This is a genomic window from Hyphomonas atlantica corrig., from assembly GCF_017795365.1.
Taxonomy (GTDB): domain Bacteria; phylum Pseudomonadota; class Alphaproteobacteria; order Caulobacterales; family Hyphomonadaceae; genus Hyphomonas; species Hyphomonas atlantica.
In genome coordinates this window covers 3079912-3541284 of record NZ_CP051254.1, presented here as the reverse complement: position 1 = coordinate 3541284, position 461373 = coordinate 3079912, and the positions used below count along the sequence as shown (strand labels likewise).

Here is a 461373-nt window from a genome sequence, read left to right as displayed (position 1 = left end):
TTGACAATAGGTGGATATTCCTGTTTAGCGAGCAAGGCAATGGTTGGGAAAATTATCCCATGAAACATCGTGACATCTGGCGAGGCATTGATGCCCTGGCCGCTCATCATGGATTGACCCCATCTGGTCTTGCGCGGCGGGCCGGGCTGGACCCGACGGCGTTCAATCCGTCGAAGCGAGAGGCGGCGGATGGCCGGCCGCGCTGGCCGTCTACGGAGAGTCTCGCGCGTGTGCTGGATTCAGTGGGCAGTCGGTTTGAGGATTTCGCGGCGCTGGTCGATGGGCGGCGCGGCGCGATTGCGCCCTTGATTGGCTTTGCGCAAGCCGGGCAGGACGGCTTTTTTGACGATGCAGGGTTTCCGGTTGGGGGCGGCTGGGAAGAGGTTCGCTTTCCGGGGCTTGAGACCGAGTCTGTATATGCGCTGGAGATCAGCGGAGATTCGATGGAGCCAGCCTATCGCGCGGGGGATCGGATCATCGTCTCGCCGGGCTCCGAGGCGAAAATTGGTGACCGGGTTGTGGCGAAAACGCTGGAAGGTGAAGTGATGGCCAAGATCCTTGCACGGCGGAATTCGCGCGCGGTGGAGCTTGCCTCTCTGAACCCGGCCTATCCCACGCGCAGTTTCAAGCCGTCCGAGATCGCCTGGATCGCCCGTATCCTCTGGGCCAGTCAGTAGGCGATCTGTCAGCTGTCTACCTTTTTCGCATTCCATAATTGCATGAAGGCAGGGGGTGGGGAGGGGGTGAACTCTGTTTCCGAAAGTGCGTCGAGCGCGCGCTGCCTGTCGGTCTCGGTGAACGTTCCAGTGGTCAGGCAAAATTCGACAGAGTTGCCGTTTGGGTCTCTGGTATAGATCGAATGGCACCAATTATGGTCGATTTCGAATACGTCCAGACCGGCTGCGAGCCATTTCTGTTTCCAGTCTTCCAGCTCCTGTTTCGAGTCAACGGAAAAGGAATAATGGTTCGTGCCCGGCGGCAGTTTGGCGGCGGCGTTGATGTCATAGACATAGTCTTCGCTGCCTTCGGTGTCATGAAGCTCCCAGAAGGCGATAAACCGGCTGTCATCGCCATCCATGCGGTAAAAGAAATGCTTGCCCCAGCCTCCGGTCATGATGGGAGCAACTTCAACCTTTACCAGCTCAAACCCCATGATGCCTTCATAGAATGCGTGCGTGGCTTTCATGTCTTTCGCGGCGAGGGCGAGATGATGATAGGCCATGTTCAGTTTCCTCCCTTGTCGACCATCGACATGACATCCGTGTTCGCATCTTTTGGTGCGGCTATCTCAACAATACGCTCATCCACATCATCATATTCCAGCTTCAGTGCGCGGCTCATGATCGCGTGCATCATATAGGTGCAGGTGATGTAGGTGAGTTCGAGAATTTCCTCGTCTGACAGCCCGGACTTCAGCGCATCGAACACGCCATCCGGAACGCGGCCGCGCTGCAGGACAAGTCCGTCCGTATAGGCGAGAACTGCGCGCTCCAGCGGGCTGAAGCAGGATGCCACCTGCCAATGAGGTATGGCGGCGATCTGGTCTTCGGTGAGGCCGACGTCGCGGCTGGCCTTGCAATGCTGGGAAAAGACAAACTGTGAGCCAACGGCAAAGCCTGCGCGGGTCTGTCCGAGTTCACGCAGTTTCGGATCCAGCTTCCGATTTTTTGACCGGTAAAACTGAAACCCTTCAGTTGTGTGCTTGAATGCATCCGGCACGATGTTGAAAACAGTCCACCAGTTCCCGGGCGTTCCGGTTTCGGTTCCGGGCTCCGCAATCGGGTCCCGGTCGCCGAACAGGATGTCAAAAATCCGGTTTGCGAACGGATTTTCCGCTTCGCGCCCCGCCTGTTTCAGTCGTGGCATCTGATATTCCTCCCGATGAGGAGTGTATCACCCGGAAACTAGAAGAACAGGCATGGCAGTGGGGCGTCACGTTGGGGAACGTAGTGGCTTGGGTGCGAATTTGGACAGGATTCCACCAACACCACATCACAGAGAGAGCGTGTAACGGGCGCGCATCGCTTTGTTCAACCCGCCCTACAGTATGCGGGTGGGAGGGACTGCCGCATTCTCTGCTTGCCGTCGGGTCATTTAGGCGTCACAAACGCTCCCCATGGATTGGGGTAAACTGAAATCTTTCCACGCGGCGGCAGAAGCTGGCAGCCTGACCTCGGCAGGGGAACGGCTGGGCATATCGCAGTCGGCTGTCTCGCGCCAGATTGCGGCGCTGGAAGAGGCGCTCGGCGTATCCCTGTTCCAGCGGCATGCGCGCGGTCTGGTGCTGACCGATAGCGGGCACACCCTGTTCCGTTCGACCATGGAAATGGCCACCGCCGCGCAATCGGCGAATACGCTGCTGAAGGACCAACAGGAAACCCCGCAGGGTGAACTGATCGTAGCCGCGCCAGTGGCTTTCGGGTCCACCTGGCTTGTGCCGCGCCTCGGCGGCTTCATGCGCAAGCATCCGGACATGAATCTGGATCTTCGTCTTGATGACAGCCGCGAATATGATTTGCTGAAGCTGGAGGCCGAATGCGCCATCCGCCTGTGGGCTGCGGACAAGGCAGACCTTATCCAGCGCAAGCTGGGCACAGTTGCGACGAACCTTTACGCCTCGCCGGAATACCTCAAAGCCTATGGCATGCCCCGCACGCCGCAAGATCTGGATAATCACCGCATCATCGCCTATGGCGACGAAACCTCCATGCTGGATGTGATGAGCTTTGCCTGCCGGGTCGGTCGCGATGACAGCCCGCCACGCCAGGCCGCGCTAAAAGTGAACAATGTGTTTGCCATGTTGCGCGCGGTGGATGCTGGTCTGGGGATTGCGGATGTGCCGGATTACATGGCCGGGACAATGCCGCGCCTTGTGAAAGTGCTGCCGGAAACGGTCGGCCCGATCTTCGATCTCTACTTCATCTATCCGAGTGATTTGCGCCGTTCCAAGCGGATTGCGGCGTTCCGGGATTTCATCACCGCAGAGACCGAAATCCTGCGTCGTCCTGCTATGCGTCAGAATTAGTCAGAAATGCGACATTCATGCATAATTGCATGAAAGCTTTGCTGTCTCGTAGGTTGAAAACAGGGCTGGAGTGTTTATTTAACACGCATGCCAAGGGTCCCGGGCATTAACCCAATCCTTCCTCCGATTGGGCGTTTCCTCCCCCCTACGGGACCCGATACTTTACAGCCCGGCGCGTTAACTCGCTGCCGGGCCTTTTTTTGCGCGCAGTCCGGGGTTGATCCGGTGGGCTCTTGCTGACCCATTCATTACACAAATGAAAGAGTGCCGCGCCTCAGCGGGACCGTCAAGCCCATGAAACGCGCCACTTGTTGTGCAGTGCAATATACAGGATGCGCCGGAGGCGCGGATTCCCTAGAGATTGGCGCGCAGCATCCAGGCGGTCTTCTCCGAGATGGCGGCGCGCTGCGTCATCAGATCGGCCGTTACGGCGTCGCCATTATCTTCCGCGATTTTCAAACCGGCTTTCGCTGCGCGGCTGACCGCTTCATGACCTTTAACCAGGTTTTCGACCATCGTGTCAGCATCCGGAATGCCATTGTCCGGCTTGATCGTAGCTGGTTCGACCATCTCGCTGGCAGAGGCTGGGGCAAAATGGCCGAGCGCGCGGATGCGTTCAGCGATTTCGTCTAGCGCCAGCCACAGCTCATTATATTGTGTCTCGAACATGGTGTGCAGGCTGTTGAAGCGTGGGCCGGTCACGTTCCAGTGGTAGCCGTGCGTTTTGGAGTACAATGCATATGTCTCCGCCAGCAGGACGCGCAGGGCGTCAGCGGATGTGTTTCGGGCGTCGTCGTTCAGACCGATGTCTACAGGCATGAGGGGCTCCTTTTTGCTCTCTTGTTCAGCACGTAAGAACGGGGAAAGTTCCATTCAAATCAATACGTGGAACACCCGATATAGAACCCCTCTATACCATTGGTTTATGACAGGTTCGCACAGAAGCGCTGGATGCGGGTCAGGGCTTCCTGCAGTGCCTCTGTGGAGGTCGCGTAGGATACGCGGAATGCCGGGGAAAGGCCGAAGGCTTCACCGAAGACGATGGCGACTTTTTCCTTTTCGAGCAGTTCGGAAGCAAAATCCTTGTCACTCTCAATGACTTTTCCGGAAGGGCTGGTCTTGCCGATCACGCCCGCGCAGGACGGGTAGACATAGAAAGCGCCTTCTGGCGTCGCGCAGGTGATGCCCTCGGCAGCATTGAGGCCAGCCACGACCATGTCGCGGCGCTGTTGGTAAACGGCGCGTCGTTCGGGCAGGAAGTCCTGCGGCCCGTTCAGCGCTTCGACCGCGGCCCACTGGCTGATGGAGCAGGGATTGGACGTGGTCTGGCTGATCACCTTGCGCATGGCTGTGATCAGTTTTTCCGGTCCGCCAGCATAGCCGATGCGCCAACCCGTCATGGCATAAGCCTTTGACACGCCATTCACGGTAAGCGTCCGCTCGAACAGTTTCGGTTCGACCTGCGCGATCGTGAAGTACTCAAAGTCGTCATAGACGAGGTGCTCATACATGTCGTCGGTCAGCGTCCAGACATGCGGGTGGCGCAGCAGCACATCGGCCAGGCCGCGCAGCTCTTCCTTCGTATAGGCGGCGCCAGTCGGGTTGGACGGTGAGTTCAGCAACAGCCATTTGGTGTTCGGCGTGATTGCAGCTTCCAGCGCTTCCGGCGTCAGCTTGTAATTGGCGTTCGGTCCGCAGGCGACCGGCACGGGCGTGCCGCCTGCCATCAGCGCCATGTCGGGATAGGAAACCCAATATGGCGCCGGGATGATGACTTCGTCGCCGGGATTTAGCGTCGCGACAAAGGCATTGTAGATGACCGGCTTGCCGCCCGGCGCGATGTGGATCTGGCCCGGCGTGTAGGTCAGGCCATTCTCGCGCTTGAACTTTGCGCAGATCGCTTCTTTCAGTTCCGGGATGCCGTCAGCGGGCGTGTACTTGGTCTTGCCATCGCGGATCGCCTGCATGGCGGCTTCCTTGATGTTGTCCGGCGTATCGAAATCCGGCTCGCCCGCCCCGAGGCCAATCACATGATGCCCGGCCCGTTTCAGTTCATTCGCTTTTGTGGTGACGGCGATAGTGGCGGACGGCTTTACGCGGTCCAGGGCTTCAGAAAGGCGAAGGGTTTCAGACATGAGTATTTCCTGTGCGTGTCACGCTCGGCTGGCGTTTGCGTCGGCTTAATCCTGCGGCTGGCGCGCGGCAAGAGCCGGGCAGGGGGAAAACCGCCGCAGCCGGGAAAATTCCTTTCCAATGCCTGAATCGAAAGCGGTAAATTCATATGCCGGTCTAGGGCTGGATTTTAGCCATGTGTGAGACACTCCTCGTTCCTGAAACAAGCATGAAAGCGTTCCCAGGACGGGAATTTGCGGGGAGACATGAGCGTATCACTGGACATGAGTTTGCTGAATGCGATGCTCGACAAGATCGCGGAAGTGGCAAACGATATCATTCTGGACGTCACCGATTGGGTCGATCATCTCTCTGACATGGAGAAAGTCTTCTTCATGGCGGTGTTCATTGCGCTGTTGTTCTTCCTGATTCTCGTGAAGGCGGCGAACCGGAAACATGCGCCCAAGCAGGGGCGTTCCTTCATGTCGTCCATCATTCTGGTGATGCTGTTCAGCTTCGGCGCCGGCTGGATGCTGGATTCCCGGTTTGCGTTTCATAGCATGTTGAACTTCGGCTAAGGCTCGCATCCGGCGGCAAGCCGGACTATCTGTTGAGTCATGAACCCGACTGATTCCGGCGCGACGTCCCTGCGGGGCATCGATGTCATCAAAGACAATCTGAAAAGGCTGCCGAGCAAGCCCGGCGTGTATCGCATGTTCGGCGAGCATGATGACGTGCTCTATGTCGGCAAAGCACGCGACCTGAAGGCACGTGTGTCGAACTATGCGCGGCTGGGCGGTCATACGCAGCGAATTGCGCGCATGATCTCCATGACCAAGCGGATGGAATTCGTCGTCACAGAGACCGAGACTGAGGCGCTGCTGCTCGAGGCCAGTCTGATCAAAAGCCTGAAGCCCCGCTTCAACGTTTTGCTGCGCGACGACAAATCCTTCCCCTACATTCTCATCCGTCGCGATCATGAAGCCCCGCAGATAAAGAAGTATCGTGGTTCGAAGATGGATCAGGGGGACTATTTCGGGCCGTTCGCGAGCGCGGGGTCCGTAATGCGCACGCTCGATACGCTGCAAAAGGCGTTCTTGCTGCGCACTTGTGAGGACAGCGTCTACAGCGTTCGGACCCGCCCCTGCATGCTGCACCAGATCAAGCGCTGCGCTGCGCCCTGCGTCGATTTGATTTCGACCGAGGATTATCAGGCGCTGGCCGATCAGGCGGCAGATTTCCTACGCGGGAAGGGGGCCGACCTTCAGAAGCGCCTTGCGGCAGACATGGAAGCAGCTGCGGAGGAAATGGAATTCGAACGCGCGGCGCGATTGCGAGACCGGATTCGCGCGCTGGCCCATGTACGCGCCAGCCAGGATGTGAATCCGGAAGATATTGAAGAGGCAGATGTATTCGCCATCGAGATGGATGGCGGCGTATCTTGCGTGCAGGTCTTCTTCATTCGCGCCGGGCAGAACTGGGGCGCGACGGCGCATTATCCGCGTCACGAACGGGAACAGACACCAGAGGAAGTGCTGTCAGCCTTTCTTGTGCAATTCTACGACAAGCGCCCACCGCCGAAACTGATTCTTGTCAACAAATTGCCGGATCAGGCCGAGTTGATTGGGGAAGCGCTTGAGCTGAAGGCCGGGCGCAAGGTTGAGGTGCGCCGACCGGAGCGCGGTGGCAAGAAAGACCTTGTGGCTCAGGCTTCGCGCAACGCGGGAGAAGCCCTGTCGCGCAAATTGGCCGAAACGGCCAGCCAGGCGCGCCTGCTGGCGGAAGTGGCGAAAGTGTTCGAGTTGGACGCCTCGCCAGACCGGATCGAGATTTACGACAACTCCCACATCCAGGGCTCAAACGCCGTAGGCGGAATGGTTGTCGCCGGACCGGAAGGCTTCATGAAGAACGCCTATCGCAAGTTCAATATCAAGGACACGGCCATCGAACCTGGCGATGACTATGGCATGATGCGCGAAGTGATGCGGCGTCGTTTCTCTCGCGCCCTGAAGGAACGCGAAGAGGGCAATGGTACAAACTGGCCGGACCTGGTTTTGATTGATGGCGGTTTGGGACAGCTGAACGCCGTGATCGAAGCGCTAGCCGAAATTGGTGTGACCCCGGAGGACGTGAACCTCGTTTCCATCGCCAAGGGTGTGGACCGAAATGCCGGTCGGGAGCAGTTTTTCCGGCCGGGCCGCGCGCCTTTCAAACTGCCGGAAACAGCGCCGGTACTTTATTATCTCCAGCGCCTGCGCGATGAGGCTCACCGCTGGGCCATCGGTGCGCACCGGGCAAAGCGGTCCGCCGCGATCAAATCCTCCCCATTGGACGAGATTGAGGGCGTCGGCCCTGCGCGCAAGAAAGCCCTGCTGCACCATTTCGGGTCGGCCAAGGGAGTCTCGCGGGCCAAAGTGGCCGATCTGATGGCCGTAGAAGGTGTCAGCGAGGCGCTGGCAGAACGCATCTGGGGCCACTTCAACAGCGGCTAGGATTTCGCGGGAGCAAAGCGCGACGTCAGGTTTTCGATGTAGCTTTCCAGCAAATGGACCAGTTCATCTTCCAGAACTTCAGGATTGAGGTCCAGCTCCGGCTCGGCAGCCGCGGCGCGCAAGAGCTGCACAACCGTGTGGGTCAGGATGAAGGCCGCTTCGCGCCCGTGTGGGAAGTCGAAGCTCAATTGTCCGCTGACAGAGTCCAGAAAGGCGAAGTGCTGACGGCTCATCACATCGCTGCCGCCTGAGCGGAAGAGGGCATCCGACAAAATCAACCGCGTCTGGTGTGACCCGGTCGGTCCCTTCATGAGGGCCCGAATGATCGCCCGGACGGCAGATGTTTCCGGGTTTTCGAGCACGAGTTCGGTGATCTTTTTGCGCACATTGTCGCTTTGGCGCTGACTGAGCGCAAAGAGGATGGCCTCGCGATCAGAAAAATACTGATACAGTGTGCCGATGCTGACGCCCGCACGCTCAGCGATGCGATTTGTGGTTAATTTCGTGAGACCGCTCTCTTCCAAAAGCTGAAACGTTGCTTCGAGAATTGCTTCAACAGTGGCCTGCGCACGCGCTTGCCTTGGCTTTCTTCTAGACTTTTCAGTCACTTATAGTCCTCAATCCGAAATCTGACCCATCGTTTGCGATGCGAGTGGAAAATATGAGGATTGCTTACATTATGTATCTGGAACTGCAAGTAATACGACAGGAACAGTCTGATGCACCCATCGCTCGCCCAGGTTCAGGAGCGGATTGCCTACCAGAGAACCGCTCTGCCGGTGATGTATGGTGACGTGGATTTTTCCGCAACTCCGGAACGCTATACAGAGCAGGTCGAAGACAGTTCCCTGCCAAAATCACTGCGCCACCTGCCGCCACCGCCCGCCGACATGAAGGAGCGCGTGAAGGCGTACACGATGTTGGGGGACATTACGGCGGATGCCTACGCGTCGCTGATGGGGGAGTACGGGTTTAAGCGCCTGGTCGACATGCTGACGGCGGCGTGTGACCACGGCATCGACGCTGTGCCGGATGCGCCGAAGGAACTGGTCGCACTGATCGAGGAAATGGAAACCCGGCCGGACTGGCTGGACATGGACCTTGTGCGGGAAGGGGCGCGACTGAACCGCCTGCCGATGGCGGTGACATCGCCCTGGATGATCCGGGGAGCGTTTCTGGCAACTTTCCTCAACAAGTATACCGCTTTGCCAATGGCGATGACCGGCACCTTGGGTCATTCCACGGCTTCCCGCCGTGTGAACGAAACCGCGACATTCTTCACTGTGACGACCTTGCCGGGCGCGCTGGAGCCGCGCGGTGAAGGGTTCAAGGCCGCCGCCATGGTGCGCCTGATGCATTCCATGGTCCGGTTCAATATTCTGCGCCGTATGAAAAGCTGGGATAAGTCCGTTTACGGCATTCCGGTGCCGCAAGTGGACCAGATGCCAGCCGGACTGATCGACGTGTTCCTTCTGGCTTATCAGATGCTGGATGAAGGACGGACCGAGTTTACCGCAGAAGAGCGCGCGCGGGTCGAGTTCAGCCGCTATCGTTGTTACCTGCTAGGCTTGCCGGAAGACCTGTTGATGGACACACCGCAAGGCATCGTCGACATAATGAATGCGCGGGGCGCATCAATCCGCGAAGGCTTTGACGACAAGACGTGTGGAACTTTGGTGCGCGCGACGCTGGAGGCGTATTTGCCACCGGATCAGAAATTGGGGCATCGCATCTTCAATGCCCTGGAAAAGCGGCTCGCCCGGCTTGTCCTGGTGAAGCATTTCCTGAATGGGGACAGTGATCGCGCCCGGGAGATTGGCGTGCCCGTTGGCGCAAGTGAATATGCTGTCGCGGCGGTACTGTTTCCCTATATTGCGGCCAAGATGGCGCTCTACCGGTTTGCGCTGTCCGTGCCCGGATTGCGCAAAATGGCCGATCGTCGCCTGACAGCGCGCATTCGCCGCCTGTTGAAACGCTACGGCCATGCCGAGTTCACATCGAATGCTGAAGCTTACCGTCCTGCAGTACCCGCGACTGCATGACGGTGGGAGGGGAGTTTGATGCCTCCCGCGGGTTTGCCTGGGGGCGGGGGGCATCAAACGTTTTCCACGAGAGACCACAACTCCAGACCTGAACCATCGCCCGCATCCGCGCGGCGAAGGGGCGTTTTCATGTTTATCGGCTGATTTGGTGGGTTGAACCTGCGCTGAGGAATCCCTAAAAGATACACTATAACATTTTGGGGTGTACTCAGGTGAAAATTCAGAAAACAGATACGACGGCGGTTGGTCTTTCAGGCCTGTGCCTGGTGCATTGTCTGGCCTTGCCAGTGCTTGGCTCGGTCATGCCATTGATGACAACGGTGGCGGAGGCCGAATGGGTGCACAAGGCGTTGGTCATGATTGCGCTGCCGATTGCGCTTCTGGCATTCACGCAGACCCGCCGCCCCACGACTCGTCTGGTCTTCGGCGCCTTGGCCACATTTGGCGGCGCGTTGCTGGTTGCAGGCGCCTTTGTAGAGTCCCTGCACGATTACGAAACGCATCTCACCGTCATAGGCGCGTGCTGCCTTGCTGGCGCGCACCTGTTTCGCTGGACCAGGCACCAGCAACACTAGGTTTCCTCTGCGGGCTTGTGGATCAGTCGCCCTCATCCATGGCGACGATGATCTGCGCATAACCTTCCGACAATCGTTTCATGTTGTCGACGGCAAGGCGCTCATTCGTGCCGTGGAAGCCGTTCAGATCTGTCGGGTTGAGAACGGAAGGTGCAAACCGGTAGACGCTATCGGTGATCGCGCTGGCATAGCGCGCATCCGTGGCGCCAAGAACAAGACCCGGCGCGACCGGCGCTCCGTTTCCGGCCGCTTCTGCCACACTGGCCAGAACGGCGTACGCCTTGTTGTCCGTTGGTGAGACGGGCGAGGCTTCACTGCCGCTGATCCCGCCATCAGAGACGGTGACTTCGATCCTCTTGATGTCGGATGTTACATCCTTCACGTGCTGGATGACATCTTCCACAGTGTTGTTCGGATGTACCCGGAAGTTTACCGTCGCCATGGCGCGTTGGGCCAGCACGTTTTCCTTGGCGGACCCAACAAGCATGGTCGGTGCGGTGGTCGTGCGGATCATGGCGTTGCCGGCAGGAATGCCCGCCATTGCAGATTCGACCGAACCTCCGAACAGCCAAAGATTGGCAAAGGCCATTTTCTGCGTGAATGGCAGGTCAGGTGCAGATACTCGGAACAGGTCTGAGACCGGAGGTTTCGAGAAGTCGGCAGGCATCTGGTTCTCGTCCAGTGCCACAATCGCACGGGCCAGGCGGACAGCTGCGGAATCGCGTGGAGGCGTTGAAGAATGCCCGCCTTCGGCAAGTGCAGTCAGGGTCAGCGTCAGGTACCCCTTCTCAGAGATGCCGATGAAGGCCATCGGCTTGCCAGTCAGGGGAGAGGGGTCGACAATTGCGAAGCCTTCATCCAGCGCCATGACCGGCGTGACGCCGCGAGATTTCAGCAGGGCGATGCCTGCTTCTGCGCCACTTCCCGAGATTTCTTCATCGTGTCCAAACATGAAATAGACGGTGCGCTTTGGCTGGAAACCATCGGCGGCCAGCGCGTCTGCGGCTTCCATCAAGGCGACTAGGCTGCCCTTGTCGTCAAGCGCGCCACGCCCGTAGACGTAACCGTCCACGATCTCCCCCGCAAACGGCGCGCCGGTCCAGTCGTCTTCCGTGCCAATGTTCACGGGCACAACATCCTGGTGCGCCATCAGCAATAGGGGGTCGAGCGAGCTGTCCGTGCCTTGCCAGGTGTAGAGCAGTGTCAGTGTACCGGGCACGAGTTCCTTGCTCATGGCGCTGTGCGCGGTGGGATAAGTTGTCTCCAGCCAGGTGTGCAGGTCCAGCCACGGGCCTTCCTGTCCGGGGCGTGGGTCACCCGCGGCGACTGTGATGGTGCGGAACTGGATTGCTTCGCTCAGATGCGTTGCCGCGCTGTCTGCCGACACCGTTGGCACTGTAGGAAGGTCAACACGTTCGCTCGACGCCGCGCCGCCATAGGTAAAGGTGCGGAACACGACGATTGCGACAAGAATCACGACCAGCGCGACAAGGCCCAACAGGATTTTCTTCAGCATCGGGTTTGCTTCCTCCAAACGTATCTTTCTTCCCGTGTCAGGCCCGACCGCCGCGACGTCAAGCTCTGTGCCAACAAAAAAATGACTTGGCCGTCACGTTTTTCGCGGGCAGGCTGAGCCCATGACTGACGCACGTGGCCCGCGCCTGTCCTTACCGAGAGTGCTTGCTTTCTCCTCGCTCAGCATACCGCTGGCAGGGGTGGGATTGCCCTTGGCCGTCTATCTCGCGCCGCTCTATGCGAACGAGGTGGGGCTGGGGCTGGAGCTGACAGGATTCCTGTTCATGGTGCTCCGCTTCTGGGACATCACGACCGATCCGATCATGGGCTTTGTGGTGGACCGCTATCGCAGCCCGTGGGGACGCGTGCGCCACTGGATCGTGCTCAGCGTTCCACTACTGGGGATCGCGACCTACTTCATCTATATGCCGGAACGGGGGGCAGGGCCGGCCTACTTCGTGGTGTGGATGATCCTGTTCTATGTCGGGTTCACCCTCTTGCAGACGGCGCGATCCGCCTGGGTTCCGGCCATTGCAACAGATTATGACGACCGTTCGCGCTTCTTCACCTGGGCGGAGGTGATCAGCATCGTCTCCATGCTGGCCCTGCTGGCCGTCCCTGCGATCCTGGCGGTGTCGGGTTTTGAGGTCGACCGGTTCGGTCAAGTGGCCGTGATGGGGTGGGCCTTGCTCATTTCGTTGCCGATTGTCGCCTTCCTGTCGTGCACATTCGTTCCCGACAATCCGATGCGGGGCGACCGGGGCGAAGCCATGAAGTTTGACCTCAAGGCCATGATCGCGGCCCTGAGAAACAAGTTTCTCGGTGTCGTCCTCTCCATGGAATTGCTGGTGGGAACGGCTGTGGCCATCACCGCATCAAACTATCTGTTCGTTGCGGAATACGTGTTCGGCCTGTCGGATTCCATGGCCAGCGTCATCCTCATGATCTTCTTCTCGACGGCGGTCGCGGCGCTTCCGCTATGGCTGAAATTCTCGGCGATGACGGAGAAGCACACAGCCTTCCTCTGCGCCGTCATCATGGGGATGGCCAGTTACATCATTTACTATATTGCCGGTCGTTCAGGGGGCGGTTTTGGCGCGTTGCTTGTCGGTGCGCTCGTCAATGGTGCGGCTTTCAGCGCCCCTGTCGTGATCGCGCGCTCCATGGCGGCGGATGTGGTGGAGTATCAGGCTGCGCGTTCCGGGGAGAACCGGGCCGGCATTTATTATTCCCTGCTGACCAGTGCCTACAAGATCGGCAGCAGCCTTGCGTTCGGCATCGGATATTTCGTTCTCGGCCGGGTCGCCGGGTTCAAGCCGGGAACAGTCAATTCACCAGACGCTTTGCACGGCCTGTTGCTGGTTTTCTGTGTCCTGCCATTCATCCTGTACGGACTCGCAGCACTGGTCGCATCGCGCTACACGCTGACCCGAGCCATGCAGCAGGACATCAGCAAAAGCCTCGACCCGCGCGGGCCTGAGATGCTGGACTAGAACCCGCCGCCTTCGGCCAGCCATTCGGCCTCTTCAGGTGTCGTCTCCCGGCCGAGCGCAGCATTGCGGTGCGGGAAGCGCCCGAATTTCTCAATCACTTTCAAATGCTGGATAGCGTAGTCGTATGTGTTCTCAGCAAAGCTGCGATAGTCAGGCCGGGCATCTTCGGCCAGTTTCTTGAATACAGCGACGCTTTGCTTCTGGTCCTCCAGAACCTCCGAATGCTCCAGTGGCAGATAGAAGAACACGCGTTCGGTCTCGCTGAGCTTTTCGTCCTCCTTCAGTGCCAGCCCGTCCTTGCACAGACGAAGCGCCAGCGAATCCTGATGAAACGCCCGCGCGTCATTCCGGAAAAGGTTGCGGCTGAACTGATCAAGCACGATGATGGCGGCAAGGCGTCCACGCGGGCCTTCGGCAGCCCAGTCATCTGCGAAGGGCAGGTGAGAGGCGTCCTCTAGCAGGTGCAGGAACTTATCCCGGATTTCGGCATCTGTTGCGTCAGATTTTCCAAACCAGAGCTTGTGCTTTTCTTCAAGTCCGTCGACGGAATTTGGCGTGTTTCCCAACCAATAGTCCAGTACGTCTGCGGGTGTCGGGATCTGCGTCATTCTGCTGGCCTCCGGGCAACGATCATATAGTTCACCTTCGTGTCGCCAGAGAGTTTCCAGCTGTCGCCTAGCGGATTGTACGACACGCCAATTGGCTCCTCTGTTATCAGTCCGGACGCGGTGAGGCCGGCATCGGCTTCTTCGGGCGTCACGAATTTCGACCAGTCATGCGTGCCGCGCGGCAACCAGCCAAGCACATATTCTGCACCAATCACTGCCGTGGCGAGCGCCTTAGCCGTGCGGTTCAACGTGGCAACAATCATCAGGCCGCCTGGCTTTACCAGCCCGCCGGTATCTTTCAGGAATTGGTGCGGGTCTGCGACATGCTCGACCACTTCCAGATTGAGAACAATGTCGAACTTCGGCTCGCCCGCTTGGATCAGCCCTTCGGCGGTGCCGGCTCGATAGTCGATTTGTAGCCCCTGTTCCTGTGCGTGGGTCAGGGCGGTCTTGATGTTCGCTTCAGAGGCGTCGACGCCGGTAACGGACGCGCCAAGCCGGGTCATCGGCTCGCACACCAGTCCGCCGCCGCAACCAATATCCAGCAGACGCAGGCCTTCCAGCGGGCGTTTTGCGTTGGGCGAGATGTTGAAATGCCGTTCCGCGGTCTCGCGGATGAAGCGGAGTCGAACGGGGTTGAACTTGTGGAGCGGTCGGAACTTGCCGCGCGGATTCCACCAGTCTGCCGCCATTGCTGAGAACTTGGCGACTTCGTCCGGATCAATGCTCGGCGTGGCGGGGGCGTCGTTCACCCTGTCTTTTGCTACTGTCATAGTTCAAGAAACCTGTTTGATCCGGCGGGGAACACCCCCTATGGAGAGCGAATATAGTGGGATATCCCAAGAAGACGACAGGTTATGGGGCGAAATGGCGCGCACGGTTCTGAAATTTGGTGGCACATCGGTCGCAGACCTCGACCGCATCGCGAATGTCGCAGACATTGTGGCAGATCGCGCGGCGAAGGGCGAGCACATGGCTGTCGTCGTTTCCGCCATGTCGGGCGAAACGAACAAGCTGGTCGGCTATGCCGAGGGCGCGGCGGGGGATAATCTGCCACGCGAGCAATTCGACGATGAATACGATGTCGTGGTTGCTTCAGGTGAACAGGTTACTGCGGGTCTTCTGGCTTTGGCCCTGCGCCGTCGAGGCCTGAAAGCGCGCAGCTGGCTTGGATGGCAATTGCGCCTGAAAACCAATAAGAGCCACGGCCGCGCGCGGATCATGGGCTTTGACGATTCCATGCTGCCGGATGCGGTGGATGCGGGGGAAATCGCCGTTATTGCCGGTTTCCAGGGGGTAACCGATGATGAACGTGTCGCCACGCTCGGCCGGGGCGGTTCCGATACCAGCGCCGTGGCTGTGGCTGCTGCGCTGAATGCGACCGTTTGCGACATCTATACGGATGTCGACGGTGTTTATACGACCGATCCGCGGATCGTGCCCAAGGCGCAACGGATCGAGAAAATCTCGTTTGAGGAGATGCTGGAACTCGCATCCCTCGGTGCCAAGGTTCTGCAGACGCGTTCTGTAGAAATGGCGATGAATCACAATGTGCCTGTCCGGGTGCTGTCCAGCTTTTTGAAGCCTGGTGAGCCCAATCCCGGAACCATTGTCTGCTCAGAGGAAGAAATCGTGGAAAAACAGGTTGTTAGCGGCGTTGCCTATTCACGGGATGAAGCCAAGGTCACGCTCTACGGAGTTCCGGACAAACCAGGTATCTCCGCCAAGATCTTCTCTGCCCTTGCACGGGCTGGCGTGAACGTGGACATGATCGTCCAGGCGCAGGCACGTGGACCTGAGCAGGCCAACATGGTGTTCACCTGTACCGATCGGGACAGCCCGATTGCGCGGGATACGCTGGAAGGCATGCACGAAGAAATCGGGTATGAGCGCCTCGAAGTCGTGCGCGATGTTTCCAAAATCTCCATCGTGGGCGTGGGAATGCGCAGCCATACCGGCGTTGCCGAGACCATGTTCAAGGCATTGTACGAAAAAGGCATCAACATCGATGTTATTTCCACGTCCGAGATCAAAATCTCTGTATTGATCGGGGATGCCTACACTGAGCTTGCCGTTCGGGCACTTCATACCGCATTCGGCCTTGACGCTGCCTGACAGAGGCTGCGACAAACAGGCTGACCATGCCTTATAATCTGCCCGCGACGCGACTGCTGATGAACCGGCTCCGCCAGGTCATGGCGGAGGAAGGCGAAACACGTTCGCGGCTCGACAAGGTTGTAAGGCTGATTGCCTCCACAATGGTTGCAGATGTCTGCTCCATCTATTTGCGGTTGCAGGATGGCGGCCTGCTGCTGATCGCTACTGAAGGTCTGAAAGCTGACGCGGTCGCCGCAACGCGCCTCACCGCGAATGAAGGGCTTGTCGGTCTTGTTGCGCGCCGCGCTGAGCCGATGGCCATTCAGGATGCGCCGCGTCATCCATCCTTTTCCTACCGGCCAGAGACCGGAGAAGACCCGTTCCACGCCTTTCTTGGCGTGCCGATCCTGCGTGGCGGCCGCGTCATTGGCGTGCTGACCGTCCAGAACCGCACCGAGCGGGCCTATGATGATGAAGAAGTCGACAATTTGCAGACCATTGCAATGGTGCTCGCAGAGATCGTCGATCGCATCAATCCGGACGCCCTGAACAATGGCGGCACGGATGAGAAGCGAGAGCGAAACACTGCGTCACTGGAAGGGCGTGTGTTCTGTGAAGGGCTCGGCTATGGCCGCGCCGTTTTGCATGATCCGGTCGTGCCCGCCGCAAAATTCTTCGCAGCGGATCAGGTGACGGAAAGTCATCGCCTGTCGGAAGGCATGGCTGAACTCAAGGCCTCGATTGATCGCATGATGTCGCTCGACGGCGCCGCACTTGGCGAAGACCCGCGCGATGTGATGGAGACGTATCGGCTGCTAGCGCATGACCCGTCATGGGCCGAGAAGCTGCAGGAAGGCGTGAAGTCCGGCCTCTCGGCAGAGGCTTCGGTAGATCGTGCCCGCCGCGAACACCGCGCCCGCCTGCAAAGTGCGCGTGACCCCTACCTGCGAGAGCGCCTTCACGATCTCGAAGACCTCGACAACCGGCTGCTGCGCATCCTTGGCGGGGAAGAGGGCAAGCCGCAAATCAGCGAAGAACGTAGCGTTCTCGTCGCCCGGCGTCTGGGGCCTGCCGAGTTGCTGGAATACTCCAACACGGGCCTGCGGGCGATTCTTATGGAAGAGGCGGCGGCGTCCTCTCATGCCGCAATCGTGGCGCGCGCGCTTGGTATCCCCACGCTCGGCGGCATCAAGGGGCTGACAACGCGGATTGATCAGGGGGACTGGGTGATCGTGGATGCCGAAGAAGGCACGTTGCACATTCGCCCGGATGACTCTCTGTACGATGCGTACAAGGGTCGGGTCTCCCTCCGCTCGGAACGTCAGGCGGCCTATGCTGCGTTGAAGGATCTGCCTGCGCGCACGAAGGACGGGACCGATGTGTCCCTGATGCTGAATGCAGGCCTGGAGCTGGATCTCGACATGATGAAACAGGCAGGCGCCGATGGGGTCGGCCTGTTCCGGACTGAGTTCCAGTTTCTTGTGTCTGAGTCCCTGCCGCGGGTGAACGACCAGATCGAGCTCTACAAGACGGTGCTCGACAAGGCTGAAGGCAAACCGGTCGTCTTCCGCACTGTGGATCTCGGCGGCGACAAGGTGCTGCCCGCGCTGAATCTGCAGCGGGAGGAAAACCCGGCCCTCGGATGGCGTTCCATCCGGTTCGCGCTGGACCATAAGGGCCTGTTCCGCCGTCAGTTGCGGGCACTCGTTCGCGCGGCAGGGGATCGCCCGCTGACCGTCATGTTCCCGATGGTGACCGTGGTTTCCGAATTCGAGGAAGCGCGGGATCTGTTGATGAAGGAAGTGGAATGGTCTGCGCAGCGCACGGGCCGCACCCCGGCAAAAGTAGAAGTTGGTGTGATGCTTGAGACGCCGGCGCTTGCCTATGGGCTGAAGGAACTGGCCGGAAAGGCATCGTTCCTGTCGGTCGGGACGAACGATTTGATGCAGTTCTTCTTTGCCGCAGATCGGATGACGCCGCATGTGTCGGAACGTTACGATCTGGTGTCACCCAGCGGCCTGCGTTTCCTGAAAGAGGTGTCGGATTCCTGCAAGACGCACGGCATCCGCATGTCGGCCTGTGGCGAGGCGACCGGAACGCCGCTGTCAGCGCTCTGCTTCGTCGCGCTCGGATTTACTGCATTGTCGATGTCGGCAGGATCTATTGGACCGGTCAAGCAAATGATAAGGTCCTTGGATCTGCAGGCGTTCCAGCCGGACTTTCTGGCTGCGCTGGATGCGCCCGAGCAGGATTTCCGTAACCAAGTGTTAGCCTTGGCAGCCGATCATGGGATCGAGCTTTCTGATGGTTAATACGCTCTGGCCCATATAATCACCACATTCATGGACCAGATATTGCGGTGCAGGGAGGGGACCCCCTCGCTGTATCGATAAGCTGGATGAATATGGCACACGACGATTTGACCCGCGAAGATCTTGTTGAAACCGGCCCGGAAACGGCTGCGCCGAGCGCTGATGGCGTGAGCGCGCATGAGCGGGCAATGGAGATCTTCAAGGCGCGCGAGTTTGAAGGTGAGGCCCTGCGCATGGGTCAGGTCCTGCGCCGCGTGCGTGAGACGCTGGGCCTTGAAATTGCGGACGTGTCTCGCGATACGTTGATGCGCAAGGACTATCTGATGTGGATCGAACGTATGGAAGTCGGTGAACTTCCAGGCGGCGGTTATCTGACCGCGATCCTCAACACCTATGCCAAGTATCTGAAGCTTCCCGAAAAAGAAGTCATTCGCGTTTACAGTCAGGAATGCGGTGCGGTGCAGGAAGTGCAGAATGATGCACCGGTTCCGAAGATTGGCGAGATTGGTCCGGAGAAGTCGAGATGGCCGCTCGCTGTCGCCGCGGCGGCACTTCTGGTCGTATTGGGGGCAGGCGCGATCGGCGTTTCGCAACTGGTTCGCCCAAATGTGGAGCTTGAGCCCCAGGCTGGCGTCGTCGCCGTGAATGGCGCGCGCGACAGCCTGTTTGCAGATGTTGAAACGTCCAAACGCCCGGCACCGAAGGATTTGCCCCTGGAGCTGGTCGCCGTGAAGCAGGGCTGGTTGGAAGTGCGCGGCGCGGATGGCACGATCTTCCGCAGCCGTGTGATGGCTGAGGGTGAGAGCTATTTCCCGCGCCTCAATGCAGGCTGGACGGTTTCCGCGCGTGATGGCAGCGCGTTTGAATGGCGCGTTGGCGATGTAACGGTCGGTCCCCTCGGACCAGAGGCAACCCCGGTCTTTTCCGCCAGTATTGATGAACAGATCAGCCGCGCAGCAGATGCGGCGGCCCCGGCGATGGCTGCCAATGGCGGCAACAAGGCGTCGCGCTAGGCTTGCCATGTGTCGCCGGACCGGCCATGTGATGCACGACAGTCACCGGACAGGACTTCGCGCCCATGTCTCATAATGCCCTTCGTCCCTGGCGCAGCATCGAGCGCCGCAAATCGCGTCAGATCCGCGTAGGCAATGTATTGGTTGGCGGAGACGCGCCAATCGCGGTTCAGACCATGACAAATACGCCGACCGAAGATGCGGCGGCAACGATTGCGCAGATCGAACGCGCCGCAGAGGCAGGCGCGGACATTGTGCGCGTTTCCTGCCCGACGGAGGAATCAACGGCGGCGATGCCGGAGATTTGCCGGGCAAGCCCGGTGCCGATCGTGGCGGACATTCACTTCCACTATAAGCGCGGTATTGAAGCGGCTGACGCCGGTGCGGCCTGCTTGCGGATCAATCCCGGCAATATCGGGTCTCCTGCGCGAGTGAAGGAAGTGGTTGCCGCGGCGCGGGCCAATGGCTGTTCCATTCGGATCGGCGTGAATGGCGGATCTCTGGAACGTCACCTGCTTGAAAAATATGGTGAGCCTTGCCCGGACGCGATGGTCGAGAGCGCTCTGGACCATGCTCGCATTCTCGATGATCTCGGCTTCCACGAATACAAGATTTCGGTGAAGGCCTCAGACATGTTCCTGACGGTCGCGGCGTATCACCAGCTGGCCGAGGCGACGGACGCACCGTTGCATCTCGGCATCACGGAGGCTGGCGGCCTGCGGACGGGAACAGTGAAATCTTCCATCGGTATGGGAACATTGTTGTGGTCCGGCATCGGTGATACGATCCGCGTCTCGCTCTCTGCTGATCCGGTGGAAGAGGTGAAGGTTGGCTTCGAAATGCTGAAGTCACTGGGCCTGCGTACCCGCGGCGTGAACATCATCGCCTGCCCAAGCTGCGCGCGTCAGGGGTTCGACGTGATCAAGACAGTTGAAACACTGGAGCAGCGCCTGGCCCATATTTCAGAGCCCATCTCGCTCTCCATTATCGGCTGTGTCGTGAACGGCCCCGGTGAAGCCGCCATGACCGATCTCGGCTTTACCGGCGGTGGCAAGGAAAGCGGAAAGATGTTCGTGTCCGGTCGACCGGATCATAATGTGTCGAATGCCGACATGGTCGAGCATATCGTCGAGCTGGTCGAGAAGAAGGCCGAACGCCTGAAAGCTCAGCGGGAGGCTGCTGAGACCGTCGCGGCGGAATAGGCGCCGTCTTCAGTCGTAGAAGCACTTTTCCGTCCCGTCGCCCTGATCATAGCAGCGTGGCTCGTTCGACGTTGGCGGGGTATAGGTCGGCTTCGGCACAGTGCCCTCATAGCCTGCATTGTAGCCGCGATCCTGATCAGAATAGGTCCCATTGAAGGTCTGGGTGGTGCCGCCCGTATAGGGATTGCGGCCTGAATTCAGATAGGTCCACTCTGCGACCAGGCTGCACTCATAGCTGGAAGATCCGAATGTGCGGCAAAGCTCAAACGCATCTGCGGTTCGCCGCATTTCGAAGTTCTTGCGCCACCACTGGTAAAACTGGTCGCCGCCTGCCTGACGTGCGGCGTCATAGCCAACCCATTTCGGGTCTGGCGCCGTTTGCGGAGGCGCGGCGGGTGCAGGTTCGGATGTGGTGCAGCCAAGCACCCCTTCAGCCCATTCAAGCATGCCGTCATCAGGGAATGGCGCACTCATCGGAACACGCGGCTCAGAACTGGTCTTGCCGTTTCTGAAGGCATAAACGGCGTCCTGATAATCCACCAATTGCTGAAAGCGCGTTCCGGACAGGTCATCCGGAAGACCGCAATTTCCTTTCGGATAGCTGCAACCATTCAAGACCCCGAGAAGGTTCACGTTCTCGTAGACCTGATAGGTCGCGCGCTTCCAGTATACGATCGCATAGGCCTTGGTCTTGTTGGAATCGCCCGGAATGGCATTGATCGAAGTAACCAGCGTGTTCACAAGCTCGCGGCCTTTCGGGCACGTCCCCTGCGCGTGCGCCGGAAGCGACAGCGCCAGAAATGCACCGATGCTGGCGAGCACGAATTTGATGAGTGATTTCATAAGCCTATCCCTGTCTCGTCAAATAATACGCCAGCCAGACATCACTTCACAAGACGATCGCGCAAAATGATCATAGCTCCAGCCGGGCCTGACTCGTTGACTTGTGTTCATCTTGCCAAGGTTACAGTCTGGCAATGTTGTTCGAGCGGGCTGGAAAGGGGACGCGCGCAATGATCAGGACGTTCACCGGAATTGTGGCGGGCTGTGCGGCTCTCTGTCTGTCGGCCTGCACTACGGCGGAGCTGGAGGCCGTCTCGCAGGGGCTCGCTCAGGCAAGCTATGACATGCAATATACGCCGTACGGTTCGACCGGCTATGGCGGCGCGAGTCCGTATGGTTCGGGGGCGACAAATTACGACACCACGCAATGGGTCGGCTACAATGAGTGCGTAAATACCGGCAGTTTCTATCAATGCGATACCAATGGCGACGGCTATGTCGACATGTTCGGCAACACCGATACGGGCGAGTTCACCTCCTCCTCCCTGAAGGTGAATGGCCGCGGCGAGGGCTTCACATGGAGCACGGAATGCGGCTGCTGGGAGCGCAATCGTGCTTATGATACGGCGCGCGCCGATGATCATGATCATCACCGCCGCAGGCATCGCAGGGATTGATTTGGTGCCGTCGCCAGTCTTAATCGGCGCATGAATCCTGATCTCTTGTTCCTGTTTACCGACCGTATCGGTGTGTTCGTCTTTGCGATTTCCGGCGGCATCGTCGCGGTACGCAAGGAGATGGATCTGTTCGGCGTGATCGTGATGGCTTTCCTGCCTGCGATTGGTGGCGGTACGTTGCGTGACCTCATCCTCTCACAGCCAGTGTTCTGGCTGGAGGACACACAAACGCTCGGTTTTGCGATCGCGGGAGGTCTTGCTGCGTTTTTCTTCCATCGCTGGCTGGAGAATTTCCGGCCCCTTCGTTGGGCAGATGCGATTGGCATGGCTTTGTTCGCCGTGACGGGCGCGGCAAAGGCGGCGGCGCTGGGGCATGGCTGGCCAGTCGTGCTGATCATGGGCACAATGACCGCCAGCGCCGGCGGCTTGCTGCGCGACGTTGTGGCAAACGAAAAGCCGCTGCTTTTGTTGAAGTCCGAAATTTACGCCACGGCGGCCTTGTTGGGATCTCTGGTCTATTTCCTGACCAGTCTTTGGCTCGGTGACGAATTCCTCGCTTTCATTCTGGGGCTCGTCTCTGCTTTCGTGCTTCGGGCGTTGGGCATCATATTCAAACTGTCCCTGCCGCGTTCGCCTTTCTAGCCGCCCCGGACGGGCTTGCAGGCTTCAGCCCGAACAGGGGCCGCAGGAAGCCGACGCGGCGGATGACGAGTTCATGCAGCAAGGCGCATCCGGCAAACGTTCCGCCAATGACCAGCACGGCCTCCAATCCAACCGGCAGGCCCTGGCGGGTGAGCCAGTAGCCGAGCATCACTGTCAGCGTCTGGTGCAGGATGTACCAGGGGAAAATCGCTTCCGTCATATAGGTCAGCGCGCGGCTTGGACGGTTTAGATAAATTTGGGCGAGCCCGAGCAGGACAGCAATAGCGATCCAGGCATAGGCAAGCCGGGCCATTCGCGCTGGCCAGATGATCCAGTCCCACTCACCAGAGGTGCTGAGGGTTTCCCACTGTGCCCAAATGGCCGACAGCCCGATCCCCAGGATCAATACAAGGGCGATGGCGGCGGGCAGGGCGCGGCGGATGGCCGACCAGAAGTGGGCGTCTTTTGCCAGTACGAAGCCCAGCATGAGCATGGTCAGGCTGTGGGCGTGATTGGCCCAGTCATTCGTCAGATCATGCGTGATCGGGAAATGCGGATCGAGCGTGATCCGATAGAGAACATGCGGCAGGACGGGCAGAACCAGCACCGCTGCGGGGCCCCATCTGCCAGTGAAGAGCGCCTGCGTCATGCGCGCGCTCGGCCCGTGCATCAAGCGTGAGATACGACCCGCAAAAGGTGCCAGCAAAAGCGTGTAAGCAAGCAGGTACACAATGTACCAGAGATGGTTCCAAGTGGGGGTGGTGACTGAAAAATCAGAATTGAAATCAAGGTATCGGGGCCAGAAAGCCCAGAAACTACCTGAAAACTCACCTGCTTCGACCAGTTGGAGCCAGCTTTGGGGCGCCACAATCAGCGTCATGCCAAACAGGATGGGCAGCCCCAAACGTACGCTGCGTTCCCGCGCGAGTTTGCCGCCACCGAGTTTGTCCGCCGCAAATCGTAGTGCCACACCGGAGATGAAGAAGAGAAGCGACAGCCGCCAGGGGTTCAGCAGCAGCATGGCCCATTCGGCCTCGGGACCGGCGTGGACGCTTTTCACGTGCCAGCCCCAAGTCACGTAGAACATGCCTGAGTGATAGAGAATGAGCAGGCCGAACGCGATGATACGTAGCCAGTCCAGATCGTATCGGCGGGGGAAGGCGGGGGCGTGTGGCATGGCGGTCTCCAGAGGGGCTGGCGTGACCCTCGCTTTCAAGAGACATCAAGTCAGCTGGAATGGGGCATCAGGTGGCCAGGGGTGACGAGTTGTGTCCGCCGGGGACAAATGGCGGCGTTCGGGGACGAAATTCTGATATTTGTGTTCCGGCTATGACGTGGGTTGTGGCAGGAAACCCCGATGGAGATCGTCTCAACACATCCGGAACTGGAGGCCGACCGGCGCGCAGATCGCAAAACGTGGTTGTACTTCGCGTGCTTCCTGTTTGCGTCTTTCGTCGTGGAATCCCTGTCAGATCAGCATGTGTTGCTGCGGACGGACGACCCGTATCCAAACCTGCCCTGGCTTAGTCAGGCCAGCTCGCACGGAGTGATCCTGGCGCTGACGCCATTTATCACTTTCATGCTCAGCCGGTTCCCGCTGACGACGGAGGCGTGGAAGGTCAATCTTCTGGTCCATGCGGCCGCGACGATTGCTTTTTCTGTCGTGCACATTCTCGCAATGGTCGCGATCCGCAAGCTTCTCAGCCCGATCATTTTCGGTATTCCGTATGAGTTTGGTCTCTCGGATGTGTCGGTCTGGCTCTATGAATTCCGCAAGGACGTTCTGACCTACACGCTGATTGCCGCCCTGTTCTGGCTGAACCGCATGGTGGAGCAACGTGCGCTCGACGAACGCGGGGCGAAGCGCGACGCCACAGACCTGCATCGACTGACCTTGAAATCCGGTGGGCGCAGCTATTTCGTGAACGCGCCAGACGTGATCTCGGCAAAGGCGGCCGGCAATTATGTTGAAGTTGTTACCGAAGGGCGGGAGTATCTGGCGCGCATGACGCTGACCGAGCTGTCACGTCTTCTGCAGGCGGCGGGCGACCGGCATGTCCGCGTTCATCGTTCTCACCTCGTCAATCTGGACCGTGTCAGCGAGATCGTACCCACAGGGGAAGGCGATGTGACGCTTCGGCTGGACACAGGCGCCGAAGTGCCAGGTTCGCGCCGCTATCGCGCGCAGTACGAAGACAAGTTGGCGGCGTAACCACTTTTCCGTGAGGGGCTAGGCGCTCAGCCAAATGTCGCTAGGTTTCAGGCTTGGTTTGTCGGAGTGGCTCATGCTTTCAGTTTTTCGCGCTTGCGTCTGGTTTCTCGTGCGCCTGCCACTGATCCTGCTAATTTTCGTGACGGCGCTTGTGATGAGCAGCTGCACGATGCTGGGCCTTAACTATGCGAGTCTCGAAACTGCAAACAAGCCCGTTCCGAAACCGGAAATCGATGTCGCCGCGATGCTTGGGGACGATGCCTATCGCGGCCAGATGATGGAGAGGTTCGAAGCAGTTCTCTATGGGCCCTGGCCAGAAGGCTTGCCGGTCAGCTGGGGCGAGTCTCGCCTGGTGGATGCGAGCCTGTTTGGCGGTAAGGGACGACTGGAAGAAATTCCGGTCACGATCGGACAAGGCGACGGGGCCAGCCTGTTTCATCTCGTTGTCGCCACCCCCGCTGCGCCGGGGCCACACCCAGTCATCATCAGTCAGACCTTTTCCAGCAATTGCGCGGCGTTTCCCGGCTATCCGGTGACCTCCACAGATGACGCGATTTGCGATGGCAGCGAGATGGAAGGGGCGTTTGGCTTCGTCGCGACACAGATATTCGGCACCTACATCGCCAAAGTGCCGCTGGAGCGGTTCATGGATGCAGGCATCGCGTATGCCAGCTTCTATGGATCGGATTTCGTTCCTGACCGCCGGGCAGAGGCGCGAGACGTGATGGCAAATCTTGGAGGCCCCGTCGCGCCGACCAGCACATTGATGGCGTGGGCCTATGCCTATTCGGCAGCGTCTCAAATTCTGGAGACCCGGGCAGATATCGATCCGGATGGCACAGTTTTGCTCGGCCATTCCCGTTTCGGCAAGGCGGCGTTGCTGGCGGGTGTGTGGGACAATCGCATTGATGGGGTCATCGCGCATCAGGCGGGGTTTGCCGGGGCGTCGCTGTCGCGCTCGCAAACCGGCGAGGGCCTGAAACGGATGGGAGAATCCTATCCGCATTGGCTCGCACCCCAGGCCCGGGACTGGTTTGATCGTGTGGATGAACTACCGGTCGACCAGCACCAATTGCTGGGATTGTTGGCGCCGACACCCGTGCTGCTCGGAAATGGACGGCGGGATGTCTGGTCAGATCCAAACTCTTCATTCCGCGCGGCGCAGGCAGCGTCATCCCTTTACGAGGCGGTGGGAATGACCGGCCTTCCGGATGGCGGCATGAAACAGGATTTCGATCCCGATGCCGGAATTGCATGGTGGCTCCGGCCGGGCGGGCACAGCGTCGTGTCTGAAGATATCGACACGTTCATAGCCTTCGTGCAGGCGCATTTTTCCGATGCGGGCATTAACCAAAGTGCTGTTCAGGCTGCAGAATAGGGCATAAGCTTCCTGCGGAACGAAAAAGCTGTGGGAGGCCAAAATGCCAATTAATGTCGAATTTCTTCACCCCGTCCTGGCGTTGATCGTCTGGACACTGGTCATGTGGCTCTGGATGTACGCCACGCGCATTCCGGCCATGCAGAAGGCGCAGATCAATCCCGACGATGCCCGCCATCCGGGAACCTATGGGGACAAATTGCCGGCAAATGTTCGCTCGGTCGCCGACAATTACAACCACCTGCATGAGCAACCGACCGTCTTCTATGCGCTGATGTTCTTCGCGGCGCTAACGGGGGGCGGCGATCATTTCGCGACCCTTCTGGCGTGGATCTATGTCGGCTTGCGGGTCCTGCATTCCTTCGTTCAGATCCTGTCTCCAAAAGTAACGCTGCGCTTCCTGGTCTTCGCGCTTGCATCGATTACGCTCATCGTGCTGGCCGGCAAGGAAGTGCTGCGCATAACCACCGGATAGGGGGCTGACAGCGGAGGGGGACTTATCAGGCGGCCAAAAGCACTCTAAATGGCGCGGATGGCTACTCTTTCCCTCTCCCGACTCCAGCAGGTTGTTGAACGTTTCGAGGAAGTCGAGGCGCGCATGGGCGCGACCACGGAAACCGACGAAATCATCGCCCTGTCGAAGGAGCATTCCGAACTGAAGCCCGTGGTCGACAAGGCGCGGGAAGTGATGGCTGCGCGCAAGGGGCTTGAAGAGGCCGAGGCGTTGATGTCGTCCGGCGACGCCGAGATGGCAGAACTTGCCGAAATGGAATTCGAGGACATCAAGGATCGCCTGCCGGACCTTGAGCAGGAGATGCAGGTTCTGCTTCTTCCGAAAGACGTCGATGACGCGGCCAACATCGTGCTGGAAGTTCGCGCCGGAACGGGCGGGGACGAGGCGGCGCTTTTCGCGGGCGATCTCTACCGGATGTATACGCGCTACGCACAGACCATGGGCTGGAAGGTCGAAGTGGTCGATGCCTCTGAAGGCGATGCGGGCGGTTACAAGGAAATCGTCGCGAACGTATCCGGCGACGGCGTGTTCGGTCATATGAAATGGGAGAGCGGCGTGCACCGGGTGCAGCGCGTGCCCGCAACGGAGACGCAGGGGCGTATTCACACGTCCGCCGCGACCGTGGCCGTTCTGCCTGCGCCGGAGAATGTCGAGATCGACGTCAAGCCAGAAGACATCCGTATCGATACAATGCGGTCTTCGGGCGCTGGCGGCCAGCACGTAAACACGACGGACTCAGCGGTTCGTATCACACACCTTGCCACGGGCATCGTTGTGACCAGTTCGGAAAAGTCCCAGCACGTGAACCGCGAGAAGGCGATGGAACAGCTGAAAATCCGTCTTTACGAGAAAGAACGGTCTGAACGCGACGCCGAACGCGCCGAGGCGCGGGCCAGCCAGATTGGTTCAGGTGACCGCAGCCAGAAGGTGCGCACCTATAACTATCCGGAGAACCGCGTCACGGATCACCGGATCGGGTTAACGCTTTACTCGCTCGACAAGATCATCACGGGCGACAAGCTGAATGATGTGGTCGAAGCGCTGATCACGGAAGATCGTGCGCGCAAACTGGCGGCGATGGAGGCCAGCTGATCTGCCTGACATGACATATGATCAATTGATGGCTGATGGCACTGCACGGTTGAAGGGCGCTGGTATCGTCAACGCCCGGCTTGAAAGCCGTTGGCTGTTGGCTCATGTCTCAGGATGTCAGCATTCAGAGCTTATAAGTCGTGGGTCCGATCAGGTTCCCGAACAGACCATTGCAGCATTTCTGGATCGACTTTCTCGCCGTGAGGGGCGCGAGCCGATGCAGCATATACTTGGCACGACCGAATTCTACGGACTCGAATTCCTCAGCGATGCGCGGGCACTGATCCCCCGCCCGGATAGCGAGATCGTGGTTGAGATGGCCCTGGAGCGTATCTCTAGGGAGCAGCCCGCTTTCATCGCAGACCTTGGCATGGGCAGCGGCTGCCTGCTCGCAGTCCTGCTGACCAATCGTCCTTTGGCGAGGGGGGAAGGGGTAGAGGCCAGCGATGCGGCGGCGACGTTGGCTGGCGAAAACCTCACACGCCTTGGACTGGCCGATCGCAGCCTCGTTCATCGTGGCTCGTGGACGGGCTGGCAGAATTGGGCTGAGGCGGATCTGATCATTTCGAATCCGCCCTATATCGCCAGCGCCGAAATCGAAGGCTTGATGCCGGAGGTTCGCGAATACGATCCGATGTCGGCGCTCGATGGCGGAAAGGACGGGCTCGATGCGTATCGGGAGATTATCGGACTCGCAGCTCAAGGCATGAAGCAAGGCGCATGGTTGGTGTTCGAAATCGGATTCGACCAGAAAGAAGCGGTCAGCGCCCTGCTGGATCAGGCCGGATTTGACGAAATCACCTGCCGCAAAGACCTCAGCGGAAATGATCGCGCTATCGCGGCAAAACGGCCATTTGTGTAATACTTACATTTCTTCTTGGCGGATTGGGAAAGTCACGCTAGAAGATTCTCGTGAGACGGCGACCACACGAAGTGTAACAGCATGTCCCTCTCACGAGACTCGCGCAAATCTAGGGCTGTGGCCGCTTATTTCAGATGGCCAATTGCGCTGGGAACTGCCTGCAAACTGAGCAGGCGCATGTAACGGGATGATCTTCATGAAACGCTCACGCGGGCGCAATCGTCGCTCAGGCGGCAATAACCAGAACAATCACAACAATCCGAATCGTCACTATGAAAGTGTTGGTCCGGACGTGAAGATCCGTGGCTCTGCCCAGCAGGTTCTGGACAAGTATCAACAGTATGCGCGCGACGCCCAGACAAGTGGCGACCGCATCCTGTCAGAAGCCTATTACCAGTTCGCAGAACACTATCAGCGCATTGTTGCGAAGCAGCAGGAAGCGAAAGAGCGCGCCCAGCAGCAGCGCCAGCAGAGCCGTGACAATCGCCGCGATGATCGCGACGACAATGACGACAACAATTCTGACAATGACGCCTCTCCAAAGCAGGAGGCCGAGGTCGAGTCCCGCAACAAGAGCCGGGATGAAGACAATCAGGATGAGTCCAGGAATGAAAAGGCGGCATCGGACGAATCGTCTGCAGAGGATACTTCTGAGGCATCGGACGACGACGCCAAGGCGAAGCCGCGCACACGCACACGCCGGAAGCCTTATGCCAAGAAGGACAAGGCCGATGATAGCGCGGATGGCGAAGCCGACGGCGTGCTGAAGACCGTCTCGCGCGGTCGGCGCAAATCGGCGCCGAAAGAAGACGATTCGGCGAAGTCGGAAGAGGCGTCGGCAGAGTCTGCTGAATAGTCCTGACTATCTGACCGTATTGAATTGCCCGGCCTGCGGATCGCACTGGCCGGGTTTTTCATGCGCGAATTCTGTATTCCGTGCGCTTGCAACGACCGTCACTGCATCCCACATCAGGAAAGAACCGGATACCGGCTGCCGCTGAGCGGGGCCATCATCCATCAACTTCCATGATCTGCCTTTCAAAGGGGATATAGATGAATATTGAGCAATACACAGAACGCGCCCGCGCAATCATACAAGGCGCACAGACGGCCGCCCTCGCGAGCGGACATCAGGTTTTGACGCCAGCGCACATCCTGAAAACAATGCTGGAGGATCGCGACCAATTGGCCGTGAACCTCATTCGTGCAGCTGGAGGCCGGCCGGAACTCGTCGCGCAGGGCATTGATACCGCGCTTGGAAAACTGCCCAAAGTGCAAGGCACAAATTCAGGCTTGCGTCTGGAACAGGCTGGAGCGCAATTGTTTCAGAGTGCTGAAGCCGAGGCAAAACAGGCCGGTGACAGCTTCGTAACGGTAGAGCGCCTGTTGTTGGCTGTTTCAAAACTGAAAAATGATCCGGCAGCGGAGGTGCTGTCTCAGGCTGGCGTAACGCCGTCCGCTCTGGAAGGCGCGGTGGCACAATTGCGCCAAGGGCGTACAGCTGACAGCGAGAACGCGGAAGAGGGGTATGAAGCCCTCAAGAAATACGCGCGGGACCTGACCAAGGACGCTCGTGAAGGTAAGCTGGATCCTGTCATTGGCCGGGACGAAGAAATCCGCCGCGCCATTCAGGTCCTGTCTCGTCGGTCCAAGAACAATCCGGTCCTGATCGGTGAGCCAGGCGTCGGCAAGACCGCGATTGCGGAAGGCCTGGCCCTGCGCATCGTGAATGGCGATGTGCCGGAAAGCCTCAAGGGCAAGCGCCTGCTCGCGCTCGACATGGGCGCGCTGATTGCGGGCGCAAAATTCCGGGGCGAGTTTGAGGAGCGCCTGAAAGCCGTGTTGAACGAAGTTCAGCAGGCGGAAGGGGGTGTCGTGTTGTTCATCGATGAGATGCATACACTGGTCGGTGCCGGCAAATCAGACGGCGCGATGGATGCGTCGAATTTGCTGAAACCCGCGCTCGCGCGCGGCGAGTTGCACTGTATCGGTGCGACCACGCTGGATGAGTACCGGAAGTATGTCGAAGGTGACGCCGCACTCGCGCGTCGCTTCATGGCGGTTTACGTCAATGAGCCAACGGTTGAAGACACGATCTCGATCCTCCGTGGCCTGAAAGGCCGTTATGAGGCCCATCATGGCGTGCGCGTGTCCGACGCCGCCATTGTCTCTGCTGCAGGGCTTTCCAATCGGTACATCACGGATCGCTTCCTGCCGGACAAGGCCATCGACCTGATGGACGAGGCAGCGTCCCGTCTGCGCATGCAGGTGGATTCAAAGCCGGAAGAGCTGGACGAGATCGACCGGCGTCTTTTGCAGCTGAAGATTGAGGCCGAAGCGCTCAAGAAGGAAAAGGATGCGGCATCTGTTGATCGCCTGAAAACACTGGAAGGTGAGATCGCAGACCTGCAGACAAAATCCGACGAGCTGACGACCACATGGTCTGCCGAGAAGAACAAGCTGAAAGGCGCAGCGTCTGCCAAGGAACAGCTCGATCGCGCCTATGCCGACATGGCTGAAGCTCAGCGCCAGGGTGATCTCGGCAGGGCGTCGGAGCTGAAATTCTCGACCATTCCGCAATTGGAAAAGCAGATTGCCGAAGTCGAAGGCAGCGAAGAAGACAAGGGCGATGGTGGCCTTGTGTCCGAAGTCGTCCGCCCGGAGCATATTGCTGCCGTCGTTTCCAAATGGACCGGCATCCCGGTCGACAAGATGATGGAAGGCGAGCGCGAAAAGCTGCTGAAGATGGAAGAGGAGCTGCGCAAGCGGGTCGTCGGCCAGGACGCGGCTCTGGAAGCAGTCTCCAATGCCGTTCGCCGGGCACGCGCCGGCTTGCAGGATCCGAACCGCCCAATCGGTTCTTTCCTGTTCGTCGGTCCGACCGGTGTGGGTAAAACAGAACTGACCAAGGCGCTGGCCGAGTTCATGTTCGATGATGACACGGCGATCCTGCGGCTCGATATGTCGGAATTCTCCGAGAAGCATTCGGTAGCTCGCCTGATCGGTGCGCCTCCCGGCTATGTCGGCTATGATGAAGGCGGTGTGCTGACGGAATCCGTCCGGCGCCGTCCGTATCAGGTCATTCTGTTCGATGAAGTCGAGAAAGCCCATCCGGACCTGTTCAACACGCTGTTGCAGGTTCTGGATGATGGTCGCCTGACGGATGGCCAGGGCCGCACGGTCGACTTCAAGAACACGATCATCATCATGACGTCGAACCTCGGCGCAGATGCGCTGGCGAGCGGCGAAGAAGGCGACGTGTCCGATGCGGCCAAGGAGGCTGTCATGGGCGCGATCCGGATGCATTTCCGTCCGGAATTCATCAACCGGATCGATGAGATTGTCTTCTTTAAGCGGCTGGGCCGCGGCGAGATCGACCACATTGTCGATATCCAGATGGAACGTCTCGAAGGCCTGTTGAAGGACCGCAAGATGACACTGCAGCTCAGCCTCGACGCCCGCAACTGGCTGGCCGCACGCGGCTATGACCCGGTCTATGGTGCACGGCCCCTGAAACGGGTGATTCAGAAGGAACTTCAGGACCCGTTGGCTCGTCTCCTGCTGGAGGGCCGCATCCATGATGGCGAGACCATCGAGATCGGCGTCGAAGGTGACCAATTGGCGATCAATGGCGTGCCCAACGACTTCGCCAAAGGCGCCGCAGCCCTGAACTAGATGGCGCTAAACAGAAAGAGCCCCGGTCAAGCTATTGACCGGGGCTCTTTTCGTCTGAATGACCGCCCGATGACTAGGGCGATGGCGGATTGGTTTCTGCGGTGGATGCCAGCAATTGTGCGCCTTGTGCGGAGCGGATGGCGTCGATCTCGGCCTTGCGAAGTTCGAACTCGGCCAGCATCTCTGGCGTTTCGGCCAGCTTGCGCCCGGTTGGCAGCTTCAGCGACATGGCATTCACCGGCTTGCCCTTGATGTAGACCTCATAATGCAGGTGCGGACCGGTGGAGGCACCTGTCGAGCCGACATAGCCAATCACATCGCCCTGCCGCACACGTTTGCCAGCGCGTACGCCGGGCCCATAGCGCGACATGTGCGCATAGGCGGTCTTGTAGTCATTGGCGTGCTTGATGCGAACATAGTGGCCATAGCCGCCATAGCGGCTGGCGCGTTCGATCGTGCCATTGCCGGCCGCATAGATGGGTGTGCCGGTCGGTGCCGCGAAATCTGTGCCTTTGTGCAGGCGGGTGTAGCCCGAGATCGGGTGACGGCGGTTGCCGAAAGAGGATGAAAGCCGCGCGCCATTGATGGGCGTCTTCATCAGGAATTTCGTCGCGCTCTCGCCCTTTTCGTCGAAATAGTCGCCGATGCCGTCATCGCTTGGCGTGAACCGGTAGAAGCCCCGCGTCAGGGCGCGACCATTCAGTTTGGCAAAGACAAGTTCGCCATTCTTCACGGGCGTGCCGCGCTCGTCCACCATGGTTTCATAGACCATTTCGAAAGAGTCGCCCGGATGGATCTCGCGTTGGAAGTCGACATCATAGGCAAACGCACTGGCGAAATCGACGACCTGCTGGTCGCCAGCGCCAAGTTTGCGGGCGGCGTCATAGATTGAAGTTTCGATCGGTGCAGCCACCCGGTGATAGGTCGGGCTCAACCGCGCCTTCAGCTCACTTGCGGTCCAGTCGCCGGTGGCTGTTCGCGTGATGAACAGGTTGCGCTCGGCGTCAGCCTTGATGTTCAGCGCGGTCAGCTTGCCATTGGTGAGAAAGGCGTCTGCCTTCACGCCGGGGCGCAGACGGCGCGGATCCAGGAATTCCTTTTCGTAGATCGTGTGCAGGGCTGCAGCTGCGTCAGACGGCTCCGCACCGAGGCGCGTGACCAGCTCGGTCAGTGTTTCCCTGCGCTTCAGCGTGTCGCTTGTCTGCGTTGGCGCGCCGAGGCCAGGCTCGAATTCGGTCGCCGACAGCAGTGTTGCGGCAAGTGGCGGCGGAACGGGCGAGGCGTGCGCCGCGCTGATGCCACCGGATTCACTGTCCGGGCCGATGGAAACGACTCCTAGAACTGCCGATACCGACCCCAGAAGGCCCAGCACGATCAGGCTTTTCACGCCGTGGGACACAGTGCGTGCTGTGTCGGCGTGTGTTGTCTCATTCTTGTTCACGTCATGCACCATGGCGCGATTTCCCTCACTCACTTAGTGCCACCCAACACCGTTCGTCTCTATGGACTGTGACTGCAAGAAGGACCTTTTATACCGCTTACACGTTAAGAAACGACATTTTTGCTCAATTTGGCCTTCTTGCCTCTCTACAAATCCTAGTAGCCAATCAAAGCAAGAAGCAAGCCGGAAGCCTCAGTGAATACGCCACATTACAAAGATTTAGAGGTCGATAGCTCGAAACCGGGCAAACAGCGCCTGAAATGGGGGCGTTGGTTGGCTCTGGCTGTTTTGACGCTGATCCTGCTATTCGCGGCTCTGGTCTGGCTGGGGCGGAAGTACATCGCCCAGCAGGCACTCACCCAATGGTGTCACGAGCAATCGCTGGAATGCCAAGCGACTTTTGAAAGTCTGGGGCCTCGTGGCGCGATGCTGACCGATGTGCGCATCCGTTCGGGTGGTGAGACGCCCTTTGCGGCGGATGAGGTGATTGCGGATCTCGAATGGAGCGGCTTTGTGCCGTCTCTTGGAGGCGTGTCCGTCGTCGCACCACAGCTTCGCGGAACGCTGGACGATCGCGGCCTGCGATTCTACGGGCTGGAAAGCGTCGGCGGGTCTGGCAGCGGTGGCGGCGGCGCGCTGCCGCCCGTGAAGGTCAGTGCGGGGCGGGTGTCGCTTGCCACCAGCGCGGGTGACATTGGTGCCTCTATTGATCTGGAAGGCGAGTTCCCGACATCCGGCACGCTCCAGATGCGGCTGGACCCGGTATCGCTGTCGGGGCCTGAGGGGACGCTTGTGTGGTCTGAAGGGCGGGTGGACGTCGTCGCGCAGGATGGGCAACTGGAAGGGGACATATTCCTTGATCTCCAGCAGGCTGAAATTCGCGGCGTGCAGGCCCGGGAAGTCCAGCTCGAAGCCATCCTGAACTCACCGATCAGCGGAGAAGGGCGGACCCAATTCGTCTGGGACGGCACCATTTCGAGCGCCAGCTGGACCGGCTATGAAGTGACCGATGCAGAGACGAACGGACAGGCTATTTTCGCGCAATTGCCGTCGGCAGATCTGAACTCGGTTCTCGACGCCCTGATCCAATTGTCGGCTGAGGGAATGGTCGGAAAAGTTTCGGGCAGCGCGTTCGCGGGGCGCGATGTCGCTGCCGAGCTGGATCTGAATGGTGAAGCCGGTCGCGTCTCTGGTCCGTTCCTCGCAGTGGCGAACGCATTTGAGCTACCCCAGGGCCGCGGAGATACCGCCACCGTTCGGGGGCAATTGCGGCGTACGGCAGATGCAGGCATCGGTATTGAGGCCGAGATCACGACCGCAGGCGTCGCGCTCAATTCCGGCACTTCCGGCCAGCTTACAGATTTGATCAGCTTGCCAGACATCTTCTCGGCTCACGAAGCCAGCCTGAAAGATGCACTGCGCCGGGCAATGGTCGGGTTTGATGCGTCGCTCGCGGTTGATGCGCAGCGCGATGGAAGCGGCTGGAGCATGTCCGCGACCGGACCGGCGCAGGTGACCTCAAGAACTGGACTCGCGCTCGACATCGAGCCTGCCGAGACCGCCTGGTTCACTCAGCGAGGCCTGTCGCGCTCCTTCGATGCCAAGCTCGCGATGCGCGGCGGCGGCTTTCCCAATGTTGAGACTACTCTGTCGCTCAGGACCACTGAGAATGGCCTCAACGAAATCCATGCGCGCAATGTAAAACTGGCTCCGTGGCGCGCTGGTGACCGTAGCTTGTCTGCGGACCTGTCCAGCTTTGACCTTTTGCGCTCGGGCGAAGAAGCGCTCACTCTCGAAGCGGAAGGCAGGATCGGGATCGCCGGAAATGTGTCTGGTTTCGATCTGGCCTCGACGCATGTGACGGGGCATCTCATCGTGTCGTCCAGCGACGACGGATGGCGAATTGCGACGACAGAACGTTCCTGCCTGCAGCTGGACAGCGAGGGTGTTCGTTTCGGATCTGTGCAGCTTGGCGCATTCCAGACTCCAATTTGCCCGGAGGGCAACGAGTTCATCAAACCCGGCGAGACCTTTGCCGGATCGACGACACTTGGCGACATTTCCGTTCCCATTGCCTTCTCGTCGAATACTGGCAGCGTCAGTTTCACCAATGCGGAAATCGACTGGACCGGCGGCAAGACGGCCAGCGTCTCAGCCATCGCGGATGCGTTGTCCCTGTCCCTGAACATAGGCGAGCAATCGCTGACGATAGATGGGCAGACATTGCGGCTGGGCCTTGCGACACACTCCAATGCGCCCCCCGCACTGTCTGCGCGACTAGGCGCGACAAGATTCGACGGATCGCTCATTCCTGCCGATGTCAGCTCCACGGATTTCCGCTTTGACGGCACAACAGGCGAGAGTGGGGTGAAAGGCGGCCTCAGCGCAGATGGCGTCATGATCCGGGATTATCGGGCAGATCCGCTCTATCAGCCATTGACGGCAGATCTGGATGCGACGCTGAATGGGCCTGATTTCTACATGACCGGTCCACTCAAACTCTCGTCCAATGGCATCACCGTGGCGGACACGCTTTTGCGGCTCGATATCGCCACGCTGACGGGCATGGCGGCGGTTAACAGCCGGGACCTGACCTTTGAGCCGGGCGGCCTTCAGCCTTGGCGTCTGTCAGACCGACTGCGCGGCGTCTTCACGGATGCTCGGGGTAATCTGGTTGCCTCGGCGCGGCTCGAGATCGAGGGCGGCAAGATCGGTGGAACGGCCGATGTGACTGTTTCGGAGTTTGGTTTCCAGACCACGCGGCTTGGGCGGGTGCAGGGCGTGAATGGACAGGTCACGTTCAGTGACGTCATCGCCCTCACCACTGAGCCGGGGCAGGTGATCTCGGTAGAGCGTCTGAATCCTGGTGTGCCGCTCGAGAGTGGCAAGATCACGTTCCAGTTGGTCAATGGAAATCAGTTCAATGTGGAATCTGCATCATTCCCGTTTGCGGGTGGCACATTGGCGCTGTCGCCGCTGAATTGGTCCCTCGCGGGAGAGCAGCAGACTGTTGAGGTAACGGCCAACGGCATTGAGTTGTCGAAACTGGTGGAGGTGCTGAAATTGCCAGACACGCGCGCCACGGGCACCGTCTCCGGCAGCTTCCCCATTAACGTCGAGGGCACGGACATCTTCGTGCGTGATGCTCGCCTGAAGGCCGATGAGGCAGGCGGTTACATCTCCTATCAGGGCACCGCCGCTGACTCCGCCGGAGCGGCCGATCCGAATGCGAAGATGGCGTTTGAAGCGCTACAGGATTTTGATTTCACCGTGCTGGAGCTAGGGCTCGATGGAAACGTGCGCGACCGGATGACGATTTCCCTGATCCTGGAGGGCCGGAGCCGCAAGGGCATTGCTTATGGCAATGGCAATCAGGTGCTCAATGGTCAGCCCTTCCTGTTTGATATCACGGTCAATTCCGCACTGGGTGAGCTACTACGCAATGCGCAATACTATACCAGCCAGAAAAGCCTGACTGACGAGGTCGTCAAACAGGTCACGGCGAAGCGGCTGGAGGAAGGCGAACGTGAATAGCGCACAACGGTCAACTTCATTGACGTTAAGGCGGCGTGTGGCATGGTCCGTTCGAACCTTGAGGAGCGAATCCTGATGAAATTTCCAAAAGCCTTGCTGATTGGTGCGGGCATAGCAGCTCTGGCGGCGTGTACGCCGACCGTGCGCATCGAACCGTCCGACAAGCCGATCAAGATCGATCTGAACGTCAATATCACCCAGGAAGTCCGCGTGATCCTCGACAAGGAAGTCGAAGATTTGATCGCGGATAACCCGGACCTGTTCTAGTCTTGCGAAATCCGGAGACGAAATCATGAAATCCCTTCGCACTTTCTTCGCTGCACTTGCCCTTGTTTTCGGCATGTCAGCGCTCGCGCCAGCAGCTTTTGCGGGTGATCCCGTGATTGATGCCGCAATTGAATCTGGTCAGGTTGGTGAGCGCATCGACGGTCGCCTGGGCGTGATCGGGTCGGCCGATCCGGCACTGATCCGCAAGGTTCAGGAGATCAACAACAAGCGCGCCGCAAAATACGCCGAAGTCGCTGCTGAGACCGGCACAACGGTCGCTGAAGTTGCCCGCATTACCGGCGAAAAGCAGATTTCCAAACTGAGCCGCGGCCAGTGGTACATGGACGCGAGCGGCAGCTGGAAGCAGAAATAGCTTGTTCGCAGCCCAGGCCGGGATAGATACCGGATCATGTCACGCAAGCTGATCTTCTGGGTTGTCGCCAGCTTCCTGTTCCTCGGGGCCATGCTCTGGGGCATCTCGCGATTGTGGGAAAGCAACGCAGATGGCCTGTCCGGGCATGGCTGGTTCGCCTATGTGCTGGGCGGCGTCCTGACGCTCGCACTCTCCATGGGGTTGTTCCTGCTGACATTTCACAGCGCACGCCACGGCTATGACGAGATTGACCGTCCCGAGGACCGAACTGATCAGAACATTGATTATCGCCAATAGTTCATACAGCTTTGATTGACAGGCAGGGCGGCTCACACAATTCTGCACGGAATTCAATTTCCAGAATGGGGCTGCCTACTTCATGATCGATCCTGCACGCTTGTCCGCGTACATTGCTTCGCGCATCTGCCACGACCTGGTTTCGCCTGTGTCCTCGGTTACGAATGCGCTCGATCTGCTGAATGATCCGGGCGATGTAGAGATGAAAGCGCAGGCCGAAGCCCTGTTGCACGACGGCGCGGAAAAGGCTGGGGCGCGGATCCAGTTCCTGCGTTACGCCTTCGGTTCGATTGGCCTGAATTCCGGGGCAGCGGATATTCACGAAGCCCGCAAGATCACCGAGAATTTCGTCGCCAGCCACCGGCCGAGCATCGAGTTCGACATTCAGACCGATCATCTCAGCTTCTCCCATGTGCGCCTGATGATGAATCTGGTGATGATGGGCATCGACTGCCTGCCGCGCGGTGGTGTGATCCAGGTACGCATCCGCAATGAGCCCGTGGGACTGACCATTGCGCTCACCTGCAAAGGAAAGCGGGCGCGCCTGCGTCCTGACATTGCCAATGGAATCAAGGAAGTGGAGCCGGAGGATGGCTGGCGTCCGGAGACGATCCAGCCCCTGTTCGCGAAGATCATCTGTGATGGTCTGGGCGGCGAGCTGACGGCCAGCGAGAATGATGAGACAGTCATCATCATGGCGGCAGGTATTCGCGCCGAAGGCTGATTGCGGGGCGCTGAAAATTTACACTTTGGAAAGGGTTTCTTAACCGGGGCCCTTGAGATTCGTATTAATACTGCTGCGCACAGGATCCATCATGAAAACCTGTTTGATCGTCGACGATTCCCGCGTTGTCCGAAAGGTTGCGGCCCGTATCGTGCGCGACCTGAAATTCGATGTCGTGGAAGCCGGAGACGGCGCGGAAGCCATGCGCCACTGCCGCGAGAAGATGCCGGATGCCATCCTCCTGGACTGGAACATGCCGGTGATGAACGGGCTGGATTTCCTGCGCGCGCTGCGCCGGGAGGAAGACGGCAAGCGTCCGCTCGTTGTGTTCTGCTCCATCGAAAACGACGCTGAGCATATCAATGAAGCGTTGAGTTCGGGCGCGGACGAGTTCATCATGAAGCCGTTCGACGCGGATATTCTTGAAAGCAAATTTGCAGAAGTCGGGCTCGTTTGAAGCATTTCTTAACAAACCTTACCTAATGCATAAGGTTTAGGGGCAGAATGTCCGATTCGGAGTGTCAGATGCAGGAAGAGGTATTCAACGAACTGGCTGAACTGGCGCTGAAAGGCTCCGGTCAGGCGATTCCGAAATCCAAATCCTATCTCATTGAGGCACGGCTGGCGGCGATCGCCCGGCGCGAGGGCTTCGGCACGATGGCTGACCTCGTCCATTGCCTGAAATCTCGCGCAAATGCCGTATTTGCTGCGGAAGTGGCCGCAGCGCTCGTATCCAAGGACACATGGTTCTTCCGGGATCGCGAGGCGCTGCAGCGGATCGTTGAAGACGTGCTGCCAAAGCGCCTGAAAGCGTCCAATACAGGCCGCCTGAAGGTCTGGTGTGCGGGTGGCGCGACAGGCCAGGAAGCCTATTCGCTGGCCATCTTGCTGGAAGACGAATTGCCCGCCAGCCTTCGCGGGGCGAAGATCGACATTCTCTCGACAGACATTTGCAAGGTGGCAACAGAGAAAGCCCGCACCGCCCGTTATGGGCACTATGAGGTGCAGAAGGGCCTTTCCATTCACCGCTTGGTCAAACACTTCACACGTCTGGAAACAGGGCAGTGGGAGGCGTCAGATGCGCTTCGCTCCCGCGTCAGTTTCCGCCAGCACAATCTGCTTGAGCGGGCTGATGGACTTGGCAATTTCGACGTTATCCTGTGTCGCAATGTCCTGTCTGGCATGGCCCGGCCAGCCCGCACACAAGTGATAGAAAGCGTTGCGAAACAGATGATGCCCGGCGGCATGATCTTGATGGGCAGCGGTGAAAACATGTTCGGCGTGACCGACAAGCTGGAGCCCGCGCGCGAATTCCGCGGTGGCTGGGTCGCGGCGGGTACTGCCAACGCTGAGGCGTCTGCGGCCTGACCCCCTCGCAATTTGGCGCGCCTCGCGCTATATGCCCCCATTCCAGAAACTGCTCCGGGCCTTTACCCCGGATGGAGTGAGACATGACTTATGAACTGCCGCCGGCCTGGGATGGCCGTGTGAACTCTCTTGGATTTGCCAAACCGCCTGCGGAAACGCGCGTTGTCGCCGCCATGTCTGGCGGTGTCGACAGTTCCGTTGTGGCCGCCATGCTGAAGGCGCAGGGCTATGATGTCATCGGCATCACGCTGCAGCTTTACGATCATGGCGCCGCCATCGAGAAGAAGGGCGCCTGTTGTGCGGGGCAGGATATCCACGATGCCCGCAACGTATCTGATCAGATCGGCATTCCGCACTATGTGCTGGATTACGAGTCGAAGTTCCGTGAGCAAGTCATGGAAGACTTTGCTGATACATATCTGGCGGGTTCGACCCCCATTCCCTGCATCCGGTGCAACCAGACGGTCAAATTCTCTGACCTGCTGAAGACGGCGCGGGATCTGGGCGCGGACTGCCTGGCGACCGGCCACTATATTCGGCGTACAGATGGCGAGGACGGGCCCGAATTGCACCGCGCTGCTGATGCCAGCCGCGACCAGTCTTACTTCCTGTTCGCCACCACGGCGGAACAGTTGGACTATCTGCGCTTCCCGCTGGGCGATCTGCCGAAAACGCAAGTGCGCGAACTGGCGGACCAGTTCAATCTGCCGGTTGCCTCCAAGCCTGATAGTCAGGACATTTGTTTCGTGCCGGAAGGCTCTTACGCGAATGTGGTTGAAAAGCTGCGCCCCGGTGCCGGGCGCGGCGGTGAGATCGTGCATCTCGATGGCCGCGTGCTCGGCGAGCATAATGGCGTGATCCACTACACGATCGGCCAGCGCCGCGGCCTTGGCGTTGCGACCGGTGATCCACTTTATGTGGTGAAGATTGATGCGCCGACGCGGCGTGTCATCGTGGGCCCCCGCGAAGCGCTGATGACATCGGGCCTGTTGCTTGAGGAACTGAACTGGATCGGGGATGGCACGCTTGAGACAGCCGCCAATTCAGGCTCACCTGTGCTGGTCCGTGTGCGGTCGACGCGCCCGCCTGTGCCGGCGCGCATTGGCTGGAGCGATGGCGTGCCGGCGATCTGGTTTGATGACCCGGAAGAGGGCGTCGCGCGCGGTCAGGCAGCAGTGCTCTATGACGCGGCAGGCAGCACGCGCATTCTTGGGGGCGGCTTCATCCTGAAGACCATCCCAGCAGACGACCGCGTCGTGGCGGCCTAGCGGACTGTGCGCGGTTTCACGACTGACAGGCCAATGCCGCCAAGGACAATCAGTGCGGCCATCACGAAGCGTAGTGTCAGATCCTCGCTCAGGAAGGCAATTCCACCAAGCGTGGCAAAGATCGGCACGCTGAGCTGCGCAACGGCGGCTGTGGACGATGCCAGACGGGGTAGCACTGCGTACCAAAGGGCATAGCCGAGACCTGATGTTACAATGCCTGACAGGCAGGCCAGGACGAAGCCCTCGAACGTTACATTTGGCGCCAGGGCGAACAGGACGAGCAGGCTGAACGGGGCGGCAAGCGCGAAATTGGCCGCGGTCTCCGCCGTGGCATTTTCTGCGCCGCGTCCCATCAGCGAGTAAATGCCCCAGCCGAGCGCTGCAATTCCCATCAGGCCAGCGCCTGTTAGAGAGATTTCTGCATCAGGAGTTGGCCACAGGAACCAGGCAAGGCCGGAAGCTGCGACCAGCGCACCGATCCACTTCAGTCGGGATACTGACTCCCGCGCGATCACAGCGCCGGCGAACATGGTAATCTGTACACCGCCGAACAGGATCAATGCGCCTACGCCGGTATCGAGAGACACGTAGGCGAATGAGAAACCGAGCATATAAGCGAGCAGCGCGCCAACACTGAGATTGCGCTTGCACGTGAACAGGGAGGTGCGATTGTCAGAACGTACCAGAACAATCAGGCAAAGGATTATCGCACCGCTGAAAAGACGAATAACCGCAAAGCTCGCCGGGTCTATCAATTCTCCTGCGAGCGCGAGACGGTTCAGCACGGAATTGGCCGCGAACGCGATCATGGCCAGAAGGGTGAGGCAGAACAGTTTCATGCCGTCAGCGTGGGGCGCGCGCCATCACTCCATCCAGTCCGGTGGGGCGACCTTGGTGTCGTCTCCGCCCATACTGGGCTGGGGGTGACGTTCAAGAAGTTTTGCGACAATGGCATCCGCAACGCGATCAGCCTCGCGCAGGGCCGGGTACGTCCAGGTTTCCAGGACGCCGCCGAAGAGCCGCGCGGCGCCATGATCGATAAGGCTCTGATGCAGTTTGTCAAATTTTTCGGACCGGCCCTCAAGGCGGGCAATGTGGATCGGCAGATTGTGCCAGGCCGCATCAGACAGCATGTTGGCGCTGTCCTCGGTCACAATGGCGCAATCGGAAAAGACCAGCCATGCGAGATACGGATTCTCGCCGTCTTCCGGCCCCGCCCAGAAGCGGGCGCCAATTTCATCTGCCATCGCACGAAACCTGGCGACGATCTGAACCGGTGTGCGGCGGGATGTGGTGATGCGAAGACGCCAGCCCTGTCCAGCGAGCGTGCGCAATTGGGAGTCGAGGCGTTCTGCAGCGGCGTCCGTGAAAGTGTGTGCCTTGGAGTTCCCGCCGAGAATCACAATGGCACTCTTCCCACGTTCATCTGCAAGGTCGGCAAAGGACTGGCCTGCCTGTTCAATGAGGTCTGGCGGAAAATAGGAGGGGGAACCTATTGTCTGAATGACATTCGGTCCGCTGACCTCATCATGCGCCGGTGTGACCAGAAGGTCGAAATTGTCTGACGAAATTTTCGGATCCAGGATCTGCACGGTCAGGGTTTTTCCGCCTGACAGTTCGCGCACGGCACGCGTAAGCGCAGCGGAGCGCCGTCCGGCGGCAACCCATACAGTCGGCCAGGGTGGTCCCAGCAGGTCACGTTGATCCTTGGGCAGAGCGACTACGGGATTTGGCCATTTGTCCGCCGGCAGCCAACGCCACGGGATGCGTGGAGTCAGCACCAATGGGTCGGCACGGTGAGCCTCGCCTGCGATATGGGCGATCTGAATCCACCGGCGCGTGTCGCCCAGTGCCTGCAGCACGGCGCGCACCTGCGCTGCATTGCCTGCGCGGCCGTCGGAGACCGCCCAGACGGATGGTCCGAGCGACCCCGCCTCTGCCATTTACCGGTACTCGACCTTGGCGACCTCATAGGCGCGCGCACCGGATGGTGCGGCCACCTCTGCCTCGTCGCCTTCCTCCTTGCCGATCAGCGCACGGGCAATCGGGGAGGTGATGGAAATCTTGCCATCTTTCACGCTGGCTTCATCTTCGCCAACGATCTTGTAGGTGCTTTCTTCTTCCGTATCGACATCAATCAGGGTGACGGTGGCGCCAAAGCGCACCTTGCCGCCGGTCAGCTTGCTGACATCGATGACATCTGCACGGGCCAGCTTGTCGTCGATCTCTGCGATACGGCCTTCGATGAAGCTCTGCTTCTCCTTGGCGGCATGGTATTCAGCGTTCTCCGACAGATCTCCATGCGCGCGGGCTTCCGCGATCGCCGCAATGATGTTCGGGCGCTCAACGGATTTCAGCGTCTTGAGCTCGGATTGAAGCGCAGCATGGCCTTCTGCGGTCATGGGAATGCGGTCCATCTGTGTCACCTCTATTGTTGGCGGCAAAATCGTTGTCTTAATTGGTAATGGCGTCAAGTGGGGCTGATCAGGCCGATTGCAAGGCGCGCACCGAGATTTCCCGGTCTTTCTTGCTTTCAATGGCCTGTACCGAGGCGATTGAGGAGGCAAGAGTTGTGAAATACGGGATTTTCCCGTTCACAGCTGTCCGGCGGATGGAGGCTGAATCCGCGAGGGATGCGGCGCCTTCGGTCGTGTTGAACACGAGCTGAACCTTGCCATTGATCATCGCGTCAACGATATGCGGCTGGCCTTCCAGAACCTTGTTGATTCGGGAAACCGGCAGGCCTTTGCCTTCCAGGAATGCGGCTGTGCCGCTTGTCGCAACAATCGAGAAGCCAAGGTCCACGAGTTTCTGGATCGTCGGAACAATCCCTTCCTTGTCCGCATCGCGGAGAGAGACAAACACAGTTCCTGAGTCCGGAAGGTGGACCCCGGCCCCAAGCTGGCTTTTCAGGAAGGCCATGCCAAAATCATCATCCCATCCCATGACTTCGCCGGTGGAGCGCATTTCCGGGCCCAGTTGTGGGTCAACACCGGGGAAGCGGGCGAACGGGAACACCGCCTCTTTCACGGCCACACGGCGCGGATTGGCGTTCGTCAGGTCAAATTCGGTAAGGCTGGATCCGGCCATGACTTTCGCGGCGATGGCTGCGATTGGGGCACCAACAGCCTTGGCGACGAATGGCACGGTCCGGCTGGCGCGCGGGTTGGCTTCCAGAACGTAGATCTCGTCATCCTTGACCGCAAATTGAATATTGATCAGGCCACGCACTTTCAGCGCCTTGGCCAATGCGATGGTCTGTTCTGCGAGGCGGGCTTGCAGCTCTTTGGACAGCGTATAGGGCGGCAGGGCGCAGGCGGAGTCGCCGGAATGTACGCCGGCTTCTTCAATATGCTCCATGATGCCAGCGACATGCACGTTCTCACCGTCGCACAGCGCGTCCACATCCACTTCGATTGCGTCAGACAGGTAGCGGTCAATGAAGAGCGACGCGTCACCGGAATCCTTGGCCACATCCAGCGCTTCAGACGCGAATTTGCGCAGGTCCTCGTCATTGCGGGCGATTTCCATCGCACGTCCGCCGAGTACGAAGGAAGGCCGCAGCATGACTGGGTAGCCGATCTCGTTTGCCTTCACCTCAGCCTCTTCAACTGAGCGCGCCGTCCGCGAGGGGGCCTGCTGTATGTTCAGCGTGTCGAGCAGGGCCGCGAATTGCTCGCGATCTTCCGCTAGATCAATAGAGGCCGGGCTGGTGCCGAGGATCGGCACGTTTTCATTGTCCAGCGTATTTGCGAGCTTCAGCGGTGTTTGCCCGCCAAACTGAACGATTACGCCGTTCAGCTTGCCGGCGGATTGTTCCTTGTGGATGATCTCCAGAACATGTTCATCCGTCAGCGGCTCGAAGTAGAGTCGGTCGGATGTGTCATAGTCCGTGGACACCGTTTCCGGGTTGCAGTTGACCATGATAGATTCGATGCCAACATCTTCCATCGCAAAGGCGGCGTGACAGCAGCAATAGTCAAACTCGATGCCCTGTCCGATCCGGTTGGGGCCGCCGCCGAGGATGATGGCCTTGTTGCGGTTCGAGGGCAGGGCCTCGCATTCGGCTTCGTCCGCGCCGAAAACAGGATGCTCATACGTCGAATAGAGGTAAGGGGTCTTCGCCGCGAATTCTGCCGCACACGTATCGATACGTTTATAGACAGGGCGCACGTTCAGGCCGTGGCGCTGTGCACGGATATCTGCCTCCGTTTTGCCGACGAGTTTGCCCAGACGTTTGTCCGAGAAGCCCGCCATTTTCAGCTGCAGCATACCGTCTGCATCAGCGGGCAAGCCATCCTTCAGAACGCCTGCTTCGATCTGCATCAATTCTTCAATCTGCCGTAGGAACCATTTGTCGATTGAGGTGACCTGATAGACCTCGTCGACGCTGAGCCCCTGGCGCAGGGCCTGGGCGACAACCCGCAACCGGTTCGGCGATGGAACGCCCAGCGCATTGCGCAGATCGGCTTCTGTTTCGAAAGTGATTTCATCCAGTCCGGACAGGCCGGTTTCCAGAGAGCAGAGCGCCTTCTGAAGGCTTTCCTGGAAGGAGCGACCGATTGCCATTGCTTCGCCCACGGACTTCATGGCTGTGGTCAGGACCGGATCAGCGCCCTTGTACTTTTCGAATGCAAAGCGCGGGATCTTGGTGACGACATAATCAATCGTCGGCTCGAATGAGGCGGGTGTGACGCCCGTGATGTCATTGTCCAACTCGTCCAGCGTGTAGCCCACGGCCAGCTTGGCTGCGATCTTCGCGATCGGGAAGCCGGTCGCCTTGGATGCCAGCGCCGAGGAGCGAGACACGCGCGGGTTCATCTCGATGACAACGAGACGGCCATCTTTAGGGTTCACGGCGAATTGCACGTTAGAGCCGCCCGTCTCAACGCCAATCTCGCGCAGCACGGCGAGGGAGGCATTCCGCATCACCTGATATTCGCGGTCGGTCAGCGTCAGGGCTGGCGCAACAGTGATCGAGTCGCCTGTGTGCACGCCCATCGGATCAATGTTTTCAATGGAGCAGATGATGATCGCATTGTCCGCCTTGTCGCGAACAACTTCCATTTCGTACTCTTTCCAGCCGAGCAGGCTCTCATCGACAAGGATTTGCGCCATGGGGGAGGCTGCAATGCCTGACCGGCAGATCTCTTCATACTCCTCGACATTGTAAGCAACGCCGCCGCCCGTTCCGCCCAGTGTAAAGGCCGGGCGAATGATGGCGGGCAGGCCTACCTCATCGAGCGCTTCCATCGCGCGCTTCAGGCCTTCGATCCGGTCGTATTTGCCATCTTCCTTCTTGGGAGAGGAGATGATCGCCGCGCGCGGATTCTCCAGACCGATCCGGTCCATCGCTTCGCGGAACAGCTTACGGTCTTCAGCCATCTCGATGGCCTCAGCCTTTGCGCCGATCAGCTCGACGCCATGCTTTTCAAGAATGCCAGCATAATGCAGGTCCAGCGCGCAGTTCAGCGCTGTCTGGCCGCCCATGGTTGGCAACAATGCGTCCGGCTTTTCGGCCTCGATGATCTTCTCGACGACTTCAGGAAGGATCGGTTCGATATAGGTAGCGTCGGCCAGTTCCGGATCGGTCATGATCGTTGCCGGGTTGGAGTTCACCAGAATGACCCGGTAGCCCTCATCCTTCAGCGCCTTGACTGCCTGAACGCCTGAATAATCGAACTCGCACGCCTGACCGATGATGATCGGACCCGCACCAATGACCAGAATAGAGCGAATGTCAGTGCGCTTCGGCATATTACATGTCTCCTACCGGCCAAACGGCTGCCTCATAGCTGGGAGTCGGGGGCGGGGGCAAGGCTAAACGGTCGCGTTTCCGGGATTCACTGTAATTGATGGCGACGAATCCCTGAATACCTGCGCCCAGAGTCCATAGAGGAAGGCCCGCATCCATTTGGATACGGGCCTCACCATCGCACCAACGTCCTTATCGGATTACCAGCGCGACCTGTCATAAGGGTAACGGTCATAGGCGTCAGCATAGCCATCGCCATCAGCGTCCTTTTCGTCGGCCTGGTCTTTCACACCCGGCATGTCGCAATCTTCGGATTCGGTACAGCCTTTGGCCGCGCCACCTGCACCCCCCAGAACCGCGCCAATCGCTGCGCCGCGCTTTGCGTCACCATCGCCGACATTGTTGCCGATCACTGCGCCGGCCGCAGCGCCTGCAGCGGCGCCATAAGCTGCGTTACGTTCAGTTGTGCCGGTCTGGGTGCAAGCGGCCAGAGCAATGGCGCTGATGCCTGCTGCGGCGAGTTTCAGATAAGCGGTCATGGGACATTCCTTTCCGTATTGTACGGCAGAGAAACGTCCCCTTGTGGCGCTGGTTCCGTGGAATATCAGACACTTACCGTATCGTAATCTCCGCGCGTTGCTGTGCGTGTGCCCCGTCTACTGCTCGAAGACGAAGGACACCGACACTGGAACCGCCGGGCTGATGGATGGTAAAGCCGCCACTTCGCGCAAGGCTTCAAGGCCCGCATCCAGTTCGAAATCAGCGGCGTGTACCAGAACCGGACTTGCGGATTCCACCAGCACCTTGTCAGCGCCGACCCGTGTTACGAACAGGTCTGCGAAATATGCATTCTCCACACCGTGCAGGCCCACGGTGATGTCAGCCTCGATCCGCTTCCGGTCGCCTCCTTCCATTTCACTAAAGGCATCAAGCGCTGTCTCGGACGTAATGGTCAACGTCGGATGGGTTTCGGTTTCGAACAGCATCGCGCGCATCCGCTCGTCCCGCAGCTCGATGGCTGTGTCCACGCTGTCCAGCGCGATTTCAATCGTCGCCGCCCCTTCGGGGGTCACACTGCCCGTCATCGTCTTGAATGTGTGAACCTCGGCCAGCTCATCGGCCTTTGTGGAAACAAATGTCAGCCGCGACTCCTCGCTTACCAGATGCCAATCGGCGCTGGCATCTATTGACGAGGCAGGGGCAGGGACAGGGGCTTCGGTGCTGGAGGGCGCACCACAAGCGGTGAGCGCAAGGGCGCAGGCCCCGGCCAGAATGCTAAGGCGAATGGTCATGATCGGTCTCCGGAAAAGTCGGGGCTTGAGGTCTGCGAGGGAAAGGGGGTCAGCTCCAGCGCTTGGCAAGCTTCTGGCTGGTCGCGTCCGCATCCTGTGTCGCCGCGCCCTGATAGCCAGTGATAGAGTCTGCCACGAACGGATTGTCCTGGCGCTCCTGACCGAAGGTCGAGAGGGGGCCGTGTCCCGGCACGAAGCGCATTTCATTGCCCAGCGGCCAGAGCTTGCCCGTGATGGAGTCGATCAGTTGCTGGTGGTTGCCGCGCGGAAAGTCTGTCCGCCCGATGGAGCCACGGAACAGCACATCGCCGACAAAGGCCAGCGCGCCCGCCTTGTTGTAGATCACGACGTGGCCTGGCGTATGACCAGGGCAATGTGCGACGCCAAACTTGTTGCCGGCCAGTTCCAGTTCGTCGCCGTCATGCAGGTAGCGATCCGGTTTCACATTGCGTCCATCGGTGATGCCGTATTTTGCGCCCTGGGCTTCCAGTTCATCCAGCAGCCATTGGTCATCCTCATGTGGCCCGATGATCTGGCAGCCCGTACGCTCCGAAACCTCGGTCGCTGCACCGGCATGGTCCAGATGGCCATGTGTCAGCCACACGCCCACGATCTTCACGCCAAACTGGTCCGCCGCGCCCATGAGCTTGTCGACCTCACCACCGGGATCAATGAACACGCCTTCCATGGTCTCTGTGGACCAGATCATGGACGTGTTCTGCTGCAGGGGCGTCACCGGGATGATGCGGATTTCGAGCTTCGGCTGAGTGGATTGGTCTGTCATGCGTCCAGAAATAGCGATCCCCACCGCATTCGTGAAGGTGTAACCGTGCTTTCCCTTGCGCCGGGCTTTGGTTTAAATGGGTTAACGAGCAATCGAGATGGAGACTGCCCATGCGCATGCCGCGCCACGCCTATGGCCACAAAACCCGCAGCAGCGGTTTTGGCGGATTGTTGCGCAGCAGGTTCAGCCTGATTCTGGTGGGTTTGTTCCTGGTGTTTCTCTATTGGCAAGCAAATCAGAGCGAAGTGCCCTTCACCGGGCGCAAACAGCTGAACACGGTCTCGATTGAGAAAGAAGTTCAACTCGGCCAGCAATCCTATCTCCAGATCCTCAATCAGGAGCAGGACAGGGGCAATGAAGTGTTCTGCGCGTCGGGCACGGTATGCGCTGGCGAGGCCGCTGAATACACGCAAGCCGTTCGCGACATCGGTGTGCGCCTCCAGGCTGCCGCTGTCGAGCTGGAGCAGGATTTGCTGCGCCAGGGGGCTTCTTTCACGCCCGTCGCAGATCAATTCGACTGGACTTATTATGTCGTGGACTCGGAAACGCCGAATGCCTTCTGCCTGCCCGGCGGATACGTGGCGATCTATACCGGCATCCTGGATGTAACCGGCAATTACGACGGTTCGGTCAGCACCGCGGACATTGAAGACCTCGACAAACTGGCGGTCGTGATGGGGCACGAGATCGGCCATGCGCTCGCCCATCATGGTGCCGAGCGTGTCAGCCAGCAGCGGGTCGTTCAATTCGGCCAGATCGCTGTAGGTGTCGGCCTGGGTGACATGGACGCCTCTCAGCAGCGCGCCATCATGCAGGCCTTCGGCGTTGCGGCGCAGGGTGGAATGCTGGCCTATTCGCGCCAGCATGAAACAGAAGCCGACAAGATCGGTCTCGATCTGCTGGTGCGCGCCTGTTACGACCCAGGTGAAGCGCCGGAACTGTGGGAGCGGATGGGGCAGATTGGCGGCGGGCAACGTCCGCCGGAATGGATGTCCACACACCCGGCTTCTGAAACGCGCGCAGAGAATTTCCGCCAATGGATGCCGGATGCGATCGCGGAATATGAGCGCCGCTGCGGGCCGCTCAGCTAGGCGTCTTCATCACCGCGTAGTCGGTCAATGATCGCATCGCGCCAGCTTTCCGGCATCAGGAACAAAGTCCACGCGCCTGCTTCATAATGGGCGCGACGCCAGATATCGAGCGGGTTGAACCCACCTCTGGGGCAGGCGCCATATGCTTTCGCCTGATTGCCGGGATGGCTGGCATAAACCGCCTTTGCGCGCAGGATGTGCATGCAGTTGGAGATGAAGACGATCTTGCCGCTTTCTGCGGTGCTGGTCGTGTTGGCGAGGTTTTCCAGGCCGGAAATCGTGTCGCGGCTTTCGACATCTGCGCTGACTTTTTCTGCACGGCCAGACCGCCGGGCGGCAAGCAATGCCATCTCCTGGCTGCCGAGTCGGCCTTCCTGTGGCCGGTGCCCACCGACAACGAGAAGCCGGTCAAGCTTCTCGGCCTTCAGAAGGGCGACGCCCTTGTCTATACGGGCAGACGCATCGGCCGCATTGTCAGTATAGAAAATGATGCCCCGTCCACCAGACAGCTTGCCGGTTTCATCTGAAAGGCGTGTCACGCCCCAGAACAATAGCGTCGCGACAAGGTCAGCTACGACCAGCCAGATCAACAAGGTTCGAATGCGGTGAATCACAAGGGCTATAATCACCAACTCGCTGTCCGCCGCTAGAGCGGATGTGCAACATCTGCTCCATATTTGCAGTGTTACTCAGTGAGTGAAGGCGCTGCCAGCGCAGCGAGATAATCCCGCACGGGTGTTGTCAGATCATCTGGCAGATCATCCAGCGCAAACCAGCCCCATCCGCCATGCTTTTCCGGCTCCATCACGCGTGGTTCACCGGAGACAATCCGCGCCGAATAAACCGGCGCGACCCAGTGCCGACCATTGCCCTTGTCGATGGTCTCCGCAATACAGGCGAGCCCGGTCAGTTCGATCTGAATGCCGAGTTCTTCCTCGATTTCCCGACGCGCCGTGTCTTCTGCCCGTTCGCCAAAATCGATCTTGCCGCCCGGCAGGCCCCAGGCTCCGGCTTCAGGCTCTTTCAGGCGCTGGATCAGGAGAAGGCGGCCTGAATCGTCGCGAATGGCCGCGCCGCAACCGGCGCCGGGCAGGGAATCAGAATCACTCATGTCAGGTATCTTATCAGGAGTATGCCTGCGCCCGCACCGCGAACCTGTTTTGGATATGTTTTGGAACAGGGTATCGTGTGGGCGGGAAACATCGAGAGGGGAAGGACCAATGGCAAAAGTGATCGGGCTCGGAGGGCTGTTCTTTCTTTGCAAGGACGTGGACGCAACCCGCGCATGGTACACGCGCGTTCTGGGCATCGAGATTGATGATTATGGCGGATCCAGCTTTTCGCAGGCTGATGCTGCCGCGCAATTCCCGCAAGGGGCCCGCACGATCTGGGCGCCCTTCAAGGCAGAGAGCGACTATTTCAAGCCATCCGATAGCGACTTCATGATGAATCTGATGGTGGACGATCTGGACGGCATGATCGAGCGGATCAGGGCAGAAGGCGTTTTGCTGGAGGGAGAGCCAATGGTCGAGAGCTATGGCAAGTTTGCTTGGGTGATGGATCCCGACGGCCGCAAGATCGAGCTGTGGCAGCCAATCGAGTCCGAGCCCGCAGTCTGAGGATCAGAACCAGCCGGCAACCTTGCCCCAGGGTACAAACAATAGCGTGATGGTCAGCGCAGCCGTCGTGGCGGCAAATCCGGCCAGCATCACCGCGCCATCGCGCGCGACAAGGCCGAGGCCGAACAGGGTAATCGCGACGCCCGGCGCCGCTACGGCGAACGGCACCAGTTCAAGCGGGATCATCAGGATCGCCAGAACAGAGACGGCAATTGCGGCCAGATACGTCGCCGTTTTACCGGTTGCCCAGGAAAGTCGTTCCGTAATCATCCGGTCCACACGTTTCAGCCACGGCTTCACGCGGTCTTCTGCCTGTTCAAGTTTCTCGGTTTCAATGGACTGGTTCTGGATGAAAGAGGGCATCCAGATATGACTGGCGCCGAACAGGATCTGCAGACTGAAAAGAAGAATCACGAAACCGACAATCGCCGGCAGGCCCGGAATCCCGCCAAGCGGGGGCAGGACGACGAGTAGGCCAAGCAGTGTGATGATGGGTCCGAAAGAGCGCTGCCCGAACATGTCGAGCAGGTCGCCAATGGAAACTTCGCCATCATCGCCTTCTTCAATGGCGGTTTCGAGAACGTTTTCGAGTGGGTCGCTTTGTGATGCCGTCATGTCCTTCCTCATGCTTGCAGGCTCAACGCGCAAGCACGGGATCGGTTCTCAAGACCCAAAAAAATGGCCGCCCGGCGAAACACCAGAGCGGCCCGAGGAGAGGACTGCTAGTCAGTCTGACGCATTAGCGTGCAGATTTCTTGCACGACTCGATGTCGTCAGCTTCCAATTCAGAATTTTCGTTACCGTAGGAAAGGATCACGCCAGCTTTCTTGGCGATTTTCTTGCAGTCGCGAACAGAGGCTTTCTTGCGGTCGAGGTCGCCTTTGCAGACAGTGCCTTCGCACAGCCATACGGTGCCGATGGCAACAACTTGGCCGTCTTTCACCGGCTCGGCGGTTTCGAAGGTGAACGTGGTGGCAAAAGCAGGTGCGCTGAGTGCGAGGAAAGCGGCTGCTGTCAGAGCTGAACGGATCATGGGAGAGACCTTTCGGTACGTGGACGTTGGAAACGGTGCCGGACCCTAAGTGTCCGTACCGTCCCCATAGCGATTGCTGACGAAAACGTCAATCATTCAGCCTTCCTTGGTTCAGCTAGTCGTCAATCTCCGCGACCAAGCGCGGGGCGAGGTCCGACTTGGACATGTAGGCGGCGGTCAGGCTGGGGTGGTCGATCTTGTTCACAGCCTCGGCGACAACGCGCGACACACAGCGATCATCGACGCGCGGTGCGCTCGACACCGGCAACTCATAGCGACACAGGGAAACAGCCTGATCCTCAACGGAATCAAGGACGGAGGCCGCGCCGAGGCGCGTGTGCAGTGCGCTGTTATCATACTGGATTTCAGCTGAAACGGACTGTGCCGGATCGGCCATTGCAGGCGCGGCCCAGGCAATGCCGGCCAGAAGCGCGGCGGTCGTAAGCAGGGAAAGACGGGAAGACGGCATGGGAGGAAACCTTCTTGCAGTTGCGGCCGGTGGTGACCGTGTATCCAAACTATAATCAATGAACAAAATGTCAATTGTTCATTGATTATTTTTTTGTGTCTTTCCTGCCGTGGCGGCACAAATTGCCGTGCTGCATCGGCGCGTTATTCTCTTTGGTGGAAACGAGATCGCCAAATGCGACCGCCGAGGAGAGGACACCGGACCCATGGATTTCAATATCCCGCAGGACATTGCCGACTATCTGAACGTGCTGGACCAGTTCATCGAAGACGAGATTCGTCCATTAGAGCAGCAAGACGACAATATCCGCTTCTTCGACCATCGCCGTGAGTGGGCGCGCACCGATTTCGAGAATGGCGGCCTGCCTCGCCCCGAATGGGAAGAGCTGCTCAGGGAAGCGAAGCGCCGCGCCGACAAGGCAGGGCATTTGCGCTATGCTCTGCCGAAAGAATTTGGCGGTCAGGACGGCTCCAATCTCGGCATGGCCATTATCCGTGAGCATTTTGCGAAACAGGGGCTCGGCCTGCACAATGATCTCCAGAACGAGCATTCCATCGTCGGCAACTTCCCGCAGATCCTGATGTTGCGGGATTTCGCCCGTCCGGATCAGAAGCATCTGGCAGAGGACGCGCTTAACGGGAAATTCCTTGCCTGTTTTGGATTGACCGAGCCGGACCACGGCTCTGACGCAACCCATATGGAGACGCGTGCCGTGCGTGAGAAGCGCGATGGCAAGGATGGCTGGCTGATCAATGGCGAGAAGATGTGGATCACCGGCATGCATGTCGCGACGCATATCATGCTGTTCTGCCGGACCAGCGGTGAGGATGGCGATGCAAAGGGCATCACCTGCCTGCTTGTTCCGGCGCGTGATCCAGGCGTGATCATCGAAGAATACATGTGGACGTTCAATATGCCGACGGACCATCCGCGCCTGACCATCAAGGATGTCTGGGTGCCCGAAGACGCGGTCTTTGGTCCACCGGAAGGCGGGCTGGCCCTGGCTCAGCACTTCGTCCACGAAAACCGCATTCGCCAGGCGGCCAGCTCCGTCGGCGCCGCGATGTATTGTATCAATGAGAGTGTGCAATACGCCCGCGAGCGCAAGCCATTCGGCAAGGCGCTGGCCACCAATCAGGCTATCCAGTTCCCGCTGGTAGAGCTTGCCACCGAGGCTGAAATGTTGCGCCTGCTGATCTTCAAGACAGCGTGGGAAATGGATCAGATGTCAAAGCCTGAAGTGGCGATCCACCTCTCCGACAAGGTGTCGATGTGCAACTACCGGGCAAACCGGCTCTGCTGCAACGCGGCTGACCGGGCGATGCAGGTGCATGGCGGCATGGGCTATTCCCGCCACAAGCCGTTCGAGCATATTTACCGCCATCACCGCCGCTATCGAATCACGGAGGGCTCGGAAGAGATCCAGATGCGGAAAGTGGGCGGCCACCTGTTCGGCTTCATGGGCCCCAACAAGCACGGCCAGGCCAAGGGCGAAAAGGACTCAAAAGGCAAAAGCACTGAGCCGACGGATTTTGCTGTGCGGTAGAGAGGCAACAAAACTCCCCTCCCGCGCGAATGGTTAATGATCGCGTAACTATCATTAGGCATTTCTCATCTGATCCAGTTTACATCAGGCGGGAAAGGGAGACTCGGATGTCTCTGCTCGAACGGGTAATTCGCGGCCATCGGTGTCGCTCGACGCACCACTATATCGCGATGGACGCGCTGTCCCTGATCGCTTCGGATGAGGCGGACAAGTGGAAGGATTTGTTCCTCGTCCATCACGAACATCTGCTGGAAGGGGCCAAGGCGCCGGATTCCAAGTTCAAGGATTTCAAGAACCACGTCCTGCACATTTCCGAAGGGGAGTGGGGCGGCGCGCCGGGCAAGGCGATGGAGTGGTATGCCACCGCCGTTGATCATTTGCGCCGCAAGCAGTGGAGCAAGGCTGCCTATGCGCTCGGCGTGCTCAGCCACTATTACGCCGACCCGATCCAGCCTTTCCATACGGGGCAGACGGAAGAAGAAGGCACAATGCACCGCGCGGTCGAGTGGAGCATTGCGAAGTCTCGCGACAAGATTGACGCGCGTATCGAGACGCTAGGCTATCCCGATGTGCCTGTGCCAGAGGGCGCAGGTTTCGTGGCGGACATGGTGCGCAACGGCGCGCGCCTGTCGCACCCGCACTATCAGACCTTCATTGATCATTATGATCTGGACGTCGGCGTGAAGGATCCGCCCGCCGGGCTCGATGAGACCATGTTCGATGCGATTGTGGAGCTGGTGGCTTATGCTACGGCTGGCTTCGGGGCGATCATTTCCCGCGCCATCGAGGAAGCGGCTGTCAGCGCACCGAAGACCAACTTGACGTTGCAGGGCTATATCGAGACTCTGGACATCCCGATCCGCTGGGTCACGGCGAAATTGTCCGATGCCGCTGACAAGCGCACAGTCACGCGCATGTACAAGGAATTCCAGAAGACCGGAAAAGTGATCCGCACGCTGCCGGACGACGACAAGGAAATCCGCAAGATGCACGCCAAACAGGTTTTGCGCGTGCCACTCAAACAGCTCGACAAACAGGAAATCGGTCCGATCGGGTCGAAGAATAAGGCCGTGGAAGAGCGCCTGCTGAATGAGCTGATGGCCCAGGAAGAGACAGCGACCGTCGATACGGTCGAAATCGCTTCAGAAGAGGTAGAGGTTGTTGAGGCGGTCACTGAGCCGGAAACCGCAGAAGACGCGCCGACTGAAGCCGTAGAAACACCTGCGACCCGGAAAGAGGCACCCCCCAAGGCAGAGGAAGTTCTGTTCGAGCCTGAGCCCGAAACCGAAGCCCAGCCAGAGCCAGTCACAGCGAAAGCCGAATCAGAGGGTCTTGGCGAGGAGTCCGGCGACATCGCCCGACGCAGTCGCATCACGCGGGAATCTCCTGTAGTGGAGGCACCAAGCATCGGCAAGAAGACAGCCAAGCGTCTCGGACGCGCGGGCATCACCACCGTTGGCGACCTGCTTGATTGCGACACGGAGGAAACCGTCTTCCAGGTCGACGTGGCCTATATCGATGTAGACACGCTGAATGACTGGAAAGACCAGACCATTCTGATGATGGAAGTGCCGGGCCTGCGTGTGCACGACGCCCAGATCCTTGTCGGCGCGGGAATCCGCAACCGCAAGGAACTGGCCGAAGCGCCGGCACGGACCCTGTTCATGCTGGCCAGCGAGTTCCTGCAAACTCCGCAGGGCGACCGCGTGATCCGTGACGACGATTACCTCGCCGAGGAAGAAGTGGAAGAATGGATCGAAATGGCGAAGACCGTCTAGGGGCGATTCCTGCTGGCTTCCACTGAGCGCCGCGTTGCCTAAAGCCGCTTAAACTCAGCCGTGAAGTGGCGCATCATCGGCGGTTCTTTCACGATCTTCAGGCCGCGAACTTCGTACTTGCGTTTGGCGAGTTCCTCGAACACTTCGACGATATAATCCGCATGCGATTGGGTGTAGACACGGCGCGGCATGGCGAGGCGGACAAGGTCCATGCGGGCAGGTTCCTCGCTGCCGTCCGGCTTGCGTCCGAACATGACGGTCCCGATCTCACAGCCGCGAATGCCGCCTTCTTCATAGAGTGCGCAGGCGAGCGCGTGGCCGGGATATTCGAGTGGCGGAATTTGCGGAAGCCATTCGCGGGCATCGACGAATACGGCGTGCCCGCCGGCGGGTTTCATGACCGGCACCCCCAGCGCATCCAGCCGTTCGGCGATATAGGCATTCGTCCGCACGCGGTAGCGTAGATAGTCCTCATCCACGATTTCGGTCAGGCCCTGTGCGATGGCGTCAAGGTCGCGCCCGGCGAGGCCGCCATAGGTGGGGAAGCCTTCGGTCTGGATCAGGCGTGTGCGCGCCTGTTCGGCCAGTATGTCATCATTCAGTGCCAGCCACCCGCCGATATTGGCGAAAGCGTCTTTCTTGGCGCTCATCGTCATACCGTCAGCGACAGCGAAAGTATCGCGCACAATGTCCTTGATGGAACGCTCTTGCTGGCCATCCTCGCGCAGCTTGATGAACCAGGCATTTTCCGCAAAACGACAGCCATCAATGAAGAACGGCTTACCATGTTGGTGAGCGATCTCTGCTGCGCCGCGAATATTCGCGAGGCTCACTGGCTGTCCGCCACCCGCATTGTTCGTGATCGTCATCATAACACAGGGTACGGCATCGCCTCGCTCGTTCATCAGGCGGGCGAGGGCCTCCAGATCCATATTGCCTTTGAAGGGGTGGTCGAGCGACGGAACCTTGCCCTCTGCGATGGGCAGGTCCAGCGCCTCCGCGCCTGCCGCTTCGATATTGCCGCGCGTCGTGTCGAAATGCGTGTTCGACGGGATCACATGGCCGGGCTTGGCAATCAGGGAAAACAGGAGATGTTCCGCCGCGCGGCCCTGGTGCGCCGGGATGATGTGTTTGAAGTCCATCAGATCACGCACAGCTGCTTCGAACCGATAGAAACTCGGCGCGCCAGCATAGCTTTCATCGCCCGTCATCACCGCGCCCCATTGCGCGGCGCTCATGGCGGAAGTGCCGCTATCGGTCAGCAGGTCGATCAGCACATCATCCGAATGCAGCTTGAAGAGATTGTAGCCCGCCGCGCGCAGCAGGCGTTCGCGTTCCTCGCGCGTGGTCATGCGGATCGGCTCAACCGATTTGATGCGGAAGGGTTCGATGATGGTCTTCATAGGGCACTCCTGGCTCTGACGTCCTGGGGGAGTGCCGGTCTCGGCGCACACACAGGACTTATCCTGCGCCGCGGTTGCCTCGTCTTCGTGACGCGACCGCGCTCAGCGCCTGTTGTGAGGCCTGTCGATTACCATCAATCGCCAGCGGCTGACAAGCGTGTCAGAGCCCGCGAGGGGAGAGGCCCGCCGCCGTATAGATCGCGTCAATGGCGGCCATGTTTGCAAGGGCATCTGCGCCGCCGGTCAACGCAGCTGCGCGTCCCGTCAACACGTCCATCACATGGTCCAGCTGGTGCTCATAGGTGATCTTGCCATCAATGGTCTCAATGGCTTCCTCGCCGCCACGACGAACGCGGATCTGGTGCCCTCGGTACGGGTGGACGGGGTTCAGAAAGACGAGGCTGCCATCCTTGCCGCCAATTTCCAGTGCGATGTTGCGATCAATTCCGTCTGCCATGCTGCATTCGATGCTCGCAGATGCGCCGCTGGCGAAGCCGAGATTGGCCTGCATGCTGAGATCGACGCCGGGGCGTTCGCAGACGGCTTCGGCTGACAGGATTTCCGGTTCGGCCCCGGCAAGTGTGCGGACCATATGCAGCGAGTAGCAGCCCAAATCCATCATTGCGCCGCCGCCGACAGACAGTGTGTGGCGCAGTTCCCCCTCGCGATAGGGAATGGTCACATTGAACATCGCGCGCATGGTCTTGATGTCGCCGAGCTCGCCGCTTGCCACAATCTCCATCACACGCTGGAAAGCGGGGTGGAACCGATAGTGAAAAGCCTCGATCAGGGGTTTGTCCGCCTTATGTGCGGCTTCGACCATACGCGCCGCTTCTGCGGAGTTCATCGCGAATGGTTTTTCACAGAGTACCGCCTTGCCAGCTTCTAGCGCTGCGATGGAGAGTTCAGCGTGGCGGTGAGGGGGCAGGGCGTTGTAGATCAGGTCCAGATCATCGCGGCGAACCAGTGCCTCATAATCGGTTTCGACATGCTCAATACCGTGTTCCTGCGCATAGGCGCGGGCCTTTTCGACATCTCGCGCAGCGACCGCGTGGATCATGCAATCATCGCGGGACGAGGCTGGGTCGATGATGGCCTTGGGGGCGATCTTGGCGGCGCCGAGGATGCCAATGCGGATCATGTCTGCTCCTTCGAGGTGGGATTTCGCCAAATCGTAAACGAATCGGCCCCAATTGTTTACCCGGACCTAACGCGTCTTAACGCTCTCGGCAGGGTTTGATGTACATACCGGCAGTTAAGGTAACGAAGCGGTAAGCACAAACAGCGTTAATAGGGGCTCTATAGGTGTTAACCTTGCCGGAGCGTAGCCGCACATGTTGAACGAGATCACTGCCCATATCGCCCGCCAAAATGAGTTGTCTGAAGAGACGGCGAAAAGTGCATTGGGTATCGTCTTGAACGCGGCTGAGCGCCAGGATTCACCCTTCGCCACGGCGATGTTCAAGACGGTTCCCGGTGCTCGCGCCCTGTCGGCCCGTACAGGCAGCGCCATCGGCGCGCCGACCGGCACAATCGCCCGTATGATCGAACAGACACCCGGCGGCAAGCGCGTGGTCGCGCAATCCATGATCACCGAGCTGCACAAGATTGGCCTGGACCACAAAGCCATCGGCCAGCTGCTGCCGTGCATTTCCACCTATATGGACGAGCATCATGGCCTGGTCGGGTTTGGCCATCTGGGCGACCTGATCGGCTCTGATCTGGACGCAGTGACGGCGGCGGCAAAAGCGGCCTGATCCAGCGATCATTCTGAAAGAAACCGTCCTTCGGGGCGGTTTTTTTGTGTTTGCCGAAAATTCCTGTGAACCAAATGGATTGTGGTGCGTACTGATAGGACCTCGCAGCACACCCCCCTGACTCACCCCCGTCAGCTGCTGCGTGGGATTACATTGAAGGCCAGATCGGTTTCCCCCTCTCTTCCCCCCAGCCGATCTGGCCCTTTTCTTTTGAAGGCAGCCTGTCTAAGTGCTGCGACCAGAACAGAAGAAGCGGGGTTTCGAGATATGCAGGACAGCACGAATGTGAGACGGGACGAGCAATTGGCCCTTGACCTGATGGCGGCCATTCGTGCCGATGCTGAAGCTGCCTGTGCCCCGAATACCGTCGAGATGGTATCCGTTACGTTTGATGTTTCCTCTGCTGCGACGGATGCGACGGACATACAATTTGAGCCGCGGATCGACCGTCGCACAAGAACTGTTCTGTTTACCGGTGGCACGGCCCGTCAGGGCGACCAACCCGTGATGAAGGCTACAGCCGTTTACCGGATCATATCGGAAAGCTAGACACGGCCCCATTGGCGGGTAAAATGATATATCAATATCAGATGCCAGTGTGATGGAGCCCTGCAATGCCTGCTGCCCTTATTACCGGAGCCAACCGAGGCATTGGCCTTGAGCTGGTTCGCAAGTTTCTCGCTGAAGGTCATGACGTCATTGCGACCGCTCGAAACCCAGATTCGGCAATTGAGCTGAACGCCACAGGCGCCCGTGTCTACCCGCTGGAAGTGACAGATGCTGACTCGGTGGCAGCCCTGAAGTCGACCCTAGGGGACGAGCCGATCGACTATCTGATCAACAATGCAGGCATCTGTACCTTCGATGGTTTCAAGGACATCGACTACGATGTGTTCGCTGAAATGCTGGCAGTCAATACAATTGCCCCGGTACGGATCATGGACGTCCTGCTCGACAATGTTGCAGCGAGTGAGGTGAAGATCGCGGCTGGCCTGTCAAGCATGGTGGCCTCAATCGAGAATACCACAAACGATTTTGCGTTTGTCTATCGCGTTTCAAAGGCGGGACTGAACATGGCCCTGCGGTCGGCCGCTCCGGCACTCGCGGAGAGGGGCGTTACAGTGTTGGCGCTGCATCCGGGATGGGCCCATACGGATATGGGCGGCGCTGACGCTCCGGTGCGCCCGGTCGATAGCGCAGAGGGGCTTTACAATGTGCTGACCTCGGCTGGTCCGTCTAAAGAGCTTCGGTTCATTGATTATGAAGGCCAGACTCACCCCTGGTGATCACCTATTCGCGTTGATGCGCAAACCCGCTGAATTCGTCCGGCATGTCTATCGCCGTATCAGCTCTCAGGCGGGGTAGGGCCTCAGGGTGTTCAGTCTGAAGCCATTCGATCATCTGTTCCCGGATCAGGCAGCGCAAATCCCATGCTTTGGGAGAGGTGCTGGCGGAGGCCAGACCGCGCACGGTGACCGACGTCCCAGACGCTTCGGTCACCTGCAAATTCACCACGTCACCATCCCAAAGCGGCGTAGATTTGCAGATCTCTTCGAGTTTCTCCCGCATCCGGCTAATCGGCGCATGATAGTCCACTGTCCAGTAGACCGGCCCAATGATCGATGCGCTCTTGCGGGTCCAGTTCTGGAAGGGTTTTTCGATGAAGTAGGATAGGGGCACAACAAGGCGCCGCCAGTCCCAGATCTTGATGACCACGTAAAACAGGCCGATTTCCTCGATCCAACCCCATTCCCCTTCGACAACGACGGCATCGTCCAAACGGATGGGTTGGGTAAAGGCGATCTGCAGCCCCGCAATCAGATTGCTCAGCACCGGCCGCGCGGCAAGGCCAATTGCAATGCCTGCGATTCCGGCAGATGCAAACAGGCTGACGCCGATCTGCTTTACGCCCGGAATGACGGTGAGGGCCGCCGCGATGGTTACAATACCGGCGATGACGATCCAGACGCGGCGCACCACATCCAGTCGGGTCGCGGATTTGCGCGCTTCCAGATTGTCTTCGGTATCCAGGTGAAGTCCGGCGAGGCGTCGTTTGATCAACGCATCCACGATGGTACCGACCAGCCAGCCGAGGGCCAGAATGAAAAGAACGCCGGAGGCTATTTCGGAAATGGCCTCTGCTCGCTCATCGGTCAGGAAATGATCGGGAACGTAGTCCGGCAGATAAGGCGCAAGGAAAACCAGCGCCGCACCGCACAGGGCGAACAGGATTGGCGGGCGAAATCGTTTTAGCCAGCGTGTTTTGGCTCGGGCATCAATCTTCGTTCGGATAGGCAATTCCCCTGTGTCGGTATGTACGGGGTACGTATCAGCGTCTCAAAGGTTTCACGCTGCCAGCAAGCCCGGCAGGACAGGTTGCGCGCAAACCTGTGATAATGCGGCCCTGCTGGGCAGATCGTGCCGAAGATGGATGCAGTTACTTGATCCGCTCAGCCCGGAAGGCGAGACCGCCATCCAGTTTTATCTTGTAGCTGCCGAGGGCGGCTTCATAGATCTGTGCTTCGGACTGGCCGCTATTGCGTATCGCCTTTGAATCCGTCTGGCGCCAGATCTGCCCGTTTTCGAGATAGACGATCAAGCTTCCACGCCCGCCGCGGATGGATTTCACGGGTTGGGTCACTTCCGTCAGATTGCCATCTTCACCAGACTTGCCCAGCACGATAGAGGGCAGGGACGGGATGGAGAAGCCGAAGGAATCCTTCTGGACTTGCTCGACTTCCTTGCGTGTCACCGTTGTGACTTCGCCCGCCTCTTCGGCTGCCTGGAGACGCCCTACGGCAGCGTCATAGCATGCCAGGCGCTCAGCATCTGTTTCGATCGCGGTGCAGGCATAGACATCTTCCGTGGAGATTTCCTCGGCCACGGCCGGAGCGCCCAGCGCAATAATCATTCCTGTGATGCTCCAAAAGCGGGTCATTTCTCTCACCTCATGTCGTTCAACCGGCACGAAGGCTTTGCAAATCCCTCGCGGTCTGGCAGCACTGTGGCAAATCGTGCGAAAGCCGAAAAGAGTTTGGAGACATAAAAACAATGAAGCTGAATGCGTTGATCGGCAGCGGCATGGCCGCTGTGTTCGCCCTGACCCTCGCTGCCTGCGGAGGCGGCGGCAATTCCGGGGGTGAGGGTGTGCCAACACTGCGGCGCGGAATTTCAGCCAAGGTGGATACGCTCGATCCGCACAAGTCTTCAGCCCAGTGGGAAAACATCGTCATCGGCGACATGTTCATCGGCCTTACAACCGATGGGCCGGACGCCCGCCCGGAGCCGGGCATGGCGACACATTGGGAAACCAGCGAGGACGGTCTCGTCTGGACCTTCCATCTTGGCGACTATAACTGGTCAGATGGCACACCGGTAACGGCAAACGACTTCGTCTTTGCGCTGCGCCGTATTCAGGCCCCGGAAGTCGCCTCGCAATATGCCTCGCTGCTTTATCTGATCAAGAACGCCGCCAAGGTGAACGCGACCGAATTGCCGCCAGAAGAACTGGGCGTGCGTGCGATTGACGACAAAACGCTCGAGATCACGCTGGAATATCCCGCGCCATACCTGCCGGGCCTGTTGTCCCACTACACGACTTTCCCTGTGCCGAGCCAGGCTATCGAAACCTATGGCGATGCGTGGATCCAGCCGGACAATATTGTGGTGAACGGCCCGTACAAGCTCGTCTACTGGCGCACGGGCGACCAGCTCGTCGCCGACAAGAACCCGACCGGGTTCGGGGCGGACGAAGCCTGTTTCGGCCGGGTCGTCTATTTCGAACTGGAAGACCTGACTGCGGTTGAAAACAAGATCCAGGCGGGCGAGCTGGACATCAACAATGCCTTCGATGGCGCCCGCGCCGAGGAGATCGAGGCGAAACTGCCGGGCTGGCCTCGCACGACGCCATCCCTGAACACGACCTATTGGAGTTTCAACACCCAGCAGGCCCCGTTTGACGACATGCGCGTGCGCAAGGCGCTGGCGATGGCTTTGGATCGCGAATTCATGGTCAAGAACGTGCTGACGCCTGGCTTTGAACCGGCCTATTCCTTTGTTCCGCCGGGCATGGACAATTATGCGGTGACCCGTCCTGAACTCGAATGGAAGGATCTCCCACGCGCCGAACGCCTTGCGGAAGCAAAACGCCTTCTGGAGGAAGCGGGCTTCGGGCCAGATAATCCGCTCAGCTTCGAATTCATTCATCGCTCGACGGACGACAATCCTAAGGTTGCCCCTGTCGCTCAGGCAAACTGGGCCGACATTGCGCCTTGGGTCGATCCGATCATCGTGAAGCAGGATACCAAGGTTCTATATGCCCGCCTGCGCCAATCGGATTTTGAAGTTTCCGACGCGGCGTGGGTGGCAGATTTCGACGACCCGATCAATTTCCTCTACCTGCTGGATTCGAACACCGGCCAGCAGAATTATGGCGATTATTCCAATCCGGAGTATGATGCCCTTCTGCAGCAATCCAATCGGGAGCTGGACCTGGACAAGCGGGCGGAAATCTTCGCGGAGGCCGAACAGCTGATGCTGGAAGATTATCCGATCACGCCGATGTGGTTCCAGGTGACGAAGAATCTGGTCGATCCGTCGCTGACGGGATGGATCGACAACGCGAAGGACCAGAACCGCTCCCGCTTCCTGTGCCGGGATGGGCTTGGCACAAGCGAGTAGGGGTAACAGGACGGGGGTCTTGGAATGGAACATGAGATGGAAGCGGCAGGCCTTGCCTCTGGCAGTGGCCTGACCACGGGGGACCATCACCCGGTAAATTCCGGACTGCCCTGCGCCAATTGCGGTGCGATTGTCGAAGACAGGTTCTGTACGACCTGTGGGCAATTGGCGTCTGATTTCCATCGCCCCGTCTGGGATCTGGTCATGAGCAGCCTGGCCGACACATTCGCCCTTGATGGGCGTCTGTGGCGGTCATTGCCGCTGCTGTTCTTTCGACCGGGGCGGATGACGCGCAATTATCTGGAAGGCAAACGGGCGCGCTATGTGCCGCCATTCCGCATGTTCCTGCTGGCGTCGGTCGTGTTCTTCCTCACCCTGTTCACGCTGGGCGACCAACTCGGCTGGTACCATACGTTCAAGATCAATGACATGCTGGAGGAGGGGCTCGATCTCGGTCTGGATGAGACCGGTGAGCCCACGCCCATTGTGTCTGAAGACCGGCTGGCAGAGATCCGCGAGCAACTCGACAACGCAGACCTGGATGAGGAGGAGCGTCTCGAACTGCAGCAGACGCTGAACGACGCGCAGCATGGCATCACCGTCCAGCGTATCTTGCAGGATGATGGCCGGATCAATCGCGACGCGCTCTATGATGAGGTCAATGCCCGTCTGGACGAGAATGCGACGGTTGAGCAGCGCCAACAGGCCTGGCGCGCCGCCGACCATGCCGCCACTGTTTACGAGAACCAGGACCGATATGGTGCGCGAATACGCGAATGGGCACCGCGATTCAGCCTGATGTTCATGCCGATTCTCGCGCTGATGCTGACGCTGCTCTATGCGTGGCATCGCAGCCGGTACATTTATGATCATGTCATCACGGCGCTGCATGTGCAGACGTTCATCTACATGACGGCGACGGTGTTTCTGGTCGTTGCGGCGTTCAGGCCTTCGATGACCGGCTGGCTGGTCCTGTTCGGTGTTCTGACGTTGATCGTATATCTCTACAAACAGTTGCGCGTGACCTACGGAACAGGCCGGATCATGGCCATGCTGCGGACGCTGATTCTGCTCTTTTCGAGTTTTATCGTCCTCATCATCCTGTTGGCCCTGTTGATTGCCGTATCGTTTGCGCTGACCTGATCCGGGCAATTATTCGAAAGTTTCATTCAACCTACGCGAATCCGGATTTCCGGAGCTGAATGACGCGAGAATAGCCCGAAAATGCCTAATTGTTGGGCGCGGCTGAACAGCAGTGATTGCGACAGTTCGGGCAATTTTTCGTCATTCCCCTAGGGAATTGGGATAATAATGCTCAAAATGACCCAATAAGGTGATGCGTTTCTGTCACACCATTGTCATTTCACCCAAAAGCACCGTTGCATCCGATTGACTATCTGCGGCGCACATTTCTTACTGCCACGTAAGACTTGGTCGAAGGGGGCCAGGTTTGCCCGTCGTGAGACGCGGGCATTTTTCAAAATAATCCCACTCGGAGGTTCAGGTGAGCGAACTTAACTTGAAGACACGCCTTCTGGCGTCGTCGGTGTTTGCGGGGGCTGCACTCGCGGCCGCTGCTGCGTTGCCGGCACATGCACAAGAAGACGAAGTCATCGCAGTAACGGAAGCAGGCGACGAAGAAGCCGCTGTCCAGCAAACCATCGTTGTCACGGGGTCCCTGATCCCGCAAAGCGGCAACCTGGTTGAAACCAGCCCGGTCACATCGCTCGGCTCCGCAGACTTCGACGTCCGCGGTGTTGTTCGTGCGGAAGACATGATCAACTCGCTGCCACAGGCATTCGGCGCTCAGGGCTCCAACCTGGCCAACGGCTCGACCGGTACGTCTTCGGTCAACCTGCGTGGTCTGGGTGCATCCCGTACGCTGACCCTTCTGAACGGCCGCCGCCTGCCATACGGCTCGCTGAACACGGCTGCTCCGGACATCAACTTCATCCCGGCCGCCATGGTCAAGAAAGTTGACGTCCTGACCGGTGGTGCGTCTGCGACCTACGGTTCTGACGCTGTTGCCGGTGTTGTGAACTTCGTGCTCGACACAGAGTTCGAAGGTCTGCGCATCGACTCCAACTATTCTTTCTACCAGCACGACAACTCCAACAGCTACATTCAGGACATCCTGTCTGACTTTGCTGCTGGTAACCCGAGCCAGTACACTGTGCCGAGTGGTTCCACCTCTGACGGTGAAACCTTCGACATCACGGCTGCTGTTGGTGGCAAGTTCGACAATGGCCGCGGCCACGCGTCTGCCTTTGTCAGCTTCCAGAACACGAAGGAAATCCTTCAGGCAAACCGCGACTATTCACAGTGTGCCTTGTCGACGACCAATGAAGGTCAGGACTTCACCTGTGCCGGTTCTTCAACGAACCAGTTCGCCAACATTCTGGACGTCGCTCAAGACTACACGATCCCAGGCGGTGTGAACCCCGACGCTCAGACGCAAACCGGCTGGGCGCGCGTGCTCGACGGTCAGGGCGAAATCGGACCTCGTAACTTTGTCTCCGATACGTTCAACTATAACCCGTACAACCACTATCAGCGTCCGAACGAGCGTTACTCCTTCGGCGCTTTCGCAAACTATGACATCAACGAGTACGTGAATGTGTATTCCGAACTGATGTTCATGGACAACCGCACCAAGTCTCAGATCGCACCTTCCGGTGTGTTCGGCTATGGTATCGGTGGCGGTGCTGGCGGCATTCGTTGTAACAACCCGTTCCTGTCCGCTCAGCAGGTTGACTATCTCTGCGGCGAAATCGCAGACGGTGCGATCGATCGTTACACGAATCTCGATGGTGAGTACACGGACGCTGCTGGCAACGTGCTGGCTGATCAGGACGACTTCGTTGCGCGTTTCGATGGTGATCCCGACCAAGCCGCGCTTGGCCCGGACGGCATCGCGGACATTCTGCTTCTGCGTCGTAACGTCGAAGGCGGTAATCGCTTCAATGACATCCGCCACACGACCTATCGTGGCGTGATCGGCATGAAGGGCACCATCGGCGATACGCCTTGGGGCTACGACATCAGCGCAATCTACGCGAACAACCACCGTTCCGAGATTTACCAGAACGATCTGTCAATCCGCAAAATCGGTCTGGCACTTGATGCCGCCTACGCCTTGGATGATGAAGGCAACCCGACCGACCAAATCGTTTGCCGGATCAATGCTGACGACGATCCGACCAACGATGATCCAAACTGTGCACCGTACGACATCTTCGGACCCAACGGCCCGTCCGACGCTGCGGTGAGCTACATCAGCCAGCCACTGTTCCGTGATGGTGACGTCACACAGACAGTTGTTACGGCCAAAATGTATGCTGACCTTGCTGATTATGGCATGACGTCTCCGATGGCCGAAGAAGGCGTGAAAATCGCTTTCGGTGCCGAGTATCGTCGTGACACGCTGGACTCCAACCCAGACAGCAACTTCCAGTCTGGCGACGGTGCTGGTCAAGGCGGCCCAACGAACCCGATTTCTGGTTCGCAGGAAGTGTATGACTACTTCGTCGAGGTCAACGCACCTCTGATCGAAGGCTATGAAGGTGTCGAATCTCTCGGCGTTGACCTGGCCTACCGTCGTTCGAACTATGATGCTGTGTCTTCGGACGCCTACAAGATTGGTCTGGAGTACGCTCCGGTCGAAGACATCCGCTTCCGCGGTTCGTTCCAGCGCGCTGTCCGTGCTGCGAACATCTTCGAACTGTTCTCCACCCAGTCGATCGGTCTGTTTGACCTGACCCAGGGCTCCAATGGCATCTACGATCCGTGTGCCGGTGCAGCTCCGACAGCAACGCTCGCTCAGTGTGCCAACACTGGCGTGACACCGGACCAGTACCGGAACATTGCTGACAACCCGGCTGGCCAGTTCAACACGCTGACCGGTGGTAACCCGGACCTCGATCCAGAGCAGTCCGACACCTACACCATCGGTTTTGTGGCAACACCATCCATGATCCCGGGCCTGACCGTATCGCTCGACTACTTCGACATCGTTGTTGAAGACCTCGTTGGTACGGTTCCGCAGGAACTGGCACTCGACACCTGCCTTGAGACAGGCGACGAGTACTTCTGTTCGCTGGTCAACCGTGGTTCCGGTGGTACGCTCTGGGCTAACCAGACTGGCTACATCGTTGCGACCAATATCAACACCGGTTCGCTGTCGACATCCGGCTTCGACTTGCTCGCAAGCTACGATCTCGACCTCGACACCCGTGGTGGTCTGACGTTCGACTATGTTGGTACACTGCTTGAGTCGCTTGAAACCAAGCCGCTGCCGAATTCGCCAGCTGCTGATATCTTCGACTGTGTTGGCTACTATGGCGGCAGCTGTGCCTCCGGTGGTGGTACCGAAGTCGCAAACGGTGCGTCTCCGGAATACCGTCACAAGGCTTCTGTCACCTGGGCTGATGCTGATGGCAAGTTCAGCGTCACCGGTACGTGGCGTTACTTCTCTGAAGTCGAAATCGAAGGTGGTGACGATGGCACCATCAACGGCGTTCTCGACGCTCAGAACTACCTCGACCTGACCGGTTCCTGGGCTGCTACGGACTACATGTCCTTCCGCCTTGGCGTGAACAACCTGACGGATGAAGAGCCACCGCTCTCCTCCGTGGTTGGTACGGCACCGGGTAACGGTAACACCTACCCACAAGTGTACGACGCATTCGGTCGTTACATCTTCATGGGTGCGACGTTCGACTTCTAAGTCTGACGGACATCAAAAAATAGGAACGGCGGCCTTTCGGGGCCGCCGTTTTTGTTTTGAACGGGTTTCGTATCAGCGCTTTGCGCTTCACATGAACCGGGCTCAGGGCATTTTGGGCGGGTTCCGTATCGCGCCCTTGACCGGCACTCACCTGAACCAGGCTCAAGGCTGTTTGATTTCTGGGAGAGGCAGGAGCTGTCGATCAGCTTCCGGAATGCCAGCGGGCGTAGATTGCCGTCGGCAGCAGGCGTTCGCCGCCTTGCTGGGGCAGGGCCATCTCGCCGGTCTCCATGATGCCGCCAAGCGGGGAGAGGCGGTCGGCCAGGGCCTGTGACAAGGCGAGATAGGACAGGCGGACGGCATAGGCCGTCAGGATCACGAACAGGGGCCGGTCACTCAGCAGTGTCTTCACCGTATCGAGCAGGGCGGGCAGGTTCTCCTCGAACCGCCAGGTCTCGTTCTTCGGGCCGCGGCCGAATTTTGGCGGGTCGAGAATGATCGCGTCATACTGATTGCCCCGGCGGATCTCGCGTGCGGTGAACTTCATCGCGTCATCGGCAATCCAGCGAATGGTGCGATCATTCAGGCCGCTCATCGCCTGATTGTCTTTGCCATAGCCGTTAGATTTCGGGCTGGCATCCAGATGCACCACCTCTGCCCCGGCGGCGGCGCAGGCGAGCGACATCATGCCGGTATAGCCGAACAGGTTCAGCGCCTTGATCGGGCGGCCAGCCGAGCGAATCTTTTCCTGCGCGAACCGCCAATGGACCGAATGCTCCTGGAACACGCCCATATGGCGAAAAGCGGTGCGGCGGGCTTCGAATGTCAGCCCGTTCCATTGCATCGGCCAGCTGTCACGGGCGTTTGGCGAAAGCACTTCCCAGTTTCCGGCGCCATCATCATCCTGAGACTTGGTGGAAAAGCGGGCATCGGCGCGCCAGCTGCTGACCGGGCGGGCCGGTTCCCAGAAGGCCTGCGGATCCGGGCGGATCACGGTCTGGCTGCCGAACCGTTCCAGCTTCTGGAGGTGGCCGCTGTCCAGCAGGGCGTAATCGTTCCAGTCATCGGCGATCAGGAGGCGAGTATCGGTCTTCATTTGAAATCTCTCTGGCGCCAGGCCTCATAGGTCATGATGGCCGTGGCCTGGGCGAGGTTGAGGCTGTCGGCGCCGCCGCGCATGGGGATCAGGCAGAGCTGGTCACAGGCGGCTTCGGCGTGCGCAGGCAGGCCGGATTGTTCATTGCCCATGATGATCACGGAGCCCCCGGTGAAATCGGTGCGGTCATGTCGGGCCGTGCCATTGACCGATGCCGCGCTCATGTTGAGGCCAAGGCCTTTGCGCCAGGCGTTGAACTGGTCAAAGCTGGCGCTTGCAAAGGGCATGTCGAAGATGGACCCCATCGAGGCGCGCACGGCTTCAAAACTGTAGGGGTCGCAGCAGGTTTCGACCAGGATGACGCCGGAAATAGCTGCGCAGTCTGCGGTCCGCAGGATCGTGCCCAGATTGCCGGGATCACGCACTTCATAGAGCGCAACGAACAGGCCGTCCTTGGTCTGGGGCAGGGCATCAAGGCCGAGATGGCGCTGATGGAAGGCGGCGACCACGCTTTGCGCATTGTCCTTGTGGGTGATGCGCGACATCAGCTTGTCTGCTGCCAGAACGACACGCGCACCTGAGGTTTCGGCCTGCTGGATCAGGTCAGCCAGATGGGGCCGTTCCGCCATGCTGGCGGCCACCACAACGCAGTCCGCTTTCCAGCCATTGGCGAGCCCCTGACCGATCAGCCGCGCGCCTTCGGCCAGAAACAGGCCGGTTTCGGTGCGGCCTTTCTTTCTTTCCAGGCTTTTCAAGGTTTTGACGAGCGGGTTTGAAGCGCTGCTTATCGTCTCTGAAGGGCGGGTCATGGCAGGGTTCTGGCGTTTCTGACTATGCGGGGCAAGCCTTGCTAGGACCTGCTGAATAGGGCATCCCTGATTATCAGGGGATTATCAATGGAGGAGGTCGTGGGGCCTCTATGAGACTGCTCGACTACCTTATTGGATGCGTGGCGCTGATCGGCCTGATTTTCACAGGCTGGTGGGCCGTCTATCAGTCTGGCAACACGCCTGTAAACCTCGAAGCGCGGCTGGAGGCCAACGCCAATGCGGCATTGGCCGAGGCAGGCTTTGACTGGGCAAAGGTCGAGATGAATGGCCAGCGCGCCCGGTTGACCGGCAAGGCCCCGTCCGTGGACGCGGTTCGCGCGGCAGCAGAAACGGTCATCACATCCAGCGGATCGGGCGGCGTCATCATGGGCGGCGTCACCCTGGTGGAGAGCGAAGTCGGCGCAGCAGCCGCAGTGTCTCCCTATGTCTGGCGCGCGATCAAGACAGATTCCGGTGCATTCATCCTGATGGGGCATGTGCCCTCGCGCAGCGTACGGTCAGACCTGCTGGCGATGGCCGAGGCGCGTGCCGGTGAAGCAGAGGTCGATGACCGGATGGTTGTGGCGAATGGTGCGCCGGCAGCGAACTGGCAGGGTATGGCCAAGCTGGCGCTGGAAAGCCTGTCAGAGCTGAATTCGGGCGAGGCGAGACTGCAGGATACGCGTTTGCGCCTGCGCGGCGTGTCGATGGACTCGGCGATACGAGCGCGCCTGTCTGCAGACGTGTCCAATGTGACTGCGCCCTTTCGCGGCGAGCCATTCCTGCGCGGCCCGGCGCTGTGGAGTGCGACGCATGGCGAGGGAGAGCTGATCCTCTCCGGCTCAGTGGCAAGTGAGGCCGAGCGGGACGAGATCCTGTCGATTGCCCGGCAATACTACGCGCAGACCGTGCGCGACGAGATGCAGGTGGCGGGTGAGGCCCATCCCCGCTGGCTGGACGGTGTGCGCGTGGGCCTTCCGCATTTCGCGGGCGGCTTTCAGACCGGCGTCATGGCGTTTGAGCCCGAAGAGACGGGGCTGAGTTTCGAGGGGGAGGCCACCGGCTCCACGCTCGCCTATCTCCAGCAGGACCTGGCCACAGTGGATAGCCCTTATCCTGTCACAGTTTTCACTGATACGGTTCAGGTGGCCGTTGAGGAGATTCGCGAGATCGACTTCGAGGCGGACCCGGTTGCGGCCTGTCAGGCGGCGTTTGACTCGGTGATGGAGACCAACAAGGTGTATTTCGAAACGGGCGCAGCTAGTATCACCCGAGAGAGTGGCAACACGCTCGACAAGGTGATGGCCGTGTCGGGTCGCTGCGCGCCGGATCTGGTCATCGAAGTGGGCGGACACACTGATTCCACGGGCGATCGGCAGGCAAACCTGATGCTGAGTGAGGCACGGGCGCAAGCTGTAAGAGATTATATGGTTTCAGCCGGATTTTCCCCTTCGAGGGTGGCTGTAATTGGGTATGGTCCTGATGCACCTGTGCGGGATAATGACACTGAGGAAGGTCGGGCGAAGAATCGCCGGATTGGGTTCAAGGTTCAAGAACGGAGCGAGTGATGGCGTGGCTGTTGGCACATATGTGGGTTGCGCTGGCAGGCGTGGCCGTTTTCGGGCTGCTGCTGGGCTGGTCCATCCGCGGCATGTTGCTGGTGAACAAGATGCGCAAGGCGGTGGTCGAGCGCGATGTGACGCTGACCGAACTTGATCAGGCCCGCGAAGAGATCGAAAGCCTATATGCGGCGCAGCGGGGCCAGCCGATTGGCAATTTCAATCCGCGCGAAGTGCAGGCTGAGCAGAACGTCAAACTGCAGCGCCTGACAGATGAATTGGCCCGCGCCAAGAGCGAACTGGAAACCCTGAAAGAAAAGGCTGACGAAGCCGAGCGCGTTGGCGTTGCCAAGGCGGGTGTGGCTGCGGCCACATCTGCGGCAGGGACGCTGGCGGCTGTTGGCGGCGCGTCCGATCCGAACCCGGCACTGGTCTGGCGCAACCGTCATCTGGAAAGCCGCGTGCGCCATCTGGAAGGCATGTTGGCAAAAGGTGCTCAGGGCGTTGCGGCGGTGGAGACGGCCGTACCGGCTGCCGCGCCTGTGGCGGCAAGCGACGTGTCTGACTCCGAACAGGCAAAAGCCGAGTGGCAACACAATTTCCTGAAGCAGCGCGTCGAGGCGCTGGAGGCGGAGCTGGCTCAGGTGAAGGCGCCGGTCGTCGAGGCACCTGCTGAAGCTGCACCGGCAGCACAGGACGAGGTCGATGAAGAGCTCGCCCGCCTGCGCTGGCGCAACCGGTATCTGGAAGGGCGTCTCGCTTATTTCGAGGGCGATCAGGACGCGCGCGATGAAGCCGTCGCGGCGGATGCGGAGACCGCCGAGGAGGCCGAGGATGAAGCAGAAGAGGTCATCGCGCCTCTGGCTGATCTGGCAGACAGCGACTCTGAACTCGAGACCGAGACGGCAGACGCCGAAGAGCCTGTCGAGGCCACCGAAAAGGTTGAGCCTGAGCCTGAGCCTGAGGTTGAGGCTGAACCCGAGGTTGAGGCTCAGCCAGTGGATGAGGTCGAGCCCGAGCCTGTATTCGTAGAAGCCGAAGCGGAGCTGTCTGAGCCGGAAGAAGACCCGGAAGACATCGAGGAGGTCGAGGCCGAAGCCGATTTCGACGCGGCTACCTTCGAGGTTGCGGACGATCCGGTGGCGGACGGAGAAGACGCAGACGCTGAGCAGGCCGAGCCTGAGATTGAGGCCCCAGAGATTGAAGCTGATGTTGATGCTGAGGCCGAGGATTCAGAGCAGGCCGAAGATGAGGCCGAGATCGTGGCTGATCCCTTCGGCTTCACGGCAGACGACGTGCTGCATGAGCCCGAGGAACTGGACGAGTCCGAGCCTCAGGCCCCGGAAGAAGTTGCCGCAGACCCTGACGCCGATGTGGATCTGCCCACCTTCGAGATAGAGGATCGCTTCCCGGAAGAGGTGGCCGTGCCGGTGACGGAAACGGAGGCTGCGGGCGACGCAGAAGACAGCGCTGACACAGAGGCAGAAGAGTCAGCGGTGGCAACGCCGGAGGAGGCCAGCCGGGCCATTCTCGCCGCGCTGGAACTGGACGATGATGATGGAGAGGACGCCGAGGTCGAAGCAGACGCGGCCGACGAGGACGACGCGGAGTTCGACGAGGCGGATGATGCCCCGAAGGGTGTGCGCCCAATCGCGCTGGACAAACCGGTTGAAAACTCGCCCGACGATCTGACAGAGATCGGCGGCATTGGGCCCAAGATCCAGGAATTGCTGAACGCGATGGGTGTCTGGCACTATGATCAGATCGCCGCCTGGACACCGGACAATGTGGTCTGGGTGGATCATGAGCTGAACTTCTCCGGCCGAATCGTGCGCGAAGGTTGGGTGCAACAGGCCGCTATCCTGGCTGGCGACACGGTGGACGAGGACGCGTAGGCAACGCGGTGTTCACGGCCAATTCAGGCAGAATCTTTCAATCTGGGAACCATTCGCGCAGGGGTGCGATTGCTTTTTGAGAGGGGACGGCTAACGTTTCCACTCAGGTGACAGGGAGATTTGAGATGGCTGAACTGGTCGAATTTGATAGCAAAGTGCTGGCCGGGGCGCCGAATGTCCGCCTGTCACGCCGCGCGCTGATTACCGGCATTGCCGCGGGCACTGTGTTCCCCTTCATTTCCAGCTGCACCACCAATCCGGCAACGGGGTCCAGCCAGTTGATCCTGTTTGGTGAGGATCAAGTGGCCAGCATGGCCGCAACCGCCTGGACCGACATGAAATCCCAGACACCGGTCGTGTCCAATACGCGCCTCAAGAACCAGGTTCTGAATGTGTGGGAACGTACCACTGCAGGCGCGGCCAAAGCGGGCCATATCGACCCGAACGCCAATTGGGACGTAGCCGTGTTTGATACCGACGACGTCAACGCGTTCGTCATGCCGGGCAATCGGGTCGGCATCTATCGCGGCATCACGGAACTGACCGAGAATGACGACCAGCTGTCTTCCGTTCTGGGCCATGAGACAGGCCATGTTGTGGGCCGCCACGCGGCTGAGCGCCTGTCGGTTTCGACCGCCGCGCAGGTCGGCCTGATGGCGGGCCAGATTGCCGTGGCCCAGTCAGAAGAGCTGCGCAAGTACGGCACAACAATCGGCGCGCTGGGCGGCGCGGCGATGCAGTTCGGCGTGATCCTGCCCTATAGCCGCCGGCACGAGTTGGAGGCTGACAAGCTGGGCGTCGATTACATGCACAATGCCGGATATGACACGCGCCAGTCGGTGCGCCTCTGGGAGCTGATGGCCGCCCAATCGGAAGGCCAGCGCCCGGTGGAATTCATGTCCACCCACCCGGACCCGCTGCGCCGCGCCGAGGAGTTGAAGCGCTATATCAATGCCAAGGGCTACGCCCTGATGTAGGCAATTGCGATTTTTATTTGAGCCCGGTTGCCCTGTGCAGCCGGGCTTTTTCGTGGATTGGCGTCTGAAGCGCTGCGGGCGCGCCATTGCTATTTGGTGCGCGTGGCACCATGTATGTTTCTCGACTTTTCGCCGGACGATCAGGCAACGAACACAAGGGCATCGCCCGGCTGTTCCTTTCAGAGACCTCCCAAACAAAATTCGTGTTCCGCGGACCCGCATGTTGCAGGACCGCAATCAATCAGGAGTGTTTCATGACAAATGGCACCGTAAAATTCTACAACGACCAAAAAGGCTTCGGCTTCATCCAGCCTGAAGACGGCACCAATGATGTGTTCGTGCACGCGACCGCGCTTGAGCGCGCCGGCATGCGCATCCTGTCCGAAGGCCAGAAAGTGTCCTTCACGACAGCTGTCGACAAACGCAGCGGCAAGACCGCTGTCGACACGATCGAAGCTGCTTAAGTCTTCACGACTTTGCAGACTTTGTCAGACAGGCCGTCTCCGAAAGGGGACGGCCTTTTTGGGTCTGGGGGGCAGGGAGCATGGCTGCCCGCATCCCCTTGACGTTTCAGGGCATATCCGCCATACGCCCCGCTTCCGTGGGAGGCCTCTAGCCGGGCCAGACCACGGGCCTCCAAAGTAACCGGGCGGATCGAAAGACCACCGCCCCATCTGAAACGTTCGAGAGGACAATATGGCTAAGAAACTGCTGGGGCACCTCAAGCTCCAGATTCCTGCCGGCCAAGCCAACCCGTCGCCGCCTGTCGGCCCGGCGCTCGGTCAGCGCGGAATCAACATCATGGAATTCTGTAAGGCGTTCAACGCCAAGACCCAGAACATGGAACAGGGCCTGCCCGTTCCGGTCGTGATCGATTACTATCAGGACAAATCCTTCACCTTCGTCGTGAAGTCTCCTCCGGCCACTGTGCTGCTGAAGAAGGCTGCCAAGCTGAAGCTCGGCAAGAAGCCTGCTTCCGGCGCCAACAAGCCGGGCTATGAGACGGTCGGCAAGGTCACCATGGCTCAGGTTCGCGAGATCGCGGAAATGAAAATGGAAGACCTGAACGCGAACGACCTCGACGCAGCCTCGAAAATCATTGCCGGTTCCGCCCGCGCAATGGGCATCGAAGTGACGGAGTAAGCGACATGGCGAAACCAGGTAAGCGTACCCGCGCAATTCTCGAATCCGTGGATGCCGACAAGGCCTACACGATCACCGAAGCCGTTGCTCTGGTGAAATCGAACGCAAAGGCGAAGTTCGACGAGACCGTCGAAATCGCCGTGAACCTCGGCGTTGACCCGAAATATGCTGACCAGATGGTCCGCGGCGTGGTCAATCTTCCGTCGGGCACCGGCAAGGACGTTCGCGTCGCCGTGTTCGCAAAGGACGCCAAGGCAGAAGAAGCCAAGGAAGCCGGAGCCGATTTCGTCGGCGCTGAGGACCTGATGGAGAAGATCCAGGGCGGCTTCATGGACTTTGACCGCGTCATCGCGTCTCCGGACATGATGGCGGTTGTTGGTCGTCTCGGTAAGGTACTCGGCCCGCGCGGCCTGATGCCGAACCCGAAAGTTGGTACGGTCACGCCGAACGTGGCTCAGGCCGTCAAGGACGCGAAGTCCGGCTCGGTTGAGTTCCGCGTCGAGAAGGCCGGTATCATCCATGCTGGCATTGGCAAGTCCAGCTTCTCCGAAGGTGACATCGAGACCAACGTCAAAGCCTTCCTCGAAGCGCTGTCCAAGGCCCGCCCATCCGGCGCGAAAGGCCAGTTCATCCGCAAGATCTCCCTGTCCTCCACAATGGGCGCAGGCGTGATGATCGACACGGCGGAAGTCAACCAGACGGCTTAAGTCCGATATCGGATTAGAGAGAGAACAAAATGAAGCCCGGCGCAGAAATGCGCCGGGCTTTTTCGTGTTTGCTTCTTAATCCTTCGACCCCGGCCAGTTCATCCTTCGACTTCGCTCAGGATGAGTCCGTACATGATCAGCGCTCATGCTGAGCGGGGCGGGTTGGCGGAGCGCAACCCACCAGTTTGCTTCCCGCCCAAACCAATTTGTCATCCCGGAAAATCCGAAGGGTTTATCCGGGATGACAGGATGAGAGTGATTTCTCCTGTTTGCCGTATCCCCGGCGCATGCCGGGGACTCCCGCCGCTACGCCACAAAGCCAACCGCAAGAGACTCCGGCGTGCGCCGGAGATGCGGTGCGGTTGAAACGGGAAGAGGCATTGTATTCATCAGCCCACGAATGACAGGCGGATAAAGGCGCCGCGGCCTGCGCCGGGGAGTCGGGTGCCCACGGCGACGTCGCTCCAGGCGTTGCGGTTGTAGCCAGACAGGTGATCGCGCGTGACCTGATTGAGCAGGTTTTCCACGCCTGCCGACAGGCGCACACCCTCATTCACCTGCCAGTCGCCATACAGGCTGAGCGTGACATAGCCCGGCGTTTCCGCTTCGAGGTTCGTGACCGATACCTTGTCCTGTTCGGCAACGGCGCGGGTTTCCAGCGTGGTGGACCAGTTGGCGCCTTCCCAGGTCAGGCCGGCGGTCAGGCTGGGCGGGGCGATGCGATAGAGATCATCGTCAATGTCCCGGCGCTCCCCGCGCACATAGGAGAAGACCGCATCGGCGCGCAGCGGGCCGGGCAGGTCGATGCCGGCGTCGAGGTCAAAGCCGATCAGGCGCGCCTCGACATTGGTGAAGCGCAGGAGGGCCGCGGAGCTGCCATGCATGCTGGCCATCATCTCTTCCATCGAGTCGACCACGCCCGGCGTATCATCAAAGGGCGTACCCTGAATGAAATCGTCGATCTGACGAATGTAGACGGTTGGGCGGATATAGGCCGTTTCGGTCACATAGTCGAAGCCGGTCTCCGCGATCAGGGCCACTTCCGGATCGAGGGACTGGTCGCCCAGATAGACATTGCCATCGGCAAGGCCCGCGCTGGAGCCGGACGGGAGCCACTGGAACCATTCAAGGTAAAATGGTGCGCGGGATTTCTGCGCCAGTGTCACGCGCCAGGTCAGGTCATCCGTAATCGGACGCCAGAGCCGGGCGGCGACGTCCAGCGTGGTCGCGTCCGTGCTGCGGTCAGAGGCATTGTAACTGGCGGCCAGCATCTTCTGGCCCATTGAGGCGTCCGCCCCGAAGGTCGCCGTGCCGCCTGTGCCGTCATAGTCATCGACGCGCAGGCCAAGCTCGGCATTGAAAGCGCCGAGCGCGCCCGTCCATTCCGCAAACGCGCCTGTGCGGTCGATCACGATGTCTGGCAGGGAGTAGACGAAATTGTCGAGATTGCCCGGATCGACCACATGGATATTGTGGTCTTCCTCGGCTGTGTCTGCGCCGATTTGCAGGCTGCCGCCGAAGGCCGGGAAGGTGGCGGCGATGTCTGCTTTCCGCGTGATGGCATAGGCGAAGGCTTCGCGCTGCATCATGGCCGGGCGCAGGTCGAACGTATTCATTCCGTGTGCGGCGTCGGTGTAGCTGGCAGACGCTTCGACCAGCACGTCTCCGAAGGCTTTCTCATAGCCGGCCTTCAGCACGTCTGTATCGACGAAGCGGATGTCCATGCCGAAGGGCGGGTTGCCAGAAAAGCCGGTATTGTGGCGACGCCAGTCGAGGCTGAATTCCCCCAGATCGGTGCGCAGGCCGGTGGCAAGGCCATAGATGCTGCGCTGGAATTCGGAGCCGCCAATCGTGCCGTCCTTGTATTCGGTATCGCCGCCTTCTTCGTAGGCCCCAAGCAGGTTTGCCCGCCAGGTATCAGTGGCGGCACCGATGATGCCGCCGGTGGAGACGCTGTCATTCACGCTGCGCCCACCAATCGTCAGATCATAGCCGAGGCTGGCATCCGACGAATTGGAATAGTCGGTCTTCTTGAAAATGGCATCGACGCCGCCGCCAATGCCGGGGCCTTCGGAGACCGGGCTGATGCCGCGGTCAATGTGCACGGCGGAGACAAGCGGGGTTGGCGCATAATGCAGGGCCGGGTCCATCAGGTTCGGGCCGCCGGAGGCGAAGCTGTGGCCATCAATGCGCAGGTTCAGTCGAGGGCCGAACAGGCCGCGATACTGCATCTGGCCGGACATTTCGCCATTGCCGATGCGGGCCGCGCCGGGCGTGCGGGCGGTGAGGCGCGTGATGTCTACGCCGTCCAGTGGGGCGGCTTCAGGCGAAAGCGCCGAGTCCGTGGCGGTCGTGGTGCGGTGGCCGGTGACGATGATCACGTCCTGAAGCGCCGGGTCTGGCGTCTCGGCAGCGGCGAGCAGGGGGCAGGTGGCCAGGGCGAGCAGGCCCGTGCCGGCAGAAAGAATGCGTTTCATGTGGAAGTCCTCTTCGCCTGCCGGGGTCCGGTCAGGCGGTGTCTGATCGAGTTGTCGGAAAAGTCAGATCAGGCAGAGAGGGGTGGCCCGCGCGCAGGCAGGCGGGTGTCGATCGGGCGCTGTGACAGCGGCACGACATAGAGGCTGGCGCCAAGCCGGGGCAGGCCGAACGCGGCCGGCGATGGCAGGGCGGGCGTCTGGGGCAGGTCGAACATGGCGGTCAGCGCGAAGGGGCAGGTGGCCGTATTGGGCAGGTCGCTGTCATGCGAGGGCGCATCCGGATCGTAATCTTGTGGCAGCTTTTCCAGCGTGCCAGCCTCCGGATCGAGCCGCATGAGCGCGCCGACCCCGTCGCCACAGATGCGGATGATGACGCCGCCATCCTCAGCCGTGTCGACCATATAGCCTGCCGGAACCGTTCCGCGCACGCCCATACCGGCCACGAGGACCAGGAGCGCAAGCATACGGAGATGTCGAAACAGGGCAGGCATGGGGCGGGGCTATAGCGCGCTCTTGCGGAGATGCGAACGCGACACTTGCACACGGGGGACTCCGCCAGATTATCGCGCGCAGCAGTTTCGCCGCCGCAGGCCGGGGCCAGGGCGTTGTGGGGGACTCACAAAGGCGGATGCGGATCAGCTCGTGTCGGGGTGGAGCACGCTGTCGGCCAGCAGATAGATGTCCGACAGGACCGGCCAGGCCGGATCGGATTTTGCTTTTTCTGCGTCGTCCGGCGCGGGCGGCAGGCCGAGCGGGCTTTGGCGCTCTGCGCGCCTGGCCTTTTGCCGGGCGATCCAGCGGGCAAGGCGCTGGGCTTCGCCGTCAAGATTGGTAAAGGCGCGGGCCAGCGCGTGGGCGCGGTGCCGGTACCGGGTTTCGAAATCTGGGCGGGTCACGCTGCGCGGCTCAGGCTCGGGCGGCGGAATGTAGGGGCGGGCGTTTTCGTCCATCACCGAGATGCGCGGGCAGTCTTCCGGTCTCAACAGCGGGCGCGGATCCTTCGGGCGGGTGGCATCGGCCAGTTCCGCTTCGATCAGTGCGAAGCGGGGCGTGTCGGGCTTGGTGGCTTTGCGGGTCGTCTCATCCGGGCGCGCGGCGGCGGGGCCAGCAGGCGTAGCGCTGGCCGGGGCGGGCAGCTCGATCCGCAGCGCCTTCAGATAGATCACCCGGCGCAACAGCATTTCGGCGGTCTGCAACAGGTCAAACCCCCGCTGTGCCATCGCCCGGACTTGCCCCACCAGCGCCATCAACGGCCCCAGCAAATCCCCCACCATCAGATAGGCAAACAATTCCAGTTCGCTCGGCTGCTCGGGCGTCGGCAGATCGGGATCGGTCTCGAATTCCATGCCTGCCAGTATCGCCCCGTCTCGGCGGAGGGGGACACGTTTCCCGAACTATTTCGCAAGCGCTTGATTTGATTGGGACCAGGGTGAGCGGGTTTGTGGGATAGGGGAGGCTTGTGCGCATAGATGATTCGTGGTGGAGAACTCACAGGCTTTGTAAGTCCCGATTTCGCAAACTCGTCATTCTTGCCGGACGCGAAATTTGCCGTTGCCACGGGCCGTCCTGCCGGGTCTGGTGCCCACCCTTGACATTTTATGACTCTGGGGGGTTGCAGGGTTCCACAAGAAGCGTTAACAAGCGCCCCTTGACGGGAGTTCTCTGATATGCATCGGGGGCCTCCCGTTTTCCTGTCCTAGACCATAGGCCCCACCATTTGGAGGGATAAAGACAGTCCACTGTCACCTATGCAGACGGGGTGAGGCGTATAAACGGTTCGGAAACAGGGGGTTAGCGCTCTTTGTTGAAAAGCCGGGCAGGCCAATCCCTGGGCAGGCGCTGGAAGGCTTCGGCCAGAAGGCGATTACCAGGGCGGCCGGATGGTCCGGGCGCCTCAAACTGGAGACCCGCTATGGATAAAGCTGGAAAAACAGTGGCTCTCGAAACCCTCAAGGGGGTTTTTGGCGAGTCCGGTGCTGTCGTCGTGACGCACTATACCGGTCTTACCGTTGCGGAAATGACCAAGCTGCGCGGCATGCTCCGCAAGGATGGCGCACAGCTTAAGGTGGTCAAGAACCGTCTCGCGAAAATCGCACTAGACGGTAAAGGCGGTGATGCCGCCCAGGCCCTGTTCCAGGGGCCTGTGGCGATTGCCTATTCTCCCGATCCGGTGGCGGCTGCGAAAGCGGCTGACGAGTTTGCCAAGGAAAATGACAAGCTCGTAATCATCGGCGCGTTGATGGGTGAGGAAGTTCTCGATGCCAATGGCGTCGAAAGCCTCGCGAAACTGCCATCTCTCGACCAGCTTCGTGGCAAGCTTGTTGGCCTCCTGCAGGCACCGGCGACGAAAGTTGCTGGCGTCGTTCAGGCACCGGCTGGACAGCTCGCTCGCGTGGTGTCGGCTTACGGCTCCAAGGATGCCGCATAAGACACCCGTTTTCGCACATTAAAGACTACAAACACCGAACCTAACAGGAATTAGAAAAATGGCAGATCTCGAAAAGATTGTCGAAGACCTCTCCGCCCTCACCGTTCTCGAAGCGGCTGAGCTGGCAAAACTGCTCGAAGACAAGTGGGGCGTTTCCGCCGCTGCTCCGGTTGCTGTCGCAGCCGTCGCAGGTGGTGACGCTGGCGGCGCTGCTGCCGCTGAGAAAGACGAGTTCGACGTTATCCTGACCGGCGCTGGCGACAAGAAGATCAACGTGATCAAGCTCGTCCGCGAAGTTCAGCCGTCCCTCGGCCTGAAAGAAGCAAAAGAGCTCGTCGAAGGCGCTCCGAAGCCGCTGAAAGAAGGCGCGACCAAGGAAGAAGCCGAAGAGCTGAAGAAGAAGTTCGAAGAAGCCGGCGCAACCATCGAGCTCAAGTAAGCTCCGGCGACTTCAAAACCGGGCGGCGTTCGCGCGAGGCGCTGCTCTTTCAAAGTCTTGCGCGGCGGTCTCATTCCGGGGCCGCCGCGAACTCGCGTTCTGGCGATAAAGTCTTCAGCCCGGTGGCTGTCGACACAAAAAATGGGATCCTGGGATGGCACTCTCCTTCACGGAAAAGAAACGTATCCGCAAATCCTTCGGGCGCATTCCCGAAGCCATCGAAATGCCAAACCTGATCGAGGTTCAGCGCGAAAGCTACGAACACTTCCTCCAGATGCACACGCCCGCTGAAAAGCGGACGGATGATGGCCTGGGCGGTGTGTTCAAGTCCGTGTTCCCGATCACTGACTTCTCCGAGCGGGCGACGCTCGAATATGTCTCTTACGAATTTGAAACGCCGAAATTCGACGTGGAAGAGTGCGTCCAGCGCGACCTGACCTATCAGGCGCCGCTGAAGGTTCGCCTCCAGCTCGTCGTGTTCGACGTTGACGAAGATACCGGCGCTCGCTCCGTCAAGGAAGTGAAAGAGCAGGAATGCTATCTCGGCGACATCCCGCTGATGACCGACAAGGGTACGTTCGTCGTGAACGGCACCGAGCGCGTGATCGTGTCCCAGATGCACCGTTCGCCGGGTGTGTTCTTCGACCACGACAAGGGCAAGACCCATGCGTCCGGCAAGCTGCTGTTCGCGGCCCGCATCATCCCGTATCGCGGGTCCTGGCTGGACTTCGAGTTCGACGCGAAAGACGTTCTGAACATCCGGATCGACCGCAAGCGCAAGCTGCCGGCGACCACGATGCTCTACGCGCTGGGCTATGACACCGAACAGATCCTCGACCTGTTCTATACCAATTCCATCTACCGCCTCGACAAGGCTGGCTGGATCACCGGATTCCGCGCCGATGCGTGGAAAGGGGTGAAGCCGGAATTCGACCTGGTTGACGCGAAGACCAACAAGGCTGTTGCTGAAGCCGGCAAGAAGATCACCGCCCTGAAGGCCAAGCGTATCGCTGAAGCCAACACGGACGAGATCCTGGTGCCATCTGATGCGCTGGTCGGCAAATTCCTGGCCCGTGACGTGGTGAACACCGAAACCGGTGAGATCTTCGGCGAAGCCGGCGACATGCTGGAAGAGGAAATGCTCGCCGAAATGCGCGAGTATGGCATCGACACGATCGAAGTGCTCGACATTGACGCCTCCGGCCGTGGCCCGTGGCTGCGCAACACGCTGAAGGCGGACAAGAACGAAACCCGTTTCGAGGCCTTGTCCGACATCTACCGCGTGATGCGTCCGGGCGAGCCGCCGACCCAGGAAGCGGCTGATGCCCTGTTCGGCCAGCTCTTCTTCGATCCGGAGCGTTATGACCTGTCCGCCGTTGGCCGCGTGAAAATGAACATGCGCCTGAATGTCGGCGTGCCGGGCTATGAAGCTGCGGCAGACGACATGCGCGTGCTGCGCCATGAAGACATCATCGGCGTCATGAAGGTTATCCTCGACCTGAAAGACGGCAAGGGCGAAGTCGACGATATCGACAACCTCGGCAACCGCCGCGTTCGCTCCGTCGGTGAGCTGATGGAGAACAATTACCGCATCGGTCTCGTGCGCATGGAGCGCGCGATCAAGGAGCGTATGGGCTCTGTCGATATTGATACGGTGATGCCGCATGACCTGATCAATGCGAAGCCGGTCGTGGCATCTGTCCGCGAATTCTTCGGTTCCTCGCAGCTGTCCCAGTTCATGGACCAGACCAACCCGCTGTCAGAGATCACGCACAAGCGTCGTCTCTCCGCGCTTGGGCCGGGCGGCCTGACGCGTGAGCGCGCTGGCTTCGAAGTCCGCGACGTGCACCCGACCCACTATGGCCGTATCTGTCCGATTGAAACGCCGGAAGGGCCGAACATCGGTCTGATCAACTCATTGGCCACGCATGCCCGCGTCAACAAGTACGGCTTCATCGAGAGCCCTTACCGGAAGGTCGTGAACGGCAAGCAGACCGATGAAGTGGTTTACCTGTCCGCCATGGAAGAGAGCATCTATTCCATCGCCCAGGCGAATGCGACGGTTGACGCTGATGGCCAGCTGGAAAACGAGTTCGTCAACGCCCGCGTGGCTGGCGAAGCGACCATGGTTTCCCGCGATGACATCCAGTACATGGACGTGTCGCCGAAACAGGTTGTCTCGGTTGCTGCCTCGCTGATCCCATACCTCGAAAACGATGACGCCAACCGCGCGCTCATGGGATCGAACATGCAACGTCAGGCTGTGCCGCTGGTCCAGTCCGAAGCGCCGTTCGTCGGCACCGGCATGGAAGCCGTTGTGGCCCGCGACAGCCGCGCCGCCATCACGGCCCGCCGCTCCGGTGTGGTCGAGCAGGTCGACGCGCTGCGCATCGTGGTTCGCGCCACCGAAGATCTCGAAGGCTCCAAGTCGGGCGTCGACATCTATCGCCTGGCCAAGTTCCGCCGTTCGAACCAGAACTCCTGCATCAACCAGCGCCCGATCGTGCGCGTGGGCGACGTTGTCTCCAAGAACGACATCATCGCTGACGGCCCGTCGACGGACCTGGGTGATCTGGCGCTTGGCCGGAACGTGCTCGTCGCGTTCATGCCTTGGAACGGCTACAACTTCGAGGACTCCATCCTGATCTCCGAGCGGATCGTGAAGGATGACGTCTTCACCTCGATCCACATCGAGGAATTCGAAGTCGCTGCCCGTGACACCAAGCTGGGCCCGGAAGAAATCACCCGCGACATCCCGAATGTTGGCGAGGAAGCGCTCCGCAACCTCGACGAAGCCGGCATCGTGGCCGTGGGCGCCGAAGTGAAGGCCGGTGACATTCTCGTCGGCAAGGTCACGCCGAAGGGCGAAAGCCCGATGACGCCGGAAGAGAAGCTTCTCCGCGCCATCTTCGGTGAGAAGGCGTCCGATGTTCGTGACACCTCTCTGCGTGTGCCTCCGGGCGACGCCGGTACGGTTGTGGATGTCCGCATCTTCAACCGCCACGGCATCGACAAGGACCAGCGTGCCCTTCAGATCGAGCGTGAGCAGATCGAGAAGCTGCAGGAGGACAAGGAAGACGAACAGGCCATCCTGGAGCGCAACACCTATAATCGTCTGCGCGACCTGCTGATCGGCAAGGAAGCTGCGGCCGGGCCGAAAGGCTTCACGCCGGGCAAGATCTCTGCCGCTTCCCTGGAAGACCTCACCGAGACCCAACTCTGGGATATCGCCCTGAAGTCCGAAAAGGCACAGGCCGAACTCGACGCGCTGCGTGAACAGTTCGATGGATCGATCCAGGAGCTGGAAGCCCGCTTCAACGACAAGGTTGAGAAGGTCCAGCGCGGCGATGACCTGCCACCGGGCGTGATGAAAGTCGTCAAAGTCTTCCTGGCCGTGAAGCGCAAGCTGCAGCCGGGCGACAAGATGGCTGGTCGCCACGGCAACAAGGGGGTTATCTCCAAGATCAATCCGCAGGAAGACATGCCGTTCCTCGAAGACGGTACGCCTGTCGATATCGTGCTGAACCCGCTGGGCGTTCCGTCCCGGATGAACGTTGGTCAGATCCTCGAGACCCACACAGGCTGGGCCTGCCGTGGTCTTGGCCGGATCATCCAGAACGCGCTCGAAGAGTTCCAGCAGGACAATGACGTGGAAGGCCTGCGCGCCGCCCTGAAGACCGCCTATGGCGAAGAGCAGGAGCTGCCGGGTGAAGATGGCGAGATCATCGAACTCGCCGGAAACCTGCGCAATGGTGTGCCGATGGCAACGCCGGTGTTCGATGGTGCCCGCGAAAGCGACATCAACGCGATGCTGGAACGTGCCGGGCTCGACTCCTCGGGTCAGGTCAACCTGTTCGATGGCCGGACCGGCGTGAAGTTCTCGCGTCCTGTCACCGTCGGCTACAAGTATCTCCTCAAGCTTCACCACCTGGTGGACGAGAAGATCCACGCCCGTTCGACCGGACCATACTCACTCGTTACGCAACAGCCGTTGGGTGGTAAGGCCCAGTTCGGTGGTCAGCGCTTCGGGGAGATGGAAGTCTGGGCGCTCGAAGCCTATGGCGCAGCCTACACGCTGCAGGAAATGCTGACCGTGAAGTCCGACGACACGGCCGGTCGCGCCAAGGTCTACGAGGCCATCGTCCGCGGCGACGATACGTTCGAAGCCGGTATTCCGGAAAGCTTCAACGTGCTCGTCAAGGAGATGCGGTCCCTCGGCCTGAACGTCGAGCTGATCGAGGAAGGAAGTGATGGCGATAGTGACGAGGAAGCCCCCGTCGCCGCCGAGTAGAGCTGATACCAAACCGGACTGCCCCGCTGGACTGGCGGGGCAGATCGGTCGAAACTGAGATTTCATAGGGCAGGGGCCCGCCAGCCCCATAACAACCGCCCACCCAAGGAGCAGACACCCATGCGCCAGGACGTCGCCAGCATTTTCAACCCGAATACCCCGTCGCCGACTTTTGAGGCGATCCGGATCTCGATTGCCAGCCCGGAAAAGATCCGGTCCTGGTCTTCGGGCGAGATCAAGAAACCTGAAACCATCAACTACCGGACCTTCAAGCCGGAGCGGGACGGTCTTTTCTGTGCCCGTATCTTCGGACCGACGAAGGACTATGAGTGCCTCTGCGGCAAGTACAAGCGCATCAAGTATCGCGGTATCACCTGTGAGAAGTGCGGCGTTGAAGTGACCCTGGCGCGCGTGCGCCGTGAGCGCATGGGCCACATCGACCTGGCTGCACCGGTTGCCCACATCTGGTTCCTGAAGTCGCTGCCGTCCCGGATTTCCGCGCTGCTGGACATGGCGCTGAAGGATGTGGAGCGCGTACTCTACTTCGAGAGCTACATCGTGGTCGAGCCGGGCCTGACCGAGCTTGAGCCGCTGCAGCTGCTCACCGAAGAAGAATACATGGACAAGCAGGACGAGCTTGGCGAGGACGCGTTCACCGCCATGATCGGTGCGGAAGCCATCCGCGAACTGCTTCAGGGCCTGGACCTGCCGGTTCTGGCCGAGACGCTGCGCGAGGAACTCGCCGAGTCGACGTCCGAACTGAAGACGAAGAAGCTGTCGAAGCGCCTGAAAGTGGTCGACGCCTTCCTGATGTCGCGCGCCAAGCCCGAATGGATGATCATGCAGGTCATCCCGGTGATCCCGCCGGATCTGCGCCCGCTGGTGCCGCTGGACGGTGGCCGCTTCGCGACCTCTGACCTCAACGACCTGTATCGCCGGGTGATCAACCGGAACAACCGCCTGAAGCGCCTGATGGAGCTTCGCGCACCGGACATCATCATCCGGAACGAAAAGCGGATGCTGCAGGAATCCGTCGACGCCCTGTTCGACAATGGCCGTCGCGGCCGCACCATCACGGGCACCAACAAGCGCCCGCTGAAGTCGCTGTCCGACATGCTGAAAGGCAAGCAGGGCCGCTTCCGTCAGAACCTGCTCGGTAAGCGCGTCGACTATTCCGGCCGTTCGGTCATCGTGGTTGGCCCGAGCCTGAAGCTGCACGAGTGTGGCCTGCCGAAGAAGATGGCGCTGGAACTGTTCAAGCCGTTCATCTATGCGCGCCTCGACGCCAAGGGCCTGGCCGGTACGGTCAAGGCGGCGAAGAAGCTGGTCGAGAAGGAAAAGCCGGAAGTCTGGGATATCCTGGACGAGGTGATCCGCGAGCACCCGGTTCTGCTGAACCGCGCGCCGACGCTGCACCGTCTGGGCATCCAGGCATTCGAGCCGAAGCTGATCGAAGGCAAGGCCATCCAGCTTCACCCGCTGGTCTGTGCCGCTTTCAACGCCGACTTTGACGGTGACCAGATGGCCGTGCACGTGCCGCTGAGCCTTGAGGCCCAGCTGGAAGCGCGCGTCCTGATGATGTCCACCAACAACATCCTGTCGCCAGCGAACGGCAAGCCGATCATCGTTCCGTCTCAGGACATTGTTCTGGGTCTCTACTACCTGTCCCTGGACCGCGATGGCGAGCCGGGCGAGGGCATGATGTTCACGGACGTCGCAGAGATCGAACAAGCCATCGACAACGGCCTCGTCAGCCTGCACTCCAAGGTGAAGGCGATGTATGAGGGCGTGGATGATGAGGGCAATCCGTGGCGCCGCGTGATCGACACCACGCCGGGTCGCTTCATGATCGCCAACATCCTGCCGCGCATGAAGGGCATCCAGCCTGACCTCGTCAACACGACGATGACCAAGAAGACGATCTCCAAGATCATCGACGAAGTCTATCGCCTGTGCGGACAGAAGGCGACGGTGATCTTCTGTGACAAGATGATGGAACTCGGCTTCCGCGAAGCTGCGAAAGCCGGTATCTCGTTCGGCAAGGATGACATGGTCATCCCGGCCGCCAAGCAGAAACTAGTCGACGCCACGAAGGAACAGGTTTCCGAGTACGAACGCCAGTATGCTGATGGTCTGATCACGCGTGGTGAGAAGTACAACAAGGTGGTCGACGCCTGGTCGACCTGTACCGACAAGGTTGCTGACGCCATGATGGACTCGGCCGCCGAGGCACAGGCTGCCAAGGGCGACCGCAAGGCCCAGGTCAACTCGATCTACATGATGGCCGACTCCGGTGCGCGGGGTTCGAAGAACCAGATGAAACAGCTGGCCGGTATGCGCGGCCTGATGGCCAAGCCGTCGGGTGAGATCATCGAGACGCCAATCATCTCGAACTTCAAGGAAGGTCTGACCGTTCTTGAATACTTCAACTCGACGCACGGTGCCCGTAAGGGTCTGGCTGATACGGCTCTGAAGACGGCGAACTCGGGTTACCTGACCCGCCGTCTCGTTGACGTGGCTCAGGACTGCATCATCAACGAAGATGATTGCGGCACGGAGAATGGCATCGACATCTCTGCTGTCCTGGAAGGCGCCGACGTTGTCGTCTCCCTGGCAGAGCGCATCCTGGGCCGTGTGACGGCTACGGACGTGAAGAATGTCGACGGCGAGCTGGTCGTTCCGGCCAACACCTATATCGACGAAGAACTGGCCGATACGATCGAGAAGGCCGGTGTCGATATGATCAAGGCACGTTCGCCGCTGACCTGCGAAACCAAGAACGGCATCTGTGTCCAGTGCTACGGTCGTGACCTGGCGCGCGGTACCGTCGTCAACCGCGGTGAAGCGGTTGGTGTCATCGCGGCCCAGTCCATCGGTGAGCCGGGTACACAGCTCACCATGCGGACGTTCCACATCGGTGGTGCGGCGCAGGTGGCGGACCAGTCCTCTGTCGAATCGAGCTTCGAAGGCACGATCCGCTTCAAGGATGCCGAGTTCGTGACCCGCAAGGACAAGACGCTGGTTGTTGTCGGCCGCCGGATGCAGGTGGAACTGGTGGACGGCGATGGCCGTACCCGTCAGTCCTTCCGCCCGGCCTATGGTACGCGCCTGATGGTGAAAGACGGTGAGAAGGTGACAGCCGGTACGCTGCTCGCCGATTGGGACCCATTCGCCCAGCCAATCGTTTCCGAAGTCAGTGGACAGATCAAGCTGGTCGACGTGATCGACGGCGTGTCCGTTCGCGAAGAGACAGACGAAGCGACGGGTATCTCCTCGCGCGTCATCATCGACTGGCGCTCTGCGACCAAGTCGGCTGACATCAAGCCGTCCGTCCAGATCGTTGGCGACAATGGCGAGCCGGTGAAACTGCCGAATGGCAGCGATGCGGTCTATCTCCTCTCCGTCGGGGCCATCCTGTCTGTCGGCGACGGCGACACGATTGCCGCCGGTGACACGATTGCCCGTGTCACGACCGGTGGTGCTAAAACCAAGGATATTACCGGTGGTCTGCCGCGTGTGGCTGAACTGTTCGAAGCGCGTCGTCCGAAGGACCACGCCATCATCGCGGAAGTCGACGGCAAGGTCGTCTACGGTCGCGACTACAAGAACAAGCGCCGCGTCTCCATCGTTCCGCTGGAGGAAGATCGGGAGCAGATCGATTACCTGGTGCCGAAAGGCAAGCACCTTGCCGTTCAGGATGGGGACTTCATCAAGCGTGGTGAATACCTCATGGACGGTAACCCGGCCCCGCAGGACATCCTGCTGACGCTGGGCGTCGAGGCGCTGGCCAACTACCTGATCGACGAAGTGCAGAAGGTCTATCGCCTGCAGGGCGTGCCGATCAACGACAAGCACATCGAAGTCATCGTGCGTCAGATGCTGCAGAAGGTGGAAATCACCGATCCGGGCTCTACGGGCCTGATCAAGGGCGAGCATGTCGACGTGATCGAGTTCGAACAGGCCAACGAAGCGGTACGCAAGTCCCGCAAGAAGGACCAGGAAGAGGCGAAAGCCATTCCGCTTCTGCTCGGTATCACGAAGGCGTCCCTGCAGACCCGCAGCTTCCTGTCGGCTGCCTCGTTCCAGGAAACGACCCGCGTCCTCACCGAGGCGGCGATCATGGGCAAGGTCGACACGCTGGAAGGTCTCAAGGAGAACATCATCGTCGGCAGCCTGATCCCGGCTGGTACCGGTGGTGGCATCCGCCAGTTCCGCCGCGTGGCTGCCGATCGCGACAACAAGCTCCGCGCCAAGCGGGCTGCTGCTGCGGCCAAGGAGCAGGAAGCGCTGGAAACCCCGGCCGCCCTGCCGGCACCAGAAGCCGAGACACCGGCCGAATAGGCCAGCTGTCCAGCTTGAACCCAATTGGAAAGCCTGCCAGTTTCGGCAGGCTTTCCTGCGTTTGGGGCAGGAAGTCCCGACCCATCGGAGTGCCTCATGCGAGACAGCCATTTTGACCGGAAAGACATGATCGGGGCCGCCTGCGCCGTGCTGGCCATTGGGGTGATTGCGTTCCTGACGCTGGATTCGTGGGCCCGCAGCGACTGCCGCGACCTGTTGCGGACCGGCGATTTCGCGTCTTCGGAAGGGGAGGTGACAGACCATGATCTGGCGGCTCTGGAGGCCCGTCTCCGGGCGGGTGAGGGGTCTGATGCAGAGACGGCCTGCGTGCAGCGGATCGGTTTGCCCTTTTGACCAGACCGTCACGGCACCGAAACAGCTGTAGCCAGACAGCAGCATGCCCTTGACGCCAGCGCCTGAGAGGCTTACACGCCACCAATCGTCAGAGAGGCGGAAGGCTTGAAAAGGCTGACTGCCGCACCGAAACAGGTGGTTTCGGTCAATCTGGCCCCCAAGTTTTCGTCCGTCCCGGAGGCCAATCGCGGCATTCGGGGCACAATCCGTTACCGGCCCATCGGGCCATTTGATATCAGAAGAGACAGAAGGCCCGAATGCCAACGATTCAACAGCTCATTCGCAAGCCGCGTCAGCCAAAGCCGACGCGTACCAAGACACCGGCCCTCAAGGCCTGCCCACAACGCCGCGGCGTGTGCACGCGCGTTTACACGACGACGCCTAAGAAGCCGAACTCCGCGCTTCGTAAAGTGGCCAAGGTTCGCCTGACGTCTGGTTTCGAATCGCTGTGCTACATTCCGGGTGAAGGCCACAACCTGCAGGAACACTCTGTGGTGCTGATCCGCGGCGGCCGTGTGAAAGACCTTCCGGGTGTGCGCTACCACATCGTGCGTGGTGCCCTCGATACCCAACCAGTCAAAGACCGTAAGCAACGTCGTTCGCACTACGGTGCGAAGAAGCCGAAATAAGGAAGCCGAAGCATGTCTCGTCGTCACTCCGCTGAGAAGCGCCAAGTTCTTCCGGATCCGAAGTTCAAGGACGTGGTTGTTTCCAAGTTCATGAACCAGATCATGCGCGACGGTAAAAAGTCCGTTGCCGAGCGTATCGTCTACGGTGCGTTTGACCTGGTCGAAGGCCGCGCAAAGAAGAACCCTGTCGAGGTTTTCCACGAAGCACTGGAAGCTGTTGCCCCGGCTGTTGAGGTTCGCTCCCGCCGTGTTGGTGGTGCGACCTACCAGGTTCCGGTTGAAGTCCGTACTGAGCGCCGTCAGGCCCTGGCCATTCGCTGGCTGGCCGCTGCTGCTGCAGGCCGCAACGAGAACACCATGCGTGAGCGCCTCGCTGGCGAACTGATGGATGCCTCCCAGGGCCGCGGCAACGCCGTGAAAAAGCGGGAAGACACCCACCGTATGGCAGACGCCAACAAGGCGTTTTCACACTACCGCTGGTAATCAGCACTGGAACTGAGGAGCGATTGCGGGTAACGCGCCCGAAAATCGCTCCGAACTTCCTCCCGGAAACCAGACACGAAGGTTTATCTCATGGCCCGCGAATACACGCTGGATCGCTATCGTAACTTCGGCATCATGGCTCACATTGATGCTGGTAAAACGACCACGACCGAACGCATCCTCTACTACACCGGTAAGTCTCACAAGATCGGTGAGGTCCACGATGGCGCCGCCACGATGGACTGGATGGAGCAGGAGCAGGAGCGTGGCATCACGATCACGTCCGCTGCGACCACGACGTTCTGGTTCCGCACCGAAGACGGCAAGACGCCGACTGGCATCTATGGCGACACGCCAGAGGAAGCCAAGTTCCGCTTCAACATCATTGATACGCCCGGACACGTTGACTTCACCATCGAAGTCGAGCGCTCCCTGGCTGTTCTGGACGGCGCGGTCTGCGTGCTGGACGCGAACGCCGGTGTTGAGCCGCAAACGGAAACCGTTTGGCGCCAGGCTGACCGCTACAAGGTTCCGCGCATCGTGTTCGTCAACAAGATGGACAAGATCGGCGCTGACTTCTTCAACTGCGTCGAGATGATCAAGGACCGCACCGGTGCGATCCCGGCTCCGATCCAGATGCCGATCGGCGCTGAGAACGAGCTGGAAGGCCATGTCGACCTGATCACCATGAAGGAATGGGTCTGGGCCGGTGAAGATCTCGGCGCAAGCTGGGAAATCCGCGACATCCGTCCTGAGCTGAAGGACAAGGCTGAAGAGATGCGCGCTGAGCTCATCGAAATCGCCGTCGAAATGGACGACGCCGCGATGGAAGCCTATCTGGAAGGCAACGAGCCGGACGAAGCCACGCTTCGCACGCTGATCCGGAAGGGCACGCTGAGCCTGTCCTTCGTGCCGGTTCTGTGTGGTTCCGCGTTCAAGAACAAAGGTGTCCAGCCGATGCTGAACGCCGTGATCGACTTCCTGCCAGGTCCGCTCGACGTGCCGCCTTACATGGGCTTTGCACCGGGCGACGAGGACGAAGTCCGCAACATCGAGCGTAAGGCTGACGACAGCCAGCCATTCTCCGGTCTTGCCTTCAAGATCATGAACGACCCTTACATGGGTACGCTGACCTTTACGCGGATCTATTCCGGCACGCTCTCCAAGGGCGACAGCTTCATGAACTCCACGAAGGGCAAGAAAGAGCGCGTCGGCCGTATGGTCATGATGCACTCCAACAAGCAGGACGAGATCACGGAAGCCTTCGCAGGTGACATCGTGGCCATCGCCGGCCTGAAGGAAACCACGACCGGTGACACGGTCTGTGACCCGAACAAGCCAGTCGTTCTGGAAACCATGACCTTCCCGGATCCGGTGATCGAGATCGCGGTTGAGCCGAAATCCAAGGCTGACCAGGAGAAGATGTCGGTTGGTCTGCAGCGCCTCGCCGCAGAAGACCCGTCCTTCCAGGTCGAGACGAACCACGAATCCGGACAGACGATCATGAAAGGCATGGGCGAGCTTCACCTCGACATCCTGATCGACCGCCTGAAGCGCGAATTCAAGGTTGAGGCCAATATCGGTCAGCCGCAGGTGGCTTACCGTGAGAAGATCGGCCGCGGTGCAGAGATCGACTACACGCACAAGAAGCAGTCCGGTGGTACCGGTCAGTTTGCTCGCGTCAAACTGGAGTTCGAACCGCTCGAATCCGGCTCTGGCTTCATCTTCGAAAGCAAGATCGTCGGTGGTGCGGTTCCGAAGGAATACATCCCGGGCGTCGAAAAAGGTCTGGAAAGCGCCAAGGAAAACGGCCTTCTGGCTGGCTATCCGGTTACGGACTTCAAGGCCACGCTGGTCGATGGTGCGTTCCACGATGTGGACTCCTCGGTTCTCGCCTTCGAAATCGCGTCGCGCGCTGCGTTCCGCGAACTGAAAGGCCAGGGCGATCCGCGCCTGATGGAACCGGTCATGGCAGTGGAAGTTGTCACGCCGGAAGACTATATGGGTGACGTGATTGGTGACCTGAACTCCCGTCGGGGTCAGATCCAGGGATCCGAGCCACGCGGCAACGCTGTCGCGATCAAGGCCTTCGTCCCGCTGGTCAACATGTTTGGTTACGTGTCTGACCTTCGCGGCATGTCGCAGGGTCGCGCCCAGTTCACGATGCTCTTCGATCACTATGATGAAGTGCCACGTGCCGAAGCCCAGAAGATCATTTCGGAAGTCGCTGGTTCTTAAGCAATTGTGGCCGGATATCCGGCCCTGAATTTAGACTAAAGGAGAGGCCCGATGGCCAAGGCAAAGTTTGAACGCAACAAGCCGCACGTCAACATCGGCACGATTGGCCACGTTGACCACGGCAAGACGACGCTGACAGCAGCGATCACGATGACGCTTGCAGAGCAGGGCGGTGGTGAGAAGCGGTCCTATGAGGACATCGACTCCGCGCCGGAAGAGAAAGCCCGCGGCATCACGATCAACACGGCGCACGTGGAATATGAGACGGAAAACCGTCACTACGCCCACGTGGACTGCCCGGGACACGCTGACTACGTCAAGAACATGATCACGGGTGCTGCCCAGATGGACGGCGCGATCCTGGTTGTGAACGCGGCTGATGGCCCGATGCCACAGACCCGCGAGCACATCCTGCTGGCGCGTCAGGTCGGCGTGCCGGCCCTGGTTGTCTTCCTGAACAAGGTTGACCAGGTTGACGATGAAGAGCTGCTCGAACTGGTCGAGATGGAAGTTCGCGAATTGCTGTCTTCCTACGACTTCCCGGGCGACGACATTCCGATCGTAGCCGGCTCTGCGCTGGCAGCTGTTGAAGGCCGCGACGACAATATCGGCAAAGAGAAAGTTCTCGAGCTGATGGCGGCTGTCGACGACTACATCCCGACGCCAGAGCGTCCGCTGGACAAGCCATTCCTGATGCCGGTCGAGGACGTGTTCTCGATCTCCGGCCGGGGTACGGTTGTGACCGGCCGCGTTGAGCAGGGCGTCATCAAGGTGGGTGAGGAAATCGAGATCGTCGGTATCCGCGACACCGTGAAAACGACCTGTACCGGCGTTGAAATGTTCCGCAAGCTGCTCGACCAGGGCCAGGCTGGCGACAACATTGGTGCGCTGCTGCGCGGTATCGACCGTGAAGGCGTTGAGCGTGGTCAGGTCCTGTGTAAGCCGGGCTCCATCACGCCGCACACCACGTTCGAGGCTGAAGCCTACATCCTGACGAAGGAAGAGGGTGGCCGTCACACGCCGTTCTTCTCCAACTATCGTCCGCAATTCTACTTCCGTACGACGGACGTGACGGGTGTTGTGACCCTGCCGGCCGACAAGGAAATGGTTCTGCCGGGCGACAACGTCAAAATGGACGTCGAGCTGATCCAGCCAATCGCCATGGACCAGGGCCTGCGCTTCGCGATCCGCGAAGGTGGCCGTACCGTCGGCGCCGGCGTGGTCTCCGCGATCAAAAAGTAAGACTTGCCCCCATCAGGCAAGACCGAGACAAGGCCGTCCCATCCGGGGCGGCCTTTTTTCTTGGGGGGCGGGAAATCTGCAACATTCTGCGACACTTCCAGAGATATCCGCCAAATTGCTGCAAGAGCTGCTCGCTAATACGAGTGCATGACCCAGCGCATCGACTTCCTCATTGCAGGCGTTCAGAAAGCCGGCACCACATCGCTCGATTCCTATCTTCGCCAGCATCCGGATATCTGCATGGCAAAGAAGAAGGAGCCGCATTTCTTCGACAAGCGTCCGCCGACCGGCATTACGAAACTCGATTACTGGCTGTATCATCGCCAGTTCGACTGGAAAGCCTGGCGCGACGGATGTGTTCTGGGCGAAGCGACACCGATCATCACCTGGTGGAATGGGGCTCTGGAACGGGTGTGGACCTATAACCCGCTGATCCAGGTGATTATCATTCTGCGTGACCCGGTCGAACGGGCCTGCAGCCATTACCGGATGGATTGCCGACTCGGGCGCGAGACGATGCCCTATCCGGAAGCGATCCGGCAGGAGCGGGAGCGGGCGCGCAGGGCATTGCCCCGGCAGGATCGTGAACGCTCCTATCTGGCGCGCAGTTATTATGCGCCACAGATCCGGGAATTGCGTCGGTTGTTTTCCGATGACCAGCTATTGTTTCTCCGCAGTGAGGATTTGGCAGATGCGCCGCAGTCCCAGCTGGATCAGGTGTGCCGCTTCCTGAACCTTACCCCGCATCGCTTTGAGGTCGCCGACCGGCTGAATGCCGCGCCGGACAATGACCGGATGAGCCAGGATGACCGCGACTATCTGCGCCGTGTGTTTGAACACGATGCCGCCGAGACGCGGGCGCTATTGGGATGGGACCAGGGTAGCTGGTGTGTGTGAGGGCAGGGTGTGTGAAGCCCCGCCCCCTTGATGCGGTCTTGAATGTCCCTTGAACGCAATGGATTGCATGCGTCCCCCCACCCAGACCTGCGATCAGGGTTCTGCTTAAACGCGACCGCCAATTTACCGCATGCCCCCTTGGGGGGGTATTCTGTAAAACAGGGCCGAAACATGGCGCTTGTCGCAGGCCGCAGCCTGGTTAATATGGAGACAAGATCCCCATGCCGCGCGCATTCGGAGTTTTATGTCCCACACGCATCGCTATTTCGAAATGCTCGGCGCAGCGTATGAGGTGCCGAGTGAAGCCGACCGGTTTGACGCTTTCCTGGATGCGGCGATGGCCTATTTCTTCGGAGACGAAGACGGCAGCGGCCAGCTGGCCGAGGATGTGCCGCGCCATTCCGGGGATGACGCCAAGCTGGAAACCCATCGCGAGCGGATCAGCGCGCTGATTGAAGAGGCCTCCCGCCGGGAGGTCGCGGGGGCCGACAGTTTCCATGCCGTGCTGGAAGTGTCCGCGCGGACAGGGTTGGTGACCGGCAACGATTCGGCGGCGCAGCTGACCGGGCAGACCTTTCCATGCCGACTGGATGATTTGCCCCTGGACAGTATGGCCATCGCGATGATCCGTCAGGCCAAACGGACCAACCAGCCCCAGACCCAGGATCGCATCGTCCTGACTGATGTCGAGTCTGACATGGAGGCGGATCGTTCCCGGGCCTGCCTCGCACTGATCCAGAGGCCGAAGGATTTGAACGACATCGTTCAGGTGTCGCTGTCCTATATCCATTGGTCGCCGGAACTGATGGCGAGATTGCGGGCCGCATTCGGGCTGACCGCGAGCGAGACGGAAATTCTCGAAGGGTATCTGGGTAATCTCAGTCAGAAGGAGATTGCCAGCAAAAGAGGGCGGGCGCTTGAAACCATCAAGGGCCAGTCAAAGAGTATTCTTCGGAAGACGGGCTGTGCGCGCATGTCCGACGTGGTGCAGCTATGCGCCAGCATTGCGTTTCTGATGCGGCAATTGCCGAGCGAAGCGCCGACCCAAAGCGCGGAAACCTGGGTGACGCCGACGCGCGGCATGTCCTTCCTGAACCTGCCGGATGGCCGACAACTGGCATGGTACAGGATCGGATCCGGCAGCCGCCCCGTCCTGTTCGTACATGGCTATATGCAGGGGCCGTTCTTCACGCCGGATTTCCTGCGCCGATTGCGGGAGGCAGATATTTGCCTGATTGCGCCGTCCCGGCCGTGTTTTGGCTATACGAGCCCAAGCCGGACGCGCGACAGCCATGATCAGACCGTGGTACGCGACGCGCTCGCCCTGCTTTATCATCTTGGCCACACCCGGATCAGCCTGTGCGCCCATCATGGCGGCGCGCCGCATGGGTTTCGCATCGCGAAAGCGCTGGGCGACCGGCTGGGCGGCATGTTGGTTGTGGGCGGGACGATCCCGTTCGACGAAGAGACCCATCTTCCCGGCATGAACCCGATGAGCCGCTTTGCGGCCGCCGCGTCGCGTCATGCGCCTTCGGTCATGAAGATGGCGCTGTCTGTCGGCCTGCCGGTCTATCGACGCCGCGGAACGACAGCGTTTCTGAAGAAGCAGTTTGCGCGCTCGCCCCGCGATCTGGAGTCTCTGGACGATCCGATCTTGCGAGAAGTGCTGTCTGAGGGCCTTTATCACGCCGTGGAGCAGGGGACAGAGGCCTGGACCCGCGACGGCTCGACTGTGATGGCCGACTGGCGCGCCGATCTGGATTCGGTCACGACTCCGCTGACCTGGCTGAAAGCCGGGGAAGACACGGTGATCTCGACGGAGCATGTGCAGGCCCTGCTGGGGCATCGGGAAAATGTGGACCTGAAGATCCTGCCGGGACATGCGCTGAACCTGATTCACACGGCGCCGGATGATGTGTGCGAGGCGCTGGCACAGATCGCATAGTCTTTCAGGCGCCATTCCGGGAGAATATCCGGCGTCGTGGGCCTGTGACTCTTTCTGCATAAAAGCGTCACGACTCAGTTGACGGGCGCTCGCCGATCCCATAAACCCCCGACTTCGCCGGGATGGCAGCGCTTTACATAGCGAACGCTCCCTCGAAACAGACAATTAATCCCACGTAACGCCCTGGGCCAAGGTTGGCCTCGTTGGGGCTAACGTGTTTTGTGCGGACGGACCGAGACGATGGAACGACAGAATATCCGGATCAGGCTAAAGGCCTTCGATCACCGCGCCCTCGACATGTCGGCGAAAGAGATTGTGAGCACGGCCAAGCGCACCGGCGCTGAGGTCAAAGGTCCGATCCCGCTCCCGACCCGTATCGAGCGCTTCACCGTTAACCGCTCTCCTCATATCGACAAAAAGTCGCGCGAGCAGTTTGAAATCCGCACCCACAAGCGGATCCTCGACATTGTAGACCCAACCCCGCAGACCGTGGACGCGCTGATGAAGCTCGACCTGTCGTCCGGCGTTGGCATCGAAATCAAACTTGAGGGAGGCCGCTAATGGCTCTGCCAGCACCCCGTTCCGGCGTGCTTGCCCGCAAGGTTGGCATGACACGCGTATTTGACGAGAATGGCCGCCACGTGCCGGTCACCGTCCTGTCGCTTGATGGCTGCCAGGTTGTAGGCGTGCGCACTGAAGAAGAGCGCGCCGTGAAGACCAAGAAGGGTGGCGACGTCACCCGCACGGACGGCTACAAGGCTGTTATTCTCGGCATTGGCGAAAAGAAGGCGAAGCGCACCACGAAGGCGCTGCGCGGCCAGTTCGCGAAAGCCGGTGTTGCGCCAAAGCGCAAGCTCAAGGAATTCCGCGTATCCGGCGACCTGCCGGAAGTCGGCTCCGAGGTCCTGGCTGACCATTTCGTTCCGGGTCAGAAAGTCGACATCGCCGGCATTACGATCGGTAAGGGCTTCGCGGGTGCGATGAAGCGCTGGAACTTCGGTGGTCTTCGCGCTTCCCACGGTGTGTCCATCTCTCACCGTTCACACGGTTCGACTGGTATGAACCAGGATCCGGGCCGCGTGTTCAAGAACAAGAAAATGGCCGGTCATTACGGCGTCGAGCGTGTCACCACGCAGAATCTTGAAGTGGTTCGCACCGACGTTGATCGCGGCCTGATCCTGGTCAGGGGCGCTGTCCCAGGCCATGACGGCAGCTATGTCGAAGTTCGCGACGCTGTGAAGAAAGCTCTTCCGGCAGACGCTCCGGCAGCTGGCTCCTTCAAGGCTCCGGGCGCAGTAGACGCTCCGGCGGCTGAAGCAACTGAAGAGGGTGCTGAATAATGGAACTCGCAGTCAAAACCCTCGCCGGCAAGGCGGCTGGAAACATCACGGTCGATGATGCCATCTTCGGCATCGAAGAGATCCGTGGTGACATCCTGCAGCGCACGGTCCGCTGGCAGCTGGCAAAGCGCCAGGCTGGCACGCACAAGACCCAGACCCGCGGTGAAGTCTCCGTCACGACGAAGAAGTACATCCGCCAGAAAGGTTCCGGCGGCGCACGTCACGGCTCCAAGAACGCGCCAATCTTTGTTGGTGGTTCTGTTGCGCACGGACCAAAAGTCCGCAGCCACGCTCACGACCTTCCGAAAAAGGTCCGCAAGATGGCGCTCGCACACGCCCTGTCTTCCAAGGCAAAGGATGATGCGATCATCGTTCTGGACGAAGCTGTCCTGTCCGCACCAAAGACGAAAGAGCTGGCTGGCCAGTTCGCCGGTCTCGGCATCGAGAACGCGCTGATCATCTCCGGTTCGACCGTGGACGCAAACTTCGCCAAGGCGGCTCGCAACATCCCGAACGTCGACGTGCTGCCTGTCGCCGGCCTGAATGTCTATGACATCCTGCGCCGCAAGAAGCTCGTCATCACCAAGGAAGCGGCCGAAGGCATCAAGGCCCGTTTCGACGGCGCGAAGGAGGCTAAGTAATCATGGCCGACATCAAAGAACATCACTACGACGTCATCCGTCGCCCGCTGATCACCGAGAAATCCACTCTGGTGGCTGAAGACAACAAGATTGTCTTCGAAGTGGCGATCGACGCTGACAAGAAAGCGATCAAAGAGGCTGTCGAAGCGCTCTTCAAGGTCGAAGTAACCAAGGTCAACACCCTGCTCCAGAAGGGCAAGACGAAGCGTTTCCGTGGCTATGAAGGTCGTCGCAACGACATGAAAAAAGCCATCGTGACGCTCGCCGAGGGCCAGTCCGTCGACATCACGACGGGCCTCTAGGGGAGAAGGACGAGAAACATGGCACTGAAGACTTTCAATCCGACTTCCCCAGGACGCCGCCAGCTGGTGCTGGTGGACAAGTCCGACCTTCACAAGGGCAAGCCCGTCAAGGCGCTGACCGAAGGTCTGACCAAGTCCGGTGGACGCAACAACAAGGGCCGCATCACGGCTCGCCGCATCGGTGGCGGCGCGAAGAAGCTGTACCGCAAGGTCGACTTCAAGCGTAACCGCTGGGACGTGCCGGCGACTGTCGAGCGCCTGGAATACGATCCGAACCGCACGGCTTTCATCGCGCTGATCAAGTACGAAGACGGCCAGCTCTCCTACATCATCGCGCCACAGCGCCTTGAGGTGGGTGACACGGTGATCACGTCCAAGACCGCTGACATCAAGCCGGGCAACACGCTTCCGCTGAAGAGCATCCCGATCGGTACGATCATTCACAACATCGAGCTGAAGCCCCAGAAGGGCGCGCAGATGGTCCGCTCCGCCGGCACCTACGCCCAGCTGGTTGGTCGTGACGGCGGTTACGCCCAGATCAAGCTGACCTCCGGCGAGCTTCGCATGGTGATGGACAGCTGCCTGGCAACTGTCGGTGCCGTGTCCAACCCGGACAACATGAACCAGGTTCTCTCCAAGGCTGGCCGCAAGCGTCACCTCGGCAAGCGCCCATCGGTTCGGGGTGTTGTCATGAACCCGGTCGATCACCCGCACGGTGGTGGTGAGGGCAAGTCGTCCGGTGGACGTCACCCGGTCACCCCATGGGGTAAGAAAACACGCGGTCCCAAGACCCGTAAAAACAAGGCTACGGATCGTCTGATCATCCGTCGCCGCAACGCGAAACGCTAAGAGGAGCCGCAAGACATGCCACGTTCTGTCTGGAAAGGCCCGTTCGTAGACGGCTATCTGCTCAAGAAAGCAGAAGAAGCGCGCGCCTCTGAAAAGCGCGTCGTGATCAAGACCTGGTCGCGCCGTTCGACGATCCTGCCTAACTTTGTCGGCCTGAACTTCCAGGTCCACAATGGCAACAAATTCATCCCGGTTTCCGTTTCCGAGGAAATGGTCGGTCACAAGTTCGGCGAGTTTGCGCCGACGCGGACCTACTACGGCCACGGTGCGGACAAGAAAGCGAAGAGGAAGTAGTCATGGCTAAAGCCAAGAATCCTCCGAAGCAGGCGTCCAACGAGTCCCGCGCTGTCCTGCGCATGTACCGTTCCAGCCCGCAGAAGCTGAACCTGCTGGCCCAGCAGATCCGCGGCCTTCCGGTCGAGCGCGCACTGGCCCAGCTGCAGTTCTCGCCGAAGCGTCCTGCCCAGGATGTCCGCAAGCTGCTGCAAAGCGCCATCGCGAATGCCGAGAACAATCACGGCCTCGACATCGACAGCCTCGTTGTTGCGGAAGCCCATGTCGGCAAGAACCTCGTGATGAAGCGCATTCGTGCCCGTGCACGCGGTCGCGCTGCTCGCATCCAGAAGCCATTTGCGCAGATGACCATCATCCTGCGTGACACCTCAGTTGAAGCGGAGGCCGCATAATGGGTCAGAAAGTAAATCCGATCGGCCTGCGTCTTGGCATCAACCGGACGTCTGACAGCCGCTGGTACGCAGACACGGCTGACTATGGCCGCCTGCTGCATGAGGACATCGCGATCCGCAAGGAAATCCGCAAGCGCCTCAAGCAAGCCGGTATCTCGAAGATCATCATCGAACGTCCGCACAAGAAATGCCTCATCACGATCCACACGGCACGTCCGGGTCTCGTGATCGGCAAGAAGGGCGGGGACATCGAAGCCCTGCGCAAAGTGCTGTCCAAGATGACCGAGGACGAAGTTCGCGTGAACCTGGTCGAAATCCGCAAGCCGGAAATCGACGCAACGCTGATCGCTGACGACATTGCTCGCCAGCTCGAGCGCCGCGCCTCGTTCCGCCGTACCATGAAGCGCGCCATCCAGTCCGCAATGCGTCTGGGCGCTGACGGTGTGAAGATCATGGTATCCGGCCGACTGGGCGGTGCCGAGATTGCACGTACCGAGAAATATGCAGAGGGCTCCGTTCCGCTGCACACGCTGCGCGCCGACATCGATTACGGCACCGCAGAAGCCGAAACCACCTACGGCATCATCGGGATCAAGGTCTGGGTCTACAAAGGCGAGATCATGGAGCACGACCCGATGGCTCAGGACAAGCGTCAGGAATCTTCCGGCCAGTCCCGTGCCCGTGCCAATGCAAACCAGCGCGGACCGGCCACCGGTGCGCAAGCCGCCGGAGCGTAAGAGATGCGTCAACCGAAGCGAACCAAATTCCGTAAGGCCTTCAAGGGCCAGATCCGGGGCAACTCCAAGGGCGGCACGTCCCTGGCGTTCGGCGAGTTCGGCCTGAAGGCTCTTGAGCCGGAGCGGGTCACCGCTCGCCAGATCGAGGCAACCCGCCGGGCTGTCACGCGTCACATGAAGCGTCAGGGCAAAGTGTGGATCCGTGTATTCCCGGACCTGCCAGTGTCTGCCAAGCCGATTGAAGTCCGGATGGGTAAGGGTAAAGGCTCCGTCGACCGTTGGGTCGCGCGCGTTGCCCCTGGCCGCATCCTGTTCGAAATCGACGGCGTGTCTGAGGAAATCGCTCGCGAGGCCCTGCGTCTCGGCGCTGCGAAGCTTCCGATCAAGACGAAAGTCGTCAAGCGGATCGAGGGTATCTGATCATGAAAGCCCAGGATGTAAGAACGAAAAGCGTCGACCAGCTCAAGGATGAGCTCGTCAAGCTGAAGAAAGAGCAGTTCAACCTGCGTTTCCAGACGGCCACCGGCCAGCTGGAAAAAACGGCCCGAGTGAAGGAAGTTCGCCGCGACATCGCGCGTGTGAAGACGATCCTTCGCGAGAAAGCCGAAGCAGGTCAGGCGTAGGAGAGCGATCATGCCAAAGCGTATTATGGAAGGCGTCGTGGTCTCCGCCAAACAGAACAAGACCGCAATCGTCCGCGTCGAACGGACCTTCACCCACCCGGTGATGAAAAAGATCGTTCGTCGCTCGAAGAAGTATCACGCCCACGATGAGGCAAACGCCGCTGTCGAGGGTCAAACCGTAACGATCCAGGAGTGTGTTCCACACTCCAAACTGAAACGCTGGGAACTTGTGACCGGCGGGGAAGGTGACGCATGATCCAGATGCAATCAAACCTTCGCGTCGCCGACAATTCCGGCGCGCGCCGCGTCCAGTGCATCAAGGTGCTGGGTGGTGCGGGACGCCGGTATGCGTCCGTCGGTGACGTGATCGTGGTGTCCGTGAAGGAAGCAATTCCGACCGGCCGCGTGAAGAAGGGTGACGTCCGCAAGGCTGTCGTCGTTCGCGTGGCAAAAGACATCAACCGCCCGGATGGCACGACCATCCGTTTCGACACAAACGCTGCCGTACTCATCAATAACAATGGTGAGCCGATCGGTACCCGCGTGTTTGGTCCGGTTCCGCGCGAACTTCGCGGCAAGAACCAGGTCAAGATCGCGAACATGGCCCCGGAGGTCTTGTAAGATGGCTGCTAAGATCAAAAAAGGCGACACGGTTGTCGTGATCGCTGGCCGCGACAAAGGTACCAAGGGCGAAGTCCTGAAGGTGCTGGTCGATGACAATCGCGTCGTCGTCCGCGGTGTGAACGTCGTCAAGAAGCACCAGAAGCCGAGCCAGATGGATCCCGGCGGTCTGAAGTCTTTCGAAGCACCGATCCACGTTTCCAACGTGGCCCACGCAGACCCGCGTGACGGCAAGCCGGTGCGTGTTGGTTTCAAAACGGATGAGCATGGTCGCAAGACACGCTTCGCCAAACGCTCAGGGGAGTCCATCGATGTCTGATGCATATGAACCCCGTCTCAAGAAGAAGTACCGCGAGGAAATCCGCGCGAAACTTCAGGAGCAGTTCAGGTATTCGAACCCGATGAAGGTTCCGAAGCTGGACAAGGTCGTGATCAACATGGGTGTCGGCGAAGCTGTTGCTGACTCCAAGAAGATCAAGTCGGCCCTGGCTGAGCTGGAGCTGATCGCGGGCCAGAAGCCTGTCGCCACCAAGGCACGCAAATCCATCGCCGGCTTCAAGCTGCGCGAAGGCATGCTGGTCGGTGCGAAAGTTACGCTGCGCCGTGAGCGCATGTACGAATTCCTTGATCGCCTCACCAATATTGCGCTGCCACGCGTGAAAGACTTCCGTGGACTGAACGGAAAAAGCTTTGACGGCATGGGCAACTACGCAATGGGCCTCAAAGAGCACATCGTTTTCCCGGAGATCAATTACGATCAGGTGGAAGATGTTCGCGGTATGGACATCATTGTCTGTACTACGGCTGAAACCAACGAAGAAGCCAAGGCACTCCTCGCCGAGTGTGGCTTCCCGTTCCGGAACTAGCGCCAGGAGATCTGCTGATATGGCAAAGAAGAGCGCAATCGAGAAGAACAAGAAGCGTCAGAAGCTTGTAGACAAGTACGCTGCGAAGCGTGCTGAGCTGAAGGCCGTCGCCATGAACGAGGATCTTCCGCTGGAAGAACGTTTCAAGGCTCGCCTCAAGCTGGCTGAACTTCCGCGCAACTCGGCACCAAACCGGGTTCGTAATCGCTGTGAAGTGACCGGGCGTCCGCGTGGTTACTATCGCAAACTTAAGATGTCGCGGATCGCGCTGCGTGAGCTTGGCTCAAACGGTCAGATCCCCGGTCTCGTGAAGTCCAGCTGGTAAGAGAGGAGGATATCAAAGATGAACATTTCTGATCCCCTCGGTGATATGCTGACCCGCATCCGCAACGCTCAGATGCGCGGCATGTCAAAGGTTGTCACCCCGTCTTCCAAGCTTCGCATCCGCGTGCTGGAAGTCCTCATCGACGAGGGCTTCATCCGCGGCTTTACCGAAGTCGAGAAAGACGGCCACAAGAATATTGAAATCGAGCTGAAGTACTATGAAGGCCAGCCGGTAATCTCGGAGATCAAACGTGTCTCCAAGCCGGGTCGCCGAGTGTACTCTTCTGTCTCCGACATTCCGCTGGTGCGCAATGGTCTGGGCATTTCGATCCTTTCGACTTCGAAAGGCGTGATGTCTGACAATGCGGCCCGCAGCGAGAATGTGGGCGGCGAAGTGCTCTGCCGCGTATTCTAGGAGAGCTATCATGTCACGTATTGGTAAACTCCCGATCGAAATCCCGAATGGCACGACCGTCACGGTCGAAGGCCAGACGATCAAGGCCAAAGGCTCCAAGGGTGAGATGTCTCTCGTCCTGTCCGAGCTGATCACGCCGAAGCTCGAAAACAACGAGCTGTCCGTCTCGCCGCGCGAAGACCTGGTTCAGGCTGCAAACGACCGCATTGAGGCTGAAAAGGCTCGTGGTCGCCGTCTGCCAACCTTCGCTGAAGCCCTGGACGCCCGCGCCCGTACGCAGTGGGGCACCGCACGTGCCCGCGCCGCGAACATCGTTGAAGGCGTGTCGAACGGTTATTCGAAGACTCTGGAACTGGTCGGGGTCGGTTATCGTGCCCAGATGCAGGGCACGGATCTTAAACTGTCGCTCGGTTTCTCGCACGACGTCATCTTCAAGGCGCCTGAAGGCATCAAGCTGGAAGCTCCGAAGCCGACCGAAGTGATCGTCTCCGGCGCTGACAAGCAGGCTGTCGGTCAGACGGCTGCGAAGATCCGCGAATTCCGTCCGCCTGAGCCGTACAAAGGCAAGGGTATCCGTTATCAGGGCGAATATGTCCGCCGTAAGGAAGGCAAGAAGAAGTAAGCCCATGAAAAGCTCACGCGATAAGATGCTGCGCCGCGCCCAGCGCGTTCGTACCAAGCTCCGGAAGGTCGCTGCAGGCCGTCCGCGCCTGTCGGTTGCGCGCAGCCACAAGAATATCTCCGCCCAGATCATCGATGACGAGAAGGGCATCACGCTCGCTTCCGCGTCGACGCTGGAGAAGGACGTGCTCGGTTCGGCCAAGACCGGTGGTGACACCGCAGCGGCTGCACTGGTCGGCAAGGCGCTCGCAGAGCGTGCGAAGCAGGCTGGTGTCGAGGACGTGATCTTCGATCGCGGCGGTTACATGTTCCACGGCCGGGTGAAAGCCCTGGCAGACGCCGCCCGTGAGGGCGGTCTCAAATTCTAAGGAGAGGCCCTATGGCTGAAGAAAGAGGAAGAGGCCGCCGGAATCGCGATCGCGACGAGGAGCAGTCTGACATCGTCGACAAGCTGGTTGGTATCAACCGCGTCGCGAAGACGGTTAAAGGCGGTAAGAATTTCGGCTTTGCAGCTCTGGTCGTCGTTGGTGACCAGAAGGGCCGCGCAGGTTTCGGCAAGGGCAAGGCCCGCGAAGTTCCTGAGGCGATCCGCAAGGCAACCGAAGAAGCCAAGCGCAACATGGTTCGCGTTCCGCTTCGTGAAGGCCGTACCCTGCATCACGACGGCAAAGGCCGTCACGGCGCAGGCAAGGTGGTGCTGCGTGCAGCCCCTCCCGGTACCGGCGTGATCGCAGGTGGTCCGATGCGTGCCGTCATGGAAGTGCTGGGTGTGCAGGACGTGGTCGGCAAGTCGATCGGTTCCTCCAACCCGTACAACATGGTACGTGCGACCTTTGACGCGCTTAAAGAGCAGAACAGCCCGCGGACCGTTGCGTCCAAGCGTGGCCTGAAGGTTCAGGATGTCGTCGGCCGCCGCAATGATGGCGCGTCCGAAGCCGGCATGGCTGACGCGACGAACTAGGGAAGGGCACGAGAATGGTCAAGAGCAAACTCACTGTCCGCCAGACTGGCAGCCCAATCGGCCGCAAGCCTGCGCAGCGTCAAACCCTGATGGGTCTCGGCCTCAACAAGGTCGGCCGCACCAAGGAACTCGAAGATACGCCAGCCGTGCGGGGCATGATCCGCAAGGTGGCTCACCTGGTTGAGGTGGTTGGCGAGTAATCGCCGCCATCTGCAGCCGCACGATATCGAAAGATTGACCGATGAAACTGAACGAACTGTCTCCCGCTGAGGGCTCAACAAAGAACCGCATGCGCGTTGGCCGCGGCGTCGGCTCTGGCAAGGGCAAGACGGCTGGTCGCGGTGTCAAAGGCCAGAAGTCCCGTTCCGGCGTTGCCGTCAACGGCTTCGAGGGCGGCCAGATGCCGATCTACATGCGTCTGCCAAAGCGCGGCTTCACCGCACGCAACTCCAAGACACATGCCTGGGTAAACCTCAGCCGTCTGGGCAAGGCGATCGACGCCGGCAAGCTGGACGCCAAGAATGTGACTGAAGAGTCGCTGGTGGCCGCTGGTCTGGTTCGCAATGTGCGCGATGGCGTGCGTCTGCTGGCCAAAGGTGACGCACCAAAGAATCTGAATATCACTGTGACAGGTGCTTCAAAGGCGGCTATCGAAGCTGTTGAGAAGGCTGGCGGCAAGGTGACCGTCACGGGCCCGGCAAAAGACGCTGCTGACGAATAATCGGCGGTTTTTACCGGTAACCCCTTCACAAATACTGTTTCGCCGCCGATTTAGGCGGCGAACGCTTTTTCAGGGAGGTCAAGCGGCCCATGGCGAACGCTGCTGAACAAATGGCTCGGAACATGAATTTCCGGAGCTTTGCCAAAGCCAAGGACCTGCAGAGCCGGATCCTGTTTACCCTCGGGATCCTGCTACTCTATCGTCTCGGAACTTTCATTCCGCTTCCGGGGCTCGACCCGTCCCAATACGCCCAATACTTCGAAAGCCAGTCAGGCGGCCTGCTCGGCAACATGAACATGTTTGCCGGTGGCGCGGTGGAGCGTATGGGCGTCTTCGCCCTGAACGTGATGCCTTACATCACGGCCTCGATCATCATCCAGATGCTGACGGCCACGTCTCCGACGCTTGAAAAGCTGAAGAAGGAAGGCGAATCGGGCCGCAAGCAGATCAACCAGTACACGCGTTACCTGACCCTTGGCTTCGCCCTGGTTCAGTCTTTTGCCATTGCTGGCGGCCTTGCCGGGTTCCGCATTGACGGCATCTCGTCCTGGTTCTTCATCCTGACCGGCGTCGTGACACTGACCGGCGGCACCATGCTGCTGATGTGGATGGGTGAGCAGATCACCGCGCGCGGCATTGGTAACGGCATCTCGCTGATCATTTTTGCCGGCATCATCGCGGAAATGCCGAAGGCGATCTTCAACCTGATCTCCCAGGCCCGCACAACGTCTGTGAACGTGGCCTTTGTCGTGGCGATTGCCGCCATGGTGATCGCGCTCGTCGTGTTCATCGTGTTCATGGAGCGCTCGCAGCGTCGTCTGCTGATCCAGTATCCGAAGCGCCAGCAGGCACATGGCGTGGCACAGGGCCAGAAGAGCTTCCTGCCGCTGAAGATCAACACGTCCGGTGTTATCCCGCCCATCTTCGCCTCTGCGATCCTGATGCTGCCACTGACGGCCGTCGGCTTCCTGGGTGGCAACCCGGCTGATGCCGAGGCAACGGGCGCCATGAGCGGCGTTCTGGGCTGGCTGGCGACGAATTTCGCGCCCGGCTCATGGACCTATATCGTGTCCTATGGCGCGATGGTGATCTTCTTTGCCTTCTTCTACACCTCCATCATGTTCAATCCTGAGGAGACGGCGGACAATCTGCGCAAGTATGGCGGATTCATCCCCGGTATCCGCCCAGGCTCGAACACGGCGGCCTATATCGACTATGTTTTGACCCGACTGACGACCATTGGTGCGCTGTACCTGATGTTCGTTTGTATCCTTCCTGAACTCCTGCGGCGATATTTCCCAGAGATACCTTTCTATATCGGCGGTACTTCTCTTCTGATCGTTGTGTCTGTTACGATGGATACAGTTACGCAAATTCAGTCGCATTTGATCGCGCACCAGTATGAGGGCATGATCAAGAAGTCGAAACTCGGGGGTCGTAAGAGATGAACCTAATTCTGTTCGGGCCGCCAGCGGCCGGGAAGGGCACGCAGGCGAAGCGACTGGTGGAGGAGCGCGGCTTCGTCCAGCTGTCTACCGGAGATATGCTTCGCGCAGCACGTGCCTCCGGATCGGAGCTCGGGGAAAAGGTTGCCAAGATCATGGATGAGGGTGGCCTGGTCTCCGATGAGATCGTGATCGCCCTGATTGATGAACAACTCGAAGTCCAGGCCGGTGCGCCTGGCTTCATCTTTGACGGTTTTCCGCGCACAGTCGGCCAGGCAGACGCCCTGGACCGCCTGCTGGAATCGCGTGGCAATGCTGTCAATCGCGTGGTCCGCATCCTTGTCGATGACGACAAGCTGCTGGCCCGTGTCACCAAGCGGTTCGAGGAACAGGGCCGAAAGGATGACAATCCCGAGACGTTCTCGAAACGGCTCGAAAAATACTATGAGGATACCGCGCCATTGGTGCCCATTTATGCCGAACGTGGCATCCTTGTAGAAGTCGACGGAATGGGTTCTATCGAGGCGGTTGCTGCCGCAATCGACGCGGCCCTGAAAGAGACGGCTTAAAGCTGGGATTCCGCGGTTGACGCGTTAATTTCCATCGCTATAAGCCTGTTTTCTTAGCTTTAGGCTTAATCGCCGGCGCGCAGGACGGACCATTTCCGGCTTGGCGCGCTCTTTATGTTTTGAACAGTCCGCTTGAGGAGAACCGGCCTTGGCCCGTATTGCAGGCGTAAATATTCCGACCAACAAGCGCGTTGAAATCGCGCTGCGGTACATTCATGGCATCGGTCCCGCCATGGCTCGCGAAATCATCGAGAAGGTCGGCGTCGATTCGACCCGCCGGGTGAGCGATCTGACGGACGCTGAAGTCATCAAGATCCGTGAAACCATCGATGCTGACTATCTGGTTGAGGGTGACCTTCGCCGCGATACGTCGATGAACATCAAGCGCCTCATGGACCTCGGTTCCTATCGTGGCCTGCGTCACCGTCGCAAACTGCCGGTTCGTGGCCAGCGTACCCACACCAACGCCCGCACCCGCAAGGGTCCGGCCAAGCCGATCGCCGGCAAGAAGAAATAGGGATAGTCTTCAATGGCTCGTGAAACGACCCGCGTCCGCAAGAGAGAGCGTAAGAACATCACCTCTGGTGTTGTTCACGTGAACTCCAGCTTCAACAACACCATGGTCACCATCACGGATGCCCAGGGCAACACGATCTCGTGGTCGTCCTCCGGCATGATGGGCTTCAAGGGTTCGCGTAAGTCGACCCCTTACGCAGCTCAGATGGCGGCTGAGGATGCTGCGAAGAAGGCTATGGAGCATGGCCTGCAGACTGTTGAAGTCAGCGTGCGTGGCCCAGGTTCTGGCCGTGAAAGCGCCCTGCGTGCGCTTCAGGCTGCTGGCCTGACCGTCACTGCGATCCAGGACACGACGCCAATCCCGCACAATGGATGCCGCCCGCCGAAGCGCCGCCGCGTCTAGTTCGTTTTTTCCCGGCGGCGCAATTGCGCGCCGCCTGTCTCACTTCTGAGGATCCGTCGCCCATGGCAGACATTGAAGCCACCAACGTCAACGACCGTAACTGGAAAGTGCTGATCCGTCCGAACCGTCCTGTCGTTCAGGCCGGATACGATGCGAAGCGCAAGGCGAAGCTCGTGATCGAGCCGCTTGAGCGTGGCTATGGCACGACCCTCGGCAACGCGCTGCGTCGCGTTCTGCTGTCGTCTCTCCAGGGTGCTGCGATCATTGGCGTTCAGATCGACAACGTCGTTCACGAATTCTCCGCGATCCAGGGTGTTCGCGAAGACGTCACGACCATCGTGCTGAACCTGAAGCAGGTCGCCATCTTCATGGAAAGCGACACGCCGAAGCGCATGGTGCTGAAGGCAAAAGGCCCGGGTGAAGTGAAGGCTGGCCAGATCGAAACGTCTGGCGATACGAAAATCCTGAACCCGGATCTCGTGATCTGTACGCTCGATGATGGCGCTGAAGTCCGCATGGAATTCACCGTTGCGACCGGCAAGGGCTATGTCCCGGCCGAGGCGCACCGTCCGGAAGACGCGCCCATTGGCTATATTCCGATCGACGCGATCTACAGCCCGGTCCGCCGCGTGGGTTATCAGGTTGAAGACACCCGTGAGGGAACGGTCCTCGACTATGACAAGCTGACCCTCGACATCGAAACCGATGGCGCGGTCACGCCGGAAGATGCAGTGGCCTATGCCGCGCGCATCCTGCAGGACCAGCTGCAACTGTTCATCAACTTCGAAGAGCCAACCGTTGATACGGGTACGCAGACCGAAGAAACCGATCTCGGCTTCAACCCGGTCCTGCTCAAGAAAGTCGATGAGCTTGAACTGTCTGTTCGCTCGGCAAACTGCCTGAAGAACGACAACATTGTTTACATTGGTGACCTTATCCAGAAGTCCGAAGCAGAGATGCTGCGCACGCCGAACTTCGGCCGCAAATCCCTGAACGAGATCAAGGAAGTCCTCGCCGGTCTTGGCCTGCACCTCGGCATGGAAGTGCCGGACTGGCCGCCGGAAGACATCGAAGGCCTCGCCAAGAAATACGACGACCACCTCTAGCCCACTGAGTAATCGGGGGCCTGACCACCTCCTTAAGGAACACGACAATGCGCCATCGCCTTGGATACCGTAAACTGAACAAGACGACATCGCACCGCAAGGCGATGTTCGCGAACATGGCTGCCAGCCTCATCGAGCATGAGCAGATCGTGACCACCCTTCCAAAGGCGAAGGAAATGGCTCCGCTCATGGACAAGCTGGTAACCCTCGCCAAGAAGGGTGACCTGACGGCTCGCCGCCAGGCCCTCGCGAAAGTCCGCAACGAGGACGCTGTCCGCAAGCTGTTCGACGTGATGGGCGAGCGCTACAAGGATCGCAATGGTGGCTACACCCGCGTTCTGAAAGCCGGCTTCCGCCACGGCGACAATGCACCGGTTGCTGTTCTGGAACTGGTCGACCGCGACGAGAGCGCCAAGGGCGCCGCTGACCGCGCACGTCACGAAGCAGAACTGGAAGCAATGGACGACTGAGTCCGGGTTTACCTGACAGAATTACAAAAAACCCCGGACGGAAACGTCCGGGGTTTTTTCTTTTCATTTTACAATGTGTTTGTCGGGCGGCACCAATCCTTCCGATTGGAGGATTTTCCAGGTTTCAGGTGCAAGACAGGTGAGTCCAGCGGTCGTAGTCTATTCCCGGAAGACGTGGGACAGGGAGTCTGACAGAGGTTTGACCAAGTACGACAGTACATTCCGGCTCTCTGTTTTCAAGCTGGCCTCGACAGGCATTCCAGGAAGCAAGTCCAGAGCCGGACCGGACTCTCCCGACAAGGTGATAACTGCCTCGAAAAAGCTGGCGCCGGTCACCGGGTCTGTTTTGGCATCAGCAGACAATTGGGCAATCTGACCGACGACTTTAGGCGTCTCCGACTGGTCGAATGCCGGAAATCGGAGGATGGCTTTCTGGCCCACGGACACGCGATCAATATCGGACGGCCTGACCTGGACTTTCGCAACCAGGCGGTCGCCTTCGGGAACGATGAACATGAGAGGATCAGAGGCCACTATCACACCCCCGACAGTATGGGCTCGCACGCCAATCACTCGTCCGCTGCGGGGCGCGCGGATGACCAGTCTTTTTTGCCTGTCCAGGTCGGCGTTAAATTGCTCTGACAGCACGTCGATATTCTTCTGCGTCTCCGTCAGATGTGACAGAATTTGTTCTTTTCTTTGCTGGGACAGTCCGATCAGTTCGTTGCGCGTCTCTCCGATCCGTACCTGTGTCGCGGCAATGTCAGAGCCAAGTGACTGAATCGCGCCCACTAGGCGTGCGCGTTCGCGTTTCAACGCGAGAACGCGAACCACGCTAGCATTTCCCTGACTGACCAAGGCCTCAAAACGGACGATCTCATCGTCAAGCAAGCTGTGCTGATCTTCCAGGGCCGCCGTTTGACGCTGCATGCCCTCAATTTGAGCCTGCAATTGCCGGATGCGCTGGTCCAGAATTTCGCTCTGGGTTTTCCATGAAGCCTGCCGTGTGCGGAAGAGGGATGTTTGCAAGTCCAGCGCAGACGACATTTGAGGTGTGTCGTGGAGCACAGAGAAGCCGTGACGGAGCGTCAGCGTGTTGCCTCCGTCTCGCTCTGCTACCAACCGGGCCTCTGTGGCCAGCAAATCAATCAGTTGCGATTCAGTGGCCCGGGTGGCTGCTTCTACAACCGTGCCGTCGAGGGAAATCAGGACCTGCCCCTGCGTGACACTGTCAGCTTCACTGACATGGATGGCTTTCACTATCCCGCCTTCCAGATGCTGCACGGCTTGCTGATTGCTTTCGACAGTGATCTGCCCCCGGCTCAGGACTGCGCCCTCAAACGGAGCAAAAATTGACCAGTAGGCGAGACCGCCGAACACAAGGCCCACGATTAGCCAACCGGTGCGGGCGGATCGCACGGCAGCTCGCCGGGCCAGAACGTCACGGTCTGGAGGAGACGGCAGGACATCAGCCATGGGACTCTCCCCGTGTGCCGATTGTACGTACTTTCAGGCCCGGCTGGCGCGAAGAAATCTCACGCAGGACTTCATCTTTCGGTCCGAACAGTTTTATCTCTCCGGCCTCCAAAAGAAGCAATTTGGTGCACTGTCGCAAAAGGGCTGGCTGATGGGCCACAATGATTGTGGTCGCCTGGCGTGCCTTCAGTCCGGCGATTGCTTCTTGCAAAGCGGCTTCGCCAGCCGTGTCCAGATTCGAATTGGGCTCATCCAGGATGACCAGAGCTGGAGCGTTGTAGAGGGCTCTTGCGAGTCCGATCCGCTGGCGCTGTCCTGCGGACAAATATGTGCCCCCTTCGCCGACATCGGTATCATAGCCATCCGGCAGGGACAGGATCAGTTCGTGGCATGCGGCGGCGTGCGCAGCGGACAGAATGGCATCGGCCGGGGCATGGGGATCAAATCGGCAGATATTGTCACGGACTGTGCCCGACAGCAGGTCGGTTTGCTGCGGCAGATATCCTGTTTGCTGTCCGCGACGGACCGGGTCGAGTGTCGCAATGTCGGCACCGTCCAGGCGGATCACGCCGTGCGATGCCGGCCAGATCCCTGTCAAAAGCTTGGCCAGTGTGGACTTGCCGGCTGCGCTGGGGCCGAGCACGCCCAGAACATCGCCTGGCGAAAGCGAAAAGGACAGGTTCCGGAGCACGGGAAGGGCCGCCCCGGGCGGGCCAGCATGCAGTGCGTCGATCGAAACGTGCCCTTTCAGGGGCGGCAGGGCCATTGACTGCATATCAGGTGCGGCGCGGCTCAGGGCCATTGAAAGTGCTTGCCAGGCGCTGCGGGCGGATATGATCGACTGCCATTGACCGACTATTTGCTCAATGGGGGCAATCGCGCGGCCCATCAGGATCGACGCAGCGATCATTTCTCCGGGCGTGGAAGAGCCATCGGAACTGGTTATTACAAACCAGGCACCGATGCCAAGGATTGCGGATTGCAGGAAAAGCCGGAAAGCCTTTGTGAGGGCAGCAAAGCCACTCAAGCGGTTGCGAGAGCTGAACAGGCTTGAATCGGATGCATCGAATACTTGCCTCCAGCGCGCCTTTACCTGTTCGCGCATGCCAAGTGCGTCTATGACCTCAACACTCCTGACCATTTCTCCTGCCCTTTGGCGCGCAAGCCGCTCCAGCGTGGCGTTCTCTTCCAATAATTTGGACGACAGGACCTGGTTCAGGACACTCAGCCCGAACAGGACCACAGCCCCGAACAACGCCCACAAGCCGAACAGCGGATGGAGCAGGAATAGGACGATCAGAAATATTGGGCTCCAGGGCGCATCAAACAATGCCGTCAGAGCCGGGCTGGCGATAAAGCGCCTGATCAGCCGCAAGTCCCGCAGCGGCCGGTCGGTAGCCTTGCCGGGATGGGAAACGCTCAGGTCGAGGGCAGCATCAGCCGAAAGGTTTCCCAACGAGGCCTCGAAGCGGGATGCTATGGCATTGAACAGGCTGGTCCGGATCCATTCGAGCGCGCCCCACGCCGTGTAGAGCACCAGCATCAACAGGGTAAGTGCGGCCAACGTCGGGACAGATTGTGAATTGAGCACGCGGTCATAGACCTGCAGCATGTACAGGGGGCCAGTCAGCATTAGGAGGTTTGTAAACCAACTGAACAGACCAATTTGCATGAATGTCGCCCGCGCCTGTGCCAGCGCGGCGAACAGCTTGCGCTCCGGCAAGGTATGTCGGGTGGCCTGGCCGGAAACGGCTGGTCCCTGATTGGTCATCATGTGTGTCCCTTTGACGCCATACTGGCATATCCGTTGGGCGTTTTGCCAGTATCGCAAATTTTGTGCCGCCCGCGCCGATTTGGCGGGCAGGCGTGCGCAAGGTTCACGTTTGTCGTGTCAGGCCCGGTGCGGTCTGGTCAAAACTCTCCTCTTGGGAGATGTTGTTTGACAGGCTGGGACAAAACCAGTGGCTATGTGCCGGGACAATCTATGGGTGTAGGAATATGGATGAGACGCTTCCCTCTTGGGTCGGCACCGACCTGATCGAGAACGGAGATTTTGAAGACAACCCTGTTACGGGGGCGTCGGGCTGGGGTCTGTTCGATGCGATCCCGGGCTGGATTGCGATCCAGGGGGATCTCGAGATCCAGAAGGGGGAGAATGCGGTTTCGGACCTGGGTGTTGCGGGCAATGGTCTTGTTGAACTGGCAGGCCGGGAGAACTCCGGTATCCAGCAGACAGTGACGGTGGCGGAGGGCCAGGAGGGGATCTACCTTCTGAGCCTGGACCATGCGCGGCGCCGGGATGACAACTGGATTGCGAGCTTTGACGTGCTTGTGGATAGTGTGGTCGTTGCGTCGGTTGATACGAGCGTGCAGGGCAGCGTGCAGCAGTTCGAGCTGGAAGTTGCGCTAACGGAAGGGGATCACACGATCGCCTTTGTGGAGACGAGCCGCAATGACGGGCGCGGTACGTTGATCGACAATGTCTCGCTGGTCGCCACGGGAGAGCCTTTGCCTGGGGTCGAGCCGGAGCCGCAGGGTCTGTCGCTGAGTCTGTCTGAAGGGGTGATTGCGGAAGATGGCTCGACGGTTGCGACGATCCTCCGGACGGGCGATGTGGGTCTGGATGCGCCTCTGGTGGTAAGTGTTGAAGTGTCAGGCGGGGACGAGGCGGCGCCGGCCGTGACGGAAGTGAGCTTCGCGGCGGGCGAGCTGAGCCGGGATGTCGTGATCAGCGGTCTTCTGGATGGTGTTGTGGACGGGTCCCAGGATGTAAACGTTGTGGTGCGCAGCGGCGTGCTGGAGGCGAGTGCGTCGCTGACGGTGACGGATGTGGATGTTGCGCCGGATCCGGAGCCGGGGGCGAACCTGATCGAGAACGGAGATTTTGAAGACAACCCTGTTACGGGGACGTCGGGCTGGGGTCTGTTCGATGCGATCCCGGGCTGGATTGCGATCCAGGGGGATCTCGAGATCCAGAAGGGGGAGAATGCGGTTTCGGACCTGGGTGTTGCGGGCAATGGTCTTGTTGAACTGGCAGGCCGGGAGAACTCCGGTATCCAGCAGACAGTGACGGTGGCGGAGGGCCAGGAGGGGATCTACCTTCTGAGCCTGGACCATGCGCGGCGCCGGGATGACAACTGGATTGCGAGCTTTGACGTGCTTGTGGATGGTGTGGTCGTTGCGTCGGTTGATACGAGCGTGCAGGGCAGCGTGCAGCAGTTCGAGCTGGAAGTTGCGCTAACGGAAGGGGATCACACGATTGCCTTTGTGGAGACGAGCCGCAATGACGGGCGCGGCACGTTGATCGACAATGTCTCGCTGGTCGCCACGGGAGAGCCTTTGCCACCGCCGCTCCCTGCGGACACATTGTCGTTTTCAGACGAAGCGGACGGCCGTCTGGTCGATCTGGGAAATGGCAGCTGGTCGATTCCGCTCAAATTTCTTCCGCTCGGTGACTCGATCACATACGGGATCGAGATTGGGCCAGCACAAGCGAATGATACGAGCCTGGGCGGATATCGGGATGACCTCTGGCAAAGTTTTGTCGCACAGGGCATCCTGATCGATTATGTCGGACGTCAGGCGACCGGCCCTGACAATCTGCTGGACCAGAATCACGAAGGCACGCCGGGCATCCGGGCAGACCAGATTGCGAACTATCTGGCGGCCCAGCTGCCCAGCTTCGTACCGGACGTCGTCTTGTTGATGGCAGGCACGAATGACTCCTATCAGCAAGTGTCCAATGCGGGCGAGACCACGCCGCAGGATATCGAACGTCTCATCAACATCATTCTTGCAGAGAACCCGGATGCCCAGATCTTCGTGTCCACTCTGTTGCCGCAGGATCCGGTGAATCCGCGAAATGCAGAGGCGTTGCCCGGACTGGCGGTGGCCAATCAGGGAATTATGGATCTTGTGGCGCGGTTGAATGCGGACGGCCTGACCAACATCCACTTGGTGGACATGAGCGACCTGTCCCTCGACCTGATCAGCGATGTCGGCCCGGACAACCGGAACGATGATGGTCTGCATCCGACCGATGAGGGTTATACGGAAATCGCGAGCCGTTGGTATGACGCGATCAATCAAGCCTTTGCAGACCTGGGGCTTGTCCTGGAAGGGGATGGCAACGCTATTGATTCCATCATCCAAAATGTCATTGGGTCAACCGGGAACGACTATCTTATCGGAGATGCACGGGACAATGACCTCAACGGCCTGGCCGGCAATGACATCCTCGATGGCGGGGCAGGGAATGATTCATTGACCGGCAGTTTTGGCCGGGACCTGTTCCGCGTATCCGAAGGGAATGATGTGATCACCGATTTTGATCCCTCGTCTGACTTTATCGATCTGAAAGGTACAGGTTTTACCTCTTTTTCGGAGATTTTGGCCGCCGCCGAACAGCAAGGCTCAGATGTTGTTTTGTTCGGTGACGTTGCAGAGATGGGTATGTTGACGCTGGAAGGCGTTCTGCTGTCGGATTTGTCAGAAGACCATTTTCTGTACGATTCCGGCGACACGGCAATCAGCGCAGTGACAATGGCGTCATCCTCAGGCAACACCATGACTGCCGTGTCCCATTCGGGCGAGGCGGAAGCGCATGGAGAGATTGTCGCTCTGTACAGTGATGCGGATTGGTTCGATTCCGACGGTGGCTCGCGCGAGTCCATGATGGATGACCGTGATTCAGGGGATTGGTCAGACAATGGAGTGGATGACTATTCCCAACCGCCGATCTGGGACGCCTGGACCTGACGAGCCCCTGCTTCGCTTGATGGAAGCTGGGTGGCCGTCAGTCACAAATCCAAGCTATATGGACGGTTCGTTCGTGTAGTGAATGGTGTAGTAGTGATGACAGAATGAAGGTGTGTCTTCGAAGCAGTCTTAGGCGCATCGGCGATAGTGCGCCGAACACGGTGCCCAAATCTCCCTGTATGTGGATCTTTCCGTGATCCATTCAGACCGCCGGACCGAAATGTCCGGGGTTTTTTCGTTTTCGGGCGCGGGCACCAAAGAAACTGTCATGCTGCGCAGGTAGGCGAGGGGCGGTTCGCACTCTCACCCGCGCCGGAGACACTTCATGAATCGTCTGCCCCGATCTGTTCGCCTGCCATCGGCGGTTTTTATTGCCTCTTCAGCCATCTTGCTGTCCGCCTGCAGCGCGCCTGCGCCAGCCGAGCGGGTTACCGTCGCGACGCCGCCGGCGAAGCAGGTCGCCAATGCCGGGGCCGAGCAGGATTCTGGTTTCACGATTGCCGTTTTGCCGGATACTCAGAATTATCTGGACTACACCCATCAGATGGCAGAGGGCTTTCCGTTCGACGCCAATGAGCTGTTCCTGGAGCAAATGCAGTACATTGCCCACAATCTGGAAAGCGAAGGCGGTGATATCGCCTTTGTTACCTCTTTGGGTGATGTCTGGCAGCATCAGACACTGGCGATGGACCCGGAGCATGCGGCGCGGGGCTTCAAGTCTGTTCCCAACCCGATCATGAACGCGCACCTCGCCCCCAGTGACAAGACCCTGACCGTGGAAATGCCGAAAGCCCATGAAGGCTTCAGCCTGATCGCGGGAAAGACACCCTTTTCTGTCGTTCCGGGCAACCATGATTACGACGCGATGTGGACCGATGCGAAGTTTCCGCCGAAGGCAACGAGCCCTGCAGAAGTCGACATGAATGATCTGGCGGGCTCGCTGGGAGTGCTTCATCCGGGCGGGTTGGAGAATTTCCGGTCCGTGTTCGGGGCCGAAACCGAATTCTTCAAAGACAAGCCCTGGTACGTTTCCAGCCATGATGGCGGGGCCGATAGCGCGCAGGTCTTCGAGGCGGGCGGGTATCGCTTCCTGCATATCGGCCTTCAGTTCGATCCCCCCAACGATACGCTGGCATGGGCTGCGTCCGTGATGGAGGCCTATCCCGGCTTGCCGACGATCATTTCTACGCATGACTATTTGAGACAGGATGGCGAGCGCGCACCGAACGCCATCGTGGACGGGCATGCGGTCGACCCAATCCACAATTCGCCTCAGATGGTCTGGGAAAAACTGATCAGCCAGAATGAGCAGATCTTCCTCGTTCTGTGCGGTCATCAGCACGGACAGGCGTGGCGTGTGGACGACAACGCCGCCGGTCGCAAGGTCTGGCAGGTGTTGGCGGACTATCAGGACCGGGGACAGACCGCGATTGAAGCGGGTGTGCAGTCCGCCTGGCCCGTTGGAATCGGTGATGGATGGATGCGTTTGATGCGCCTTGAGTTCGATGGCGAGACTCCACTGATGCGCGTGAAGACCTATTCCACCCACTACAGGAAGCTGAGCCGCGAAACCGAGCAATATGCAGACTGGTACAAGGCCCGCGAGCAGCCGCACCTTTCGGATGAGGCATTCCATGACGAAGATGATTTCGTCATCGAGCTTTCCGATTTTGTTGATCGGTTCGAACAAAGCGCCCGCGTGGTGGCGGACTAATCATCGCCTGAACTGCCCTGAAAGGCATTTGTTCGGTCAGCGGATGACTTTCACGGCCGCGAGGACGCCGTCGTGGCCGCGCAGACAGGTCTTGTGGAAGTGGTTCACACACTGAAACAAATTGTTTGCCTCAAAGGTTGACAACATGTCGCAGCGTGGTTTATACGCCCAATTCCTGTCAAGCTATTCATTCGTAAGCGGATGGTTTGGTGTATTTACCGGAAGAAACGAGATGAAGCTAAATTGTAGAAATACAAGCAGCTCCTCGCAGATGCGGGGAGTGCCATCAACGGCGCCCGCGCAGTGGCCGGTCGCCTCCTGATATCGACAATATCTGAACTTCGATGATTCCGAGCTGAAGAGATCAGCTTGCGGATCGTATGAAAGGAGGTGGATCATGGGCGCGCCCATGACCCGCGCTGGCGTATTGCTGTTTGGCAAGCCGTCGGCAGCGACGCCCTTGCTCGGCCATGTGGCCGGGCTCCACGCTGAACGGATCGCCCGTTTCTGGCCCGCGCCACACGGAGGGTTCCTGACCCTTCCCACGGCGCGTCGCCACGCGGCGGCTATCCTGCTGGAGCGCCGCTGGAACAGTTCCGCCGATGATGGCGTGGACATTGTTCACGCGGTGGAGCGCGCCCGCGACGCGGATTTGGCTCGCATCCTGATGGGTGGCGAGGCCCCCGGTGGTTTGATGAAAGCATTGGGGCGGATCGGAGAAACTCTTTGGGATGCAGCGGCCTATGCCAATCTCCTGAAGCTGTTTGCCGATCCGGAATCGGTGAAAGTCCTGCGGCATATGCCGCGGATTGAAGCGGCTCGTTTGGGCCTGATCGCAAAGATTCCGGCCGCGCTTCGTGTGCCGGGCATTCTGGCGAACTTGCCACATCGACCGGAGGCTGTGGAGGATCTGGCGGAAGCTTATGCTCTTGCCCTGCAGATCCATGGCAGCGGTGAAGCGGCCAGGATCGTGCAACGGTGGAGCCGGGCAACCAGCCCGCTGGCCTTGTTCGATATGGCAGCCGAAGCACTCCAGCCGGACGAGTTCGGTCTCGTGCTTGCGCCACCCGCTCTGCCGGACTGGTTCAAGCCCGTCCGGACACGCAAGGCCCTGAACGAGATCGCCCTGGAGTTTCGCAACTGTCTGCGAGACTTCTCAGCCGATCTCGCAATGGGGCGGATGGCAGTGTACGCAGTGCGAAAATCGTCCAGTCCGCCTGTGGTCATGGCCCTGCGCCAGGACGCAGCGGGCTGGCGATTGGCGGAAGCCTTGCTGCGGAACAATGATGATCTGAGTGACGCCCATTTGCGGAGCCTGGTCGATGTTGTGGTGGCATCCGGTATCCGGACAGGCGAGTCGGCCTGGAAGCTGGCGGATCGGCTGCACAATCATGTCTGTCCAGATTGTGGGCCAGCGCATGTACCGCCGCGCAACACATGGCGGGAACGTCTCGCGCTCGGCTCCCTCTGGGACTAGGCGTCTGGCAAGCGTCGCAGTCGCGCCTCCGGTCCGAAAGGGCCGGGGGCGTTTCCATTTGTGACGCGCGCGTCATCGGTGTAGTCTCCGGTAAAACACAAGGGAGAGACAGACATGGCCGACGGGCACGAAATGGGCGACCGCGCGAAATTCCGGGAAATGCTGGAAGGCACGAAGGAAGACTGGGACATCATTGTTGAGCACTCGAAAAGCTTCAACAAGGGCCTCGCCAAGCGCGTGCTTGATCATCTTCGCTTGCTGGATGGGGACTTTGGCGGATTCCCGGTCGACCGGCTTGAACATTCGCTACAAACGGCGACACGCGCGCACCGCGACGGGCGGGACGAGGAATATGTCGTCTGCGCGCTGCTGCATGATATCGGCGACACGCTGGGCAGCTATAATCACCCGGATGTGGCCGCTGCGATCCTGAAGCCGTTCGTGTCAGAGGCCAATCACTGGATGGTCGCCAATCATGGTGCGTTCCAGGGCTACTACTTCTTCCACCATATCGGCCTCGACCGGAATTTGCGGGAGCATTTCAAGGACAGCCCACACTACGAGCACTGCGCGCAATTCTGCCATCTCTATGATCAGGCTGCGTTCGATCCGGAGTATGAGAGCGAGCCGCTGGAATTTTTCGTTCCAATGGTGGAGCGCGTCTTCTCGCGACCGGTAAATTCCATGTATCTCAAGGCGATGCAGGAATAAGCCCGAAACTGGATCAGGTGTTCGGGCTGGTTCCCGAGCGCTAGTCCGACGCGGTTTCCTGCAAGCAGGGGCCCTCACTGGCGACGCTGGTCATGGCGGCGTGGGCTTCGCATGTATTGCCATAGGTCTTGCCGTCGCAGCCGCAGACCGGGCGGTATTCGCGTGTGCACATCGGGCGGACTTCGGAGCAGACGCCCGCAGGGTCCGCGATGTTACGGCAGGCGCCATCCTCCATTTTGCAGAACAGGCCGTCTTCGCACGCAATGGCGGCGATGCCGCCACAGGTCTCACCGACCCCGGCGGTTTGGGGCAGGGTTGGCGCGTCATCGGGCGCTTCTGGAGCGGGAGGCGGAGCTTCTGCCTCAACGGGCGGCAGGTCTTCCGGGGGCTTCTCGAACCAGGCACAGCCGGCGAGAAGGGTCACGGACAGGACAAGAGCGATGAGGCGCATGGGAGTCTCCTTTCACGAGAGAACCCTGCGCCCCGATCGCGTATTTGGCAAGTCGTGAGCCTTAGCCTTTCATGCCGGCTGCAACGGCTGCGAAGATGTTCTGGCCGTGCTCACCGCCAGACTGGAAGGCCGGCTTCGTGGTGGCCACATCAGTGATCTGGTCCCATTTCGCGGCGACGGCTTCAGCGGACAGGCCTTCGCCCTGGCCGACAAAGACGCCTTCGGTCTCAACGATGCGGGCCATGGAGAATGCGCCAGCGCCTGCGGACAGGATCATGCCGGATGGGGCATCGTCTTTCACCAGATTCATCACGCCCGGCGTGACATATTCAGGCTTCAGCTGGGCCAGCACTTCATCTGGCATCAGGCCTTGCGTCATGCGGGTTGCCGCAATCGGGCAGACTGCGTTGATCTTGATGTTGTTTTTCGCGCCTTCGATCTTCAGCGTGTTCATCATGCCGACCACGCCGAGCTTGGCGGCGCCGTAGTTCGCCTGGCCGAAATTGCCATAGAGACCGGTCGAGGAGGTGGTGACCACGATGCGGCCGAAATTCTGCTCCTTCATGATGTTCCAGGCTGCGTGAACCGGCATGAATGTGCCGCGCAGGTGAACGTCGAGCACGAGGTCGATGTCGCCCTGTGTCATCTTGGAGAAGGATTTGTCGCGCAGGATGCCGGCATTGGCGATGATGATGTCGATACGGCCCCATTTGGCCATCGTGTCATCGATCATCTTCTTTACGCCAGCTTCGTCGGAAACAGACGAGCCATTCGCGATGGCTTCGCCGCCGAGCGCTTCGATTTCCTTCACAACGGCTTCAGCCGCTTCGGAGTTGCCGCCTGTGCCGTCCAATGAGCCGCCAAGGTCATTCACGACCACTTTTGCGCCGCGGCGGGCGAGTTCCAGCGCATGACAACGGCCGAGACCGCCACCCGCACCAGTGACAATGGCGACGCGATCGTCGAAACGGATATCTGACATGGGAAGACTCCTCATTCCTTTGACTGTTTGCCCCAGTCTCTGACCAAACGCTGACGTAAACGTCAAGCATGCCCCTAGGGTCACCTCTTGCGCGCAATGACGCGGCATGATTGCGTTTCGTCAACACCAAGACGCATCCACGGAGGATACCCATGCTGGCTTATGTGACTTTAGGCTCGAACAACAAGGAACAGGCGCTGGAATTCTACGATGCCGTTCTCGGGGAACTGGGCGGGCAGCGCGTCTATGCCAATGACCGTCTGCAATTCTACGCAACGGGCCCCGGACAGCCGATGATCGGGATTGGTGGCCCCTATGATGGCGAGGCGGCGACCGTTGGAAATGGTGTCATGCCCGCGCTCTCATGCAAGGATCGCGACATGGTCGACCGGGCCTACAAGAAGGCGTTGGAATTGGGCGGCACATGCGAAGGCGAACCGGGCGAGCGCATGCCAACCTTCTACGGCGCCTATTTCCGGGACCCGGACGGCAACAAGCTCTGTGTCTGCAAGGTGGGGTAGGTCACCCTATCGCCGCCAGGAAGACTTCGAGCGCCTCTTTCGCAAAGAGGCGCATGTTCTCCGGGCGGTCGGTGAGGCCGGTTTCCAGCGTGGTGGAGATTTCAAACCGGTTCGGGCCGACCACCGCTACGCAGGTATGGCCCGCTGCGTCGCCATAGCCATTGCCAGTCGGACCGGAGGCGCCGGTTTCGCAAATGCCCCAATCGGCGGCGAGCTTTCCGCGGATCGTATTGGCAAGCAGGCGGGCATAGGGCTCCGTTGAGGAGCGCATGTCGCCAAGGTCTTCGCGGGTCAGGTCCAGCAAATGCTTGAAAGCCTTCGGCGTGTAGATGACGCCGCCACCGCGATAGTAGCGGGACGCGCCAGGAACGGCGAGCAGGGCGGCAGAGATCAGGCCGCCCGCCGAGGATTCCGAGACGGCGACGGTTTCGCCGCGCGTCATGAGCTTGTCGGCAATTTCGTGCGCGATGGGGATGAGCGTTTCCATGCGGGGCAGTTGAGCAGGCACAATCGGGCGGCGCAAGCCGGACGTTGGGAGAGGGCCGGGCTCTGGTCTCCCGCGCCTGTGCTTCGACTTCGCCCATCCTTCAACTTCGCTCAGGATGAGTCCGCACCCTGCTGCCAGATTGCAGCGCTCATCCTGAGCGAAGTCGAAGGATGGGCAGGCTCGGGGAGTTGCACCCGGTAGCGCACAAGAATGCTTCCCCTTCGGCCACGGCGCGGCTAAGCCTGAATGTGACACTTTGGGGAAAGGGAGCGGCGGATGCTTTCAATCGCGGGATATGAATGGGGTTGGGACAATGCGCGGGCACTGATCGGCATCGTCCTGATCTATGGCGTGTGCTGGGTCTTGTCGGAGAAGCGCAAGCTGTTCCCGTTCAAGCTGGTCGTCGGCGCAACGATCATGCAATTCGTATTCGCGCTCATCCTGTTCGGCATTCCCTTCGTGCGTGCGATCCTGTTCAAGGCCAATGACGTGGTTGATGGCCTGCAGAATGCGACGCGGGCCGGCACGAGTTTTGTGTTCGGCTATGTCGGGGACAATGTGGCCGCGCAGCAATTGATGGATGGCTCGCCGCCGCCGCTGTTCTTCTTCCAGATCCTGCCGATCGTGATCGTTGTCGCTGCGCTATCCGCCATTCTCTGGCACTGGCGTATCCTTCAATGGATCACGAATGGCTTTGCCTATATCTTCCAGCGTGCGATGGGGCTTGGCGGGGCAACGTCTCTTGCTGTGTCCGCCAACGTATTCATGGGCATGACCGAAGCGCCCGTGCTGATCCGGCCCTACATCAAGGGCATGACCCGGTCTGAATTGCTGATCATGATGACGGCGGGCTTCGCGACCATCGCTGGCAGTGTGCTGGTCGTTTATGGATCATTCCTCGAAGGCAAGATGGAAAATCCGCTGGCACAATTGCTGACCGCCTCCATCATGGCAGCCCCTGCGGCAGTGGCTGTTGCACTCTGTCTGGTCCCCGAGACGACGCCCGCGACCGAGCGTATGAAAGAGCCGGATTTCAGCTATTCTTCGACTATGGATGCCTTTTCGACCGGCGCGTCTGACGGCCTGAAGATCGTTCTGAACATCACGACCATGCTGATCGCGGCGCTGGCCCTGCTGTGGCTGGTCAATGCCGCACTCACTGGATTGGGGAATCTGTCTCAATTTTCGCCGAGCAATGCCGCTGACTTCATGGATCTCAACGGACTGCTTGAGCCGGTAGAATTTGTGATTGAAGGGGTCGCCTGGCTGATCCTGTGGATCGTAAAGATCTTGCTGCTGCCCTTCTACTACTTGCAGCAATGGGCAGGCGAAGATGGGCTCACAATCGAGAAAATCCTCGGCTGGCTCTTCGCGCCGTTGATGTACATGATCGGCGTGCCGATGGGAGAGGCGGCGCAGTCAGGTTCTCTCATGGGGGTCAAGACCGTGTTGACGGAATTTGTCGCCTTCCTTCAACTGGCCGAAGTTCCAAGCGACGCAATGGACCCGCGCACACGCATGATCACGGCGCACGCCATTTGCGGCTTTGCCAATTTCGGTTCGATGGGCATCCTGATCGGCGGCCTGAGCATTGTGGAGCCAGCGCGGCGGGACGATTTCCTGGCGCTGGCCTGGCGGACCCTGCTGGCGGGCACGCTGGCGACTTGTCTGTCCGGCGCAGTGGTCGGCGCATTGCCATATCAATTGTTCACGGGCAGCTGATCTTTTCCCTCGCCTGTCGCACGGTCAGGCCTAGACTTCAGGTCTGGGATTGGCACGAGTGCGAGACATGAGAATGAGACGAATTTGGGCAGGCGTGTTCGCCGCGAGTGGTGCTGCCTTGGCGGCTGCAATGCCGGTAGCCGCACAGGAACGACTGGAGCCGGTCAATGTCTGGGGTGACCGGGCGGAGACCGATCCCGGTAGCCTTGCCGTTCTGGACAATGCCGAGATAGCGGACACGCTCGCCGACCACCCAGCCGAAATCCTGAATAAGCTGCCCGGCGTGAACATCCAGATGAATTCCGGGCAGGAGCATCTGATTGCGATCCGCAGCCCCGTGCTGACCGGCGGGGCCGGGCAGGGTAGTTTCCTGATCATGGAGAATGGCGTGCCGGTGCGCTCGCCCGCCTTCGGAAACGTAAATTCGCTGTTCGAGCCGCATCATGAAGTGGCAAGCGCCATTGAGGTCGTGCGTGGGCCGGGCAGTGCGAAGTATGGCTCCAATGCCGTGCACGGACTGGTGAATGTCATCTTGCCGGACGTCGGCGCCGGCAGCGAGACCGTCGCAAGCTATGGCACGCTCGGCCGATGGCGCACTGATGTGACGCTGGACCAGGGCGAGCATTGGCTAGCGGCAGTCTCGATCCAGAAGGATACAGGCTGGCGCGACAATACCGGTATGGACCAGCAGAAACTGACTGTGGTGGGAGACTGGGCGCTGGGCGGTTGGGACACGACAGGGTGGCTGACCGCATCCAACCTCAATCAGGAGACGGCCGGCTTCATTCAGGGCGCCGACGCCTACAAGGATGAGGACATAGCCAAATCCAATCCGAACCCGGAGGCCTATCGCGATGCCTGGTCGGCGCGCGCCGGGGCGCGGCTTTCCCGCGAAATGGGCGGCGGCACGTTGACCCTGACGCCTTATGCGCACACGCAGGCGATGATCTTTGCGCAGCACTTCCTGCCGAATGGCGGCGTCGAGAAGAATGGCTCGACCGGCGGCGGCGTCATGGCCCGCTTTCAGCGGGAGGTCTCTGAGGCGGTGACCTGGCGGATCGGCGCGGATGTGGATGTGGCGAGTGGCTGGCTGAAGGAAATCCAGCCGGAGCCGTTCGGATTTTTCCCAGGCGACGCACGTTTTCCACAGGGCAAGCACTATGACTATACCGTCGACACGCTGACCGGCGCGCTGTGGGGTGAACTGGACTATGTGCTTACGGATGATATGCGCCTGCTGGCGGGGCTGCGAGCGGAAACCCACGAATACGATTATTCGACGGATGTCGCCCCCGGAATCAATGGCCGGTTCAATGTGCCAGCGGACCGGACGGATAATTTTGACCTGCTGACGCCGAAGCTGGGCTTGATCTGGTCTGTGGCCGACGCAACCGATCTTTATGCGAATTATGCGCGGGGCGAGCGTGCACCTCAGGCGTCTGATCTCTATCGCCTGCAAAGCCTGCAAGTAGCCGGTGAGGTCGAAGAAGAGACGCTGGACAGTTTCGAGATTGGCGCGCGGGGCAGTGCGCTTGATGGCCGGTTGGTCTATGATGTGGCTGCCTACTGGATGGAGAAGGAGAATTTCTTCTTCCGCGATAGCGACGGGTTGAATGTTCCCAATGGATCGACCGAGCATGCGGGAGTCGAAGCCTCGGCGGCTTTGGAACTGACCACCGCATTCAGTGTTTCCGGATCGGCAAGCTGGTCAGACCAGACCTATACGTTCGACCGGATCACCAGTTCGGGTACGGAAACCATCCGGGACGGAAACGAGATCGACACGGCCCCGGAATGGCTGGCAAATGTCTCGCTCGACTGGCAGGCGACGGAGGCGATCAAGCTGTCCCTGAATGTGGATCATGTCGGCGAGTATTTTGTCGACCCGGCCAACACCACAGTCTATCCCGGTCACACAGTGCTTGGCGCGCGCGGCGCATGGGTGTTTGCTGAGGCAGCCGAAGTGTTCCTGATCGTGCGCAATCTGACTGATGAGCGCTACGCTGACCGGGCCGACCTCGCCTTTGGCAATGACAGATACTTCCCCGGCGAGCCAATCAATGCGACGCTGGGCATGAGAAAGAAATTCTAGGGAGGAAACCAATGAAACTTTACCATACGCCAAACGCTCCGAACCCGGACCGGGTGACTTTTTTCTTGCGCGCCAAGGGCAAGCTCGATGCTGTGGAGCTGGAAGAAGTCTCCATCATGAAGCAGGAGCACAAGACGAAGGAATACCGTGACGTCTCGCCCTTCGCGCAGGTTCCGGCGCTGGTGCTGGACGATGGCACGAAGATCACCGAGAGCCGTGCGATCTGCACCTATTTCGAAAACCTCTTCCCTGAGCCCAATTTGATGGGATCAGACGCCAAGGAAAAGGCGCTGATCGAGATGTGGGATCGCCGTGTGGAGATGATGTTCTTCGTTCAGTTCGCCACATGGTTCCGGAACGCGCATGAGATGATGGCGCCGCTGGAAGTGCCGCAGAGCGCCGAGTCTGCCGCGAAGGGGGAAAAGGCCGCGCGCAAGATGGCCCAGCGAATCGAAAAGCATCTGGCTCAGCATGAATTTTTGGCGGCGGACCGCTTCTCGATTGCGGACATAACCCTGTTCATCACCTGCGGATTCTGCCGAGTGATGAAATGGGCGCCGCACAAGGAGCACGAGAATCTCGGCCGCTGGTACGACGCCATGAAAGCGCGGGGTTTTGCCGGTTAGGCGTTCTTGATCGTCAGGCCGCCATCGACCGGGATGTGTACCCCGGTCAGGAAGCTGGCGGCTGGCAGGACGAGCGACAGGGTCATGTTGGCAACTTCTTCCGGGATGCCATACCGGCGCAGCGGCACGCGGCGCTTGGCGTAGATTTCCTTGTGCTCGTCCTTGATGCCTTCGGTGATGCCGGTGTGGATCGGGCCGGGGCAGATGCAGTTCACCGTGATGCCTTCGCGGCCAAGATCTACGGCAAGGCCGCGGGTCAGGCCGATGACGCCATGCTTGGCGGCGACATAGGGCGAATTGCCCGGCGTCGCGCCAAGCCCTTCGGTGGATGCAATGTTCACGATGCGGCCGAAGCCAGCCTTGCGCATGTGTGGAAGTGCTGCGCGGATGGCGCGCTGGTGTGAGGTGAGCATGACATTGATGCTCGGGCCCCAACTATCCTCATAGCTCTCCTCGGCAATATCTGCCGGAAGGGCAAATCCGGCATTGTTGACCAGGATTTCCAGGCCGCCGAAATGCGCGGCAACTTCATCGACAACGCGTTTGATCGCGTCAGCGTCGCTCACATCCAGCGCCCAGCCATGAACATTGGAAAAGCCAGCGTCGCGGATTTCCTGAACCACGACGTCAACGTTCTCCTGCTTCAGGTCCGTGACGGCGACATTGGCCCCCTGCCGGGCAAAAAGGTGGGCGGTGGCGCGGCCCATGCCGCTGGCAGCGCCGGTGATCAGCGCGGTCTTGCCGTCGATAGAGCGGGACAAATCCTGATAGGGTAGGTTGCTCATGTCTTTTTCTTTCGCTTCTTGATCGTTCCGGAGAAATTCAGGACGGGGCGACCATTGGCCGTGATGATGCCCCGGACGAATGTCAGGGATCGGCCGCGACGCAGTACGTCTCCGCGCGCTTCCATGTATTCGCCTTCAAGGGCGCCATCGAGAAACTCGGATGTGAAAGCGACGGTCACGCCATATTCGCCCTCCATGCCGTCATGGGCGATAGCGAACAGGGAAAAGTCCGCGAACGACATCAGGCAGCCGCCATGCATGACGCCGCCCGCATTCATATGCTTGCGTTCGGCGCGAAACGCGGCGACGGGGCCTTGATTGTCAAACTTGAAATAGAATGGCCCTGCGGCGTCGTGTTCAAAGGGTTCGTCGGGCCAAGTCTGCCAGCCGGCAAATTCCCCGGATTCCACTGTATGTGCGGTCATTCCGCCTCCCTGCTGTTTTTGTGGGGCACGATACCGCACAGTCACCCTTCGACAAGCGTGCCGTTGGGGCATAGATTGGTCTGGCAAGAATATTCACCGGAGGAAATGGTATGGCATTCGATGCCGAAATCCGCGCGGCGCTGATCGAGCAGGTCCGCCGCTTTGTGACCGAGAAGTGCGTGCCGATCGAGGCCAAGGTCGGCGAGGAAGACGAAGTACCACAGGAAATCGTCGACGAGATGAAGAATCTCGGCCTGTTCGGCATCGCGGTGCCGGAAGAGTTTGGCGGTCTGGCCCTGGATATGGAGACCGAGGCACTGGTTGCGATGGAGCTGGGCGAGACATCCCCTGCTTTCCGTAGCGTGGCGGGCACGAATATCGGTATCGGCAGCCAGGCGCTCGTCTTGTTCGGAACGGATGAACAGAAGGAAAGATGGCTGCCGGGTATTGCCTCTGGCGACCTGATCGCCAGCTTCGCGTTGACCGAACCGGAGGCCGGATCGGATGCTGGCAGCCTGACGACCAAGGCCATCCGTGATGGCGACCATTATGTGCTGAATGGCACCAAGCGCTACATCACCAATGCGAACAAGGCAGACCTTTTTACGGTCATGGCGCGGACGGATCCGGATACGCCGGGCCCGAAGGGCGTTTCGGCCTTCATTGTGGAGCGCGATACACCGGGCGTAACGGTGGGCGTTCCTGAAAAGAAAATGGGCCAGCAGGGCGCGCATATCTGTGATGTGATCTTCGAGGATGCGCGTGTGCCTGCCGAGAACATGATCGCGGGCGAGGGCGAAGGCTTCAAAGTGGCGATGAGCGTGCTGGACAAGGGACGCCTGCATATCTCCGCCGTTGCAACCGGCGTCTCCAAGCGCCTGATCCGCGAAATGGTAAACTATGCATTGGAGCGGCAGCAGTTCGGAAAGCCGATCATGCAGCACCAGATGATCCAGGCCATGATTGCCGACAGCCAGGCCGAAACCTATGCGGCCGAATGCATGATCATGGATGCAGCGCGTCGGCGCGATGCCGGTGAGGATGTCACCCTGCTCGCCTCATCGACGAAATTGTTCGCCACCGAGGCGTGTGGCCGGGTTGCGGATCGCGCAGTGCAGGTATTCGGCGGCGCGGGTTATGTCTCCGACTATGGCATCGAGCGCTTCTATCGCGATGTGCGCATCTTCCGCCTGTATGAAGGCACCAGCCAGATCCAGCAGGTGATCATCGCGCGGGAACTGGCCCGCGCCGCGAAGGCAGGGAGATTGTAAGCCACCTATGCTTCCGCTCGATTCACCAAGATGGACGCAATTGTTCCACGTCTATGGGAGTGCGGAAGACATGCCGGAAAAACTACGAGCGCTCGAAATGCTCGACGTTATCGAGTGGACGCCGGACTCCCTTCTGGAATCAATCGCGGCGGCCATCTACCATCAGGGTGATCCGGGTACGGCCTCCTACGCAGCTGTACCGCACCTGATCCGGATCGCAGAGTGCAGAAGTCCGGCAGAGAAAGTGTGGCTGGTCTATCTTTGTGGTTGGATTGAAGGCGCGCGTGGTGAAGCGCGCCCGGAGATTCCGGTTGATCTCAAAGATGCTTACTTTGAAGCTCTGGGGAAAGCACGGAACATGGCGATGGAGTTGTTGAGCTCTCCCAGGGGGGACTGGGTAAAGGGTGAATACGCTGGCGATCTCACGTACATGTTCGGAGCAATTGCGGCATTCGATGGCGAACATGAACTTGCCCAGGATCTTTCAATGTTCGACATACTCAAAGACAGCTACGAAACAACTATGGCGGAGGAAGCCTGATGTTCGAACACGACCCTACAGACCCGCATGAGGTTGGGCTGAATGCCGAGCGGCTGGAGGCCATTCCGGAGTATTTCCAGAGCAACTATATCGACACGGGCAAGCTGCCCTGTGTGGCGACACTGGTTTCTCGTGGCGGCGAAGTGGCGCTGGAGGATTATTCCGGCACGACCCATATCGGCGAAGGTGAGCCAATCGGTCCGCATACGATCTTCCGAATCTATTCGATGACCAAGCCGGTCACATCCCTGGCGGCGATGATGCTGTTCGAGGAAGGCAAGCTGAGGCTGGATCATGAAGTTGCCCGTTACATTCCGGAATTTGCGGACGTGCAGGTGTTCGATAGCGGCAATCGTGAGGACTACACGACGCGCGCGCCAGACCGGGCCATGACCCTGCTGGACCTGTTCACGCACACATCCGGGATTACCTATGGCTTCCTGATGCAGGATGAGCCGGACGCGATTTATCGCAAGGAAAAGATCGGCGCGCCGACCGAGACCCTGCTGGAAATGAGCCAGCGGATTGCGAAGCTGCCGCTGGCCTTCTCCCCTGGAACGCAATGGGGCTATGGACATTCGATTGATGTGCTTGGTGCGGTGGTCGAGATTGTATCCGGGCAACCACTGGACGAGTTCTTCCGGGAGCGGATTTTTGGACCGCTCGGTATGGATGATACCGATTTCTGGGTACCTGAAAACAAGATTGACCGGCTGATGGTTTGCTACAGCAAGCATCCGATCAGCGGAGAGATCACCCTGGCCGATGCGGCGGGCAAGGAGTCGAAGCTCTACAGCAAGCGCCCGAAACTGCTGAATGCGGGCGGCGGACTTGCCTCTACCGTGCGGGACTATCACCGGTTTTGCCTGATGCTGATGCGGGGCGGCACGCTGGATGGCGCGCGCATCATCAGCCCCAAGACGTGGGAGTTCATGCGCCAGAACCATTTGCCCAATGGTCAGACCATCAAGGCGATGGGTGACAAGACGTTTTCCGAGGCTCGCATGGAAGGCAACGGGTTCGGGCTTGGCGGCTCTGTACTGGTTGATCCGGTGGCAAGCATGCAGCCCTCCAGCCACGGTAATTTCAGCTGGGGTGGTCTTGCCTCCACTTTCTTCTGGATTGACCCGGTTGAAGAGATGATCGCCATTCAGGCGACCCAGATGATGCCGTCAGGCACCTATCCGATCCGGCCTCAGCTGCAACAACTTGTCTATGCGGCGGTGGACTGGTGAGTGAGGAGCATTCCAACCCAGTCCGCGACGCGATTCTGGCCGTGACGGCGGCCTGTGGCGCGGGCAAGACGGTTGCGCCGGAGATTGCGGCGAAGGCCGTCAGCGAAAAGAACTTCCAGCGTGTGCTGAAGGATGTGCGGGCTGAAGCCGTACGCCTGCACAAGGCGGGCATCGTTCTGATCTATCGCAAGGGCAAACCGGTCGAAGATCCGGATACGTTCAAGGGCGTTTATCGGTTGGGATTGCCGGCAGCCTGACCGGTCAGTTGCCGTAGCGGCGCAGCTCCGTGCGGTAGCGGCGGCCATTGGCGGTCAGTACGTAGAGCCGGTCATACTCCGTAGCTTCGACAATCGGCGCGCCGGGCTTGCCGCCGAGCGCTTTCACAAGCTCCGGCGTCGTATTGGAATGGCCGACCACAAGGATGCTGCCGGGCGTCGCGCGCAGCATGTTCGCGAACGTGTCCAGATTGCTTGCGTCGTAAGGGAGAACCGTCAGGCCGTACGCATTTGCCGTGGGCGCGGCGGTTTCGCGGGTGCGATTGGTATCTGTGGAGTAGATAGCGGAAAGGTTTGCGTCAGCCAGTTCGGCAGCCAGAATCTCCGCGCGGGCCCGGCCGACAATTGTCAGGTGAGGGTCCTGCCCGCTGGCTTTCTCTGCGTGGCGGACGAGATAAATCGTCTGGGCGTCAGGCTCCGGGGTTGAAGCGCAGGCTGCCAGCGTCGCAAAGGCGATCATGGCCAGAGCGACGCGTCGCGACAGCATCAGGCTGCTTCCGGTTTGGCTACTGGACGTTCCAGAGAGAACGCATCTTCAGTTGGGCCGTTCTGTCGGAGCGATTGCAATCGGTCCCAGCCATCCTGCAACGTGAAGCGCTCACCCCGCTTTGCCCACCACAGGACAAAGCCCGCTCCAGCGCTCCGATCCAGTTGGCTCGACAAACGCCTCATGCCGGGGGGGTGCGTGCGGCCATTATAGGTGAATTCGCGCAGCGCCTCGACGGACTTCCAGCCCGCCATCGTGCAGACATCAGGGGCCGCGAGTTCAGCCGGGTATGGGAACGCGAGTTCCATGCCGTACCACTCACCATTCGGGCGGCGAATACCGTGGGTGTGCCAGTGCATACCTTCGAAGGAATCTGCATCCGAAAATATGCGCGGCAAAATCGCCATGAAGACCCGAACGAACTCGTTCTCCATCGTGAACGCGCCCAGGGGGCGCGCGCAATTGAAGTGTATCAAACGATACTCGTCGGCCATCGAATTGTCCCCATCCAATGTTGACGGGATTAAGACAAAGCCGTTTCACAATTCTTAAGCGAATTCAGAATCGTCCTTAAAACCTTGTGAATTACTTGCCTTTGAACTCGGCGGGGCGCTTCTGAAGGAATGCGCTGACGCCTTCCTTGAAATCATCCGTGCGCCCCGCAGTCCTCTGCGCAATGCGTTCATCATAGATCGCTTCGTCAAAGTCGGACTCGCAGGCTTTCCAGATCAGGTCACGCGCAAGAGACAGGGCAATTGTTGGCCCCGTGGCAAGCTTTTCAGCCATTTCCATCGCTGTGGACATGAGTGCGTCATCAGCGACAATTCGGTTCACCATGCCCCATTCCAGCGCTTTTTCGGCCGGAACCTTGTCGCCAAACAAGGCCATTTCCATGGCGCGGACGCGGCCAATGGTGCGCGCCAGCAGCCAGGTTGACCCGCCATCCGGTACCAGGCCGATGCGGCGGAATGCTTGCAGGAAATAGGCGCTTTCCGCACAAAGTACGATATCACCAGCGAGCGCCAGAGAGCAGCCAACACCTGCGGCAGGCCCATTCACAGCGGAAATAACCGGGTGCGGATGTTCGCGTATGGCTTGCATAAGTGGATTGTAGTGCGTAGTCAGCGCGCGACCGGCATCTGGCTTGGACCCTTCATGGCTGAGCTGTACGCCCAATTGGCCGGGGCCGAGATTCGCGCCTGAACAGAACCCACGGCCAGCGCCTGTCAGTATGGTGCAGCGCGCCTCATCCGCCGCGACTTCAAATGCGTGCAGCATTTCCTGTGCTGTGTCGACGCCGCACGCATTCAGCGTCGACGGGTCGTTGAAACTGATGATGGCGATGTCGCCTTTCAACTCGTAGGAAATCTTCGTGTAGGCCATGCATTTCGCTCCCGGTGGATGTTTTTTGTCATCCTATGGCCTAGCCCCGCTCGCGTGAACGCCTGACCCAGCGGAAATGTTTTTTATTTTGTTCAACGCTCAATGCGCGTTACACTTTACGGAGGAAACGCCTCGGAGGAAAACAAATGGCTCTCGATAGCGCTGCCGGTTCCGGCATGAGTTCAATTCTTAGCCGCCAGAAAGCCGCGCACATTCGCGATGGCATTCCGAGCGCTGCGAAGCGGATCGAGTGGATCGACAAATCCATCGACTTGCTCGTTACCCACGGCGATGCGCTGGCAGAAGCGATGCGCGAGGATTTCGGACACCGGTCTGTCGATCAATCGGCGCTGACGGATATTGCCGGGTCTATTGGTGCGCTCAAATTCTCGAAGAAGAATCTCGCCAAATGGATGAAGCCGGAAAAGCGCAAGGTGGAGTTCCCGCTCGGCCTGCTTGGCTCCAAAGCCTATATCCAGTACCAGCCCAAGGGTGTGATCGGGGTGATCAGTCCCTGGAATTTCCCGGTTAACCTGACCTTTGCGCCGCTAGCCGGCGTATTCGCGGCGGGTAACCGCGCAATGATCAAGCCGTCAGAGTTCATTGAAGCGACCTCTGAATTGATGAAGTCGCTCCTTGCGCAGTATTATGATGAGGAGGAAGTTGCGGTCGTAACCGGCGGGCCTGAAATTGGCGCGGAATTTTCCAAGCTCGCTTTCGACCACATGATCTTCACCGGCGCGACCTCTATAGCGCACCACGTCATGCGCGCAGCGGCGGACAATCTCGTGCCACTGACGTTGGAACTTGGCGGCAAGAGCCCAGTTGTACTTGGCCGGTCTGCGGATATGCAGAAGGCCGCCAGCCGTATCATGGCGGGCAAGACGCTGAATGCCGGTCAAATCTGTCTGGCACCGGACTATGCCTTTGTGCCTCAGGAAAAAACCAAGGAATTCGTGGGCGCAGCGACCAAGGCTGTCGAAACGATGTTTCCAACCGGTCTGAAAGATAATGACGATTATACGTCCGTTGTGAACCAACGTCATTATGACCGGATCATGTCCTATATCGAGGAAGCCCGCGACAAGGGCGCTGAGGTGATAGAAATCAATCCGACTGGGGAGAATTTCTCCCAGCAGCCGCATCACAAGATCCCGCCGCACATCATTGTTGACCCAAGCGATGATCTGAAAGTGATGCAGGATGAGATCTTCGGACCTATCCTGCCGATCAAGTCCTACGGCGAAACGAAAGATGCGGTGAACTACATCAACTCACATGACCGTCCGCTAGGCCTCTACTATTTTGGCGAGGATGCCAGCGAAAAAGACTTTGTGCTGAATAATACGACCTCTGGCGGCGTGACTGTGAATGACGTGATTTTCCATGTCGCGCAGGAAGACCTGCCTTTTGGTGGCGTCGGACCATCCGGTATGGGCAGCTATCATGGTCTCGATGGCTTCATGGAGTTCAGCCACAAGAAGGCCGTCTACACGCAGACCGGCAGTGAGATGCTGGCCATGATGCGCCCCCCCTATGGCGACAAGTTCCGGGGCCAGGTCAAAGGCCGTATCAAGCGTTAGACGTCTACGAAACGACAAAAGAAAAGCCCGTCAGGAAAGACTGACGGGCTTTTTTCCGTGCGGTATTCCGGCTCTACCGCTTCAGGAAGGCCGGGATATCGTCGCCAAAGCCTTTGACGCGATCGGGCGCAGGCTCCAGGATCAAATCATCATCCTTGCGCTTGCGATCTTTTTCGCGCTTTGGCTTTGAGGCGCGCTCACGCTTTGGTTTGTCCTCTGAGCGCTCTTCTTTCTTGCGCTCCGGTTTCGGTTCGGACTTGGCCTTTTCTTCAGTGGCTTCTGTCGGAGCAACCTCTTCAACGCGATCGGTGTTTTCATCGCGGCGGCGACTGCGCGAACGGTCGCCGCGAGGTTTGTCATCGCGTCCACCGCGACGATTGCGGCCCCGGCCACGACTTTCTTCCGGTGGCAGGTTTTCGATCTCTTCGAGCAGGCCTTCCGGCATGAACTCTTCGACGTCCTGCTGGATCATCTTCAGGACGAAGCCCCACGATTTTGTATCATCCGGGGAGACGAGCGTGTACGCCTCACCCTTGCGTCCAGCGCGGCCTGTGCGACCGATGCGGTGCACATAGTCTTCGTCTTTTGGCGGTGGAGCATAGTTGAAGACGTGGGAGACATCCGGAATGTCCAGTCCCCGCGCGGCTACGTCTGAACCGACCAGCAGTTTCAATTCGCCATCACGGAATTTCTGAAGCACTTCGCTACGTACCGCCTGCGGCAGGTCGCCATGAATGGCGGCGGCGTCGTGACCATGCTTGGAGAGCGATGCAGCCACGATGTCCACTTCGACCTTGCGGTTGCAGAAGACAATGCCGTTGTTCACGTCACAAGTCTCAATCACGCGGCGCAGCGCAGTTCGCTTCGCCTTCGCGCTATCATTAGGAAGTTTGACTACGTACTGTTTGATCGTCTCGGCTGTTTGTGCCGGACGGGACACTTCGATCTTTTTTGGGTCTTTCTGGAATTTCTTTGCAAGGCCGGCGATTTCTGGCGGCATCGTTGCGGAGAAAAGCAGGGTCTGGCGGCGTGGAGGGAGCAGAGCGCAGATTTTTTCGATGTCTGGAATGAAGCCCATGTCCAGCATGCGGTCGGCTTCATCAATGATCAGGTAATCGACGCCCATGAGAAGCAGCTTACCGCGCTCGAACTGGTCGATCAGGCGGCCCGGTGTCGCGATCAGAACGTCAACGCCGCGCTGGAGCAGGGCTTCCTGTTCCTTGAAGCTGACGCCACCAATCAGAAGTGCCATGCTGAGCTTGAGGTATTTGCCGTATTTTTCGAATTGCTCCGCCACCTGAGCGGCCAGTTCGCGGGTCGGGCAAAGGATCAGGCAGCGCGGCATACGTGCACGGGCGCGACCGCGGGCGAGGCGGTGGATCATCGGCAGCACGAAGGCTGCGGTCTTGCCGGTGCCGGTCTGCGCTACGCCGGTAACGTCGCCGCCGCCAATCACATGCGGGATGGCTTCAGCCTGAATTGGGGTAGGGTGCGTGTAGCCGGATTCGGTAACGGCTTTGAGAATGTTGGGGCCGAGGCCAAGGTCGGCAAATGTAACTTCAGTCAATGTGTTCGTTCCTAGAATGGTTTCTAATCTAACCCGGCGGCCTTGATGGCCGCATTTCCCGCGTCCAGCGCCTTAGTGCGCATTCGGCGGGCCGGGCGAATCCATTGCCCGGAGCGTCGTGTTGCGCTGCACATAAGCTAAATTGTGGATAAATGGAAGAGGGCGACGCCAGCGGGGCTTTGCGCGTGGAGAGCATCAATCCCGATAGCGTTTCACGTCGTCGATCAGATCCTGCAGCACGCGCTTCGAGCGCCCCCAGTCAAATGCCTGTCCGGGCACGGTGATGGTCGCCTTCAACAAGGTGCCTTCGCTCTGGCGTTCCAGCGTCACGATCATGTTGCCTTCCCAGGACAGGATGGAAGACGCCATTTTCGTATTCAGGATGCATCCGTCCCCTGCTTCGGAAATATCGACCAAGGGTTGGCTGCGGCTGGCGAGGGAGCAAAGGACGGCTGCGAGGGTCTCGCCAAACGTGTTCCGAAACCCCTGTGACATCTCCCGGTTCATCTTCAGGCCCATGCGCGCGTACATGGGCAGGGCAATGTCCTTGATCGCTCCCAGCGGAATTCCCCCGGCGCCTGCAGCAGCCATGACGGGCTCGGCATATTTGAAGAATTGCTCGGCGGTCATGCCCTGCGGCGTAGCCCCTGTGACCCGAACGATGCGAGCGCGTACGTCAGGGTGATTGACGATCTCTCCAACATTCATGGAGCTGCGCCAGTCTAGGCTTGGGTCAATTGTTTGCGGTGGAATGGATGGCGGTGTGGCGGGCGAAGCATTTGCAGCAGCTTCCGTTCCGCAATGGGCGCAGAAGCGGTGGCCATCCCCGAGCTTCTGTCCGCAATTCGTGCAATACATGGGCGGTCCCCTCGTCCATATGACGAAGGGACCATAGCCCGAATCAGGCGCCCGCGTCAGCGAGATTCTGGTTCACGAAATCCCAGTTGATGAGATTGTTGATGAAGCTGTCCATATAGTTCGGACGGCTGTTCTGGTAGTCGAGATAGTAGGCGTGCTCCCAGACATCCATGGTCAGGACTGGCGTTGCGCCCATATCGGTGACTGGCGTTTCGGCGTTTGGTGTCTTGGTGATGTGCAGTTTGCCATCCTTGTAAACGAGCCAGGCCCAGCCAGAGCCGAACTGGCCACCGCCTGCTGCCTTGAAGTCTTTCACGAACTGGTCGTAGCCGCCGAGATCGCGGTCAATCAGCTCTGCCACTTTGCCGTGCGGTTTGCCGCCGCCAGATGGCTTCATGCAGTGCCAATAAAAGGTGTGGTTCCAGACCTGGGCAGCGTTGTTGAACAGGCCTGCCTTGCCGCTATCAGCAGCGGCGGTCTTGATGATCGATTCCAGAGACTCGTTTTCGAGGTCTGTGCCTTCGATCAGGCCGTTGAGGTTGTTGACATAGGCAGCGTGGTGCTTGCCGTGGTGAAAGTTCAAGGTCTCCTCGGAGATGTGCGGCGCCAGGGCGTCGCGCTCATAAGGGAGATCAGGGAGGGAAAATGCCATTTTGGGCGTCCTTTCTTGCAGCAAAGTATCTGGCCTAATTACGCGTCTTCCCACATATGGGTTGCATGTCAAACCCGACCAACCCTCTTTCGGAAACTCAATGGGCCGCAATCGACAAGCGGATCCTTCGGGCAGACGAGGATCGCTGGATTTCAAGCCGTTATGCCGGGGCAAGTGAACGCCGCGCGCTGATCGCGCTTTATGCGCTGGCCTATGAGCTGGCGCGGGTGCGTCTGGTGGTCACCGAAGAGGGATTGGGACTGATCCGGTTCCAATGGTGGCGCGATGCCGTTTCAGAGATCGAAGCGGGCAAGGTGCGCGAGCACGATGTGGCAAAGGCGCTCAAGGAAGAGATCGACGCAGGGCGTCTGAAGCCGGGTGCGCTGCACAAGCTGATCGATGGCTATCAAGGCGCGTTCGAGGCCGAAGACCGCTCGCTTGAGCCCGAGGCGTGGCTCGCCCTGACGGCGGCAAATGTGCTAACGCCGATACATGACTGGGCCGAGGAGATTCGCGACGTGGCGCCCTATTTTTCTGCCGCGCGCCGTTCGGACTCGAAGGCGTTCGGTCCAATCCTTACGCCTGCACCGAAGCCCATCCGGCCCGCGATTGCGCACTTTCGCCTGCGTAAATTCTACATCGAAGGCAAGACACCGAACCCGCTTCAAAAGCGCCTTAGCGTTCTGCAGGCAATCCGCAGCGGGAAGGTTTAGCGCGCCTAAGTACCGCGCGTATCTCCGTAGAGATGGATGTGCAGGCGGTCGGTGAAATTGTAGCCGGCCTTGAGACAAGCCTCCGCCAACCAGCGTTCGCGCGACCGCAATTCTTGCGGCGTCCGGCCTTCCGGCATCAGCCAGACTCGCGCGGGTGGCATGCCGGAACTTGAAACCAATTCATGGACTTCTTCGAGGTCTGATGGGTCAGCGACGACAATCTTGAAATTCGCACGCGGGTCAGCGGCATAGAAGGCCAGCACGTCCGGTTTCAGGCGGATGGCGGCCGCGTTGCCGGAATGGGCAAGTTTGGGAGAAACGTTGAACTGATCAATCAGCTCTGCCGCGAGCCCGGCCGGTTTGATCGACCCATTTGTTTCAATCTCGATGTAGAAGTCTGGATCCGTCGCCTTCAACCGTTGGATCAGCACACCCAAGTCGCGCTGCTGCAGCAGAGGTTCGCCGCCAGTAAAGATGATGCGACGACAGGACTGCTCGATCAGGCGCGCAACAAGCGTTTCAACGGATACATCGACCGTTTCGGCGGCGCGATCAAACTTCCGCGGTGCACCGAGCGCGTCATCACGATGAACAAACTCCGTTCCCTGAAAATTCCAGGTATAGGCCGTATCGCACCAGGCACAGTGAAGGTTGCACTGGGAGAAGCGCACAAACACGCTCGGCTTGCCAGCCGAGACACCCTCGCCCTGCAGCGAAAGAAATATTTCGGGCACGCCGGGGTCGGTAACGGCCAGCCTCATGCGCAGTCCTCCGAGACAAGCGCCGCGCCGAGCGTGCTGGGCGAGACGTAGCCGCTGTCGTGCTGGAAAGGCAGCGGCGCGCCGGTCTTCAGGGCGGAGAGGACACTGCCAAAATCTGTCGCCGGGCGGAAGCCGAGGTCTTGTTCCGTGCGGGAGGCATCATACACCCGCCCGATTGTGTCCGGCAGTATCCAGCCACGCGCCGCATAGAGCGCGTCCGCCTCCGGGAAGTAGTGCCGGATGACGGCGGCGGCATCGCGCTTCAGTCCGGCGCAGTCGGATCGCTGGAAGGGCGTCGGCGCGGACGCGATATAGACGCCGAAACCGATCTCCGGGGCCTTCTCCAGCGCGGCAATATGGGCATCGGCGGCATCCTCCACCGTCAGGCGGCGATGAAGGAACTCGTTTGCCTTCAGATTATCGGCGGGCGGGTGGTCATGCGTGTCGTCATCTTCAGGGAAGAAGCGGGAGGTGCGCAGCACGATCACGCCCATGCCGGTCTCGCCTTGCATCTGGCGGCAAAGATTCTCGGCGGCCAGTTTGGTGACAGCATAGATGTTGCGCGGTTGCAGCGGGGCGTGGGCCTCGTCGAGCCAGATGGCGTGGTCCGACACCTCATCGCGGATGGCCTGCGAGATCATCAGCGACGTTGTGGACGTCATCACGAACCGGTCATGCCCCGCCGCGACGGCGGCTTCGAGCAGGTTCAGCGTGCCGGTGACATTGGTGTCTATGAAGGCCTGCGCGGGGAAGCGGGAAATGTCCGGCTTGTGCAGGGCGCCCGCATGGATGACGGATTCGATGCTGTGATCCGCGAAGACGCGGTCGACCGTGGTGCGGCTGGCGACGCTGCCGATCACCTGCGTGTGCGGGCCGGGGGCGACGTCGAGGCCCGTGACCTCATGGCCGAGCGCGGCAAGGCGCGGGGCAAGATGGCGGCCCAGCCAGCCGGTCGATCCGGTCAGCAGGACTCTCATGCTTTGCCTTCGGCGTTGCGGTAAGGCTCCGGATCAAATTCGAAGCCGTTGATCGCCGCCGCGTCTTTGAGGCAACCGAGGCAGATCATGCGGCAGGTGTCGGCGCTGATTTCGAGCCATTCCTCATCGGTCGCGTTCCAGCAGGAATCGCAGAATGCTTGGATGCCGCCTTCCTCGTCAAAATCCCAATTGAAACCTCGAGGCGTTTTTGTTCGGAGTGTTTCGAGAATGTGCGAACAGACAAAGGTCGCCTCATTGGGTCCATGTTTGTCGCACTCGATCATTGTCACGTGAGCGTTCCTGTCGCTTCAAGCAAGTCGGATTGTTTCGTGAGCCAGGCATCGAAATCGCTGAGCGCGCGGGCGGCCATGGCGCGTTTCTTGGCGCGGCCTTTGTCCTTGCCACGCAGGCGTTTGCCATCTGGCCCATGTTTCGGAAATTCGGTGATGTCAGGAAACAGGCCGAAATTCACGTTCATTGGCTGGAAAGTCGCCTTGCCTTCGAGGTGTCCGCCCGTGATGTGGCGGATCAGGGAGCCAAGCGCAGTCGTTTCCGGCGGCGGTGCCAAGGGGCGGCCAAGGCGCTCAGCCGCCGCAAACCGGCCTGCCAGCAATCCCATGCCAGCGCTTTCGACATAGCCTTCAACCCCGGTGACCTGACCAGCGAAGCGAAGCCGTGGGAGGGACTTCATGCGCAGTTGTTCATCCAGCAGCTTTGGTGAGTTCAGGAAGGTGTTGCGGTGAATGCCGCCAAGGCGCGCGAACTCTGCTTTTTCAAGTCCGGGGATCATGCGGAAGATTTCGGTTTGTGCGCCATATTTCAGCTTGGTCTGGAAGCCGACCATGTTCCAGAGCGTACCGTGGGCATTGTCCTGACGCAGTTGCACAATGGCGTGCGCCTTGATGTCTGGCTGGTGGGGATTGGTCAGGCCGACAGGTTTCATCGGGCCATAGCGTAGCGTTTCGCGCCCCCGCTCCGCCATGACTTCGATGGGCAGGCAGCCTTCAAAATATGGCGTGTTCTTTTCCCATTCCTTGAACTCGGTCTTTTCGCCAGAGATCAGTGCGTCGATGAAGGCGTTGTACTGGCCTTCATCCAACGGGCAGTTGATGTAAGCGGCCGTGTCGCCTCCCGGGCCGGGCTTGTCATAGCGGCTCTGGCGCCACGCCTTGGTCATGTCGATGGAGTCAAAATAGACAATCGGTGCAATCGCATCGAAAAAGGCGAGATCGTCTTCGCCTGTGTGCGCATGGATGGCCTCGGCCAGCTTCAGCGAGGTCAGCGGTCCTGTCGCGACAATGACGCTGTCCCAGTCTTCCGGCGGAATGCCATCAATCTCTTCGCGCACGATGGTGACGTTCGGATGCGCTTCCAGCTTGGCGGTGACCGCTTCGGCGAAGCCCTCCCGGTCAACGGCCAGTGCGCTGCCCGCAGGTACCTGATGGTCGTGCGCGGTGTGCATGATCAGCCCGTTCGCGCGGCGCATCTCTTCGTGCAACACGCCGACAGCGTTGGATTCATGATCATCCGAGCGGAAGGAGTTCGAACAGACGAGTTCGGCCAGCTTGTCGGTCTGGTGGGCATCGGTGCCTTTGACACCGCGCATTTCGTGCAGGATGACGGGAACGCCAGCATTTGCCGCCTGCCAGGCCGCTTCGGAACCGGCCATGCCGCCGCCAATGATATGAATAGGTTTGATGCTCATGCGCGGGATGTGCGGGGCAAGCGCGGCGGCGTCAAGATGGCGGTTGCCGTGATTCCCCGTGGCGAGGGCGCGGAGAGGCGTGTAAGGAGTCTGATATGACACGTGAACTCTCGATTCCCGCGCTCGTCTCTGAGGCTTGGTCACTGGCTGCCAAAGCTGCACGGCCCAGCCTGGTCATCATGCTGGCCTTGATCGTAGCGGGCGGGATCTACACGTTCGCCATCGGGCCGGGGTCTGCAATGGGCGATGCAGCGCCGGCGATCGCCGCGCTGGTCGTATTTTTCGTCGGCGTGGAGTTTTCGCTGGTCGTCTATCGCGCGATGCTGAAGACGCGGACGGGCGACAGGTTGCGACTGGCGCATGCCAATTTGTCGATTTATGTCGCCTTCCTGTTTGTCGGTGTCTTCATTGGTTTCTTCCTGTTGATCCTGCCCGGAATTCTGCTCAAGGCCTCGGGCCGGGTGGATGTAGATGCGGAGACGCCGCCGGAAGTGGTGCAGGCCGCGCTGGTGGACATGTTGCCGACGGCCTATGGCGCCGTGCTGATCCTCGCCTGTCTGGCGGGCGCGGCGGTGTTGTTCTTCATGGCGCTCAGGCTTTTGCTCGTCGGATCAGCCACGGTTGCGACCGGGCAGACCCTTGTGTTTCGCACCTGGCCCTGGACGAAAGGGCATGCGCTGAAACTCGCTGTCGCCGGAATTGCTACGCACATCGTGCCGTTCTCTGTTGCGCTGGCGGCGAACTGGGCATTGCGGGATGTGTGGGGGGACGGCGCTGTTGGCTCATTCCTGTCAGGTGCGGTCGGAATGGCTCTGCTGGTGCCATTCCTGTTGTCAGGTCATGGGCTGGCGGTGGCGGCGCTGTCCAAATTACACCCCGATATCAAAACCCACGAGTGATTGCGCCTGTCATATAAATCGCCCTATCGTGCGACCGGAATGGTCGTTCAGGGGGGTATGACACCTTATGCAAAGCCGGTTTTCGTTTGATGGGGCGCTTATGTTCGCGTTCCGTGCGCCGCATGTGCGGAGCTTTCCGTGGATCTTTTCGGCGGCGTTCGCAGGCGTGTTCACTGCGTTCTTGTTGCTCATCATGCTGCTCGCCAGCGGAGATGCGAGGGAAGTGATTTCCGCATTCGAGGCGCTGGATCAGGCTGGATTTGACGATGACGACCCGCGGGTCTTGATCTCTCTGGTTCTGGGCGCGTTCGAGCCGCTCATCGGCTGGGGCGTGTTCGCCATGCTGGGCAGTTGGGTCATCTGGGCAGTATTCGAATCGGCATCGCAGCGTCGCTATATTCGGGATGAGGGCTTTTCGCTCGGTTTTGGCGGCGATGAATTACGCATGATGGGCGTCGGTTTCTGCTGGGCCGTGTTGCAAGCCGTCTTTACCCTGTTGCCCCTTTTCATGATCTTTGGATCAATCATGGGCATCTTTGATCTGATCGATTCCGGTGCATCGGAAGACGAGATTGCGAGAAGCATCATAGGCCCGATCTTTGGTGCGCTGGGCGTCTGGTTCCTGCTCTTTCTTGTCTACATCTTTTTCGCGACCCGCCTGGCACCATGTTTTGCGCTGACCATCAAGGACCGTGAGTTCCGGTTCCTTGATGCGTGGAACGTGTCGCGTGGACGGTTTTGGCCGATCCTTGGAGCCTATGTGATTATCACGATCGTGGGCGGCATCGTGGTCAGCATCGCAGAGCAAATACTCGAGTTTGGCCTGATCGGCGTGCTGACGCCTGCGTTGGGTGATGCCGAGACGGGCGAGGATTTTCTGCGCGCTTTCATGAGCGGAGGCGTTCTGGTCGTGTTGGCGGTTTACTTCCTGATCCGCCTCTTCCTGTCTGGCCTATTGATGCACGTGGCAGGCGGGCCAGCAGCGCTGGCCGCGCGGCACGACCCACGCGGGGGTGTCGACGACGCATTGCAGGCAGACGTATTCAATTAGCGGGTGGGCGAGCTGATGAACCGATTGGAATTCTCGTTTGGAAATGCCGTGGGGCATTTTCAGAAAACCGGCGGGCCGAAAGGCTTTCTGTGGAAGTTCGCACTGACTTATGCCCTTTTCGCCATCATTGTTCAGGGGCTGAGCCTCTATCTGATGGCCCCAATCTATGCGGCGGCGTTCAATCCCATCGTGATGGAAGACCCAGACGTGATGGACCAGATCATGCTGGAAAACATGGGGCGGGTACTTCTTGGATACCTCGTCTCGTTCGTGTTCGGCATCCTGATGTGGGTTCTGTTCGAAGCGGCCAGCCAACGGCGGTATATGCGTGCCGAAGGGTTTGGCTTGAAGCTCGGTGGCGACGAGGGGCGGCTATTCGTGGTAGGCCTGTTCTGGCTGGGCCTGATAATCGTGCTCTACATCGTCATGTTCCTGCTGATGATTGTGCCGATTACGATTGGCGCGGTCCTGGGCAGTGACGGCGCGATCATAGCGGGGCTTCTGACTTTCGTTCTGTTCATCGCGTATTTTGTGGCGGCGATCTGGATCGTGGTGCGCTTCTCTCCTGCGGGCGCGATGACGATCCGCGATCGCAAGATCCGTTTCGGCAGCGCCTGGCGTGTCACAAAGGGTAAAGTCTGGACACTGATCGGCAGCTGGCTTGTTCTCGCGCTGATCATGATGGCAATCATCATGGCGCTGTATTTGGTTTTTGCGGTAATGGCGATGCTGGCGCTGATGCCTGCCTTCCAGAGCGGTTCGGATGATCCAGCGGTTGTGTTGGCGGCGTTCGCCTCACCGGCGTTTATCATTCCGGCGATCATCTTCGGTCTGGTCTACTTGGCATTCGCAGGCGGCATGATGCATGTCTTCGGCGGCCCCGCAGCACTGGCTGCGAAGACCGATCCGAATTGGGCAGATCCAAACGCGATGGATGACACGTTCGCCTAAAGGCGGCGTAAACTTACTTGGCAGGGCTCGGCGTACGCGGTTTCCGCTTGGCCGGGCTCTTTGCTTTCGCGGCTGGCTTGGCAGGCGTTTTGGTCGTCGCCTTCTTTGGCTTTGCGGCAGGTTTTGCTTTTGACTTTGCGGTGGGCGCTTCGGCGGCACGCAGGCGCTTGTTGCGGGCGGCGCGACGTTCATCCTGACGACGGAATGTCTCGGCCAAATGTTTGCCGGTCCAGCTGCGCTCGCAAGCGGCAATGTCTTCTGGCGTGCCCGAGGCGACGAGTTCACCACCGCCATCACCACCTTCCGGACCAAGGTCCAGCACCCAGTCGGCGGTCTTCACCACATCCAGATTGTGCTCAATGACGACAACCGTGTTGCCGGTGTCGACGAGCGAGTGCAGGACTTCCAGCAGCTTGCGTACGTCCTCGAAATGCAGGCCCGTCGTCGGTTCGTCGAGGATGTAGAGCGTCTTGCCCGTTGCCCGTTTGGACAATTCCTTGGCGAGTTTCACGCGCTGAGCCTCACCGCCTGATAGCGTGGTGGCCTGCTGGCCAACCTTCACATAGCCGAGCCCAACCTGGTTGAGCGTTTCGAGCTTTGTCGCAATGGCAGGCACGGCAGAGAAGAATTTGGCGGCGTCTTCGACTGTCATGTCAAGCACGTCGGCGATGGACTTGCCCTTGAACAAGACTTCCAGCGTCTCGCGATTATAGCGTTTGCCTTTGCAGGTTTCGCACGTGACATACACGTCCGGCAGGAAGTGCATCTCGATCTTGATGACGCCGTCGCCCTGGCACGCTTCGCAGCGACCGCCCTTTACGTTGAAGCTGAATCGTCCGGGTGCATAACCACGCGCCTTGGCTTCCGGCAGGCCCGCGAACCAATCACGGATCGGGCCGAAGGCGCCGGTATAGGTGGCCGGGTTCGAACGCGGTGTGCGGCCGATCGGGCTCTGGTCAATGTCGATGACCTTGTCGAGGTGTTGCAACCCGTCAAGGCTTTCATAGGGCTGGGGTGGGCTGGAGGCGCCATTCAGCTTGCGGGCCAGCGCCTTGTAGAGTGTTTCGATGATGAGCGTCGACTTGCCGCCGCCGGATACGCCGGTGATGCAGGTGAAGCTGCCAAGTGGGATAGTGGCGGTGACATTCTTCAGATTGTTCCCGGTTGCGCCTTTCAGCGTAACCTTGCGCTTTGCCTTTTCGACCGGGCGGCGCGTCGGGATCGGGATTTCCTTTGTGCCGTTCAGATAATCAGCCGTCAGACTCTTCTCGTCTGCCATGACTTCATCCGGCGTACCCTGAGCAATGATCTGCCCGCCATGCACACCCGCCGCTGGGCCCATGTCGATGACATGGTCGGCGGTGAGAATAGCGTCCTCATCATGCTCCACAACGATCACGGAGTTTCCAAGATCACGCAGGCGTTTCAGTGTTTCCAGCAAGCGATCATTGTCGCGCTGATGCAGGCCAATGCTCGGCTCATCCAGAACATAGAGCACGCCGGTCAGGCCGGAGCCAATCTGGCTGGCGAGGCGGATGCGCTGGCTTTCACCGCCGGACAGCGTGCCCGAAGCGCGGCTGAGCGTCAGGTATTCGAGGCCGACATCATTGAGGAAGTCGAGCCGGTCATTGATCTCTTTCAGGATGCGCCCGGCAATTTCATTCTGTTGCTTGGTCAGCGTCTTGTAGACAGATGCGAACCATTCATGTGCCTGTTTGATGGAAAAGACCGAGGTGTCGGAAATGTCGAGACCGTTGATCTTTACCGCCAGCGCTTCGGGCTTCAGGCGTTTGCCACCACAGGCCGGGCAGGGTGCAGCCGCCTGGAATTTGGCGATCTCGTCGCGCACCCATTGGCTGTCGGTTTCGCGATAGCGGCGTTCAAGGTTTGGAATGACGCCCTCGAACGTTTTCTTCACCTCATAGCGGCGCATGCCATCATCATAGACGAAGTTGACCTCTTCCTCGCCTGTTCCGAACAGGATCATCTGGTGGATGTCATCCGGTAGTTTGTTCCAGGGCTTCTTGAGGTCAAACCGGTAGTGCGCCGACAGGGCCTGCAGCGTCTGCGTCTGGTAGGGTGAAGTCGATTTTGCCCAGGGCGCGATCGCGCCATTCAGCAGGTCAAGATCCTTGTCCGGAACAACCAGGCCGACATCCACTTTCAGCTGTTCGCCAAGACCATCGCACGTCGGGCAGGCGCCAAAGGGATTGTTGAAAGAGAACAGGCGCGGTTCGATTTCCGGGATGGTGAATCCGGACACCGGGCAGGCAAAATTGGCGCTGTAGGTAATGCGCTTCGGTTCGGTCTCGCCCTCTTCCAGATCGGCATATTCACCGATGGCAATACCATTGGCGAGACCGATGGCAGTTTCAAAACTCTCTGCGAGGCGCTGCTCCATGCCTTCGCGCACGACGATACGGTCGACCACGACGTCGATGTCATGCTTGAATTTCTTGTCCAATTTGGGTGGGTTTTCAAGTTCGTGGAATTCGCCATCCACTTTTACCCGCTGATAGCCATTCTTCAGGAGTTCAGCGAATTCCTTGCGATACTCCCCTTTCCGGCCACGGACGATGGGCGCGAGCAAGTACAGTCGCGTGCCTTCCGGCAAGTCCATTGTGCGGTCGACCATCTGGCTGACGGTCTGGCTTTCGATGGGCAGGCCGGTCGCGGGCGAATACGGAACGCCGACGCGCGCCCAGAGCAGGCGCATATAGTCGTAAATCTCTGTCACCGTGCCGACGGTGGAGCGCGGGTTGCGGCTGGTTGTTTTCTGCTCGATGGAGATGGCCGGCGAAAGGCCTTCAATACTCTCGACGTCGGGCTTCTGCATCAATTCCAGGAACTGGCGCGCATAGGCCGACAGGCTCTCCACATAGCGGCGCTGGCCCTCGGCATAGATCGTGTCGAACGCCAGCGAGGATTTGCCCGAGCCGGACAGGCCGGTCATCACGACAAGCTCGCCGCGTGGGATGTCCACGTCGACACTTTTCAGATTGTGTTCCTTGGCGCCGCGCACGCGGATGAAGGGGGACTCGGCCATTTCAGGAGCTCTCTGGCTGGGACAGTGTCTGTTTCGAACGCGAAACAGGCTTAATAGTTGCTAGGTCCTATGTGTGCCTTGAGTCCAGCTTGACGACAAGAACAAAATGTGAACATGCAGCGGTCGCTGCATTTTCATGCCAAAGGCGGGGGAAATCTCACCGTCACGGGCGACAGGCCGCCTTGGGAAGAGTAAAAGCAGATTCGAATCGAAAGCGAAACAGATCGGAGCGGAGTTGGAACCATGGCAGGATCAGTGAACAAGGTCATTCTTGTCGGCAATGTCGGACAGGACCCGGAGGTCCGCCAGTTCCAGAATGGCGGCCAGGTCGCCAGTTTTTCGCTGGCCACATCTGAAACCTGGAAAGATCGCAATACGGGCGAGCGCAAGGAAAAGACCGAGTGGCACCGCATTTCTGTCTTTAGCGAAGGCCTTGTTCGCGTTGTGCAGAATTACATCAAGAAGGGCTCGAAGCTCTATATTGAAGGCCAGCTCGAGACCCGCAAATGGCAGGACAAGGATGGCCAGGACCGCTACACGACGGAAGTCGTGCTGCGCGGCTTCAACTCTACCCTGACCATGCTGGATGGCCGCAATGACAGCGGCGGCGGCCGGTCTGCCGGCAATGATTTCGGCGGCTATCAAGGCCAGAGCGGCGGCGCGCGCCAGATGAGCGGCCCGCAGGAGAGCTTCAGCCAGGATCTGGACGACGAGATCCCGTTCTAGAATGGCGAAGGCAGGCTGGCATCCTGCGTATTTGCTGCTGGCGGCTTTTGCCGTCGTGTTGAGCGCTTGCCAGTCTCCTGTCGTTTCGGCGACGGGCAATCTGGATCACATTCTCGAAAACCAGGCGCTGTCGCCCGATGTCGCGGCGCTGGTGATCTATCGGCTGGAAGACGAGAGGGTTTGGACCAGCAGCGGCGACCGGCCCGCTGAGCGGTTCGTCGCGGCATCGACATCCAAGATTCCGCACACGCTGATTGCGCTGGAGACCGGCGCTGTCAGTGGGCCTGATGAATTGTTTGAGTGGGATGGCGAAGTCCGGTTTGTGCCGGGCTGGAATGAGAGCCAGGATTTCGCGACAGCCTTTCGGCGTTCCACAGTGTGGATTTACCAGACGATCACGCCGCGTATAGGCAGCGCGACACTGGGCGACTGGCTCGCCAAATTTGATTTTGGCAATGCAAATACCGGCGACGCCGACGATATCCAAACCTATTGGCTGAAAGGCCCTCTGGAGATTTCGGCGCACGAACAGATCGGATTTCTGGCAAAGCTGGCCGCGCGAACCCTGCCACTATCCGCAGAAACTTATACTCAGGCCTTGCCGATCATGTTGGAGAAATCCGGTGAAGGCTGGACGCTGTATGGCAAGACCGGCTGGAAGAGTGTGAAGGGTGAGACGGATATTGGCTGGTATGTCGGTTGGCTGGAGCAGACAGCCGGTGAGGCGCCGGGAACTTATGCCTTTGCGCTGAACATGAATATGCGCGGCGACAATCCGCCCCTGCAGAAGCGCCGCGCAGCGGTGCATGAAGCGCTGATTGCGATCGGGGCGCTGGAAGCCCCTGCTGACCCCTAGGAATAGGGCGTTTTCGCCCGTAATTACTGCTATTTTGACCCTGTCGCATTTGTTTCAAGAGCGACGGGATGCTAGAGTCGTTGCTGTATCGGAACAGGTGATTCCCGCCGGTTTCACCCCAGCCAGGACGAATTCTCCATGAGCGACGAAACGACTCCTCCGGACGAGCCGGAAACGCCCGAAAATGGCGGTGAGGGCAGCGCGCCCCTGCCAGACGGCATCGAGCCGATTTCTATCGAATCCGAGCTGAAAAGCTCGTATCTCGACTATGCGATGAGCGTCATTGTCAGCCGTGCGCTGCCCGACGTGCGCGACGGCCTGAAGCCGGTTCACCGCCGTATTCTCTACGCGATGGATGTGGGTGGAAACACGCCGAGCAAGCCCTACAAGAAATCCGCCAACATCGTTGGTGCCGTGATGGGTAACTACCACCCGCACGGTGACTCCGCGATCTACGATGCGCTTGTACGTATGGCGCAGCCCTTCTCCATGGGCGTTACGTTGGTTGATGGTCAGGGCAATTTCGGCTCGATCGACAATGATCCGCCGGCTGCCATGCGTTACACTGAAAGCCGTATGACGAAGGAGGCGACTTACCTGCTCGCCGACATCGACAAGGACACGGTCGATTTCCAGGACAATTATGACGGGTCCCAGCAGGAACCGGTCGTTCTGCCCGCGCAGTTCCCGAACCTTCTGGTCAACGGCGCCGGCGGCATCGCGGTTGGTATGGCGACCAATATCCCGCCGCACAATCTGGGCGAAGTGATCGACGCCACGCTCGCCGTGATCGACGACCCGACGCTGGATGAAGATGCGTTGCTGGAGATCGTGCCGGGACCAGATTTCCCGACCGGTGGCCTGATCATGGGCATGTCCGGCAGCCGCAAGGCGCTGACCACCGGACGCGGCAGCGTCATCATGCGCGCCAAGACGGATATTGAGGAAGCGAAGAATGGCCGTCAGGCCATCATCGTGACCGAGATCCCGTATCAAGTGAACAAGGCGGCGATGATCACCAAGATCGCTGAACTCGTGCGCGAGAAGCGGATCGAGGGTATCGCCGATCTTCGCGACGAATCTGACCGGAACGGTATTCGCGTTGTCGTCGAGCTGAAAAAGGATGCCAGCGCGGAAGTCGTGCTGAACCAGCTCTACCGTTTCAGCCAGATGCAGACGAGCTTTGGCGTGAATATGCTGGCGCTGAATGGTGGCCGGCCAGAGCTGATGAATTTGCGCAAAGTGCTCGATTGCTTTGTCACGTTCCGTCAGGAAGTCGTCGTTCGTCGCACCAAGTTTGAACTGAACAAGGCGCGCGACCGTGCGCACGTTCTTGTCGGCCTTGCCATGGCTGTGGCGAATATCGACGAAGTGATCCGCATCATCCGCTACTCGCCTGATCCGAATTCTGCCCGGGAAGCCTTGCTTGAGAAAGCTTGGCCGATCATGGACATGGGGCCGTTGCTTGACCTGATCGCAGACCGCCGGACTCGCAAGGGTGACGGCGATACGATCTTTCTGTCCGACGAACAGGCCCGTGCGATCCTGGCGCTGCAACTCTCCCGCCTCACCGGCCTCGGTCGCGATGAGATTGGCAACGAAGCCAAGGGACTGTCCGAAAAGATCGAGGACTTCCTGGATATCCTGCGCTCGCGTCAACGCGTGATGGACATCATCAAGGGCGAGCTTTCCGAAGTGAAAGAGAAGTTCGCTGTACCGCGCCGCTCCGAATTTGCCTTCGGTGGCGTCGACATGGAAGACGAAGACCTGATCGAGGTCGAAGACATGGTCGTGACCGTGACGCATGGTGGCTACGTCAAGCGCACCCCGCTCTCGACCTACCGAACCCAGCATCGCGGCGGCAAGGGCCGTTCCGGCATGAACATGAAGGACGAGGATTTCGTCGTGAAAGTGTTCTCTGCCACGACACATACCGAGGTTCTGTTCTTCTCGTCGGCTGGCATGGTCTACAAGGAGAAGGTCTGGCGCCTGCCAATGGGCGGGCCGAACTCTCGCGGCAAGGCGCTGGTGAATATCTTCCCGCTGGCCGCTGATGAGCGCATAGAGAGCGTGATGCCGTTGCCGGAGGATGATGAGTCCCGTAACGAGCTCGACGTCATGTTTGCGACGCGTTCAGGCACCGTCCGCCGCAACAAGTTGCCGGACTTCGTGCGCGTAAACCGGAACGGAAAAATCGCCATGAAGCTCGATGAGGGCGATGGCATTGTGTCGGTGAAGATATGCTCCGAGAAGGATGATATCCTTCTGACCACAGCGCTCGGCCAGTGTATCCGCTTCGCGGTACCGGATGTGCGTGTGTTTGCGGGCCGTAACTCAACTGGTGTTCGCGGCATTCGCCTGGCGGATGGCGATGAGGTCATCTCGATGGGCATTCTGCGGCACATCGACGTTACGTCTGAAGAGGCGCGGGCTTATCTCAAGCACGCCGCCGCCATGCGCCGCGCGGCCACAGGTGAGGAAGAAGAAGTCTCTGACGATGATGACGAGGCCGTGGCAGAGGCCGCGCTGAGTGCCGAGCGTATTGCTGAACTGGGTGCCGCCGAAGAGTTCATCCTGACCATTGCCGATGATGGCATGGGCAAGCGTTCTTCCGCCTATGACTACCGCGTCACCGGACGCGGCGGTAAAGGCCTTGTCGCCCAGAATATCTGGGGCCGCGACAAGAAGCAGGGGCCGGTCAAGAAAGTGGCCCAATCCTTCACGGTGGATGATGGTGATCAGGTCATGCTCGTCACCGATGCCGGCCAGCTGATCCGTACGCCAGTGGACCAGATCCGCATTGCGGGCCGCTCCACAGGTGGTGTCTGGGTTCTGCGCACGGCTGAGGGTGAACGGGTGGTTTCTGTCGCACGGCTTGTGGAAGACGCTGAAACCGCTATGGATGGTCCCGAAGAAGCAGCGGGAGAATAAATCCCGCGCCAGAAACACGAGCCGCTCAAGCGGGAGGACAGCTAGTGCATCGCGTCGGACTATACCCAGGAACCTTCGATCCACCCACCAATGGCCATATCGACATTATCGGTCGGGCCCGGAAACTGGTGGACACGCTGATCATCGGGGTGGCGGTCAATGAGGCGAAGAAGCCGTTGTTCAGCCTGCAGGAACGCGTCGATATGGTGCGTTCCGAGTGCGAGAAGCTGAACGGGCCTGGACTGGCTGAAATCAAGGTTATGCCGATGCATGGCTTGCTCATGAAGTTCGCTGAGGCCTGTGAAGCGCACATCATTGTGCGGGGCCTGCGAGCGGTTCAGGATTTCGAATACGAATTCCAGATGACGGCGATGAACGAGCAACTGAATCCCGACATTGAAACCGTGTTTCTGATGGCCGATGTTAAGCATCAGGCGGTCGCCTCCCGGCTCGTGAAGGAAATCGCGGCCTTGGACGGAGACATCACGCCATTTGTAACGCCCGACGTAAAACGGGCACTTTTGGAGAAGTACCAAAAATGAAGTTTGCCGCTTTTGCGCTCGCCGCTTCCGCCCTCGCCCTGACAGCAACGGCAGAGACTACAGACAGCGCAGCGCCAGCGGACGACACTGCCGTCGCGGCCTATACGGTGGAGCAGGCGAAGGCAGAGCCTGAGAATTGGCGCGCCGTGGACCCGGAGCGCCTGTTCATCTTCAATACGAACAAGGGGCGCATCCTTATCGAGGCTTTTCCGGAAGTTGCGCCAAAGCATTACGAACAGTTCGCGGCAATCGTCCGGTCTGGTGACTATAACGGCACGAAGTTTCATCGCGTGATCGAGGGGTTCATGGCCCAGGGCGGTGACATCCGTGCGATCAATGGCGTGGGCTCTGGCCTGCCGAACATTGAGGCTGAGTTCACCTTCCGTCGAAACCCGGCCGAGATGCCGCTCGATTATCCAATCGGAAACCGGGACGATGCCGATGGCGGCTTTATCAACGGGTTTCCGGTCGCGACCCGGCCACTCTGGCTTGCGCAGGATCTTGGCAACGAGACCATTCAGAGCTGGATTCCGCATTGCCCCGGCGTTGTGTCGACCGCGCGCCTTGGAAATGATGAGAATTCCGGCAACTCCCAATTCTTCCTGATGCGCGGCTATGCGGAACATCTGGATAAGGAATACACGGCCTGGGGCCGCGTGATTGATGGTCAGGATGTGGTCATGTCGATCAAGAAAGGTCCGGACGGAACCGATGGCGTGGTTGCAAAAGACCCGGACACACTGGAATCCACCGCAGTGGCGGCGGATCTGCCAGAGTCCGAGCGACCACAGGCGTGGGTGATGCGCACCGACAGCGACCTGTTCGCCAGCCAGATTACCGAGCCGGGCCGTCCACATGTTTGTGACCTGCCGGCTGTTCCGACGGTTGTGGCCAATTAGGGCAACTACCGAGGCTGGGGCCGATGGACCTTTCACAATTCCAGTTTGACTTGCCGGAAGAGCGGATCGCCTTGCGTCCGGTTGAGCCGCAGGATTCTGCGCGCCTTCTGGTCGTGCACGGAGATGGCAGGCTGGAAGATGCCCATATCCGGGACCTTCCGCGGTTTTTGTCGCCCGGGGATGTCATGGTGTTCAATGATACGCGGGTTTTGCCTGCCGCGTTGAAGGGGGTTCGTCCGGCAAGGGACGAGACGGGGCAGGATGTTGCCTGCGACGTGAATTTGACTGAGCGCATTGACGCCCGCTCATGGCGCGCGCTTGCCCGGCCGGGGCGCCGCTTGAAAGAGGGCGACCGTATTGTTTTTGCTGAAGGATTTTCCGCAGAGATTACCGGCCGCCACGAAGGCGGCGAGATCGGGCTGCTCTTTTCGCTCAGCGGCGATGAGCTGACGGCTGCGCTGGATGCGCACGGGGCCATGCCTCTGCCTCCCTACATCGCGCGTCGTCGCCCTGCAGACGCTAAAGACCGGCAAACCTACCAGACGGAGTTTGCAGGGGATGATGCCGCTTCAGTTGCGGCGCCCACGGCCGGACTGCATTTTACCCCCCGGCTGCTCGAAGAGATCGATACGGCCGGGATCGCGCGAGAGACGGTGCGCTTGCATGTGGGGCTTGGTACGTTCAAGCCGTTAGAGGCGGCGCAGTTGGAAGCCAACCGGTTGCATGAGGAGTGGCGACGCCTGACGCCGGAAGTTGCTGAGCGTCTGAACGCGGCGCGCTCTGGTGGACGGCGCGTTGTGCCGGTCGGTACGACTGCCATGCGCACACTGGAAAGCTGTGCGAATGCAGACGGCATGCTGCGCGCCGCCACGGGGCCAACTGACATTTTCCTGAAGCCGGGCGATGCTGTGCGCGCGACCGATGCTCTTGTAACAAACTTCCATTTGCCTGGATCGAGCCTGTTCATGTTGGTCTGCGCGCTTATGGGAACTGATGTGATGCAGGCCGCTTACGCCCACGCTATCGAAACCGAATACAGGTTTTACTCCTACGGTGATGCGTGTTTGTTGCTGCCATAGAAAAGCCCCCATGCTTGAAGCATGGAGGCCTCACTACTCGAATAATCAAGAATTAGCGAATTCGAACGGTTGCACGCACACCTTTCGGCTCGAACCGTTTTCCATTCTCTTTGTAGCAGAACATGGTGTCGTGGCGGACGCGCTCGCCATCTTCCCACGTGTACTGGAATGATTCGTAGCAATCATATCCGTTATAATCCGCGTACCAGCGGTGGGTACGCCGTACTTCATGGCGGGTGTGCCAATGGCCGGATTCGTAGCCATTATAGACATAGGTTTCATGCCGGTGACGAGGATGCGGATCCGCCGTGCGGACGCCCACACCAAGGTCAACATCGGCATCTACACCCAAGCCGAGCTGGGCGTATGCGGGAGCAGTGGCAAGCGCCGTCGCGAGACCAAACGCCGCAGTAGCGGCGATACATTTGACCGAGTTCAACATGGATCAACTCCTTTCAGCTAGCCAGCAAAACGGCTCGCTGAAGGCGTGGTTCCTGTTGTCCTGAAATGGCCTTATTTCGGTAGTGCGGGCTGTCCGAGTTCATCCCGCGTGCGGATTGCTTTGGCTGCAGTGATGCGAGCGAGCAGGCGGCCTTTGTCGTCTTTCCAGTCAGCTTCGACGAGGCCGGTTGTTCGACCGCGGCTGACGAGGCGACCTTCAATGGTGATCAGGCCGTGACTGACTGGACGCAGGATACGGGTCTGCAATTCCATGGTCGTGAACCACTCGCCCTCTTCCAGAGCGCTGGCCATCGTGATCGAGACGATATGGTCTGAAAACCCGGCAACCCAACCGCCAAAGGCGCGGTTTTCGCTGATGTCGCGGTCGCCGGTGTTTGGCCACTCGTACCGCGTATAGCCATAGTCGAATTCCTTCAGCCAAAGGTCTGGCCGAATGCCGAGATTCTTGAGGCCGATGGGGGGCTGCCAGGATCCGTCCTGCAGATTGCTGAGAAAGGTGCGGGCTTGGGGTGAGAGGGTACGTTCGGTCATGCGAGCCGAGCTCCATTGGGGACTGTGTGGTCGGGTGAGAAGAGGACAATCCTGTCTTTCTCATCCGGGAAGCCGAGGGTGAGGACTTCGGACATGAATTTGCCAATCTGGCGAGGCGGGAAGTTCACCACACCAGCGACTTGCTTGCCGATCAGGTCCTCCGGCACGTAGTGGTCCGTGATCTGTGCAGATGATTTCCTGGTTCCGACGCCGGGGCCAAAATCGATCAGAAGGCGAATAGAGGGTTTGCGTGCGCCTTCGAGCGGGGCAGCTTCGACGATTGTGCCGATACGGATGTCCACCTGTCGGAAAGTGTCAAAGCTGGTCTCTTCGGCGGGGGCCGAGTCCGGGGAATCTGTCAAATGCATGGATCAGGTAACCGTTGTGCCGCCATCGACAACAATCATCTGCCCGGCCATGTAGGCGCCAGCCTTCGAAGCAAGGAATACGGCTGCGCCAGCAATGTCTTCCGGATCACCTATACGGCGCATGGGGGTGCCTTTTTCGATACGCTCGGCCAGTTTCGGATTTTCCCAGAGCGCGCGGGCAAAGTCTGTCTTGATCAGGCCGGGCGCGACGCAATTCACGCGGATATTGTGCGGGCCTAGCTCAATCGCGTAGTTGCGGGCAAGTTGGAAATCTGCGGCTTTCGAAATGTTGTATGCGCCAATCGTGTCGGACCCTTTGAGACCACCGATCGACGAAATAATGACGATGGCGCCGTCGTTCCGTTCCTTCATTTCCGGGGCGACGAGCTGGATCAGCCAATGATTGGAGATGATGTTGTTGGAGAGGATTTTCTCGAAGGACTCATCGTCGATCTCCTCGATCTTTCCATAATATGGATTCGAGGCTGCGTTGCAGACGAGAATGTCGATCTGGCCAAACGAGTCGCGCGTCTTTTCGACGAGCGTCTTGAGCTCATCCTTGGAGGAGATGTTTGCCGGCACTGCAATCGCGGTCCCATCGCCATGCTTCGCGTTCAGGGCATCGGCGACTTCCTGGCATGGGCCGGGCTTACGAGACGAGATGACGACGCGGGCGCCCTGTTCCGCCATTTGCTCTGCGATGGCCTTGCCGATGCCGCGAGAAGATCCGGTGATAACGGCCGTTTTGCCGGAAAGGTCGAACAGGCTCATGTTGGGGCTCCCTGAATTATGTTTTCCGGGAAATGGTTATCATAAGCGACCGTAGCGAACAGGGGTCACGCTAGGAAAAGCCGGATCAGGTGAGTTGCCATTCCATCATCAGGATTTCGGCCAGTCGCTCGGTGCGCTTGCGCACGACTTCTGACGTCCAGGCGTCCTGATCGACGAGGTCACGCGTCAGGGCGAAGTCCTGGCCGCCGCCACCATTGAAGTAGACATCCTTTTTTGCGCGGTAGTCCATCCGATCGGCTTTCTGGTTCACCTTGTTGGTGAGCAGCACGAAATTGCCCAGCGTGTCGCATTGTTCGCGTCGTTTTGCGGGGTCGGGCCAGACAATCATCCAATGGCTATCCTCGCTGATATTGCGGGGCAGCACATGCTCGACAGTCGCATCCGACTGGGGCGCAATGGTAAAACCACCATCCAGCGCCGCATTCAGGCGCAGCGCCATGGAGCGTCGTTGGCCGAACGTTGCAAACCGTCCCAGCATCCGGTCGAAGGCCCGACGGCTTTCATCCTTGGAGATGTTGAAGGGGCTGCCACGCCCATTCAGGGCGCGCTTGTTACCAATGTTCTCATTGACCTTGTTGAAGCGTTTCGTGCGCTGGTCGCGATCCGTCAATACGAGCATCACGATGTAGGACAGACGTTCGAGCTTGGTGAAAAATTCGGGGGCGTCTTCATGGTCAACGCCTTGCTCAACCAGGAATTTCAGTGCCGGCGCACGCCAACTGGTCTGATCAAGCGCGCGCATCTGGTTGAGCTTGTCACTGATCAGTTGCGCGTGGGGGCCCTCTTTCACGCGGGCCGTCGTGATGATCTTGTAGGCTTCGACATAGCGCGGCAGCAATTCGTCCAGAAAGCCGCGAGCAGTCACTTTGGGGATCACGTTCTTGAGGAAGCCGGTGATCAGTTCGCCCTTGGAGGATTTGTCGTAAATAGAGCGAATCTGGCGCAGCAAGTCATCGAAGGCGCTTCCACCCAGAACCGCCTCATGTTCGGCCCATTGTTCGGAATAGGTGGCGGCTTCCTTGGTGGTGAATTTTGACCGTTGGAACAATTCGGTCTTGATGATGTCATGTGCGCCAGGTTCTTTTCCCCGCGTATTCAACACACGGAACACTTTGAAACCCTGATCCTTGTCGTTGACGACCACGCGCACGAGCGCGCAGCGGTTGATTGTGATGTCTGCGAGGGCGCGCCGGTCTTCGTCGGAAAGCTCGCGGACGCGTTTCAGCAGGGTGCGGGCATTCTGTACCATGCGGCGCTGACTGTCGCTCTCACCGGACTCGCCATCCAGCGAAAGAGTTGCGCCGGGCGTTTGAATCATGTGCCGGAAAAACGGCCCGTCCATATGGTTGAGCTCCAGCCTCCAGCTTGCGGCTTCACCCAGCATCGGGCGGGCCTCATCCGCAATCAGAGCGTGAATTTCCTTGCTTTTCGCGGCGTCCGATTCGGTATCGCGCAGGACAGCGAGGAGAATGGTCAGGGTCGTCAGGCGCTGTTGCCCGTCGACAATTTCCAACAGGCCTTCTTCGGTGCCTCGATTCAGTACGACCGCGCCGATGAAGTGTGGCGTGCCGGTCTCCGCAGCATCGAGCAGGTCCGTCAGCAATTCGCCCGCTTCGCGTTCGCCCCAGGAATAACTTCGCTGATAGGGCGGCATGCACAGCCGCTCGCTAGGGGCAAAAATGTTCTTGAGTGAGCTCTCTTGAGCACGTACGCCGAGATCCATGTTGGCATCCTCTATACAAGACTTGTGAGTAGCCCTTGCCAACAATGACCACAACGTCACATGAACCGTTTGCAAGGCGTTTCGGGAAAAAGTGTGACAGGAGAGTAACGCAATGAGGTTGGTTCGGTTCACAGGAAAAGATGGCGATCGCTACGGAATTCTTCGGGGCGAAAGCATCCGGCCAATCCCTGCAGAGACGCTGGAAGACGCGCTGCAAACGACCGGGTCAGAAGCCCCTGCGATTGCGCTTGCGAATGTAGAGTTGCTTGCCCCTGTTGAGCGCCCGAGAAAAATTCTGGGGATTGGTGTGAACTACGCCGCTCATGCCGCCGAGAGCGTCAGTTTCGTGGATACGAAAGCGCCTCAGGTCCAGAAATGGTTCAACAAGCAGGCCACATCCGCCAATGCGCCCTTTGGCAAAGTGCATCTACCAAAGGTTTCGGAGCAGCTGGACTATGAAGTCGAGCTCGTCGTGGTTATTGGCAAGCACGGTCGACATGTGCTGCGCGAGCGGGCGATGGAGATTGTTGGCGGGTTTTGCGTCGGCTGCGATTACTCGGTCCGCGATTGGCAGAAGGCGAGCCAGACCATGATCATGGGCAAGGGTTTTGACACGCATGCGCCGTTCGGCCCGGCTATCGTGACACCTGACGAGATTGAGGATGTCTCGTCGCTCCAGCTTCGATCCTACATAAATGGGGAGCTGCGCCAGAGCGGGCATGTTCGGGACATGATTCACGACATTCCAGCTCAGATCGCGCATCTGACCGCCGCGTTCACGCTGGAGCCAGGTGATCTCATTTTCACCGGGACGCCTGCAGGTGTGGGGGCGGGACATACTCCGCCAAAATGGTTGAAGGCTGGCGACACGGTTCGGCTCGAGATCGACCAGATAGGCGTAATCGAAAACCAGATTATTGCTGAACCTGAGACGGCAAGAATCGGATAAGCCTCGCTGCGATGATTGTTCGGAGCTTGCTCGCTTTTGCCGCCCTTGTGAGCGCGGTAGCCTGTGGATCGGCGAATGACGCGCCGGTCGCGCCTCCGCCCGAACTTGCAATCCGTTCAACTGACTTCGCGCTTCTGCCTTGTTCCGAGCGCTTGCTGCCAGGCAAATGCGTGATCGTATTCGCGGGCGGAAAGCGTGTGATGTTCGGTGCGCCTGCAGGCGTGACTCTGGATCAGTCGAGCGCAGACCTTCGAAACCTCGATGCAGTGATGCTGCTGTCGCTGCGTGGTGAAGATGTCGAGGGGCTGGATGAGTTGAGGAATGCCGCTTGGCGCGCGGGGCGTGAAAGCTCGCTACCGGTGGCCGGGCCTTCGGGCACAGGTGAATTCGCGGGCATTCTGAACAGGGCTTATGAAGTATCAGATGCGCTGATCTTTGTGGAAGAGAGACCGGCTGGGGGCTTTGATGCGGCTCTGCTTGCCGTATTGCCCGGTGAAGGTGAGGCTGAAGCGACAGTTTTCGACACAGGCGATTTGCGCGTGCGGAAATTCGAAACGGGCACAGACCGCGCGACATATATTGTCGATTATGCAGGTCATAATCTGATCCTTTCGTCATGCGGCGGCACGCCATTGCAGGAATTATCGGGCGGAGAGTTTCGAGTGCTCGATTGCGAATCGGAGTGGCCAATGGGGGCGCCGGAATTCGTATTTCGTGACGGCTCGTCTGATTGACCTCAGCATTCGCTGTTATTCCACAGCTTCCCCCAATGTCGCCGATCAGCTGTCACGGAGGCGATTATGCGGATTTGTCAGACGTCGCCCATAGCGCGCTGACACTATTCACCTTGTCCGGGAACGCGACGCCTGCCATGCTTTGAACCACTGGGATTGTGGCATGAGTGTAAACAAGCTGTGACAAGAAGGTCGCGCTTGGCAAATTCTTTCAATTCCTCGCAATTCGTTAACCAATTGGGCCTAGCTGTTAACATTCATGGGTTGTATCGGGTGCTGACGTAATGACTTTTGTTCTGTTCCTTCTCTACGCGGCAATCGGCGGGGGCGTCGGTTACGGCGTGTTCACGCTGACGGATGTCGGCATGCCCCTGTCCATCGCGGCGGGCGGTATCGCGACAGCGTTGCTCGGACAAATCCATATCCTGATCAAGTCTGACCGCTCCATCAAGGAGATCGACGAGCGCATCGACCGTGTCGAGCGCACGGTCCGTGATTCTGTTGAGCGTGTTGATGTTGTTGAGGCGCGCACCGAGGCCGTTGAGGCGACGATCAAGCATGAGCTCACCGAACGCCGTGATGCGTTGGTTACCGAAATGAAGCAGCTTGAAAGCCTCATCGACCGCCTGTCCAAGAGTTTCGAAAACAAGCTGGCCGAGACCAGCGAGAACGCAATTGTGGCACCGGAAGAAGACGCCATTCTGCGCGATGTGCGCGACGCGCTGAAAGACGGTCGCGTCGATCTGCACTTGCAGCCGATTGTCTCGCTGCCACAGCGCCGCGTATCGTTTTATGAGGGGTTCACCCGTCTGCGCCGTCCGAATGGCTCGCTGGTCCTGCCGGCCGAGTTCCTGGATGCCGCACGCCGGGCGAAGCTGATGGGGATCATCGACAACTTCACCCTGTTTCGGTGTGTCCAGATCGTGCGTCGCCTTGCGGAGCGGGATCGCCGCGTCGGCGTATTCTGCAACATCTCTGCATCCTCTTTGGAAGATTCGACATTCTTCCCATTGTTCCTTGAATTCATGACGGAAAATCGTGATCTTTCAGGCGCGGTTATTTTCGAGATCACGGCTGACCGTTTCGAGACGCGCTCTCGCACGATGCGGGACAATATGGACAAGCTGACGGCGCTTGGCTTTCGCTTCTCGATTGATCACGCAGACAGCCTTGCGCTGGATCTGCCGCGTCTTCAGTCAGCCGGTATTCGCTTTGTGAAGATGAATGGCACGCTGCTGATGGACCAGTTGCGCGATCCTGCTGGCCCGCGTCCCGTGTCGTCGATCAATCGCCGTGTGGACGGCGAAGAAGTCAGCGCTGTGTTCTCTCGCTATGGCGTTACCGTCGTAGCCGAGAAGATCGAAGACGAGGCCAGCGTGATCGAAATTCTGGAATACGATATTCCTTACGGTCAGGGTCATGTGTTCGGCGCGCCGCGTCCGATCAAGTCTTCGCTGATGGAAGAAACGGCCCCGCCACAGGAATTGGTCCAGCGCTTGTCCAATTTCGGCTGATCCCGACCACCTTCAATTTGCCTCATTGATGCAGTCCGATGCCTCCAATTGGTGGAGGACGGTATGAGATTTGTCGCGTTTTGTATTCCGGTAGTCGCCCTTTGTCGCGCAGCGGCGGCCGAGCCTCAAATGGTTCAGCGCATCACGGTGGAATTGCCGGGGCCAGCTGAGTTCGAGGCGCCGGACGCGTTGCAAGCCATGACAGAAGGTGTCGTCTTTCTGGACCTCCGCATTTCGCCGGAACTGGAACCCAACCTGCTGAACTCAGATGGCAGTGCAGCCAACCTGGAAGGGTGCGAATTCGGTGGCGTGGAAGCCGATACGGTCATGATCGGAACGGGGTCCAATCACATGATCCTGGAAGTGCTGATGGGCGATCCTGAAACCCATGCCGCAAACTTGCTGTCCTGCAACTACGCGCCAGAGCTGATTTCTGAAGACGGTTTCGGCCACATGACGCGTGTCAAAGGCTGCTTTCTTGCGCATTCCATTTCCATTCCAACGGCCGTTCATTGGCGTCTCCATCCATTGCCTGCGTCAGCCTGCGGATTTGGCGATTGACCGCCTCACTGGCCGGGCATAGGTCCATATGTATGACAGATTTGAAATTTCCGGGCGGCTTGTCCGATATCGCGGACAAGTATGATGCCGTTCTGTGCGACGTCTGGGGGGTCATTCACAATGGCCGCGCCAAATTCGACGAGGCATGCGACGCGCTGGTGACCTATCGGTCCAAGGGCGGAAAGGTTTGCCTGATTACGAACGCACCTGTCCCGAAACAGCAGGTCATTGACTATTTCGAGCCACTGGGCGTTCCAGCGGATGCCTACGACGATTGCGTATCTTCAGGCGATGCGACCCGTGCGGAATTGAGCAAGCGCACAGACAAGGTGTTCTGGGCGATGGGGGCGAATGCCCGCTGGGAACGCGACCCATACCTGTATCAGGGACTGGACCTGAAATTCGGCGAGCCGGACGAATCGGACGTGCTGCTCTGTATCGGTTTGCGCGATTCACTGAATGACCACCCCAGCGATTATACGGACACGCTGAGACAGGGGATTGATCGCAACATTCCCATGATTTGCGCCAATCCGGACAAGCAAGTGAGAATCGGTGGACGCCTGCATTGGTGCGCCGGCGCGCTGGCGGAAATCTATGAGGATCTTGGCGGCAATGTCATCTATCCGGGCAAGCCTCACGCGGCGATATATGATCTGGCGGTTGAGCGGCTTGGCGATGCCGCGGCGAACAAATCCCGCGTGCTGTGTATAGGCGACAGCCCGACGACGGACATGCGCGGTGCGCGGCTTCAAGGCTTTCACGGCCTCTATGTTGGCACCGGCCTGAAGGAGCATGGCGACAATTTTGAAGCGGAGGTCGCAGACCTTCTGGCCGATTATGGCGAGCAGGCGACCTATGCGATGACTGGCCTCAGATGGTGACGTGTTGCGCTGCAGCGTGTAACCAAACTGCCGAAAAGCAATCAGGAGCCCAAACGGGATGAGTGAGTTCACCGGTTACAAGTACGAAGATCTCGATGTCGGCATGTCTCATGAGACGGTGCACGTGATCACCGAAAACGATATCCAGCGCTTTGCCGAAGTGTCTGGCGACTTCAATCCTCTGCACATGTCAGACGAGTTCGCCGCGAAAACGGTGTTCGGCAAGCGCATCGCGCATGGTGCTCTGACAGCGAGCTACATCTCCGGCATTCTGGGCAACAATCTGCCAGGTCCCGGCGCGATCTTTGTGGGGCTCTCCATGCGATTCAAACGCCCGGTTCACATTGGTGACGAGGTGACGGTGCGGGCAGAAGTGGCCGAGAAGAAAGATCGCGGCAATCGCGTGACGCTGAAGGTCTCCTGTATTGTCGATGGTAAGCGCGTGATCACAGGTGAAGCGGAAGTGGTTGCCCCGCGCCGGGGGGATTGATGGGCGTTTTCGCCGACTATCGAGGCCTGCCGGAACGGGCGCGTGGTGCATCGATTGCCCTTGGCAATTTCGATGGACTGCATGCTGGCCACAAGGCTGTGATGGCGGCGGCAAGAGAGGCAGGAGCCGGCAATTTCTCTGTGGCCACGTTCGAGCCGCCCCCGCACGCCTATTTTCGCCCGCAAGACCCACCTTTCCGCATTTTCCGCCCGGAGCGCCGCAATGCTGCGATCTTGGCTGAAGGCGCAGACTCTGTGTTTGAACTGCCTTTCAATGGCGAAATGGCGTCCAAGACCGATGAGGAGTTCGTGCGCGAAGTTCTGGTCGATGGCCTTGGCGTCAGCCATGTGTCTGTCGGCTTTGATTACCGCTTTGGCCGGGGACGTATGGGCCATGCGCAGCGCCTGGCCAGTCTTGGGCGCGCACTTGGTTTTGGCGTGACCATTGTCGACGAAGTCCAGAACGAAGATGAGAAAGCCTCTTCAACAGCGATCCGCCAGGCATTGCGTGCGGGTGAGCCTGAACTGGCGGCGCAGATTCTGGGGCAGGTATGGGTTGCTGATGGCCCGGTTATCAAGGGCGAGCAGAATGGCCGGAAGTTCGGCTACCCGACCGCCAATACGAGCCTGGGCGAGCTGATCCATCCCAAGTACGGCGTGTACGCGGTGCGGGTTCGCATCGATCGGGCGGGTGAATGGTTGCCAGGTGTCGCCAATTTTGGACGCACGCCAACCACGGGTCTGCGCGATCCGCTGCTGGAGGCGCACATCTTCGACTTTGATGGCGACATTTACGGTCGGTGGATGGAGGTTCAGATAATCTCTTACATGCGGCCAGAGCTGCATTTTGAGAGCCTGGATGCCATGGTGGTGCAGATGGGCAAGGACGTCATAGAGGCAAAGCAACGTCTGGCGGCAGCCTGATTCTACTTGGAGTGTTGCCCAGCCGCCGCCACAATCACTTTCTAGAAACTGAAGCACTGGTTTGAGGGACGACCATGTTGAAGTGTTTGATCGCCGCGGGGATTGGCCTTGCGGCTGTACCAATAGCGAGCGCGGATCCGGGGACGATGGATCCGCCTGTGCCAGAAGCCGGGACTATCGATCCGGCCTTGCTGGAGCCAATCCAGATCATCAAGACGGTGACGATGGACGATCTGCGTCTGATGCTGGATGAGGTCGGCGCGACCTTTATCGCGGCGGGGCGCACAGGCGATGGCGCACCTTTCGTGTTCGGCGAGTTCGAGGACGGTTTGACCTTCGGTGCTTATGCCGTCTGCGCGCTGCCGGATGGCAGCGATTGCCGCGGACTGGAGTTCATGGCGGTCTATGGCTCAACGGTGAGCGAGCAGGTGATTGCGGGAATAGACCGCGATTATCCCGCAATCTCCCTCTACAAATCCGACGCGCAGAAGGTGCGTGTGTCGCGCTATGTCATCCTCGATCACGGCATCGCCTGGGACAACATGATCGAGAACATGAACGTGTTCCGTACGCTTTGTGGCAAGGTGTCAGAACGCCTGGCCAATCTGGCGGAAACGCAAACCACCGCTGAATGGCAATAGTGACTCGTTAAGACGAGCCTGCTACGGAAATCGCATGGCACGGATAGACTGCATTCGAATTAGCCGCCCGGCTGCGCGCTGACCCGGAACGAACGGGGCCGCGAAGCCGGGAGCCCATGCTCTGAACGCATGAAAAAAAGCCGTGGCCATTGCCCGGCATTTCCGTAAAACACGCCAAAACTGCCATAGGCCCGACATGACCGATTCCCTGACCGACCGCGATTATCGCGACACGCTGTTTCTGCCTGCCACCGAGTTTCCGATGCGGGGCGGCCTGCCCAAGCGCGAGCCCGACTGGATCAAGCGCTGGGATGAGCTGAAGCTGTACGAAAAACTTCGCGCCGATGCGAAGGCGCGCGGGGCCAAACCGTGGATCCTGCATGATGGCCCGCCCTATGCGAATGGCCACATTCACCTCGGCACGGCTATGAACAAGATCGTCAAGGACATCATCGTGCGCTCGCACCAGATGACTGGTCTTGATGCCTCTTACCTGCCGGGATGGGACTGCCACGGCTTGCCGATCGAATGGAAGGTGGAAGAGGAGTTCCGCTCCAAGGGCAAGACCAAGGATGATGTCGCGCCTGGAGACTTCCGCGCCGCTTGCCGCGCCTATGCCGGCAAATGGGTGGACGTACAGAAGGCAGAGTTCCGCAATCTCGGCATTGAGGGTGAGTGGGACAATCCGTACCTGACGATGAAGTTCGAGAGCGAAGCCTCCATTGTGGGCGAGTTCCTGCGCATGGCGATGGGCGGCACGCTGGTGCGCGGCGCCAAGCCGATCATGTGGAGCCCGGTGGAACGCACGGCGCTGGCGGAAGCGGAAGTGGAATACCACGACCGCAAGGTGCCAGTGATCTGGGTGAAGTTTGGCATCCCGTCGCGTAATGATGGTGCAGAGCTTGTCATCTGGACCACGACACCGTGGACGATCCCAGCCAATCAGGCCGTGTCCTACAGCACCGACATTTCTTACGGGCTCTACGAAGTCGAGACCGTGATGAGCGAGGAAGAGCTTGGCTTTCCTCCGTACGCCGCGACGGGCGACAAGCTGATCCTTGCGGACAAGCTGGCAAAAGATGTCCTCGACGCCGCCAAGGTAACTGGCTTCAAACGTGTTGAAGACGTGGACCCGGCGACGCTCGGCTCGTTGACTCATCCACTGGCTGGTGTGGACGCGTTCTTCCAACATGAGGTGCCATTGCTCGCGGGCGATCATGTTACAGATGATGCTGGTACGGGCTTTGTGCATACGGCGCCGGCGCATGGTGAGGACGACTTCAATGTCTGGATCGCGTCCGGGCGCAAGGCGTCTGACATTCGCGACATCGTGAACCCGGATGGAGCCTATCAGCACCAGGAGCTTCCGGCCGCGCTGCAGGGGCTCGACATCATCCGCACGTCCGGCAAGAAGCGGGGCGAGCAGGGCAAGGCGAACCCAGAAGTCATCAAATTGCTGGCAGAGAGTGGAAACCTGCTCGCACGTGGCATGACGACGATCCGCGATGCGCATTCCTGGCGCTCCAAGGCGCCGGTCATCCGCCGGGCGACGCCGCAATGGTTCATCTCGATGGACAAGCCTGGCCCGAACGGCAAGACGCTGCGCGAGAATGCGCTGAAAGCCATTGAAGATACCGAATTCTTCCCCGCCGTTGGCCGCAATCGCCTGCAGGCAATGGTGGAAGGACGCCCGGACTGGCTGATCAGCCGCCAACGCAATTGGGGCGTTCCGATCACGATTTTCGTCAACAAGGATGGACAACCTCACACGGCCGCGCTGGCTGCCGAACAGGCTGAGCAACTGAACGAAGCCATCAAAGCGGCGATCGCACAGGGTGGCGTCGAAGCATGGTTCGATACGCCTGCGGAAGACTTCCTGTCGCCCCTCGGTCTGGATGCGGGCGACTGGGACAAGGTGACGGACGTTCTGGACGTCTGGTTCGACTCCGGCACGACGCATGCCTTTGCCCTGCGCGAGCGCGGTATCATCGACCCGGAGACCGGGCAGGCGGATCTCTATATGGAAGGCTCTGACCAGCATCGGGGCTGGTTCCAGTCATCCCTGCTTGAAAGCTGCGCAACACGCGGTATGGCCCCATACAAGCAGGTCCTCACGCATGGCTTCATCGTGGATGCTGACGGCAAGAAGATGTCGAAATCGATCGGCAACACGATCGAGCCGCAGGAAATCCAGAAACAGTACGGTATCGAAATCCTCCGTATCTGGACGGCCTCGGGCGACTATACTGAAGACCTGCGAATCTCTGACGAGATCATCAAGGGATCGGTCGAGACCTATCGCAAGCTGCGCAATACGGTGCGTTACCTGCTGGGCGCGCTGGATGGGTGGAGCGAGGCCGAAGCCCTGCCGCGCGACGAGATGCCGAGCCTTGAGCGCTGGGTGCTTCACCGCCTCGCCGAACTCGATGGCCAGATCCGTGCGGCTTATAACGTCTATGACTTCAAACGTGTCATGGCGCTGCTGATCAATTTCTGCGGCGTCGATCTGTCTGCGGTATATTTCGATATCCGCAAGGATAGCCTGTACTGCGACCCGCGCTTCGATACGCAATCAGCCTGGGACAAGGACACGGCTGTCTTTGGCAATCGCCGCCGCGCCGCACGCACAGTCATGGCGGCTGTGCTGGAACGCCTGCTGACATGGCTGGCTCCGGTCATGCCGTTCACGATGGAAGAGGCGTTTCTTGAAAGCCATCTGAAGGACCGGGCTGAATCTGTGCATCTGCTGCAATTCGCAGAAACGCCGGAAGGCTGGAAGGATGACGTGCTGGCCGCGCGCTGGGCAAAGATCTTCACCGTCCGCCGCGTCGTGACCGGTGCGCTGGAAGTGGAGCGCCGCGAGAAGCGGATTGGTGCGTCTCTGGAAGCTGCGCCGAAAGTGCATATCGCGGACCAGGCCCTGATTGATGCCTTCAAGGGTGAGAGCGCCGCCGACATCTTCATCACGTCCGGCGCAGAGCTGATCCACACGTCCAACGGAAATGGCGGCGGGTTCACGCTCGACGATACCGACGGCGTGGTCGTGTACCCGGAGAAGGCAGACGGCATCAAATGTCGCCGTAGCTGGAAGTATTTCGACCCATCCACGGCTGACCCGGCCTTCCCGGACATTACGCCGCGTGACGCGCTGACCGTAAAGGCCTGGGACAAGGTTCACGGATGAGTGCGGGGAATCGCTTGATTGGCAGGGCTGAAGCTGCAATCTGCTCGGCATGAAACTGAAACTTGCCAATCTCTGGGCCCCGGCGCTCATTCCAGTGTTCCTGCTGGCGGACCAATGGTCCAAATGGCTGATTCTGAAGGATCCTCGGTTCAACGCCCTGGCTTGCCTGGATAACCCCTATCAGTGTGGGCATGTCCCGCTGCCGGGGCCGATTGACCTGACGATGTTGTGGAACCGCGGCATGAGCTACGGCATGTTCCAGTCTGAAGGCATTGGCCGCTGGTTGCTTGCCCTGGTGATGCTGGTAATCGCGCTCGGCTTTCTGTACTGGCTGGTGCGCCACGCCAGCAACTGGCTGTTGAAGCTGTCGCTGGCGATGGTCGTCGGCGGGGCCTTTGGAAATCTCATCGACCGGGTTCGGTTCGGAGCCGTCGTGGACTTCATCAATGCCAGCGACCTATACTTTCCGTGGGTCTTCAATGTGGCTGACGCTGCAATTAGTGTTGGCGCGGTCTTGCTGTTTGTCGACCAGTTCTTACTGTCGGGCCGGAAACAGGCTAAGACACAGTCTGAGTAGTTTAATCGTGATGGCGAGGACGCCCTGATATGAAAAAACAGTTGTTCCTGATGGCGGCCGGTGCCGCATTGGTTGCGTCAACGGCCTGTACATCTTCTGGCGGTGGCCAGCGTACGCCGGACGAGTTCCGCGTTGTCACCATGTCTCCGCTGACCGTTCCGCCGAACTACAAGCTGCGTCCGCCTTCTGCAGGTGGTGCCCTGCCACCTGAACTGGATGGCTCACGCACGGAAACCACGGCGGCATTTGGCGCGACGATCGGCCGGAATGCCAGCGCGTCTGAAAAGGCTCTCGTGGCTGCAGCGGGCGCGAACGCGGTTGATCCGATCATTCGCACCCAGGTCGACTATGAAGAGACCAAGACGATCCGCAAATCGACCAGCATTGCGGACCGGATCTTGTTCTGGCGCAGCGATGACGAGGCGGCAGAAGAGATCGCGCTGGACAATGCGACCGGCGGGAACCCCGTCGTGATTGAGCGCTCCAGCGAAGGCCCACGCATCAAGCTGCCGGGAACCTGATAAAATCAGAACCATGCGTCTGAAGAAAACCTGAGAGGAAACAAGCCCATGAAACGGATACTCACCGGGGGGCTTGTCGCGCTCTCGGTTTTCGCCTCCAGCGCCGTTGCGGAAGAAAGCACCTGGTCACCCAGCGTGTTCAGCCTCGACAATGGGATGGAAGTCGTCGTTGTGCCGGACCACCGCGCACCGGTCGTGACGCATATGGTCTGGTACAAGGTTGGCGCCGTGGACGAGGCCGAAGGCAAGTCAGGCATCGCTCACCTCTTCGAACACGTCATGTTCAAGGAAACCGACGACCTTGCGCCGGGTGAGTTCGACGACATCGTCTCGCGCAATGGCGGCGTCAGCAACGCGTTCACCAGCTGGGACTACACGGCCTATTTCGAGCGCGTTGCGAAGCAGCACCTCGGCACGATGATGGCACTCGAAGCCGAGCGCATGACCGATCTGATCATCAATGACGATCCGAACGGTCCGTTCATTTCCGAGCGTGATGTGGTGAAGGAAGAGCGTCGCCAGCGGATCGACAACAATCCCGGCGTCATCCTGCAGGAAATGGTCCTGTCGGAACTCTGGAAGGGCCATCCATACGAGATCACGGTCATCGGCAAGATGGACGAAGTCGCGGCGCTGACCCCGGAAGACGGGATGAGCTTCTACAAGGAGTATTACAGCCCCGAGAATGCGATCCTGGTGGTGGCCGGTGATGTGACACCTGACGAAGTTCGGGCGCTGGCCGAAGAGCATTATGGCGCGATTGAGCCGACTGGAACGGCACACGGTGAACGCAAATGGGCACCGGTTCCGCCGCTGAGCGAGACGAAGGAACTGGTCTATTCCGATCCGAAAGTGCGCCAGCCGAGTTGGAGTCGCTATTATTCCGGCACGTCTGAAACGCGTGATCGAGACCTGTCCTATGCGTTGGATGTTGGCCTGGAAGTGCTGGGCGGCGGCATGACAAGCCGTCTCTACCAGTCGCTTGTGGAAGGTCAGCAGCTCGCGATCAACGCCAACACTTTCGCCTGGACCACGCTGCATGATGAAGGCCCTGTCGTGATCATGGCGAGCCCGGCACCGGGCGTGTCACTGGAGGATCTCGAAGCCGCTGTGATGGCAGAGGTTGAGAAGGTTCTGGCCGAAGGCTTCACGGACGCTGAAGTCGAGCGGGCTCGCAACAAGCTGGCGGCTCAGGCCATTTATGCCCGAGACAGCCAATCCAACATGGCGAATACATTTGGATCAACACTGGCGCTCGGCGGTTCAATTGATGACGTTCTGAACTATCCGGATGCCATGCGGGCCATTACCACGGAGCAGGCAATCGCCGCCGTCCGCGAAGTGTTTGGCGCGGATCGCCACTACATCGAAGCACACCTGCTGCCAGCAGAGGGAGAATTCTGAGATGAAACCTTTTGACCTCATCATCGGTGCTGCCCTCGGACTGGGGGTTGCAGCATGTGCGTCAGTCGAGCTGGCGCAAACGGACGCAGAAATTACGGCGGTTGCACCGCCTGTCGAGGCGAGTGCGGATGACGCAGGCCTGGATGTCGTCGTTCATGAAGGCGATTTTGCCGAGATCCAGCAATTCACGACGCCAGGCGGTGTGTCGGTCTGGTTGGTTTCTGAACCGTCCATTCCGATCCTGTCGGTTGCGATGGCCTGGGAGGGTGGCGAAGCGGCAGACCCGGACGGCCTCGAAGGGCTGGCGGATGCCGTGGCCTATCACATGAACGAAGGCGCGGATGATCTCGATTCGCTGGCGTTCCAGACGCGGATGGAAGAGCTCAATATGAGCTTCGGGTGCAGCGCGTCCAATGAGTGGACATCCTGTTCCGCATCCATGCTGACGGATAATGCCACGGATGCGATGGACCTGGTGGCGATGGCGTTTGAAGCGCCCCGGTTCGATGAAGGCCCATTTGCCAGGTTCGTGCGTGAGCAGGAAGTTTCGCTGAATACGCGCGAAACCAATGCGCGTTATCTCGCGGGCCGGGCAGAGGCTGCAGCGCTTTACCCGGAGCATCCGTATGCGCGAGAAATTTCCGCCGAAAGCGTTGCTGCGCTGACGCCTGAACTCGCAAAGGCGCATATGCGCAAGCTGATGGTGAAGGATCGGCTTATCGTGACGGCAGTTGGCGCTGTCACGCCGGAAGAGTTGGCACCGATGATTGATGCGGTCGCAGCGCCCCTGCCTGAAAGCAGCGACCTGCCGAAAACGCCGAAGATCGCGTTCACGGCTGAGGACAAATTCGACACGATTGTCATTGACCTGCCCCAGCCTCAGAGCCTTGTGCGTTTTCTGGCGCCGGGTCTGGAGCGGGAGCATCCGGACTTCTTTACGGCCTATGTGCTGAACTACACCTATGGTGGCGGTGGATTTGGCAGTCGCCTGATGGAATCGCTTCGTGTCCAGAAGGGGCTAACTTATGGCGTCTATACCGGCCTGTCGTATGATGAGAAGTATCAGAACTGGGGCGGTGGCGGTCAAACGCGGAACGAAAGCGTTGGGGAGTTTGTTGCGGCGCTGAAAGAAGAGACCGCCTTGATCGCAGAGCAAGGCGTTACCGCTGAAGAACTGGCAGATGCCAAGGCGTATCTCACCGGGTCTTATCCGCTGGCGTTTGATTCCAACGCCAAGATTGCGGGCCAGATGATGGGCGTGCGTCAGGATGATCTGGGTGTGGACTATTTCGACCGTCGCAATGCGTTGATCGAGGCAGTGACACTGGAAGACGTAAATCGCGTCGCCGCTGAATATCTGCAGCCAGATCGGCTCAGCTTCATTGTCGTGGGGCAGCCCGAAGGGCTGGAATAGCGATAGCCCGGCCTAGTCCGCAGTCTTTCGGGGTGCGGACAGGCCGGTCGTTGCCGCATCAAACACGCTCTCCCGATTGTATCGATAGAGCTCCGCCGGTCGGCCGCCGGTGCTGGTTTCCATTGCGCCGGTTCCGATAACAAAGCCGGTCTTGTCCAGAGCGCGCCGGAAATTCTGTGTATGCAGGGACAGACCCAGAATCCCCTCAACGGCGCGCTGAAGTGACGACAGTGTGAATTTGTCTGGCATCAATTCGAATACGACTGGACGGTATTTGATCTTGCCGCGCAAACGAGAAATTGCTGTGGCCAGAATACGCCGGTGATCCGAGGCCATTGGCTCGCCGAGGCGGACATCCGGTTCTGGCAGGCCAGCATCGCGCGCGCATTCGATGACAAGCCCGGCCTCATATAGCAATTCGTAACGATCCAGAACGCGCTCCTCAATCCACCGGATTCCATCCAGAGCGAAAGCAGCGCGGGCACGTTCCAACCGACGTTCATTCCCGGCGGCCCACGTCATCAAGCGGGGCGCAATGTGTGCATCGATCAGCGCTGGACGGCCACTGCGATGATCTTCCCACGGAAAATATCGATACCAGGAGTGCCACCGCGCCTCGAAGGAATCATCCGCGGGGCGGGGCTCTGGGGTCAGGGCGAGGTAGCCAACCGAAATGACGCGCGCATTCGGGGCTGAATCTGCCAGAGTGGCTTCGGGGGTTTCGCGATCCTTGTCCCCAAACGTGTAGAGTTGCTCGACATAGCCGAGTTCAAAGCCGGTTTGCTCACGCACCCAGCCCCGCAATGACAGGTCAAACGTGCGATGGCGGTCCGGGTCAAATGCACCAAAGGGCAGGGCGTCTTCGCCCGTCTCGCGCTGGGTGATCAATACGCGGGGGGCGTCGCCTTCGACAGCAACCATCACGGCGGACAGTCCAATGAGCAAAGGCGATGACAGCGGCATCAGGAGGGCTCCAGCAATTTGTTGATCTGTGCGTAGCGCTTCATGAACGCGGCTTGCGCATCTGGAACCGCTTTCGGAGAAAGTTTCAGCTTGGTTCCTTCAGGCGGCTTTCCAAACAAGCGGTTTGCTTCGTCTTCGGAGAAACCCGCCAGTTGAATCGCTTCTGCCCAGGCGCAGATGAGGTCGGCTTTCTTGATCAGGCGCTTCAGCTTCTGTGGAGTAACAGGCCGCAGACCAAAGCGGATGTGGATCGCTTCCTGCAGGCGGGCCTCGATGGTCTTGTAGCTTTCACCCAGTAGCGCCTTGAAGGGCGATATCATGTCGCCAATCACGTATTCAGGACTATCATGAAGTAGCGCCGTCAGGCGTTGCTGCGGTGTCAGGTCAGGTTGAAGGCGGCGGCAGATATCTTCAACCAGAACAGAATGTTCGGCCACTGAGAATGCGTTTTCACCGCGTGTTTGCCCGTTCCATCGGGCAACCCGGGCAAGGCCGTGGGCAATATCTTCGATTTCCACATCCATTGGGGATGGGTCGGCCAGGTCAAGCCGTCGACCCGACAACATGCGTTGCCAGACGCGGGGGGCCTTAACAGATTGCTTCACGCGAGAGGTCATCACCACCTTATTTAAAGCTTTGGAAACACAGGTAAAGAAACGAGGGCATTCCGGTTACGAACTCGTCCCTTTTTGGCCCCAATCGGCAAATGCGCTGTTAAGGCGTTTGGGGCAAAAGGGTCTCATGAACAAGGGCCGCGTTCAGAGATTCGCCGCCTTTCCTGCAAGTGAGGTGACCATGCTGGATTCTTTGACGACTGTTGTATCTTCCCAAACCATTGCGTTCGGGGTCCTGCTCATAGGGTGCAGCATTGTTGTCGTTGAAGCCGTTCGCGCCAGCAAGGAAATCCTCTGGGGCGACATGTTCATGGATGATCTGGACGATTAGTCCGGCCGGGCCTGATTCAGGCCGTTTTCTCCACAAATACGGTTCCGGCGGAATAACCGGCTCCGAAAGAGCAGATCAAACCGCGATCGCCGGGCTTGAAGTCGCCTGAATATTTGTGGAAGGCGATGATGGAACCGGCCGAAGACGTGTTGGCATAGGTGTCCAGCACGGTCGGGCTTTCCTCGTCGGTTGCTTCTCTCCCCAAGACCTTTGACGAGATGAGGCGGTTCATGTTTGCGTTCGCTTGATGCAACCACATGCGGCGCAAATCGGTTGGGGCGATGTTCAGTTCGCCCAGTTGTTCCCCAATCATCGTGGCAACCATTGGCACCACTTCCTTGAACACTTTGCGCCCTTCCTGAACAAACAGCTTGTCTGGCGCGTCAATGCCTTCCGGTGCGGCGCGGTTCAGGAAGCCGAAATTGTTCCGGATATTATTCGAAAACTGCGTCTTCAGCTTGGTGCCGAGAATTTTCCAATGGCCGACCGGCGCTATGCTGACATCTTCCACCAGGACAGCCGTTGCGACGTCGCCGAAGATGAAGTGGCTGTCGCGATCCGTAAAGTTCAGATGCCCCGAGCAGATTTCCGGGTTGACCATGAGGACGGATTTGGCGCTGCCAGAGCGCACGAAGTCTGCTGCGGTCTGGATGCCGAAGGTTGCGGAAGAGCAGGCGACGTTCATGTCGAATGCGAAACCGCCACATCCAAGCGCGTCCTGGATTTCCACGGCCATGGCAGGGTAGGCGCGCTGCATGTTTGAGGCGGCGCAGATCACGGCGTCCACGTCTTCGGGCTTGCGCCCGGCGCGCTCCAGCGCATCTTTGGCGGCCTTCACAGCGATTTCGGCCAGGACCGAAATCTGCTCGTTCGGACGCTCTGCAATACGGGGAGCCATGATGTCCGGATCCAGAACGCCGGTCTTGTCCATCACATAGCGGGATTTGATACCGGACGCCTTTTCGATGAATTCGACCGATGAGTGCGTCTTTGGCTCCAGCAGGCCGGCGGCGATATCTGCTTCCCGCTCGCGGTTCCAGTTGTCGGCCCAAACATTGTAGCTGTCGACCAATTCCTTGTTGGAAATGGAGTTGGGAGGCGTCCAGAGTCCTGTCGCCGAAATGACTGGTGTATTCATGCCTGCCCTCTTTGTCCGATCCGGATAACCCAGACCGTTATCGCATTTTTCTACAATGGTTTGTGTCTGCGGGAAGTTTGGTCAACTTCCGGTGATTTGCAAGTACCGAGGCTGTTTAGTCTTTTGGGGCGCGTAGCCCGGAATCGACCGTTTCCCGAACTGCTTCGCGGGGCAGACCCTGAGCTTCGTTTATGGCCTCGCGTTCTTCCGCCGCTTTCATTCTTTCGGCGTAGGATGCAGCATTTCGCTCCTGCCGCGCTTCAAGCAGCGCGATCTCTGTTTCTATGCACCGGTCTCGCGTGTCAGGATCAGGGGCTGTCCGGCAGCGGCTCCAGGCTTCGGCGCGGTTTGCCTTGTCCATTGAAGACGTTGCGCAGCCAGCGAGAAATGGCACCGCGACCAGAAGGGCAGCGGCAATCATTGAGGCTTTCATCAATCACATCTCCTGAACGGCCTTGTGTCGGGGACAGGATACATCATGGTCATTGACCATGCCAACTGCCTGAGCCCATGCATAAACGATCGTTGGGCCCACGAATTTGAACCCACGTTTCTTGAGATCCTTCGACATTGCAGCGGACCAGTCGGTGTGAGTGGGCGCATCGCGGAAATGTTTCCACTGGTTCACGATGGGCTGGCCGCCCACAATTTGCCAGCAATAGTCGGAAAAGCTGTCACCTGATTCTTCCATCGCAAGGAATGCCTGAGCATTGCCGATCACCGCGTCGACCTTTTTGGGGCTCCGGATGATGCCGGGGTTTTTCAGCGCTTTGGCTGCGCGGGCGGGCGTCCAGCGGGCGAGCTTTTCGGGGTCGAAGTTGTCGAACTCTTCGCGGATGCTGTCGCGCTTGCGCAATATGGTGATCCAGGCCAGTCCGGCCTGCATGCCGTCCAGTTGCAGTTTCTCCCAGAGCGCGCGTCCATCGCGCTCCGGCACGCCCCATTCGGTATCATGATAGGTCCGATAGAGCTCGTCTGACGGCGGGGCCCATGCGCAGGGATATGTGTCACTCACCGGCTGGCTCCGCGATGTGACTGTCCACCTCCGCGCGTTGCCATTCCGTGAGCTCGAACGTCACAGATGCGCCGTTGCAGGTGAACGTCAGTCCATCCTGCTCAGCCTTGGCAAGCCGGTCCGTGCGGATCAGAGCGAGTCCAACTGATCCGGCCACGCTGGTGAGACTGCCTATGGGGGTGCCTGCGACGATGTCTGCGCCCGCTTCCAGGGCCTCACCCGTCACCTTCACGGTGCGCTTGCGAATCTTGCCCTTGCGCTTCATGCGGCTGGCGACTTCCTGACCGACGAAACAGCCTTTCTTGTAGTCGATACCCGACATCATATCCATGTTGATGTCAGTCGGGAAAACTTCCGCTGCGCGATAGTCTGAGCCCCATTCCGGAACGCCGGCTGCGATCCGGGCGGCATGCCATTCCTGTTCGGGCATATCGATTCCAGAGACACCCGACGGCGTGATTGCGCGATGCGGCATTTGCGGCGACCTGACGTCCACCCAACTCCCTTCGGTCACGACATCATCGGTCAGCCGTTCAATCGTCACATCATTGCGCATTCTGAACATTTTCAGGCGCTTTTCGAGGTCATCCGCCGCGTCGACGTGAACATCCAGATAGATGTTTTCCAAGGCCAGCATGGCCAGGTAATCGGCGATCACCTTTCCTTGCGGCGTCAATAACGCGCCATAGCGTATCTCACCCGTCTGCCAATTGTCGACGGAGTGTGTGACAGTGCGGCCCAGCAGGTGAAGCATGTCAGGGCCGGTCAGGCGAATGATCGCGCGATGGGGGAGAATGCGTTTCATCTGCCTGTTGTAAGTATGGCAAGGTGGCTTCTCAAGTCCGACGTTCCATTCAAGGCTCGGGAAAACCACACTTGACTTAGGCCGCGCGGAGTCACACCCCATTTGCCATGACCTATGATCTGATCCTGAAAGGCGGCACCGTCGTTTCTCCCGGCGGCATGGCGCAAACCGACATCGGCGTGAAGGGCGAGCGTATTGCCCATATCGGCGACCTGACCGGCGTTGATGCCGGAGAAATCTATGACGCAACCGGCCTGCACATTCTGCCCGGTGTGATCGACAGCCAGGTTCACTTCAGGGAACCGGGACTGGAGCACAAGGCCGACCTCGAAACAGAAGCTCGCTCTGCCGCGCTGGGCGGCGTCGTGGCCGTGTTCGAGATGCCGAACACAAACCCGTCCACGATCACGCCCGATGCGTTGACTGACAAGCTGGCCCGCGCGAAGGGCCGGATGGATACCGATCATGCGTTCTATGCTGGCGCGACACATGACAACACAGATGTGTTGCCAGAGATGGAGCAGATGCTCGGTTGTTGCGGTGTGAAAGTCTTCATGGGCGCGTCGACCGGAGATTTGCTGATCCAGGACGATGAAGGCGTTGAAGCTGTGCTGCGCGCTATCAAGCGTCGCGCCGCATTCCACTCGGAAGACGAGTATCGACTCGAGGAACGCCGCAGCCTGGCCGTGCAGGGGGATTGGCAAAGTCATATTGTGGTTCGCGATGTTGAGGCCGCTGTCAGTTCTACGCGCCGCTTGTTGCGCCTTGCCCGCAAGACCGGAAAACGCATCCACGTGCTGCATATCTCCACCGTTGAGGAAATGGAGTTGCTGCGCGATGCGAAGGATCTGGCCAGTGTGGAAGTCCTTCCGAACCACCTCACGCTGGCTGCGCCCGACTGTTATGAGCGCCTCAAAGGCTTTGCCCAGCAAAATCCGCCCGTGCGCGAACAACGCCATCAGGACGCCCTCTGGCGGGCGCTGAATGCCGGGATCGTGGATGTACTCGCGACCGATCACGCGCCACATACGCGTGAGGAGAAGGAGCGCCCCTATCCCGCCTCACCATCCGGCATGCCGGGCGTGCAGACGCTCGTGCCGGTGATGCTGACCCATGTGAACAACGGAAAGCTCAGTCTTCAGCGTTTCGTCGAATTGACGAGCGCGGGGCCGCAGCGTGTCTTCGGGCTCGCAGACAAGGGCCGTATCGCGGAAGGCTATCATGCGGACTTCACGGTGGTAGACCTGAAGCGCAAGGAAACCATCACGCATGACTGGACGAAGTCCAAATGCGGATGGACACCCTATGATGGTTTCGAGGCGACAGGGTGGCCCGTTGCAACCATCATTCGCGGCGGGTTCGTCATGCGCGACGGTGAGATCGTGAAGAAAGGCGGCGGTCAACCGGTCCGCTTCAACGAGACACTGGAGCCGATCAGCTGAACCTGGTGTGGGTGGAGCGGGGCGCATGAAGAAAGAGCGCAAGGGCCTGAACCGGATTCTATTCTGGCTGTATGAGGGCACAGGCAGGTGGCCGTTCCTGTTCCGCTGGGCCATGCTGGCGTTTGATTTCATCACGATCGGCTATTTCCTGTGGGCCCCGTTTGATCAACGGGACCGCGCGCATTTTGCAATCGACTACGTGATTGGCGGCGTGATCCTCGCGGATCTGCTGGCGCGGTTTTACATTGCGCGGCACCGATGGAACTTTGTCATCCGGCCCATAAACATTGCGGATCTTGTCGTCGTGGTGACCATGTTTGCACCGCTGCTTGTGTCGAACTTCGCGTTTCTACGCGTGTTGCGTGCGGTGCGCGCCATCAGGGCCTTTACATTTATCAAGCGCGTGAAGGTTCTGACGCCCTTTTTCCAGCGGCATGAGCGGATCATCGACAAAGTGACCAATCTGGTCGTGTTTGTCTTCATCATGGCTGCCCTGGTTTACTCCACGCAGGTCGGGATCAATGATGGCATACACACCTATATCGATGCGCTCTATTTCACGGTGACCAGCCTGACGACGACCGGATATGGTGATGTCTTGATGGTAGGCCCCGGTGGGCGGTTGCTCTCCATCATCGTTATGGTGCTCGGCCTGACCCTATTCTTGCAATTGCTGCGAACCATTGTGGAGCCGCGCGACAAGGTGGAGCAGGAGTGCGAAGAGTGCGGTCTGCGCTTTCATGAACGTGACGCGGTGCATTGCAAGCATTGCGGAGAAGTGATCCATATTCCGACACCGGGGTTTGAATAACCGGAAAGATAAAAACATACGGGAAGAAACGCTCACATCATGCCAGATACGTCGGACATACCCTTCCGCGAAGTTCCTTACCTTCCTCAAAAGCTAAACGTAGACCGCAGACCGGATGGCACGATCTATCTGGATAATGGTCAGCCGCTGAAGGCCTGTCCGTCGCACATGCTGGCGCCACTGGTGCATTGGGCAGAACATCGCCCGGATACGGTCTGGCTGGCTGAACGCGACCCGGAGAATCCGGCTGCGGAAGGCTGGACCACGCTGACTTATGCTGCCGGGCTCGACTCGGTGCGCCGTCTTGCTCAGGGGTTTCTGGATGCCGGCGCCGGGCAAGATGCGCCGCTGATGATCCTGTCACGCAACTCTATCGCCAACGCGCTGGTGATGTATGCCGCGATGTGGGGCGGCAGCCCGGCTGTACCCGTGACCCCAGCTTATGCGCTGCTCAGCGAAGACCTGGGGCGCCTCAAATACATTGATGGCCTGACGCAGCCCAAATTCATCTATGTCGAGGATGGCGCAGACTATCAGCGCGCTTTGGACGGGCTGGATCTTCAGGGGCGGCTGGTCATCTATAGCGGACGTGCACCAGAGCGCTGTGATGCAGTCCGGCTGGAGCAGTTCATGCGCGCGCCAACCGAGGCTGTGCAAGCGGCGTATGACCGGCTGACTCCGGACACGGTCGCGAAGTACATGATGACGTCCGGCTCCACCGGAGAACCGAAAGCCGTCATTAACCTGCAAGGCATGGTGTCGTCCAATGCCCGCATGATCCGATCGGTCTGGGATGAAGAACGTCTGGACGAGATGACCGGCGGGCCTCAGGTGATGTGCAACTTCCTGCCGTGGAGCCATACTTACGGCGCGCATTCCATCCTGCACAATATGCTCGATTGGGGTGGGACGCTCTACATTGACCAGGGCGCGCCGACGCCCGCCCGCCTGCCAGAAATGTTACGAAATCTGAAAGAGGTTTCCACAACCCAGCATACGACTGTCCCCGCAGCGTGGGCGGCGCTGGCCACCGAGTTGGAGCGTGATGATCAGCTGGCGGAGGTGTTTTTCAGGCGTCTCGTCTGCATGGCCTATGGTGGCGCATCCATGGGGCAAGACATTTATGAGCGCATTCAGGCGGTTGCTGTGCGTATCACCGGCGAGCGCATTTCCCTGTCTGCCGGGTATGGTGCAACCGAGACGGCACCGACTGCGTCAAACGTGCATTGGCCGAATGACCGGATGGGCCTGATTGGTCTGCCTCTGCCGGGCAACACGTTCAAGATGGTGCCGAATGCGGAAAAGATGGAATTGCGCGTAAAAGGCGTGAATGTCACGCCGGGCTATTTCCGCAATGAGGAGAAGACAAAGGAGGCGTTTGACGAAGAAGGCTTCTACAAGCTTGGTGATGCGGTGAAGTTTGTAGACCCGGATGCGCCAGAGCGCGGGCTTGCGTTTGACGGCCGCACCGCCGAGGAGTTCAAGCTGGCAAACGGCACATGGGTGTCTGCGGGAACTGTGCGTGTACAGGCCGTTGCAGCGACAGGTGGCGCGCTGTCTGATGCAGTCGTTTGTGGCCTGAATCAGAATGACATCCGGCTTCTGGGTTTTGTGAATGAAGCATGGTGCAAGCGGCTTGTCGGCGATGACCTGCCGATAGAAGAGCTGATCCGGCACCCAGCAGTGCATGAAAAAATCAGCGCGGGACTGGCGGTGCACAACAAGGCACATCCAAATGTTTCGGCACGCGTAGCGCGGGTCCTGTTGCAGGCTACCGCTCCGCTGGCGGATAATGGAGAGATCACGGAGAAAGGATACATCAACCAGTCCCGTACGCAGGCCTTGCGGCAAGACCAGGTGGATATTCTCTATAAGGATACGGGCGACCTGCCTGACAATCTTCTGATCCTTTAACCAGCTCAAACCAGACAAAACAAAAAGGGATACCGGATGACTGAACAGCCAATACAAACCATGACGGGTGCGGAAGCGCTTGTTTCCACGCTGGCCGATCATGGGGTGACCGCCTGCTTTGCCAATCCGGGCACATCGGAGATGCACCTTGTTACTGCGTTGGATCATGAGCCACGTATTAAGTCGACGCTCTGCCTGTTTGAGGGTGTGGCAACAGGGGCGGCCGATGGTCATGCGCGTGTAACGGGCGCCCCGGCCATGACGCTGTTGCACCTCGGCGCTGGGTATCTGAATGGTGGTGCCAATATCCACAATGCACGCCGGGCCTGGACGCCGATGGTCAATGTGATCGGAGACCATGCCGTTCCACACCAGCGCTTTGACGCCCCGCTGGCGTCTGATGTGGTTGGAATGGCGGGGCCGAATTCCCGTTGGATCAAATCGGCTGATACGGTTGCGCAGGCGGGCGAACTTGCCGCGCAAGCCTGGGAAGCGAGCTTCGGACCAGAGCCCGGCCCTGTGTCACTGATCCTGCCTGCTGACACGGCTTGGCTGGAAGGTGGCAAGCCGGGCGCCACACGTGCACGGCCATCCTTGCGGGCACCAGATCCGGCGCGCATCGATGCCGCCGCCGCGGCGGTGAAATCCGCCAGCAAGCCCGTGATCATCATAAACGGCACAGCCTTGACCGAGGCAGGCCTGGCGCAGGCAGCGCGGGTAAAGGCGGCCGGAATCCGTGTGCTCACCGACACCTTCTTCCCGCGTCAGGCGCGTGGGGCCGGTCGCTTCGTGCCGGACCGGATGCAATACTTTGCCGAAGGCGCAATGGCGGATCTGGAAGGTTCGGATCTGATGTTGATTGCTGGCACGCAAGTGCCTGTGGCGTTTTTCGCGTATCCGGGCAAGCCGAGTGTTCTCGTCCCTGAAGGCTGCGCACCGATGATGATTGGCGGGCCGGATACCGATAGCGCCGCGATCCTGGCAGCCTTGGCGGACGCACTCGGTGCAAAAGAGGTGGCCCCTGCCGCAGAGCTTGATGTGCCGGGTGCGCCGACTGGTGCACTCAACGCGGCTGCCATCGGTGCGTCCATTGCGCGTCACATGCCGGAAGGGTGTTTCGTTTCGGACGATGGCGTTTCCAATGGACTGCCGAGCTTTCTGATGACGCAGCGTGCTCGCCCGCACGACTGGATGATGCTGACCGGTGGTGCCATCGGCCAAGGAATGCCGCTCGCGTTGGGCGCATCACTTGCCGTGCCTGACCGCAAGACCCTTTGCATCACCGGTGACGGCGCAGGCATGTATACTAATCAGGCGCTGTGGAGCATGGCACGGGAGGGCGCGAACGTGGTCAATGTCGTGTTCGTCAACCATTCCTACCGCATTCTGAACATCGAACTTGCGCGGACTGGCGCGGGCAATCCCGGCCCGGCGGCTCAGGAACTGCTTGGCCTTGGCCATCCGGAGATTGATTGGGTGAAACTGTCAGAAGCCCAAGGCGTACCGGCGGCGAATGCGACAACAGCTGAAGAGTTTGACGTGGCGCTTGAGCGCGCCTTTGCAGCTGATGGGCCGCGCCTGATCGCTGCGCATGTTCCAGCGCGCTAGACGTAAAAAGGGCGATACAACCGCCGGTCGTATCGCCCATTCTTCAAGTGCTCAGATGAGATTTAGTAGCGTGCCGAGAAACGAACGCCGTAGGTCTCCGGTGCGCCATAGAGCGACACTTCATCACCTGCAAACGGAATGATGCTGACGCGATAAAGCTCATCAGAGATGTTCTTGCCCCAGATCGTTGCCGTCCAGCGGCCATCGGCAGCTGCGATGCCAATACGGCCGTTGAGGAGGCCGTAGCCTGGTTCTTCATTGTGATTGTCCGGGCCCCAGAACATCTGGTCCTGATAGGAGTAGTTCAGGGCCGCAATGAAGTTCAGATTGTCTGTCAGACGGTGATCAATGTCCGCGCCAATCGTGTACTGGAAGTCAGGCGTTCTCTGAAGCTGGTTTCCGCTGTAGTCGATGCCGCGCAGAGGGTCGATATAGTCTTTGTACTCTGTGTCGAGGAAGGATCCGGCCGCGAAGAGCGTCAGCCATTCCGTCGGCAGGACACGTACTTCATACTCGACACCCTTGATCGCAGCGTCGGCGGCGTTGGCCACGACAAGCGTCAGATTGACATCGTCAAGCAATTCCACCTGGAGGTCGGTGAAGTCCGTGTAGAATGCAGCAAGGTTGGTGCGTAGGCGGTTGTTGAACCATTCGGCCTTCAGACCAATCTCGTATGTAGATGCCGATTCCGGATCATAGGGTGTGGCCGCTGCAACAGCGTTTGCCGTCGCACCCTGCCATCCGCCGCCTTTGTAGCCGCTGGCGTACGAAGCGTAGATGAGCGCGTCTTCGGTCGGGGTCCAGTTCACCGCCACTTTAGGTGTGAACTCAGACCATTCCTCACTTTGCACGACATCATATTCTTCCTGTAGCGGGGCTGGAGACAGGATGTCGCCCGGCAGGCCGTAGTCCAGAATCACCGCGCGCGTGTCGAGATCTTTCTTGTCGTGCGTAAAGCGGCCGCCAATAGCAAGCGTCACGTCAGGCGTGATATCGTACTCGACTTCACCAAAGGCTGCGTAGCTGGCCGTGTCGCTGTAGCCGAGATAGATGTTGTCGCCATCAAGGGAGTCCCGCGTGCCGCCTGGGCCGCCCGGCAGGAAGGATGTGGCTGTGTTCCGGGAAACGCGTTTCACGTTTTCATCGAGATAGTAGAGACCTGCCACCCAACGGAATGCGTTGTCCTGCGAAGATGCGAGGCGAAGTTCTTGCGTGACGCCTTGGTACAGTTCGTGCTGGGTCAGCGTACTATCCGTGATGGATGGCGGGGACGCCGCACCGGCTTGGGTCCAGCGGCCATCGCCTTGTCCATAGCGGTAGGCGGCCAGATAGACGAGCGACATTTCGCCGATGTCCCATTCGACACGGCCAGTCAGGCCAGCCGTATCGCGGTCAGCGTACTGATCATAGGGGGAAACGTTGACGCGTGGATCTTCCGGAATGTTCGGCGTGATGAAGCCAAAGCCGGGTGTTTTCGGATCGTCGACCGCGTGACGGGACGGGCCGCCGGCGCGATCCTGACTGTAATCTGCGACAACGGACACGAATACTGTATCCGACGCATCCCAATTCAGCGAAAGGCGTCCGGCTGTGGAGTCCTTGTCTTCAAGGTCTTGGCCAGTGACGATATTCTTCGCGTAGCCATCATGGGTTTCGCGGAACAGGGCGAGGCGCGCGGAGACCGTGTCAGTCACCGGACCTGTGACAAAGCCTTCGGCGAGGACACTGGAATAGTTGCCGATTGATACGGAACCACCCGCGTCAAACTCATCCTGCGGCGCGGCCGTGATAAGGTTGATGGCACCGCCGACAATGTTCTTGCCGAAAAGAGTGCCTTGCGGTCCGCGCAGAACTTCTACGCGGGACAGGTCGAAGATGGGAGGCGTGGCAGAGCCGCGACGACCGACATAAACTTCGTTGAGAAATGTGCCGATTGATGGGTCAGCCGTAGCGCCATTCAGGCGAACGGATCCAACGCCCCGGATGAACATCTCCGATTCCATGCTGTTCTGAGACTGGAACGTGAAGCTCGGAACTTGGAGTGCGATCTCGGAAAGGTCCGTAATCTGTTCATCGCGAAGCTGGTCTCCACCAATACCGGTCACGGCGATCGGAACATCCTGCAGGCTCTCTTCGCGTTTACGCGCGGTGATGACCAATTCGTCCAGCATGAGTTGGCCCGACTCGGATGCTGTGGTGGTGTCTTCCTGTGCCCAACTGGCGGCGGGCATGAACATGCCAATGGCTGCCGAAGCGACGGCTGAATAAAGCACGCCTTTGGTCAAACGCGTTTGCGCCATAACTTACTTCCTCCCGATTTCTATCTGTAAGTTTTATTAAGCAAGCTTCTCAATCGGGCTGTGTTTCTTGTCAAGCCTGCTGTTATTGCAATATGGGGGCGTGCCGCGACGGAAATGGATTGCATAACCATTCCTTGTTGGCGCATCGGCTAAAATCGGTGAGCGTGGGACCGGAGGAGCGACGCGAGGTGGCACGTCGCGAACACCAGCATCATCTCTATCTGCGAAGCAAAGTATATGCGATGAATTGTACCGTCAGAGCAGGGGCTCTGGCGTCGTCATGAATCGCGATATCGCTAACAGGAGGCCGGGTGTTATTGTCTGCCGCGTTCGAGGTCTTCCTCGATCTTGATCTCGACAGGCTCACCAATCAGGCGATGACGATAGACCTGTGTGTTCTCAAGGACACGCTGGACATAATTCCGGGTTTCCGAGAACGGGATGAACTCAACCCAGTCAATCGGATCGACTTGGCCCGTACGCGGATCACCATAATCCTTGATCCACTGGCGCGGACGGCTAGGTCCGGCATTGTAGGCCGCTGCGGTCATGATGTAGCTGCCATTGAACCGGGAGAGCAGCGTATCGAGATGCTGTCCGCCCAGCGTCATGTTGTAACCCGGATCATCCGTCAGCCAGGATGTACGATAGGGCAAGCCGCGCAAACGAGCCTCGTTGCGGGCGGTTGCCGGCATGAACTGCATCAAACCGCGCGCGCCAACATGGCTGATCGCATTGGGGTTCATCTCGCTTTCCTGTCGAGACAGGGCGAGCATTAGCGGGCGCTCCACTTGTGGCTCTCGCAGCAAGGGATAGGCAACGACCGGATAGGCGGCATCTGTCGAGACGATGCCTTTGGCAAGTCCGGCTTTTGCGCCACGAACGCCGACATCGGGCACCTGGTACTCCGTCGCAAGACGGGCTAGCAGCAGGTATTCCGCTTCCGTTTCCAGCAGATCGTCCAGATGGTATGCGAACTCGCGGAAGAGGCGCTCCTCTCCGCTTTCACCGAGCAGGCGAAGGGCTGCAACCATGGGGCGTGACTCGAACGCTTCGATCTCTTCAGCTGTCGGCTCGGTGGTTTTGGGGAAGGAGAGCTTCTTGTCCTCAAGACGTTCCGCAGCCAGCTGACCGTAATAAGTGAATTTATGTTCTGCCGCCGCTGTGTAGTCGGTTCGCGCAGCATCAGACTGACCAAGCGCATCCCGTGCCCGGCCTGCCCAATATTTGCCACGGGCGACGCTGATCGGGGTCGACACGCCATCGGCCATCGTTTCGAAATGCTGCAAGCTGCGATCGGCATCATTGTTGAGGCGCAGGGCAATCCAGCCGGAGACCCATTCGGCTTCAGCAAAGTCACCGCCGCTATACATGCCATGAGGTGAGGCGAGCTGATATGCGCGGGACCAGTTGCCGTCCTTCAGATCAGTGCGGATGGCGATGTTGCGCTCGTCCCAAAGCCGGGAGCGGCCAGCTTCGGGAACCTCATTCCCATCAATGCCTGTCAGCAGCGGGGTTGCTACGTCCTGATTGCGCAACTTCTGGCGACGCCACTTGGCACGCTCATAAAGAAGGCCGGGATTGTCCTGCAGGTGGGACGGCACGGCATCGACCAGCGCATCCACATTACGGGAGCGGGCCGCCAGACCGATGCGGGCATCAACCAGCTTTCGATAGTCGTTTGTCAGCAGGTATTTCAGGTTTGATGCGGCCGTGCGCTGATTGGTCCAGAGCAGGAATTCCACGCGCGCACGGTGGTCGTCCTGTGTAAGTTGTTTGCCGTACGTGGCCAGCACTTCGCGCTCCACCGCGCGCTCCAGGGAATTGTTGTGCCAGGCGTCGCGGACGGCTTCCAGCGCCTTGCCCGGCTCACCAATGGCGCGCCAACTGTCGGCAAGGGCGATTTTGCCTGCGCCCGTGATTGGGCCGGACTCGGTCAGCCAGTCGATGCGTTCCTTGTGGCTGTAGGAAGATTCGCTGATGATCTCCTCGGCCCGGCGCCGCATGGATGTGCGTTTCGGCCAGTCTTCGAGTTTGTCGAGCGCAAAGGATACTTCCGAAAAATTCATGCCAGGCACGCCGCGGCTCGCCCGGATCCACATGATGAGGTTCCGAACATCCGCGTCAGAGGCCTGTGTCTGCAAATGTGCTACCGCGGGCCAATCGTATCCATCGGCCGCGCGCAATGCCTTGTGCAGGATTTCGGCATTCCGGGTGTCCGTGACCGACGACACGTAAGGACGGTCAGGTTTCAGGCTGGGGGTCTCCGGCACCGCAGCCGCCGCAGCGGCCTGGGACAGGGCGGCAAGTGAGGCAATAATGGCAACAGGTCGCATCATGAAACGGCTCAGCAGAGTTTATTTCTTGGCCAAAGCGTGAGAAGGCATTGGCGATTTATATTCGATCAAACCAAACAACACCTGAATCGCGGCAAATTTACGATGTTCCATGGCTCAATCCCAGCACTCGTCACCCCCTTCAAGAATGGGGCCGTTGACCGGGACGCATTTGTTGCACTGGTAGAGCGCCAGATTCAGGGCGGTTCCAGTGCACTTGTGCCGGTCGGCACCACGGGCGAGACATCCACACTTTCAACGCAAGAGCATAAAGATGTCGTAACGCTTTGTGTTGAAATTACCAAAGGCCGCGTGCCCGTGATTGCCGGGGCCGGGGCCAACGCCACAGATGAGGCGATCGAACTGGTCGAACATGCCAAGACGGTCGGCGCTGACGCAGCGCTTGTCGTCTGCCCTTACTACAACAATCCCAATCAGGATGGCCTTGAGGCCCATTTCCGCGCCATCAACGATGCCGTGGCGATGCCGGTGCTGCTATACAACGTTCCCGGCCGCACAGTCGTTGATCTGGCGCCAGACACCGTCGCGCGCCTCGCCCAGCTGCCGAATATTGTCGGTATCAAGGATGCGACTGGCGACATGGAGCGTGTCAGCCAGCACATGGCAGCGATCCCTGAGGGCACACAATTCGTTCAATTGTCAGGCGATGATCCAAGCGCGCTCGGCTATCTCGCCATGGGCGGGATGGGCTGCATCTCCGTCACCGCGAACGTCATGCCGGAGGCCTGCGCCGCGATGCACAAGGCTTTCCACGCCGGAAACCTGGACGAAGCCCGCGCCATTGAGCGCAAGCTGATCGCGCTGCACAAGGCGATGTTCTGCTCGCCTTCGCCGGGTCCGGCCAAATATGCCTTGTCGAAACTGGGGCTTTGCACCGATGAGGTGCGCTTGCCGATCACGGCGCCATCTGCAGAAAAGCGGGCCGAAATTGATCAGGCCATGGCGCTTGCGGGTTTGAACGCCTAAATCAGGGCGATGGCAAAGAAGAGTCAGACAAAGGGCCGCTCGGATGGGCTGGTCGCGGAGAACCGCCGCTCTCGCCGCGATTATGCGGTTGAGGACACGCTGGAGGCTGGCATCATGCTGGTCGGCTCCGAAGTTAAATCCCTGCGTCAGGGCAAAGCGAATATCGCCGAAGCCTATGTCAGCCCGGAAGATGGTGGGCTCTACCTGATCAATGCGGATATCCCGATCTACAATGCTGCCAACCGGTTCAACCATGAGCCGAAGCGCAAGCGGAAGCTGCTCGTGTCAAAGCGCGAACTTGCGAAGCTGTCCCAATCCGTAGATCGGGCGGGGCGCACGATTGTGCCGCTGAAGCTCTATTTCAACGAGCGCGGCCTGGCCAAGCTCCTCATCGGCCTTGCGACCGGCCGCAAGAGCCATGACAAGCGCGAAGTTGAGGCCAAACGCGACTGGCAACGACAAAAGGCGCGGATTCTGAAAGAGGGCTGAGACCTACCTCTCAGGCAGTGCGAAGTTTTCTGCCGCGAAGCCTCAGCAGGCCTTGCCAGACAATCAGGGCGATCAAGGGCGCAAACGCCAGCAGGAACGGCCAGGCGGTCTGGTTGAAGCTTTCGGGAAACACTTGCGGTTGCCCCAGGAAAAGTGAGCCGGATGCGATGAACATCGAGAAACACATGCGCCAGAGGTGGCGGGAAATGCGCGCCGTGTAGGACAGCGCCTGTCGCAGGATCACATTCAATTCGCCGAATGCGGCGATACTGCCAGCCACAATGAACAGGATGAAGGCCTGGGGCGGCGAGCCATCCACGGTGCCGGTTGCGCTGTTCGCGCCCATATACATGAACACCACGCCCATCAGCGTTATGCCGAGCGCCGTCGCCAGTCCCACATAATGCCGCCAGTTGGTTCGGACAGGCCCACGCTGGCGAACTGTGATCAAAGCTGTGATGAGCAGGTACAAGGCGAGAATACCTGCCACGAAGTTCGGTCGTTGGCCCTCCTCAAGGAACGGCGCAACGCCCGCACCAATCAGATAGGTGACGAACATCGAAACGAAGAAGACTTTCCCCGCAAGGCGGTGCAAGGCTTGCCCTTTACGCGCTGCAATCGCTGCGACGCCGGATGCGAGTCCCACCGCGCCGCCGCCAATATGGGCATAAAGCAGAGCGTCCGTGGCAAGTTTGATCCATAGGGGCGCGTCCGGATCAACTTCGAGCTTTGCAGCATGCGCGACACCTGTGCCGAGAAAAACCAATGCGAAAACGCATGTGAGCAGCGGAACAGCATATCTAGGCATCGGGCATCCCCTTATCGAATAACAATATTATCGATAAACGGAAAACGCTTCGATGGCAACTCCCTTAGGCCGTATCGGTCACGCCCTTTGCCAATGCGAACACACCCTCGAACATCTCCGGAGTCAGGCGGCCGGTATTCGTGTTGTAGCGGCTGCAATGATAGGACGAGATCAGCGCCAGTGGCCGACCTGCGAACTCCACATCATAATGCGTGCCGTGGCCGAAGGGGTAATCCTTCAGCTTCAGCCCCAGCGTCCGCACCGTGGAATCATGGGAAATCTTGCCGAGGCAGATCATGGCCTTCAGCTTTGGCAGCGCCGCGATGCGCGCTGACAGGAAAGGCCGACACTGGTTGATCTCCGCGCCAACCGGCTTGTTCTGCGGAGGCACACAGCGCACAGCATTGGTGATCATGGCGCGTTTCAGTTCCAGCCCGTCATCCGGCCGCGCATCATAAGTGCCGGTCGAGTAGCCGAACTTGTCGATGGTCGCGTAGAGCAGGTCCCCGGCCCAGTCGCCGGTGAATGGTCGGCCCGTCCGGTTTGCCCCGGTCACGCCGGGTGCAAGGCCGATGATCAGCAATTCGGCATCCTCCGGCCCGAAGCTCGGCACGGCGCCGTTGAACCAATCCGGCTCTTTCGCCGCGACCTCTTCCCGATACGCCACAAGGCGAGGGCAAAGAGGACAATCGGCCGGGGCTTCTGGGGCAAATTTCGTCGTCATGCCCCTCTCCCTAATGGGAGAGGAGCGAGACGGCTAGTACCCATCCGCGCTGCCATCCTTGCGCATTTCGGTGGCGGCAATCCAGGCGCCGCTTTCGAAGTCGCGCATGATTGCCTGATAGCCGCCCGCATTCGCCTTGCAGCACTCGACCGTGTGACCGCGCGCTTCCAGTTCGGCGCGAGTTTCCGGCGGGATGCCGCTTTCCAGATGCACGACGCCCATGTCGCTCTCACATTTGTCGCCGTTCAGATCATCCGTTGGCTCGCAGCCGCCGACATGTTCCCAGCGCGCGGCGTCGCCGGCCTCCTGAAGGCCCATGTCGAAATCGACGAGGTTCAGGATGACCTGCACATGGCCCTGCGGCTGCATGCCGCCGCCCATCAGGCCAAAGCTAAGCCAAGGCTCGAACGGGCAGGCCTGTTCGATCGGTTCGGCGCGCACCTGACAGCCCGGCATGTCCTTCTTGAAAGCAAAGGCGGGGATGATCGTGTGGAAGGGGCGCTTGCCCGGCTCGAACACGTTCGGATGGGCCGGGTCGAGGCTGAACAACTGGCCCCGGTCCTGGAACATGAAGCCGAGGCCATCCGCAACGAGCCCTGTGCCCATGCCGCGATAGTTTGACTGGATGAGGGAGACCATCATGCCGTCCTTGTCGGTGACGGTGAGATAGGTGGTGTCGCCGTCGTTCAGCTTGGCATCTGCGTCTGCGAAGCCGGGGGCAGGAGGTGCCATCGCCTGACCGAGGTCAATCCTGTCTGCCCGTTCAGCATTGTAGCCGGGGCGAACAAAGATAGCGGGATCAATTCCGGACGTTTCTGGATCAGCATAGCCAGCCGCCCGGTCTGCAAAGGCGAGCCGTTTCGCTTCCACCTGCGCCATGATGCTGTCGGTCGAGCCGAAGCCCATGCCGCGCAGGTCAAACCGTTCCAGCATTTGTAACATCTGAAGCGCCGCGATGCCCTGCGTGTTCGGCGGCAATTCGCAGACCTTGTAGTCGCCGCGATAGGTCACACAGATCGGCTCGACCCATTCGCCGGAATGGGCGGCAAAATCCTCATAGGTCAGGAAGCCGCCGATCCGCTCGAAATAGTCGCCCATGATGTGGGCGGTTTCGCCGGAATAGAATTCGTTCCGGCCCTTGTAAGCGATCCGCTCCAGCGTGTCGGCCAGGTCAGGATTTCGGAACAGGCTACCTTCCTTCGGCGCGGGCGAGAAATAGGTCGCCTTCGCATTGTCGAACTCTTCCAGCATGCCGCTGTCAGCCGCTTCTTGCAGGCGCGTTGCGTTGCGGCCCCAATAATAGGCGATGACCTCAGGAATCGGCGCGCCGTTACGGGCGTACTGAATGGCCGGTTCGAGGTTCATGTTCATCGGCTGCTTGCCGAACTTGTCATGCAGCGCGTACCAGCCATCGACCGTGCCAGGCACCGTCACGGGCGCGGCGCCGAAGGGCGGAATCTCCTCGCCTTGCATGAATTCGTCGGCTTTCGCCTGCATGTCGTCCAATGTCGCGCCCAAGGGCGAGCGACCGGAGCCATTGTAGCCGTAGAGCTGCTGCGTTTCCGGGTCCCAGACGATGGCAAACAGATCGCCGCCGATGCCGTTGCCGGTCGGCTCGACCAGGCCGAGCATGGCATTTGCGGCAATGGCAGCGTCCACCGCTGAACCGCCTGCCTTTAGCACATCAAGCGCCGTCTGCGTGGCGAGGGGATGAGCTGTTGCGGCCGCGCCATTGGGGGCCACCACGGAAGAGCGTGTGCCAAGTGGGCGGCCCGCCGGCATCCGGTCACCCGGCCCTGGCTGGCTCACCTCATCCGGCTTGTGGACCTCTATCCGCACCACTTTCTTGTGTTTGACTGTCGCATCCGCGTCGATGCGTGTCTCATCCTGTGCTGGCTCTGTAGCGCACGCGCATAATCCGATAGCCAGAACTGTCGCCGCGACGACGCGTTTGATGGGCATCCGTCTCTCCTGTTTTGTCTTGAGGAGAGCTTAGCGCGCTTCGGGGCAGAAGCGAGTCCCAGTCGGTGTCGGGGAAGTCGTCGCGCGGTCGCCAGCCCTGGCCGAACGCGTCCAGGTAGGAATGGATCAATCCGTCAAGCATAGCTCACAACCTCCCACTCGATGTCGTCATGGTCGTGGAAATAGAAGCGACTGCCGGGGTCATAGGTCTGGTGGCTGTGGGTGCGATAACCGGCGTCGAGGATCTTCCGCTCGGTCGCGTCCAGATCATCCACCAGAATGCCGAAATGATTGACGGCGCCTGTCCGGTAATAGCTTTCCTGTTCCGGCTGGTCCTGTTGGGGCAGGGCATAGAGCGCGATGTAATCCTCGTCCGTGCCGACATGCACCGTGTAGCCATCATACTTCGCTGGCCCCTCCCAGCGCACTTTCCAGCCGAACAGTTTCGTCAGCATGGACGCGGTTTTCTTCGGGTCGCGAACCGTTACGTTCACGTGTTCAAACTTGGCAATGCTCATTGTTTTCGACTCCGTTTCGTCTTGATCAAATCTCTGATATGGCTGTCGTAATTCCTCAACTTAAGTTGAGGTCAAGCGCGAAATGGAAGGTTTTTTCATGGCGGTTCAGACGGGGCTGACAATCGGCGAAGTGGCTGCGCGGACCGGCCTGTCGGTCTCGGCGATCCGGTTTTATGAGGGACGCGGGCTCGTGCATCCCGAGCGTTCACCGGGTGGTCAGAGGGTTTTCCTGCGGTCGGATATCCGCCGCTTGTCGTTCATTCTGATTGCCCAGCAGATCGGGCTGACAATTGAGGAGATCGGCCAGCTTCTGTCGTCACTGCCTGACCGACGGACGCCAACGAAGCGGGATTGGACGCGGATCAGTACCGCCTTCCGGCATTTGCTGGACGAGCGCATAGCGCTGATGGAGCGCACACGGCGGAAGCTGGATGGGTGTATCGGGTGTGGGTGCCTGTCGCTGAAAAAGTGCCAGCTATACAATCCGGAGGACCGGGCGCGCGGGCTTGGCACCGGGCCGCGTTTCCTGCTGGACGATGTCAGCGTGGTATCGACCGAATCCTAGTCGTTGCGCGCTGGGGGCTGAGGGAAATAGTGGCTCGCCATGCGGGTCGCAATTTCCTGGCCTTTCACGGCGAAATCCGCTTCCGCTTCAACCGCGCGATTGTCACAGGACTGGTAGATGCGGCCAGCGCTGGTGAAGGCTTCGTTGAAAGCCTCGACAAGTGAGCTGCGTACCGCGCCGCGATTGGGCGCTTCATATTTCAACATGTCGGACATGTAGCGCCGCCAGTACTGGTCGCCCCGGCCATTGCACTCCACCCGAATGGCGTGCGCGGCGCCCAATGTGGCGGCCAAATCCTTGGCATCACGGAAGTAATCCGGCCCGCGCATTGGCAGATCGGACTGCGCCACGCTTGCGCCGCAGAAGGCGAGCGCGCTAAGCAGGAGGACATGAAAACCTGTTTGCTTCATGCGAAGACTTTTGCGCGCATTCGCGAAAGGCTCAAGGGCCTTGAACACAAGGTCGAGTTCATTGTGATGGACGAAGATGGCCTGTTTTCCCATGCCGGGGACGGCACCGTGGTGCATGACATCCGCCCGGACATCGTGTTCGGCAATACAGATGTCTGGTTCGGGGATCATGTCCGCGATTTCATGATCGCTGTTCTCAAGACTGGTGGGATTGACTGGTTCCAGTCGTCTGCGGCAGGGCTCGACAATGCTGCATTGATCTCCGTTGGGAAAATTTCGCGGCTCTATACCACGAACCACACCCAGTCTGAAGCGATGGCGGAGTGGGCGCTGTGGCAGGCATTCGACTTTCTGAAATGTGGCCCCCAACATCGCGCCCAACAGGCCGACGGAAACTGGAGCCGACTGGAGATGCGCGAGATGATGGGGTCGCGCTGGCTGATCGTCGGGTATGGCTCTATCGGCTCGGCGGTTGGCAAACGCGTGCAGTTGCTTGGCGGACATGTTACGGGCGCGCGTCGCTCTCCCGGCCCGGCCGAGGGCGCCGATCACATTGTTCCGATGGCGTTGGTTAAAAGTGAGCTGGCGCAGGCGGATGTGGTGTTGCTGAGCCTTCCGCTTACGGACGAGACCGAGGGGCTTGTGGACGAAGAATTTCTATCTATGATGAGACTCGACGCTCTTCTGATGAATTTGGGCCGCGGACAATTAGTTGACGAAGCCGCGCTTGTCGCTGCGCTCAATGCAGGCCGACCCGCATTCGCGGCGGTTGATGTCACAGCTGAGGAGCCGCTGCCGAAAGACAGCCCGCTCTGGAAGCATCCGAAGATCGCGATCACACCACACAACAGTGCCATGACGCAGGCGACTTACGTTCGGGCCGATGAGACCTTCCTGGATAATCTCAAGCGGTATCTGGCGGGTGAACCACTCAGGCATCTTGTGCCCTCTGAGACATTCGCGGACTCGTAGCGGGGAACCCTTGGCGCCGTACCGCGTTTTCCGGAGCAGATATCTGCCTCCGGAGGAATTTTCATGTCATCATACACTCTGCGCTCAATCGTCAGCGCCAGCGCCGCCGCATTGCTTATAGGGTGTGCCAGTGCTGAACATCACGAGCAAGCACCAGAGCCCATGAGCGTCACTGGAACGGCGGGGACGGCTCTGACAGCGACTCCGCTCGAGACGTTTGAAAGTGCGTGGGCGATGACTTTTCTGCCGGACGGGCGTTCGCTTGTCTCCGAAAAGGATGGCAATCTGTGGCTGTTGGGAGCAGACGGCAAAAAGCTCGGCGAAATCGCAAATGTGCCATCCGTTACGGCGCGAGGCCAGGGTGGCCTGGGAGATATAATCGTTCATCCGGACTTCACCGACAACAACACCGTTTTTCTGTCCTATGTCGAGCGCGATGCAGAGGATGACAATTTAAGCGGCGCAGCGGTTGAACGGGCAACGCTCAGTCTCAAGGCTGAAGGCGGCACTCTGGAAAACCGTGAAGTCATCTGGCGGCAGTCCCCCAAAGTGACTGGAAACGGGCACTATGGTCATCGATTGGCGATCGCACAGGATGGGCATTTGTTCATCGCGTCAGGCGAACGCCAGAAATTTACGCCCGCGCAGAACATGGCGATGAATCTGGGCAAGGTGGTGCGTATCAATCAAGATGGTGCAATTCCGGAAGACAACCCATTCTATGGAAACGGGGCAATGGCGGATCAGATATGGACGCTCGGCCACCGAAATCCGCTCGGAATTGCGTTTGATGGAGAGCAACGTCTCTGGGTCGTGGAGATGGGCCCAAAGGGCGGAGACGAGTTGAACCTGATCGTGCGATCCGAAAACTATGGCTACCCGGAAGTGTCAGAGGGTGATCACTATAGCGGCAAGCCGATTCCGACGCATGAGAGCAATCCCATCTTCGAAGACCCGGCCATCGCCTGGATTCCGGCCATCAGCCCGGCCGGGTTGGTCTTTTATGACGGAGATATGTTCGCAGACTGGAAGGGGAATGCCTTCATAGGTGGCCTGTCTTCACAAGCCTTGATCCGTGTGTCATTCGAAACCCAGCCGACGGACAATCTCGGCCAACCACCAAAAGACGGTCAGACGGAACCGGTGGCGAAGGAAGCGGAACGGTTTGAATGGGGCAAACGGATCCGGGAAGTGGAGCAAGGGCCGGATGGCGCGCTCTATGTGCTGGAAGACAAGGAGGGCGGGCGTCTCATTCGCTTGACCCCAGCAGAGTAGCGATCGAACAGAAAAGGCCGGACCATACAGGTCCGGCTTTTTACTTGGGAACTACGTGTTGATCAGGCTGTAGCCTTGGCCTTCAGGGACGATACGCGATCAATGGCCGCCTCGGCGTCGCGCATGATGTCGCCCACGATTTCTGCCACTGGCTTCACCTCTTTCACACCGCCTGCTGATTGACCCATCGCGAAACAGGACGTGTCCGGATTGAGTTTCTCTTCATCCGTGATGCCGCCGATGCCGCCGATCACACCCGTCTGGTGGGAATGGATTGCCTGATGCGGGAAGGGCTGGATGTCCTCCGGGCGGCCTTCCCAATCCTTGATGTAATCGTTCGTACGGCAACGCATTGGCTTGCCCGAATAACAACGCGTGCGAGTTGTGTCCGTGTCGCCAGCTCCGACCACGCTGTCCTTGTACATCTGAGCGGCATGCGCCTCGGTTGAGGCGATAAAGCGAGTGCCCATCCAGACGCCACAAGCGCCAAGCGACAAGGCCGCTGCGAGGCCGCGCCCGTCATAGATGCCGCCTGCCGCGATCACCGGAATGTTCACGGCTTCCACAGCTTGCGCGACGAGAGGCATCGTACCGACAAGGCCCGTATGGCCACCGCCTTCGCCGCCCTGCAGGATCACTGCGTCACATCCAGCCTGTTCGGCCTTGATGGCATGCTTCACGGCGCCGCCGACAACCATGACTTTTACATTGGCTTTCTTGAGCCGCTCCATGATTGGCATGGGCACGCCAAGTCCTGCGATGAAGCTGTCCGCACCATTATTGATGATGACATCGACGCTTTCTTCCAGGCTTTCGGGGCTCGCGGCCAGCAGGTCGACGCCGAACGGCCTGTCGGTCAGTTCGCGAACGCGCTTCATCTGGCCTTCGATAAAGTCTGGTGTGGTGCCCGCCATGCCCAGCACGCCATAGCCGCCCGCATTGCACATGGCAGCGCAAACCTCCGCATAGGACACGCCGCCCATGCCTGCGAGCATGATCGGATGTTCGATATTGAGCATTTTCGTGAGTGCAGTCTGCAAGGCCATGTTTATGTCTCCCGGATCAGTCTTTTCGGTTTTGAGGGACCGTAAATTGCCGTCCTTGCGTCAACGCAAGGCGGATTGCGCGAGATTGACCGGGCAGGGGGAAATCAATCGCTGAGCCTCATGGCTGATTCGGTCAGCTTCTTCGATTCTGCACAAGATTCGAAGAAATCCTGAGTTTCGCGCGCCTGATGATAGGAGAAGCGAACGCGCAGATCAGGCCTAAACAATGATGAAGAAGTGCCCGAAACCGCCCGAAATTGCCTCAGCAGGGCGCGAAGTCGCACTAATTCTAGAATAATCGTCCGAACGGGCTGCATTCGCGCCTCAGCTGAAACCATCTTTGCGTCATGGTCGGCAGATGGTAAACCTCTGCCCGGTCATCTTTGGCCTGAAGTAGGGGAAAAGGTATGAAACAACTCCTGATTATTGGTGCGTCTGCGCTTGTTCTGGCTGCCTGTGCAGCGGAAGAAACGACGGCTCCTGAAGAAACCACGACGGTTGAGTCCATCGAAGAAGCTGCGGATGACGCTGCTGAAGCGGTTGACGAAGCTGTCGATGATGCTGGCGAAGCGCTTGAAGAAGCAGGCGACAACGTCGACGCCGCGATGGATGATGCCAGCGAAGCTCTGGACGACGCTATGTCCGACGCGGAAGAAGCTGTTGAAGACGCCGCTGACGACGCGGAAGCAGCTGCCGACGAAGCAGAAGAAGCTACTACGGAAGAGCCAACCGAATAATCGGTTTGTCTTGAACACATAAGAAAAGGGCTGCCTGCGGGCAGCCCTTTTTTGTTTGTCGCGTTCAGGTGCGGATCAGAATTTAGCATACCCCCCATCGACGATCAGCGTGTCGCCGGAATGATACTTCGAGGCGTCTGACGCCAGATAGACGGCGATACCCCCAAAATCCTCCGGTTCTCCCCAACGTCGGATCGGCACGCGGGAGATGACTTTTGTGTTGAACACTTCGTTCGCTTGGCCACCTTCTGTCATATCTGTAGCAATCCAGCCTGGCAGAATGGAGTTTGCCCGGATCAGATAGCGACCATACTCAACCGCAATCGCGTTCATCATGGCAATCAGCCCGCCCTTGGTATGGCCGTAAGCCTGATTGCGGCCTGCGCCTTCAATACCAGCAAGCGAAGCTGTCCCCACCAGACTGCCGCCCGGGTCGCCGGCTTTGGCACGCTTGACCATCGACTTGGCCGCCTCCCGCAATGTAAGAAAGGCGCCTTCAGAATTGATGCGTTGATTGTAGCGCCATGTGTCGAGCGTCATGTCGCCAAAATTTGCCGCGCCGCGTCCGACACCGGCATTGGCGATACAGGTGTCGATGCGGCCAAACTCTTCTTCCGCTTCGGCCATGGCCTTTACGACCTGGTCTTCCTCACCGACATCGACTTGCCAGGCTTTTGCCTTGCCGGTGCCGAGAGCTTCCAGCTTCTTCACGGCTTCGGCGTTATCGTCTGCCTTGCGGCCCCAGATCACAATATCTGCATTCGATGCGGCCAGCGCTTCAGCCATGCCTAGGCCAATGCCCTTGTTCCCGCCGGTTATGACGCAGACCTTACCTGCGAGATTGAAAGGTGCATAAGTCATCTGGTGTCCTCCGCTATGATTTGTCTGATCAGCAGATCAAGCGGGTGACGTAGGGGCGGTCAAGTCTCAGTTTGGTTGAGTGATCGCGAGCCGGGCCGCATGGATGATGCGGCGGGTCTCTTCCCAAAGGTCCAGCTGGTTCAGACGACTTGGGCTCATCCATTCGGCATGTGCGGCATCGTCTCCGGCATTTGGTTCGCCCGAGATCCAGACGGCAGCGTAGTCGAACAGAAGGTAGTGTCGGGTGACGTCACCACTTTGGCGTGATCTGAAGATCGCATCGACCACATCGACCAGAGTAACGATCCGCGCCGTGATACCAGTTTCTTCTTTCAGTTCGCGCAAGGCGGCAACGTCAGCATGTTCTCCGCGCTCGATGCGGCCACCCGGCAGGGACCACTGGCCCTGAAGTGGTTTGGTTCCACGCTGGATCAGCAGAACATCGTCGCCTTTGAAACATACCGTACCCACTGCGGGTGCAACCCTGTTCATAGGAGTGTCGGTCATGCGCTGATGTGACAGAGTGCGCGAAGCTCGCCCAACTGAACTTCAAGGTCGGTCTCGTATCGTGCGAGAGGGTTTCCGGTCCGACGCTGGATGCGGCTGATCACCGGCATTCGCAGGAGGGGAATTACGGAGGGTTCCGTGCCGACCAGTTTTGCGGCGCCCAACACGTCTTTCTGTTTCAGCGCTGTCATGACCTTATCGAACACGACCGCGCGTTGAATAGACTTTAGCCGGGCAACATGCGCTGCTGTAACTTCTGCATGCGGATTAGGTTGGCGCAGGGCTTCATTGGCCGTATGGGCCAGCGCATCAAGCGATATGGCGTCAAGCCTGTGCGAAATGGATTGGCCATGCTTGCGATAGAAATACATGACATCCGGGATGCTCATCATGCGCGCGCCTGCTGACAGTAGGCGGACGATAAGGTCGTAGTCTTCCCCGATGCGCATGGATTCATTGTAGCGGATGTTGTTTGTTTCCAGCGATGCCCGCCGGATCAGCGGTTTTGCATAGCCGAGCTTGCTGCCACGCCCATACATCATGTTTGCCTTGATGTACTCACTCTCCATGATGCGAGCCGGGCGCTCACGCAAATCGCCTTCGAACATGGTCGTGATATTTGGCGGGCCATCAGATTGGAAAATGGCAAGATTGTCGATCAGGATGTCAGCGTTGGCCTCTTCGGCGGCAAACAGCATGCGCTCCAGACGATTGGGAACGATCAAGTCGTCACTGTCGACAATGGCGATCCAGTCGCCCTTGGCGTCTTCCAGTCCACGATTGCGCACAGGCGCGGGGCCGCCATAACGTGTTCCGCTGACGATGCGCAGGCGAGGGTCAGTGACAGCAATCTGTTCAGCGATCTTCACGCTGTTGTCGCTGGAGCCGTCATCCACAAGTATCAATTCGAGTGCGACCTTGGTTTGGTTCAGCACCGAATGGATTGCGCCAGCGAGGAAGGCCTCACTGTTGTAATTCGCCATGATGACTGAGATCACGGGCTTTGGCGGAATCTCGTACGGCATCGCGGATACCTGCTTTTCCAATTGGCTACGGGGCATTTTAACGCAAACTCTGTGCCAAAATCGACCAGATTCGACAAAGCCAGCGTTTTCGCGTCACGATGGGGAGACCCAGGGCATTTATGTCATATGTCTGAGCGAACAACGCACTAAGCCAGAAACCGCAATGTGAGTTTCATCAAGACTGAAGACGGGATTTCCAGAATGGCAAAGCAGACCTCGCGATCCCTCAGCCTCGCCCTGCAAGGTGGCGGCGCACATGGTGCCTACACCTGGGGTGTTCTGGACAGGCTGGTTGAGGAGGAGTCACTGGAGATTTCTGCGATTACGGCAACTTCGGCTGGGGCCATGAATGCGGTGGCGCTGGCGGCTGGTATGGCGGAAAACGGGGCTCAAGGCGCGAAGGATACGCTGGAAGCGTTGTGGCGCGGGATTTCCCGCTCGGGCCGCAGCTTGACGCCCTATGGTGCGCTCAGCCCCATCGCCTTCGCTTACGCCAGTGCGGTACAGAGCCTCGCCAGCCCGTACGATCTCAATCCGTTCAACATCAATCCATTGCGGGATGTCGTGAAGGACGTGATCGACTTTTCGAAAGTGGATGATTCCGGCATCCAACTGTTTCTGTCGGCGACCAATGTTGAGTCCGGTCACGTCACTGTTTTCGAGGATGGCGATATCTCGCTTGATACAGTGCTCGCTTCGGCCTGCTTGCCTCAGACCTTCCAGGCTGTGGAAATTGATGGCGAGGCCTATTGGGATGGCGGATTCATGGGCAACCCGAGCCTGTTTCCGCTTATCTATTCCGGAGCGCCGCGCGACGTGCTGCTGGTGATGCTGAACCCCATTCGTCGGGATGGCGTCCCGAAACGGGCTGGCGAAATTCAGGACCGTATGAATGAGATCAGCTTCAATGCGGCCCTGATCGGAGAGTTGCGTGCCATCGCCTTTGTCCAGCGCCTGCTGGATGACGGCATGCTTAAGGAGCCAATGCTCAAGAAGTACCGTCGTCTCAATATTCACGCGATCAAGGGTGGGCAGGATCTTCTGGAATTCAGTCTACGTACAAAATATGATACGAGTTGGAGCTTCCTTACAAAACTCAAGGAAATGGGCCGCACTGCGGCTGAAAGCTGGTTGGCAGAGTGTGGGCAAATGATCGGCACGAACCAGACACATCTGGATTTGCGCAAGGAATTCTTTGAAGGCTAGCTTTGCGTCAGGAACCAGATTCGCGCTGCGCCATAGTCGCGTGTTCCAATAACATCCCACCCTTGCGGCGCGATCATCTCGTCCGATCCGGTCTCGACGACCGCAACAGCCTTCTCGGTCAGCCAGTTGCCAGAAACGAGACACGCCAGAGCCGGTTCGACGAGGTCCTTGTGATAGGGCGGATCCAGAAAGGCCAGCGTAAACGGGCTGCCCACTCCGGCGGGCTTCTCGCCCAGATCGGTCGCGGACCGGCGATGCAGGCGCGTGTTCCCGTATAGTCCGAGCGTCTCGATATTGTCGCGGATCGCGCCGCGCGCACCGTGATCGGTCTCGACGAACAGGCAGAAGGCCGCGCCCCGGCTCATCGCCTCCAGCCCCAGCGCGCCAGAGCCCGCGAACAGGTCAATCACGCGCGCACCTTCCATCTCGGGCGCCCAGTCGGCATGGGCCAGCATGTTGAAGATGGACTCGCGCGCGCGATCCCCGGTCGGCCGCGTACCCTGTCCCTTTGGCGCAGCAATGGCGCGCCCCTTGTGCTGTCCGGCAATGATGCGCATTCGACAAGCCATCCCTTTACTTTGGGCCCGTGTAAGGCGATCCCATTCTCATGACAATTCCTTCTGATCCGATGACCCGCGCGCTGGGGCTGGCGCGGCAGGCTGCTGAGGCCGGTGAGGTGCCGGTCGGCGCTGTGGTCGTGGATCCGGAGACGGGCGCTATTGTGGGCGAGGGGGCCAATTGCCCGATTGCCGGGCATGATCCGACGGCGCATGCTGAAATCATTGCCTTGCGCGCAGCGGCGGCGGCCAGGGGAAATTACCGGCTGACCGGTCTGCACCTCTATGTGACACTGGAACCGTGCGCGATGTGCGCCGGGGCGATCAGCTTTGCCCGTATCGGCAGGCTGGTATTCGCGGCGTGTGATCCAAAGGGCGGCGCGGTGATTCATGGCGCGCGCTTCTTCGAACAGCCGACCTGTCATTGGCGGCCGGACGTGGAGCAGGACGAGACGATGGGTGAGTTGGCCAGCGCCCTGCTGAAAGACTTCTTCCGCGCTCGGCGGGGCTGAGGCTGGATAATTTAGAGAGTGTGAGCGAGGCATGACAGAACCGGGTCACGAGATACTCATCAAGGATGCGGTCGTCTTCCTGTTTGCCGCGGGTGTCGTCGTACCCGTGTTCCGGTATCTCAAGCTGCCCGCCGTGGTCGGCTTCATGCTGTCTGGCATTGCGCTCGGCCCGTATGCGTTGGGCCAGTTGGCGCATCAGTACCATTTCCTCGAATACTTTTCGATTTCAGAACCTGAAGCCGCTGCGCCGTTTGCTGAGCTTGGCGTGCTGTTCCTCTTGTTCCTGCTGGGCTTGGAATTTTCGTTCGAGAAACTCTGGGGACTAAGGCGCGCTGTGTTTGGCGCAGGCGGTTTGCAAGCCGGGGTCAGTGCGCTCGCCATAGGCCTGATCGCCTGGCAGGTGGGGCTGCCAGCAGAAGCGGCCATCATCTGCGGTCTTGCGCTCGCACTTTCGTCCACTGCCATCGTCATGCAGTTGCTGATCGAGCAGAAACAGGCGGCCCAGCCGGTCGGACGCGCCGCGCTGGCGGTTCTGCTGTTTCAGGACATTCTCGTCGCGCCAATCCTGATCTTCGTGGGCTTCGTGAACATCGAAGCGGGTACGAACCTTACTGCCGTCCTTCTGGAAGCATTGGTCAATGGCGTCATCGCAATTGTGGCGATCATGATCATCGGTCGTTTCGGATTGCGCCGCATGTTCAGTCTCGCCGCTGCTGCCGGGGGACGAGACTTCCTGATGGCGTTGACCTTGCTGACTGTGGTCGGGGCAGCGGCCATTACCGCGACGGCCGGTCTGTCGCTTGCGCTTGGGGCGTTCCTTGCGGGGCTGTTGCTGGGCGAGACAGAGTTCAAGCACCAGACCGAAGTGGACCTTGAGCCATTCAAGGGCATCCTGCTTGGCCTGTTCTTCATGACGGTCGGCATGGGTCTCGACTTGCCGTCGATCCTGTCCCAGCCTGGGGTGATCCTGGCTGGACTGGGCGCATTGCTGTTGCTGAAACTGTTTATCGGATTTGGTGCCCTGCGCCTTTTTGCTGGCAAGACGCCGATGTCGATCGAGGCGGCATTTCTTCTCGCGCCTGCGGGGGAATTTGCCTTTGTCGTGATTGCGGCAGCAACGGCTGTTGGCGCGTTGGCGCCCGAGCCCGGAGGGATGATGGCCGCGATTGCGGGCCTTTCCATGCTGTTGATCCCGACCCTAGGCAAGGTCGGTACGTTCATTGCGGATCGCCTGAGGGCGCAGGAACCTGCCCACACGCTGGAGGAAGACTTCTCTGACCTTGAGGGCCACGTCATCATTGCGGGCTTTGGCCGGGTAGGGCATGCGGTTGCCCGCATTCTGGCGGCGGAAGAGGCTGATGTGGTGGCGCTGGAACGCAGCGCGGTCAACGTCTCCCGCGCCCGAAACGCTGGCTGGCGTGCCTATCTGGGCGATGCGGCTCGCCAGGAAATCCTTCACAGCGCAGGCGCAGATGGCGCGCGCCTGTTCGTGGTGACGGTTGACGATGTTTCGGCGGCAGAGGGCATGGTCCGCGCATTCCACAAGTTGCGGCCGGAAGTACCGATCATTGCCCGCGCGCGGGACCACGAGCATGCCCAGCGCCTGATCGATGCCGGGGCCAAGGAAGTTATTCCGGATGCGGTCGAATCCGGCCTGCAAATGGCCGGGCGGACACTTCATGAGTTCGGCTATAATGATGAGACGATCCGCGACCGGTTGGCTGCGGAACGTGATGAGGAATATCACCGCATCGGAACCTGATGGTCCGCTACAGCCATCCCGCCGTTTCAGCGATCAGCCAAATTCCAAGCGCGAGGAATAACAGTGCCGCGAGCCGCCTGACCACGCTGAGGGGCACGCGCCGGATTACCACTTCGCCAAAGTAAACCGCTGGCACATTGGCCAGCATCATTCCGATTGTCGTGCCGAGCGTGACCAGCGCAACTTGCTCAAATTGGGCGCCTAGCGCGATTGTCGCCACCTGCGTCTTGTCACCCATCTCCACCAGGAAAAAGGTGATCAGTGTCGTGAGGAAGGCGCCGTTTCGCATGCGCGGGCGCTCATCTTCGTCCAGCTTGTCGGGGATCAGCGTCCAGGCCGCCATCAACAGGAAAGATGCGGCAATCAGATACCGAAACCAGTCTCCTTCAAGAAATGCGGCGGCTTGCGATCCGATCAGTGCTGCGAGAAAGTGATTTGCGATTGTGGCAGCGAATATCCCGGCAATAATAACGAGCGGCTTTCGAAATTGCACAGCCAGCAGGATGGCGAGCAATTGTGTCTTGTCGCCGATTTCCGCGAGCGCGACCACAAGTGTGGAGGTGAGAAGGGCTTCCATGAATGGCGGTCTCCAGGCCGGGCAATACTAACGCAATGACACCAGCGTCCCGTGCCCGGCCCGAGCAGGAAAGCGGCGTCATTGGTCTCGCCCGAACGGTTGCCCGCTCCCTTCGCGCCACGACCTGTTGGCCGAGTATGTTGACGCGGAGGCCCGATCATCAGACCGGCTGGCTACTCCCCAAGTGACGGGGCTCTCGTATCGCCTGCTCAGGTGGAAGGCAAGCGCGGCAGAATATCCTCCACCGTTTCCAGAATAAGCGACCGCAACCAGGACAAGGCAGCATCCTCAGAATTCTCTCGCCGCCAGTAGAGCTCGCTGTCCAGCGGCGGGAAAACGCCGGGCAATTCATGAGTCACCAATCCCGGTGCCGGGGCCATCAGTGCCGGCAGGGTGAGCGCCAGGTCGGTCTGACGCACAATCTCCATCGCGGGCATGTAATGGGGCAGTCGCATGACGGGTGTGATGCGTGCGCCATGCGTCCGCGCGACCTCCTCGACGTAGGAGCGGCCCTCCCGGCGACTGGACACGACAACATGGCGAAGCTCCAGATAGGCTTCAAAACTCATCTCTGTGCCAGCCTGCGGATGGTCTTCCGAGACAACGCACACATAGGGCGTCGTCATCAATTGCTCGCGTTCGAGGTCAGTGCCGCGAATGCCAGGCACATCAATCGCCAGGTCCAGGCGACCTGAGGCGAGTTCGGAAGAGATTGCCCCGCGATTGAGTTGTGTCCAGGCGATCCGAACCCCAGGCGCGTCGACTTGCAGGCGTTGGGCAAGGCGAGGCGCGATCATGAACGCGCCTGCATCGCGCGCCGAGATGTTGAACACACGCGTTGACCGGGAAGGCTCGAACGCCGATCGGGGCTCTAGCCCGGCGCGCAATCTGTCCAGTGCGTCGCGTACAGCGGGCATCAGCGCTTCGGCCATTGCGGTTGGCTTCACGCCGCGCCCTTCGCGCACAAACAGTGGATCCTCGAAATGTGTGCGCAGCCGCGCCAGGGCATTGCTGACGGCCGGTTGGGTGATGTGCAGGAATTCGCTCGCCCGTGTCAGGCTGCGTTCAGTGTAGACAGCCTCCAGTACGGGCAGCAGGTTCAGGTCCAGCGATCTGAGGTTCATGGCGCACTCCAATTCATCACCGGTGGTGATGTAAAGTCTTCATATAATAAATTTCCCGAATGATCGAGCACGCGTTATCGTCACCGCCAGAATAGAGGTGGTGAATGAACGCGGCGAGCACGCCCACACAATTGGAAAGCCTGTGCGCGGCGGCTCTAGAGCCAGCCGGCGGCGCGCATCAGCAGCACCACGCCCACAGCCGTCACAAGATATTTCATGCCGCGTTTGAAGTTCAAATCGCTCATCCGGTCCAGCACCTTGCCGCCCAAAGTCGTGCCCAGCATGGAGAGCGGCACCGCCGCAAGGATCAGCCAGGCTGGCGGCAGCACCTTGATGCCGGACGCCATGATGACGGGTACACTCCAGAAGATGATCTTTACAAAATGCGCCAGGACCTGCGTCACGGCCTTTGTCGCAACGATCTGATGGCGCGTCATCGCCGTGTTCACAAAGAACTGGTCCATCAGTGGCCCGGCAACCCCGGCGACGGTGTTCAGCGCCTGCACGACAAATCCGGCACCCTCGGCCTGGAACCGTTTCTGGATATCGAGATCGGCGACCGACTTTGGCAGCCACACGAGCAGGGTTACGAGACCCAGCATCAGGTAGACCATCTGCGTGTCTGGTCGCCAGCTCAGCGCGAAGAGCAATCCAATCGCCGCGACCGAGCCGAGCGCGTAGCGCCGGAAAATGGTCCAGTCGATATGCTCTCGCCAAAGATAGGCCCGGTAGCCATTCGATACCATCTGGACGGCGCCGTGTATGATCATTGCAGTGGCGACGGGAACCAGCGCGGCCAATACGCCCATGAAAATGATGCCGCCAGCCATGCCAAATATGCCGGACAGGAAACTCGTGGCCAGCACGGTGACGAGAATGATGGCGGCGGAGACCGGGCTCATGGCGCCGGCCTAGACCCGTTTGTCGGAAAACGCGAGCCCGGTCGCAGCGGCGCAACCACCGACACAAAACATTTCATAGAAACAATTTGCGGTGCTGCAGCCGCAAGGCGTACCATTCCCCTAATTACATAGTCTGAGAGGAGACACCGAAATGGCGGATACTGAAACGTCCATGGACGTCCAGAATGACCTGAATGACCTGCGCATGTCGGATGCGGCCGTGCCACTTTACGAGCATGTGAAGACCTTCATTCGTGACGTCGTGAACCCGATGAGCGAGGAATTCGAACGCCTTGGCGAGGGCAAGACGGACATCTGGTCCTACGCGCCCGGCCAGTTGGAAGCGCTGGAAAAGGCCAAGGATGAAGCCAAGAAGCAGGGCCTCTGGAATTTCTTCCTGCCGGATGCCGAAACCGGCGAAGGCCTGAAGAATCTCGACTATGCCTATATCGCGGCCGAGCTCGGCAAGAACCCACTGGCGTCAGAGACGATGAACTGCTCTGCGCCGGACACCGGCAATATGGAAGTTCTGGAGCGTGTTGGCACGCCGGAACAGAAAGAGCGCTGGCTGAAGCCGTTGCTGAACGGCGAAATCCGCTCTGCCTTCGCGATGACAGAGCCAGCCTTGCCATCATCTGATGCCAAGAACGTCTCCATGCGCGCCGAGCTTGATGGCGATGAATGGGTTCTCAACGGCGAGAAATTCTACATTTCCGGTGCTGGTGATCCGCGCTGCAAGATCATGATCTGTATGGTGAAGACCAGCCCGGACGCAGAGCCGAACAAGCAGCAAAGCCAGATCCTCGTGCCCTTGCCGCATCCGGGTGTCACGATCCTCGGCCCGATGCACGTCTTCGGCGACCCCGACGCGCCGCACGGACACATGCATATCCGCTTCGAGAATGTGCGTGTGCCGAAGGAAAACATGTTGCTCGGTGAAGGGCGCGGTTTCGAGATTTCCCAGCTGCGCCTGGGGCCAGGCCGCATTCACCACTGCATGCGTTCACTCGGCGCAGCCGAAAAGGCGCTGGATCTGATGGTTGTGCGCGGCATGACACGTCAGGCCTTTGGCCGTGACCTGATCAAGCTGGGCGGAAACATCGAGAAAGTTTCTCGCGCCCGCATCGAGATCGAATCCATGCGCATGATGGTCCTCAAGGCCGCCAAGGCGATGGACGTGCTGGGCAACAAGGAAGCCCGCGTCTGGATTTCCATGGTCAAGGCCATGGTGCCGGAACGCGTCTGTGCCATCATCGATGACGCCATCCAGATGCATGGCGCCGCCGGTGTATCCCAGTGGACGCCGCTGGCCCGCATGTACGCCAATCAGCGTACGCTGCGTCTCGCGGACGGCCCGGACGAAGTGCACCACATGGTCGTCGGCCGCGCCGAAACACGCAAATACACGGGCGAAGAAGAAGACCCGGCGATGGCCGCTGTCTGGCGGAAGTAAGCCAGACGCAATTTAAATTGATGGGCGCGGTTCCTTGCGGGGCCGCGCCTTTTTTGCAAGCGGGTGGATGACCGTCGCTATTCAGGCCAAATTCGGTTAGCATTGTCCTCTTGGTAGGGAGGACGCCATGATAAGACTGTCGAAAATAATGCTCATCGTGTTTGTCGGGCTACAGGGCCTGTTTTACGCGCTCAACAATATCGTGAATTTTGGGGCCGCGAAGGGATTCGTTCAGGGCGTCCTTCCGATGGAAGGGAATGAGGCCTATCCCAACGCGTTCGGGCCAGGAATTTCATCACCCGCTCTCATCACAATCATCCTGTGTTTCATAATTGTCGGAGAATTGCTCGTGGCCGCCTTCTCTCTAAAAGGCGCATTCGATATGGTCCGGGTGCGTAGTGGATCGGCTGAGCGATTCAACGATGCAAAAACATGGGCGATCATAGGCTGTGTCATGGCGCTGCTGGTCTGGTTTGGCCTGTTCATGGTGATTGGCGGGGCATACTTCCAAATGTGGCAGACCCCGCTGGGCGCCGCCGCGCAGGGGGGCGCATTCCAATATGCAATCTCCAGCGGCATCGTTCTCTTGTTTGTGAACGCGCCAGACTGACACCGCCTAAAACGGCACGTTCGGATCATCCTCGCCCGGATCGCCAATCTCCAGTCCGGCGAAGTCGAACACGCGTGGATCGTGTAGATGGCTTGGTCGCACGGTGGCGAGCGCATGTGCCATCACCTGCCGCACGCCCGGCTTCTTCTTCTCCCACTCGTCCAGCATCTGCTTCATCGCCACGCGCTGCAGCCCGTCTTGGCTGCCGCAGAGATTGCAGGGGATAATCGGGAACGCCATCGCCTCGGCAAACTTCGCCAGATCGTCTTCCGCCGCCGTAATCAGCGGGCGGAGCACAAACACGTCGCCTTCATCGTTCAACAGCTTCGGCGGCATCGCGGCGAGCCGGCCGCCATGCACGAAATTCATCATGAAGGTTTCCAGCGCATCGTCCCGGTGATGGCCGAGCACGATGGCGTCACAGCCTTCTTCCCGCGCGATACGATAGAGAATGCCCCGGCGCAGGCGGGAACACATGGCGCAGAAGGTCCGTCCTTCCGGCACCTTCTCGGTCACGATGGAATAGGTGTCCTGCGTCTCGATCCGGTAGCGCACGCCAACCGTGTCCAGCCAGTCAGGCAGGACATGTTTCGGAAAGCCCGGCTGGCCCTGGTCCAGATTGCACGCGACGAGGTCCACCGGTAGCGCGCCCTGCCATTGAAGATCCAGCAGCACGGCCAGAAGGCCATAGGAATCCTTGCCGCCGGACAGGCAGACCAGCCATTTCGGCCGTTTCGCCTCACCGGCATCCACCGCCCGCCGGTCGACCATCTTGTAATCGTCAATCGCTTTCAGCGCGCCGCGCACTAGCCGCTTGCGCAGCTTCTTGAAGCTGACACCGGACGGCGCATCTGCAAACAGCGGCGGTGCCGCGGTGAAGGTGGACGTATCATCTGCCATGCGCGCCCTATCTCACGGGCCGGGTTTCCCGCGCAAGCGTTTCGCGCGGTTCGCCGGTCAATCCGCAGCGCCGACCTGCTGCTGGTAACGCGCGGTCAATTCGACCATGGCGAGCGCCAGGGCGTGGCCCGCAAGGCCGACCGTCCACCAGATTGTCGGCGTCAGCATGGCATAGCGCTCTCCGCCAATGCTCAGGCTGATTCCCGCGAAGACGATCATGCCGAACAGATAGCTGGCCAGATGGATGAAGAAGCCGAGCCGCATCGCGGCGGTCGCCTTGGCGCTCTTTTCGCGGATCATGGCCTCTGCTTCGGTCTTCGCATCCACCGTCAGCGCCATGACATCGACGTTGAACGCCGCCGCCAACGCCTTCAGGGAGTCGCCAGAGGCCTTTTCGCCCGTCTCGATCCGCTGCACCGTGCGCACGCCAATCCCCGCGAGTTCGGCCAGATGTTCCTGTGACCAGTGGCGCTCTTCACGCCAGCGTTTGATTTTGGCGGCATCAGCATCGAATTGCATGTGTGTTCCCCTTCCATGGGCTGTTTGTAACCGCGTTCAGAATGGGGAGAAAGCCCTTGCCCGGCCACGTCATGACGCCGTCACGAGCCTGCCAGAGGCCCGCCAGCGACCCGTCACACAGGGGCGGCCAGCCAGACGTGCGTGCGGCGTACATCCATCCGCGTCCGGACCCGTGCGGGAAATATGCGGCTTAATCCTCGGCGGCGTCGGGGGCGCAGGTCGCGTCAGAGACATGCGACGAAACCGCGTGCCAGCCATCGGCGGTGCGCCGCAACGTGTTGGAAGATGTGTAACTGTGCTGGCACGGCGTGCCGTCTTCGGTCTCGCGCGTACTCAGGCCGCGTCCGTAGACCAATGCGGAGTCCGGCGTAAGGAAGATCACGTCATCCACCTCAAACCTGAAATCCTCCGGCGCGCTCCAGCTATGCTCGCGCATCCAGTCCACTTCATCTGCCTTCGTGCGCACGCCGCCGCCAATCAGTACGAAATCATCAGCTAGGAACGCGGCCAACGCATCTGCATCATTTGCCGCATAGATCCCTGGCCATGTGTCTGATTTCAGCGCGCGCAGTACCGCCTCTTCCTGCGCAAGATCAGGTGCCGGTGCGGCGGACGTGTCGGTACACGCTCCCAACAGGATCAGCAGGCCAACAAGCGGCAGTTTCGAACGTGCAAGCATGGTCTGGTTCCTCCGGGGTATGGCCTCCCTATCACCCTAGCAAACAGGGTGCACGGGCCAAGCAGAAAACCCGGCCTAGCGCGCCAGAAACGGAATACGGAAAAAGCGTTTCAGCTTCCACCAGAAGCGCAGGCGCGCATTGTTCGGCGCATCATTGTGGCCGCGCGGGATGAGGATGTCATTCATGCGCGGCTGGTAGCGGCGGATCAGGTCTTCCTCGATCCGCGCGCGATCGGATTCCTTCTTGATCACCAACACATGCCGCTCGGTCGCGCCGCGCTTCCACCAGGCTTCCCACCAGCGTTCATGGCCGATCAGCCGGTTCTTGAAGTTCGCGGCCTTGCCAATGTAGAGCGGGAACAGGAAAAAGACGAAGCGGCGCTGCACGAACACATAGACGCCGCCTTGATCCGGCAGGCCCTTGGGCGTCAGCGTGATCTTGAAGCGGTACGGCCTCCCGGATTCGCCCCACCACGTATGCCATCCGAACAATATCCACATGAGCCTGACCCTCCACAATTGCGCGAAGCTCTCCTGCAACGGTTAATCAGCCGTTAAATTGTGGCCGGATCAGGGGCCTGCGGAGGAGATTTGCTTACAGGATCGCCCAATTGGTTAAGACCGGGCCGACCACGGGCTCAGGCCCGCGTCAGGGCCCGTTTCACCGGGGCAAAGCTCTGGCGGTGGTGCGGGCAGGGGCCGTGTTCTGCCAGCGCCGCCGCATGGGCCGCCGTGCCATAGCCCTTGTGCCGGGCAAATCCATAGGCCGGGAAGGCGGCGTCCAGTTCCTTCATCAGCGCGTCGCGCACCGTCTTCGCCAGGATCGACGCGGCGGAGATTGCCGGCTCGGTCAAATCGCCCTTCACAATGGCCTCCGCGCTGCAGGGCAAATTCGCGGGCAGGGCGTTGCCATCCACCAATATGTGCCCCGGCACCAGGCCGAGCCCCGCCACGGCCCGCTCCATCGCCAGGAAGGTCGCCTGACGAATGTTCAGCCGGTCGATCTCTTCGGGTGTTGCATGCGCCACGCTCCACGCCGCCGCGCGCTCTCGGATGAGGGGGGCCAGCGCATCGCGCCTTGCCTCGGTCAGCTTCTTGGAATCGGTCAGGCCCTCAATGGGCTGCGCCGGGTCCAGGATCACCGCGCCGGCCGTCACCGGCCCGGCCCAGGGCCCCCGGCCCGCCTCATCCACACCGGCAATGATCAGCGTTGTATTCGTCATGGCGCCAGAGAAACGCGAGTCGCTCTTGCGCTCCAGCGCGCCTCGGGTCTCTATAGCAGCCATGACCCAGCCTTATCGCATCCAGATGCACGAAACCGGTGGCCCGGACGTGCTGCAAGTTGAAGACTTCATCCCCCGCAAGCCCGGCCCCGGTGAGGTCACCGTTCGCCAGAGCGCGGCGGGCCTGAACTTCATCGACACCTATCACCGCACCGGCCTGTACCCCGTGCGCTTTCCCTTCACGCCCGGACAGGAAGGCGCCGGCGCCGTGCAGGAAGTGGGCGAGGGCGTCACCCATCTGAAGCCCGGCGACAAGGTGGCCTATCTGGCCAGCGGCACCTATGCCAGCCACTTCACCGGCCCGGCGGAGCGCATGATCCCCCTGCCGGACAGCATCACCCCGCAGGATGCCGCCGCCGTTCTGCTGAAAGGGCTCACCGCCTGGGCGCTCTTGTTCGAGGTGCGCCCGCTTCAGGCCGGGGAGACGATCCTGGTCTGGGCCCCCGTGGGCGGCGTGGGCAGCCTGCTGGTGCCATGGGCGGCCAGCCTTGGCGCGCGCGTCATCGCCGTCACCTCAACGGAAGCGAAGGCCGAAAAGGCCAGGGCGCTGGGCGCGTCTGATGTGATCATCGGCTATGAGGACGTGGCCGACAAGGTGCGGGAGCTGACCGGCGGGCGCGGCGTGGACGTGTCCTATGACAGTGTCGGCCGCATCAGCGCGGAGGAAAGCCTGAACAGTCTGCGTACGGCAGGCTGGTTCGTCACCTATGGCAACGCCTCCGGCCCGGTTGAGCCGATCCCGCCCGGCCGTCTGGCGCAGGGCGGCTCCCTCGTCATGACGCGGCCAACCCTGTTCAGCTTCATTCAGGATGCGGAAAGCCTGACGCGCGGCGCCAGCCTCCTCTTCAGTGCCCTGAGCTCCGGAACCCTCAAAGCCGACATCGGCCAACGCTTCCCGCTCTCTGAAGCGGCGAAGGCGCACGAAGCGATAGAGAGCGGCACCACAACCGGGGCGACGGTGTTGGTGCCTTAGGTCAGGTGAAGATTCTTACGCTAAAGTTCGTGAGCTACGCCATGGTGCTATTATGGCGCTTCAAGCCTGCTGCCAGCATAGTTGCGGCATTTCGTTGCCATGCATCATTGACTAAATCTCTCCACTGAACAACTTCGATGGATCCGCGGTAATCGCCTTTTAGAGGTCGAATCCGTCCCTGTTGGTTTGCGGTGGTTTCCCAGCTTGAAAGTTGGGTGCGCAGATCGCCAACAATGTCCGCAACTACGTAGCAATAAAATATGCAATCATCGGCAATACGAATGCGATCCCGATCAAACGATTCAAGTTCGCTGTTTTTCAGTTGAGCCAAGTACTTCGTAATTTGCTGCTCGATTTGATCTTCCGGTTTGGGGTATTCTTTCCGGCCAGGATGTTTGAACTCTACTATCATCATTTTTCTGAGGGGCTCGGAAAGGTCAACTTCTTCAGATTGATCGTTAGCAACTCCCATTCCGAAAGCTAAGTCCCATAGGGCCAAGTCAGGTCGATCAGCAGACCCACCGTCAGAGATTAAAGCATCTAGGCGTTTGTCTGACGAGAACGCTCTCGTGAATGCAAACCTTTCATCAACGATCCACAGGTCATGAGCACGCGACCTCCTTTCATTCGGATCATCCCCTCGCACAAACATAGGGCAGATGAACGAATGCAGGGTCGACTCAAGCTGATGCCTGTCTTGGCGGTCTTTGCCTTCTGTGCTCGGAATTTTGCGTAGACGTTTTATAAGCTTATCAAGAAGTTCTAGGACCAGCTTTCTACGCACCACGTGCTGGGCTAGAGCAAGTTGCTCGGATCTTTGTATATCCGCAGCTGCCTTGATGACTGTGTCTTGAAAGTCGCTTGGGATGTTCTCCAAGTGCTCGATTGATTTGATCACTTGTTCAATGGCTTGCTGGCGTTCTTCCTCTCGCCTGATTTGATACTTAACCAAACCAGCAGCAAAATCTTCAGCACTCATTGCATGGAATGGGACTCGCTCAAGTTGGACTTCGGTTTCGTCGAAGCCATAAATTGGGTGTTCGCGGACGAATTTCTCGTAGCTCTTTCGTCTTTCCTCCGCATACTCGGCGATTGAGTCTTGCAATAGTTCACTTTTGACGATGTCTGCGCAATATCGACATATCTCTTTCAGTTTTTTCTCCGGAATATTGAACGCGGTCCTTCCTTCATTCACGCGTTCATCCAAGTACTCGCCGGAGATGCAGCCGTGAAAAACTAGATCGTCGTGTTCCCCATCTTGAATGCCGAAAAGTCCTAGTAGGTTATCGATTTTTCTGGTCTCCACGGTTCTTCCGTTGGCGAGTAGGTGGAGCTGGTGTCTCCCCTCTAGTCCAGCGCTGGCGGATGGGCGGCATTTAAAGCCTGTGATATTCAAAGTGCCATATTCTTCGCTTTTTGTAGATGGAGCTTCGAGTCTCTCGCCTACCACCAATTCACTGATGGAGGCTGGGTACTCGTGGGCTTCGCCGTTGAGCACGACGGTCACTTTCGGCGACTTTCCCATCAAGAAGTCAGCGATGAAGTGAGAACTAAAGTACCTGAGAAACGTATCGGTTTTCTTTGGAAATTGATCAGTGTAAGGTCCAGATTTGAGCCCGTGAAATACTATGCTGGTGCCGGTTGCTCCTTTTGCCTTGTCAGTCTCGAACTCGTCAGAAGGTACGATTTGGTCTGATTCTGACAGTCGAAACGAGAACGCGCGGTTCTTGAGGCTATCCTGTTCAGTATAGGCGCTTTCAACTTTTATTCTATCAAAAGCATCGAGCCAAAATAAGCGACCGACTCCCTTGCCACCCTTTTTCCTTTTAAAGGCTGTGTCTAGTTCGCAGAATGCTGCGAAGCGAACTTTGTCTAAGCCGATCCCGTCATCGCTAACCTCAATTCGGACATTCTTCGGCTTGGATAGACCATCAACACGAACGACTACTTCACCTTTAAAATACTCGTCCATCTCAACTTTGTCTTCGATGGCATACAAAGCGTTACTGACAGCCTCAAACAACGGCTGAAGTGCCTGAGCACTATTAGACGGCTTGGGTAGTTTTCGAACTCGATTTTTGACGTTTTGAGATAGTGACGGCATCCGCCTCAGCCCCTTTACTGTTTCAACCAAACGTGGTGAGCATAGGACGATTGCTTTCTATCCGACAAACAAAATAATCCTTATCCAACCCCTCTGACCCTTGGCGTATGCTGTTATGCATGTTCGAGCTGGAGGATCTTACCAAGCGTGCGCTGGCTTCGGCCTGGCCTTTTGTGGCCGGGCGGATGGCGGCGGTGCGCGAGGCGCTGAGCCCCGGCGAGGATGGAACTGTGCCGCGTGCGGTGTATTTTGCGAGCCTGCGTACGCTGCGCGCCTTGGAATCCCTGGTCCGCCGCATGCTCTATCTCATGTCGCTGGAACTGGCCGTTCAATGGGCCGCGCCAAAGCCACGCGCGGCGGGCCCGCTCGGCCCCGGCCAGGCCGGTGAAGCGTCTGGCATCCCGGCGGGCGACCCGTCACCGCGCAAGCTGGCACTGGCCGATCCGTTAAGCCTCTATATTCCGCCGCCGGACCCGCCGGTGAAGTACGGCCCGCGCCCCTACATCACCATCATCGGCATGCCCCGCGCGCCAGAGCCGGAAGGGCCGCCAGACTGGGTGGAGGCAGCGCCTCTGCTGGCGCGGCTCTCCCGTCTGGTCGAAACCTGCGCCGCGCGGGATAAGGAGGCCGGGCGCATGGCGCGCTGGCAGGCGCGGCGACTGGCCCTGATGAAGGCGGGGCAGCGCGGGCGCATTCATCCGCTGCGCACGGGGCGCCCACCGGGCTATGCCACGGCCCGGATGCGGCGGGATGATCTTCAGAAAAAGCTGAAGGATTTCTGGTGCTTCTGCCATTGGGCGGATGAAGCGGCCTATGCCTCCGCGCGTGCCGCCGATGGGGCATCGGCCCCGGCCTGACCGGGGCGTCTTTCCTGAAAATCACTGTGTCGTCGGGCCCGCCTGGGCCCTGCCTGCTCGGGTGCGTGAGGGTGGGCAGGCAGGGCTATGGGCGGCGGGGTGCAGTTGATGGGAACCGCCCATTTTCATCTCGAAGGTCATGGGAATTTGCAGGTGCCATGACGCCCGGGAGGGGGTGACGCGCATTCCGGGAGAGGGGAAAGGTGTTCGCGCCACAGGGGAAATATGCCCCATGACGGATGAAGGGTTTGTTCCGGAAACGTGTGGGATTGACCGGGCGTACGCAACATTGCGCTAACCATGATGCTTAGTGGCTAGTCGGCGGTATCCAGCTGCAGCAACAGGGCGGGGTCTATGTAGAAATCTCCGCCGCGATTGTCGGACTCGGGATTTCGCCACTTCACGGCCCAGTGCAAATGCGGCCCGGTCGTGCGCCCGGTATTGCCCGTCTTCGCCAGCAGGTCTCCGGTCTGGACGATGTCGCCCGCCGCCACATCGACAGATGACAGGTGCATGAAGACCGAGACCAGGCCATGCCCGTGATCCAGGAACACAGTGCCGCCTTCATAATAGAGATCCGGATCGGCCAGCACGACCACCCCCGGCGCCGGCGCGATCACCTCCGTGCCCACCGGCGTCGCCACGTCATATCCGCGATGCACTGAAGTGCTCTCGCACGGCTCCCCGGTCACCTTTGAGACGCCGACATATTTCCGCGTCGGCCCGAACGGCGAAGATGTTGGTGCATCAGAGGGCTTCACGAACCCCTCCAGCGCGCCGGGGCCGGGATTGAAGCTCGCAAACGCGTCCTGCTTCTTCACCCAGCTGCGCGAGGCATGTGCCTTCTGCTCGGCGGAGCGGGCGTCCACCTTGTCACAATCAAAGCCCGAGATTTCGCGATAGTCATCCTTGCGCGGGGCGATGGCCAAGTCTCCGAACGCGCCACTGTCATGAGACCAGCCAATGACGCTTGGGGCGGACGTGCTGATCCCGAATTGTGCCGAGCCCATGTCACTGACCGTCAGCTTCGTGCCCGCCACCGTGAACACACTGCCCGGCGCGCCGGTACAGATCACCAGCCCGCCTTGGGTCAGTACCCCATCGCACATCGGCGCAGGCGTGATCGCGGTATTGTCCTGACTGGCCGTGGGGGCAGGCGTCTCTGCCACCGCGCAGCCCATGATCAGTGTCGATAGCCCGGCCAGCAGCGCGCGCCGCATCAGCTGCCCGCCTTGACCATGCGCTGGCTTGCCGTCTCTGCATCCCAATAGGCTTCCTGAAGGTCGACGCTCCAATAGCGCAGGGCCTGCAAGGGAATTTTGCGGCCGGTTACCGCGCAGGTGACGTAGTCTCCAGGCGAGATCATTTCGATGTCGGCATCGAGATAGCGAAGGCGGGCTTCGCCGGCGGGGCGGCTGGATCGATCTAGCATGCGCGCGAGCATGCCTGAAATGGGCAGAAAAGAAAAGATGCGCCGCGCAGAAAGTTTCCCCTTTGTTCCGCGGAACAAATATGGTACATCCGAGTCAGAGATGGCAAAAGGGGGCCTTGCCAAATGCGGCCTCATGGTAGACCTAAGGAGACGACTCATGGCCAAAGCGGCGCTTCAACTCGTGGACAAGGATTCAGGCGTGGATAAGCAGAAGGCTCTCGAAACAGCGCTCGGCAATATTGAACGGTCCTTCGGCAAGGGCTCGGTCATGCGGCTCGGCGACAAGAAGGTGATGGATGTCGAAGCGGTTCCCACCGGATCGCTCGGCCTGGATATCGCACTCGGCATTGGCGGTTTGCCCAAGGGCCGCATCATTGAGATCTATGGTCCGGAAAGCTCGGGTAAAACGACGCTGTCGCTGCACAGCGTAGCCGAGGCGCAGAAGAATGGCGGCGTCTGCGCCTTTATTGATGCTGAACACGCGCTGGACCCGGTATATGCTGGAAAGCTTGGCGTGGATCTGGATGATCTTCTCGTGTCCCAGCCTGATACCGGCGAGCAAGCGCTGGAAATCGCGGATACGCTGGTGCGTTCCGGCGCGGTGGATTTGCTGGTCATCGACTCGGTCGCTGCCCTGACACCGCGCGCTGAACTTGAGGGCGAGATGGGTGATTCCCTGCCGGGGCTTCAGGCCCGCTTGATGAGCCAGGCGCTTCGCAAGCTGACTGGCTCCATTTCCAAGTCCAAATGCATGGTGATCTTCATCAACCAGATCCGGATGAAGATTGGCGTCATGTTCGGTAGCCCGGAAACCACGACGGGCGGTAATGCCTTGAAATTCTACTCGTCTGTTCGTCTGGATATCCGCCGTATCGGCGCGATCAAGGATCGTGATGAAGTGATCGGTAACCAGACCCGCGTGAAAGTCGTCAAGAACAAGGTGGCGCCGCCTTTCCGTCAGGTCGAATTCGACATTCTTTATGGCGAAGGCATTTCCAAGACGGGTGAGTTGATTGATCTTGGTGTGAAGGCTGAAGTGATTGAAAAGTCTGGTTCCTGGTACTCCTATAAGGGCGAACGCATGGGCCAGGGCCGCGAGAAGACACGGAATTTCCTCAAGGAAAACCCCGCTATCGCGGATGAGGTCGAGGACGCGATCCGGCGCAATGCGGGCCTGCTCGCAGACGAACTCCTCAATGCCGGCATGGAGTCTGAGCAGGATGACGATCTGCCGGACGCCGCCGAAGGGTGATCTGATATGCTCTGAAATCTGGCATTTCAGGGCATGATCTCTCACATTTCAGGTCAATGAACTGTCCCTTTGTGGCGCACCCCGCTTGGCGCGCCGCGAAGGGACCTTTATATCGCCGGTGTAATATTTGTGCCGATTCATTCGGCCCAACCCTCATCGCAAGGACACAGTGTTGCCCATGACCGGCGTAAACGAGATTCGCGAGACCTTTCTCTCCTTCTTCGAGAAGCGAGGTCATTTGCGTCAGGCGTCCGCGCCGCTCATCCCACAGAACGACCCGACGCTTCTGTTCGTGAATGCCGGCATGGTCCCGTTCAAGAACATATTCACCGGGGCCGAAACGCCTCCGGGGCCGCGGGCAACCACGTCCCAGAAATGCGTGCGCGCGGGCGGCAAGCACAATGATCTCGACAATGTCGGATATACTGCGCGTCACCACACATTCTTCGAGATGCTGGGTAATTTTTCCTTTGGCGATTATTTCAAGGAAGACGCGATCGCGTTCGGATGGGAGCTGTGCACCAAGGAGTTCGCGCTCGATCCGAAGAAGCTGCTCGTCACAGTCTATGCTGAAGATGACGAAGCCGCCGCGATCTGGAAAAAGGTTGCCGGATTTGATGACAGCAAGATCATCCGGATCGGCACATCCGATAATTTCTGGTCGATGGGCGATACTGGCCCGTGCGGCCCGTGCTCGGAAATATTCTACGATCATGGCGAAAGCGTTCCTGGTGGCCCTCCCGGTAGCCCGGACGAGGATGGTGACCGGTTCATCGAAATCTGGAACCTCGTCTTCATGCAGTTCGACCAGCAGGCCGACGGCACACGCAAGAACCTGCCCAAGCCATCGATCGATACGGGCATGGGGCTGGAGCGGATCTCTGCCGTGCTTCAAGGCTTGCACAACAATTACGACATTGACCTGTTCCGCAATCTGATCGCCGCCGAGGAAGACCTCTATGGCTCGAAGGCCGCTGGCGATCAGCTGGCATCCTTCCGCGTAATCGCAGACCATTTGCGTACGTCAGCGTTTTTGATCGCCGATGGCGTACTGCCGTCCAATGAAGGTCGTGGTTATGTCCTGCGCCGCATCATGCGCCGTGCCATGCGGCATGGTCATCTGCTCGGCGCGCGCGAGCCGTTGATGTACAAACTGGCGCCAGCACTGATATCCGAAATGGGCGCGGCCTATCCTGAGCTTGGCCGGGCCAAGGCGGCAATCGAGTCCGCTTTGGAGCAGGAAGAAGCCCGCTTCCAGCGTACGCTGGGCAACGGGCTGTCCTTGCTCGACAAGGAAACCGCGAACATGAAGGCGGGCGATGCGCTGCCGGGCGATGTGGCTTTCAAATTGTCGGACACGTACGGATTTCCACTTGATCTGACGCAAGACATTCTACGTGGGCGCGATATGGGTGTCGATGTCGCCGGGTTCGAGGCTGCACTGGAGCAACAGCGACAAGACAGCCGCGCAGCGGGTTTCTCCTCGGGAGATCAGGCCACGGAGGATATCTGGTTCCGTGTTCGCGATGATGCTGGTGCCACCAAATTCACCGGTTATGACAGCACAGATGGAAAGGGGAAGCTGGTTGCGATTGCGGCCGGCGGAGCGCGCGTGGATACATTGTCACCAGGCGCAGCCGAGATCGTGTTCGATACAACCCCATTTTATGCCGAGTCTGGCGGGCAGGCGGGAGATCATGGCGAAATCGTTTTTGCGAACGGAGCACGCTTCATTGTGCGTGATGTGCAAAAGCGTGCTGCTGATCTGCATGTGCATATTGGCGAACTCGTTTCCGGTGAGGTGAAGCTGGGTGAGTCTGCGGACCTTCGCGTAGATGCGGAGCGTCGACGCGCCATCATGGCCAATCATTCGGCCACTCACATCATGCATGCGGCCCTGCGCAAGGTGCTGGGTGAGCACGTCACGCAGAAAGGGTCCCTCGTTGAGGCAGATCGATTCCGGTTTGACTTCTCCCACAATGGCCCAGTGAGCCAGGCTGAGATCGAAGCCGTGGAAGACGAAGTCAACGCCCAAATCCGTGAGAACATGCCGACGGGGATTCAGGTGACGTCGCCGGACAAGGCCATCGAAGCAGGAGCCTTGGCCCTGTTTGGTGAGAAATATGGCGATGAAGTTCGTGTGCTGTCCATGGGCACGGGCGACGCGCGGCGCTACTCGGTTGAGCTGTGCGGCGGAACGCATGTGGAGCGGTCTGGCGATATTGGCCTTTTTGTCATTACGTCAGAGAGCGGTGTATCGGCAGGTGTGCGCCGGGTGGAGGCAGCAACAGGCGCAGAGGCAGTTGCCTTCCTGAAAGGACGTGCGCAGATCGCGGTCGATCTGTCTGAGAGCCTGAAAGTTCCGCTCAAGGATGTTCCGCGGCGCGTGGCGGCTCTGGGAGACGAGCGCAAGGCGCTGGAGAAAGAGCTTGCCGAAGCCAAGCGCAAGCTCGCCATGGGCGGCGGCGGGGCTGCTCCTGCCGGACCGGAAGAGATCAATGGCGTCAAGCTGATGGCACGTATTGCCGAAGGTGTCGGCGGGAAGGAATTGCGTACGCTGGTCGATGAGGCCAAGGCGCAGATCGGTTCCGGCATTGTCGTTTTCGTGGGCGTCGCGGACGGTAAGGCGGGCGTTGCCGTTGGCGTAACCAAAGACCTGACCGACACTTACTCTGCTGTCGACCTGGTGAAAGCGGCCAGCGAAGCTCTTGGCGGCAAGGGCGGTGGCGGCCGACCCGATATGGCTCAGGCGGGCGGCCCGGATGCGGACAAGGCAGACGAGGCGCTAGCGGCCGTGCGTGCCGCGCTCGCAGGCTAGGCGGCCAGGCCAGCAGCAATTGACTCAAGCGGCGGAGCCCCTATGTAGGGGCTCCGTGGTGATTTGGTCGGTCGGCTTGCAGCCACGTTAAACAACTTGCTAAAAGGCTGCGCGGATATTCCGAACACCCTCACGGCAAGAGTCCGGCTGGCCAGAACTTGGTAGCGGAGTATTGCGTATGCCCATTCGAATTCCTGACGGCTTGCCCGCGCGCGAAACGCTTGTGCGCGAAGGCGTGCAGGTGCTGGATGAATCCATTGCCACACGGCAGGATATCCGCCCCATGCAGATCGGCCTTCTGAATTTGATGCCCAACAAGATCGAGACCGAAGCGCAAATTGCCCGGCTTGTCGGCGCAACTCCGCTGCAGGTGGAGCTGACGCTCGTCCGGATCGGCAGCCATGTTGCCCGCAACACGTCGGAAGAACATCTTATCTCTTTTTACCATACCTGGGATGAGGTGAAGGATCGGAAGTTCGATGGCTTCATCATAACCGGAGCGCCAGTTGAGCGGTTGCCATTCGAAGACGTGTCGTACTGGGACGAGTTGAAACAGATCTTCGATTGGACAGAAACCCATGTGCATTCCAGCTTTTTCATTTGCTGGGGTGCCATGGCGGCAGTTCAGCATTTTCACGGCGTTCCAAAGCACGAGCTGAAAGAGAAGGCTTTTGGTGTTTATCGTCACCATAATCGCAAGCCGGAATCTCCTTTCCTCACGGGGTTCTCGGACGACTTTTCCGTTTCGGTGTCGCGCTGGACGGATGTGCGGCGGGAAGACATTCCCGAAGACAGTGGTCTGAGCATTCTTATGGAGAGCGATGAGACCGGACTGTGCCTGTTGCATGAAGCGCACGGAAACCGGCTCTATATCTTCAATCATATTGAATATGATTCTACATCGCTCGGCGCAGAGTATCAGCGAGATGTGGCGGCGGGGAAATCGATCAAGGTACCGGCCAATTACTTTCCGGATGATGACCCCACCCGGACCCCGAAAAACCGGTGGCGCTCGCACGCGTTTCTATTGTTCGGGAACTGGATAAACCAGATGTATCAGACGACATCCTATAATCTCGAAGATATAGGAACGGAGCGCGGCGGCGACAGTAAGGTCCGGCAGGCCAAGTAATCTTTGTATCGCCAAGGGGCTCTCAAAATCCGGCCAAGCCGGACAATAAAGAATGGTCGGAGTGAGAGGATTCGAACCTCCGGCCCCTGCCTCCCGAAGACAGTGCTCTACCAGGCTGAGCTACACTCCGCGCCGAAGAACGGGGCTTTTACGCCTGCCCAAAAATTTTTCAAGGGGGCAATCTGAGGTTCGAGGATTCAGGCTGCAACCGGCAATATCGGCTCGTCGGCGCCGGGGCTCCATTGGGCGTATTTCTTCATCACGCCCTTGAAGAGCGAGCTCTGCTTATGCCCCTCCAGCCATGCCTGCAGCGCGGGCAAATCCTGCGCGTTGAACCAGTCCATGTCGGTGTGAGCGAACTGGCGGATGAACGGAAAGATCGCGATGTCGGCCAGGCTCCGTTCGGCCCTGACAAGCTGGCCCCCCTGCGCTGTGATCCGCACGTCCAGATCCTGAAGGATTTCGAGACCACTGGCGCGCGCGGCGCCGGGCACGAGATCTTCGTCGGAATAGCGATTGGGGTATTTGTATCTGTCCAGCGCGCGCTTGAACGGACCATCATTGCGCGCGATCAATTCATGCGTCGTGTCGGGATCGGCGTCCAGCCAGCCTTCCGGATCGTTCTGCGCCAGCGCCCAGCGCATGACATCGAGGCTTTCATCCACAATGTCACCAGAGGAGGTCAGCAAGACCGGCACGGTTCCTTTCGGGCTTGCCTCCAGCATCTCGGCCGGCTTGTCCCGCAGGACGACTTCACGGACCTGCACCGGGACACCGGCTATGGAGAGGCCCATCCGGCCACGCATGGCATAGGGGCAACGTCGAAACGTGTAGAGCGTATGCGCCGCGCTCATGCGTCTTCGCTCCGGCGTGCCTCCGGGCCCATATGTTCCTGGCCGCGCTGGCGGGCAAGGTCGATCTGCTTCTGGCGCTCGGCAAAGCGGGCGCGTTGCTCATCGCTCATCTCGTCGATGCAGTGAGGGCAGGATACGCCAGGCACATAGCTGGCCTCCGCCTTGTCCGCATCCGTGATGGGACGCTTGCAGGCATGGCACATGTCGTACTCGCCGGGCGTCAGGTCGTGCTTTACTGACACGCGCTCATCGAAGACGAAGCATTCGCCGCGCCATTTGCTGTCTGTCTCGGGCACGGTTTCGAGGTATTTCAGTATGCCGCCTTTCAGGTGGAAGACATCCTCGATGCCCTCCGATTTCACAAAGCTGGTCGCTTTCTCGCAGCGGATGCCGCCCGTGCAGAACATGGCGACCTTGGGTGAGCGGCCTTCGGCTTCAAGCTTGGCGCGGAATTCGCGGAACCATTCCGGAAACTCCCGGAACGTCTTGGTCTCGGGGTCAATCGCGCCTTCGAAGGTGCCGATGGCGTATTCATAATCATTGCGCGTATCAATCAGCACAGTGTCCGGATCGCTGATTAGATCGTTCCACTCATTCGCCTCGACATAGGTCCCGACCAGCGCATTTGGATCCGTGCCGGGCACACCCATTGTGACGATTTCCTTCTTCAGGCGCACTTTCAGGCGCAGGAACGGCATCTCGTCGGCTTCGGAGAATTTCGCTTCAAGATCTGCCGCCCCCGGGATTGCGCGAAGGGCAGACAGCGCAGTCTCAATGCCATCAGCCGTACCGGCAATCGTGCCGTTCACGCCCTCGGCCGCCAACAGGACGGTGCCCTTGACGCCGGCACCACAAAGAAGCTGGGCGAGATCCGCCTTGCGGGCTTCAAAGTCCGGGAAGGAGAAGAATTTGTAAAAGGCTGCAATCGTGTAGGTCATGACGCGCCTTATGCCAGAATGCGGGGCAGATTTGAATATTGGCCGCGCAGGCTCGTGTCAGACCGGCTCAGACAGGATGCGCGGCAGTTTGAAGGTCACCGTTTCTCGGGCCGTCTCGATCTTGTCGAGTGAGACATCGAACCGCTCACCGCAGGCATTGATCACACCCTGCACAAGGTCTTCCGGCGCGCTGGCCCCGGCGGTCAGGCCGAGGGTTGACACGCCATCAAACCAGGCCCAGTCGATGTTCTCCGCGCTCGCCACCAGTTCCGCCCGTGCGGCACCGGCGCGCTTGGCAACTTCGACCAGTCTGACCGAATTGGAACTCGTCGTCGCGCCGATAACGAGCACCAGATCTGTGCCCGGCGCCAGAACTTTCACGGCATCCTGACGGTTTGTGGTGGCGTAGCAGATGTCTTCCTTGTGGGGGCTCGAAATGCCGGGGAAACGAGCCTGTAGTGCGGCGACAATGTCTGCGGTGTCATCGACCGACAGGGTCGTCTGGGTAACGAAGGCGACATTGTCTGGATCGGTGGGCTCAAACGCGGCGACGTCCTCGACGGTTTCGATCAACGTGATCGTGTCGCCGGGCAATTGTCCCATCGTACCGATGACTTCGGGGTGTCCTGCATGACCGATCAGCACAATCTCACGGCCTTCGCGATGATGGCGTTCGGCTTCGACATGCACCTTGGAAACAAGCGGACAGGTCGCGTCGACATAGATCATGTTCCGGCGTTCGGCTTCGGCGGGCACGGATTTCGGTACGCCATGCGCGGAAAAGATGACCGGGCGGTCTTCCGGGCATTCGTCCAGTTCCTCGACGAATATGGCCCCAAGCTCCTCAAGACGACTCACCACATGCGCATTGTGGACGATTTCGTGGCGCACATAGACTGGCGCGCCCCATTTGCCGAGGGCTTCTTCGACAATCTGAATGGCGCGATCAACGCCCGCGCAGAAGCCCCGCGGGGCGGCAAGGCGGATTGTAAGTGGCTGCCTGTCGGTCATTTCATCCTATCTCCTGCCTGTGGGCGTTGCGCCGAGACGTCTGGGCCTTTAACACATCTGCAGCAACAGATGGACAGGCCTTTGCATCAGGCCAAGAAGGACACGCCGACGCATGATTAAATATGCCCCACTTCTCGCCGCGGTCATCCTCTCTGGCTGTGGAGGCAGCAAGCTCGCAGAGACTTTTGATACGCGCCAGAATGCCGGGCCATGCCCGCCAGTTGGTGCGCTGTATGATTCGTCGCGTTATATCGAACTTGATGGTGGCGGTGAACTCTACACCAATATCGAATACACCGGAGAGGTGATAGATGTTCGCCTGTTCTGTCGGTATGTCGGAACAGACCCACTGAAGGCGGAACTCGAGATCGATTTTGCGTTTGGCAAAGGTCCAGCGGCTGACGCGTCCACGCACACCTTCCCGTATTATGTCGCGGTGATCCGGCGCAGTGGTAAGGTACTCGCCAAGGAATACTTCAATGTCGATGCGAATTTCGGCGGTAACAAGCTCGCAGGTGCCACGGAAGTGATCCAGACCATCGAGATCCCACGCGTAGACGAGTCGATCTCAGGCACGAACTTCGAAGTGATTGTCGGGTTCGAGCTGACCGAAGAGCAATTGGAATTCAACCGCGCGGGCAAACGTTTCCGCATGGATGCCGGGCAGTAACATCATGGCCAGTCTGATCAATGAATTGTCGGCGGCCGCCAGCGCCGCCTTTGAAGCTATGGGGCTGGAGGCGAGATGGGGGGCTGTGCGCCGGTCTGACAAGCCCGAATTTGCTGACTTCCAGTGCAATGGCGCGATGGGCGCTGCCAAGTCCGCGGGTCGTAACCCACGCGAGATCGCTGGCGAAATTGCTGCGGCGCTGAAAGAGCATTCGATGATCTTGTCGGCGGAAGTCGCCGGGCCGGGCTTCATCAATATCCGCGTTTCGGACGAGGCCATGTCTCAGCGCGCAGAATTCATTCGGACAGACGACATGGCAGGTGCGGAGCCTGCGCCGGACCCGAAAGTGACCGTGATCGACTTTGGTGGCCCGAATGTCGCCAAGCCGATGCATGTCGGCCATCTGCGCTCGGCCGTGATCGGCGACACGCTGGTGCGTCTCCTGCGCTTTCTTGGCGACAAGGTGACAGGCGACACTCATCTCGGCGACTGGGGGCTTCAAATGGGCCACTTGGTTACCGAGCTGTATGACGAGCAGCCGGACCTGATCTATTTCGACGAGAGCTTTGAAGGACCGTATCCAGAAGAGCCGCCAGTTACGATTGATGATCTGGCACGCCTGTACCCTGCTGCGAGCGCCAAAGCGAAAGCAGATGCCGCGCGCAATGAGCGCAGCCAGAAAGCGGTCGCAGAGCTACAGGCGGGTCGGCCCGGCTATCGCGCCTTGTTGCGCCATTTCATCAATGTTTCCGTCGAGGCGTTGAAGATCGATTACGAATTCCTGAACGTGCATTTCGACCTCTGGAAGGGCGAAAGCGATGTGGATCACCTGATCCCGGGACTGGTCGAGAAGTTCAAGACGGCGGGTCTCTCTGAAGAGGATGATGGTGCCGTCATTGTTCGTATTGAGCGTGACAGCGACAAGAAGGACATGCCGCCCATCATGTTGGTCAACAGCCGCGGCGGCACCGGGTATCACACCACGGACCTTGCGACGATCGAAGACCGAATGGAGAATATGGAGCCCACGCCGGAGCTGATGCTCTATGTGGTCGACCAGCGCCAAGCGCTGCACTTCGAACAGGTCTTTCGTGCGGCGGAGATGCTCGGCCTGATCGATGAAGGCCATATGGAGCATATCGGCTTCGGTACGGTGAATGGCGACGACGGCAAGCCCTTCAAGACCCGCGAAGGCGGCGTACTACGCCTGGCGGACCTGAACACGATGGCGTTTGAAGAGGCGCAGAGAAAGATTGTGGAAGCCGGCAAGCTGCCCGAAGATATGTCGGAACAGGAGCGTCATGAAGTGGCTGCCGCTGTGGCCCTAGCTGCGCTGCGTTTCTCGGATCTGCACAATACGCGTACCAGCAATTACGTCTTTGACCTCGACCGCTTTACCAGCTTCGAAGGCAAGACCGGGCCCTACCTGCTTTACGCGGCCGTGCGGATCAAATCCGTTCTGCGCAAAGCTGCGGAGGCCGGTTTCAAGCCGGGCGACATCAAGATTGGCCATGATGCAGAGCGCGCCCTCGTTTTACAGCTGGATGCCTTTGCAGCCGCGCTCCTTCAAGCGCGAGAGAAACGCATGCCGCATGTCCTGTGTGAGCATGTGTACAACCTCGCCCAGGGGTTCAGCGCCTTCTATGCCGCGCTGCCGATCGCCTCGGAAGAGGATGCCGATTTGCGCGCCAGCCGTCTTGCCTTGTCAGCAGCTGTCCTGAACCAGCTGGAGACCGGGCTGGACCTCCTCGGGATCCGTATTCCGGAGCGCATGTAGTCTCTACAGCGGTGTAGCTTGCCACTGAGCAGATCCTCCCTGATCTTTCGTTGAGAGATAAGTAGAGGAGTTATCAGATGGCCAAGAACGTGCCCGCGCCCGTGGACGCACCTGTGGAGCCTGCGCCGCAATGGGAGTTCGCGTCCCAATGGTCCAAGGCATGGAAAGTGCTAAAATGGTCCGGCGTCGCCCTGCTGACCATCGCATTCCTGACGGTGATCGGGCAGGGATTTCTGTTCTATCGCATCTTCGATGATGTGCACCCGGTGCTGGGATACAGCTTCATCCTGATTCTCGCCGCGCTGTTGTTCTTGCTGGTTGGCCGACCGCTGGCGTCATTTCTGTCGATGCCTGTCGCGGCGAAGCCACCGCACACGCCGTTCGATATAGAGAAACCAGACATCTCGCTCCTCTCCCAGCGCCTGAAATATGATCTGAAATATCTTGCCATGCTGAAGCGGAATCCGCTGCTGGCTGATGAAGTGTCCGCGATGGAAGAGGGTATCGCTATCGGTCGCGCCTTGCTCGCGCGATTTGCGATTGCGGGCGAGGAGTCTGCGGCCAATGTCGCTGCAGATCTCGAAGCTTTCCAGAAGGACCATATTGAGATCCATTTGAAGAAGCTGGATGCGAAGGTCGACAAGCTGATCCATGCGGAGGCTGTCGGCGTGGGCGTAGCCACAGCATTTTCGATGAATGGCACTGTGGACGCTTTCGTTGTGCTCTGGCGCAACGCCAATCTCATCGCACGTATCTCTCAGATCTATTTCGGGCGACCGCATCTTGGCGGCACGCTGCTGATTCTACGCGATGTGGCCGCAATCGTGATCGTCAGTCGCGCGCTGGAGGATGTGACCGACATGACAGGCGATGTCATTGGCGGATTGCTCGGCCGGATGGGTGGGCTGATCGCCGGGCCGGTCATGGATGGCGCGGTGAACGCAATGCTCACTCTGAAGATGGGCTACCTGGCCAAGCGGCGGTGCCGCGCCTTCGAGGGCTGGTCCGCACGGCAGGCCCGGTCGATCTCGGCAGAGGCGCTCGAGCGGGTGAAAAAGGAATCCGGTTCGGTCGCGACAGACCTGCTGAAGCGGTGTGGCGGTCTGACGTCTCGGGCTGCCTGGGCGGCGGAACAGACCATGTCCGGCTCGCGCAATGCCTGGTCGATGGTTCAGGGCTGGTTCGGCCGCAAGCCGTCGGAAGCATGATCCCCGCTTGGTTGCCCAAACATCTGGCAGGCGGCGTGGCAAGACAGGGGGGTGCTGACTCTCTGCTTGCTGGCCACCAGAATCCGCGCTAGTTCGACACTCATAGACGACCTCCTCCCGGGAGAGAGCGGGTAACCAGCCCCGCCGCCGAAGGCGCAACCGCCCCGGAAACGCTCAGGCAAAAGGACCGGGGGAGAGACAACACGCTGGAAAGAGGCGGGCCTTGTGGTGCCGTCTCGCCGAAGGAGCAAGCCCGTACATCGGGCGGAATCTCTCAGGCGCCCAAGACAGCGGGGGCGACGATGCGCAGCTTCGGGCTGCCCCGTCTCCTCATGAAAGGGCGTCATGGCCGAACCGACAACTGATAATCTGAAGCGCACTCCGCTTCATGACCTGCACGAAGAACTTGGTGCGAAGCTGGTACCGTTTGCGGGCTATGAAATGCCGGTTCAGTATCCGATGGGCGTCAAGGACGAGCATCTCTGGACCCGGTCCGAGGCAGGCTTGTTCGATGTGTCTCATATGGGACCGTGCTTTCTCTCCTTGGCAGATGGCATTGGTGGTGGAGACGAGGCGCACGCGAAAATCGCTGCGCTGATTGAAACGTTGGTGCCCTCCGATATCGCCGGACTGAAAGAAGGTCAGGCGCGTCTGACCGTGCTGCTCAATGATGAGGGCGGCATTCTCGACGACCTGATCATCACACGACCAATCGGCGAAGAGGCGCAGGGGTCACTTTACATCGTTGTCAATGGTGCGGTGAAGGAGGCGGACTGGGCCCTCTTTGAGCGGACATTCGAAGGCAAGGCCGTGTTGACACGCGCCGATGATCGCATCTTGTTTGCTCTGCAGGGACCAAAGGCCGCCGAGGTAATGCAGGACTTTTTCCCGGGCTGTGCAGAGCTCAAATTCATGCGTCACATGCCGTTCGAGCTGAATGGGACTCGCTGCATCGTATCGCGCTGTGGGTATACGGGTGAAGATGGTTTTGAGGTGCTGGTCTCTCCCGAGGCGGGCGTGCCGCTGATCAAGGAGATGTTGACGGATGAGCGCGTGAAGCCGATTGGTCTCGGCGCACGGGACTCCCTGCGCCTGGAAGCGGGATTGTGCCTTTATGGTCACGATATGGATACCACCCGCGATCCGGTGGAGGCGGACCTTGCCTGGGTCATCCAGAAGAAGCGTCGTGAGCAGGCCAATTTTCCGGGAGCGGAGCGTATTCTGAAGGCGCTTTCCGATGGGCCGGCTGAAAAGCGCGTTGGCATCAAGCCACTTGAAAGGGCCCCCGCGCGCGAAGGCACAGTGATCGAGATCGGCGGCGAACCTGTGGGTGTTGTGACATCCGGCGGTTTTGGCCCCAGTGTCGATGGGCCAGTAGCCATGGGCTATGTGCGCGCGGATCTGGCCGAACTTGGCACGAAGATTGACCTGATGGTGAGAGGCAAAGCGCGCGCTGCAGAAGTTTGCGAGCTGCCTTTTGTGAAACCGAATTACAAACGCTAAGAGGGAAACGGGCGATGACAACTTACTATACTGAAGATCATGAATGGATCACGGTTGAGGGCGATATCGCCACGGTCGGGATCACGAAATATGCGGCGGACCAGCTCGGCGATGTGGTCTTTGTCGAAGTACCGGAAGCAGGCGCCAGCTTTGGAAAGGGCGACGACATGGCTGTTGTTGAAAGCGTCAAGGCGGCGTCTGACGTTTACGCGCCTGTGGCTGGCGAAGTGACCGAGGGCAATGGCGCGCTGGCCGATGCTCCGGAAACCGTCAACGAAGATCCGGAAGGCGCAGGCTGGTTCTGCAAGATGAAACTGTCCGATTCCGGAGAGCTTGGCTCTTTGATGAATGTGGATGCGTACAAGGCTTTCTGCGACGGCCTGTAGGGGCCTCCTGACACTCTGATGGAGTAACTAGCATGAGATACCTCCCCCTGACACCGGAAGACCGCGCAGACATGCTGGGCACGGTCGGTGCCAATTCGGTCGATGACTTTTTCACCGATGTACCGGAATCGGCTCGCCTGAGCGGTACAATCTCCGGCCTGCCGGACCATCAGGGGGAGCTCGCCGTTGAGCGCCATATGACGAAATTGGCCGCGAAGAACCGCTCGGCGTCGTCGGGACCGTTCTTCGTCGGCGCTGGTGCCTACAAGCACCATGTTCCGGCCACGGTCGATATGGTGATCCAGCGCTCCGAGTTTCTGACAACCTACACGCCCTACCAGCCGGAAATTGCGCAGGGCACGCTACAGACCTTGTTCGAATTCCAGACCCAGGTCGCCGCGATGACCGCAATGGATGTGGCAAACGCCTCCATGTATGACGGCTCCACGGCCTGCGCCGAGGCGGCCATCATGGCGACCCGCGTGACGCGCCGGAAAAAGGTGATCCTGTCGGGCGGACTGCACCCGCACTATGCGGCCGCCACGAAAATGGTGTGCGAGGCGCAAGGGTTCGAGGTCGTCCAGTTGCCGGTCGCCGTGGATGATGAGAATGCGCTGGCCGATGCCGTCGACGATCAGACAGCCTGCGTGATCGGCCAGAGCCCAAACATTTTCGGAACGGTGACGGATTTATCGAAATCCGCAGACGCCGCTCATGACAAAGGCGCGCTGCTTGTGTCGGTCTTCACCGAAGCCGTTTCGCTGGGCCTTGTCACGCCTCCGGGTGAGATGGGCGCGGACATTGCCGTGGGTGAAGGCCAGTCCATCGGCAACGGCCTCAATTTCGGCGGGCCCTATGTTGGCCTGTTTGCCTGCACGCAGAAACTGGTTCGCCAGATGCCAGGCCGCCTGTGCGGTGAGACGGTGGACGCCAACGGGGATCGCGGGTTCGTGCTGACGCTGTCGACCCGCGAACAGCATATCCGCCGCGATAAGGCGACCTCGAACATCTGCACCAATTCCGGCCTCTGCGCGCTGGCCTTCACCGCGCATATGACGCTGCTGGGCGGCAAGGGGCTGGAGCAATTGGCCCTGCTGAACCATGAGGCGGCCTGCGATCTTGCCGATGCGCTGGAGGCTGTGCCTGGTGTCGCAATCGTGACGCCGCGCTTCTTCAACGAGTTTGCCTTCCGGACCCCGATGGATGCCGAAGCTGTTCTGGCCATGCTTGATGAGGCCGGTGTGGTCGGCGGCGTTCGCGCCAGTCGCCTCTTCCCAGATGGACATATGGGCGACGTCATCCTCTGCGCAGCCACAGAATGCACGACGGCGGAAGATATAGCCGCCTATGCTGCCGCTCTGAAGGAGATCATCTGATGACCATGAACACCCAAGGCCGCCCGACATCTCCCGTTTCAGCTGCCAGCCAGTCCGTGGACACCGTGTCCGGCTCGAAAGGCCTGCTGCAAGCCGAGGGCCTGATCTTCGAGATCGGCACACAAGACACGACGGGCGTTGACCTGCCCACGCCGAAGAACCGCACCGGTCGTCTTGGCGGCGTTGCGCGCAAGCAGCCGACCGGCCTTCCTGGCCTGTCTGAGCCGCAGACGGTGCGCCACTATATGCGCCTCAGCCAAAAGAATTATGCCATCGATCTTGGCCTGTTCCCGCTGGGCAGCTGCACAATGAAACACAATCCGCGCCTCAATGAGAAACTGGCGCGCCTGCCGGGCTTTGCGGATATCCATCCGCTGCAACCGCAGGCGACCGTGCAGGGCGCGCTGGAACTCATTGACGAATTGGCCACCTGGCTGAAGACTCTGACCGGTATGCCTGCGGTCGCGATGAGCCCCAAGGCCGGAGCGCATGGAGAGTTTTGCGGCATGATGGCGATCCGCCAGGCTCTGGTAGCGCGCGGCGAGGCCGACACGCGCAAGCGCGTCCTGGTGCCGGCCTCCGCCCACGGAACGAACCCGGCAACTGCGGTTCAGTGCGGTTTCATTGTGGACGAGATCAAGGCCAATGCCCGCGGCCGCGTCGACATGGAGTCTCTGAAGGCGAAGCTCGAAAAATCCGACGACATTGCCGGCATCATGCTGACCAATCCCAATACGTGCGGCCTGTTCGAAACCGACATCAAGGAGATTGCCGATCTCATCCATGCGGCGGGTGGATATTTCTATTGTGACGGTGCGAACTTCAACGCCATTGTCGGCCGGGTCCGCCCGGGCGATCTCGGCGTCGATGCAATGCATATCAATCTGCACAAGACGTTCTCGACCCCGCATGGCGGCGGCGGACCAGGCTCCGGCCCGACAGTCTTGTCAGACGCGCTGGCGCCTTACGCCCCGGTGCCCTTTGTCGTGAAGGACGAAGATGGCGTCTTCCGTCTGGTTGAGGATATGGAAGGTGATGCCAAAGAGAGCTTCGGCCGTATGGTCGCCTTTCACGGGCAGATGGGAATGTTCGTCCGGGCCCTGACCTATATGCTCAGCCACGGCGCAGATGGCCTGAAGCAGGCCGCCGAGGACGCGGTCCTCAACGCCAACTATATTCAGGCCCGCCTCAAATCCGTGATGACCCCAGCCTTTGAGGGTTATTGCATGCACGAGGCATTGTTCTCCGACGCCTTCACGGCAGATGGCATCGAAACCATCGACATTGCGAAATCTCTCATCGATGAAGGCTATCACCCGATGACGATGTACTTTCCCCTGGTCGTGCATGGGGCGATGTTGATCGAGCCGACAGAGTCGGAATCGAAGGCAGAGCTCGACAGGTTCTGTGACTCGCTGGAATCCATAGCCCGTCGCGCTGCGCAGGGGGATGAGACGCTGAAGGGCGCGCCTTACCTCGCCCCGATGCGTCGTCTCGACGAGACACAAGCGGCCCGTAACCCTGTTTTGAAATGGTCACAGCCCGACGCCAATTCCGTCGCGGCGGAATAAGCCTTACGGCGCGACCCGGCCGAGCGGCTTTGGCTGCTCGCGCCGGAAGATAGCGCTTCGAGTTTTGGCAAAGACGACAATCATCGGTCGTTCAATGAAGCGATAGGTCATCGCCGCGACGAAGAGCGTGGCAAACAGCGCCGTGGCGTAGAGAACGATATTGTCCAGCGGTCCGGCATGTCCTGTCTGAAAGAGCGGTCTGAGCGCCGGAACCTTGGATAATTCCGCGAAGCCAATGCGGATTGGCGCCAGAATGATCGGGTGACACAGGTAGAGCGAAAACGACCAGTCGCCGACACGCGCAAGGGCGCCATGCACTCTCATAAAGCCAGGTTCCATTGCGCGGATCCTGTCCGGCATGGCCTGTCCGCCCAGCCAGCCAATCCAGAAGACGATTGCGGCGGCGATCGCCCCGACAATGAGCGACACGATCAACGCATCAAGGCGTTGGCTGAACGGCGCAGCTTCAGTGAGATTGAAACCGAGAATTCCGAGCGTCGCAACGAGTGCGCCGATGCCGGCCGGAATGAGCCAGGCTTGCCGGCGGTTCAACTCCAGTGTGGCAAAGCCGTAAACGAGCAGCGTACACGGCAGGCCAAACCAAAATACCCGGCCCCACATCATCAATTGATCATCCTCTACGCCCTGAAGACCGAGACTGGCCATCAGCCAGAAAACAGCCACCAAGGTGAGCATACCGCTGCGCCAGGCTACGCCAGAGCTGACCAGCAAACCGACTACCGCTCCCATGATAAACTCCATCGTCATGGGGTAGAAGATCAATGAAACGATATCGGCCGAAAAAGGCTTGGTTAGTCCGAAGAATGTGCCTGCCGCGATTGCGCCGCCCCACCCCAACAGGACCCATAGCCAAAAGCGCCGCGGCAGCAGAATGATCAGTGTGAAGGCGAGATAGAAATAGATCTCGTGAACCAGCGTCCAGCCGACACCAAGCACCGGATGCGCATTCTGGGGAACCAGAAAGAAGGATTTTATCAGGAATGGAAGAAGCGGCTGTCCCTGGCTGACCCGGCTCCAACCTTCGCCCAGACCAAAATCATTATACAGGAAGAACATGCCAGTCATGATCGCGGCGAACAGCCACCAGAGCGGGTAAATCCGGGTAACGCGGGCGAAGAGGAAGTCCAGGCTGGAGCGTATACCGGACCTCATGCCTTGGGTTACATGCACCATGATGAAGCCGGAAATCACGAAGAAGAGGTCAACTCCGGCATATCCATTCGTGACAAAGCCATTCAGGAATGGCGTCTCCGAAAGGCCATTGTTGCCGATCGCCAGCATTTCCATTGCGCGAATGTGATAGACGACAACCAGCATGGCGGCCAAGCCGCGTAGGATCTGGATGGACTGAAGTTTCATGCCGTCCTCTAGCCAAGTTGCCGTTCATGACAGCAAGAATTCGCAAAATGTAGCAATCAGGTAACGCAGACACCAGACTTTGAACACATGCTGTCGATACCACTGGCGACACTCGATAATTTTACCATATTCAGCAGCATGGCAGACGACGAACCCTCATTGTCAAAACGAGCAGATGCTATGCCAAAGCCCTCAACAGGGCTTCGGAATGGCGTGAATGTGGCATTCCGCCAGATTCTCGCACTGACGGGTCTCATCATGATCGTCGTCGCTATTCCAATCGCGTTTGTGACGCCAATCATACCGGTCGGTTTGCCCATTGCCATTGTGGGCGTTGTATTGCTTGGGCGCAATGCTGTTTGGGGACGGCGCTGGATGGAGAGCGTGCTGGATCGGCATCCGCGTGTCGAACGGTTTGCGCCGAACTGGTTGATGCGTTTGGTTTTCGGTCGAGACAAGAAAGACCCGTTCAAGCCAGATCTGTAGCATTGCATTGCACTTTTATGCGTGCGCGGGGAACAAATAAGCGTTTGCGCATCAGCCAACCCTTGAAGCCGCAGCAAATCTCAGCAGTATGCGCGTCTTGTATTTGCGGAAACGGGGCAAGACGAAATGCGAAGATTCCACGGGCTGGCAGCAGCCTGCACAGCTGCGCTTTTGCTGGCAGCATGCGGCGGCGATGACTCTAAAAAGGCTGACTCGAGCGCGAAGGAAGGGTTTGACCGCAATCCGTATCCTTCGACCTATCAGCCCTATCCAAATGATCCGGTCCTGATCACCAATGCGACCATTCTGGATGGCGAGGGAAATCTGATCGAAGACGGCAGCCTTCTGCTGAAAGACGGCAAGATTTCCGCCATCGGCAGCGATATCAAGGCGCCTGACGGTGTTGAGACCATTGACGCAAGTGGGCGTTGGGTCACCCCCGGCATCATCGACAATCACAGCCATCTTGGTGTTTACCCGTCGCCAGGTGTCAGTGCGCATGGTGATGGCAATGAGATTTCTGCCCCCGTTACGGCAGAGGTTTGGTCAGAGCACGGCGTCTGGCCGCAGGATCCCGGCTTTACGCGCGCTATTGCCGGCGGCATCACCTCAATGCAGGTCCTGCCCGGTAGCGCCAATCTGTTTGGAGGGCGCGGCGTAATTCTCAAGAATGTGCCGAGCCGCACGGTGCAGGGCATGAAGTTTCCAGATGCGCCCTACACGCTGAAAATGGCCTGCGGTGAAAACCCGAAACGTGTTTATGGTTATGGCGCCGGTCGTTTCCCGGGCGGGGCTCCCTATTCGCGCATGGGCAATGTCGCCGGGTATCGCCAGGCCTGGATCAAGGCCGCTGAGTACAAGCGTAAATGGGACAAGTTCGCAGATGAAGGCGGAGAGCCGCCTGCGCGGGATCTTGAGCTGGATACGTTGGCGGGTGTGCTGAATGGCGACATCCTCGTGCACATGCACTGCTACCGCGCCGACGAAATGGCTCAGATCATGGATATGTCCAAGGAGTTTGGATACAAGGTTGCCTCGTTCCACCACGCTGTCGAAAGCTACAAGATTGCCGACAAGCTGGCAGACTATGGCGCGTGTTCGTCCATGTGGGCTGACTGGTGGGGCTTCAAGATGGAAGCCTATGACGGAGTTCGGGAAAACATCCCCCTCGTACACAAGGCGGGTGCATGTGCCATCGTCCACTCAGACAGCGATGTTGGCATTCAGCGCTTGAACCAGGAAGCGGCCAAGGCCTGGTCCGACGGCCAGAAAGCCGGGATCGACATTCCGAAGGAGGTCGCATGGACCTGGCTGTCGCTGAACCCGGCGAAATCCCTCGGCATCGAGGATCGAACCGGCAGCCTGAAGCCGGGCAAGATGGCGGATGTTGTCATTTGGTCTGGTGATCCGTTCAGCGTGTATACGAAGGCGGACCAGGTCTTCATCGACGGTGCGTTGATGTTTGACCGCGACCATCCTGAAACCAATCCTGTCATGGACTTTGAACTCGGCCAGCCTGGCGAAGGAGATCGAAAATGATCCGTACACTATTTGCAAGCGTCGCTGCGATCGGCCTGACCGCTGCACCCGCACTCGCCGAAACAATTGTCCTGCGCGGTGAGACTGTCTGGACCGGCACGGCGCAGGGGACAATTCAGAATGGCGTTGTCGTGATTGAGGACGATCGTATTGTCACGGTCGGCGGCGAGAATACCGAAGTGCCAGATGGTGCAACCGAAATCTCCGCGGCATGGGTTACGCCCGGCCTGATTGCGGCCTTCTCGCGAACAGGGCTTGTCGAGGTCAGCGCAGAAGATTCGACCAATGACACAATGGCCGCAAATTCCAAATTTTCGACATCGCTGAATGCGGCTGATGGCTTCAATCCCGATGCGACAGCAGTGGACATCACACGTATCGAGGGTTTTACCCGACTGGTCGTCGCGCCGAACACGGGCAACACCATTTTCGCGGGTCAGGGGTTCGTGGCTGACACAAGCGGTGATCTGGATGCGGACATTGATGCGCAAGCCTTCTCCTTCATCAAACTTGGCGAGTCCGGCGCAGGGCTGGCGGGCGGGTCGCGGCAGTCGGCCATGGCTATGCTTCGCGCCGCTCTGGACGATGCACGGACGTATCCGGCCAGATACCTGACCCACAACGAAGGCGCTGCGCTGAACCGGCTGGATGCCTTGTCCTTCTCTACCGCCGCCCGGGGTCAACAATTGATGGTCATTCAGGCCAGCCGGGCGAGTGACCTGAACGCGGTGATGGATTTGGCGGAAGAATATCCCAATCTGGACATCGTCATTGTGGGGGCAGATGAGGCTTGGCGCGTGGCAGACCGTTTGGCCATCATGGATATTCCGGTCATCATCAACGCATTTTCAAATCTTCCATCTTCATTCGAACAATTGGCTGCGACGTCAGAGAATGCTGCGCGGTTGGCGGATGCTGGCGTGACCTTTGCGATTGCAAATATCGGGGATGAAAGCCATCAGGCCCGGTTGGCGACGCAATTGGCAGGAAATGCCGTTGCCAATGGCCTTTCATTCAACGATGCGCTGGCCGCGCTCACAACGGCGCCGGCAGACATTTTCGGTCTTACCGGGTTCGGACGGCTTGCGCCGGGCGCCCATGCGGATGTTGTTGCATGGGATGGTGATCCGCTGGAAGTGGTCTCCTCGCCCACAGCCGTGATTATCGCTGGTGAAGCGCAATCTCTGGAGTCTCGTCAGACTCGTCTTCGCGACCGGTATCTCAGCCTGGACGAATCTGAACGCCCACGCGCTTATTCACGTCCATGAGGATAAGGCTGGCGCTCAGGCGCCAGCCTTTGCATTCAGGCTTTCGATCAGTCCGCTGGTCACGATGCCGGTCTCCGGAAGTCCGTGGTCGGCCTGGTAGGCGCGAATGGCCGCGGCCGTGCCGGGGCCAACAGCGCCATCCGGAGTGCCGGGCTGATAGCCCAGCGCGGTCAGGGCCAGTTGGATGGACATCACCTGTTCAGGATTCCCGAGCTCCCAGGCTTGTGGCTCGAACTGGCCATTGGCTGGGCCATTGGCGCGCGAAGCAGTCCACGCATCGGTTTGCGCTTGGGCCAACGCGGCAGCCTCCTTTGAAACCGATGCTTTCAGCTCCATGACTTTTGCGGGGGCGCCAGCATCACCATTCTTGGCTGCAACCATAAACCAGTAAAGCGCTTCGGTGAGGTTGGGGCTGATACCCAGACCCTGCTCATACAGAATGCCCAGATTGTACTGGCTGTCGACGATGCCGTACTCAGCGCCCTTGCGGAACCATTCGACGGCGCCAGCATAGGATTGCGGACCGCCTTCGCCTTGCGCCATGAAGACAGCAAGGTCGTGCATGGCCTTTACATTCCCGTTCTGAGCGGCCTTTTCCGTCCACTGACGTGCGAGGTTCAGATCCTTGGGCACACCCGTGCCGCGCTCATGCAGCTTGGACAGAGTGTATTGTGCAATGGGAAGGCCTTTGTCGGCCGCGCTCTGCATCAGGGGCGCAGCCTCGCGCAGATTGTTCTCAGCAAGGTATTGCTGGGCAAGATGATACTCAGCGACCGCATCGCCAGATGCGGCAAGGGTGGCAAGAGATTCTACTGCGGGGATCGGTGCGTAACTTACGGCGGTTTCGACCACCGGCGCTGTCTCTACCGGAGCAGGCAGTGCAGGGGTAGGCTGCGTTTCAAGCTCAGTGGCTTCGGGATCGGCCTGAGCGACAGCCGCCGGTGTGTCCTCTTCGAACAACATGGCGTCCGCATCCGTTGTCATGCTTGCGACCGTGATGTCTTCCGCGGCCTCTGCGGGCTGCTCAACAACGTCTGCTGAGGTTGTCGCGGTTGGCGCAACTGGCGCAGCGGCAACGCTCGGCGTGGACTGTTTTCCGCGCAGATACAGATATCCGCCGACGGCAGCCCCGGTAATCACGACGGCGGACGCTGCGGCATACAGAGGAAGCTTGCCATTGCTGAACATGCCGGAGCTGCTGTCACGGCTCGCTATCCGGATAGGTTGAGATGGGCGTCCTGACGACGCAGCGATTGCGGCTTGCCGCGCGGCGCTCATGAAGTCCAGCTTTTCCTCTTCTTGCGGAGCCTCTTCAACGAGTGGATCGAATTCTGCTTCGTCGCTCTCGGAATGGTCCGCCAGAATGGCATCAGCTTCAACTTCTTCTTCCGTCGGGGTGTCTTCTTCGAACGGAGATGATGACAAGTCGAACTCGTCATCTTCGAAGATGTCGGATTCTCTCGCTTCGGTATGGCTGTCATCATACTCGTCGAGATCGACCAGAGGGTCGATTCCGTCGCCCGTGAGCGAGTCCGGCCCGGCGGTCAGGCTTTCATGGAAGTCATCGTCTGCGTCGACCGGGCCCGGTTCGGCCTCCGGCTCAACGAGTTCGTCAACAAGCTCAAAATCTTCTGTGTAAGCACTTTTCGCTGGTGCGGATGCGAGATTGTCTTCGGCGACTGTGTCGCTTTCATTATCCGTCTCGACGTCGTCCGAAAAGAAGTCTTGCGGATCGTCAAACGCGGTCGAATCTTGCGGCAGGCCCGGCTCGAATTCCGCGTCATAGTCTTCTGATAACAGGCTATCTGAATCTTCCGTCTGGAACTCTTCAAGCAGGCTGTCCGCATCAATGAAGTTGTCTTCTGCGCCAAGAGCTTCAATCGGATCGCGGCTTGCTTGAGCCGGGTTGATCGTATCTTCCAGATTTTCCAGTCGCGTTGCGAGCGACGCCATCGCCTTCTGGATTGGCGACAAGGATGCGCTGGTCTGGGTCTGGATCTGGTCGAGCCTGTCGGACATGCCTGTCAGGGCGTCGGATAGATTGGCATCCGCGCGCTTGCGAGTTTCTTCAATTTCTGTCGCCAGGGTCTGGAGGGCCTTGTCCTGACGAGACTGAAGGCGACCAGCGACATTGGCGACTTGCTCGCCGATTTGCGAGATGGCTTCCGCTGTGCGTTGTTCGCTTGCATTGACGCGCTTGTCGATCTGCTCACCAAACTCTTCGATCCGGTCGCCGACAAGTCCACCAATGCGTTTGATTTCAGAAGATACAGACTGGATGTCGCTGCTCTGACGCTCTTTGTCCTCGGAGACAGTACGGCGCACACTGTCAATCTCTGAGCGGATGTCCTCGAACACGTCGTCGGCAGGTGCAGCAGCCGCCTTGCTGATCTCTTCTGCCAATTCCCGGCGCGTCGTGTCTACTGACTGGCGCACGGTTTCCATGATCTGCTCAAACCGGGATTCGAATTCAGCCCGCAACTTGTCGGCCATATCTGGCTCAACAGACCGGGACAGCGAGCCGATTTTCACGTCCAGATCGTTCAGCGTGGATTCCAGGCTTAGCAGCGCGGCGTCGGTGGTCGATTCCGCGCGATTGAGGCGATCCTGGGTTTTATCCAGCGCAGCGTTGACTGAATTCAGGGACTCGCTCATGCGCGCTTCAGCGGCGCTCAGGCGTTCCTCGGTCCTGTCGATGCCGGACAGTTTCAGGTTCACATGGGTTTCGAGATCGGACAGGCGGTCCGTGAACTCGCGCGACTGGGTCTCTGCTCGCTGCTCTGCTTCGCTCACCGCTGTATCGATGCGCGAGGCTGTCTCGGCGAGCGTTTTCTCGACTTTGACCTCCATGCCCTCGACGCGGTCGTTCAGCTCCGCAAAGCCGGTTTCCACGCGACCCTTGACTGCGAGGGCTTCATTCTGGGCAAGTTCGTTCTCTTCGAATACGTGGCTGGCCAGTTTACCGAGCGCCTGTTCCAGAGACTTCAGGGCTTCAAGGTTCTCCCGTGAGGAATCGTCATCCTCAAGCTTCTGAACCTTCGCCTGTAGCGCTGCGTAGGTTTCCTGCAGTTCCTCGATGAAACCATCGACACGTGAGGCGACCGTCGACGAACTCTGTTCTGCATCTTCCAGTCGGGCCACGAGGCCGAGAATGGTGTGATCCATCCCTGTGATGGCAAGGGTTGAGCGGGCTTCAGTCGCTTCGATGCGGCGCGTCAGCTTGTCGATCGTGTCATTGGCGGCGTTCGGGGCAGGGCGGCGATGTTCGAAGGGGGCGGCAACTTCGTTTGGCTTGGACGATTCGACCGACATGAGGAGACGGTTCAGGTATTCCCCGAGCGTTATCCCCTCTGCATGTGCAGCTTCTCGCGCGGCATCTCGCGCGCGTTGGTCAATTCCTTTGACGCTCCAGGGCCCCGTCTGGCTCATCACTGCTCTCCTAAGCACGCTCAGATTGCCCGCGGATACTGAGAATCCGGGCAAATTTATCCATCTTCACGAACTTTGATGGCAGGCGCCGGATTAAGGTGAGGTTAAAGGTAAAGAAAACCCGTAAATTTGGTAACCTTGAGCCAAGACGCGGGAGTGACGGGATACGAAAATAAAAGTTTACGTTGACGTTCGCGTAAGCCGTGATCTAGATTTGCGTCATGATGAACAACAAGCTCTCCAAAATTTCCGCTGCGGACTCCCGCACCTACACAATTTCCGAGCTTGCTCGCGAGTTCGGCGTAACGCCACGGGCGCTCCGGTTTTATGAGGACAAGGACATGCTCCATCCCGCGCGGGATGGGATGACGCGTGTCTATTCCAACCGGGACCGCGCGCGGCTGACTATCATTGTCAGGCTGAAACGTCTCGGCCTGCCACTCGCGGATATCCGTGAAATTCTCGATCTCTACGTTCTGGACGATGGGCAACGGGCCCAGATGCGGATGTCGCTCGACAAGTTCCGCAAGCAGGTCAAGGAACTGGAAATTCAGCGCGGCGATATCGATACCGCGCTGACCGAGCTGCGAAAGGGTATTGCCTGGCTGGAAACGCAGATCGCCAATACCGGGCCGTCTGACGAAAATAAGCGACAATTGGCGGCATATGACGAGATTGCCCGCCGACAGCTCGACGAAGTTTGATCTGAGCCAACCCAATTCTCGCCCCACCCAGCAGATGCCGCGGTGGGGTTAAATCATTTAGACAGGCGCTGCACGGGAGCAATCCAGTCGAGCGCCGGATTTACAGGAAGCACACAATGCCCCGCTACGACGCGCCAATTCGCGATATGCAATTCATCCTGCAGGAACTGCTGGAGATTCAGAACTATTCAAACCTTCCCGGCTTCGAGGAGGCTACGCCTGACCTTGTGAATGCGATCCTGGATGAGGGGGGCAAGTTCGCCAAGGAAGTCCTGTTCCCACTCAATACAATTGGCGACAAACAGGGCTGTGTTCGCAGTGACGATGCCAGTGTGAAAACGCCAGATGGCTTTCCAGAGGCCTATAAGCAGCTGGTTGAGAATGGCTGGCCGCTTCTGTCGGCGCAGCCTGAAATGGGCGGTCAGGGCCTGCCGCATGTCGTCAATATTGCGTGGACGGAAATGGTCTCGTCCGCGAATATGGCGTTCGGCATGTATCCGGGCCTGACGCACGGCGCATTCCAGGCGCTGATGGCGGGTGGATCTGAAGAGCTGAAAGCGAAGTACGGCCCGAAAATGGCCTCTGCCGAATGGGCCGGTACGATGAATTTGACCGAGCCGCATTGCGGAACGGACCTCGGCCTGATGAAGACCAAGGCCGTGCCGCAGGGCGACGGCACCTACAAGATTTCCGGCCAGAAGATCTGGATTTCCGGCGGCGAGCAGGATCTCACCGAGAATATCATTCACCTCGTGCTTGCGCGTATCGATGGCGCGCCGGAGGGCATCAAGGGTGTGTCGCTTTTTGTCGTTCCGAAATTCCTCGTCAACGAGGACGGTTCACTGGGTGAGCGCAATGCGTGTTCCTGTGGTGGCCTTGAAGAGAAGATGGGCATTCACGGCAATGCGACCTGCGTCATGAATTATGACGGCGCCACCGGCTGGCTGGTCGGCGAAGAACACAAGGGCATGCGCACCATGTTCGTCATGATGAATGAGGCCCGCCTTGGTGTTGGCCTGCAGGGACTCGCGCAGGCTTCCATCGCTTATCAGAACGCCGTCGACTTCGCGAAAGATCGCCTGCAAGGGCGTTCCTTGACCGGGCCGAAGGCGCCAGAGCAGCCAGCTGATCCGATCATCGTGCACCCGGATGTGCGCCGTATGCTTATGGATCAGAAGGCCTTCATCGAGGGTGCACGGGCGTTGACCTACTGGACCGCATTCCAGGGCGACCTGCAGCACAAATCGCCGGATGAAAAGGTTCGCGAAAAGGCTGGCGACTACATGGCTCTACTGACACCCGTTATCAAAGCCTACCTCACCCATATGGGGTTCGAGAAAGCCAATCAGGCGCTGCAGCTGCATGGTGGATCAGGCTTCACTCAGGAATGGGGCCTTGAGCAATATGTCCGCGATTGTCGCATTACACTGATCTATGAGGGCACCAATGGCGTGCAGGCGCTGGACCTGGTCGGTCGCAAGCTTGCCGCCAATGGCGGTCGTGCAGTGTTCAGCTTCTTTGCCGAAGTCGATGAATTTGTCACCGCGATTGAGGGTGACGCAGATCTTGCCCCATTCGCGGAGGGCCTTTCGACCCTGAAGGGACAGCTCCAGGAAGCGACAACCTGGCTGATGCAGAACGGCATGACCGATTTCAACAATGCCGGCGCGTCGAGCCATGATTACCTGCATCTCTTCGGCCTGACAGGGCTGGCACTGATGTGGGCAAAAATGGCGAAAGTCGCATCGGACAAGAAGGCTGAAGCCGATCCTTATTATGAGGAGAAGCTGGCAACTGGCCATTACTTCCTGGATCGTATGGTGCCGGATGGCGCAGCGCATCTCGCAAAGGTGAAGACCGGCGCGAAAACGATGATGGCTCTGCCGGCTGAGGCGTTCTAGGCGCGGATCGGAATTTTGATGGCGCGCGGGCCTGCTGAGTCAGGTTTGCGCGCCATCACACAAATAATTCATGGAAATCCCGCCGTTTTGACGTTGGGATAGGGCTGGGAATCCGGCGGTTCCGTCGCTACATGTTTACGTGAACGTAAGCGGCAACCGATCGCCGTGCGAAGTGGAGGAACACAAAAAATGCAAGCCAGCCCCCTAGATGTCCCAAAGGCTGCATGGCGCCAGGACGAAGAGATCGAGATTTTCTCCGATGCCGTCGGGCAATTCTTCGAGAAAGAATGTGTGCCGCACGTTCCGCAGTGGCGCAAGGATGGCATTGTTCCGCTGGAAATCTGGAAGAAGGCTGGTGAGATGGGCCTGTTGGGCGCGTCCATTCCTGAAGAGTATGGCGGCGCGGGCGGTGACTTCCGCCATGAGGCCATCATCATTGAACAACAGCAGTGGAAAGGCGTCGACGGGTTCGGCATCACGTTGCACAACGCCATCATCGCGCCTTACATCGTGTCTTACGGGACAGAGGAGCAGAAGCGTCGCTGGCTGCCCGGTATATGCTCGGGCGAATTGGTCACTGCAATTGCAATGACCGAGCCGGGCGCTGGCTCGGACCTGCAAGGCATGAAGACGACGGCAAAACGCGATGGAGACGAGTACGTAATCAACGGCTCCAAGACGTTCATCTCTAACGGTCAGACCGCGAATTTGATTCTTCTCTGCGTAAAGACAGATCCGACGCAGGGCGCCAAGGGGATCTCGATCATCGCTGTCGAGACCGACAAGGTTGAGGGCTTTCGTCGCGGACGCAATCTTGAAAAGGTCGGCCAGCACGCGGCGGATACGTCTGAACTTTTCTTCGATGATGTCCGTGTGCCCGCGTCCGCCCTGTTGGGTGAGGTCGAAGGCAAGGGCTTTATCCAGTTGATGCAGAAACTGCCTCAGGAGCGCCATATCATTGGCCTTCAGGGCGTTGGCATGATTGAGCGGGCCATTCACGAGACAGTGGAATATGTCAAAGGACGCAAGGCCTTCGGTCAGACCATTTTTGACTTCCAGAACACGCAGTTCAAACTGGCCGAGTGCAAAACCGAGGCAACGGTCGCCAAAGTGTTTGCAGATCACTGTACGGAGCGCCTTCTGAAAGAGGAGCTGGATGCATCCACGGCGTCCATGTCCAAATACTGGATCTCGGATTTGCAGTGCAAGATCATCGACGAGTGCCTGCAGCTTCATGGCGGCTTTGGTTACATGGATGAGTACCCAATCGCGCAGATGTATGCGGACGCACGCGTCCAGCGCATCTATGGTGGTGCCAATGAAGTCATGAAAATGCTGATCGCCCGAACATTGTAATGGATCGATCAGGCAAGGTGTAGACGGGAAGGGTGATGAAGAACGGATTGGCATGGCTGGGCATTACGGTCGCGGTGATTGCCGTGAACCTTGGCCTGTCCATGTTTCAACCGTACTCGGAATCCAGAATTCTAGGATTGCCCCTTCATCTGAGCCTTGCGGCGATGGCATTGGTGTTCGGCCTGGTCATGTTCGCGTCGCATCGCGTTTATGCGTCGTCGGTGAAGAAGCTCCGGGCTGCCGGGCTGACCGACGCTGAAATTGAGATGATCTCTCAAGAGAAAGATCCCGAGGCTAAACTGCGCGAAATACTTGGGCGCAAGAAGGGTGATCATGCCTGACAGCCATCTCATCCGTGACGTATTCCCGACGCCCAGCCCGTCATCAACTTCGCTTGGCTTCGAACTTCTGGCGCTTGACATGACGGCATTGACGACACGAGTGCGGTTTGAAGGGCGGCCCGAATTCTGTAACCCGGCCGGCGTCATTCAGGGTGGCTATCTCGTAGCCATGATGGATGATACAATCGGAATGCTCGCCGGGATGAAGGCGGGCAAGACCAAACTGCCTTCGACGGTCGATCTGCATACGCATTTTCTACGCCCTGTTCGCAAGGGCGTGATCGAAGTTTCGGCGCGCCTTCGCAATGTCGGCAGGGCCATGATATTCGCCGAAGCTGAACTCTACGATTCCCGCGGCAAGGAAGCAGCCCGCTCCACCGCGAGTCTAACCCTCAATCCGGTTTTGAAGCCGGCCACTTGAATATTCGTTTAAAAGGGAGCTACTCCAATGACTGAAGCCTATATCTACGATGCGGTGCGTACGCCCCGCGGCAAAGGCAAGAAAAGCGGATCGCTGCACGAGATCACCTCGCTCAGCCTCGCGACGCAAGTTCTTCAGGCCATCCGTGACCGGAACGAACTTGACACCTCCAAAGTTGATGATGTCGTGCTCGGGTGCGTCAGCCCGGTGGGGGAGCAGGGCGCGGACATCGCGCGCGTTGCCGTACTGAACGCTGAGTATGCCGAGACGACAGCCGGTGTGCAGGTTGACCGGTTCTGTGCCTCCGGTCTTGAAGCTTGCAACATGGCCGCTGCGAAGGTCATGACCGGCGAGGCTGACATGGCCATCGGCGGCGGGGTCGAAAGCATGAGCCGCGTGCCAATGGGCGCATCCGGCGGGGCATGGTCTTCTGACCCTCAAGTTGCCCTGAAGACCTACTTTGCCCCGCAGGGCATCGGCGCTGACACGATTGCCACAAAGTATGGTTTTTCGCGCGATGACGTGGACGCTTTCGCTGTTGAAAGCCAGAAGCGCGCAGCTAACGCCTGGAAAGAGGGGCGCTTTGCCAAGTCCATCGTTCCGGTGAAAGACCAGATGGGCGGCATCCAGCTCGATCACGACGAACATATGCGTCCGGACGCGGACATGCAGTCTCTGGCAGCGCTGAACCCGTCTTTTGCTGGCATGGGCGCCATGGGTTTTGATGAAGTCATCAAGCAGCGTTACCCGGAGCTGGAAGCTATCGATCACGTTCACCACGCCGGTAACTCATCCGGTATTGTGGATGGTGCATCGGCTGTGCTGTTTGGCTCAAAGGAAATGGGCGAAGCCCTCGGCCTCAAGCCGCGTGCCCGCGTTCGCGCGATGGCCTCTATCGGTTCCGAGCCTGGCATCATGCTGACCGGACCGACCTATGTGACCCAGAAGGTTCTGAAGAAGGCAGGTATGGAGGCCGGTGACATTGACCTCTACGAGCTGAACGAAGCTTTCGCATCGGTCGTCTTGCTGATGATGCAGAACCTGAACATCCCGCACGAAAAGATGAACGTGAATGGCGGCGCGATCGCAATGGGCCACCCGCTCGGCGCGACCGGCGGCATGATCCTTGGCACGATGGTGGACGAGCTGGAACGTTCCGGCAAGGAAACTGCTCTCGTCACGCTGTGCGTCGGCGCCGGCATGGGCACCGCCACGATCATCGAGCGCGTTTAATCAAGATACAGACGAACGGAATATACGATATGAAACTCGAAACATTCGGTTGGGACCTCGACAGCGACGGTATTGCGCACGCAACATTCGACGTGCCAGGCCGCAGCATGAATACGCTGACGGCAAAAGCAGTCGCCGACATCATCGCGATCTCCAAAGAGGTTGCCACAAACGATTCCATCAAGGGGCTCGTCTTGTCCTCGGGCAAGCCAAGCGGCTTCTGCGCCGGGGCAGACCTTGGCGAAATGAATGAAAATGCTGGCGGCGGCAAAAGTGCCTCGGACATGTCTGAAGCGGAGCTGAAGAAGGCGCAGTTCGAACGCGGCTTCTCCCTCAACAAGACGCTCCGCGAGCTGGAGACCTGTGGCAAGCCGGTGGCTGTCGCGCTGAATGGCCTCGCCCTTGGCGGCGGTCTCGAAGTGGCGCTTGCCTGTCATTACCGCGTTGCGGCCAATGACAATCCGAAACTCCAATTCGGTCTGCCGGAAGCCAAGATCGGTCTTCTGCCCGGCGCTGGCGGCACACAACGACTGCCGCGTCTCGTTGGCGTCCAGGCGGCATTGCCGCTGATCCTGCAGGGCGAAAGCTTCAATGCAGAAAAAGCGCTCGCCATGGGTGTGGTGCAGGAGCTTGCTCCGTCTGCTGAAACCGTCGACAAGGCAAAAGCCTGGGTCAAGGCAAACCCGAACGCCAAGGCGCCTTGGGACGAAAAAGGCTTCAAGGTACCAGGCGGTGTCGTCCACCGTCATCCGGGGGCTGGCCAGGTTGCGACCATGTCGAACGCAATGCTTATGTCCAAGACCTATGGCAACTATCCGGCACAGAAGAACATCCTGTCCTGCATCTATGAGGGTATCCAAGTGCCGATTGATGCAGGCCTTCGCATCGAAACGCGTTACTTCATCAACACGCAGCAGCGCCCGGAAGCGAAAGCCATGATCCGTTCGCTGTTCCTCTCGATGCAGGAACTGTCCAAGGGCGGCAACCGCCCGGCAGGTTATCCGAAGACAGAGTTCAAGAAGATCGCTGTCATCGGCGCCGGTCTGATGGGGGCAGGCATCGCCTATGTTCAGGCAAAAGCTGGCATCCCGACTGTTCTCGTGGACGTGTCCAAGGAGAATGCCGAAAAGGGTAAGGACTATTCCCGTCGCCTCGTCGAGAAAGCTGTGTCTCGCGGCAAATCGTCGAAGGAGAAGGGGGATGCCCTGCTCGACCTGATCACGACGACAGACAATTATGATGACGTCAAAGGGGCTGATCTGGTCATTGAGGCCGTGTTCGAGAATGTCGAACTGAAGGCCAAGATCACCAAGATGGCGGAAGACGTACTGGACGCGGATGCCGTGTTCGGCTCCAACACGTCTACGCTGCCGATCACCGGTCTTGCGGAAGCCTCACAGCGCCCGGAAAACTTCATCGGCATTCACTTCTTCTCGCCAGTCGAGCGGATGGGGCTCGTTGAGATCATCAGTGGTGAGAAGACGAGCGAAGCGACGCTTGCCAAGGCAGTTGACTATGTCCTTGCCATTCGCAAGACGCCGATCGCCGTCAATGACAGCCGCGGCTTCTACACATCCCGCTGCTTCGGCACGTATACGCGGGAAGGCATGGAAATGCTGGCCGAAGGCATCAAGCCGGCCATCATCGAGAATGTCGGCCGTCAGTCCGGCATGCCGATGGGACCGCTGGAAGTGTCTGACTCCGTTGGACTCGACACAGCGCTGAAGGTTACGCGTGCCACGGCTGAAGCGGCCGGTATTGATCTACAGTCCGATGACCGTACGCAATTCCTGGCTTGGCTGGTCGAGGATCAGGAGCGCGTCGGCCGCAAGGCGGGCAAAGGCTTCTACGACTATAATGAAAAGGGCAAGCCGGAACGCCTCTGGCCCGACCTGAACAGCCGTCTGGAAGTGAAGGTGGACGAATGCCCGCCGGACCTGAAGCAGCATCTGAAAAACCGTTTCCTCGTGCGCCAGGCCATCGAAGTGGCCCGCTGCTTTGAGGAAGGCGTCATCACAGATGCGCGGGATGCGGACATTGGCTCGATCCTTGCCTGGGGCTTCGCGCCATATACGGGTGGTTGCTGCTCCTATGTCGACCTCGTCTGGGGCATCAGGGAGTTCGTTGCCGAGGCTGACCGTCTGGCGGCCAAGTATGGCGAACGCTTCGAGCCACCAGCGCTGCTACGCGACATGGCCGAGAAGGGAGAAGGTTTCTACGATCGCTTCCCGCCAGCCGGAAAAGCAGAGAAAGCAGCTGCGTAAGAATTCCACAAGGAATTGAACCAAAAAATATTAGGGTCAATAGTGTTTATTACACTATTGACCCTTTTTTCTATTGATTGCCGCAACCAAAGCGGGAATGATTTGTCCCCGCGATCAATTTTGGTTGCGGGAATACAGGGGAAATATATGCTAAAATACGTTGCGGTCGCGGTGGCCGTTGTTTCGTTGGCTGCGTGTGAGACCACTTCGAGCCGTCCGTACACACCATCTACAGACAATATCATGGCTTTTCAGTCTGCTCTCACTGATGGGGGAGAGAAAGTGCAGCTTAGTGCATTCACGACTGCGGCTGGCGTGGAGAGTGATATGACGTGTCGTGCGCTAGGGGCCCTAGAAGTGGCGCCTGGCAAAACGCCCGTTTCATTCATCGAAGGGGCCATGCGTGACGAGCTTTTTGCGGCTGGTGTCTACGATCAGAAAGACGGATCCGTAATCAATGGTAAGGTTACGAACTTGGAGTTCAACTCATTCGGAACCGGTTCTTGGAAAATCGCTCTTCAGCTTTCTTCAGATGCATTTCCTCAGGGGTACGAAGTTTCAACTGATTACAGCTTCAAGACGAGTTATTCAGCATTGAAGGCATGCCAAAACGTAATCGACGCCTTTACGCCAGCAGTTCAGGATCTCATTGGTAAGGCCGTTGCGGATCCAAATTTCGGCTCACTGGTGGCTGAGTAACTCAGCTAAAGAGCTGTATCGCCAAACTATGAGGCCGGAGCATTACTGCTCCGGCCTTTTTTGTTCAGCTCTCTGATTGTCCTAGCGTTTGGCGCGGGACCACCAGCCGGTGCGTTTGGGTTCGGCCTTCTTGGCGGGTTCCGGTGCAGGCTCCGGCTCAGATGTGGCGGCAGGCTGCTCTGCCATGACAGGTTCAGCTTCCGGCTCCGGAGCAGGGGCCTCTACGGACGGTTCAACCACCTCAGCAACTGGCTCCGCCGCGTCTTCCCTGGCAGCAGGTTCCGCCTGTTCAGGTTCATCAGAGCTTGCTTCGGGCGCTGCGTCGTCAGTGCTTTCAGCAACGTCTTTCTTCCGGGACCGGGAGCGACGACGCTTGGGCTTGGCGGGCTTTTCGTCCTGGTCAGCAGGTGCTTCGCCTGAGGTTTCGTTTGCGGCTTCACTGGAGGAGTCACTCGGTGTGTCCGAGGTGGCTTCCGCTTGTTCGGCCTCCGCCGGTGCGGGCGTTGGCTCGGCCTCTACTTTCGCTTCGCTGGGCGGAACATCGTCCAGCATTTCCGCAGCACTCGCAGCGAGGCCGTCCAGATAGGCGCCGCCATCTGTTGGCGCTCCATCGGCTGTCTCGGTGCGGTTGTCGGAAGACCGGCGCCGCCGGCGACCTCCGCGACGGCCCCGGCGGCGGCGCTTGCGAGGCGCGCCATCCTCTGTGTCTCCGTCCCCTGACTCCGCCGAGGCGTCGGATGTCTCGTCATCCTCGTCGCTGGCGTCGTCCTCATCGGTATTTGATTCCGTATCGTGGGACTCGGCGGCATCCTGTTTGCGGCCACGACCACCACGGCGTCTGCGTCGCTTGCGACGGCTGCCACCGGATTCTTCTTCCTGATCGGAGGAGGCCTCGACCGTCTCTTCGTCGGCTTCGTCCTCATCCTCCTCCGTGACGACCTGTTTGGTCGGCTTGGCGAGGGAGCGAGGGGGCTTGCGTTTCTTGGGCTTGCCGTTCGGGTCGCGCTCCGCATCAATGACGAAATCGCCGGGCAGCATGTCTTCGGAGGAATGGATGGAGACGGCAAAGCCGGCCATCTGCTCCACCTCGATCAGGGCTTCCCGCTTGTTGTTGAGCAGGTAGAGCGCCACATCGGTTGGCGCCTTCACGGAGATTGCCTTGAGGCCGCCCATCGACGCGCGCGCTTCGATGGCCCGGATCAGCTGCAATGCCGCTGACGGAATGGAGCGGCGACGGCCTGTGCCGTTACACGCCTCACACGGATCGGAGGTTGCCTGCAGCACACCCTGACGACGCCGCTGACGGGAAATTTCCATCAGGCCGAATTGCGAGATCCGGCCATGCTGTACGCGGGCGCGGTCTACCTTCAGGTGTTCTTTCAGCTTTTTCTCGACGGCGCGATTGTTCTTGTTCTCGTCCATGTCGATGAAGTCGATCACGACGAGACCAGCCAGATCGCGCAGGCGCATCTGACGGCAGGCTTCCTCTGCGGCTTCCAGATTGGTGCGCAGGGCTGTCTGTTCGATGTTGCGTTCGCGTGTGGCCTTGCCGGAGTTCACGTCAATCGCCACCAGTGCTTCGGTCTGGTTGATGACGAGATATCCGCCGGATTTCAGCTGTACGGTCGGGGAGTAGATGGAATCAAGCTGCTGCTCGACGGCTTCGGCCACGAAGAGCGGATCTTCTTCCTTCCATTGCTGAACCTTCTTGGACTGGCTCGGCATGATCAGCTTGGCGAGATCTTTCGCTTCGCGATAGGCGTCTTCGCCTTGAACCAGAACCTCTTCGATCTCCTTGTCGAACATGTCCCGCATGGCTCGGTGGACCAGTCCGCCTTCGGCGTTGATCAGCATCGGGGCTTCAGAGGTCAGCGTCTTCTCAACAATGGTTTCCCAGAGTTTCGAGAGGTATTCGTAGTCACGCTTGATCTCGCCCTTGGTGCGCTTGGCGCCAGCCGTGCGGACGATCAGGCCCATGCCTTCCGGCACGTCCAGCTCGGATACGATGGATTTCAGGCGCTTGCGGTCTGCGCCATTCACGATCTTGCGGGAAATACCGCCGCCGCGCGGTGTGTTTGGCATCAGAACGGAATAGCGTCCGGCGAGGGACAGGTAAGTCGTGAGCGCCGCGCCCTTGTTGCCGCGCTCTTCCTTGACGACCTGAACCAGCATCACCTGACGACGGCGAATGACTTCCTGGATCTTGTAGCGCTTGGAAATGGACGCGCGGCTGGCCTTCTTGCGGCGCGGCGCAGCTTCGGCTTTCGCCTCGCCATTCTCGTCTTCAGAGTTATCCGAGTCGTCAGACTCGTCGTCGGCGTCGTTTTCCGATTCGTCGAAGTCTGAATCGTCGGCGTCTGTTGCGTCGCCATCGTCATCATCGTCGATTTGCGCCGCAGCTTCTTCCGCGGCCTCTTTCAGAAGGGCCTCGCGATCTTCCGCTGGCAATTGGTAATAGTCGGGGTGGATCTCGCTGAAGGCGAGAAAGCCGTGGCGATTGCCACCATATTCAACAAAAGCGGCCTGTAGAGACGGCTCTACACGCGTGACTTTTGCTAGATAGATATTTCCTCGAAGTTGTTCATTGCCGGTGGTTTCAAAGTCAAAGTCGTCCACCTGACCATTGTTGACGATCGCGACACGGGTCTCTTCCGTATGCGCGGCGTCGATTAGCATGAGTTTGCTCATGTAAAGGAACCTTGTGAGCCGGCGCAGCAGCTCTGGACGCGACATGGCGCCTTGAGCCAGCCGCAGGGCCGGACTGGAAATTTAAGGGGAGGATGCGGTCACACCGGCCCGACTGCCCCTTGGGCAGTACAGGAAAACCGGTTTTGACTACTGCACCCGCGTACATATTCTCTGCTTTCCGGAGCGCGGCGCCCGCTTGCCTTTTCGGTGAAGCCGGGATCGCTGTCGCGACGTTGGGAAACTTGCTTGGTAGGCCTGATTGGCTACTACCATCTGATACTGCCCAATTTTGACTCTCAAGAAAAGACCAAAAAGGACGCTGAGGCTGTGTAATACGTTTCCTATGGTCAATGCTGGGTTAATAAACGGTCTGATAGGAAGTGCCTTCAATCCGGACAATGTGGATTCCTGATGACGCTTTTACGCCTTGTTTTCCTTGTGATCGCCTTTGCGGGTGGGGGATTTGCCGCTTCGGCCGATATCAGCCGCGTGCAAGTCGTCGGCAATGGCGAGCCAACGCGAATCACCGTTTGGGCCGATAGTGAGCAGGAAGGACGTGCATTCCTCGCACAATCAGGTGAAGCGCGCAGCCTGATCGTTCCGATTCAGGGGGATGTAACACCTGCTGCCGGGGATGGTCGCGGCGGTGTCGCGACCTGGGCGCTTTCCGAAGGCACACTTAGTTTCGCCCTTGATCGCCCATTGATGGTTGCGCGCGTCCTGGCACTGCCTCCGGCCGGGAATGAGCCTTCACATCGAATCATTATCGACCTTCAGGCCGTTTCGGATGCCCGCTTCAGCAGCGTGGCCAAACGCGATATGCGCAAGCTCGCATCCTATCAGGACAACCGGCGCAAGAGCGAACTGGCCGCTGAACTCGCGGCATTGCGTCCCGATGCTCCATTGCCAGCATCCCGCCGCGTCTCCGAGAAGACCTATACGGTGGTCATTGATGCCGGGCATGGGGGCAAGGACCCCGGCGCGATGGCGATAACCGGTGGCAGGGAAAAGGACATCACGCTCCGCGCCGCCCTCACGCTCAAGAAAATTCTCGAGTCAGACCCGCGCTACACGGTGCGCCTGACCCGAGACACGGATGTCTATGTGGATCATGAAGTGCGGGTCAGCATGGCGCGCGACTGGGGCGCGAACCTGTTCATTTCGCTGCATGCGGATGCAGCGGGCAGCCGGACAGTGTCAGGCGCATCTGTCTACACGATCAGCGCCAGCGGCGAACGCCGGATCGACAAGGAAGCCAATCGCAACAATTGGCGAATTCCTCTGGAAGACGGCGCGCCCCAACGCGTGAGCAGCATCCTCGAAGACCTGGTCAAGCGCGAGACCAAGACGCGCTCTTCCGAATTCGCGGAGATGCTATTGCCGGAACTGGAGAAATCAGGACCAGTCCTGCGGAATACCCACCGCGAGGCTGGCTTTTACGTACTGCTCGCCCCTGATGTGCCAGCAGTTCTGTTGGAGATGGGCTTCCTGACGAACAGGGAAGATGCCAAGCGCCTTCAATCCGAACAGGGCATTCGCAAGGCCATGAGCGCTGTGAAACGCGGCATCGACCGTTTCTTTGACAAGCAGGACATTCTGATGGCCGGGCAAGAGGCCAACGGGTGAATCTCCTTGCGGCGTGGCGTTGTAGCTGAGAAGCTTGCAGGATGAATTTGTTTCGTTTCCTTGCGGCATCTACAGTTCTGGCGGTTTCGACGGCTTGCGCGAGCATGGGTGGCCATTCGCCTTTCGACTCGTCTTTGATCAAAGATGCCCGGCCCGACGAAGCAAAAGCCTATAGCGATTTCCTGATTGCTCGCTTTGCGGCGATGACGAACGATCCCCAGATGGCGGCGGAGCGTTATGCATCCGCGATTGATACTGCGCCGGAGAAATCCGGTATCGCGGACCGGGCCTTGTTCGCGTCACTTCTTTCCGGTGAATATCCGGAAGGCGTGCGTGTCGCCCAGCGGGCCAATCTGCTTGGCAGTGACGCAGCTCTGGTACGGCTTACTCTGGCGGTTGATGCCTTGCGACGAGGCAGGGATGCCGATGCGCAAACCATGCTGGAGCAGAGCCGGTTTGGCCCGTTCAATCGTATGATCGCGCGCGGTCTTTCTGCCTGGCGCGTGGTGGAATCGGAAGGAACCGGCGCGGCGGTTCGCTACCTGGAAGACGGTTTGAGCGGAGACCCGCGACTGGATAGCGCTGCGCTCTACATGATGGGCCTGATTGAATTGTCAGCCGGCAATGATGATCAGGCGCTTGCCGTGTTTGAGTCGCTTTGGGAAACAGGGTCGAGGCTGGCGGTCGGTGTCGAAGCGCATGCGCAACTCTTGGCCTATCGAGGACAGCGCGCCGAAGCGTTGGCGATGCTTTCTGAATTTGACCGGGAAATTGGCCACAACGCCGCTATTGCGCGTCTTCATGAAGCGATTGAGCGCGGAGACAAGATCAAGGTTCGCCGACTGAAGCCGGAAGAGGGCGCTGCGCTGGCGATCTACGTGCCTGCGGCGGCGCTGATGAGCCAGACTGATGATGACGTCTCGGCAGTCTATTTCGTTCTCGCGCTGGCACTGGACCCGGATCTCCATGTGGCCCGATCACTCTGGGCCCAGTCGCTCGCAAATGCAGAACGATGGGAAGAGGCCATTTCAGTCCTCGTGCGCATTCCGGAGAGTTCAGCCTTTTACGGTACGTCTCGCGGCCAGATCGCCTGGGCCCTGCACAATAGCGGGCGCGATCAATCCGCACTTGCTGTTGCTCAGGATGCCCTGGAGAATTCGTCGGATCGTGGCCTCAAGGTCCAGATCGCTGATCTCTATCGCACGCTCGGGCGACAGGAGGCGGCAGATCGTCTCCTCACTCGCACAATAAGCGACGATGCACGACAGGGGCGAGAAGACTGGCGACTGTTCTTTGCGCGCGGCGCGTCTCGTGAATCTCTGGGAAAGTGGCATCAGGCCGAACAGGATTTGCTGAAGGCACTTGCCCTGCAGCCCGACGATCCGTCTTTGCTCAACTATGTTGGCTATCTCTATGTGGATCGGGGCGAAAATCTTGATCAGGCCATGAACATGATCCAGCGCGCTGCCGAGCAGGCACCAAATTCCGGTCACATCATCGACAGTCTCGGCTGGGCTCACTATCGGCTGGGCAACTATGACCTGGCTGTCGAACATCTGGAGCGGGCCGTGGAGCTAGAGCCGGGTGATCCAGTGCTGAACGACCATCTCGGAGACGCCTATTGGCAAGCGGGCCGCAAGCTGGAAGCAAAGTTCCAGTGGCGGCGTACCTTGTCGCTTGATCCTGCCGCTGAGCAGCGGGACGTCATTGAAGCGAAACTGACTGCAGGTCCGCTTGAGCCGGTGGTGAAGCAGGCAGAATCCGACAAGGGCTCAATGCTTCTCCCCCTCCAACCACGATAGAATGCCTACAGATCGAATGCCAACAACGCTTGCCCCCGCCAAGGTCAATCTTTTCCTGCATGTCGGTGAGGTTCAGGCGAACGGGCGCCACCCTCTCGATTCGCTTGTCATGTTTGCCGGTCCTGAAGCCGCAGATCGGGTGAGCGTGGAGACCGCAGACAAATTGACCTTGAATGTTACGGGCCCTCGGTCCGCAGGGCTTGAGATCGATGAGCGCAATCTGGTGCTTCGCGCAGCGAATGCCCTGCTTGAAGCCAGCGGGAAAATGCGCGGTGCTGCCCTGACCTTGGACAAGCACTTGCCCGTGGCCGCCGGGATCGGTGGCGGATCGGCGGATGCCGGGGCAACGCTTCGATTGTTGCGGGACCTCTGGTCGCTTGATGCCGACCTTGTTCAACAGGTGGCTGTGCCGCTGGGGGGAGATGTTCCGGTGGCTTTGACTAGACGCACAGCTCTGATGCAGGGCGAAGGCGAGCGCGTTCTTGTTCAGGAAGAAATGCCGACCCTCCCGGCAGTTCTGGTGAACCCCGGCGTGGATTGCCCGACAGGTGCGGTGTTTAAAGCTTTTGACGCAGCAGGTGCAGGCGCTGGTTTCTCCGAGTTGGCCCGCATTCCCCGGTTCGAAACCGCGACCACGATGATCGACTGGCTTGAATCCCAGCGAAATGATCTGGAGCCCGTGGCAATCGACCTTGTTCCAGTAATTGGAAAAGTTCTGGCAGCCATGTCGGAACTTCCGCAGGCGCGCCTTGCGCGGATGAGCGGATCGGGCGCGACCTGTTTTGCCCTGTTCGACACGCGAGATGCCGCGGACGTTGCAGCGGAAGATATTGCTGCGACGTATCCCGACTGGTGGGTTCGGGCGACGGGACTGGGGGATGCCGCGTGACGGTCACCTACCTGTCTCTTGGCGCCGCATTGATCTCATTTGTCCTCTGCGGCGTGGCTCGGAAACTCCCTTTGCTCGACGCGCCGGATGGTGGCCGCAAACAGCAAAAAGCGCCCGTCCCACGCACCGGTGGCCTCGGCATTCTTGGCGCTCTAATTTTGGCCTTCGCGGCCTTTATGCTCACGTCAGATGTGGACCTGTTGAACGGAGCTTCACCGGCATCCCTTGGCGGTGCGATCGTGCTTGTGTTGGCCCCCTGGATAATCGGTTTTCTTGATGATTGGCTTGGGCTGTCTGCCAAGGTGAAACTGGTTCTTCTGATCGTTTGGGCCATCGCGGCGGCCCTGCCGTTTTTCCTGTCAGGCGAGCCGTGGGCATGGCTGATCGGGCTCGGCGTGGTGCTCTGGCTGATCGTGATTACGAATGCCGTGAATTTCATGGACGGTGCCAATGGACTGGCTTTGGGCCCGTCAGCAGTCATGACTGTTGGGCTGTTCCCACTCTATGCGATTTTGATGCTCTGTCTCGGCAATTGTGTTCCAGACCCGTTGGGCGAGTTCGCTATCGTCGCGCAATTTGCGTTCTTTGGCGCAGTGCTCGGATTCCTCGCCTGGAATTTGCGCGGGGTTCTCTATGCCGGCGACTGCGGATCACTCGGCACAGGGGGCCTGTTTGGTCTTATGGCCGTGTACCATCTCGACGTCAGCATGGACGGCGTACGCACGGCTCTTCTTGGAGTGACGTTGGCCTTGCCGTTCCTCATTGATGTTATTCTCACGCTGGCCTGGCGCAGTCTGAAGGGGCGCAATGTGCTTCAGGCGCATACCGATCATGCCTATCAGCGACTGATCGCACGGGGGTGGGGCCACATCAGCGTAGCGGCATTCTGGTGGGCCATGTCGCTGATTTGCGCTGTGATGGGCGTTGTGACGCTCTTCGGTGGAGCAGAGGCGTCGCCGGATGGTTTTCCGACGTTGCAATTTGTTGCGCTGGCTGCGCTCGCTGCCATCGGCTCGGCATTCTGGTGGCTGGAACGGTCCCGACCGGTTCAGTAGGCGCGGCTGACGCAGAAATCTGCAAGGTCTTCCAGCGCTGAACGGTATGGTGAACTTTCCAGAGACCTCAGCGCGCCTTTGGCGAGTGCGGCGTAGGCTTCAGCTTCTTGTATGGTAGCTTCTGCTGCTCCCGTGGCGCGGATCAGGTGAACTGCATGGGCCAGATCTGCGTCCTGCTGGGTTTCCGGATTCATGGCCCGGTCCCAGAACAGGCGGTCTTCATCAGAACCGCGACGCTTCGCGATGATCACGGGCAGGGTGATCTTGCACTCGCGGAAGTCGTCGCCGACGGACTTGCCAATAACGGATGTCGTTCCGCCATAATCCAGCGCGTCGTCGACGATCTGGAATGCGAGGCCCAGATTTTTGCCATATGTCGCCAGCGCATGCGCGTGTTCGTCACTGCCCGCAGACATTGCGCCGGTCTCAGCAGCCGCTTCGAACAGGGCGCCGGTCTTTGCTTCGATGATTGCGAGATAGTCTTCTGTCGGCAGGTCACGGGCTTGCATCGCTGCCAGCTGGCGTACTTCACCTTCGGCAATGATGGTCGAGGCCGTGGCGAGACGATTCAGGATTTCCAGGCTGTTGGTTTCAACAAGCAGGTTGAACGCGCGGGCAAACAGGAAGTCTCCCACGAGAATCGATGCCTTGTTGCCCCAGATGGCCTTTGCAGCAGGCTTGCCCCGGCGCAAATCGCTTTCATCCACCACGTCATCATGGAGAAGGGTGGCCGTGTGGATGAACTCCACCGCAGCGGCCAGCGCGTGCGTTGCCGTATTCGGTTTGCCGACAGCGTAGGCCGAAATGAGAGTGATGAGAGGGCGCAGGCGCTTTCCGCCTGCCGACACGATATAGCCGGACAGGTCGGGAATCACGGAGATCGGGCTGGCGGCGCGAGTCGCAAGTAGGTGCTCGACCTGGGCAAGATCGTCGGCGACCAATGATTGCATGCGATCCACAATGGAACCGATGGCCTCTTTGCCTCTTGGTTTTGGCGAAAGGGTCACGTTGTTCAAGGGCTCCCGTCATTTCTCTGTCGGAATGGGAAATAGTCTTACGAGACGTTCGCATCAAGCGCGCCGTGTCACCCGGACGCATCTATATCAGAAGTTGTGGCGCAACCAGACCCAGATCAGGTCGTTGGATAAGCTATCTATTTGCCAAACAGGAAAAAACCGGGAAAGGTCTGACTCATGAAGCCGTATGTAATGATCGTTGCGGCAGCGATGCTTGCCGCATGCACGTCAACCCAGTCCTATGGGCCCGCTTCGGGCACTGGGAAGATGGGGTATTCCAGCCAGCAGATCGAAACCGGTCGGTATCAGGTTTCCTATACTGATTCCGATGCCTCTCGAGCCCGTGATCGGGCTTTGCTGCGCGCGGCCGAGCTGACGCTTCAGGAAGGTGCTGACTGGTTCGAAATCGTCAACAGCTACACCGAGCAATCGGCAGATGGCCGACGGACCGGTTCCAGCGTGTCCATAGGAGGGTCTTCTGGTTCCTATGGCCGCAGCAGCGGTGTCGGCGTAGGCGTCGGGATTGGCTTCCCCCTTGGAGGCGGGAGCGGCCCAGCCGTCACCGAAGTCCTGGAAATCCTGACGGGCACGGGCGAAAAGCCCGATCGACCAAACGCCTATGATGCGCGGTCGGTGGACATAAATCTGCGCGGGACGGTGACTGAATGAAGGAAGTCTTTCGTACCAATGACCTCGTCAAGCTGAGCTTTATTGAACATCTGCTTCAGGAAGCTGGTATTCAGTATTTTATCGCGGACCAGCATATATCGGCAGTTGAAGGGAATATCGGTGCATTTCCCCGGCGCGTAATGGTCGCGGATGATCTGGCGGCCGCGGCGCAAACCGCCCTGGCAGAAGTCGAACCGGGCTAGTGCCGGGGGTCACAGAAGACACGCTATACCAGGGACGGGTAAAATTGTTCCAACCCGAGAAAGGGTTTCGGGCCAGCACGGATTCGCTCGTGCTCGCAGCGGCCCTCCCGGAAAAACTGAATGGGTCAGCTCTCGAAATCGGGTGCGGATGTGGCGGGGCGCTGCTCACGGCGGCCTACCGATTGTCGTCCATGCAGCTAACGGGTGTCGATATCGATGCCGGCATGACGGCGCTCGCCAGCCAGTCGGTGACCGCGAACGGGTTTCAGGATCGCGTGAACATCGAAACCGGAAATGCCGCAGAATGGGTGCGTGACAAGGAAAACCAGTTTGACGTGGTGTTTGCCAACCCCCCGTATTTCGAGCCGGGCCGAATTTCCGCGCCGGGTGCGGAGAAGGCGGCGGCCTACCTCGAATCCCTCAGCCTGGACGGCTGGATCAAGGCGATGGCGTTTGCTGCCAAGCCCAGGGCGCCGATCGTGATTATTCACCGGGCCGCAGAGCTGGCGAGAATCCTGTCGGTGCTGGACCGGCTGACGGGTGAAATCCGGGTTCTGCCGATCGCTTCGAAACGCGATGAAGAAGCCCGTCGAGTGCTCGTGCGCGGACGTAAGGGGCTGAAACGCGGGCAGGTTCATTTGCTGTCGCCATTGATCACACACACAGAGGATGGCCAGCCCAGTGCTCGCCTCGCCGCTATCCGTCAGGGCGATGCGATAGACTGGTAGTCCGGTTTCTCTGGGAATTGCCACATTTGCGGGTTAGGCTCCGAAATGAGGACGGGGCGCAGAAAGGGAGATGGTCATGTTTGGCCTGTTATTCTTTGGCTTCCTGATAGTCGGCCTGCTGGTGGCGATGCTGGGTCATGGCGGCTTTTATCGTCTGGTCACCGGGCGCGGCGGTGTCAGCAATGACCACGACGAATCCCGTGGGTCGTTCTGATCGCATTCCCATGCTTGCCTCGTTCCGCGCGCGGCTGTAACCCGGCACGATATTGATATCCGGACTTCTGCCATGACTGCACCAAAGGCACATGCCAAACCGAAATCCTTTCAGGATCTTATCCTGACGCTCCAGAATTACTGGGCCGAGAAAGGCTGCGCGATCCTGCAGCCCTACGACATGGAAGTCGGCGCAGGCACGTTGCACCCCGCTACGGTTCTCCGGGCGCTTGGGCCGAAAGAGTGGCGCGCCGCCTATGTCCAGCCTTCCCGCCGCCCAAAGGATGCGCGCTACGGCGAGAACCCGAACCGGCTTGGCCATTACTATCAGTTCCAGGTTATCCTGAAGCCGAACCCGGCCAACCTTCAGGACCTTTATCTGGAAAGCCTGTACGCCATCGGCATTGACCCGACCGTCCACGACATTCGCTTTGTCGAGGATGATTGGGAGAACCCGACGGTAGGGGCCTGGGGCCTCGGTTGGGAAGTCTGGTGCGACGGGATGGAAGTCAGCCAGTATACCTATTTCCAGCAGGTTGGCGGCCTCGACGTGTTTCCGGTGTCCGGCGAGCTGACCTATGGTCTCGAACGCCTCGCCATGTATGTGTTCGGCGTCGACAATGTTTATCATCTGCCATTCAACGATCCGGACAGCGAAGTGCCGCTGACGTATGGCGATGTCTTCCTCGAGAATGAGCGCCAGCAATCGGCCTTCAATTTCGAGCATTCGGATGTTGAAATGCTGAAGCGCTGGTTTGCAGATTGCGAGAACCAGTCAAATGCCCTGCGCGAAGCGGGTAAGCCGCTGCCGGCCTACGACTATGCCCTGAAGGCGAGTCACACCTTCAACCTGATTGATGCGCGCGGCGCGATCAGCCCGACGGAGCGTCAGGCCTATATCGCCCGTGTTCGCGACCTTGCCCGAGGCGCCGCAGCGCAATGGGCTGAGCAGGAAGGCGCCGGCGCCTAAGGGCGAAGACCCGCGCATTTGTCCATTGCGGCCCGTGGGAGTAGAGTTTCTCCCGTGGGAGGACGCGTCATGTTTCGCGGGATATTGATTTGCCTGATGTTTCTGGGCGTCGCGCTCGGCGCTGATGCCAAGACCAAACGCGCCTTGATCATCGGCGTTGGTGATTATGAGCAACTGCCCGACCTCCAGAAAACAACTGGCGACGCGACCGGATATTCCGAGGCTTTCGAGGGGCAGCTGGGCTTTGAGGTCACCCGCCTGATCGATCCGGGTACGATAGAGTTTCTGGAGGCGTTGGATGGTTTCCTTCAATCCATAGAGCCGGGGGATGAGGTTGCCTTTATCTTTTCCGGGCATGGCTGGTCAGACGGCGCTGACAATTTCCTTGCCCTGAGGGATGCCCCGCTGGAATCATCGGAGTTCGCCCTGCGTCGCCAGACGGTGTCTTTGTCGAATGATGTGCTGGCAGAGATCAAGGCGCGCAGGCCCGGCCTGTTGTTCGCCATCATTGATGCCTGCCGGGACAATCCCTTCGACACGGGTACGCGCAGCGTGACGCGGGGCCTGTCGCGGCTGGAGATCGTGCCGGGCACACTCGTTGTCTATGCGGCAGGCGCCCGGCAGAAGGCGCTGGACCGGCTGGGGCCGGAGGATGACTCGCCCTATTCGGTCTTCACGCGCAGCCTGTTGCCGCGCCTTGGCGACCCGGAGACTCCACTTCTGCGTAGTGTCGACGAGACGCGCAGCGAAGTTGCCGTGCTAGCGTCGACCATCAATCATGAGCAGCGACCGGCCATCTACTCGGACGTGTCACTGGATTATTGCTTCGCGGGTGAATGCCACACCGATGTCGCCCTTGATCAGGAAACGGTCGACTGGGTGGAGATTTCCAGCGTCGGCTACACGGCGGTTGATCCCTGTACCAAATATGCGCGGCACCTTGAGAAGTATCCTGACGGGAAATTTGCCGAGGTGGCGCGCCGAAATCTCGCCTATCCGCCCTGCGCCCGCACGCGATTGCAGTTGAAGTCGGTGTCCTGGTTCGGAGACCTGAGCGGCCACACGGATGAAGTCTACGGTGTGGACTACAGCCCGAGCGGTCGGTTCGTGGCGAGTGCCTCAGCAGATCACACCGCGCGTCTCTGGATCGTCGGCATGACGCCAAGCCTTTATGGCCAGTCGACCGAACTGAACGGCCATACCGCGCCGGTCCTGACTGTGCGGTTCAGCCCAAATGAAGAGCGCCTCATCACGGCGTCTGAAGACGGCACGGCACGCATCTGGAGCGCGCTGGGCGATGAAGCCCGGCTTGTTCTGGACGGGCATGACAATGTCGTCGCCTATGCGGAATACAGTCCGTTCGGGGACCGGGTGGTCACGGCCTCCTATGACAAGACCGTTCGGGTGTGGAATTCTCGATCAGGCGAGGAAATTTTGCGACTGTCAGGGCATTCGGCTGCGGTTCGCTCCGCCAGATACAATGCCGATGCCAGCCAGATCGTTACGGCGTCGAATGACGGCACGGTGCGCGTATGGGATGCGGAAACAGGTCAGCAGGTGCGCATGGTCGAATCCGGCGAATTGCCCGCGACCTATGCCACGTTCAGCGCGAATGGTGACCGTATTCTCGTAGCCTCTGCCGACAAGAGCGCGCGTGTCTGGGATGATGACGGCAATATGCTGGAACTGACGGGACACGAAGCGCCCCTGTGGAACGCAACCTTCAGCACCGATGGGGAATTCGTTGCGACCAGCGCGATGGATCTGTCCGGAAAGATCTGGGACGCGGAGACGGGAGCCTTTCTGGCGGGTGTGCAGGATCTCAGCATGTATGGCGCGAACTGGGTTGAGTTCTCGCCAGACGGAAAGCGGCTGCTCGTCTCCATGAAAGGGGGCGGCCTGCAATTGTGGGAGTTGACCTTCGGTGCGGACTGATCCGCCCATCTGCACGTCTGGCGCTTGACCCTGACGCCCGCGCTAGTATGCCGTGCAAGCTTGTAGTTACTGGCTGGACCCCTTCATGGCAGACCTGATTCTCGAACTCTTCTCAGAGGAAATTCCCGCACGGATGCAGGCCAAGGCCGAGCAGGACCTGGGTGCGGCGCTGGAAAAGGCGCTTGGCGAGGCCGGGCTGAGCTGGGCGTCGCTGGAAACAGCATCTGGGCCGCGCCGCCTGACAGTGTTTGTGGATGATTTGTCCGAACGCTCAGCCGATGTGAAGGAAGAACGCAAGGGCCCCAAGGTTGGCGCGCCTGACAAGGCAGTCGAAGGCTTCCTGCGCGGTGCGGGGCTCAGCGACATCAGCCAGGCTGAAGTGCGCTCAGACCCGAAAAAGGGCGACTTCTATGTGGCCGTGATCGAGACGCCGGGGCGCGACGCGACAGACATCATCGCCGAGGCCGTGCCCGCCATCATTCGCGGCTTCCACTGGCCCAAGAGCATGCGCTGGGGGACAGGTGAGCTGCGTTGGGTGCGCCCGCTGCAGCGGATTGTCTGCGTTCTGGATGGAAAGATTGTGCCGTTCGAGGTCGACGGCGTGGCCAGCGGCAACGAAACCGAAGGCCATCGCGTGCACGGCCGCGGACCTTACAAGGTACTTGATCGCCAGGACTATGAGGAATCCCTGTCCGGTGCTGGCCATGTGAAGTTGATGCGTGATGCCCGCCGCGAAGTGATCTTGTCCGGTATTGAGAAGGTTTGCGCTGACGCTGGCCTCGAGTGGATCGAAGATAACGGGCTTCTGGAAGAAGTGGTGGGTCTCGCCGAATGGCCTGTCGTCGTGCTGGGCGACATGGATCCAGCCTTCCTGAGCCTGCCGCCGGAAGTGATCCAGCTGTCCATGCGCACGCACCAGAAATATTTCGCCGTCAACGACAAGAAGACCGGTAAGCTCGCGCCGAATTTCATCGTGGTTGCGAATATCGAAGCGACAGATGGCGGCAAGAAGCTGGCCGAAGGCAATTCGCGTGTCCTGTCGGCGCGTCTCGATGATGGCCGCTTCTTCTGGGAAAAGGACAAGGCGACGCCGCTGGAAGAGATGGCGGCTAAGCTGTCCACGATTGCGTTCAAGGCGGAGCTTGGCTCGCTGGGCGACAAGGTGGAGCGCGTTGCGGCGCTGGCGCGGGAACTGGCCCCGAAAGTGGGCGCGGACCCGGACCTGGCCGAACGGGCCGCACGCCTTGCCAAGGCGGATCTTGTCTCGGAGATGGTGGGCGAATTCCCGGAACTGCAGGGCGTCATGGGCCGCTACTACGCGCTGGAGGCAGGCGAGCCCGAGGCGGTTGCCGACGCCATCCGCGACCATTACAAGCCGCAGGGTCCGAGCGATTCCGTTCCGACCGACCCTGTGGGCATCGCTGTCGCACTGGCCGACAAGCTGGATACGCTGGTTGGATTCTGGGCGATTGACGAGAAACCGACGGGCTCAAAAGACCCATTCGCGCTGCGCCGGGCGGCGCTGGGTGTTGTGCGGATTGTGTTGGAGAATGAAGTTCGACTGAAACTTCAGTCGAATCTGGAAGTGTCGAACGACCTCCTCTCCTTCTTCGCTGACCGCCTGAAACAAGTCCTCCGTGACCAAGGCCAAAGACACGACCTGATCGATGCCGTCTTCGCCCTTGGCGAAGACGACCTTGTGCTTATCACGCGCCGGGTCGAGGCGTTGGGGGCGTTTCTGGATACCGAGGACGGGGCGAACCTTCTCGCGGGCTATAAGCGTGCGGCGAATATCCTGAAGGCTGAGGAGAAGAAGGGCGACCTGCCGTCTGACCTCTCTGTCGATGACTCGTTGATCGCGAAGGGACCCGCCGAGGAGCAGGCGCTGGGCAAGGCGTTGGCGGATGTTGAGGCAGCAATCGAAGGGCCTCTGGCGGCGGAAGACTTCACCGGCGCAATGGCCGAGCTGGCCAAGCTCCGCGCGCCGGTCGACGCGTTTTTCGAGGCCGTCATGGTCAACGATGATGACGCCGCTGTCCGGGCGAATCGCCTGGCCCTGCTGACCAAAATTCGCGCAACGCTGCATCGCGTAGCTGATTTCTCCCGTATCGACGGTTGATCCAGATCAAGGCGTTTTCGGGTCAATGTCTCAGTTTGGAACGCGGCGCCTGAGCGCCAACGCGCCAATGTGTCACGAACAACGTTGTCACGCTGAGTGTACCCTTTCTGGTACTGGCCAATGGCGCTGCGATGCAGCATAGAAATTGCAAATCGCCCCCGAGTATCCTTGGGGGACTCGACTTATGTATCGGAAGGCAGAATTCATGGGTGAAGCAGCACTGAAACCAGCAGACGAAACCTGGGTGTATGCTTTTGGCGGCGGTAGCGCAGATGGCGACGCCTCAATGAAAAACCTGCTGGGTGGCAAAGGCGCCAACCTCGCAGAAATGGCCAAGCTTGGCCTGCCGGTACCGCCGGGCTTTACAATCACGACCGCCGTTTGCACGGCGTATTACGAACTCGACCGGAAGTATCCGGAAACGCTGGAAGCGCAGGTGGATGCCGCGCTGGAAGCCATCGAGAAAGAAACCGGCAAAGGCTTCGGTGATCCCGAAAACCCGCTGCTCGTGTCCGTTCGTTCCGGCGCGCGCGCCTCGATGCCGGGCATGATGGATACGGTGCTGAACCTGGGCCTGAACGAAAACGCTGCGGCGGGGCTGGCGAAGAAGGCTGGCGAGCGGTTCGCCTATGATTCCTATCGCCGCTTCATTCAGATGTATTCCAACGTCGTGCTGAACATCAGCCATGACGAGTTCGAGCATATCCTCGACGACTACAAGGATCGCGAGGGCTACGAGCTCGACACCGAGATGACGGCGGATGACTGGAAGAAGATCATCTCACTCTACAAGGACGCCGTTCAGTACAATCTCGGCCGCCCGTTCCCGGATGATCCGAAGGAACAGCTCTGGGGCGCGATCACGGCCGTGTTCGGTTCCTGGATGAATGACCGCGCGATCACATACCGAAAGCTCAATGACATTCCGGAGGAATGGGGCACGGCGGTGAACGTTCAGGCGATGGTGTTCGGCAATCTGGGCGAAACGTCCGCGACCGGCGTCGCCTTTACGCGTGACCCCTCAAATGGCGATCCGGTTTTCTACGGCGAGTACCTGATCAATGCGCAAGGCGAAGACGTTGTCGCCGGTATTCGCACGCCTGCACCAATCTCTCGCGAGCGCGCTGATACGCTGGGCTCAACCGACGCACCGCTCGAGGAGTCGATGCCGGAAGTCTACACCCAGCTGCGCGACGTCGCGAACACGCTGGAGCAACACTACAAGGACATGCAGGATCTGGAGTTCACCGTTGAAGACGGTCGTCTTTACATGCTGCAGACCCGGAACGGCAAACGCACTGCTGCCGCCGCGCTGAAGATCGCAGTCGACATGGCGCGTGAGGGCCTTGTGACGGAAGAAGAGGCCGTGCTGCGCCTTGAGCCGTCCCAGCTCGACCAGTTGCTGCACCCGACCATTTCCGAAGATGCCAAGCGCGACGTGATCGTGATGGGCCTTCCGGCCAGCCCCGGCGCAGCCGTTGGCAAGGTTGTGTTCGAATCCGAAGATGCCTGGGCCATGGCTGAAAAGGGCGAGGATGTGATCCTCGTTCGCGTCGAAACCAGCCCGGAAGACATCAAGGGCATGCACGCCTCCCGCGCCATCGTCACGGCGCGCGGCGGCATGACCAGCCACGCCGCAGTTGTTGCGCGTGGCATGGGCCGTCCATGTGTCTGTGGCGCTGGTGGCCTGCAGATCGACTACAAGGCCGGCGTGTTCCGCGTCATGGGCCGGGAGATCAAGAAGGGTGACGTAGTTACTGTCGACGGCGCGACCGGTCAGGTCATGATGGGCGCTGTTGAAATGGTTCAGCCGGACTTGTCTGGTGATTTTGGTCTACTGATGGGCTGGGCGGACAAGGCCCGGAAGCTGAAAGTGCGCGCCAATGCGGAAACGCCGCTCGACACGCGTACCGCTGTTGAGTTTGGCGCAGAAGGCGTTGGCCTCTGCCGTACCGAGCACATGTTCTTCGAAGAAGAGCGTATCCCGGAAGTGCGTGCCATGATCCTCGCCGATGGCGAGACCGGCCGCCGCGCGGCGCTCGACAAGCTCCTGCCAATGCAGCGCAGCGACTTCGAAGAGATTTTCCGCATTCTGGAAGATCGCCCGGCGACGATCCGTCTGCTGGATCCACCGCTACACGAGTTCCTGCCGCATACCGATGCGGATATGGAAGATGTGGCCAAGGCGTCCGGCGTGAATGTGGACGAGCTGCGCCGCCGCGCTGCAGAGCTGCACGAGAGCAATCCAATGCTTGGCCACCGTGGTTGCCGCCTCGGCATTACCTATCCTGAAATCTACGAGATGCAGGCTCGCGCCATCTTTGAGGCAGCTGTGAACGTGTCCAAGGAAACCGGCCGCAAGCCGATTCCTGAAGTCATGATTCCGCTGGTCGCAACGCATAAAGAGCTGGCGATCCTGAAGGCCGTGGTGGATGAAGTGGCCCAGTCGGTCTTTTCTGAAACCGGTGTGACGCTGGACTACCTGGTCGGCACGATGATCGAACTGCCACGCGCAGCCCTCCAGGCGGGTGAAATCGCCCAATCGGCAGCATTCTTCTCATTCGGCACGAATGATCTGACGCAAACCACGCTCGGTATTTCCCGCGATGATGCGGGGCGGTTCCTCAAGGCTTATGAGGACAAGGGCATCTACGAAAAGGACCCGTTCGTAACGCTGGACCAGGTTGGCGTGGGTGAATTGGTCAAACTGGCCGCCGAACGTGGCCGCAGTACCCGCCCTGGAATCAAGCTCGGCATCTGCGGTGAACATGGTGGCGACCCGGCTTCCATTAACTTTTGTCACGTTACGGGACTCGAATACGTATCCTGCTCTCCATACCGTGTGCCAATCGCGCGGCTCGCCGCGGCACATGCTGCGCTGAAGAACGCATAAGCGGGCAGGATTCGCTCGAATCGTTCAAAACTTGGGTGTTGCGGCGACGCAACACCCTTTTTTGTGCAGTGCGGTGAATTTCATAAAATTTGCAGAAATATTCCGCGTAATTACAGCGACTTGGCGGCTCTTTCCTCATGTGGCGGTTTAAATCGCCAGAAGGCGCTGTATCTATCCTGACAGAAAAGTCATTCACGTATCTGGCCAGCTTCTTGCTAGGTAGCGTGAGAGATGGATATCGAAGTCCAAATCAGGCCCTGATCGGGGTCATCAATTTAAGACAAACCAACAACACCCGGGTTGCATATGGCGGAAATTATATCGCCTGCCGGGGGATTGGGGAGCGGTGATGTTAAGGGTTCTTCAACCACGAAGGGCGACTCTGTCGCCAATGCGTGGGCTCCAAGAGCAGCTCAAGCGTTGGTGGATGGCCATGACGAACGAAGAGCAGAGAGATATTGTTGTGCGCGGGGCGACCATTGCGGTCTGTGCCGTCGCTGCGACTGTGACCCTGCCTGTAATCGGCGAACTCCAGTTGGAGAAGCGCGCCGAAGCTGATTTCCGTGCAGAGGCGATGCGCTTGGCCACCATTGAGGATGGCGGCGTGACTGTGCGCTCTGACCCCATGACGCCCAGCCTGCTGGATACGCCATGGATTCGCACGGTGGAGTACACGCTCAAGCGCGATACCGATTCTTCCATGAGCCGCTATGCGATGCGCGACCGTGATGGTGCAGCGCTTTCATCGCTGGTTTCGTTCCGTCCGGAACACATCAAACGCGCTGAAAAGATCAATGATGAGGCGAAATGCCTGTCGCAGGCCATCTATTATGAGGCCGGCACGGAATCGCTGGGCGGCAAGATGGCTGTTGCTGAGGTCATCGCGAACCGCGTTCGTGATCACCGCTATCCCGACAGCATCTGTGATGTGGTTTTCCAGGGTGCCACGCGCACAACGGGCTGCCAGTTCACTTTCACCTGTGACGGGGCCATGAATCGCGCGCCGCGTGGCCGCAATTGGGATACATCCCAGAAGGTTGCTGCCCACGTCCTGATGAACCTCAATGAGGAGCGCACGGGCGGTGCCACGCATTATCACGCAACCTATGTCGACCCGATCTGGAGCGCAGGCCTCATCAAGACTGACAAGATCGGCTTGCACATCTTCTATCGCTTCCCGCGCGGAGCGGAATGGGCCCAAGTCCGCCAGAACTACAATAACAAGCGCGCGCGTGTGATCACCGCCGCTGCTGACCGTGATGTGAACGCGGCCGCGACTTCCGTCATCAAGACACAGGACGAGGCCAAGGTTCAGAAAGTTGCAATGGATGCACCCGCGCCAACGCTTGCGCCTGCCTCCGTGACGACATCGACGCGCACGATCACCAATGGCGCGCCAAAGTTCAATGCGGTTCGCAAATCGTCGAACGTATCGTCTTACCAGACCGCACAGGTTACCCGCGCGGCCGCTGGGGCGGGCGCAACAGGCGGCCTGAACTGAAGATCTAGTCTCGCGGGGGTACGCTCTCGCGGACTCGCTTCATGATCGCGCCGGGCATCCAGCGCGACATGAATCTGGCCCGTTCTGCATCTTTTCCGACCATGTAATGCCGATCCTTGCCGTGAGCGGCCTCCCAGGCGCGTTCGGCGGCCATCGAAACCGGATACACGTTCATTCCGTTTTCCCGTAGCTGGTCGGACATCTTGTGGTTGGAGCCGTCACGATCTCCCATTTCAAGAATTGGGGTTTCGACGAACCACGGCATCAGGCTGGTGACACGAATATCAAGATCCCGGAACTCGGCATCGAGCGCCTCGGTCAGCCCGCGAACGGCAAACTTTGTTGCGGAATAGACGGCGAGTTGCGGCGACCCCACTATTCCCGCAGTTGAGGCGGTGTTCACAATGCGCGCGCCTGATGTTGCCTTGAGAAGCGGCAGGGATGCCTGGACGCCATTCACGACGCCTTTCACATTGATGTCGATGATCGCATCATTGTCTTCGCCGGTGATATTTTCAAACCAGCCATGACGGCCGATACCGGCATTGTTGAACAGGACATTCATCGCCCCTTCGGTTGCGTCGCCGAAATCTTTCACGGCGCCCGCCCAGTCGCCACGGCTGCGCACGTCAAGCTTGGCCTTGATGCAATTCTTCGCGCCGATTTCGGCTTCTACTTCATCCAGGCCATCCGTGTTCACGTCGTAGAGACCGCAGAACCAGCCGCGCTTCGAGAAGTAGCGTGCGGTCTCCGCCCCGATTCCGGATGCTGCGCCTGTGATGAATATGCTCTTTCGACCGCCCGCCTGACTCATGGGCAATTTCCTCCTGCTGTTAGGGACTGATCGCCCTTTTTAGCAGTGTCAGACGACATCCATGCCGACGTCAAGATTGGGAGCTGAATGGGTGAGTGCGCCCACAGAGATATAGTTCACGCCCGTCTCGGCAATTGACGCAACGGTATCCAGATTGACGCCGCCGGAAGCTTCCAGCGTCACGCGGCCTTCATTCATGGCGACCGCGCGGCGCAGCGTGTCTGGGCTCATATTGTCGAGCAGGACAGCATGCGGACCATGTCTCAGGGCTTCTTCAAACTGTTCCAGCGTGTCGACCTCGATCTCGATCATGCGGAGATGTCCAGCATAGGCTTTCGCACGTTCAAGTGCCAAGGCAACAGATCCGTCGCAGGCGGCAATGTGGTTGTCCTTGATCAGCACCGCATCATCCAGGCCGTAGCGGTGGGCTGTCCCTCCGCCGCAGCGAACGGCGCGCTTCTCCAGCGCGCGATGTCCCGGCGTTGTTTTCCTTGTGCAGACAATCGTGGCGGACGTGTGCGAGATTTTCTCTACATAGGAGCGCGTCATGGTCGCGACAGCGGACAGCCGCCCGATGAAGTTCAACATGGTGCGTTCCGCGGTCAAGATGGAACGGGCGCTGCCGTCCAGACGCGCAACCACGTCTCCAGGTTTCACAGCGGAGCCGTCGCCCATCTGGACGTCCAGTTTCACATTGGAATCAATGAGGGAAAGCGCATGGCTGGCGACGTCTATGCCTGCGATTACACCGTTCTGGCGAGCGGCAATGACAACGCTCAGCTGCGTGTCAGGTGCGATGGTTGCATCCGTAGTCAGATCACCGGCGCGGCCAAGGTCTTCAGACAAGGCCAGACGGACGATCGGATCAAGGATGATGGCGGACAGGGGCGGTGGGACGGGCGTCATGGGTGCGCAGTCTCCTCAAAGCTTCTGATCAGGAATTGACGTTCCGGAGCAGTCGTGTCCGGATAATCCGAACGATAATGGCCGCCCCGGCTTTCTTTGCGGTTGAGTGCAGACTGCACGATCAAGCGGGCAGTTGTCAGGGCGCGGGCGGACCCGTGCGTGGATTGAAGTCGCTGGACCAGTTCCAGAACACTTGTCATTCCGGTTTCTTCTCTGACGACGCCGCATTTTTCGGACATCGCAGTGCGTAGCTCTTGCAGTGCGGCTGTCGGCAGGGCCGCTGGAACATGGCCGGTCGAGGATTGCGGGTCTTTCAGTGTCGCGTCCCGCAAACGCGCTGCAATCCTGTGGGCGAACACCACCGCTTCGAGAAGCGAGTTCGATGCCAGCCTGTTTGCGCCGTGCACGCCAGTTGAAGTGCATTCGCCGCACACGGACAAGCCGTCGAGGCTGCTGCGTCCCCAGAAGTCCGGTACGATCCCGCCCATATGGTAGTGAGCCGCTGGAGCAACGGGGATCATGTCTGTGCGCGGGTCTATGCCGGCAGATCGGCATGCGCCGAATACGGTGGGGAAGTGGTCAGGGAAGTGGTCGCCTACGGCCTTCCGACAATCGAGAAACGCGCCGCGACCGGAAAGACGTTCCGTATGCACCGCGCGCGCAACTTCATCCCGTGGCGCAAGTTCTGCGAGCTCGTGATAGCGATCCATGAACGCAGCACCGTCGCGATTGTGCAGCGTGGCGCCTTCCCCGCGCAAGGCTTCTGTCGCGAGTGGAGCGGGATCACGCCCGATATCAATGGCCGTCGGATGGAACTGCACGAATTCAAGATCCGCCATCAGGGCGCCTGCTTCCCAAGCCATTGCAATCGCGTCGCCGCGGGCTTCGGGGGGATTGGTTGTGACCTGGAACAGTCCGCCGGAGCCACCGGTGCAGAGCACGGTCTCGCGGGCGGTGCGTGTGGAGAGGTTTCCAGAGGTGTCGCGAAGTATCGCGCCAGCAACCTGCAAATTCTTGTCCTGTAGCAGGCCCGTTGCACGCACCCCTTCGATGATGGTGATGTGCGGCGCGGCAGCAACCGCAGCCACCAGCGCGTCCATGATTGCCTTGCCAGCAAGATCACCGGCGACACGAGCGACACGCGGATGGGAATGTGCCGCTTCGAGGGAGAGGGCGAGCGCGCCGTCTGGCGTACGATCGAACGGCACGCCCAGTGCTACCAGATCCCGCACCCTCGCCGGGCCTTCCTCAGCAATCAGGCGGGCAATGATCGGGTCGACCAGTCCGGCCCCGGCCGCGACGGTGTCGGCGGCATGTTGTTCGGGACTGTCTTTCGGGTGGAGCGCTGCGGCAAGGCCACCTTGCGCCCAGGCGGATGAAGCCGCTTGCCCGAGGGGGGCCGGTGAGATGACGGTACAAGGCCGCGGCGCCAATTGTAATGCCAGGAACAGGCCAGCAAGGCCTGCGCCAATGATCAGAACATCGTCATCGCTTGGCCGATCGGCCGTCAGGGTTTGCGGAAACGTCACGGCCACGGATCAGGAGATGCCGTCGGTTGCCCGGCGAAACTCCGCCGGTGCCGTTACAGCTGAAACGAGCGCGCCGAACATTCGGTCTGCGGACTGGACGGTCAGTGTGAAATTGTCAGGGACGTAAACAAGGCCTTCCACTTTCGCTTCCAGCATTTCTTCGATCTGTGAGCGAATGGAGATCTGGTTGCCGAAGCGGCGCGCCTGACAGGACTGGCGTACGACCGAACGGCCCCACATGGAGCACACCTCAACGGCCGTTAGTTCACACGCATACTGGCCGTCCTCCGGATGGGGGGACAGGTACATCGTGCCAGACATCATGCACTCACCACCGCGATAGGGTTTCGTCTGGAAACTCCACGTCCCGATCACGTCGGTCGGGTCAGTTTCGCTCTTGCTGTCGGCATGGGCCGGCGCGCAGGCGAGGAAGCCTGCAAACACCATTGCCGCAAGACCAAGCTTGGCCTGGAACATCCTACCACTCCTCGCACCTGCCGGGCACATTACGCTGTGCCCAGGCATTTGCACACCCCGCAGGGCTGTTAGACCACCATTTCCAGTTCCATGGGTTTCAGCCCGGTTTCGAACGCCAGCGGCTTCTCCATTTTCGGCAGGGCCATCATGGCATCGAGCGCTTCCTTGGCGCGTACGCGAACATCTTCCGGAATGGTGACTTCATACTCGCCGGTCACGAGGCAGTCATAGATGTTTTCCAGCGTGATGCGTTTCATGTGCGGGCAGAGATTGCACGGACGGATGAAGTTCACATTCGGGTTTGCCGAGGCGACATTGTCGCTCATTGAGCATTCCGTCAGCAACACCACCTTGTTCGGGCTTTCCTCCGCCACATAGTTGGCAAGTGCAGACGTCGAGCCGGCAAAGTCAGCGGCTTCCAGCACGTCCGGTGGGCACTCCGGGTGGGCCAGGATGACGACGCCCGGATGTGCCTCGCGCAGCTGATCAACATCATCGGCGCTGAACAATTCGTGCACTTCACAGGCGCCAGGCCACGTCATGACGCGAATGCCGGTTTGCGCGGCCACATTCTTCGCCAGATACTGGTCCGGGACGAGGATCACTGTGTCGGAATTCCATTCCTTCGCGATGGCTTCCACAACCTGAGCCGCATTGGAGCTGGTGCAGGTGATGTGACACTCGGCCTTCACCTCGGCTGTGCAGTTCACATAGGTGACGATCGGATAATTCGGGAACTTCTCCTTGATCAGGCGCACGTCCGCGCCGGTGATCGACGCTGCAAGTGAGCATCCGGCGCGCGTGTCCGGGATCAGCACCGTTTTCTCAGGCGCCAGGATCTTGGAGGTCTCTGCCATGAAGTGCACGCCAGCCTGAACGATGATGTCGGCATCGACGTTGGCGGCTTCACGGGCGAGCTGAAGACTGTCGCCCCGGAAGTCACCGACCAGTTGGAAGATGTCAGGCGTCATGTAGTTATGCGCCAGGATGACGGCATTCTTCTCTTTTTTCAGGCGATTGATCGCCGCGACGAGCGGCGCAATCGCGGGCCATTCCATCGGCGTGATGAAATCCTGCACCAATGGGTACAGCGCGTCGGTCTCGGCCTTTACGGCGTCGTCATATGCCAGTCCGCGCGTTTCAGCAGCGGATGCGCCGCGCAGCGGGGTTGGGGTGGGGCAGCCAGGGCCAGAGTCGATAAGACGTGCCATTTGTCGTCCTCCTTGGTTTAGACCGACTTATGCTCGATCTGAGTATAATATGGGCCTGAAGCCTCGCGTTTCAAGGGAATTGACCTTCAAACGTCCGGAGACAGGAGCTCGTGCGACAGAAACTTGAAGCTTATGCGCAGTCTGAGCAAAAGGGGGTTTAGCGCTTTCGGCTCGTTCGGGCAAGTTCAAACTCGCGTGAACGCAACGTCAGCTTTCGTCGAACAGCTCCAACGCCGCCGCTGTCATGGCCTCAACGCCCGTTGCGATGGTGGGGTCATAGTCTGGCGCGAAAAACGGCGAATGCAGCGATGGCAGGGGCAGGGAACTGTCCTGTGAGGCCTGGTATTTGTCAGGCGAAACTGCGCCGACCCAGAACAGGAGACCAGGAATGTTCTCTTCCGTGCGGCCGAACTGGCTGAAATCTTCGCCGCCCATGACGGGTTGGACTTCTTTCACATTGTCGCTGCCAATCGCGTCGGCCACAGCTGTCATCGCCTTGTCGGCCAGGTCGGCATTGTTGAACAGCGATGGTGTGTAGTCCTGCTCGACCTTGATGATGGGTTCCGGTGCGCCGAACGCGTCGGCCTGCGCCTTGGCGATGCGCTCAATGCCATCGAGCAGCATTTGTCGCGTCGAGTCGTCATAGGAGCGCACGGTGAGCAACAGGGTCGCTTCATCGGAGATGATGTTGTGCTTCGCGCCGGCCTTGAAGGAGCCGACAGTGACAACGGCAGAATCCTGAGGGTTCGTGTTGCGTGAGACGAGACTTTGCAGTGCGACGACAATATGCGACGCGACGAGCACAGGATCCCGCGTGGTGTGCGGGTAGGCGCCATGTCCGCCGACACCTTTCACCGTTATGTCCACGCTGTCTACGTTCGCCATCGCATACCCCTTCGTGTAGACGACCGTGCCTGCTGGCGCAGACGCGGAAACGTGCAGGGCAAGGTTGTAATCCGGCTGAGGAAAGCGGCTGTAGAGGCCATCGGCCAGCATGGCCTGAGCGCCAAGACCGATCTCTTCAGCAGGTTGGGCAATCATGACCAGCGTGCCACTCCATTCGTCCTTGCGGGCGGCGAGGGCACGCGCCGTGCCGATCCAGCTGGTCATGTGGATGTCGTGACCGCAGGCGTGCATCACCGGGCTTTCAACGCCGGTCCAGGTCGTCGAGACGACTTCAGAGGCGAATGGGAAGCCGGTCTGGTCCGGTACAGGCAGGGCGTCCATGTCGGCGCGGATCATCACCGTAGGCCCGTCGCCATTGCGCAACACGCCAGCCACGCCATGACCGCCAACGCCGTCCTTCACTTCGCCGACGTCCTTCATCGCCTTGTCGATGACCCAGTCCTGGCCGATGCCGGTAGTCACCTCAAAGCCGAGATTCTCCAACTCCGATGCCATCAGGGCGGCAGATTTGGCTTCCTTGAAGGACAGCTCCGGATTGGCGTGGAGCTGTTTGTAGATTTCGATCAGTTCCGCGTCGGCCTTGGGCATTGCGGCATTCACTGCTGCGGCGGGTGTCGCCGGGGTGTCGCCATCTGTCGCGGGGCTGGCTTCTGATCCGGTATCCGAGGCGAGCGTTTGAGGCGTTTCGGTCGAGTCGTTTCCATTCCCGCAGGCAACCAGCGCGAGAGCGAATGAGGAGATGGCAGCAGTGCGAAGCATGAGTTTTGACCCCTGTGTTTATATTGGATTCAGCCTAACCGCCTTTTGCGCGCTGTGAAGGGGGCTAAAATCCCTGCATACAACGGCAATCGCCGGGTTGCGCCGCTGTGCTGCGCTGCATATAAGGGGCGGTCCAAAGGAGATAATCTGCTCATGGCCCGCGTTACTGTTGAAGACTGCGTCGATAAGGTTCCAAACCGCTTCGAGCTCGTCCTGCTTGCCGCACACCGTTCCCGCATGATCCGCGAAGGTTCGCCGATCACCGTGGACCGCGACAATGACAAGGATCCAGTCGTCTCCCTGCGCGAGATTGCCGATGAGTCGGTTGACCTGAAAGTGGTCAAGGAAGCGCTGATCTCCAACCTTCAGGACATTCGCCCAGGCGAAGAGAACGAGCGCGAAGCAGACCGTATGGCTCTGGAGTCCGCACCTGCTGCGACCGAAGAAGACGTCATGCGCGCCTATCAGGCTGAGCTGGAGTCCGGACGGGACGACCGGCTGTAGGAGGCCCAATGGACGGCAGCACCCTTTCCGCAAAGGATGAAGGGGCTGGCGACACGGCTGGCGCAGAAACAACGGCTGCAGAAAAACCTGAGCCGCGCGAAGTACTTACTCGCGCGCAGCTGATTTCAAAAGTCAGGGCCTATCATCCGCGGGTGAAGTCCGAGCTGCTGGGCGCCGCCTACGATTTCGCCAAGAAACATCATGGCGAGCAGATGCGCGATTCCGGAGACGCGTACTATTCCCACCCCGTCGAGGTCGCCAGCCTGCTGGCCGAGGTGAAGCTGGACGAGATCACGATCGTCGCCGGCCTGCTGCACGATGTGGTCGAGGATACCGAAATTGACATCGGTGATGTCGAAGTGCGGTTTGGCGCAGATGTCGCCGAACTCGTCGATGGCGTCACCAAGCTCGACAAGTTGGAATACAGCTCGAAGGAATTGGCGCAGGCCGAAAACTTCCAGAAATTCATCCTGGCGACAACCAGCGACATTCGTGTCCTGCTGGTGAAGCTGGCCGATCGCCTGCACAACATGCGCACTCTGCACTTCCGCAAGAAGGCATCGAGCCGGGAGCGGACCGCGCGCGAAACGATGGATATTTACGGCCCGCTGGCGCGCCGGGTTGGCCTGTACCAGATCGCTGCCGAGATGGAGGATCTGGCGTTCCAGGAACTCAATCCCGAAGCGCGTCGGGCCATTCTGTACCGACAGGAAGAGCTGGCGCTGGAAAATGCGGGTGACCTGGAACGTATCCGCGAAGCGCTGCAGGAGCTGATGGAAGAGTCCGGCATTGCCTGCCGGATCAAGGGCCGGAAGAAACAGCCCTATTCGCTGTGGCGGAAGCTGGAGAAGAAATCCATTTCTTTCAGGGATGTGGCCGATCTGTTCGCATTCCGTGTGATCGTCAGCTCGGTTGAGGATTGCTACCGTGTGCTGGGCAAGGTTCACGCGCTCTGGGCCTGCATTCCGGATCGGTTTCGGGACTATATCTCGGTGCCGAAACCAAACGGCTATGCGAGCCTTCACACCACCGTACGCGCGTCTGGCAATCGCCGAGTGGAGTTGCAGATCCGCACCGAAGAGATGGACCGCACGGCCGAGTTCGGCGTCGCAGCGCATTGGGGCTACAAGAATCACTCCTATGGGTTTGATGTCGATTCTGCGCGCGCGGCAGGACTAGACCCCGCAGCCAACCTGGAAGCGTTCGCCGAGCTCATTCAGGATGGCGGCGATCCGAGCGAGTTCATGGAACACGCCAAGCTGGAGATGTATCGTGAGCACGTGTTCGCGTTCACGCCGAAGGGCAAGCTGATTATCCTGCCGGCCGGCGCGATGCCGCTGGACTTCGCCTATGCGGTCCACTCGGCTGTCGGCGACACATGCGTCGGCGCGAAGATCAATGGTGAGATCAAGCCGCTGCGCCGTCCATTGAAGAATGGCGATGTTGTCGAGGTCATCCGGGGCAAGGCCCCACAGGCCATCCACGGCTGGGAGGCTCTGGCCATTACCGGACGCGCGCGCTCTGCCATGCGGAAGCTGGTGCGCGACAAGGAAACAACCGAATTCCGCCGTCTCGGCCAGGGCCTGATCAACATGGCGCTGCGCCGTGCCGGGATTGATCCGGTTGACGTAAAGATGAACCATACGGCACGCCTCGCCGGGTTTGAAAACCTTGAAGAAATGGCCGAAGCGCTCGGGCGCGGGCGCATCTCTTCAAACGATGTGATCGTGGCGGCGTTTCCGGGCTATCGCCCCGAACGCGAGGATGACCCGAGCAAGGTGCGCATGGACAGCGAGCACACGCCGCTGATGGTGTCTGGCAATGATTTGTCGCCGGGTGTCACCCTGCATCTGGGCAAATGCTGCTGCCCATTGCCAGGCGACCGGATAATGGGGGTTCATGAGCCGGGACAAGGCATTGTCGTACACGTCGCGAGTTGCCCGAAACTGGCTGAATATGACGACAAGCCAGACCTGTGGGTCGACCTGCGCTGGACGGAATTGGCGCGGACCGGAGCAATTGCGATTGGCCGGATTCGCATCAATGCCTCGAACGAACGCGGCGTGTTGGCGAAGCTGTGCGCAGCTGTGGCTCAGGCCGGTGGAAACATCACCAGCATCCACACTGTCGACCGTCATGAGGATTTTACCGAGATCCTGATGGAAATTGAGGTTGAAGACCTGAAGCGCCTGACGCAGATACTGGCCGCGCTCCGGTCGATCGCGGTGGTCGACCGGGCAGTTCGCGACCAGGAGGGCGAAGATGACGAATGATGATGTGCTGAACGTATTCCGCGAGGCCGGGGCTTTGCTGGAGGGGCATTTCATCCTGTCATCCGGTCGCCGCAGCCCGGTATTCCTTCAGAAGGCGCTGGTGTTTTCGCAGCCTGACCTGTCGGAAAAGCTGTGCAAGGCGCTGGCAGAAAAGCTGACGGCAGAGTTTGGCAAGATTGATGTGGTCGCTGGGCCAGCTGTCGGCGGCATCATTCCAGGCTATGAGCTGGCGCGCCAGTTGGGCGCTCGCTCAATCTTTGCGGAGCGGGTCGATGGCCAGCTTCAGTTCCGCCGGGGCTTCTCGATTGCGGAGGGTGAGCGCGTCCTGATCGCTGAAGACATCGTGACCACGGGTTTGTCGTTCCGCGAGACGGTCGAGGCGCTGGACAAGCTGCCCGGTGAGGTCGTCGGTGGCGCTTGCATCATTGACCGTTCGAATGGCCGCGCCGATGTCGGCTGCAAGCTGGTCTCGCTCGCGGCGGTGGATTTTCCTGACTATGACGCCAATGATTTGCCGCCAGACCTCGCGGCGATTGAGGCGGTCAAGCCTGGCTCGCGGGGCCTTGCCTGATGGCAGACCGGCTTCGCCTGGGTGTGAACATTGATCACGTCGCGACCATTCGCAACGCGCGCGGCGGGGATCATCCAGACCCCATGCGGGCGGCGGAAATCGCAGCGGCCGCCGGGGCCGACGGCATCACGATCCATCTGCGCGAGGATCGCCGACATATTCGCGATGGCGATCTGGAGGCCATCCGCGCCGCGTCCAGCCTGCCGATCAATTTGGAGATGGCGGCCACGGAAGAAATGACGGATATCGCTTGTCGTTTTCGTCCGCATGCCGCCTGTATCGTTCCGGAAAAGCGCGAAGAGCGCACCACCGAAGGCGGCCTGGATGTGGCGGGCCTGCACAACCAGATTGCGCCTGTAGTCCGTCGGCTGAATGAGTCCGGCGCGCGTGTATCACTCTTCATTGAGCCAGACCCCGTCCAGATTGCGGTGGCGGAAGTCCTGCAGGCGCCTGTGGTAGAGTTGCACACCGGGAAATATGCAGAACTCTGGATCGAAGGTGGGTTGGAAGCCGCAGCGCCGGAGCTGGAGCGTCTGAAAATTGCCGCCGCAGAAGCGCGCAAGCGCGGTGTCGAGCCACATGCCGGTCATGGCCTGACCTTCGAAAATGTCGGTCCGGTGGCTGCCATCCCGGAAATCGCAGAGCTCAATATCGGCCACTTCCTGATTGGTGAGGCTATCTTCATTGGTCTGGACGCGGCGATCAAGGAGATGCGGCGCCTGATGGACGAAGCCAGAGACAAGGCTGACGCATGATCATCGGTATCGGGAATGATCTTTGCAATATCGAGCGGATCGAGAAGACGCTCGAGCGCTATGGCGAACGGTTCGAGAACCGGGTCTTCACGGAAACAGAGATTGCGCTTGCACGGCGGCGTCGCCGTACGGCGGAGACCTATGCCAAGCGGTTCGCCGCGAAGGAAGCCTGCGCCAAGGCGCTGGGCACGGGCGTGCCGCGCCGCGGGGTGCACTGGAAACATTTGGGCGTGGTGAACCTGCCGACGGGAAAGCCGACGCTGGCGCTGACGGGCGGTGCGGCCGAGCGGCTCGCCACAATGGTTCCGGAAGGTCATGAAGCGGTTATCCATTTGACGATCACGGACGATCACCCCTGGGCTGAGGCCCAGGTGATCATCGAAGCGCTTCCGGTGCACAAGCCATGACCCCAACCCGTCCGAAACGCACGCGCCTGCGCAGCAAGGGAAAGGCCAATCAGCCGTCCCTGACAGACGCAGACCTGAAATCTGTCGAGGCGATCCTTGGCCACAAGTTCAAGACACCTGACACATTGATCCGGGCCCTGACGCATCCAAGCGCGGTATCCTCGGCAGACTCTGTGCGGCTTTCCAATCAGCGCCTGGAATTCCTGGGCGACCGTGTGTTGAATCTGGTTATCGCGGACCGGTTGATTGATCGCCGGCGCCTTGAGAGTGAAGGCGATCTTGCCCCACGTCTCAATGGATTTGTGAAGAAGGGCGCCTGCGCCGAGGCGATGCGCCATCTGGGGCTGTCGAAATATCTCATCATGTCGGATGGAGAGATTGCTTCCGGCGGGCGCGAGCGAGAGTCGACCCTTGGCGACGCATGCGAGGCGATCATCGGCGCGATCTATCTTGATGCCGGGCTGTCCACTGCGCGAAAATTCATCGAAAAAGGCTGGGCCCCACAGTTTCAGGCACCATTGGCAGAAGCCAAGGATCCCAAGACGCTGCTGCAGGAATGGGCGCAGGGGCAGGGCCTGCCACTGCCGGATTATGACGTGCTCAACCGCTCCGGCCCGGATCATGCGCCGACCTATGAAATCCAGGTGCGAGTCGATAACCGGGGCAGCGCTGTTGCCGTGGGCTCGTCAAAGCGCGATGCTGAGCGTAATGCTGCGGCCCTCCTTCTGAAAAGTCTGACCGAACCGAAATGACAGATATCCCCATCACCCGTGCCGGATTTGCCGCCATCATCGGCGCGCCGAATGCCGGCAAGTCCACTCTGACCAATCGCCTTGTCGGCACCAAGGTCGCCATCGTGACCCACAAGGTGCAGACAACGCGCTTTCCCGTGCGCGGCGTGGCGCAGCTGGACGGCACCCAGATCGTGCTGGTTGATACGCCTGGGATCTTCGCTGCGAAGCGGCGGCTTGACCGTGCCATGGTCAAGGCGGCCTGGAGCGGCGCAGAAGACGCGGATGCCATCGTGCACCTGATCGATGCGTCGGCTTGGGTTGCAGAGCGTGAAAACAGGGTGGACGGTGCGCAGAAGAAGTCTCTCGAAGACGACCGGCGCGTAATCGAGCAATTGAAACAAAGCGGTCGCAAGGCGTTTCTGGCGCTGAACAAGATTGACCTATTCCCGCACGACCAGATCCTGCCGATCATCGCGGAGCTGAACGAGACGGGCGTCTATGATGAGATCTTCATGATCTCGGCCGAAAATGGCGACGGTGTGGAGGCGCTGGAAAAAGCGGTCGCAGCGCGTATGCCCGAAGGCCCGGCGCTTTATCCGCCAGATCAAATCGCAGACTTGCCGATGCGCCTGCTGGCGGCGGAAGTGACGCGCGAGAAGTTGATGCTGCGACTGCATCAGGAGCTGCCGTATCAGCTGATGGTCGAGACCGAGAGCTGGGAAGAGCGCAAGGATGGGTCTGTCCGTGTGCAGCAGGTTGTGATCGTCGGGCGGGAAAACCACAAATCCATGGTGCTGGGTAAAGGCGGCGCGGCCATCAAGGATGTTGGCCGCAAGGCGCGCGAGGAATTGTCCGAGATGCTGGGGCGGAAGGTGCATCTGTTCCTGTTCGTCAAAGTCGATGAGCGCTGGCAAGAGCGCCGCGAGAGCTATCAGGGGTTGGGTCTGGAGTTTGATGTTTGAACTGGTCCGATGACGGCATAATCCTCGGCGGTCGCCGTTTCGGGGAAGGTGGCCTCATCCTCGATGTTCTGACCCGTACACGCGGTCGCCGATCAGGCCTTGTCTATGGCGGATCATCCCGCAAGCGCCGGGCGCAATACGAAGCCGGGAACTCTGTTTCGCTTAGCTGGACAGGCCGTTTGGAGGACTCGCTCGGGCGCTTTGACGTGGCAGAGGCGAGCCGCGAGCGCGCCGCCCGCGTGCTGGACGATCCGGCGGCACTTGCCGCCATCTCCGCGATTGCGGCCATATTGCGCGGCGGGCTAGATGAGGGCGACGCTGCGGGCTCTGCCCTGTTTGATGCGACGGAATTGCTGCTCGACCAGATCGAGGCGCGGGAAATCTGGCCCGCGCTTTATGTGCGTTGGGAGCTCGGCCTTCTGTCTGCCCTGGGCTTTGGGTTGGATCTGGACGAGTGCGCGCTGTCTGGCGCGAATGATGGCTTGACCCATGTGTCGCCGAAGACAGGGCGCGCCGTGCGCGGGTCGGAGGCCGAAGAATATGTCGACCGCCTGCTGCGCCTGCCTCTTTTCCTGACAACGCCCACTGCCCACGTCGCGCCAGACGACATTGCAGACGGGCTGATGCTGACAGGATATTTCATGGAAGAGCGGCTGTTCGGCGGGCTTAATCGCGGCATGCCGCCAGAGCGCACGCGACTCGTGGGGCGTATCCTGAAATCGCGCCAGTCCTAGACTGCCATGTTCAGAAGCCATTCATTTTCCAGTGTGCTAGGTAGCGCGTGAGGAATGGGGCGTTCCGTGCGAATGAAAAAGGCTGATGCCATGAAGAAAACACTGTTTGCCGCAACCGCCATTGCCACTTTGGGACTGGCGGGCTGTATCCATGTTGATGCAGATGAACATGGTCGCGATGCGATCTATGAGAATACCGAGACCGCGCTGCGAGTCTGTGGCGGCGAGGGCCGCGTAAAGGAAGTCAACGAAGACGGCTTCAAATGCCTTGACTGATTAAGTCATCGGCAGACTTTTCCACCGCCCATGTCGAGATGAAAATGATCGGCATGGGCGGTATTGTATTCAGGCCCCAGCGTCACCGAGAACAGGTCACACGCGCCTTCATGCAGGCGGCGCAGGAATTTCTGTTCGGCCCCGCCGCCATCCCAATGGGTTTTCACATTGATGTGGCGACCATCCTCCAGCCGAAACCCTGCAATGTCGATTGCATTGCCGAGCCCGTGCTGGGACATGCGCCCCGTGCCAGCAATGTTACGACAGGAAAAGCTGCCATAGGTTTCCACCCGCGCGATGGGTGAGCCGAGGATCTCCACCGCTGCGGGGCGGGCGACATGACGCTCCCACGTATACAGCGCAGCAGCCTGAGCGCACGTCATGCGCAAGGTGGCAGAGTACGGCGTGAGTGTCTGGTCCAGTGTCAGCGCATCATAGAGGCCGCAACTGCCGGCCATGTCCTGATCTTCCAGTGGCGTATACAGCACGCCCGCCTCGTCCAGCGCGGTGAAGCAGAGTTCCCGGTTCTTCTTGGCGCGTGTCAGCTTGTGCCATGTGCCCATGCCAGGTGGCTCGGTCAGGTCAATCGGGGCAAAGGGGTTGTGGCGCGGCGGGGCGAGCCAGAAGAATGTCAGAACGCACAGCACGGGTACGCCAATCAGGATGATCCATGCCTTGATTGCATTCATCTGCAGCTGTGCCCTTTTCCTTTCCTTAACCAAAGTCTCGTTTGTGTTAACGTGCTCCGGCCCGTGAGTCGCTGACTTTAATCAAGGGCCTGCACCAGAATGTGGCACGAACTGCAATGAGGCCAGAATGTCCGATTTGATTGACGGCACGCCGGAAGACCGGATCATCAACGAGCCGATGAGCGAGGCGCTTTCCAAGCGCTATCTCGCCTATGCGCTCTCGACGATTACTGCCCGGGCCTTGCCGGATGTGCGCGACGGCCTGAAGCCCGTCCAGCGCCGTATCCTGTATGGTATGCGTGTCCTGAAGCTCGATCCTGAAGGCGGCTATCGCAAGTGCGCCAAGATCGTCGGCGACGTGATGGGTAATTTCCACCCGCATGGCGACAGCTCGATCTATGACACGCTGGTGCGCCTCGCACAGGATTTCACCGTCCGCTATCCGCTGGTCGATGGACAGGGCAATTTCGGCAATATCGACGGTGATAGCGCCGCTGCCTATCGTTATACCGAAGCGCGGATGACGGTTGCCGCCGAGTTGCTGCTGGATGGCCTCAACGAGAACGCGGTCGATTTCCGCGCCAATTATGCCGAGAATGATGAAGAGCCGGTCGTTCTGCCTGCCGGTTTCCCGAACCTGCTGGCCAATGGTGCGAGCGGCATCGCGGTCGGCATGGCGACGTCGATTCCACCTCATAATGCGGCGGAATTGATTGATGCGGCACGGCTTCTGATCGAGAAGCCGAAAGCCACGACCGAAGAATTGATGGACTTCGTGAAGGGGCCTGATTTCCCGACGGGCGGCATCATCGTCGAGACCAAGGAAGCGATGATCCAGGCCTATGAGACCGGTCGGGGCAGCTTCCGCATGCGGGCGCGCTGGGAAGTCGAGGACACAGGCCGGGGCACCTATCAGATCGTCGTGACCGAGATCCCGTATCAGGTGCAGAAATCCCGCCTGCTTGAGAAGCTGGGCGAGTTGATCGAAGCCAAGAAACTGCCGCTTCTGGACGATGTGCGCGATGAGAGCGCTGAGGATGTGCGGCTTGTGCTGGTGCCGCGCTCCAAGACGGTTGAGCCGGAAGTGCTGATGGAAAGCCTTTACAAGGTCTGCGATCTTGAAACGCGCTTCAGCCTGAACATGAACGTCCTGCACAAGGGCGCGCCGCAGGTAATGGGCCTGAAGGACGTATTGCAAGCCTATCTGGACCACCGGCGCGAAGTCGTGGTGCGCCGTGCGGAATTCCGCCTCGACAAGATCGAGAAGCGCCTGCACCTGCTCGATGGTTACCTGATCGCCTATCTCAATATTGATGAGGTGATCCGGATCATTCGGTATGAGGACGAACCAAAAGAGGTTCTCATGTCGACCTTCAACCTGACCGACACGCAGGCTGAAGCGATCCTCAATCTCCGTTTGCGTGCGTTGCGCAAGCTGGAGGAAATGGAAATTCGCGGCGAGCATGATCGCTTGATGAAAGAGCGCGAAGAGCTGACCAAGCTGATCGGCTCCACGCGTCGCCAATGGAGTAAGGTGTCCAAGGAGCTGAAGGAAGCGCGCGATGCGTTCGATCCGGAGTCCGAGCTTGGCCGCCGCCGCGCGACGTTCGGGGAAGTCGCGGAAGTTGATCTCGCCGCCGCGCTTGAAGCCACCCTGCCGAAGGAGCCGCTGACGATTGTGCTGTCCCAGCAGGGCTGGATCCGCGGCATGAAGGGGCATGGCCTCGATCCGGAATCCGCCAAGTTCAAGGATGGCGATGCGCTCTATCTCGCTGAAGAGGTGATGAGCACGGACAAGATCATCCTGATGGCGTCGGATGGCCGCGCGTTCACCTTGCCGGCAGACAAGCTGCCTGGCGGGCGCGGGCATGGCGAGCCGATCCGCCTGTCAATCGATCTGGAAGACAGTGTCGACATCGTGGCCATGTTCCGGTTTGAGCCGGAGCGCAAACGCGTTGTCGCGTCGACCGAAGGCTATGGCTTCGTGGTCGAGGAAAAGGAACTGGAGTCCAATCGGAAAGCCGGCAAGCAGGCGGTAAATACGGGTAAGGGCGAATTGACGGTCTGCACGCCGGTTGAAGGCGACATGCTGGCCGTGGTCGGATCAAATCGCAAATTGCTGATCTTCCCGCTGGACGAGCTGCCGGAGATGGCACGCGGCAAGGGCAACAAGCTGCAATCCTATAGCGGCAAGCACACGCTGAAAGACCTGATGACCTTCGACAAGCGCGATGGCCTGATTGTCATGACCGGTGGTCGCCACCGTGCCTTCCCGGAATGGGAAGAATGGATCGGCAAACGCTCACAGGCCGGCAAGACGGTTCCGAAGGGCTTCCCACGCAGCGGAACGTTCAACGGCTAGTTATTTTTCCAACAGCGCCATTGTGTCGGTCATCAGGGGGCCGATCTCTGTGTGGAGGACGAGGTCAGCAAACGGATCCTGATCGGTCGGTTCGCGGTTGATGATCACCATCTTGGCGCCGTTGCGTTTGGCCTCCATGGGGATGGCGGACGCCGGATACACGACAAGCGACGATCCGAGCACGATCACGAGGTCGCAGAGCAGGGCCTCTTCGCTGGCCTGCAGCATCTTGTCTTCTGGCATGGCCTGGCCAAAGGAAATCGTCGCATTCTTGATCAGGCCGGTGCAGAAAATGCAGGTAAGATCTTCATCATTCTCCCATCGCGCCTTGAGTGTTTCAAATTCATATCGCTTGCCGCATTGAAGGCATTTGCCATAGCTCGCATTGCCGTGGATCTCGATCACCTTGTCATCCGGCACGCCGGAATCCTGATGAAGGTTGTCGACATTCTGTGTGACCACGGAAGAAACCTTGCCGCTCTTCACGAGGTCAGCAATTGCAAAATGGCCGACATTCGGTTTCGCGCCGGTCCAGCCTTCGGTGCGGTTGAACACGCGGTTCCAGGATTCTCGCCGCGCTTCACGAGACGAGACGAAGTCCTGAAAATAGATGGGGGACATCTTGCTCCACACCCCGCCAGGGCTGCGGAAATCCGGAATGCCGCTTTCGGTCGAGATGCCTGCGCCAGTGAAAATCATCACGCGGCGAGCGTCTGAAATCATTCGAGCGAGTCTGCCTGCATCCGTCATGAGTGTCGTCTACGTAATCCTGTCGTTTCCTGTCCTTCTAGCAGCTAACCACTTGAACAGATTTGTAAAGCGCTTGCCCGGCGTGAAGCAGTGTGCGGCCTAGACGATTGTGCCAAACGCCGCGCCGATCAGGCCGGTGACCAGCATGGCCGCAGTGCCCCAGAAGACAATCCGCACGACGGCCTTCAGCTTGTGCGCGCCGCCTGCCTTCGCTGACAATATGCCGAGAAGGACAAGCGCCAGCAGCGACACGATGGCGACGACCGGCGTGACGAGGCCGGATGGCGCGGCGACCCCGGCCAAGAGAGGCAGGATCGCGCCCGCCGAGAAGCTGACGGCAGAACTGACAGCGGCCTGGACGGGGCGTGCGGTGACGATCTCGTTGATGCCCAACTCGTCGCGGGCATGTGCCTCCAGCGCATCTTTCGCCATCAATTGGCGCGCGACATCATAGGCGGTGTCCTTGGCGACACCGCGATTCATATAGATATGCGCAAGTTCGACCAGTTCGGCTTCGGGATGATCCCGCAAGGCTACCTTTTCAATTTCCAGGTCGGCTTGCTCGGTATCGGCCTGGGACGAGACAGAAACATACTCCCCCGCTGCCATCGACATCGCCCCGGCGGCAAGGCCCGCAAGGCCTGCGGTCAGGATCGCGGACTGGCTCGCATCCGCTGAGGCGACCCCGATCATCAGGCTGGCCGTGGACAGAATCCCGTCATTCGCGCCGAGCACGGTCGCACGCAACCATCCGATCCGGTGGCTGTAATGATGCTCTCCAAGGGGAAATTGAGATGCCATATCGTATCTCCTGACCCGGCAAGCAGGCGACAGATAGCCGGTCGGGTCAAGCCCTCAGCATGTCGGATTTCGAGCTGGCGCTCAGGCGTACATGCCGTCTCGCAGATTGATGCCGTGCTCCACCCAGGCCTTCATGGCGCAGATCATCTGCGACCAGCCCATGCAATTGCCGTAGGAATTCTTGAGTCCGTCCTCAGTTGATGGCCAGCCTTCTTCAGCGATGGAGACAATTGTCCGGCCATCATCCGTCGGCTCAAACCGCATCGTCACCAGCGTGGCCGTGCTGCCATCCTCGCCGCCCCATTTGAGGAGGATGCGTTTGTTCGGTTCGACTTCGACTACATGAACCGGGAAGGCGCCGGGAAAGTCATGGAAGTCCCACGTCACAGTTGCGCCCGTTTCGAGTCGTCCTTCTGCGCCGCCGGTTGTGAAATAGCTGGATAGTTTTGCCGGATCGGCGACTGCCTCAAACACGTCTTCAACAGGGCGATTGATGCGCCCGCTCACCTCGAATTTGAGATTCATCACAGCCTCCCAGCGCTGCTTGTCACGCCAGAATTAATGTTATAAAAAACCAACATGTCAAGCGATGATAAAACCGACCTTGTTTTCAAGGCTCTGGCCGCGCCGATCCGGCGGGATATTCTGGACGTGCTGCGAGACACGCCTCAGACGACGGGTGAGATCTGCGCGCGTTTTGGCCATCTCAATCGGTGCACGGTGATGCAGCATCTCGGCGTGCTGGAAGAGGCTGAGCTGGTGCTGGTCCGCCGCGAAGGCCGCCAGCGCTGGAATTACCTCAACGCCTTGCCGATCAAGCATATCCATGACCGCTGGATCGGAGACTATGCAATGGGGGCAGTCAGTATGATCGACCGCCTCAAGACCGGTCTGGAAACGGAAACCGTTACATGAGGGGCGAACGCTCCCTTGCGCTCTGCGGCGGGCGCGGATACCCCTTTTAAATCTGGTTCTTATGGAGGGACGCCCGATGAGCCCCATTCTAATTGTTCTGGCCGCAATCGTTGCGATCGCCGGTTTTGTCATCCTGATCTACAACGGCCTCGTGATGAAGCGCCAGCGGGTCAATCAGGCCTTTGCGGATGTGGATGTCCAGCTGAAGCAACGCCAGAATTTGATCCCCAACCTCGTCGAAACCGTGAAGGGCTACGCTGCCCACGAGAAAGAGACACTGGATGCGGTGATCAAGGCGCGCAGCGCGGCGCAGAGCGCCAACACGCCCGGCGAGATGTCAGCTGCCGAAGGCATGCTCACCGCATCGCTTGGCAAGCTGTTCGCGCTCGCCGAGGCCTATCCGGACCTGAAAGCCAACACGAACTTCCAGCAGCTGCAGACCGAACTCTCGACCATCGAGGACAAGCTGGCCGCCGCGCGGCGTTTCTACAATTCCGCGGTTCAGGACTACAACACGTCCCGCGAGCAATTCCCCGGCTCGATTGTGGCTGGCATGTTCAATTTCGAAGGCCGCGACTTCTTCGATGTGGGCGTCGAAGGCCGCGAGGCGCTTTCGACGGTGCCGGAAGTCAAATTCTAGGATAGATTGGCCCTCTCGATACGGAGGTGGGACCATGAAACATGTATTGATCAGCGCGGCGCTTGTCCTTGGGGCTTGCGCCGCGTCTTCTTCCGGCTGGAGTGCGTCGACCTGGAACGGGTTGCCTGACCGGACTGTTGCTGGTGGCGGCTACAGCTTCTTTGCTTCACCCGCCGAGGGCCAGGGCTTCAAGCTGAAATTCTCCGTGAAGTCTGATGGAACATTCGGCGTGGTTGAGGCCCCGACCGAAGACGCCTTGCTGGAGGCAGCAAAGGCCGCGACGCCAGAAGGCTGCAGCTTCGTCTCTCTGGAGCGCACACCGGATGGCGGGGCTGTCGCAGACTATGATTGCGGCTGAGCCGCGAACCACGGTTCCAACAGGCTGATGGCCTCCTCAATCTGCGGCGTGGACAAGGCAAACGAGAACCGCATGAATCTGTGGCCCTCGACCGGGTCGAAATCGACGCCGGGCGCTGTTGCGATGCCGGTGTCCTCAAGCAGCTTCAGGCAGAAGGCGAGGCTGTCGTCTGTGTATCTGGAAATGTCCGCATAGATATAGAAAGCGCCATCGGGTGGAGCGATCCTCTCAAGCCCCATCCGAGGCAGCGCTTCAAGCATCAATTCGCGGTTCTTGCGATAAACCTCGACATGGCCATCCAGCTCTTCCGCGCTGTCCATTGCGACCAATCCGGCGTGTTGGGAGAGCGAAGGCGGCGTCAGGAAAAGATTGCCGACATAGGCGCTGGTCCGCGCTGCGCCATCTTCCGGGGATACAAGCCAACCAAGGCGCCAGGCAGGCATGGAGAAGTATTTCGAAAACGAATTCACGATGTACGCGTCAGGCGAAAACTCCAGCATCGAACATATGTCCGGCCCATAGCTGAGCCCGTGATAGATTTCGTCAGAGATCACACGGATGTTCTTTGCTTTTGCGACAGCGGCAAGCTCGGCGAGTTCGCTGGCCGGAATGATCGTGCCGGTCGGATTGGCGGGGCTGGCGATGATGACGCCAGCCGGTACCGGGTCAATTGCGTCCAGCGCCGCAGCGGTCAGCTGGAACCGGACATCCGCCCCGCAGGCGATCTCCACAGGCTCCAGGTTCAGGGCGCGCAAGGTGTTACGATAGGCAACATAGCCCGGCCGGGCCAGGGCGATCCGGTCTCCCGGATTGAACGATGTGGACAGGGCCAACACGAGCGCCGGGGAGGCGCCGCAAGTCAGCGTCACGCGGCCAGGCGTAAGGTCGATGCCATATTCATCCTTGTAGTGGCGGCAGATGCGTTCCTTGAGCGGACGGCTCTCCCAATAGCCCATCGGGTCGGTGTCGAGCACCTCATGCGCCTTCTCGATAGCGCCGCGCGGTGCTGGCGTAGAGGGCTGACCGAATTCCATATGCAGGATGCGGCGGCCCTCGGCCTTCAGGTCGTGTGCGCGGCGACTCACCGAAATGGCGCGAAATGGATCGATATCTTGTCCCATACTAGCGGGCGGTAACGGCTGGTAGCCAGGTTGCCAAGGCGGGAATTGCCGCAACCAGACCGATGAGGATCAATTGAAGCATGATGAATGGGATAGCACCCTGCCAGATTTGCATCGTCTTGATGCTGGGCGGCGCCGCACCACGCAAATAGAACAAGGCAAAGCCAAAGGGCGGCGTCAGGAAACTGGTCTGAAGGTTGAGCGCCATCAGGATGGCCAGCCAGACCGGGTCAAAGCCGAGAATGATCAGCGGCGGCGCGACCAACGGCACGACCACGAAAACGATTTCGATGAAGTCCAGGAAGAAGCCGAGCACGAACATGACCAGCATGGTCATGACCAGAGCGCCCCATTTGCCGCCGGGCATGGCGTGCAGCACATCGGCCACGATGTCGTCACCCCCATAACCGCGGAAGACGAGGCTGAACAGCGAGGCCCCGATCAGGATCAGGAATACCATGCTGGTGATGTGCGTCGCGCTTTTGAGCGCCGGCAACAATTGGCGAACCCGTCGCAACACGATGAGACCCGCGGCGACACCGGCGAAGAACACAATGGATGCGAGCATGGTGAGCAGGATGCCGATTTCATTGGCGAGGCCGATCTCTGCGACACCTGTGCGCAGGTCGAACATGTTGCGCAGCAGGATGATGATCACCACGCTGGCGAGGCCCGCGATCAACAGCCATGAGACGCGCTGTTCATGCTCGTCATCGGCAAGGCGCAGGCCAGCAAGCAGGATGGCGCCGGCAACGCCGATGGCGGCCGCTTCTGTCGGTGGGGCGACGCCCCCAAGGATTGCCCCCAGCACAGCGATGATAAGCAGCAAGGGCGCGCCGAGGCCGAACGCGACCTCCCTGGCCGTCAGGGGCGGGCTGTCATCGTCCTGAACCGGTGGGCAGCGATGTGGCTTGCGGATGGCCGTCAGGGCAATCCAGCCGAGATAGTGGCCGACCAGCAGAAGGCCGGGGATCAGCGCGCCGGCAAACAAATCACCCACGGATACGACGAAGGAGCCTGCGGCCCCTGTTGCCTGGCTTGCCTGGCTGGCGGCGTTCGAGATGGCGTCGGCGAGCAGGATCAGCACGATGGATGGCGGGATGATCTGGCCAAGCGTGCCGGAGGCGGCGATCGTGCCGGTTGCAAGGCGCGGATCATAGCCCTGCCGGATCATGGTCGGCAGGGCGATCAGCGTCATGGTGATGACCGTCGCGCCCACGATGCCTGTTGAGGCGGCCAGCAGGGCGCCGACCAGTACCACGGCATAGCCGAGCCCGCCGCGCACCTTGCCGAGCAGCCTGCTGGCAATGTGCAGCAAGTCTTCCGCCACGCGGGAGCGTTCAAGGATCACGCCCATGAGCACGAAGAGCGGAACGGCGATCAGCGTCTGGTTCTGCATGATCGAGCCGCCGAGGATGCGACTGGGCAGGTTTCGGAGAAAGGCTTCGTCGAACACGCCGATGCCGATGCCGACGAGGGCGAAAAGCAATGCGACACCACCGAGCGTGAGCGCAACCTGATAGCCCGCCAGCAGCGCCAGTACAGCGCAGACGAACATCGAGATGGCAAGGATGACTTCAAGCTCCATGGATGCCTCCATGCGGGGCTTCGTCGGGGGCATCCTCGAGCTTGCCGGTCAGGCGCAGAGCAGCTTTCAACGCTTCGGACAATCCCTGTGTGATCATCAGGATGGCGAAGGCCGGAAGCAGCGTCTTGAACAGGAAGAGCAGGGGTAGGCCATCGGACTCGCGTGAGCCTTCGAACAATGCCCAGCTGCGGGTGAGGCCCTGCTCGGTCATTGCCAGCAATCGGATGCAGATCGGGAAAAGGAAGAGGTAGATGCCAGCCAGTTCGACCCAGTTTCGCCCCCGCGTGCCGAAACGTGGGCGAAGAATATCAACGCGCACATGGGCGTCGTCTCTCAGGGCTGAGGCAGAGCCCAGCATGAACATGGCCGCAAAGGCATAGACCACGATCTCGTTCAGCCAGGTGAAAGAAAGGCCGAAAGCATAGCGCAGCAGCACCACCAGCAATTGCGAGCCGACCAGTATGATGGCGCTAGCGATCGCGCCGCCCAGCGCCCAGCCGGAGATCGCGTCTATGCGCGAAATCAACCATTTGGCCGCGCGCTCAATCGGCTCAGGCCAGATCAGCAGGAGTAGTGGCAATGCGAGCAAAGGCGACAGGGCAAGGCCCAGCCATTTCATGGCGCCTCCCACTGACAGGAAAATATCCGGTGACATGCTCTGCGTGCCCCCAGCCTATTTGTTCGAATTGCGGGCGGCGTAGTACGGCCCTTCGGACACATCGGCCCAGCCGCGCATCAGCTTCAGGCTGGCCTCGAAGCTCTCATAGATGCGCTTCTCGATTCCGTCGCGCCCGGAGTCCGCGCGCACATCCCATGCCGCCTCAGCCATGCGGCTGACAACTTCATCCGGGAAACTGCGCATCTGTACGCCGTGTTCACGGGTCAGCAGGTCCAGGTGCACCGCATTCTGATAGGTGAATTCGCCGAGGGAGGTGTGGTTCACGCTCTCGCAGGCCGCCTTGATGATGGCCTGCTCGCCGGGAGTGAGATCTTCCCAGACGCGGAGGTTCATGCCGACCGCGAGGCTGGCACCGGGCTCATGGAAGCCGGGGCCATAGTAGAAAGGCGCTTCCCGATAGAAGCCGAGATAGTAGTCATTCCACGGGCCGACCCATTCGGTGGCATCGATCGCGCCGGTCTGGAGGGATTGATAGATCTCCCCGCCGGGCAATGCGATGGACGATCCGCCCAGGGCGCGCAGCACATCGCCACCCTGGCCGGGAATGCGCATTTTCAGGCCGACAAGATCGTCCAGACTGTTGATCTCCTTGCGGAACCAGCCGCCCATCTGGTGACCGGTGTTCGCTGCCTGTATCGATTTGACGCCGAATTGCGCCGAGAGTTCGTCCCAGAGTTCCTGTCCGCCGCCAAAGTCGATCCACCCCATCAGCTCTTGCGCCGTCATGCCGAAGGGCACTGCGGTGAAGAAGGGATAGGCGCTGGACTTGGCGGTCCAGTAGTATTCCGCGCCATGATACATGTCCGCAGAGCCATTCGACACGGCGTCGAAGGATTCGAAAGGCGGCACCAATTCGCCGGCCGCGAAGACTTTCACCTCCATCAGCCCATCTGACATTTGCTGGATGCGCTCGGCCACGCGCTCGGCGGCTTCGCCAAGACCGGGCAGGCCCTTCGGCCAGGTGGTGACCATGTTGAAGCGGCGACGATTGCGCGCAATGGCCGGGGCAGCAAGGTCTGCAGCCTTTTCCGGATTGGCGAAAGCAGCGGCCGCCCCGGCAAGGCCGAGGGCACCCGCACCCAGCAGGTTGCGTCTATGGATCATCCAGTCCTCCCCCTGCCTTTTCCCGATCTCCCGTCCGGATCAAAGGCGGTATTGTGTCACTCGTCGTCGCCCAGCGGTCGCCAGACGTCGCCATCGAGCACTTCTAGCGGTTTGTAGCGACGTTTGTAGTCCATTTTCTGGCTACCTTTGACCCAATACCCCAAATAGACATGCGGCAGGCCGAGGTCCTGAGCATGAAGGATGTGATCAAGGATGAGGTAGTGCCCGAGACCCCGGGCGCTGAGGTGGGGATCGAAGAAGGTATAGACCATCGAGAAGCCGTCGCGGAGAATGTCCGTGATCGAGGCAGCGACCAGCGGCGAATCCTCGTCCGGTCCGTCGCGATACTCGAAGATCAGGCTCTGGACCGGGCTGCCGCCGACCATCGCGCTATAGTCGCGATAGGACATGTCTGACATGCCGGCGCCGTTATGGCGGGAGCGCAGATAGGATTTCAGCAGGCGATATTGCTCGCGGCTTGGCTGGGCCTTTACCGGGCGGCGGATGATCGAGTCATTCCGGTTCAGGGCGCGGCGATCATTTCGTGATAGTTCAAAATCCCGCGTGGCGACGCGCACACTGCGACAGGCATTGCAGCGTGGGCAGGCCGGGCGATAGGCGATGCTCTGGCTGCGCCGGAAGCCTGCCTGGCTCAGCGAATTGTGCACCAGATCCGCTTCCCCGATGGCCAGATTGGTAAACGCCTTGCGTTCCTGCTTGCCCGGCAGGTACGGGCACGGGCTGAGATTCGTCACGTAGAAACGCAGCGAGCGCTCAAGACCAGGCGGCAGGATCTGGGAGTCGGTGAATTTCATGCCGCAGACGATACACTCACAAATCGAACCGCCAAGGGGCGAATATCGTAAACACGGCCCAAAGCAGAATGACGAGCGGGCCGCCGAACTTCATGAAATCCCCGAATTTGTAGTGTCCCGGGCCCATGACCAGCATGTTGGTCTGGTAAGCAATCGGCGTCGCGAAACAGCAATTAGCGCCATAGATCACCGCCAGGAGGAAGGGCAGCGGATCTTCCACCTTCAGCTCTGCCGCCGCAGACAGGGCGATGGGCGAGAACAGGATGGCTGTCGCGGCATTGCTGAGCAGATTGGTCAACAAGGCAACGGCCAGGAAGATCGCAGAGAGAACCGCCAGCGTGCCATAAGGCGAAGCGATATTGACCACGGCATGGGCAATTTCGCCCGCTGCGCCCGTTTTCTCCAGCGCCATACCCATCGCGAGCGCTGCGCCGATCACAAGGAAGATGCGCAGATCCAGCGCCCGGCTGGCCTGACGCGTGTTCAGGCAGCCCGCGACCAGCATTCCGACACCCGCAAGAACCGACGCATGCAGGATGGAGAGAAGGCTCGTAGCGGCCGCAATGACCATGGCGATGGATATGACCCGCGCGGCGAGGGCCTTGGTCGTGAGTGGGATTTCGGTCTGGGACCATTCGAGCAGGATGAGGTCGCGGCTGGAACGCAATTCCCGGAACGCATCAACCGGTCCACACAGGAGCAGCGTGTCGCCAGACTCTAGGCGGATCTCGCCCAGCTTGGTGCGGATCATGCGGCTGCGACGCTGGATGCCGAGTGTCACGGCCCGCGTCAGGCGGCGGAAGCCGAGCATCTCAACCGTTCGGCCAACCATCCGGGAGCCGGGTGCGATCACCGCTTCAGTCAGGGCCAGCGTTCCGGGGCGGGGCGATTCTTCAAGGTCCGCTCCGGAGGCCTGCCAGACCTGCTGCAGGAAGTCTGGCTGGCGAGCGAGCACATTCTGAAGCGCCGCGCGGGTGGCGGCGATAATCACCAGATCGCCCACTTGCAGGCTGATATCTTCATAAGGCGGCAGGAAGGCGCGCTCGCCGCGCTGGATCATGCGCACCGTCATGTCAGGCAAGTCGGTGAACATGCCCGCAATGGGTTTCTTGCCGAGCAGGAAATGTCCTTGTGTGACTTCGATCTGCGCCACGAATTGCTTGCCGGAGGGCTGGACGATGTCGTCAGACAGGCCCCGGCGGTTGGGCAACATGAATTTGGAGAAGATCAGAATATAGAGCAGGCCCGCCGCGGCGAGGATCAGCCCCATTGGGGTCTGGTCAAAGAAGCCGAGTTGTTCGCCTGTGATCCGGTCATAGGATTCTGCAGCCAGCAAATTGGTCGAGGTGCCGATCAGGGTCGTCATGCCCGCAAAGATCGATGCGAAGCTGAGCGGCATCATCAGGCGCGATTGCGGCGCGTTCATGCGCATGGCGATGGCGGTCATCACAGGCAGGAACATGATGACAATGGGGGTATTGTTCACAAAGGCGCTGGTCACGAATACGGCGAGAAAGGCCAGTATCAGCGTCGTGACCGGCCGCTTGTCATATCCCGCAAGCAGGGCTTTGGTGGGGCCTTCCAGCGCGCCGGTCTGAAACAGGCCCTGGCCAACGACAAGCAGCGCCATGATCGTGATGAGAGCGGGGTTTCCGAAGCCCGACAACAGATCAGAGGCGCTGATCGCGTTGCCGTCCACATCGCTCGCCCCCGGAATGGCAAAGACGAGCAGGAGGGCCGCGATCACGCAAACGGAGACAAATTCCATCGACCAGCGGTCGAGCATGTAGAAGGTGATGGCTGCACACACGACGGCGAGGCTCGCCCACATCGGCCAGGTTTGGACCAGCTCAGATAGCATTGCGGCTCCGGGTCTTGAGTGTGCTTTGGCCCGGTCCGCAGGGACTAGCCGTCAAGATCAAGCAATATGCTTATCCGGCGATTGACTGACAAGTGCGGCTCACCCGGTTTAAGCGGTTGGGTATCCGCCAATCCTGTTACAGCGCGTACACGTTCGGGGGATATACCGGCATTTGAGAGCACCCGTCTCGCTGCGTTGGCGCGTTCGGAAGAGATATCCCAATTGCTCCGATTCGGAATCAGGCTCGGAAAGGCATCGGTGTGGCCCTCAATCGTGATCGCGCCTGGCATGCCCCCGAGGGCGACGCCAAGATCGCGTGTGAGCGCCTCACCTGAATCGGTCAGGTTGCCGCTTTCACTGTCAAAGAGAGGGCGCGCGTCGCCATCGACCAGGTCGATACGGATGCCGTTTGCCTCCTGGGTCAGGATCAGGCTTGTGCCAGCGGCGCTCAAGGCCGGGTTGGATTTCAGAGCATGGAACGCACGGGCGGATTCCGAAGGGCGCAGATCAACCAGCGTGCTCGATTGCGTTGCGGTGGTGTCTTCACCCGTGAAGAAGTCCGCGATCGCTGTGCGAGAGTCTGGTGACACACCACTGACGAGCCACATGACCAGGAAAAAGGCCACAAGCGCTGTCAGGAAGTCGGCATACGCCATCTTCCACGTGCCCATCTTGCGCCGAGGCGCGGCGGGCCTTCTGCCCGGAAAGCGTTGCGAGGTGGTGGTGGCAATCGCCATGCGCTTCAGTTCCCATCATTCTGTCAGGAATGGCGGTTCTACCAGAGCTTGGTTTATGCCGGTTGAGAACAAAGGGTGGGATTTGCGTCAAATTCAATCTAGTTGTCAGACGACAGTCACGGAGGATCAGTCATGGCGAAAACAGCGTTTCTTGGCCTTGGGGTCATGGGGTTTCACATGGCTGGCCATCTGGCGGCCAAGGGCCATCAGGTGACCGTCTGGAACCGGAGCGAGGCCAAGCGCGGTGACTGGGCGGCCCAGCACAAGGGCGAGGTGGCGAAGAGCCCGGCGGATGCCGCGTTCGGCGCGGAGTTCGTGTTCCTGTGCCTTGGGGATGATCCGGACGTGCGCGACGTGTTCGACCAGCTGGAGCCGAGCCTTGGCGCGGGCATGATTGTCGTGGACCACACCACCGCCTCTGCCGGATTGGCGCGGGAGCTGGACGAGCGCTGCCGGGTGAAGGGCGCGCGCTTCCTGGATGCACCAATCAGCGGCGGCGAGGCCGGGGCCATAAATGGCAAGCTGACCATCATGTGCGGCGGCGAGGAGAAGGCGTTCAAATCTGCCGAGCCCGTCATGGCGGCCTATGGCAAGAGCATGACGCTGATCGGTGAGAGCGGCGCGGGCCAACTCGCCAAGTCTGTGAACCAGATCTGTATTGCGGGCATTGTGCAGGGCCTCTCCGAAGGGCTGCACTTTGCCGAGCAGGCGGGGCTGGACGCGGAGAAAGTGATCGCGGCCATCAGCGGCGGCGCGGCGCAAAGCTGGCAGATGGACAATCGCTGGAAGACGATGGTCGAGGGGCAATTCGAGCATGGCTTCGCCGTGGACTGGATGCGCAAGGATTTGCGGATCGCGCTGGAGGCGGCGCGGGAGAATGGCGCGAGCCTGCCGCTGACGGCGACTGTGGACCAATACTACGCCGATGTTCAGGCGATGGGCGGGCAGCGCTGGGATACGTCCAGCCTGATCGCTCGGTTGACGCGGGACTGATCGGCCATGCGCCTGCTTGAAGTTCACCTGCCAGCCGATGATCGCTTCGATACCGTGATCCGCGCCGTGAAGGCCGCGGACCCGATCGACTATTATGTTCAGAATACAGAACGCAAGGACCGGAAGCTGATCTCCGTCTTCATCCGCGAGGGGACCGGGCAATCGCTGATCGACAATATCCAGACGGCGCTGGAGACGTGTGATGATTTCCGGATCACCGTCCTGCCGGTTGAGGCCACGGCCCCGAATATTGAAGAGGCCACTGACCAGAAGGCCCAGAAACAGATTCAGGCGACGCGGGAAGAGATCTATTCCGATGTCTCCACCGGGGCCCGGCTGGACCGGGATTTCGTCATCATGGTGGTGCTGTCCACCATTGTGGCGGCGATCGGCCTGAACTCCGATGGCATTGCGGCCGTGATTGGTGCGATGGTGATTGCGCCACTGTTGGGGCCGGTGCTTGGCTTTTCCATGGGCGCTGCGCTGGGAGATTTCAAACTGCTGAAGCGCGCCTCGGTGACGCTGGCGTCGGGCATCGGCATCGCGCTGCTTTGTGCGTGGCTCTTGTCCTTCGTGTTGCAGATTGATCTTCAGAGCCGGGAACTTATGTCCCGCGCAGAAGTGCGGCTGGACGGGCTGGCGCTGGCAATGGCGGCGGGCGGCGCGGCGGCGCTGTCCCTGACGCGTGGACAGGCCTCGGCGCTTGTCGGCGTCATGGTGGCCGCGGCCCTGTTGCCGCCGGGCGCAGCGCTGGGCCTGTTCGTTGGAACGGGGCACTGGACGCTGGCCATGCGGGCCGGATTGCTGTTGGCACTCAACGTCGTCGCGCTGGTTCTGGCAGCGTTGATCGTGTTCCGGCTGCGGAAGATCCGGCCACGTGCCTGGATCGACCAGAAGAATGCGCAGCGCGCGGTGTGGATCAATGCGGTCCTGTCCATCCTGTTGTTGACCATCGCCACCGCCCTGATCATCTGGCTGGACCTTGGCTCGGAAGTGTCTGTCGGCTAGGCTTTCCGGGACGGGGAGGCGCGCATGGCAAAGAATGAGAACAAGACGCAGCCGACCGACGTGTCGCCAGCCGATTTCATCGCCAGCGTTGAGCATGATCGCAGGCGCGAAGATGCCGAAGTGCTGCTGAAATGGTTTGAGGATGTCACAGGCTACGCGCCGAAAATGTGGGGGTCGAGCCTGATCGGTTATGGCCGCTATCACTACAAATATGACAGCGGGCGCGAGGGCGACATGCTGGTCACAGGCTTTTCCCCGCGCAAGGCCAATCTGGTGATGTATATCATGCCGGGCTATCGCGACATGGGCGAGAAGCTGGCGCGGCTTGGCAAGCACAAGCTGGGCAAGAGCTGTCTCTACATCAACAAGCTGGCCGACATAGATATGGATGTGCTGCGGGAGATCGTCGAGGACGGCGTGGCCTACATGAAGGCGAATTATCAGACGTGGGACGCATGACAGACCACAGTCTGACGGGAATGTGATCGGAACTGTCTGAGGGGGCGGCCCGTTCAGTCTGGGAACACCAGATTGGAGTATCCCCTGATGAACGACCCCCTCAAGACAATCAATCCAGCGACCGGCGAGTTGCTGAACACGTATCCGCGCATGAGCGATGCCGAAATGCAGACCGCCATCGAGCAGTGCCACGCCGCCTATCAGGACTGGCGTCAGCGCAGCCTGGAAGACCGTGCCAAGGTGATCAAGGCCATCGGTGAGGAGCTGCGCAAGCATGTCGATGACTATGCCGAGCTGATGACCAGGGAGATGGGCAAGCTCTATCGCGATGGCCAGGAAGAGGTGAAGCTCTGCGCCGGGATCTGTGACTACACCGCCGAGCAAGGGCCGAAAGAGCTGGCCAGCGAAGAACGGGAGATCATGACCGGCAAGAAGGGCATTGTGACCTATTCGCCGATCGGGATTGTCTACGGCATCCAGCCCTGGAACTTCCCGCTCTACCAAGCCATCCGCTATTCCATTTCGAATTTGATGGCAGGCAATGGCGTGCTGCTGAAGCATGCAGAAGCGTGCACCGGCAGTGGGCTGATGCTGCGTGATATTTATGAGGCGGCGGGCCTGCCGAAACATCTGTTCACGGTCTTGTTGATCTCGCATGACCAGTCCGAGAAAGTGATTGAGCATGATCTTGTGCGCGGCGTGACCCTGACGGGCAGCGATGGCGCGGGCAAGATCGTGGCGGAGCAGGCAGGCAAGGCGCTGAAGAAGACCGTGCTGGAGCTGGGCTCCAACGACGCCTATCTGGTGCTGGACGATGCCGATCTGGATCTGGCGGTGAAAAAGTCCGTCGAAGGTCGCCTGTTCAATAATGGCGAGACCTGTGTGAACGCGAAACGGTTCATTGTGACGGACAAGAATTATGACGCCTTCACCGAACGCTTCGTGGAGGCGATGTCGAACATCAAATCCGGCGACCCGTTCAGCGAGGACACGGACATTGGCCCAATGGCCCGCGCGGATTTGCGGGAGACGCTGCACGAGCAGGTCACCGAGAGCGTGAAGAATGGGGCGAAAATCCGCTGTGGTGGCGAAGTGCCGGATGGCGAGGGCGCATATTACCCTGCCACCGTGCTGACCGAGGTTGCACCCGGCCAGCCAGCCTATGACGATGAGTTGTTCGGCCCCGTGGCTTCTGTCATCCGTGCGAAGGATGATGAAGACGCCATGCGCATTGCCAATGACAGCCGTTACGGCCTCGGTGGTGGCATCTTTTCGGCCAATGAAGACCGGGCAATCGAGCTGGCCTGCAATCATTTCGACACCGGCATGGTGATGATCAATGGCTATGGCATTGCCACGCCCAACATGCCGTTTGGCGGGGTGAAGGATTCCGGTTATGGCCGCGAGCATGGCGGCTTTGGCATGAAGGAATTCGTCAACATCAAAGCAGTTTTCGTATACTGATCAATGTACTGGCCCGGCTCATCGTCGGGCCTTTTCCCACCGCTCGGGTTTACATCTGCCTCAGATCGCCTAGGTATGGCGTGAGTTCGACAGAGCACCCGTGCGCGCGCCGCGGCCTCTGAAATCCACCTACCAAATCCTGGAGAGAGACCATGACGCAAGTGAAAACGGGCGATACCGTACACATTCATTACACAGGCACGCTGAATGACGGCACCACGTTCGACAGTTCCGAGGGCCGCGAGCCGCTGAGCTTTCAGGTCGGTTCGGGCCAGATCATTCCGGGCCTCGATTCTGCCATTCCGGGCATGACTGTCGGCGACAAGAAGACCGTCAACGTTGCCTGTGACGAAGCCTATGGGCAGGTTAATCCAGAAATGACGCAGGCCGTGCCGCGCGCAGACATTCCGGCTGACATCCCGCTGGAAACCGGCACCCGCCTTCAGATGCAGACACAGAACGGACAGGTCATCCCGGTCACGGTTACCGCGGTTGACGACAGCACGGTGACGCTGGACGCGAACCATCCGCTGGCCGGTCAGGACCTGACCTTCAACATCGAACTGGTGAAGATCGACGCAGCGGCGTAGTTTTCCCCGCATCAGACTTACAAACGGCGGCGTTCCAAAGAGGGGCGCCGCCGTTTTTCGTTTCAGGCAGCACATTTGCCCGGACTGGCGAGGCCGTCCGGTGAAGTGTGACTGAGTTCATATGAAAATCCGTGTCAGGACGTGTCGTGCAGGATGAATGGGGCCGTCGCTGCAATCTGGGTCTGCGGAGCCCCGGCCCATGCGCCATGTACGGTTTCCAATTGTGCCATGTCATCGACAATGGTCTCAGGCAGGTCGCTCCAACGCGAAGGGCGCTGCCATGCCGGAACAGCAGGCGGCGTATACCGGTAGCGGCCGGGATTTGGCGCATCGGCCATCGCCTGAATGGTAAGATTGCCACAGCGGTCAATACGAATGAGAACAACGCGACGCGTTTGTTTCTGCCAGGCGGTAAGCCGGCGCAGATTGAGCCACAGGACTGGCCAGAACAGGGGCCAGACAAAGGCGTAGTATCGAAGGTGACGCGGCTCAATCATGGCTCTGACTATAGGCCGGGTTCGGACGGTGTGGGATGAGTTTATTTTTTGCGCAATGATTTCAAGGCGAATTACCCATAAAAGTGGGGATAGGGCGGGATATTCAGAATACGCCCATTTCAATTCCTGCGCCCAGGGCGGCGCCAAGCTCCCGGCATTTGGCAAGGTCTGCGTCAGGGATGGTTTTCTCCGCCAGGATCTCAGCTTCGGTTTGCGCATGCGTGCAGATGATCAGGGGCGGCTGCACCTGTTTCAGGCGCCAGCCCGTGGCGATGCGTGCGGCCTGTTTCGCGGCGTTCTCCCCGTCAGAGCCGGCACAGATCATCAGGCCATAGGGGCGGCCTTCGATCTTGCCCAGAACCGGATAGTAGCAGCGGTCAAAGAATTCCTTCATCGCGCCGGACAGGGCGGCGAGGTTTTCCGGCGCTGCGAAGAGATAGCCGTCTGCGTTCAACAGGTCTTCCGGCCCGGTATCTTCGGCGCGCTGCAGCGTGGTGTCCGTCTCTGCGCCCGCGGCATCGGCAGCGGCCTCTGCCATCTGGCGCGTGCCGCCAGTGCGGGAATGATAGATGATGAGCAGCTTGGTCATACCCCTACATTCCAAGCCTCGCCGCCTTCGGCAAGGTCGGATCAGCCGTCTCGCGCATCAAACCGCTGGCGATAGGCAAGCGGCGAGGTGCCCGAAACCTGACGGAAGACGGCGCGGAAAGTGTCGGTGGCGCCAAAACCACATTGATGGGCAATGTCTGCAGTATCCATCTGGGTAGATTCCAGCAAGCTCATGGCTCTGAACACTCTTTCACTGCGCAGCCATTTGAGCGGTGTGGTTCCAGTGCCGTCGCGAAAGCGCCGGAGGAATGTCCGATCGCTCATGCCGGCATGTTGGGCCAGTTCGGTCACGGTCAAAGGTTTGTCCAGATTCTCGCGGGCCCAATCCAGGACAGACGCAATCGATGTGCCCGGCCGTTCCTGTATCGGGGCTTCAACATATTGGGACTGGCCTCCATCCCGATGAGGGGGCGCAACCAGGCTGCGGGCAATTTTGTTCGCGATGGCCGAGCCGTGGTCACACCGAATGACGTGAAGGCTCGCATCAATTGCAGCGCTGCTGCCAGCGGATGTGATGATGTTGGCATCGTGGACGTAGAGCACGTCTTCCTGCGTCTCGATCAGGGGAAACCGGTCTCTCATCATCGGCAGGTAGCGCCAATGTGTTGTCGCGCGTCGCCCATCCAGCAAGCCGGAATGCGCGAACACGAACGCGCCGCTGCAATAGGAAACAAGTCGTGCCCCCCGCTCATGGGCCGAGATCAGGGCATTCTGGATCTCGGCCGGAGGGGGCTCTCCGACATTGCGCCACCCCGGAACGATAATGGTGTCCGCGTCCTGCAGGCTGTCCAGCCCGTAAGGCGAGGTAAGCGTGAATCCCCCCACAGCCCGGGATACGTTTTCTGAACAGACTACCCGGAAATCGTACCAGTCGGTGTCGAGTTCCGGCCGGGACCAGCCAAATATCTCTGCCGCAATGCCGAATTCGAGCGGCCACAGCCCCTCATATGCAAGCGCGACGATACAATGAGGGCCCGGTTGTGTCGTGTCTGGCAAGCGTGCCTCCGATTTGGCGGAAATCAACCATACATTGTCATTATTGCCAATTCGGTTCGGTCAGACAATCCCCTAGGTTTTGGTCTTCCAACAAAAAGGCACAGGAGTCCGGACCGATGAATTGGAGACAAATTTTGCTCAAGACAGGTGGGCTCTGCAGTGTCGCAGCGGCTCTGGCCACGCAAGCCGCGATCGCAGACCCCGCAGGCGTGTATGTGCGTTCACTGAGGGGAGAGGCGTCGCATGTGGAGAGGTGCTTCGATGCGGTCCAGAAGCCCGGAGCGGCTGGTCTGCAGGGCATAGAGGCGTGTACGGAGCTTGTGGAGGGCGATCCGCCGCGTGACCGATTGCGCATGGCGGGGCTGACCAATCGGGCAATACTCTACCGGCGCGCGGGTCAGCTCGACCTGGCACAGCAAGACTGCGTCCGCGCACTGGCTTATCATGATGCGGGGGCGGACACGGCGACGAGCTGCGCGGCAGTCTATCTTAGCTCCGGCAAGCCCGAATTGGCCTTGCGGGTGCTGTCGGAGTCTGAGGCACCGGCCTCGGAGAACCGCGCGCAGTATTTCCACAATCTGGCGCTCGCCCATCATGATCTCGGGCAATATGCGCTTGCCTATGAAGCGATGGAGCGTGCCCTCGACGCTGAGCCGGGTTTTGCTCCGACCGTTGAGCTGAAGGCGTTGTATCGCGTAGAGGCGGCAAACTGAAAAAAAAGGCCGGTGCGGGAGGGGGACCGCACCGGCCAGCTCAAGGCGGCGGGTTAGCCGGCCTTGTGCCATTCGAATTTCGCGAACGGCGCATCCACCGGCGTTTGTGCGAGGTGATTTGTGTAGTTCGAGATCGTCTTCTGGGCGACGCCGAGCACGACTTCGAGAATCTGTCGCTGGGTGTAGCCTGCATCGAGGAAGGCTTTCACAGCGGCGTCGTCTACATTGCCGCGATTGCGCACGACGCTGAGCGTGAAGGTGCGCAGCGCTTCCAGCTTGTCGCTTGGCAGGGGCGTTTCGTTGCGCAGGGCGTCCGTGATGTCCTGGCTAACCCCCATGCTGCCTGCGATCGCCGTGTGGGCGGGGACACAATAGTGGCAGCTATGCTCGACATTGATGGCCTGCCACACCACGGTCAGCTCGTCCTTGTCGAAGCTGGACGCCTGGAACAGATCGCCCAGTTCCTTGTAGGCTTTCAGCAGGCCCGGCGCTTCGGCCATGACGGCGTAGAGGTTCGGGACGATGCCCATGCTTTTCTTGGCGCCAGCGAGGATCTCGCGGCTTTCTGCGGGGGCGGTGTCTTCGGTGTGGAGGGTGAAATCGGTCATCTGGGGGGCTCCTTGCGTTGAGTGTTTGCGTGCCCGTTCGTCGGGGCCCACCTCATCTGGGAGGCCGCGCCGCGAAACCAAGATTTTTTTTGAGTGATCACTCAAATGTGAGCGGCGGGGCAAGACAAGCGCGCCTGAAGGCCCTATCTTGAGGGCATGACACGTATGCCTGCCTATGACCGGGATGCCGCGCTGGAGGCCGCCGTTCGCCTGTTCTGGTCGAAGGGCTATCACGCGACATCGCTGAAGGATCTCGAAGCCGCGCTGAACATGCGGCCGGGCAGCATCTATGCCGCTTTCAAGAGCAAGCAGGCGCTGTTCCTTGCGGCGATGGAGCGGTATTTCGAAAAGATGCAGGCCGGGTTTCGCGCGCACATGGCAGGGGCGGTCGCGCCCCTCGCGGGGCTGACCAGCTTCCTGCGGGCTTATGCCGAAGATGCGCCCGGCGCGCGGGTGCATGCTTGCCTGCTGCTCAAGACCCTGCTGGAAGCCACGGCGACCGATTCAGAGATTTCAGGCCCTGCGCGGGACTATCTGAACCGGATGAAGGCTGAGTTCGAGGCAGGATTCAGCGCGGCGAAGGAAGCCGGGGATTTGCCGCACACGGCGGATGCAGCCCGGCTGGCCCGCCGTTACCAGGCTGCGCTGACCGCCCTGCAGATTGAATTGCAACGGGGGCTGTCCGGCGCAGAGCTGTCCGCCTTTGTGGATGATTTGATCGAGCCGTTCGAGCAATTGGCGCGCGAGGCCGCCAGTTGACGGATCATTCGGCCGGAACGGGCGTGAGCGCCTCTTTCCAGTCATCCATTGCGTGGCGATTGTCATGGTCCCACGGGTGGAAGCCGGGCTTGAACCAGGACAGCCAGATCTTCCAGCCGCGTCCGAACAGGGCCGGTTTCTTCCAGAGGAATTCCTTCACGGCCCGGTCGGCCTCTTCGCGTGTATAGCCGTCAGCCTCCAGCAGCATGGCGGAGAAATTGGCGATATTGGCGGTGAAGTGTTTCGTGATCAGCAGCATGGACAGGCTGCGCCGGAAATAGCGCTTCAGCGAAGGCCACCCCTTGGTGACCTCAAGGAACACGTCATAGGCGACGGCCTTGTGCTCTGTCTCTTCCATGGCATGCCAGCGCCAGAGGCGTTCCAGCGCCGGGTCGGTCTGGCTGAAGATCGGTACACCGTCAATGTCGGCATCGAACATCAAATCGGCCATCATTGAGGTGAAATGCTCCAGACAGATCGTGGCCATCAGCATGCGCATCGGGCCACCGGCGCGGCCGAAACTTACCCGCTCCAGCACCTCCGCTTCGATGTCAGCGACGGGGTATTTCTCGCGGTCGATCTTGTTGTTCAGCAAGTGGTGTTCACGCGAATGGATGGCCTCCTGCGTGATGAAGTCCTGCACATCGTCGGCCAGCTTGCCCGAAACCTCTCCGCGATAGGCCTTTACCGCGTCCACGAACATGCGCTCGCCTTCCGGGAAGGTCAGCGACATGGCGTTGTAAACGGCGGTGGCGACGGGGTTTCCGTCCAGCCAGGGGCGGCCATCCTCCGCGGCGGTCATGTCAAAGCGCAGATTGCGCGGCTGGATCGTGATGTCTTCGGGGGTGCGTTTGCGCGTCATTGTGTTTACTGCTTTCTGGTACAGAACTGGCAATCGTCTTGTCGCAACAGGTAACACTACTGACAAAAATGTCAATAAAGAAAAAAGACACCTCACCCCGAATCCGTCGCACGCCGGAGGAATCGCGCGCCAATATCCTTGCGGCGGCGGAGACGCTACTCCTGGAACAGGGGCCGCAGACGCTGCGCCTGGCAGATGTGGCCAAAGCAGCGGGCGTGGCGAATGCCACCGTGCTGCATCATTTCGGCTCCATCGACGCCGTGCAGCAAGCTCTCATGGAGCGGATGATTGCAGACCTTGTGGACGCGATCATGGCTATCGAAATTCCCGTAGATGCCCCGGCAAAGGCGCGGGCCGAGGGCCTGAAGACCCTGTTCGATGCGCTGGAGTCACGCGGCGCAGCAAGGCTTGCCGCCTGGCTGGAACTGACGGACGAGACCAGCCGCCTGACCGTGGTGCGCGAGGCGGTTCGGGATGTCGCGCAGAAGAAGATCTCGCAGGGCGGCATCCCGTCAGAGCTTGCCGAAGACATGATCCTGATGAGCGTCACCCTCGCCCTCGGCACCGGCCTGTTCGGCCCCTCCCTCGGTACACTGATCGGCAAACCGCCAGAGCGCGCAAGGGAGCTGACGCTGCAGATGCTGATGGGGTATTTTGAGGGATTGGCGGAATAAGCCGTCAGATCGTTACAGCTTCGAGCTGGGCGGCCTGGGCGAACCGGACCGCCAACCCGGCAACGCGCTGACCCAGCAGGCGGGCGGTTTCCCGGTCTGCCGCTGGCGGCGCAACATCCCCGCCCTGATCCGCATTCGCCTGCGCCATTACGCCTAGAGACCCGCCTATCCGGTTGATGTCATTGATCGAGGCGGTGGAGGCGTTGTTGCCTGGCGCAAGGCCGAGGCTGACCCAGAGCATGCCGTGTTGGGCGGCCAGCGTGGCAAGCTGACTGAGCGTGGCGAACTTGTCGCCGGCTTGTGAGCTGGACACGGTAAAGCCGGCGGCGAGCTTGTCCTGCCAGCCTCGCTGGAACCAGATGCCGGACGTCTTGTCCATGAAGGTTTTAAAGGGGCCGGAAACTGCGCCCATATAGGTGGGCGAACCGAAGATGATGGCATCGGATGCTTCCAGGATTTCCCAGCACCGGTCGGTCATTTGTGTGACATCGATGAGGTGCGGGTCAGCGCCGTCCGTGGCGACGACGCCGGACTCAACGCTCCGGGCCAAGACGGATGTGTGGCCATAGCCGGAATGGTAGACGATGGAAACAAGTATAGGCATGGGGTTCTCCAGATTGACTGGAGGCCAAACTAAGCATTGGCGCATGCGGCAAAAGCGGCCATCGCGGAACAAGACTCTTCACCGGGAGCGAACAATCGCGTCAGGCTCGGGCCGATGTAAGCCCGGCGAATTCCTCGACGAGGAAATCGATCAGGAGTCGGTGCTTCAGGGATTGCTCACGATGGGCGGGATAAAGGGCGAACAGAGCGTGCGGCGCGCCGTCCCAATCTGGAAGTATCCGGACCAGATCGCCAGACGACAATGCATCGCGGACATAGAGGTCCGGCACCAGCGCAATGCCAAGGCCGGACCGGGCGGCCTCGCGCACAGCCAGCGAACTGTTGGCGCGAAACACGGACCTGACCGGGATGGCGGCCTGATCCGCGCCGTTGTGCACATGCCAGATGTCGGGGGATTGTGCCCCGGAATAGACGAGGCAGGCATGGTGGACGAGGTCTTTCGGTGTGGCGGGCGGTGTGTGGCGGGACAGATAGTCTGGCGCCGCGCAGAGGATGCGACGAATGTCGAGCAGCTTGCGGGCCCTGAGGCTGGAATCCGCCAACGCACCGCCGCGGATTGCCAGGTCGAATCCCCCATCGACGACATCAACGAACTGGTCATTCATGACCAGATCGATCCGGATGTCCGGATAGCGCGCCGCAAAGCGCGGCAGCATGTGCGCCACCGTGGCGAGCCCGAAGGACATGGGCGCCGCAATCCGGAGCCGTCCGCGCGGCGTGCCGGTGTCGGCGCGGACCTGTTCATCGGCCGCAGCGAGCCCGTCCAGCAGGTCCGACACCTGGTCGAAATAGGTCTGGCCGATCTCGGTTAGGTGCAGCGACCGGGTGGTGCGCACGATCAGCTGCGCGCCAAGCTCGGCTTCGAGATCCTTCACCATCTTGCTGACAGCTGCATTGGAATAGTTCAGGTCACGCGCGGCGGCGCTGAAACTGCCGCGCTCGACGACGCGCCGGAACACCGTGAGGCTGGAGAAACGGTCCATTGTCCACCCAAAGGAAATAGTCTTTCGATAATATCAGCAATTATCACCTGACACGAAAAGCTCCAACTTCCCGCCAAGCGAAGACACAGGAGCCCGACATGAGCTTTCGGACTATCAAACACATCCTGGCCTCCCTGTTAGTGGGATCGACCTTGAGCGGCGTCGCCTCGGCGCAGAACCATGTGGGCGAAAGCCCCTGGGGCGCGGACGATGAACTCGGTCGACTGAATTTGATCACGCCCGCCTCGCGCGCCGACATTATGTCCCGCGTGTCCGCCGAGCGGGTCTATGATCTTTCAGTCGATTATTTTGTCGGCATGCCGAGTTGGCAGGCTGCGGGGGACCCGCATTACCAGATCTGGATGACCCACACGCCACATGGCACGGAGATCGACGATCCGATGGGCGTGGGCCGGGAGATGAATGGGCATGTTGGTTACACCGGCTCGGCTATTTCCATGTACACACATACCGGTACGCATATCGACGCGTTCAATCATTTCGGCATTGGCGGGCAAATCTACAATGGCTTCCGCGCCGAGGAACATCTGGGCGACCGGGGATGGATGAAGACCGGCGCCGAGACGATCCCGCCAATCGTGGCGCGCGGCGTGCTGGTGGATGTCGCCGCCGCAAAAGGCCTCGACATGCTGCCGGATGGTTACCGTATCACGCGGGCCGACATCGAGGCTGCGCTTGACCGGCAGGGTACGGATCTTCGCAGCGGGGATGTCGTGCTGATCCGGACCGGTCGGATGCAGGTCTATGAAGAGGCCCAACGCTACATGGCCAACCCGCCGGGCCTCGGCCTGGAGGCTGCGAAATTCCTTGTCGAGGAGGGCGGCGCGATGATCCTCGGAGCGGACAATCTGAGCTTCGAGGCGTTTCCGTCCGAGATCGAAAATAATTACGTGCCGCTGCACACCTATCTGCTGGCGCAAATGGGCGTGCCGATCATGGAGCTGGTCTTCCTCGAAGACCTGGCACGGGACGGAGTGTTCGAATTCGCCTTTGTCGGTGGATCGCTCAAGCTGCGCGGCGCGGATGCCGCCCCCATGCGCCCGGTCGCCTTCCCGCTGAATTCAGACCACTGACAAGGCCGATCCTGCGTCCCGATTTGCCCCGAGAACCCTCACCATGCCAACGAAATCCGATATCCTGCTGACAGCGACTGCGCCCGTCATATGGGGCAGCACCTATATCATCACTACCGAATTCCTGCCGCCGGATATTCCGCTGACGATAGCGGCGCTGCGGGCCTTGCCGGCGGGGTTGCTGCTTCTCCTGCTGGTGCGGCAATTGCCCGAGCGGGACTGGATTGTGCGCATTCTTGTACTGGGCGCGCTGAACTTTGCGACCTTCTGGGCCCTGTTGTTCGTGTCAGCCTATCGCCTGCCGGGCGGTGTTGCGGCCACGGTCGGGGCGGTGCAGGCGCTGGCCGTCGTGTTCCTGTCCCGCCTGATGCTGGGCATCCCGATCCGAATCTTGGTCGTGTTTGCGGCGGTGCTTGGCATGGGCGGCGTCGCGCTGCTCCTGCTGACGCCGACGGCGGCGCTGGACCCGGTCGGCATCGCGGCAGGGATCGGCGCGGCTGTCGCCATGGCAGGCGGCACCGTGATGAGCCGTCGCTGGCGTCCACCCGTGCCGCTGCTAACCTTCACGGCCTGGCAGCTGACGGCGGGCGGCCTGTTGCTGGTGCCTGTGGCGCTGGTGTTCGAGCCGGATGTGCCGGTCTTCACCGCGCGCAACTGGAGCGGCATGGCCTATCTCAGCCTGATCGGCGCGGCGGTGACCTATGCGGTCTGGTTTCGCGGCGTGGACCGGATCGCGCCGTCGGCCATCTCGACGTTGGGCTTTCTCAGCCCTGTGTCCGCTGTGGTGCTGGGGTGGGTGTTTCTCGGTCAGGCGCTCAGCCCCGGCCAGGTTGCGGCCACCGGCATCATCCTCGCTTCGGTCCTGATCAGCCAGCGCGCCGCGACGCTGCCGGACCAGCCGAAGCGCCTGCGTCTGGCGGGGTGAAGAGATGAGCGCTGTGTCCCTCGCATCCTTCGACTTCGCTCAGGATGAGTCCGCGTAAGGCTACCCGCCCAACTTCTCCGCAGCCTCTTCAGCGAAGTACGTGATCACGCCGCTGGCGCCGGCGCGTTTGAAGCACATGAGCGACTCCATCATGACGCGGTCGCCGTCGATCCAGCCATTCTGGGCGGCGGCCTTGATCTGGGCGTATTCGCCGGAGACCTGGTAGGCGATGGTCGGCACACCGAAGGTGGAGCTGACGCGCTGCACAATGTCCAGATACGGAAGGCCGGGCTTGACCATCACCATGTCGGCGCCCTCGGCCAGGTCGAGCGCAACTTCGCGCAGGGCCTCGTCTGAATTGGCGGGGTCTTGCTGATAAGTCTTCTTGTCGCCCTTCAGCGCGGCGGCCGAGCCGATGGCGTCGCGATAGGGGCCGTAAAAGCCGCTGGCATATTTGGCGGCATAGGCGAGGATCATCTGGTTGGTGAAGCCTTCTTCCTCGAACGCGGTACGGATCGCGCCGATGCGCCCATCCATCATGTCTGACGGGGCGACAATATCCGCGCCCGCGCCAACATGGACCAGCGCCTGCTGAACCAGTTTTTCCGTGGTCGCATCATTCGGGATGGTGCCGTCTTCGTCCAGCAGGCCATCATGCCCGTGGCTGGTATAGGCGTCGAGCGCAACATCGGTGATCAGGCCCACTTCCGGCGCGGCGTCCTTCATGGCCTTGAGGGCGCGGGGGACAAGCCCGTCCGGGTCCAGCGCGCCGGAGCCCGTCTCGTCCTTGCCGTCTGAGCCGATATAGGGGAACAGCGCAATGGCCGGGATGCCAAGCTCTCGCGCGCGAATGGCGGCCCTGGCGGCGTCCTTCACGCTCAGCCGGTCAATGCCGGGCAGGGAGCCGACCGGCATGCGGTCTTCGCCATCATGCACGAACACGGCCCAGATCAGGTCTGCCGGGGTGAGGACGTTCTCGCCGGCGAGCGAGCGAATCCAGGGTGCCTGACGCAGGCGGCGCATGCGGGTGGCCGGGAAGGCCTGGGGAAAATGGGTCATGCGAGTCTCAATGATGGAAAAACGGCGCGTCTACAACCAGCCAAGTTTACGCACCATGAAACAGCGCTTCGTGATGTCCAGATCCTGCGCCTGAATGCGCTCCAGTTCCAGCATCCACTCGGCCATGTCGTTGCGCTTGATCTCGCGAAAGCCGTGGCGGGCATAGAAAGGGCCGTTCCACGGCAGGTCGCGGAAAGTGGAGAGCGTGATGCGGCGGATCTTGCGCTTCTTGGCCTCATCCACGACACGGCCCAGCAGCGCCGCGCCAAGCCCCTTGCGTCCGTGGTCCGGGTGGACGCTGATCTGGTCCAGATAGAGCGTGCCGCCCCGCGGGGAGACGAGCGCGAATCCCACCGGTTCGCCTTCGGCGGCGCGGACTGTGAACAGGTCGCCCGTGTCCGCGGCGTGGGTGAGCACTTCGGCGGGGACATGATCGCTCAGCGCCTCTTCAGACAGCAGGCCCGTGGGCGCAAACAGCGTGCTGGCGGCACAATCCACGTCGATCAGCGCGTCGACATCCGACGCGCGCGCGTCGTCGATTCCATATGCTGTGATGGCCTGTTGCATTGACTTTATGTGCCGCTCAATCAATTCCGTTTGAAACTTATTAAGCGAAAAAACGAGTCATTAACAATGAGTGCTTTGTTTTCCGACGAACAATTGATGATCCAGGACATGGCCCGGAAGTTCGGAGAGGCGCAATTGCTGCCCCATTCCGAGGCCTGGGACCGCGACAGCCATTTTCCTGTGGATGTGATCAAACAGGCCGCAGAACTTGGTTTTGCGGGCATCTATGTGTCGGAAGATGTGGGCGGCAGCGCGCTGACGCGCACCGATGCGGCGCTGATCTTCGAACAGCTTTCCTATGGGGATGTGTCCACGGCGGCGTTCATCTCGATCCACAATATGGCGAGCTGGATGATCGACACGTTCGGTTCCGATGCGCAGCGTCAGGCCTGGTTGCCGTGGCTGACCTCGATGGAGCTGATCGCGTCTTACTGCCTGACAGAGCCGGGCGCAGGCTCGGATGCCGCCAGCCTGAAGACGCGGGCGGTGCGCGAGGGCGACGACTATGTCATCACGGGCACGAAGCAATTCATCTCCGGCGCGGGCACGTCCGATGTCTATGTGCTGATGGCGCGCACCTCTGATGATGGCGCAAAGGGGGTCTCTACCTTCATCATCGAGAAGGACACGCCCGGCCTCAGCTTTGGCGCGAATGAGCGCAAGATGGGATGGAAGAACCAGCCGACCGCGCAAGTCATTCTGGATGGCGTGCGCGTGCCAGCCGCAAACCGGATTGGCGAGGAAGGCCACGGTTTCCGTTTTGCGATGGCCGGGCTGGATGGCGGCCGGCTGAATATCGCCGCCTGCGCCCTGGGCGGGGCGCAATTGGCCCTCGACAAGGCGGTCGCCTATGCCAAGGAGCGTGAGCAGTTCGGCAAGCCGATTGCGAGCTTTCAGAACACCGCGTTCAAGCTGGCCGATATGGAGACCGAGCTGCAGGCCGCGCGGGTAATGCTGTATGAGGCTGCCGGGCGGCTGGACCGAAAGGCGCCGGATGCGACGCGGTGGTGCGCGATGGCGAAACGCTTCGTGACAGACACGGCGTTCAAGGTGGCCAATGACGCGCTGCAGATTCATGGCGGCTATGGCTATCTGGCCGATTATGGCGTGGAGCGGATTGTGCGGGACCTGCGCGTGCACCAGATCCTGGAAGGTACGAACGAGATCATGCGCGTCATCATCTCGCGGTACATGCTGAAGGACTAGGCCTTTCGGGCAATTTTCCGAACATTACCGATATTTATAGCGTTTTCGCGTGTGCGGAGCCTGAATTCATGCCGTCCGTGTCTGGACAAGGCGCGGTGGCTGCGGTGTTCTTGAGTCTGGTAGAGTGCAGGAACAGGAGGGGCCGCAATGCGTATGGTCCGTAAGCTGTCGGTTGTGGCCGGATTTGCAGTGCTGGGCGCGTGCGCCAGTGCGCCGCCCAATCTGAATGACAATCAAATCGTCCGGGGTGAGCGCGTCGGAGAGGTCGAGTTGGGCATGAGCCTGATCGAGTTGTTTGCCGTGAAGGGCACGCCGCGCCACACGACCCCCATCGAAGGCACGCGAGCGACGACCTACACCTATGACGGCCTCGTCATCGCAGCGGATGAAAAGGTTTATTGGATCATCGCGCGTGACCCGCGCTATCGCACGGATACAGGTGTCGGGACCGGCGCGGAGCAGATCCTGGCGCGCGGGGCCTATGGCAAGCCGAAATGCGTTGTCACCAAGGGCGATGAAACGCTTTACGATTACAGCGACATCTATTTCGGCGTCGACAACAAGAGCGGCAAGGTGACAAAGGTCGGCATCATGCGCGATACGCAGACCTGTGATGGCTGAACTGGCGGGCTGACGCACCTCTGCGCCTGAATCCTCGAAAGCGATTGAACCCTGCCACGATCTGCGGCAGCCTGCAGGCCGAGTATTGGCGGATTGGAAGAGGTGTCGCGTGCGGGGATTGAAGGGAATTGGTTTGGCGCTGGTTGCGGCGCTGTTCGTGCCGTTTGCATGGGCGCAGACGGGCGATTGGTCGGAAGAGATCGCGGCGCTGGCCCACAAGGATGGGTTTGTTGATCTCTACCTCGATGCGGAAGGCGGGCGCGTTCTGGTCGCGCTGCCTAAGCCTGATGAAGACGGCGTATCCCTTCGCGCCATTCAGGCGACGGGGTTGACGGCCGGTCTCGGCTCCAATCCTATCGGGCTCGACCGGGGGCGCGCCAATGGCGGCGAGATCGTTGCGTTTCGCAAGGTGGGCGACAAGATCGTCGCGGAAATCGAGAACTGGGCCTATCGCGCGAGCGCGGACAATCCGCTGGAGCGCAAGGCGGTTCGGGATTCCTTTGCGCGGAGTTTTGTCTGGTCGGGCGAGATCCTCGGCACCGGGCCTGAGGGCGAATTGCTGGTGGACCTGTCGACCTATCTGACGCGCGACACGATGGATGTGCGCGCCACACTGAAACAACACCCCAAGGGCGGCGCGTTTCAGGTGTCAAAGGATCTGTCCATGCCGGATGTGTCGGCTGCGCTGGCCTTTCCTGACAATGTCGAGTTTGACGCCTTCCTGACGCTGACCAGTGATGAGCCAAAGGCAGAAGTCTGGGCGACGGCGGCGGATGCGCGGTCTGTGACCCTTGTGCAGCACACATCGCTCGTGCGGCTGCCGGATGATGGCTACACGCCGCGCATGTTCGATCCGCGCAGCGGCGCGATTGATGTCGGCTATTATGATTTCTCTGCGCCACTGACCGGGCAGGTCGGCCAGTCCTTTGCGCGCCGGTTTCGCCTGCAGAAACAGGACCCGACCGCAGAGTCCAGTCCGGCGAAAGAGCCGATCGTCTTCTATGTCGACTCAGGGGCGCCGCAGGAAATCCGCGACGCTCTGATTGAGGGGGCGTCCTGGTGGGCCGACGCGTTTGAAGCGGCGGGCTTCCCCGATTCCTTCCGTGTTGAAGTGCTTCCAGAGGGCGCGCATCCATTGGACGTGCGTTACAACGTGATCCAGTGGGTGCACCGCCAGACGCGTGGCTGGTCCTATGGGGGCGGCCTGACCGATCCGCGTACGGGCGAAATGCTGAAGGCAAATGTTATCCTCGGAAGTCAGCGCGTGCGCCAGGATCGCATGATCTTCGAAGGTCTTGCTGGCGCGGAAAAGACCGGCATGGGCGAGGCGAATGATCCCGTGCAAATTGCGCTGTCACGCATTCGGCAACTGTCGGCGCATGAAGTGGGCCATACGCTCGGCTTCGCGCATAATTTCGCGGCGTCGTCGAATGACCGCGCTTCGGTGATGGATTATCCCGCGCCATTCGTGCGCGTCGGGCAGGGCGGTGATCTCGATTTCTCCGCTGCCTATGATGTGGGTATCGGTGAGTGGGACAAGGTTACCACGATGTGGCTCTATCGACAGTATACGGAAGGTGTGGACGAGAGTGCGGCGGGGGACGCCCTGCTTGAGTCCGCACGCGCCAGCGGGCTGCGCTATATTGATGATCCGCAAGGGCGCGGCGTCGGTACGGCGCATCCCTATGCCAGCGTTTGGGACAATGGCGCAGACCCCGTCGCGTCGTTGTTGAATGTGATGCAGGTGCGCGATGTCGCACTGGAAAACTTCGGTTTGAACGTGTTGCAGTCCGGGGAGCCGACCTCACGCCTGCGCGCGGTGATCGTGCCGATCTACCTTTACCATCGGTATCAGGTGAATGCGGCCGCCAAGATGATTGGCGGGTATGAGTTCCATTATGCCGAAACCGGTGAGGCGGATGCCGCCGGTGCACCGGTCCCGGCCAGTCAGCAACGCGCAGCGCTGGACGCGCTGGTGGCGACGCTCGACCCAGCGGTGCTGGACCTGCCGAACGATACGCTCGACCTGTTGACGCCGCCGCTTGTGTCTTTCCGAGGTGCGGGTGCGGGGGCCGAGTATTTCCCGGGCGAGACAGGCGCGATGTTTGACCTGCTGACGGCAGCGGATACGTCCGCGTCGCAGACTCTGAGTGCGCTCTTTCATCCCCAGCGTGTCGCTCGCCTGATTGAAACGCAGCGACGAGATGCGGAGGCGCTTGGCTATGGCGAGGTTCTCGCCAAGGTCGAGGCGACGCTGTTCGTTGGTGCGGAGACACCAAGACAAGCGGGCATTCTCCACCGCGAGCAAATCCGCTATGTTTCTACCCTGATTGAACTGTCTGCATCATCAGCAGCGACGCCCGCGGCGGTAGCTCAGACAAATGCGTATCTGAGTTCGCTGAAAGACCGACTCTCGAAACGTCAGCGCCGGATGGCGGCCAGCGACACTGCTGTGCGCGCTGAGCTTGGCCGTCGTATCGCGGCGCATCTGGATCGGCCGTCACCTGCTGCGTTGCCGTCGTCGTCAGCGGTGGACATTCCACCGGGCAGCCCGATTGGGGCTGGCAGTGCGGAATCGTGCTGGCATTGCGATACGCTGCTTGGGCCTCTCCAATAACGCTTCCCTTGCGGAAGGCATTTCCCCCTTTGGTGCGCCGCTGTAAACTTCCCGTATAGAGGCCAAAAGGCCCGACGGGAGGAAAGCATGAATATCGAGGAACTGCCCGGCGTCGGCGCAGAGATTACCGGCGTCGATCTGCGTCGTCTCACCGAACATGAATTCGAGAATATCCGCACAGCCTATGCAGAGCATGGGGTGATCTTCTTCCGGGATCAGGAGTTGTCCGAGCGGGACCATATCCGGTTTGCCGAGCGCTGGGCTCCGATCAATGTGAATCGGTTCTTCGCAGCCCACCCCGAGCACCCGCAGATCGCGATGGTGGTGAAAGAGAAGGACCAGAAAGACAATATCGGTGGCGGATGGCACACGGATCATTCCTACGATGTCGAGCCGGCGATGGGTTCGATCCTCGTTGCGCGTGACCTGCCAGAGACCGGCGGGGACACGTTCTTTGCCAGCATGTACCGCGCCTATGATGCCCTGGACGATGATATGAAAACGCGTCTGAAAGGCATGAGGGCCGTTCATTCTGCGCATCATATCTTCGGGACCGGAAAGGAGACCTATTACACCACAACCGATGCGGGCGGGAACCGGATTGGCAATGCGGCGGCCGCAGATGTGCTGGAAGACGTGACGCATCCCATCGTGATTACGCACCCGCTCAGCGGCAAGAAGGCGCTCTACGTCAATCCAGCCTTCACGACCGGTATCGTCGGCATGACGCAAGAGGAATCGAAGGAACTACTCTCCACACTCTACGCGCATGCGATGCAGCAGGAATTTGCGCATCGGTTCAAATGGCAGCCCGGATCGGTTGCGTTCTGGGACAATCGCGCGACCTGGCACTGGGCCCTCAATGATTATCACGGCCAGCGGCGCGTCATGCATCGCATCACGCTGGAAGGCTGTGCTCTGCATTGACCCCGCGCTGACAGGAGCCTTCTCTCCAGGCTTGATCGGCGGCCCGACGCCTGTAGGGGTAGTGTCGCAGATACGAGACCAGCCAGGGCTGGCGGAGACGAAGGGATAAAGTATGTCGAATGAGGTATCGGTCAGCGTCCGTCGCGGCGTGGGCCGCATGACGCTGACGCGTCCAAAGGCGCTGCATGCGCTGAATGCGCCAATGTGCGAGACAATTCTGTCGGCGCTGGAGCGCTGGGCCGACGATCCGACTGTCTATCTTGTGATGATTGACCATGAAGCCGATACGCGGGGCTTCTGTGCAGGCGGCGATATTCGTATGCTGGCCGAAAGCGGCGCCGGCGATGCCAGCGAGGCGCGTGCCTTTTTCAACGTCGAGTATCGCATGAACGCCGCGCTGAAGACGTTCCCGAAGCCTGTGCTGGCCATCATGGATGGCGTGACCATGGGGGGAGGCGTCGGCCTGTCTGTGCATGGCTCGCACCGCGTGGCGACCGAGCGCACCCTGTTTGCCATGCCCGAAACCGGAATTGGCCTGTTTCCTGATGTCGGGGGTGGTTGGTTCCTGCCGCGCCTGTCCGGCGAACTCGGTACCTGGCTGGCGCTGACCGGTGCGCGCCTCAAGGGCAGTGACGTCGCTGCGGCGCGCGTTGCGACGCACTATTTGCCATCGGAACTGATTACGAACCTCAAGAAGCAGATCGATGCCGCCGATTTCTCTGTCGGCGCTGCCGAGATGCTGAACGAAATTTTACGTGGTCTGACCCATACTGTGCCGCCCGGCAGTTTCGAGGCGCACGGTGATGTCATCGATACATGTTTTGCCAAGGACACTGCCGAAGAGATTGTTGCAGCGCTTGAGGCCAATGGCGATGACTGGGCCGCCGAGCAGGTCGCCACGCTGCGCACGAAATCCCCGGAGACCGTGAAGGTTGCGCTACGCCAGGTACGTGAAGGCGGCAAGATGGCGACATTCGAAGACAATATGCGCATGGAATACCGTATCGGGTGGCGCAAGGTGCAAAGCCATGACTTCCTTGAGGGCGTGCGCGCCGTGATCATCGACAAGGACAATGACCCGAAATGGCGGCCTTCACGGCTCGAAGATGTCAGCGACGAAGACATCGCCAAGTATTTCGAGCCGCTTGGCCCAGATGAATTGACCTTCGGGGATTGAGCTTTACCGCCGGGTCAGAGTACTCACACTTCTGGGTAAATGGCTGATCAGGAGTGACCATGCGCGGGCAAGTATTGAAAGCAGACACGGCTGACGGGCTCGGCATCATCCTTGGTGATGATGGCCAGCGCTATCGCTTCTCGCAGGCGCAGGTCCGTGACGAAAGCCGATTGGCTCAAGGCCATGTGGTGGATTTCATTGGCATGGGAGATGAAGCGCGCGACATCTACATGCTGAAGGCGGCGGCTGATGCACCTGCGCCAGCCGCTTCGGCGCCTCAACCGGCGGCGGCGCCCGCGACATATGCCGCGCCAGCCTATGCTCACACACCGGCAGTGAAGAGTGACGGCATCTGGACCTATTTCCTGAGAACTCTTTCGAAGAACTATTTCCAGTTCAATGGCCGCGCCCGCCGGCAGGAGTATTGGGGCTATATTCTCTTCTATCTACTTGCATTCATTGTCACGATTATTCTGGATGCAATCCTGACACTCTCGATCTTTGGAATTGAAGATGCGGATGATGGTTACTTCCTGCCGCTCTTCACCGGGCTCTGGCTGCTCTACAACATCATTCCCGGCATCGCTGTAACCGTGCGGCGGTTCCACGATCAGGATCTGTCCGGTTGGATGTATCTGCTGAACTTCATTCCGTATGTCGGTGGCCTTGTCGTGTTTGTCTTCATGTTGATCGACAGCCGGGCTGAAGAGAATGTTCACGGCCCGAGCCCCAAATATCAGGGCCACAGCGCCGCAGACGCGTTCGCCTGAACGAATACGCTTAATATTGGACATCGCAGGCCGGCCCAATTCGTTACGCAAAAGTAACGGTTAATGTATTCGGCCGTTTGTTAACCTTCTACTCTTGTAGAAAGGGTATGCTTATCAATTCATTAGGAATGATCATGTACTTCTATTCAAACTACAACAAAAGTTGAGTGAATAATTGAGTGGTGGTGAAAATGATGATTGCTGAAACGCAGGAAACTGCGAACTCTTCGTTGGGCGAATCTTTCCTGAAGTCTTTGTCTTTGCTTGAACAGGCGCACCGTCGTCTTCATGATGTTGTGAAGGACGATCTGGAGCGCGGTGGCGAACGGTCGCTGACAGGCGTTCAGGCGCTGCTGCTGTACGAAATTGGCGAAGGTGAAGCCCCGGCTTCCGTTCTGCGTGCCCGCGGTGCTTTTGCCGGAACAAGCCTGTCTTACAACGTCAAGAAGCTTCAGGAAGGCGGCTATCTGATCCAGACCCGCTCTGAGGATGACAAGCGCACCGTGACGCTGAGCCTTACCGAGCGCGGCCTGAAAGTGCGCAAGCGCGTAGAGGCCCTGTTTGAAAAGCAGGCTGGCGCGCTGGAGCCAACCGCCAGTGTCCGTCCGGATGACCTTTCGCAACTCAACAAGACCATCTCGCGCCTGGAGCGCTTCTGGTCTGACCAGATCCGTTTCCGCCTCTAAGGTTCGGATCGAAGATACACTGACAAGAGCCCTCGCCTTGATCCGCGAGGGCTTTTTCATGCGCGCAACGAGAAAGAAAGTGGTTTTCAACCGGTGATTTCTTGCTATTCCCAATTGAATGAGGGCGTTCGGGGTATTGGGATTGGTGCTGGCTTGGCCAGACGTGGCATTTGCCGGGCCGTGGGCTCAGGCACCTGGCGATTGGTACGCTTCTGCTGCGATCACTCAGGAAGAGCTCGAAGGCATTCGTGGCAACCGGGTCGAATTGTACGGCGAGTATGGCTTTGCGCGCAATTGGACCGTCACGGCGAAGTCAGAGGCCGTCGCCTATGAACTTGGCGGTCAGTTCGACAAGGAATTCTGGCGCGGCACGCTCCGCCGCCAGCTCGTCTCCCATAAGGGGTGGGCTGTGGGCGTTGAAGGCGGTGTGGTGCACGGCAATTCGCTGGGCGGTGTGTTTGCGTGCGATGAGTGGGGCGCTGAGCTTCGCGTGAGCGGCGGCCTGTCCGGTGTGCGCGGCGGACGAAACTTCTACACGTTCGCGGATCTCGTCACGATCCGGCATGAAGATGGCTGCGCACGGCAACGCGCAGAGTTTGGCTATGGTGTCGATCTCTGGCGCAGCATCTTCCTCAGCCAGCAACTCTGGATCGAGCGCGGCAACAAATCTGCTGATTCAAACAAGTATGAGACGAAGCTAGGCTACCATTTCGATTGGGCAGACCTGGCTGTTGGATATCGGGAAGAGTTCGCCGGAGACTTTGATGAGCATTCTGTGTTGCTCTCCATCGTCTTCCGGCGCTGACTCTCCCCTGTCGCTCCCCTACTCGGCAGGGGCCTCTTCCGCTGTAGGGGCGGCCTCTGGCACGTATCCCGTCTCGCTCATCAAATAGGCAACCACGGCGATCCGGTCGTCAGGCTTGCGGACGCCTGCAAACGTCATGCGGTTGCCGGGCAGGAAAGTGCGCGGGTTTTCCAGCCAATGTTCCACCTGATCCGGGGTCCAGGTGAAATCGGCTTCCTGAAGTGCGGGAGAATAGGTGAAGTCTTCCAGCGCACCAGCTTCGCGACCGAACAGGCCGTGAAGGTTTGGTCCGACGAGGTGTCCGCCACCTTCGGCGGTGATGTGGCAAGACTGGCAGAGTTTCCAGGTGCGGCGACCGCGCGCATAATCAGCCGTGTTGTACGGCGCGGGCAGGGCGGCGAATGGCGACGTCGCATCGGCAGCCGCTTCGGTGACTGCGGCAGGCGTTGTTTCTGGGGCAGTGGAGGCAGCGGGAGCTTCAGCTTGCGGTGCTGCCGGGGCTGCGTCCGATGCGGGCGCATCAGAGCCTCCGCAGGCTGTCAGCAGAAGTGCGGAGGCAAAAGCGAGGGAAATAGTCGTCTTCATGAGAGAATAGGGCTCCAGGATATATCCAGCCGCACTTTGTGGGGTAACCAAGCGTAAAGCAACCGGCCTGCGTCAACTGGACGCCCGATGGCAGATGCTGTCATACAAGCAGGTGTCTGAGGCGGGGCAGGGACAAAGCCCCTGCACCGCGTTATCCTGAGCAGATGGCTGATTCCCTTCGATCCCGCCCGGAAATTCGCAAACTTCCCCCCGACGTCGTGAACCGTATCGCGGCGGGCGAGGTCGTTGAGCGCCCGGCAGCAGCGGTAAAGGAATTGGTGGAGAATGCGCTCGACGCAGGTGCGCGGCGCATTTCCATTTCGATCGAGGCTGGAGGCCTGAAGCGCATCATCATCGAGGATGATGGCTGTGGCATGTCCGCCGACGATTTGCTGGTCGCGCTGGAACGGCATGCCACCTCAAAACTCGTGCCGGATGCGGGCGGGCGTGTTGACCTGCTGAACATCCATACGATGGGCTTCCGGGGCGAAGCGCTGCCGTCAATCGCGTCAGTCAGCCGGTGTAGCATCTCGTCCCGTGCGGCGGGTGAGGATGCTGCCGAAGTGTTTGTCGAAGCGGGACGAATGGAAGGCCCCCGCCCGGCGGCCTTCACGGGACGCGGTGAAACGGGCACGCGGATCGAGGTGCGCGATCTGTTTTACGCAACCCCCGCCCGCTTGAAGTTCATGAAAGGCGAGCGCGCCGAGAGCATGGCCGTGACGGATACGGTCAAACGTCTGGCGATGGCGAATCCGCATGTCGCGTTCTCTTTGGAGAATAACGGGCGCAACTCGCTCAGATACGGCGCCGAGGCTGAAGGTGCGTCTGGTCAACTTGCCCGTTTGGGCGCCATCATGGGACGGGATTTCCGCGAGAATGCGCTGGAGATTGATGCCGAGCGCGAAGGTGTACGGCTTAGCGGCTTCGCGGGCCTGCCCACGCTGAACCGTGGTAATGCGCAGATGCAATTCCTGTTCGTGAATGGACGGCCCGTTAAGGACCGCATGCTGAATGGCGTGATTCGCGCGGCCTATCAGGATTTTCTTGCGCGGGACCGGCATCCGCTCGCAGCGCTGTTCGTGGACCTTGATCCGGAATATGTGGATGTGAACGTGCACCCGGCGAAGACTGAAGTACGCTTCCGCGACGCCGGGAATGTGCGGGGGCTGATGATTGGGGCACTGCGCCATGCGCTTGCCGCCGCCGGACATCGCGCCTCGACCACGGTGGCGAACTATGCGCTCGGCAAGGTGAAGATTGAAGAGGCGACCTCGCCCAATCTCTGGTCGGTCCCATCCGCGCCAGAGCGCCAGGCGTCGCCCTCTTCCTATTATCGCCAGCCGGTCGGACCGGATCTGGATCAGCCGCTTCCGCCTTCTGGCATGGAGACACCACCGCCCCATATGCATGGTCTGAGTGAAGCGCCGCCGCCGATCTACCGGCACGATGCGGCACCTTCGGCGCGGGTTGAGCCCGATGCAGGCGCTACGCATGGGGCGCAGCCGGACTTTCCGCTCGGTGTCGCACGGGCGCAGCTGCATGAGACCTATGTAATCGCACAGACGGCAGATGGAATTGTCATCGTTGACCAGCACGCTGCGCATGAGCGCCTCGTCTACGAAGACATGAAGCGCCAGATGGCGGCGGGCGGTGTGAAACGACAGGCGCTGCTGATTCCAGATGTGGTGGAGCTCTCTGAGGATGAGGCCGCCCGGGTGTTGGAGCGTGCAGAGGAACTGGCTGAACTTGGCCTGGAGATCGAGCCATTCGGTTCTGGGGCGATCTGTGTGCGGGCGACCCCGGCCCTGTTCGGTGAGATGGATGCGATGGGATTAATCCGTGATCTGGCGGACGATTTTGCGGAGTATGATGCGGGTCTTGCGCTCAAGGAGCGGTTCGAGGAAGTCATGGGCAATATGGCATGCCGCGGATCGGTCCGGGCCGGGCGTCGTCTGAACGGTGAAGAGATGAATGCGCTGCTTCGTCAGATGGAGGCCACTCCACATTCCGGGCAATGCAATCATGGCAGGCCCACCTATGTGGAACTGAAGCTTGCGGATATCGAACGCCTGTTCGGGCGTCGTGGATAGGAAGACGAGCGGCATGGACGCGCTGATCTTTGACTGTGATGGCGTGCTGGTCGATTCCGAGACAATTTCCATTGCGGTAGAGCGGGAAATGCTGTCTGGCTGGGGGCTGGACTATCCGTTTGAGACGTTCGTGTCGCGTTTCGTCGGGCTTCACAATCGGGATTTCCATGCTGCACTTGCGGCAGACGCGATTTCCAATGGACGTCCGTTGCCGGAGGATTTTGCGGACCAGTTGCAGGCGCAGATATGGCGTCGCTTCGAGACCGATTTGACCGCAATTGGAGGCGTGTTGGACGCAGTCGCCGCATTTGCGGGCGCAATAGCGGTGGCCTCCTCGTCAGAGGCGGCAAAGCTCGTGCGGAAGCTTCAGCTGACCGGGCTCCATGCGGCGTTTGCCCCGCATGTTTATTCATCCGACCTGGTCACAAACGGAAAGCCTGCGCCTGACCTGTTTCTCTATACGGCAAGGCAAATCAATGCGCGCCCCGAAAATTGTGTCGTGATTGAAGACAGTGTGAACGGCGTGAAGGCCGCACGTGCCGCCGGAATGACGGCCTGGGGGTTTGTTGGTGGCGGTCACGCGGATGCAGGCCTCGGAGAGCGCTTGTTGTCAGCAGGCGCACATCGCGTGTTTGCCTCTCATGCCCAGATTGCTGCTGCGCTCAGCTAGGTCAGGCGTTCGGGAATACATCTGTCAGCGCGGCCCAGTCTGCTTCATGTGATCCGGCATGGTTCGGTTTGGTCGGGTCAGTCAAGCGCCCGCGGGGCTTGGTGTAGCTGTCGATCTTGCGTTCCGGTTTTTCATGCCACTGAATGTTCACGGCCCAGAGTTTCGGGAAGAAGTACAGGGTTGAGTAGGGCAAATGGTCGTGAATCCACCAAGCCAGTTTCTGCCAGTCCCCTTCTGCATGGAACGCGTCATAAAATGCGGGGATCACGATGCAGGCCGTCGCGCCCATATGCCCGTTTGAGTCGCGGCGATCCCAGATATGGTGTCCGAAATTGCTTTCATTCGATGCGCAATTGTAGCCCTTTTTCCTTTCGCGCTGCATCTGGTTGCCGAAACCATTGACTTCAGGAGATCTGTAAGCGGACCGGATGGCAATGCGACCGAATACGTCCTGCAGGGGCTCTAGCAGTTCCGTGCAAAGCTTCGTGCCAGCCGTGATGGCAAGGTCGGGATCGTCGGGGGCGTTTAAAAAGCGATGAACTGCAGCGATATCCGAAAACAGAAAGTCGCGCATGAAAAAGGATTTTGACAAACGTGTGCGTCCGAACTCTGACAAGCTTTCGACGCTGTTGGGCGGTTTCATGGGGCAGACTAGTCCTGATCGCTGGTGTCAGCATCCACAACCCAATACATTTCCGGTGTGCATGTGCCTTCGGTAATCCGGTCGCGCTTCAAAGTAAGGGTTTCACCGACTTCCGGCAGGCTGCCAAGATATTCGTCAGAGACCCAGAATTCTCCGTCATCGCCCTCAAACAGTGCGCCATCCTCATCGACTTCCGTGACAATTGCCGTGATGATGGACGTCTCATAGCTGCACGGCCCTCCGGCCATGGGCGGCGAGGGTTGATTGCAAGCAGTCGTCAGTGCCAGCGTGCCGAGCGTAAAAATCGTGTAGCGCATAAGATACGTCTCCCCTTCCGAGGGAAGGCTATCGGCATTTCCAGCGAACTCAAGCAGAAATCAGGTGTTGATGACGCGGCCGGGATTCATGATATTGGCCGGGTCGAGTGCGCGCTTGATGGCGCGCATCGCTTCGGTGGCGGCCTTGGGGCGGATACGTTCCAACTCGTCCCGCTTCAGGCGCCCGACTCCATGCTCGGCGCTGATGGAGCCGTCGAAGCTCATCACCTGATCATAGATGATACGAAACACTGCCGCATCCTGTCCGCGCAGAACAGGCTGGGCCGCATTGCCCGGTTCGCAGACGGAGTAATGCAGGTTCCCGTCACCCACATGTCCGAAAATCACGAACTCCGCTGTTGGCACTTGCTCAAGCACCGCTTGATTGCAGGCCTTGATGAAGTCCGGAATACGGCTGATCGGAACGGAGATATCCTGATTGAGCGCTGTGCCATAGGCGCGCTTGGAAAGCGGGATAGTTTCGCGAATGTGCCAAAAGCTGTCGGCCTGCGCGACGCTTTCGGCAATCACGGCATCGGCGACGAGATTGGATTCATAGGCCGATGCCAGGGCGCCTTCCAGTACGTCGCGGGCATGATCTTCCCGCGACATGGAGACTTCCATCAAGACGCGCCATGGCAGGTCCGAAGGTAACGGGTCGCGCGTGTCCGGTACGTCTGCCTGCACCATGGCAACAGCATTTGCCGGAATGATCTCGAAGCTGGTCACAGTGTCGCCCGCATGATCACGGACAAGAGCGAGCAGTTTGACCACATCGTCCGTAGACGCGCAGGTCACCCAGGCGCTGGCGCGTTGCACTTGCGGGAAGAGTTTGAGGGTTGCCGCTGTGATGATGCCAAGCGTGCCTTCCGCGCCTGCGAACAGCTGCTTGAGATCATAGCCAGTATTGTTCTTGCGCAAGCCGGACAAGCCATTCCAGATTTCGCCGGTAGGTAAAACAACTTCAAGCCCGAGGATCAGATCTCGCATCATCCCATAGCGCAGGACCGCTACACCGCCAGCGTTGGTAGAGATAAGACCGCCAATGGTTGCTGTGCCTTCAGAGCCGAGCGAGAGCGGGAAGAGCCGTTTGGCGTCTTCGGCCGCCTGCTGCGCAGTGACGAGTGGCGCGCCTGCTTCGATGACCATTGAGTTGTTGAAGGCATCCAGCGACCGAACCGCATTCATACGTTGCATGGAAATGCAGATTTCGCCGTGAGGTGTGCCTGCATCGACCAGACCTGTATTGCCGCCTTGCGGTGTGATCGCAACGCCGTGCTGATTGCAGAGCTTCACCAACTCTGCCGTTTCTACGGTTGTCGCTGGCCTCGCGAGGAACGGTGTTTCGCCCTTGTAGGTCCCGCGCCAGGGGCTGACGACCTTTTCGAGGTCTTCTGCCTCCGTGCTCCACCCTTTCGGACCGAGCAGGCTTTTTGCGGCAGAGAGAAAGTCGGGGCTGAGCTGTGTCATGTGGGACATTCTAACCATTCTGAAGCGTGAATGCGATGACCAAACAGGGGGCATTGGGTCAGTCGCGATGAGCGGCGCGCGCGAGACGGTCATTGATGGCTTCGCCCAGACCTTCATTGGGAATGCGGGCCACGGCGATCCTGTCAGCCACCGCATCGAGTTGGCGCAACATGGCGAAGAGATTTGCCGCCGCTTCGGAGAGGCTTCCTTCTGGTGACAAATTCGCGCCGCCGTGGGTGTCTGAGCCGAAGCCGAGCCAGGCCTCCCCTTCTTCAGGGGCGTCGGCGTCGAGGCGCATGCGGGCATGTGGCGCGTAGTGGCTTTTCAACTGACCTGGCGCAGTAATGCCGTCCTCCTCGCCCGCACGGGCAAGCGGAGCGCCGAGGAAAGCCTCAAGTGCGGATGTTTCCACGGCGCCAGCTCGAAGCAGGACGGGGCGGTCGCCGACGAAGGACACAATGGTGGACTCGATGCCTTGTTTGCACGGGCCGCCATCCAGAATCAGATCCAGCTTACCATCAAGGTCAGCATTGACGTGATCCGCGCGGGTCGGGCTGATATGCCCTGACCTGTTGGCGGACGGCGCGACGACAGGACGGCCGAAGCCGGAGATCAACTGGCGCGCGCCGGGATGCGCCGGCATGCGGAGGGCAATGGTCTCCAGTCCGGAGCGGGCAAGGTCGCAGACGGTCCCCGTTGGCGCGACGGGAAGCACGATCGTCAACGGTCCTGGCCAGAAGGCGCTTGCCAGCGCGAGCGCCGTTTCGGAGAAGACCGCTTCCTTTTGCGCCATGTCGAGACTTGCGACATGGGCGATCAGCGGATTGAAGCGCGGCCTGCCCTTGGCTGTGTAGAGCCGGGTTACGGCGTCAGGGTTCGCCGCATCACAGGCGAGCCCGTAGACTGTCTCTGTCGGCATGGCGACGAGACCGCCCTTACGCAGGAAGCTGATCGCAAGGTCGATGGGGCCGGAACTGATGGGCGCGATGGCAGTCATGCGCGGGACTTAGCATTGGCGCGGCGGCCCCGGAAGCCGCCGCTGCACTATTTGCGGGTCGCGGTCCCAGTCACCGTGACGGTGATATCTTCTCCGACCCATGTTGCTGCCGGATCAGACGCTTGGCCGAGATTGAAGGCCTTTCGGCTCATCACCGCCGAGGCATCGAGGCGCGCTGTGTCGCCCTCAATATCCAGCGTGAAGGTGAGCGGTACGGTGACCAGCTCTGTTTTCAGCGTGATGACGGCATCAGCGGTGTAGCCCTCGCCGGTTTCCTGGAAGTCTGTCAGACGAATGCGCGCAGTCGGAAAGGTGTTCGTGTCGAACCATTCCGGCCCTTTCAGGCTGTCATTGTAGAGCTTCTTGCCAGCGTCAGCTGTCGCCGTTTCGACCATGACCAGAACTTGCGATGAAGCGAGGTCGTCCGGATAGAACTCTACATCGGCCGTCCAGCTGCCAAAGGTGCCGGTGAACTCGTTGCCATCATAGATACCGGTGAAGCGGATTTCAGAGGCGTCGTAGTTGACGTCCCAATTTGGCTCCAGCGGCGCGTCAGTCGTCGCCGAAGAGTTATTGTTTGAGGATTCTGAGCTTCCGGATGGAGCGGAAGTTGCCAGCGGGATGAGCGCGATCAGCGCGAAGGCAACAGCGGAAACACCGAACGCGCGTACATAACCGCGAGCGGTTTTTGGTGCGGCGGGCTTTCCGAACAGGCCCGGCAGCATTTTCTTCAGTACGCCATCCTCACCGCCAATTTCATGTTTCACAGCTCCTGCGACATGCAGAACCAACAGGATGATCAGCAGCCAGGCCCCTTTGGAGTGAATGGTCTCGATGAGTGTGTGAGCAATGTCGCCACGCAGGAAATCCGGTGCGGGCAGGTGCGGCCAGCTGATCGACCCGAACAGAACGGTGGGCACTTTGAACTTGGAGGTCGAGACAAGTACCCAGCCTGCGAGCGGCAGGATGAGCATCAGGCCATAGAAAGCCATGTGGACCAGGTGCGATGCCAGTTTCTCGTGCGCGGGCATTTCTTCCGGCAAGGGCGGCGGTGGATTCGCGGCGCGCCAGAGGATCCGCGTGACTGTCAGGAACAGCAATGTGATCCCGATGGATTTGTGAAGCTGATAGCGCGCTTCGTTGCCATCCATGTTCCAGCCAAGCCAGATCATGAACAGGATGAGGGCCGCCATCACCCAATGAAGGATGATGGCGACGGTCGTGTATCTGGCAGATACTTTTTTCATCGGGTCTGTCGGTCGACTTATTCAGCAGCTGGTGCGGCCATTGCGAACTCGGTTTCGATCGTGAGATTGACCTCGTCGCCCACATTCGGGACCAGTTTCTCAAGACCGAAGGCTGACCGGTTGAAAGAGCCTGTTGCGGAGAAGCCGATTTTCGGTTGTTCCGGTGCCCATGGGAAGGTGGCGGTGCCATTGTAGGTCACGTCCAGGGTGACAGGCTTGGTCACGCCCAGGAATGTCAGGTCTCCGGTGACCGTGCCGGTGGATGGGCCGGTCTGGGTGATCTCTGTCGATGTGAAGGTGATTTCCGGGTATTCGCCAGCGTTGAAGTAACCGGCGTCCTGAGCGATCTCCTCATCAAATGTGTCGTACGGCGAGTCGGCATGAGTCGCCTTGAAGTCACCCGGGTAGTCTGTTTCGACGGATGTCGGGTCGATTGTGACGGTCAGCGAAGTCGCGCTGGCATCATCGGGATTGAATTCAAGCGTTGCGTCGAATTTCGTGAAACGGGCGGTATAGTTTGACAGGCCGAAATGGTTGACTGTCCAGACGAGTGAGGCGTGTGTCGGGTCCAGGGTGTAGGTGCCAGCTGGGCCGATTTCCGGAGCGACTTCTTCCGCCGGCGCTGCCGTGGCTTCAGCGGTTTCGACAGTTTGCGCTTCGGCCTCGGCTGCGGGGGCGGTGGTTTCAGCCGCCCCACAGGCGGCGAGGGCGAAGAGAGATACCGTAAGAAGGGATTTACGCATGGATGAAGTCTCCTGGAGTTTCTGGTAGAGGGTAACCGTGATTATAGGGCGCAGTTGGCGTCGTGCCATCCCCGCGCTAAATGCTCATCTAAATATGACCTATTCGGATTCTGGGAGAAATGCATGGCTTATGAAGCGCCGCTAAACGACATGGCGTTCGCGCTGCAATCTGTAGCGGACCTGTCCCGGCTTGAAGGTTTGGAGCCATTTGGCAATTACGACCCGGAATTGATCTCGCCAATCCTCGAAGAAGCAAACAAGCTGGCGCGGGATGTTCTTGCGCCGCTCAATACCGTGGGCGACGCGCATGGCGCACAACTGACCGATGAAGGCGTGAAGGCTGCGCCAGGCTTTGCCGATGCCTATGCCCAGTTCCGCGATGGCGGCTGGATGGGTTTGTCCGCACCCGAGGAATGGGGCGGGCAAGGCCTCCCAAAGGCGCTCGCCCTGGCGGTCATGGAAATGTTTCACGCGGCGAACATGTCCTTCGGCCTCTGCCCGATGCTGAGCTTCGGAGCGATCGAAGCGCTGATCGCGCACGGCACGGACGAGCAGAAACAGACCTATCTGCCAAACCTTGTTGCCGGAAACTGGACCGGCACGATGAATTTGACTGAGCCGCAGGCCGGATCAGATGTCGGCGCGCTGAAGACGAAAGCGATTCCGAATGAGGATGGCAGCTACGCGATCACGGGCCAGAAGATCTATATCACCTGGGGCGATCATGACGTGGCCGAGAACATCATCCATCTGGTGCTTGCCCGCTTGCCGGACGCGCCTGAAGGGTCTCGCGGAATCTCGCTGTTCATCGTTCCGAAAATGATGGTCAATGCCGACGGTAGTCTAGGCGAACGGAACGCAGTGAAGTGTATTGGCCTTGAAAAGAAGATGGGCATTCACGCCTCGCCGACCTGCGTGATGGAGTATGATGGCGCAACAGGCTGGTTGATCGGTCAGGAGAACAAGGGCTTGGCCTGCATGTTCACCATGATGAACTCAGCCCGTCTGAATGTCGGCCTTGAGGGTGTCGCTGTGGGTGAAGCCGCTTATCAGACGGCGTTCGACTATGCGCAGGAACGCAAGCAGGGCAAGGCGACTGGTGTGGATGGCCCCGCCCCGATCCTTCACCACGCTGATGTACGCCGTACCCTGACGACAATGCGCGCCCGCGTGGCGGCTGCTCGGTCCATCTGTTATGCTTGTGGTGTGGCGGCAGACCTCGCAGAGGCGGCGCCGGATGAAGAGACCCGCGCTGCGGCAAAGATGCGGGAAGATCTGCTGACGCCCATCGCGAAAGCGTGGTGTACGGACATGGGCGTCGACGTGGCGAGCCTTGGTGTGCAGATTCACGGCGGCATGGGGTTCATGAACGAAACGCTGGCGGGCCAGCTTTATCGGGACTCGCGCATTGCGCCCATCTATGAGGGTACAAACGGTATTCAGGCGATTGACCTGGTCGGGCGCAAACTGTCCGGCACGAATGGTGAATCCATGCGTGTCATGTTAGGCGAAGTCGAGGCGACGGCGGCGTCTGCGCGTGCGACGAATGATCCGCAGCTGGTTCAGATTGCGGACCGTCTGCGGGCGGGCGCTGATGCGCTGCGGGAGGCGAGCGACTGGATGCTGGAGGCGATGAAGGACCGCGATCAGGAAAAAGCCCTCGCTGGAGCAACAGCCTATCTTGCGCTTGCGGGCGACGTGATCGGGGGACATTTCCTGACGCGCGCAGCCGTTGCGGCACGTGGCGAGGAAGGCAGCTTCCGGGCGCGGCAACTGGCCTTGGCGGGGTTCTTTGCCGAGACCGTTCTGGCGACGGCGCCGGGACGTGTGTCTGGCATTACCGACGGCGGCTCCCCTTTTCTGGAGAACAGCGAAGCCTTGTTCGGTATCGCCTGATCAGGCTTGCAGGCGCAGCTTCGGTAAAGCGATCAGGCAGAGCACCGAGGCGCACGATACCGCCGCTGCGACGGCGGCCAGTGGTGCCATGCCAAGCGTGACAACCGGGGCGGCAATCGCCGTTCCGGCCGCTGCCGTGACGAGGATGGCCACGAGCACAAGCGCCGATCCGCGAGCATCATCGCCGCGCGCCGCGATCACGGCCCGGAAAAATCCCGGGGGGCCGCGAAAACCAAGGCCAAGGTTTACGGGGATAAACAAGAGCGCCAGAAAGAGAGGTTCCGAACCGCCGATAAGTGCGAACAGGAGGACACCCAGCAGCCCGCACGCCGACATGGCGGAGCCGAACAGGATCATTGGTTCCGGACCAAATTTTTGCGTCAGCCTGCCCGCAAGGTTTGATCCTGCAATGAAGAAGGAAATACCGGTCACCTGCATGATGATGAAATCGTTCAGGGTGCCGTCCAGCCCTTTCGTGATCATGGCTGGTGCGCCGAAAACGAAGATGAGCAGACCGCCCAGAGTGAAGGCCTGGCTGAGCGCATAGCGCAGGAATGTCGGATTGGTGAGATGTCGCAGATAGCTGCCCGGTACGCGGGTCGAGGGCGGCGGTGGCATGCGGTGGCGCAGAAGCGCGACGAGGCCTGCGACGATCAGGCTGAGCACACCGAGCACAAGGAATGAGCTCTTCCATCCAAAGCCGATCAGCAGCCAGACGCCGACAACGGGTGCTAGTGCCGGAATCAGGGATTCGATGCTCGCCATGAAGCCGAGCGCACCAACAGCTTTTTCTTCCGAGTACAATGCGCGGATCATGCCCGGAGCAAACACGGCAGCGGCTGCGCCGGTAAGACCCTGGACGAAGCGGAGACAGACAAGCGCAGGCAGGCTGGGGGCGAACATGCAGGCGAGAGAGACAATCGCATAGGAAACCAACGACCAGACCAGAAGCGTGCGCTGGTCGACACGTGCCCCAAGCTCACCGAACGCCAGCAGTCCGATGCATCCGCCTGCCACAAACGCTGCCAGCACGAGTTGGGCCATTGCCTGGCTGCCGCTCAACGTTTCGGGAAGCGACGGAACGGCCGGCAAGACAAGGTCGGTTCCCGCAAGGCTCAGGATCGTGCCCATCACAATGAGGGCGAACGCAATTCCGGGCGCTGCGTATTGCGTGTTCGGCATGAGGCTGGCTTTCTCGATTGGGCGCCCGCCTATGCCGGAAATGCTGCAGAATGTCGACCGCGAGTTGCGACGCGTCTGACAGGTCGATATGACGGGCAGCAACCCTGCAGGAGGCGCAGCACGCAATGGCTTGGACGAAAACCTATTCCGGCGACGAGCCTTTGCGGATCAACAAATGGTTGGCTCTGGAAGGCGTATGCTCTCGCCGGGAAGCGGACTCGCTGATTGAGCAGGGCCTGGTAAAGGTGGATGGCGAGCGTGCCGTGTCCGGGCAAAAGGTTGAGACGGGGCAAACCGTCTTCCTGGCGCAAAAGGCGTCACGCCGCCTTGATAATCAATTGTCCATCCTGTTCCACAAGCCGGTCGGCATCGTATCGGGTACGCCGGAAGGTGACGAGATTCCAGCGGTGCGCCTGCTGACGGCAGACAGCCTGTCGGGAAAAAGTCACGCCATTCCGGGGCGTTACAACAAGCTCGCTCCGCTTGGGCGGCTCGACAAGGATTCCCGCGGATTGCTTATCCTGTCAGAGGACGGCGTTCTGGCGAAGGCCGTGATCGGGCCGGAAAGCGAGTTGGACAAGGAATACCTGGTCAAGGTGAAGGGCGATGTGACGCCCGAAAAGCTGGACACGCTGCGCCACGGATTGGAGCTGGATGGTCGTCAGTTGAAGCCCGCTATTGTTGAGCCGGTAAAGCCTCAGGAACTGAAATTCATTCTTCGTGAAGGCCGCAATCGACAGATCCGGCGAATGTGCCAATTGGTGGAGCTACGTGTTGTGGACCTGATGCGGGTGCGCGTTGGGCCGCTTGAATTGGCGGGGCTGCCGGAAGGCAAATGGCGTCCGATCAGCAGCCGCGAACGCTCTGCTTTGCTGAATGGTGACGCGCCCCGTGCCCGCAAGCCGAGGCCAGACAAACCAGAGCGGTCGGGGCGGCCCGCGCGGGATGAGCGTCCCCAAGGCGCAGGCAAGCCGCTGCGGCGGGCTGGAGCCTCTGCGCCCCGGCGCGACAGCAAGCCCGGCGCGACAACGGGCGACAAGCGCGTATCTCCGCTGAAGGGAGAAAAGTTCAAGCGTACCAAACTGAAACCGCGCAAGCGTACCCCCATCAAGTGAGAGACCTGATCGTCATCATGGGGGTTGCCGGCAGTGGCAAAACCTCGATTGCCGAGGCGCTGTCCGCCGCGACCGGGTGGCCTTTCATGGAAGCGGACGAGTATCATTCAGCGGCAAACAAACAGAAGATGGCGTCGGGCACACCGCTTACCGATACCGACCGTGAAGACTGGGTGCGGGACATGTGCCGCGCATCGGCGGACATGCGTGCTGAACATGTTGTTCTGGCTTGCTCTGCGCTGACCTCTTTTGTGCAGAATGGCTTGAAGGCCCAAAGCGGGCGGCGCTGCCGGTTCGTATTGCTAGACGTTCCAAAGGAAGAGCTGGCGCGGCGGATTTCGGCCCGCGCAGACCATTTCATGCCGGTCTCGCTGCTCGATAGCCAACTCGAAGCGCTGCAGCTGCCTGAAGATGTTCTGCGCGTGGATGGAACGGCGAGTCCCGAAGACTTGGTGGCGGCGATTCAGGAGCGTCTTGCGCAGGGATGACCTTGCGGTACGGCTCGACGGGGCTGAGAAGCTGCGTATCCTCCCATCATGGACGGTACAGAAATCAGCAAGCCAAAACGGCCTCGACTCGAATATCCTTACGGGCAGTCGCCGCCAGCGCCAGGTGAGGTGAAGGAAATAGCGCCCGGCCTTTTCTGGCTCGCCATGCCGCTGCACTTCTCTCTCAAATTCATCAATGTCTGGCTGGTTGATGACGGCGACGGCTGGACCATTATCGACACCGGGATTCCCTATGATGAAACCCGCGATGTCTGGCGCAACCTGCTCGCTGACCGGGTAAGCGAGCAAAAGCCGCTGAAGCGCGTGATCGTGACCCATATGCATCCCGACCATATCGGCACAGCGGGGTGGCTCTGTCACAAATGGGGCGCTGAACTCTGGATGACGCGGCTGGAGTACACGACGTGCCGCATGCTGGTGTCTGATACTGGGCGTAGCGCCCCGAAGGCGGGGCTCGATTTCTACCTTCGTGCCGGTTGGAACAAGGCGCAACTGGACCAGTACAAGGAAAAGTTCGGCGGCTTTGGGCGGGGCGTGATGCCTTTGCCGGATTCATTCCGTAGATTGGTCGATGGCGACACGTTCGAGATGGCGGGCGAGGTTTGGGAAGTTGTTACCGGCAGCGGTCACTCCCCTGAGCATGCGTGTCTCTACTCTCCCTCCTTGAATATCCTGATGTCGGGTGACCAATTGCTGCCCAGGATTTCGTCGAATGTCTCCGTGCATCCGACGGAGCCGGCTGCCAATCCGCTGCTGGACTGGTTGGAGAGTTGTGAGAAGCTGAAGCAGCACCTGCCGGAAGATGTGCTGGTGCTGCCAGCGCACAATGAGCCATTCATTGGAGCGCACAAGCGGTTGCAGCATCTGATTGACGGTCACCATGTGGCACTTGAGCGGCTCATCCAGCGTCTTGGGCGGGGAGAGATGAAGGCGGTCGATTCCTTTACGACCCTGTTCGGGCGGGCAATTGCGGATGATGAGGTTGGCATGGCGACGGGCGAAGCGCTGGCGCACCTGAATTACCTGATCTATCGTGGAGACGTCTCCGTCGCGCGCAATGAGACCGGTATTGACCTTTACAGCCTAAACTAGCCGTTCCCCCAGCTTTTGCAGCGCCGGGCATGTTTTCGCCTTCGCATTTGCACAGTCTTTCGTCTAAACAGTTTTGGACTTCACGAAGGCGATGCAAGAGGGATACATGGCAACAGACGGTAACACCGCGGAGCAGGACGAACCCGTCGAGTCGCCAAGTCTCGGTGCCAAGTTGAAGCAAGAGCTTCGCGAATGGGCGTCGACACTCGCCGTGTTCGTGCCCGTGTTCCTGTTGTTTTCTGGCCTGGCCTATGAACAGCGCGTGATTCCGTCGGAAAGCATGGTGCCGACACTGCAGGTTACGGACCGGGTAGCCGTGGCGAAATTCGCCTACGGATACGACCGTTACTCTCTACCGTTCTCCATGGGGCGCTATATTCCGCTGCCAGAAGGGCGAATTTTCGCCAGCACGCCGACGCGGGGTGATGTGGTTGTTTTTGAGCACCCGCACACTGGCCGTGTGATGATCAAGCGACTGATCGGCTTGCCGGGCGACCAGGTGCAGCTGATCGGTGAGCAATTGTTCCTGAATGGGGAACCGGTCGAAACTGAATATTTGCGGACGGTTCGCTTCGTGCCGCACAACGATGTCGCGATTGGTACATCGCACGAATGGCGCGAGACAATCGGCGACAAGAGCTGGGTTACTCATCGTCAGGAAAAAGGCGGTCGCGGCGACAATACAGATTTGTTCATTGTCCCCGAGGGGCATGTTTTCATGATGGGCGACAATCGGGACAATTCGCTGGATAGCCGCTTCCCGAGTGGCCATTGCCCGGCGATTGATGGTGTTATCGACCAGGCAGGCTGTCAGCCGCGCGTGCCGGCAAATCTCGCATCCATCGGCTTTGTCCCCATGGATCATCTTATCGGACGGGCCGAAACGGTTCTCGTCAGCTTCCATAAGTGCAAGCTTCAGGACGAGGAACCATGCCGCAAACGGGTGTGGAAAGGCCTTTGATCCTGGCGATCAGACTGCCCCTTATCGCTGCTTGAGCGGAAACGTATCTTGCCGCATGGGGGCAACCCCGTTAGGGCAAATTGTAACAAGTGGTCACGGGGCCCGCAGAAAAACGAGTATTTACCTGTATGGCGATGCCAGACACGACATCGACAGACCGGAAGCGCGGTCCGATCATCATATCGCGTCACGGGCGGCCTGCGCTGGACCGAACGGCGGGACCGCGCCTGAACTGGAAACAGTATCGTGACTGGTGGGAGCGATATGAAATCGGCCCATTGGCAGAAGACCAGTCCCCGCCGCAGAAGCTGGTTGAGGCGGTCGCGGATGCCGACATCGTGTTCGCATCGGCGCGTTTGAGAGCGCAGCAGACTGCTGCGCATGCCGCGCCTCACATGCAGGCCCTGTTCGATCCGGTATTCAACGAGGCGCCGTTGCCGCCACCATTGCTACCCGGCGTTCGGTACTTGCCGAAAACATGGAATATCCTCGCGCGCGCAGCTTGGCTGAATGGTCACGCGCTTGATGGGGAGAGCGTGAAGCAGGCGCGCCAGCGGGCCGCATCCGCGGCGTCAAAACTTGATGAGGCCTCAAGTGAAGGCAAGGTATATCTGGCCGCTCATGGATGGTTCAATCGCATGCTGCGCCCGGAAATGAAGAAGCTGGGGTGGAAATGCACCTATGATGGCGGCGATGCCTATTGGAGTTTCCGCGTCTATGAATACCGGTGATCTGGTTCGGAAACGGTTGTAGACCTCAGGTCACCGCTCTAGTGTCACGAGAATTACAAGAAAAGATGAGGCCGACGAATGGCTGATGCGACGCAAAAACCTGTCGATAAATTGACCTTCGAGGAAGCTCTTGCAGAGCTTGAGGTGATCGTGCGCCAATTGGAGGCGGGCGAGGTCGAGCTGGAAAAATCCATAGCGATCTATGAACGTGGCGCCGCGCTGAAGGCACATTGCGAATCTCGTCTGAAATCTGCTGAGTTGAAAGTCGAGCAGATCGTGCAAGGGGCCAATGGGCCGACCACAGAACCTGCCAGTTTTGATTAGAGGGGCGTCGCTATGGGCGAAGCCCAGGACTTTGAACAGCGCCTGAAAGAGGTGGCCGATCGGGTCACGGTGGCGCTGGACCAGCTGATACCTCCCGCAGGCGGGCCCGAAGCAGATTTGATGCGGGCCATGCGCCACGCTGCGCTCGCCAATGGGAAGCGGATGCGTCCGTTCTTCCTGCTGGAGACAGGAGCCATGTTTGACGCGCCGGAGAAGACGCTGCTGAGGGCGGCCGCGGCGCTGGAATGCGTGCATTGTTATTCCCTCGTCCATGATGATTTGCCTTGTATGGATGATGACGATTTTCGGCGTGGCCAACCAACGGTGCACAAGGCGTTTGATGAGGCTACGGCGGTCCTGGCTGGGGACGCATTACTCACCCTTGCTTTCAAGATCCTTGCTTCCTCAGAAACGCATGATGATGCGTCTGTGCGCGCATTGCTGATTGAACGACTGGCGGATGCGTCCGGCGCGCGCGGCATGGTGGGCGGCCAGATGATCGATATGCTGGAATCAGACAGTCCGCGGGACCTGAATACGATTACACGCATGCAGCGCCTGAAAACCGGCGCGCTGATCTCCTATGCGACAGAGGCCGCAGCCATCATCGGTCGTGCGAGAGAGGCTGAGCGCAACGCGCTGGCGGGCTTCTCCAATGATCTTGGACTGGCTTACCAGATTGCCGATGACCTACTCGATGCTACAGGCGACGAGGACGCGGTTGGCAAACCGTTGCGGACTGACGATGCCGCAGGAAAAGCCAATTTTGTTACCCTTTTGGGGATAGACGGCGCCCGCGAACGCGTGAGTATTTTGGCTGCACAAGCGAAGGAACACCTCGCAATTTTTCGCGAAAAAGCCCATATACTGCTGCAATCGGTCGATTTTGTGCTCGATAGAACACATTAAGATCAGGTCTGACCGTTAAAAAGAACCGAGCTAATTTGTAATGACCGATGCCCGACCCAACCGTTTGCTGGATGCAATCAACTCACCAGACGACCTGAAAGACAGGTCGCGCGGGGAATTGAAGCAGATTGCCGATGAGTTGCGCGATGAGGTGATCGATGTCGTTTCAGTGACGGGTGGTCATCTGGGATCAGGTCTCGGGGTCGTTGAGCTGACACTGGCGATCCATTCGGTTTTTGACACGCCAGACGACAAACTGATCTTTGATGTTGGGCATCAATGCTATCCCCACAAGATCCTGACCGGGCGCCGCGATCAGATGCGTACTCTGCGCCAGCCTGGTGGACTATCTGGCTTCACCAAGCGCGCCGAAAGTGAATACGACCCGTTTGGTGCGGCGCATGCCTCCACATCGATTTCTGCGGGGCATGGGTTTGCGAAAGCGCGCGACATACAGGGCGCCGATACGCACGTCGTGTGCGTTATCGGGGATGGGTCGATGTCAGCTGGCATGGCGTATGAGGCCATGAACAATGCCGGGGCCGACAGGTCGCGGCTAATCGTTATTCTGAACGACAATGATATGTCGATTGCGCCGCCAGTTGGCGCGATGAGCAATTATCTGTCGAAACTGGTATCTTCGCGTCCCTATCGGGGGCTGCGCCGGATCGCGAAGAAAGTGGTTTCGCCCATGGGGCTGGAGAGCCCGGCACGGCGCGCGGAAGAGTATCTGCGTGGCTTCGCGATGGGTGGAACACTGTTTGAGGAGCTTGGCTTTTACTACGTCGGCCCGATTGATGGGCACGACCTCGATACGCTGATCCCGGTGCTTGAGAACGTAAAGGCCATGCGCGACGGACCGATCCTGATCCATGCTGTGACGCAGAAGGGCAAGGGATATGCTCCGGCTGAAAACTCCGCCGACAAGTATCACGGCGTATCGAAATTTTCGGTGGTCACGGGCGAACAGTCCAAGCCGAAGCCCAAGGCCCCCAACTATCAGAAAGTGTTTGGCCAGACGCTGACGAAGCTTGCGGAAACGGATGAGAAGATCTGTGCCATTACGGCGGCGATGCCGTCTGGTACGTCTACGGATATTTTTGCAAAGCGTTTCCCTGATCGCCACTTCGATGTGGGCATTGCCGAGCAACACGCGGTAACGTTTGCCGCTGGCCTTGCAGCTGATGGCCTCAAGCCGTTCGCAGCGATTTACTCCACCTTCCTGCAGCGAGGATACGATCAGGTCGTTCATGATGTGGCGATCCAGAAACTGCCTGTTCGCTTTGCGATTGACCGCGCCGGCCTCGTTGGAGCGGATGGCGCGACGCACGCTGGCAGTTTCGATATTGGTTATCTCGGCGCGTTGCCGGGAATGATCTGCATGGCGGCCGCTGATGAGGCCGAACTTGCTCGGATGGTTGTCACGTCAGCGCAGATTGATGATGCCCCGTCAGCCTTTCGGTATCCACGCGGTGAAGGCACAGGCGTTGACGTGCCTGAGACCCCAATGCCACTCGAAATCGGGAAAGGACGCATCGTTCGCGAAGGCACCACAATTGCCATCCTTTCCTACGGTACACGTCTGGCAGAAGCGGAGAAGGCGGCAGAAATGCTCGCCGCTCAAGGTCTTTCAGCGACGGTTGCGGACGCGCGCTTCGCCAAGCCATTGGACGCTGATCTTGTCGAGCGGCTAGCAAAGGAGCACGAGGTTCTGATCACGGTCGAAGAAGGCGCCACGGGTGGCTTTGGCAGCTTCGTTCTGGAGCACCTCGCCCGTGTCGGAGCGCTCGATACGGGGCTCAAGATTCGCCCGATGACGTTGCCGGATACATTCCAGGACCAGGAAGGCCCCTATCAGATGTATGAGACGGCTGGACTGAATGCGCGCCACATCGCGGCAAAAGCGATTGAAGCATTGGGCCGGGGCGACATTGCTGAAATCAACCGGCTCGCCAGCGCCTGATACCTGTCTGAAAAGCAATTTGCGGCGTGTGCCGAACCGGTCTTATGTGCCGGGCATGAGACGCTATCCCATTTACATATCGCTGGCCGCCGCAGCGCTGCTCGCTGCGTGTGCAACTGCCCCGGAAGCCGCTGATACCGGGCCACCGCCAGAGGCCGTTATTGCCGAGGCGCTATCCGAAACGAATCCCTTTGAGGCCGAAGCGCTTCTCTCTGATCTGTTGGCGCGCAGCTCCCTGACTACCGAACAGCGCGTGCAGGCCCTCTATCATCGTGGAAGCCTTCGCCGTCAGGATGCAGATGACCGGGAAGGCGCGGTTGAGGATTTCGAGGCCTTGCTGGCGCTCGCGCCCGATCACTCGTTGGCGCCCAATGCACAGACCGAGTTGGATTATGTCCGCACCGATATCGAGGAGATCAAGGCGTCTATGAACCGCTTCCTCAATTTGCCGGATTGGTTCGATGGAACGTGGACGCTCGGCCAGCACGAGCAAGCGGTGACGCGTTATCGCACTTCCGGACTGGCCCCGACACCCGAACAGGTTCAGACCCTGATCCAGGCTGGCTATATCTGCGAAGCAGACAGCCAGGAAGCGCGCCTTCATGATTTTGGTGAAGACCGTGATGATCTTGCTGGTATGGAATGGTGCGATGCACCGACCAGCTGAAAGGTCACACAAAATCCACAATACCGCCCTGTGCCTGATCGTCTTCTACGACTAGGACTGTAAGCAGTCGTTTTTTGTCCCGTTGGAGATACTCATGATTCGATCCGGTCTTTTCCTTGCTGCCTCTGCGCTTGTGCTCGCGGCATGTTCCAGCGCGCCTGCCGCCACCGAAAGGGCGACAACGCCTGTGGTGCAACCCGCGTCTGGCTTCGCAATGGCCATGACCACGGTAGAGGGGCTGAAAGAAGCCGGTAACACGCAGACGGCAATTGATCGCCTGACCCAGTTGACCGGTGATCCAGACCTGTCCCGCGATCAACTCGCTAAGACCCTTTTGCGCCGTGGTGAACTGCGCATGAGCCCGGAAGGCTATGACGTCATGGGCGCGGTTGAGGATTTCGAAGAGATCGTCAACACGCTGGACGATACTACGTCCTATGCCGAAGCCCAGACATTGCTTGGCTCCGCGCAAGGCGCTGAAGCAGCGCTGATCGAACAGCTCAATCTGCCGGAAACGACCCGGCAGGAGAAGTTCGACATTCTGATGCGTCTCGGACGTCATGAGGATGCGATTGATCTGATGATTGCGAGCGATCTGACGCCCGATAACCAAACCCTGATTGCCATGTTTCAGATTGGGTACCTGTGCGAAGGCGACGAATTGACCGGTCGTGGCTACGACGCCGTCGAGCCAGACGGCACGGCGCATACGCTGCGGTTCTGCGACTTCGGCAAATAAAACAAGCTAAAACAATGTTCTTTTTGTCGCCGTTTGTGTGCGATCTCTTCGTGAAGAGATGTGGGTGCAAGCGGCGACATTGCTTCAGCATCGTAGCGGACTGTTGCTCGCGAAAAATTGTCGGCTGAACGCTCAGTTTTTCCTTCAATAGTCGGGTCTGGCGTGATTGTGTGGACAAAACACACATTCAGAGGAAACCCATGCCCGCAGATACGTTGCCGAACTGGCCCGCCATGTCCATCGCCCAAGCGAACGAGATGTTGGCTGGCGAAGGCTCTCCCCTCGAACTCGTTGATGGCGTTGTCGATGGTGTCGAGATGAAGCTCTACAAGAATGCGCCGCCATCCGTGCCGCTCGTGCTTCAGTTGGCAAGCATGCAATATGCGGATCGGGACTACATCGTCTATGAAGACGAACGCGTCACTTTCTCGGCGCTCGCCAAGGCTGTTGTGAAGCTGGCGGGGGTCATGAAGGACACTTATGGCATCGAAAAGGGTGACCGCGTTGCGGTGATCATGCGGAACTACCCGCAGTGGCCCGTTGCGTTCTTTGCCGCCTCCATGATCGGCGCAATTGCGACGCCTATGAATTCCTGGTGGACCGGGGAAGAGCTGGAATATGGCTTGTCTTTTGCGGGCGTGAAGCTGGCAGTCGTTGATCCACAGATCTATGAGCGTATCCGGGCTGAGTGGGAAAACCTGCCAGAGTTGAAGAATGTGATGATCGCCCGCGACCCTGATGGCGAGTATGGAGATCCGCGGGTTTCCCAAATGGAGACCCATATTGGCGGCGCAAATGATTGGGCAAAACTGCCGGATGTTTCCTGGCCCGCAATTGATGTGGGGCCGGATGACGACGCCACAATCATGTATACGTCGGGCACGACGGGCAAGCCGAAAGGCGCGCTGGCGACCCATCGCGCGGTCGTATCAAACATGTTCAATGGCATGACCTGTCAGGCGCGCATGTTCCTGCGCCGCGGTGAGCCAGTGCCGGAGCCCGATCCGAACGAGCAGCGCGCAACTTTGCTCGCCATTCCATTTTTCCATGCGACCGGCGCGTTCGCGATCATGATCCCGTCGTTGCTGCGCGGCGACAAGATCGTGTCGATGTACAAATGGGATGCTGGCAAGGCGCTGCCGATCATCGAAGCAGAAAAAGTGACCGCCGTTGGAGGCGTGCCAGCGATTGCCTGGCAACTTCTGGAACATCCGGACAGGGACAAATATGACCTGTCTTCAATTGCGGCCATTTCGTATGGCGGTGCGCCGTCTGCACCCGAGTTGGTTTCGACGATCAAGAAGCGGTTTCCGGACGCTGCCCCCGGTAATGGTTGGGGCATGACGGAGACATGCGCAACGGCCACGCTCAATATCGGCGAAGACTATGTAAACCGTCCAGGAAGTGCCGGTGCGCCGCCCAAAGCCGTATCGCTGAAGATCTGTGATCCGGATGGCAATGAACTTCCGCAGGGCGAAGTGGGCGAGCTCTGGTGCAAGGGTCCGATGAATTGCAAGTCATATTGGAACCGACCGGATGCCACTGCCGAAACGTTCCGTGAGGGCTGGGTGGTCACGGGAGACCTGGCGCGTCTCGACGAAGAGGGTTTCCTCTATTTGGTTGACCGGGCGAAGGACATGTTGATCCGCGGCGGCGAAAACGTTTACTGCATTGAGGTTGAAAACGCGCTGTATGAACATCCGGCTGTCATGGACGCGGCTGTTGTGGGTATTCCGCACAAGGTGCTTGGCGAGGAGGTTGGCGCCGTCGTACAATTGAAGCCAGGCATGCAGGTGAGCGAGGATGAACTGCGCGCTCATGCGGCAGGCCACCTTGCTGCGTTCAAGGTGCCGGTCAAGATTCTGTTCATGAGCGAACCACTTCCGCGCAACGCGAATGGCAAGATACTGAAGCCGGTATTGCGCGAGAAATTTGTTTAGCAAGGAAGATTCGATGACATCCAAAAGACGTATCGGCGACCGGGAAGTGTATCCGGTCGGGCTCGGCTGCATGAACATCACGCATGCCTATGGTCCTCCCATGGACGAGACCGAGGCGAAGGCCTTGCTCGTGCGTGCACTGGATATCGGTTACGACTTTCTGGATACCGCTACGCTATATGGCTTTGGTCGTAGCGAGGAGTTGATTGGCGAGGCGCTGAAGGACCGTCGCGATAGCTACTTCCTTGCCAGCAAGTGCGTGCTTGGGTTCAAGGACGGCCAGCGTACGCTGGACGCGCGCCCTGAGACGATCAAGGCAGCGTGCGATGCCAGTCTCAAGCGGTTGCAGACTGATGTCATCGATCTTTATTACATGCACCGTCCCGATCCGAATGTGCCTATTGAGGATTCGGTCGGTGCTCTGTCCGAGCTGGTGGCGGCGGGAAAGATCCGGATGATTGGTCTTTCCGAAATGGGGGCTGCAGATTTGCGACGGGCGCACGCCGTGCACCCTATTGCAGCCATGCAGAGCGAATATTCTCTTTGGGTGCGCAATCCGGAGATTGCTATCAAGGCTGCCTGCGAAGAGCTGGGCGTTGCGCTGGTGGCGTTCTCGCCGGTCGGGCGCGGCTTCCTCGCCGATCCGCCGGTAGACCCGGCAAAGTTTCATGAATCCGATTTGCGCGGATCCATTTTCCCGCGATTTGATCCGGAAAATTATGCGGCCAATTTGCCTTTGCTTGACGAAGCGCGCGCTTGCGCGGCGGAGGTCGGTTGCACGGTGGCGCAGCTTGCCTTGGCCTGGACGATGGCGAAGGGCGACAATATCCTGCCTATTCCCGGCACAACCAGCCTTCAGCATCTGGAAGAGAACTGGGGCGCTGGCCAGATTGAGTTGTCTGACGACATGGTCGCGCGCCTTGATGCTTCTTTCCTGCCGGAGAAGGCAGTCGGGCCACGCTATAGTCCTATGGGACAATCGGTGGTGACGACCGAGATGTACCCGTTCGAGCGCGACCAGGCGTGAGCGCTTCCGATAAGGACTATCCCAAGTCGGAGCAGGGCAAGCCGGTGGCGTTGGAACAGCGCGGCGAAGAGACCGATGGTCGCCGGTATTCGCCATCTGTCGCGCGCAATCGCGATCCTATCCTCCAGGTTTTCCGCGACCATGTTGCGCAGACTGGGAACATTCTGGAAATTGCCTCCGGTACGGGGGAGCATGGCGCTTATTTGACAAGCAATCTGGCAGACCTTCGCTGGACCTATTCAGATATCGACGCCGACAGTCGCCGGAGCCAGCAGGCTTGGGCTGCAGCAGTTGGACATGACCGACTTGACGGGCCGTTCGTGGTGGACGCCAGCCAGAGCGATTGGGGCGATGCCGAACGACCCGACCATTGGGACGTCGTTGCTTCGGTCAACATGATCCATATCGCGCCCTTCGAGGCGGCACTTGGCCTGATCTCGGGGGCGGGACGATTGCTGAAACCGGGTGGCAAACTGTTCCTGTATGGTCCCTTCGCGCGGAATGGCGAGATTGCGCCCTCTAATGCTGCCTTTAACGAGAGTTTGCAGTCCCGTGACCCGACATGGGGCGTGCGAGACCTTGATCAACAAATCGTACCAATGACCGAAGAGGTGGGGCTGAGTGTGACGAACATCATCGAGATGCCCGCCAACAATCTCAGCGTCGTGTTGCAGCGTCAGGCCTGATCGCCACCGAAGCGTGCGGTCCATTCGGCAACCTGGTCATCCTCGATCTTCTGGAAGAGGACGTCTGGAGCGGAAACATTCATACCGTGTGGAAGACTATCAAGAAGCGCGGAAATGTCCCTGAACTGGAAGCTGCGATGCTCGTCGGGAATCCCGAGGGCGTCGAGGATCTTCTTGCCGGCATCCGGAATGATGGGCAGGGCCAGAATGCCAAACAGGGCGGCAAGGTTCAGCCCGGTGCGCACACCTACTGCGGCGGCGTCCACATCCGTCTTGTACTTCACCCAAGGCTCAGCCTTCGTAAGGTACTCATTGCCAGCGGCCCAGATAGCGCGTGTCTCAGCGGCGGCCTTGCGGAATTCCATCTCCTCATAGTGCGCGATCAGGCGAGGCAGACGTTCCTCCAGCTCGGCAATCATCCACGCTTCAGCGTCGCCCGGTGAGCCGGCATTCGGCAGTTTGCCGTCAAATTTCGACACCGTGTATTTCGTGATCCGGTTCACAAAATTACCGAGCACATTTGCAAGGTCTGAATTGATCGCTGACTGGAAGCCTTCCCATGTGAAGGCGGCGTCGGAGCCTTCAGGTGCGTTGGCAATCAGGTACCAGCGCCAATAGTCGGCTGGCAGCAGTTCCAGAGCCTGGTCCATGAAGACGCCGCGCTTGTTTGAGGTCGAGAACTTTCCACCATACCAGGTGACCCAGTTGAACGCCTTCAGCTTGTCGACCGTTTTCCAAGGCTCGCCGGAGCCGAGCAGCGTGACAGGGAAACTGACTGTATGGAAGGCGACGTTGTCCTTTCCCATGAACTGGACGTATTCGGTCTGGTCCGCGCCCTTGTCCGTGCGCCAGAGGGCCTCCCAGTCATTGCCGGTTGCCTCGGCCCATTCTTGTGTCGCGGCGATGTATTCAATGGGCGCGTCGAACCAGACGTAGAAGACCTTGTCCTCAAACCCTTCGCGAGGATTTCCATCGGCGTCCAACACTGGCACGCCCCAGGCGAGGTCCCGCGTAATGGCACGGGCGATCAGCCCTTCGTCCAGCCACTTATTTGCGATCGAGACGGCGAGGCTTGGCCATTGAGCGCCTTTGCTGTTCACCCATTCGCGGATTTTCTCCTGCATCTTGGTTTGCAGAAGGTAGAGATGGTTTGTGTCGCGAATCTCGATGTTGCGGCTGCCTGAAACCGACGAATACGGGTCGATCAGATCGACCGGGTCTAGCAATCGTCCGCAATTATCGCATTGATCGCCGCGCGCCTTTTCAAACGCGCAAGTCGGGCAGGTGCCTTCAACATAACGATCCGGCAGGAAGCGACCATCATCGACGGAATAGACCTGTTTCGAGGTGCGTTCTTCAATCAGGCCATTCTGCTCCAGAACACGGGCAAAATGCTGGGTCAGCGCGCTGTTTGCCGGGCGGGAAGAGCGACCGAACCAGTCATAGGACAGGTTGAAGCCTTCGCCGGCCTTGCGCTGAATTTCGTATTGTTCGTCGCAATAGGCCTGAACACTCATGTCGGCTGCCTGAGCGGCGAGCTCCGCCGGCGTGCCATGCTCGTCCGTCGCACAGATATAGGTCACATCATGGCCCATCAGACGCATCACCCGAGCATACACGTCAGCGGGCAGCATTGAGCCGGCCAAATTGCCGAGGTGCTTGATTCCATTGATGTAAGGCAGGGCGGAAGTAACGAGGATGCGCCGGGTTTGCGTCATGAAAGTGAGGTCTTTCCCAAATTGCGTTGCAGGCGAGGCCGGGCGGAGCACCGGTTGCCCTGCACCTTTTAGCGATGCGCGCGCGAAAGGAAAGAATTGTGACGCCTGAAATAACACCGGGGTGACGGGCACAAAAAAGCCCCGGACACGCTGCAAGGGGCATCCGGGGCGATCGGCTTGCGGGATGCGGTGAGAAATCCTGCAGGCCTTGGGAGGAAATTCTGGTCTTAGAGACCGTAGCCTTTTGAGGCGGTGACCGTCAGATCGACCCGGCGTGCCATTGGCAGGTTGGTCGTTTCGGCAGGGTCACTGACGACTGCAGGCGCGAAATTCATGCGGACATCGCGGGCGCGGATCCCGCGCGCATTCAGCGCTTCGAGGACAATAGCGGCGCGGGCTTCGGAGAGCGTCGTAGAGCGCTCGGTATCTGTAGAATCAGCTGATATGACCTTGGCCTCGATATTGGAGATCGAGCAGCCGGCGAGCCTGTCTCCCGCAGTGTTGAGAGAGCGGACAGCATAGGAAGACAGCACGGCTTCCTGGTTTGAGAAATACACCGTGATTTCAGTGTCTTCGCAGGAACGTTCGAAGGGAACATGAACTGGCTCCAATGGCGGAGCCTTGGGGGCGTCCGACATGGCGGGAAATGTGAGCGCGATGGCGCCGATGCTTAATCCGGCAAGAATTTGAGCGCGTTTCATGATCCAGTCTTCCTTCAGGCTGCTCGTGTCGACTGACACCCATCAACACCACATCTGTGCGTGTGGTTTCATTACAGCCTTGATAGTCTTGAACTGGGGCGGAAATGTGCGCCTCTCTGGGCGAATGGGGCAAAGACGAGGTGATTGGAAGAATTCATCGTTTGAGCGCGGGGAGTGAATTTCACTGGAACAGCCGCTTGCGCCGCGGCTCTGATCGAAGTAGTGACTGCGTTTCCAGCGTGCCGGCTTAGCTCAGCTGGTAGAGCATCTGATTTGTAATCAGAGGGTCGGGGGTTCGAGTCCCTCAGCCGGCACCACTGGAGCTTTCTCTACAAAGTAGCGAATTTGAAACAGCTGCAGATGTGCCTGTGCATGGTGATCGTGCAATCGAAATTGCTGTGACCACACCGTGACATTCCTGCCCTTCCAGGCCGGACATCATCGCAATGATGAGGCGGTCAGGAAGGACAGGGGCGGGGGATTTCGAGATGAGAGCCAATTAAGACTTCGGGAAGCGGCGCATCTCAGGCGGAGTCGCGAAATCTTACGCCGGCTTCGAGCCCTTTCTGCCATACAAGTTCACACTCACGGACTTCCGGACAATTGGAATTTGGATTCGAGATTTCGACGGTGAAGGAAGACGGGCACGGCCAGATCGTGTGGGTTTCCAACTTTAATCCGCTATCTGACATATTCAGAATACGGATATCCATTGTGCAGCGGTCTTCGTTGAACCGTATCCGTCCACACTTCAATGTTCGCCGTCGATGAGATCTTCTCGTTTCCACTTGGGACTTGCTCCCCCCCGACCAAACTATCCACTGCCTGAGCCTCGCCAATGTGCGTCTACACATGCCTATGACTGCAGACTGAATTTTGGAGGGCCTAAGCGGGATCGTAAACTGACCCGTAACCGCTACACATTTGGATAGCCGCGAAAACCCTATGCTTAATCTGGCGATACTCAGGAGGGTGTGACGATTGCGGGTGCCCCATAATGGCGGTCCATTCGGGAATGCCTGTTGCTTCAAGGTTTGACTATGTCGACCATCGTCTAGATGCCCTTGGAGTTGGGAAGGGCTGCGCGCGTCTCAAATTGGCGGCATATGCGGGGAAATTGGATGCGTGATTTGCAGTGTGAGGAGGGGGCGCCCAAGCCGGGGTTCTGGTTTCGATGGATGCTATACCTTCTGAAGGCAACTGGAACAGCATTCTTCCTGCTGATTATATGGTTGAGTATAGGGCTGGAGTGGCGCGTTTCTCCAAACCATATGTGGATTGACAAAGACCGCCACTTTCTTGCCTTCTATGCCTTGTCGCTGCTGGCTCTTGTCACAATCACGAAGAGGGCTTGGTGGTTTATCGTAATGACTCTCGTCATATTGGCTGCCGGGATCGAGGTCATCCAGCCCTATTTCGGTCGCCAACTGAGCGTGTTGGACTTTCTGGCAAGCTGCGCAGGAGTATTTCTGGCGTTCTTGCCCGTTCCTTTGTGGCGACTGAGACAGAAATTCAAAATGGTGTAGCGACCGCGTGAATATTTAGTTCAGCCCGGGCGAGGGGGACCCATTTGGGGTGCCGAGCAGGGAGGTAGTGGCGAATGCAAAAACTATGTACCCAGAAGTCGACTATCATTTGGAGGGGCAAATGCTGATCTTCTATGCTTTCCTGGTTTCTCTGTGTTTTGTTGGCTCGTTTGCGTTCCTCATAGGTGCGTGGTGGGCAAGCGATCATGCCAAAGAACGCCGGATGAAAGAAATCCGTTCCGGATATACTGAGATCACTACAGGCAATACCTGATTTGATCTGTCAGTGTCGGCCAAGGTCAAGGGAGGCTGGTTCGACAGGGGTGGATACAAGTGAGTGGTGCTTGAGTTTTCAGATTGCGAAACTCTTGCACCCCCGGTTCAGATTTCGATACCGCGCGCGGTGCGATTGCGTGTGCTGGATGGTCGTCGCGAGATAGCCAGCGTCGCCAAACCTTTCGGCCAAACAGCAAGAATGAAGCAAGCCGTCAGGACAACGAGGATGGCAGGAGTTCTGGCGGGGTAATCAACAAGACTGTGAAGCAGCACAACCAGACAAGATACAGTCGCTGCACGGCGTAGAGGACTGTCCGCGTCTGGAGATTCTGTCCAGGTTCTGATCGTGACTTTCAGGTAAACTGCAAGCACGACAATCATTGCAAGAACACCCAGAATGCCGAGTTCGATTGCAACTTGTAAATACTCATTATGCGCATGGTTTATCCACACGGATTTCACCGTGTTGGGATCTTCGTAGAGCATGAATACATTTGAGAACGTGCCGAGTCCCGTGCCAAACATCCAGTGATCCTTCAGCATTTCGATTGATGTCGGCCAAACGATCTCCTGACGTCCTTTGTCTGTTATCGAGAAATCTGAGAATGCCACTCCTTCAAGGGCTGGGGCATTCACGGCGAGCAGTATGGAGCCCGCGACACTCGCCACAATCAATACAAGGCTTCCGATGGCTGCTCGTCTAGAAAATGAGTTGTGCAGGATGCAAAGCGATAGAATGCTGACAGGCAGGATGAGAATGTAACTTGCGCGTACACCTGCTGCCCAGATTGCAGATAGGAAAAGTATCAACAAAGCCCCAAGTATGGTCTGTCGGAAAAAGACGTGCTGTCGTGATCGATTGGGGGCTGTGCGCCGTCCCGACATGCCGGCCAACAGGGGAAGACACATAAGTAGCAAAGTCACCTGATGGTTGGCGTTCGCGAAGAATCCCGCTGCTGGATCATATGGGAGAAGCCCTGACAACAACGCTCTGAGGGGGCTCATGGGGACGACCATGAGTAGTCCCAAAAGCGCGCTCGTAGCCCCGCATATCAGTATACCCCACGAGATGGTCTGTGGCCCGGATTCATTTCCAAACGCCGCAACCAGTAGGATGAATGTGATTGGAATGAGGGTCGCCAGCACGGCTCTGGACGTTTCCTGCCCCGAAAAGCTCACAGGCATATTCGGGAGGGAGCTGATGCCCAGGTCGAGCAAGTCTGAAGCAATCACGTCACGACCGGGCAGGGATTCCCACATACCGGCAGGCAAAGGCAGAAGCTGCAGGATCGGCCATACGGCGATGGCAAGAAGCGCAGCAACAATGATCATCGCAGGTCGATGCCGCATCGGAGATGTTGCGGAATAGATTACGCCAGCGATCAGGATTGTGGAAATCAATTGAAGCCACAAATGCGGCAACTGATCCTTGGCACTCGAACCGCCGAGAACAAGGCAGAGCAAAAGGTATGCGCCCGGGAGGGCGGTCGCGGCGGCTTTGCGAAATGACATTATCAGGGCACGCCTCTGTCAATTGCTGGCGTTATGGTCACTTCATGAACGATTGTCCGCGCGCTAGTCGGAAACGCGCCGCCCATTCCAAAAAGTGCCAAATATTGAAAGTCGCAGGGAGCGTCGGCCGGTATGCTGAAAGACGTCGTGTAGGTATGCCGGACCGGCAACAGGTCCTTCACATTGAGATAGTCAATCCTGCTGCCGTCTATGCAGGATACTTCCCAGCGGAAATACCCACCTTCCGGAGACATGTGCCCACTCATGGCGGCCGATAGGGAGTGGGGGCCTGGGGGCAAAGAAATTGCTTGCCGTGCGAGCCATACGCGGCTGCGGCCGGGAAAGGAAGCTGACAGACCGCCTCGAGCCTCAAGACGCGTATGGGTGGGATTATAAAGCCAATTGAATGGGCGCGGTGCAGATAGTCCGAGGAATGAGGGATCAAAAGGAGCCGTTGCGGTGCTCCGGACATCAGGGCCCACGAATGACTGAAATGCGAAATGTGCGCCAGCCCAATTTCCTTGATCCGTGAGTTTCTCCAGAAAAGTGCTCTGGTTTTCTGGAAACGCACGAGCCAGAGCCATGAGCAAATCATTGTCATCGCTTTGAGCCATGATCTTCAGAGATGTCGTTCGGCCCCAGGTCGGACGCTTGGCTATTGCATCCAAGAATGCCTGGCGCCCTAGAGCAGATAGGCCGATATCCGCGAGTATGCCATCATAGGTTTCCCTTTGGGGGCTATCCAGAAGATAGAGCCTGTCCAGCGCAGCTATCGCTCCTTCGGCGTCGCCCTGCCGAGCGGCCAAAGTCAGTCGCGCCTTCCACGCCAATTTATTGCGTGGAGCGCGGTACAGAATGCGAGTGCTGAGGTGTTGTACCGCTTCATGATCAGAATTCGCGAGTGCTTCAGGCAGCATTGCGATGTATGGCAACGCATCCAACGGCTCCCGCACTGCCAAAGCTTGGATGGCAGCGGTATTTACGGGTGTATCGCTCCCCAGACTTTTTACCAGGCGACTTTTAGCATGTTCCGCTGTGAGGGCCATGCCTGCCAGTCCTGATATCTCTTCCCCGGGCGCGGTGCTGGAGAACCGCAATTGTGACACAAGCAGAAACCCGATTGCGAAACAAATGATTGCCGTGAGGATCGAGAAAACACCGCGCCAATTCATGTGCTGCCTTGGCGACGTCAGTCGTCTAGTTGATCTTTGAACAGCGTGATCTTGCGAGATTGTCTCTCTGTGCGAGCGCTCGGCCGGGCATAATCGTACGCGCCCGGGCCGTAATTGTAGTAGTAATAGCCGTAATCATAGCCAACTTTGCGCGCATCAAACTTGGTGAGGATGGCGCCAACGGTTTGTGCGTGTGTAGACACCAGACGATCCAGTGAACGACGTATGGTGATGCGTCTAGACTTTCCTGAGCTGATGACAACCACTGTTGCGTCGCAAGCCGCTGCCAATAAGGGCGCATCGGCAAATCCCAGCACGGGCGGGCAGTCAACGATCACAATATCGAAAACTTGTTTCAACTGTTCCAGAATTTCGTTGAGTCTGTGTCCGGATAGAAGTTCTGCCGGATTCGGTGGAATACGGCCCGCTGGCAGCAGGAACAGATTTTCTGTCGGACCGGCAATAATGTGCTCCATCGCATCGGCGTCTGACGCAAGCAGTCCTGACAGACCGATAGAGAGATTGCGGTCCACGACGAAGCTTGGCCTGCGCATATCTGCATCAATAACAAGCGCACGCTGACCGCTCCGCGAGAATGCCAGACCCAGCCCCACGGCGCAGGTGGATTTACCTTCCGCCTGAGACGCACTTGTCAGGGAGAGACAGCGTGGAGCTCCGGAATTCGTACTGAACAGGAGGTTGGCGCGAATTGAGAAATACCCTTCAGCAAGTGAATCCTTTGGATTCTTCATCATGTCCTGCACAAGATCAGAGCTCTTGCTTGCCACGGGTACGATGCCGATGATTGGAAGTCCGAGTTTTGAAATCAGTTGCTCCGGAACACGGATGGTATCGTCGATGTACTCCCAGAGGATGGCAAGACCGATACCGGCAGCAAGACTGAGTATGGTCGCAAGCAGAAGGTGTTTGCCGAGGCTTGGCTGGAAGGGATGAGTTGGAGCGATCGCCCGGTCAACCACAGATGCCTGGCTGGCACCAATCCCTTCTGCGGTTGTCAATTCTTTCAGTCGGGTCAGTAGAGCATCATATTGAGAACGGTTTGTCTCGACCTGCCGTTCCAGGATGCCATACTGAACACTTTGAGTACGAAGTTCGATCAGCTTTGTTTTCAGTTCACCAATTCGCTCGCGCAGCGATGCTTCTTTGGCCTCGGCGGCTCGAAAGCTGGTTTCCAGTGCATCGACAATTCGGGTGCGTTCAGCTTCGATCTCTCGATCCGTCAGTTCAATACGGCGCTTCAACTCCGTCATTTCTGAATACTCAGGACGGTAAATCTCGAGCTTGTTCTGGTATTCAGTGTCCAGTTGGAAGCGCTGCTCCCGCAACTTTTTCAGGTCCGGGCTGTCCAAAACGTCGAGGGTGATTGGGCTATTTTCCGCTTCGATATATTTCTGATACGCGGCAATGCGTTCGGATTCTGCTGTTGCGAGTTCTTTGTTCAGGGTAACGATGGTCTCGCCATCCAGGGAAAAGATGGAACTGTTGCCACCGAAATTCACCAGTCCTTGTTCTGCGGCATAGCTGGCGAGCAAGGATTCGGAATCTTCCAACGACAGGCGTGCAGATTCCAGCCTGTCCTCCACAAAGTGTCGCGCATATGCGGTCGTGTTGTATTTTCGTTCGAGGCTCGTCTGAATGAAATTTTCGACCAGCGTATTGGTAATACGCGCTGCGTCTTCCGGGTCCGGAGAGGAAACCCGCACGGCAATCAATCGCGAGAGCCCCTCAACGTTCACCCGCAAGTTCTGCGATAGATATTGGGTTGCGGCATGAACCCGATCTTGTTGTGGCAGTGTCTGGTCGGCATAGACCGGGTCCTGGTCCAGATTAAGCTGTTCGACCACGCGTTGGGCGAGTTCCCGGCTTTTCAGCAAGGCTGACTGTGTTTCGACAAATTCCGGATCAGCCTGAACCTGAGGAGTAACAGAGCTCTCCGAGAGGACTTGAGCTGCGTGTTTGGCAATCTCGATCGTTGCCTTTGCGCGATAGAGGGGAGGAACCAGTAGTGTGCTGAGATATCCAGCCGTGAGGCCGATGATCAGCAATGACATGATCATCCATTTGCGTTTGAAAATGATCTGGACAAGCGCGCGCAACTCAATCGCGTACTCGTCCGACTCAGGCGCTTCCCCGTACCGGTTCGCCGTCGTGGGTACAGGTGCGCTGTTTCCCACCACGCTGAGATTGCCGGGATGACCATCTCGGCCGTCATAGATTCCTGTCGACATAATTGTACGCTTCTAAATTACCAGATGGGCCGGAAAGCGGCGAGGAGAGGACCGGTACGGACGATATCCAGGAAGGCGCTGCGGACCATCGATCCGTCCATGATGATAAGGTCATTTCCGTAGATGGGTGGGTCTGCGGCTTCACCCTCGCGGATTGCGACAAGGTCAAACGTCGCCATCAGGCGTTGGCCGTCAACCCGGCGAACGATGACTGCGCGTCTTTGGTTGGCATCGTCTGCAGCGCCGCCGGATAGTGCGACCGCCTCCAGCAAGGTCAGGCCTGGACGAACATCATACGTGCCGGGGGATTCCACGGCGCCTTCAACGGTGACCTGTTCAATATAGGCCGGTGTCAGAGAGGCTACGACGTCTGGTGAGCGAAGGTAGGATTCGGCAAGCCTGACTTCGATCAATTCTGCTACTTCCAGTGCGGTCAGACCTAGAAGGTTCATGTCACCGAGCAAGGGAAGCTTTGTCCGCCCTTCAATGTTAAGCGTATAGTTGCCGTCGAGATCTGGCAGGTCGAGAACCTTGATTTCGATCTTGTCCAGCGGCCCAGCGCGAAAATCTGCTGAGCGAACCGGAAACGTATTGTCCGGCAATGGCAGTGCATAGGATTCCAGATTGCCCTTGCCGGATGACGAACATCCGGCAAGCACCGCAAGAGCAGATATCATTGGAAGATATCTCATACCCCACCTCTTTGGTTAAGTGTTACGCTTGTCTCTCGTGCCCACCTGGTCAGGTGGTTAGACGATGACAAATCGTGAGTGCCTGCCCCTGTGATAGGGCGATACCCTAACGTGAAGAAGTCACCAATTCGGGTTACCCGGTTGAGGATTTGGCGAGCAAAAAAGTCTATTCATTTCATCTTTCGATCATACGTTTACGGATTGTGCGGAAAGACTTCAAATCTTGAGCAGTTCTTTCTCCCTGAGGTAGTTCAGAATCACTTCTGCGGCTTCTTCGGGCGAGTTGTTGACGGTGTCGATTTTGAGTTCGGGGTTCAGGGGGGCTTCATAGGGGCTGTCGATGCCTGTGAAGTTCTTGATTTCCCCGGCGCGGGCCTTCTTGTAGAGGCCCTTGACGTCGCGGGTTTCGGCGACGCTGAGCGGCGTGTCGACATGGATCTCGATGAACTCGCCCTCGGCCATCATGTTGCGGGCCATCTGGCGTTCCGAGCGGAACGGCGAGATGAACGAGACCAGCGTGATCAGGCCGGCATCCGACATCAGCCGGGCAACATTGGCGACCCGGCGGATGTTCTCGACCCGGTCGGCATCGGTGAAGCCGAGATCGCGGTTGAGGCCATGGCGGACATTGTCGCCATCCAGCGTGAACGTATGTCTGCCCTGGGCATAGAGCAGTTTCTGGAGCGCGTTGGCGATGGTCGATTTGCCCGAGCCCGACAGGCCGGTGAACCAGAGCACAGCCGGTTTCTGGCCCTTCTGCTCTGCCAGGGCCGAGCGGTCGACATCCATGGCCTGCCAGTGGATGTTGGAGGCCCGGCGCAGGGCAAAGTCGATCAGGCCGAGGCCGACCGTGTCATTGCTCATCCGGTCGATCAGGATGAACCCGCCCATCTCGCGATTGACATCATACGGATCATACGGGATGGCCTGGTCGAGCGACAGGGTGGTGACCCCGATCTGGTTCAGGTCCAGCGTCTTGGCCGGCACATCATTCAGCGTGTTGACGTCGATGCCGTATTTCGGGGCGTTGACCGTGGCGGTGACCGTCTTGGCACCGATCTTCAGCAGGTAGCGTCGGCCGGGCAGGAGCGGGGTCTCGCTCATCCACAGGATGCGGGCCTGGAACTGGTCGGAGACTTCCGCCGGATCCTCGGCCGAGACCAGCACGTCGCCGCGTGAACAGTCGATCTCGTCATCCAGGGTCAGCGTGATGGACTGGCCGGCGATCGCCTCGTCCAGGTCTCCCGTGGCGGTAACGATGCGCTGGATGGTGGATTGCTTGCCGGAGGGCATGGATTTGACCCGGTCGCCCGGCTTGACCGTGCCCGCCGCGATCTGTCCGGAGAAGCCGCGGAAGTCGAGGTTCGGGCGGTTGACCCACTGGACCGGCATGCGGAAGGAGGCGTTCAGGCGGCGGTCGCCCACGGGCACCGTCTCCAGATAATCCATCAGGCTGGGGCCATCATACCAGTCGGTCTCGTTGGACTTGCTGGTGATGTTGACACCCTCCAGGGCAGACATCGGGATGGGCTGGATTTCCAGATCGGTCGCCAGCTCGTCTGCGAAGGCATAGAAGTCATCGACAATGTCGTTATAGACATCCTGACTGTAGCCGACGAGATCCATCTTGTTGATGGCCAGGACGAGCTTGCGGATGCCGAGCAGGGTGGTGATGAAGCTGTGACGGCGCGTCTGGGTCAGGATGCCCTTGCGGGCATCCACCATCAGGATGGCAACATCGGCCGTCGAGGCGCCGGTGGCCATGTTGCGCGTATATTGTTCATGGCCGGGCGTGTCGGCGACGATGAACTTGCGCTTGTCGGTAGCAAAGAAACGATAGGCGACATCGATCGTGATGCCCTGCTCGCGCTCGGCGGTCAGGCCATCGACCAGAAGGGCGAAGTCGATGTTCTCGCCCTGTGTGCCGACTTTCCGGGAATCATTTTCCAGCGAGGCCAGCTGGTCCTCGAAGATCATCTTGGCATCATACAGAAGGCGGCCGATCAGCGTCGACTTGCCATCATCCACCGAACCACAGGTGATGAAGCGGAGCAGGGATTTGTGCTCATGTTTCTCGAGATAGGCGGCGATATCCGATTCAATCAATTCATCATTGAGGCGCATCAGAAATAGCCCTCCTGTTTTTTCTTTTCCATGGAGCCGGACTGGTCGGCATCGATCACGCGGCCCTGGCGTTCGGAGGTCGTGGTCAGCAACATTTCCTGGATGATGTCTTCCAGCGTGTCGGCCGTGCTTTCCACGGCGCCGGTCAGCGGATAACAGCCCAGCGTGCGGAAGCGGACGGATTTGGTGACAGCTGTCTCTGCCAGCTCTGCCGGCATCCGGTCATCATCAACCATGATGTCGACCCCGTTCCAGTTCACGACCGGGCGCGGGGCGGCAAAGTAGAGCGGCACGATCTCGATGTTCTCGCGGCGGATATATTGCCAGATGTCGAGCTCGGTCCAGTTTGACAGCGGGAAAACGCGCACGCTTTCGCCCTGGTTGATGCGCGTATTGTAGACATTCCACGGCTCCGGGCGCTGGCGCTTGGGATCCCAGCGATGCTCGGCAGACCGGAAGGAGAAGATCCGCTCCTTGGCGCGGGATTTTTCCTCATCGCGCCGCGCGCCGCCAAAGGCCGCATCGAATTTGTACTTGTCCAACGCCTGCTTCAGCGCCTGTGTCTTCATCACATCCGTATGCACCGCAGAGCCATGACTGAACGGGCCAACGCCCTCGCGCACGCCGTCCTCATTGACATGGACCAGAAGATCGAAGCCCAGCTCCTTCGCCTTGCGATCCCGGAATTCGATCATCTCCCGGAACTTCCAGGTCGTGTCCACATGCATCAGCGGAAAAGGCGGACGAGACGGATAAAACGCCTTCATCGCAAGATGCAGCATCACAGCCGAATCCTTGCCAACCGAATACAGCATCACAGGGTTCTCACACTCAGCTGCAACTTCTCGTATGATATGAAGACTTTCAGCCTCCAGCCTGTCGAGGTGGGTGCCGATGCCAGTGCGATCTGGGGGCTTAGAGGCATTCATGTGTTGAGCTCCTGAATGAGAAGATAGCGCCTGCTGACTAGCAGAGCAGGTGAGTACCAACGAGCAAAGCAAGCCCGTCGTGCCGCTATCGATAGTAAGAGATTTTGAGTGGAAGTCTTTGTCTTAAAGCGCGCCGAGCGCTGTCATGAAGTGGTAAGGCATACTAGCCGGCAGCAAGGTGCCAGAAGGGGCATAATCCGGCTCCAGACGGTCGTACCAGCTGGGTGTGCCCTCAATCAGATATAGTGCGAACAGGCGCTCCAGCTCGCGATCGGCTTCTCCGGGAGCGGCCGTTTCAGGGAAGCGAAGTCTCGCACGGAACCGTTCCAGCTGCGGCCAAAGTCGTTTGGTTGGCAGAACAGGATCACCCGTACGGCTCACCCCGTCAAAGGAAAATCCTTGTTCGTCCCGTCCGAACCGGTCAGCAAACAGAATAAGCCGGCGCGCCCAGCTTGCTGTGTCACGCCCTGTCAGCCGCTGTACTTCCGACAGCAGCCAAGCCCACTCATAGCAGTGGCCCGGTTCTATGGGAGCGCATTCTCCCGCGCGGTCAATCGACCAATCCTGTTCGAACACTTCATCCAGTGCGCCGGTTCTATTGTCGAACATGTGGGATTCGAACAGTCCGCACAGTAGATCGATCCGATCTCGAGCAATTGGGTCTCCACTGGCCTCATACCAAACAAGGCTGGCCTCCAGGAGATGCATGTGCGGGTTTGCCAATTTCTTGCCGTCAGCGGTCTCTGGGCTTGTATAGCCGGGGCCATCGTCCCGCAAATATGTATCTATGAATTCAAAGGCTTCGACCGCAAGTCTTTCGGCTGTGTCGTCCCCCGTTGCATCGAAGGCACGAGAGGTGCCCAGCGCGACAAAGGCGTGATCATACAGGTCCCGGCGGGTATCAAGTGGTGTCTGGTCCGGCGCAAGGACGTGCGACCATCCACCTTCTGGAGACCGGGCGGGACCATCAATGAATTTCAAGCCCTGATCGACGAGGCGGCTTGCAATGCCATCCTTGTCCCACCCAATTTTCAAGGCCGTAGAGAACGTGAAGACTTGCCTCGGCGCGACTCTGCCGCGTCTGGGCTTTTCCGTTTGTGGGCAAAGGTCACCAGCAAGCGCTTCTACAAATCCCCCATTCTTTTCATCCCACCCATACTCGCCCCAACACGGCAACATCGCGTCTCGAATGAATGCTCTGGCGCGGGCGGTTAGGTCTGGGTTGAAATTTGGCGCTGTCGTTCGGCTGGCGGCCTCAACCGCGCCGCGAATGCCTGCGGCGCTGTCCAGTCGGCTGACCAGAACACCTGAGGGTGATGCGGCGACAACGATGCCTTCAAGATCGTGGACGGCGACGCGAGGCCCGGTGGAGTAAACCAGATTTCCGCGGCTACCGGTCTCTGCAGTTGGTCCACTGAGGAGGCTTTCTCCTGAAGGGGCGCAAATGGCATGGAGTGCCCGGAAATCTCCCAAGTCAGTCCAATCCATGGCAACCGGTACGACCATGACGTTGTCTGCCTTTTCCATGATGGCATAGTCGATGCTTATGGAAGGTGCTTCGGAAAAGGATTTGCGCTGGAACAGGCGTTCTTCCCCAATGGAAAGAGGGCCCGTTGTGGGAAGGGAATTTCGTACACTGTTCAGGATATTTGGCGCGTGGATCTCCAGAGCTTCGATCATGGAGCTGGCCTTGAAGAGAAATATCCCGGCGTTCCAGAGGTGGCGCCCGCCATCCAGGAATGCTTTCGCCGTCGGCTCGTCCGGCTTTTCGACGAAGCGGGACACTGGAGCAGCGGGAAGTTCGGCGTCAGCAGTCGAGTTCAGCTCAATGTATCCATATCCGGTCGCGGCATATTCGGGGTGTAGTCCGAATGTGACGAGTGCGCCGGTTGTTGCGGCTTCGACGGCGCGGGAAAGAGCTTCATGGAACGCAGGAACATCGCCGATATGATGATCAGCGGGCAGAATGAGTACTAGGTCGTCGCTATCAGCTGATAGAGCCGCCGCGGCAACAGCGGGGGCAGAGTTTCGCCCGAAGGGCTCCAGTAGGAAACCAGCGCCTGGAAGGTGTTGGCGTAGCAGAGATCTCCATTGAGCTCCGGCAATGGCCACGACGGGCGCAACCGGGGTGCCACTAATGTTATTCGGTAGTCGATTTGCCGTTTCCGAGATCATGGCGTGCCTACCAGACAGTACATGGAATTGCTTCGGCATTTCACGTGTGGAGAGCGGCCAGAGCCGTGTTCCGGAGCCACCACAAAGGATGAAAGGGCGGACGGTGTGTGTGTTGGTAAGCATCGTTTTCCTGCCTGAGACAAAGTGGATGGATGTGGCGAGACGAAAGGGCGCGACCGTCCAGTGCGACTGGGCCGTAGCGCTCATGGGAGGAGTGCTTTTGGGTGTCGGTTGCCGACGGCGATTGCGCGCAAAGAAGGGTCCGGGGCCGTTTAGGGACCCGCGCATCTGGTCTGAGCGGCTTGCCAAATAGGTTGCCGCCCTAGTTCGACGAATACTTTGGTTTTGGATCAGCTCTGCAGGGACAGAGCTTGTTTCATGTTTTGCGCAAGTTCGTTTTGTAGGAATTCTTTTCGGGCAATTGTGCGTTCACGCAGTTTTTGTGAATTCGAAACGGCTGTGGAGACGGCGATGGCAAGGCTATCGATATCTACTTCAGCGTAGGTCCCGGCGTCTTCCAGAACGCTTTCAATAGTTTGCGATCTATTGGTAATAACGGGCACACCCAAGCTCAGAGCCTCATGCACCGCCGCCTGCATGATGTAGTCACGATCTGACACAGTGATGATAGCAGAACTGGCGCACATTCTCTGAATGTAGTCGCCGTATGGTACGAATCCTAAGAGCTCAACATTTTGTGGCATGTCAGCAGAGGAAAGCCCTGCTTTCCTGTAGTTTCCGGTCACCTGGAACAAAACGTCTGGATTGCTCTTCATGGCACCTAGTAGAACATCTATGGGCTCGTCATCTTTAAACGAACAAATAACCAACACGGATGGATTTCCCGGAGCGGCTAAATACTCCGTTCCATCGAAATTGCTTGGCAACGCTGTGAGATAGAATGGCTTTCCGCCCCACTTCTCTATAACCGCCCCGTCGACCCGGTTATGGCAGATAACGAAGGGAGCACGCTTGGCAATAAAGCGGAACAGAGGGGTGAACCTGCTCCAGAACTTGCTTGTGATTCCGCCGGAATGAAAGTCAAGAATGATATCGGTGCCGCTCACAAGGGCTGCCAGTTGCGCTGCCATTGGTGCAAATGCGGGCAAGTTCATGACAATAGCGAATTTCGGGCGTTTCAATAGAACCAGCCAGAATGTCAGCCAGAAAGACAGAGCATATCGAACCGCTTTTCCAACCGGACCGTTGCCGACTTCAGGCCAGATCAACTTGAGGTCTGCACCGAATAGATCAGCTGCCGTACTCGAACGATAGCATTCGGAACGCCATGCTATCATCATGATCGACTGCTCTTGAGTATTTGGTCGAGAATCGGTCACGCCATCACCTCGTCCATGGCGGAGTGAGCAACTTCCAAAAGGTAGTGGTAATCAGTGTAGTCTATGACTGACTGCAGCTGTTCGCGTTGCTCGTCGGAAATGTGTTTTGACGTTCTATCGAGCGGTTTGACGTGCTGGCCTGCCGTATCGAGCTTCCAGGATTCATCAGCTCGAACGATGCTTTCAAGTACTTCGTTTCTACGGGCCAGATCCTCGCGGCTCAGGCGAAGGCCCAGCCTTTTCGCGAGTTTCGTCATCGTTGTGGTGGGTTCATGCAGAAGGTCTTCGTACACAGCAACCGTGTGGTTCTGGTTTCCGCACTTGCTGCGAGTAATTGCGATTTCTTTCTGCCACCGCTTAAGCGCTGCTTCAGCATCGTGTTTCTTTTGCCATAGCTGAGAGGCATTGGACATGGAAGCTGCCACGGATACACCGTCTCTTATGAGATGAATGAAGTGTACATCCTTTCCTTCACGGCCGGCCGCTTTCTCGATCAGATCAGTATAAAGCAGATGACGTGGTGTTTTCTCCAGCCAGGCACACTTTCCACTCGAACTTCCGGCGTTGTCTAGAGCCTCAAGAAAGTACGCAGCAACGGCCTCACGGCTTAGTCGTTCGGAAGCAGAAAGGTCTGGTGGGAGACAGTTGATTCCGATCTCGTTTTCTTCAAAGAAGCGTGTAACTTCTCCGAGTGGAGAGCGATGAGCAGGCAGCGCAGTGTGACGGACTGAAAAGCTTCTGGAAAAGAGGTGACTTTCCTTGAAGGTTACGATGTCTGGAGAGCACCCGATCATGCTTTGTAAAAGTGTTGTCCCGGATCGAGGGGAGCCAACTAGAAAAATGCGCTTCATGATTTGAATCCTCGTTTGGCAAAAACAATTGTGCCCCAGATTGAGGGATCGTATTCGGTGTGTTTTCGAGCAGCTCGCCACAACAGCACGTTCCACGTAACGATACCGCCCGCCGCTGCGATAGCTGCACCAATCATTCCGAATTGCCACGCAAACAGAAACATGGCGGCAGCTGTAAACGGCGCAGTCGTGATCATGATCCTTGCATTGATCTTTTCATGTCCTGTCATGTTGAGCATAACGCCGACACTTCCAGTCGCGGCGTTGAATAGCTGCCCAAACGCCATGACGATCAGAACCCATTTACCGTCTTCGAACTGGCTTCCAAATATTGAGAGAATAAGCTCAGGGAACAGTGCGCAGGCGGCGAACATGACGAGCGCAGGCGTGAAAATTACGACCGATGAAACTGCCAGATACTGTGTGAGTTCAGCTTTCTTGTCTGCTGCATACAGCTTTGAGATATTCGGACCGACGATCAGATTTAGAGAGGAAAGTACAAAGCCGAGGAGTTCTGATGTTCGAGACGCGGCGAAGTATATGCCAGCGGCGGCGGGGTTCAGAAGGAGTGCTACGATAACGACGTCAAGTGTTCTGAACGAAATTCGAGACATCAACAACAACCAGATCGGAATGCTGGTGCTCCACCAGGATTTTTGGTCGTAGTCAGGAGTTGCCGATTTGATCGCGCTAGGGAGTGTAGAGTGCAGATGCCAGTGTTGCCAAAGAGCGAACACCGAGAGTGAAAGAGCCGACAGCACGAGCAGGATGGGAAGCCTCAGGTGCGCTGGGCAGTACACAAAGAGCATGAAGGCAAAAAGTGGAATGCAACTTCGCCATATGACATCCTTCGGAAGCAAAGCCGGGAGGATCTGGTCGAAGCTTCGCATAACTGCGCTTTGTACATCCGTCAGCGCAAATGCGGGCAGCACCGCCAATCCCAACAACCATACGTATCCGGTGGGAAAATAACCCAACCATGCGGTAGTCGCACAGGCACCTCCAAGCACGGTAGATGTAACCAATGCGATGAGAAGCACACCGCGCTCCGAGTACCGAATGATGCCGTGTGCTTTCCCTTGTTCTTGATGAACCTGGTATTCTCCCAAATATCGAATGGCTGTAAGCGTCGATCCAAATTGTACTGCTACAGCCCCGAACCCTACCGCGCTCATGATCGAACCATAGATTCCAAAGTCGCTTAAAGACAACCAGCGGGCAAGGCAGATCACTCCGACATAGTTCATCCCGGCTGCGAACACTCGCAGCATAAGGATAAGGCCAGCTTCACCAGCAAACTTTTTGAGCATCTGGTTCTTGAGCGCTTTGGCTACAATGGCTTTCATGCAAGAAAGTCCTGTGCAAGTACGGGAGGATTTTAACTCAGTGGACTGTCAGTTCGCGACCGCAGAACCAAAGCGACGCCGCAGTTTTGATATTGGACGTAACAATGCTTGCTCGGAAATGTACGCAGCTACGTACGAAAAGATCAGGGATCCGATGACAATAGCGATGTTGATACGCCAATCTCGGTCAGGAAAAGTGCCGTTCGCATCCGCATGTCGAATGAACCATATTGGGAAGAGGTGCCAAAGGTAGATACCGTAGGACAATCGACCCGTTACCCTGAACAAGTTGGATTCGAGTATCTGAAATATCGGTCGAACGATATCCTTCGCAGTGTACAAGGCATACGTTCCAGCAAAGAGGGCGATACCTTGCACAGTAAACTTCCAGACATGCTTAAAGAGATCTGTACGCAGCAGTATAGACAATAGGATTCCCAGTGCCGAACACAGTAACAATAACAGCGTCACTGGGGCGGGTTGTATACCGAACAACTTTCCCTTGCGGGCGAAAAGAGCAAGCAGGCAACCATAGATGATTGAGTCAAAACGGGTTTCAGTTGCACGATCAGTGTATATGCTCGCATAAGACTCGAGCTGTGGATTGATGTATTCAAATGCAAACAAGCGATAGGCAGGCGCGATGATACAAAGCGCAACAAGCACCCAGAAGAATACATCCAGCCGCCGCCGAAACATCCAGATGAATGACGGCATAATCAGGTAAAAGTGTTCCTCCACCGAAAGTGACCAAAGGTGGCTGAACGTCAGGGGCGTGTCTGGAGTTTCAGTCGGGAAGAATATCCGCACGTAATTCTGAAAGTAGAATAGAGAGCCCAGGGTATCGAGCCAAGGGACTGAATAGAACTGGAAGGACACCAAGGTACAAACAAGCACGAAGAAGTAGAGTTCAGGCGAAAGTCGCAGGTAGCGGCGTATATAAAATTGCTGAATATTGATTGTACGAGACGCATCGATTTCGCTGATGAGCAAATTCGTTATCAGGAAGCCACTGATAAAGAAAAATACGGTTACGCCAAGATCACCGGGTACATATCGAGCAAAGCCAGCATGCGCGATCACCACGAGCAACACAGAAATGGCACGCAGTCCATCAAGACCCGGAATATAGTGCGATGACGTACCTTTGATTGATCTTTGATAGATAGAGAAGTCGGTTCGTTTGAGAGTGGTCAGCAGTTTTGGCACGTGTGCTTAAGCCTTCGTCGGGTGCTTCCATCCAACAGTGTTGCTGTCGATGGCGCTGGGTTTACTGAGTGAGTGGACGTCTGCCTTTTGAAGAAACTGGTAGGAGACGACGATGAGCATAAACAGGAAGGAGAGGTTGTTTCCTTGAAACAATCCGAACTCAAACGTAGACCGAGCCAGCCCGGACCAGACAATCAGAAATGCTATGCGTGAGCGAGAGTTGATTTCGTTGTGGCCGTACAGAACGAGCCCCAGACAGCGGGCCAGGTACCAGAGCACCATGCCTAATCCGAGAAAACCCGTCTGTAAAAATAGCTCAAGAAATGTGTTGTGAGCATGAGGGATTTTGAATAGCGGCAACTCGGGAACAAATCCCAAAGCAGAGCCCCAGATCGATGACGGTCCAAACCCGATTATTGGTGATCGCATAGCGACCTGAACCGCATGTTCCCAGATGATTGTCCGGCCCGTCAAAGTCATGTCCTCGCCCGATGCGAGCAACACAGTTTGAATAAGCGCTATAAATACCAGAGCCGGCACGAGAAACGCAATTGATGCCATCACCGAAGAAATCACTTTGTCTCGGAATGTTTGAACAAAAAGTTCCCATGCAAACATCACGCTGATGCTGCCAATAAGCCCCGCCGTTTTGAGGCTTGCTTCAGTCGACAGCAACAAATACGCGCTTAGCCCGGCAAGTAGGAAGCGATGAGACCGCTTGATGTATCCTTTGGAAAAAAACGATACGATAAAAGCGATGCTCATGATCTCAGCGAGACGGCTCTTATGCTTGAATACGCCCTGTGGAAGGCCTGCCAGGTTTGTGAAGGATTCCTGATCAACACCTCTCATGACGCCATAGGAAGGGAGGAAAAGAATATAGAGTAGACTTCCTGCCGCTATCACCAATAGTGCATAGAACGCAGCTTTCAAAAACTGATCATACCTGAGTGTGCTTGCAATCCCCCAAGCCGTGAGAATGGTGCACAGGAAAATCATCGCGTTGATGAACGAGAAAACGTAATCCATCGACCATGCGGAAGAGGCAATATAAAATCCCGCGAAGAGTACGATCGGCCATTGATAGTAAAGATTGATTCGAAGTGCTCGTTTGCTTTTCATCAGGCGAAGCATGAAGAACAAATAGACCGGGATAAATTTCGATGTGTTCAGTATGCGATCCGAAAATGAAATGTTCCGGTCGAATCCAGGCCCAAAGATCCACTGTTCGATGAACGCACCTGAGAATACGATTACTGCGAAGAATACCATTATACTGGATAATGATATCCTCATGCCATTTCTTGCTGTGGGATATGCATAGGATGGAGTCATTTCAGGTTTTCCATCAATGCAATGAAAACACGTCTTGAGCCATTGACGGCTCCGTTGAAGACGATTGCGGAATTGTCCCGTGTCCACGCAGGGTGAGGATCGATACGTAGCGCGGATTTTGGACCATTTATGGTTGGGGTTGCATCAATGCGAACTAATTCCTGAGCGTGCGCTCCATCAATTCCAACACGCCGAATGGGTACGCTGCCGTCTACGTAGGAAACGGGTTCGCGGGGATAAGCGTCAGTCAGGACATGGGTTTGACCTGGGCACATGGTAGGGTGACCGGACCCCCGATGTGGTTTGCCAACATATCGAAAACTGCTGCCATCATATTTGAACAACGCGAACCGCAAGACTTCGTCGTTTGAGGTCAGCCGGAAATCAACTTTGAGTTTTGACGAAGCTTTGCGTGTCGCTTTCTCCAAAAACCGTTTAACTGGTGTGAGCAATGAACGTGGCTTGCGTTCTACCAAGTTCATGACGATCGTTTCTCCGTCTGGACACCAATTGGGATGATGCCCGCCACGCCAGGTGGCCGCGTCGATAGCTGTGTGGATGTTCCCACCGTCACGATCGCAGGTGATGAGATAACTCTCCCGCCGCCCATTATCGCCTACCCACCGGATCACGAACATGATCCGCGTACCCTGCGGGTTCCATTTGACGTGAAACCCGTAGAATCCACCAGTTCTCAGATCAATGTCCTCAAACGTTCCAGGCTGTGCAGCGACAATTTCCGCCAATGATACCAGAAGTCGGGACTCTCCTGTCCTCGTATCGATGATGTGAATTCCGTCGCTACTGCTCGCGCCCGAATGTTTAAGACCTGATAGGTCACGAACGATGACGCCATATCCAGGTTGAACGTGGGCGATACGACGAAGGCAGGGGGATAGAGCGTGGTCTCCATCCGGAGAGACCATGTATACCGTATGCTGCAGCTTTCGTTCGGACTGGCCGAGTATGTCAACCCTCACACCGAATGGAATCCATGTGGTGGAATCCATTCGATTGAAGAAGAGGTCTGTGTCCGTTTTCCCCCATTGGGCCTGAGCCCCTAATTGGGTATCCCAAGCGGCTGTGGCAGAGCGATAGACCTCGACACCCATCACCAGGTCTATTACCACGACATCGGCGTGGTCTCCTGGGGCAGGTACTCGGTCTTCGAACGGGAACTCCGTTACCACGAGGTATCGTCCGGAAGGGCTAATGGGTGACGTGTCGAAGAATCGATGAATTGCTGGCTTGCTTCCAGGTGTCAGACAGAACACTGGAACGAGCGGATCGTGCTCCAGATACCGTGGGAAGGTGTCAGCAAGAATCGGCATTTGTAACTATCGCTCGTTCACGCGGCAGTACGCATCAATCAGTGTGTCGACTTGGAAGTCCCAAGAGAGCTCGCTCTCTACTCGTTGCCTTCCATAGGCGCCCATTCGCGCACGTTTTTCTGGATTGTCGACGAGTTCAAGGATCTTGTCCGCCATGTCCGTACTGTCATTCGCATTCGCATACAGAGATGCGTCTTGCGCACTGTAGCGACCTTCCCGGACATCGAATTGAACAATGGGTTTTGAGAACGCCATGTACTCAAGAATCTTGTTCATCGTAGACTGATCATTCATTGGGTTTACCCGATCGGGGTTCACGCAGACATCTGCCGACGAAAGAACTTCGAACAGGACATTATCTGGCGCGCGACCGGTGAAATCGACATAGTCTTCGAGGCCGAGCGATCGACACTGATCTTTCAGCGCATCGAGGCTGGGGCCTCCGCCGACGAGGCAGAACTGAATATCCGAGCGCGCTCGTTCGAAGACGATGTGATGCGCCGCTTCGAGCAGGAGGTCGATGCCTTCCTGATCCCCCATGACTCCAACATAGCCAATGAGGAATTTACGTCCGTTCCGAAGCGAGTCATTGTTGGGCATTTGCCTAAGGCGCGTCAGGTCCGGACCAGAGCGAACAACGAACGTGTCTTCTGGTTTCTTCCCACCTCTGCTGTGGGCGATATCGCGATAGCTATTGTTTGTGCTGATCACAACATCAGCGCTTTTGAAGTTCAGTTTCTCCAAAAGAACCATCAATCGCCAGAACAAACCGCGGCGGTTGAATTTCGCTTCGTATAGTTCGGGATTGATGTCGTGATGATCAAAGATGTACTTCCGACCGAGTAGTTTGAACGGCCAGGCGACGAGGAACAGCAGGTCGGGTGGGTTACACCCCTGAATCGTATCGAACCCACGGGACACAAATATCTTCCACGCCAGCATTGTTTCCCAAAACAGTGCGGCTGAATATTCTGCGAGATAGCCAAGGGCGCCTTTTGCATCGACCGGCAGTGGATGGCGATGGATATGGACACCCTCGAGATATTCATATCGTGCTTCGAAGCCTTTTCCCGTTGGGCAGATTACGGACACTTCCGCGCCTGCCGCGACAAGCGTCCGGCATTCCTGCCAAACGCGACGATCGAATGGCAGAGGAAGGTTCTCTACGATGATCAATATTTTGCGACCATCGAGTTTACCTTCGTGCTTCAGGCGATCTTGCCAACCGGACTGAGCGTCCGGCTGGAGCTCGCCTTTATTAACGCTTCGGAGATTGATGACGTTCATGCGAGCGCATTCAGGTCGACGATGTCCTGTCCTTCTGCAAGATTCAATTGTTTGATGGTTGGGTTGGCAACGATGATCCGGTCATACTGCTGGGTTTCAGCAATCTCTTTGGATACCAGTAGGTTTTGCAGTGCGGGAAGTTGGGTATAGGCATAACCCAAGTTCGCGCCGACGAGTTTAGTTGCATCAACCGCCGGATCGAAGATCGACAAATCGTATCCGACCTTCAGCAGATTTCGTGCAAGGTCAATATTTGGGCTTTCTCTCAGATCGTCAGTATTCGCCTTGAAGGCCAACCCAACGAGAAGAACTTTGGCGCCCGCTTTGAGACCTTTTGTCGTCATCTCATAAAGTCTGAATTTGTGTGCGTCGTTCGAGCGAAGTAGTGAATCGATCAAATACGTGCCAGCACCACAATCACCTGAAATGTATTGAAGCGCTCTGACATCCTTTGGTAGGCAGGATCCGCCGAATGCTCCGCCAGGTCGGGTGTAATACGGAGAAATGTTCAATTTTGTATCTGAGATGAAGATCTCGTGTGTCTTGGCAGCGCTGATACCGAGTTGCATGCAGACACGTCCGATTTCATTTGCATAAGCAACTTTTACCGCGTGCCAAGTGTTATCGACGAACTTGGTAATTTCAGACTCGCCATAGCCGACATAGAAGACTGGTGCTTTGATGTTGGCGTTCAGTTTGTCCATATTTGCACTCGGTTTCCCATCGCGCGTGCCAATGATGATCTTCGGTGGTTCGAAATAGTCTTTGATCGCCGCGGCTTCGCGCAAGAACTCAGGGTTGTAGACAAGTTCAATCGTGCGATCGAAGACTTCGTCCCCAAGTTCGGAGCGGAAAATGGGCTCAATCAATCCAGTAACCGTGCCAGGACGGACGGTAGATCTGTATACGACGGTTAGGGGTGAACTTCTATTTGGGTCTACTGCCTGTGCGATCTGACGCGATACTTCAGCAATATAGGACATATTGTGTGATCCGTCTGGAGCGCTCGGTGTCCCCACACATACAATCGCGAGATCTACGTCGGCCAGCCTATCCCCAATGTCAGTGAAGGCGGACACTCGACCAGCATCTTTAACTTCGGTTAAAAGCTCTTGAATTCCAGGTTCGCTAAAAGGTGCGACGCCTCTGTTGATCTTGTCTACCTTCTGGCCACTGACGTCAAAGCCAATGACGCTGTGGCCCTCTGATGCGATACAGCACATTGCGGTAAAGCCGACATAGCCCAGTCCAAAAATTGCTACTTTCATACGGGGTATCCTTTGTTTGATAGTCGTGCCGTCCCGACAGAGATGTGCAGAGCTCACGCAAGGGCGTGTTCAGCGCTGACATTTCAACGTCTGTTGGGGTTGGTTTGACTGATGGGAGGTGTGGAAAGGCTCGTTGGTTCAGTGTCCAACGGAACCGAATTTTCGACGTAGTGCCTGAAAGGGAGCAAGTGCGTATCGTTCCGATAGCCAGGCTATCGGAATGGTCACGATAAAGACGATAATTACGTTAGCAACAAGAGTTCCGTATCCATTTCCGACGCCAACATAATCACCCATTGATCGCAGGTAATTACAGGGAGCGAGATGCCAAATATACATCCCATAAGACAGTCTTCCCAACAGTTTGAGGACCGGGACGTCGAGTAGACCGATAATGAAGGCTCCGAACTGGGAGAAGAACAGGAAGAACATGAACAGAATAATAGAGATATTCTGAAGCGAGTATCTGTATGTCGATCTGAACTCATGGCTCCGAATGGCGAGTGCAACGAGCATCAACGCTAGGGACGCGAACAGTATGATAGGCCACGTCTTTGAGACGAATGTCGAAACTTTCGCAAAGCGATAGCGACATACGATTGCCATTACGCACCCGATCAAGAGGGAGTCGATCCGGCTCTCTGTTGCGACGTACGTATAAACGCTGTTTGCGTAGGAGATGCGTTCGATCGCGAAATTCTCAAAAGCGTACACGCGATAGAATGGAACAAGGATGATGTAGAGAAGTGCCAGAAAAACAAATCGGAATGGAGACTTCCGAGTTAGATAATAAGCTGCAGGCATCACGATGTAGAAGTGTTCTTCGATAGCAAGTGACCAGAAGTGTCCGACTGGAAACAAACTGGTCTCGCTCGTCCATTTGAAGATCTTTGCGTAGTTCGCGAAATAAAAGGCGGGCGCGATTACATCCATCCAGTTGATATTTGACAAGAAGAGGCCCGCGGCAACCACAAACAGAAGGTATAGGTACAGCTCAGGTGTCAGTCGCAAGTAACGACGAACATAAAAGTTCCTGATTGAAAGTGCTCCTGAATTCTCCCATTCCGAGATCAGTAGGTTTGTTATGAGAAAACCGCTCAATACGAAGAAGATGGTAACGCCAAGTCCGCCGGGTATGATGTGACCGAACCCTGCATGGGCGACCATCACCAGTCCAACGGAAAAGGCCCTGATGCCGTCGAGTCCTGGAATGGAGCTCTTTTCGGCTCCATCGAATATGGAACGATAACAGCTTTGGGGGGCGCAACTTTGCGTCATAAAAATACCAGTTGTCTTGATTAGCTTAGCAAAAGCAGCGCTATGGAAGCGAGCTCAGATGTGGTTATCCACCGCGAGCGAAGAGTACTTCACGGAAAGTGCGTACAAGAATGATAAAGTCTCTCCAAAGAGACCAGTTGCGAACATACCAGGCATCCATCCGGGCGCGTTCCGCAAACGTGGTGGAGTTACGGCCATTTGTCTGCCAGATGCCGGTAATCCCTGGCCGCATGCGTTTGTAAGCAGCGATTGAGGGACCGTACTCTTCGATTTGAGGGATGGTCATAGGGCGTGGACCAACCAAACTCATGTCGCCGCGAAGAATGTTGATAAGCTGAGGAAGCTCATCCAGATTGGCTTTCCGTATGATTTTTCCAATTCGCGTAATGCGCGGATCTTTTTGTAGTTTTTGATACGCGTTCCATTCAGCGGCGACTTTGGGATCCGATGCGATCATCTGACTCAATCGGTCTTCCGCATTCATGATCATGGAACGGAACTTCAGGCATTTGAATACTTCGCCGTTCCGACCAAGCCGTTCCTGTCGGAACATGGCGGGGCCGCCATCAAGCTTGATGAGCGATGAAATGATAATGAAGACAGGGGAGAGAACTAGAAGCATCGTGAAAGACACTGCGATGTCAAACAGTCTCTTCGTCGCGAGCGCCAAGGGCCTCGCAAGAACATCGGGCACTTCCAGGACAGAAATATCTTCAAGAGGATAGCTATGTACCTCGGCCTGGTTCGGTAGTGGGCTGCTCTGAGCAGAGAACAAGAAGGGAAGCCCTTCCGCGACCAGTGATTCGAGTACCTCGTGCTGTTCCTGGTCTTCAGGCGCCGGGGCATAGATGATCACAGATCCCGAACTCGTGGCTGTCCGCATGGCATTAAGAAGGTTAGTGGCAGCATTGCCCGAGCAGAAAAACTTCTTCGTGAGCACAATTCCCAGTTCATCGTGTTTTTCAATGAGCTTTGAAACCTGGTCCGCTCTGTTTGGCGCCGTAAACAGGACAGCATTATTCGTCCAGATGTTCGCCGAGCGAAGTATATGTCCGGCAATCAGGCGACTGATAATAATCAGGGGAACCAGCAACACCCAGTAAGAGAGAGTGAGTAATCGTGAGCCAACCTCAACAGTCGCGAATTGTGTTGCGGCTGCGCAGATTAATGCCATTCCACAGCCGCCGAGAATTTGTCCAAGTCGATTGATCAACGCCTCTCGTCTTCGATAGTGACCCTTGGAGGTGAACCATGCGAAAAGTGCGACGGTGAATGCGAAGACGATAGATATGTGAAATGTAAATTCAACGGATTCTATCGCTATGGGGCGCGCGCCCAGAAGAGGGCGAATGGCATTGCTAAGCGTAACTGAGACCAGAACCGCGAGAATCGCGGAAACGATATCTGCGTATACTAAAACAGTCGATTTCGTGTGCTGAATTAGGAAAGATGCGGGGCGATCAATGTGCTGGTCGACATCACGCGCCGGTCCGTTTGAATTCAAGAACATAGATTGCCTGTTTCCAAGACGTACAACGACTATGCATCTAGTCGTACGCGCCTACGCTGTGTCTTCCATGAGCAACGAAAGCAGTGAACGGATAAAGTGAAATCGCTTTGAGAGGCGATGACACTATTTCGGCCGCTTGCTTTCCGCAGACCGAAAACTCGTGATGGGAGTCGCTTCACGAATATCCGTCGAGAAGTATTCCTGTCGGGCTCTGAAGTTGATTATTGATGTTGAGCAAGACGACTAATGAAAAGCTACCGCACTCCCGGGTGCAAGCATTTGAGCTCACGCGGAAGTTATTTGGGTCGTGTTTGCGAGGCCTAGCTATAGAGCTGCGTAGGCGAGGTCAATGGGGAATTCGACGAAGTTTTGAAGTCAATTTTCCGAATATCAAAATTTGGTCGTTCGTTGGTCTATCCGATTGCATTTCGTGCACTGGGGGTGCTGCATCTTGCCAGAAAATTTCGACGCCATGTTCGGAGGATGCGCGAGATATATAGAAGACGGCCCACGAATATAGTGGCGTTCCTGGAATTCAGTAGGCAGAAAAAGTTCATTCTTCTTTTCTTTTTCTGCGGTTGGAAAGTGCTGTTTTCTGGGCGTGGTACTTCTTTTGGCTACCAGATGCGTTACCCCATCAGGTTGATCCCCTGAAGGCGGTCCGCTGCTAGTCTCGATCTATCGAACAAGAATCAGAGGCGGGTGGATACAATGCAGCCGGTGCGAACTACCGTAGAGCATTTAAGTGCGAGTTCGGATGAATGGTTCGACATTGCAAATTCGGTTGAGGTCGTCCTGGATCGAGCAAGCCCTGCGTCAAGACTTGATATCGTTCGCCAATTGCAGGTGGCCGGTCACAATGACTGGACAGTGCTGCCTGGCGGCGAGCCAGGTGACTGTCGTCGTTTTCTCCTCGCGATGATTGATGGTGGACATAGTGTCAATGCGTCCGAGCATACCGTGAAAGCCGCGATTCAGCGCCGATTGGATCAAGTCCGTATCTATCTGAAACGCATCGGACCGGACATGGAAGGTGTGATCCTTTATGTGGATAGGTCGCATTTTATGTGGCGTGGCGGATTGAAGTCACCAGCGTACCAGATCTGGTGCGAGGCGTGGTGTCGGTTTCGCGCGATTCTAAAAGAAACCCGCCCGCAAATGAATGTCCGGATTGTCTTTGCCCGGCCGGAGTCGTCAGAATTTGATATTTGTCATTTTGGAATAGATGGTGCCCCGGTCGGTGGGCGGCGTCTGCTAAATTGGTGGCGAGACGCAAGCATAAATCACAGGCATCAGTTCCGGGAGCGGATTTTGTTGGCTCGTCGTTTGGGCGTGATGGTAGATTTCGAATGCAGTTACATTCATGAGAGTTCGGCCTCGTTTGATGTGCGGCGGCCTTGGTGTCCTGTATTGGAGTTTGGGCGGTCTTCTCAGCGCCCTGGCGATACGGATATCCAGCGTGTGAGGCTGCATCTGGATCCAGGACAAGATATGCCGTTTGTATTTGATGGGCAAAAGTACAATTGGGAGCATCGCATGGACATTCACCTCGTCGAGAGAGGTGACGAGGACGAGCAGTTTGTTTGGCGCCCGGCAGATATGAGTTTGTTTTCTCTTGACCCGAGCCTTTGGCTCGTGCGGTCGGGCGCCCTGGTCTAGGTTATCTTGATGGGGTGCTCGAATGGGGGGGGGGGCTGAGCCTATCCGGAGCCCAATTTAGACCTCCGGTGCCCTTCACTTAGATACCGTGGTCTTGCAGAACAGGCGCTAGGAAACCATCGTCCATGTTCCCATTCGATTTACTGAAGCGATCATCCAGTCCGTCCGGCTCGCCCGGAAAGCGCGCTTATGCGATTGGTGATATTCATGGATGCTTCGACTTGCTTCTGGATCTGGTCGCGCAGATCGAGGACGACAACGCGCGGCGAGCGCCAAAGGAGCTTGCCCTTGTGTTTCTCGGTGATCTGATCGATCGCGGGCCTTCTTCACGATCCGTGGTGCAGTTTCTGCGAGACGAATTATCTGTGCGGCACACATGCCATTTCATCGCCGGGAATCATGAAGAAATTCTCGTCCGCGCGTTAAGCGGCGAAACGCAGCTGATTAGACCCTGGTTGCAACAGGGCGGCTTGGCGTGTGCGGAGAGTTACGGTGTGCAAAGCCGTGAGCTGCGTGATCTGGATGAGTTCGAGCTGCGTGAAGTTTTGCTATCCGCCATTCCATCTGACGATATTCAGTTCATGTCCGGATTTCATGACTATGTGCGCTTTGGCGATTACCTTTTTGTGCATGCTGGGATCCGTCCCGGGATTCCATTTGAGCATCAGACACCGCAGGACATGCACTGGATAAGAGAGCCTTTCCTGAGGTCGCGCATCGATCATGGTCTTGTGGTCGTGCATGGTCATACGATTAGTCGCGAGGTGGATACCTGTGCCAATCGGATTGGACTGGATACCGGCGCGTATCGGAGTGGTGTTCTGAGCGCGCTGATGATTGATGGGCAAACGCGGCACATACTTCAAACTTGTTCTGCTGACGTGTCAGAACCTGCCGTCTGACCCCCAAATGGGGGAATGGTGACATGATGGTTGATTGGGTATTTTCGTAGGCAAGTAATCATATTGCACTGTCACGTTCACAACGAACAATGTCTTGCAGGGAAGATAAGATGATGAACAAAGCTCGTCTTTTGGTTAGCGCGACAATCGTCGCCGCATTCGCCTGCGGAATGGCGGCGGCAGATCAGGCGGAAGGAGGTGCCGGTAGCGGTCCCATCGGAACCTTGTCTGGGGTGACAGGTGCCGTTGAGGTGCAGCGCAGCGGGATCACTGTTTCGGTGACGGACGGTTTCCAGTTGATGCCAGGCGACAGGATCATCACGGGGGCAGATGCCCAGGTTCAAGTCTCCGCCCCGGGGTGTTCTCCCGTGAGTGTTGGGGCGAGTAGTTCAATGGCAACAGGCGCGAATGTTTGCACAGCAGAAATAGTGCAGCTTCAGGCGAGCAACTTCGGTGCTGCACCAGTTCAGGCACCCGATAGTGCACCTCTACTTGGGTTCAACAGCCCAGTTGTTACCGCCGCGGTAGGGGCTGGTGTGCTTGTTGGTGGCGTCATCATCATTAATGAGCTTGATGACGATGGTGACCCAATTAGTCCGTAAGGGGTGTAATTGTTTCTGCGCTCATCATGGTGTGATGGTGAGCTGTGCTGATCGCGATCAATACAAGCACATGTATATTTTTGACGGGCTGGATTGTGCGCAATCTCAGCTCGTTTTTGTATGCCGATCTGACGGCGTTCCAGGTCATGCTTCATTTTCCAGCTTGTTGGTTAGTCCGAATGTGGGGCCGTCTCGGGTGGCTTTCGATGAGGCAAGATCATTGGCACCTAAATTCACGACGGGGTCAGCTGGGCTGGATTAATAAAAATCAGCCCACGAACAACAGTCTGTCGGGGGATATCTATGTCAACGGTTTCGAGCTGCGTGGTTTCTGATGCAGCACAGGTTCGCCATGAAGTGCATTGCGGTGAGTTCAGGCACTGGTACGTGGTGCAAAGCAAGGCAGGACAGGAGGCTCTTGCCAACTCCCATCTTTCACGCCAGGGCTACCGATCTTTCCTGCCAACCTTTGAGAAGAATGTGCGGCATGCCCGAAAGGTTGTTCGTCGAAAGAAACCGCTTTTCCCTGGATACCTGTTTGTTGAATTAAATCTTGAGAAAGACAGCTGGTATCCGATAAACAGCACGATCGGAGTAAGCAGGGTGCTGAGTTTCGGGGGGCAGCTGGCACAGCTCCCGTTCGGTCTTGTTGAGCGCATGATAGAGCTGTCTGATCGCCAGGGAGCAGGCAGTGTTCAGCCGGAGTTTACGCCTGGGGATCGTGTGCGTGTCCTATCGGGTGCTTTCGACAACTGGATTGGCGATGTGGTTTCGTTGCCGGATGCGGATCGCGTAACCTTGCTGGTTAGCATGTTGTCGCGAAAGGTTCCCGTCACTGTCAGGCAAAGCCAGCTGCAAAAAATCGGCTAGATAGCAGTAGCTGTTGGCCACTTATATGGGCCACAGCACCGAGAACTGCGTGCCACGGCCTGGTTCGCTATCTATGAAAATTGCGCCGTCGTAGGACTTGGCAATATTGGAAACGATTACGAGGCCGATGCCGGTTCCCAATTCTTTCTTGGTGGTGAAATAGGGTTTCAGCACGTTTCGTCGTGTTGCCTCATCCATGCCGGCTCCGTTGTCGGATACCTCAAGGCAGAGATATTTCTGTTCGCGTGTGGTGCTGCCGAAGTCGGGTTGGCGTTCTGCGAACTCCTCTGGCGCATGATTGATTTTGATTGTGAGTTCGGGGTTGGTTTTGTTCGCCCTCAGGGCGTGTCGCGCGTTGATCGAGAGGTTCATGATCAATTGTTGCAGATCAGCGACGTCAATTTGGTAATCCTTGACAGCTTCATCAATGGAGACGTCCACCTTGGTTTTCTTGCCAGATCCAAGCTCTATGAGTGTCACGATCTCGTCGATGACATCGGAAACATTGTGAGCGCCTGCAGTTTCGTGTCGCTCGTGCGGATGTATCAGCCGCTCTACAAGCAGGCCTGACATTCGTGATGCGGCGAGAATTCGTTCAGCATAAACGTGCGCGTGGCGCTCCGGATTGGACAATATAAGTGTCGCAAACCCCGCCGTTGCGGCAATCAGATTATTCAAGTCGTGCGCGACGCCCTCCACAAAATGACTTTGCGAATGAATTGTGCTTTCGTCACCGTCTAGCGGCTGGTCTCTATTCATAACTGTCTTCAATTTCCTCGCGATCGGATATGCGTGATGTGACAATGAAGTGTGATGCTGCTGGCGGTTTGGTGTGGGCAATTTTTCCGATGTGCTGCGGATGTTGCTCCAAACATTAGATGCGTCGGGAAACATATTGACGTCTAGAGTCTAACGGAAATTCCTCATGTGCCGTTCCCAAAAACTCGGGGGGTGGAAAGCTTGGTGGCTTCACTTTGTCATCGTGAGGTGGCGGTCCCATCATATTGTGCCGCCGGGGGCATCCTGCGTGATGCGCCACATTGCGGGTGATGTATTTCCAAAGTTGATTGATGGAACATCACTTCCTGCAAGCTGGATTCCAAGTCAATGCTACTGCCTAGCAAATGATCATTCTTGCATCATCTGGTAGGAAGCAGTGAATCAATTTGAATTTTGGCAGCAACGCTCCCCGTTTAGGGTAGTAATTGATATGTTTTTCTATATTCAGTTTTGGCTGCTCGTTGGTGTCTATCCCCTCATCAGGTTGGACGGCAAGGTGCATTCAGGCGCTGTATCGAAACTGAGTTAGGCTAACATTTTGACCGACGAGCAAACCCAATTTTCGAGGGGGAGGCTATTAGGGGGGGCCATATGGGGGTATCAGTTGGCGTGTATGTTTGGGCTATACTTGTCTCCACACTCTTGGGGACGATGGGCGACCAAAGCGCATCATCAATAATCTGATCGGACCGAATATTGTGACTAGTAAAACTGGTATGAAGATTCTTGTGGCTGATGATCACAGCTTGTTTGTGGACGCCTTGTCCTGCCTGCTGGAGATGTGGCCTGACGTGGCAAAGGTCGTGAAGGCATCAGACTACGCGAGTGCAGTGCGCTCCTTGTACGACAATCCGGACACTGCGGTTGCGTTGCTTGATATCAGAATGCCCGGCTTGGCTCTTCCATCAGGCTTCGCGAACTTTCGTGAGATCATGCCGGATGTAAAGTTGATCGCGCTTTCGGGTATTGCCTCGAGAGGTGAGATCGAATTAGCCCTTGAGGGTGGGGCTAATGGCTTCATTTCAAAGAGTATTTTAGGTCATGAGTTCGTCCGGGCGGTGCGGGACATTTGCAAGAATGAAGGCTCTGAGAAGACCCGGTCATTTGGCGTAATGGCCCATGATCGCCAGGTGAGTGTTCGGTTCACTGAGCGCGAGCAGGATGTCCTCGGACTGCTTCAAGGCGGAATGACGAACAAGGAAATGGCTCGCGAGCTGGGATTGTCTCCCGAGACAATCAAGATTTACGTGAAGTCTATTGGGGACAAGCTCGGTTCGCGGAACCGGACGGAACTGATCGTCCGTGCCTTGGAAGTTGGAGCCATTCGTCACGCGGTCTGACTTTGACATAATGCTGCAAGGATATGCGGGTTTTGTGGCAGAATGCAGACTATTTTTCACGGAAGCTGCATTTTTCTTCTAAAAATCAGTTCACGAATGAAGCGTATACTCAGGGCTTCGAAGTTCCCGCTCGACTAGTTGGGGGAGTAATAGATGCCTCTGTTCACGAAGCTTGGTTGCTGTGCCAACAATCCTCACTAGAGCGTTTTGTTCGTGAGATGGATTTGCATATGGCGGCGGAAACTAAAACATAGTTGCTAGTAATCACTAGGTTTTCTGGGGCGGAAGGAAACTGAACGATTACCCTTTCCTTCAATAAACTATAGGGTGTATCTACTAGCGCTAATCGTCAAAAGTTGGGGGGGGCGTCATGAGCCAGAGTCGGATCGATTGGGACAAGCTCCGCGTCTTCAAAGTAGTGGCTGAGATGGGTAGCATGACGGCTGCCGCTGCTCGTCTGAATGAGTCGCCGCCGACCGTCAGCCGCAAGATGGATGAATTGGAGAAGTTCCTCAGCAGCAAGCTGTTCACGCGGTCGACGCGAGGCATGGAGCTGACTGAGACCGGCAAGATCGTCCTGCGCTATTCGCGGCAAATGGAAGATGCGGCAAATCAGGTGCTGAGCGAGGCTGTTGGCCAGAGTGATGGCTCAGAGGGGCGCGTCACGATAGGAACTGGCGATGGTGTCGGGCCGTACTGGATTGCGCCACGTCTCGCGCAATTCCAGAAGGTGCACCCGAAAGCGCAGGTTCGTATGCATGTTCAGGAGCAGGAGCCTGATCTACTGAACGACGAAGTCGATATTGCAATCCAGTTCACCGAGCCGAGGGATCCTGAGATTATCTCTCACAAGCTGGGTACGCTTCATTATATCGGCTTTGCTTCTCAGGATTATCTGGATGCGCAGGAAACGCTGCCGTCGAGCCTTTTTGAGTACTATCAGTATCGCTGCATCTTGCACGAATCGTATGTGCGCCAAGTCGAGCGATGGGCGCCGAAAGCGGGCGAATTGAAGAAGATGATCGACTTTGCGTTCGTGACGAATTCGGCGAGCGCCATGATCGAGCTTTGTCGCCAAGGCGGAGGAATCGCCCTCCTGCCGACATATCACAAGGAAGTATTCCCGGACCTCATGGCGTTGGATATGTCTGAAGTGGCACCGATCCAGTTCTGGATCGCTTATACCGACCAGACGCGTCGCACGCCTCTTGGAAATCTCATGATCGAGTGGATCAAGTCATTGTTCGCCAAGGATGCATCGCCTTGGTTCACGGATGACTTCCTCCACCCAAAAGAACTGAGTGAATTGTCTGCCACCGGCCAAGAGCCCGCGGCTAAAAATCGTGCAGTGGGTTAGGTTGAGGTCGCCGTTGGGTCGGACTTAGTCAGTCGACATAACGCGCAGAACTTTTGCCATCATGCTAAGGCGTTCCTTGGACGGCGTCCGATCAATCCAGGAGTGGCACTCTGCCCGCACCTTGGCGGAAGGATCGGCATCCTTGCTATCGTCCGCGTTCTCGTCCTCGAACAGGCTGGCAATGGAAACGCGGAGAACATCCGCAACATTCGCGAGCATGCCGGCGCTGAGGCGATTTGTGCCGGTTTCGTACTTCTGCAGCTGTTGATGGCTGATGCCCAGCTCGGAGCCGAGTTCGGCAAGAGTCAAATTACGGTCCAGACGAAGTCTTCGGATTTTTTCGCCAACCATCTGATCGACTGCCGTTGGGGCTCTGGAAGTAGATTGCTTCATGATCTGCTCTCTCCATATATCCATCAGAGGTGACAAGTTTTCGCGCAAAGGGTGTTATAGCAAGATTGCCGTTACCCCCAAAAATGTAATGCGCTGAGACTTACGTATTACGCTCCGATTATGAATCCAATACTGAACTGCTTTGGGGTATGAAAAAACCCATATAAAGCAGCGCTTTGTGTAATTCGTTTAATCCATGATAGGGCGCAGCGGTCGCCACCATAGGTGGATTAAACTTGCGTAACGATCAGTAATCTTTTTTCCACTTTATAGAGAGCCTTGCCTCTCCGTCTGTAGTAGTTTCTGAAGTAACCGAGACTTGAGGTCTTGGCTCCCACTCAACCTCAACGGAACTTCCTGCGGCGCCTGCTGAGTTTAACTCGAGATATACATCCTCCGCGATGTATTGTCCCACACCTACTTGGGCGGTTCCTTCTTCACTCGTGCCAAACGACAAGCGGTCTACGCCCAACGCTGCCTGGAGCTCGGAGGTCGGGTCGAATCCCGTGCTATTGCCACTCAGTTGCGCGATTGAATTGGCCAATTGCGCTGCTTCGAGTGCGGACAGGTCGACCGATGAGCGGCCAAAGAGCAGGCGGGAAAGAATCTCGTCTTCCGGCAAGTCCGGTGTGCTGCTCAATTCGATGTCGGGTCGCATCGGTGAGCCGGTTAAAGCGACCGTCGCTTCAAAACCGTTGACGCTTCGCTCGGCTTCGATGTCCAGTCGCGCGCGTTGGATGGGCCCATCGAAGTAAACTGTCCCACTGTCAAAGACGAATGGGCGGCCAGCCAGGGCAAGTGTTCCGCGTCGCATACTGGCGCGTCCGTTAAGTTGCGGGTCAGCTGCCGTTCCGGTCAGTTTCAGGTTGGCGCTCCACTCACTTTCAAGGCCGCGCCCGTCGATATAGACACGCCGGTCAGCTGTGATGGCCAGATCGAGCGCCAGGGACTGGCGGAATTCGCTTTCGCCGGCTGCGAACTCGCCGTCTTCCATCCATCGCACGTCAATCGCTTGGGCTTTCGATGAGGGAAGATTGTCGAGATTGAATTCTGCCGATTCGATGTCCAGCTTGCCATTCACTGTGCGAGATACCGCGTCTCCGGTTAGCGAAATGTCGCCATCCGCTCGCAAAGAGTCGCCGTCGCGATTGTAGAGCAGCAAATCCGAAAACTCGGTCCTGAGATTTGTGTTTTCACGGGACAATATTCCAAGGATCTTCGCGGAGCCGCCGTCCGCGCCGTCGCCTGATCCATTCAGTCGTAGCTCATTGTCGCCATATGCCGCTTCGAGACTCAAATTCACGAGCCGAAGACTGGTTGCGCCAAATTCGTAGATGCCATCGCTCAAATCCGCGTGGGCGCTGAATTGCGGAGATTTGAGTGGTCCACTGAGGCTGGCTGATGCGTCGATTATTCCGCCGATGTCGTGGCCATAGGCAAGTGCGAGGGATCGCAGATCCGATAGATCTCCATTGAGGTTGGCGGTTCCTTTTACCGGGGCGTCCATATTGAGATGCGCAATCCCGTCCGGATTGGCGGATACGGGCAATGAAGCGGCGCCAGCGAGTCGAAGGTCTCCATAATCCCCGGCCCCTTCAATCGTCAGGGCCTGGCCGCGCAACTGTCCGACCAGTTCGATGGCAAGGGACCGTTCCAGGCCGGGGAGCGGCCCTTCAACTTCCATGTCAAACTGACCTTCCGGGTTCGCGCCGAATAGCAGGAAGTCGCCACGGCCATTTACCATCACGCGCCGGGTGGCGATGCCTGCCGATGCCATCACGGGGGCCAGGTCGACGTTTGCGATCTCGAACTTCATTCGGGGCGTGCGTGTGTCTTCCTCAATGCGGGCTTCAATCGATCCGCCGAACATTGCGAGGTTCGCCTCGATGGATGGCGTGTCTCCCAAGCGCCAGCTGACAGGCTGGACCGAACGAACTGCTTCGCCAAGCAGTGTGCCATCCAACTCGATCTGGCCGCTAGGATAATCGGCTGCGAAGTCTGCTGATCCAAGCATGTCCAGTGATGTCGGCCGGGCATCATGGTCTCGTTCGATTTGAACGGCGAAATTGTATCCTTCCGGAGCGTTTTGGATCTTCCCCGTTACGGAATCGAAGCGCAATGAAGGGGATAGCCAGACGTCACGCACGTCGCCAGATGCGATGATTGAAGCGTCTTCCTCTGGAGGGCGCCGAATTTGAACGGCGACATCGAACAGGCCCACCCGTCGAGACTCAAATGCGAATCTGTCTCCGGTGGCATTCAGGTTCATGTCGAGCCCAATGTCCCCTCCGTAAACCAGCGATCCGCTGAGTTGGGCGGTGTCGTATCTGGATGATATGTTTCGGAGTGCGAACACGCTATCGGCCCAAGAGGCGGTGGCGTTCACCGCGACAGGCTGCTGTCCCATCTGGCCTGCCAGCTCAACCGGCCCCGCCCAGGAATTGTCCTCATTCTGCAACTTGATCGTTGTCTCAAGGCCTTCAATCTCAACACTGTCCCGCGCGAGGCGGCCGCCGGAAGATGCGAAGCGAACTGCGTCAATGCCATTCGAGCCGGTCAATAGGACTGTGCCGTTGCGAAGCTGTATCTGCGTGCCAGAGATCGAAAGCGCGTCGCTTTGCGCGAACTGGACTACCAGATCGGTTGTGTCGCTTGCTGCAAACCTGCCTGAGCCCGTTGCGCTGAGATTGCTCCCCTCGAGCGATGCGGAGCGAACGACAAACGTCTTCCCCTTTCTCTGAATGTCACCTCGCAGCCGCGCAGATGCACCCAGCGCATCGACGGCGATTGCGTTCAGAGCATCAATATTCTGGATGCGGAGATCTGCTGAAATGTTCGGTGCGTCGAATGTGCCGTTCAGCGCAAGAAGGCCGCCCGCGGAGAGGTCCGGGGCAGTTGAGAGCAGTCCCGAGACATTTTGCAGTTTGACCTGCAGGTCGAGTGTCTTGTCTCGAGTGGATACGTTTCCACTGGCATCCGCTCTGCCGCGCTCGAGCCGAGCTGTGGAGGGAGACAAGCTCAGTTCGCCAGAAGTCCGGTCGTATTCCCCAGCTACCTGCACACTCGGCGTTTTTCCCAGAATTCGTAGGGCCGTCGGGTTTGACTTCAGAATACCTTTGCCGGCCAATTGTCCTTCAAATTGAATTGTCTGCTCGTTCGAGCGAATCTTCACCGGCCCGCTAATCTGGTCAAACGGGAGATCGGATCCATCGCGGCGATTCAGAATCGCGTCGCCCGCCAGTGTAGGTATGTCCAGCGGGTCTGCTAGCTGACCTGTGAAAGTCAGGTCTGCGGAAAAGTCAGTGAGCGTCTCAAAACCTGTAAAGGAAAGATCAAGATTGAGTGGGCCATCAAGATCACGTTTGCCACTCCGATAAGTGCCGTTGGCGGACAGTGTGCCTGAGGCAACATTCGCCGATAGCTCAAAAGGTGCCTTTTTCTTTCCGGTTTCGGCGTCCAGCGTGACACGCGCGGATTGTCCGACAAGTTGTCTGACCCGGTCTGATACGGGCAACCGCTCGGCGTTGATGGTTGTGTTGGCGCGCAGATTGCCATCGGTGATCTTGGCGGTGAGTTCGGCGACTGTCGCATCTGACAGTTTCAGTTCAGCAAAGCCATCCCCGGATTCAAGCGTGCCGCTGGCGCGCGCGGTGAGGGTGGCGTTCTCGCCTTCTGGCAGATTGGTGAGGGTGGCAATTGTTCCGCCGGCTGGTGCTTCGATGTCCGCATCGATGCGGAAAGCCCCCGAAGCGTTGCGCGTCAGGCGCGCATCTATCCTGTCTCCAGCGCCTTCAAGGGGCAGGGCGGTGAGCGCGAGTTCAAACGTCCGCGTTTTTGGTAGGCGCAAATTGCCATCAATTTCAAAGGCCGCCTTGGGGCCTGCGACGCCTTCCTGCAGTAATAACTCGTCAATCGCCAGCGTATCGAGCGACACTGCCCAATTGCTGGAGCCGGAAGAGTTCCGTTCATCGCGTTGGCTGAGGATCGGGCGACGGATGACATTGATCCTGTCCGCCCCTATCAGGTCCAGCTTCACTGTTCGGGATACGAGACGCGCGGGCGACCAGGCAAGGTCTATGCCTTCGGCGGTGAGCCATACCCCATCTTCATCTGATATGGTCAGACGTGCAACAGACATCTGGTCCAGCGGATCTCCGCGCAGCCCATCAATTACTACCGTTCCAAGTGGCCCGGCTTCTCGACCATCAATCTGTGCCTCCAAAAAAGCGCGACCACCGTTGGAGGCAATCCAGATGCGTGCGGCAATCAGAATTGTGCACAGGACGAGCAAGACTGACAGCGCCGCCATCAGCCAGCGACGTCTACGGACCATGCCAAGAAGGGAGTGAAACGCTGCCATCAGAACGCCTGTCCGATAGATACGTAGATTTGCACGGGGTCGTCACCGTCGCGGCGATCCAGAGGTGTTGCAATGTCAAACCGTACCGGCCCGAAACCTGGGTAGAAGCGCACGCCGAAGCCGACCGACGTTCGCATCTCGCCGATGGCTTCATCCACAGAGCCGGCCGCAGAGCCGGAATCGACAAAGGCCACATAACCCCAACGTTCTGATTTGCGCCAGCGAAGCTCGGCTGATGCGGCGAACATCGCGTCACCCCCGATGATGTTTCCGTCCGCATCGGTCGGGGAAAGGGACTGATACTCAAAGCCACGGACAGAGCCGCCGCCACCCGCATAGAATTTGCGATCGACCGGTACATCGTCTTCGCCGAGGAACGTCCCGACCTCCGCGCGCACAGCGGCAACCAGCCGCTCCGAGATCTTGTGATAGGTTGACGCCGAACTTGTGATCCGCGTGAAGGGCGCTTCGCTATCGCCGACAGAGACGCCGGGCTCGACGCCAAGCGAAACACGATTGCCGGATTGAGGGTCCAACGGTCGTTTCACCGTGTCGTAGGTTGCGCCTAGCGGGAAAGAGAAGGTGACCTGCTCCTCATAATCGTCCTCGCCGGCAGCGCGCAGTTCGTAATCCGTCGAGCGCGTCGCATCGATGGTCGCGCCCGCAGATAGCGTGAAGTGGTCGTTGAACGGTTGCGACAGGCTTGCCGTGGCGCTGATGCCCTGCAGGTCGTAGGCATCTGTTTCTTCTGCGCGGATGCCTGTCTCTGCAGAAAAGTCGCGACTATACCTGCCAATATTGGGACGATCATAGCTCAGTGTCAGACCACTTGTGAGAGTCGCGATCTGCGCATCGACACCGAGCGTGTCGCCAACGCCGGCTAGATTGCGGCGTTCCCAACTCGCTGTGGCGCCGACCCCTTCAGATGTTGAAACGCTGATACCTGCGCCGATGGATCGGCGCTTGCCTTCGGACAATTGCAGCTCAACGGGATGTAATCCATCCGCCGCCGGATCTTCCTGGATCTGGACGCCGATACCATCAAACAGTCCTGTCCCGCGTATGCGGGTGCGAAGCGTTTCCACCTTTTCCGGAGTGTAATAGTTGCCGAGTTCCCAATTGCGAAGAATTTCAATCGAGCGATCTTTCGTCTCCAGGCCTTCCGGAATGCTCAGTTCGCCGAGTTGGACGCGTGGTCCCGGAACGAGTTGGTAGGTCAGCTCCAGCGTTTTGTCGGCGCGGGAGGCAAGCGCGTCGATGCCTTCGCTTTCCGCGAAGGCATACCCTTCACGACGGAGCTCAGTGACGAGCCGTCGCTCCAATTCCTCGATGTCAGTGGTTGCGGCCCATGTGCCGATACCCAGTTCATCAGAGGCGATGCTCAGCTTGTCCAAAACGTCAGCTGGTAAAGTCTCCGTACCAGACAGGTTTATCTCGGCGATGGTGAAGCGCTCGCCAACGTCCACGTCGAGCTGGGGGCGCATATCCATGTCTTCCACAAGGTCCGGGCTGACCACCGCCATGAAGTAACCTTCGGACGCGAGATATTCTTCCAGCGCGCTGGCGGCCTGGGTTGCGCGGCGCCTCACGTCCAGCAGGCTGGTTGGTTCGCCTGCGCGGATCTCGACGGATTTGAGCGCGCCGCTTTCCAGTTGTTTCGGTACACCCTCGATTTTGACCGGAATCGTCGTGTTGCCTGAGCCGGTCGTTTCGCCATTATCAGTGAATGGAAGATAGGCGCAGGCAGGGGCCAGGCTGAGCGCCAGGCAGCAGACAGCGATCCTGCCGAAAGGCCGGGCTGAATTCTGCGCGGGGCGGATCGCCCGATTTACCATCTTCCGTGTGATCCTTGCGTATCCATTGAGATATGTGCGCCATTGAGCTGAGTGTACGGTGAACAAGATTGCTGAAATTTGTCGCGCCTCCCCGGATATCTGCTTTTTTGTACGTTTGGGCGGTCGGAAGGGTCCTCGAAAATCTCAGCATGGGTCAGATTGCGCTCGTATTCGTGGTTTACCATATTCAAGGCTTCATTCTTTCCCACGGGGATTTTCATGACATATCTGATGGTTCTGGGCGGCCTCATTCTCTTGTTCATAGGGGGGGAAGGGCTGGTTCGCGGATCCGTGAGCGTTGCGCGAAAGCTCAACATTTCCGAACTCGTGATCGGGCTAACGCTGGTTGGCTTCGGCACATCGGTTCCTGAGTTGGTCACCAGCTTGAGAGCCATCAGTGAAGGGGCGGTGGGGATCGCTGTCGGAAACGTTGTCGGCTCCAATATCGCGAATGTCCTTCTTGTTCTGGGCGTAGCGGCCGTCATTCATCCAATCATCACCAACCCGCGGGCTCTGATGCGGGATACGTCCATCATGGTGATCGTGACGGCTGTGCTGTGTACGTTGATCTGGTTTGATTTGTTCTCGCGCCTTGCCGGCTTCGTACTGGTCGCCGCATTGCTGGCCTATATCGCCTTCTCGCTGATCGCGGATCGGACTGCGGGCGACAAGGCGGCGGACATGCATGCGGAGGAGGGCGAAATCGTCGAGGCGAACTATGGCATTCTCCTCGGCATTCTCATCGCGGTTGCGGGCCTGGCAGGCGTCGTCATCGGGGCAAAGCTGCTGGTTGATGGCGGTGTCGTCATCGCGCGGGATTTCGGCATCAGCGAGACAGTTATTGGTCTTTCGATTGTCGCTGTCGGCACCAGCCTGCCTGAACTTGCCACATCGGCTATTGCGGCCTTCCGGGGCAAGGCGGATGTCGCGCTCGGTAACATCATTGGTTCGAACATCTTCAATATTCTCGGCATTCTGGGCGTAACGGCACTGGTGCATCCATTCAGTGTGCGCGGCGTACCGACCGGCGATGTAACGACAGATGCGATGTCGTTCGGCATCAGCCATAGCCTGATCAGTGTTGGCGATATTGCCGCTTTGCTTCTGTCCGTCGCGCTGATGGTGGTCTTTGCGATTTCCGGCAAGCTGGTTGCGCGCTGGGAGGGAGCGGTTCTCCTTTTCGCATATGCGCTCTATATGGGGCTGACCTTCAATCTCATTCCCGTACCGGCGATCCTTTAATATGGCTGACAATCCGATCTATCAGGGGCTGGGCCAACTCGGCCAGCAAACCGACCAACCGCAAAGCCCCGAGACAGCAGAGCTCGAGCGGGTGGCAAATCCGCATGCCGACACGCTCTATCTCACACGCTTTGTTGCGCCGGAATTCACGTCCCTGTGTCCGGTGACGGGCCAGCCCGATTTCGCGCACCTTGTCATCGACTACGCGCCGGGCGATTGGCTGGTCGAATCCAAGAGCCTCAAGCTCTACCTGACCAGCTTCCGCAATCACGGCGCGTTTCACGAGGAATGCACGGTGTCTATCGGCAAGAAGATTTTTGACTTCACCGAGGCGAAGTGGCTGCGCATTTCCGGATACTGGTATCCGCGCGGCGGCATTCCGATCGACGTGTTCTGGCAATCTGGCGAGGTGCCAGCCGGGCTCTATGTGCCCGACACCGGCGTTGCTTCTTATCGCGGTCGGGGCTAGCGCGACCAGCGCGTGACGATATCCGCCATGCAGGCGCGTCCACGTTCGGGTGGGTCGATCTTTGATGTGCCGAGATAGATAAACCCGGCGACGCGCTCTTTACCAGTGAGGCCGAGTGCTTCGGCGACCTGCTTGTCAAAGGCTGGCCATTCGCTGAGCCAGGCGCCCGCCCAGCCGCTGGCATTGGCGGCGAGCAGCAAATTGTAGCACACGGCCCCAGCGGACAATTCCTGTTCCCAAATTGGGGTACGCCCATCTTCCTTTGGTGAGGAAATGACGGCCACCACGGTTGGTGCGCGCAGGAACAGACCTGCGGCCTCCATCAAATCCTGTGACTCTGCATCTTCCAGGGCCTCGCCCCGAATGCGCGCCAGTTCCTGGCCAAAGTCTGCCCGCGCGTCGCCTTCGAACACGATGAAACGCCAAGGCGTCAGCTTGCGGTGATCCGGTACGCGAGCGGCGATCTCCAGCAACTCATCCAGCGCGTCTGGCGTTGGCCCGGGTTCGGAGATGAAATGTTTTCCCGCCGAACGTCGCCGGGCCAGCAATTGCCGCGCCTCCGCGCTTGGGCGTGTTGCCAGCATTGGGGTTCCGATGGCGGGGGCGGGGGGGAATCGCTTTGTCATGGCGGCAACATAGGCTCGCGTGAGGCCCACTTAAAGCCGCCTGTTAACAATTGCCGTCTTGAGCTTGGGTCCCGAAAAGCGTACAAGAGTGAACAGTGTTCACTTTCTGAACGCTTTGCACGAAGATTGGGTCAAATGCAGACAGATGACGCCCCCGAAGAGACGCCAGCCGACCGTCGCCGGTCGCGCGTGCGGGAGTCCATCATCTCCGCCGCCGAGCGCGTGTTTGCCAAGGAGGGGGAGGAAGGTTTGTCGATCCGCCGTTTGGCGGACGAGATCGATTATTCGCCCTCTGCGATCTACAAATATTTCGGGTCCAAGGAAGAACTCATTGATGAGTTGAAGGAGGCGTTCTTCGAGCGGCTCCTGGAAAAGGTCGACAACAGTTCCAGCGCCGACCGTCCGTTTCTCGAGCGTGCAAAAGCGTGTGTCGCAACATATGTCGAAACCGCGGTGACACGCCCTTTCCACTACGCGGCCGCATTTTCCAGCATTCAGAATGATCTGCCTGAAAATGGTGCCGGAATTCTGTCGTGGGACGGGTTTGTGGCGTCGCAGAAAGGGCAGGCTTTCGGTGTGCTGATCAGCATGGTGCGCGAAGGGCAGGAACTTGGCGTGTTCGACCCGGCGCTGCACCCGGTCATCGCGGCGAAGTCTCTTTGGGCTGGGTCGCATGGACTTGCGCAACTATTGATCCACGTTCCAAAGTTCCATCAACTCGTGCCGGACGAAACGCCTATGTCGGCAACTGATTTCATAGAATTCCACGCAAGCCTGCAGATCCGCAGCCTGCTGAAACCCGCAGTCGCGAGTGAAAACGGCGACCTCTCAGGACAAGCAACATGACAGAGACAAACCCGCATATCGGAGATGTGTCGCGCGACAAGCGACCGACAGCCATCAAGGGGCTGATCTTCATGCTGATCCTGGTGGTGGTCTGCGTCGGTCTTGTGCTCGCGGCGACGCGCCTGCGTAGCGAAGAAGGGCCGAAGATTGCCAGGGCTGCTCCTACACCGATGACCGTTCAGGTCGCGCCGGTCGAATTGGTCACGGCCTTCACATTGAACGAGGCCTATTCCGGTCTCGCCGAAGCCAGACGTAACAGCGCGCTTGGCTTCTCGACAGGTGGTCGGATTGAATCGATTGCCGTGGATGTTGGCGACCGTGTCCAGCGCGGCACCATCCTTGCCAGTTTGGATACGCGCGGCCTGCGTGCGCAACTGGCTTCGGCAAATGCCGTGGTCGAAGAGGCGCGCGCGGCGCATTCGCTTGCCATGAGTACGGTCGAGCGCCAACGCAAACTGAAGATGCAGGGGCATGTTTCCCAGCAAGCGGTGGACGAAGCTGAGGCGCAGGCAGATACGGCGCTCGCACGTGTTGAAGCAGCCAAGGCGCAGGCGGACATTTACCGCGTGCAGATAGATCTGTCTCGCATCACAGCACCTTTCGATGGCGTGGTGACTTCCCGCATGGCGGACGAAGGCACCATCGCCGGCGCTGGCCAGCCTGTGCTGGATCTGGTCGAGGCGGGGCGTCTGGAAGCTCGCATCGGACTGCCTGCCAACAGCGCCGCCCGCCTGACACCTGGAGAGACCTATGATCTCAAGACCGATGTTGGAACAGTCGAGGCCATTTTGCGCAGTGTCACCGGCGTGATCGATCCGGCGCAGCGCACTGTCGCAGCCGTTTTTGAAATCGAGAACAAGGGGCAGGTTGCGTCAGGAACTGTTGTGCGCCTGACGATGCAGAGAGACATTGATGAGCCGGGCTTCTGGGTGCCGGTCAAATCTTTGTCTACCGCGTCGCGCGGACTATGGACAATCTATGTAGCAGAGCCGAGCGGGTCGGGCTGGAAGGTCGCAACCCGTCCGGTGGAAATGGTGCATACGGATGGTGATCGCGCCTTTGTTCGCGGCGCTGTCGAAGCGGGCGAGCGAGTCATAACCGATGGCTTGCAGCGCATCGTGCCGGGCTTGCCGGTTGAGCCGCGCGACGTGCACCGTGCTGCTGCCGTGAATGGTGGCTAAGTCTCATGTCGACGCTTTTCTTCAAACTGCCGCGCCTTGCCATACTCGCGATCCTGGTTGTCCTGATCGGTGGGCTTGGCGCGATGCTGACGCTGGGGCGTCAGGAAGACCCGACCCTGATCGAGCGCTATGGCTTCGTGCTGACGCCATATCCCGGCGCGGACGCTGAACGGGTTGAGGCGCTCGTCACGGAACCCGTCGAAGCGGCTCTCATGGAGTTGGCCGAGATTGAAGACGTGACATCCACCAGCCGCGCGGGTTTTTCACAGGTGCGGATCGAGATCCGGGAAGACCTGACTGAAGGCGAGGTCGATGACACCTGGACGCTGATCCGGGGGCAAGTGGAAGAGGCGCAGGCCCAATTCCCATCCGGCGTCGGATCGCCTGAGGTTGAAAGACTGTATGTGGGCGCTGCGACGTTGGTCGTCGGTCTGACCTGGACAGGCGAGGGAGAGCCTCCCCTTACTGTCATGCGCCGGCTTGTACTGGACCTCGAAGACAAATTCCAACGCCTTGGCGGCACCGAGGAAACGGAAACCTACGGTTTGCCAGAAGAAGAAGTTCGTGTGGTCGTCGATCCGCAGGCATTGTCGGCAGCGGGGCTGTCTTTCCGTGAGGCCGCGGGCCTTATCGCGTCGGCCGATAGCAAAACACCAGCTGGTCGCCTACGCGGGCAGGGTGGCACAATCGGCCTCGAGGTCGGCGGTGAGTTTGATGGCATCTCGCGCGTGCGCCAGGTGCCGCTTCTGCAGCGGCCTGACGGCTCGGCCGTCCGCGTGGCGGATGTCGCAAGGGTGGAGAAGGGGTATGCTGATCCGTCCATAAAGCAGGCCTATGAAAACAATCTTCGGACTGTGCTAGTCGGCGTTTATATCTCGCCTGGACAGCGCGTGGACAAATGGGCAGAAAGCGCCCGCGCTATCGCCGATGAATTCGCGGCGTCAGCGCCACCGGGGCTGAAAGTAGAGACTGTTTTTGATCAGAGTCTCTACACAAATGATCGCCTGAACGGCCTGGCGCAAAGCCTGTTGTTCTCGGCCTTTATCGTTGTGCTCGTGCTGTTCGTGACGATGGGGTGGCGGTCCGCCATCGTTGTTGGCATGGCCATTCCGCTTACGGTCAGCCTTGTGCTGATCCTGTTCAGCGTTTTCGGCCACCCGCTCCACCAGATGTCTGTGACGGGGCTCGTCATCTCACTTGGCTTGTTGATCGATAACGCCATCGTTGTGGTCGACGAGTTCGACCAATTGCGCGCCAAGGGCAAGAACCGTTTCGAGGCTATTCGGGAAAGTCTGGGTCACCTTGCCGCACCGCTTGCAGCGTCGACATTGACCACAGCGCTTGCCTTTGCGCCCATCGCCCTGTTGCCGGGCGGCGCGGGCGAGTTTGTTGGCATGATCGGCCTGTCGGTTGTGTTCGCGATCTCCGCATCTTTCCTCATCTCCATTACCGTGATCCCGGCGATGGCCGGCTGGTTCGACCGCAAGCGCGGCTGGGAGACTGGCCACGCAAAACGCCCGCGCCGCTGGTGGCGGGATGGCGTGATGAATGACTATATTTCGGATGGCTACCGCGCCTCCATCGAGGCCATTTTGCGCTTCCCGTTGCTGGGCATCGCGATTGGTGTGGCCCCGGCCATTTTCGGTTTCTGGCTCGTCGGGCAGTTGCCATCCCAATTCTTTCCGCAAACGGAGCGCGACCAGTTTCAGGTGACGTTCCAATTGTCGGCCGAGGCAGACATTCATGACACCGTCGATGTGGTTCATCGCGCCACCGACATGATCAGTGCCATTGAGGGTGTTGAAGATGTAACCTGGGTGCTCGGCCAGCCTTCGCCGCGCGTCTACTATAATGTTCTCAACAATACGGAAGGCGTTGAAGGCTTTGCGACAGGTTGGGTGCAGCTCGATTCAAATGAGCGCACGCATGAGATAGTCGGCGAAGTCCAGCGCATGGTGCGGGAGGAGTTTCCAAGTGCGCGCTTCCTGGCGCTGCCATTCGAGCAGGGCCCGCCCGCTGACGCACCGATCGAGCTACGCGTCATGGGGAATGATTTTGATACTTTGGACATGATTGGCGACGAAATTCGCAACGTTCTCGGACAAACACCCGGCATCACCTACACGGTCGCGTCATTGGAACTGGGCGCACCCACGATGCGCCTGCAGGCTGACGAAGCCGCATCGGCTCTCGCTGGTGAACGCCTCACCGATATCGCCGCAGACCTGAGCGCGGAACTCGAAGGCGTGCGGGCTGGCTCCGTGCTGGAGGGGACTGAAGAGTTGCCGGTAAAAGTGATTGCGCCGATGTCGCGCAGGTCTGGGATGACGGACTTGCGATCAGCCACAGTCGGCACCGGCTCTGGTACGCCGATTTCTGCCCTGGGCGAGGTGACGCTTGTGCCCGAAACCGCGGTGATCACGCGCCGCAATGGCCAGCGCATGAACCAGATTCTCGCCTATCTGGATCCATACACACTGCCAGCACCTGTGCTTGCGGACTATCAGGCGCGGTTTGAGGAAACCGGGTTTCATGTTCCCGCTGGATATGAGGTCGTGATTGGGGGCGAAGCAGAGAATTCCAGCGACGCTGTTGGAAATCTCGCCGCCGTCGGTGTCCCACTTGTCATGGTGATGGCCGGGGCGATCATGCTGGTGTTCAATTCGTTCCGCATGATGCTGCTGGTGCTGGCGTCAGGATTTCTCTCGCTTGGCTATGCCTTCTTTGGGGTGTGGTTATTCAATCTGCCGTTCGGCTTCAATGCCATCATCGGCGGCCTTGGCCTGTTCGGCATTGCGATCAACGGCTCTATCGTCGTTCTGTCATTGCTCAGGGCGAATCCGGCTGCAATGGCGGATGACGTGATTGCCCAACGTGAAGTTGTCGTGGATGCGACGCGCCATATTGTGGCGACGACATTGACGACAATGGGGGGCTTTGTGCCGATCCTGCTGACGGGGGATTCCTTCTGGATGCCTCTGGCAGCGGGAATTTCCGGCGGAGTCAGTGGATCCGCGCTTCTGGCGCTGTATTTCACGCCGGCCGTATTCCGCATCACGACCATGAAACCTGTGCAAAAAACGTTTCGCCGGATCTTTAACCGTCAGGAAATACCCGCCGAATAGGGCAGGTCAAAGACTTGCACTTGGGCAAAAGTGGCCCATGTCGGAAAGACAGGCATTGGAAGGAAGAGATATGCCAGACAATCCGGATATCGGTGCACCCGCACCAGCCTGGAATCGCCTTCGCTTCGAAGCCCGCGCTGCGGCTGCTGACGAGCCTGCTCTGGCGAGCTATCTGAACTCTGCCATCCTGGCGCACTCAACTCTGTGTCAGGCGCTTTCCTTCCATCTCGCTGAAAAGCTGAAAAGCCCGGTCATGAGCACACAGCAGGTGCGCCAGATTCTCAGCGATACCTATGATTCCAACCATGCACTGGTCGAGGCCGCTGAAGACGACCTGCAAGCGGTCCTTGAGCGCGACCCTGCCTGCCGCGGCATGTTGCAGCCTTTCCTGTACTTCAAGGGTTTCCTTGCCCTTCAGACCTATCGCGTTGCTCATTCGCTCTGGCGTGAAGGGCGTGAAACGCTGTCCTTCCATTTCCAGAGCCGCGCTTCTGAATTGTTCGGCGTGGACATCCACCCAGCCGCCCGCATAGGGACGGCTGTCATGCTGGACCATGCGTCGGGCATCACGATTGGTGAAACGGCGATTGTCGGCGACGGGTGTTCATTGCTGCACGGTGTCACGCTCGGCGGAACCGGCAAGGAAGTGGGTGACCGCCATCCGAAGATCGGCAAGGGCGTGCTACTGTCCGTTGGGGCGAAGGTTCTCGGCAACATCCATATCGGTGACGAGGCCAAGGTCGCAGCGGGGAGTGTGGTGCTGAAAGACGTGCCAGCGAAGTGCACTGTGGCAGGCGTTCCGGCGCGAATTGTCAGCGGACCGTCCTGCTGCCATCCGGCAGAAACCATGGATCAGACGATTCCCGACGATATGGGCAAGTAAGTCCGCCGTTCGCGTGTCAGTTGACCGGCCTGAATACAAATCGCGCGACAGCTGAGTTTTTGCAGTAATTGACAGCAATATTGTCTCCAGCAACGTTTCATTTCGGGATCGGAATGTTGTTGCGGCCCTTTGTTTCGTTTAATATTTGACCCACGACCCGGTTTCGGGAGGGGTGTTTTTGGCGCGTGAACAGAGGGTGGCCGGTTGACCGACAGTAGCAGCACTGCAGGCCGGTTCATGCGCACGCGCAAGGTGCGGCGCGCTGAGGCAGAACGTTTGCCATTCGTGCCCTACGCCGTGGTTCCTTTGGCCGCTTTGGGGCTCCTCCTTTTGTTCGCGATCTGGCCTTTTGCGTTTGGTGTGGTGCAGGCAACCGCCCAGCGGACCGCGTCGCAGGCGCTGGTTGACGCTGATGCCAGCTGGGCCCGGTCTCGTGTCTCTGGCCAGTGGATCACGCTCGAAGGGCGTCCTCCCAGCCGTGAAGCCGCGGACGCTGCAGTCGACGCAGTGAGGAAAGCGCGCGCACCAGCCTTGTTCGGATCGGCTAGGCCGGTCACGCGCATTCGAGAAAATTTCGACTGGAGCCTTCTGGGTGAAGGTGCCGTTGGCCCCAATACGGATTGGTCGTTTCGTGTGGCGGATGGTGTGCTGACACTGGATGGCGATATGCCGAACACGGAAATTCGTCAGGAAGTCGTCGCAGCCGCTCGCACGAAAATCGACCCGCCGCGCGTAATTTCCATTCAGGACAGTCTGTCGATCAATAATGAGCCCGTCGCCGATGGTTTCCTGGAAGTCGCCATGCGCGGCCTAAACACGGTGTCGAAGTGCGACCGCGGTGTGTCTGCGTTTACCACGAACCGATTTTCGCTTGATTGCGAGCTTCCGGGCGCCGAAGCCGCCGCCACACGCAAGCTTGCCCTAGAGCCGATCCCGTTAGGGGAGGTCGGGGCGATCAATGTCATCTCACGCGAAGCGGTCAGCTCCTGTGAAAGTTCACTTGAAGAATTGTTGGGCGATGCGCGCATTGAATTCCAGTCATCCAGCGCGGTGATCGGCGCATCAAGCGCTGGCCTGCTGGATGATGTCGCCGAAGCCGTGCGCGCATGCCCGGGATCTCTGCGCATCGCTGGCTATACAGACAGCACCGGTCTGCCGGAAACCAATCGCCAGCTCAGTCAGGCGCGCGCCGAAGCGGTGCGCAATGCACTGATCGCGCGGGGCGTGCCATCTGGCCGACTAGTCGCAACGGGGTATGGCGATGCCAGCCCGGTTGCGCCAAACTCCACTGCGGCAGGTCGCGCCCAGAACAGACGCATCGAGATACGGGTGATCCGTGTCTCGGAATGAATTCCACCAGCTAGCCTGAAAGTAAACATCATGTGGTTTCTTCTCATCCAGATCTTGCTGCTCATGCTGCTTGCCGCGCTGGCGGGGGCAGCTCTGGTTTATTGGTGGATGCGCAATCGCTACGAGGACGTCACCGAGTCCTATGAAGAGTTGATGGAAAATAGCGCCATGTCGGAATTGCGTGCCGGCGTGACGCGTGACGATTTGCTGGCACACTTCGCCGCGATCGAGGAGCGGCTCTCTGCCATGCCTTCGCCGGTCACGCGGGATGAATTCCACGCCAATATCAACAGTCTGGGTGATCGTCTGAGAAACATTCCGACGCCAGACATTTCACCCGTGAATGCGCGTTTGGAGGCGATTGAAACCCGCCTTGCCGATAGCGGCTCAAGCTTTGACCCGGTTATCTCGCGGCTCGCTGATCTCGACATGGCTGTGGGCCAGTTGAAGAATACAGATCTGGACAGTCTGGAAGCCCGGTTGTCGCGCATCGAAGACAGTGTAAACGTGCTGGTCAATACAGAGCCACCGGCGATGCCACAAATGCCTGAGATACCAGCATTTCCGGAGATTCCTGAAGTTGATCTCGGCCCAATCCATAGCGGCCTTGCGCGCCTTGAACTTGCACTCGAGAATCTTGATGTGCCGGTTACGGATCTTGATCCGATCCGCGGGGATTTTGGCCAGATGGAAGCCCGTCTCGCCGAATTCGCCGAGCGGCTGGATGCCCAGCGCAAGGCTGACAATGAGAGCATGACCATCCGTCTGCAAACACTGTCTTCGTCTCTTGCCTCGCTGCGTGTGCCGGATGTGGACAGCCTGCGCGACCGCCTCGCCAAGCTTGAAACCGCGATCAGCCAGATCACTGTGCCGGACGTGGATCTCGGCCCGGTCACGGAAACCTTGCGTCAGATAGAACGCGACCTGAAGACTTCGCCGGATCATGTCCGCGTTACGCATAACAAGCTGGCCGATCTGGAAGGCGGTACGGCCGCCCTCCATTCGAAGCTCGCTGCACTTGAGGCCCATGTCGCCAGTATGGATCGTGGACCTGTGGACCTGTCACCACTGCAGGCACGCCTTGCGACACTCGATTCCGCGCTGGCCACGATGCGCGTCGACATTCAGTCCACATCCGACACATCCTCGCTTGAGCGCCGTCTGGCCACGCTGCAGGAGATGGTGGTCGGGCTTCAGGATCCCGACATGTCGGCAATCACGAACTCGCTCCGCAAGATGGAGGCGCGCCTCAATATGGCGGCGGTCGAAGACCGGCTGACTTCAATCGAGTACGGTATGGCGGCGATGCATCACATGGTGCGTACGCTTCAGGAAACCGCCTATTCGCGCACAGATATTGATTATTCTCAGCGCGTTCCGCTGTCCCAGGCGCAATTCACGCAAACCACAACGACAACGGAAACTCCGGCGACTCCCCCGCCACCACCACCTCCTCCGCCGCCGCCTCCGGCCCCACAACCGGAGACGACCACGACCGTCCACAAGATCGAGATCATTCGCGGCCAGGACCCTGTTCGTCAGGCCATGCGCCCGGATGACCAGGCCAATTTGCTGGTCGAAGCGGCCTTTGGGGAGGAAGACGATCTTGAGCGCGTGAACGGTATTGGCCCGATGCTGGCTGAATTGCTGAATGAGATCGGCGTCTATTATTTCTGGCAGATTTCGGAATGGGGCCCTGACGAGATCCAGTGGGTCGATGACAAGCTGGAGCATTTCAAGGGCCGTATCCTGCGCGATGACTGGGTCGGACAGGCCAAGGTTCTCGCGCTGCTCCCCGAAACGGCAAACCGTCCGCAAAGCGGCTGAAACAGGCTTCACAGCTGAAGGGCAGGCTTGCCCCCTTTTCTCGTGCCGGGAATTGGGGTTAGTTAATGCTGTGCTCGGGGGACGCATTGAGCAACCAGCGGAAGGGGACGCCCGCAATGCTTCGGACCGTAATTGCAGCCTTTCTATGCCTTATCCTGGCGCCCGTCGCATTGGCGGATAGTCAACAAGCACCGCGCTACGCGCTCGTGATTGGCAATTCCAGCTATCAGCAGACCGGTTGGCAACTGCCCAATCCGGCGCGGGATGCACGCCTGATGGCCGAAACACTCGGCAAGGTGGGCTTTACGGTAGACCTGGTCATAGATGGCACGGAAGACCAGATGGAACGGGCCTTTGCCGATCACGGCGCGCGTCTCAAGGCGGGCGGCTCCGATTCTGTTGGTCTGATCTATTACGCTGGGCACGGGGTTCAGTCGCAGGGCCTGAACTATCTGGTGCCGGTGGATGCAAACGCCCGTTCGGAACAGGATATCTGGCGACAGGCCCCGCGCCTCGGCGACGCGTTGCGCTATGTGGAGCATGCCGGGAATGCGGTGAATTTCGTCATTCTGGACGCCTGCCGCGACAATCCATTGCCAAGCGCAACGCGCAGTGCAGCAGGCGGGCTGGCCGAGGTGAAGCCGGCGCGCGGCCTGTTGATTTCATACTCCACCGCGCCGGGCTATGTCGCCTATGATGGCGAGGGCGAGAACTCGACCTTTGCGATGGCGCTGTCACAGACGATTGGCCAGCAGAACCTGATTGCCGAACAAGTCTTCAAGCGCGTGGCAGATCGGGTAAACCAGTCGACCAATGGGTTGCAGACACCCTTTTACAATTCCGGTCTGACAGGTGCGGATTTCTGCTTTGCCGGCTGTGATGGCGGCCCGGCGCCCCAGCCCGTGCCAACCAATACCAGCGCGCAATTGCCGGCCCATGGGGCACGCGGCTCAGCCGCCCGTAGCGCCGGTGACGTGGCCGAGGTGCCAAACGCCGTGAATGCCGCGCCCGGCTTCACCAGCGTGTCCACCTTGCTGCGCGGCGCGGCCTTTACCGCGGCTGATGCCGGTGGTGCCATCGCCGAACGCAAGTTTCGCGATTGCACAGACTGTCCGGAAATGGTCGCCATTCCGGGCGGAGAGTTCATGATGGGCTCCCCGGCAACCGAGAAAGAACGCAAGGATAATGAGGGCCCACAATGGCGCGCCACGATCAAGCCCTTTGCCGCGTCCGCAACTGAGATCAGCTGGGCCGATCTGACCGCCTGTGTCGAAGGCGGCGGCTGCGTTGGAAACGAAGCCGCGAATGAGACCCGCAGTGACCAATGGCAACAGCCGGGTCTGCCGGTGATCAATATCACCTGGGTTGAGGCAATGGCCTATGTCGATTGGCTGAATACTCGCGTCGATGGGGAGCCCTATCGCCTGCTGAGCGAAGCAGAATGGGAGTATGCCGCGCGCGCAGGCACCACGACTGCTTTCAACACCGGCGATACGCTGACGGACCAACAGGCGAACTTCAATGCCGGGCGGATCTACAATGACAGTCCGAAAGGCGTCTGGCCCCGCCGACCCATGCCGGTTGGCTATTATCCGCCGAATGCCTTCGGCCTGCATGAGATGCACGGCAATGTCGCCGAATGGACCGCTGATTGTAGCGTGCGCAGCTATCTTGGCCGGTTTGGTGAGGCGACGGTCTATGATGAGCGTGGCTGTCGCTCCCGTGCAGTCCGGGGCGGCAGTTGGGAGAAGGTGCCCTCCTATGTTCGGTCCGCAATCCGTGATGCATTTCCGGATACGGGCCGCGATGACGGGATCGGATTCCGGGTCGCACGGGACAGGGATTAACCGATGAAGACCATCAGCCCCCTGATTAGCCATCACCGGTCCGAGCTCAAGGCAGAAGCCAGATTGGACCGTCACTTGCTGACCGGGGCGATCTTCATGGCGGTCGTGTCGTTCAGCGTCTTCCTGTCGACCCTGCTTGGCAAATACCCTTTGCCCTTCGGCGCGGACGTATTCGCAGATAATCCGGAACGCATGATTGGCGCGTCAAATTTCTTCGTCGCGACCGCCATTGGCGCAGCGCTGCGCATCTGGCGAAAGCGGCAGATGCGGATCAAGCTGCTCGTGGCGGAGGCCTTCATTCGCGAAGGTGACGAGGACACCGGTTTGCGTCTGTTGCTGGAACCCGTCTTTGGTGAAACCGTCTGGGATGGCGCCGAAACGCCAATCCTCTCTGAAAGGAGCCGGGCATGAGCCTGCAATCAGAATCCGGAACTTCGCCGGTTACTTCGCTTGACCTGCTGCGCGAGTTGCAGGGAGAGCAGAAGGCTTTCCGCTTCCTGATCCGTGCCCTGGCGGTCTTGCTCGTCACGGCAGCGGTGATTGCTGTGGGCAGCGTAATCTATTTCTATGTCGCGCTTCAGGGGCTGAAATCGGAGTACGCCCATCAGGCGCGGTTGAACGAGATCAATCTCCGCATCGTCGCAGGAGAAGCCAGTCGACAGCGCGAGTCGACACAGGCTCAACTCGTCGCAATCCGCGAGGAAAATGAGTCGGCGCGCAGGCAGGCCGAGCTTTCAAGAGAATTGCAACAGGCCGGATCGGCGCGTCAGATCGCTGCCTACAAAGATCGCGCTGTGAACATTGCGCGCAGCCATGTGCTCGGCAAGACGATGAACGAGGTCACCTCGCAAGTGGTCAGCATGGTGCTCCGTGCGGATGAGGGGGATGTCCGCCTGCTGAGGGATGAGGAGCACCAGTTGCTGCAGGCCGCTCTGGATGATTGGGGCGGAGAAGTGGACTCCGCAAATGTACGCGCTGCGTTTGAACGTTTGATGGATGCAGAGGCCCTGTCGGATCAGGCAATGGGCGCTGCGGGGCTGGCCATGCTGGAGTACCGCGCAGCAGATGAGGCGTCACTGGTCTGGAGCCAGGGATGCTCCACCGTGGTGGACTATGTAAACCAGGCGACGGCGCGCGATCTTGACGCGCCGATGCTGCTGATCTGGAAGGGCCAGTGTCTGCGCAAGCGCGGCGACGCCTTGCTGGCCTATCGCGCTTTCAGCGAGGCGGCACATCTGATTGGGGCGGATTCCGAAGACATCACTCTGGAACAGGAACAGATGGCGCATCATGGCGTCGGCACAACACTGGTCGCGCTGGCGGCGCAGCGCGAACTGCCGGAAGGGCGCCTCTACGAAGAGGCGTTGCAGGAGGCCTTGTCAGAGCTGCGCATTGCAGCCCGCATCCGCGCTGAACGCGGCGCAACGCAGGTGGGCGTCGCCTATACGGAAGAGAATATCGGCTTCATTCACATACTGGACGAAGACTGGCCCACCGCGCTGGAACACACGCAACGGATTGATGATATTCTTCCGCTCGCCTGGAATTTGACGGTTCGCCACATCGCCGCCCGCGAGAATGAAGCGGCGCTGCGCCAAGCCGGGGCGAGCCAGGATGCGCTGGATTATATGGAAACGATTCAGGACGAAACGGCGATGGTGTTGTCGCTGATGGATTGCGACCAGATCGACAAGCCGGAATTGCAACGCCTGCTGCCGGCGCGTTTTGAGGAAACTGTGGAATCCCTGTCGGCGCATTGCGTTCTGGAGGCCGAGCGCAGCTGATTTGCAGGCTTTGCGGTTGCAACGCCAAGCAAAATCTCTAGGTTCGCCGCGAACACAAAGACCCAAGAGGAGCCCGACCCATGGAGCGCGAAGAAACGCTGCGCCTTGAAGCCTATCTCAAGGAAAAACTGCACCCGGGCCTTCGCCTGGTTGCGCGTGACAAGACCGATGATTCCGTTGAGTGCTATCTCGGCGCCGAATTCCTGGCCGTGGTCTACAAGGATGTGGACGAGGGCGAAACGTCCTACCAGTTCCAGATGACCGTGCTGTCGGAAGACATCAGCTAAGCAGATCTCGCCTCGACAGGCGGGTATGAAAAAGGCCGACGTTCCGTTCTGGAGCGTCGGCCTTTCGCTTTTTGAAAGCGCTGTCGTGCTATTCGTAATCCTTGCGAACAATCACGGCGGTTTCGGGATAGTCGGTCCAGATGCCGTCGACACCAGCTTCGATGAGGACTTTCAACTCCTCTTCAGCTGATGCGAATCCTTCTGCCGGTTCATCATCGCGCACCGTGTAGACATGCACGATCTTGCCGAGGGCGTGGGCGCGTTCAACGAAGTCTGTCGTCCCGCCTTCAGGGGTCAGGATCATTGCCTTGTGAGCGCCGACGCCTGCTGTCGGAATGTCTTCCAGATTCATGTCCAGGCCGAGCAGGGCCGCGTAGGGCGGGCCGACGAGGTTCTGTACGAGTGTCAGGTCGCTCTTAGCGGCGACCTTGGCGAGGAAGTCCGGCTCAAAGCACTGGATGAAGATCGGAATGCCCGCTTCGACGAGGCCGCGCTCTTCAATCGTGTTCAGGATCGGATCGACCATGTCGAGCCCGGCCGCAGAGAAATTGGAAGGCCATTTGGCCTCGATGTGCAGGCCGACCTTCCGGCCTTGCGCGGCATTCTCTTCAACCAGGTCGATGATCTCGTCAAACGTCGCAATCCGGAACTGGTCGTTATAGTCTTGCGGGCGGCCTTCAACGCGCTGGATGACATTCAGCGTCTTCAGCTCAGCGAGGGTGAAATCGTCAGACCACCAGTCTTCCTTGTCGCCCAGAGGCGTTTTACGCACGCTTTTGCGATCGGCGAATTCTTCATGATCGGCAATGTTTGTCGTGTCGGACAGGTAGCCATCATGGTTGGCAACGAGAACGCCATCCTTGGTCATCACCAGATCCGGTTCGATGAAGTCAGCCCCCTGATCGATGGCGACCTGATAGGCTTTCAGCGTGTGCTCGGGATAAAGGCCGCTTGCGCCGCGATGGGCGATGATGACAGGCGGCTCGCCCGTGAGGGTCTTTAGCGCGGTTTCGGTGTCGCTTGCGTCGGCCGGAGCTGCTTCTGCTGGCGCTTCAGCCGGGGCATCCACAGGCGCAATCGTTTCAGCCGCCGGATTGCAGGCAGCCAGCAACAGGCCGCCGAGGAGGAAATATTTCTTCATGGTTCATAGTCCTGTCTGGAGGATCGGGGCGAGCACGGGCCCGCCCCGGTATGTAGTCAGCCTAGAACTTGATATAGGCACCGGCTTTCAGCATCTGCGGCTTGCCGCGGATGATGGTATGCAGGCCAAAGGCACCGCCCGTGTTGCCCACGTCGATCAGGTATTCCTCATCGAAGATGTTTTCGCCCAGGAAGTAGACGCCCCACTGATCGTCTGCGCTGTCGAAGCCGATGCGGAGGTTGGCGATGCCATATGCGTCCTGTTCTTCCTCGACAAAGGTGCCGTCCGGATAGGCTTCACGAACGCGGATGAATCCACCATTTCCATTAGCGGCATAATTGTAGCCATTGTCATCTTCGAAATAGTGATGATCTTTCCAGACATAGCTCGGCACGATCGAGAAATCGCCGCGTTCGCCAGCCGGGATCGTGATGTCAGCCGCCAGCGAGAAGCTGTGCTCCGGGCTGATCCGGAAGCTGTTGCCAGCGAACTGGAGCGGGTTTCCGTTGTCGTCTTTGTCATCATATTCCGAATGCGTGTAGGCATATGTGCCGAGCAGGCGGATATTGTCCGTGACCAGGGCCTGACCATCGAATTCGAAGCCATACTGGGTGGCGTTACCGGAATTTTCGGTGATGAAGACGCCGTTGATCGGGTCAAAGCGCGTGGTCTGGAAGTCCTTGTACTCACCATAATAGACCGAGCTGGTCATCTGGACGCGATTATCCCAGAGACGGGCGAACACACCGGCCTCGACATTGTCCAGCGTTTCCGCGTCGATGACATCATAGCTTGCACCAGAAGCGGAGAGCACTTCCGGGCGACGGCCCCGGCCGTAGGCGACCCAGGTGTTCACATTGTCAGATACGCGATAGGCGGCATTCAGGCGCCATGTGAACGCACCATCCGTTTCTTCTGATCCGGTAGCCTTGTTGTTGAGGCGATCAGCGCTCAGCAGCAGGGAAGGCGCCAGGGTCACACCATTGAGGCCGCCGAGATACGGGTTGCTCTTGAGGACAGCTGCAACGGAGCTCGCCGCCAGGTCTTCCTTGGTGTAGCGAAGGCCACCTGTCAGTTCGAGGCGATCTGTCAGCTGATAGGTCACATCGCCGAACAGGTCATATGTGTCGCGTTCGTCGGTGGAGATTTGCTGTTCCAGATGCTCACCGTAAAGCGGTACCAGCGCGCCTTGCAGCAGGGCTGCCAGAGCAGAGTACTGAAGAGGCGTATCAAAGCTGCCGAAGTTTGCACCGCCCGGGATACCGGCCAGTGTCAGCGCGCCCTGAACCTGCTCAACGGTCAGGCCAGCGGCACCTGCGAGGCTCGGTGCAAACAGGGATTGAGCGTAAGCTTCATCCGTGGAGAAGCGCAGCTCATCCTTGCCGTTCACAGTGAAATAGTTTCCGCCGAAAAAGGCCGACAGCTTGCCACCGGCATCATAGTTCAGGCGCAATTCCTGGCTGAACGTATTGGCCTGGCGGCCCTGATAGAATTGAAGCAGGTTGAACTCGACACCATCAGAGTCCCACGCTTCATTCGAGAACAGGTTGCGATAGTCGGTGAGGGAGGTCAGCGACCAGTCATCGTTGAGGTCGTATTCGACGTTGGCGGTGACATAGAACAGCTCACGATCATTGCCGAGCTTGCTGCGGACCTGATCATCATTCACGTTCATGGCCGTTGCGCCGTATGGATCGACCTTCCCGTTTACCTCGAAGAAGCCGGACGTGAACTGGGTGCCGGTGGAATCATCGTCCTGATAGTTGACGAACAGGTCGGCGCGCAGCTGCGGGCTCGGCTCCCAGTGAAGGGCGGTGCGCAGGGCAAGCGTGTCCTGTCCCATCAGGTCCGGAGAGTTGGCGGTGTTCGGCACATAGCCGTCCATGTTCTTCAGCTGACCCGCAACGCGCAGGGCAAGCGTGTCATTGATGACGTAGTTGTAGTGGCCTTCCGCGCGGACGAAGCTGTAGTCACCGCCTTCGATGGAGGCTTTGCCGGAATTGCCGGACAGGGAGGCGCGGTTCTGGATGAAGTTCACGCCGCCAACCAGCGCGCCCTGGCCGAACAGAGTGGCTTGGGGGCCTTTGACAACCTCAACCCGCTCCATGTCATAGATGGCGAGATTGGTGGCAAACCCCACATTGCCGATCGCCACACCATTCTGGAACATGGCCACGCGGGGCGTACCACCATCCGACACCACACCGCGCAGGGAGTAGCTCGGCGCGTTGAGGCTTTGGGCCTGCACCTGCAGGCCGGGAACGAAGTTGCCAAGGTCTTCGAAATCATCGGCCGCGAGCAGGTCGATCAGGGCCTGGTCTGCCACAGACACGTTGATTGGAACGTCGATGAGCGCCTGTTGCTGCTTCTGTGTCGTCACGGTGACGACTTCCAGGTGACGAGCCTTTTCGGCGCTGGTTTCCTGTGCGTGAGCGGACAATTGTCCGGAGAGACCAAGAGCGGCAATTGCCGTCGCGGTAAGATAAGAGTGTTTCATGATTTGACCCGTTAACTAGGCGCACTGTGCGCAGTCGGGCGCTGCCTACTCAGCGGCTCAAACCGGCTCAAATCAAAGTTTTACAACAGAAAGTTCGAGAAGGTTTCAGTTTTGTGCGACGCACAAGCTTTGGACGAAATCATCACAAAACCTTATTGGAGATACACTTTTTGATACTGCGGAAAGGTATGCGGATGAACAAAATCAGACATTCGCTCGGGTGTCGAAATATCACTATTTTTTCGTATGTGCAGCACTGATTAAATAGCGAGCACTTTGTTGGAGATGTCTTGATGGACGTTCCGTAGGGGGAGGTCCGGTAAGCCCGGCCCTGATTCTGACTAGAAGAGGGAGCCCTGATCAGTCTTCGGCTTCGTTGGCTTTGCCGCTTTTGGAACTGGCGGCGCAGGCGGTGGCGAAGGCGGCGCGGCTCCGTCCGGGCGCGCCATGACATCGCCATCACCGAAGCTGACCTTGAAGCTGGGTGTGGAGGCGGCGGCCGTCGCGGAGCGAACAAGATTGCCATCGGTATCGCGCACGATGGCATAGCCGCGCTTCAGTGTTGACTGATAGGACAGTGTTTCCAGCAGTTTGCCTTGTGCGGCCAGCGTGTTCCGGCGGGCTTCGATCAGGCGGTTGAGCGCCGGGCGCGCGCGGACGGCTGTGTCACGCAGGCGCTGTTTCGAGGCCCGGATTTCGGCGTTGAGACTGGCCGGGCTGATCGCCAGCCGGGAGACCCGCAGGCGGGCTTTCTGAACGAGCGCGAGCGCCGCCTTGGGAAGGCTCGCGCTGGCATAGTCGAGCCGCTGGCGCTTGGCCTGCAGCAGGGATTCGGGGCGGGGCAGGCGCGCTGCCGCCAGCTTGTCGCGTGATTGGCCGGTGCGGCGGGCGAGCGCGCGCTTCAGGCGCTCGCCATGCTCTCCCGTCATCAGCAGCAATTCAGAGCGAACAGGCACAGCAATTTCTGCCGCTCCGGTCGGGGTCGGCGCGCGAGCGTCGGATACGTAATCGATGAGCGTTGTGTCAGTCTCATGCCCCACTGCAGAGATCAGCGGGATCTCGCTGTTGAAGGCCGCGCGAACGACGTTTTCCTCGTTGAATGGCCAGAGATCTTCGATCGAGCCACCCCCCCGCGCGACGATCAGCACGTCCGGACGGTCAGCGCCGGTCATGGCATTGAAGCCTTCGATCCCCGCTGTGATTTGTCCGGCAGCGCTGTCACCCTGAACCAGTGCTGGCCAGACAATGACGCGCACCGGAAACCGGTCGCGGATGCGGTGCAGGATATCCCGGATCACGGCCCCGGTCGGGCTGGTGACCACGCCAATCGTTCGGGGCAGGTAGGGCAGTTTCTTCTTGTGCTCGGGGGCGAACAGGCCTTCGGCGGCGAACTTTTTCTTCCGCTCCTCCAGCAGGGCCATCAGTGCGCCAGCGCCTGCCGGGCGCATGGAAGAGGCGATCATCTGGTAGTTGGATCGGCCCTCATAGATGGATAAACGGCCCGTCGCGATGACTTCGAGACCCTCTTCCGGCTTGAAGGGCAGGCGGTTGACCTGTCCCTTCCACATCACCGTATTCAGCACGGCCTTGTCGTCTTTCAGATCGCAATACATGTGACCGGACCGGGCAAGGGTGACGCGGCCCAATTCGCCGCGGACGACCACATGATCGTAATTGGTCTCAACCGTGCGCTTCAGGCTGGCGGCGAGGTCGGAAACCGACAGGGCGGCATCATTGGAGGGGGGGGGCGTATCAGACGGCATGATCACAGTCATATAGGGGATGCCGGGCAGGGCAAGTGTTCTTCAGGGGTGCAGATGTGGTCACTCACTGTTAACAGATTTGATGAAAGTTCGGGGTGTACGAGGTAAAAACATTCGCATGACACGTCACGATTCAATGCCGGACAGTTTTGGCGAAAAGCTGTTTCGGGATGTGGCCGACTCCTGGGCCATGCCCATGATGATTCTGAACAAGGATCTGCGCTTCGCCTACGCCAACGACGCATACATGACCGCCACAGAAACTGACTGGGAGCGTCTGGCGGGACAGTACATATTCGACATCTTCCCCGATGTGAGGGGCCGCCAGGAACCGGTGGAGGCGAAATTCCGGGAAGTCTTCAGCGGCAAACGTACGACGCTCGAAGCCCAGCCTTACGAACTTATCATGCCGGATGGCACAGTTGAGACTCGCGTCTGGCAGGCCGTTCAGGACCCTCACTATGATGAGGACGGCAATGTCACGCACATGATCCAGCGGGCGGAAGACATTACCACGCAAGTCGAGCTGAAGCGCCAGAACGACTATATGGAAAACGAACTGGCCCACCGCATCCGCAACATGTTTGCGGTAATCATGGCCACGTCCCGGATTTCAGGCGAAAGCGCAGACGACGTTGGCACGTATGTCAAGGATTTCAACGAGCGGCTGGCGTCCATGAGCCGGACCTATTTCGAGCTGAGCCGCCGGAATTGGCGCGGTCTCAGGCTGCGGGACATTCTGGAGAGCGAACTGATTGCGACCGTCGGACGGAATGCGAGCCGCTTCACACTGGATGGCCCAGATTTCCTGCTCACCGTGAAGGCGAGCAAGGATGCCGCGATGATTGCGCACGAGCTCGCAGCCAACGCGCGCAAGTTTGGATGTTTCTCCGTGCCCGGCGGCCATCTCCATCTCAGCTGGAAGCTGGAAGACAATATTGTGGTTTCCGTCTGGAAAGAAACGGGTGTGGGCCCGGTTCAGCCACCTGCCCGGACAGGTTTCGGAACGCAGATCTTCAAGATGTTCCCGCGCACGCGGGTTGAGCGTGAATATACGGATGACGGGCTGATCGTGACGATCCATACCCAATTGCTGCCCTCATCTTATGAGGACGCCGCTAACGAGTTTGCGGAGCCGTTTCAGTAAGCATGCGGGACAATTGGGTCAGCAGCTTGCTCGTGATGATTGGCTTTGACAGGAAAGGTGCCTGACTGAATTCCGCGCCGCTGGTTTCCGGCGTGTTGCCAGAGACGGTCACAAACGGAACGCCCTGTTGCAGCAGCCGTCCGGCCACAGGCGCGGAGGTTTCCCCTGCCAGATTGATGTCCAGCACGGCGCAGTCGCAAGGTGTCTCATCCAGCAACTGCATCGCCTCGAACACAGAGCCGACCGGCCCGATGACGGCATAACCGGCATCTTCCAGTGCGGCCGCCATGTCGATGGCGATGATCGCCTCATCCTCAACCACGAGCACCCGGCGATGGGCGCTCGGGGATTGCTGTGTCCCGGAAACGGGGGCCACGGATTGCGGATCAGGCGCCTCTGACTTTGACGGCTCTGGCACGAAGTCGGATTCAAAAACGCGGTCATCGACGCTGAAGAGGTGCCATTGCAGGCCCTCCGGCGGGAATTCCAGCTTCACGGGATAGCCGAATGCGATGCGCGTCATCTTTTCGATAACGGTTGAGCCAAATCCCCGGCGCTCAGGCGCTTCAACGGGGGGGCCGCCACTTTCGATCCAGTTGATCTCGAACCGGTTTACATCCTCATCCGTTCGGATGTTCCAGGTGATGTGCACCTGACCGGTATCATTGGACAATGCGCCATACTTGCCGGCATTGGTGGCCAGCTCATGCAGTGCCATGCCCAGCGATTGAGCCGCCGCCGAGGTGAGGCGGACATGCGGGCCATTCAGGATGATCCGGGTGCCAATGAAGTCTTCCAGATGGGCGAGCTGGGAGCTCATGATGTCTTCCACGCGCGCGCCGCGCCAGCCGGAGCTGACCAGCAAATCCTGGCTGGATGCCAGAGAGCGCATGCGCTCTGAGAAGCGGTCCAGGAAGTTTTCGCCGCTGGCCATCGTCTGGCGTGCGATTGCCTGAACCAGGGTCAGCATGTTCTTGGCGCGGTGGTTCACTTCACCCAGAAGGAGCTGAATACGCTCCTCGCGCTGTTTCTGGTCGGTCACATCCGTGTTGGTGCCGAACCACATGATGATGTTGCCGTCATCACCTCTGATCGGATGGGCGCGGGAAAGGAACCAGCGGAACTTTCCATCCTTGCCGCGCAAGGGGAATGTATCTTCCCAGACTTCGCCCCTCTTGAGGGAGCTGAGGAAATGCTCGGTCGCGCGCGCTTCATGTTCGGGATGGTGAACGGACTTCCAGCCATGCCCCAGCGTGGTCGATTCATCAGCGCCTGTGAATTCATACCAGCGCTTGTTGTACCAGAAGATCTGTCCTTCCGGATCGCACATCCAGGCAAGCTGGGGGATGTTGTCGGCCAGGGCCTTGAACTGGGTTTCGCTCTGCTCAAGCTTTTCGCGGCTTTCGAGCTCGGCGGACAGGTCCCTCACGATCTTTGAGGCACCGACGATCTTGCCGTTTGAATCATGGATGGGGGAGACGGTGACCATGATGTGCAAATCATGGCCGTCCTTGTGTCGGCGGACTGTCCTCAGATTCGTGACCGTCTTGTTCGCCTGAATCGCTGTGAGGATTTCATCCTCTTCCGTCTGCCTGTCTTCGGGGATCAGCAGGCGAATGGACTTGCCGATCACTTCCTGAGGGGCATAGCCGAACAGGCGTTCAGCCGCTGGGTTCCAGCTGGCGATGATGCCGTCTGTGGTCTTGGAAATGATGGCGTCGGTGGACGACGTGATGATGGCGCTAAGCCAGGAACTCTCGTCTGCCGACAAGGCAGGCGTGTTCGCAACCGGCGAGGGAGCGCTAGACAAAACATCCCGCTTCATGACGGGGCTCCCGATCAGGGTTTGTGCAGCGCCGAGCGCGCTGTTTTCAAACTGCATTATGACGGAAGTTCGGGGCCTGTCTACAATTCAGATCAATGTGAGCGAGTGCGCGCTGTCAATTTCGGCGCTCTTGCGCCGCGCCTGTGCGGGCCTGTCGCACAAGCGTCTGATTTCAATAGAGAAAATTTGATGTCGGAATTGGCACCGCCCCCGGGGGAGCGCTGCCTGATTTCCGGATTAGTAGCGGATGCGCAGGTCGGAGATCGACTGGGCGATCTTCGTATAGGCTTCCTTCAGCTCTTCGGAGCTGTCAGGGGTGAAGGTGAACTCCTCCCCGGAGGCGCAATAGGCCAGGATCTCGCGGCCGGCCCGCGGGGCGCTGAAGGCCACGGTATAGACCTTGATGCCCTGTTCCTTGATGCCGTCGCACATCTTCTTGGACTGGTCGAAGGAGTCGCCTTCAGAGGTGTTGTACTCCTGGTTGAACTCACCATCCGTCATGATGATCATGGCCTTGGCAGAGTCCGGCTCGTCGTACGGGTAGGGATCAGAGCCAGCCGGCCAGACCGTATCCCAATCCGGCGCGATCAGATACCAGCCCCAGGCGATGCCGAGGTGACCGGCCGTGCCGCCACTCGCGTTCAGATCGTCGATATAATCATACAGCTTGTCGCGGTTGGCCGTCATGGGTTGAGGGCCGATCGGGTTGCAGCTTTCCACCGTCCAGTACGGATTTCCGTAATAGTCAGTGTATGGGTCGCCGTCACGGTCGCGCTGGATGTAGGCCTCGGCCGCTTCGATCCACGCATACGGGCCGGGATCAGCATCCGTGAAGGCGTCGTCTCCAATTCGCTCTTTCACGCAAGTATTGTTGACGGTCTTCGTGGCTGTTTTTTCAACATCATCATAGATGGCTTCGTAGCCCCACCTGCGGCAGCTTCCATTACGGCGGTACCGGGTACAGACATATTCGTAGCCGACGAACTCGCGAGTTGTATAGGTCTCCGTGTAGATACGGATAGGCGTCTTGCCGGTAGCCTTGAGGAAATAGTCGCTGCCAGCATCGACCATCGAGGAATAGGACGCCATGCCGATGCGAACTTCGCCGGTCGTGCCGTCATCCTTGACGGGGATAAGCACATCAACTGCCGTTTCAGCGGCATCTTTCAGGGCGGTCATCTTGCTGCCGCCCATGGAGCCGGAGACGTCGAACACAAAGGCAATATCAACCTTGCCGATACCATAGGTCGATGCGGAAGTGACGCCAAAGGTCAGCTCTTTCGTGCCGGTGATCTGCATGATCGAGGTCGGCTGGTCACAGCGCACCGTAACGGAAATGTCCTGGGATTCGCTGGCAATGGTGGAGACGGGGTCAGCGCAATCTGTCGCCATGCCCTGAGCCTTCATCGCGGATTCGAAATAGTTCAGGATGTAGGCCTTGATCTGAGTGTCTGACTTGCCCTCCTGCATTTCCCGCGCGCCGGCGATCACCGCGCTGTCGAGAATATACTGCACACGGTTCTTCGCGGTGTTGACCTGTTGAAGGTCAATCGCAAATCCCATCAGCAGGAAAAGCGGAATGGTCAACAGCGCGAAAATGATCGCGACATTGCCTTCGGTTTCGTCTTTCAGACGGCGCAACGTTTTGAGCTGTGCTGCCGCAAAATTCAGGATAATCATGGTTCCCACCCCTGAGATAGCCTCACCTGGCCTTTTTAGGTTCACGCCGTACCATCGCAGATCGGGATAACTTCTCGGTAAAACCATGCCAGCCAAATGATCCGGCCCCGGAAAGGATATGTTAACCAGCACAGGCGGCGCGACAGCCGGTGGGCTTCGCGCGGAAAGGATGGATTTCAGGCGGGTTCAGGACGTGTCCGGAGCGTGCGCCATCATCGCAACAGCGTGCAGATCGCGGGCGCTTTCCTGTTGTAGATGCTTCAGTCTGCGCGACCTGAACACAGGTGGGCAGGCCGTGCGCAAGACGGGCGCGGCCGCACCGATCAGACGGCGCATCCGGGTTATATATTGGCCCGGATGGTCCAGTGCATGGTTAATCGCCCGCAGTCGGCGGATGAGAATTCCGCTAGGCAAAATGTCAGTCGGCAGCGCGGGATAATCCCGAAGGTCAACCGGTGCGGGCTCGTCCAGGAAGCGTATGCGCGGCCCGGTGCGGAACTGTTTCGGTGGGGGATTGGTCGCCTTGCGCGGCGTCGATTCCATCAGCCTGAAGCGCGGCTCTGACCCAAGGGCTTTGCCGGGCAGGACGTCCTGGTGCGGTTGGGGGCGTGTCGGCACCGAAACAATCCCGTTGAGCGAGCGTGATGGAAGGCCCCCCAGATCCTCGGCTTCGAGATAGAGCAGGCGGCGCAGGATGGCTTCCAGGAAGGTGACGAGGCCGCCAAGGCGCTCATGCTCTGCGCGGGTCAGGAAGGGCTTGGCCGGAACGGGCCAGAGGCCGAGCCCGGTCTGCGCCGACGAGGCGAGATAGCTGGCCACGGACCACCAGAACTCGATCAGGCCAAACAGGGAGGAGTCAGAACGCGCTTGCATGGCCCTGACCCTGACAGACGCCCTGCCGCGCCGGATTGGCAGCGGGAGCGCGCCAGGTGGGAGGGTATCAATACCTTGTAAATTAATATAATTTTTCGGGTGAGGGCACGAAATGGATGAGGATAGGGTTGCCACTTTCCCCATCTTGCTCTGCCAGCAAAGGCGGCGGTGGCGGGCGGTGTGAGCGGTCTGCGCCGCTGAGGGCTTGATTCCGGGGGCCAACCCGCGCAATGAGCGCGGCCATGAACATTCTTCTGATCGGATCGGGCGGGCGTGAACACGCCCTGGCGTGGAAAATGGCGCAATCGCCACTGGTGGACATGGTTCACTCGACACCGGGCAATCCCGGCATGGACGAGATCGGCCCCTGTTTCGATGTGGCTGTCACCGATATCGACAAGCTGGTGCAGCTGACGCTGCAGGTGGAGCCGGACCTTGTGGTCATCGGACCGGAAGCGCCACTGGCCGAGGGGCTTGCAGACATCTTGCGGGCGCGGGGCTTTGACGTGTTCGGGCCCAGCCAGCAAGCGGCGCAGCTGGAAAGCTCCAAGGCGTTCTCCAAGGCGCGTATGGTGCAATATGGCGTACCGACCGCGGCCTATGGCGAGTTTACCGATCCGGTGCTGGCGAAATCCTATCTGCGCACACTGGAAGCGCCCTATGTGCTGAAGGCCGATGGCCTGGCCGCGGGCAAGGGCGTGGTGATTGCCGAGACGCTGGAGCAGGCCGACGCCGAGATCGACGAGATGCTGTCCGGCAAGTTTGGCGATGCCTCCGCAACGCTGGTGATCGAGGAATTCATGCATGGCGAGGAAGCCAGCATCTTCGTGATCACCGATGGCGCCGGCGCGGTTTACCTGCCAGCGGCGCAGGATCACAAGCGCGCGGGCGATGGCGATACCGGGCCGAATACGGGCGGCATGGGCGCCTACGCCCCGGCGCCGGTGGTGACCGATGAAATTCTTGCCCGCGTGAAGGCAGAGATCGTGCAGCCCATGCTGAAAGGCATGAAGGCGGACGGCATGCCGTATCAGGGCGTTCTCTATGTCGGCATCATGGTGACTGAGTCCGGGCCGAAAGTCGTGGAGTTCAATGCGCGGTTCGGAGACCCTGAATGCCAGGTCCTGATGAAAGGCCTGAAGGGCGACATCGTGCCGGCAATCCTCGGCGCGGCGACGGGCGGCCTGGAGGGCAATGAAGAGGCCTTCGAAGCGCTGCTGGAGCTGGACGGGTTCGAGCCGACAGCAACGATTGTTCTGGCCACGGAAGGCTATCCGGGCAGCTATGCCAAGGGCTCCATCATTCGCGGCGTGAAACCGGCCAATGAATTGCCGGGCGTCACCGTGTTCCATGCGGGCACCGATATTGATGAAAGCGGCGCGCTGGTGGCCAATGGCGGGCGCGTGCTGAACGTCACGGCCAGTGGCGAAACGCTGAAAGAGGCCGTCGACCGCGCCTATGCCGGCGTCGAGCAGATTGACTGGCCTGAAGGCTTCTGCCGTCGCGACATTGGCTGGCGCGCGCTGAGCTAGCGCCGCTGGCTCAGACACCTCTTTCCATTGTCGGGCTGGTTCCAGCTTCCTGCGCGGTTATAGTCTGATCGACTCGCAGCCGGTCAGGGAGATGTATATGCGGCAATTCGGGATATGGGGCGGTGCGGCGCTCTGCGCACTGGTTGCGGCGTGTGCCTCGCCGGGGCCGGAGACGCAGCCCCTGCGAGGTGACCTGCTGGTTTCCAATGTTCGCGTGATCGATTTTTCAGGCGAGGCCCCTGAGGTGCGCGACAGTGCCTTCGTCCTGATTGGCGATGGCGGGGTTCTGGCCGTTGCGGAGACGCGGACGGGCCTGACCGCGACAGTGGAACAGGACGCCAGCGGGCTGACCATGATCCCCGGCCTGACCGACATGCATGTTCATGTCTGGGATGAGGCGGAGCTTGGGGCGTATCTCTCCTGGGGCGTAACGCGGGTGCGCAACATGTCAGGCCTGCCGTTTCACCTGACACTGGCCGAGCAGATCGAGGCAGGCGCCGTGATGGGGCCGCACCTTGTCACCACCGGGCCGATCCTGAACAGCGCCGGGCCGAATGCGCAGGTGAACCATCAATTGGTGGAGACGGCTGATGATGCGCGCGCCGCCATCGCATGGCAGGCCGAGCAGGGCTTCACGCGCCTGAAAGTGTATTCCAATCTCACCCGCGAGGCCTATGGCGCGGTGCGCGAAGAGGCGGACGCGCGCGGCTTCATCATCACCGGGCACACGCCCGAGGGGGTGCGCGGACCGGGCGTGCCGTTCGAAGCGCCATTCGACATTGCGTTCAGTGAAATCCTTGATGATGGCTTCGAAACGATCGAGCATGTGGAGTCGATTGTCTGGCACGGGTTGAGCGACCGGGAGGATGAGGTAGCCGCGCGGGCGCTGGCCGTACAGATCGCCGAGGCCGGTGTGCCGGTCACGCCGACGCTGCTGGCGTTTCACAATCTCTGGCGCGTGGCAGATACGCAAGGCGCGGCGCTGACCCGTCCGGAGACGGACTTATTGAATCCTCTGGTGCAGGCCACGGAAACCGACATGTACGAATACTGGTCGGGCGCGCCGGCCGGGCCGACAGCGGAGCGGGATGCGTTTCACCTGCGCATGACCAGATGGCTGCACGAGGCGGGCGTCACGCTGGTCGCGGGCAGCGATGCGGGGATCTTCACCAATGTGCCGGGCCTGTCCCTAGTCGAGGAATTGGAGCTGATGGTGGAGGCAGGGCTGTCCCCGTTTGAGGCCCTGAAGGCGGCGACGGATGCGCCCGCGCGGGTGCTGGAGCGTGAGGGGCTGGATGGCTGCGCGCGCGAAGGTTGCGCGGCGGATCTTGTGCTCTATGCCTGTGATCCGCTGGCGGATAGTTCCTGTTTGCACGCACCTGAGGCCCTGATCCGCGCAGGCGAGTGGCTGAACGCGGAAGACCTGATGGCCCTGCGCGACAGCGCCCGCCATCACAATCTGGAGCGCACACAGGAAAACGTGATCGGTGGCCTCGCCGCGCAGGGCGTGGACGTGTCGGCGCTGGGCATCAATTAGGCGTGCACGCCTAGCGCGGTGAGGATTTGGCGCGTCTGGCGCGGAATTTTTTCGCCCAGATCACGATGCCGGTGACGCATAGAAGCGTGACGAGGAAGCCTGAAGCAAAAATGATGATCCGCCCGATGGTGCCGAATGCCTTGCCGGAATGAAGGGGGTATTGCCAGGCGATGAACACATCTCCGGAAGATCCCTCCGTACTGTGACGGTCACTCAGGATGTCTCCAGACTCGCCGTCCACGACAATCATGCGACGGCCATATCCATCAATGTCTCGGGGGTCAAAGGCGCGCAATTCGTAAACGCCCAGCCGCGGATTGTAGCTGGCCATATCCACATCGGGATGCCCGGAATCGGATTGTACACGTGTGTGTGCCGCTGAGAAATCGAGAGCGGGTTCATAGAGCGCTGTTTCTCTCGCGGGCAACGAGAAAATGGCCCTCGGCGTAATCGGGGAGACGGCATCCACGGTGCGAACGAAGGGTTCGTACCAGGTGAGGTAGAGGCTTGAGACCGCGACGACCAGCGTGACCGGCCAGAACCAGAGCCCGCCCGCGCGGTGAAGATCGAAATTCACCTTGTGTGAGCCAGCGCCCCAGCGCACCTTGAAGCTGGCCATCCATTTCTTGACATTCGGGAATGAGAGGATGAGCGCGGCGACATGATCCAGAATCCAGAGCAGGGCGACAAGGCCGAGGAACCAGACCATCATCGGGCCAAGGTGAAGGTCCAGATGCAGCTCGTACAGGAAGTTCATCAGATATCGCGGGGACAGGCTGACCACGTCGTGCGCGCGCGTACCGAGCAATTCTGCTGTGTAAGGATCGATGTAGGCTTCCAGGTCGGTTGCGGTTGTTCCCGGTCGGGGGGACATGGATAGCCGGGCGCTGCGGGTTTCGGATTCCGGAAAGTCCACGAAGCGGACGAACTGGTCTGGAAAGGCAGCGTTTGCGGTGGCCTCCCATTCAGACACCGGCGCAAACGCGTTGCCCCGCTCAACCCGTTGCAGGTCTGGATTCATCCAGGTGTCGAGTTCGTCATAATAGACGATGGCCGACCCGGTAATTCCCATCAGCGCCAGCCACAGAGCCGCGAACAGGCCGAACCAGCGGTGCCAGAACACAAGAAGCGGCCGGACACGAAGGCCCGGCCGCTTGTGCTTGCGAGACACCGTTGGCGTCATCAGAAATCGTATCCGATGGTGATACGGATATCCTGACCTGCCTCGTAAACGCCGGCGACCCCTTCCCAACCGGGAATGTTGCCATAATCCGCGACGCTGGCATGGTCACGATACTGTTCATCGAACAGGTTCTGGACGCCAATGCTGAGGCGCAGGCCTTCGATCGCATCCGGACGCCAGTCGGCATAGATGTCGGTGACCGTATATCCGGGCTTGTCGACAGTCTGCAGGGAGTCAATCCAGCCGATTTCAACCCCGCGATACAGAACCGTGATATTGTCGAGCGCTTCAACCTTGCGGACGTTTAGGCCGAGGTCGAGCGAGGCGACCGGAGTCCAGGCAAGATTGAAATTCCACTGATCGCCGGACGCATTGGCCAGGCCGATTTCCTCATAGCCTTCCACGTCACGATCATTCAGTTCGGAATCGTAGGAGGTGTAGAACAGGTCAGCGCTCAGGCGTTTCCAGCTATAACCTGCCCGGAGTTCGACACCGGATGTCTCGAATTCGCCGACATTCTCATAATAGATCGAATCCTGCGGCGCCGCGCCGCCGCCGATCTGGTCCAGGATCACATCATCGATCTTCATGCTGAAGATTGAGGCCCCGACGCGCAGGCGGCCATTGTCATAGACGAGGCCTGCTTCGGTATTGTCCACGCGTTCTGCATCCAGATCAGGATCGATGCGCAGGCGTCCGGGGCGTTTCTCCAGTGTGAAGGCGTCGCCGACTTCCTTGCCCCGGAATGCCTGGCCGTGACCCACGGTCAGCGACAGGTCCGGGGTGAAATCGTAGCGCAGGCCGATGTTTCCGCTGAAGCCGTCGCTGGATGTGCTCTCATCATAGGTGACAAGATCCAGATCATAGGAATCGTAGCGACCGCCCAGGCTGAGCAGCAAGGCTTCGGTCAGCTGGAAGTGACCCTGGACATAGCCAGCCCAGAGAGCCCCTTCTTCTTCGAAGGCGCCGATTTCGGGATCCCAGGCCCAATATTGCCAGGTGGCGTCGTCGGCGAGGTATTCACTGGTGACGGTGTCGTTGCGGTGTTCAACACCATAGACGATGTCGTGCGCGCCAAAGCGGTGCGTGTTGCGCAGATCGAAGCCGAACGTCTCGATTTCCGCGCCGTAGAGGCCCCATCTGTCGAACCGGTCCTGGCGGAATTCGGACACTGTATAATAGGCTGTGGCGTCGAGGTTTACGGCGTCGCTGAGCGCATTGCGATAATTGGCGACGAGCGTCTCTCGTTCGGCTTCAGCCGGGAAGAAGGTGTCATCTTCCAGAGCCGGCCAGTTCGGACGGGCCCCGAATTCTCCTTCTTCATCACGCTTCTCATAGCTGAGGGAGACGTGATGATCGGGGGCGATTTCACCTGACAGTTTGACAAAACCGAGCATCTGCTCGCCGCCGGTGCCGAACAGCGTGTTCCCGTCGCCATCTTCCATGTTCTCCCGGTCGACATAGACGAGCGAGCTCAACACGTCCCAATTCTCGGCGAGTTTGCCATAGGCGGTCAGGCTGCCTTTGTAGCCATCATTGCTGAACCAGCCCGCCCGGACCATGCCGCCAAATGTCTGGCCATCATCCAGCAGGTCGCTGGCGCTTTTGGTACGGAAGCGGATGGCACCGCCGACTGCGCCAAAGCCAGAGGTTGCTTCACCGGCACCGGCCTGAAGCTCTACTTCCTTAAGCAGTTCCGGCTCGATCTGTACGCGTCCGATATGATGGAAGAGGGTGCCGGTTTGGGGCGCACCATCCACCGTCACGTTCAGCAGGGTGTCTTCAAGGCCGCGAACATAGACTTTCTGGGCGATGCCAAGAGAGCCACCAACGGAGACGGAGGGCGTCTGGCGGAAAATGTCGGCCAGATCATTGGCCTGAAACTGTTCAATCTGGTCAGAATCAATGAGGACGTTCGTCGTTTGCCCCACCACGACCACCGTATCTTCGACACGTTCGGCCTCATCATTCTGCTGCGCGGACGCGGCGCCGGAGGCCAGTGCGACCAGCGCCGCACCGCAAAACAACTTTTTGTTGAACATGTTTCCCTCAATTATCTAATAAATGAGGCCCCGCTTACCAGCAGTGAAATGCGAATGCAACTGACTTTCAATATTGTGCGGGTGACCTGTTGGCGACTGGTCCATGAGTTCAGGGAACGCGCTGTCGGCGCGTCTAAAGCGGCAGTTTGTCCGGGTTGCGCATGGCGTAGAGCCAGGCGATGCGGCCGGAAGAATCCGGGGCGAGGGTGAGGACGAGATCGACCTTTCCCTTCAGCCTGCGGATCAGGGCGGGGGCGCCATTGGCGAGGGCGGGCTCCATGGTCCAGTCTTCGCCGTCGCGCATTGATTTCATCATTACACCCATCAACACCTGAACAATATCCGCCGGGCCATGCAGCGGGCGCAGCGCCGCGCGGGCCTTGCGTCCGCCATCTGTATAGGCGGTGGCATCCGGTGACAGCAGGTCCAGCACGGCGGCGTGGTCCTGTGCAGCGGCGGCGGCCATGAAACGCTGGAGCAAATCCGCCACTTCAGACGGGGCAGCGTCAAAGCGCGGGCCGGTTTCCTGCAGGCGTTTGTGAGCACGGCTGACCAATTGACGACAGGCAGCCTCAGACTTTCCCGTTGCGGCGGCGATTTCGTCATAGCCCGCATCGAAGGCTTCGCGCAGGATAAAGGCTGCGCGCTCTGTTTCCGACAGGCGCTCCATGGCCCAGAGCAGGGCGAGCTCACATTCCTGCGCCAGGGCGAAGCGATCCTCCACGGTCAGGCTCGGCGATTCCACGATGGGCTCTGGCAACCACGGGCCGGGATATGTCTCGCGGCGGGCGCGGGCAGAGCGCAGCGCGTCGATGGCGATGCGGGCGGCGGTGCGACGCAACCAGGCACGGGGGTTCTCGATGCGCGTACGGTCTGTCCGCTGCCAGCGCAGCCACGTGTCCTGTACGGCGTCTTCCGCGCCGGCCCGCTCGCCCAGCATGCGATAGCACAGGGCGGTCAGGCCGGGGCGTTCAGCCTCGAAGATGGCGGTTTCGGCGCTCATGCGGCGAGTGTCACAATCGTATCGCCAAAGTCCAGCCTCTGGCAGGCTTGCCCGTGGCCCATACCGCGTTTCAGCACCGGGTAGATACGGCCCGACGCGGCGGCGAAGGCGCAGGACAGGGCGCATTTCCCGCCAAATTCCCTGGCGATCTCGCTGCGAAATTTGTCAGCCATCGGGTCGGCCTTGATAGCGGCCTCCGCAAAGCGGAATCCGAGCCCCATTGCCCCGGCCTTGTCGGCCTGGCCTTGGGCGCACAGGCGCAGGGTTTCCCGGTCTGCACCCGCGGCCAGCGCCATGTCGATGACCAGCTGAGCGCACGGCCCGCAATCGCCATCCAGCGTCGAGGCCAGCAATGCGCCGGTCCACACCGGCTGGCCAAGCGCCGGGCCGCGATAACGATAGAATTCCGGCAGCTTCAGCAGGCCGTAGACCGCGCCGGGCGAAACGGCGCAGATTTCATGCATGTAGCTGGTGTCATAATTGAAGCGCCGCCCGAATTTACGGATCTGGGCATTCAGAAAAGAACGGATCATGGAACTGTCTCCTGCATGGTTCAGAGACAGGACGAGACAGGGGCTGGTTTTGTGACAGGTGAGGCCCGACGGCCGATGGGCAAGCGGGCCTCAGATCAGGGGTCACTCGCTGCTGGAGTCCAGCATGGTGAGCTCGTGCATCAGGTATTGGCCTGTAATTTTGCGGAGCTCGGGATATGTCTTTGCCGTTTCGCGCGACATGTCCGCATTGGCTTCGCCCCAAGCCGTCATGAACGCATCATATTTTTCCCGCGAAGGCCCCAAGTCGGCCATGCTCGCATATTTTACGCCAAGGAGAATGTTGAAATGTCCGCTGTCCGGCATGGCACTGACCAGGATTGTGTAGTCTTCGATGTGGCCGAGGGATTTGGCCACTTCATTGGATTCGACCCATGTCGATTTGATGCCTTCGAGATAATAGTCCCCCATGTTTGAATCGACCTTGATTGTCGAGATCGACCAAACGGAATCGCTGACCGTATAATCTTCGTACACGTTCAATTGCGCCAAGGCCGGAGTCGCGAAAGCGGCCAGCGCTGCTGACAGAAGTAGTCCCTTGATATTCATTGTGTGTCTCCAAGACGAAAGAGCGCCTGCGCGCTCGCCAGTGGCCCCACCGCCACCATGACAGCAGGTTAATGTTGGTTAACGCCGGAGGCAAGTAAAAGACGGTCCGTTATCAAATAAAAATATTCAGAAGACGGTCTATTTCAATTGCTGAGCAGTCTCGGTGCTGGCGCAGTTGCTGCAGGTCGGGTGCTCAGGAGGCCGCGCTGGATGCATTTGCCGTTTCAAGCGCTTCAGCGGCCTCCATCCATTCGATTTCGGCCGCTTCGGCGGTTTCGGAATGCCTGGCGCGGTCTTTCAGCAACTTTTCGAGTTCGTCAGCGGGAGGGGTGCCGTTTGCCAGTTTGGCGTCGATCTTCGCAATGGCGGTATTCGCCTTGTCGAGGCGCTCTTCAGCGTCACGGGCGGTTTTCTTCAGGGCGCTGAGATGCTTTTTCTCTTCCGGAGAGATCTCTTTCGGCGTGGCAGGCTTGGCCGCCTTCGCGCCCTTGGTGTCGTCGCGGTCCGCCTTCATGACGAGGGCGCGATAGTCGGCTAGGTCTCCGTCATAGGGCGCGGCGCGGCCATTATTGACCAGCCAGAGCCGGTCGGCGGTGGCCTCGGCAAGGTAGACATCGTGCGTGATCAGCAAGACGGCGCCGGGGAATTCGTTCAGTGCGTAGATGAGCGCCTCGCGGCTGTCGATGTCGAGGTGAGAGGTCGGCTCGTCCAGGATGAGGATGTGCGGCGCGGCCGACGACATGAGGCCGAGCAGGAGGCGCACTTTTTCGCCGCCGGACAGTTTCTCGACATTGGTTTCGACCTTTTCGTGGCTGAAGCCCATTGCGGCAGCGGCGGCGCGCACTTTTGCCGGCGTGGTGCCGGGCGGCATGATGCGCTGGACGTGTAGCAGCACGCTATCGCCTTCGGAGAGTTCGTCCAGCTGGTCCTGAGAGAAGTAGCCGATCCGTACGGCCTTTGGCACAACGCGCTCCCCACCCAGAAGGGAGAGGCGCTCACCGATGGATTTGACCAGCGTCGTCTTGCCCTGTCCGTTCGCGCCGACAATGGCAATCCGGTCGTCCGGGTCCAGACGAAGGTTCACCTTGTCCAGAATGACCGCGTCCTCCCCATAGCCGAGCGTGGCATTGCGCAACTCCAGCATGGGCGGGGCGAGCTTGTCCTTAGGCGGGGCGAAATGGAACGGCGTCGTGCGGTCTTCCACCGGGATGGAGATGTCCTGCATCTTTTCAAGCATCTTGATGCGGGACTGGGCCTGACGCGCCTTGGACGCCTTGGCACGGAACCGGTCGACAAATGCCTGCAGGTGCTGGCGGTCCTTGTCCTGTTTGGCTTTCTGGGATTCGAGCTGGGCGAGCTTGGCGGCGCGCAGCTTCAGCCAGTCATCATAGCCGCCCGGTGTGATGGAAAGCTTGCGATGCTCCAGCGCCATTGTGTGCGTCACACAGCGGTTTAGAAGCTCCCGATCATGGCTGACAATCAAGACGGTATACGGATATTTCTTGATGTAGGATTCCAGCCAGGCAGCGCCTTCAAGGTCCAGATAGTTGGTCGGCTCGTCCAGCAGCAGGAAGTCTGGCTGGGAGAACAGGACGCCGGCAATGGCGGCCCGCATGCGCCAGCCGCCCGAGAACTCCTTTGTCGCGCGGCCAAGGTCTTCGGTGGTGAAACCGAGCCCGTTGAGCACTTCGGCGGCGCGGGACTCGGCCGTCCAGGCGTCGATGTCCAGAAGGCGTTCATGGATTTCGCCGATCCGGTCAGGATCCGTCGCGGTTTCGGATTCCAGCATCAACGCGTGGCGTTCCGTGTCTGCGGCGAGGACAACGTCCAGAATGGTGTCATCCGTCGCGGCGACCTCCTGCGCGACCCAGCCGAGCCGGGCGCCGGAGTTCAGGCGGATGGCGCTGTCGGCGCGCGGGTTCTCGACGTCTTCGCGGATCAGACGCAGCAGGGTGGATTTGCCGGTGCCATTGCGGCCGACCAGGCCGACCTTCCAGCCAGCAGAGATCTGCGCCGTGGCGGACTCGAACAGTGGCCGGGCTTCGATCTGGAAGTCGAGGTTGGAAATCGTAAGCATGCGCGGCGGTCTACTAGAGACCACCGCGAACGCAAGGGGGTGGGTGCGCTACCGGATGACGATATTGATCAGCGCGATGTCGGGCTGGGGTTTACCCTTCATAGGCGTGGGACGGTGATAATAGCCGTGGTGCCCGACATATATTTTCTTTGGCCCGGTATAGGTCATTTTGCGGGTCACGCGTTCACCCCGAGACGGAACGTACGTCCAGGCGGATGCGGGACAATTGACTTCCCGCATGTCGCGGATGTCCTCGCGCCGGTCAGCGCGTCCATAGTCAACACGTTGGTCGATGCGGTCTTCGCGTAAATCGGGACAACGGGACGGGTCGAGCCGCCATTCACCGGCTGAGGCGGTGCCGGCTGCGGCAAGGGTCAGGGCGCCCAGCAGGGCGATGCGGACGGGAGACAGGGCAGGCATGGTGTTTCTCCTCTGTTGGTCTGTCAGGGATGAAACGGACGCGGCGCGAAAATCCGTCGGTGTGTCGAAAGTTTCATGCAGCGCCGGTCAGCAGCTGGCAGGTGCGGGGGAAGGCGAAGGCGCGCCTTCGAACAGGGCGTAGAGCGAGGCGCCTGCATGGGTGCGGGGCTCTGTGCTGCAGACGAGGAATTGCTGGAAGGCGGGAGAGAACGCCACGTAACGGTTCGGCCACCAGCCACTTTTCACGCCGGGGCTGTGGTAGAAGCGCAGGATCGAGCTTTCCCAGCCTTTCCACTGGTCACCATCCAGCGCGTCGGCCTGATGCTGGTACCAAGCCTGCTCGCACAGCTTGAAGAAGGAAAACAGGAAATAGTGGGCGAGGATGCGCTCGTCCCGGGTGGCTGTGGACCAGTCCCGGCAGGCGGATGCGAGCGCCAGGCCCATGTCAGGCGCGGCCATGCCCGGCACGTTTATCGCGGCAATGGCTGCGGTAAGCGACTGGACGGATGCGGTGCGCTGGGCCCGCGTGTTCTGGCGAATGGAGATGATTACCGCGATCAGCGACAGGATGACGGCGACCGAGGCAATGATCTGGGAGACGAGATAGGCGTCATTGAGGGTCAAAGCCAATCCTCCCGACCTTGTGAAGGTCGCTGCCCGAAAGCCTGTAATGGGCTCGACGAACAGAGCACGGATGGTTTCCACGCCAATGGTTGACGGGGGAAACTAGCACAAAAGCAGGGGGGAGTCTCGCGAAGGATGTGTCTGGCCGGCGAAAAGGGAGCCCGTCATGTCATCAGTAAGGGGGCACTGTGGGCTGACATGACGGGCAGTTCGCTGTGGGCTGGGGGGGGACGGTGCACCACAGCGAACAGGGTCTCTTCGACACAGTTGATGTAGGCGCGCCAAGCGCGAGGGCAAAGGGCCTCACGCCTTCGTGATGGGTGAAGTTTGGGTAATGTTGCACGAGCGCCTGGAGCATATGCAGCTGCGGAAAGTCACGCGTCCCGCAGCCAGCAGCGACCCATACAAAAATTCGACCGACGGGGCCCCGGTCTTTCGTGGATTTAATTCTCCGACCCGGCAAGGTCTTTCAGGATAATGGACCAATGATCGAGCCCGTCATAGAAGCTCGCAACGGGAAGGCGTTCATTCAGGCCATGAGCGAACGTATCGTTCTGCTTGGCGGCCGCCGCTGATATGCCGACCGTGTCATAGCCGAGATTGCGATAATGCATGCCATCCGTGCCGCCCGATGACATGTGCGGCAGGATCGGCACCTCGACACCGCGCTCTGCGAGCGAGGCCTTGATTGCGTTGGTCACGTCTTCGCGCAGGATGGATTCCGGGCTTTCAACAAGGTCGGAGATCAATTCGAACTTCACGCCTTCATTGTCGATGACGTCTTTCAGTGTGGCCTCGGTCGCCTCAATGCCGACCCCCGGGAAGATGCGGCAATTGACGGTGACGGTGGCGGATTGCGGCAGTGCGTTTTCGGCATGTCCACCGCGCAGCATGGTTGCCACGCAAGTGGTGCCGATGGTGCCGACGGTTGCCGGATTGGCGCGCAGTACCGCGATCGCGTCTTCATTGGACGGGTCATCGGCAAAGTCCCGCATCGCCTGACCGAGTTTGTCGAGCCGCTGGCGCCCGCCGATGCGGAGCGATGCGCGTGTCAGTTCGCTCGACATGACCGGGAATGTGTGGTCCCGAATTTTCAGGATCGCCTCGGAGAGTTCGTAGATTGCATTGTCCGCGCGCGGAGTAGATGAGTGACCACCCGGGTTGGTCACGGTCAGCTCCCAGGTTGCATAGGTCTTTTCAGCGCCCTGTACGCCGTAATATAGTGGCTGGCCATTTGGTCCGAGTGCCAGACCGCCCGCATCGGCGTTCAGCACGAATTCCGGCTTGATATGCTCATGGACATATTGGGCCTGACCGCGGGTTGAGACCATACCGGTCTCTTCATCACCGGACAGCACCATGACAATGTCACGGTTCGGCTTCCAGCCTTCGTTTTTCAGGCGAATGAACGTTTGGACCAGATTGGTCACACCATACTTGTTGTCAGCGGTTCCGCGCCCGAAGAAATAGCCGTCTTCCTCAATCAGTTCATACGGCGCCCGAACCCAATCCTCGGCCAGCGCATCGACCACATCCGCATGGGCGAGCAGAACGATGGGTGCCTTCACAGGGTCTTCGGCCCGGTACCAGACCATTAGGCCCTGTGTAGCCTCGCCATTGTTTTCGTAGTTTGTGACCTTCATGTCTTCGTCGGCAAACCCGGCGGCAGACAGTTCGCTCATCAGGTATTCGAAGACTTCCGGTACATTTTCCTGCCCACGGGCAGACCGGATCGAGACGACCTCGGCGTAGATCTCGCGCGCTTTCAATTCGTCTTCGGTGCGCTCCTGCGCGACAGCGACGGGCGTCAGGCAGCTTGCGCCCAGCAGTGCAGAAAGGGCGAAAAGCGAATGTCTCGTGGTCATGGTCACTCCTTGGTGTCGGGGCGCGGGCAGTCCGCGGAATCATTTTTTCGTACTTTAGTCATATGCTGACGAGAGTCAGTAGCGATATCGGGCAATGTCGGGTCAGCATCCGTTCGGATCGGTGCCGGAGGATCATCGCGTTGCCTCCAGATCAGACACCAGCGACGCGGCTTGTCGATCAAGGTAATCAAGAAACGACGGCAGCCACGCAAGTTTGCTCAGCTGGAAATTCAGCTGCAATCGAAGCGCCTCGGACTCCCGCAGATTTTCGGCTGAGTGCGAAACGAGAGAAAAATCTTCTGGCGGCGGACAGTTTTCGTAGAATGAATCCGGATTTGCACCCGGTTGGCTGGGTTCGGGACTGGCTGCCGAGGAGAGACAGTCACCAATGACCATACCGACGCGGCCTTCGATCAATTGGCGCGACAGGTCGCGATATCCCGACTGGAATATCGTCAGCGTTTCAATCTCGTTGACCGAGTCTTCATAATAGTCGCGCAGTCGGCGCTGCATCGATCCGCTGGCAATGAGGTCGAGATCACCGGAATTCTGAAGTTCCCTGTAAATCTGCGCCGACGGCTCGAACGGCCATTCGCCACCGGCAATCCAGCTGTCCAGGACAAATCCCCACGTTTCATCAATCGTTTCGGGCGGATCGGACCGCAGCGCATCATCCACGCGCAGAGCGGCTTCCTGGACCTCCGCGTACCATTGCCGACGAACCGCAAAGGCATCCAGATCAGCATGGAGATCCGCAATCAGCCGCTCACGCGAGGTCTCGGCCTCAAGACGATCCTTCCGCGCCTCGTTCCAGTTGTTCACCTGCAGACCGATGAAGACGCCGAAAACGACAATCAGCGTTTCGATGATGACGGTGAACCAGTCCTGCTTCCGGATGGAGGTGGCGAGGCGCTGGAGGATCACTGGCGGCGCTCCAGTTCGGCTTCGATTACCTCCAGGGCGATTTCTGCTGTCTGGTTCTGGACTATGAGATCAGCTGGAGTAGCGGTGTGGAGGCCGACCCATTCAGTGAGAAGGAGCGGGATGTCAGGCGTGTCGGCAATTCTTCCGACAGCGCGCTCGGCGGCTTTGTCGCTGATGCCTTTCGCGCAATCGAGAATGTAGGTCTCGGCACCGTCGTTCAGGATGTAACAATTATCCCAGTAGAATTCCTGCGCGTCGAACGGGATGAGCTGGCGTACGCGGGAGCGATAGGCAGGCATCTCGTTGGTGATTGACAGGGTGGCATTCTGGGCAAGGTAGCCTTCGACCACGTCGACGATGTCGCGAGAGCGAGGAAAGCCCTGCCGGCGCATTTCGTCATAGGTGGACCGGTCGACCTCGATAGATTGCCACTGCGAGGCGTGAAAGAAATCGACCAGCACATTCCAGCACTCATCACCGCAGCTTTCGTCTGACTCAAGGAAATCAAGCGAGCGCTTGCCGGCAGCGACCACCTGCTGGATGGCATCGACTTTCTGATCGGTGAGGCGGATGGATGTCTCGATTTCCTGATGCAGTGCGCGGAGGAGTTCCGTTTCCTGCGCCCGCTCGGCGCGAGCCTCGTTCCAGTTGCCGAGCTGGAGGCCGAGGAACACGCCGAGCACGACGATCAGCGTTTCGATGACGACCGTGAACCAGTCCCGCCTGCGGATCGCATTGGTGAGACGGCGGAGGATCATGGGGTGACCCCATCATTGCGAAGCCCGTCAATGACGATCTCGAGGGTGGCGATGTTTCCGTCAATATTATTGCGCACGGTGGCAACCATGGAATACTGGTGGCGCAAGGCTTCCCGAATTGATGGCGAAGATTTCAGTTCAAGTGCTGCTGCCTCGAGCACGGCCTCATCCACATCTATACGACACTCCGCTACAAAACCGGTAATGATGCCGGCTTCGTCTACCGTGTCACTGCACCCTTCCCTGATCGCCAGCTGGAGTGGCAGCGGAATGAGTGCCCGGACTGCAAACCTGTAGGGCGTACCCTGCAGCAGGCTATTGGTCTCGTCGTTCAGATCCTGAAACTTGTAATACTCTGACAATCCATCCGCCACCTCCTGGCTCGGCAGCAGGCCGAGATGCCCGGAAGAGACGATCTGATCCCACGTCGCCCGGTCGGTCGGATTGTTGCCGAACTCGCTCGCCCGGTAAGCGGCGGCAACGAGATCCTTCGGATTTGCATCGGGGCTGTCCAACAGCCGATCAGCCTCTGCGACACTGGCGAGCACCTGATCATAATAGGCGCGCAGGATCAGATTGCCGGCCAGGTCCTGTTCAAGGTCGGCGACCAGGCGAGTCGTGTATTGTTTACCCAGCTCCCGGTCTGCCCGCGCGCTATTCCAATTATTGACCTGAAGGCCGAGAAACACACCAAGCACGACAATTAGCGTCTCGATCAGAACGGTGACCCAATCCTGCTTTCGCAGTGCGGTGGTCAGGCGGCGGAGGATCATGCTCAGTCTACTCCACAGCCTGCAACTGGTCCCACAGATCAATCGGGGGCACGTCTCGCACCATGCCGTCGACCATGTCCGCGAACCCGGCATTGAAATAGCCCCGGCAGAGCTGCCACAGGGCACGTCCGCGCGGCGTGCCGAGGACGAAATAAATGACGCCCTGATACGTCTCCCACGACTCCTTCGTGATCGCGCCGTTCTGGTATTGCAGCCACTCATATTCGCGCGCCCGCATCTGGCCGATCATCCAGAAAAACAGCTTGGTCTTCTCCTCGAAGCTCGGCGTTTCGGTCTGCGAGAAGATGCGGCCCAGTTCCGGGTAGTCGACGAATTTGTAGACGCCGGTCTGGTCATAGGTGAGCTGCGCCTGACGGCTTTCGGAGCGCATCTGCTGCGCGCCCTGGTGCACCTGCAGGGCAAGATAGATGAGCGTCGCTGCCACAACGACGACGCCGATAATCTGTGCAATGAGGGCGGCTTGTTCGAGGGTCATGGCTCCATCTCCAGAAGCGGCGCGGTCGGCCCGGCTTTGATCAGTTCGTCGACAAGCTTGCGGAAGCTTGGCGGGAAGTGGTGGCGCCGCGCCTTCCAGAAGCCCTGATAATATTTGGAAGCCAGATGGTCGCGAAAATGGTTTTGCGAATGTCGCCAGAAGTCTTCCTCGAAGACCTTCTTGCGGGCCTGATAATGCATCACCTGATAGCCGCGTGTGACCATTGTGTAGAATACGTTGAGGCGCGTCCTGTCCGCGGCTTCAAACTCCTGTGGATCCGTGTCCAGCCCTCGCAGGAACAGATCGACCATTCCGGCTTCGCTGAGGATCTTCATATGGTCGCGGAAGATGTCGTAATAGCCAACCGCGGTCGCGATGCGCTGCTGGTCGGCAGAGTGTCTCAACTGGAAACCGACAAAGATCAGTGACGCAATCACCGCAACCGACGAGACAATCCCGGCAATGAAATAGAGCTGCTCCAACGTCATTCCGGCGCGTCCTCATCTGTCTCGCTGGCCGTTGCGTCTGCCGGTAACTTCAGTGAGTCCATGTACCCTACGAGGAAATCCTCATCGAGGGCGGCGATGATCGGGCCGGCGTCCCTTTGCATGGCCGTGCCTTCCCAGCCGGGGGCCTGCAGCGCCCACCAGTGTTTGGCGAACCGCGATCCGAAATAGAAGGGGGCCGTGTTCGCGATGTGCTGGCGCACGCGCTCGTCCGAGATCAGCCCGGCATCGCGCATCATGAACATCTGGTCCCATTGCAGCATGATCGCGACGAGGACGCTGCCAGCCGCCTGGTTTTCGGTGTCGCTCAAGGCTTCCGGCGTACGGATCGCCTTGATCCAGATGGCCGACATCTCCGGCTTGGCGATGTTGAACTCGATTTGAGCCAGCAAGTCATTCTTCTGCTGGTCCATCGCCGCGCGTGTCAGAGCCGCGTTCTGGCGCACTTCCACAATCAGGACGACAAGGCCCAGCAGCACGCCAATATTCGCGCCGAGGGTCAGCCAGCGATTGAGCCGCTCCAGCGGGGTGGGTCCGGGCGCGGCGGATGGTACGGTCGGGGGCGTTTCAATGGGCGGCGAGGATGGTGGATCAACACGCGCTGGCTTACGTCGTAGACGGGGCAGGGCAAACGGAAATTTCACGAGGCGTCCGGCCTCGCACAATTTGTCCCAAGATGATCAGACGCGTCGTCTGCCAGCATGTTTTCGTCCCCCAATCATGCACTTTAAGCCGGGAATGGGGGGTGACAAGCACTTTCCGGGGGGCTTAGCGCCCAACGAAGATCAACGTGCCTTGCGGGACAAGGATCATGAACGCGTCGAGGTCGGCGCGGGAGAAGACGATGCAGCCGAGAGACCGGCCGAGTTTGCCATACCTGTCGATCATGCCCGGTTCTGCATAGTCGGCGGCATGGATGACGATGGCGCGGCGGCGCGCATTGGCGTTTGTCTCGTCCAGCCCGTCAAGGCGCAGGGACCGGCCGTGCCGGCCCTGATATTTTTCAGCGGTCAGGAAGGCGCCTTCCGGGCTCGCGCCGGAGCCGGGTATGTCCGAGAATTTCTCCAAATAGCCGTCATGATCCTTGTCGGAGCCCCGACCGTGCGTCGTGCGGAAGGCGTTGACGAGGCCGGTTTCGAGGTCGACCACGAAGAGGCGCTTTTGCGCGGAATGCAGGCTGTAGTCGACGACGACCAGACGCTCCGAACTGGCGTGAGCGGCGTGTTCATGGAGCGCACCGATTGCCTGTTCCAGAAGATCCGGGCGGATCAGGCGGTCTGGATCAATCGCCTCGGCCTGGGAGAAGTGCGGCAGGCAGAAGAGGGATAACAGAATCAGGAAATGGCGCATCGGCAGGCGGGCTTTCGAGCGAGTGGACACGGGGGCGGCGCGGCGAAAGGTCCGCGGGGGAGAGCCATCGTTTCAGCTGGCGGGCTGCCAGAATCAGTTCACGGGCAAGGACGACGAAGATGATGGCCATCAGGGTCAGCAGGCCGATCACAAGATAGGCGAGGGTTCGGGCGAGGGTCTCCATGTTTCGCATGATGCGAGCCTTTCAATCGGATTGGCCGGTGCGGACGTCGCGGAAGGCCTTGGCGTCGCGTAAGCCGTGAGTATGTTGTGGCAGGCAAAATTGTAGAAAAGAGGGCGAAAAATGGCCGAGGGAGAAACCGCTGAGGAATTGTTCACAGGCACCAAGCCTGTCGCGGACACTCACAAATTCGATGAGGCTAAGCTCGCTGCGTGGATGGAGGCGAATGTCGAGGGCTATGAAGGCCCGCTCGAAGTGCGCCAGTTCAAGGGTGGCCAGTCCAACCCGACCTATCAGCTGGTGACGCCGAACAAGAAATACGTCATGCGCCGCAAGCCGCCCGGCAAGTTGTTGCCGAGCGCCCATGCCGTTGACCGGGAATATCGTGTGATTTCCGCCCTCTACCCCCTCGGCTATCCTGTGGCGCGGCCCTACGGCCTGTGCACCGATGAGAGTGTGGTCGGCACGATGTTCTATGTCATGGACATGGTGGAAGGCCGCATCCTGTGGGATGGCACCTTGCCGGATTACGAGCCGGCCGAACGCCGTGCGATCTATGAGGCGAAGGTGAAGACCTTTGCGGACCTGCACAATGTCGACTGGCGCGCTGCGGGCCTCGAAGGCTTCGGCAAGGAGGGCGACTATGTGGCCCGCCAGATCCATCGCTGGACCAAGCAGTACAAAGCGTCCGAGACCCAGCACATCCCGGAGATGGAACAGCTGATCGAATGGCTGCCGAACAACATCCCGCCGGGCGACAAGACCACGATCGTGCACGGGGATTATCGCCTCGACAATATGGTGCTGCACCCGACCGAGCCGCGCGTGATCGCTGTGCTGGACTGGGAGCTTTGCACGCTGGGCGACCCGCTGGCGGACTTCTCCTATCACTTGATGAACTGGGTGATGCCGCCAGGCGATTCCTCGCGCGGCTCGATCATGGCGATTGATGACCTCAAGGCCTGGGGTATTCCGACGATGGACGAATATGTCGATCTCTACTGCAAGCATACGGGCCGCGATGGCCTGCCGGAGCTTGACTATTACTTTGCGTACAATGGCTTCCGTCTTGCGGGCATTCTGCAGGGCATCATTGGCCGCGTACGCGATGGCACCGCCAACAGCGCGAATGCCGAGTCGAATGCGGCGCGGGTTGTGCCGCTGGCAAAGTTTGCGGCTGAATATGCGCGTCGTGCCGGGATGCCCGGGTGAGTTCTGTGCCGCCCGGCCAGCCGGGCAGCGAGGCTGACTACCGACAGCTGAGCCGCCGCGATTTGTGGCTGCTGACGCTTGCCTGCGCGGTGGTGACGGCGAACGCCTACTATATCCACCCGATCATCGCGCTTGTGGCAGATGATTTCGGCGTGTCCGCTTCCGAGATCGGACTTGTTCCCGCGCTCAACCAGATCGCGCTGGCATTCGGCATCTTCCTGTTGCTGCCCTTGGGCGACCGGTTCAGCAATCGGACGCTCGCCACCATATTCGCGGCGGGGCAGTTCGTGGGCATGGCGGCGATGGCGTTCGCGACGGATTTCCGCGTCTTCGTGGCGGGCTCGACCTTTCTCGGCTTCTCGACGATCACCCCCTACCTTTTGCCAGCCTATGCGTCGAAGCGTGTGTCGCTGGCCCGGCTGGGGCAGACTACCGCGACGCTGACGACAGGCGTGATCAGCGGCATCCTGGTCGCGCGGGTGGGCGGCGGCTGGCTGGGCGAGCATTATGGCTGGCGCAGCGTGTATTATGTTGCCACCGCGCTCATGGCTGCGGTGACGCTGCTTTTGCCCCGGATCATGGATGCGCGCCAGAAACGAAGTGCTGAAGGTGAACGGCAGGGCTATGTTTCCTTGATCCTGTCCCTGTTTCCCGTCGTGCGACGCCACCCCGAAGTGGTATTGTCCGGCACGATGCAGGGGCTGGCGTTCGGCATTTTCCTGGCCGTATGGCTGGGACTTGGCCTGTACCTGACCAGTCCGGAGATGGGGTATGGCGCAGATGTGGTCGGGTATCTGGCAGCGCTCGGCCTGATAAACATGTTCACCACGCCGATCCTTGGCCAATGGGCCGACCGGATCGGTCCGCGCCGGCTGCGGGCTGTTGTGGGTCTCGTCCAGTTTACGGGCGTCTGCCTGCTGGGCGTGCTGGGCCACAATGTCTGGACGCTGCTTGTGCCGCTGATGCTGATGAATGTGGTTGGCCCGTTGATTGATGTGACGGGGCGGATGACGTTCCTGAGCCAGCCGCCTGATGTGCGGACGCGGCTGATGACGGCTTACATCATCCTGATGTTCATCGGCGGTGGGCTCGGCAGCTGGCTGGGGACAAGCGTCTACGAAATCTGGGGTTGGTCCGGCACGGCGACGATGGCGCTGGTCATGTCGGGGGCACTGCTGGCATTGGCGGTTGTGGCCACGCGGCTGGACCCGAAGCGCGGCGCATCAAGCGGGAAGGAATTGGATGGCTGACGGCGAACACGCACGCGACGCATTCTGGGTGCCGTCGCAATCGGCGGTGGACCCTGACCGGTTCACCTATACGGTTCCGCAGGCGGCTTGTGTTGGCCCTTATGAGAGCCAATTCCTGATGGGCGGTGTATCGATGGCGGCTTGTATCCATGCGTTGCAGGTCGCGACCGATCTTCCCTTGCTGTGGGCAACGGTCCAGTTCGCCGGTGCGACGGGATTGGGCGCGGATCTCGACATTCATGTTACGCGCTTTGCTGAGGGCCGATCTGCCACGCAGGCCGTGGCGGATTTGACGGACAATGGGCGGATGGTCGTGCATATGGCGGCGGCGCTGGGCGGCGTGACCGATGGACCGCAGCATCAATTTGTTCAGATGCCGGAGGTCCCGGCACCGATGGATTGTGCGCCGAGCCGGGACATTCCCTTTGCCCGGCCGGACAATTTGGCGGGACATATCGAACGGCGAGAGGCGTATCAAAATGACGAGACCGGCGAGGAATATGTCTGGGTGCGGGTTCGCGATACCGGCATTCCCGATGCGCCCTTGCTGGCGCTGATGTCAGACTTTTTTCTGGGCGCCCATTCGAAGACGCGCGGCGGGCGCAGCCTGGACAATACGGTTCGCATGCATGCGACTGCGAAATCCGACTGGGTGCTGAATGTGACGCGTATGTCCGGCTTTGCGTCCGGCGTAGCTCACGGCACGCTTCACCAGTTCGATGAATCCGGGATGCTTCTGACCACCGCCAGCCAGACCGGATTCATGGCGCGGCCCCAGAACTTGCCCGAACAAGAAAGATAAGAGACGATAAGGACGGAGGAAACATGACAGAGACGATCAAGGGGCCGCTGCGCGCGCCCGCACAGATGCTGCAGGACCAGTCCTATGATGGGCACAAGAGCCTGCACGATGACAGCGAAGCCGAGCGTCTCGGCATCAAGGCCGGACCTATTGAAGGGCCAACGCATTTCTCTCAGTTCGTGCCGTATCTGGTTGAAATCTGGGGAGATGCGTGGCTGGAGCGCGGCTGCTTCTCCAGCCACTTCCTGAACATGGTGTTCGAAGGCGAGAAGGTGCGTGTCGAAGTGGACCGCCCGGAGGCCGGCGCGACACGGACAATGTGCCGGGCTTTCAAGGAAGACGGTACGCCGGTCTTGGAGGCCAGCGCGTCCATCGGGCCGGATCATGGCGAGACCCTGCTGGAAGGCCGTATGGCGAAGCTGCGCCCGGCAGATGACCTGGTGATCCTGTCAGACCTGCATGTCGGCATGACCGGCGCAGCGGATGAAGTGGTCACAATGGGGGCGGAACAGCATATGGGGAACCTGTACCCGTTTTCGCTGGCCGACAAGCTGAAGGTAATTACAGAGCCGATGGACATCTACCATGATGCGTCGGCGTCAAAATGGGGTAAGCCTGTTGTGCCCTTGGAAATGGTCAGTGTGCTGGGCAATTACTCCAACCGGAATTCGAAGTTCCCTGTGAAGCAGCCTGCGATCGGCCTGTTTGCTGATCTGGAAATCCGCATGATCGAGGGGCCGCTTCTGGTGGACGAAACCTATGTGCTGCGTCGTGAAGTGGTGGCGCTGTCGGAAAGCCGCCGAGTGGAGAATTACTGGATCCGCACGCGCTTCTTCGATGCGGCGGGTGAGACGCAAGTCGCCGAGATGCTGTTGAACCACGGTGTGATGAAGGCGAGCTATCCGCATTATCCCGCTGATCGTCTGCCAGCCTGAGGAGACACACCATGAAGGGTTTGTTGTACCAAGGGACGCGGGACATCGCCTATGGTGACGCGCCGGAGCTGAAACCGGAAGACACGCGCAGCGCCATCGTGAAAATGACCGCCTGTGGCATCTGCGGGTCTGACCTGCATATCTATCAGGGCCACGGGTTCAGTGAAGAGACTGGCTATTGCGTTGGTCATGAAGCCGTCGGCGAAGTGGTCGAGACCGGTAGTGGCGTATCGCGCTTCAAGGCGGGCGACCGGGTCATGATCTCGGCAGCGGTCGGGTGTGGCAGCTGTGTGCCATGCATGAGCGGCAATATGAATGAATGCGCAAACCATGCGGGCCGTTGCTATGGTCTGGGGCCGGGGCTGCAAGGTGTTCAGGCCGAGTATGCGATGGTGCCGGTGGCTGATTTCGGACTGGCGCTCATCCCGGACGGGATCAGCGACGATCAGGCCGTTCTGTTGACGGACAATTTACCGACGGCCTGGCATGGCCTGAAAGGCGCAGACATTCAACCCGGCGCGACGGTGGCCGTGGTCGGCTGCGGACCGATCGGGCTGATGGCCGTGGAAGGCGCGTTCCTTATGGGCGCGGCGAAAGTTTATGCCGTTGACCTTGTGCCGGAGCGACGCGCAATGGCCGAGGCGCTGGGCGCAATCGCGCTGGACGCAGGCGAGGCCGCGCAGATCGTGCAGGAGCAGACCAAGGGTCGCATGTGCGACAGCGTGGTGGAATGCGTCGGCGCAGATCCGGCGATCCATTTGTCTCTGAAACTTGCGAAGGCTGCGGGCACGGTGTCCTGTATTGGCGTGAACCAGACGATGGATTTCAAATTCCCAATGGCACTGGCCTTCATCAAGAATCTGACCTTCCGCACGGGCACATGTTCGGTGCCGGAACATTGGCCGGAATTGATTCCTTTGGTGCAGGCTGGCAAGCTGACGCCGGAACGCACGATTACCCATCACATGCCGCTATCGGACGGGGCCGAGGCGTACCGCATGTTTGATGCGCGCGAGAATGGCGCGATGAAAATGATCCTGACACCCTGACGGAGGCAAAGCCCATGACAAAGATAATGAGAAAACTCGCAACTGGTGCAGCACTCGCGACGGTGATGACCGGGGCCGCGATGGCGGATACGACCGTGATCCATGCCGGGCATGTGCTGGCGGAACCGGGCGAAGGATATTTGACGCGCCAGACCATCACTGTGGAAGACGGCAAGATCGTTTCCGTGGAGGCGGGCTATCAGCGTGCCCCGCGCGGCGCGGAGCTGATCGACCTGAAAGATGCCTATGTGCTGCCCGGACTAATCGACAGCCACGTGCACATCACCGGTGAGAATGGGCCGAACGAGCGGATCAAGGCGTTCGAGGATACGGATGTCGATGCCGCCTTTGATGGCGCAGGATTCGCCTATGTCACGCTGCTCTCGGGCTTCACGACGGTTCAGGATGTCGGCGCGTCGAACAATGCGATTTTCGGACTGCGGGATGCCATTGCGAAGGGGAATGTGCCGGGGCCGCGTATCCGCGCATCCGGGCAGGCAATCAGCGTGACCGGCGGGCATGGCGATGTGAATGGCTATTCGCCAGAGGTCATGGCCTTGTTCACGGGCAAGAATGTCTGCAATGGCGCTGATGATTGCCGCCGCGCCGTGCGCCAGCAGATCAAGGAAGGCGCCGACGTTATCAAGATCACCGCGACGGGCGGGGTGCTGTCCAACACACGCGCGGGTCTGGAACAGCAGTTCACGGATGACGAGTTGGTGGCGATTGTCGAGACGGCGCATTCGATGGGTCGCAAGGTGACCGCGCATGCGCATGGCAAGGGCGGCATTATCGCCGCGCTGAATGCGGGCATCGATTCCATCGAACACGGCACCTATACCGACGATGAAACTGTGGCCCTGTTCAAGGAGCATGACGCGGTGCTGGTGCCGACTGTGCTGGCAGGCGCGACGGTGACGGGCTGGGTGAACGAGCCGTGGCTGCCTGCGCCAAGCCGTGAAAAAGCTGCGATCATTGGGCCGATGATGGTCGAGACTTTGCGCCGCGCGCGGGCCGGCGGCGTAACGGTTGCGTTCGGAACCGACACCGGCGTGTCCAAGCATGGCGATAATGCCGGCGAATTCGACCTGATGATCGAAGCGGGCTACACGCCGGAAGAAGCTATCCGCACGGCGACCGTCGTGGCGTCAGAGCATGTCGAAATGGCGGATCAGATCGGCACGATCTCGGCGGGCAAGCATGCCGACATCATTGCCGTCATGGGGGACCCATTGAAAGATATTGGCGAACTGCATGATGTTGATTTCGTCATGAAGGACGGAACTGTCTACAAACAGGTGCAATAGAGGCAGGGGCTTCGCCTCTGCCGCGAAGTATTTTGACAAGGCGCGATATTGGCCTGAGACTTGCCTGCTGGGATCAAGTTGCCGCAAGAAATGCGGTGCAGATGAGGAAGTGCTGAATGACGTTCGACCGATTGTTCGCCGGGAGTGTCTCCGCGATGGCTTGCCTTGGGCTGGTTGCCTGTGGCGGCGAGGAGGTGGACGCAGAGCCTGTGTCGACGGCGAGCGAGTCCAATCAGTGCGTGCCGTTGGCGGAGGGGCAATATTACTGGGATGGGTCAGCCTTTGTCGTGTCACCGACCCCGCCGGCGGCCCCCGCTGCGGAGCCTGAGCCAGTCATTCGCCGCACCGCAGACGGAGCGGACTGGGTAACGGCGCTGGAGCGGACATTCCCGGATGCGGGGTATCCCTGGATGGGCCTGCACGCCAGTGGTCCCATTGCAGTTTTGACGGGGCTCGCCCCTGACGCCGAGGCGAAGGCGCTAGGGTTTGCGTCGGGGCGGGCGGCGATCGAAGAGAATGCCGAAGCTGCACCGGACGTAACACTTATCGTGAACGGAATATCACTTGAAGAGGGAGGGCGTGGTGTCGGGGACGCTCTGGTTTCCCTTTCCAATGGTGATATCGATGCCATGCGCTGTCAGGCCGCCTTCAACAATACGATGCGTGACCGGACGATCATGTTCCAGAGTAATCTGGCCATCATCTCACCAACCAGCGAAGACTTGCTGGATGCGGTAAGCGGCGTGGCGCTCTTGTGTAATGATTATGCCATTGAAATCGGCGGGCACACGGATTCGCGCGGATCGAATGACTACAATGAGGTCATCTCCACGCAGCGGGCGGAAGCGGTTCGCGACTATCTGGTGGAGCGGGGCGTGGATGCAAGTGCGCTCACGGCGGTAGGCTATGGAGAAACCCGTCCGCTCGACCGGGCGGAGACCTATGAAGCGTGGGCGAAGAACCGGCGCATGGAGTTCAAGGTATCGGAGCGCCGCTAGAGCGCTCAGGTGTGCGACCTGCCCTCGCTGTTTGGCCGCAGCGAGGGCTTTTGTCATTCGGGGGTCAGATTGAGAGGATCAGGCCTTCTGACGGGCTGACCTTGGCATCGACGGTCTGGTCCCACGCCTTCGTGATCGCCTTGGCGCCCTTGGCGTGTTTCGGTGTCACGAAAGATTTTGACGCGGCATAGAAGCTTTTCAGGGCAGCGCCCAGGCGGCGATTGATTTCGGCCCCGCCGAGCGTGGCCGCGCGTTCTGCTGCATAGGTGGGAACGAAGAAGAACTCCGGTTGCGGATCCGGCAGGGCGATGGGGGAGCGGTCTCCCTCCCAGTCTGTTGCGCCGATGATGAGGCTGCGCACCAGACGGTCCTTCAGGGCGTTGTGAATGTCTGCTGTCAGTGTTGGCCGCCCCAGGAAATCCACAAAGGCGGTCAGGCCGCGTGTGTGCAGATCGTCAGCGTCGTCATAGGTTTGAACGCGGGCATACAGGCCGGTCTTTTTCAGGAAGGCGACATTGCCCGGCGATGTCAGTGCGATCGTATCCACGCCGCCGCGTATTTTCAGGCAATGGGCAAGTGCCATCGCGGTTTTCGAGGATGCGGACGAGATGACCACTGTTTCCGGCACCGGGTCGCCGGTTTCCATCAGGCAATCATCGATCATCCAGCCGGTGGTGAAGAGGGGCCGGAACAGCATCTGCTGGTCCTCCAGCGCAGCGTCATAGGACGGGTCACCGGCGGTGTTGATGTAGGTGTTGTAAATTGGCGCGAGGCCCTGGCGATGGGCGGCACCATCCAGGAAGCCATGCTTGCCGACATTCACGGGCTGAACGTCGAAATGTTCGGAAATGGGCAGATAGCCGTAGAAGCGCTCGCCCTCCTTCAGGTGCTCGACCTTGGACTCGACCACGGTGGCAAAGCCCCAGACTGGGACGCGGCCATCGGCGGGGTCTGCGGCGGGGAAAAAGTCCCAATACTTCATCTGCTCGCCAAACGTGGCATAGGTGACATTGTTGGCCGTCAGGGCGAATTTGTCGACTTTCAGGCGCGCGGCCCCATCTGGCAGGGCGGGCAGGTCGGCCGGCACCCAGCGCGTCTCGCGCAAATCGTCCCGGCGGATCAGGAAATCACTCATGTTTTCGCTTTCTTCGTCTTGCGCGTAAAGGCGGCGATCCGGTCCTGCATGTCTGGGCCGGTCCCTTCACAATTGAGTACCTCCCATTGCAGGCCGCTGTCCATGTCTCGCGCGTCAGTCGCTTCGAGAAGTCGCTTGTTCGCCGCATGGGAGAAGGGCGAGTTCTCCAGAATTCGCCGGGCCAGCGCGTCACAGGCCTCGTCAAACCGATCCGCCGCGACGACCTGCTCGGCGAGGCCAATGCGGAACGCTTCCTGCGCGTCGATCATGTCGGCGGTGAACATCAGTCGTTTTGCCGTAGCGACGCCCACGCGGCGAGGCAGGCGCTGGCTCATTCCCCAGATCGGGGTGAGCGCCCATTTGGCGTGCGTGTCGCCGAAGCGCGCAGTGTCCGAGGCGATGATGAAGTCCGCCGCCAGGGCCACTTCCAGAGCGCCAGTGTAGCAATGCCCGTGAACGGCCGCGATGACCGGCTTGGGCAACCGCTCCATCAAGCGCAGCGTTTCCGAATGCCAGCCGGGAGAGGGAACCTTCTCACCTTCGGCAATGTCCCCAAGATCATGCCCGGCCGAAAAGCACTTTCCCGCCCCGCGCAGGACAACGCAGCCGATTGAGTCATCCTTCTGCAAATCCAGAACATGCCGGCGCAATTCCTGAAACATGCCCACGGTGAGGGAATTCAGCTTGTCCGGCCGGTTGAGGGTCAGCGTGGCGAGGCCGTCATTGTCCTGACGAAGAACGAGGGCTTCGCTCATGTGCCGAGGTCCACCATGAGGCTGGAGATTGCATGAACAAAGTTGCTCGGTGCCAAGCTCTGTTCGCCCGTCCATTTGATATCCGGGAAGCGGCGCAGGATGTTGCGATAGGCAGAGTCCAATTGCATGTTCGCAACGCGCTGGCCGAGGCAGACATGCGGGCCGTGACCGAATGCGAGATGCTCCTTCGCATTGTCCCGCGTAATGTCGTACTGGTTCGGGTTCGGGAATTTGGCTGGATCCCGGTTTGCGGCGGCGTAGTACATGACGACCTTGTCGCCTTCAGCCATCTTTTGACCGCCAAGCTCCGTCTCTGTCGTGGTCGTCCGGCGCATATAGGTGACCGGACTGACCATGCGGATCGATTCATGAACGAAATTGGGGAACAATTCCTCATTCGCCATCAGCTTGGCTTTCTGGTCCGGGAATTGTGTCAGCAAGCGCATGGTGCCGGAGAGGGAGTTTCGTGTCGTGTCGTTGCCGGCGAACACGATCAGCAACCACGAACCGTCGAGGAATTCCGGGCTAAGTGGCTTGCCGTCAATCTCGACATTGGCGATGGCCGAGAGCAGATCATTCTGCGGATTTTCGCGGCGCTTTGCCAGCATGTGGCGGCCATAGTCGAACATGGCCTGAATTTCGCCCATGAATTCCATCATCTGTTCCGGCGTGACATTGCCGAGGCCTTCCTGCTGGGCCTGATACTGAGAGTTTTCGAGGAAGTGCATCCAGTGGACCAGCTTTGGGCGGTCTTCCGCCGGGACGCCCAGGATCTCACACAGTGTGAACAGGGGCAGTTCGGCGGAAAACGTCTCCACCATGTCCACGATGGGGCCGTGCTGTTCCATCTTGTCCAGCAATTCGTTGACCTGGACATCCACGCGTTTCTTTAGTTCGGCCACGAAGCCCGGACGGAAGAACTGCATATGCTCCATACGGAGCGTTGTGTGATAAGGCCGGTCCAGATTGATCAGGCTGTTCAGGCTGGATGAGTGAAGCAGAGGATGGCGCGGTGTATCTTCCTGACCATAGGTCATCAGGATGCCGCCGCGCTGAGACGAATATGTAATCGGGTCCAACTCAACCTGCTTGACCAGGTCATATGATGTGACGGCCCAGAAACCCGCGCCGACCTGCTCAGGGTGCCACATGACCGGGGCCTTCTCGCGCATCTCGGCGAATGCATCATGGGTGTAGTCACCGCGAGATGAGAAAACGGATGGGTCGGTAAGGTCTACCGGCGGCGCGAGATCATACGCCGGCGGAAAGCTCGGCGGGCGCGGCGGCGTATCCACCTGATACGTGTCGGTTACGTTCTGTAGGGTCATGAAGGCCTCCGTCTGGCGTTAGTCCACCGGCGGCCCTTTTCTGGCCGTCTCAGCAGGGCTTACTGCGTTTCCTGGAGGGCAGCTTACCCGATGGCGACCTGCTGCCAAGGCGTGACTTAGGGGCAGGTTTTTGGGGTGGCCGGGACGGTTCGGGAGTCTTGATGGCGTGTTCGGTGTTCATCAAATGCCCGATAGCCTGTTGCATCAGTTCCGGTGGAACTTCCTCCACCGCGCCGGGGCGCAGATCATCCAGGATGAACGGGCCATATTGAACGCGGATCAGTCGGTTGACCTTCAGATCCAGCGATTCCAGGGCGCGTCGAACTTCCCGTTTCTTGCCCTCGGCGAGGGTAACCGTCAGCCAGTTGTTTGCGCCGGTTTCGCGGTCCAGTACGGCCTTGATCGGCTTGTAGTTCACGCCGTCGACCGTGATGCCTTTAGCGAGTTCGTCGATCTTCTCCTGTGTCACCGTGCCGTGGGCGCGCACGCGATAGGTACGCTCCAGCTCGTTCTTGGGCAGTTCCAGTGCCCGGGCCAGCGCCCCATCATTGGTCAGCAGCAGCAGGCCCTCGGTCGTCAGGTCGAGGCGGCCAATGGTGACAACGCGAGGCAGGGATTTCGGCAGTTCGTCAAAGACGGTACGGCGACCTTCAGGATCCTGCGTCGTCGTGATGAGGCCGGATGGCTTATGATAGCGCCAGAGACGGGTTGCGTCGGGTGCGTGAATTGTTTTGCGGCCAACCCGGATCAGCTCGCGACCGGTCACCTTGAAGGCCGGGGATGTCAGCTTGACGCCATCGACGGTCACCTTGCCCTCTTCAATCATGCGCTCGACTTCACGGCGCGAAGCAACACCTGCGCGGGCAAGGTATTTGGCGATCCGTTCGCCTTCGCTCCAGTCCTTTTCGAGGTCTGGCTTGCGGGATTTGGGGGCTAGGCGTGGCTTGCGCGATCCGGAAGGCTTCCGGCGCGAGCGGCCCGTCTCTCGACGCTCCGTCATGGGATTTTCTTTCTGTGACTTCTACAGCAGGCTTTGAATGAAAGGTGCAGCGATCGCAAGACCGAATATGATCTCGAACACGATCCAGACCGGGATCATGCCGGGCTCCCGGTTCTTGATCCGGTCAAGTATGCGGGACATCAGTCGACCGACGCCTGCACCGACCCAGCCTGCGGCAAGGGGAAGGACGACAATGCTGGTGAGAATTTCCGGTTCAGATCCACCCAGATTCACCAGAAGAATTGCGGTCATCAGGTGAGAGAACAGGAAAAGGCCGCCATAGGTGGCGCGGAACTCGGAATAGCCGCCGGGTCGCAGCGGGTCCGGGTCTTCGACCAGGCGGACAACCCGGCTGGCCCATGCGGGTGAAAACATTGCAGACAGGCCCAGAACGGCGCCAATCAGCAGGGTTATCAGGGATATGATTTCACCGATACTCATGTCGCAAATTCTCCAAGTGTGATCTTACAACCTAGGATGATTTGCACGAAAAAACAGGCCGAATGATGGTCAGGACGCCTGACTGAACTCGTTAAGCGAATGGGCGATCTGTTGAGACGGGCGTCCCAGCAGGTAACCTTGGCCCCGGCGAACGCCGAGCAGCTTCAACGTGTTCAGCTCCGCTTCGGTCTCAATTCCCTCGGCGATGATGTGTGCGGAAGTTTCGCGTGTGTAGAATAGCAGGGCGCCGATAAGTGCGCGGCGGGCAAGATCCTGATCCACATTGCGCGTCAGGCTCATATCCACTTTTACATAGTCCGGATTGAGTTGAACGATGTGCCGAAGCGATGAGTGGCCCGCGCCGGCATCGTCGACGGCGAGACGCAGCCCAGCGTGGCGCAGCGGACGCAGAACGCGGGTGAAGCGATCATAATCCTCGATCACGGCGTGTTCCGTGATCTCCAACAAGATGCGGTCGAGCGGAAGCTTGAGGAAAGTTTCGGCAAACTGGCCGCTGATCACGGTCGATGGGGACACGTTGACGGAAATGTACTGGTCCGGTGCGATCTCGCCGATCTTCTCGACAGCTTGCCGGATCGAGGCGAGTTCCAGTTCGACCGAGAGTCCAACCTTGGCGGCTTCGTCAAACCAGACATCCGGCGTGCGATAGGGTTCCGCAGAGAAGCGGCAAAGCGCTTCATATCCGCTGGGGTGCATCTGACCGAGATCCACAATGGGCTGATAGGCAATGGCGAATGCGTTGGTTTCGAGCGTGTCCATGATGCGCTCTCGCATTTCCTGCAAGTGGCGCTTGTGGGCGTATTCCTTGTCGATCTGCTGCGCTGCCAGGTTAGAGAACAGGCGCATGGTCTCCAGGTCGCGTTCATTCAGGCTGGGATTCGCATTGGGCCCGAGACAGCAGAACATCCCGAAGGGTGTGCCGTCTTCAAGGTGGATCGGAATACTCATATGCGCGCCGATCGGAATCTGGCGCGTAATGGGCATGGCCTGAGCGAGCGGATTGGCGGCGGTGTCCGGGATCAGCTCCGGCAAGCGTCCCTCCAGGATGTGAAGGCAGTAGACTTCTGAGAGGTCGCGGCTGTCACCCGGTTTGATCAGGTGTTCCAGACCCGGCGCATCGACGTAGCGGAACACGGATTCGTCGCCAACGAACTCGGACACATACGCGATCGGCATTCCGAGATGCTGGCGGATCGCGCTCAAGGCAGCATTGATTGCCTCACGGGAAGTGTCAGTCGGTTCGCCCAGTGCCATTGAGGGCAGTGATAGTCCGCTCATTGTTATCGTCCTGCATACGATTGCACCCGCCGGAGGGATTTTCCGGCCCCAAATTCTGATGATACGCCGATGATCCTGCAGGTCCGTTCCCAAGTTCGATGAAGCCGAACAGGCTTTGTTCGCAATTTTGAAAGGAATTGCGTTAACGCGTGAGAACTGTCTGACGAGTTCGCGCCAGCGACAATTTTACGAATGTTCGTTCGGCCTGCTGCGGGTGTAGGAACATTTCTCAATTGCTAATTGAACGCATGAACGTTTGGGACGCAGATGAAGCCCAAGATACTGACCACTCTGACCACGTACTCTTCTTCTCTGTTCGTGTCCGACCTGTTCGCGGGCATCACAGTCGCGCTTGTTGCGATACCCCTTAGTCTCGCGATTGCAATTGCGTCTGGCGCTGACCCCGCAGCAGGCCTTGTCACCGCCATCGTGGCAGGGTTTCTGATTTCCGCGCTCGGGGGCAGTCGCGTCCAGATCGGCGGTCCAACAGGTGCTTTTATTGTGGTCGTGTTCGGAGTGATCGCCGCACATGGTTATGATGGATTGGTACTCGCCACTTTCATGGCCGGGATCATCCTGGTGCTGGCTGGCTTGCTCCGCGCCGGCAATCTGATCAGTTTCGTTCCGGAATCCGTTGTGAACGGCTTTACCGTCGGCATCGCCATCATCATCGCAGCGAGCCAGATCAAGGATTTATTCGGGCTTCAACCCGAGCATTTGCCAGCTGAATTCATAGGTAAGGTCGATGCCCTGTGGGCGGCCAGGGCGACTGTGGACTGGACGTCGCTGGGCATTGGCGCGGTGACCATGGCCCTGATTGTATTGCTGCGCCGGATTGCGCCAAAATTTCCGGGACTGATCGTGGCGGTTGGATTCACATCAGCCGCGGTGTTTCTGTTTGATCTCCCGGTGGACACGATTGGCAGTCGTTTCGGTACGATGCCCAGCCAACTACCTCAGCCCCGACTGCCGGATTTGACACTCAACCGGGTCATCGAACTGTTGCCTTCAGCTTTCGTGATCGCGTTTCTTGCGGGCGTCGAATCCTTGTTGTCTGCCATGGTTGCGGACAGGATGACGGGCGGGCAGTATCGGCGAAATGCGGAAGTGATGGCGCAGGGGGCGGCCAATATTGGCTCCGCCATATTTGGCGGGCTACCTGCGACTGGAGCGATTGCGCGAACGGCTACGAATGTACGTGCGGGTGGCAAGACCCCCGTGGCAGGTTTGGTTCACGCGCTTGCCATACTTCTGGCGGTCCTGTTTGCAGCACCTCTCGCGGGATATCTCGCCATGCCTGCACTGGCCGGGCTCCTAATGCTGACGGCCTGGAATATGAGCGAGCCGAATAAATGGCCCCAGTATCTGTCTGCCCAAAAGTCAGACCTGATCTTGTTGCTGATCACGCTGATACTGACGGTCGTGGCGGACCTGACCATCGCCATTGGGGTTGGCGTGTCTCTGGGGCTTGCCCTCAGATTACGTCGTCGCCAAGTGCCTCCGGCAGAGTGGACTGAACCAGAGCGCTAAACTGAATCAGATGATGCCCGCGGCCTTCCAGGCTTCTTTCGGCCAGCGGCGATGTTGCCAGAACCACTGGCCCGGATTGGCGCGAACCTGGGCTTCAATGAAATCTGTAATGCGCTGCACGCTCCGGCGAATGTCTTCGGCCTCATCGCCCGTGTTCTCCGGGGTGAAAGGTTCATGGAAGGTGATGCGGAAACGTGCGGGCCCTGTGCGCACCGTGGAAACCGGCACGATGGGGGCGCCATATTTCATCGCAAGGCGCGTTGGCCCCGGCGCGGTCATTGCGTCGTGCCCGAAAAAGGGGATGGCGATGCCTTCATTGAACTTCTGATCGTTCATCAAGGCGATCGGATTGCCTTTGGACAAGGCCCGCATCAATTCACGCGTGCCGACCCCTTTGGGGGCATTTACCTGCGTGCCATAGGCTGCGCGTAGATCGGAGATGCGCTTGTCGATGTGCGGGTTGTTCAAGGCCCGGTACGTCATCACCGCTTCAGGCAGGCGCTGAGTAATCGTGGCGGGCATGATTTCCCAATTGGCGAAGTGGCCGGAGATAAAGACTGCGCCCTTGTCGCTCGCCTTGATCTGGTCAAGGATTTCCAGACCTTCGATCTCGACACGCCCAGACGTGTACGGATCTATCGAAGGCAAGTGTGGTAACTCACCTGCAACGCGGCCAGCGCTTTCCCAAGCGGCGAGGGCAATTTCGTCAACCTTCTCGCCGGTCCAGTCCGGGAAGGCGAGTTGCAAATTGCGCTTTACCGTTTTGTGCTGAGACAGGCGTGGTCCGATTTTCTTCATCAACCAACCGCCGAAGTTCGATGCGCGCTCAGGTCCGAGCAACTTCATCGGCTCCCAATAGATGAAGTCCCACGCAATAGTTTCGAGGCGCCACTGCACCCGCTGCCAAAAGGTTGCGCGATTATCGATGTCCTTTGGACGGATGTATTTGGGAGCGTCCTGGGTCATGCCTCTTCCACGTTCAGGATGGGGGCGAGCAAGGCGTCCAGCCGACTGAGGTCTTCGAATTCTGCATGAACCGGGAATTGCAGAATGCCGCCGCGCTCATTCGGATAGATACGCACATGGTCCTTGCTGGTCGTAATCAGCTGTGCGCCATGTGTTTTGGCCAGTTTATGAAGGAAGGCGATTTCTTTCTTTGAATAATCGTGGTGATCCGGATAGCCGATAGCTTCCCGAATGTCGCCGCCTTCGGCTTTCAGGCTGTCAAAGAATTTCTGTGGACGGCCGATGCCAGCGAAGGCTACGAGTGGGCCAGCCGGTGCCGGTCCTGATGGGACGATGCGGGCGCGCAGGACAGGGAGGCCACTATCGATCACTTGCTGTGGAACGTCGCCTTCGCCCATAAGAATAACGGCATCTGCACGCGCCAGGCCATCTTCCACAGGTTCGCGCAATGGCCCTTTCGGCAGGACATGACCATTTCCGAATGGAGCGGCCGCATCGATGACGATGATGGACAGATCCTTGGCGAGGCTGGGGTTCTGGTGCCCATCATCCATGATGGCGACTTTGGTGCCATAAAAGGCCATCATCTGCACGCCGGCAAAGCGGTCCTTTCCGATCCAGCTTTCGCCCGTCTGCGACAGCAGCAGCGGTTCGTCACCACACATGTCTGCGGTGTGCCAGGTTGGGTATATTTTCTGTGGGCTGATTTCTGACCCGCCATAGCCACGCGACAGGCTGGATGCGTGAATGCCCTTTGACTCGATATGCTTGCGAATGGCCTGGACGATCGGGGTCTTTCCGACGCCGCCGGTTGTGAGGTTTCCAACGCATATGACGGGGATGGATGCCTTGGCCGGAATAGCGCGGGCAAGCTTGCGCCGGATTCCATAAGTGTAAAGTGCGGCGAGGGGCGTCAGCAGGGCGCGTGTGACAGGGGCCGCTTCGCGGGATTTCGGATCAAGCCCCGCAGACCAGAAGTGCGGAGCCTTCATTGCAACAGTCCCGGCTCTGGCAGGAGGGGGACAAGAGCTGCCAGCGTTAGCGCCATTGGCGCGTCAGCCGCATCGTTCAATTCCTGAAGGGCTTCTTGCGAGGGAGGGGGCATGGACTGCAAGGCCTTGCCGATGGCCTTGGGCGTCTTCAGTTTACGGATGAGTTTTCTGGCCTCAAGGTCGTCCATCATGGTGGCGAAGTTGAACACGTCGGGTCCGGTGACTACGGGTAGGCCGAGGCGGACAGGCTCCAGTGGATTGTGCCCGCCAACCCCCGGCGTATGTCCCCCCCCGAGAAAAACAGAATTGGCAAGCCGGTACCAAAGCCCCATCTCACCCATTGTGTCAGCCAACAGGATGCGGGTGCGCGGTGTCGGGACCTCGCCACGGGAGCGGCGCGCGAACGTCAGGCCCCGCTCTTTGAGAAGCAATTCAACCGCGTTGCCCCGGTCCGGATGGCGCGGGGCGATGATGAGGGCGGATGTGTCGTCACCTTTCAGCGCATCAAGGAAGATCGCTTCCTCTCCATCATGCGTAGAGGCCGCAAGTATGCAGCGACGGTCAGCCAGGAAGTTTTCGCGCAAGCGGCGGATCTCGATTTCGCTGGCTGAAGGCGGTGGCAGAGCCGATTTCATGTTGCCGGTAGATTGTACGGGTTCGCCAAGAAGGGTTTCTAGGCGCCGCGCCGTATCAGTATCGGCCGCGAGCACCACATCGAAGCGCCCGACGAGACGTTTGAACGCGCCACTAAGCTTGTTCCAGCCATCTGCCGAGGAATCTGTCATGCGGCCATTCACAAGCGCACGCTTTGCGCCAGCACGCTCGGCTTCAAGGATCAGGTTCGGCCATATCTCGCCTTCACCAAAGATGCAGAGGTCCGGCTGCCAATGGCGGATGAACCGCCGGGCGATGCCGGGCGTGTCCAGTGGCGCCATCAGGTGAATGGCACGCTCTGGCAAGACGGGGCCAAGCAGGCGGGCAGATGTCTGCGTCTGGCTGGTGAAGAGGAGCATCAGATCCGGGCGCAATTCCAGCAGGCGTTGACCGAGTTCGAGCAGAAGCTGGCTTTCGCCGACGCTGGCCCCGTGCAGCCAGACCAGCGAACCGCCGGGCATGCGTCTCGGCAGATTGCGGGCCAGACGCTCATTGATGCGACTATAGTCTTCTTTGCCTGCACGGGCGCGCCGCTTCAGCACGCCCCCTAAAAATGGAGACGCCGCGCGGGTAGCCGTTCGATATAATTGAATGCCGGCTGTCATGGCGTCTGGGAACCCGCTTCATCTGAGTTTTTGTAACCAGCCAGCATGTCGGCCCTGCGGGTCGCCTCATCAAGACGTTTTTGCAATTCAGCCTGAATCTCGTCTGGCGCGCGTGCGCGGTCAGTGTCCACTGGTGCGCCGAAAACAATGGCGCCTCGGGCGAAGGGGAGGGGAAGGATCAGCCGGTCCCAGGTGGAGAGGCGTTTGGCGGGGCGAATGGAGAGCGCATAGGGGAGAATCGGGACGCCGGCTCGCTGTGCAATCATGATGGCGCCGGGGCTGACCTTTTCTGCCGGGCCGCGCGGGCCATCTGGCGTGATACAGACCGCCTTGCCAGATTTTAGCAACTTCACAGCCTCTGCAATGGCGCGCACACCGCCCTTGTCTTTTCGGGCTTTCTTCTTGTTTCCAGCCGATCCGCGGATCGGGTGGATGCCCAGATGGCTGATGGCGCGTGTCACGGCTTCGCCATCCGGCGACAGCGAAACGAGCATTGCTGCACCATCGATTTGTCCGGGCCAATGCTTCATGCGACGTATCCAGCCGCTTGGGAGCACCATGATGCGGGAATGCCACGCGGCAACCACTATCCCGTTTTGCCTGGCCCAGACCTTCTGCGCGACGGGTTCGCCTTCAACCGTCCATCTGACGGTACGCGCGATCATCATCATCCACGCCCAGATAAGTGCGCCGAGCAGGCTGGTCATGAACTTGGAGCGGAACAGGGATTTCATCGCACCGACTTATACTGTGCTTCGTCGCGTGGACCATGAATTAGATGCTGCGGATCTGCTGAACGCAGATTGCCTGCAGGTGGGGACGCGGCAATGGTGGGCGATAGTGGGTTCGAACCACTGACCCCTGCCGTGTGAAGGCAGTGCTCTACCACTGAGCTAATCACCCGATTCTGCGAAGCGACTGGCGTAATCCGGGGGTTGATTGAGGTCAATAGCGGATGTCTGCTGGCACTGATTCTCGTTAAAAGCGGAAAAATCGCCATGCAAATTCGCATTCCTAGTATTCAATACAATCGTTTGCGCATGCATCCTTGAGGGGAAAGATCTGCAATTTTTCCTCTTCGGGGGGCACATGTCCCCAGATCCGGGGACAAGGATTTGTCGGTTTCTAGCATTTTTTGAGACGAAACGGACATTTTTGTTCACGCTAACATCAATATGAACAAATATTCAGTATGAACAGATGTTCATCGCAAAACCTTACACTAGTTTCATTCGAAATTAGCCTTGAGAAAAACACAAAAGGTCGTCATGTTCCGGTCACACAAGGACGGCCCGGGTAACGGGCTGCGTGGTAAAACATAAGAAGGACAGGCGGGGGCCAAAGGCCTCAATAACAGTACAGCCTGGAGAGAGAGAAAAATGAAAGACTGGTGTGACGAAGAAGGCGCAAAGCGCCTGCGCGAGAAAATTAGTGCCTATTGGGCAGAGCGTGGCTACGAGGTTGATGTCGATCTGATCGATGCTGGCTTTGTGCCTGCCATGCGCTCCGCTCGCACTGATGTGCGCAGCAACATGGTGAACGGTATGCCGCGTCGCCGCATTGCAAATGAATCGGGCTCTGCCCGTCCAAGCTACCGTCCGCGCGAGCAGCGCGAAGCTACGGCCTAGCTGATCCAATTCTCCAAAACAGAAACGAGATCGGAATAGTGCTCCAGCACTATGTCGGGCCTCAATTGTTCTGGAGTTTCCTGCTCGTAGCCGAATGGCACGAAGATGAAGGGCAGTCCGGCATCCCGGGCTGCCCTTTCGTCTGTCCGGGAATCGCCGACCATGACTGCCTTGCCTGATACGCCGCCTGCCGCGGTGACGGTGCGCAGGATATGGTCTCCATCCGGTTTGCGGCTTGGCACGCTGTCAGATCCCACAATGGCGGCGAAATGCTCCGTCAGGCCTAGTTCGTTCAAAAGTTGATCTGACAGATCCTGCTTCTTGTTGGTGCAGACCGCGAGCGTCGCGCCACGGTCCGCCAAGGTGTTCAGCGCTTCAGCAACCCCTTCGAAGGGATGCGAGTGATCCGCGATATTTCCTGCATAATAGTCGAGGAATTGCGTCAGGAACGCGTCGAGGTCTTCTTCTGAGGGCGCGATGCCGTGCGATTCAAGACCCTTTGTGATCATTGCGCGCGCGCCTTGACCGATCATGGTTTCAATCGAATCCAGCGGTACGGGGGCCAGATCGGCATTGGTTAGAACGTGATTAAGCGCTTCCAACAGGTCTGGCGCGGTATTCACGAGCGTGCCGTCAAGATCGAAGACAATGGTCCATCCGTCGAAGGGTTTTGTCATGACGGTGGTATTTCCTTTTTGGTTTCGCCTTGAATCGGCCTTTGGTCTAGGCGAAAGGACTTGGGAAATCGAGAGGTCAAATCCTGTGGAAACTCCGTCCAGACAACGCGCTGCCGTCATTCTAGCCGCTGGCAAGGGAACGCGGATGAAGTCCGATCTCCCGAAGGTAATGCACAAGGTGGCCGGGCGCCCGATGGTCGATTGGTCGATCGCGCTTGCCCGGCAGGTGGGCTGCGAACGCATCGTGGTGATTGCCCATCCCTCTCAGAAGGTGCTGATTGATCACGTTGGCCCACAGCTTGGCGAGCAGAGCATCGCATTTCAGGATCCGCCAATGGGAACCGGTCACGCCGTGCGGTGTGCCGAGGACGCGCTCGCTGGCTTTGATGGCGACCTGGTGGTTCTATATGGAGACAGCCCTCTTGTGCCGGCAACGGCCATCGAAAGCCTGTTCGACAGTCTCGCCAATAACGCTGCAATCGGCGTGCTGGGCTTCGATGCCGCGGAGCCGGGTCTGTACGGTCGTCTGATTACGTCTGGCGATGGTGATCTGGAGGCGATCGTTGAAGCGCGTGAGGCGACACCGGAGCAGCTTGATGTGACGCTTTGCAACTCCGGTGTCATGGCAGGCGACGCCGAAACCATGTTCCGCCTTCTGCAAAGCGTGACGAACGACAACGCCAAGGGTGAATACTATCTCACGGACCTTGTAGCCCTGGCGCGCGCAGAAGGGAAAACCTGCAAGGCCGTGCGCTGCGAGGAGGAAGACCTGATCGGTTGCGATTCAAAGGTCGATCTCGCGCAAGCAGAGGCGATTTTCCAATCGAGACGGCGCATTGAGGCAATGACAAGCGGCGTTTCACTGATCGCGCCGGACACGGTTTGGTTCTCTCATGATACGGTTCTTGAGCCAGATGTCATTGTCGAGCCGAACGTCGTCTTCGGGCCAGGTGTCAAGGTACAGTCAGGCGCCACCATCCGGGCATTCAGCCATCTGGAGGGCGCCGAGGTCGGGCCAGGATGTTCTGTTGGGCCATATGCGCGTCTTCGCCCCGGCGCGATCCTGTCG

General features: G+C 59.1%; 434 protein-coding genes, 3 tRNA genes and 3 riboswitches (1 of these 440 only partly in view). Of the genes, 251 read left to right on the top strand and 186 right to left on the bottom strand.

The features are described 5' to 3' along the window. The first annotated feature begins 59 nt into the window (after nt 1–59). Entirely contained in the window at nt 60–677 is a 618-nt protein-coding gene (locus tag HF931_RS16935) for a S24 family peptidase (RefSeq protein WP_273241277.1), read from the top strand. A gap of 8 nt (nt 678–685) precedes the next feature. On the opposite strand, the gene HF931_RS16930 is transcribed toward HF931_RS16935, so the two are convergent. Both HF931_RS16930 and HF931_RS16925 read right to left on the bottom strand, forming a co-directional pair. Then, the gene (locus HF931_RS16930; protein WP_273241275.1) at nt 686–1222 is read right to left on the bottom strand and encodes a VOC family protein; all 537 of its coding nucleotides are present in this window, start codon (nt 1220–1222) and stop codon (nt 686–688) included. A 2-nt stretch (nt 1223–1224) separates the two neighbouring features. Next, on the bottom strand, nt 1225–1866 hold the full coding sequence (locus HF931_RS16925; RefSeq protein ID WP_273241274.1) for a carboxymuconolactone decarboxylase family protein: 642 nt from the start codon (nt 1864–1866) through the stop codon (nt 1225–1227). 250 nt (nt 1867–2116) lie between these two features. Between HF931_RS16925 and HF931_RS16920 the strand changes: the two genes are divergently transcribed. Beyond that, nucleotides 2117–3025: a LysR family transcriptional regulator gene (locus HF931_RS16920; protein ID WP_035551071.1), complete on the top strand. Its 909-nt coding sequence runs from the start codon at nt 2117–2119 to the stop codon at nt 3023–3025. A gap of 354 nt (nt 3026–3379) precedes the next feature. Here the strand turns inward: HF931_RS16920 and HF931_RS16915 are convergent, their stop codons facing one another. Further along, on the bottom strand, nt 3380–3844 hold the full coding sequence (locus HF931_RS16915; RefSeq protein ID WP_035551073.1) for a Dps family protein: 465 nt from the start codon (nt 3842–3844) through the stop codon (nt 3380–3382). A 104-nt stretch (nt 3845–3948) separates the two neighbouring features. Then, nucleotides 3949–5160, bottom strand: a complete 1212-nt coding sequence (locus HF931_RS16910; RefSeq protein WP_273241272.1) for a pyridoxal phosphate-dependent aminotransferase — start codon at nt 5158–5160, stop codon at nt 3949–3951. 243 nt (nt 5161–5403) lie between these two features. Between HF931_RS16910 and HF931_RS16905 the strand changes: the two genes are divergently transcribed. Further along, complete coding sequence (locus HF931_RS16905) at nt 5404–5715, top strand: hypothetical protein (RefSeq protein WP_273241270.1); 312 nt, start codon at nt 5404–5406, stop codon at nt 5713–5715. Between the two features lie 39 nt (nt 5716–5754). Further along, on the top strand, nt 5755–7629 hold the full coding sequence (gene uvrC, locus HF931_RS16900) for an excinuclease ABC subunit UvrC (RefSeq protein WP_273241268.1): 1875 nt from the start codon (nt 5755–5757) through the stop codon (nt 7627–7629). Here the strand turns inward: uvrC and HF931_RS16895 are convergent. Continuing rightward, nucleotides 7626–8237 (bottom strand): TetR/AcrR family transcriptional regulator, encoded by a 612-nt coding sequence (locus HF931_RS16895; protein WP_273241266.1) that lies wholly within the window; start codon nt 8235–8237, stop codon nt 7626–7628. The genes uvrC and HF931_RS16895 overlap by 4 nt on opposite strands. Nucleotides 8238–8348: 111 nt before the next feature. On the opposite strand from HF931_RS16895, the gene HF931_RS16890 reads away from it, so the two are divergent. Together HF931_RS16890 and HF931_RS16885 are read left to right on the top strand one after the other, a co-directional pair. Further along, on the top strand, nt 8349–9671 hold the full coding sequence (locus HF931_RS16890; RefSeq protein ID WP_273241264.1) for an oxygenase MpaB family protein: 1323 nt from the start codon (nt 8349–8351) through the stop codon (nt 9669–9671). Nucleotides 9672–9883: 212 nt separating this feature from the next. Next, on the top strand, nt 9884–10246 hold the full coding sequence (locus tag HF931_RS16885; protein WP_273241262.1) for a MerC domain-containing protein: 363 nt from the start codon (nt 9884–9886) through the stop codon (nt 10244–10246). Nucleotides 10247–10268: 22 nt separating this feature from the next. Here the strand turns inward: HF931_RS16885 and HF931_RS16880 are convergent, their stop codons facing one another. Continuing rightward, nucleotides 10269–11762: a M20 family peptidase gene (locus tag HF931_RS16880; protein WP_273241261.1), complete on the bottom strand. Its 1494-nt coding sequence runs from the start codon at nt 11760–11762 to the stop codon at nt 10269–10271. Nucleotides 11763–11883: 121 nt separating this feature from the next. Between HF931_RS16880 and HF931_RS16875 the strand changes: the two genes are divergently transcribed. Further along, a complete protein-coding gene (locus HF931_RS16875) occupies nt 11884–13254 on the top strand; it encodes an MFS transporter (RefSeq protein WP_081806108.1) in 1371 nt (456 codons plus the stop codon). Here HF931_RS16875 and HF931_RS16870 read toward each other — a convergent pair. Together HF931_RS16870 and ubiG are read right to left on the bottom strand one after the other, a co-directional pair. Beyond that, on the bottom strand, nt 13251–13862 hold the full coding sequence (locus tag HF931_RS16870) for a DUF924 family protein (protein ID WP_273241260.1): 612 nt from the start codon (nt 13860–13862) through the stop codon (nt 13251–13253). The two genes, HF931_RS16875 and HF931_RS16870, sit on opposite strands and share 4 nt — an antisense overlap. Continuing rightward, nucleotides 13859–14635, bottom strand: a complete 777-nt coding sequence (gene ubiG / locus HF931_RS16865; protein WP_273241258.1) for a bifunctional 2-polyprenyl-6-hydroxyphenol methylase/3-demethylubiquinol 3-O-methyltransferase UbiG — start codon at nt 14633–14635, stop codon at nt 13859–13861. Before ubiG ends, HF931_RS16870 begins: the two co-directional genes overlap by 4 nt. A gap of 94 nt (nt 14636–14729) precedes the next feature. Here ubiG and HF931_RS16860 point away from each other — a divergent pair, with 94 nt between their 5' ends. The 4 genes from HF931_RS16860 (at nt 14730) to ispG (ending at nt 20486) form a co-directional block, all read left to right on the top strand. Further along, complete coding sequence (locus HF931_RS16860; protein WP_035551099.1) at nt 14730–15977, top strand: aspartate kinase; 1248 nt, start codon at nt 14730–14732, stop codon at nt 15975–15977. Nucleotides 15978–16003: 26 nt separating this feature from the next. Then, nucleotides 16004–18271 carry a phosphoenolpyruvate--protein phosphotransferase gene (ptsP, locus tag HF931_RS16855; protein WP_035551102.1) on the top strand — a complete coding sequence of 756 codons (2268 nt, stop codon included), beginning with the start codon at nt 16004–16006 and terminating at the stop codon, nt 18269–18271. Between the two features lie 92 nt (nt 18272–18363). Beyond that, nucleotides 18364–19284 (top strand): helix-turn-helix domain-containing protein, encoded by a 921-nt coding sequence (locus tag HF931_RS16850; RefSeq protein ID WP_162175970.1) that lies wholly within the window; start codon nt 18364–18366, stop codon nt 19282–19284. 65 nt (nt 19285–19349) lie between these two features. Continuing rightward, nucleotides 19350–20486 carry a flavodoxin-dependent (E)-4-hydroxy-3-methylbut-2-enyl-diphosphate synthase gene (ispG, locus tag HF931_RS16845; RefSeq protein ID WP_273241255.1) on the top strand — a complete coding sequence of 379 codons (1137 nt, stop codon included), beginning with the start codon at nt 19350–19352 and terminating at the stop codon, nt 20484–20486. Nucleotides 20487–20495: 9 nt separating this feature from the next. Here the strand turns inward: ispG and HF931_RS16840 are convergent, their stop codons facing one another. Beyond that, nucleotides 20496–21329 (bottom strand): hypothetical protein, encoded by an 834-nt coding sequence (locus HF931_RS16840; protein WP_273241253.1) that lies wholly within the window; start codon nt 21327–21329, stop codon nt 20496–20498. Nucleotides 21330–21499: 170 nt separating this feature from the next. On the opposite strand from HF931_RS16840, the gene HF931_RS16835 reads away from it, so the two are divergent. Together HF931_RS16835 and HF931_RS16830 are read left to right on the top strand one after the other, a co-directional pair. Beyond that, a complete protein-coding gene (locus tag HF931_RS16835) occupies nt 21500–21946 on the top strand; it encodes a hypothetical protein (protein ID WP_273241251.1) in 447 nt (148 codons plus the stop codon). Between the two features lie 30 nt (nt 21947–21976). Continuing rightward, on the top strand, nt 21977–22588 hold the full coding sequence (locus HF931_RS16830) for a trimeric intracellular cation channel family protein (RefSeq protein ID WP_035551112.1): 612 nt from the start codon (nt 21977–21979) through the stop codon (nt 22586–22588). Here HF931_RS16830 and HF931_RS16825 read toward each other — a convergent pair. Then, entirely contained in the window at nt 22557–23765 is a 1209-nt protein-coding gene (locus HF931_RS16825; RefSeq protein WP_273241248.1) for an acyltransferase family protein, read from the bottom strand. The genes HF931_RS16830 and HF931_RS16825 overlap by 32 nt on opposite strands. 180 nt (nt 23766–23945) lie before the next feature. Between HF931_RS16825 and HF931_RS16820 the strand changes: the two genes are divergently transcribed. From HF931_RS16820 to clpB, 7 genes are all read left to right on the top strand, one after another. After that, complete coding sequence (locus tag HF931_RS16820; RefSeq protein ID WP_273241246.1) at nt 23946–24800, top strand: LytR/AlgR family response regulator transcription factor; 855 nt, start codon at nt 23946–23948, stop codon at nt 24798–24800. Nucleotides 24801–24873: 73 nt separating this feature from the next. Continuing rightward, nucleotides 24874–26178 carry an alpha/beta hydrolase family protein gene (locus HF931_RS16815; RefSeq protein ID WP_273241245.1) on the top strand — a complete coding sequence of 435 codons (1305 nt, stop codon included), beginning with the start codon at nt 24874–24876 and terminating at the stop codon, nt 26176–26178. Between the two features lie 43 nt (nt 26179–26221). Then, complete coding sequence (locus tag HF931_RS16810) at nt 26222–26653, top strand: MAPEG family protein (RefSeq protein WP_035551122.1); 432 nt, start codon at nt 26222–26224, stop codon at nt 26651–26653. A 57-nt stretch (nt 26654–26710) separates the two neighbouring features. Further along, nucleotides 26711–27784, top strand: a complete 1074-nt coding sequence (gene prfA, locus HF931_RS16805; protein ID WP_035551402.1) for a peptide chain release factor 1 — start codon at nt 26711–26713, stop codon at nt 27782–27784. A 28-nt stretch (nt 27785–27812) separates the two neighbouring features. Next, the gene (prmC, locus tag HF931_RS16800) at nt 27813–28646 is read left to right on the top strand and encodes a peptide chain release factor N(5)-glutamine methyltransferase (protein WP_273241242.1); all 834 of its coding nucleotides are present in this window, start codon (nt 27813–27815) and stop codon (nt 28644–28646) included. A 196-nt stretch (nt 28647–28842) separates the two neighbouring features. After that, nucleotides 28843–29502, top strand: a complete 660-nt coding sequence (locus tag HF931_RS16795; RefSeq protein WP_273241240.1) for a DUF4167 domain-containing protein — start codon at nt 28843–28845, stop codon at nt 29500–29502. 197 nt (nt 29503–29699) lie between these two features. Further along, nucleotides 29700–32321: an ATP-dependent chaperone ClpB gene (gene clpB / locus HF931_RS16790; protein WP_272983728.1), complete on the top strand. Its 2622-nt coding sequence runs from the start codon at nt 29700–29702 to the stop codon at nt 32319–32321. A gap of 73 nt (nt 32322–32394) precedes the next feature. Here the strand turns inward: clpB and HF931_RS16785 are convergent, their stop codons facing one another. Beyond that, complete coding sequence (locus HF931_RS16785; protein ID WP_273241238.1) at nt 32395–33795, bottom strand: M23 family metallopeptidase; 1401 nt, start codon at nt 33793–33795, stop codon at nt 32395–32397. Nucleotides 33796–33957: 162 nt separating this feature from the next. On the opposite strand from HF931_RS16785, the gene HF931_RS16780 reads away from it, so the two are divergent. The 8 genes from HF931_RS16780 to mnmA all read left to right on the top strand — a co-directional run bounded on the left by HF931_RS16780 (nt 33958) and on the right by mnmA (nt 41593). Beyond that, nucleotides 33958–37296, top strand: a complete 3339-nt coding sequence (locus HF931_RS16780) for an intermembrane phospholipid transport protein YdbH family protein (RefSeq protein WP_273241236.1) — start codon at nt 33958–33960, stop codon at nt 37294–37296. Between the two features lie 75 nt (nt 37297–37371). Beyond that, entirely contained in the window at nt 37372–37563 is a 192-nt protein-coding gene (locus tag HF931_RS16775; RefSeq protein ID WP_155841806.1) for a YnbE family lipoprotein, read from the top strand. A 25-nt stretch (nt 37564–37588) separates the two neighbouring features. Next, a complete protein-coding gene (locus tag HF931_RS16770; protein WP_035551135.1) occupies nt 37589–37936 on the top strand; it encodes a YdbL family probable chaperone protein in 348 nt (115 codons plus the stop codon). 36 nt (nt 37937–37972) lie between these two features. Continuing rightward, nucleotides 37973–38233: a hypothetical protein gene (locus HF931_RS16765; protein ID WP_273241234.1), complete on the top strand. Its 261-nt coding sequence runs from the start codon at nt 37973–37975 to the stop codon at nt 38231–38233. Between the two features lie 82 nt (nt 38234–38315). Further along, nucleotides 38316–38957 (top strand): histidine phosphotransferase family protein, encoded by a 642-nt coding sequence (locus HF931_RS16760; RefSeq protein ID WP_051602643.1) that lies wholly within the window; start codon nt 38316–38318, stop codon nt 38955–38957. A gap of 91 nt (nt 38958–39048) precedes the next feature. Beyond that, a complete protein-coding gene (locus HF931_RS16755) occupies nt 39049–39414 on the top strand; it encodes a response regulator (protein ID WP_273241232.1) in 366 nt (121 codons plus the stop codon). Between the two features lie 68 nt (nt 39415–39482). Beyond that, entirely contained in the window at nt 39483–40325 is an 843-nt protein-coding gene (locus HF931_RS16750; protein ID WP_051602644.1) for a CheR family methyltransferase, read from the top strand. 83 nt (nt 40326–40408) lie between these two features. After that, nucleotides 40409–41593 (top strand): tRNA 2-thiouridine(34) synthase MnmA, encoded by a 1185-nt coding sequence (mnmA, locus tag HF931_RS16745; protein ID WP_273241230.1) that lies wholly within the window; start codon nt 40409–40411, stop codon nt 41591–41593. Here the strand turns inward: mnmA and HF931_RS16740 are convergent. From HF931_RS16740 to HF931_RS16710, 7 genes are all read right to left on the bottom strand, one after another. Then, complete coding sequence (locus tag HF931_RS16740) at nt 41590–42432, bottom strand: DMT family transporter (RefSeq protein ID WP_273241228.1); 843 nt, start codon at nt 42430–42432, stop codon at nt 41590–41592. The genes mnmA and HF931_RS16740 overlap by 4 nt on opposite strands. A gap of 24 nt (nt 42433–42456) precedes the next feature. Beyond that, a complete protein-coding gene (locus HF931_RS16735) occupies nt 42457–43536 on the bottom strand; it encodes a mitochondrial fission ELM1 family protein (RefSeq protein ID WP_273241226.1) in 1080 nt (359 codons plus the stop codon). Next, on the bottom strand, nt 43537–44010 hold the full coding sequence (gene greA / locus HF931_RS16730) for a transcription elongation factor GreA (protein WP_273013215.1): 474 nt from the start codon (nt 44008–44010) through the stop codon (nt 43537–43539). A gap of 67 nt (nt 44011–44077) precedes the next feature. Next, nucleotides 44078–47350: a carbamoyl-phosphate synthase large subunit gene (carB, locus tag HF931_RS16725; protein ID WP_273241224.1), complete on the bottom strand. Its 3273-nt coding sequence runs from the start codon at nt 47348–47350 to the stop codon at nt 44078–44080. Nucleotides 47351–47548: 198 nt separating this feature from the next. Next, nucleotides 47549–47887 (bottom strand): glycine zipper domain-containing protein, encoded by a 339-nt coding sequence (locus HF931_RS16720; RefSeq protein WP_035551153.1) that lies wholly within the window; start codon nt 47885–47887, stop codon nt 47549–47551. 117 nt (nt 47888–48004) lie between these two features. Beyond that, nucleotides 48005–48640, bottom strand: coding sequence for a YceI family protein (locus HF931_RS16715; protein ID WP_273241222.1), 636 nt, complete (start codon nt 48638–48640; stop codon nt 48005–48007). A gap of 49 nt (nt 48641–48689) precedes the next feature. After that, nucleotides 48690–49424, bottom strand: coding sequence for an MBL fold metallo-hydrolase (locus HF931_RS16710; RefSeq protein WP_273241221.1), 735 nt, complete (start codon nt 49422–49424; stop codon nt 48690–48692). 110 nt (nt 49425–49534) lie between these two features. Here HF931_RS16710 and HF931_RS16705 point away from each other — a divergent pair, with 110 nt between their 5' ends. Continuing rightward, nucleotides 49535–50515, top strand: coding sequence for a M48 family metallopeptidase (locus HF931_RS16705; protein WP_273241220.1), 981 nt, complete (start codon nt 49535–49537; stop codon nt 50513–50515). On the opposite strand, the gene HF931_RS16700 is transcribed toward HF931_RS16705, so the two are convergent. Continuing rightward, entirely contained in the window at nt 50512–51144 is a 633-nt protein-coding gene (locus HF931_RS16700) for a YdcF family protein (protein WP_273013205.1), read from the bottom strand. The genes HF931_RS16705 and HF931_RS16700 overlap by 4 nt on opposite strands. A gap of 56 nt (nt 51145–51200) precedes the next feature. Further along, entirely contained in the window at nt 51201–51626 is a 426-nt protein-coding gene (locus HF931_RS16695; protein ID WP_273241219.1) for an NUDIX hydrolase, read from the bottom strand. 109 nt (nt 51627–51735) lie between these two features. Here HF931_RS16695 and HF931_RS16690 point away from each other — a divergent pair, with 109 nt between their 5' ends. Continuing rightward, nucleotides 51736–52134: a VOC family protein gene (locus tag HF931_RS16690; RefSeq protein WP_273241217.1), complete on the top strand. Its 399-nt coding sequence runs from the start codon at nt 51736–51738 to the stop codon at nt 52132–52134. A gap of 3 nt (nt 52135–52137) precedes the next feature. Here the strand turns inward: HF931_RS16690 and HF931_RS16685 are convergent, their stop codons facing one another. From HF931_RS16685 to HF931_RS16675, 3 genes are all read right to left on the bottom strand, one after another. Beyond that, entirely contained in the window at nt 52138–52749 is a 612-nt protein-coding gene (locus HF931_RS16685; RefSeq protein ID WP_273241216.1) for an exopolysaccharide biosynthesis protein, read from the bottom strand. A gap of 124 nt (nt 52750–52873) precedes the next feature. Further along, nucleotides 52874–53167, bottom strand: a complete 294-nt coding sequence (locus HF931_RS16680) for a CC_3452 family protein (RefSeq protein WP_273241214.1) — start codon at nt 53165–53167, stop codon at nt 52874–52876. Nucleotides 53168–53282: 115 nt separating this feature from the next. Then, complete coding sequence (locus HF931_RS16675) at nt 53283–53636, bottom strand: UrcA family protein (RefSeq protein WP_273013197.1); 354 nt, start codon at nt 53634–53636, stop codon at nt 53283–53285. A 205-nt stretch (nt 53637–53841) separates the two neighbouring features. Between HF931_RS16675 and HF931_RS16670 the strand changes: the two genes are divergently transcribed. After that, complete coding sequence (locus HF931_RS16670) at nt 53842–55182, top strand: acyl-CoA dehydrogenase family protein (RefSeq protein ID WP_035551183.1); 1341 nt, start codon at nt 53842–53844, stop codon at nt 55180–55182. Between the two features lie 107 nt (nt 55183–55289). After that, nucleotides 55290–56960, top strand: a complete 1671-nt coding sequence (locus HF931_RS16665; RefSeq protein ID WP_273241211.1) for a DUF4332 domain-containing protein — start codon at nt 55290–55292, stop codon at nt 56958–56960. Between the two features lie 38 nt (nt 56961–56998). On the opposite strand, the gene HF931_RS16660 is transcribed toward HF931_RS16665, so the two are convergent. Together HF931_RS16660 and HF931_RS16655 are read right to left on the bottom strand one after the other, a co-directional pair. Then, nucleotides 56999–58363 carry a tryptophanase gene (locus tag HF931_RS16660; protein WP_273241209.1) on the bottom strand — a complete coding sequence of 455 codons (1365 nt, stop codon included), beginning with the start codon at nt 58361–58363 and terminating at the stop codon, nt 56999–57001. Between the two features lie 160 nt (nt 58364–58523). Continuing rightward, on the bottom strand, nt 58524–59504 hold the full coding sequence (locus HF931_RS16655; protein WP_273241207.1) for a Gfo/Idh/MocA family protein: 981 nt from the start codon (nt 59502–59504) through the stop codon (nt 58524–58526). A gap of 193 nt (nt 59505–59697) precedes the next feature. Here HF931_RS16655 and HF931_RS16650 point away from each other — a divergent pair, with 193 nt between their 5' ends. The 3 genes from HF931_RS16650 (at nt 59698) to HF931_RS16640 (ending at nt 61406) form a co-directional block, all read left to right on the top strand. Then, entirely contained in the window at nt 59698–60120 is a 423-nt protein-coding gene (locus HF931_RS16650; RefSeq protein WP_273241205.1) for a hypothetical protein, read from the top strand. 285 nt (nt 60121–60405) lie between these two features. Then, nucleotides 60406–60669, top strand: coding sequence for a hypothetical protein (locus tag HF931_RS16645; protein ID WP_273241203.1), 264 nt, complete (start codon nt 60406–60408; stop codon nt 60667–60669). A gap of 65 nt (nt 60670–60734) precedes the next feature. Then, the gene (locus HF931_RS16640) at nt 60735–61406 is read left to right on the top strand and encodes an SDR family oxidoreductase (RefSeq protein WP_273241201.1); all 672 of its coding nucleotides are present in this window, start codon (nt 60735–60737) and stop codon (nt 61404–61406) included. Nucleotides 61407–61410: 4 nt separating this feature from the next. On the opposite strand, the gene HF931_RS16635 is transcribed toward HF931_RS16640, so the two are convergent. Together HF931_RS16635 and HF931_RS16630 are read right to left on the bottom strand one after the other, a co-directional pair. Beyond that, nucleotides 61411–62418 carry a mechanosensitive ion channel family protein gene (locus HF931_RS16635; protein WP_273241199.1) on the bottom strand — a complete coding sequence of 336 codons (1008 nt, stop codon included), beginning with the start codon at nt 62416–62418 and terminating at the stop codon, nt 61411–61413. Between the two features lie 139 nt (nt 62419–62557). Continuing rightward, nucleotides 62558–63058, bottom strand: a complete 501-nt coding sequence (locus HF931_RS16630) for a hypothetical protein (protein WP_273013183.1) — start codon at nt 63056–63058, stop codon at nt 62558–62560. A 113-nt stretch (nt 63059–63171) separates the two neighbouring features. On the opposite strand from HF931_RS16630, the gene HF931_RS16625 reads away from it, so the two are divergent. From HF931_RS16625 to HF931_RS16615, 3 genes are all read left to right on the top strand, one after another. Continuing rightward, nucleotides 63172–64800 (top strand): peptide ABC transporter substrate-binding protein, encoded by a 1629-nt coding sequence (locus HF931_RS16625; RefSeq protein WP_273241197.1) that lies wholly within the window; start codon nt 63172–63174, stop codon nt 64798–64800. 24 nt (nt 64801–64824) lie between these two features. Further along, nucleotides 64825–65943, top strand: a complete 1119-nt coding sequence (locus HF931_RS16620) for a DUF3667 domain-containing protein (protein ID WP_273241195.1) — start codon at nt 64825–64827, stop codon at nt 65941–65943. 361 nt (nt 65944–66304) lie between these two features. Further along, nucleotides 66305–69526, top strand: coding sequence for a TonB-dependent receptor domain-containing protein (locus HF931_RS16615; protein WP_273241193.1), 3222 nt, complete (start codon nt 66305–66307; stop codon nt 69524–69526). Between the two features lie 202 nt (nt 69527–69728). Here the strand turns inward: HF931_RS16615 and HF931_RS16610 are convergent, their stop codons facing one another. Together HF931_RS16610 and HF931_RS16605 are read right to left on the bottom strand one after the other, a co-directional pair. Continuing rightward, on the bottom strand, nt 69729–70622 hold the full coding sequence (locus HF931_RS16610; protein WP_273241191.1) for a class I SAM-dependent methyltransferase: 894 nt from the start codon (nt 70620–70622) through the stop codon (nt 69729–69731). Next, a complete protein-coding gene (locus HF931_RS16605) occupies nt 70619–71431 on the bottom strand; it encodes a TrmH family RNA methyltransferase (RefSeq protein WP_273241189.1) in 813 nt (270 codons plus the stop codon). The genes HF931_RS16610 and HF931_RS16605 overlap by 4 nt, the downstream gene beginning before the upstream one ends. 110 nt (nt 71432–71541) lie before the next feature. Between HF931_RS16605 and HF931_RS16600 the strand changes: the two genes are divergently transcribed. From HF931_RS16600 to rplA, 6 genes are all read left to right on the top strand, one after another. Continuing rightward, nucleotides 71542–72999, top strand: coding sequence for an OmpA family protein (locus HF931_RS16600; protein ID WP_273241187.1), 1458 nt, complete (start codon nt 71542–71544; stop codon nt 72997–72999). Next, nucleotides 72999–74885: a hypothetical protein gene (locus HF931_RS16595; protein ID WP_273241185.1), complete on the top strand. Its 1887-nt coding sequence runs from the start codon at nt 72999–73001 to the stop codon at nt 74883–74885. Before HF931_RS16600 ends, HF931_RS16595 begins: the two co-directional genes overlap by 1 nt. A gap of 125 nt (nt 74886–75010) precedes the next feature. Beyond that, nucleotides 75011–75862, top strand: coding sequence for a M48 family metallopeptidase (locus tag HF931_RS16590; protein WP_051602648.1), 852 nt, complete (start codon nt 75011–75013; stop codon nt 75860–75862). Nucleotides 75863–76116: 254 nt separating this feature from the next. Next, a complete protein-coding gene (locus HF931_RS16585) occupies nt 76117–76326 on the top strand; it encodes a cold-shock protein (protein WP_035551222.1) in 210 nt (69 codons plus the stop codon). Nucleotides 76327–76558: 232 nt separating this feature from the next. After that, entirely contained in the window at nt 76559–77005 is a 447-nt protein-coding gene (rplK, locus tag HF931_RS16580; protein ID WP_027837369.1) for a 50S ribosomal protein L11, read from the top strand. Nucleotides 77006–77010: 5 nt separating this feature from the next. Next, on the top strand, nt 77011–77712 hold the full coding sequence (gene rplA / locus HF931_RS16575) for a 50S ribosomal protein L1 (protein WP_035551226.1): 702 nt from the start codon (nt 77011–77013) through the stop codon (nt 77710–77712). A gap of 389 nt (nt 77713–78101) precedes the next feature. On the opposite strand, the gene HF931_RS16570 is transcribed toward rplA, so the two are convergent. The 3 genes from HF931_RS16570 to HF931_RS16560 all read right to left on the bottom strand — a co-directional run bounded on the left by HF931_RS16570 (nt 78102) and on the right by HF931_RS16560 (nt 81535). Further along, nucleotides 78102–80189: a TonB-dependent receptor plug domain-containing protein gene (locus HF931_RS16570; RefSeq protein WP_273241182.1), complete on the bottom strand. Its 2088-nt coding sequence runs from the start codon at nt 80187–80189 to the stop codon at nt 78102–78104. A 68-nt stretch (nt 80190–80257) separates the two neighbouring features. Next, nucleotides 80258–80653 carry a hypothetical protein gene (locus HF931_RS16565; RefSeq protein WP_273241180.1) on the bottom strand — a complete coding sequence of 132 codons (396 nt, stop codon included), beginning with the start codon at nt 80651–80653 and terminating at the stop codon, nt 80258–80260. 171 nt (nt 80654–80824) lie between these two features. After that, nucleotides 80825–81535 carry a hypothetical protein gene (locus HF931_RS16560; protein WP_273241178.1) on the bottom strand — a complete coding sequence of 237 codons (711 nt, stop codon included), beginning with the start codon at nt 81533–81535 and terminating at the stop codon, nt 80825–80827. A 566-nt stretch (nt 81536–82101) separates the two neighbouring features. Between HF931_RS16560 and rplJ the strand changes: the two genes are divergently transcribed. From rplJ to rplQ, 38 genes are all read left to right on the top strand, one after another. Then, on the top strand, nt 82102–82617 hold the full coding sequence (rplJ, locus tag HF931_RS16555) for a 50S ribosomal protein L10 (protein ID WP_035551236.1): 516 nt from the start codon (nt 82102–82104) through the stop codon (nt 82615–82617). 58 nt (nt 82618–82675) lie between these two features. Then, on the top strand, nt 82676–83056 hold the full coding sequence (gene rplL / locus HF931_RS16550; RefSeq protein WP_035551239.1) for a 50S ribosomal protein L7/L12: 381 nt from the start codon (nt 82676–82678) through the stop codon (nt 83054–83056). A gap of 154 nt (nt 83057–83210) precedes the next feature. Beyond that, complete coding sequence (rpoB, locus tag HF931_RS16545; protein ID WP_273241176.1) at nt 83211–87347, top strand: DNA-directed RNA polymerase subunit beta; 4137 nt, start codon at nt 83211–83213, stop codon at nt 87345–87347. 120 nt (nt 87348–87467) lie between these two features. After that, nucleotides 87468–91688 (top strand): DNA-directed RNA polymerase subunit beta', encoded by a 4221-nt coding sequence (gene rpoC, locus HF931_RS16540; RefSeq protein ID WP_273241174.1) that lies wholly within the window; start codon nt 87468–87470, stop codon nt 91686–91688. A gap of 96 nt (nt 91689–91784) precedes the next feature. Further along, on the top strand, nt 91785–92042 hold the full coding sequence (locus HF931_RS16535) for a hypothetical protein (RefSeq protein WP_273241172.1): 258 nt from the start codon (nt 91785–91787) through the stop codon (nt 92040–92042). A gap of 257 nt (nt 92043–92299) precedes the next feature. Beyond that, nucleotides 92300–92671 carry a 30S ribosomal protein S12 gene (gene rpsL / locus HF931_RS16530; RefSeq protein ID WP_027837380.1) on the top strand — a complete coding sequence of 124 codons (372 nt, stop codon included), beginning with the start codon at nt 92300–92302 and terminating at the stop codon, nt 92669–92671. Nucleotides 92672–92683: 12 nt separating this feature from the next. Beyond that, a complete protein-coding gene (rpsG, locus tag HF931_RS16525) occupies nt 92684–93154 on the top strand; it encodes a 30S ribosomal protein S7 (RefSeq protein ID WP_027837381.1) in 471 nt (156 codons plus the stop codon). A gap of 90 nt (nt 93155–93244) precedes the next feature. Then, a complete protein-coding gene (gene fusA, locus HF931_RS16520) occupies nt 93245–95392 on the top strand; it encodes an elongation factor G (protein ID WP_035551248.1) in 2148 nt (715 codons plus the stop codon). Between the two features lie 51 nt (nt 95393–95443). After that, a complete protein-coding gene (gene tuf, locus HF931_RS16515) occupies nt 95444–96634 on the top strand; it encodes an elongation factor Tu (RefSeq protein ID WP_272983375.1) in 1191 nt (396 codons plus the stop codon). 147 nt (nt 96635–96781) lie between these two features. Beyond that, entirely contained in the window at nt 96782–97531 is a 750-nt protein-coding gene (locus HF931_RS16510; protein ID WP_273241170.1) for a sulfotransferase domain-containing protein, read from the top strand. A 244-nt stretch (nt 97532–97775) separates the two neighbouring features. Continuing rightward, entirely contained in the window at nt 97776–99476 is a 1701-nt protein-coding gene (locus HF931_RS16505) for a bifunctional helix-turn-helix transcriptional regulator/alpha/beta hydrolase (RefSeq protein ID WP_273241168.1), read from the top strand. 240 nt (nt 99477–99716) lie between these two features. Continuing rightward, nucleotides 99717–100037, top strand: a complete 321-nt coding sequence (gene rpsJ / locus HF931_RS16500; RefSeq protein ID WP_027836784.1) for a 30S ribosomal protein S10 — start codon at nt 99717–99719, stop codon at nt 100035–100037. Continuing rightward, nucleotides 100037–100816 carry a 50S ribosomal protein L3 gene (rplC, locus tag HF931_RS16495; RefSeq protein WP_273241166.1) on the top strand — a complete coding sequence of 260 codons (780 nt, stop codon included), beginning with the start codon at nt 100037–100039 and terminating at the stop codon, nt 100814–100816. Before rpsJ ends, rplC begins: the two co-directional genes overlap by 1 nt. Continuing rightward, on the top strand, nt 100816–101457 hold the full coding sequence (rplD, locus tag HF931_RS16490) for a 50S ribosomal protein L4 (protein ID WP_035551754.1): 642 nt from the start codon (nt 100816–100818) through the stop codon (nt 101455–101457). Before rplC ends, rplD begins: the two co-directional genes overlap by 1 nt. A 2-nt stretch (nt 101458–101459) precedes the next feature. Beyond that, nucleotides 101460–101759 (top strand): 50S ribosomal protein L23, encoded by a 300-nt coding sequence (locus tag HF931_RS16485; RefSeq protein WP_027836781.1) that lies wholly within the window; start codon nt 101460–101462, stop codon nt 101757–101759. An 18-nt stretch (nt 101760–101777) separates the two neighbouring features. Further along, nucleotides 101778–102608: a 50S ribosomal protein L2 gene (gene rplB, locus HF931_RS16480; RefSeq protein ID WP_273241163.1), complete on the top strand. Its 831-nt coding sequence runs from the start codon at nt 101778–101780 to the stop codon at nt 102606–102608. Between the two features lie 15 nt (nt 102609–102623). Further along, complete coding sequence (rpsS, locus tag HF931_RS16475; RefSeq protein WP_027836779.1) at nt 102624–102902, top strand: 30S ribosomal protein S19; 279 nt, start codon at nt 102624–102626, stop codon at nt 102900–102902. Between the two features lie 2 nt (nt 102903–102904). After that, nucleotides 102905–103294: a 50S ribosomal protein L22 gene (gene rplV / locus HF931_RS16470; RefSeq protein ID WP_035551771.1), complete on the top strand. Its 390-nt coding sequence runs from the start codon at nt 102905–102907 to the stop codon at nt 103292–103294. Next, entirely contained in the window at nt 103294–104031 is a 738-nt protein-coding gene (gene rpsC / locus HF931_RS16465; protein WP_035551773.1) for a 30S ribosomal protein S3, read from the top strand. Before rplV ends, rpsC begins: the two co-directional genes overlap by 1 nt. 3 nt (nt 104032–104034) lie before the next feature. Beyond that, the gene (gene rplP, locus HF931_RS16460) at nt 104035–104451 is read left to right on the top strand and encodes a 50S ribosomal protein L16 (protein ID WP_027836776.1); all 417 of its coding nucleotides are present in this window, start codon (nt 104035–104037) and stop codon (nt 104449–104451) included. Nucleotides 104452–104453: 2 nt separating this feature from the next. Further along, complete coding sequence (gene rpmC / locus HF931_RS16455) at nt 104454–104654, top strand: 50S ribosomal protein L29 (RefSeq protein WP_035551777.1); 201 nt, start codon at nt 104454–104456, stop codon at nt 104652–104654. A 10-nt stretch (nt 104655–104664) separates the two neighbouring features. After that, nucleotides 104665–104910: a 30S ribosomal protein S17 gene (gene rpsQ, locus HF931_RS16450; protein WP_035551780.1), complete on the top strand. Its 246-nt coding sequence runs from the start codon at nt 104665–104667 to the stop codon at nt 104908–104910. After that, on the top strand, nt 104907–105275 hold the full coding sequence (gene rplN / locus HF931_RS16445) for a 50S ribosomal protein L14 (RefSeq protein WP_027836773.1): 369 nt from the start codon (nt 104907–104909) through the stop codon (nt 105273–105275). The genes rpsQ and rplN overlap by 4 nt, the downstream gene beginning before the upstream one ends. A 1-nt stretch (nt 105276) precedes the next feature. After that, the gene (rplX, locus tag HF931_RS16440; RefSeq protein ID WP_035551783.1) at nt 105277–105594 is read left to right on the top strand and encodes a 50S ribosomal protein L24; all 318 of its coding nucleotides are present in this window, start codon (nt 105277–105279) and stop codon (nt 105592–105594) included. Further along, a complete protein-coding gene (rplE, locus tag HF931_RS16435) occupies nt 105587–106141 on the top strand; it encodes a 50S ribosomal protein L5 (protein ID WP_273241159.1) in 555 nt (184 codons plus the stop codon). The genes rplX and rplE overlap by 8 nt, the downstream gene beginning before the upstream one ends. Before the next feature lie 19 nt (nt 106142–106160). Next, nucleotides 106161–106466, top strand: a complete 306-nt coding sequence (rpsN, locus tag HF931_RS16430; RefSeq protein WP_035551788.1) for a 30S ribosomal protein S14 — start codon at nt 106161–106163, stop codon at nt 106464–106466. Nucleotides 106467–106484: 18 nt separating this feature from the next. After that, nucleotides 106485–106880, top strand: a complete 396-nt coding sequence (gene rpsH, locus HF931_RS16425; RefSeq protein ID WP_035551790.1) for a 30S ribosomal protein S8 — start codon at nt 106485–106487, stop codon at nt 106878–106880. 10 nt (nt 106881–106890) lie between these two features. Further along, a complete protein-coding gene (gene rplF / locus HF931_RS16420; RefSeq protein ID WP_035551793.1) occupies nt 106891–107502 on the top strand; it encodes a 50S ribosomal protein L6 in 612 nt (203 codons plus the stop codon). Nucleotides 107503–107506: 4 nt separating this feature from the next. Further along, nucleotides 107507–107869 (top strand): 50S ribosomal protein L18, encoded by a 363-nt coding sequence (rplR, locus tag HF931_RS16415; RefSeq protein ID WP_035551796.1) that lies wholly within the window; start codon nt 107507–107509, stop codon nt 107867–107869. An 11-nt stretch (nt 107870–107880) separates the two neighbouring features. Further along, nucleotides 107881–108462 carry a 30S ribosomal protein S5 gene (gene rpsE / locus HF931_RS16410; protein ID WP_027836766.1) on the top strand — a complete coding sequence of 194 codons (582 nt, stop codon included), beginning with the start codon at nt 107881–107883 and terminating at the stop codon, nt 108460–108462. Between the two features lie 14 nt (nt 108463–108476). Then, entirely contained in the window at nt 108477–108662 is a 186-nt protein-coding gene (rpmD, locus tag HF931_RS16405) for a 50S ribosomal protein L30 (protein WP_273241156.1), read from the top strand. A gap of 41 nt (nt 108663–108703) precedes the next feature. Further along, nucleotides 108704–109183 carry a 50S ribosomal protein L15 gene (gene rplO, locus HF931_RS16400; protein WP_035551802.1) on the top strand — a complete coding sequence of 160 codons (480 nt, stop codon included), beginning with the start codon at nt 108704–108706 and terminating at the stop codon, nt 109181–109183. A gap of 89 nt (nt 109184–109272) precedes the next feature. Beyond that, the gene (gene secY, locus HF931_RS16395) at nt 109273–110631 is read left to right on the top strand and encodes a preprotein translocase subunit SecY (protein ID WP_035551804.1); all 1359 of its coding nucleotides are present in this window, start codon (nt 109273–109275) and stop codon (nt 110629–110631) included. Then, a complete protein-coding gene (locus HF931_RS16390; protein WP_035551810.1) occupies nt 110628–111197 on the top strand; it encodes an adenylate kinase in 570 nt (189 codons plus the stop codon). Before secY ends, HF931_RS16390 begins: the two co-directional genes overlap by 4 nt. A gap of 148 nt (nt 111198–111345) precedes the next feature. Next, complete coding sequence (rpsM, locus tag HF931_RS16385; RefSeq protein WP_035551812.1) at nt 111346–111714, top strand: 30S ribosomal protein S13; 369 nt, start codon at nt 111346–111348, stop codon at nt 111712–111714. Nucleotides 111715–111726: 12 nt separating this feature from the next. Beyond that, a complete protein-coding gene (gene rpsK, locus HF931_RS16380; protein WP_035551814.1) occupies nt 111727–112116 on the top strand; it encodes a 30S ribosomal protein S11 in 390 nt (129 codons plus the stop codon). A 62-nt stretch (nt 112117–112178) separates the two neighbouring features. Further along, nucleotides 112179–113222, top strand: coding sequence for a DNA-directed RNA polymerase subunit alpha (locus HF931_RS16375; protein WP_035551816.1), 1044 nt, complete (start codon nt 112179–112181; stop codon nt 113220–113222). Nucleotides 113223–113269: 47 nt separating this feature from the next. Continuing rightward, nucleotides 113270–113692 carry a 50S ribosomal protein L17 gene (rplQ, locus tag HF931_RS16370; RefSeq protein WP_035551818.1) on the top strand — a complete coding sequence of 141 codons (423 nt, stop codon included), beginning with the start codon at nt 113270–113272 and terminating at the stop codon, nt 113690–113692. A gap of 159 nt (nt 113693–113851) precedes the next feature. Here rplQ and HF931_RS16365 read toward each other — a convergent pair whose 3' ends face one another. Together HF931_RS16365 and HF931_RS16360 are read right to left on the bottom strand one after the other, a co-directional pair. Beyond that, nucleotides 113852–115168, bottom strand: a complete 1317-nt coding sequence (locus tag HF931_RS16365; RefSeq protein WP_273241152.1) for an HlyD family type I secretion periplasmic adaptor subunit — start codon at nt 115166–115168, stop codon at nt 113852–113854. Continuing rightward, the gene (locus HF931_RS16360) at nt 115161–116942 is read right to left on the bottom strand and encodes a type I secretion system permease/ATPase (RefSeq protein ID WP_273241151.1); all 1782 of its coding nucleotides are present in this window, start codon (nt 116940–116942) and stop codon (nt 115161–115163) included. Before HF931_RS16360 ends, HF931_RS16365 begins: the two co-directional genes overlap by 8 nt. A 224-nt stretch (nt 116943–117166) precedes the next feature. Between HF931_RS16360 and HF931_RS16355 the strand changes: the two genes are divergently transcribed. From HF931_RS16355 to HF931_RS16340, 4 genes are all read left to right on the top strand, one after another. Next, nucleotides 117167–119926, top strand: a complete 2760-nt coding sequence (locus tag HF931_RS16355) for a GDSL-type esterase/lipase family protein (protein WP_273241149.1) — start codon at nt 117167–117169, stop codon at nt 119924–119926. A gap of 325 nt (nt 119927–120251) precedes the next feature. Then, on the top strand, nt 120252–121640 hold the full coding sequence (locus HF931_RS16350) for a metallophosphoesterase family protein (protein WP_273241147.1): 1389 nt from the start codon (nt 120252–120254) through the stop codon (nt 121638–121640). Between the two features lie 397 nt (nt 121641–122037). Continuing rightward, nucleotides 122038–123117 carry a hypothetical protein gene (locus tag HF931_RS16345; RefSeq protein WP_273014783.1) on the top strand — a complete coding sequence of 360 codons (1080 nt, stop codon included), beginning with the start codon at nt 122038–122040 and terminating at the stop codon, nt 123115–123117. Nucleotides 123118–123231: 114 nt separating this feature from the next. Beyond that, nucleotides 123232–123828, top strand: a complete 597-nt coding sequence (locus HF931_RS16340) for an HD domain-containing protein (RefSeq protein ID WP_273241145.1) — start codon at nt 123232–123234, stop codon at nt 123826–123828. A 40-nt stretch (nt 123829–123868) separates the two neighbouring features. Here HF931_RS16340 and HF931_RS16335 read toward each other — a convergent pair whose 3' ends face one another. Together HF931_RS16335 and HF931_RS16330 are read right to left on the bottom strand one after the other, a co-directional pair. Next, the gene (locus tag HF931_RS16335; RefSeq protein WP_273241143.1) at nt 123869–124279 is read right to left on the bottom strand and encodes a Kazal-type serine protease inhibitor family protein; all 411 of its coding nucleotides are present in this window, start codon (nt 124277–124279) and stop codon (nt 123869–123871) included. Between the two features lie 61 nt (nt 124280–124340). After that, on the bottom strand, nt 124341–125261 hold the full coding sequence (locus tag HF931_RS16330) for an SDR family NAD(P)-dependent oxidoreductase (RefSeq protein WP_035552836.1): 921 nt from the start codon (nt 125259–125261) through the stop codon (nt 124341–124343). Between the two features lie 152 nt (nt 125262–125413). On the opposite strand from HF931_RS16330, the gene HF931_RS16325 reads away from it, so the two are divergent. Beyond that, nucleotides 125414–125782 (top strand): VOC family protein, encoded by a 369-nt coding sequence (locus tag HF931_RS16325; protein ID WP_273241141.1) that lies wholly within the window; start codon nt 125414–125416, stop codon nt 125780–125782. A 1-nt stretch (nt 125783) separates the two neighbouring features. Here the strand turns inward: HF931_RS16325 and HF931_RS16320 are convergent, their stop codons facing one another. Beyond that, entirely contained in the window at nt 125784–126269 is a 486-nt protein-coding gene (locus HF931_RS16320; protein WP_273241139.1) for a CinA family protein, read from the bottom strand. A 276-nt stretch (nt 126270–126545) separates the two neighbouring features. Between HF931_RS16320 and HF931_RS16315 the strand changes: the two genes are divergently transcribed. From HF931_RS16315 to HF931_RS16305, 3 genes are all read left to right on the top strand, one after another. Further along, nucleotides 126546–127991, top strand: a complete 1446-nt coding sequence (locus HF931_RS16315) for a NupC/NupG family nucleoside CNT transporter (RefSeq protein WP_273241137.1) — start codon at nt 126546–126548, stop codon at nt 127989–127991. Nucleotides 127992–128064: 73 nt separating this feature from the next. Further along, nucleotides 128065–130083: a TonB-dependent receptor gene (locus HF931_RS16310; RefSeq protein WP_273241136.1), complete on the top strand. Its 2019-nt coding sequence runs from the start codon at nt 128065–128067 to the stop codon at nt 130081–130083. Nucleotides 130084–130094: 11 nt separating this feature from the next. After that, entirely contained in the window at nt 130095–130709 is a 615-nt protein-coding gene (locus HF931_RS16305) for a glutathione S-transferase family protein (RefSeq protein WP_273241134.1), read from the top strand. Here the strand turns inward: HF931_RS16305 and HF931_RS16300 are convergent. Then, a complete protein-coding gene (locus tag HF931_RS16300; RefSeq protein ID WP_273241132.1) occupies nt 130706–131494 on the bottom strand; it encodes an SDR family NAD(P)-dependent oxidoreductase in 789 nt (262 codons plus the stop codon). The two genes, HF931_RS16305 and HF931_RS16300, sit on opposite strands and share 4 nt — an antisense overlap. Continuing rightward, entirely contained in the window at nt 131491–131919 is a 429-nt protein-coding gene (locus tag HF931_RS16295; RefSeq protein ID WP_273241130.1) for a PaaI family thioesterase, read from the bottom strand. The genes HF931_RS16300 and HF931_RS16295 overlap by 4 nt, the downstream gene beginning before the upstream one ends. Nucleotides 131920–132029: 110 nt before the next feature. Between HF931_RS16295 and HF931_RS16290 the strand changes: the two genes are divergently transcribed. Genes HF931_RS16290 through HF931_RS16275 form a run of 4 tightly spaced genes read left to right on the top strand, consistent with a single transcriptional unit; the run spans nt 132030 to nt 135223 of the window. Next, nucleotides 132030–133190: an acyl-CoA dehydrogenase family protein gene (locus tag HF931_RS16290; protein WP_273241128.1), complete on the top strand. Its 1161-nt coding sequence runs from the start codon at nt 132030–132032 to the stop codon at nt 133188–133190. Between the two features lie 7 nt (nt 133191–133197). After that, nucleotides 133198–133731 carry a hypothetical protein gene (locus HF931_RS16285; protein WP_273241126.1) on the top strand — a complete coding sequence of 178 codons (534 nt, stop codon included), beginning with the start codon at nt 133198–133200 and terminating at the stop codon, nt 133729–133731. Next, on the top strand, nt 133731–134966 hold the full coding sequence (locus tag HF931_RS16280; protein ID WP_273241124.1) for a serine hydrolase domain-containing protein: 1236 nt from the start codon (nt 133731–133733) through the stop codon (nt 134964–134966). Before HF931_RS16285 ends, HF931_RS16280 begins: the two co-directional genes overlap by 1 nt. Further along, nucleotides 134963–135223 carry a DUF3253 domain-containing protein gene (locus tag HF931_RS16275; protein WP_273241122.1) on the top strand — a complete coding sequence of 87 codons (261 nt, stop codon included), beginning with the start codon at nt 134963–134965 and terminating at the stop codon, nt 135221–135223. The genes HF931_RS16280 and HF931_RS16275 overlap by 4 nt, the downstream gene beginning before the upstream one ends. 4 nt (nt 135224–135227) lie before the next feature. Here HF931_RS16275 and HF931_RS16270 read toward each other — a convergent pair whose 3' ends face one another. From HF931_RS16270 to HF931_RS16260, 3 genes are all read right to left on the bottom strand, one after another. Further along, entirely contained in the window at nt 135228–135728 is a 501-nt protein-coding gene (locus HF931_RS16270) for a SixA phosphatase family protein (protein WP_273241120.1), read from the bottom strand. Then, nucleotides 135728–136222 (bottom strand): DUF3291 domain-containing protein, encoded by a 495-nt coding sequence (locus tag HF931_RS16265; RefSeq protein ID WP_273013968.1) that lies wholly within the window; start codon nt 136220–136222, stop codon nt 135728–135730. The genes HF931_RS16270 and HF931_RS16265 overlap by 1 nt, the downstream gene beginning before the upstream one ends. A 91-nt stretch (nt 136223–136313) precedes the next feature. Beyond that, nucleotides 136314–137111, bottom strand: coding sequence for an enoyl-CoA hydratase/isomerase (locus tag HF931_RS16260; RefSeq protein ID WP_273241118.1), 798 nt, complete (start codon nt 137109–137111; stop codon nt 136314–136316). Nucleotides 137112–137257: 146 nt separating this feature from the next. Here HF931_RS16260 and HF931_RS16255 point away from each other — a divergent pair, with 146 nt between their 5' ends. After that, a complete protein-coding gene (locus HF931_RS16255) occupies nt 137258–138694 on the top strand; it encodes a coniferyl aldehyde dehydrogenase (RefSeq protein WP_273241116.1) in 1437 nt (478 codons plus the stop codon). A 73-nt stretch (nt 138695–138767) separates the two neighbouring features. Here HF931_RS16255 and HF931_RS16250 read toward each other — a convergent pair whose 3' ends face one another. The 3 genes from HF931_RS16250 to HF931_RS16240 all read right to left on the bottom strand — a co-directional run bounded on the left by HF931_RS16250 (nt 138768) and on the right by HF931_RS16240 (nt 141771). Beyond that, nucleotides 138768–140261 (bottom strand): DEAD/DEAH box helicase, encoded by a 1494-nt coding sequence (locus HF931_RS16250; protein ID WP_273241114.1) that lies wholly within the window; start codon nt 140259–140261, stop codon nt 138768–138770. 195 nt (nt 140262–140456) lie between these two features. Next, on the bottom strand, nt 140457–141119 hold the full coding sequence (locus tag HF931_RS16245) for a zinc ribbon domain-containing protein (RefSeq protein WP_273241112.1): 663 nt from the start codon (nt 141117–141119) through the stop codon (nt 140457–140459). Between the two features lie 43 nt (nt 141120–141162). Beyond that, a complete protein-coding gene (locus tag HF931_RS16240) occupies nt 141163–141771 on the bottom strand; it encodes a superoxide dismutase (RefSeq protein ID WP_035552873.1) in 609 nt (202 codons plus the stop codon). 65 nt (nt 141772–141836) lie between these two features. Here HF931_RS16240 and HF931_RS16235 point away from each other — a divergent pair, with 65 nt between their 5' ends. Beyond that, nucleotides 141837–142484 carry a squalene/phytoene synthase family protein gene (locus tag HF931_RS16235; RefSeq protein ID WP_162175988.1) on the top strand — a complete coding sequence of 216 codons (648 nt, stop codon included), beginning with the start codon at nt 141837–141839 and terminating at the stop codon, nt 142482–142484. A 5-nt stretch (nt 142485–142489) separates the two neighbouring features. On the opposite strand, the gene HF931_RS16230 is transcribed toward HF931_RS16235, so the two are convergent. From HF931_RS16230 to trmFO, 4 genes are read right to left on the bottom strand one after another with little or no spacing between them, the layout of a single operon-like run. Beyond that, nucleotides 142490–143245, bottom strand: coding sequence for a 7-carboxy-7-deazaguanine synthase QueE (locus HF931_RS16230; protein WP_273241110.1), 756 nt, complete (start codon nt 143243–143245; stop codon nt 142490–142492). Continuing rightward, nucleotides 143242–144222 (bottom strand): NAD-dependent epimerase/dehydratase family protein, encoded by a 981-nt coding sequence (locus tag HF931_RS16225; RefSeq protein WP_273241108.1) that lies wholly within the window; start codon nt 144220–144222, stop codon nt 143242–143244. Before HF931_RS16225 ends, HF931_RS16230 begins: the two co-directional genes overlap by 4 nt. Continuing rightward, the gene (locus HF931_RS16220) at nt 144219–144512 is read right to left on the bottom strand and encodes a hypothetical protein (RefSeq protein ID WP_273241106.1); all 294 of its coding nucleotides are present in this window, start codon (nt 144510–144512) and stop codon (nt 144219–144221) included. Before HF931_RS16220 ends, HF931_RS16225 begins: the two co-directional genes overlap by 4 nt. Continuing rightward, nucleotides 144509–145927 (bottom strand): methylenetetrahydrofolate--tRNA-(uracil(54)-C(5))-methyltransferase (FADH(2)-oxidizing) TrmFO, encoded by a 1419-nt coding sequence (gene trmFO / locus HF931_RS16215; protein ID WP_276912871.1) that lies wholly within the window; start codon nt 145925–145927, stop codon nt 144509–144511. Before trmFO ends, HF931_RS16220 begins: the two co-directional genes overlap by 4 nt. Before the next feature lie 95 nt (nt 145928–146022). Between trmFO and HF931_RS16210 the strand changes: the two genes are divergently transcribed. The 3 genes from HF931_RS16210 to HF931_RS16200 all read left to right on the top strand — a co-directional run bounded on the left by HF931_RS16210 (nt 146023) and on the right by HF931_RS16200 (nt 148828). After that, a complete protein-coding gene (locus HF931_RS16210; RefSeq protein WP_273241103.1) occupies nt 146023–146826 on the top strand; it encodes a hypothetical protein in 804 nt (267 codons plus the stop codon). Between the two features lie 100 nt (nt 146827–146926). After that, a complete protein-coding gene (locus HF931_RS16205) occupies nt 146927–147877 on the top strand; it encodes a hypothetical protein (protein ID WP_155841889.1) in 951 nt (316 codons plus the stop codon). A gap of 15 nt (nt 147878–147892) precedes the next feature. Then, nucleotides 147893–148828 carry a hypothetical protein gene (locus tag HF931_RS16200; RefSeq protein ID WP_273013977.1) on the top strand — a complete coding sequence of 312 codons (936 nt, stop codon included), beginning with the start codon at nt 147893–147895 and terminating at the stop codon, nt 148826–148828. Between the two features lie 13 nt (nt 148829–148841). Here the strand turns inward: HF931_RS16200 and uvrA are convergent, their stop codons facing one another. Next, on the bottom strand, nt 148842–151874 hold the full coding sequence (gene uvrA, locus HF931_RS16195; RefSeq protein ID WP_273241100.1) for an excinuclease ABC subunit UvrA: 3033 nt from the start codon (nt 151872–151874) through the stop codon (nt 148842–148844). Nucleotides 151875–152117: 243 nt separating this feature from the next. On the opposite strand from uvrA, the gene ssb reads away from it, so the two are divergent. The 6 genes from ssb to queA all read left to right on the top strand — a co-directional run bounded on the left by ssb (nt 152118) and on the right by queA (nt 158907). Next, nucleotides 152118–152600: a single-stranded DNA-binding protein gene (gene ssb / locus HF931_RS16190; RefSeq protein ID WP_035552888.1), complete on the top strand. Its 483-nt coding sequence runs from the start codon at nt 152118–152120 to the stop codon at nt 152598–152600. A gap of 1 nt (nt 152601) precedes the next feature. After that, the gene (blaOXA, locus tag HF931_RS16185) at nt 152602–153456 is read left to right on the top strand and encodes an OXA-1090 family carbapenem-hydrolyzing class D beta-lactamase (RefSeq protein WP_273241099.1); all 855 of its coding nucleotides are present in this window, start codon (nt 152602–152604) and stop codon (nt 153454–153456) included. Nucleotides 153457–153594: 138 nt separating this feature from the next. Continuing rightward, nucleotides 153595–156387 carry a DNA gyrase subunit A gene (gyrA, locus tag HF931_RS16180; protein WP_035552891.1) on the top strand — a complete coding sequence of 931 codons (2793 nt, stop codon included), beginning with the start codon at nt 153595–153597 and terminating at the stop codon, nt 156385–156387. A gap of 44 nt (nt 156388–156431) precedes the next feature. Beyond that, nucleotides 156432–156929: a pantetheine-phosphate adenylyltransferase gene (gene coaD / locus HF931_RS16175; RefSeq protein ID WP_035552893.1), complete on the top strand. Its 498-nt coding sequence runs from the start codon at nt 156432–156434 to the stop codon at nt 156927–156929. Continuing rightward, complete coding sequence (locus tag HF931_RS16170) at nt 156926–157828, top strand: peptidylprolyl isomerase (protein WP_051602747.1); 903 nt, start codon at nt 156926–156928, stop codon at nt 157826–157828. The genes coaD and HF931_RS16170 overlap by 4 nt, the downstream gene beginning before the upstream one ends. A gap of 23 nt (nt 157829–157851) precedes the next feature. Further along, nucleotides 157852–158907: a tRNA preQ1(34) S-adenosylmethionine ribosyltransferase-isomerase QueA gene (gene queA, locus HF931_RS16165; RefSeq protein WP_035552895.1), complete on the top strand. Its 1056-nt coding sequence runs from the start codon at nt 157852–157854 to the stop codon at nt 158905–158907. Between the two features lie 52 nt (nt 158908–158959). Here the strand turns inward: queA and HF931_RS16160 are convergent, their stop codons facing one another. From HF931_RS16160 to HF931_RS16140, 5 genes are all read right to left on the bottom strand, one after another. Then, the gene (locus HF931_RS16160; RefSeq protein ID WP_035552897.1) at nt 158960–159349 is read right to left on the bottom strand and encodes a hypothetical protein; all 390 of its coding nucleotides are present in this window, start codon (nt 159347–159349) and stop codon (nt 158960–158962) included. 71 nt (nt 159350–159420) lie between these two features. Beyond that, nucleotides 159421–159900, bottom strand: a complete 480-nt coding sequence (locus tag HF931_RS16155; RefSeq protein WP_035552900.1) for a PaaI family thioesterase — start codon at nt 159898–159900, stop codon at nt 159421–159423. Further along, on the bottom strand, nt 159897–160268 hold the full coding sequence (locus HF931_RS16150) for a tRNA-binding protein (RefSeq protein WP_035552903.1): 372 nt from the start codon (nt 160266–160268) through the stop codon (nt 159897–159899). The genes HF931_RS16155 and HF931_RS16150 overlap by 4 nt, the downstream gene beginning before the upstream one ends. Nucleotides 160269–160271: 3 nt before the next feature. After that, nucleotides 160272–161039, bottom strand: coding sequence for an SDR family NAD(P)-dependent oxidoreductase (locus HF931_RS16145; protein WP_273013983.1), 768 nt, complete (start codon nt 161037–161039; stop codon nt 160272–160274). Nucleotides 161040–161124: 85 nt separating this feature from the next. After that, nucleotides 161125–162783: a DUF262 domain-containing protein gene (locus HF931_RS16140; protein ID WP_081806167.1), complete on the bottom strand. Its 1659-nt coding sequence runs from the start codon at nt 162781–162783 to the stop codon at nt 161125–161127. A 112-nt stretch (nt 162784–162895) separates the two neighbouring features. Here HF931_RS16140 and HF931_RS16135 point away from each other — a divergent pair, with 112 nt between their 5' ends. The 13 genes from HF931_RS16135 (at nt 162896) to HF931_RS16075 (ending at nt 176579) form a co-directional block, all read left to right on the top strand. Then, nucleotides 162896–163732 (top strand): fumarylacetoacetate hydrolase family protein, encoded by an 837-nt coding sequence (locus HF931_RS16135; protein ID WP_273241097.1) that lies wholly within the window; start codon nt 162896–162898, stop codon nt 163730–163732. Nucleotides 163733–163743: 11 nt separating this feature from the next. Then, nucleotides 163744–164466, top strand: coding sequence for an MBL fold metallo-hydrolase (locus tag HF931_RS16130; protein ID WP_273241095.1), 723 nt, complete (start codon nt 163744–163746; stop codon nt 164464–164466). Between the two features lie 284 nt (nt 164467–164750). Further along, nucleotides 164751–165980, top strand: coding sequence for an EAL domain-containing protein (locus tag HF931_RS16125; RefSeq protein WP_273241093.1), 1230 nt, complete (start codon nt 164751–164753; stop codon nt 165978–165980). A gap of 63 nt (nt 165981–166043) precedes the next feature. Further along, the gene (locus tag HF931_RS16120; protein WP_035552919.1) at nt 166044–166541 is read left to right on the top strand and encodes a hypothetical protein; all 498 of its coding nucleotides are present in this window, start codon (nt 166044–166046) and stop codon (nt 166539–166541) included. A 32-nt stretch (nt 166542–166573) separates the two neighbouring features. After that, the gene (locus tag HF931_RS16115; RefSeq protein WP_035552922.1) at nt 166574–167425 is read left to right on the top strand and encodes a TIGR01459 family HAD-type hydrolase; all 852 of its coding nucleotides are present in this window, start codon (nt 166574–166576) and stop codon (nt 167423–167425) included. Nucleotides 167426–167483: 58 nt separating this feature from the next. Next, nucleotides 167484–167915, top strand: a complete 432-nt coding sequence (locus HF931_RS16110) for a MaoC family dehydratase (RefSeq protein ID WP_273241091.1) — start codon at nt 167484–167486, stop codon at nt 167913–167915. Next, on the top strand, nt 167915–168838 hold the full coding sequence (ribF, locus tag HF931_RS16105) for a riboflavin biosynthesis protein RibF (RefSeq protein WP_035552928.1): 924 nt from the start codon (nt 167915–167917) through the stop codon (nt 168836–168838). The genes HF931_RS16110 and ribF overlap by 1 nt, the downstream gene beginning before the upstream one ends. A 74-nt stretch (nt 168839–168912) precedes the next feature. Next, nucleotides 168913–169479, top strand: a complete 567-nt coding sequence (locus HF931_RS16100) for a type III secretion system chaperone family protein (RefSeq protein WP_272983092.1) — start codon at nt 168913–168915, stop codon at nt 169477–169479. A 196-nt stretch (nt 169480–169675) separates the two neighbouring features. Next, nucleotides 169676–172663, top strand: coding sequence for an isoleucine--tRNA ligase (ileS, locus tag HF931_RS16095; protein ID WP_273241089.1), 2988 nt, complete (start codon nt 169676–169678; stop codon nt 172661–172663). 49 nt (nt 172664–172712) lie between these two features. After that, nucleotides 172713–173240, top strand: a complete 528-nt coding sequence (gene lspA, locus HF931_RS16090; RefSeq protein ID WP_035552935.1) for a signal peptidase II — start codon at nt 172713–172715, stop codon at nt 173238–173240. 29 nt (nt 173241–173269) lie between these two features. After that, the gene (locus tag HF931_RS16085; RefSeq protein WP_035552938.1) at nt 173270–173761 is read left to right on the top strand and encodes a DUF3035 domain-containing protein; all 492 of its coding nucleotides are present in this window, start codon (nt 173270–173272) and stop codon (nt 173759–173761) included. A 48-nt stretch (nt 173762–173809) separates the two neighbouring features. Next, nucleotides 173810–175165 carry a M16 family metallopeptidase gene (locus HF931_RS16080; protein ID WP_273241086.1) on the top strand — a complete coding sequence of 452 codons (1356 nt, stop codon included), beginning with the start codon at nt 173810–173812 and terminating at the stop codon, nt 175163–175165. 1 nt (nt 175166) lies between these two features. Continuing rightward, nucleotides 175167–176579, top strand: a complete 1413-nt coding sequence (locus tag HF931_RS16075; RefSeq protein ID WP_273241085.1) for a M16 family metallopeptidase — start codon at nt 175167–175169, stop codon at nt 176577–176579. 12 nt (nt 176580–176591) lie between these two features. Here the strand turns inward: HF931_RS16075 and HF931_RS16070 are convergent, their stop codons facing one another. Together HF931_RS16070 and HF931_RS16065 are read right to left on the bottom strand one after the other, a co-directional pair. Continuing rightward, the gene (locus HF931_RS16070) at nt 176592–177542 is read right to left on the bottom strand and encodes an NUDIX hydrolase (RefSeq protein WP_051602748.1); all 951 of its coding nucleotides are present in this window, start codon (nt 177540–177542) and stop codon (nt 176592–176594) included. Continuing rightward, on the bottom strand, nt 177542–178159 hold the full coding sequence (locus HF931_RS16065) for an HD family hydrolase (protein WP_273241083.1): 618 nt from the start codon (nt 178157–178159) through the stop codon (nt 177542–177544). Before HF931_RS16065 ends, HF931_RS16070 begins: the two co-directional genes overlap by 1 nt. Nucleotides 178160–178337: 178 nt before the next feature. Here HF931_RS16065 and HF931_RS16060 point away from each other — a divergent pair, with 178 nt between their 5' ends. Further along, a complete protein-coding gene (locus HF931_RS16060) occupies nt 178338–178487 on the top strand; it encodes a hypothetical protein (RefSeq protein ID WP_162175989.1) in 150 nt (49 codons plus the stop codon). 16 nt (nt 178488–178503) lie between these two features. Here HF931_RS16060 and HF931_RS16055 read toward each other — a convergent pair whose 3' ends face one another. The 4 genes from HF931_RS16055 to ygfZ all read right to left on the bottom strand — a co-directional run bounded on the left by HF931_RS16055 (nt 178504) and on the right by ygfZ (nt 181445). After that, nucleotides 178504–179625 carry a beta-ketoacyl-ACP synthase III gene (locus tag HF931_RS16055; RefSeq protein WP_035552954.1) on the bottom strand — a complete coding sequence of 374 codons (1122 nt, stop codon included), beginning with the start codon at nt 179623–179625 and terminating at the stop codon, nt 178504–178506. Between the two features lie 115 nt (nt 179626–179740). Continuing rightward, nucleotides 179741–180058 (bottom strand): hypothetical protein, encoded by a 318-nt coding sequence (locus HF931_RS16050; RefSeq protein WP_273011459.1) that lies wholly within the window; start codon nt 180056–180058, stop codon nt 179741–179743. A 3-nt stretch (nt 180059–180061) separates the two neighbouring features. Beyond that, nucleotides 180062–180640, bottom strand: a complete 579-nt coding sequence (locus tag HF931_RS16045) for a DNA-3-methyladenine glycosylase I (RefSeq protein WP_081806179.1) — start codon at nt 180638–180640, stop codon at nt 180062–180064. Further along, nucleotides 180633–181445: a CAF17-like 4Fe-4S cluster assembly/insertion protein YgfZ gene (ygfZ, locus tag HF931_RS16040; RefSeq protein ID WP_273241081.1), complete on the bottom strand. Its 813-nt coding sequence runs from the start codon at nt 181443–181445 to the stop codon at nt 180633–180635. Before ygfZ ends, HF931_RS16045 begins: the two co-directional genes overlap by 8 nt. A gap of 107 nt (nt 181446–181552) precedes the next feature. On the opposite strand from ygfZ, the gene HF931_RS16035 reads away from it, so the two are divergent. From HF931_RS16035 to HF931_RS16020, 4 genes are read left to right on the top strand one after another with little or no spacing between them, the layout of a single operon-like run. Further along, nucleotides 181553–182887, top strand: a complete 1335-nt coding sequence (locus HF931_RS16035; protein WP_273241079.1) for a dihydroorotase — start codon at nt 181553–181555, stop codon at nt 182885–182887. Nucleotides 182888–182912: 25 nt separating this feature from the next. Continuing rightward, nucleotides 182913–183698, top strand: coding sequence for an ion transporter (locus tag HF931_RS16030; RefSeq protein WP_035552965.1), 786 nt, complete (start codon nt 182913–182915; stop codon nt 183696–183698). A gap of 39 nt (nt 183699–183737) precedes the next feature. Continuing rightward, nucleotides 183738–185612, top strand: a complete 1875-nt coding sequence (locus HF931_RS16025) for a feruloyl-CoA synthase (RefSeq protein WP_273241077.1) — start codon at nt 183738–183740, stop codon at nt 185610–185612. A 60-nt stretch (nt 185613–185672) separates the two neighbouring features. Then, nucleotides 185673–187220: an acetolactate synthase large subunit gene (locus HF931_RS16020; protein ID WP_420537747.1), complete on the top strand. Its 1548-nt coding sequence runs from the start codon at nt 185673–185675 to the stop codon at nt 187218–187220. Nucleotides 187221–187282: 62 nt separating this feature from the next. Here the strand turns inward: HF931_RS16020 and HF931_RS16015 are convergent, their stop codons facing one another. After that, complete coding sequence (locus HF931_RS16015) at nt 187283–189520, bottom strand: TonB-dependent receptor (RefSeq protein ID WP_273241073.1); 2238 nt, start codon at nt 189518–189520, stop codon at nt 187283–187285. A gap of 314 nt (nt 189521–189834) precedes the next feature. Then, a complete protein-coding gene (locus tag HF931_RS16010) occupies nt 189835–191859 on the bottom strand; it encodes a lytic transglycosylase domain-containing protein (RefSeq protein ID WP_273241072.1) in 2025 nt (674 codons plus the stop codon). A 102-nt stretch (nt 191860–191961) separates the two neighbouring features. Between HF931_RS16010 and dapA the strand changes: the two genes are divergently transcribed. Both dapA and smpB read left to right on the top strand, forming a co-directional pair. Further along, nucleotides 191962–192843: a 4-hydroxy-tetrahydrodipicolinate synthase gene (dapA, locus tag HF931_RS16005; RefSeq protein WP_035552976.1), complete on the top strand. Its 882-nt coding sequence runs from the start codon at nt 191962–191964 to the stop codon at nt 192841–192843. A 9-nt stretch (nt 192844–192852) separates the two neighbouring features. Further along, nucleotides 192853–193332, top strand: a complete 480-nt coding sequence (smpB, locus tag HF931_RS16000; RefSeq protein WP_035552979.1) for an SsrA-binding protein SmpB — start codon at nt 192853–192855, stop codon at nt 193330–193332. 10 nt (nt 193333–193342) lie between these two features. Here smpB and HF931_RS15995 read toward each other — a convergent pair whose 3' ends face one another. The 4 genes from HF931_RS15995 to HF931_RS15980 all read right to left on the bottom strand — a co-directional run bounded on the left by HF931_RS15995 (nt 193343) and on the right by HF931_RS15980 (nt 197344). Next, a complete protein-coding gene (locus HF931_RS15995) occupies nt 193343–194140 on the bottom strand; it encodes a DUF2306 domain-containing protein (protein ID WP_035552981.1) in 798 nt (265 codons plus the stop codon). A 64-nt stretch (nt 194141–194204) separates the two neighbouring features. Beyond that, on the bottom strand, nt 194205–194864 hold the full coding sequence (locus HF931_RS15990; protein WP_273011442.1) for a uracil-DNA glycosylase: 660 nt from the start codon (nt 194862–194864) through the stop codon (nt 194205–194207). A 33-nt stretch (nt 194865–194897) separates the two neighbouring features. After that, complete coding sequence (locus tag HF931_RS15985) at nt 194898–196826, bottom strand: gamma-glutamyltransferase family protein (protein WP_273241069.1); 1929 nt, start codon at nt 196824–196826, stop codon at nt 194898–194900. Nucleotides 196827–196960: 134 nt separating this feature from the next. After that, on the bottom strand, nt 196961–197344 hold the full coding sequence (locus HF931_RS15980) for a VOC family protein (protein ID WP_035552986.1): 384 nt from the start codon (nt 197342–197344) through the stop codon (nt 196961–196963). A 97-nt stretch (nt 197345–197441) separates the two neighbouring features. On the opposite strand from HF931_RS15980, the gene soxR reads away from it, so the two are divergent. Further along, the gene (gene soxR, locus HF931_RS15975) at nt 197442–197909 is read left to right on the top strand and encodes a redox-sensitive transcriptional activator SoxR (protein WP_035553356.1); all 468 of its coding nucleotides are present in this window, start codon (nt 197442–197444) and stop codon (nt 197907–197909) included. Here soxR and HF931_RS15970 read toward each other — a convergent pair. After that, nucleotides 197906–198319 carry a TIGR02301 family protein gene (locus tag HF931_RS15970; protein WP_273241067.1) on the bottom strand — a complete coding sequence of 138 codons (414 nt, stop codon included), beginning with the start codon at nt 198317–198319 and terminating at the stop codon, nt 197906–197908. The two genes, soxR and HF931_RS15970, sit on opposite strands and share 4 nt — an antisense overlap. On the opposite strand from HF931_RS15970, the gene HF931_RS15965 reads away from it, so the two are divergent. Together HF931_RS15965 and HF931_RS15960 are read left to right on the top strand one after the other, a co-directional pair. Beyond that, nucleotides 198299–199291 carry a D-2-hydroxyacid dehydrogenase gene (locus HF931_RS15965; protein WP_273241065.1) on the top strand — a complete coding sequence of 331 codons (993 nt, stop codon included), beginning with the start codon at nt 198299–198301 and terminating at the stop codon, nt 199289–199291. The two genes, HF931_RS15970 and HF931_RS15965, sit on opposite strands and share 21 nt — an antisense overlap. 63 nt (nt 199292–199354) lie before the next feature. Then, nucleotides 199355–200566: a PQQ-dependent sugar dehydrogenase gene (locus HF931_RS15960; protein ID WP_273241063.1), complete on the top strand. Its 1212-nt coding sequence runs from the start codon at nt 199355–199357 to the stop codon at nt 200564–200566. Between the two features lie 62 nt (nt 200567–200628). Here the strand turns inward: HF931_RS15960 and HF931_RS15955 are convergent, their stop codons facing one another. After that, entirely contained in the window at nt 200629–201612 is a 984-nt protein-coding gene (locus HF931_RS15955; RefSeq protein WP_273241061.1) for an NAD(P)H-dependent flavin oxidoreductase, read from the bottom strand. Between the two features lie 407 nt (nt 201613–202019). Between HF931_RS15955 and HF931_RS15950 the strand changes: the two genes are divergently transcribed. After that, nucleotides 202020–202349 (top strand): hypothetical protein, encoded by a 330-nt coding sequence (locus HF931_RS15950; protein ID WP_273241059.1) that lies wholly within the window; start codon nt 202020–202022, stop codon nt 202347–202349. 75 nt (nt 202350–202424) lie between these two features. On the opposite strand, the gene HF931_RS15945 is transcribed toward HF931_RS15950, so the two are convergent. The 3 genes from HF931_RS15945 to HF931_RS15935 all read right to left on the bottom strand — a co-directional run bounded on the left by HF931_RS15945 (nt 202425) and on the right by HF931_RS15935 (nt 204742). After that, entirely contained in the window at nt 202425–203210 is a 786-nt protein-coding gene (locus HF931_RS15945; protein ID WP_035552998.1) for an SDR family NAD(P)-dependent oxidoreductase, read from the bottom strand. Between the two features lie 66 nt (nt 203211–203276). Then, the gene (locus HF931_RS15940; protein WP_206741194.1) at nt 203277–203717 is read right to left on the bottom strand and encodes an NUDIX hydrolase; all 441 of its coding nucleotides are present in this window, start codon (nt 203715–203717) and stop codon (nt 203277–203279) included. Then, on the bottom strand, nt 203714–204742 hold the full coding sequence (locus HF931_RS15935; protein WP_273241058.1) for a glycosyltransferase family 2 protein: 1029 nt from the start codon (nt 204740–204742) through the stop codon (nt 203714–203716). Before HF931_RS15935 ends, HF931_RS15940 begins: the two co-directional genes overlap by 4 nt. A gap of 201 nt (nt 204743–204943) precedes the next feature. Between HF931_RS15935 and HF931_RS15930 the strand changes: the two genes are divergently transcribed. Continuing rightward, on the top strand, nt 204944–205948 hold the full coding sequence (locus HF931_RS15930) for a patatin-like phospholipase family protein (protein WP_273241057.1): 1005 nt from the start codon (nt 204944–204946) through the stop codon (nt 205946–205948). Here HF931_RS15930 and rsmD read toward each other — a convergent pair. Next, a complete protein-coding gene (gene rsmD / locus HF931_RS15925; protein ID WP_273241055.1) occupies nt 205945–206505 on the bottom strand; it encodes a 16S rRNA (guanine(966)-N(2))-methyltransferase RsmD in 561 nt (186 codons plus the stop codon). The two genes, HF931_RS15930 and rsmD, sit on opposite strands and share 4 nt — an antisense overlap. Nucleotides 206506–206555: 50 nt before the next feature. Between rsmD and HF931_RS15920 the strand changes: the two genes are divergently transcribed. Both HF931_RS15920 and HF931_RS15915 read left to right on the top strand, forming a co-directional pair. Further along, the gene (locus HF931_RS15920) at nt 206556–207017 is read left to right on the top strand and encodes a nucleoside deaminase (RefSeq protein WP_273241053.1); all 462 of its coding nucleotides are present in this window, start codon (nt 206556–206558) and stop codon (nt 207015–207017) included. A 31-nt stretch (nt 207018–207048) separates the two neighbouring features. Further along, on the top strand, nt 207049–208779 hold the full coding sequence (locus HF931_RS15915) for a cation:proton antiporter domain-containing protein (protein ID WP_273241051.1): 1731 nt from the start codon (nt 207049–207051) through the stop codon (nt 208777–208779). 7 nt (nt 208780–208786) lie between these two features. On the opposite strand, the gene HF931_RS15910 is transcribed toward HF931_RS15915, so the two are convergent. The 3 genes from HF931_RS15910 to HF931_RS15900 all read right to left on the bottom strand — a co-directional run bounded on the left by HF931_RS15910 (nt 208787) and on the right by HF931_RS15900 (nt 211382). After that, nucleotides 208787–209356, bottom strand: a complete 570-nt coding sequence (locus HF931_RS15910) for a TMEM165/GDT1 family protein (RefSeq protein WP_273241049.1) — start codon at nt 209354–209356, stop codon at nt 208787–208789. 68 nt (nt 209357–209424) lie between these two features. Beyond that, nucleotides 209425–209551, bottom strand: a riboswitch (yybP-ykoY riboswitch). 14 nt (nt 209552–209565) lie between these two features. After that, nucleotides 209566–210480, bottom strand: coding sequence for a LysR family transcriptional regulator (locus tag HF931_RS15905; protein WP_273241047.1), 915 nt, complete (start codon nt 210478–210480; stop codon nt 209566–209568). 155 nt (nt 210481–210635) lie between these two features. After that, the gene (locus HF931_RS15900) at nt 210636–211382 is read right to left on the bottom strand and encodes a sulfite exporter TauE/SafE family protein (protein WP_273241045.1); all 747 of its coding nucleotides are present in this window, start codon (nt 211380–211382) and stop codon (nt 210636–210638) included. A gap of 151 nt (nt 211383–211533) precedes the next feature. On the opposite strand from HF931_RS15900, the gene HF931_RS15895 reads away from it, so the two are divergent. Then, nucleotides 211534–212835: an acyl-CoA dehydrogenase family protein gene (locus HF931_RS15895; RefSeq protein WP_273241044.1), complete on the top strand. Its 1302-nt coding sequence runs from the start codon at nt 211534–211536 to the stop codon at nt 212833–212835. Nucleotides 212836–212962: 127 nt separating this feature from the next. Further along, the gene (locus HF931_RS15890) at nt 212963–213445 is read left to right on the top strand and encodes a DUF2165 family protein (RefSeq protein WP_273241042.1); all 483 of its coding nucleotides are present in this window, start codon (nt 212963–212965) and stop codon (nt 213443–213445) included. 6 nt (nt 213446–213451) lie between these two features. On the opposite strand, the gene ttcA is transcribed toward HF931_RS15890, so the two are convergent. The 5 genes from ttcA to rnhB form a co-directional block, all read right to left on the bottom strand. After that, on the bottom strand, nt 213452–214345 hold the full coding sequence (gene ttcA, locus HF931_RS15885) for a tRNA 2-thiocytidine(32) synthetase TtcA (protein WP_051602755.1): 894 nt from the start codon (nt 214343–214345) through the stop codon (nt 213452–213454). Between the two features lie 57 nt (nt 214346–214402). After that, nucleotides 214403–214864: an XRE family transcriptional regulator gene (locus HF931_RS15880; RefSeq protein WP_273241040.1), complete on the bottom strand. Its 462-nt coding sequence runs from the start codon at nt 214862–214864 to the stop codon at nt 214403–214405. Nucleotides 214865–215054: 190 nt separating this feature from the next. Beyond that, on the bottom strand, nt 215055–215543 hold the full coding sequence (locus HF931_RS15875) for a DUF4440 domain-containing protein (protein ID WP_273241039.1): 489 nt from the start codon (nt 215541–215543) through the stop codon (nt 215055–215057). A gap of 75 nt (nt 215544–215618) precedes the next feature. Next, the gene (locus HF931_RS15870; protein WP_273241037.1) at nt 215619–216044 is read right to left on the bottom strand and encodes a GIY-YIG nuclease family protein; all 426 of its coding nucleotides are present in this window, start codon (nt 216042–216044) and stop codon (nt 215619–215621) included. Between the two features lie 137 nt (nt 216045–216181). Further along, nucleotides 216182–216766: a ribonuclease HII gene (gene rnhB / locus HF931_RS15865; protein WP_420537746.1), complete on the bottom strand. Its 585-nt coding sequence runs from the start codon at nt 216764–216766 to the stop codon at nt 216182–216184. A 61-nt stretch (nt 216767–216827) separates the two neighbouring features. On the opposite strand from rnhB, the gene HF931_RS15860 reads away from it, so the two are divergent. Beyond that, nucleotides 216828–217799, top strand: a complete 972-nt coding sequence (locus tag HF931_RS15860) for a quinone oxidoreductase family protein (RefSeq protein WP_273241034.1) — start codon at nt 216828–216830, stop codon at nt 217797–217799. Between the two features lie 34 nt (nt 217800–217833). On the opposite strand, the gene HF931_RS15855 is transcribed toward HF931_RS15860, so the two are convergent. After that, the gene (locus HF931_RS15855) at nt 217834–219903 is read right to left on the bottom strand and encodes an ATP-binding protein (RefSeq protein WP_273241032.1); all 2070 of its coding nucleotides are present in this window, start codon (nt 219901–219903) and stop codon (nt 217834–217836) included. A gap of 119 nt (nt 219904–220022) precedes the next feature. Here HF931_RS15855 and HF931_RS15850 point away from each other — a divergent pair, with 119 nt between their 5' ends. After that, on the top strand, nt 220023–220760 hold the full coding sequence (locus HF931_RS15850; protein WP_273241030.1) for a hypothetical protein: 738 nt from the start codon (nt 220023–220025) through the stop codon (nt 220758–220760). A 314-nt stretch (nt 220761–221074) separates the two neighbouring features. On the opposite strand, the gene HF931_RS15845 is transcribed toward HF931_RS15850, so the two are convergent. Beyond that, nucleotides 221075–221980 carry a M23 family metallopeptidase gene (locus tag HF931_RS15845; RefSeq protein WP_273241029.1) on the bottom strand — a complete coding sequence of 302 codons (906 nt, stop codon included), beginning with the start codon at nt 221978–221980 and terminating at the stop codon, nt 221075–221077. Continuing rightward, nucleotides 221980–222192 carry a DUF2093 domain-containing protein gene (locus HF931_RS15840; protein WP_273241027.1) on the bottom strand — a complete coding sequence of 71 codons (213 nt, stop codon included), beginning with the start codon at nt 222190–222192 and terminating at the stop codon, nt 221980–221982. Before HF931_RS15840 ends, HF931_RS15845 begins: the two co-directional genes overlap by 1 nt. Nucleotides 222193–222349: 157 nt before the next feature. Here HF931_RS15840 and recA point away from each other — a divergent pair, with 157 nt between their 5' ends. From recA to metA, 3 genes are all read left to right on the top strand, one after another. Next, nucleotides 222350–223444, top strand: coding sequence for a recombinase RecA (gene recA, locus HF931_RS15835; RefSeq protein WP_035553375.1), 1095 nt, complete (start codon nt 222350–222352; stop codon nt 223442–223444). Nucleotides 223445–223622: 178 nt separating this feature from the next. Then, a complete protein-coding gene (gene alaS / locus HF931_RS15830) occupies nt 223623–226262 on the top strand; it encodes an alanine--tRNA ligase (RefSeq protein WP_273241025.1) in 2640 nt (879 codons plus the stop codon). A gap of 45 nt (nt 226263–226307) precedes the next feature. Beyond that, nucleotides 226308–226385, top strand: a riboswitch (SAM riboswitch). Nucleotides 226386–226440: 55 nt separating this feature from the next. Continuing rightward, nucleotides 226441–227394, top strand: coding sequence for a homoserine O-acetyltransferase MetA (gene metA / locus HF931_RS15825; protein WP_273241023.1), 954 nt, complete (start codon nt 226441–226443; stop codon nt 227392–227394). A 53-nt stretch (nt 227395–227447) separates the two neighbouring features. Here metA and HF931_RS15820 read toward each other — a convergent pair. From HF931_RS15820 to ispH, 4 genes are all read right to left on the bottom strand, one after another. Then, nucleotides 227448–227524, bottom strand: a tRNA-Pro gene (locus HF931_RS15820). Between the two features lie 67 nt (nt 227525–227591). Further along, nucleotides 227592–228248 carry a glutathione S-transferase gene (locus tag HF931_RS15815; protein WP_273241022.1) on the bottom strand — a complete coding sequence of 219 codons (657 nt, stop codon included), beginning with the start codon at nt 228246–228248 and terminating at the stop codon, nt 227592–227594. Then, a complete protein-coding gene (trhO, locus tag HF931_RS15810) occupies nt 228245–229186 on the bottom strand; it encodes an oxygen-dependent tRNA uridine(34) hydroxylase TrhO (protein WP_273241020.1) in 942 nt (313 codons plus the stop codon). Before trhO ends, HF931_RS15815 begins: the two co-directional genes overlap by 4 nt. Before the next feature lie 57 nt (nt 229187–229243). Beyond that, nucleotides 229244–230197: a 4-hydroxy-3-methylbut-2-enyl diphosphate reductase gene (gene ispH / locus HF931_RS15805; RefSeq protein ID WP_273241017.1), complete on the bottom strand. Its 954-nt coding sequence runs from the start codon at nt 230195–230197 to the stop codon at nt 229244–229246. A gap of 112 nt (nt 230198–230309) precedes the next feature. On the opposite strand from ispH, the gene HF931_RS15800 reads away from it, so the two are divergent. The 7 genes from HF931_RS15800 (at nt 230310) to gcvPB (ending at nt 238688) form a co-directional block, all read left to right on the top strand. Then, the gene (locus tag HF931_RS15800) at nt 230310–230867 is read left to right on the top strand and encodes a hypothetical protein (protein WP_241764193.1); all 558 of its coding nucleotides are present in this window, start codon (nt 230310–230312) and stop codon (nt 230865–230867) included. Between the two features lie 4 nt (nt 230868–230871). After that, complete coding sequence (argS, locus tag HF931_RS15795; RefSeq protein WP_273241015.1) at nt 230872–232644, top strand: arginine--tRNA ligase; 1773 nt, start codon at nt 230872–230874, stop codon at nt 232642–232644. Between the two features lie 77 nt (nt 232645–232721). Beyond that, the gene (locus HF931_RS15790; protein ID WP_273241013.1) at nt 232722–233852 is read left to right on the top strand and encodes a DUF697 domain-containing protein; all 1131 of its coding nucleotides are present in this window, start codon (nt 232722–232724) and stop codon (nt 233850–233852) included. Nucleotides 233853–233960: 108 nt separating this feature from the next. Beyond that, nucleotides 233961–234052: riboswitch (glycine riboswitch) on the top strand. A gap of 145 nt (nt 234053–234197) precedes the next feature. Further along, complete coding sequence (gene gcvT, locus HF931_RS15785) at nt 234198–235355, top strand: glycine cleavage system aminomethyltransferase GcvT (protein WP_035553054.1); 1158 nt, start codon at nt 234198–234200, stop codon at nt 235353–235355. A gap of 14 nt (nt 235356–235369) precedes the next feature. Further along, nucleotides 235370–235741 carry a glycine cleavage system protein GcvH gene (gene gcvH, locus HF931_RS15780; protein ID WP_035553057.1) on the top strand — a complete coding sequence of 124 codons (372 nt, stop codon included), beginning with the start codon at nt 235370–235372 and terminating at the stop codon, nt 235739–235741. Between the two features lie 32 nt (nt 235742–235773). Further along, nucleotides 235774–237117 (top strand): aminomethyl-transferring glycine dehydrogenase subunit GcvPA, encoded by a 1344-nt coding sequence (gene gcvPA / locus HF931_RS15775; RefSeq protein ID WP_273241011.1) that lies wholly within the window; start codon nt 235774–235776, stop codon nt 237115–237117. Beyond that, nucleotides 237117–238688 carry an aminomethyl-transferring glycine dehydrogenase subunit GcvPB gene (gene gcvPB, locus HF931_RS15770; RefSeq protein ID WP_273241009.1) on the top strand — a complete coding sequence of 524 codons (1572 nt, stop codon included), beginning with the start codon at nt 237117–237119 and terminating at the stop codon, nt 238686–238688. Before gcvPA ends, gcvPB begins: the two co-directional genes overlap by 1 nt. 3 nt (nt 238689–238691) lie before the next feature. Here the strand turns inward: gcvPB and HF931_RS15765 are convergent, their stop codons facing one another. Then, complete coding sequence (locus HF931_RS15765; RefSeq protein ID WP_273241007.1) at nt 238692–240068, bottom strand: acyltransferase family protein; 1377 nt, start codon at nt 240066–240068, stop codon at nt 238692–238694. Nucleotides 240069–240248: 180 nt separating this feature from the next. Here HF931_RS15765 and HF931_RS15760 point away from each other — a divergent pair, with 180 nt between their 5' ends. The 3 genes from HF931_RS15760 (at nt 240249) to HF931_RS15750 (ending at nt 243361) form a co-directional block, all read left to right on the top strand. Beyond that, complete coding sequence (locus tag HF931_RS15760) at nt 240249–240554, top strand: hypothetical protein (RefSeq protein ID WP_273241005.1); 306 nt, start codon at nt 240249–240251, stop codon at nt 240552–240554. A gap of 126 nt (nt 240555–240680) precedes the next feature. Further along, nucleotides 240681–242093, top strand: a complete 1413-nt coding sequence (locus HF931_RS15755) for an amidohydrolase (protein ID WP_035553067.1) — start codon at nt 240681–240683, stop codon at nt 242091–242093. After that, nucleotides 242090–243361 carry an amidohydrolase family protein gene (locus HF931_RS15750; protein WP_273241002.1) on the top strand — a complete coding sequence of 424 codons (1272 nt, stop codon included), beginning with the start codon at nt 242090–242092 and terminating at the stop codon, nt 243359–243361. Before HF931_RS15755 ends, HF931_RS15750 begins: the two co-directional genes overlap by 4 nt. Before the next feature lie 15 nt (nt 243362–243376). Here the strand turns inward: HF931_RS15750 and HF931_RS15745 are convergent, their stop codons facing one another. Further along, complete coding sequence (locus HF931_RS15745) at nt 243377–246790, bottom strand: peptidoglycan-binding protein (RefSeq protein WP_273241000.1); 3414 nt, start codon at nt 246788–246790, stop codon at nt 243377–243379. Nucleotides 246791–247011: 221 nt separating this feature from the next. On the opposite strand from HF931_RS15745, the gene HF931_RS15740 reads away from it, so the two are divergent. From HF931_RS15740 to HF931_RS15705, 8 genes are all read left to right on the top strand, one after another. Then, nucleotides 247012–247494 (top strand): MerR family transcriptional regulator, encoded by a 483-nt coding sequence (locus HF931_RS15740; protein WP_241764195.1) that lies wholly within the window; start codon nt 247012–247014, stop codon nt 247492–247494. A gap of 116 nt (nt 247495–247610) precedes the next feature. Next, nucleotides 247611–249395: an acyl-CoA dehydrogenase C-terminal domain-containing protein gene (locus HF931_RS15735; RefSeq protein ID WP_273240998.1), complete on the top strand. Its 1785-nt coding sequence runs from the start codon at nt 247611–247613 to the stop codon at nt 249393–249395. 189 nt (nt 249396–249584) lie between these two features. Further along, the gene (locus HF931_RS15730; protein ID WP_273240996.1) at nt 249585–250751 is read left to right on the top strand and encodes an acyl-CoA dehydrogenase family protein; all 1167 of its coding nucleotides are present in this window, start codon (nt 249585–249587) and stop codon (nt 250749–250751) included. 35 nt (nt 250752–250786) lie between these two features. Then, nucleotides 250787–251092, top strand: coding sequence for a hypothetical protein (locus HF931_RS15725; RefSeq protein ID WP_273240994.1), 306 nt, complete (start codon nt 250787–250789; stop codon nt 251090–251092). Further along, nucleotides 251085–251513, top strand: a complete 429-nt coding sequence (locus HF931_RS15720) for a PaaI family thioesterase (RefSeq protein WP_273240993.1) — start codon at nt 251085–251087, stop codon at nt 251511–251513. Before HF931_RS15725 ends, HF931_RS15720 begins: the two co-directional genes overlap by 8 nt. A gap of 27 nt (nt 251514–251540) precedes the next feature. Continuing rightward, entirely contained in the window at nt 251541–252746 is a 1206-nt protein-coding gene (locus HF931_RS15715) for an acetyl-CoA C-acetyltransferase (protein ID WP_273240992.1), read from the top strand. Nucleotides 252747–252775: 29 nt separating this feature from the next. Continuing rightward, a complete protein-coding gene (locus tag HF931_RS15710; RefSeq protein ID WP_273240990.1) occupies nt 252776–255010 on the top strand; it encodes a 3-hydroxyacyl-CoA dehydrogenase NAD-binding domain-containing protein in 2235 nt (744 codons plus the stop codon). Between the two features lie 147 nt (nt 255011–255157). Next, on the top strand, nt 255158–255709 hold the full coding sequence (locus HF931_RS15705) for a hypothetical protein (protein WP_035553087.1): 552 nt from the start codon (nt 255158–255160) through the stop codon (nt 255707–255709). A gap of 81 nt (nt 255710–255790) precedes the next feature. On the opposite strand, the gene HF931_RS15700 is transcribed toward HF931_RS15705, so the two are convergent. After that, nucleotides 255791–258397 (bottom strand): Rne/Rng family ribonuclease, encoded by a 2607-nt coding sequence (locus HF931_RS15700; RefSeq protein WP_273240989.1) that lies wholly within the window; start codon nt 258395–258397, stop codon nt 255791–255793. A gap of 411 nt (nt 258398–258808) precedes the next feature. On the opposite strand from HF931_RS15700, the gene HF931_RS15695 reads away from it, so the two are divergent. From HF931_RS15695 to HF931_RS15680, 4 genes are read left to right on the top strand one after another with little or no spacing between them, the layout of a single operon-like run. After that, complete coding sequence (locus HF931_RS15695) at nt 258809–260023, top strand: N-acetylmuramoyl-L-alanine amidase family protein (RefSeq protein WP_273012403.1); 1215 nt, start codon at nt 258809–258811, stop codon at nt 260021–260023. Between the two features lie 41 nt (nt 260024–260064). Then, complete coding sequence (locus HF931_RS15690) at nt 260065–261825, top strand: tetratricopeptide repeat protein (protein ID WP_273012401.1); 1761 nt, start codon at nt 260065–260067, stop codon at nt 261823–261825. Between the two features lie 16 nt (nt 261826–261841). Continuing rightward, entirely contained in the window at nt 261842–262714 is an 873-nt protein-coding gene (locus HF931_RS15685) for a 4-(cytidine 5'-diphospho)-2-C-methyl-D-erythritol kinase (RefSeq protein WP_273240988.1), read from the top strand. Beyond that, nucleotides 262711–263769 carry a glycosyltransferase family 4 protein gene (locus tag HF931_RS15680; RefSeq protein WP_273240986.1) on the top strand — a complete coding sequence of 353 codons (1059 nt, stop codon included), beginning with the start codon at nt 262711–262713 and terminating at the stop codon, nt 263767–263769. Before HF931_RS15685 ends, HF931_RS15680 begins: the two co-directional genes overlap by 4 nt. Here the strand turns inward: HF931_RS15680 and HF931_RS15675 are convergent. Continuing rightward, complete coding sequence (locus HF931_RS15675) at nt 263763–264719, bottom strand: polyprenyl synthetase family protein (RefSeq protein WP_164473917.1); 957 nt, start codon at nt 264717–264719, stop codon at nt 263763–263765. The genes HF931_RS15680 and HF931_RS15675 overlap by 7 nt on opposite strands. 243 nt (nt 264720–264962) lie before the next feature. Between HF931_RS15675 and HF931_RS15670 the strand changes: the two genes are divergently transcribed. The 9 genes from HF931_RS15670 to HF931_RS15630 all read left to right on the top strand — a co-directional run bounded on the left by HF931_RS15670 (nt 264963) and on the right by HF931_RS15630 (nt 276016). After that, complete coding sequence (locus tag HF931_RS15670; RefSeq protein ID WP_035553099.1) at nt 264963–265454, top strand: CC0125/CC1285 family lipoprotein; 492 nt, start codon at nt 264963–264965, stop codon at nt 265452–265454. Beyond that, nucleotides 265451–265657 (top strand): putative signal transducing protein, encoded by a 207-nt coding sequence (locus HF931_RS15665; protein WP_273240983.1) that lies wholly within the window; start codon nt 265451–265453, stop codon nt 265655–265657. The genes HF931_RS15670 and HF931_RS15665 overlap by 4 nt, the downstream gene beginning before the upstream one ends. A 44-nt stretch (nt 265658–265701) precedes the next feature. Next, nucleotides 265702–266385: a tRNA1(Val) (adenine(37)-N6)-methyltransferase gene (locus HF931_RS15660; protein WP_162175993.1), complete on the top strand. Its 684-nt coding sequence runs from the start codon at nt 265702–265704 to the stop codon at nt 266383–266385. Between the two features lie 76 nt (nt 266386–266461). After that, nucleotides 266462–266599, top strand: a complete 138-nt coding sequence (locus HF931_RS15655; protein ID WP_273240981.1) for a hypothetical protein — start codon at nt 266462–266464, stop codon at nt 266597–266599. Between the two features lie 72 nt (nt 266600–266671). Continuing rightward, nucleotides 266672–267568, top strand: coding sequence for a glycine--tRNA ligase subunit alpha (locus HF931_RS15650; protein ID WP_035553106.1), 897 nt, complete (start codon nt 266672–266674; stop codon nt 267566–267568). 69 nt (nt 267569–267637) lie between these two features. Continuing rightward, nucleotides 267638–269503, top strand: coding sequence for a caspase family protein (locus HF931_RS15645; protein WP_273240979.1), 1866 nt, complete (start codon nt 267638–267640; stop codon nt 269501–269503). Between the two features lie 85 nt (nt 269504–269588). Continuing rightward, nucleotides 269589–271622, top strand: coding sequence for a glycine--tRNA ligase subunit beta (glyS, locus tag HF931_RS15640; protein ID WP_273240977.1), 2034 nt, complete (start codon nt 269589–269591; stop codon nt 271620–271622). Nucleotides 271623–271827: 205 nt separating this feature from the next. Next, nucleotides 271828–274515: a pyruvate, phosphate dikinase gene (ppdK, locus tag HF931_RS15635; protein ID WP_273240975.1), complete on the top strand. Its 2688-nt coding sequence runs from the start codon at nt 271828–271830 to the stop codon at nt 274513–274515. A 433-nt stretch (nt 274516–274948) separates the two neighbouring features. After that, on the top strand, nt 274949–276016 hold the full coding sequence (locus HF931_RS15630; protein ID WP_241764196.1) for a cell wall hydrolase: 1068 nt from the start codon (nt 274949–274951) through the stop codon (nt 276014–276016). A gap of 4 nt (nt 276017–276020) precedes the next feature. Here the strand turns inward: HF931_RS15630 and HF931_RS15625 are convergent, their stop codons facing one another. The 6 genes from HF931_RS15625 to HF931_RS15600 all read right to left on the bottom strand — a co-directional run bounded on the left by HF931_RS15625 (nt 276021) and on the right by HF931_RS15600 (nt 282618). Continuing rightward, entirely contained in the window at nt 276021–276830 is an 810-nt protein-coding gene (locus tag HF931_RS15625) for an SDR family oxidoreductase (RefSeq protein ID WP_273013891.1), read from the bottom strand. A 48-nt stretch (nt 276831–276878) separates the two neighbouring features. Then, on the bottom strand, nt 276879–277736 hold the full coding sequence (gene nadC, locus HF931_RS15620; protein ID WP_273240973.1) for a carboxylating nicotinate-nucleotide diphosphorylase: 858 nt from the start codon (nt 277734–277736) through the stop codon (nt 276879–276881). Next, on the bottom strand, nt 277733–279271 hold the full coding sequence (locus tag HF931_RS15615; protein WP_420537716.1) for an L-aspartate oxidase: 1539 nt from the start codon (nt 279269–279271) through the stop codon (nt 277733–277735). Before HF931_RS15615 ends, nadC begins: the two co-directional genes overlap by 4 nt. A 3-nt stretch (nt 279272–279274) precedes the next feature. Beyond that, the gene (locus tag HF931_RS15610) at nt 279275–279742 is read right to left on the bottom strand and encodes a hypothetical protein (RefSeq protein WP_272983524.1); all 468 of its coding nucleotides are present in this window, start codon (nt 279740–279742) and stop codon (nt 279275–279277) included. Nucleotides 279743–279810: 68 nt separating this feature from the next. Next, nucleotides 279811–280953 (bottom strand): quinolinate synthase NadA, encoded by a 1143-nt coding sequence (gene nadA, locus HF931_RS15605; protein WP_273240969.1) that lies wholly within the window; start codon nt 280951–280953, stop codon nt 279811–279813. Nucleotides 280954–281160: 207 nt separating this feature from the next. Further along, the gene (locus HF931_RS15600) at nt 281161–282618 is read right to left on the bottom strand and encodes a M20 metallopeptidase family protein (RefSeq protein WP_273240967.1); all 1458 of its coding nucleotides are present in this window, start codon (nt 282616–282618) and stop codon (nt 281161–281163) included. 153 nt (nt 282619–282771) lie between these two features. Between HF931_RS15600 and rpoZ the strand changes: the two genes are divergently transcribed. The 9 genes from rpoZ (at nt 282772) to HF931_RS15555 (ending at nt 289834) form a co-directional block, all read left to right on the top strand. After that, the gene (gene rpoZ / locus HF931_RS15595) at nt 282772–283122 is read left to right on the top strand and encodes a DNA-directed RNA polymerase subunit omega (RefSeq protein ID WP_035553123.1); all 351 of its coding nucleotides are present in this window, start codon (nt 282772–282774) and stop codon (nt 283120–283122) included. Between the two features lie 8 nt (nt 283123–283130). After that, nucleotides 283131–285395: a RelA/SpoT family protein gene (locus HF931_RS15590; protein WP_273240965.1), complete on the top strand. Its 2265-nt coding sequence runs from the start codon at nt 283131–283133 to the stop codon at nt 285393–285395. Beyond that, nucleotides 285385–285966, top strand: coding sequence for an orotate phosphoribosyltransferase (gene pyrE / locus HF931_RS15585; RefSeq protein WP_273240963.1), 582 nt, complete (start codon nt 285385–285387; stop codon nt 285964–285966). Before HF931_RS15590 ends, pyrE begins: the two co-directional genes overlap by 11 nt. Further along, nucleotides 285966–286721, top strand: a complete 756-nt coding sequence (locus HF931_RS15580) for a pyridoxine 5'-phosphate synthase (RefSeq protein ID WP_035553130.1) — start codon at nt 285966–285968, stop codon at nt 286719–286721. Before pyrE ends, HF931_RS15580 begins: the two co-directional genes overlap by 1 nt. Continuing rightward, nucleotides 286718–287128: a holo-ACP synthase gene (gene acpS, locus HF931_RS15575; protein WP_273240961.1), complete on the top strand. Its 411-nt coding sequence runs from the start codon at nt 286718–286720 to the stop codon at nt 287126–287128. The genes HF931_RS15580 and acpS overlap by 4 nt, the downstream gene beginning before the upstream one ends. Further along, nucleotides 287125–287880, top strand: a complete 756-nt coding sequence (rnc, locus tag HF931_RS15570) for a ribonuclease III (protein ID WP_081806175.1) — start codon at nt 287125–287127, stop codon at nt 287878–287880. Before acpS ends, rnc begins: the two co-directional genes overlap by 4 nt. Next, nucleotides 287877–288824 carry a GTPase Era gene (era, locus tag HF931_RS15565; RefSeq protein ID WP_273240958.1) on the top strand — a complete coding sequence of 316 codons (948 nt, stop codon included), beginning with the start codon at nt 287877–287879 and terminating at the stop codon, nt 288822–288824. The genes rnc and era overlap by 4 nt, the downstream gene beginning before the upstream one ends. Further along, nucleotides 288821–289558, top strand: coding sequence for a DNA repair protein RecO (recO, locus tag HF931_RS15560; RefSeq protein ID WP_273240956.1), 738 nt, complete (start codon nt 288821–288823; stop codon nt 289556–289558). Before era ends, recO begins: the two co-directional genes overlap by 4 nt. A 72-nt stretch (nt 289559–289630) precedes the next feature. Beyond that, a complete protein-coding gene (locus HF931_RS15555) occupies nt 289631–289834 on the top strand; it encodes a hypothetical protein (RefSeq protein ID WP_035553140.1) in 204 nt (67 codons plus the stop codon). A gap of 5 nt (nt 289835–289839) precedes the next feature. On the opposite strand, the gene HF931_RS15550 is transcribed toward HF931_RS15555, so the two are convergent. Continuing rightward, nucleotides 289840–290523 carry an extensin-like domain-containing protein gene (locus tag HF931_RS15550; RefSeq protein ID WP_273240954.1) on the bottom strand — a complete coding sequence of 228 codons (684 nt, stop codon included), beginning with the start codon at nt 290521–290523 and terminating at the stop codon, nt 289840–289842. 127 nt (nt 290524–290650) lie between these two features. Between HF931_RS15550 and parC the strand changes: the two genes are divergently transcribed. After that, nucleotides 290651–292885, top strand: a complete 2235-nt coding sequence (gene parC, locus HF931_RS15545; RefSeq protein ID WP_035553146.1) for a DNA topoisomerase IV subunit A — start codon at nt 290651–290653, stop codon at nt 292883–292885. On the opposite strand, the gene HF931_RS15540 is transcribed toward parC, so the two are convergent. The 3 genes from HF931_RS15540 to HF931_RS15530 all read right to left on the bottom strand — a co-directional run bounded on the left by HF931_RS15540 (nt 292886) and on the right by HF931_RS15530 (nt 294961). Beyond that, complete coding sequence (locus HF931_RS15540; protein ID WP_273013871.1) at nt 292886–293608, bottom strand: SIR2 family NAD-dependent protein deacylase; 723 nt, start codon at nt 293606–293608, stop codon at nt 292886–292888. It abuts the gene before it with no gap. 126 nt (nt 293609–293734) lie between these two features. Next, a complete protein-coding gene (locus tag HF931_RS15535) occupies nt 293735–294436 on the bottom strand; it encodes a VIT1/CCC1 transporter family protein (RefSeq protein WP_273013869.1) in 702 nt (233 codons plus the stop codon). An 81-nt stretch (nt 294437–294517) separates the two neighbouring features. Further along, a complete protein-coding gene (locus HF931_RS15530) occupies nt 294518–294961 on the bottom strand; it encodes an SRPBCC family protein (RefSeq protein ID WP_273240953.1) in 444 nt (147 codons plus the stop codon). A 54-nt stretch (nt 294962–295015) separates the two neighbouring features. Here HF931_RS15530 and HF931_RS15525 point away from each other — a divergent pair, with 54 nt between their 5' ends. The 3 genes from HF931_RS15525 to HF931_RS15515 all read left to right on the top strand — a co-directional run bounded on the left by HF931_RS15525 (nt 295016) and on the right by HF931_RS15515 (nt 296349). Beyond that, on the top strand, nt 295016–295351 hold the full coding sequence (locus HF931_RS15525; protein WP_273240952.1) for an ArsR/SmtB family transcription factor: 336 nt from the start codon (nt 295016–295018) through the stop codon (nt 295349–295351). Nucleotides 295352–295427: 76 nt separating this feature from the next. Then, a complete protein-coding gene (locus tag HF931_RS15520) occupies nt 295428–295991 on the top strand; it encodes a LemA family protein (RefSeq protein ID WP_035553163.1) in 564 nt (187 codons plus the stop codon). Nucleotides 295992–296025: 34 nt separating this feature from the next. Continuing rightward, nucleotides 296026–296349, top strand: coding sequence for a hypothetical protein (locus HF931_RS15515; protein WP_273240950.1), 324 nt, complete (start codon nt 296026–296028; stop codon nt 296347–296349). Here the strand turns inward: HF931_RS15515 and HF931_RS15510 are convergent. Genes HF931_RS15510 through HF931_RS15480 form a run of 7 tightly spaced genes read right to left on the bottom strand, consistent with a single transcriptional unit; the run spans nt 296334 to nt 304254 of the window. Next, nucleotides 296334–297470 carry a pyridoxal phosphate-dependent aminotransferase gene (locus tag HF931_RS15510; RefSeq protein ID WP_273240948.1) on the bottom strand — a complete coding sequence of 379 codons (1137 nt, stop codon included), beginning with the start codon at nt 297468–297470 and terminating at the stop codon, nt 296334–296336. The two genes, HF931_RS15515 and HF931_RS15510, sit on opposite strands and share 16 nt — an antisense overlap. Before the next feature lies 1 nt (nt 297471). Further along, entirely contained in the window at nt 297472–299058 is a 1587-nt protein-coding gene (locus HF931_RS15505; protein ID WP_273240946.1) for a TRAP transporter large permease, read from the bottom strand. Continuing rightward, a complete protein-coding gene (locus tag HF931_RS15500) occupies nt 299048–299713 on the bottom strand; it encodes a TRAP transporter small permease subunit (RefSeq protein WP_273240944.1) in 666 nt (221 codons plus the stop codon). Before HF931_RS15500 ends, HF931_RS15505 begins: the two co-directional genes overlap by 11 nt. Nucleotides 299714–299731: 18 nt before the next feature. Then, nucleotides 299732–300841, bottom strand: a complete 1110-nt coding sequence (locus HF931_RS15495; protein WP_272982994.1) for a TRAP transporter substrate-binding protein — start codon at nt 300839–300841, stop codon at nt 299732–299734. A gap of 56 nt (nt 300842–300897) precedes the next feature. Continuing rightward, nucleotides 300898–301656 (bottom strand): arginyltransferase, encoded by a 759-nt coding sequence (locus HF931_RS15490; protein WP_051602761.1) that lies wholly within the window; start codon nt 301654–301656, stop codon nt 300898–300900. A gap of 16 nt (nt 301657–301672) precedes the next feature. Then, a complete protein-coding gene (locus HF931_RS15485) occupies nt 301673–303517 on the bottom strand; it encodes an SLC13 family permease (RefSeq protein ID WP_272982992.1) in 1845 nt (614 codons plus the stop codon). Nucleotides 303518–303561: 44 nt separating this feature from the next. Then, nucleotides 303562–304254 carry a flagellar motor protein MotB gene (locus tag HF931_RS15480; RefSeq protein WP_273240942.1) on the bottom strand — a complete coding sequence of 231 codons (693 nt, stop codon included), beginning with the start codon at nt 304252–304254 and terminating at the stop codon, nt 303562–303564. 132 nt (nt 304255–304386) lie between these two features. Between HF931_RS15480 and HF931_RS15475 the strand changes: the two genes are divergently transcribed. The 5 genes from HF931_RS15475 to HF931_RS15455 all read left to right on the top strand — a co-directional run bounded on the left by HF931_RS15475 (nt 304387) and on the right by HF931_RS15455 (nt 308768). Then, the gene (locus HF931_RS15475) at nt 304387–305247 is read left to right on the top strand and encodes an NAD(P)-dependent oxidoreductase (protein WP_035553182.1); all 861 of its coding nucleotides are present in this window, start codon (nt 304387–304389) and stop codon (nt 305245–305247) included. 6 nt (nt 305248–305253) lie between these two features. Next, nucleotides 305254–306255 (top strand): TIGR00341 family protein, encoded by a 1002-nt coding sequence (locus HF931_RS15470; protein WP_035553184.1) that lies wholly within the window; start codon nt 305254–305256, stop codon nt 306253–306255. A 24-nt stretch (nt 306256–306279) separates the two neighbouring features. Then, entirely contained in the window at nt 306280–306714 is a 435-nt protein-coding gene (locus HF931_RS15465) for a DUF1801 domain-containing protein (protein ID WP_273240939.1), read from the top strand. Nucleotides 306715–306801: 87 nt separating this feature from the next. After that, nucleotides 306802–308178, top strand: coding sequence for an NAD-dependent succinate-semialdehyde dehydrogenase (locus tag HF931_RS15460; RefSeq protein WP_273240937.1), 1377 nt, complete (start codon nt 306802–306804; stop codon nt 308176–308178). 152 nt (nt 308179–308330) lie between these two features. Beyond that, nucleotides 308331–308768, top strand: coding sequence for an FKBP-type peptidyl-prolyl cis-trans isomerase (locus HF931_RS15455; RefSeq protein ID WP_035553193.1), 438 nt, complete (start codon nt 308331–308333; stop codon nt 308766–308768). Between the two features lie 134 nt (nt 308769–308902). Here HF931_RS15455 and HF931_RS15450 read toward each other — a convergent pair whose 3' ends face one another. From HF931_RS15450 to HF931_RS15440, 3 genes are all read right to left on the bottom strand, one after another. Continuing rightward, complete coding sequence (locus HF931_RS15450; protein WP_273240934.1) at nt 308903–309265, bottom strand: hypothetical protein; 363 nt, start codon at nt 309263–309265, stop codon at nt 308903–308905. Between the two features lie 103 nt (nt 309266–309368). Then, a complete protein-coding gene (locus HF931_RS15445) occupies nt 309369–309854 on the bottom strand; it encodes a flavodoxin family protein (protein WP_273013843.1) in 486 nt (161 codons plus the stop codon). A gap of 41 nt (nt 309855–309895) precedes the next feature. Continuing rightward, nucleotides 309896–310870, bottom strand: coding sequence for a helix-turn-helix domain-containing protein (locus HF931_RS15440; RefSeq protein WP_273013842.1), 975 nt, complete (start codon nt 310868–310870; stop codon nt 309896–309898). Between the two features lie 116 nt (nt 310871–310986). On the opposite strand from HF931_RS15440, the gene HF931_RS15435 reads away from it, so the two are divergent. Continuing rightward, entirely contained in the window at nt 310987–311583 is a 597-nt protein-coding gene (locus tag HF931_RS15435) for a tetratricopeptide repeat protein (protein ID WP_273240932.1), read from the top strand. Between the two features lie 53 nt (nt 311584–311636). On the opposite strand, the gene HF931_RS15430 is transcribed toward HF931_RS15435, so the two are convergent. After that, nucleotides 311637–312191 carry a carboxymuconolactone decarboxylase family protein gene (locus tag HF931_RS15430; RefSeq protein ID WP_027836570.1) on the bottom strand — a complete coding sequence of 185 codons (555 nt, stop codon included), beginning with the start codon at nt 312189–312191 and terminating at the stop codon, nt 311637–311639. A gap of 156 nt (nt 312192–312347) precedes the next feature. Between HF931_RS15430 and HF931_RS15425 the strand changes: the two genes are divergently transcribed. Then, nucleotides 312348–312950 (top strand): TetR/AcrR family transcriptional regulator, encoded by a 603-nt coding sequence (locus HF931_RS15425; RefSeq protein ID WP_273240931.1) that lies wholly within the window; start codon nt 312348–312350, stop codon nt 312948–312950. 4 nt (nt 312951–312954) lie between these two features. Here HF931_RS15425 and HF931_RS15420 read toward each other — a convergent pair whose 3' ends face one another. Next, a complete protein-coding gene (locus HF931_RS15420) occupies nt 312955–313812 on the bottom strand; it encodes a metal-dependent hydrolase (protein ID WP_273240929.1) in 858 nt (285 codons plus the stop codon). 68 nt (nt 313813–313880) lie between these two features. Between HF931_RS15420 and HF931_RS15415 the strand changes: the two genes are divergently transcribed. Beyond that, nucleotides 313881–314486: a TetR/AcrR family transcriptional regulator gene (locus HF931_RS15415; RefSeq protein WP_273240927.1), complete on the top strand. Its 606-nt coding sequence runs from the start codon at nt 313881–313883 to the stop codon at nt 314484–314486. A gap of 4 nt (nt 314487–314490) precedes the next feature. Here the strand turns inward: HF931_RS15415 and HF931_RS15410 are convergent, their stop codons facing one another. Then, the gene (locus HF931_RS15410) at nt 314491–315090 is read right to left on the bottom strand and encodes a flavodoxin family protein (protein WP_035553215.1); all 600 of its coding nucleotides are present in this window, start codon (nt 315088–315090) and stop codon (nt 314491–314493) included. A gap of 100 nt (nt 315091–315190) precedes the next feature. Next, entirely contained in the window at nt 315191–316093 is a 903-nt protein-coding gene (locus HF931_RS15405) for a LysR family transcriptional regulator (RefSeq protein ID WP_035553216.1), read from the bottom strand. A gap of 98 nt (nt 316094–316191) precedes the next feature. Between HF931_RS15405 and HF931_RS15400 the strand changes: the two genes are divergently transcribed. Together HF931_RS15400 and HF931_RS15395 are read left to right on the top strand one after the other, a co-directional pair. Beyond that, nucleotides 316192–317187, top strand: a complete 996-nt coding sequence (locus tag HF931_RS15400) for a cyclase family protein (RefSeq protein WP_035553218.1) — start codon at nt 316192–316194, stop codon at nt 317185–317187. 43 nt (nt 317188–317230) lie between these two features. Continuing rightward, nucleotides 317231–318112 carry an EamA family transporter gene (locus HF931_RS15395; protein WP_273240926.1) on the top strand — a complete coding sequence of 294 codons (882 nt, stop codon included), beginning with the start codon at nt 317231–317233 and terminating at the stop codon, nt 318110–318112. Between the two features lie 60 nt (nt 318113–318172). Here HF931_RS15395 and hemB read toward each other — a convergent pair whose 3' ends face one another. Then, nucleotides 318173–319171 carry a porphobilinogen synthase gene (hemB, locus tag HF931_RS15390; RefSeq protein ID WP_273240924.1) on the bottom strand — a complete coding sequence of 333 codons (999 nt, stop codon included), beginning with the start codon at nt 319169–319171 and terminating at the stop codon, nt 318173–318175. A 30-nt stretch (nt 319172–319201) separates the two neighbouring features. After that, the gene (locus HF931_RS15385) at nt 319202–319738 is read right to left on the bottom strand and encodes a GNAT family N-acetyltransferase (protein WP_051602762.1); all 537 of its coding nucleotides are present in this window, start codon (nt 319736–319738) and stop codon (nt 319202–319204) included. A 66-nt stretch (nt 319739–319804) separates the two neighbouring features. On the opposite strand from HF931_RS15385, the gene HF931_RS15380 reads away from it, so the two are divergent. The 8 genes from HF931_RS15380 (at nt 319805) to HF931_RS15345 (ending at nt 328547) form a co-directional block, all read left to right on the top strand. Then, nucleotides 319805–320944, top strand: a complete 1140-nt coding sequence (locus HF931_RS15380; protein WP_273240921.1) for an acyl-CoA dehydrogenase family protein — start codon at nt 319805–319807, stop codon at nt 320942–320944. Nucleotides 320945–321091: 147 nt separating this feature from the next. Next, complete coding sequence (locus HF931_RS15375) at nt 321092–321565, top strand: hypothetical protein (RefSeq protein WP_273240919.1); 474 nt, start codon at nt 321092–321094, stop codon at nt 321563–321565. 109 nt (nt 321566–321674) lie between these two features. Then, nucleotides 321675–324182, top strand: a complete 2508-nt coding sequence (locus HF931_RS15370) for a zinc-dependent metalloprotease (protein WP_273240918.1) — start codon at nt 321675–321677, stop codon at nt 324180–324182. Nucleotides 324183–324269: 87 nt separating this feature from the next. Continuing rightward, nucleotides 324270–325109: a TauD/TfdA dioxygenase family protein gene (locus HF931_RS15365; protein ID WP_273240916.1), complete on the top strand. Its 840-nt coding sequence runs from the start codon at nt 324270–324272 to the stop codon at nt 325107–325109. A gap of 112 nt (nt 325110–325221) precedes the next feature. Next, complete coding sequence (locus HF931_RS15360; RefSeq protein WP_273240914.1) at nt 325222–326286, top strand: enoyl-CoA hydratase/isomerase family protein; 1065 nt, start codon at nt 325222–325224, stop codon at nt 326284–326286. A gap of 59 nt (nt 326287–326345) precedes the next feature. Next, a complete protein-coding gene (locus HF931_RS15355; protein ID WP_273240913.1) occupies nt 326346–327056 on the top strand; it encodes a DUF805 domain-containing protein in 711 nt (236 codons plus the stop codon). 191 nt (nt 327057–327247) lie between these two features. After that, complete coding sequence (locus HF931_RS15350; protein ID WP_155841897.1) at nt 327248–327742, top strand: MarR family winged helix-turn-helix transcriptional regulator; 495 nt, start codon at nt 327248–327250, stop codon at nt 327740–327742. 145 nt (nt 327743–327887) lie between these two features. Then, entirely contained in the window at nt 327888–328547 is a 660-nt protein-coding gene (locus HF931_RS15345) for a hypothetical protein (protein ID WP_273240912.1), read from the top strand. An 18-nt stretch (nt 328548–328565) separates the two neighbouring features. On the opposite strand, the gene HF931_RS15340 is transcribed toward HF931_RS15345, so the two are convergent. After that, nucleotides 328566–329132, bottom strand: a complete 567-nt coding sequence (locus HF931_RS15340; protein WP_272983044.1) for a c-type cytochrome — start codon at nt 329130–329132, stop codon at nt 328566–328568. Nucleotides 329133–329296: 164 nt separating this feature from the next. Between HF931_RS15340 and mutL the strand changes: the two genes are divergently transcribed. Continuing rightward, complete coding sequence (gene mutL / locus HF931_RS15335) at nt 329297–331222, top strand: DNA mismatch repair endonuclease MutL (RefSeq protein WP_035553250.1); 1926 nt, start codon at nt 329297–329299, stop codon at nt 331220–331222. A 13-nt stretch (nt 331223–331235) separates the two neighbouring features. Then, nucleotides 331236–331892: an HAD family hydrolase gene (locus tag HF931_RS15330; protein WP_035553254.1), complete on the top strand. Its 657-nt coding sequence runs from the start codon at nt 331236–331238 to the stop codon at nt 331890–331892. Between the two features lies 1 nt (nt 331893). Here HF931_RS15330 and HF931_RS15325 read toward each other — a convergent pair whose 3' ends face one another. From HF931_RS15325 to HF931_RS15300, 6 genes are read right to left on the bottom strand one after another with little or no spacing between them, the layout of a single operon-like run. Beyond that, the gene (locus HF931_RS15325) at nt 331894–332535 is read right to left on the bottom strand and encodes a hypothetical protein (protein ID WP_273240911.1); all 642 of its coding nucleotides are present in this window, start codon (nt 332533–332535) and stop codon (nt 331894–331896) included. Nucleotides 332536–332543: 8 nt separating this feature from the next. Next, on the bottom strand, nt 332544–332852 hold the full coding sequence (locus HF931_RS15320) for a hypothetical protein (protein WP_273240910.1): 309 nt from the start codon (nt 332850–332852) through the stop codon (nt 332544–332546). A gap of 60 nt (nt 332853–332912) precedes the next feature. Beyond that, nucleotides 332913–334322: an FAD-binding oxidoreductase gene (locus HF931_RS15315; RefSeq protein WP_273240907.1), complete on the bottom strand. Its 1410-nt coding sequence runs from the start codon at nt 334320–334322 to the stop codon at nt 332913–332915. Nucleotides 334323–334380: 58 nt separating this feature from the next. Further along, nucleotides 334381–335319 (bottom strand): L-threonylcarbamoyladenylate synthase, encoded by a 939-nt coding sequence (locus HF931_RS15310; RefSeq protein WP_273240905.1) that lies wholly within the window; start codon nt 335317–335319, stop codon nt 334381–334383. A 47-nt stretch (nt 335320–335366) separates the two neighbouring features. Then, nucleotides 335367–336566 (bottom strand): cytochrome b/b6 domain-containing protein, encoded by a 1200-nt coding sequence (locus HF931_RS15305; RefSeq protein WP_273240903.1) that lies wholly within the window; start codon nt 336564–336566, stop codon nt 335367–335369. 17 nt (nt 336567–336583) lie between these two features. Further along, on the bottom strand, nt 336584–337309 hold the full coding sequence (locus HF931_RS15300; protein ID WP_272982906.1) for a YceI family protein: 726 nt from the start codon (nt 337307–337309) through the stop codon (nt 336584–336586). Between the two features lie 123 nt (nt 337310–337432). Between HF931_RS15300 and HF931_RS15295 the strand changes: the two genes are divergently transcribed. Continuing rightward, nucleotides 337433–339205, top strand: coding sequence for an acyl-CoA dehydrogenase (locus HF931_RS15295; protein ID WP_273240901.1), 1773 nt, complete (start codon nt 337433–337435; stop codon nt 339203–339205). Here HF931_RS15295 and HF931_RS15290 read toward each other — a convergent pair whose 3' ends face one another. Further along, nucleotides 339206–340387 (bottom strand): MFS transporter, encoded by a 1182-nt coding sequence (locus HF931_RS15290; protein ID WP_273240899.1) that lies wholly within the window; start codon nt 340385–340387, stop codon nt 339206–339208. It abuts the gene before it with no gap. Nucleotides 340388–340512: 125 nt separating this feature from the next. Between HF931_RS15290 and HF931_RS15285 the strand changes: the two genes are divergently transcribed. The 13 genes from HF931_RS15285 (at nt 340513) to HF931_RS15225 (ending at nt 353050) form a co-directional block, all read left to right on the top strand. Next, nucleotides 340513–341502 (top strand): pseudouridine synthase, encoded by a 990-nt coding sequence (locus HF931_RS15285; protein ID WP_273240897.1) that lies wholly within the window; start codon nt 340513–340515, stop codon nt 341500–341502. After that, complete coding sequence (locus HF931_RS15280; protein ID WP_273011188.1) at nt 341499–341990, top strand: gluconokinase; 492 nt, start codon at nt 341499–341501, stop codon at nt 341988–341990. The genes HF931_RS15285 and HF931_RS15280 overlap by 4 nt, the downstream gene beginning before the upstream one ends. A 48-nt stretch (nt 341991–342038) precedes the next feature. Continuing rightward, a complete protein-coding gene (locus HF931_RS15275) occupies nt 342039–343103 on the top strand; it encodes an MBL fold metallo-hydrolase (protein WP_273240895.1) in 1065 nt (354 codons plus the stop codon). Nucleotides 343104–343209: 106 nt separating this feature from the next. Beyond that, a complete protein-coding gene (lepB, locus tag HF931_RS15270) occupies nt 343210–344064 on the top strand; it encodes a signal peptidase I (RefSeq protein ID WP_273240893.1) in 855 nt (284 codons plus the stop codon). Nucleotides 344065–344192: 128 nt separating this feature from the next. Further along, nucleotides 344193–344795 (top strand): histidine phosphatase family protein, encoded by a 603-nt coding sequence (locus tag HF931_RS15265; RefSeq protein ID WP_273240891.1) that lies wholly within the window; start codon nt 344193–344195, stop codon nt 344793–344795. A gap of 78 nt (nt 344796–344873) precedes the next feature. Further along, nucleotides 344874–345119: an exodeoxyribonuclease VII small subunit gene (locus HF931_RS15260; RefSeq protein WP_035553284.1), complete on the top strand. Its 246-nt coding sequence runs from the start codon at nt 344874–344876 to the stop codon at nt 345117–345119. Nucleotides 345120–345131: 12 nt separating this feature from the next. Next, nucleotides 345132–346028: a polyprenyl synthetase family protein gene (locus HF931_RS15255; protein ID WP_035553287.1), complete on the top strand. Its 897-nt coding sequence runs from the start codon at nt 345132–345134 to the stop codon at nt 346026–346028. Between the two features lie 40 nt (nt 346029–346068). Continuing rightward, nucleotides 346069–347991, top strand: coding sequence for a 1-deoxy-D-xylulose-5-phosphate synthase (gene dxs, locus HF931_RS15250; RefSeq protein WP_035553289.1), 1923 nt, complete (start codon nt 346069–346071; stop codon nt 347989–347991). A gap of 55 nt (nt 347992–348046) precedes the next feature. Beyond that, complete coding sequence (locus HF931_RS15245; protein WP_155841901.1) at nt 348047–348658, top strand: hypothetical protein; 612 nt, start codon at nt 348047–348049, stop codon at nt 348656–348658. Between the two features lie 94 nt (nt 348659–348752). Further along, nucleotides 348753–349397 (top strand): hypothetical protein, encoded by a 645-nt coding sequence (locus tag HF931_RS15240; protein WP_035553295.1) that lies wholly within the window; start codon nt 348753–348755, stop codon nt 349395–349397. A gap of 200 nt (nt 349398–349597) precedes the next feature. Then, the gene (locus HF931_RS15235) at nt 349598–351337 is read left to right on the top strand and encodes a class I adenylate-forming enzyme family protein (protein ID WP_273240889.1); all 1740 of its coding nucleotides are present in this window, start codon (nt 349598–349600) and stop codon (nt 351335–351337) included. Between the two features lie 13 nt (nt 351338–351350). Further along, complete coding sequence (locus HF931_RS15230) at nt 351351–352364, top strand: aldo/keto reductase (RefSeq protein WP_035553300.1); 1014 nt, start codon at nt 351351–351353, stop codon at nt 352362–352364. Beyond that, nucleotides 352361–353050 (top strand): DUF938 domain-containing protein, encoded by a 690-nt coding sequence (locus HF931_RS15225; protein ID WP_273240888.1) that lies wholly within the window; start codon nt 352361–352363, stop codon nt 353048–353050. The genes HF931_RS15230 and HF931_RS15225 overlap by 4 nt, the downstream gene beginning before the upstream one ends. Here the strand turns inward: HF931_RS15225 and metG are convergent. Together metG and HF931_RS15215 are read right to left on the bottom strand one after the other, a co-directional pair. After that, complete coding sequence (gene metG / locus HF931_RS15220; protein ID WP_273240887.1) at nt 353041–354768, bottom strand: methionine--tRNA ligase; 1728 nt, start codon at nt 354766–354768, stop codon at nt 353041–353043. The genes HF931_RS15225 and metG overlap by 10 nt on opposite strands. A gap of 227 nt (nt 354769–354995) precedes the next feature. Next, nucleotides 354996–355469: an OmpA family protein gene (locus HF931_RS15215; protein WP_035553304.1), complete on the bottom strand. Its 474-nt coding sequence runs from the start codon at nt 355467–355469 to the stop codon at nt 354996–354998. A 241-nt stretch (nt 355470–355710) separates the two neighbouring features. Between HF931_RS15215 and HF931_RS15210 the strand changes: the two genes are divergently transcribed. Beyond that, nucleotides 355711–355786 (top strand) — tRNA-Thr (locus HF931_RS15210). A gap of 207 nt (nt 355787–355993) precedes the next feature. On the opposite strand, the gene HF931_RS17235 is transcribed toward HF931_RS15210, so the two are convergent. Beyond that, nucleotides 355994–356323: a PilZ domain-containing protein gene (locus HF931_RS17235; RefSeq protein ID WP_420537715.1), complete on the bottom strand. Its 330-nt coding sequence runs from the start codon at nt 356321–356323 to the stop codon at nt 355994–355996. 267 nt (nt 356324–356590) lie between these two features. On the opposite strand from HF931_RS17235, the gene HF931_RS15205 reads away from it, so the two are divergent. Together HF931_RS15205 and HF931_RS15200 are read left to right on the top strand one after the other, a co-directional pair. Further along, nucleotides 356591–356995, top strand: coding sequence for a VanZ family protein (locus tag HF931_RS15205; RefSeq protein ID WP_035552702.1), 405 nt, complete (start codon nt 356591–356593; stop codon nt 356993–356995). Between the two features lie 121 nt (nt 356996–357116). Then, nucleotides 357117–357269: a hypothetical protein gene (locus HF931_RS15200; protein ID WP_155841879.1), complete on the top strand. Its 153-nt coding sequence runs from the start codon at nt 357117–357119 to the stop codon at nt 357267–357269. 107 nt (nt 357270–357376) lie between these two features. On the opposite strand, the gene HF931_RS15195 is transcribed toward HF931_RS15200, so the two are convergent. The 17 genes from HF931_RS15195 to HF931_RS15115 form a co-directional block, all read right to left on the bottom strand. Then, nucleotides 357377–358783, bottom strand: a complete 1407-nt coding sequence (locus tag HF931_RS15195) for an O-antigen ligase family protein (protein ID WP_273240883.1) — start codon at nt 358781–358783, stop codon at nt 357377–357379. Nucleotides 358784–358785: 2 nt separating this feature from the next. Next, the gene (locus HF931_RS15190; RefSeq protein ID WP_273240881.1) at nt 358786–359829 is read right to left on the bottom strand and encodes a hypothetical protein; all 1044 of its coding nucleotides are present in this window, start codon (nt 359827–359829) and stop codon (nt 358786–358788) included. A gap of 143 nt (nt 359830–359972) precedes the next feature. Beyond that, entirely contained in the window at nt 359973–362204 is a 2232-nt protein-coding gene (locus HF931_RS15185) for a GumC family protein (RefSeq protein WP_273240879.1), read from the bottom strand. Between the two features lie 17 nt (nt 362205–362221). Beyond that, on the bottom strand, nt 362222–362881 hold the full coding sequence (locus HF931_RS15180; protein ID WP_273240877.1) for a polysaccharide biosynthesis/export family protein: 660 nt from the start codon (nt 362879–362881) through the stop codon (nt 362222–362224). A 231-nt stretch (nt 362882–363112) separates the two neighbouring features. Further along, nucleotides 363113–365020: a sulfate adenylyltransferase subunit CysN gene (gene cysN / locus HF931_RS15175; RefSeq protein WP_273012748.1), complete on the bottom strand. Its 1908-nt coding sequence runs from the start codon at nt 365018–365020 to the stop codon at nt 363113–363115. After that, the gene (gene cysD, locus HF931_RS15170) at nt 365020–365949 is read right to left on the bottom strand and encodes a sulfate adenylyltransferase subunit CysD (RefSeq protein WP_273240875.1); all 930 of its coding nucleotides are present in this window, start codon (nt 365947–365949) and stop codon (nt 365020–365022) included. The genes cysN and cysD overlap by 1 nt, the downstream gene beginning before the upstream one ends. A gap of 123 nt (nt 365950–366072) precedes the next feature. Beyond that, entirely contained in the window at nt 366073–368331 is a 2259-nt protein-coding gene (locus HF931_RS15165) for an AGE family epimerase/isomerase (RefSeq protein ID WP_273240873.1), read from the bottom strand. A 143-nt stretch (nt 368332–368474) separates the two neighbouring features. Next, nucleotides 368475–369464 carry a glycosyltransferase gene (locus HF931_RS15160; RefSeq protein WP_273240871.1) on the bottom strand — a complete coding sequence of 330 codons (990 nt, stop codon included), beginning with the start codon at nt 369462–369464 and terminating at the stop codon, nt 368475–368477. After that, on the bottom strand, nt 369461–370315 hold the full coding sequence (locus tag HF931_RS15155) for a sulfotransferase family protein (RefSeq protein ID WP_273240869.1): 855 nt from the start codon (nt 370313–370315) through the stop codon (nt 369461–369463). The genes HF931_RS15160 and HF931_RS15155 overlap by 4 nt, the downstream gene beginning before the upstream one ends. Then, a complete protein-coding gene (locus tag HF931_RS15150) occupies nt 370312–371661 on the bottom strand; it encodes a lipopolysaccharide biosynthesis protein (RefSeq protein WP_273240867.1) in 1350 nt (449 codons plus the stop codon). Before HF931_RS15150 ends, HF931_RS15155 begins: the two co-directional genes overlap by 4 nt. Nucleotides 371662–371709: 48 nt before the next feature. After that, nucleotides 371710–372870: an acyltransferase family protein gene (locus tag HF931_RS15145; protein WP_273240865.1), complete on the bottom strand. Its 1161-nt coding sequence runs from the start codon at nt 372868–372870 to the stop codon at nt 371710–371712. 6 nt (nt 372871–372876) lie between these two features. Beyond that, nucleotides 372877–374205: an O-antigen ligase family protein gene (locus tag HF931_RS15140; RefSeq protein WP_273240864.1), complete on the bottom strand. Its 1329-nt coding sequence runs from the start codon at nt 374203–374205 to the stop codon at nt 372877–372879. Next, nucleotides 374202–375536: a hypothetical protein gene (locus HF931_RS15135; RefSeq protein WP_273240863.1), complete on the bottom strand. Its 1335-nt coding sequence runs from the start codon at nt 375534–375536 to the stop codon at nt 374202–374204. The genes HF931_RS15140 and HF931_RS15135 overlap by 4 nt, the downstream gene beginning before the upstream one ends. 6 nt (nt 375537–375542) lie before the next feature. Next, nucleotides 375543–376823, bottom strand: coding sequence for a glycosyltransferase family 4 protein (locus HF931_RS15130; RefSeq protein ID WP_273240861.1), 1281 nt, complete (start codon nt 376821–376823; stop codon nt 375543–375545). Further along, nucleotides 376820–378091 carry a nucleotide sugar dehydrogenase gene (locus tag HF931_RS15125; RefSeq protein ID WP_273240859.1) on the bottom strand — a complete coding sequence of 424 codons (1272 nt, stop codon included), beginning with the start codon at nt 378089–378091 and terminating at the stop codon, nt 376820–376822. The genes HF931_RS15130 and HF931_RS15125 overlap by 4 nt, the downstream gene beginning before the upstream one ends. 138 nt (nt 378092–378229) lie before the next feature. Next, nucleotides 378230–379369, bottom strand: a complete 1140-nt coding sequence (locus HF931_RS15120) for an acyltransferase family protein (RefSeq protein ID WP_273240857.1) — start codon at nt 379367–379369, stop codon at nt 378230–378232. A 64-nt stretch (nt 379370–379433) separates the two neighbouring features. Continuing rightward, nucleotides 379434–380879 (bottom strand): exopolysaccharide biosynthesis polyprenyl glycosylphosphotransferase, encoded by a 1446-nt coding sequence (locus tag HF931_RS15115; RefSeq protein WP_273240855.1) that lies wholly within the window; start codon nt 380877–380879, stop codon nt 379434–379436. Nucleotides 380880–381590: 711 nt separating this feature from the next. Between HF931_RS15115 and HF931_RS15110 the strand changes: the two genes are divergently transcribed. From HF931_RS15110 to nusG, 4 genes are all read left to right on the top strand, one after another. After that, nucleotides 381591–382538, top strand: coding sequence for a hypothetical protein (locus HF931_RS15110; protein ID WP_273240853.1), 948 nt, complete (start codon nt 381591–381593; stop codon nt 382536–382538). 125 nt (nt 382539–382663) lie between these two features. Next, nucleotides 382664–383440 (top strand): metallophosphoesterase, encoded by a 777-nt coding sequence (locus HF931_RS15105; protein ID WP_035550152.1) that lies wholly within the window; start codon nt 382664–382666, stop codon nt 383438–383440. A gap of 110 nt (nt 383441–383550) precedes the next feature. Then, nucleotides 383551–384042 (top strand): FecR family protein, encoded by a 492-nt coding sequence (locus HF931_RS15100; RefSeq protein ID WP_273240850.1) that lies wholly within the window; start codon nt 383551–383553, stop codon nt 384040–384042. A 303-nt stretch (nt 384043–384345) separates the two neighbouring features. Further along, nucleotides 384346–384912 (top strand): transcription termination/antitermination protein NusG, encoded by a 567-nt coding sequence (gene nusG, locus HF931_RS15095; protein WP_273240849.1) that lies wholly within the window; start codon nt 384346–384348, stop codon nt 384910–384912. Between the two features lie 21 nt (nt 384913–384933). Here nusG and HF931_RS15090 read toward each other — a convergent pair whose 3' ends face one another. Beyond that, nucleotides 384934–385806, bottom strand: a complete 873-nt coding sequence (locus HF931_RS15090; RefSeq protein WP_273240847.1) for an ATP-binding protein — start codon at nt 385804–385806, stop codon at nt 384934–384936. A gap of 614 nt (nt 385807–386420) precedes the next feature. On the opposite strand from HF931_RS15090, the gene HF931_RS15085 reads away from it, so the two are divergent. Together HF931_RS15085 and HF931_RS15080 are read left to right on the top strand one after the other, a co-directional pair. Continuing rightward, nucleotides 386421–387032 carry a response regulator transcription factor gene (locus HF931_RS15085; RefSeq protein ID WP_273240845.1) on the top strand — a complete coding sequence of 204 codons (612 nt, stop codon included), beginning with the start codon at nt 386421–386423 and terminating at the stop codon, nt 387030–387032. Nucleotides 387033–387402: 370 nt separating this feature from the next. After that, the gene (locus tag HF931_RS15080; RefSeq protein ID WP_272981610.1) at nt 387403–388389 is read left to right on the top strand and encodes a LysR family transcriptional regulator; all 987 of its coding nucleotides are present in this window, start codon (nt 387403–387405) and stop codon (nt 388387–388389) included. Between the two features lie 24 nt (nt 388390–388413). Here HF931_RS15080 and HF931_RS15075 read toward each other — a convergent pair whose 3' ends face one another. The 3 genes from HF931_RS15075 to HF931_RS15065 all read right to left on the bottom strand — a co-directional run bounded on the left by HF931_RS15075 (nt 388414) and on the right by HF931_RS15065 (nt 394977). After that, a complete protein-coding gene (locus HF931_RS15075; protein WP_272981609.1) occupies nt 388414–388782 on the bottom strand; it encodes a helix-turn-helix domain-containing protein in 369 nt (122 codons plus the stop codon). Between the two features lie 247 nt (nt 388783–389029). After that, on the bottom strand, nt 389030–393142 hold the full coding sequence (locus HF931_RS15070) for a translocation/assembly module TamB domain-containing protein (RefSeq protein WP_273240842.1): 4113 nt from the start codon (nt 393140–393142) through the stop codon (nt 389030–389032). Further along, the gene (locus HF931_RS15065) at nt 393142–394977 is read right to left on the bottom strand and encodes an autotransporter assembly complex protein TamA (protein ID WP_273240840.1); all 1836 of its coding nucleotides are present in this window, start codon (nt 394975–394977) and stop codon (nt 393142–393144) included. Before HF931_RS15065 ends, HF931_RS15070 begins: the two co-directional genes overlap by 1 nt. A gap of 219 nt (nt 394978–395196) precedes the next feature. Between HF931_RS15065 and HF931_RS15060 the strand changes: the two genes are divergently transcribed. Beyond that, nucleotides 395197–396219, top strand: coding sequence for a calcium/sodium antiporter (locus tag HF931_RS15060; protein ID WP_273240838.1), 1023 nt, complete (start codon nt 395197–395199; stop codon nt 396217–396219). A 1-nt stretch (nt 396220) separates the two neighbouring features. Then, nucleotides 396221–396688 (top strand): preQ(1) synthase, encoded by a 468-nt coding sequence (queF, locus tag HF931_RS15055; protein WP_035550130.1) that lies wholly within the window; start codon nt 396221–396223, stop codon nt 396686–396688. Here the strand turns inward: queF and HF931_RS15050 are convergent. Then, on the bottom strand, nt 396685–397272 hold the full coding sequence (locus HF931_RS15050; RefSeq protein ID WP_273240836.1) for a nitroreductase family protein: 588 nt from the start codon (nt 397270–397272) through the stop codon (nt 396685–396687). The two genes, queF and HF931_RS15050, sit on opposite strands and share 4 nt — an antisense overlap. Before the next feature lie 177 nt (nt 397273–397449). Between HF931_RS15050 and HF931_RS15045 the strand changes: the two genes are divergently transcribed. The 10 genes from HF931_RS15045 to HF931_RS15000 all read left to right on the top strand — a co-directional run bounded on the left by HF931_RS15045 (nt 397450) and on the right by HF931_RS15000 (nt 410444). Next, on the top strand, nt 397450–398160 hold the full coding sequence (locus tag HF931_RS15045) for a TetR/AcrR family transcriptional regulator (RefSeq protein WP_051602566.1): 711 nt from the start codon (nt 397450–397452) through the stop codon (nt 398158–398160). Next, nucleotides 398157–399341, top strand: a complete 1185-nt coding sequence (locus HF931_RS15040; RefSeq protein ID WP_273240834.1) for an efflux RND transporter periplasmic adaptor subunit — start codon at nt 398157–398159, stop codon at nt 399339–399341. The genes HF931_RS15045 and HF931_RS15040 overlap by 4 nt, the downstream gene beginning before the upstream one ends. Nucleotides 399342–399346: 5 nt before the next feature. Continuing rightward, nucleotides 399347–402466, top strand: coding sequence for an efflux RND transporter permease subunit (locus HF931_RS15035; RefSeq protein WP_273240832.1), 3120 nt, complete (start codon nt 399347–399349; stop codon nt 402464–402466). Nucleotides 402467–402536: 70 nt separating this feature from the next. After that, nucleotides 402537–403349 (top strand): serine O-acetyltransferase, encoded by an 813-nt coding sequence (cysE, locus tag HF931_RS15030; protein WP_035550192.1) that lies wholly within the window; start codon nt 402537–402539, stop codon nt 403347–403349. 237 nt (nt 403350–403586) lie between these two features. Beyond that, the gene (locus tag HF931_RS15025) at nt 403587–404699 is read left to right on the top strand and encodes an OmpA family protein (protein ID WP_273240830.1); all 1113 of its coding nucleotides are present in this window, start codon (nt 403587–403589) and stop codon (nt 404697–404699) included. A gap of 30 nt (nt 404700–404729) precedes the next feature. Further along, a complete protein-coding gene (locus HF931_RS15020; RefSeq protein ID WP_273240828.1) occupies nt 404730–406526 on the top strand; it encodes a hypothetical protein in 1797 nt (598 codons plus the stop codon). 116 nt (nt 406527–406642) lie between these two features. Beyond that, nucleotides 406643–408373, top strand: a complete 1731-nt coding sequence (locus HF931_RS15015; protein WP_273240825.1) for an SUMF1/EgtB/PvdO family nonheme iron enzyme — start codon at nt 406643–406645, stop codon at nt 408371–408373. 3 nt (nt 408374–408376) lie between these two features. Then, on the top strand, nt 408377–408784 hold the full coding sequence (locus HF931_RS15010) for a hypothetical protein (RefSeq protein ID WP_273240824.1): 408 nt from the start codon (nt 408377–408379) through the stop codon (nt 408782–408784). Then, nucleotides 408781–410157 carry a hypothetical protein gene (locus HF931_RS15005; protein ID WP_273240821.1) on the top strand — a complete coding sequence of 459 codons (1377 nt, stop codon included), beginning with the start codon at nt 408781–408783 and terminating at the stop codon, nt 410155–410157. The genes HF931_RS15010 and HF931_RS15005 overlap by 4 nt, the downstream gene beginning before the upstream one ends. 80 nt (nt 410158–410237) lie before the next feature. Continuing rightward, nucleotides 410238–410444: a DUF3126 family protein gene (locus HF931_RS15000; RefSeq protein WP_027836519.1), complete on the top strand. Its 207-nt coding sequence runs from the start codon at nt 410238–410240 to the stop codon at nt 410442–410444. A gap of 88 nt (nt 410445–410532) precedes the next feature. Here HF931_RS15000 and HF931_RS14995 read toward each other — a convergent pair whose 3' ends face one another. From HF931_RS14995 to xseA, 3 genes are all read right to left on the bottom strand, one after another. Further along, on the bottom strand, nt 410533–411585 hold the full coding sequence (locus tag HF931_RS14995) for a glycerophosphodiester phosphodiesterase family protein (protein ID WP_273240819.1): 1053 nt from the start codon (nt 411583–411585) through the stop codon (nt 410533–410535). A gap of 61 nt (nt 411586–411646) precedes the next feature. Continuing rightward, nucleotides 411647–414082 carry a TonB-dependent receptor gene (locus HF931_RS14990; RefSeq protein ID WP_273240817.1) on the bottom strand — a complete coding sequence of 812 codons (2436 nt, stop codon included), beginning with the start codon at nt 414080–414082 and terminating at the stop codon, nt 411647–411649. A gap of 341 nt (nt 414083–414423) precedes the next feature. Further along, nucleotides 414424–415857, bottom strand: coding sequence for an exodeoxyribonuclease VII large subunit (gene xseA / locus HF931_RS14985; RefSeq protein ID WP_273240815.1), 1434 nt, complete (start codon nt 415855–415857; stop codon nt 414424–414426). 106 nt (nt 415858–415963) lie between these two features. On the opposite strand from xseA, the gene HF931_RS14980 reads away from it, so the two are divergent. Beyond that, on the top strand, nt 415964–416992 hold the full coding sequence (locus tag HF931_RS14980; protein WP_273240813.1) for a sensor histidine kinase: 1029 nt from the start codon (nt 415964–415966) through the stop codon (nt 416990–416992). On the opposite strand, the gene HF931_RS14975 is transcribed toward HF931_RS14980, so the two are convergent. The 3 genes from HF931_RS14975 to HF931_RS14965 form a co-directional block, all read right to left on the bottom strand. Next, nucleotides 416964–418817 (bottom strand): PAS domain S-box protein, encoded by a 1854-nt coding sequence (locus HF931_RS14975; protein WP_273240811.1) that lies wholly within the window; start codon nt 418815–418817, stop codon nt 416964–416966. The two genes, HF931_RS14980 and HF931_RS14975, sit on opposite strands and share 29 nt — an antisense overlap. 237 nt (nt 418818–419054) lie before the next feature. Further along, the gene (locus tag HF931_RS14970) at nt 419055–420497 is read right to left on the bottom strand and encodes a pilus assembly protein (protein WP_273240809.1); all 1443 of its coding nucleotides are present in this window, start codon (nt 420495–420497) and stop codon (nt 419055–419057) included. A 186-nt stretch (nt 420498–420683) separates the two neighbouring features. After that, on the bottom strand, nt 420684–421370 hold the full coding sequence (locus tag HF931_RS14965) for a hypothetical protein (RefSeq protein ID WP_273240807.1): 687 nt from the start codon (nt 421368–421370) through the stop codon (nt 420684–420686). A 242-nt stretch (nt 421371–421612) separates the two neighbouring features. Here HF931_RS14965 and purD point away from each other — a divergent pair, with 242 nt between their 5' ends. Both purD and HF931_RS14955 read left to right on the top strand, forming a co-directional pair. Continuing rightward, entirely contained in the window at nt 421613–422902 is a 1290-nt protein-coding gene (gene purD / locus HF931_RS14960) for a phosphoribosylamine--glycine ligase (RefSeq protein ID WP_273240805.1), read from the top strand. Between the two features lie 97 nt (nt 422903–422999). Next, nucleotides 423000–424439: an amidohydrolase family protein gene (locus tag HF931_RS14955; RefSeq protein ID WP_273240804.1), complete on the top strand. Its 1440-nt coding sequence runs from the start codon at nt 423000–423002 to the stop codon at nt 424437–424439. A gap of 10 nt (nt 424440–424449) precedes the next feature. On the opposite strand, the gene HF931_RS14950 is transcribed toward HF931_RS14955, so the two are convergent. The 17 genes from HF931_RS14950 to HF931_RS14870 all read right to left on the bottom strand — a co-directional run bounded on the left by HF931_RS14950 (nt 424450) and on the right by HF931_RS14870 (nt 439753). Further along, nucleotides 424450–425622, bottom strand: coding sequence for a PepSY-associated TM helix domain-containing protein (locus tag HF931_RS14950; protein ID WP_273240803.1), 1173 nt, complete (start codon nt 425620–425622; stop codon nt 424450–424452). Next, entirely contained in the window at nt 425622–427664 is a 2043-nt protein-coding gene (locus HF931_RS14945; RefSeq protein ID WP_273240802.1) for a TonB-dependent receptor domain-containing protein, read from the bottom strand. The genes HF931_RS14950 and HF931_RS14945 overlap by 1 nt, the downstream gene beginning before the upstream one ends. Before the next feature lie 133 nt (nt 427665–427797). Beyond that, nucleotides 427798–428667: an RNA polymerase sigma factor SigJ gene (gene sigJ, locus HF931_RS14940; RefSeq protein WP_273240800.1), complete on the bottom strand. Its 870-nt coding sequence runs from the start codon at nt 428665–428667 to the stop codon at nt 427798–427800. After that, nucleotides 428664–429200, bottom strand: a complete 537-nt coding sequence (locus HF931_RS14935) for a hypothetical protein (RefSeq protein WP_273240798.1) — start codon at nt 429198–429200, stop codon at nt 428664–428666. Before HF931_RS14935 ends, sigJ begins: the two co-directional genes overlap by 4 nt. A 102-nt stretch (nt 429201–429302) precedes the next feature. Then, entirely contained in the window at nt 429303–429767 is a 465-nt protein-coding gene (locus tag HF931_RS14930) for a hypothetical protein (protein WP_035550085.1), read from the bottom strand. Between the two features lie 193 nt (nt 429768–429960). Next, nucleotides 429961–431844, bottom strand: a complete 1884-nt coding sequence (locus tag HF931_RS14925) for an ABC-F family ATP-binding cassette domain-containing protein (RefSeq protein WP_273240795.1) — start codon at nt 431842–431844, stop codon at nt 429961–429963. 48 nt (nt 431845–431892) lie between these two features. Next, entirely contained in the window at nt 431893–432264 is a 372-nt protein-coding gene (locus tag HF931_RS14920) for a hypothetical protein (protein ID WP_273014269.1), read from the bottom strand. 87 nt (nt 432265–432351) lie between these two features. Further along, nucleotides 432352–432888 (bottom strand): hypothetical protein, encoded by a 537-nt coding sequence (locus HF931_RS14915; RefSeq protein ID WP_273240793.1) that lies wholly within the window; start codon nt 432886–432888, stop codon nt 432352–432354. Between the two features lie 443 nt (nt 432889–433331). Further along, nucleotides 433332–434753 carry a M20/M25/M40 family metallo-hydrolase gene (locus HF931_RS14910; protein WP_273240791.1) on the bottom strand — a complete coding sequence of 474 codons (1422 nt, stop codon included), beginning with the start codon at nt 434751–434753 and terminating at the stop codon, nt 433332–433334. Nucleotides 434754–434885: 132 nt separating this feature from the next. Next, nucleotides 434886–435677: a hypothetical protein gene (locus HF931_RS14905; protein WP_273240789.1), complete on the bottom strand. Its 792-nt coding sequence runs from the start codon at nt 435675–435677 to the stop codon at nt 434886–434888. Then, the gene (locus tag HF931_RS14900; protein WP_273240787.1) at nt 435674–436435 is read right to left on the bottom strand and encodes a hypothetical protein; all 762 of its coding nucleotides are present in this window, start codon (nt 436433–436435) and stop codon (nt 435674–435676) included. The genes HF931_RS14905 and HF931_RS14900 overlap by 4 nt, the downstream gene beginning before the upstream one ends. After that, nucleotides 436432–437208 (bottom strand): hypothetical protein, encoded by a 777-nt coding sequence (locus tag HF931_RS14895; RefSeq protein WP_273240786.1) that lies wholly within the window; start codon nt 437206–437208, stop codon nt 436432–436434. The genes HF931_RS14900 and HF931_RS14895 overlap by 4 nt, the downstream gene beginning before the upstream one ends. Before the next feature lie 7 nt (nt 437209–437215). Further along, nucleotides 437216–437704: a hypothetical protein gene (locus tag HF931_RS14890; RefSeq protein WP_273240784.1), complete on the bottom strand. Its 489-nt coding sequence runs from the start codon at nt 437702–437704 to the stop codon at nt 437216–437218. Further along, a complete protein-coding gene (locus tag HF931_RS14885) occupies nt 437701–438192 on the bottom strand; it encodes a hypothetical protein (RefSeq protein WP_035549414.1) in 492 nt (163 codons plus the stop codon). The genes HF931_RS14890 and HF931_RS14885 overlap by 4 nt, the downstream gene beginning before the upstream one ends. Further along, on the bottom strand, nt 438189–438854 hold the full coding sequence (locus HF931_RS14880) for a hypothetical protein (protein WP_155841716.1): 666 nt from the start codon (nt 438852–438854) through the stop codon (nt 438189–438191). Before HF931_RS14880 ends, HF931_RS14885 begins: the two co-directional genes overlap by 4 nt. Before the next feature lie 124 nt (nt 438855–438978). Continuing rightward, a complete protein-coding gene (locus tag HF931_RS14875) occupies nt 438979–439560 on the bottom strand; it encodes a murein L,D-transpeptidase catalytic domain family protein (RefSeq protein ID WP_273240781.1) in 582 nt (193 codons plus the stop codon). Continuing rightward, the gene (locus HF931_RS14870; protein ID WP_273240779.1) at nt 439493–439753 is read right to left on the bottom strand and encodes a hypothetical protein; all 261 of its coding nucleotides are present in this window, start codon (nt 439751–439753) and stop codon (nt 439493–439495) included. The genes HF931_RS14875 and HF931_RS14870 overlap by 68 nt, the downstream gene beginning before the upstream one ends. Before the next feature lie 111 nt (nt 439754–439864). On the opposite strand from HF931_RS14870, the gene HF931_RS14865 reads away from it, so the two are divergent. From HF931_RS14865 to HF931_RS14835, 7 genes are all read left to right on the top strand, one after another. After that, nucleotides 439865–440953: a phosphotransferase family protein gene (locus tag HF931_RS14865; RefSeq protein ID WP_035549422.1), complete on the top strand. Its 1089-nt coding sequence runs from the start codon at nt 439865–439867 to the stop codon at nt 440951–440953. Then, nucleotides 440950–442203, top strand: a complete 1254-nt coding sequence (locus HF931_RS14860) for an MFS transporter (protein ID WP_273240777.1) — start codon at nt 440950–440952, stop codon at nt 442201–442203. Before HF931_RS14865 ends, HF931_RS14860 begins: the two co-directional genes overlap by 4 nt. Continuing rightward, nucleotides 442196–443005 (top strand): acyl-CoA thioesterase, encoded by an 810-nt coding sequence (locus tag HF931_RS14855; RefSeq protein WP_273240775.1) that lies wholly within the window; start codon nt 442196–442198, stop codon nt 443003–443005. The genes HF931_RS14860 and HF931_RS14855 overlap by 8 nt, the downstream gene beginning before the upstream one ends. Before the next feature lie 23 nt (nt 443006–443028). Then, nucleotides 443029–443940 (top strand): hotdog family protein, encoded by a 912-nt coding sequence (locus HF931_RS14850; protein ID WP_273240773.1) that lies wholly within the window; start codon nt 443029–443031, stop codon nt 443938–443940. Between the two features lie 11 nt (nt 443941–443951). Further along, entirely contained in the window at nt 443952–444989 is a 1038-nt protein-coding gene (locus HF931_RS14845) for an alcohol dehydrogenase catalytic domain-containing protein (protein ID WP_273240771.1), read from the top strand. A 14-nt stretch (nt 444990–445003) separates the two neighbouring features. After that, nucleotides 445004–446296 carry a metal-dependent hydrolase family protein gene (locus HF931_RS14840; RefSeq protein WP_273240769.1) on the top strand — a complete coding sequence of 431 codons (1293 nt, stop codon included), beginning with the start codon at nt 445004–445006 and terminating at the stop codon, nt 446294–446296. A 116-nt stretch (nt 446297–446412) separates the two neighbouring features. After that, nucleotides 446413–447294, top strand: a complete 882-nt coding sequence (locus HF931_RS14835) for an OmpA family protein (protein ID WP_273014687.1) — start codon at nt 446413–446415, stop codon at nt 447292–447294. Between the two features lie 64 nt (nt 447295–447358). Here HF931_RS14835 and HF931_RS14830 read toward each other — a convergent pair whose 3' ends face one another. The 6 genes from HF931_RS14830 to HF931_RS14805 form a co-directional block, all read right to left on the bottom strand. Beyond that, a complete protein-coding gene (locus HF931_RS14830) occupies nt 447359–448429 on the bottom strand; it encodes a DUF2855 family protein (RefSeq protein WP_273240767.1) in 1071 nt (356 codons plus the stop codon). Beyond that, the gene (locus HF931_RS14825; RefSeq protein WP_035549436.1) at nt 448426–449184 is read right to left on the bottom strand and encodes an enoyl-CoA hydratase/isomerase family protein; all 759 of its coding nucleotides are present in this window, start codon (nt 449182–449184) and stop codon (nt 448426–448428) included. Before HF931_RS14825 ends, HF931_RS14830 begins: the two co-directional genes overlap by 4 nt. Continuing rightward, nucleotides 449181–450512, bottom strand: a complete 1332-nt coding sequence (locus HF931_RS14820) for a cytochrome P450 (RefSeq protein WP_273240766.1) — start codon at nt 450510–450512, stop codon at nt 449181–449183. Before HF931_RS14820 ends, HF931_RS14825 begins: the two co-directional genes overlap by 4 nt. A 49-nt stretch (nt 450513–450561) precedes the next feature. Continuing rightward, a complete protein-coding gene (locus HF931_RS14815; RefSeq protein WP_273240765.1) occupies nt 450562–451512 on the bottom strand; it encodes a pseudouridine synthase in 951 nt (316 codons plus the stop codon). A 21-nt stretch (nt 451513–451533) separates the two neighbouring features. After that, nucleotides 451534–451953: a DUF4345 family protein gene (locus HF931_RS14810; protein ID WP_035549440.1), complete on the bottom strand. Its 420-nt coding sequence runs from the start codon at nt 451951–451953 to the stop codon at nt 451534–451536. Nucleotides 451954–452022: 69 nt separating this feature from the next. Continuing rightward, the gene (locus tag HF931_RS14805; RefSeq protein ID WP_273240764.1) at nt 452023–453252 is read right to left on the bottom strand and encodes a sensor domain-containing phosphodiesterase; all 1230 of its coding nucleotides are present in this window, start codon (nt 453250–453252) and stop codon (nt 452023–452025) included. A gap of 267 nt (nt 453253–453519) precedes the next feature. Between HF931_RS14805 and HF931_RS14800 the strand changes: the two genes are divergently transcribed. After that, nucleotides 453520–454782 (top strand): SulP family inorganic anion transporter, encoded by a 1263-nt coding sequence (locus HF931_RS14800; protein WP_273240763.1) that lies wholly within the window; start codon nt 453520–453522, stop codon nt 454780–454782. Between the two features lie 6 nt (nt 454783–454788). Here HF931_RS14800 and HF931_RS14795 read toward each other — a convergent pair whose 3' ends face one another. The 5 genes from HF931_RS14795 to HF931_RS14775 form a co-directional block, all read right to left on the bottom strand. Beyond that, nucleotides 454789–455748, bottom strand: a complete 960-nt coding sequence (locus tag HF931_RS14795) for a lysophospholipid acyltransferase family protein (RefSeq protein WP_273240761.1) — start codon at nt 455746–455748, stop codon at nt 454789–454791. Further along, nucleotides 455745–456740: a tetraacyldisaccharide 4'-kinase gene (gene lpxK / locus HF931_RS14790; protein ID WP_273240759.1), complete on the bottom strand. Its 996-nt coding sequence runs from the start codon at nt 456738–456740 to the stop codon at nt 455745–455747. The genes HF931_RS14795 and lpxK overlap by 4 nt, the downstream gene beginning before the upstream one ends. Further along, a complete protein-coding gene (locus HF931_RS14785) occupies nt 456737–457936 on the bottom strand; it encodes a 3-deoxy-D-manno-octulosonic acid transferase (RefSeq protein WP_273240757.1) in 1200 nt (399 codons plus the stop codon). Before HF931_RS14785 ends, lpxK begins: the two co-directional genes overlap by 4 nt. Nucleotides 457937–457995: 59 nt before the next feature. Beyond that, nucleotides 457996–458733 (bottom strand): lysophospholipid acyltransferase family protein, encoded by a 738-nt coding sequence (locus HF931_RS14780; RefSeq protein ID WP_273240755.1) that lies wholly within the window; start codon nt 458731–458733, stop codon nt 457996–457998. Nucleotides 458734–458827: 94 nt separating this feature from the next. Further along, nucleotides 458828–458902: transfer RNA gene (locus HF931_RS14775), tRNA-Val, on the bottom strand. A gap of 476 nt (nt 458903–459378) precedes the next feature. On the opposite strand from HF931_RS14775, the gene HF931_RS14770 reads away from it, so the two are divergent. Beyond that, nucleotides 459379–459627 (top strand): hypothetical protein, encoded by a 249-nt coding sequence (locus HF931_RS14770; protein ID WP_027836475.1) that lies wholly within the window; start codon nt 459379–459381, stop codon nt 459625–459627. On the opposite strand, the gene HF931_RS14765 is transcribed toward HF931_RS14770, so the two are convergent. Next, entirely contained in the window at nt 459624–460304 is a 681-nt protein-coding gene (locus tag HF931_RS14765; protein ID WP_273240753.1) for an HAD-IA family hydrolase, read from the bottom strand. The two genes, HF931_RS14770 and HF931_RS14765, sit on opposite strands and share 4 nt — an antisense overlap. An 85-nt stretch (nt 460305–460389) precedes the next feature. On the opposite strand from HF931_RS14765, the gene glmU reads away from it, so the two are divergent. Then, on the top strand, nt 460390–461373 hold the 5' portion of the coding sequence (gene glmU, locus HF931_RS14760) for a bifunctional UDP-N-acetylglucosamine diphosphorylase/glucosamine-1-phosphate N-acetyltransferase GlmU (RefSeq protein WP_273240751.1). Its footprint extends 387 nt past the window's final position; only the first 984 of its 1371 coding nucleotides appear in the window; it begins with the start codon at nt 460390–460392; its stop codon lies beyond the right edge, outside the window.

Coding starts and splice junctions, on each gene's coding strand:
- HF931_RS16935 (WP_273241277.1), top strand. CDS start 60: ATGAAACATCGTGACATCTGGCGAGGCATTGATGCCCTGGCCGCTCAT.
- HF931_RS16930 (WP_273241275.1), bottom strand. CDS start 1,222: ATGGCCTATCATCATCTCGCCCTCGCCGCGAAAGACATGAAAGCCACG.
- HF931_RS16925 (WP_273241274.1), bottom strand. CDS start 1,866: ATGCCACGACTGAAACAGGCGGGGCGCGAAGCGGAAAATCCGTTCGCA.
- HF931_RS16920 (WP_035551071.1), top strand. CDS start 2,117: ATGGATTGGGGTAAACTGAAATCTTTCCACGCGGCGGCAGAAGCTGGC.
- HF931_RS16915 (WP_035551073.1), bottom strand. CDS start 3,844: ATGCCTGTAGACATCGGTCTGAACGACGACGCCCGAAACACATCCGCT.
- HF931_RS16910 (WP_273241272.1), bottom strand. CDS start 5,160: ATGTCTGAAACCCTTCGCCTTTCTGAAGCCCTGGACCGCGTAAAGCCG.
- HF931_RS16905 (WP_273241270.1), top strand. CDS start 5,404: ATGAGCGTATCACTGGACATGAGTTTGCTGAATGCGATGCTCGACAAG.
- uvrC (WP_273241268.1), top strand. CDS start 5,755: ATGAACCCGACTGATTCCGGCGCGACGTCCCTGCGGGGCATCGATGTC.
- HF931_RS16890 (WP_273241264.1), top strand. CDS start 8,349: ATGCACCCATCGCTCGCCCAGGTTCAGGAGCGGATTGCCTACCAGAGA.
- HF931_RS16880 (WP_273241261.1), bottom strand. CDS start 11,762: ATGCTGAAGAAAATCCTGTTGGGCCTTGTCGCGCTGGTCGTGATTCTT.
- HF931_RS16875 (WP_081806108.1), top strand. CDS start 11,884: ATGACTGACGCACGTGGCCCGCGCCTGTCCTTACCGAGAGTGCTTGCT.
- HF931_RS16870 (WP_273241260.1), bottom strand. CDS start 13,862: ATGACGCAGATCCCGACACCCGCAGACGTACTGGACTATTGGTTGGGA.
- ubiG (WP_273241258.1), bottom strand. CDS start 14,635: ATGACAGTAGCAAAAGACAGGGTGAACGACGCCCCCGCCACGCCGAGC.
- HF931_RS16860 (WP_035551099.1), top strand. CDS start 14,730: ATGGCGCGCACGGTTCTGAAATTTGGTGGCACATCGGTCGCAGACCTC.
- ptsP (WP_035551102.1), top strand. CDS start 16,004: ATGCCTTATAATCTGCCCGCGACGCGACTGCTGATGAACCGGCTCCGC.
- HF931_RS16850 (WP_162175970.1), top strand. CDS start 18,364: ATGGCACACGACGATTTGACCCGCGAAGATCTTGTTGAAACCGGCCCG.
- ispG (WP_273241255.1), top strand. CDS start 19,350: ATGTCTCATAATGCCCTTCGTCCCTGGCGCAGCATCGAGCGCCGCAAA.
- HF931_RS16840 (WP_273241253.1), bottom strand. CDS start 21,329: ATGAAATCACTCATCAAATTCGTGCTCGCCAGCATCGGTGCATTTCTG.
- HF931_RS16835 (WP_273241251.1), top strand. CDS start 21,500: ATGATCAGGACGTTCACCGGAATTGTGGCGGGCTGTGCGGCTCTCTGT.
- HF931_RS16830 (WP_035551112.1), top strand. CDS start 21,977: ATGAATCCTGATCTCTTGTTCCTGTTTACCGACCGTATCGGTGTGTTC.
- HF931_RS16825 (WP_273241248.1), bottom strand. CDS start 23,765: ATGCCACACGCCCCCGCCTTCCCCCGCCGATACGATCTGGACTGGCTA.
- HF931_RS16820 (WP_273241246.1), top strand. CDS start 23,946: ATGGAGATCGTCTCAACACATCCGGAACTGGAGGCCGACCGGCGCGCA.
- HF931_RS16815 (WP_273241245.1), top strand. CDS start 24,874: ATGCTTTCAGTTTTTCGCGCTTGCGTCTGGTTTCTCGTGCGCCTGCCA.
- HF931_RS16810 (WP_035551122.1), top strand. CDS start 26,222: ATGCCAATTAATGTCGAATTTCTTCACCCCGTCCTGGCGTTGATCGTC.
- prfA (WP_035551402.1), top strand. CDS start 26,711: ATGGCTACTCTTTCCCTCTCCCGACTCCAGCAGGTTGTTGAACGTTTC.
- prmC (WP_273241242.1), top strand. CDS start 27,813: ATGGCTGATGGCACTGCACGGTTGAAGGGCGCTGGTATCGTCAACGCC.
- HF931_RS16795 (WP_273241240.1), top strand. CDS start 28,843: ATGAAACGCTCACGCGGGCGCAATCGTCGCTCAGGCGGCAATAACCAG.
- clpB (WP_272983728.1), top strand. CDS start 29,700: ATGAATATTGAGCAATACACAGAACGCGCCCGCGCAATCATACAAGGC.
- HF931_RS16775 (WP_155841806.1), top strand. CDS start 37,372: ATGAAATTTCCAAAAGCCTTGCTGATTGGTGCGGGCATAGCAGCTCTG.
- HF931_RS16770 (WP_035551135.1), top strand. CDS start 37,589: ATGAAATCCCTTCGCACTTTCTTCGCTGCACTTGCCCTTGTTTTCGGC.
- HF931_RS16765 (WP_273241234.1), top strand. CDS start 37,973: ATGTCACGCAAGCTGATCTTCTGGGTTGTCGCCAGCTTCCTGTTCCTC.
- HF931_RS16760 (WP_051602643.1), top strand. CDS start 38,316: ATGATCGATCCTGCACGCTTGTCCGCGTACATTGCTTCGCGCATCTGC.
- HF931_RS16755 (WP_273241232.1), top strand. CDS start 39,049: ATGAAAACCTGTTTGATCGTCGACGATTCCCGCGTTGTCCGAAAGGTT.
- HF931_RS16750 (WP_051602644.1), top strand. CDS start 39,483: ATGCAGGAAGAGGTATTCAACGAACTGGCTGAACTGGCGCTGAAAGGC.
- mnmA (WP_273241230.1), top strand. CDS start 40,409: ATGACTTATGAACTGCCGCCGGCCTGGGATGGCCGTGTGAACTCTCTT.
- HF931_RS16740 (WP_273241228.1), bottom strand. CDS start 42,432: ATGAAACTGTTCTGCCTCACCCTTCTGGCCATGATCGCGTTCGCGGCC.
- HF931_RS16735 (WP_273241226.1), bottom strand. CDS start 43,536: ATGGCAGAGGCGGGGTCGCTCGGACCATCCGTCTGGGCGGTCTCCGAC.
- greA (WP_273013215.1), bottom strand. CDS start 44,010: ATGGACCGCATTCCCATGACCGCAGAAGGCCATGCTGCGCTTCAATCC.
- carB (WP_273241224.1), bottom strand. CDS start 47,350: ATGCCGAAGCGCACTGACATTCGCTCTATTCTGGTCATTGGTGCGGGT.
- HF931_RS16720 (WP_035551153.1), bottom strand. CDS start 47,887: ATGACCGCTTATCTGAAACTCGCCGCAGCAGGCATCAGCGCCATTGCT.
- HF931_RS16715 (WP_273241222.1), bottom strand. CDS start 48,640: ATGACCATTCGCCTTAGCATTCTGGCCGGGGCCTGCGCCCTTGCGCTC.
- HF931_RS16710 (WP_273241221.1), bottom strand. CDS start 49,424: ATGACAGACCAATCCACTCAGCCGAAGCTCGAAATCCGCATCATCCCG.
- HF931_RS16705 (WP_273241220.1), top strand. CDS start 49,535: ATGCGCATGCCGCGCCACGCCTATGGCCACAAAACCCGCAGCAGCGGT.
- HF931_RS16695 (WP_273241219.1), bottom strand. CDS start 51,626: ATGAGTGATTCTGATTCCCTGCCCGGCGCCGGTTGCGGCGCGGCCATT.
- HF931_RS16690 (WP_273241217.1), top strand. CDS start 51,736: ATGGCAAAAGTGATCGGGCTCGGAGGGCTGTTCTTTCTTTGCAAGGAC.
- HF931_RS16685 (WP_273241216.1), bottom strand. CDS start 52,749: ATGACGGCATCACAAAGCGACCCACTCGAAAACGTTCTCGAAACCGCC.
- HF931_RS16680 (WP_273241214.1), bottom strand. CDS start 53,167: ATGATCCGTTCAGCTCTGACAGCAGCCGCTTTCCTCGCACTCAGCGCA.
- HF931_RS16675 (WP_273013197.1), bottom strand. CDS start 53,636: ATGCCGTCTTCCCGTCTTTCCCTGCTTACGACCGCCGCGCTTCTGGCC.
- HF931_RS16670 (WP_035551183.1), top strand. CDS start 53,842: ATGGATTTCAATATCCCGCAGGACATTGCCGACTATCTGAACGTGCTG.
- HF931_RS16665 (WP_273241211.1), top strand. CDS start 55,290: ATGTCTCTGCTCGAACGGGTAATTCGCGGCCATCGGTGTCGCTCGACG.
- HF931_RS16660 (WP_273241209.1), bottom strand. CDS start 58,363: ATGAAGACCATCATCGAACCCTTCCGCATCAAATCGGTTGAGCCGATC.
- HF931_RS16655 (WP_273241207.1), bottom strand. CDS start 59,504: ATGATCCGCATTGGCATCCTCGGCGCCGCCAAGATCGCCCCCAAGGCC.
- HF931_RS16650 (WP_273241205.1), top strand. CDS start 59,698: ATGTTGAACGAGATCACTGCCCATATCGCCCGCCAAAATGAGTTGTCT.
- HF931_RS16640 (WP_273241201.1), top strand. CDS start 60,735: ATGCCTGCTGCCCTTATTACCGGAGCCAACCGAGGCATTGGCCTTGAG.
- HF931_RS16630 (WP_273013183.1), bottom strand. CDS start 63,058: ATGACCCGCTTTTGGAGCATCACAGGAATGATTATTGCGCTGGGCGCT.
- HF931_RS16625 (WP_273241197.1), top strand. CDS start 63,172: ATGAAGCTGAATGCGTTGATCGGCAGCGGCATGGCCGCTGTGTTCGCC.
- HF931_RS16620 (WP_273241195.1), top strand. CDS start 64,825: ATGGAACATGAGATGGAAGCGGCAGGCCTTGCCTCTGGCAGTGGCCTG.
- HF931_RS16610 (WP_273241191.1), bottom strand. CDS start 70,622: ATGAAGACCGATACTCGCCTCCTGATCGCCGATGACTGGAACGATTAC.
- HF931_RS16605 (WP_273241189.1), bottom strand. CDS start 71,431: ATGACCCGCCCTTCAGAGACGATAAGCAGCGCTTCAAACCCGCTCGTC.
- HF931_RS16600 (WP_273241187.1), top strand. CDS start 71,542: ATGAGACTGCTCGACTACCTTATTGGATGCGTGGCGCTGATCGGCCTG.
- HF931_RS16595 (WP_273241185.1), top strand. CDS start 72,999: ATGGCGTGGCTGTTGGCACATATGTGGGTTGCGCTGGCAGGCGTGGCC.
- HF931_RS16590 (WP_051602648.1), top strand. CDS start 75,011: ATGGCTGAACTGGTCGAATTTGATAGCAAAGTGCTGGCCGGGGCGCCG.
- HF931_RS16585 (WP_035551222.1), top strand. CDS start 76,117: ATGACAAATGGCACCGTAAAATTCTACAACGACCAAAAAGGCTTCGGC.
- rplK (WP_027837369.1), top strand. CDS start 76,559: ATGGCTAAGAAACTGCTGGGGCACCTCAAGCTCCAGATTCCTGCCGGC.
- rplA (WP_035551226.1), top strand. CDS start 77,011: ATGGCGAAACCAGGTAAGCGTACCCGCGCAATTCTCGAATCCGTGGAT.
- HF931_RS16570 (WP_273241182.1), bottom strand. CDS start 80,189: ATGAAACGCATTCTTTCTGCCGGCACGGGCCTGCTCGCCCTGGCCACC.
- HF931_RS16565 (WP_273241180.1), bottom strand. CDS start 80,653: ATGCTTGCGCTCCTGGTCCTCGTGGCCGGTATGGGCGTGCGCGGAACG.
- HF931_RS16560 (WP_273241178.1), bottom strand. CDS start 81,535: ATGGAATTCGAGACCGATCCCGATCTGCCGACGCCCGAGCAGCCGAGC.
- rplJ (WP_035551236.1), top strand. CDS start 82,102: ATGGATAAAGCTGGAAAAACAGTGGCTCTCGAAACCCTCAAGGGGGTT.
- rplL (WP_035551239.1), top strand. CDS start 82,676: ATGGCAGATCTCGAAAAGATTGTCGAAGACCTCTCCGCCCTCACCGTT.
- rpoB (WP_273241176.1), top strand. CDS start 83,211: ATGGCACTCTCCTTCACGGAAAAGAAACGTATCCGCAAATCCTTCGGG.
- rpoC (WP_273241174.1), top strand. CDS start 87,468: ATGCGCCAGGACGTCGCCAGCATTTTCAACCCGAATACCCCGTCGCCG.
- HF931_RS16535 (WP_273241172.1), top strand. CDS start 91,785: ATGCGAGACAGCCATTTTGACCGGAAAGACATGATCGGGGCCGCCTGC.
- rpsL (WP_027837380.1), top strand. CDS start 92,300: ATGCCAACGATTCAACAGCTCATTCGCAAGCCGCGTCAGCCAAAGCCG.
- rpsG (WP_027837381.1), top strand. CDS start 92,684: ATGTCTCGTCGTCACTCCGCTGAGAAGCGCCAAGTTCTTCCGGATCCG.
- fusA (WP_035551248.1), top strand. CDS start 93,245: ATGGCCCGCGAATACACGCTGGATCGCTATCGTAACTTCGGCATCATG.
- tuf (WP_272983375.1), top strand. CDS start 95,444: ATGGCCAAGGCAAAGTTTGAACGCAACAAGCCGCACGTCAACATCGGC.
- HF931_RS16510 (WP_273241170.1), top strand. CDS start 96,782: ATGACCCAGCGCATCGACTTCCTCATTGCAGGCGTTCAGAAAGCCGGC.
- HF931_RS16505 (WP_273241168.1), top strand. CDS start 97,776: ATGTCCCACACGCATCGCTATTTCGAAATGCTCGGCGCAGCGTATGAG.
- rpsJ (WP_027836784.1), top strand. CDS start 99,717: ATGGAACGACAGAATATCCGGATCAGGCTAAAGGCCTTCGATCACCGC.
- rplC (WP_273241166.1), top strand. CDS start 100,037: ATGGCTCTGCCAGCACCCCGTTCCGGCGTGCTTGCCCGCAAGGTTGGC.
- rplD (WP_035551754.1), top strand. CDS start 100,816: ATGGAACTCGCAGTCAAAACCCTCGCCGGCAAGGCGGCTGGAAACATC.
- HF931_RS16485 (WP_027836781.1), top strand. CDS start 101,460: ATGGCCGACATCAAAGAACATCACTACGACGTCATCCGTCGCCCGCTG.
- rplB (WP_273241163.1), top strand. CDS start 101,778: ATGGCACTGAAGACTTTCAATCCGACTTCCCCAGGACGCCGCCAGCTG.
- rpsS (WP_027836779.1), top strand. CDS start 102,624: ATGCCACGTTCTGTCTGGAAAGGCCCGTTCGTAGACGGCTATCTGCTC.
- rplV (WP_035551771.1), top strand. CDS start 102,905: ATGGCTAAAGCCAAGAATCCTCCGAAGCAGGCGTCCAACGAGTCCCGC.
- rpsC (WP_035551773.1), top strand. CDS start 103,294: ATGGGTCAGAAAGTAAATCCGATCGGCCTGCGTCTTGGCATCAACCGG.
- rplP (WP_027836776.1), top strand. CDS start 104,035: ATGCGTCAACCGAAGCGAACCAAATTCCGTAAGGCCTTCAAGGGCCAG.
- rpmC (WP_035551777.1), top strand. CDS start 104,454: ATGAAAGCCCAGGATGTAAGAACGAAAAGCGTCGACCAGCTCAAGGAT.
- rpsQ (WP_035551780.1), top strand. CDS start 104,665: ATGCCAAAGCGTATTATGGAAGGCGTCGTGGTCTCCGCCAAACAGAAC.
- rplN (WP_027836773.1), top strand. CDS start 104,907: ATGATCCAGATGCAATCAAACCTTCGCGTCGCCGACAATTCCGGCGCG.
- rplX (WP_035551783.1), top strand. CDS start 105,277: ATGGCTGCTAAGATCAAAAAAGGCGACACGGTTGTCGTGATCGCTGGC.
- rplE (WP_273241159.1), top strand. CDS start 105,587: ATGTCTGATGCATATGAACCCCGTCTCAAGAAGAAGTACCGCGAGGAA.
- rpsN (WP_035551788.1), top strand. CDS start 106,161: ATGGCAAAGAAGAGCGCAATCGAGAAGAACAAGAAGCGTCAGAAGCTT.
- rpsH (WP_035551790.1), top strand. CDS start 106,485: ATGAACATTTCTGATCCCCTCGGTGATATGCTGACCCGCATCCGCAAC.
- rplF (WP_035551793.1), top strand. CDS start 106,891: ATGTCACGTATTGGTAAACTCCCGATCGAAATCCCGAATGGCACGACC.
- rplR (WP_035551796.1), top strand. CDS start 107,507: ATGAAAAGCTCACGCGATAAGATGCTGCGCCGCGCCCAGCGCGTTCGT.
- rpsE (WP_027836766.1), top strand. CDS start 107,881: ATGGCTGAAGAAAGAGGAAGAGGCCGCCGGAATCGCGATCGCGACGAG.
- rpmD (WP_273241156.1), top strand. CDS start 108,477: ATGGTCAAGAGCAAACTCACTGTCCGCCAGACTGGCAGCCCAATCGGC.
- rplO (WP_035551802.1), top strand. CDS start 108,704: ATGAAACTGAACGAACTGTCTCCCGCTGAGGGCTCAACAAAGAACCGC.
- secY (WP_035551804.1), top strand. CDS start 109,273: ATGGCGAACGCTGCTGAACAAATGGCTCGGAACATGAATTTCCGGAGC.
- HF931_RS16390 (WP_035551810.1), top strand. CDS start 110,628: ATGAACCTAATTCTGTTCGGGCCGCCAGCGGCCGGGAAGGGCACGCAG.
- rpsK (WP_035551814.1), top strand. CDS start 111,727: ATGGCTCGTGAAACGACCCGCGTCCGCAAGAGAGAGCGTAAGAACATC.
- HF931_RS16375 (WP_035551816.1), top strand. CDS start 112,179: ATGGCAGACATTGAAGCCACCAACGTCAACGACCGTAACTGGAAAGTG.
- rplQ (WP_035551818.1), top strand. CDS start 113,270: ATGCGCCATCGCCTTGGATACCGTAAACTGAACAAGACGACATCGCAC.
- HF931_RS16365 (WP_273241152.1), bottom strand. CDS start 115,168: ATGGCTGATGTCCTGCCGTCTCCTCCAGACCGTGACGTTCTGGCCCGG.
- HF931_RS16360 (WP_273241151.1), bottom strand. CDS start 116,942: ATGATGACCAATCAGGGACCAGCCGTTTCCGGCCAGGCCACCCGACAT.
- HF931_RS16355 (WP_273241149.1), top strand. CDS start 117,167: ATGGATGAGACGCTTCCCTCTTGGGTCGGCACCGACCTGATCGAGAAC.
- HF931_RS16350 (WP_273241147.1), top strand. CDS start 120,252: ATGAATCGTCTGCCCCGATCTGTTCGCCTGCCATCGGCGGTTTTTATT.
- HF931_RS16345 (WP_273014783.1), top strand. CDS start 122,038: ATGGGCGCGCCCATGACCCGCGCTGGCGTATTGCTGTTTGGCAAGCCG.
- HF931_RS16340 (WP_273241145.1), top strand. CDS start 123,232: ATGGCCGACGGGCACGAAATGGGCGACCGCGCGAAATTCCGGGAAATG.
- HF931_RS16335 (WP_273241143.1), bottom strand. CDS start 124,279: ATGCGCCTCATCGCTCTTGTCCTGTCCGTGACCCTTCTCGCCGGCTGT.
- HF931_RS16330 (WP_035552836.1), bottom strand. CDS start 125,261: ATGTCAGATATCCGTTTCGACGATCGCGTCGCCATTGTCACTGGTGCG.
- HF931_RS16325 (WP_273241141.1), top strand. CDS start 125,414: ATGCTGGCTTATGTGACTTTAGGCTCGAACAACAAGGAACAGGCGCTG.
- HF931_RS16320 (WP_273241139.1), bottom strand. CDS start 126,269: ATGGAAACGCTCATCCCCATCGCGCACGAAATTGCCGACAAGCTCATG.
- HF931_RS16315 (WP_273241137.1), top strand. CDS start 126,546: ATGCTTTCAATCGCGGGATATGAATGGGGTTGGGACAATGCGCGGGCA.
- HF931_RS16310 (WP_273241136.1), top strand. CDS start 128,065: ATGAGACGAATTTGGGCAGGCGTGTTCGCCGCGAGTGGTGCTGCCTTG.
- HF931_RS16305 (WP_273241134.1), top strand. CDS start 130,095: ATGAAACTTTACCATACGCCAAACGCTCCGAACCCGGACCGGGTGACT.
- HF931_RS16300 (WP_273241132.1), bottom strand. CDS start 131,494: ATGAGCAACCTACCCTATCAGGATTTGTCCCGCTCTATCGACGGCAAG.
- HF931_RS16295 (WP_273241130.1), bottom strand. CDS start 131,919: ATGACCGCACATACAGTGGAATCCGGGGAATTTGCCGGCTGGCAGACT.
- HF931_RS16290 (WP_273241128.1), top strand. CDS start 132,030: ATGGCATTCGATGCCGAAATCCGCGCGGCGCTGATCGAGCAGGTCCGC.
- HF931_RS16285 (WP_273241126.1), top strand. CDS start 133,198: ATGCTTCCGCTCGATTCACCAAGATGGACGCAATTGTTCCACGTCTAT.
- HF931_RS16280 (WP_273241124.1), top strand. CDS start 133,731: ATGTTCGAACACGACCCTACAGACCCGCATGAGGTTGGGCTGAATGCC.
- HF931_RS16270 (WP_273241120.1), bottom strand. CDS start 135,728: ATGCTGTCGCGACGCGTCGCTCTGGCCATGATCGCCTTTGCGACGCTG.
- HF931_RS16265 (WP_273013968.1), bottom strand. CDS start 136,222: ATGGCCGACGAGTATCGTTTGATACACTTCAATTGCGCGCGCCCCCTG.
- HF931_RS16260 (WP_273241118.1), bottom strand. CDS start 137,111: ATGGCCTACACGAAGATTTCCTACGAGTTGAAAGGCGACATCGCCATC.
- HF931_RS16255 (WP_273241116.1), top strand. CDS start 137,258: ATGGCTCTCGATAGCGCTGCCGGTTCCGGCATGAGTTCAATTCTTAGC.
- HF931_RS16245 (WP_273241112.1), bottom strand. CDS start 141,119: ATGTATTGCACGAATTGCGGACAGAAGCTCGGGGATGGCCACCGCTTC.
- HF931_RS16240 (WP_035552873.1), bottom strand. CDS start 141,771: ATGGCATTTTCCCTCCCTGATCTCCCTTATGAGCGCGACGCCCTGGCG.
- HF931_RS16235 (WP_162175988.1), top strand. CDS start 141,837: ATGTCAAACCCGACCAACCCTCTTTCGGAAACTCAATGGGCCGCAATC.
- HF931_RS16230 (WP_273241110.1), bottom strand. CDS start 143,245: ATGAGGCTGGCCGTTACCGACCCCGGCGTGCCCGAAATATTTCTTTCG.
- HF931_RS16225 (WP_273241108.1), bottom strand. CDS start 144,222: ATGAGAGTCCTGCTGACCGGATCGACCGGCTGGCTGGGCCGCCATCTT.
- trmFO (WP_276912871.1), bottom strand. CDS start 145,927: ATGAGCATCAAACCTATTCATATCATTGGCGGCGGCATGGCCGGTTCC.
- HF931_RS16210 (WP_273241103.1), top strand. CDS start 146,023: ATGACACGTGAACTCTCGATTCCCGCGCTCGTCTCTGAGGCTTGGTCA.
- HF931_RS16205 (WP_155841889.1), top strand. CDS start 146,927: ATGTTCGCGTTCCGTGCGCCGCATGTGCGGAGCTTTCCGTGGATCTTT.
- HF931_RS16200 (WP_273013977.1), top strand. CDS start 147,893: ATGAACCGATTGGAATTCTCGTTTGGAAATGCCGTGGGGCATTTTCAG.
- uvrA (WP_273241100.1), bottom strand. CDS start 151,874: ATGGCCGAGTCCCCCTTCATCCGCGTGCGCGGCGCCAAGGAACACAAT.
- ssb (WP_035552888.1), top strand. CDS start 152,118: ATGGCAGGATCAGTGAACAAGGTCATTCTTGTCGGCAATGTCGGACAG.
- blaOXA (WP_273241099.1), top strand. CDS start 152,602: ATGGCGAAGGCAGGCTGGCATCCTGCGTATTTGCTGCTGGCGGCTTTT.
- gyrA (WP_035552891.1), top strand. CDS start 153,595: ATGAGCGACGAAACGACTCCTCCGGACGAGCCGGAAACGCCCGAAAAT.
- HF931_RS16170 (WP_051602747.1), top strand. CDS start 156,926: ATGAAGTTTGCCGCTTTTGCGCTCGCCGCTTCCGCCCTCGCCCTGACA.
- queA (WP_035552895.1), top strand. CDS start 157,852: ATGGACCTTTCACAATTCCAGTTTGACTTGCCGGAAGAGCGGATCGCC.
- HF931_RS16160 (WP_035552897.1), bottom strand. CDS start 159,349: ATGTTGAACTCGGTCAAATGTATCGCCGCTACTGCGGCGTTTGGTCTC.
- HF931_RS16155 (WP_035552900.1), bottom strand. CDS start 159,900: ATGACCGAACGTACCCTCTCACCCCAAGCCCGCACCTTTCTCAGCAAT.
- HF931_RS16150 (WP_035552903.1), bottom strand. CDS start 160,268: ATGCATTTGACAGATTCCCCGGACTCGGCCCCCGCCGAAGAGACCAGC.
- HF931_RS16145 (WP_273013983.1), bottom strand. CDS start 161,039: ATGAGCCTGTTCGACCTTTCCGGCAAAACGGCCGTTATCACCGGATCT.
- HF931_RS16140 (WP_081806167.1), bottom strand. CDS start 162,783: ATGGATCTCGGCGTACGTGCTCAAGAGAGCTCACTCAAGAACATTTTT.
- HF931_RS16135 (WP_273241097.1), top strand. CDS start 162,896: ATGAGGTTGGTTCGGTTCACAGGAAAAGATGGCGATCGCTACGGAATT.
- HF931_RS16130 (WP_273241095.1), top strand. CDS start 163,744: ATGATTGTTCGGAGCTTGCTCGCTTTTGCCGCCCTTGTGAGCGCGGTA.
- HF931_RS16125 (WP_273241093.1), top strand. CDS start 164,751: ATGACTTTTGTTCTGTTCCTTCTCTACGCGGCAATCGGCGGGGGCGTC.
- HF931_RS16120 (WP_035552919.1), top strand. CDS start 166,044: ATGAGATTTGTCGCGTTTTGTATTCCGGTAGTCGCCCTTTGTCGCGCA.
- HF931_RS16115 (WP_035552922.1), top strand. CDS start 166,574: ATGACAGATTTGAAATTTCCGGGCGGCTTGTCCGATATCGCGGACAAG.
- HF931_RS16110 (WP_273241091.1), top strand. CDS start 167,484: ATGAGTGAGTTCACCGGTTACAAGTACGAAGATCTCGATGTCGGCATG.
- ribF (WP_035552928.1), top strand. CDS start 167,915: ATGGGCGTTTTCGCCGACTATCGAGGCCTGCCGGAACGGGCGCGTGGT.
- HF931_RS16100 (WP_272983092.1), top strand. CDS start 168,913: ATGTTGAAGTGTTTGATCGCCGCGGGGATTGGCCTTGCGGCTGTACCA.
- ileS (WP_273241089.1), top strand. CDS start 169,676: ATGACCGATTCCCTGACCGACCGCGATTATCGCGACACGCTGTTTCTG.
- lspA (WP_035552935.1), top strand. CDS start 172,713: ATGAAACTGAAACTTGCCAATCTCTGGGCCCCGGCGCTCATTCCAGTG.
- HF931_RS16085 (WP_035552938.1), top strand. CDS start 173,270: ATGAAAAAACAGTTGTTCCTGATGGCGGCCGGTGCCGCATTGGTTGCG.
- HF931_RS16080 (WP_273241086.1), top strand. CDS start 173,810: ATGAAACGGATACTCACCGGGGGGCTTGTCGCGCTCTCGGTTTTCGCC.
- HF931_RS16075 (WP_273241085.1), top strand. CDS start 175,167: ATGAAACCTTTTGACCTCATCATCGGTGCTGCCCTCGGACTGGGGGTT.
- HF931_RS16070 (WP_051602748.1), bottom strand. CDS start 177,542: ATGCCGCTGTCATCGCCTTTGCTCATTGGACTGTCCGCCGTGATGGTT.
- HF931_RS16065 (WP_273241083.1), bottom strand. CDS start 178,159: ATGACCTCTCGCGTGAAGCAATCTGTTAAGGCCCCCCGCGTCTGGCAA.
- HF931_RS16060 (WP_162175989.1), top strand. CDS start 178,338: ATGCTGGATTCTTTGACGACTGTTGTATCTTCCCAAACCATTGCGTTC.
- HF931_RS16055 (WP_035552954.1), bottom strand. CDS start 179,625: ATGAATACACCAGTCATTTCGGCGACAGGACTCTGGACGCCTCCCAAC.
- HF931_RS16050 (WP_273011459.1), bottom strand. CDS start 180,058: ATGAAAGCCTCAATGATTGCCGCTGCCCTTCTGGTCGCGGTGCCATTT.
- ygfZ (WP_273241081.1), bottom strand. CDS start 181,445: ATGAAACGCATTCTCCCCCATCGCGCGATCATTCGCCTGACCGGCCCT.
- HF931_RS16035 (WP_273241079.1), top strand. CDS start 181,553: ATGACCTATGATCTGATCCTGAAAGGCGGCACCGTCGTTTCTCCCGGC.
- HF931_RS16030 (WP_035552965.1), top strand. CDS start 182,913: ATGAAGAAAGAGCGCAAGGGCCTGAACCGGATTCTATTCTGGCTGTAT.
- HF931_RS16025 (WP_273241077.1), top strand. CDS start 183,738: ATGCCAGATACGTCGGACATACCCTTCCGCGAAGTTCCTTACCTTCCT.
- HF931_RS16020 (WP_420537747.1), top strand. CDS start 185,673: ATGACGGGTGCGGAAGCGCTTGTTTCCACGCTGGCCGATCATGGGGTG.
- HF931_RS16015 (WP_273241073.1), bottom strand. CDS start 189,520: ATGGCGCAAACGCGTTTGACCAAAGGCGTGCTTTATTCAGCCGTCGCT.
- HF931_RS16010 (WP_273241072.1), bottom strand. CDS start 191,859: ATGATGCGACCTGTTGCCATTATTGCCTCACTTGCCGCCCTGTCCCAG.
- dapA (WP_035552976.1), top strand. CDS start 191,962: ATGTTCCATGGCTCAATCCCAGCACTCGTCACCCCCTTCAAGAATGGG.
- smpB (WP_035552979.1), top strand. CDS start 192,853: ATGGCAAAGAAGAGTCAGACAAAGGGCCGCTCGGATGGGCTGGTCGCG.
- HF931_RS15995 (WP_035552981.1), bottom strand. CDS start 194,140: ATGCCTAGATATGCTGTTCCGCTGCTCACATGCGTTTTCGCATTGGTT.
- HF931_RS15990 (WP_273011442.1), bottom strand. CDS start 194,864: ATGACGACGAAATTTGCCCCAGAAGCCCCGGCCGATTGTCCTCTTTGC.
- HF931_RS15985 (WP_273241069.1), bottom strand. CDS start 196,826: ATGCCCATCAAACGCGTCGTCGCGGCGACAGTTCTGGCTATCGGATTA.
- HF931_RS15980 (WP_035552986.1), bottom strand. CDS start 197,344: ATGAGCATTGCCAAGTTTGAACACGTGAACGTAACGGTTCGCGACCCG.
- soxR (WP_035553356.1), top strand. CDS start 197,442: ATGGCGGTTCAGACGGGGCTGACAATCGGCGAAGTGGCTGCGCGGACC.
- HF931_RS15965 (WP_273241065.1), top strand. CDS start 198,299: ATGAAAACCTGTTTGCTTCATGCGAAGACTTTTGCGCGCATTCGCGAA.
- HF931_RS15970 (WP_273241067.1), bottom strand. CDS start 198,319: ATGAAGCAAACAGGTTTTCATGTCCTCCTGCTTAGCGCGCTCGCCTTC.
- HF931_RS15960 (WP_273241063.1), top strand. CDS start 199,355: ATGTCATCATACACTCTGCGCTCAATCGTCAGCGCCAGCGCCGCCGCA.
- HF931_RS15955 (WP_273241061.1), bottom strand. CDS start 201,612: ATGGCCTTGCAGACTGCACTCACGAAAATGCTCAATATCGAACATCCG.
- HF931_RS15950 (WP_273241059.1), top strand. CDS start 202,020: ATGAAACAACTCCTGATTATTGGTGCGTCTGCGCTTGTTCTGGCTGCC.
- HF931_RS15945 (WP_035552998.1), bottom strand. CDS start 203,210: ATGACTTATGCACCTTTCAATCTCGCAGGTAAGGTCTGCGTCATAACC.
- HF931_RS15940 (WP_206741194.1), bottom strand. CDS start 203,717: ATGACCGACACTCCTATGAACAGGGTTGCACCCGCAGTGGGTACGGTA.
- HF931_RS15935 (WP_273241058.1), bottom strand. CDS start 204,742: ATGCCGTACGAGATTCCGCCAAAGCCCGTGATCTCAGTCATCATGGCG.
- HF931_RS15930 (WP_273241057.1), top strand. CDS start 204,944: ATGGCAAAGCAGACCTCGCGATCCCTCAGCCTCGCCCTGCAAGGTGGC.
- rsmD (WP_273241055.1), bottom strand. CDS start 206,505: ATGCGCATCATTGCCGGACAGCACAAGGGGCGCGCCATTGCTGCGCCA.
- HF931_RS15920 (WP_273241053.1), top strand. CDS start 206,556: ATGACAATTCCTTCTGATCCGATGACCCGCGCGCTGGGGCTGGCGCGG.
- HF931_RS15915 (WP_273241051.1), top strand. CDS start 207,049: ATGACAGAACCGGGTCACGAGATACTCATCAAGGATGCGGTCGTCTTC.
- HF931_RS15910 (WP_273241049.1), bottom strand. CDS start 209,356: ATGGAAGCCCTTCTCACCTCCACACTTGTGGTCGCGCTCGCGGAAATC.
- HF931_RS15905 (WP_273241047.1), bottom strand. CDS start 210,480: ATGAACCTCAGATCGCTGGACCTGAACCTGCTGCCCGTACTGGAGGCT.
- HF931_RS15900 (WP_273241045.1), bottom strand. CDS start 211,382: ATGAGCCCGGTCTCCGCCGCCATCATTCTCGTCACCGTGCTGGCCACG.
- HF931_RS15895 (WP_273241044.1), top strand. CDS start 211,534: ATGGCGGATACTGAAACGTCCATGGACGTCCAGAATGACCTGAATGAC.
- HF931_RS15890 (WP_273241042.1), top strand. CDS start 212,963: ATGATAAGACTGTCGAAAATAATGCTCATCGTGTTTGTCGGGCTACAG.
- ttcA (WP_051602755.1), bottom strand. CDS start 214,345: ATGGCAGATGATACGTCCACCTTCACCGCGGCACCGCCGCTGTTTGCA.
- HF931_RS15880 (WP_273241040.1), bottom strand. CDS start 214,864: ATGCAATTCGATGCTGATGCCGCCAAAATCAAACGCTGGCGTGAAGAG.
- HF931_RS15875 (WP_273241039.1), bottom strand. CDS start 215,543: ATGCTTGCACGTTCGAAACTGCCGCTTGTTGGCCTGCTGATCCTGTTG.
- HF931_RS15870 (WP_273241037.1), bottom strand. CDS start 216,044: ATGTGGATATTGTTCGGATGGCATACGTGGTGGGGCGAATCCGGGAGG.
- rnhB (WP_420537746.1), bottom strand. CDS start 216,766: ATGACGAATACAACGCTGATCATTGCCGGTGTGGATGAGGCGGGCCGG.
- HF931_RS15860 (WP_273241034.1), top strand. CDS start 216,828: ATGACCCAGCCTTATCGCATCCAGATGCACGAAACCGGTGGCCCGGAC.
- HF931_RS15855 (WP_273241032.1), bottom strand. CDS start 219,903: ATGCCGTCACTATCTCAAAACGTCAAAAATCGAGTTCGAAAACTACCC.
- HF931_RS15850 (WP_273241030.1), top strand. CDS start 220,023: ATGTTCGAGCTGGAGGATCTTACCAAGCGTGCGCTGGCTTCGGCCTGG.
- HF931_RS15845 (WP_273241029.1), bottom strand. CDS start 221,980: ATGCGGCGCGCGCTGCTGGCCGGGCTATCGACACTGATCATGGGCTGC.
- HF931_RS15840 (WP_273241027.1), bottom strand. CDS start 222,192: ATGCTAGATCGATCCAGCCGCCCCGCCGGCGAAGCCCGCCTTCGCTAT.
- recA (WP_035553375.1), top strand. CDS start 222,350: ATGGCCAAAGCGGCGCTTCAACTCGTGGACAAGGATTCAGGCGTGGAT.
- alaS (WP_273241025.1), top strand. CDS start 223,623: ATGACCGGCGTAAACGAGATTCGCGAGACCTTTCTCTCCTTCTTCGAG.
- metA (WP_273241023.1), top strand. CDS start 226,441: ATGCCCATTCGAATTCCTGACGGCTTGCCCGCGCGCGAAACGCTTGTG.
- HF931_RS15815 (WP_273241022.1), bottom strand. CDS start 228,248: ATGAGCGCGGCGCATACGCTCTACACGTTTCGACGTTGCCCCTATGCC.
- trhO (WP_273241020.1), bottom strand. CDS start 229,186: ATGACCTACACGATTGCAGCCTTTTACAAATTCTTCTCCTTCCCGGAC.
- ispH (WP_273241017.1), bottom strand. CDS start 230,197: ATGACCGACAGGCAGCCACTTACAATCCGCCTTGCCGCCCCGCGGGGC.
- HF931_RS15800 (WP_241764193.1), top strand. CDS start 230,310: ATGATTAAATATGCCCCACTTCTCGCCGCGGTCATCCTCTCTGGCTGT.
- argS (WP_273241015.1), top strand. CDS start 230,872: ATGGCCAGTCTGATCAATGAATTGTCGGCGGCCGCCAGCGCCGCCTTT.
- HF931_RS15790 (WP_273241013.1), top strand. CDS start 232,722: ATGGCCAAGAACGTGCCCGCGCCCGTGGACGCACCTGTGGAGCCTGCG.
- gcvT (WP_035553054.1), top strand. CDS start 234,198: ATGGCCGAACCGACAACTGATAATCTGAAGCGCACTCCGCTTCATGAC.
- gcvH (WP_035553057.1), top strand. CDS start 235,370: ATGACAACTTACTATACTGAAGATCATGAATGGATCACGGTTGAGGGC.
- gcvPA (WP_273241011.1), top strand. CDS start 235,774: ATGAGATACCTCCCCCTGACACCGGAAGACCGCGCAGACATGCTGGGC.
- gcvPB (WP_273241009.1), top strand. CDS start 237,117: ATGACCATGAACACCCAAGGCCGCCCGACATCTCCCGTTTCAGCTGCC.
- HF931_RS15765 (WP_273241007.1), bottom strand. CDS start 240,068: ATGAAACTTCAGTCCATCCAGATCCTACGCGGCTTGGCCGCCATGCTG.
- HF931_RS15760 (WP_273241005.1), top strand. CDS start 240,249: ATGCCAAAGCCCTCAACAGGGCTTCGGAATGGCGTGAATGTGGCATTC.
- HF931_RS15755 (WP_035553067.1), top strand. CDS start 240,681: ATGCGAAGATTCCACGGGCTGGCAGCAGCCTGCACAGCTGCGCTTTTG.
- HF931_RS15750 (WP_273241002.1), top strand. CDS start 242,090: ATGATCCGTACACTATTTGCAAGCGTCGCTGCGATCGGCCTGACCGCT.
- HF931_RS15745 (WP_273241000.1), bottom strand. CDS start 246,790: ATGAGCCAGACGGGGCCCTGGAGCGTCAAAGGAATTGACCAACGCGCG.
- HF931_RS15740 (WP_241764195.1), top strand. CDS start 247,012: ATGATGAACAACAAGCTCTCCAAAATTTCCGCTGCGGACTCCCGCACC.
- HF931_RS15735 (WP_273240998.1), top strand. CDS start 247,611: ATGCCCCGCTACGACGCGCCAATTCGCGATATGCAATTCATCCTGCAG.
- HF931_RS15730 (WP_273240996.1), top strand. CDS start 249,585: ATGCAAGCCAGCCCCCTAGATGTCCCAAAGGCTGCATGGCGCCAGGAC.
- HF931_RS15725 (WP_273240994.1), top strand. CDS start 250,787: ATGAAGAACGGATTGGCATGGCTGGGCATTACGGTCGCGGTGATTGCC.
- HF931_RS15720 (WP_273240993.1), top strand. CDS start 251,085: ATGCCTGACAGCCATCTCATCCGTGACGTATTCCCGACGCCCAGCCCG.
- HF931_RS15715 (WP_273240992.1), top strand. CDS start 251,541: ATGACTGAAGCCTATATCTACGATGCGGTGCGTACGCCCCGCGGCAAA.
- HF931_RS15710 (WP_273240990.1), top strand. CDS start 252,776: ATGAAACTCGAAACATTCGGTTGGGACCTCGACAGCGACGGTATTGCG.
- HF931_RS15705 (WP_035553087.1), top strand. CDS start 255,158: ATGCTAAAATACGTTGCGGTCGCGGTGGCCGTTGTTTCGTTGGCTGCG.
- HF931_RS15700 (WP_273240989.1), bottom strand. CDS start 258,397: ATGAGCAAACTCATGCTAATCGACGCCGCGCATACGGAAGAGACCCGT.
- HF931_RS15695 (WP_273012403.1), top strand. CDS start 258,809: ATGACGCTTTTACGCCTTGTTTTCCTTGTGATCGCCTTTGCGGGTGGG.
- HF931_RS15690 (WP_273012401.1), top strand. CDS start 260,065: ATGAATTTGTTTCGTTTCCTTGCGGCATCTACAGTTCTGGCGGTTTCG.
- HF931_RS15685 (WP_273240988.1), top strand. CDS start 261,842: ATGCCAACAACGCTTGCCCCCGCCAAGGTCAATCTTTTCCTGCATGTC.
- HF931_RS15675 (WP_164473917.1), bottom strand. CDS start 264,719: ATGCAATCATTGGTCGCCGACGATCTTGCCCAGGTCGAGCACCTACTT.
- HF931_RS15670 (WP_035553099.1), top strand. CDS start 264,963: ATGAAGCCGTATGTAATGATCGTTGCGGCAGCGATGCTTGCCGCATGC.
- HF931_RS15665 (WP_273240983.1), top strand. CDS start 265,451: ATGAAGGAAGTCTTTCGTACCAATGACCTCGTCAAGCTGAGCTTTATT.
- HF931_RS15655 (WP_273240981.1), top strand. CDS start 266,462: ATGTTTGGCCTGTTATTCTTTGGCTTCCTGATAGTCGGCCTGCTGGTG.
- HF931_RS15650 (WP_035553106.1), top strand. CDS start 266,672: ATGACTGCACCAAAGGCACATGCCAAACCGAAATCCTTTCAGGATCTT.
- HF931_RS15645 (WP_273240979.1), top strand. CDS start 267,638: ATGTTTCGCGGGATATTGATTTGCCTGATGTTTCTGGGCGTCGCGCTC.
- glyS (WP_273240977.1), top strand. CDS start 269,589: ATGGCAGACCTGATTCTCGAACTCTTCTCAGAGGAAATTCCCGCACGG.
- ppdK (WP_273240975.1), top strand. CDS start 271,828: ATGGGTGAAGCAGCACTGAAACCAGCAGACGAAACCTGGGTGTATGCT.
- HF931_RS15630 (WP_241764196.1), top strand. CDS start 274,949: ATGACGAACGAAGAGCAGAGAGATATTGTTGTGCGCGGGGCGACCATT.
- HF931_RS15625 (WP_273013891.1), bottom strand. CDS start 276,830: ATGAGTCAGGCGGGCGGTCGAAAGAGCATATTCATCACAGGCGCAGCA.
- nadC (WP_273240973.1), bottom strand. CDS start 277,736: ATGACGCCCGTCCCACCGCCCCTGTCCGCCATCATCCTTGATCCGATC.
- HF931_RS15610 (WP_272983524.1), bottom strand. CDS start 279,742: ATGTTCCAGGCCAAGCTTGGTCTTGCGGCAATGGTGTTTGCAGGCTTC.
- nadA (WP_273240969.1), bottom strand. CDS start 280,953: ATGGCACGTCTTATCGACTCTGGCCCTGGCTGCCCCACCCCAACCCCG.
- HF931_RS15600 (WP_273240967.1), bottom strand. CDS start 282,618: ATGCTTCGCACTGCTGCCATCTCCTCATTCGCTCTCGCGCTGGTTGCC.
- rpoZ (WP_035553123.1), top strand. CDS start 282,772: ATGGCCCGCGTTACTGTTGAAGACTGCGTCGATAAGGTTCCAAACCGC.
- HF931_RS15590 (WP_273240965.1), top strand. CDS start 283,131: ATGGACGGCAGCACCCTTTCCGCAAAGGATGAAGGGGCTGGCGACACG.
- pyrE (WP_273240963.1), top strand. CDS start 285,385: ATGACGAATGATGATGTGCTGAACGTATTCCGCGAGGCCGGGGCTTTG.
- HF931_RS15580 (WP_035553130.1), top strand. CDS start 285,966: ATGGCAGACCGGCTTCGCCTGGGTGTGAACATTGATCACGTCGCGACC.
- acpS (WP_273240961.1), top strand. CDS start 286,718: ATGATCATCGGTATCGGGAATGATCTTTGCAATATCGAGCGGATCGAG.
- rnc (WP_081806175.1), top strand. CDS start 287,125: ATGACCCCAACCCGTCCGAAACGCACGCGCCTGCGCAGCAAGGGAAAG.
- era (WP_273240958.1), top strand. CDS start 287,877: ATGACAGATATCCCCATCACCCGTGCCGGATTTGCCGCCATCATCGGC.
- HF931_RS15555 (WP_035553140.1), top strand. CDS start 289,631: ATGAAAAAGGCTGATGCCATGAAGAAAACACTGTTTGCCGCAACCGCC.
- HF931_RS15550 (WP_273240954.1), bottom strand. CDS start 290,523: ATGAATGCAATCAAGGCATGGATCATCCTGATTGGCGTACCCGTGCTG.
- parC (WP_035553146.1), top strand. CDS start 290,651: ATGTCCGATTTGATTGACGGCACGCCGGAAGACCGGATCATCAACGAG.
- HF931_RS15540 (WP_273013871.1), bottom strand. CDS start 293,608: ATGATTTCAGACGCTCGCCGCGTGATGATTTTCACTGGCGCAGGCATC.
- HF931_RS15535 (WP_273013869.1), bottom strand. CDS start 294,436: ATGGCATCTCAATTTCCCCTTGGAGAGCATCATTACAGCCACCGGATC.
- HF931_RS15530 (WP_273240953.1), bottom strand. CDS start 294,961: ATGAATCTCAAATTCGAGGTGAGCGGGCGCATCAATCGCCCTGTTGAA.
- HF931_RS15525 (WP_273240952.1), top strand. CDS start 295,016: ATGTCAAGCGATGATAAAACCGACCTTGTTTTCAAGGCTCTGGCCGCG.
- HF931_RS15520 (WP_035553163.1), top strand. CDS start 295,428: ATGAGCCCCATTCTAATTGTTCTGGCCGCAATCGTTGCGATCGCCGGT.
- HF931_RS15515 (WP_273240950.1), top strand. CDS start 296,026: ATGAAACATGTATTGATCAGCGCGGCGCTTGTCCTTGGGGCTTGCGCC.
- HF931_RS15510 (WP_273240948.1), bottom strand. CDS start 297,470: ATGGGACAAGATATCGATCCATTTCGCGCCATTTCGGTGAGTCGCCGC.
- HF931_RS15505 (WP_273240946.1), bottom strand. CDS start 299,058: ATGGAGCTTGAAGTCATCCTTGCCATCTCGATGTTCGTCTGCGCTGTA.
- HF931_RS15500 (WP_273240944.1), bottom strand. CDS start 299,713: ATGTCACCGGATATTTTCCTGTCAGTGGGAGGCGCCATGAAATGGCTG.
- HF931_RS15495 (WP_272982994.1), bottom strand. CDS start 300,841: ATGATCCATAGACGCAACCTGCTGGGTGCGGGTGCCCTCGGCCTTGCC.
- HF931_RS15490 (WP_051602761.1), bottom strand. CDS start 301,656: ATGAAATTCACCGACTCCCAGATCCTGCCGCCTGGTCTTGAGCGCTCG.
- HF931_RS15485 (WP_272982992.1), bottom strand. CDS start 303,517: ATGCTATCTGAGCTGGTCCAAACCTGGCCGATGTGGGCGAGCCTCGCC.
- HF931_RS15480 (WP_273240942.1), bottom strand. CDS start 304,254: ATGGCGATTGCCACCACCACCTCGCAACGCTTTCCGGGCAGAAGGCCC.
- HF931_RS15475 (WP_035553182.1), top strand. CDS start 304,387: ATGGCGAAAACAGCGTTTCTTGGCCTTGGGGTCATGGGGTTTCACATG.
- HF931_RS15470 (WP_035553184.1), top strand. CDS start 305,254: ATGCGCCTGCTTGAAGTTCACCTGCCAGCCGATGATCGCTTCGATACC.
- HF931_RS15465 (WP_273240939.1), top strand. CDS start 306,280: ATGGCAAAGAATGAGAACAAGACGCAGCCGACCGACGTGTCGCCAGCC.
- HF931_RS15460 (WP_273240937.1), top strand. CDS start 306,802: ATGAACGACCCCCTCAAGACAATCAATCCAGCGACCGGCGAGTTGCTG.
- HF931_RS15455 (WP_035553193.1), top strand. CDS start 308,331: ATGACGCAAGTGAAAACGGGCGATACCGTACACATTCATTACACAGGC.
- HF931_RS15450 (WP_273240934.1), bottom strand. CDS start 309,265: ATGATTGAGCCGCGTCACCTTCGATACTACGCCTTTGTCTGGCCCCTG.
- HF931_RS15445 (WP_273013843.1), bottom strand. CDS start 309,854: ATGACCAAGCTGCTCATCATCTATCATTCCCGCACTGGCGGCACGCGC.
- HF931_RS15435 (WP_273240932.1), top strand. CDS start 310,987: ATGAATTGGAGACAAATTTTGCTCAAGACAGGTGGGCTCTGCAGTGTC.
- HF931_RS15430 (WP_027836570.1), bottom strand. CDS start 312,191: ATGACCGATTTCACCCTCCACACCGAAGACACCGCCCCCGCAGAAAGC.
- HF931_RS15425 (WP_273240931.1), top strand. CDS start 312,348: ATGACACGTATGCCTGCCTATGACCGGGATGCCGCGCTGGAGGCCGCC.
- HF931_RS15420 (WP_273240929.1), bottom strand. CDS start 313,812: ATGACGCGCAAACGCACCCCCGAAGACATCACGATCCAGCCGCGCAAT.
- HF931_RS15415 (WP_273240927.1), top strand. CDS start 313,881: ATGTCAATAAAGAAAAAAGACACCTCACCCCGAATCCGTCGCACGCCG.
- HF931_RS15410 (WP_035553215.1), bottom strand. CDS start 315,090: ATGCCTATACTTGTTTCCATCGTCTACCATTCCGGCTATGGCCACACA.
- HF931_RS15405 (WP_035553216.1), bottom strand. CDS start 316,093: ATGGACCGTTTCTCCAGCCTCACGGTGTTCCGGCGCGTCGTCGAGCGC.
- HF931_RS15400 (WP_035553218.1), top strand. CDS start 316,192: ATGAGCTTTCGGACTATCAAACACATCCTGGCCTCCCTGTTAGTGGGA.
- HF931_RS15395 (WP_273240926.1), top strand. CDS start 317,231: ATGCCAACGAAATCCGATATCCTGCTGACAGCGACTGCGCCCGTCATA.
- hemB (WP_273240924.1), bottom strand. CDS start 319,171: ATGACCCATTTTCCCCAGGCCTTCCCGGCCACCCGCATGCGCCGCCTG.
- HF931_RS15385 (WP_051602762.1), bottom strand. CDS start 319,738: ATGCAACAGGCCATCACAGCATATGGAATCGACGACGCGCGCGCGTCG.
- HF931_RS15380 (WP_273240921.1), top strand. CDS start 319,805: ATGAGTGCTTTGTTTTCCGACGAACAATTGATGATCCAGGACATGGCC.
- HF931_RS15375 (WP_273240919.1), top strand. CDS start 321,092: ATGCGTATGGTCCGTAAGCTGTCGGTTGTGGCCGGATTTGCAGTGCTG.
- HF931_RS15365 (WP_273240916.1), top strand. CDS start 324,270: ATGAATATCGAGGAACTGCCCGGCGTCGGCGCAGAGATTACCGGCGTC.
- HF931_RS15360 (WP_273240914.1), top strand. CDS start 325,222: ATGTCGAATGAGGTATCGGTCAGCGTCCGTCGCGGCGTGGGCCGCATG.
- HF931_RS15355 (WP_273240913.1), top strand. CDS start 326,346: ATGCGCGGGCAAGTATTGAAAGCAGACACGGCTGACGGGCTCGGCATC.
- HF931_RS15350 (WP_155841897.1), top strand. CDS start 327,248: ATGATGATTGCTGAAACGCAGGAAACTGCGAACTCTTCGTTGGGCGAA.
- HF931_RS15340 (WP_272983044.1), bottom strand. CDS start 329,132: ATGAAGACGACTATTTCCCTCGCTTTTGCCTCCGCACTTCTGCTGACA.
- mutL (WP_035553250.1), top strand. CDS start 329,297: ATGGCTGATTCCCTTCGATCCCGCCCGGAAATTCGCAAACTTCCCCCC.
- HF931_RS15330 (WP_035553254.1), top strand. CDS start 331,236: ATGGACGCGCTGATCTTTGACTGTGATGGCGTGCTGGTCGATTCCGAG.
- HF931_RS15325 (WP_273240911.1), bottom strand. CDS start 332,535: ATGAAACCGCCCAACAGCGTCGAAAGCTTGTCAGAGTTCGGACGCACA.
- HF931_RS15320 (WP_273240910.1), bottom strand. CDS start 332,852: ATGCGCTACACGATTTTTACGCTCGGCACGCTGGCACTGACGACTGCT.
- HF931_RS15315 (WP_273240907.1), bottom strand. CDS start 334,322: ATGACACAGCTCAGCCCCGACTTTCTCTCTGCCGCAAAAAGCCTGCTC.
- HF931_RS15310 (WP_273240905.1), bottom strand. CDS start 335,319: ATGACTGCCATCGCGCCCATCAGTTCCGGCCCCATCGACCTTGCGATC.
- HF931_RS15305 (WP_273240903.1), bottom strand. CDS start 336,566: ATGAAAAAAGTATCTGCCAGATACACGACCGTCGCCATCATCCTTCAT.
- HF931_RS15300 (WP_272982906.1), bottom strand. CDS start 337,309: ATGCGTAAATCCCTTCTTACGGTATCTCTCTTCGCCCTCGCCGCCTGT.
- HF931_RS15295 (WP_273240901.1), top strand. CDS start 337,433: ATGGCTTATGAAGCGCCGCTAAACGACATGGCGTTCGCGCTGCAATCT.
- HF931_RS15290 (WP_273240899.1), bottom strand. CDS start 340,387: ATGCCGAACACGCAATACGCAGCGCCCGGAATTGCGTTCGCCCTCATT.
- HF931_RS15285 (WP_273240897.1), top strand. CDS start 340,513: ATGGCTTGGACGAAAACCTATTCCGGCGACGAGCCTTTGCGGATCAAC.
- HF931_RS15275 (WP_273240895.1), top strand. CDS start 342,039: ATGGACGGTACAGAAATCAGCAAGCCAAAACGGCCTCGACTCGAATAT.
- lepB (WP_273240893.1), top strand. CDS start 343,210: ATGGCAACAGACGGTAACACCGCGGAGCAGGACGAACCCGTCGAGTCG.
- HF931_RS15265 (WP_273240891.1), top strand. CDS start 344,193: ATGGCGATGCCAGACACGACATCGACAGACCGGAAGCGCGGTCCGATC.
- HF931_RS15260 (WP_035553284.1), top strand. CDS start 344,874: ATGGCTGATGCGACGCAAAAACCTGTCGATAAATTGACCTTCGAGGAA.
- HF931_RS15255 (WP_035553287.1), top strand. CDS start 345,132: ATGGGCGAAGCCCAGGACTTTGAACAGCGCCTGAAAGAGGTGGCCGAT.
- dxs (WP_035553289.1), top strand. CDS start 346,069: ATGACCGATGCCCGACCCAACCGTTTGCTGGATGCAATCAACTCACCA.
- HF931_RS15245 (WP_155841901.1), top strand. CDS start 348,047: ATGAGACGCTATCCCATTTACATATCGCTGGCCGCCGCAGCGCTGCTC.
- HF931_RS15240 (WP_035553295.1), top strand. CDS start 348,753: ATGATTCGATCCGGTCTTTTCCTTGCTGCCTCTGCGCTTGTGCTCGCG.
- HF931_RS15235 (WP_273240889.1), top strand. CDS start 349,598: ATGCCCGCAGATACGTTGCCGAACTGGCCCGCCATGTCCATCGCCCAA.
- HF931_RS15230 (WP_035553300.1), top strand. CDS start 351,351: ATGACATCCAAAAGACGTATCGGCGACCGGGAAGTGTATCCGGTCGGG.
- metG (WP_273240887.1), bottom strand. CDS start 354,768: ATGACGCAAACCCGGCGCATCCTCGTTACTTCCGCCCTGCCTTACATC.
- HF931_RS15215 (WP_035553304.1), bottom strand. CDS start 355,469: ATGAAACGCGCTCAAATTCTTGCCGGATTAAGCATCGGCGCCATCGCG.
- HF931_RS17235 (WP_420537715.1), bottom strand. CDS start 356,323: ATGTGTAGACGCACATTGGCGAGGCTCAGGCAGTGGATAGTTTGGTCG.
- HF931_RS15205 (WP_035552702.1), top strand. CDS start 356,591: ATGCGTGATTTGCAGTGTGAGGAGGGGGCGCCCAAGCCGGGGTTCTGG.
- HF931_RS15200 (WP_155841879.1), top strand. CDS start 357,117: ATGCTGATCTTCTATGCTTTCCTGGTTTCTCTGTGTTTTGTTGGCTCG.
- HF931_RS15195 (WP_273240883.1), bottom strand. CDS start 358,783: ATGTCATTTCGCAAAGCCGCCGCGACCGCCCTCCCGGGCGCATACCTT.
- HF931_RS15190 (WP_273240881.1), bottom strand. CDS start 359,829: ATGGCCCTCACAGCGGAACATGCTAAAAGTCGCCTGGTAAAAAGTCTG.
- HF931_RS15185 (WP_273240879.1), bottom strand. CDS start 362,204: ATGTCGACAGGAATCTATGACGGCCGAGATGGTCATCCCGGCAATCTC.
- HF931_RS15180 (WP_273240877.1), bottom strand. CDS start 362,881: ATGATATCTGCTCTTGCGGTGCTTGCCGGATGTTCGTCATCCGGCAAG.
- cysN (WP_273012748.1), bottom strand. CDS start 365,020: ATGCGCCTCAATGATGAATTGATTGAATCGGATATCGCCGCCTATCTC.
- cysD (WP_273240875.1), bottom strand. CDS start 365,949: ATGAATGCCTCTAAGCCCCCAGATCGCACTGGCATCGGCACCCACCTC.
- HF931_RS15165 (WP_273240873.1), bottom strand. CDS start 368,331: ATGAGCGCTACGGCCCAGTCGCACTGGACGGTCGCGCCCTTTCGTCTC.
- HF931_RS15155 (WP_273240869.1), bottom strand. CDS start 370,315: ATGAAGCGCATTTTTCTAGTTGGCTCCCCTCGATCCGGGACAACACTT.
- HF931_RS15150 (WP_273240867.1), bottom strand. CDS start 371,661: ATGAAAGCCATTGTAGCCAAAGCGCTCAAGAACCAGATGCTCAAAAAG.
- HF931_RS15140 (WP_273240864.1), bottom strand. CDS start 374,205: ATGACTCCATCCTATGCATATCCCACAGCAAGAAATGGCATGAGGATA.
- HF931_RS15135 (WP_273240863.1), bottom strand. CDS start 375,536: ATGCCGATTCTTGCTGACACCTTCCCACGGTATCTGGAGCACGATCCG.
- HF931_RS15130 (WP_273240861.1), bottom strand. CDS start 376,823: ATGAACGTCATCAATCTCCGAAGCGTTAATAAAGGCGAGCTCCAGCCG.
- HF931_RS15125 (WP_273240859.1), bottom strand. CDS start 378,091: ATGAAAGTAGCAATTTTTGGACTGGGCTATGTCGGCTTTACCGCAATG.
- HF931_RS15120 (WP_273240857.1), bottom strand. CDS start 379,369: ATGACGCAAAGTTGCGCCCCCCAAAGCTGTTATCGTTCCATATTCGAT.
- HF931_RS15115 (WP_273240855.1), bottom strand. CDS start 380,879: ATGTTCTTGAATTCAAACGGACCGGCGCGTGATGTCGACCAGCACATT.
- HF931_RS15110 (WP_273240853.1), top strand. CDS start 381,591: ATGCAGCCGGTGCGAACTACCGTAGAGCATTTAAGTGCGAGTTCGGAT.
- HF931_RS15105 (WP_035550152.1), top strand. CDS start 382,664: ATGTTCCCATTCGATTTACTGAAGCGATCATCCAGTCCGTCCGGCTCG.
- HF931_RS15100 (WP_273240850.1), top strand. CDS start 383,551: ATGATGAACAAAGCTCGTCTTTTGGTTAGCGCGACAATCGTCGCCGCA.
- nusG (WP_273240849.1), top strand. CDS start 384,346: ATGTCAACGGTTTCGAGCTGCGTGGTTTCTGATGCAGCACAGGTTCGC.
- HF931_RS15090 (WP_273240847.1), bottom strand. CDS start 385,806: ATGTTTCCCGACGCATCTAATGTTTGGAGCAACATCCGCAGCACATCG.
- HF931_RS15080 (WP_272981610.1), top strand. CDS start 387,403: ATGAGCCAGAGTCGGATCGATTGGGACAAGCTCCGCGTCTTCAAAGTA.
- HF931_RS15075 (WP_272981609.1), bottom strand. CDS start 388,782: ATGAAGCAATCTACTTCCAGAGCCCCAACGGCAGTCGATCAGATGGTT.
- HF931_RS15070 (WP_273240842.1), bottom strand. CDS start 393,142: ATGGCAGCGTTTCACTCCCTTCTTGGCATGGTCCGTAGACGTCGCTGG.
- HF931_RS15065 (WP_273240840.1), bottom strand. CDS start 394,977: ATGGTAAATCGGGCGATCCGCCCCGCGCAGAATTCAGCCCGGCCTTTC.
- HF931_RS15060 (WP_273240838.1), top strand. CDS start 395,197: ATGACATATCTGATGGTTCTGGGCGGCCTCATTCTCTTGTTCATAGGG.
- queF (WP_035550130.1), top strand. CDS start 396,221: ATGGCTGACAATCCGATCTATCAGGGGCTGGGCCAACTCGGCCAGCAA.
- HF931_RS15050 (WP_273240836.1), bottom strand. CDS start 397,272: ATGCTGGCAACACGCCCAAGCGCGGAGGCGCGGCAATTGCTGGCCCGG.
- HF931_RS15045 (WP_051602566.1), top strand. CDS start 397,450: ATGCAGACAGATGACGCCCCCGAAGAGACGCCAGCCGACCGTCGCCGG.
- HF931_RS15040 (WP_273240834.1), top strand. CDS start 398,157: ATGACAGAGACAAACCCGCATATCGGAGATGTGTCGCGCGACAAGCGA.
- HF931_RS15035 (WP_273240832.1), top strand. CDS start 399,347: ATGTCGACGCTTTTCTTCAAACTGCCGCGCCTTGCCATACTCGCGATC.
- cysE (WP_035550192.1), top strand. CDS start 402,537: ATGCCAGACAATCCGGATATCGGTGCACCCGCACCAGCCTGGAATCGC.
- HF931_RS15025 (WP_273240830.1), top strand. CDS start 403,587: ATGCGCACGCGCAAGGTGCGGCGCGCTGAGGCAGAACGTTTGCCATTC.
- HF931_RS15020 (WP_273240828.1), top strand. CDS start 404,730: ATGTGGTTTCTTCTCATCCAGATCTTGCTGCTCATGCTGCTTGCCGCG.
- HF931_RS15015 (WP_273240825.1), top strand. CDS start 406,643: ATGCTTCGGACCGTAATTGCAGCCTTTCTATGCCTTATCCTGGCGCCC.
- HF931_RS15010 (WP_273240824.1), top strand. CDS start 408,377: ATGAAGACCATCAGCCCCCTGATTAGCCATCACCGGTCCGAGCTCAAG.
- HF931_RS15005 (WP_273240821.1), top strand. CDS start 408,781: ATGAGCCTGCAATCAGAATCCGGAACTTCGCCGGTTACTTCGCTTGAC.
- HF931_RS15000 (WP_027836519.1), top strand. CDS start 410,238: ATGGAGCGCGAAGAAACGCTGCGCCTTGAAGCCTATCTCAAGGAAAAA.
- HF931_RS14995 (WP_273240819.1), bottom strand. CDS start 411,585: ATGAAGAAATATTTCCTCCTCGGCGGCCTGTTGCTGGCTGCCTGCAAT.
- HF931_RS14990 (WP_273240817.1), bottom strand. CDS start 414,082: ATGAAACACTCTTATCTTACCGCGACGGCAATTGCCGCTCTTGGTCTC.
- xseA (WP_273240815.1), bottom strand. CDS start 415,857: ATGACTGTGATCATGCCGTCTGATACGCCCCCCCCCTCCAATGATGCC.
- HF931_RS14980 (WP_273240813.1), top strand. CDS start 415,964: ATGACACGTCACGATTCAATGCCGGACAGTTTTGGCGAAAAGCTGTTT.
- HF931_RS14975 (WP_273240811.1), bottom strand. CDS start 418,817: ATGAAGCGGGATGTTTTGTCTAGCGCTCCCTCGCCGGTTGCGAACACG.
- HF931_RS14970 (WP_273240809.1), bottom strand. CDS start 420,497: ATGATTATCCTGAATTTTGCGGCAGCACAGCTCAAAACGTTGCGCCGT.
- HF931_RS14965 (WP_273240807.1), bottom strand. CDS start 421,370: ATGCAAGCGCGTTCTGACTCCTCCCTGTTTGGCCTGATCGAGTTCTGG.
- purD (WP_273240805.1), top strand. CDS start 421,613: ATGAACATTCTTCTGATCGGATCGGGCGGGCGTGAACACGCCCTGGCG.
- HF931_RS14955 (WP_273240804.1), top strand. CDS start 423,000: ATGCGGCAATTCGGGATATGGGGCGGTGCGGCGCTCTGCGCACTGGTT.
- HF931_RS14950 (WP_273240803.1), bottom strand. CDS start 425,622: ATGACGCCAACGGTGTCTCGCAAGCACAAGCGGCCGGGCCTTCGTGTC.
- HF931_RS14945 (WP_273240802.1), bottom strand. CDS start 427,664: ATGTTCAACAAAAAGTTGTTTTGCGGTGCGGCGCTGGTCGCACTGGCC.
- sigJ (WP_273240800.1), bottom strand. CDS start 428,667: ATGAGCGCCGAAACCGCCATCTTCGAGGCTGAACGCCCCGGCCTGACC.
- HF931_RS14935 (WP_273240798.1), bottom strand. CDS start 429,200: ATGATCCGTTCTTTTCTGAATGCCCAGATCCGTAAATTCGGGCGGCGC.
- HF931_RS14930 (WP_035550085.1), bottom strand. CDS start 429,767: ATGAATATCAAGGGACTACTTCTGTCAGCAGCGCTGGCCGCTTTCGCG.
- HF931_RS14925 (WP_273240795.1), bottom strand. CDS start 431,844: ATGCTTACGATTTCCAACCTCGACTTCCAGATCGAAGCCCGGCCACTG.
- HF931_RS14920 (WP_273014269.1), bottom strand. CDS start 432,264: ATGCCTGCCCTGTCTCCCGTCCGCATCGCCCTGCTGGGCGCCCTGACC.
- HF931_RS14910 (WP_273240791.1), bottom strand. CDS start 434,753: ATGACCACGAGACATTCGCTTTTCGCCCTTTCTGCACTGCTGGGCGCA.
- HF931_RS14900 (WP_273240787.1), bottom strand. CDS start 436,435: ATGATCCTCCGCCGTCTCACCAATGCGATCCGCAGGCGGGACTGGTTC.
- HF931_RS14895 (WP_273240786.1), bottom strand. CDS start 437,208: ATGATCCTCCGCCGCCTGACCACCGCACTGCGAAAGCAGGATTGGGTC.
- HF931_RS14890 (WP_273240784.1), bottom strand. CDS start 437,704: ATGACCCTCGAACAAGCCGCCCTCATTGCACAGATTATCGGCGTCGTC.
- HF931_RS14885 (WP_035549414.1), bottom strand. CDS start 438,192: ATGACGTTGGAGCAGCTCTATTTCATTGCCGGGATTGTCTCGTCGGTT.
- HF931_RS14875 (WP_273240781.1), bottom strand. CDS start 439,560: ATGCGCCATTTCCTGATTCTGTTATCCCTCTTCTGCCTGCCGCACTTC.
- HF931_RS14870 (WP_273240779.1), bottom strand. CDS start 439,753: ATGCGAAACATGGAGACCCTCGCCCGAACCCTCGCCTATCTTGTGATC.
- HF931_RS14865 (WP_035549422.1), top strand. CDS start 439,865: ATGGCCGAGGGAGAAACCGCTGAGGAATTGTTCACAGGCACCAAGCCT.
- HF931_RS14855 (WP_273240775.1), top strand. CDS start 442,196: ATGGCTGACGGCGAACACGCACGCGACGCATTCTGGGTGCCGTCGCAA.
- HF931_RS14850 (WP_273240773.1), top strand. CDS start 443,029: ATGACAGAGACGATCAAGGGGCCGCTGCGCGCGCCCGCACAGATGCTG.
- HF931_RS14845 (WP_273240771.1), top strand. CDS start 443,952: ATGAAGGGTTTGTTGTACCAAGGGACGCGGGACATCGCCTATGGTGAC.
- HF931_RS14840 (WP_273240769.1), top strand. CDS start 445,004: ATGACAAAGATAATGAGAAAACTCGCAACTGGTGCAGCACTCGCGACG.
- HF931_RS14835 (WP_273014687.1), top strand. CDS start 446,413: ATGACGTTCGACCGATTGTTCGCCGGGAGTGTCTCCGCGATGGCTTGC.
- HF931_RS14830 (WP_273240767.1), bottom strand. CDS start 448,429: ATGAGTGATTTCCTGATCCGCCGGGACGATTTGCGCGAGACGCGCTGG.
- HF931_RS14825 (WP_035549436.1), bottom strand. CDS start 449,184: ATGAGCGAAGCCCTCGTTCTTCGTCAGGACAATGACGGCCTCGCCACG.
- HF931_RS14820 (WP_273240766.1), bottom strand. CDS start 450,512: ATGACCCTACAGAACGTAACCGACACGTATCAGGTGGATACGCCGCCG.
- HF931_RS14815 (WP_273240765.1), bottom strand. CDS start 451,512: ATGACGGAGCGTCGAGAGACGGGCCGCTCGCGCCGGAAGCCTTCCGGA.
- HF931_RS14810 (WP_035549440.1), bottom strand. CDS start 451,953: ATGAGTATCGGTGAAATCATATCCCTGATAACCCTGCTGATTGGCGCC.
- HF931_RS14805 (WP_273240764.1), bottom strand. CDS start 453,252: ATGAGCGGACTATCACTGCCCTCAATGGCACTGGGCGAACCGACTGAC.
- HF931_RS14800 (WP_273240763.1), top strand. CDS start 453,520: ATGAAGCCCAAGATACTGACCACTCTGACCACGTACTCTTCTTCTCTG.
- HF931_RS14795 (WP_273240761.1), bottom strand. CDS start 455,748: ATGACCCAGGACGCTCCCAAATACATCCGTCCAAAGGACATCGATAAT.
- lpxK (WP_273240759.1), bottom strand. CDS start 456,740: ATGAAGGCTCCGCACTTCTGGTCTGCGGGGCTTGATCCGAAATCCCGC.
- HF931_RS14780 (WP_273240755.1), bottom strand. CDS start 458,733: ATGAAATCCCTGTTCCGCTCCAAGTTCATGACCAGCCTGCTCGGCGCA.
- HF931_RS14770 (WP_027836475.1), top strand. CDS start 459,379: ATGAAAGACTGGTGTGACGAAGAAGGCGCAAAGCGCCTGCGCGAGAAA.
- HF931_RS14765 (WP_273240753.1), bottom strand. CDS start 460,304: ATGACAAAACCCTTCGACGGATGGACCATTGTCTTCGATCTTGACGGC.